Annotated in this window: 426 protein-coding genes, 11 tRNA genes, 3 rRNA genes, 1 other RNA gene and 3 pseudogenes (1 of these 444 only partly in view); 204 read left to right on the top strand and 240 right to left on the bottom strand. The window is 60.5% G+C overall.

Going from position 1 to position 461,373, the window contains the following annotated elements:
• The 3 genes and pseudogenes from LG409_RS04435 to LG409_RS04425 form a co-directional block, all read left to right on the top strand.
• Positions 1-969 carry the 3' portion of a helicase-related protein gene (locus tag LG409_RS04435; protein ID WP_227407685.1) on the top strand. 3,213 nt of this gene lie to the left of the window's left edge, so the window shows 969 of its 4,182 coding nt (coding positions 3,214-4,182); its start codon lies beyond the left edge, outside the window; the stop codon is at positions 967-969.
• Between the two features lie 12 nt (positions 970-981).
• Positions 982-3,219 carry a hypothetical protein gene (locus LG409_RS04430; protein ID WP_096921344.1) on the top strand — a complete coding sequence of 746 codons (2,238 nt, stop codon included), beginning with the start codon at positions 982-984 and terminating at the stop codon, positions 3,217-3,219.
• A 155-nt stretch (positions 3,220-3,374) separates the two neighbouring features.
• Positions 3,375-3,778 (top strand): annotated as a pseudogene (locus LG409_RS04425) (DDE-type integrase/transposase/recombinase); the annotation flags it as partial.
• A gap of 45 nt (positions 3,779-3,823) precedes the next feature.
• Here the strand turns inward: LG409_RS04425 and LG409_RS04420 are convergent.
• Positions 3,824-3,900: transfer RNA gene (locus LG409_RS04420), tRNA-Ile, on the bottom strand.
• Positions 3,901-4,084: 184 nt separating this feature from the next.
• On the opposite strand from LG409_RS04420, the gene LG409_RS04415 reads away from it, so the two are divergent.
• Entirely contained in the window at positions 4,085-4,660 is a 576-nt protein-coding gene (locus LG409_RS04415; protein ID WP_039175667.1) for a hypothetical protein, read from the top strand.
• A 50-nt stretch (positions 4,661-4,710) separates the two neighbouring features.
• Here the strand turns inward: LG409_RS04415 and LG409_RS04410 are convergent, their stop codons facing one another.
• The 5 genes from LG409_RS04410 to LG409_RS04390 form a co-directional block, all read right to left on the bottom strand.
• Positions 4,711-6,546, bottom strand: coding sequence for an ABC transporter ATP-binding protein (locus tag LG409_RS04410; RefSeq protein ID WP_227407684.1), 1,836 nt, complete (start codon positions 6,544-6,546; stop codon positions 4,711-4,713).
• A 62-nt stretch (positions 6,547-6,608) separates the two neighbouring features.
• On the bottom strand, positions 6,609-7,418 hold the full coding sequence (locus LG409_RS04405; RefSeq protein WP_039175663.1) for an ABC transporter ATP-binding protein: 810 nt from the start codon (positions 7,416-7,418) through the stop codon (positions 6,609-6,611).
• Positions 7,415-8,497 (bottom strand): FecCD family ABC transporter permease, encoded by a 1,083-nt coding sequence (locus LG409_RS04400; RefSeq protein ID WP_227407683.1) that lies wholly within the window; start codon positions 8,495-8,497, stop codon positions 7,415-7,417. Before LG409_RS04400 ends, LG409_RS04405 begins: the two co-directional genes overlap by 4 nt.
• A gap of 88 nt (positions 8,498-8,585) precedes the next feature.
• The gene (locus LG409_RS04395) at positions 8,586-9,554 is read right to left on the bottom strand and encodes a FecCD family ABC transporter permease (RefSeq protein WP_218314500.1); all 969 of its coding nucleotides are present in this window, start codon (positions 9,552-9,554) and stop codon (positions 8,586-8,588) included.
• A gap of 56 nt (positions 9,555-9,610) precedes the next feature.
• On the bottom strand, positions 9,611-10,588 hold the full coding sequence (locus LG409_RS04390; RefSeq protein ID WP_096921348.1) for an ABC transporter substrate-binding protein: 978 nt from the start codon (positions 10,586-10,588) through the stop codon (positions 9,611-9,613).
• Between the two features lie 244 nt (positions 10,589-10,832).
• Between LG409_RS04390 and LG409_RS04385 the strand changes: the two genes are divergently transcribed.
• The 6 genes from LG409_RS04385 (at position 10,833) to LG409_RS04360 (ending at position 19,255) form a co-directional block, all read left to right on the top strand.
• Complete coding sequence (locus LG409_RS04385) at positions 10,833-13,019, top strand: TonB-dependent receptor domain-containing protein (RefSeq protein ID WP_227407682.1); 2,187 nt, start codon at positions 10,833-10,835, stop codon at positions 13,017-13,019.
• Between the two features lie 190 nt (positions 13,020-13,209).
• A complete protein-coding gene (locus tag LG409_RS04380; protein ID WP_039176031.1) occupies positions 13,210-14,130 on the top strand; it encodes a LysR family transcriptional regulator in 921 nt (306 codons plus the stop codon).
• 76 nt (positions 14,131-14,206) lie between these two features.
• Positions 14,207-15,082, top strand: coding sequence for an AEC family transporter (locus tag LG409_RS04375; RefSeq protein ID WP_039175659.1), 876 nt, complete (start codon positions 14,207-14,209; stop codon positions 15,080-15,082).
• 80 nt (positions 15,083-15,162) lie between these two features.
• A complete protein-coding gene (locus LG409_RS04370; protein WP_084123727.1) occupies positions 15,163-16,365 on the top strand; it encodes a PQQ-dependent sugar dehydrogenase in 1,203 nt (400 codons plus the stop codon).
• Between the two features lie 32 nt (positions 16,366-16,397).
• Complete coding sequence (locus tag LG409_RS04365) at positions 16,398-17,843, top strand: sensor histidine kinase (RefSeq protein WP_096921350.1); 1,446 nt, start codon at positions 16,398-16,400, stop codon at positions 17,841-17,843.
• Positions 17,844-17,854: 11 nt separating this feature from the next.
• Entirely contained in the window at positions 17,855-19,255 is a 1,401-nt protein-coding gene (locus LG409_RS04360) for a sigma-54-dependent transcriptional regulator (RefSeq protein ID WP_039175656.1), read from the top strand.
• A gap of 49 nt (positions 19,256-19,304) precedes the next feature.
• On the opposite strand, the gene LG409_RS04355 is transcribed toward LG409_RS04360, so the two are convergent.
• The gene (locus LG409_RS04355) at positions 19,305-19,499 is read right to left on the bottom strand and encodes a hypothetical protein (RefSeq protein ID WP_039175655.1); all 195 of its coding nucleotides are present in this window, start codon (positions 19,497-19,499) and stop codon (positions 19,305-19,307) included.
• A 244-nt stretch (positions 19,500-19,743) separates the two neighbouring features.
• Entirely contained in the window at positions 19,744-20,172 is a 429-nt protein-coding gene (locus tag LG409_RS04350; RefSeq protein WP_193461637.1) for a hypothetical protein, read from the bottom strand.
• Positions 20,173-20,628: 456 nt separating this feature from the next.
• Between LG409_RS04350 and LG409_RS04345 the strand changes: the two are divergent.
• A pseudogene (locus tag LG409_RS04345) lies at positions 20,629-22,269 on the top strand (BCCT family transporter).
• A 95-nt stretch (positions 22,270-22,364) separates the two neighbouring features.
• Here LG409_RS04345 and LG409_RS04340 read toward each other — a convergent pair.
• The 3 genes from LG409_RS04340 to LG409_RS04330 form a co-directional block, all read right to left on the bottom strand.
• A complete protein-coding gene (locus tag LG409_RS04340) occupies positions 22,365-23,090 on the bottom strand; it encodes a 3'-5' exonuclease (RefSeq protein ID WP_227407681.1) in 726 nt (241 codons plus the stop codon).
• A gap of 1 nt (position 23,091) precedes the next feature.
• Complete coding sequence (locus tag LG409_RS04335; RefSeq protein WP_039175649.1) at positions 23,092-25,002, bottom strand: DUF294 nucleotidyltransferase-like domain-containing protein; 1,911 nt, start codon at positions 25,000-25,002, stop codon at positions 23,092-23,094.
• Between the two features lie 228 nt (positions 25,003-25,230).
• The gene (locus tag LG409_RS04330) at positions 25,231-25,620 is read right to left on the bottom strand and encodes a DUF4168 domain-containing protein (RefSeq protein WP_039175645.1); all 390 of its coding nucleotides are present in this window, start codon (positions 25,618-25,620) and stop codon (positions 25,231-25,233) included.
• A 146-nt stretch (positions 25,621-25,766) separates the two neighbouring features.
• Between LG409_RS04330 and LG409_RS04325 the strand changes: the two genes are divergently transcribed.
• Both LG409_RS04325 and LG409_RS04320 read left to right on the top strand, forming a co-directional pair.
• A complete protein-coding gene (locus LG409_RS04325) occupies positions 25,767-26,690 on the top strand; it encodes a DMT family transporter (protein ID WP_052196320.1) in 924 nt (307 codons plus the stop codon).
• Between the two features lie 37 nt (positions 26,691-26,727).
• Entirely contained in the window at positions 26,728-27,495 is a 768-nt protein-coding gene (locus LG409_RS04320; RefSeq protein WP_446719091.1) for an EAL domain-containing protein, read from the top strand.
• A gap of 7 nt (positions 27,496-27,502) precedes the next feature.
• Here the strand turns inward: LG409_RS04320 and mtgA are convergent, their stop codons facing one another.
• From mtgA to LG409_RS04305, 3 genes are all read right to left on the bottom strand, one after another.
• Positions 27,503-28,219 (bottom strand): monofunctional biosynthetic peptidoglycan transglycosylase, encoded by a 717-nt coding sequence (gene mtgA / locus LG409_RS04315; protein WP_016916327.1) that lies wholly within the window; start codon positions 28,217-28,219, stop codon positions 27,503-27,505.
• A 12-nt stretch (positions 28,220-28,231) separates the two neighbouring features.
• Positions 28,232-29,086, bottom strand: coding sequence for an S-formylglutathione hydrolase (fghA, locus tag LG409_RS04310; protein WP_016916326.1), 855 nt, complete (start codon positions 29,084-29,086; stop codon positions 28,232-28,234).
• A gap of 72 nt (positions 29,087-29,158) precedes the next feature.
• Positions 29,159-30,268: an S-(hydroxymethyl)glutathione dehydrogenase/class III alcohol dehydrogenase gene (locus LG409_RS04305; RefSeq protein ID WP_227407680.1), complete on the bottom strand. Its 1,110-nt coding sequence runs from the start codon at positions 30,266-30,268 to the stop codon at positions 29,159-29,161.
• Between the two features lie 208 nt (positions 30,269-30,476).
• On the opposite strand from LG409_RS04305, the gene LG409_RS04300 reads away from it, so the two are divergent.
• Positions 30,477-31,364: a LysR family transcriptional regulator gene (locus LG409_RS04300; protein WP_039175636.1), complete on the top strand. Its 888-nt coding sequence runs from the start codon at positions 30,477-30,479 to the stop codon at positions 31,362-31,364.
• A gap of 14 nt (positions 31,365-31,378) precedes the next feature.
• On the opposite strand, the gene LG409_RS04295 is transcribed toward LG409_RS04300, so the two are convergent.
• Positions 31,379-32,746 carry an L-serine ammonia-lyase gene (locus LG409_RS04295; protein WP_227407679.1) on the bottom strand — a complete coding sequence of 456 codons (1,368 nt, stop codon included), beginning with the start codon at positions 32,744-32,746 and terminating at the stop codon, positions 31,379-31,381.
• A gap of 183 nt (positions 32,747-32,929) precedes the next feature.
• Between LG409_RS04295 and LG409_RS04290 the strand changes: the two genes are divergently transcribed.
• Complete coding sequence (locus tag LG409_RS04290) at positions 32,930-33,571, top strand: hypothetical protein (RefSeq protein WP_081192452.1); 642 nt, start codon at positions 32,930-32,932, stop codon at positions 33,569-33,571.
• A 179-nt stretch (positions 33,572-33,750) separates the two neighbouring features.
• Positions 33,751-35,322, top strand: a complete 1,572-nt coding sequence (locus LG409_RS04285; RefSeq protein WP_039175630.1) for an AbgT family transporter — start codon at positions 33,751-33,753, stop codon at positions 35,320-35,322.
• 100 nt (positions 35,323-35,422) lie between these two features.
• Here LG409_RS04285 and rpoD read toward each other — a convergent pair whose 3' ends face one another.
• From rpoD to rpsU, 3 genes are all read right to left on the bottom strand, one after another.
• A complete protein-coding gene (gene rpoD, locus LG409_RS04280) occupies positions 35,423-37,279 on the bottom strand; it encodes an RNA polymerase sigma factor RpoD (RefSeq protein ID WP_039175627.1) in 1,857 nt (618 codons plus the stop codon).
• A 230-nt stretch (positions 37,280-37,509) separates the two neighbouring features.
• Positions 37,510-39,357 (bottom strand): DNA primase, encoded by a 1,848-nt coding sequence (gene dnaG / locus LG409_RS04275; protein ID WP_227407678.1) that lies wholly within the window; start codon positions 39,355-39,357, stop codon positions 37,510-37,512.
• A 187-nt stretch (positions 39,358-39,544) separates the two neighbouring features.
• Positions 39,545-39,760: a 30S ribosomal protein S21 gene (rpsU, locus tag LG409_RS04270; RefSeq protein WP_016416934.1), complete on the bottom strand. Its 216-nt coding sequence runs from the start codon at positions 39,758-39,760 to the stop codon at positions 39,545-39,547.
• A gap of 200 nt (positions 39,761-39,960) precedes the next feature.
• Between rpsU and tsaD the strand changes: the two genes are divergently transcribed.
• On the top strand, positions 39,961-41,016 hold the full coding sequence (gene tsaD / locus LG409_RS04265; protein WP_227407677.1) for a tRNA (adenosine(37)-N6)-threonylcarbamoyltransferase complex transferase subunit TsaD: 1,056 nt from the start codon (positions 39,961-39,963) through the stop codon (positions 41,014-41,016).
• 9 nt (positions 41,017-41,025) lie between these two features.
• Here the strand turns inward: tsaD and LG409_RS04260 are convergent, their stop codons facing one another.
• Positions 41,026-41,595, bottom strand: a complete 570-nt coding sequence (locus LG409_RS04260; RefSeq protein WP_039175619.1) for a glycerol-3-phosphate acyltransferase — start codon at positions 41,593-41,595, stop codon at positions 41,026-41,028.
• 104 nt (positions 41,596-41,699) lie between these two features.
• Here LG409_RS04260 and folB point away from each other — a divergent pair, with 104 nt between their 5' ends.
• Complete coding sequence (gene folB, locus LG409_RS04255) at positions 41,700-42,080, top strand: dihydroneopterin aldolase (protein ID WP_039175618.1); 381 nt, start codon at positions 41,700-41,702, stop codon at positions 42,078-42,080.
• Complete coding sequence (gene folK, locus LG409_RS04250; RefSeq protein WP_144979791.1) at positions 42,077-42,622, top strand: 2-amino-4-hydroxy-6-hydroxymethyldihydropteridine diphosphokinase; 546 nt, start codon at positions 42,077-42,079, stop codon at positions 42,620-42,622. The genes folB and folK overlap by 4 nt, the downstream gene beginning before the upstream one ends.
• Here folK and LG409_RS04245 read toward each other — a convergent pair.
• Positions 42,619-43,737 (bottom strand): polynucleotide adenylyltransferase, encoded by a 1,119-nt coding sequence (locus LG409_RS04245; RefSeq protein WP_096921361.1) that lies wholly within the window; start codon positions 43,735-43,737, stop codon positions 42,619-42,621. The genes folK and LG409_RS04245 overlap by 4 nt on opposite strands.
• Complete coding sequence (locus LG409_RS04240) at positions 43,737-44,552, bottom strand: symmetrical bis(5'-nucleosyl)-tetraphosphatase (RefSeq protein WP_144979788.1); 816 nt, start codon at positions 44,550-44,552, stop codon at positions 43,737-43,739. Before LG409_RS04240 ends, LG409_RS04245 begins: the two co-directional genes overlap by 1 nt.
• A gap of 201 nt (positions 44,553-44,753) precedes the next feature.
• Here LG409_RS04240 and LG409_RS04235 point away from each other — a divergent pair, with 201 nt between their 5' ends.
• Together LG409_RS04235 and LG409_RS04230 are read left to right on the top strand one after the other, a co-directional pair.
• Complete coding sequence (locus LG409_RS04235) at positions 44,754-44,930, top strand: hypothetical protein (protein WP_186299072.1); 177 nt, start codon at positions 44,754-44,756, stop codon at positions 44,928-44,930.
• The gene (locus LG409_RS04230) at positions 44,930-46,393 is read left to right on the top strand and encodes a GMC oxidoreductase (protein ID WP_144979785.1); all 1,464 of its coding nucleotides are present in this window, start codon (positions 44,930-44,932) and stop codon (positions 46,391-46,393) included. Before LG409_RS04235 ends, LG409_RS04230 begins: the two co-directional genes overlap by 1 nt.
• Positions 46,394-46,408: 15 nt before the next feature.
• Here the strand turns inward: LG409_RS04230 and apaG are convergent, their stop codons facing one another.
• The 5 genes from apaG to LG409_RS04205 are packed head-to-tail and all read right to left on the bottom strand — an operon-like array spanning position 46,409 to position 52,200.
• Entirely contained in the window at positions 46,409-46,786 is a 378-nt protein-coding gene (gene apaG / locus LG409_RS04225; RefSeq protein WP_144979781.1) for a Co2+/Mg2+ efflux protein ApaG, read from the bottom strand.
• A complete protein-coding gene (gene rsmA, locus LG409_RS04220) occupies positions 46,783-47,610 on the bottom strand; it encodes a 16S rRNA (adenine(1518)-N(6)/adenine(1519)-N(6))-dimethyltransferase RsmA (RefSeq protein WP_227407676.1) in 828 nt (275 codons plus the stop codon). Before rsmA ends, apaG begins: the two co-directional genes overlap by 4 nt.
• 26 nt (positions 47,611-47,636) lie before the next feature.
• Positions 47,637-48,680 (bottom strand): 4-hydroxythreonine-4-phosphate dehydrogenase PdxA, encoded by a 1,044-nt coding sequence (gene pdxA / locus LG409_RS04215; protein WP_227407675.1) that lies wholly within the window; start codon positions 48,678-48,680, stop codon positions 47,637-47,639.
• A complete protein-coding gene (locus LG409_RS04210) occupies positions 48,680-49,717 on the bottom strand; it encodes a peptidylprolyl isomerase (RefSeq protein WP_096921365.1) in 1,038 nt (345 codons plus the stop codon). Before LG409_RS04210 ends, pdxA begins: the two co-directional genes overlap by 1 nt.
• A gap of 35 nt (positions 49,718-49,752) precedes the next feature.
• Positions 49,753-52,200, bottom strand: a complete 2,448-nt coding sequence (locus LG409_RS04205; protein ID WP_227407674.1) for an LPS-assembly protein LptD — start codon at positions 52,198-52,200, stop codon at positions 49,753-49,755.
• A 70-nt stretch (positions 52,201-52,270) separates the two neighbouring features.
• Here LG409_RS04205 and LG409_RS04200 point away from each other — a divergent pair, with 70 nt between their 5' ends.
• The 4 genes from LG409_RS04200 (at position 52,271) to speD (ending at position 55,487) form a co-directional block, all read left to right on the top strand.
• Entirely contained in the window at positions 52,271-53,281 is a 1,011-nt protein-coding gene (locus LG409_RS04200; protein ID WP_227407673.1) for an aminoglycoside phosphotransferase family protein, read from the top strand.
• The gene (murU, locus tag LG409_RS04195; RefSeq protein ID WP_193461648.1) at positions 53,278-53,934 is read left to right on the top strand and encodes an N-acetylmuramate alpha-1-phosphate uridylyltransferase MurU; all 657 of its coding nucleotides are present in this window, start codon (positions 53,278-53,280) and stop codon (positions 53,932-53,934) included. Before LG409_RS04200 ends, murU begins: the two co-directional genes overlap by 4 nt.
• 110 nt (positions 53,935-54,044) lie before the next feature.
• On the top strand, positions 54,045-54,464 hold the full coding sequence (locus LG409_RS04190; RefSeq protein WP_039175595.1) for an OsmC family protein: 420 nt from the start codon (positions 54,045-54,047) through the stop codon (positions 54,462-54,464).
• Between the two features lie 228 nt (positions 54,465-54,692).
• On the top strand, positions 54,693-55,487 hold the full coding sequence (gene speD, locus LG409_RS04185; RefSeq protein WP_016916304.1) for an adenosylmethionine decarboxylase: 795 nt from the start codon (positions 54,693-54,695) through the stop codon (positions 55,485-55,487).
• A 93-nt stretch (positions 55,488-55,580) separates the two neighbouring features.
• Here speD and lpxL read toward each other — a convergent pair whose 3' ends face one another.
• The 12 genes from lpxL to LG409_RS04125 all read right to left on the bottom strand — a co-directional run bounded on the left by lpxL (position 55,581) and on the right by LG409_RS04125 (position 66,231).
• Positions 55,581-56,492, bottom strand: coding sequence for an LpxL/LpxP family Kdo(2)-lipid IV(A) lauroyl/palmitoleoyl acyltransferase (gene lpxL, locus LG409_RS04180; protein ID WP_039175592.1), 912 nt, complete (start codon positions 56,490-56,492; stop codon positions 55,581-55,583).
• 12 nt (positions 56,493-56,504) lie between these two features.
• Positions 56,505-57,605, bottom strand: coding sequence for an alanine racemase (alr, locus tag LG409_RS04175; RefSeq protein ID WP_227407672.1), 1,101 nt, complete (start codon positions 57,603-57,605; stop codon positions 56,505-56,507).
• Between the two features lie 200 nt (positions 57,606-57,805).
• A complete protein-coding gene (gene rpoS / locus LG409_RS04170) occupies positions 57,806-58,780 on the bottom strand; it encodes an RNA polymerase sigma factor RpoS (RefSeq protein ID WP_039176022.1) in 975 nt (324 codons plus the stop codon).
• A 152-nt stretch (positions 58,781-58,932) separates the two neighbouring features.
• Entirely contained in the window at positions 58,933-59,967 is a 1,035-nt protein-coding gene (locus tag LG409_RS04165) for a peptidoglycan DD-metalloendopeptidase family protein (protein ID WP_039175589.1), read from the bottom strand.
• 56 nt (positions 59,968-60,023) lie between these two features.
• Positions 60,024-60,935 (bottom strand): DUF368 domain-containing protein, encoded by a 912-nt coding sequence (locus LG409_RS04160; protein ID WP_422822508.1) that lies wholly within the window; start codon positions 60,933-60,935, stop codon positions 60,024-60,026.
• Between the two features lie 38 nt (positions 60,936-60,973).
• Positions 60,974-61,651, bottom strand: a complete 678-nt coding sequence (locus LG409_RS04155; protein ID WP_039175586.1) for a protein-L-isoaspartate(D-aspartate) O-methyltransferase — start codon at positions 61,649-61,651, stop codon at positions 60,974-60,976.
• Positions 61,638-62,384: a 5'/3'-nucleotidase SurE gene (gene surE / locus LG409_RS04150; protein WP_189462592.1), complete on the bottom strand. Its 747-nt coding sequence runs from the start codon at positions 62,382-62,384 to the stop codon at positions 61,638-61,640. The genes LG409_RS04155 and surE overlap by 14 nt, the downstream gene beginning before the upstream one ends.
• A 21-nt stretch (positions 62,385-62,405) precedes the next feature.
• Positions 62,406-63,446: a tRNA pseudouridine(13) synthase TruD gene (gene truD / locus LG409_RS04145; protein WP_227407671.1), complete on the bottom strand. Its 1,041-nt coding sequence runs from the start codon at positions 63,444-63,446 to the stop codon at positions 62,406-62,408.
• A complete protein-coding gene (gene ispF / locus LG409_RS04140; protein ID WP_039175581.1) occupies positions 63,439-63,927 on the bottom strand; it encodes a 2-C-methyl-D-erythritol 2,4-cyclodiphosphate synthase in 489 nt (162 codons plus the stop codon). Before ispF ends, truD begins: the two co-directional genes overlap by 8 nt.
• Entirely contained in the window at positions 63,927-64,652 is a 726-nt protein-coding gene (ispD, locus tag LG409_RS04135) for a 2-C-methyl-D-erythritol 4-phosphate cytidylyltransferase (RefSeq protein ID WP_189462590.1), read from the bottom strand. Before ispD ends, ispF begins: the two co-directional genes overlap by 1 nt.
• A complete protein-coding gene (gene ftsB, locus LG409_RS04130; RefSeq protein ID WP_016916293.1) occupies positions 64,649-65,014 on the bottom strand; it encodes a cell division protein FtsB in 366 nt (121 codons plus the stop codon). The genes ispD and ftsB overlap by 4 nt, the downstream gene beginning before the upstream one ends.
• Positions 65,015-65,058: 44 nt before the next feature.
• Positions 65,059-66,231 (bottom strand): GNAT family N-acetyltransferase, encoded by a 1,173-nt coding sequence (locus LG409_RS04125; protein WP_227407670.1) that lies wholly within the window; start codon positions 66,229-66,231, stop codon positions 65,059-65,061.
• A 144-nt stretch (positions 66,232-66,375) separates the two neighbouring features.
• Here LG409_RS04125 and LG409_RS04120 point away from each other — a divergent pair, with 144 nt between their 5' ends.
• The 4 genes from LG409_RS04120 to LG409_RS04105 all read left to right on the top strand — a co-directional run bounded on the left by LG409_RS04120 (position 66,376) and on the right by LG409_RS04105 (position 73,044).
• Positions 66,376-67,731 carry an aldehyde dehydrogenase family protein gene (locus tag LG409_RS04120; protein ID WP_227407669.1) on the top strand — a complete coding sequence of 452 codons (1,356 nt, stop codon included), beginning with the start codon at positions 66,376-66,378 and terminating at the stop codon, positions 67,729-67,731.
• A 72-nt stretch (positions 67,732-67,803) separates the two neighbouring features.
• The gene (locus LG409_RS04115) at positions 67,804-70,425 is read left to right on the top strand and encodes a GAF domain-containing protein (RefSeq protein WP_227407668.1); all 2,622 of its coding nucleotides are present in this window, start codon (positions 67,804-67,806) and stop codon (positions 70,423-70,425) included.
• On the top strand, positions 70,422-72,191 hold the full coding sequence (locus LG409_RS04110) for an EAL domain-containing response regulator (RefSeq protein ID WP_096921373.1): 1,770 nt from the start codon (positions 70,422-70,424) through the stop codon (positions 72,189-72,191). The genes LG409_RS04115 and LG409_RS04110 overlap by 4 nt, the downstream gene beginning before the upstream one ends.
• Entirely contained in the window at positions 72,181-73,044 is an 864-nt protein-coding gene (locus tag LG409_RS04105; RefSeq protein WP_039175574.1) for a MurR/RpiR family transcriptional regulator, read from the top strand. Before LG409_RS04110 ends, LG409_RS04105 begins: the two co-directional genes overlap by 11 nt.
• An 8-nt stretch (positions 73,045-73,052) precedes the next feature.
• On the opposite strand, the gene LG409_RS04100 is transcribed toward LG409_RS04105, so the two are convergent.
• Positions 73,053-73,412, bottom strand: coding sequence for a RidA family protein (locus LG409_RS04100; RefSeq protein ID WP_096921374.1), 360 nt, complete (start codon positions 73,410-73,412; stop codon positions 73,053-73,055).
• 99 nt (positions 73,413-73,511) lie between these two features.
• Positions 73,512-73,988: an Lrp/AsnC family transcriptional regulator gene (locus tag LG409_RS04095; RefSeq protein ID WP_039175572.1), complete on the bottom strand. Its 477-nt coding sequence runs from the start codon at positions 73,986-73,988 to the stop codon at positions 73,512-73,514.
• 219 nt (positions 73,989-74,207) lie between these two features.
• On the opposite strand from LG409_RS04095, the gene LG409_RS04090 reads away from it, so the two are divergent.
• From LG409_RS04090 to LG409_RS04075, 4 genes are all read left to right on the top strand, one after another.
• Positions 74,208-75,902, top strand: a complete 1,695-nt coding sequence (locus LG409_RS04090; protein WP_227407667.1) for a 2-isopropylmalate synthase — start codon at positions 74,208-74,210, stop codon at positions 75,900-75,902.
• A gap of 131 nt (positions 75,903-76,033) precedes the next feature.
• Complete coding sequence (locus LG409_RS04085; RefSeq protein ID WP_227407666.1) at positions 76,034-76,417, top strand: fluoride efflux transporter FluC; 384 nt, start codon at positions 76,034-76,036, stop codon at positions 76,415-76,417.
• Positions 76,414-76,806, top strand: coding sequence for a fluoride efflux transporter CrcB (gene crcB / locus LG409_RS04080; protein WP_227407665.1), 393 nt, complete (start codon positions 76,414-76,416; stop codon positions 76,804-76,806). The genes LG409_RS04085 and crcB overlap by 4 nt, the downstream gene beginning before the upstream one ends.
• Positions 76,803-77,774 (top strand): arsenic resistance protein, encoded by a 972-nt coding sequence (locus tag LG409_RS04075; RefSeq protein ID WP_227407664.1) that lies wholly within the window; start codon positions 76,803-76,805, stop codon positions 77,772-77,774. The genes crcB and LG409_RS04075 overlap by 4 nt, the downstream gene beginning before the upstream one ends.
• A gap of 9 nt (positions 77,775-77,783) precedes the next feature.
• On the opposite strand, the gene LG409_RS04070 is transcribed toward LG409_RS04075, so the two are convergent.
• The gene (locus LG409_RS04070; RefSeq protein WP_227407663.1) at positions 77,784-79,274 is read right to left on the bottom strand and encodes a SulP family inorganic anion transporter; all 1,491 of its coding nucleotides are present in this window, start codon (positions 79,272-79,274) and stop codon (positions 77,784-77,786) included.
• A gap of 496 nt (positions 79,275-79,770) precedes the next feature.
• Here LG409_RS04070 and LG409_RS04065 point away from each other — a divergent pair, with 496 nt between their 5' ends.
• The gene (locus LG409_RS04065) at positions 79,771-80,784 is read left to right on the top strand and encodes an isocitrate dehydrogenase (protein WP_144979734.1); all 1,014 of its coding nucleotides are present in this window, start codon (positions 79,771-79,773) and stop codon (positions 80,782-80,784) included.
• 131 nt (positions 80,785-80,915) lie between these two features.
• Positions 80,916-82,184, top strand: coding sequence for a methyl-accepting chemotaxis protein (locus LG409_RS04060; protein WP_227407662.1), 1,269 nt, complete (start codon positions 80,916-80,918; stop codon positions 82,182-82,184).
• Between the two features lie 39 nt (positions 82,185-82,223).
• On the opposite strand, the gene LG409_RS04055 is transcribed toward LG409_RS04060, so the two are convergent.
• The 3 genes from LG409_RS04055 to LG409_RS04045 all read right to left on the bottom strand — a co-directional run bounded on the left by LG409_RS04055 (position 82,224) and on the right by LG409_RS04045 (position 85,234).
• Positions 82,224-82,874 (bottom strand): peroxiredoxin, encoded by a 651-nt coding sequence (locus LG409_RS04055; protein WP_039175565.1) that lies wholly within the window; start codon positions 82,872-82,874, stop codon positions 82,224-82,226.
• A gap of 125 nt (positions 82,875-82,999) precedes the next feature.
• A complete protein-coding gene (locus tag LG409_RS04050; RefSeq protein ID WP_144979727.1) occupies positions 83,000-84,007 on the bottom strand; it encodes a CNNM domain-containing protein in 1,008 nt (335 codons plus the stop codon).
• 120 nt (positions 84,008-84,127) lie between these two features.
• Positions 84,128-85,234 carry a CobW family GTP-binding protein gene (locus LG409_RS04045; protein ID WP_227407661.1) on the bottom strand — a complete coding sequence of 369 codons (1,107 nt, stop codon included), beginning with the start codon at positions 85,232-85,234 and terminating at the stop codon, positions 84,128-84,130.
• Positions 85,235-85,357: 123 nt separating this feature from the next.
• Here LG409_RS04045 and LG409_RS04040 point away from each other — a divergent pair, with 123 nt between their 5' ends.
• On the top strand, positions 85,358-86,026 hold the full coding sequence (locus tag LG409_RS04040) for a DUF1826 domain-containing protein (RefSeq protein ID WP_227407660.1): 669 nt from the start codon (positions 85,358-85,360) through the stop codon (positions 86,024-86,026).
• Here LG409_RS04040 and LG409_RS04035 read toward each other — a convergent pair.
• Positions 86,016-87,950: a diguanylate cyclase gene (locus LG409_RS04035; protein WP_227407659.1), complete on the bottom strand. Its 1,935-nt coding sequence runs from the start codon at positions 87,948-87,950 to the stop codon at positions 86,016-86,018. The genes LG409_RS04040 and LG409_RS04035 overlap by 11 nt on opposite strands.
• A gap of 357 nt (positions 87,951-88,307) precedes the next feature.
• Between LG409_RS04035 and LG409_RS04030 the strand changes: the two genes are divergently transcribed.
• Positions 88,308-89,579: a methyl-accepting chemotaxis protein gene (locus LG409_RS04030; protein WP_227407658.1), complete on the top strand. Its 1,272-nt coding sequence runs from the start codon at positions 88,308-88,310 to the stop codon at positions 89,577-89,579.
• A 35-nt stretch (positions 89,580-89,614) separates the two neighbouring features.
• On the opposite strand, the gene LG409_RS04025 is transcribed toward LG409_RS04030, so the two are convergent.
• Together LG409_RS04025 and LG409_RS04020 are read right to left on the bottom strand one after the other, a co-directional pair.
• Entirely contained in the window at positions 89,615-90,187 is a 573-nt protein-coding gene (locus LG409_RS04025; RefSeq protein WP_157779945.1) for a TetR/AcrR family transcriptional regulator, read from the bottom strand.
• A gap of 151 nt (positions 90,188-90,338) precedes the next feature.
• The gene (locus tag LG409_RS04020) at positions 90,339-91,295 is read right to left on the bottom strand and encodes a sulfurtransferase (protein ID WP_227407657.1); all 957 of its coding nucleotides are present in this window, start codon (positions 91,293-91,295) and stop codon (positions 90,339-90,341) included.
• Positions 91,296-91,486: 191 nt separating this feature from the next.
• Here LG409_RS04020 and LG409_RS04015 point away from each other — a divergent pair, with 191 nt between their 5' ends.
• The 3 genes from LG409_RS04015 (at position 91,487) to LG409_RS04005 (ending at position 94,878) form a co-directional block, all read left to right on the top strand.
• Entirely contained in the window at positions 91,487-92,728 is a 1,242-nt protein-coding gene (locus tag LG409_RS04015; protein ID WP_227407656.1) for a tubulin--tyrosine ligase family protein, read from the top strand.
• A 51-nt stretch (positions 92,729-92,779) separates the two neighbouring features.
• Positions 92,780-93,942 (top strand): IS3 family transposase gene (locus LG409_RS04010; protein WP_227407392.1). Its coding sequence is split into 2 segments (ribosomal slippage): positions 92,780-93,035 and positions 93,035-93,942, totalling 1,164 coding nucleotides; the frame shifts between segments, so codons are not numbered across the junction.
• A 48-nt stretch (positions 93,943-93,990) separates the two neighbouring features.
• On the top strand, positions 93,991-94,878 hold the full coding sequence (locus LG409_RS04005; protein ID WP_227407655.1) for a PqqD family protein: 888 nt from the start codon (positions 93,991-93,993) through the stop codon (positions 94,876-94,878).
• A 149-nt stretch (positions 94,879-95,027) separates the two neighbouring features.
• On the opposite strand, the gene LG409_RS04000 is transcribed toward LG409_RS04005, so the two are convergent.
• Positions 95,028-96,383 carry an IS1182 family transposase gene (locus LG409_RS04000; RefSeq protein ID WP_016913619.1) on the bottom strand — a complete coding sequence of 452 codons (1,356 nt, stop codon included), beginning with the start codon at positions 96,381-96,383 and terminating at the stop codon, positions 95,028-95,030.
• Between the two features lie 309 nt (positions 96,384-96,692).
• On the opposite strand from LG409_RS04000, the gene LG409_RS03995 reads away from it, so the two are divergent.
• Together LG409_RS03995 and LG409_RS03990 are read left to right on the top strand one after the other, a co-directional pair.
• Positions 96,693-96,941, top strand: a complete 249-nt coding sequence (locus tag LG409_RS03995) for a hypothetical protein (RefSeq protein ID WP_038484122.1) — start codon at positions 96,693-96,695, stop codon at positions 96,939-96,941.
• 73 nt (positions 96,942-97,014) lie between these two features.
• Positions 97,015-97,572 (top strand): DinB family protein, encoded by a 558-nt coding sequence (locus LG409_RS03990; RefSeq protein ID WP_039175552.1) that lies wholly within the window; start codon positions 97,015-97,017, stop codon positions 97,570-97,572.
• Between the two features lie 71 nt (positions 97,573-97,643).
• Here LG409_RS03990 and LG409_RS03985 read toward each other — a convergent pair whose 3' ends face one another.
• From LG409_RS03985 to LG409_RS03975, 3 genes are all read right to left on the bottom strand, one after another.
• Positions 97,644-98,645: a L,D-transpeptidase family protein gene (locus tag LG409_RS03985; RefSeq protein ID WP_227408088.1), complete on the bottom strand. Its 1,002-nt coding sequence runs from the start codon at positions 98,643-98,645 to the stop codon at positions 97,644-97,646.
• Positions 98,646-98,719: 74 nt separating this feature from the next.
• Positions 98,720-99,517, bottom strand: a complete 798-nt coding sequence (gene lgt, locus LG409_RS03980; RefSeq protein WP_227407654.1) for a prolipoprotein diacylglyceryl transferase — start codon at positions 99,515-99,517, stop codon at positions 98,720-98,722.
• Between the two features lie 602 nt (positions 99,518-100,119).
• A complete protein-coding gene (locus LG409_RS03975; protein WP_039175547.1) occupies positions 100,120-100,806 on the bottom strand; it encodes a c-type cytochrome in 687 nt (228 codons plus the stop codon).
• Positions 100,807-101,000: 194 nt separating this feature from the next.
• On the opposite strand from LG409_RS03975, the gene LG409_RS03970 reads away from it, so the two are divergent.
• The 4 genes from LG409_RS03970 (at position 101,001) to LG409_RS03955 (ending at position 102,959) form a co-directional block, all read left to right on the top strand.
• Positions 101,001-101,555 (top strand): carboxymuconolactone decarboxylase family protein, encoded by a 555-nt coding sequence (locus LG409_RS03970; protein ID WP_227407653.1) that lies wholly within the window; start codon positions 101,001-101,003, stop codon positions 101,553-101,555.
• A gap of 62 nt (positions 101,556-101,617) precedes the next feature.
• On the top strand, positions 101,618-102,184 hold the full coding sequence (locus tag LG409_RS03965) for a sigma-70 family RNA polymerase sigma factor (protein WP_227407652.1): 567 nt from the start codon (positions 101,618-101,620) through the stop codon (positions 102,182-102,184).
• Positions 102,181-102,639 (top strand): thioredoxin family protein, encoded by a 459-nt coding sequence (locus LG409_RS03960; RefSeq protein WP_227407651.1) that lies wholly within the window; start codon positions 102,181-102,183, stop codon positions 102,637-102,639. The genes LG409_RS03965 and LG409_RS03960 overlap by 4 nt, the downstream gene beginning before the upstream one ends.
• A 110-nt stretch (positions 102,640-102,749) precedes the next feature.
• Positions 102,750-102,959 carry a zf-HC2 domain-containing protein gene (locus LG409_RS03955; RefSeq protein WP_308428112.1) on the top strand — a complete coding sequence of 70 codons (210 nt, stop codon included), beginning with the start codon at positions 102,750-102,752 and terminating at the stop codon, positions 102,957-102,959.
• A gap of 216 nt (positions 102,960-103,175) precedes the next feature.
• Here the strand turns inward: LG409_RS03955 and LG409_RS03950 are convergent, their stop codons facing one another.
• The 5 genes from LG409_RS03950 to LG409_RS03930 form a co-directional block, all read right to left on the bottom strand.
• Positions 103,176-103,643: an S-ribosylhomocysteine lyase gene (locus LG409_RS03950; protein WP_039175540.1), complete on the bottom strand. Its 468-nt coding sequence runs from the start codon at positions 103,641-103,643 to the stop codon at positions 103,176-103,178.
• A gap of 51 nt (positions 103,644-103,694) precedes the next feature.
• Positions 103,695-104,045 (bottom strand): putative quinol monooxygenase, encoded by a 351-nt coding sequence (locus tag LG409_RS03945; RefSeq protein WP_016916271.1) that lies wholly within the window; start codon positions 104,043-104,045, stop codon positions 103,695-103,697.
• Positions 104,046-104,106: 61 nt separating this feature from the next.
• On the bottom strand, positions 104,107-104,784 hold the full coding sequence (locus LG409_RS03940; RefSeq protein WP_096921391.1) for a haloacid dehalogenase type II: 678 nt from the start codon (positions 104,782-104,784) through the stop codon (positions 104,107-104,109).
• 140 nt (positions 104,785-104,924) lie between these two features.
• On the bottom strand, positions 104,925-106,358 hold the full coding sequence (locus LG409_RS03935; protein ID WP_039175536.1) for an aspartate aminotransferase family protein: 1,434 nt from the start codon (positions 106,356-106,358) through the stop codon (positions 104,925-104,927).
• A gap of 186 nt (positions 106,359-106,544) precedes the next feature.
• Complete coding sequence (locus tag LG409_RS03930) at positions 106,545-108,041, bottom strand: NAD-dependent succinate-semialdehyde dehydrogenase (RefSeq protein WP_096921392.1); 1,497 nt, start codon at positions 108,039-108,041, stop codon at positions 106,545-106,547.
• Between the two features lie 364 nt (positions 108,042-108,405).
• On the opposite strand from LG409_RS03930, the gene LG409_RS03925 reads away from it, so the two are divergent.
• Positions 108,406-109,626, top strand: coding sequence for a GGDEF domain-containing protein (locus LG409_RS03925; RefSeq protein ID WP_227407650.1), 1,221 nt, complete (start codon positions 108,406-108,408; stop codon positions 109,624-109,626).
• Here the strand turns inward: LG409_RS03925 and LG409_RS03920 are convergent.
• From LG409_RS03920 to doeA, 3 genes are read right to left on the bottom strand one after another with little or no spacing between them, the layout of a single operon-like run.
• Positions 109,621-110,103 carry an Lrp/AsnC family transcriptional regulator gene (locus LG409_RS03920; protein WP_016916265.1) on the bottom strand — a complete coding sequence of 161 codons (483 nt, stop codon included), beginning with the start codon at positions 110,101-110,103 and terminating at the stop codon, positions 109,621-109,623. The genes LG409_RS03925 and LG409_RS03920 overlap by 6 nt on opposite strands.
• An 8-nt stretch (positions 110,104-110,111) precedes the next feature.
• Positions 110,112-111,143 (bottom strand): N(2)-acetyl-L-2,4-diaminobutanoate deacetylase DoeB, encoded by a 1,032-nt coding sequence (doeB, locus tag LG409_RS03915; protein ID WP_227407649.1) that lies wholly within the window; start codon positions 111,141-111,143, stop codon positions 110,112-110,114.
• A gap of 27 nt (positions 111,144-111,170) precedes the next feature.
• On the bottom strand, positions 111,171-112,370 hold the full coding sequence (doeA, locus tag LG409_RS03910) for an ectoine hydrolase DoeA (protein WP_039175528.1): 1,200 nt from the start codon (positions 112,368-112,370) through the stop codon (positions 111,171-111,173).
• 296 nt (positions 112,371-112,666) lie between these two features.
• Between doeA and LG409_RS03905 the strand changes: the two genes are divergently transcribed.
• The 4 genes from LG409_RS03905 to LG409_RS03890 all read left to right on the top strand — a co-directional run bounded on the left by LG409_RS03905 (position 112,667) and on the right by LG409_RS03890 (position 116,681).
• The gene (locus LG409_RS03905; protein ID WP_189462570.1) at positions 112,667-113,602 is read left to right on the top strand and encodes a 2-hydroxyacid dehydrogenase; all 936 of its coding nucleotides are present in this window, start codon (positions 112,667-112,669) and stop codon (positions 113,600-113,602) included.
• A gap of 199 nt (positions 113,603-113,801) precedes the next feature.
• Positions 113,802-114,446, top strand: coding sequence for a hypothetical protein (locus LG409_RS03900; RefSeq protein WP_227407648.1), 645 nt, complete (start codon positions 113,802-113,804; stop codon positions 114,444-114,446).
• The gene (locus LG409_RS03895) at positions 114,447-115,379 is read left to right on the top strand and encodes a lysine exporter LysO family protein (protein WP_096921398.1); all 933 of its coding nucleotides are present in this window, start codon (positions 114,447-114,449) and stop codon (positions 115,377-115,379) included.
• A 72-nt stretch (positions 115,380-115,451) separates the two neighbouring features.
• Positions 115,452-116,681, top strand: coding sequence for a nucleoside recognition domain-containing protein (locus LG409_RS03890; protein ID WP_096921399.1), 1,230 nt, complete (start codon positions 115,452-115,454; stop codon positions 116,679-116,681).
• Between the two features lies 1 nt (position 116,682).
• Here the strand turns inward: LG409_RS03890 and LG409_RS03885 are convergent, their stop codons facing one another.
• From LG409_RS03885 to LG409_RS03865, 5 genes are all read right to left on the bottom strand, one after another.
• Positions 116,683-117,696, bottom strand: a complete 1,014-nt coding sequence (locus LG409_RS03885; protein ID WP_039175519.1) for an asparaginase — start codon at positions 117,694-117,696, stop codon at positions 116,683-116,685.
• Positions 117,697-117,729: 33 nt separating this feature from the next.
• Positions 117,730-119,193, bottom strand: a complete 1,464-nt coding sequence (locus LG409_RS03880; RefSeq protein ID WP_227407647.1) for an alanine/glycine:cation symporter family protein — start codon at positions 119,191-119,193, stop codon at positions 117,730-117,732.
• Positions 119,194-119,420: 227 nt separating this feature from the next.
• The gene (locus tag LG409_RS03875; RefSeq protein ID WP_227407646.1) at positions 119,421-121,604 is read right to left on the bottom strand and encodes an OsmC domain/YcaO domain-containing protein; all 2,184 of its coding nucleotides are present in this window, start codon (positions 121,602-121,604) and stop codon (positions 119,421-119,423) included.
• 108 nt (positions 121,605-121,712) lie between these two features.
• On the bottom strand, positions 121,713-122,597 hold the full coding sequence (locus LG409_RS03870) for an alpha/beta fold hydrolase (protein WP_227407645.1): 885 nt from the start codon (positions 122,595-122,597) through the stop codon (positions 121,713-121,715).
• Positions 122,598-122,627: 30 nt separating this feature from the next.
• Positions 122,628-123,512: a LysR family transcriptional regulator gene (locus LG409_RS03865; protein ID WP_227407644.1), complete on the bottom strand. Its 885-nt coding sequence runs from the start codon at positions 123,510-123,512 to the stop codon at positions 122,628-122,630.
• A gap of 119 nt (positions 123,513-123,631) precedes the next feature.
• Between LG409_RS03865 and LG409_RS03860 the strand changes: the two genes are divergently transcribed.
• The gene (locus tag LG409_RS03860) at positions 123,632-124,642 is read left to right on the top strand and encodes a zinc-binding alcohol dehydrogenase family protein (protein ID WP_227407643.1); all 1,011 of its coding nucleotides are present in this window, start codon (positions 123,632-123,634) and stop codon (positions 124,640-124,642) included.
• A 106-nt stretch (positions 124,643-124,748) separates the two neighbouring features.
• Complete coding sequence (locus LG409_RS03855) at positions 124,749-125,552, top strand: helix-turn-helix domain-containing protein (protein WP_227407642.1); 804 nt, start codon at positions 124,749-124,751, stop codon at positions 125,550-125,552.
• Here LG409_RS03855 and LG409_RS03850 read toward each other — a convergent pair.
• Entirely contained in the window at positions 125,549-126,151 is a 603-nt protein-coding gene (locus LG409_RS03850) for a TetR/AcrR family transcriptional regulator (RefSeq protein WP_081192566.1), read from the bottom strand. The two genes, LG409_RS03855 and LG409_RS03850, sit on opposite strands and share 4 nt — an antisense overlap.
• 191 nt (positions 126,152-126,342) lie before the next feature.
• Here LG409_RS03850 and LG409_RS03845 point away from each other — a divergent pair, with 191 nt between their 5' ends.
• The 6 genes from LG409_RS03845 to LG409_RS03820 are packed head-to-tail and all read left to right on the top strand — an operon-like array spanning position 126,343 to position 134,937.
• The gene (locus tag LG409_RS03845) at positions 126,343-127,548 is read left to right on the top strand and encodes an efflux RND transporter periplasmic adaptor subunit (protein WP_096921406.1); all 1,206 of its coding nucleotides are present in this window, start codon (positions 126,343-126,345) and stop codon (positions 127,546-127,548) included.
• The gene (locus LG409_RS03840) at positions 127,545-130,646 is read left to right on the top strand and encodes an efflux RND transporter permease subunit (RefSeq protein WP_039175499.1); all 3,102 of its coding nucleotides are present in this window, start codon (positions 127,545-127,547) and stop codon (positions 130,644-130,646) included. Before LG409_RS03845 ends, LG409_RS03840 begins: the two co-directional genes overlap by 4 nt.
• Positions 130,643-132,073, top strand: a complete 1,431-nt coding sequence (locus tag LG409_RS03835; protein WP_096921408.1) for an ATP-binding protein — start codon at positions 130,643-130,645, stop codon at positions 132,071-132,073. Before LG409_RS03840 ends, LG409_RS03835 begins: the two co-directional genes overlap by 4 nt.
• Before the next feature lie 13 nt (positions 132,074-132,086).
• Positions 132,087-132,791 (top strand): response regulator, encoded by a 705-nt coding sequence (locus tag LG409_RS03830; protein WP_016916247.1) that lies wholly within the window; start codon positions 132,087-132,089, stop codon positions 132,789-132,791.
• A 50-nt stretch (positions 132,792-132,841) separates the two neighbouring features.
• Positions 132,842-133,525, top strand: a complete 684-nt coding sequence (locus LG409_RS03825; protein WP_227407641.1) for a response regulator transcription factor — start codon at positions 132,842-132,844, stop codon at positions 133,523-133,525.
• Entirely contained in the window at positions 133,522-134,937 is a 1,416-nt protein-coding gene (locus LG409_RS03820; RefSeq protein WP_227407640.1) for a sensor histidine kinase, read from the top strand. Before LG409_RS03825 ends, LG409_RS03820 begins: the two co-directional genes overlap by 4 nt.
• Here LG409_RS03820 and LG409_RS03815 read toward each other — a convergent pair.
• The 7 genes from LG409_RS03815 to LG409_RS03785 all read right to left on the bottom strand — a co-directional run bounded on the left by LG409_RS03815 (position 134,879) and on the right by LG409_RS03785 (position 142,986).
• Positions 134,879-135,850 carry an AbrB family transcriptional regulator gene (locus tag LG409_RS03815; protein WP_227407639.1) on the bottom strand — a complete coding sequence of 324 codons (972 nt, stop codon included), beginning with the start codon at positions 135,848-135,850 and terminating at the stop codon, positions 134,879-134,881. The genes LG409_RS03820 and LG409_RS03815 overlap by 59 nt on opposite strands.
• A gap of 67 nt (positions 135,851-135,917) precedes the next feature.
• On the bottom strand, positions 135,918-137,426 hold the full coding sequence (locus tag LG409_RS03810; RefSeq protein ID WP_039175492.1) for a tripartite tricarboxylate transporter permease: 1,509 nt from the start codon (positions 137,424-137,426) through the stop codon (positions 135,918-135,920).
• Between the two features lie 19 nt (positions 137,427-137,445).
• Positions 137,446-137,898 carry a tripartite tricarboxylate transporter TctB family protein gene (locus LG409_RS03805; protein WP_039175490.1) on the bottom strand — a complete coding sequence of 151 codons (453 nt, stop codon included), beginning with the start codon at positions 137,896-137,898 and terminating at the stop codon, positions 137,446-137,448.
• A gap of 67 nt (positions 137,899-137,965) precedes the next feature.
• The gene (locus tag LG409_RS03800; protein WP_227407638.1) at positions 137,966-138,979 is read right to left on the bottom strand and encodes a Bug family tripartite tricarboxylate transporter substrate binding protein; all 1,014 of its coding nucleotides are present in this window, start codon (positions 138,977-138,979) and stop codon (positions 137,966-137,968) included.
• A gap of 154 nt (positions 138,980-139,133) precedes the next feature.
• Positions 139,134-140,030: a bile acid:sodium symporter family protein gene (locus LG409_RS03795; protein ID WP_016916240.1), complete on the bottom strand. Its 897-nt coding sequence runs from the start codon at positions 140,028-140,030 to the stop codon at positions 139,134-139,136.
• 35 nt (positions 140,031-140,065) lie between these two features.
• Positions 140,066-141,817 (bottom strand): AMP-binding protein, encoded by a 1,752-nt coding sequence (locus LG409_RS03790; RefSeq protein ID WP_227407637.1) that lies wholly within the window; start codon positions 141,815-141,817, stop codon positions 140,066-140,068.
• Positions 141,818-142,053: 236 nt separating this feature from the next.
• Complete coding sequence (locus tag LG409_RS03785; RefSeq protein ID WP_189462556.1) at positions 142,054-142,986, bottom strand: alpha/beta hydrolase; 933 nt, start codon at positions 142,984-142,986, stop codon at positions 142,054-142,056.
• A 158-nt stretch (positions 142,987-143,144) separates the two neighbouring features.
• Here LG409_RS03785 and LG409_RS03780 point away from each other — a divergent pair, with 158 nt between their 5' ends.
• From LG409_RS03780 to LG409_RS03770, 3 genes are all read left to right on the top strand, one after another.
• The gene (locus tag LG409_RS03780) at positions 143,145-143,531 is read left to right on the top strand and encodes a hypothetical protein (RefSeq protein WP_100731945.1); all 387 of its coding nucleotides are present in this window, start codon (positions 143,145-143,147) and stop codon (positions 143,529-143,531) included.
• Positions 143,532-143,719: 188 nt separating this feature from the next.
• Positions 143,720-145,768 (top strand): choline BCCT transporter BetT, encoded by a 2,049-nt coding sequence (gene betT, locus LG409_RS03775; RefSeq protein WP_039175479.1) that lies wholly within the window; start codon positions 143,720-143,722, stop codon positions 145,766-145,768.
• Positions 145,769-145,927: 159 nt separating this feature from the next.
• Positions 145,928-146,125 carry a hypothetical protein gene (locus tag LG409_RS03770; protein ID WP_096921415.1) on the top strand — a complete coding sequence of 66 codons (198 nt, stop codon included), beginning with the start codon at positions 145,928-145,930 and terminating at the stop codon, positions 146,123-146,125.
• Between the two features lie 62 nt (positions 146,126-146,187).
• Here the strand turns inward: LG409_RS03770 and adhP are convergent, their stop codons facing one another.
• A complete protein-coding gene (adhP, locus tag LG409_RS03765; protein WP_096921416.1) occupies positions 146,188-147,216 on the bottom strand; it encodes an alcohol dehydrogenase AdhP in 1,029 nt (342 codons plus the stop codon).
• Between the two features lie 128 nt (positions 147,217-147,344).
• Positions 147,345-148,865 (bottom strand): acetaldehyde dehydrogenase ExaC, encoded by a 1,521-nt coding sequence (exaC, locus tag LG409_RS03760; protein ID WP_096921417.1) that lies wholly within the window; start codon positions 148,863-148,865, stop codon positions 147,345-147,347.
• A 117-nt stretch (positions 148,866-148,982) separates the two neighbouring features.
• Here exaC and LG409_RS03755 point away from each other — a divergent pair, with 117 nt between their 5' ends.
• Positions 148,983-149,702 (top strand): response regulator, encoded by a 720-nt coding sequence (locus LG409_RS03755; protein ID WP_096921418.1) that lies wholly within the window; start codon positions 148,983-148,985, stop codon positions 149,700-149,702.
• Positions 149,703-149,713: 11 nt separating this feature from the next.
• Here LG409_RS03755 and LG409_RS03750 read toward each other — a convergent pair whose 3' ends face one another.
• From LG409_RS03750 to LG409_RS03665, 18 genes are all read right to left on the bottom strand, one after another.
• Entirely contained in the window at positions 149,714-151,096 is a 1,383-nt protein-coding gene (locus LG409_RS03750) for a hybrid sensor histidine kinase/response regulator (RefSeq protein WP_096921419.1), read from the bottom strand.
• Positions 151,074-152,255: a nitric oxide-sensing protein NosP gene (gene nosP / locus LG409_RS03745; protein ID WP_205738333.1), complete on the bottom strand. Its 1,182-nt coding sequence runs from the start codon at positions 152,253-152,255 to the stop codon at positions 151,074-151,076. The genes LG409_RS03750 and nosP overlap by 23 nt, the downstream gene beginning before the upstream one ends.
• Positions 152,212-154,458, bottom strand: coding sequence for an ATP-binding protein (locus tag LG409_RS03740; RefSeq protein WP_096921421.1), 2,247 nt, complete (start codon positions 154,456-154,458; stop codon positions 152,212-152,214). Before LG409_RS03740 ends, nosP begins: the two co-directional genes overlap by 44 nt.
• Positions 154,445-154,933, bottom strand: coding sequence for a molybdopterin-dependent oxidoreductase (locus LG409_RS03735; RefSeq protein ID WP_144980281.1), 489 nt, complete (start codon positions 154,931-154,933; stop codon positions 154,445-154,447). The genes LG409_RS03740 and LG409_RS03735 overlap by 14 nt, the downstream gene beginning before the upstream one ends.
• A gap of 212 nt (positions 154,934-155,145) precedes the next feature.
• Positions 155,146-155,961, bottom strand: a complete 816-nt coding sequence (locus tag LG409_RS03730; RefSeq protein ID WP_039175452.1) for a DUF2189 domain-containing protein — start codon at positions 155,959-155,961, stop codon at positions 155,146-155,148.
• 286 nt (positions 155,962-156,247) lie between these two features.
• On the bottom strand, positions 156,248-156,676 hold the full coding sequence (locus LG409_RS03725; RefSeq protein ID WP_096921422.1) for a universal stress protein: 429 nt from the start codon (positions 156,674-156,676) through the stop codon (positions 156,248-156,250).
• Positions 156,677-156,689: 13 nt separating this feature from the next.
• Positions 156,690-159,290: a TRAP transporter permease gene (locus tag LG409_RS03720; protein ID WP_096921423.1), complete on the bottom strand. Its 2,601-nt coding sequence runs from the start codon at positions 159,288-159,290 to the stop codon at positions 156,690-156,692.
• A 132-nt stretch (positions 159,291-159,422) separates the two neighbouring features.
• Positions 159,423-160,403 carry a TAXI family TRAP transporter solute-binding subunit gene (locus LG409_RS03715; RefSeq protein WP_096921424.1) on the bottom strand — a complete coding sequence of 327 codons (981 nt, stop codon included), beginning with the start codon at positions 160,401-160,403 and terminating at the stop codon, positions 159,423-159,425.
• 463 nt (positions 160,404-160,866) lie between these two features.
• Positions 160,867-162,168, bottom strand: a complete 1,302-nt coding sequence (locus LG409_RS03710) for a TRAP transporter large permease (protein WP_096921425.1) — start codon at positions 162,166-162,168, stop codon at positions 160,867-160,869.
• Positions 162,158-162,637: a TRAP transporter small permease gene (locus tag LG409_RS03705; protein ID WP_039175441.1), complete on the bottom strand. Its 480-nt coding sequence runs from the start codon at positions 162,635-162,637 to the stop codon at positions 162,158-162,160. The genes LG409_RS03710 and LG409_RS03705 overlap by 11 nt, the downstream gene beginning before the upstream one ends.
• A gap of 56 nt (positions 162,638-162,693) precedes the next feature.
• Complete coding sequence (locus tag LG409_RS03700) at positions 162,694-163,704, bottom strand: DctP family TRAP transporter solute-binding subunit (RefSeq protein ID WP_096921426.1); 1,011 nt, start codon at positions 163,702-163,704, stop codon at positions 162,694-162,696.
• A gap of 196 nt (positions 163,705-163,900) precedes the next feature.
• On the bottom strand, positions 163,901-164,422 hold the full coding sequence (locus LG409_RS03695; protein ID WP_016916220.1) for a DUF192 domain-containing protein: 522 nt from the start codon (positions 164,420-164,422) through the stop codon (positions 163,901-163,903).
• 16 nt (positions 164,423-164,438) lie between these two features.
• On the bottom strand, positions 164,439-165,545 hold the full coding sequence (locus LG409_RS03690) for an ABC transporter ATP-binding protein (RefSeq protein ID WP_227407635.1): 1,107 nt from the start codon (positions 165,543-165,545) through the stop codon (positions 164,439-164,441).
• On the bottom strand, positions 165,538-166,206 hold the full coding sequence (gene modB / locus LG409_RS03685) for a molybdate ABC transporter permease subunit (protein ID WP_016916218.1): 669 nt from the start codon (positions 166,204-166,206) through the stop codon (positions 165,538-165,540). The genes LG409_RS03690 and modB overlap by 8 nt, the downstream gene beginning before the upstream one ends.
• Positions 166,206-166,973 carry a molybdate ABC transporter substrate-binding protein gene (gene modA, locus LG409_RS03680; protein WP_227407634.1) on the bottom strand — a complete coding sequence of 256 codons (768 nt, stop codon included), beginning with the start codon at positions 166,971-166,973 and terminating at the stop codon, positions 166,206-166,208. The genes modB and modA overlap by 1 nt, the downstream gene beginning before the upstream one ends.
• Before the next feature lie 4 nt (positions 166,974-166,977).
• The gene (gene pyk / locus LG409_RS03675; RefSeq protein WP_096921429.1) at positions 166,978-168,462 is read right to left on the bottom strand and encodes a pyruvate kinase; all 1,485 of its coding nucleotides are present in this window, start codon (positions 168,460-168,462) and stop codon (positions 166,978-166,980) included.
• A 98-nt stretch (positions 168,463-168,560) separates the two neighbouring features.
• Positions 168,561-169,052: an ureidoglycolate lyase gene (locus LG409_RS03670; RefSeq protein ID WP_039175430.1), complete on the bottom strand. Its 492-nt coding sequence runs from the start codon at positions 169,050-169,052 to the stop codon at positions 168,561-168,563.
• Between the two features lie 37 nt (positions 169,053-169,089).
• Positions 169,090-169,920, bottom strand: a complete 831-nt coding sequence (locus LG409_RS03665) for a bifunctional allantoicase/(S)-ureidoglycine aminohydrolase (RefSeq protein ID WP_016916214.1) — start codon at positions 169,918-169,920, stop codon at positions 169,090-169,092.
• Positions 169,921-170,170: 250 nt separating this feature from the next.
• Here LG409_RS03665 and LG409_RS03660 point away from each other — a divergent pair, with 250 nt between their 5' ends.
• Positions 170,171-171,613: a YfcC family protein gene (locus LG409_RS03660; protein WP_227407633.1), complete on the top strand. Its 1,443-nt coding sequence runs from the start codon at positions 170,171-170,173 to the stop codon at positions 171,611-171,613.
• A 65-nt stretch (positions 171,614-171,678) separates the two neighbouring features.
• On the opposite strand, the gene LG409_RS03655 is transcribed toward LG409_RS03660, so the two are convergent.
• The 6 genes from LG409_RS03655 to puuE all read right to left on the bottom strand — a co-directional run bounded on the left by LG409_RS03655 (position 171,679) and on the right by puuE (position 176,677).
• The gene (locus LG409_RS03655) at positions 171,679-172,407 is read right to left on the bottom strand and encodes an amino acid ABC transporter ATP-binding protein (RefSeq protein WP_227407632.1); all 729 of its coding nucleotides are present in this window, start codon (positions 172,405-172,407) and stop codon (positions 171,679-171,681) included.
• Positions 172,388-173,044 (bottom strand): amino acid ABC transporter permease, encoded by a 657-nt coding sequence (locus LG409_RS03650; RefSeq protein ID WP_016916212.1) that lies wholly within the window; start codon positions 173,042-173,044, stop codon positions 172,388-172,390. Before LG409_RS03650 ends, LG409_RS03655 begins: the two co-directional genes overlap by 20 nt.
• Positions 173,041-173,718 (bottom strand): amino acid ABC transporter permease, encoded by a 678-nt coding sequence (locus tag LG409_RS03645; protein WP_039175427.1) that lies wholly within the window; start codon positions 173,716-173,718, stop codon positions 173,041-173,043. The genes LG409_RS03650 and LG409_RS03645 overlap by 4 nt, the downstream gene beginning before the upstream one ends.
• An 8-nt stretch (positions 173,719-173,726) precedes the next feature.
• Positions 173,727-174,581, bottom strand: a complete 855-nt coding sequence (locus tag LG409_RS03640) for a transporter substrate-binding domain-containing protein (protein WP_227407631.1) — start codon at positions 174,579-174,581, stop codon at positions 173,727-173,729.
• A 268-nt stretch (positions 174,582-174,849) separates the two neighbouring features.
• Positions 174,850-175,728, bottom strand: coding sequence for a MurR/RpiR family transcriptional regulator (locus LG409_RS03635; RefSeq protein WP_039175424.1), 879 nt, complete (start codon positions 175,726-175,728; stop codon positions 174,850-174,852).
• Positions 175,729-175,750: 22 nt separating this feature from the next.
• Positions 175,751-176,677, bottom strand: a complete 927-nt coding sequence (gene puuE, locus LG409_RS03630; RefSeq protein ID WP_039175422.1) for an allantoinase PuuE — start codon at positions 176,675-176,677, stop codon at positions 175,751-175,753.
• Positions 176,678-176,939: 262 nt separating this feature from the next.
• Here puuE and LG409_RS03625 point away from each other — a divergent pair, with 262 nt between their 5' ends.
• Positions 176,940-177,698 carry an aspartate/glutamate racemase family protein gene (locus LG409_RS03625; protein WP_039175418.1) on the top strand — a complete coding sequence of 253 codons (759 nt, stop codon included), beginning with the start codon at positions 176,940-176,942 and terminating at the stop codon, positions 177,696-177,698.
• 159 nt (positions 177,699-177,857) lie between these two features.
• Complete coding sequence (locus tag LG409_RS03620) at positions 177,858-179,228, top strand: NCS1 family transporter (RefSeq protein ID WP_039175416.1); 1,371 nt, start codon at positions 177,858-177,860, stop codon at positions 179,226-179,228.
• Positions 179,229-179,304: 76 nt separating this feature from the next.
• Here the strand turns inward: LG409_RS03620 and LG409_RS03615 are convergent, their stop codons facing one another.
• The 8 genes from LG409_RS03615 to uraH form a co-directional block, all read right to left on the bottom strand.
• Positions 179,305-180,339 (bottom strand): ABC transporter ATP-binding protein, encoded by a 1,035-nt coding sequence (locus tag LG409_RS03615; protein WP_227407630.1) that lies wholly within the window; start codon positions 180,337-180,339, stop codon positions 179,305-179,307.
• Positions 180,336-181,445, bottom strand: coding sequence for an ABC transporter ATP-binding protein (locus tag LG409_RS03610; RefSeq protein WP_227407629.1), 1,110 nt, complete (start codon positions 181,443-181,445; stop codon positions 180,336-180,338). Before LG409_RS03610 ends, LG409_RS03615 begins: the two co-directional genes overlap by 4 nt.
• Positions 181,442-182,335, bottom strand: a complete 894-nt coding sequence (locus tag LG409_RS03605) for an ABC transporter permease (RefSeq protein WP_039175414.1) — start codon at positions 182,333-182,335, stop codon at positions 181,442-181,444. Before LG409_RS03605 ends, LG409_RS03610 begins: the two co-directional genes overlap by 4 nt.
• Before the next feature lie 17 nt (positions 182,336-182,352).
• A complete protein-coding gene (locus LG409_RS03600) occupies positions 182,353-183,306 on the bottom strand; it encodes an ABC transporter permease (RefSeq protein WP_039175412.1) in 954 nt (317 codons plus the stop codon).
• A gap of 53 nt (positions 183,307-183,359) precedes the next feature.
• A complete protein-coding gene (locus LG409_RS03595; RefSeq protein WP_096921435.1) occupies positions 183,360-184,997 on the bottom strand; it encodes an ABC transporter substrate-binding protein in 1,638 nt (545 codons plus the stop codon).
• A gap of 448 nt (positions 184,998-185,445) precedes the next feature.
• Positions 185,446-186,162, bottom strand: coding sequence for a GntR family transcriptional regulator (locus LG409_RS03590; RefSeq protein WP_039175411.1), 717 nt, complete (start codon positions 186,160-186,162; stop codon positions 185,446-185,448).
• Positions 186,163-186,186: 24 nt separating this feature from the next.
• Entirely contained in the window at positions 186,187-187,386 is a 1,200-nt protein-coding gene (locus LG409_RS03585; protein ID WP_193461049.1) for a urate hydroxylase PuuD, read from the bottom strand.
• A gap of 11 nt (positions 187,387-187,397) precedes the next feature.
• Positions 187,398-187,751, bottom strand: coding sequence for a hydroxyisourate hydrolase (uraH, locus tag LG409_RS03580; protein ID WP_081136265.1), 354 nt, complete (start codon positions 187,749-187,751; stop codon positions 187,398-187,400).
• Positions 187,752-187,875: 124 nt separating this feature from the next.
• On the opposite strand from uraH, the gene uraD reads away from it, so the two are divergent.
• Positions 187,876-188,418, top strand: coding sequence for a 2-oxo-4-hydroxy-4-carboxy-5-ureidoimidazoline decarboxylase (gene uraD / locus LG409_RS03575; protein ID WP_039175405.1), 543 nt, complete (start codon positions 187,876-187,878; stop codon positions 188,416-188,418).
• Positions 188,419-188,480: 62 nt separating this feature from the next.
• Here uraD and LG409_RS03570 read toward each other — a convergent pair whose 3' ends face one another.
• The 3 genes from LG409_RS03570 to LG409_RS03560 all read right to left on the bottom strand — a co-directional run bounded on the left by LG409_RS03570 (position 188,481) and on the right by LG409_RS03560 (position 190,487).
• Positions 188,481-188,837, bottom strand: coding sequence for a phasin family protein (locus LG409_RS03570; RefSeq protein ID WP_016916200.1), 357 nt, complete (start codon positions 188,835-188,837; stop codon positions 188,481-188,483).
• A 176-nt stretch (positions 188,838-189,013) separates the two neighbouring features.
• Complete coding sequence (locus LG409_RS03565; protein ID WP_039175401.1) at positions 189,014-189,703, bottom strand: glutathione binding-like protein; 690 nt, start codon at positions 189,701-189,703, stop codon at positions 189,014-189,016.
• A gap of 88 nt (positions 189,704-189,791) precedes the next feature.
• Positions 189,792-190,487 (bottom strand): glutathione S-transferase N-terminal domain-containing protein, encoded by a 696-nt coding sequence (locus LG409_RS03560; RefSeq protein ID WP_227407628.1) that lies wholly within the window; start codon positions 190,485-190,487, stop codon positions 189,792-189,794.
• A 375-nt stretch (positions 190,488-190,862) separates the two neighbouring features.
• Between LG409_RS03560 and LG409_RS03555 the strand changes: the two genes are divergently transcribed.
• Positions 190,863-192,554, top strand: coding sequence for an L-lactate permease (locus LG409_RS03555; RefSeq protein WP_227407627.1), 1,692 nt, complete (start codon positions 190,863-190,865; stop codon positions 192,552-192,554).
• A 78-nt stretch (positions 192,555-192,632) separates the two neighbouring features.
• Here LG409_RS03555 and LG409_RS03550 read toward each other — a convergent pair whose 3' ends face one another.
• Both LG409_RS03550 and LG409_RS03545 read right to left on the bottom strand, forming a co-directional pair.
• Entirely contained in the window at positions 192,633-193,157 is a 525-nt protein-coding gene (locus LG409_RS03550) for a gamma carbonic anhydrase family protein (RefSeq protein ID WP_227407626.1), read from the bottom strand.
• A 28-nt stretch (positions 193,158-193,185) separates the two neighbouring features.
• On the bottom strand, positions 193,186-195,108 hold the full coding sequence (locus tag LG409_RS03545; RefSeq protein WP_227407625.1) for an FAD-binding and (Fe-S)-binding domain-containing protein: 1,923 nt from the start codon (positions 195,106-195,108) through the stop codon (positions 193,186-193,188).
• A gap of 90 nt (positions 195,109-195,198) precedes the next feature.
• Here LG409_RS03545 and LG409_RS03540 point away from each other — a divergent pair, with 90 nt between their 5' ends.
• Positions 195,199-196,554, top strand: a complete 1,356-nt coding sequence (locus LG409_RS03540; protein ID WP_016913619.1) for an IS1182 family transposase — start codon at positions 195,199-195,201, stop codon at positions 196,552-196,554.
• Positions 196,555-196,703: 149 nt separating this feature from the next.
• Here LG409_RS03540 and LG409_RS03535 read toward each other — a convergent pair whose 3' ends face one another.
• The 8 genes from LG409_RS03535 to LG409_RS03500 form a co-directional block, all read right to left on the bottom strand.
• The gene (locus LG409_RS03535) at positions 196,704-197,804 is read right to left on the bottom strand and encodes an FAD-binding oxidoreductase (protein ID WP_227407624.1); all 1,101 of its coding nucleotides are present in this window, start codon (positions 197,802-197,804) and stop codon (positions 196,704-196,706) included.
• A 16-nt stretch (positions 197,805-197,820) separates the two neighbouring features.
• Positions 197,821-199,044 (bottom strand): pyridoxal-phosphate-dependent aminotransferase family protein, encoded by a 1,224-nt coding sequence (locus tag LG409_RS03530; protein ID WP_096921441.1) that lies wholly within the window; start codon positions 199,042-199,044, stop codon positions 197,821-197,823.
• Positions 199,045-199,150: 106 nt separating this feature from the next.
• Positions 199,151-200,338, bottom strand: a complete 1,188-nt coding sequence (locus LG409_RS03525; RefSeq protein ID WP_227407623.1) for a CaiB/BaiF CoA transferase family protein — start codon at positions 200,336-200,338, stop codon at positions 199,151-199,153.
• A gap of 52 nt (positions 200,339-200,390) precedes the next feature.
• Entirely contained in the window at positions 200,391-201,197 is an 807-nt protein-coding gene (locus LG409_RS03520) for an enoyl-CoA hydratase (RefSeq protein WP_039175386.1), read from the bottom strand.
• A gap of 10 nt (positions 201,198-201,207) precedes the next feature.
• The gene (locus tag LG409_RS03515; RefSeq protein ID WP_039175385.1) at positions 201,208-202,491 is read right to left on the bottom strand and encodes a TRAP transporter large permease; all 1,284 of its coding nucleotides are present in this window, start codon (positions 202,489-202,491) and stop codon (positions 201,208-201,210) included.
• 9 nt (positions 202,492-202,500) lie between these two features.
• Positions 202,501-203,061, bottom strand: a complete 561-nt coding sequence (locus LG409_RS03510) for a TRAP transporter small permease (RefSeq protein WP_039175383.1) — start codon at positions 203,059-203,061, stop codon at positions 202,501-202,503.
• A gap of 66 nt (positions 203,062-203,127) precedes the next feature.
• Positions 203,128-204,105: a TRAP transporter substrate-binding protein gene (locus tag LG409_RS03505; protein WP_039175380.1), complete on the bottom strand. Its 978-nt coding sequence runs from the start codon at positions 204,103-204,105 to the stop codon at positions 203,128-203,130.
• A gap of 202 nt (positions 204,106-204,307) precedes the next feature.
• On the bottom strand, positions 204,308-204,781 hold the full coding sequence (locus tag LG409_RS03500) for a GlcG/HbpS family heme-binding protein (protein WP_227407622.1): 474 nt from the start codon (positions 204,779-204,781) through the stop codon (positions 204,308-204,310).
• A gap of 233 nt (positions 204,782-205,014) precedes the next feature.
• Here LG409_RS03500 and LG409_RS03495 point away from each other — a divergent pair, with 233 nt between their 5' ends.
• Positions 205,015-205,695 (top strand): GntR family transcriptional regulator, encoded by a 681-nt coding sequence (locus LG409_RS03495; RefSeq protein WP_039175376.1) that lies wholly within the window; start codon positions 205,015-205,017, stop codon positions 205,693-205,695.
• A gap of 13 nt (positions 205,696-205,708) precedes the next feature.
• On the opposite strand, the gene glcC is transcribed toward LG409_RS03495, so the two are convergent.
• Positions 205,709-206,485, bottom strand: a complete 777-nt coding sequence (gene glcC, locus LG409_RS03490; protein WP_084123720.1) for a transcriptional regulator GlcC — start codon at positions 206,483-206,485, stop codon at positions 205,709-205,711.
• Between the two features lie 212 nt (positions 206,486-206,697).
• Between glcC and glcD the strand changes: the two genes are divergently transcribed.
• The 4 genes from glcD (at position 206,698) to LG409_RS03470 (ending at position 211,042) form a co-directional block, all read left to right on the top strand.
• Complete coding sequence (gene glcD, locus LG409_RS03485) at positions 206,698-208,197, top strand: glycolate oxidase subunit GlcD (RefSeq protein WP_039175374.1); 1,500 nt, start codon at positions 206,698-206,700, stop codon at positions 208,195-208,197.
• Positions 208,198-208,214: 17 nt separating this feature from the next.
• Positions 208,215-209,312 (top strand): glycolate oxidase subunit GlcE, encoded by a 1,098-nt coding sequence (glcE, locus tag LG409_RS03480; protein WP_193461043.1) that lies wholly within the window; start codon positions 208,215-208,217, stop codon positions 209,310-209,312.
• Between the two features lie 14 nt (positions 209,313-209,326).
• Positions 209,327-210,559: a glycolate oxidase subunit GlcF gene (gene glcF, locus LG409_RS03475; protein WP_039175370.1), complete on the top strand. Its 1,233-nt coding sequence runs from the start codon at positions 209,327-209,329 to the stop codon at positions 210,557-210,559.
• An 81-nt stretch (positions 210,560-210,640) separates the two neighbouring features.
• Entirely contained in the window at positions 210,641-211,042 is a 402-nt protein-coding gene (locus LG409_RS03470; RefSeq protein WP_039175367.1) for a heme-binding protein, read from the top strand.
• Between the two features lie 179 nt (positions 211,043-211,221).
• On the opposite strand, the gene LG409_RS03465 is transcribed toward LG409_RS03470, so the two are convergent.
• From LG409_RS03465 to LG409_RS03440, 6 genes are all read right to left on the bottom strand, one after another.
• Positions 211,222-211,298 (bottom strand) — tRNA-Asp (locus LG409_RS03465).
• 71 nt (positions 211,299-211,369) lie between these two features.
• Positions 211,370-211,445 (bottom strand) — tRNA-Val (locus LG409_RS03460).
• Positions 211,446-211,492: 47 nt separating this feature from the next.
• Positions 211,493-211,569, bottom strand: a tRNA-Asp gene (locus LG409_RS03455).
• 36 nt (positions 211,570-211,605) lie between these two features.
• Positions 211,606-211,682, bottom strand: a tRNA-Asp gene (locus LG409_RS03450).
• Between the two features lie 45 nt (positions 211,683-211,727).
• A tRNA-Val gene (locus LG409_RS03445) sits at positions 211,728-211,803 on the bottom strand.
• 70 nt (positions 211,804-211,873) lie between these two features.
• Entirely contained in the window at positions 211,874-212,629 is a 756-nt protein-coding gene (locus tag LG409_RS03440; protein ID WP_144979579.1) for an alpha/beta fold hydrolase, read from the bottom strand.
• A 177-nt stretch (positions 212,630-212,806) separates the two neighbouring features.
• Between LG409_RS03440 and ccoN the strand changes: the two genes are divergently transcribed.
• The 11 genes from ccoN to fnr all read left to right on the top strand — a co-directional run bounded on the left by ccoN (position 212,807) and on the right by fnr (position 223,909).
• Entirely contained in the window at positions 212,807-214,231 is a 1,425-nt protein-coding gene (gene ccoN, locus LG409_RS03435) for a cytochrome-c oxidase, cbb3-type subunit I (RefSeq protein WP_039181509.1), read from the top strand.
• A gap of 19 nt (positions 214,232-214,250) precedes the next feature.
• Entirely contained in the window at positions 214,251-214,859 is a 609-nt protein-coding gene (gene ccoO / locus LG409_RS03430; RefSeq protein ID WP_016916188.1) for a cytochrome-c oxidase, cbb3-type subunit II, read from the top strand.
• Between the two features lie 3 nt (positions 214,860-214,862).
• A complete protein-coding gene (locus LG409_RS03425) occupies positions 214,863-215,087 on the top strand; it encodes a CcoQ/FixQ family Cbb3-type cytochrome c oxidase assembly chaperone (RefSeq protein WP_039181513.1) in 225 nt (74 codons plus the stop codon).
• Entirely contained in the window at positions 215,084-216,013 is a 930-nt protein-coding gene (gene ccoP, locus LG409_RS03420; RefSeq protein ID WP_039181516.1) for a cytochrome-c oxidase, cbb3-type subunit III, read from the top strand. The genes LG409_RS03425 and ccoP overlap by 4 nt, the downstream gene beginning before the upstream one ends.
• Positions 216,014-216,236: 223 nt before the next feature.
• Complete coding sequence (gene ccoG / locus LG409_RS03415; RefSeq protein ID WP_227407621.1) at positions 216,237-217,673, top strand: cytochrome c oxidase accessory protein CcoG; 1,437 nt, start codon at positions 216,237-216,239, stop codon at positions 217,671-217,673.
• Between the two features lie 6 nt (positions 217,674-217,679).
• Positions 217,680-218,201 (top strand): FixH family protein, encoded by a 522-nt coding sequence (locus tag LG409_RS03410; protein ID WP_039181522.1) that lies wholly within the window; start codon positions 217,680-217,682, stop codon positions 218,199-218,201.
• A complete protein-coding gene (locus LG409_RS03405; protein WP_227407620.1) occupies positions 218,198-220,651 on the top strand; it encodes a heavy metal translocating P-type ATPase in 2,454 nt (817 codons plus the stop codon). The genes LG409_RS03410 and LG409_RS03405 overlap by 4 nt, the downstream gene beginning before the upstream one ends.
• Positions 220,648-220,866 (top strand): cbb3-type cytochrome oxidase assembly protein CcoS, encoded by a 219-nt coding sequence (gene ccoS / locus LG409_RS03400; protein ID WP_039181529.1) that lies wholly within the window; start codon positions 220,648-220,650, stop codon positions 220,864-220,866. The genes LG409_RS03405 and ccoS overlap by 4 nt, the downstream gene beginning before the upstream one ends.
• A complete protein-coding gene (locus LG409_RS03395; RefSeq protein ID WP_227407619.1) occupies positions 220,863-221,561 on the top strand; it encodes a sulfite exporter TauE/SafE family protein in 699 nt (232 codons plus the stop codon). The genes ccoS and LG409_RS03395 overlap by 4 nt, the downstream gene beginning before the upstream one ends.
• 110 nt (positions 221,562-221,671) lie before the next feature.
• Positions 221,672-223,096: an oxygen-independent coproporphyrinogen III oxidase gene (hemN, locus tag LG409_RS03390; RefSeq protein WP_227407618.1), complete on the top strand. Its 1,425-nt coding sequence runs from the start codon at positions 221,672-221,674 to the stop codon at positions 223,094-223,096.
• Positions 223,097-223,156: 60 nt separating this feature from the next.
• A complete protein-coding gene (gene fnr / locus LG409_RS03385) occupies positions 223,157-223,909 on the top strand; it encodes a fumarate/nitrate reduction transcriptional regulator Fnr (protein ID WP_016916179.1) in 753 nt (250 codons plus the stop codon).
• Here fnr and ttcA read toward each other — a convergent pair.
• From ttcA to LG409_RS03370, 3 genes are all read right to left on the bottom strand, one after another.
• Positions 223,896-224,807 (bottom strand): tRNA 2-thiocytidine(32) synthetase TtcA, encoded by a 912-nt coding sequence (ttcA, locus tag LG409_RS03380; RefSeq protein WP_039181541.1) that lies wholly within the window; start codon positions 224,805-224,807, stop codon positions 223,896-223,898. The two genes, fnr and ttcA, sit on opposite strands and share 14 nt — an antisense overlap.
• Positions 224,808-224,922: 115 nt before the next feature.
• A complete protein-coding gene (locus LG409_RS03375) occupies positions 224,923-225,528 on the bottom strand; it encodes a DNA polymerase III subunit epsilon (protein WP_319799337.1) in 606 nt (201 codons plus the stop codon).
• A gap of 26 nt (positions 225,529-225,554) precedes the next feature.
• Complete coding sequence (locus LG409_RS03370; RefSeq protein ID WP_227407616.1) at positions 225,555-227,390, bottom strand: putative nucleotidyltransferase substrate binding domain-containing protein; 1,836 nt, start codon at positions 227,388-227,390, stop codon at positions 225,555-225,557.
• Positions 227,391-228,009: 619 nt separating this feature from the next.
• On the opposite strand from LG409_RS03370, the gene LG409_RS03365 reads away from it, so the two are divergent.
• From LG409_RS03365 to LG409_RS03350, 4 genes are all read left to right on the top strand, one after another.
• Positions 228,010-228,270 (top strand): DUF4212 domain-containing protein, encoded by a 261-nt coding sequence (locus tag LG409_RS03365; RefSeq protein WP_039181551.1) that lies wholly within the window; start codon positions 228,010-228,012, stop codon positions 228,268-228,270.
• A 6-nt stretch (positions 228,271-228,276) separates the two neighbouring features.
• Positions 228,277-230,073: a sodium:solute symporter family protein gene (locus LG409_RS03360; protein WP_039181553.1), complete on the top strand. Its 1,797-nt coding sequence runs from the start codon at positions 228,277-228,279 to the stop codon at positions 230,071-230,073.
• Positions 230,074-230,170: 97 nt separating this feature from the next.
• Positions 230,171-230,698, top strand: coding sequence for a hypothetical protein (locus tag LG409_RS03355; RefSeq protein WP_227407615.1), 528 nt, complete (start codon positions 230,171-230,173; stop codon positions 230,696-230,698).
• A gap of 90 nt (positions 230,699-230,788) precedes the next feature.
• Positions 230,789-234,730, top strand: a complete 3,942-nt coding sequence (locus LG409_RS03350) for a hybrid sensor histidine kinase/response regulator (RefSeq protein WP_227407614.1) — start codon at positions 230,789-230,791, stop codon at positions 234,728-234,730.
• 114 nt (positions 234,731-234,844) lie between these two features.
• Here the strand turns inward: LG409_RS03350 and LG409_RS03345 are convergent, their stop codons facing one another.
• The 3 genes from LG409_RS03345 to LG409_RS03335 all read right to left on the bottom strand — a co-directional run bounded on the left by LG409_RS03345 (position 234,845) and on the right by LG409_RS03335 (position 238,445).
• A complete protein-coding gene (locus LG409_RS03345; RefSeq protein WP_016916171.1) occupies positions 234,845-235,507 on the bottom strand; it encodes a LuxR C-terminal-related transcriptional regulator in 663 nt (220 codons plus the stop codon).
• A 270-nt stretch (positions 235,508-235,777) separates the two neighbouring features.
• Entirely contained in the window at positions 235,778-237,727 is a 1,950-nt protein-coding gene (gene acs / locus LG409_RS03340) for an acetate--CoA ligase (RefSeq protein WP_096921456.1), read from the bottom strand.
• A gap of 181 nt (positions 237,728-237,908) precedes the next feature.
• The gene (locus LG409_RS03335) at positions 237,909-238,445 is read right to left on the bottom strand and encodes a SprT family zinc-dependent metalloprotease (protein ID WP_039181567.1); all 537 of its coding nucleotides are present in this window, start codon (positions 238,443-238,445) and stop codon (positions 237,909-237,911) included.
• A gap of 58 nt (positions 238,446-238,503) precedes the next feature.
• Between LG409_RS03335 and LG409_RS03330 the strand changes: the two genes are divergently transcribed.
• Complete coding sequence (locus LG409_RS03330) at positions 238,504-239,178, top strand: YecA/YgfB family protein (protein ID WP_039181569.1); 675 nt, start codon at positions 238,504-238,506, stop codon at positions 239,176-239,178.
• A gap of 3 nt (positions 239,179-239,181) precedes the next feature.
• Here LG409_RS03330 and LG409_RS03325 read toward each other — a convergent pair whose 3' ends face one another.
• The 7 genes from LG409_RS03325 to ampD form a co-directional block, all read right to left on the bottom strand.
• Positions 239,182-240,303 (bottom strand): phospholipase D-like domain-containing protein, encoded by a 1,122-nt coding sequence (locus tag LG409_RS03325; RefSeq protein WP_227407613.1) that lies wholly within the window; start codon positions 240,301-240,303, stop codon positions 239,182-239,184.
• Positions 240,304-240,340: 37 nt separating this feature from the next.
• The gene (locus tag LG409_RS03320) at positions 240,341-241,051 is read right to left on the bottom strand and encodes a class I SAM-dependent methyltransferase (RefSeq protein ID WP_227407612.1); all 711 of its coding nucleotides are present in this window, start codon (positions 241,049-241,051) and stop codon (positions 240,341-240,343) included.
• Positions 241,048-241,752 (bottom strand): tRNA (adenosine(37)-N6)-threonylcarbamoyltransferase complex dimerization subunit type 1 TsaB, encoded by a 705-nt coding sequence (tsaB, locus tag LG409_RS03315; protein ID WP_039181577.1) that lies wholly within the window; start codon positions 241,750-241,752, stop codon positions 241,048-241,050. The genes LG409_RS03320 and tsaB overlap by 4 nt, the downstream gene beginning before the upstream one ends.
• A gap of 115 nt (positions 241,753-241,867) precedes the next feature.
• Positions 241,868-242,521 carry an adenylate kinase gene (gene adk / locus LG409_RS03310; RefSeq protein WP_039181580.1) on the bottom strand — a complete coding sequence of 218 codons (654 nt, stop codon included), beginning with the start codon at positions 242,519-242,521 and terminating at the stop codon, positions 241,868-241,870.
• A 247-nt stretch (positions 242,522-242,768) separates the two neighbouring features.
• The gene (aceF, locus tag LG409_RS03305; RefSeq protein ID WP_227407611.1) at positions 242,769-244,763 is read right to left on the bottom strand and encodes a pyruvate dehydrogenase complex dihydrolipoyllysine-residue acetyltransferase; all 1,995 of its coding nucleotides are present in this window, start codon (positions 244,761-244,763) and stop codon (positions 242,769-242,771) included.
• 58 nt (positions 244,764-244,821) lie between these two features.
• On the bottom strand, positions 244,822-247,494 hold the full coding sequence (gene aceE, locus LG409_RS03300; RefSeq protein WP_039181586.1) for a pyruvate dehydrogenase (acetyl-transferring), homodimeric type: 2,673 nt from the start codon (positions 247,492-247,494) through the stop codon (positions 244,822-244,824).
• Positions 247,495-247,868: 374 nt separating this feature from the next.
• Entirely contained in the window at positions 247,869-248,465 is a 597-nt protein-coding gene (ampD, locus tag LG409_RS03295; protein WP_039181588.1) for a 1,6-anhydro-N-acetylmuramyl-L-alanine amidase AmpD, read from the bottom strand.
• Positions 248,466-248,548: 83 nt separating this feature from the next.
• Here ampD and nadC point away from each other — a divergent pair, with 83 nt between their 5' ends.
• On the top strand, positions 248,549-249,403 hold the full coding sequence (gene nadC, locus LG409_RS03290; protein WP_227407610.1) for a carboxylating nicotinate-nucleotide diphosphorylase: 855 nt from the start codon (positions 248,549-248,551) through the stop codon (positions 249,401-249,403).
• A 3-nt stretch (positions 249,404-249,406) separates the two neighbouring features.
• Here nadC and LG409_RS03285 read toward each other — a convergent pair whose 3' ends face one another.
• Complete coding sequence (locus LG409_RS03285; protein ID WP_144979519.1) at positions 249,407-249,937, bottom strand: GNAT family N-acetyltransferase; 531 nt, start codon at positions 249,935-249,937, stop codon at positions 249,407-249,409.
• A 173-nt stretch (positions 249,938-250,110) separates the two neighbouring features.
• Between LG409_RS03285 and tsaA the strand changes: the two genes are divergently transcribed.
• A complete protein-coding gene (gene tsaA, locus LG409_RS03280) occupies positions 250,111-250,851 on the top strand; it encodes a tRNA (N6-threonylcarbamoyladenosine(37)-N6)-methyltransferase TrmO (RefSeq protein WP_227407609.1) in 741 nt (246 codons plus the stop codon).
• Positions 250,852-250,891: 40 nt separating this feature from the next.
• Here tsaA and purC read toward each other — a convergent pair whose 3' ends face one another.
• From purC to dapA, 3 genes are all read right to left on the bottom strand, one after another.
• Positions 250,892-251,608: a phosphoribosylaminoimidazolesuccinocarboxamide synthase gene (purC, locus tag LG409_RS03275; protein ID WP_039181600.1), complete on the bottom strand. Its 717-nt coding sequence runs from the start codon at positions 251,606-251,608 to the stop codon at positions 250,892-250,894.
• A gap of 31 nt (positions 251,609-251,639) precedes the next feature.
• Complete coding sequence (bamC, locus tag LG409_RS03270; RefSeq protein ID WP_039181603.1) at positions 251,640-252,620, bottom strand: outer membrane protein assembly factor BamC; 981 nt, start codon at positions 252,618-252,620, stop codon at positions 251,640-251,642.
• 83 nt (positions 252,621-252,703) lie between these two features.
• Entirely contained in the window at positions 252,704-253,588 is an 885-nt protein-coding gene (dapA, locus tag LG409_RS03265) for a 4-hydroxy-tetrahydrodipicolinate synthase (RefSeq protein ID WP_039181608.1), read from the bottom strand.
• A gap of 269 nt (positions 253,589-253,857) precedes the next feature.
• On the opposite strand from dapA, the gene LG409_RS03260 reads away from it, so the two are divergent.
• On the top strand, positions 253,858-254,331 hold the full coding sequence (locus LG409_RS03260) for a peroxiredoxin (RefSeq protein WP_096921463.1): 474 nt from the start codon (positions 253,858-253,860) through the stop codon (positions 254,329-254,331).
• 66 nt (positions 254,332-254,397) lie between these two features.
• On the opposite strand, the gene LG409_RS03255 is transcribed toward LG409_RS03260, so the two are convergent.
• Together LG409_RS03255 and LG409_RS03250 are read right to left on the bottom strand one after the other, a co-directional pair.
• The gene (locus LG409_RS03255) at positions 254,398-255,498 is read right to left on the bottom strand and encodes an AI-2E family transporter (RefSeq protein WP_227407608.1); all 1,101 of its coding nucleotides are present in this window, start codon (positions 255,496-255,498) and stop codon (positions 254,398-254,400) included.
• Positions 255,495-255,773: a sulfurtransferase TusA family protein gene (locus tag LG409_RS03250; protein WP_039181616.1), complete on the bottom strand. Its 279-nt coding sequence runs from the start codon at positions 255,771-255,773 to the stop codon at positions 255,495-255,497. Before LG409_RS03250 ends, LG409_RS03255 begins: the two co-directional genes overlap by 4 nt.
• A 249-nt stretch (positions 255,774-256,022) precedes the next feature.
• Here LG409_RS03250 and LG409_RS03245 point away from each other — a divergent pair, with 249 nt between their 5' ends.
• Positions 256,023-257,483, top strand: coding sequence for a M48 family metalloprotease (locus LG409_RS03245; protein ID WP_227407607.1), 1,461 nt, complete (start codon positions 256,023-256,025; stop codon positions 257,481-257,483).
• Positions 257,484-257,570: 87 nt separating this feature from the next.
• Here LG409_RS03245 and nadA read toward each other — a convergent pair whose 3' ends face one another.
• The 8 genes from nadA to purL all read right to left on the bottom strand — a co-directional run bounded on the left by nadA (position 257,571) and on the right by purL (position 267,697).
• The gene (gene nadA, locus LG409_RS03240) at positions 257,571-258,599 is read right to left on the bottom strand and encodes a quinolinate synthase NadA (RefSeq protein WP_039181621.1); all 1,029 of its coding nucleotides are present in this window, start codon (positions 258,597-258,599) and stop codon (positions 257,571-257,573) included.
• 337 nt (positions 258,600-258,936) lie between these two features.
• A tRNA-Lys gene (locus LG409_RS03235) sits at positions 258,937-259,012 on the bottom strand.
• Between the two features lie 85 nt (positions 259,013-259,097).
• A tRNA-Lys gene (locus tag LG409_RS03230) sits at positions 259,098-259,173 on the bottom strand.
• A gap of 115 nt (positions 259,174-259,288) precedes the next feature.
• On the bottom strand, positions 259,289-260,158 hold the full coding sequence (gene rluB / locus LG409_RS03225; RefSeq protein ID WP_016916149.1) for a 23S rRNA pseudouridine(2605) synthase RluB: 870 nt from the start codon (positions 260,156-260,158) through the stop codon (positions 259,289-259,291).
• A complete protein-coding gene (gene scpB, locus LG409_RS03220; protein ID WP_081136332.1) occupies positions 260,145-260,933 on the bottom strand; it encodes an SMC-Scp complex subunit ScpB in 789 nt (262 codons plus the stop codon). Before scpB ends, rluB begins: the two co-directional genes overlap by 14 nt.
• Positions 260,930-261,874 (bottom strand): segregation and condensation protein A, encoded by a 945-nt coding sequence (locus LG409_RS03215; RefSeq protein ID WP_039181628.1) that lies wholly within the window; start codon positions 261,872-261,874, stop codon positions 260,930-260,932. The genes scpB and LG409_RS03215 overlap by 4 nt, the downstream gene beginning before the upstream one ends.
• Positions 261,875-261,922: 48 nt before the next feature.
• A complete protein-coding gene (locus LG409_RS03210; protein WP_227407606.1) occupies positions 261,923-263,740 on the bottom strand; it encodes a DEAD/DEAH box helicase in 1,818 nt (605 codons plus the stop codon).
• Between the two features lie 30 nt (positions 263,741-263,770).
• Entirely contained in the window at positions 263,771-267,697 is a 3,927-nt protein-coding gene (gene purL / locus LG409_RS03205) for a phosphoribosylformylglycinamidine synthase (protein ID WP_039181630.1), read from the bottom strand.
• A 175-nt stretch (positions 267,698-267,872) separates the two neighbouring features.
• Here purL and mltF point away from each other — a divergent pair, with 175 nt between their 5' ends.
• The gene (mltF, locus tag LG409_RS03200; RefSeq protein WP_227407605.1) at positions 267,873-269,339 is read left to right on the top strand and encodes a membrane-bound lytic murein transglycosylase MltF; all 1,467 of its coding nucleotides are present in this window, start codon (positions 267,873-267,875) and stop codon (positions 269,337-269,339) included.
• Between the two features lie 14 nt (positions 269,340-269,353).
• Here mltF and tadA read toward each other — a convergent pair whose 3' ends face one another.
• Entirely contained in the window at positions 269,354-269,806 is a 453-nt protein-coding gene (gene tadA / locus LG409_RS03195) for a tRNA adenosine(34) deaminase TadA (RefSeq protein ID WP_212636732.1), read from the bottom strand.
• 109 nt (positions 269,807-269,915) lie between these two features.
• On the opposite strand from tadA, the gene LG409_RS03190 reads away from it, so the two are divergent.
• Positions 269,916-270,737, top strand: a complete 822-nt coding sequence (locus LG409_RS03190; protein WP_227407604.1) for an acyl-CoA thioesterase — start codon at positions 269,916-269,918, stop codon at positions 270,735-270,737.
• A gap of 97 nt (positions 270,738-270,834) precedes the next feature.
• Here the strand turns inward: LG409_RS03190 and LG409_RS03185 are convergent, their stop codons facing one another.
• Positions 270,835-272,106, bottom strand: coding sequence for a malic enzyme-like NAD(P)-binding protein (locus tag LG409_RS03185; RefSeq protein ID WP_227407603.1), 1,272 nt, complete (start codon positions 272,104-272,106; stop codon positions 270,835-270,837).
• Between the two features lie 448 nt (positions 272,107-272,554).
• Positions 272,555-272,770: a 50S ribosomal protein L31 gene (rpmE, locus tag LG409_RS03180; protein WP_016916139.1), complete on the bottom strand. Its 216-nt coding sequence runs from the start codon at positions 272,768-272,770 to the stop codon at positions 272,555-272,557.
• A 144-nt stretch (positions 272,771-272,914) separates the two neighbouring features.
• Between rpmE and LG409_RS03175 the strand changes: the two genes are divergently transcribed.
• From LG409_RS03175 to tatC, 13 genes are all read left to right on the top strand, one after another.
• Positions 272,915-275,170, top strand: a complete 2,256-nt coding sequence (locus tag LG409_RS03175) for a primosomal protein N' (protein ID WP_227407602.1) — start codon at positions 272,915-272,917, stop codon at positions 275,168-275,170.
• A gap of 144 nt (positions 275,171-275,314) precedes the next feature.
• A complete protein-coding gene (gene argS / locus LG409_RS03170) occupies positions 275,315-277,000 on the top strand; it encodes an arginine--tRNA ligase (RefSeq protein ID WP_227407601.1) in 1,686 nt (561 codons plus the stop codon).
• 3 nt (positions 277,001-277,003) lie between these two features.
• On the top strand, positions 277,004-277,786 hold the full coding sequence (locus LG409_RS03165) for an SPOR domain-containing protein (protein WP_227407600.1): 783 nt from the start codon (positions 277,004-277,006) through the stop codon (positions 277,784-277,786).
• 169 nt (positions 277,787-277,955) lie between these two features.
• Complete coding sequence (hslV, locus tag LG409_RS03160; protein WP_016916135.1) at positions 277,956-278,489, top strand: ATP-dependent protease subunit HslV; 534 nt, start codon at positions 277,956-277,958, stop codon at positions 278,487-278,489.
• A gap of 9 nt (positions 278,490-278,498) precedes the next feature.
• Complete coding sequence (hslU, locus tag LG409_RS03155; protein WP_081136344.1) at positions 278,499-279,821, top strand: ATP-dependent protease ATPase subunit HslU; 1,323 nt, start codon at positions 278,499-278,501, stop codon at positions 279,819-279,821.
• An 86-nt stretch (positions 279,822-279,907) separates the two neighbouring features.
• Entirely contained in the window at positions 279,908-280,336 is a 429-nt protein-coding gene (locus tag LG409_RS03150) for a gamma-butyrobetaine hydroxylase-like domain-containing protein (RefSeq protein WP_052196460.1), read from the top strand.
• A 121-nt stretch (positions 280,337-280,457) separates the two neighbouring features.
• Positions 280,458-281,213, top strand: coding sequence for a bifunctional demethylmenaquinone methyltransferase/2-methoxy-6-polyprenyl-1,4-benzoquinol methylase UbiE (gene ubiE / locus LG409_RS03145; protein WP_096921472.1), 756 nt, complete (start codon positions 280,458-280,460; stop codon positions 281,211-281,213).
• Positions 281,214-281,250: 37 nt separating this feature from the next.
• Positions 281,251-281,913, top strand: coding sequence for a ubiquinone biosynthesis accessory factor UbiJ (locus tag LG409_RS03140; RefSeq protein ID WP_039181658.1), 663 nt, complete (start codon positions 281,251-281,253; stop codon positions 281,911-281,913).
• Positions 281,910-283,532, top strand: coding sequence for a ubiquinone biosynthesis regulatory protein kinase UbiB (ubiB, locus tag LG409_RS03135; RefSeq protein ID WP_096921474.1), 1,623 nt, complete (start codon positions 281,910-281,912; stop codon positions 283,530-283,532). The genes LG409_RS03140 and ubiB overlap by 4 nt, the downstream gene beginning before the upstream one ends.
• A gap of 54 nt (positions 283,533-283,586) precedes the next feature.
• Positions 283,587-283,940 carry a phosphoribosyl-ATP diphosphatase gene (locus LG409_RS03130; protein ID WP_016916129.1) on the top strand — a complete coding sequence of 118 codons (354 nt, stop codon included), beginning with the start codon at positions 283,587-283,589 and terminating at the stop codon, positions 283,938-283,940.
• Positions 283,941-283,964: 24 nt separating this feature from the next.
• Entirely contained in the window at positions 283,965-284,246 is a 282-nt protein-coding gene (tatA, locus tag LG409_RS03125; protein ID WP_039181664.1) for a Sec-independent protein translocase subunit TatA, read from the top strand.
• 3 nt (positions 284,247-284,249) lie between these two features.
• The gene (gene tatB / locus LG409_RS03120) at positions 284,250-284,666 is read left to right on the top strand and encodes a Sec-independent protein translocase protein TatB (protein ID WP_039181667.1); all 417 of its coding nucleotides are present in this window, start codon (positions 284,250-284,252) and stop codon (positions 284,664-284,666) included.
• On the top strand, positions 284,663-285,454 hold the full coding sequence (gene tatC, locus LG409_RS03115; RefSeq protein WP_144979492.1) for a twin-arginine translocase subunit TatC: 792 nt from the start codon (positions 284,663-284,665) through the stop codon (positions 285,452-285,454). Before tatB ends, tatC begins: the two co-directional genes overlap by 4 nt.
• 84 nt (positions 285,455-285,538) lie before the next feature.
• Here tatC and elbB read toward each other — a convergent pair whose 3' ends face one another.
• Positions 285,539-286,198, bottom strand: a complete 660-nt coding sequence (gene elbB, locus LG409_RS03110) for an isoprenoid biosynthesis glyoxalase ElbB (protein ID WP_227407599.1) — start codon at positions 286,196-286,198, stop codon at positions 285,539-285,541.
• 185 nt (positions 286,199-286,383) lie between these two features.
• On the opposite strand from elbB, the gene hemB reads away from it, so the two are divergent.
• The 3 genes from hemB (at position 286,384) to LG409_RS03095 (ending at position 290,791) form a co-directional block, all read left to right on the top strand.
• Complete coding sequence (gene hemB, locus LG409_RS03105) at positions 286,384-287,391, top strand: porphobilinogen synthase (protein ID WP_039181676.1); 1,008 nt, start codon at positions 286,384-286,386, stop codon at positions 287,389-287,391.
• Between the two features lie 115 nt (positions 287,392-287,506).
• Positions 287,507-289,717 (top strand): polyphosphate kinase 1, encoded by a 2,211-nt coding sequence (gene ppk1, locus LG409_RS03100; protein WP_227407598.1) that lies wholly within the window; start codon positions 287,507-287,509, stop codon positions 289,715-289,717.
• 144 nt (positions 289,718-289,861) lie between these two features.
• Positions 289,862-290,791: a LysR family transcriptional regulator gene (locus LG409_RS03095; RefSeq protein WP_227407597.1), complete on the top strand. Its 930-nt coding sequence runs from the start codon at positions 289,862-289,864 to the stop codon at positions 290,789-290,791.
• On the opposite strand, the gene LG409_RS03090 is transcribed toward LG409_RS03095, so the two are convergent.
• Positions 290,763-292,385 (bottom strand): ATP-binding protein, encoded by a 1,623-nt coding sequence (locus tag LG409_RS03090; protein ID WP_096921479.1) that lies wholly within the window; start codon positions 292,383-292,385, stop codon positions 290,763-290,765. The two genes, LG409_RS03095 and LG409_RS03090, sit on opposite strands and share 29 nt — an antisense overlap.
• Before the next feature lie 17 nt (positions 292,386-292,402).
• Positions 292,403-293,161, bottom strand: a complete 759-nt coding sequence (locus LG409_RS03085; RefSeq protein WP_016916119.1) for a winged helix-turn-helix domain-containing protein — start codon at positions 293,159-293,161, stop codon at positions 292,403-292,405.
• Positions 293,162-293,388: 227 nt separating this feature from the next.
• On the opposite strand from LG409_RS03085, the gene LG409_RS18625 reads away from it, so the two are divergent.
• Positions 293,389-293,520 carry a hypothetical protein gene (locus tag LG409_RS18625; protein ID WP_016916118.1) on the top strand — a complete coding sequence of 44 codons (132 nt, stop codon included), beginning with the start codon at positions 293,389-293,391 and terminating at the stop codon, positions 293,518-293,520.
• Between the two features lie 95 nt (positions 293,521-293,615).
• Here LG409_RS18625 and LG409_RS03080 read toward each other — a convergent pair whose 3' ends face one another.
• From LG409_RS03080 to LG409_RS03070, 3 genes are all read right to left on the bottom strand, one after another.
• Positions 293,616-293,795, bottom strand: coding sequence for a PLDc N-terminal domain-containing protein (locus tag LG409_RS03080; protein ID WP_039181690.1), 180 nt, complete (start codon positions 293,793-293,795; stop codon positions 293,616-293,618).
• Positions 293,796-293,866: 71 nt separating this feature from the next.
• A complete protein-coding gene (locus LG409_RS03075; protein ID WP_096921480.1) occupies positions 293,867-294,382 on the bottom strand; it encodes a retropepsin-like aspartic protease family protein in 516 nt (171 codons plus the stop codon).
• 16 nt (positions 294,383-294,398) lie between these two features.
• On the bottom strand, positions 294,399-295,724 hold the full coding sequence (locus LG409_RS03070; RefSeq protein WP_227407596.1) for an MFS transporter: 1,326 nt from the start codon (positions 295,722-295,724) through the stop codon (positions 294,399-294,401).
• A 162-nt stretch (positions 295,725-295,886) separates the two neighbouring features.
• On the opposite strand from LG409_RS03070, the gene LG409_RS03065 reads away from it, so the two are divergent.
• The 3 genes from LG409_RS03065 to LG409_RS03055 are packed head-to-tail and all read left to right on the top strand — an operon-like array spanning position 295,887 to position 298,667.
• On the top strand, positions 295,887-296,675 hold the full coding sequence (locus LG409_RS03065; protein ID WP_227407595.1) for a substrate-binding periplasmic protein: 789 nt from the start codon (positions 295,887-295,889) through the stop codon (positions 296,673-296,675).
• Positions 296,676-296,709: 34 nt separating this feature from the next.
• The gene (locus LG409_RS03060; RefSeq protein ID WP_227407594.1) at positions 296,710-297,405 is read left to right on the top strand and encodes a substrate-binding periplasmic protein; all 696 of its coding nucleotides are present in this window, start codon (positions 296,710-296,712) and stop codon (positions 297,403-297,405) included.
• 20 nt (positions 297,406-297,425) lie between these two features.
• Entirely contained in the window at positions 297,426-298,667 is a 1,242-nt protein-coding gene (locus tag LG409_RS03055; protein WP_227407593.1) for a GGDEF domain-containing protein, read from the top strand.
• Between the two features lie 38 nt (positions 298,668-298,705).
• Here LG409_RS03055 and LG409_RS03050 read toward each other — a convergent pair whose 3' ends face one another.
• Both LG409_RS03050 and LG409_RS03045 read right to left on the bottom strand, forming a co-directional pair.
• Complete coding sequence (locus LG409_RS03050) at positions 298,706-298,858, bottom strand: hypothetical protein (RefSeq protein ID WP_157779947.1); 153 nt, start codon at positions 298,856-298,858, stop codon at positions 298,706-298,708.
• A gap of 41 nt (positions 298,859-298,899) precedes the next feature.
• Positions 298,900-300,522 carry a BCCT family transporter gene (locus tag LG409_RS03045; protein WP_144979484.1) on the bottom strand — a complete coding sequence of 541 codons (1,623 nt, stop codon included), beginning with the start codon at positions 300,520-300,522 and terminating at the stop codon, positions 298,900-298,902.
• A gap of 205 nt (positions 300,523-300,727) precedes the next feature.
• Between LG409_RS03045 and LG409_RS03040 the strand changes: the two genes are divergently transcribed.
• The gene (locus LG409_RS03040; RefSeq protein ID WP_096921484.1) at positions 300,728-301,111 is read left to right on the top strand and encodes a hypothetical protein; all 384 of its coding nucleotides are present in this window, start codon (positions 300,728-300,730) and stop codon (positions 301,109-301,111) included.
• Positions 301,112-301,148: 37 nt separating this feature from the next.
• Here the strand turns inward: LG409_RS03040 and LG409_RS03035 are convergent, their stop codons facing one another.
• From LG409_RS03035 to trmB, 5 genes are all read right to left on the bottom strand, one after another.
• Positions 301,149-302,042, bottom strand: coding sequence for an AEC family transporter (locus LG409_RS03035; protein ID WP_039182898.1), 894 nt, complete (start codon positions 302,040-302,042; stop codon positions 301,149-301,151).
• A 144-nt stretch (positions 302,043-302,186) separates the two neighbouring features.
• Entirely contained in the window at positions 302,187-305,153 is a 2,967-nt protein-coding gene (gene glnE / locus LG409_RS03030; protein WP_227407592.1) for a bifunctional [glutamate--ammonia ligase]-adenylyl-L-tyrosine phosphorylase/[glutamate--ammonia-ligase] adenylyltransferase, read from the bottom strand.
• Positions 305,154-305,263: 110 nt separating this feature from the next.
• A complete protein-coding gene (locus LG409_RS03025) occupies positions 305,264-305,635 on the bottom strand; it encodes a diacylglycerol kinase (protein ID WP_016916107.1) in 372 nt (123 codons plus the stop codon).
• 25 nt (positions 305,636-305,660) lie between these two features.
• Positions 305,661-307,139, bottom strand: a complete 1,479-nt coding sequence (gene dacB / locus LG409_RS03020) for a D-alanyl-D-alanine carboxypeptidase/D-alanyl-D-alanine endopeptidase (protein ID WP_227407591.1) — start codon at positions 307,137-307,139, stop codon at positions 305,661-305,663.
• A 75-nt stretch (positions 307,140-307,214) separates the two neighbouring features.
• A complete protein-coding gene (gene trmB, locus LG409_RS03015) occupies positions 307,215-307,880 on the bottom strand; it encodes a tRNA (guanine(46)-N(7))-methyltransferase TrmB (RefSeq protein WP_227407590.1) in 666 nt (221 codons plus the stop codon).
• A gap of 220 nt (positions 307,881-308,100) precedes the next feature.
• On the opposite strand from trmB, the gene LG409_RS03010 reads away from it, so the two are divergent.
• From LG409_RS03010 to LG409_RS02980, 7 genes are all read left to right on the top strand, one after another.
• Positions 308,101-309,984, top strand: coding sequence for a beta-ketoacyl synthase (locus LG409_RS03010; RefSeq protein ID WP_227408086.1), 1,884 nt, complete (start codon positions 308,101-308,103; stop codon positions 309,982-309,984).
• A complete protein-coding gene (coaD, locus tag LG409_RS03005; protein WP_039182878.1) occupies positions 309,981-310,475 on the top strand; it encodes a pantetheine-phosphate adenylyltransferase in 495 nt (164 codons plus the stop codon). Before LG409_RS03010 ends, coaD begins: the two co-directional genes overlap by 4 nt.
• A 72-nt stretch (positions 310,476-310,547) precedes the next feature.
• On the top strand, positions 310,548-310,796 hold the full coding sequence (locus tag LG409_RS03000; RefSeq protein WP_039182874.1) for a YfhL family 4Fe-4S dicluster ferredoxin: 249 nt from the start codon (positions 310,548-310,550) through the stop codon (positions 310,794-310,796).
• A 3-nt stretch (positions 310,797-310,799) separates the two neighbouring features.
• The gene (locus LG409_RS02995) at positions 310,800-312,104 is read left to right on the top strand and encodes an MATE family efflux transporter (RefSeq protein ID WP_100731005.1); all 1,305 of its coding nucleotides are present in this window, start codon (positions 310,800-310,802) and stop codon (positions 312,102-312,104) included.
• 152 nt (positions 312,105-312,256) lie between these two features.
• Positions 312,257-313,567, top strand: a complete 1,311-nt coding sequence (locus LG409_RS02990; RefSeq protein ID WP_039182868.1) for a short-chain fatty acid transporter — start codon at positions 312,257-312,259, stop codon at positions 313,565-313,567.
• A gap of 86 nt (positions 313,568-313,653) precedes the next feature.
• Positions 313,654-314,172: an acyl-CoA thioesterase gene (locus LG409_RS02985; RefSeq protein ID WP_039182865.1), complete on the top strand. Its 519-nt coding sequence runs from the start codon at positions 313,654-313,656 to the stop codon at positions 314,170-314,172.
• A gap of 33 nt (positions 314,173-314,205) precedes the next feature.
• A complete protein-coding gene (locus tag LG409_RS02980; RefSeq protein ID WP_227407589.1) occupies positions 314,206-315,210 on the top strand; it encodes an ion transporter in 1,005 nt (334 codons plus the stop codon).
• A gap of 24 nt (positions 315,211-315,234) precedes the next feature.
• On the opposite strand, the gene LG409_RS02975 is transcribed toward LG409_RS02980, so the two are convergent.
• The gene (locus LG409_RS02975; protein WP_227407588.1) at positions 315,235-316,620 is read right to left on the bottom strand and encodes an aminotransferase-like domain-containing protein; all 1,386 of its coding nucleotides are present in this window, start codon (positions 316,618-316,620) and stop codon (positions 315,235-315,237) included.
• A 95-nt stretch (positions 316,621-316,715) separates the two neighbouring features.
• On the opposite strand from LG409_RS02975, the gene LG409_RS02970 reads away from it, so the two are divergent.
• Positions 316,716-317,321: a LysE family translocator gene (locus tag LG409_RS02970; protein ID WP_039182856.1), complete on the top strand. Its 606-nt coding sequence runs from the start codon at positions 316,716-316,718 to the stop codon at positions 317,319-317,321.
• On the opposite strand, the gene LG409_RS02965 is transcribed toward LG409_RS02970, so the two are convergent.
• Positions 317,318-317,668, bottom strand: coding sequence for an I78 family peptidase inhibitor (locus LG409_RS02965; RefSeq protein ID WP_081136378.1), 351 nt, complete (start codon positions 317,666-317,668; stop codon positions 317,318-317,320). The two genes, LG409_RS02970 and LG409_RS02965, sit on opposite strands and share 4 nt — an antisense overlap.
• A gap of 94 nt (positions 317,669-317,762) precedes the next feature.
• Positions 317,763-317,894, bottom strand: coding sequence for an entericidin A/B family lipoprotein (locus tag LG409_RS02960; protein WP_039182850.1), 132 nt, complete (start codon positions 317,892-317,894; stop codon positions 317,763-317,765).
• A gap of 152 nt (positions 317,895-318,046) precedes the next feature.
• On the opposite strand from LG409_RS02960, the gene LG409_RS02955 reads away from it, so the two are divergent.
• Positions 318,047-318,466 (top strand): HIT domain-containing protein, encoded by a 420-nt coding sequence (locus LG409_RS02955; protein WP_227407587.1) that lies wholly within the window; start codon positions 318,047-318,049, stop codon positions 318,464-318,466.
• Positions 318,467-318,472: 6 nt separating this feature from the next.
• On the opposite strand, the gene LG409_RS02950 is transcribed toward LG409_RS02955, so the two are convergent.
• From LG409_RS02950 to LG409_RS02935, 4 genes are all read right to left on the bottom strand, one after another.
• A complete protein-coding gene (locus tag LG409_RS02950) occupies positions 318,473-319,504 on the bottom strand; it encodes a nickel/cobalt transporter (RefSeq protein ID WP_081192738.1) in 1,032 nt (343 codons plus the stop codon).
• A 62-nt stretch (positions 319,505-319,566) separates the two neighbouring features.
• Positions 319,567-320,208, bottom strand: a complete 642-nt coding sequence (locus LG409_RS02945; protein WP_081192740.1) for a DUF1007 family protein — start codon at positions 320,206-320,208, stop codon at positions 319,567-319,569.
• Between the two features lie 29 nt (positions 320,209-320,237).
• On the bottom strand, positions 320,238-320,603 hold the full coding sequence (locus tag LG409_RS02940) for a hypothetical protein (RefSeq protein WP_081136383.1): 366 nt from the start codon (positions 320,601-320,603) through the stop codon (positions 320,238-320,240).
• Positions 320,600-321,160: a hypothetical protein gene (locus tag LG409_RS02935; RefSeq protein ID WP_081136385.1), complete on the bottom strand. Its 561-nt coding sequence runs from the start codon at positions 321,158-321,160 to the stop codon at positions 320,600-320,602. The genes LG409_RS02940 and LG409_RS02935 overlap by 4 nt, the downstream gene beginning before the upstream one ends.
• Before the next feature lie 117 nt (positions 321,161-321,277).
• On the opposite strand from LG409_RS02935, the gene LG409_RS02930 reads away from it, so the two are divergent.
• Both LG409_RS02930 and LG409_RS02925 read left to right on the top strand, forming a co-directional pair.
• A complete protein-coding gene (locus LG409_RS02930) occupies positions 321,278-322,408 on the top strand; it encodes a glycerate kinase (RefSeq protein ID WP_227407586.1) in 1,131 nt (376 codons plus the stop codon).
• 184 nt (positions 322,409-322,592) lie between these two features.
• Positions 322,593-323,069 (top strand): Dps family protein, encoded by a 477-nt coding sequence (locus LG409_RS02925; RefSeq protein ID WP_227407585.1) that lies wholly within the window; start codon positions 322,593-322,595, stop codon positions 323,067-323,069.
• Between the two features lie 93 nt (positions 323,070-323,162).
• Here LG409_RS02925 and LG409_RS02920 read toward each other — a convergent pair whose 3' ends face one another.
• Positions 323,163-324,650, bottom strand: a complete 1,488-nt coding sequence (locus tag LG409_RS02920) for an aminoacyl-histidine dipeptidase (RefSeq protein ID WP_227407584.1) — start codon at positions 324,648-324,650, stop codon at positions 323,163-323,165.
• Between the two features lie 27 nt (positions 324,651-324,677).
• A complete protein-coding gene (locus LG409_RS02915; protein ID WP_227407583.1) occupies positions 324,678-326,888 on the bottom strand; it encodes a GNAT family N-acetyltransferase in 2,211 nt (736 codons plus the stop codon).
• A gap of 331 nt (positions 326,889-327,219) precedes the next feature.
• On the opposite strand from LG409_RS02915, the gene dctP reads away from it, so the two are divergent.
• The 3 genes from dctP to LG409_RS02900 all read left to right on the top strand — a co-directional run bounded on the left by dctP (position 327,220) and on the right by LG409_RS02900 (position 330,218).
• Positions 327,220-328,323 carry a TRAP transporter substrate-binding protein DctP gene (gene dctP / locus LG409_RS02910; RefSeq protein WP_218314282.1) on the top strand — a complete coding sequence of 368 codons (1,104 nt, stop codon included), beginning with the start codon at positions 327,220-327,222 and terminating at the stop codon, positions 328,321-328,323.
• Between the two features lie 63 nt (positions 328,324-328,386).
• Positions 328,387-328,890: a TRAP transporter small permease subunit gene (locus LG409_RS02905; RefSeq protein WP_016916083.1), complete on the top strand. Its 504-nt coding sequence runs from the start codon at positions 328,387-328,389 to the stop codon at positions 328,888-328,890.
• Positions 328,887-330,218: a TRAP transporter large permease gene (locus LG409_RS02900; protein ID WP_144979458.1), complete on the top strand. Its 1,332-nt coding sequence runs from the start codon at positions 328,887-328,889 to the stop codon at positions 330,216-330,218. The genes LG409_RS02905 and LG409_RS02900 overlap by 4 nt, the downstream gene beginning before the upstream one ends.
• Before the next feature lie 45 nt (positions 330,219-330,263).
• Here LG409_RS02900 and LG409_RS02895 read toward each other — a convergent pair whose 3' ends face one another.
• Positions 330,264-331,292 (bottom strand): LacI family DNA-binding transcriptional regulator, encoded by a 1,029-nt coding sequence (locus LG409_RS02895; RefSeq protein ID WP_227407582.1) that lies wholly within the window; start codon positions 331,290-331,292, stop codon positions 330,264-330,266.
• A 42-nt stretch (positions 331,293-331,334) separates the two neighbouring features.
• Positions 331,335-332,264: a 3-hydroxyacyl-CoA dehydrogenase gene (locus LG409_RS02890; RefSeq protein WP_039182813.1), complete on the bottom strand. Its 930-nt coding sequence runs from the start codon at positions 332,262-332,264 to the stop codon at positions 331,335-331,337.
• A gap of 229 nt (positions 332,265-332,493) precedes the next feature.
• Here LG409_RS02890 and hisD point away from each other — a divergent pair, with 229 nt between their 5' ends.
• The 3 genes from hisD (at position 332,494) to LG409_RS02875 (ending at position 336,413) form a co-directional block, all read left to right on the top strand.
• Positions 332,494-333,804, top strand: a complete 1,311-nt coding sequence (gene hisD, locus LG409_RS02885; RefSeq protein ID WP_039182810.1) for a histidinol dehydrogenase — start codon at positions 332,494-332,496, stop codon at positions 333,802-333,804.
• Positions 333,801-334,553: an SDR family NAD(P)-dependent oxidoreductase gene (locus LG409_RS02880; protein WP_039182808.1), complete on the top strand. Its 753-nt coding sequence runs from the start codon at positions 333,801-333,803 to the stop codon at positions 334,551-334,553. Before hisD ends, LG409_RS02880 begins: the two co-directional genes overlap by 4 nt.
• Before the next feature lie 159 nt (positions 334,554-334,712).
• Entirely contained in the window at positions 334,713-336,413 is a 1,701-nt protein-coding gene (locus LG409_RS02875; protein ID WP_039182805.1) for an ABC transporter permease, read from the top strand.
• Positions 336,414-336,438: 25 nt separating this feature from the next.
• On the opposite strand, the gene LG409_RS02870 is transcribed toward LG409_RS02875, so the two are convergent.
• The gene (locus LG409_RS02870) at positions 336,439-337,536 is read right to left on the bottom strand and encodes an ABC transporter ATP-binding protein (RefSeq protein WP_227407581.1); all 1,098 of its coding nucleotides are present in this window, start codon (positions 337,534-337,536) and stop codon (positions 336,439-336,441) included.
• A 215-nt stretch (positions 337,537-337,751) separates the two neighbouring features.
• Here LG409_RS02870 and LG409_RS02865 point away from each other — a divergent pair, with 215 nt between their 5' ends.
• A complete protein-coding gene (locus tag LG409_RS02865; RefSeq protein WP_039182799.1) occupies positions 337,752-338,777 on the top strand; it encodes a Fe(3+) ABC transporter substrate-binding protein in 1,026 nt (341 codons plus the stop codon).
• A 100-nt stretch (positions 338,778-338,877) separates the two neighbouring features.
• Here LG409_RS02865 and polA read toward each other — a convergent pair whose 3' ends face one another.
• The gene (polA, locus tag LG409_RS02860; RefSeq protein WP_227407580.1) at positions 338,878-341,643 is read right to left on the bottom strand and encodes a DNA polymerase I; all 2,766 of its coding nucleotides are present in this window, start codon (positions 341,641-341,643) and stop codon (positions 338,878-338,880) included.
• 173 nt (positions 341,644-341,816) lie between these two features.
• Between polA and LG409_RS02855 the strand changes: the two genes are divergently transcribed.
• Positions 341,817-342,773, top strand: a complete 957-nt coding sequence (locus tag LG409_RS02855; RefSeq protein WP_039182791.1) for a homoserine kinase — start codon at positions 341,817-341,819, stop codon at positions 342,771-342,773.
• A gap of 8 nt (positions 342,774-342,781) precedes the next feature.
• Positions 342,782-344,692, top strand: a complete 1,911-nt coding sequence (speA, locus tag LG409_RS02850) for a biosynthetic arginine decarboxylase (protein ID WP_371317415.1) — start codon at positions 342,782-342,784, stop codon at positions 344,690-344,692.
• A 124-nt stretch (positions 344,693-344,816) separates the two neighbouring features.
• On the opposite strand, the gene LG409_RS02845 is transcribed toward speA, so the two are convergent.
• The 3 genes from LG409_RS02845 to LG409_RS02835 all read right to left on the bottom strand — a co-directional run bounded on the left by LG409_RS02845 (position 344,817) and on the right by LG409_RS02835 (position 347,693).
• Entirely contained in the window at positions 344,817-345,482 is a 666-nt protein-coding gene (locus tag LG409_RS02845; protein ID WP_039182787.1) for a fumarylacetoacetate hydrolase family protein, read from the bottom strand.
• A 139-nt stretch (positions 345,483-345,621) separates the two neighbouring features.
• Positions 345,622-346,602 (bottom strand): ectoine hydroxylase, encoded by a 981-nt coding sequence (gene thpD / locus LG409_RS02840; protein ID WP_227407579.1) that lies wholly within the window; start codon positions 346,600-346,602, stop codon positions 345,622-345,624.
• A gap of 287 nt (positions 346,603-346,889) precedes the next feature.
• Positions 346,890-347,693, bottom strand: a complete 804-nt coding sequence (locus LG409_RS02835; RefSeq protein WP_227407578.1) for a Crp/Fnr family transcriptional regulator — start codon at positions 347,691-347,693, stop codon at positions 346,890-346,892.
• Between the two features lie 504 nt (positions 347,694-348,197).
• On the opposite strand from LG409_RS02835, the gene LG409_RS02830 reads away from it, so the two are divergent.
• Entirely contained in the window at positions 348,198-349,490 is a 1,293-nt protein-coding gene (locus LG409_RS02830; protein ID WP_189463891.1) for an ATP-grasp domain-containing protein, read from the top strand.
• Between the two features lie 9 nt (positions 349,491-349,499).
• On the top strand, positions 349,500-351,524 hold the full coding sequence (locus tag LG409_RS02825; RefSeq protein ID WP_227407577.1) for a CocE/NonD family hydrolase: 2,025 nt from the start codon (positions 349,500-349,502) through the stop codon (positions 351,522-351,524).
• A 117-nt stretch (positions 351,525-351,641) separates the two neighbouring features.
• Here the strand turns inward: LG409_RS02825 and LG409_RS02820 are convergent, their stop codons facing one another.
• The 4 genes from LG409_RS02820 to LG409_RS02805 form a co-directional block, all read right to left on the bottom strand.
• Entirely contained in the window at positions 351,642-352,145 is a 504-nt protein-coding gene (locus LG409_RS02820; RefSeq protein WP_039182776.1) for a ferritin-like domain-containing protein, read from the bottom strand.
• Between the two features lie 25 nt (positions 352,146-352,170).
• Positions 352,171-353,007, bottom strand: coding sequence for a manganese catalase family protein (locus tag LG409_RS02815; protein WP_039182774.1), 837 nt, complete (start codon positions 353,005-353,007; stop codon positions 352,171-352,173).
• 61 nt (positions 353,008-353,068) lie between these two features.
• On the bottom strand, positions 353,069-353,272 hold the full coding sequence (locus LG409_RS02810; RefSeq protein WP_039182769.1) for a hypothetical protein: 204 nt from the start codon (positions 353,270-353,272) through the stop codon (positions 353,069-353,071).
• A gap of 145 nt (positions 353,273-353,417) precedes the next feature.
• On the bottom strand, positions 353,418-353,639 hold the full coding sequence (locus tag LG409_RS02805) for a general stress protein (protein ID WP_039182913.1): 222 nt from the start codon (positions 353,637-353,639) through the stop codon (positions 353,418-353,420).
• 336 nt (positions 353,640-353,975) lie between these two features.
• On the opposite strand from LG409_RS02805, the gene LG409_RS02800 reads away from it, so the two are divergent.
• On the top strand, positions 353,976-354,776 hold the full coding sequence (locus tag LG409_RS02800; RefSeq protein ID WP_227407576.1) for an inositol monophosphatase family protein: 801 nt from the start codon (positions 353,976-353,978) through the stop codon (positions 354,774-354,776).
• A 269-nt stretch (positions 354,777-355,045) separates the two neighbouring features.
• Here LG409_RS02800 and LG409_RS02795 read toward each other — a convergent pair whose 3' ends face one another.
• Entirely contained in the window at positions 355,046-355,768 is a 723-nt protein-coding gene (locus tag LG409_RS02795; protein WP_227407575.1) for a LexA family transcriptional regulator, read from the bottom strand.
• 152 nt (positions 355,769-355,920) lie between these two features.
• Here LG409_RS02795 and LG409_RS18705 point away from each other — a divergent pair, with 152 nt between their 5' ends.
• The 46 genes from LG409_RS18705 to LG409_RS02565 all read left to right on the top strand — a co-directional run bounded on the left by LG409_RS18705 (position 355,921) and on the right by LG409_RS02565 (position 392,226).
• The gene (locus LG409_RS18705) at positions 355,921-356,259 is read left to right on the top strand and encodes a helix-turn-helix domain-containing protein (protein WP_137093648.1); all 339 of its coding nucleotides are present in this window, start codon (positions 355,921-355,923) and stop codon (positions 356,257-356,259) included.
• Positions 356,260-356,261: 2 nt separating this feature from the next.
• Positions 356,262-356,699, top strand: a complete 438-nt coding sequence (locus LG409_RS02785; protein WP_144981082.1) for a hypothetical protein — start codon at positions 356,262-356,264, stop codon at positions 356,697-356,699.
• Positions 356,696-358,753 (top strand): DNA-binding protein, encoded by a 2,058-nt coding sequence (locus LG409_RS02780; protein WP_227407574.1) that lies wholly within the window; start codon positions 356,696-356,698, stop codon positions 358,751-358,753. The genes LG409_RS02785 and LG409_RS02780 overlap by 4 nt, the downstream gene beginning before the upstream one ends.
• Before the next feature lie 41 nt (positions 358,754-358,794).
• Positions 358,795-359,514, top strand: coding sequence for an AAA family ATPase (locus tag LG409_RS02775; protein WP_227407573.1), 720 nt, complete (start codon positions 358,795-358,797; stop codon positions 359,512-359,514).
• A 2-nt stretch (positions 359,515-359,516) separates the two neighbouring features.
• Complete coding sequence (locus tag LG409_RS02770) at positions 359,517-360,164, top strand: hypothetical protein (protein ID WP_227407572.1); 648 nt, start codon at positions 359,517-359,519, stop codon at positions 360,162-360,164.
• Complete coding sequence (locus tag LG409_RS02765; RefSeq protein WP_227407571.1) at positions 360,161-360,544, top strand: hypothetical protein; 384 nt, start codon at positions 360,161-360,163, stop codon at positions 360,542-360,544. Before LG409_RS02770 ends, LG409_RS02765 begins: the two co-directional genes overlap by 4 nt.
• Positions 360,541-361,176, top strand: a complete 636-nt coding sequence (locus LG409_RS02760) for a hypothetical protein (RefSeq protein ID WP_227407570.1) — start codon at positions 360,541-360,543, stop codon at positions 361,174-361,176. The genes LG409_RS02765 and LG409_RS02760 overlap by 4 nt, the downstream gene beginning before the upstream one ends.
• Positions 361,173-361,577, top strand: coding sequence for a hypothetical protein (locus tag LG409_RS02755; protein ID WP_227407569.1), 405 nt, complete (start codon positions 361,173-361,175; stop codon positions 361,575-361,577). The genes LG409_RS02760 and LG409_RS02755 overlap by 4 nt, the downstream gene beginning before the upstream one ends.
• Before the next feature lie 2 nt (positions 361,578-361,579).
• Positions 361,580-362,215, top strand: a complete 636-nt coding sequence (locus LG409_RS02750) for a DUF3164 family protein (RefSeq protein ID WP_227407568.1) — start codon at positions 361,580-361,582, stop codon at positions 362,213-362,215.
• 2 nt (positions 362,216-362,217) lie between these two features.
• A complete protein-coding gene (locus LG409_RS02745) occupies positions 362,218-362,376 on the top strand; it encodes a hypothetical protein (RefSeq protein WP_227407567.1) in 159 nt (52 codons plus the stop codon).
• Positions 362,373-362,609: a hypothetical protein gene (locus LG409_RS02740; protein ID WP_137093631.1), complete on the top strand. Its 237-nt coding sequence runs from the start codon at positions 362,373-362,375 to the stop codon at positions 362,607-362,609. The genes LG409_RS02745 and LG409_RS02740 overlap by 4 nt, the downstream gene beginning before the upstream one ends.
• Positions 362,606-362,821, top strand: a complete 216-nt coding sequence (locus LG409_RS02735; protein ID WP_227407566.1) for a hypothetical protein — start codon at positions 362,606-362,608, stop codon at positions 362,819-362,821. Before LG409_RS02740 ends, LG409_RS02735 begins: the two co-directional genes overlap by 4 nt.
• Positions 362,820-362,889: hammerhead ribozyme type II (locus tag LG409_RS02730), an RNA gene on the top strand. Before LG409_RS02735 ends, LG409_RS02730 begins: the two co-directional genes overlap by 2 nt.
• Before the next feature lie 8 nt (positions 362,890-362,897).
• Entirely contained in the window at positions 362,898-363,596 is a 699-nt protein-coding gene (locus LG409_RS02725; RefSeq protein WP_227407565.1) for a DUF2786 domain-containing protein, read from the top strand.
• Entirely contained in the window at positions 363,593-364,000 is a 408-nt protein-coding gene (locus LG409_RS02720) for a hypothetical protein (RefSeq protein ID WP_227407564.1), read from the top strand. The genes LG409_RS02725 and LG409_RS02720 overlap by 4 nt, the downstream gene beginning before the upstream one ends.
• Positions 363,997-364,419 carry a gp16 family protein gene (locus tag LG409_RS02715; protein ID WP_227407563.1) on the top strand — a complete coding sequence of 141 codons (423 nt, stop codon included), beginning with the start codon at positions 363,997-363,999 and terminating at the stop codon, positions 364,417-364,419. Before LG409_RS02720 ends, LG409_RS02715 begins: the two co-directional genes overlap by 4 nt.
• Positions 364,406-364,819 carry a Mor transcription activator family protein gene (locus LG409_RS02710; RefSeq protein WP_227407562.1) on the top strand — a complete coding sequence of 138 codons (414 nt, stop codon included), beginning with the start codon at positions 364,406-364,408 and terminating at the stop codon, positions 364,817-364,819. Before LG409_RS02715 ends, LG409_RS02710 begins: the two co-directional genes overlap by 14 nt.
• 15 nt (positions 364,820-364,834) lie before the next feature.
• Positions 364,835-365,164, top strand: a complete 330-nt coding sequence (locus LG409_RS02705) for a hypothetical protein (protein WP_227407561.1) — start codon at positions 364,835-364,837, stop codon at positions 365,162-365,164.
• A gap of 36 nt (positions 365,165-365,200) precedes the next feature.
• Positions 365,201-365,860, top strand: coding sequence for a hypothetical protein (locus tag LG409_RS02700; RefSeq protein WP_227407560.1), 660 nt, complete (start codon positions 365,201-365,203; stop codon positions 365,858-365,860).
• 263 nt (positions 365,861-366,123) lie between these two features.
• The gene (locus tag LG409_RS02695) at positions 366,124-366,486 is read left to right on the top strand and encodes a D-Ala-D-Ala carboxypeptidase family metallohydrolase (RefSeq protein ID WP_227407559.1); all 363 of its coding nucleotides are present in this window, start codon (positions 366,124-366,126) and stop codon (positions 366,484-366,486) included.
• Positions 366,487-366,489: 3 nt separating this feature from the next.
• Positions 366,490-367,050 carry a 3TM-type holin gene (locus LG409_RS02690; protein ID WP_227407558.1) on the top strand — a complete coding sequence of 187 codons (561 nt, stop codon included), beginning with the start codon at positions 366,490-366,492 and terminating at the stop codon, positions 367,048-367,050.
• Positions 367,051-367,070: 20 nt separating this feature from the next.
• A complete protein-coding gene (locus tag LG409_RS02685; RefSeq protein WP_227407557.1) occupies positions 367,071-367,418 on the top strand; it encodes a DUF2730 family protein in 348 nt (115 codons plus the stop codon).
• Positions 367,415-367,720 carry a VpaChn25_0724 family phage protein gene (locus LG409_RS02680; protein ID WP_189463215.1) on the top strand — a complete coding sequence of 102 codons (306 nt, stop codon included), beginning with the start codon at positions 367,415-367,417 and terminating at the stop codon, positions 367,718-367,720. The genes LG409_RS02685 and LG409_RS02680 overlap by 4 nt, the downstream gene beginning before the upstream one ends.
• Positions 367,721-367,723: 3 nt before the next feature.
• Complete coding sequence (locus tag LG409_RS02675) at positions 367,724-368,275, top strand: DUF3486 family protein (RefSeq protein ID WP_227407556.1); 552 nt, start codon at positions 367,724-367,726, stop codon at positions 368,273-368,275.
• Entirely contained in the window at positions 368,272-369,771 is a 1,500-nt protein-coding gene (locus tag LG409_RS02670) for a terminase large subunit domain-containing protein (protein ID WP_227407555.1), read from the top strand. Before LG409_RS02675 ends, LG409_RS02670 begins: the two co-directional genes overlap by 4 nt.
• Positions 369,765-371,372: a DUF935 domain-containing protein gene (locus LG409_RS02665; RefSeq protein ID WP_227407554.1), complete on the top strand. Its 1,608-nt coding sequence runs from the start codon at positions 369,765-369,767 to the stop codon at positions 371,370-371,372. Before LG409_RS02670 ends, LG409_RS02665 begins: the two co-directional genes overlap by 7 nt.
• Complete coding sequence (locus LG409_RS02660; protein ID WP_227407553.1) at positions 371,362-372,528, top strand: phage head morphogenesis protein; 1,167 nt, start codon at positions 371,362-371,364, stop codon at positions 372,526-372,528. Before LG409_RS02665 ends, LG409_RS02660 begins: the two co-directional genes overlap by 11 nt.
• A 126-nt stretch (positions 372,529-372,654) precedes the next feature.
• The gene (locus tag LG409_RS02655; protein ID WP_227407552.1) at positions 372,655-373,095 is read left to right on the top strand and encodes a phage virion morphogenesis protein; all 441 of its coding nucleotides are present in this window, start codon (positions 372,655-372,657) and stop codon (positions 373,093-373,095) included.
• A gap of 409 nt (positions 373,096-373,504) precedes the next feature.
• Positions 373,505-374,386 (top strand): hypothetical protein, encoded by an 882-nt coding sequence (locus tag LG409_RS02650; protein WP_227407551.1) that lies wholly within the window; start codon positions 373,505-373,507, stop codon positions 374,384-374,386.
• 56 nt (positions 374,387-374,442) lie between these two features.
• Positions 374,443-375,552: a phage protease gene (locus LG409_RS02645; RefSeq protein ID WP_227407550.1), complete on the top strand. Its 1,110-nt coding sequence runs from the start codon at positions 374,443-374,445 to the stop codon at positions 375,550-375,552.
• A 36-nt stretch (positions 375,553-375,588) separates the two neighbouring features.
• Positions 375,589-376,017 (top strand): hypothetical protein, encoded by a 429-nt coding sequence (locus LG409_RS02640; protein ID WP_227407549.1) that lies wholly within the window; start codon positions 375,589-375,591, stop codon positions 376,015-376,017.
• Between the two features lie 41 nt (positions 376,018-376,058).
• Positions 376,059-376,967 carry a Mu-like prophage major head subunit gpT family protein gene (locus tag LG409_RS02635; RefSeq protein WP_227407548.1) on the top strand — a complete coding sequence of 303 codons (909 nt, stop codon included), beginning with the start codon at positions 376,059-376,061 and terminating at the stop codon, positions 376,965-376,967.
• Between the two features lie 14 nt (positions 376,968-376,981).
• Positions 376,982-377,392 carry a gp436 family protein gene (locus tag LG409_RS02630; RefSeq protein WP_227407547.1) on the top strand — a complete coding sequence of 137 codons (411 nt, stop codon included), beginning with the start codon at positions 376,982-376,984 and terminating at the stop codon, positions 377,390-377,392.
• 9 nt (positions 377,393-377,401) lie between these two features.
• Complete coding sequence (locus tag LG409_RS02625) at positions 377,402-377,680, top strand: hypothetical protein (protein WP_227407546.1); 279 nt, start codon at positions 377,402-377,404, stop codon at positions 377,678-377,680.
• The gene (locus LG409_RS02620; protein WP_227407545.1) at positions 377,680-378,117 is read left to right on the top strand and encodes a phage tail terminator protein; all 438 of its coding nucleotides are present in this window, start codon (positions 377,680-377,682) and stop codon (positions 378,115-378,117) included. The genes LG409_RS02625 and LG409_RS02620 overlap by 1 nt, the downstream gene beginning before the upstream one ends.
• Positions 378,114-379,055, top strand: a complete 942-nt coding sequence (locus tag LG409_RS02615) for a phage tail tube protein (RefSeq protein WP_227407544.1) — start codon at positions 378,114-378,116, stop codon at positions 379,053-379,055. Before LG409_RS02620 ends, LG409_RS02615 begins: the two co-directional genes overlap by 4 nt.
• A 57-nt stretch (positions 379,056-379,112) precedes the next feature.
• A complete protein-coding gene (locus LG409_RS02610) occupies positions 379,113-379,436 on the top strand; it encodes a hypothetical protein (protein ID WP_227407543.1) in 324 nt (107 codons plus the stop codon).
• A gap of 47 nt (positions 379,437-379,483) precedes the next feature.
• Positions 379,484-379,807, top strand: coding sequence for a DUF1799 domain-containing protein (locus LG409_RS02605; protein WP_227407542.1), 324 nt, complete (start codon positions 379,484-379,486; stop codon positions 379,805-379,807).
• A gap of 11 nt (positions 379,808-379,818) precedes the next feature.
• Positions 379,819-386,232 (top strand): tape measure protein, encoded by a 6,414-nt coding sequence (locus LG409_RS02600; protein ID WP_227407541.1) that lies wholly within the window; start codon positions 379,819-379,821, stop codon positions 386,230-386,232.
• Positions 386,229-387,662, top strand: a complete 1,434-nt coding sequence (locus tag LG409_RS02595) for a hypothetical protein (RefSeq protein WP_227407540.1) — start codon at positions 386,229-386,231, stop codon at positions 387,660-387,662. The genes LG409_RS02600 and LG409_RS02595 overlap by 4 nt, the downstream gene beginning before the upstream one ends.
• Before the next feature lie 2 nt (positions 387,663-387,664).
• A complete protein-coding gene (locus LG409_RS02590; protein WP_227407539.1) occupies positions 387,665-388,540 on the top strand; it encodes a hypothetical protein in 876 nt (291 codons plus the stop codon).
• Between the two features lie 2 nt (positions 388,541-388,542).
• Positions 388,543-390,072: a hypothetical protein gene (locus tag LG409_RS02585; RefSeq protein WP_227407538.1), complete on the top strand. Its 1,530-nt coding sequence runs from the start codon at positions 388,543-388,545 to the stop codon at positions 390,070-390,072.
• A complete protein-coding gene (locus LG409_RS02580; RefSeq protein WP_227407537.1) occupies positions 390,069-390,689 on the top strand; it encodes a hypothetical protein in 621 nt (206 codons plus the stop codon). The genes LG409_RS02585 and LG409_RS02580 overlap by 4 nt, the downstream gene beginning before the upstream one ends.
• A 149-nt stretch (positions 390,690-390,838) precedes the next feature.
• Complete coding sequence (locus tag LG409_RS18700) at positions 390,839-391,036, top strand: Com family DNA-binding transcriptional regulator (protein WP_227407536.1); 198 nt, start codon at positions 390,839-390,841, stop codon at positions 391,034-391,036.
• Positions 390,987-391,778: a DNA adenine methylase gene (locus LG409_RS02570; RefSeq protein WP_227407535.1), complete on the top strand. Its 792-nt coding sequence runs from the start codon at positions 390,987-390,989 to the stop codon at positions 391,776-391,778. The genes LG409_RS18700 and LG409_RS02570 overlap by 50 nt, the downstream gene beginning before the upstream one ends.
• Positions 391,779-391,794: 16 nt before the next feature.
• Positions 391,795-392,226: a hypothetical protein gene (locus LG409_RS02565; protein ID WP_227407534.1), complete on the top strand. Its 432-nt coding sequence runs from the start codon at positions 391,795-391,797 to the stop codon at positions 392,224-392,226.
• 424 nt (positions 392,227-392,650) lie between these two features.
• Here LG409_RS02565 and LG409_RS02560 read toward each other — a convergent pair whose 3' ends face one another.
• The 3 genes from LG409_RS02560 to LG409_RS02550 are packed head-to-tail and all read right to left on the bottom strand — an operon-like array spanning position 392,651 to position 394,452.
• The gene (locus tag LG409_RS02560; protein WP_227407533.1) at positions 392,651-393,565 is read right to left on the bottom strand and encodes a hypothetical protein; all 915 of its coding nucleotides are present in this window, start codon (positions 393,563-393,565) and stop codon (positions 392,651-392,653) included.
• A gap of 14 nt (positions 393,566-393,579) precedes the next feature.
• Positions 393,580-394,125 carry a hypothetical protein gene (locus LG409_RS02555; RefSeq protein WP_227407532.1) on the bottom strand — a complete coding sequence of 182 codons (546 nt, stop codon included), beginning with the start codon at positions 394,123-394,125 and terminating at the stop codon, positions 393,580-393,582.
• 42 nt (positions 394,126-394,167) lie between these two features.
• Positions 394,168-394,452: a hypothetical protein gene (locus LG409_RS02550; RefSeq protein WP_227407531.1), complete on the bottom strand. Its 285-nt coding sequence runs from the start codon at positions 394,450-394,452 to the stop codon at positions 394,168-394,170.
• A gap of 136 nt (positions 394,453-394,588) precedes the next feature.
• Between LG409_RS02550 and LG409_RS02545 the strand changes: the two genes are divergently transcribed.
• Both LG409_RS02545 and LG409_RS02540 read left to right on the top strand, forming a co-directional pair.
• Entirely contained in the window at positions 394,589-394,798 is a 210-nt protein-coding gene (locus LG409_RS02545) for a helix-turn-helix domain-containing protein (protein WP_227407530.1), read from the top strand.
• A gap of 142 nt (positions 394,799-394,940) precedes the next feature.
• Positions 394,941-395,177: pseudogene (locus LG409_RS02540) on the top strand (tyrosine-type recombinase/integrase); the annotation flags it as partial.
• A 114-nt stretch (positions 395,178-395,291) separates the two neighbouring features.
• On the opposite strand, the gene LG409_RS02535 reads toward LG409_RS02540, so the two are convergent.
• The 7 genes from LG409_RS02535 to LG409_RS02505 form a co-directional block, all read right to left on the bottom strand.
• Positions 395,292-395,367: transfer RNA gene (locus tag LG409_RS02535), tRNA-Thr, on the bottom strand.
• A gap of 72 nt (positions 395,368-395,439) precedes the next feature.
• Positions 395,440-395,514: transfer RNA gene (locus LG409_RS02530), tRNA-Gln, on the bottom strand.
• 6 nt (positions 395,515-395,520) lie between these two features.
• Positions 395,521-395,596 (bottom strand) — tRNA-Phe (locus LG409_RS02525).
• A gap of 154 nt (positions 395,597-395,750) precedes the next feature.
• Positions 395,751-396,026 (bottom strand): oxidative damage protection protein, encoded by a 276-nt coding sequence (locus LG409_RS02520; RefSeq protein ID WP_016916068.1) that lies wholly within the window; start codon positions 396,024-396,026, stop codon positions 395,751-395,753.
• Positions 396,027-396,070: 44 nt separating this feature from the next.
• On the bottom strand, positions 396,071-397,168 hold the full coding sequence (mutY, locus tag LG409_RS02515; RefSeq protein ID WP_227407529.1) for an A/G-specific adenine glycosylase: 1,098 nt from the start codon (positions 397,166-397,168) through the stop codon (positions 396,071-396,073).
• Positions 397,169-397,264: 96 nt separating this feature from the next.
• Positions 397,265-399,598, bottom strand: a complete 2,334-nt coding sequence (locus LG409_RS02510; protein ID WP_189463888.1) for an AsmA family protein — start codon at positions 399,596-399,598, stop codon at positions 397,265-397,267.
• Positions 399,598-400,080, bottom strand: coding sequence for an acetyl-CoA sensor PanZ family protein (locus LG409_RS02505; RefSeq protein ID WP_096923338.1), 483 nt, complete (start codon positions 400,078-400,080; stop codon positions 399,598-399,600). The genes LG409_RS02510 and LG409_RS02505 overlap by 1 nt, the downstream gene beginning before the upstream one ends.
• 173 nt (positions 400,081-400,253) lie before the next feature.
• Here LG409_RS02505 and hisB point away from each other — a divergent pair, with 173 nt between their 5' ends.
• The 5 genes from hisB to LG409_RS02480 are packed head-to-tail and all read left to right on the top strand — an operon-like array spanning position 400,254 to position 403,585.
• Positions 400,254-400,847, top strand: coding sequence for an imidazoleglycerol-phosphate dehydratase HisB (gene hisB / locus LG409_RS02500; protein WP_096921516.1), 594 nt, complete (start codon positions 400,254-400,256; stop codon positions 400,845-400,847).
• Between the two features lie 52 nt (positions 400,848-400,899).
• Positions 400,900-401,541: an imidazole glycerol phosphate synthase subunit HisH gene (hisH, locus tag LG409_RS02495; protein ID WP_016916063.1), complete on the top strand. Its 642-nt coding sequence runs from the start codon at positions 400,900-400,902 to the stop codon at positions 401,539-401,541.
• 11 nt (positions 401,542-401,552) lie between these two features.
• Entirely contained in the window at positions 401,553-402,299 is a 747-nt protein-coding gene (gene hisA / locus LG409_RS02490; RefSeq protein WP_081136410.1) for a 1-(5-phosphoribosyl)-5-[(5-phosphoribosylamino)methylideneamino]imidazole-4-carboxamide isomerase, read from the top strand.
• Positions 402,296-403,069 (top strand): imidazole glycerol phosphate synthase subunit HisF, encoded by a 774-nt coding sequence (gene hisF / locus LG409_RS02485; RefSeq protein WP_039182749.1) that lies wholly within the window; start codon positions 402,296-402,298, stop codon positions 403,067-403,069. Before hisA ends, hisF begins: the two co-directional genes overlap by 4 nt.
• Positions 403,070-403,078: 9 nt before the next feature.
• Positions 403,079-403,585, top strand: coding sequence for a hypothetical protein (locus LG409_RS02480; RefSeq protein WP_039182746.1), 507 nt, complete (start codon positions 403,079-403,081; stop codon positions 403,583-403,585).
• 29 nt (positions 403,586-403,614) lie between these two features.
• Here LG409_RS02480 and LG409_RS02475 read toward each other — a convergent pair whose 3' ends face one another.
• Entirely contained in the window at positions 403,615-404,217 is a 603-nt protein-coding gene (locus LG409_RS02475; RefSeq protein ID WP_096921518.1) for a YjaG family protein, read from the bottom strand.
• Positions 404,218-404,372: 155 nt separating this feature from the next.
• Here LG409_RS02475 and LG409_RS02470 point away from each other — a divergent pair, with 155 nt between their 5' ends.
• Positions 404,373-405,065, top strand: coding sequence for a type 1 glutamine amidotransferase (locus LG409_RS02470; protein ID WP_016916058.1), 693 nt, complete (start codon positions 404,373-404,375; stop codon positions 405,063-405,065).
• A 16-nt stretch (positions 405,066-405,081) separates the two neighbouring features.
• Here the strand turns inward: LG409_RS02470 and mnmH are convergent, their stop codons facing one another.
• The 4 genes from mnmH to LG409_RS02450 all read right to left on the bottom strand — a co-directional run bounded on the left by mnmH (position 405,082) and on the right by LG409_RS02450 (position 409,261).
• Positions 405,082-406,170, bottom strand: a complete 1,089-nt coding sequence (gene mnmH / locus LG409_RS02465) for a tRNA 2-selenouridine(34) synthase MnmH (protein WP_039182736.1) — start codon at positions 406,168-406,170, stop codon at positions 405,082-405,084.
• Complete coding sequence (gene selD, locus LG409_RS02460; RefSeq protein ID WP_039182732.1) at positions 406,167-407,204, bottom strand: selenide, water dikinase SelD; 1,038 nt, start codon at positions 407,202-407,204, stop codon at positions 406,167-406,169. The genes mnmH and selD overlap by 4 nt, the downstream gene beginning before the upstream one ends.
• Before the next feature lie 58 nt (positions 407,205-407,262).
• Complete coding sequence (gene radA, locus LG409_RS02455; RefSeq protein ID WP_026001971.1) at positions 407,263-408,636, bottom strand: DNA repair protein RadA; 1,374 nt, start codon at positions 408,634-408,636, stop codon at positions 407,263-407,265.
• 175 nt (positions 408,637-408,811) lie between these two features.
• On the bottom strand, positions 408,812-409,261 hold the full coding sequence (locus LG409_RS02450; protein ID WP_026001970.1) for a copper resistance protein NlpE N-terminal domain-containing protein: 450 nt from the start codon (positions 409,259-409,261) through the stop codon (positions 408,812-408,814).
• Between the two features lie 191 nt (positions 409,262-409,452).
• Between LG409_RS02450 and hisC the strand changes: the two genes are divergently transcribed.
• Positions 409,453-410,514: a histidinol-phosphate transaminase gene (gene hisC / locus LG409_RS02445; protein ID WP_227407528.1), complete on the top strand. Its 1,062-nt coding sequence runs from the start codon at positions 409,453-409,455 to the stop codon at positions 410,512-410,514.
• A gap of 99 nt (positions 410,515-410,613) precedes the next feature.
• Here hisC and rrf read toward each other — a convergent pair.
• From rrf to ilvC, 5 genes are all read right to left on the bottom strand, one after another.
• Positions 410,614-410,729 (bottom strand): 5S ribosomal RNA (rrf, locus tag LG409_RS02440).
• A gap of 153 nt (positions 410,730-410,882) precedes the next feature.
• Positions 410,883-413,776 (bottom strand): 23S ribosomal RNA (locus LG409_RS02435).
• Positions 413,777-414,070: 294 nt separating this feature from the next.
• A 16S ribosomal RNA gene (locus LG409_RS02430) occupies positions 414,071-415,603 on the bottom strand.
• Together the 16S, 23S and 5S rRNA genes form the textbook arrangement of a ribosomal RNA operon.
• A gap of 469 nt (positions 415,604-416,072) precedes the next feature.
• Positions 416,073-416,957 carry a CDP-diacylglycerol--serine O-phosphatidyltransferase gene (gene pssA / locus LG409_RS02425; RefSeq protein WP_039182438.1) on the bottom strand — a complete coding sequence of 295 codons (885 nt, stop codon included), beginning with the start codon at positions 416,955-416,957 and terminating at the stop codon, positions 416,073-416,075.
• A gap of 151 nt (positions 416,958-417,108) precedes the next feature.
• Entirely contained in the window at positions 417,109-418,125 is a 1,017-nt protein-coding gene (gene ilvC / locus LG409_RS02420) for a ketol-acid reductoisomerase (RefSeq protein ID WP_016916053.1), read from the bottom strand.
• A 193-nt stretch (positions 418,126-418,318) separates the two neighbouring features.
• Between ilvC and ilvY the strand changes: the two genes are divergently transcribed.
• Positions 418,319-419,206 carry an HTH-type transcriptional activator IlvY gene (gene ilvY, locus LG409_RS02415; protein WP_016916052.1) on the top strand — a complete coding sequence of 296 codons (888 nt, stop codon included), beginning with the start codon at positions 418,319-418,321 and terminating at the stop codon, positions 419,204-419,206.
• A gap of 77 nt (positions 419,207-419,283) precedes the next feature.
• Here ilvY and ilvN read toward each other — a convergent pair whose 3' ends face one another.
• The 5 genes from ilvN to rluD all read right to left on the bottom strand — a co-directional run bounded on the left by ilvN (position 419,284) and on the right by rluD (position 426,461).
• A complete protein-coding gene (gene ilvN / locus LG409_RS02410) occupies positions 419,284-419,775 on the bottom strand; it encodes an acetolactate synthase small subunit (protein ID WP_016916051.1) in 492 nt (163 codons plus the stop codon).
• Positions 419,775-421,499: an acetolactate synthase 3 large subunit gene (locus LG409_RS02405; RefSeq protein ID WP_039182430.1), complete on the bottom strand. Its 1,725-nt coding sequence runs from the start codon at positions 421,497-421,499 to the stop codon at positions 419,775-419,777. The genes ilvN and LG409_RS02405 overlap by 1 nt, the downstream gene beginning before the upstream one ends.
• Before the next feature lie 498 nt (positions 421,500-421,997).
• Positions 421,998-424,592, bottom strand: a complete 2,595-nt coding sequence (gene clpB / locus LG409_RS02400; RefSeq protein ID WP_039182428.1) for an ATP-dependent chaperone ClpB — start codon at positions 424,590-424,592, stop codon at positions 421,998-422,000.
• 157 nt (positions 424,593-424,749) lie between these two features.
• Positions 424,750-425,505 (bottom strand): peptidoglycan editing factor PgeF, encoded by a 756-nt coding sequence (pgeF, locus tag LG409_RS02395; protein ID WP_144984934.1) that lies wholly within the window; start codon positions 425,503-425,505, stop codon positions 424,750-424,752.
• Positions 425,502-426,461, bottom strand: a complete 960-nt coding sequence (gene rluD / locus LG409_RS02390) for a 23S rRNA pseudouridine(1911/1915/1917) synthase RluD (protein WP_039182424.1) — start codon at positions 426,459-426,461, stop codon at positions 425,502-425,504. Before rluD ends, pgeF begins: the two co-directional genes overlap by 4 nt.
• A gap of 197 nt (positions 426,462-426,658) precedes the next feature.
• On the opposite strand from rluD, the gene LG409_RS02385 reads away from it, so the two are divergent.
• The 3 genes from LG409_RS02385 (at position 426,659) to LG409_RS02375 (ending at position 431,656) form a co-directional block, all read left to right on the top strand.
• A complete protein-coding gene (locus LG409_RS02385) occupies positions 426,659-427,474 on the top strand; it encodes an outer membrane protein assembly factor BamD (protein ID WP_039182422.1) in 816 nt (271 codons plus the stop codon).
• A gap of 235 nt (positions 427,475-427,709) precedes the next feature.
• Positions 427,710-429,416: a methyl-accepting chemotaxis protein gene (locus tag LG409_RS02380; RefSeq protein ID WP_227407527.1), complete on the top strand. Its 1,707-nt coding sequence runs from the start codon at positions 427,710-427,712 to the stop codon at positions 429,414-429,416.
• An 83-nt stretch (positions 429,417-429,499) separates the two neighbouring features.
• Entirely contained in the window at positions 429,500-431,656 is a 2,157-nt protein-coding gene (locus LG409_RS02375; protein WP_193461871.1) for a putative bifunctional diguanylate cyclase/phosphodiesterase, read from the top strand.
• Positions 431,657-431,681: 25 nt separating this feature from the next.
• Here LG409_RS02375 and LG409_RS02370 read toward each other — a convergent pair whose 3' ends face one another.
• The gene (locus LG409_RS02370) at positions 431,682-433,316 is read right to left on the bottom strand and encodes an NAD+ synthase (RefSeq protein WP_189463755.1); all 1,635 of its coding nucleotides are present in this window, start codon (positions 433,314-433,316) and stop codon (positions 431,682-431,684) included.
• 135 nt (positions 433,317-433,451) lie between these two features.
• Here LG409_RS02370 and LG409_RS02365 point away from each other — a divergent pair, with 135 nt between their 5' ends.
• Positions 433,452-433,721 (top strand): PP0621 family protein, encoded by a 270-nt coding sequence (locus LG409_RS02365; RefSeq protein ID WP_081138865.1) that lies wholly within the window; start codon positions 433,452-433,454, stop codon positions 433,719-433,721.
• Positions 433,722-433,725: 4 nt separating this feature from the next.
• Here the strand turns inward: LG409_RS02365 and thiO are convergent, their stop codons facing one another.
• Positions 433,726-434,823, bottom strand: coding sequence for a glycine oxidase ThiO (gene thiO, locus LG409_RS02360; RefSeq protein ID WP_039182409.1), 1,098 nt, complete (start codon positions 434,821-434,823; stop codon positions 433,726-433,728).
• An 80-nt stretch (positions 434,824-434,903) separates the two neighbouring features.
• On the opposite strand from thiO, the gene LG409_RS02355 reads away from it, so the two are divergent.
• The gene (locus LG409_RS02355; RefSeq protein ID WP_193461870.1) at positions 434,904-435,437 is read left to right on the top strand and encodes a GspH/FimT family pseudopilin; all 534 of its coding nucleotides are present in this window, start codon (positions 434,904-434,906) and stop codon (positions 435,435-435,437) included.
• Between the two features lie 11 nt (positions 435,438-435,448).
• On the opposite strand, the gene trxB is transcribed toward LG409_RS02355, so the two are convergent.
• Complete coding sequence (gene trxB, locus LG409_RS02350; RefSeq protein ID WP_039182403.1) at positions 435,449-436,399, bottom strand: thioredoxin-disulfide reductase; 951 nt, start codon at positions 436,397-436,399, stop codon at positions 435,449-435,451.
• A gap of 254 nt (positions 436,400-436,653) precedes the next feature.
• On the opposite strand from trxB, the gene acnA reads away from it, so the two are divergent.
• A complete protein-coding gene (gene acnA, locus LG409_RS02345) occupies positions 436,654-439,401 on the top strand; it encodes an aconitate hydratase AcnA (protein WP_227407526.1) in 2,748 nt (915 codons plus the stop codon).
• 64 nt (positions 439,402-439,465) lie between these two features.
• Here acnA and LG409_RS02340 read toward each other — a convergent pair whose 3' ends face one another.
• The 19 genes from LG409_RS02340 to ftsY form a co-directional block, all read right to left on the bottom strand.
• Entirely contained in the window at positions 439,466-441,145 is a 1,680-nt protein-coding gene (locus LG409_RS02340; protein ID WP_308429553.1) for an NAD-dependent malic enzyme, read from the bottom strand.
• Between the two features lie 177 nt (positions 441,146-441,322).
• Entirely contained in the window at positions 441,323-442,534 is a 1,212-nt protein-coding gene (locus tag LG409_RS02335) for a YeeE/YedE family protein (protein ID WP_081138857.1), read from the bottom strand.
• 139 nt (positions 442,535-442,673) lie between these two features.
• Positions 442,674-443,696: a tryptophan--tRNA ligase gene (locus tag LG409_RS02330; protein ID WP_081193984.1), complete on the bottom strand. Its 1,023-nt coding sequence runs from the start codon at positions 443,694-443,696 to the stop codon at positions 442,674-442,676.
• 49 nt (positions 443,697-443,745) lie between these two features.
• A complete protein-coding gene (locus LG409_RS02325) occupies positions 443,746-444,201 on the bottom strand; it encodes a pilus assembly PilX family protein (RefSeq protein WP_081193982.1) in 456 nt (151 codons plus the stop codon).
• Between the two features lie 18 nt (positions 444,202-444,219).
• Positions 444,220-444,687, bottom strand: a complete 468-nt coding sequence (locus LG409_RS02320) for a PilW family protein (RefSeq protein ID WP_016916035.1) — start codon at positions 444,685-444,687, stop codon at positions 444,220-444,222.
• Between the two features lie 17 nt (positions 444,688-444,704).
• On the bottom strand, positions 444,705-445,142 hold the full coding sequence (locus tag LG409_RS02315) for a type IV pilus modification PilV family protein (RefSeq protein ID WP_227407525.1): 438 nt from the start codon (positions 445,140-445,142) through the stop codon (positions 444,705-444,707).
• Positions 445,111-445,509 carry a type IV pilin protein gene (locus tag LG409_RS02310; RefSeq protein ID WP_139788489.1) on the bottom strand — a complete coding sequence of 133 codons (399 nt, stop codon included), beginning with the start codon at positions 445,507-445,509 and terminating at the stop codon, positions 445,111-445,113. The genes LG409_RS02315 and LG409_RS02310 overlap by 32 nt, the downstream gene beginning before the upstream one ends.
• 105 nt (positions 445,510-445,614) lie before the next feature.
• Positions 445,615-446,595 carry a 4-hydroxy-3-methylbut-2-enyl diphosphate reductase gene (gene ispH, locus LG409_RS02305; RefSeq protein ID WP_016916032.1) on the bottom strand — a complete coding sequence of 327 codons (981 nt, stop codon included), beginning with the start codon at positions 446,593-446,595 and terminating at the stop codon, positions 445,615-445,617.
• Between the two features lie 36 nt (positions 446,596-446,631).
• The gene (gene fkpB, locus LG409_RS02300; protein ID WP_081138848.1) at positions 446,632-447,075 is read right to left on the bottom strand and encodes an FKBP-type peptidyl-prolyl cis-trans isomerase; all 444 of its coding nucleotides are present in this window, start codon (positions 447,073-447,075) and stop codon (positions 446,632-446,634) included.
• Between the two features lie 28 nt (positions 447,076-447,103).
• Positions 447,104-447,640 carry a signal peptidase II gene (gene lspA, locus LG409_RS02295; protein ID WP_016916030.1) on the bottom strand — a complete coding sequence of 179 codons (537 nt, stop codon included), beginning with the start codon at positions 447,638-447,640 and terminating at the stop codon, positions 447,104-447,106.
• Positions 447,633-450,464, bottom strand: coding sequence for an isoleucine--tRNA ligase (gene ileS / locus LG409_RS02290; RefSeq protein ID WP_218314259.1), 2,832 nt, complete (start codon positions 450,462-450,464; stop codon positions 447,633-447,635). Before ileS ends, lspA begins: the two co-directional genes overlap by 8 nt.
• Positions 450,465-450,472: 8 nt before the next feature.
• The gene (ribF, locus tag LG409_RS02285; protein ID WP_026001968.1) at positions 450,473-451,510 is read right to left on the bottom strand and encodes a bifunctional riboflavin kinase/FAD synthetase; all 1,038 of its coding nucleotides are present in this window, start codon (positions 451,508-451,510) and stop codon (positions 450,473-450,475) included.
• A 102-nt stretch (positions 451,511-451,612) separates the two neighbouring features.
• Complete coding sequence (gene murJ / locus LG409_RS02280) at positions 451,613-453,190, bottom strand: murein biosynthesis integral membrane protein MurJ (protein ID WP_227407524.1); 1,578 nt, start codon at positions 453,188-453,190, stop codon at positions 451,613-451,615.
• Positions 453,191-453,289: 99 nt separating this feature from the next.
• The gene (rpsT, locus tag LG409_RS02275) at positions 453,290-453,556 is read right to left on the bottom strand and encodes a 30S ribosomal protein S20 (protein WP_016916025.1); all 267 of its coding nucleotides are present in this window, start codon (positions 453,554-453,556) and stop codon (positions 453,290-453,292) included.
• A gap of 233 nt (positions 453,557-453,789) precedes the next feature.
• Complete coding sequence (locus LG409_RS02270) at positions 453,790-454,500, bottom strand: nucleotide-binding protein (RefSeq protein ID WP_100732052.1); 711 nt, start codon at positions 454,498-454,500, stop codon at positions 453,790-453,792.
• Positions 454,501-454,705: 205 nt separating this feature from the next.
• The gene (gene rpoH, locus LG409_RS02265; RefSeq protein WP_026001966.1) at positions 454,706-455,575 is read right to left on the bottom strand and encodes an RNA polymerase sigma factor RpoH; all 870 of its coding nucleotides are present in this window, start codon (positions 455,573-455,575) and stop codon (positions 454,706-454,708) included.
• 206 nt (positions 455,576-455,781) lie between these two features.
• Positions 455,782-456,840: a permease-like cell division protein FtsX gene (gene ftsX / locus LG409_RS02260; RefSeq protein ID WP_227407523.1), complete on the bottom strand. Its 1,059-nt coding sequence runs from the start codon at positions 456,838-456,840 to the stop codon at positions 455,782-455,784.
• A complete protein-coding gene (gene ftsE / locus LG409_RS02255) occupies positions 456,837-457,505 on the bottom strand; it encodes a cell division ATP-binding protein FtsE (RefSeq protein ID WP_016916020.1) in 669 nt (222 codons plus the stop codon). The genes ftsX and ftsE overlap by 4 nt, the downstream gene beginning before the upstream one ends.
• On the bottom strand, positions 457,502-458,809 hold the full coding sequence (ftsY, locus tag LG409_RS02250) for a signal recognition particle-docking protein FtsY (RefSeq protein ID WP_227407522.1): 1,308 nt from the start codon (positions 458,807-458,809) through the stop codon (positions 457,502-457,504). The genes ftsE and ftsY overlap by 4 nt, the downstream gene beginning before the upstream one ends.
• 90 nt (positions 458,810-458,899) lie before the next feature.
• Here ftsY and rsmD point away from each other — a divergent pair, with 90 nt between their 5' ends.
• Both rsmD and LG409_RS02240 read left to right on the top strand, forming a co-directional pair.
• Complete coding sequence (gene rsmD, locus LG409_RS02245; RefSeq protein WP_186299164.1) at positions 458,900-459,520, top strand: 16S rRNA (guanine(966)-N(2))-methyltransferase RsmD; 621 nt, start codon at positions 458,900-458,902, stop codon at positions 459,518-459,520.
• 105 nt (positions 459,521-459,625) lie between these two features.
• On the top strand, positions 459,626-459,820 hold the full coding sequence (locus tag LG409_RS02240) for a cell division protein ZapB (RefSeq protein ID WP_016916017.1): 195 nt from the start codon (positions 459,626-459,628) through the stop codon (positions 459,818-459,820).
• On the opposite strand, the gene rimI is transcribed toward LG409_RS02240, so the two are convergent.
• The 3 genes from rimI to LG409_RS02225 are packed head-to-tail and all read right to left on the bottom strand — an operon-like array spanning position 459,817 to position 461,373.
• Positions 459,817-460,263: a ribosomal protein S18-alanine N-acetyltransferase gene (gene rimI, locus LG409_RS02235; RefSeq protein WP_227407521.1), complete on the bottom strand. Its 447-nt coding sequence runs from the start codon at positions 460,261-460,263 to the stop codon at positions 459,817-459,819. The genes LG409_RS02240 and rimI overlap by 4 nt on opposite strands.
• The gene (locus LG409_RS02230) at positions 460,247-461,068 is read right to left on the bottom strand and encodes a hypothetical protein (protein ID WP_227407520.1); all 822 of its coding nucleotides are present in this window, start codon (positions 461,066-461,068) and stop codon (positions 460,247-460,249) included. The genes rimI and LG409_RS02230 overlap by 17 nt, the downstream gene beginning before the upstream one ends.
• A complete protein-coding gene (locus LG409_RS02225; RefSeq protein WP_039183366.1) occupies positions 461,065-461,373 on the bottom strand; it encodes a BolA family protein in 309 nt (102 codons plus the stop codon). Before LG409_RS02225 ends, LG409_RS02230 begins: the two co-directional genes overlap by 4 nt.

The following is a 461,373-nucleotide window of genomic DNA, read 5'->3' as shown; positions in this document are numbered from 1 at the left end:
CTCACCTATGTCACAAACAAGAAAGGCGGCGACCAGGTTCTTAATGCGGAACGCGAGGAAATTCGCAAATGCCACGAGACCAAAGACCTGCCCTATGAGGGCGAGGTGACAAGCATGATCACCGGAGATGTCTCCCAGGGCGAGATCCAAAACATCATCGACATCGCCGAAAATATTCCGGCTCCGCGTACGCCAATGCCCGGTCTCAAGGGGCTCATGCGCTCAGTAATCGCCACCTCAGCAGTATCACACGGTGTCGACGTCGACGAGTTCAACTCCATGTTTTTCGCCGGGGTTCCCTCGAACATTGCCGAATATATCCAAGCCTCATCACGCGTGGGGCGCGCACATACCGGTTTTGTACTGTTGATACCGACACCGCAGCAGCGACGGGATCGATACATCGTCGAAGTCTTCGATGGCTTCCACCGTTTCCTTGAACGCATGGTGCAGCCGGCCCCGATTGACCGATTCGCCAGGCAGGCCATGGAGCGAAGCTTCCCCAGCATCTGGCTCAACTATCTCGGAGGCATCCTGCCGCTTTCTAAGTTCCTAGATGCAGACAAGCAGCGCTGGCGGGACGGTTCCTCCGTGAGCCAAGTTCTGCGGGAATTTCAGGGCGGAAAGGCAATCATGAATCGAGAGGCATTCAAGAATTATGTCAAGGAAGCCCTCGGAGTCAACCCGGAATTCCTTGAAGAGAGTAATTTTAAATACTACCGGAAGCATTTTGACGAGCTTACCGTAAGATTGATCAACCGCTTGCAGAAGGCCGTCAATGAATATAGCGACTCGGGTGACCTGTCGATGCACAGCTACTTCAGCGAATTTGCAATCGTAAAGGAAGAACAACCCATGACATCTCTTCGTGATGTGGATGAAAATGGGATCATCACGCAGAAAGTCAAACGGGAAAAGATCAAGGCCACGCGCACCTTGCTACAGGTGGCGAAGCATGGCAAGGCCTGAGGAGCTTCTAGAATGAATAACACTCGCACTAGTGACACTGCAGAAATTAAAGCCAAGATTATGTCACGCTCGCGCAGCCAGCTTTTGTCAAGCTATGCGCCGGGTAAGCTGTTTTCCTTTGAGGACGGACAGGGAAGCTGCAAGATCCTATCTGTTAATAGCACACCTTTCCCGGGCAACGACATCCTTTACATTCAAATGGCCTATCTAATTGAGGATACCGCGTCTGGCTGGTATAGCGTAGGTATGCGTTGCAGTGACAACATCGCCCCCCGTCAGGTACTAGACAGCTCACTGCTCACGGAGCATGGCACAGTCAACAGGCTCAAAAAGCTCGAAACTCTGTTTCATGTCATGAACCCCGACCAGATGGGTTATGAGGTCTTCCCGCTGACCTATACTTGCGGCCACTGTGACTACTTCCTGCGCTTCAACAAAGAGGAGCGTGCGGCGTCATTCTTCAACTCGAATGACGCATGCCCGCACTGCGGTGGAAAACCGCAGTGGCATCAAGTCGATGTGGTTAACGTGCATCCTTCTGGCCGGGTCGAGCCACTATCACCGGCCCGCTGGAATGTCGACGAGCATGGCGAAGTCTCTCAATGGAGCAGTGGCTGCACCTCCTGTGGGAGCACCGAATACACGCTTGACCACCGCAGTAGCAAGCTAAGCGAGTGGCAGTTTATCTGCGCTAACCCAAACTGCATCCAACCGCGAGATATCATCAACAACGACCGTGAAACCCTGGAGATTCTCGACAATCCGCTGGAGCGCATCCGGCTCGCGCGTTTCCGTGCCAGTCCAGCCAATGCATCAAGCACGCACTACACAATTCTGGATCAGTTTGTCATTTTAGGTGGTCTAGGTCTCACTGATAGCGAACGGCTGGAGGAGTTAAAGGAGGTCATAAGCCGGGATGACCATGCAGCATTGGAAAAATTTGTCGCCCACCGATATGGCTATGTGGGAGATGAAATGAATCCTGAGGATATCATCACACGCCTGGACAAAAACAATCTCAAATCAGTCGCCCAGGAACTAAAATTAGCATATGAAGGGTTAAAGGATGCCCAAAATGAAAAAACCTCTCCGAGCATTCTGTCAATCATGAAGAACCACTTCGAGGAATCTAAAAGAAAGGCTATTAACGCCTGCAGCGAACTTAAAGATGAAGTATTCCAGGCCCCAGCAGAAATTCGTGACAAGCTGATACCGGCTGTGCGTCAGGAATTCTCCTCTCGCTACGACCCTTTCCTGCTGGCTGTGGAACACGACTCGCTGCTCAAGGACATCATCCTGAGCGGAACCCATGGCGGCAGTCGCGTGTTTGTTCCCTTTAACAGCCTCGACGATCTCCTGGCTCCCAATGATCCGGAAGAGCGAGCTGCGATAGAAGACCGTGTCAACCAAGCCATGCGAGCTCTGGGTCTGGAAGAGGTCGGCCTCCTTAGAAAATTCCCCTTGTGCCGCTTCAGCTACGGTTTCACCCGCCGCGAGTCCAAACCTTACGTGGAAGAACAGAATGTCGTCATGCCGGTGCGCTTGAATTTGTTTCCCGTTTTACTAGGCGGCGACAAAACCGGCCACAAGAAAAGCCACAACAAACATCCAATCTACGCCATCAATCAGGATAATGAGGCACTCTACTTTCGGCTCAGTGAAGATGCTGTCTATCGCTGGCTGCAGGCCTTCGATGAACCACTGAGCGATCTTTTCCAGTGGTCGCCGGGAGACGAGGTCGCCTTTGGAGGCCGCCTCCTGGAGCGAGCACTTCCATGGGGACGCTACGTGGACAAACTCAATCCAGAAGACACCCACAAGGTGTATCCAATGGTGTACACCCTGCTACACTCCTTTGCCCACCTGGTAATCAACACCATCGCTCAGGAATCCGGCCTCGACCAAGCCTCCCTAGGGGAATATCTTTTCCCTGCGGACTTAGCCTTCGTGGTCTATCGCAATGGTGCCACCATGGACTTAGGCAACATAAGCTCACTTTGGCGCAGTCGACGCGATGCCCTGTTGAGCGACATGCTCAGCCCGCGTGCAACCCAATGTGGCTCCGGCAGTTTATGCGACAGCCGCGGCGGAGCCTGCCCAGACTGCATCATGATCCCTGAGGTCAGCTGCCTGGCGGGTAACAATCTGCTAACCCGCTCAGTTCTGCGCTCCGGTCCCAATTCCTATGAAGCTACTCGTGAACTCTGTCCCATCCTCCCGGGGTTCTTTGATGTCAACGAATCCGCTTAAAACTACCGTCCTGGATGTGTAGTGATTCAATAAAACCAGACACCAACGTAGGTGGTAATATTGCCACCAGAAGCGAGGTGTCTGATGACCAAGCAACGACGTGCTGTTTCGCCTGAATTGAAGCAAAAAGCTGCCAGCCTGAAGGTGACGTCGACATCGGCTGGGCTATGTCGTCCAGCCCGGATGCAAATCTTATTGTGAAAGCGCTGGATCACGCTTGGGAGCAACGTGGTCAGCCTAAGAGCGCCATGTTCCATTCCGGTCAGGGTAGTAACTATGCAAGCCACAAGTGCCGCCAAAGACTTTGGCGCTATCGAATGAAACAAAGCATGAGCCGACGAGGCAACTGCTGGGACAACTCCCCGATGGAAAGGCTGTTCCGGAGCTTGAATCAGAGTAGATACCGTCTTGGGGATATCGAAATCTACCTGAGGCCAAGAAAGACGTTAGTAGCTATCTGATGGGGTACTACAATCAGCAGCGCCCTCACACGTTTAACGATAACCTGCCTCCCGTGGAGGCTGAGGAAAACCTTAAATTACTGTCCGGTATAAGTTGACCACTGAAGGCAAGATAAAAAAACGGCGAGAAAGCCATTGAAGAGTGGTGGGCCCAGTAGGACTTGAACCTACGACCAAGGGATTATGAGTCCCCTGCTCTAACCAACTGAGCTATAGGCCCGAAAAGCGTGCATATCATAGCGAATGTGTGGGGGCACGGCTACCCCTTGGGGCGCTATCTTGTGGTGGGGCGGCACTTTTTCGGGCAGGCTGCGATACCTGACGTAATGCGGTTGCCTGCGGGCCTTCGGGCACTAATCGGCGCGGCCGGGGTCTGCTGATGACTGCTTCTATGGAGACACGCTGTGAAAGCCTTGATTGCTCTTTTTCCGCTGCTGCTGGCGCTGCCCGTTCAGGCCGACTGGCAGTTGGACCCTGCCCAATCGCAGGTGCGGGCGTCCATTACCCAGTTGGACGGTAGCGCGCCGCAAACTCATCATCATCACGTGAGCAATTTGCAGGGCGATATCTCCCCCGATGGCACGCTGCGCCTGCCGCTCCGGCTGAGCCAGACCGACCTGCTGCAACGTTTGGGTGACCTGCCGCCGTGGGTGGGCCTGCTGGCCAATACGCCGCTGGTGACGCTGGTGGCACAGATGCCACCCGAGCGCCTGGACCGCCTGGACATGGGCGAGGAACTGGTGGAAACCCTGACCTTTCGAGTCCAAACCGACCGGCTGACCCAGGAGGAAGCGGTGCCGCTGCGCTTTACCCGCGTCGGGCTGAACGAAGTGCGTGTCACCCATGCCGAACCGATGGCGCTGGATGGCAATGCCCTGATGGCCAACAGCACGCTGCGCACGGTGCTTTCCCTGCTGGGCTATCAGCAGATCGATGAGCATGTGCCGGTGACCCTGAACGCGCTGTTGGTGAACCGCTAAACGCAAGCGCCGCCCATGGGGCGGCGCTTGAGTGCGTGGCACGTGACGGCCTAGCGGCCCAGTACTTCCACATCGCCCGCCTGGGCGGCTCCGGTTTGTACCCGCCACTGGGCGGCGTAGTGGCCATCGGCCTGTAGCAGGCTGGCATGGCTGCCACGCTCCGCTACCTGGCCTTTCTCGATCACGACGATTTCATCGGCATGCACGATGGTGGAAAGCCGGTGGGCAATCATGATGACCGTACGCCCGTGGGCAATGCGCTTCAGCGAGCGCTGGATCGCCGCTTCGGTTTCGTTGTCCACGGCGCTGGTGGCTTCGTCCAGCACCAGAATGGGCGGGTTCTTGAGCAGCGCCCGGGCCAAGGAAAGGCGCTGGCGTTGGCCGCCGGAAAGGCGCACGCCCCGCTCCCCCACCGGGGTGTCCAGCCCTTGGGGCAGCGTCTCGATAAAGCTCCAGGCTTCTGCGGTTTTGGCAGCCTCGATGATGGCGGCTTCGTCGGCATCGGGCATGCCGTAGGCGATGTTGTCGCGAATACTGCCCTCGAACAGGTACACATCCTGGCTGACCAGGCCGATGGCCTGGCGCAGCGAATGCATGCTGACCTCGGTAATAGGCTGGCCATCGACCAGCACGCGACCGCTGGCAGGGTCGTAGAAGCGCAGCAGCAGCTTGATCAACGTCGATTTACCCGATCCCGTGGCCCCCACCAAGGCCAGCGTGGTGCCCGCCGGAACGTGCAGGTCTACCCCGTTCACGCCTACCTGGCTGGCCTCGTACTGGAAGCTCACCGCTTCGAAGCGCACCTCGCCTTTCACCGGTGCGGCCAATGCCTGAGTGCTGTCGTCTTTCACCGTGATGGGGACTTCCAGCAAGTCCAGGATACGCTTGGTGCTGGCCATGGCGCGTTCGAACAGGTCGATGACCTGGGCCAGCCCGGTCAGCGGCCAGAGCAGGCGCTGGGTCAGGAACACCAGCACGCCGTAGGCGCCTACATTGAGGCTGCCGTTGAGCGCCATCATGCCACCCACGGTGAAGGTGGCCAGGAAGCCCGCCAGAATGGCCATGCGGATGACCGGAATAAACGCCGAACTGACCCTGATCGCCTGACGGTTGGCATCTACATAGGCTTCACTGGCGCTGCGCAGGCGTTCGGCCTCACGGGATTCACTGGTGAAGCTCTTGATGGTGGCAATGCCGCTCAGGTTGTTGGAGAGCCGGCTGGAAAGGTCGCCCACTTTCTCACGCACCTCGCTGTAGAGCGGCCCCGCCTTGCGCTGGAAGAAGAACGCTCCCCAGATGATCAGCGGGATGGGCGTGAAGGCCAGCAGCGCAATCAGCGGGGAAAGCACGAAGAACACGGCCCCCACCGCCACCACGGTCACTCCCACCTGAATCAGCGCGTTGGCGCCGCCGTCCAGGAAGCGCTCCAGCTGGTTGACGTCATCGTTCATGGTGGCCACCAGCTGGCCTGAGCTCTTCGATTCGAAAAACGCCATGTCGAGCCGCTGGGCATGCTCATAGGCATCCTGGCGCAGGTCGGCCTGGAGCCGCTGGGCCAGGTTGCGCCACAGCACCTGGTACAGGTACTCGAATAGCGATTCCCCCGCCCAGATAAAGAAGGTCAGCACCGCGAGGATGGCGATCTGCTCGTGCGGGGTTTCGAACCCCAGGCGGGCCACGAAGCTGTTCTCCTGGTTGACCACCACATCGATGGCGACACCGATGAGAATTTCCGGGGCAATATCGAACAGCTTGTTGATGATGGAGCAGATCGTGGCAGCGGTAATCCGCCGACGATACCCCTTGGCGTAGCGCAGCAGCCTGACCAACGCCTGAAAACTTTGGTTGGCAGAACTGGCGGAAGAACTGGGCGTTGAAGAGGCCACGAGGGTTCCTTTTAGCGTGTTGTCATGTATTTTTGGCCTGGAACCCCTGCACGGGGCTCCGCTCATTCAGAACGTTCGGCGCGGCGCACGTTGGCGAGCAGCGGGCTGCCGGTATCCGGGTCCAGCAACAGCGTGCATTCTACCTGATAGAGCGCGCGCACCAAGGCTGGTGTCACCACATCGGCTGGTGCCCCCTGGTCAACGATCTGGCCATCGCGCATGGCAATCAGGTGGTCGGCATAGCGGCAGGCGCTGGCCAGGTCGTGCAGCACCATCACCACGGTGCGGCCATGGCAGGCCAGCGTGCGCACAAGCTCGAAGACTTCGATCTGGTGGCCCAGGTCTAACGCAGAGGTGGGCTCATCCAGCAGCAGCAGCGGCGTTTGCTGGGCAATGGTCATGGCGATCCAGGCACGCTGGCGCTGCCCGCCCGAGAGGGCTTCCAGCGGCCGGTCGGCGAGCGCTTCCAGGCCTGCGGCGGTCAGCGCGTGCTGCACGACCTGCTGGTCTTCCGCCGACCATTGGCGTAGCCACCCCTGGTGGGGCTGGCGGCCAAAGCGAATCAGCTCGGTGACGGTGAGCCCTTCGGGGGCCACGGCTTCCTGGGGCAGCAGCGCCAGTTGGGTGGCAAGCTGGCGCGTGGGCAGGCGCTGAATATCATGGCCATCGAGCAGTACGGCGCCGCCGTCGGGCTTATGCAGCCGGGCAAGCCCCGAGAGCAGCGTGGATTTACCACAGCCGTTGGGGCCAACGATGGCCGTTACCTTGCCGCTGGGCAGCTCGACGCCCAGCTCCTTGATCACCTGGCGTTGGCCATAACTCATGCTGAGCGCGTCGGTGGCCAGGGTGGGTAAACCGGGGGCAGTGCTCATGAGCGACTCCGTTGCGGGCGCATTAAAATCCATAATAACCAGGGGCCACCTACCACGGCCGTGACGATGCCCACCGGAATCTCGATGGGCGCAAACAGGGTTCGCCCGGCCAGGTCGGCCAGCACCATCACCAGCGCCCCGGCCAGGGTGGCGGCCAGAATCGGCACATGGCGAGCGCTGGAGAGTGAGCGAGCAATTTCAGGCCCAATCAGCGCCACCATGCCCACCGGCCCTGCCACGGCAACGGCGAAGGCGGTCAACACCACCGAGAGCATCAGCACCTGAAAGCGGCGGGCGGTGACGCTGACCCCCAGGCCGCTGGCCGTGGCGTCCTTGAAGCGCAGCACGGTCAAGGAGCGGGCCAGCGCCATGGCCGCCACCAGGCCCAGCAGCAGCCCCACGCCCAGCAGTTGAACGCTGCCGCTGGGCCGTGCATTGAGCGAGCCGACCGTCCACGGGTAGGCGGCGTTGGCGGTGTCGATGGCCACCCGCGCCAGCAGCAGTTGAGTAATGGCGCCAAACACGGCCCCAACCCCAATTCCGGCCACGATGAACCGATAGCCCTGAGTTCCGCTACCCGCCGCCAGGCCGAACGTCAGCACGGCCGCCGTGGTGGCCCCGGCCAGCGCCATGGCAGGCGGAGCAATGCCCACCCCCAACCCCACCACCGAGGCCACGGCAAAGGCAGTGGCGCCGTTGTCGATCCCGATGATGCCCGGCGTGGCCAGGCGGTTGCGGGCCAGGGTCTGCATCAGCACCCCGGCCAGGGCGAAGGCGGCCCCGGTATAGCACGCCGCCAGCAGGCGCGGCAGGCGCAGCTCGCGGACCATGAAGGTGGCCATCATCTCCCCCTGCCCGGCCAGCGCCGCCAGCACCGCACGAGGAGCCAGCGCCACGTTGCCCAGGCTCAAATAAAGCAGGCTGGCGGCCATCAGCGCCAGCAGCAACCCCGCATTCACCGCCACGGCACGCTTCTCCAGCAACACATGGTAGCGCCCTGACGTGCTCTGCAAACGCCAATAGCCCGCCGGGGTAGCAGCGGGCGTGGCCAAGGGGGCGGGGGTCGTCATCGGCCACATCGGCCTTGCACCCAACGTCGATTTTGCCGTCATTTTCATAGCGTCAGCGTCCAGGCAAGCAGCGGGCTTGCACAGCATGAAGAGAGGGTCACAGCATGGGTAAACGGCGGGCACGCACCACGGCAATCAGCACCGGTGCGCCACACAGCGCCGTGAGCACGCCCAGCGGCAGTTCGGAAGGCGCCACGATGACCCGGGAGATGATATCGGCGGTGAGTACGATCAACGGGCCTATCGGCAGGCAGAACCAGAGCGTGCGGCGAATGTCCGGCCCGGCAATGGCGCGGGCCACGAACGGCACCACCAGCCCGACGAAGGCAATCGGCCCGGCAATGGCCGTGGCCGCCCCCACCAGCAGCGCCACACAGCCAATCGCCAGCCAGCGAATCAGCCCGGGGCGATGCCCCAGGCCGCTGGCTGCCCGCTCGCCCAGCGCCAGCGCCGCCAGGGGGCGCGCGATGAGCGCGACCGTGGCCGCCGCCACCGCCAAGCTGGGGAGCACCGCCCACCAGTCCTCCAAACGGCGGCCCGCCAGGCTGCCCACGACCCAGAAGCGGATTTCATCGGCAGCGCGCTGATCGTAGAGCAGCATCAGGGAGCTGAGCGAACCCAGCAGCCCGGAAAACGCCGCCCCGGCCAGCACCAGCCGAACCGGGTCGTTGCCGACACCGCGAAAGCGCGCCACGCTGAGCACGCACAGGCAGCCGATCAGTGCGCCCAGCTGGGCCACGGAGATACGCAGGGTGGCGGCGCTGGCCCCCAGCACCAGCGCCAACGCCACGGCGAATGCCGCCCCGGCGCTGACCCCCAGCAGGCCCGGCTCGGCCAGCGGGTTGCGCGAAACGGCCTGCAGCAGTGCGCCCGCCACCCCCAGGGCTACGCCCACGGTCAGGCCGATCAGGGTGCGGGGGGCGCGCAGCTCCTGCACCACGAACAGCGCTTCGCTGTCGTCCACGCCTTGCAGCAGACCCAATACGCGCGCAGGGCCCACCTGGCCCGCGCCAATCACAAGGCTAACGACACACACCGCCAGCAAGGCGGTGAGCAGTATCAGCATCCAGGTCGTTGCGGAGCAGCGCCGGGCGGCGCTGCTCCCTATAAAAGCAGCAGACATCACGGCAACAACGCGTTCTCGATGTCATCCAGGATGGCCTGGGCCGCCAGCGGGCCGTTGGCGCTGCTCCAGAGCTGGCCGTTGACCGGCACGACTCGGTCGTTTTCGACGACGTTCAAACGAGTGAACGCCGGGCTCTGGCGGGCAGCATCCAGCGCGGCCTGGCCATCGGCGTTGAGGGTCGCCAGAAACAGCCAGTCACCGTCTACCTGAGACAGGTTTTCCAGGCTGAGCACGTCGCTGTGGGCGCTGTCTGGCTTGATCAGCCCGGCATCCTGCACCTCCAGGCCCACGCTATCCAGCAGGCCCGTGGCAATCAGGTCCTTCGACATCACCATGGGGCCGCTGGGCATCCAGCGGGCCAGCACGGCCGTGCCGCCTACTCCAGCTTCAGCAATGGCACTGGCCAGCTCTGCGGCGCGCTGCTCCACGGCGGCAATGGCCTCGTCGATCTGCGCTTCGCGGTTGAGCGCCTGGCCATACAGGCGGGCTTCGGCTTCCCAGTTATCGGACGCCAGCGGCTGCGTGTGAGGCACGACGGTAGGCGCAATACGCGACAGCAGCTGGTACTGGGCCTCGGGAAGCTGCGGTGCCGCCAGAATCAGGTCGGGCTGTTGCGCCAGCACGGCTTCGATGTTGATCTCGCGCACGACACCGACGATGGCCGGGCGCTCTTCGCCCAGGTAGGCTTCTACATACTCTGCCACGTTGTCACCGCCCCGAGTGGTCACGGCGCCCACCGGAAGAATGCCTGCGGCCAGCGAGGCATCCAGCGCCCCCTCGTAAAGGGTGACCACACGCTCGGGGTGGTCGTTGACCTCGACCTCGCCATAAGCGGTCTCCAGGGTGCGCGCCTGGGCAGCACCGGCGATCAGGCTACCGACCACCAGCGCCACGACTGTTCTACCCGCCAACCCGATCACACCACGCCCGATCCCACTAGGCCCGATCCCTCTGCGCTGCAACGTACGGCCCATGAAAGCCTCTCCCGATTGAGTGTTGGAAAGATAGTAACGATTCTCAACAGCACTTGCACCCTTATTTACGCGAATGCGCCGTTGCATAACTTGCAACGCTTGAAGGCGACTCGGGGCCGTTTCGGTTCATGCAACGCACCGTTCGATGAAACAGCCTCGCGCATGGGAACTTTTCTTCTTAGAATCCCAACCTCTTTTGATAATCAGTTTCATTAGCAAATAAGTTTCATCTCAGGGGATCGCCATGCCACGCTTTACACGTTCTGCACTGGCCAGCGCCATTGCTGTCAGCATGACCGCCACAGCCGTCAACGCTCAGGAAACTGCACAGCTCAACAACATGGTCGTGACAGCGGCTGGTTATGAGCAAACGCTCAATAACGCGCCCGCGAGCATTTCCGTGGTGACCCGTGAAGAGCTGGAGCAGAAGCAGTTTTCCAACATTGCCGAAGCCATTGCTGACGTACCGGGAGTAGATGTCCGCGCTGGCACGGGCAAGACCGGCGGATTGAACGTTTCCATTCGTGGCATGCCCAGCAACTACACCCTGATCCTCATCGACGGCCGCCGCCAAAACGCCTCTGGCGATGTGACCCCGAACGGTTTTGGTGAGACCTCCACCAGCTTCATCCCCCCGCTTTCTGCCATCGAGCGTATCGAGGTGATTCGTGGGCCGATGTCCACGCTTTACGGCTCCGATGCCATGGGCGGCGTGATCAACATCATCACGCGCCGCGTTGGCCAGGATTGGGCAGGCTCGGTGTCGGTGGAAAACTCCTTCCAGCAGAATCGCGACGAAGGCAACAGCTCCGCCATCAACCTCTATGCCTCTGGCCCCTTGGTGGAAGACACCGTGGGCCTGCAGCTGCGCGGCCGCCTGTTTGACCGAGACGGCTCCGAACGCATGATCGAGAACAGCTCAGGTCGCGACCCGCGACCCTCGGAAGCGCGCATTTACTCCATTGGCGGGCGCATCAACGTCACGCCGGATGAAACGAACGAATTCTGGCTGGATGCCGAGCGCTCCCGCCAGACCTACGACAACAGCGACAGCCGCCTGGGCAACCTGGATACCCCCGCGCGGGTGTTTGGTTATGAAGACGAAATGCGCTTCAACCGCGATCAGGTCGCCATCGGCCATACCGGACGTTTCGAGGCGGGCACCTGGGAAAGCAGCATCAGCCATAGCGAAACCGAAACCCTGGGCCGCACCCTGCCAGCGGGCAATGCCCCCGACTACGGCTACGTGGCACAAGGCGGCGAACCCCGACTGCTGGAAAACCGCGATATCGTGGTCGACAGCAAGTTCGTGGCCCCGCTGGGTGACCACATGGTGACCGTCGGCGGCCAGTACATCGACGCCCGCCTGGAAGACGGTACGGCAGGCAACGAGCGTTTCGAGCAGAACAGCTGGGCCGCGTTCGTGGAAGACGAGTGGCTGCTGCGCGATGATCTGGCGCTGACCCTGGGTGGCCGCTACGAAAACCACGACGCCTTTGGCGGGCACTTCAGCCCGCGCGGCTACCTGGTATGGAACACTACTCCCCACTGGACGCTGAAAGGTGGTATCAGCCAAGGTTACAAGACGCCCACGCTGAACCAGCTGCATGATGGCGTCAACGGATTTGGCGGCCAGGGGGCAACGGTCAATATCGGCACCCCGGATCTGGAGCCGGAAAAAAGCACCAACTATGAAATTGGTGCCATCTACGACGATCAGGAGCGTTTCTCTGCCGGGGCAACGCTGTTCTTCACCCAGTTCCGGGATCGTATCGCCGATGCTGACGATATTCCCAACTGCCAGTTCATCGACAGCAATGGCAATACGCCCAATGCGGGGCTGGCCAACTGCTTGAGCGTGGGTAACTTTACCCAGCAGGAGAGCTTTGGGCAGTTGACCAATATCGACCGTGCCGAGACCCGCGGCGTCGAGCTGAGCGCCAACTATCAGATTGCTCCGGACTGGCGTGTCAGCGGCGGCTATACCTTCACCGACTCCGAGATCACCTCCGGCGACAACGAAGGGATGATTCTGACCAATACGCCGAAGCACAAGCTGACTGCCGACCTCACCTGGCAGATCAACGACCGCTGGAGCACCACGCTGGAAGGCGAGTACTACTCTTCTCGCGAGCGCTTCTCGGCAGGCCTGCCCACGTCGGGTGAAACGCTCTCACTGTATCAGCAGCTGGGCAACAAGCTGGACGGGTATGAGCTGTTCAACCTGCGCAGCACCTACCGCTTCTCCGACAGCGTGCGGCTGACCGGCGCGGTTCAGAACCTGCTGGACAAGGACTTCACGGGCTACGACACCTTCGAGCACAACGGCGACACCTACGCGGCCTACCGCTACACCCAAACCGGCCGCTCCACTGACGGTGTTGCGCTGAACGGTCGCAGCTTCTGGTTGTCTGCTACTTACGAGTTCTGATCGTAGGTCGCCTACGACCCTTACTGTTTCAATGCTGAATTGATGCCCTGGCCTGGTGCCAGGGCTTTTTTTATCCGCAGCTGAGAAGACCTTCTCCATACTCCAAATACAAACACAAATATAAATTATTTTCATTCATCAAAATAAATGGCACACTATTCGCTCCATGACTCAGCTCGGTGGCCGTGCCATGTACGATTTCGATGAACTTGCCGCATTTGCCGATGTGATGTCGACGGGTAGCCTGACCCGCAGCGCCCAGAAGCTGGGGCTGGCCAAGTCCACCCTGAGCCGTCGCATCAGCCAACTGGAAGCCCGCCTGAATCAGCCGCTGCTGCGGCGCCAAGCCAATCGCTTGATCCCAACCGAAGCGGGGCTGCTGTTCCAGAGCTACTGCAACGAGCTGCTGGCCATGGCGGCCCATAGCCAAGAGGCGCTGGCCGAGCTGCGTGAAGAGATCAGCGGCAAGGTCACCCTGGAAGTGCATGGCGCCCTGGCCCGAGGCTGGATGGCGGGGGTCGTGGATGCCTTCCTGACGCGTTACCCCAAAGTGGAGCTGACCCTGCGCACCCGCGAAACGCCGCCCAGCAAGATGCATAGCAACAGCGTGCATATCTGGTTGGGGGCCAATCATGAATGCGGGCTCAATCAGGAGCGGCTGGGGTATCTTTCGCGGGGGCTGTATGCCAACCCAAGCTATCTGAAACAGGCAGGCCGCCCACAGCACCCCAGCGAACTTGGCGAGCACGCCTGGATCGACCTGCTGGATACGGCTTCCAACGGGTTGCTGCTGCATCATTCAGAGCATCCCGACTACCTGTTCGATGCGCCCCGCTCGCGGCTACGCGTCGACCTCACGGTACTGCACATCGATGCCATTGCTTATGGCCAGGGCATTGGCCTGCTGCCCCACTGGGTGGTGGCAAGGCGCGAAAAGCATCACCCGGGGGATCTGGTGCGCTGCCTGCCGGGCTGGGAGCCTGCGGCGCTGCCTGTCACCATGCTGTATGCCTACGGGCAACACTCCCGGCGGGTCAACGCCCTGCTGGAATTTCTGCGTGAACAAGTCCCAGCCGAGTGGCAGACCACTCGCTCACGGGTCAATGCCTGACACCCACGTCACGTTGCTTGCCTGTACAGTGCGTTATTGCCGACAATAGAGCGCTGAACCCCGTCAAGGAACGTTGATGCTCGCCGAACTGTTCGCCGTCATGGCCCCTGTACTGGCAGGCGCCGGGCTTGGCTATGCCTGGGTACGCCTTGGCCACCCCTACCCCGTCGATTTCATTACGCGTCTGGTCTTCAACATCGGCACCCCGGCGCTGGTACTGGCATCGCTGTCGGGCGCCAATATCGATGCGGGCACCTTTGGCCATGTCATGCTGGCCACCGCGCTGGTCATCCTGACCATGGGGGCTGCCAGCTTTCTGGTGGCCAAGCTGCTGGGCCGCCACTGGCGCGTGGTCATCGCCCCCATGATGTATCCCAATACGGGCAACATGGGCCTGCCGGTGGTGCTGTATGCCTTTGGAAGCGCCGGGTTTGCCTACGGCATCACGGTGATGGTGACCGTCTCGCTGTTTCAGTTCACCCTGGGGGCAGCGTTGGATGCCAAGGGCAACCCGCTCAAGACGCTGGTCAAGACACCAACCGTGTATGCCATCGTCATCGCCATGGCGCTGCTGCTCACCGATACCCCTCTGCCTCCTTGGCTGGCCAATACCGTCGACCTGATGTCGGGCTTCACGGTACCGCTGATGCTGATTACTCTGGGGGTTTCGCTGGCCAGCATCCAGGTCAAGAGCCTGCGCTCCGGCGTGGGTTTCAGCCTCATCCGTATCCCGCTGGCCGCCGTGACGGCCTGGTTCATCGCCGCCTGGCTGGGGTTGCCGCCCTTGGCACAAAGCATCCTCGTGGTACAGATGTGCATGCCGGTGGCCGTGTTCAATTATCTGTTTGCCCAACGCGCCCAGCGCGAGCCCGCTTATGTGGCCAGCCTGGTCTTCTGCTCTACGCTGCTGGCACTGATTTACCTGCCACTGCTGCTGGCACTACTGATGTAGGGTGGGGAACCCCACCCCCATGTCGCAGTCACTGCTAGACTGAACCAACCCATCTAGCCAACGTCACCGGAGAACCGATCATGTCCGAACGTCAGCCCGCTGTGTTGAACGTCTTCCCCCTTACTGCCTCCACGCCGGCTCAGGTGCGCCCTGCTGGCTGGCTCGCCATCGCCGCGAGTGGGCTGCTGTTGACTAGCGTTGCACAGGCCGAGACCGTGCACCAAGGGCTCGAAACCGAACACTTCCCGGTGTCCATCGAACGCGTGGCCAGCGGTTTCGAGCACCCCTGGGCAGTGGCATTTCTGCCCGATGGGCGCTACCTGGTCAGCGAGCGTAACGGCCAGCTCAACCTGGTCGACCCGGATAGCGGTGAGACACGCGTGCTGGAGGGCATGCCCGAGGTGAACCACCATGGGCAAGGCGGCCTGCTGGATGTGGTGCTGCATCCAGCGTTTGGCGACGGCGAACATGACTGGGTCTATTTCACCTGGAGCAAGCCGGAGGGCAGCCAGAGCCGTGCCGCGCTTTCGCGGGTCAAGTGGGAGGAGGACGCACTGGGCGAGGTGGAGCATCTGTTCGAGCAGGACCGCGCCTCTGCACCCGGCAGGCACTACGGTTCACGGATCGCCTGGCTGCCGGATGGCACGCTGCTGATGAGCATTGGCGACCGTGGCAATGAGCCGCCACGCGCCCAGGCCAGCGACGACCACGCAGGCACCACCCTGCGCCTGACCGCCACCGGTTCGGCCCCCGAGGACAACCCGTTCGTCGATGACGACACGACGCTGGACGAAATCTATACCCAGGGCAACCGCAACATTCAGGGCATGACCGTGCTCAGCAACGGTGAGGCCTGGGCCACTGAACACGGGCCGCGGACCGGTGACGAGCTGAACCTGCTTCAGCCGGGCAACAACTATGGCTGGCCCGAAGTGAGCCTGGGCAATGACTACGCCACCAATGAACCGATCGGCGTGGAGTCGAAGCCAGGCATGGAGGACCCCGTGTATCGGTTCGATGGACGGTTTGCCCCCTCGGGCCTGGCGGAAGTCACCAGCGAGGCCTTTGGCCCTTGGCAGGGCAGCCTGCTGGCGGGCGGGCTGGCCAGCGAGCAGCTGTTGCTGCTGACCCTCGAAGAGGGCCAGGTCGGCCAGCAAGAGCAGATACTGGATGGCGAAGTGGGCCGCATTCGCGATGTACGCCAGGGGCCCGACGATGCGATCTACCTGCTCTCCGACGGTGCCCAGGGCAGCCTCTATCGGCTGACCCCCAGCCCGCGTTGATACTTCTACTCACTGACCACCACGGATAGACGATGCGCCTACGTAACTTGATCATTCTCACGGTGATTGTGCCGCTTTTCATTGTGCTGGTGGTATTCAGCCTGGTGGCCATCAAGTCGCTGGAGGATAACGTACGCTCCAAGCTGCAAACCGAGGTGGAGATCATCACCCGGGCGCTGAGCACGTCGCTGAGTTACGCGGTGGCCCGCGACAGCGCCACCCCCCTGGAGGAGGCCCTGCAGTCGGCCTTCTCGTTTCACCGTATCTACGGTGCCTATGTGTTCGACACCCATGGGCGCGAGGTATACGGCCTGGGGCTGGGCAAGGACCTGTTCACCCCTGAAGAGATCCGGAAAGTCATCGAACGCGACGACCTCTACAGCAACTATCGCCAGCAGGAGGGCTGGACCTACTACTCGGCACTGATCCCGCTGCGTACCCAGGATGGCAGCGTACAGGGCGTGCTGCAGGTCAACCGCCTGAATACCGGCATCGAAAACTATACTGGGTTCATCAGCATCGTGGCCGTGCTGGTCTTCGTGATCGGTGCGGCGGGCATCGTGTTCAGTATCTGGTGGGGCTTCCGTCGCTACATCGAGCGCCCCCTGAACCGGCTGCTGCACGTCATGCTGCTGGTAGAAGATGGCGACCGCAGCCAACGGGCCACGGCTGATGGCCCTACCGAATACCGTCGGCTGGCCTCAGGCCTGAACGGAATGCTGGACGCCATGGCCGAGAAGGACCGCGATATCGAGGATCGTCAGCGCCGCGAGATCGAGCTGGAAAAACGCCTGCGCAAATCCAAGAAGCTGGCCGAGCTGGGCGTACTGGCAGCGGGTGTCGCCCATGAAATCGGTGCCCCGCTCACCGTCATCAACGGCCAGGCCCAGCGCCTGGCACGCCGGGACACCATCGGCGACGATGAGCGCGCCCGGCTGGGCAGAATACGCGGCGAAGTGGAGCGTATCGTCGAAATCGTGCGCCAATTGATGGAATTGGGCCGACAACATAACGTAGAGAAAGGAAATCAGGCGCTCGACCAGCTTATCCTGAGTGCCAGCGAGCTGGTCGAGGAAGAGCTGGAGCCAAGAAATATTCGTCTGGATATTGATCTTCCTGCACCGACCCCCCATTTACTGGTCAATGGCCAGCAGATCATCCAGGTGCTGACCAACCTGTTTCGCAATGCAGCGCAAGCGCCCGACGTGAACCATATTCGTGTCCGCGCGAAGGCCCATGAGGAAGAGCTGACGCTATGGGTAGAGGATAACGGGCCAGGCATACCGCCCTCCCATCACCATCAGGTATTCGACCCCTTTTTCACCACCAAGCCGGTGGGGCAAGGCAGTGGCCTGGGGCTGTCCATGGTACACCGCATTATCAACGACCACGGCGGGACGATTGGCGTTTTTGACAGCACCCTGGGCGGTGCTGGCTTCGAGATCACGCTGCCCCTTTGTGACACCGCATCCGCTTGAGGACAACGTTTGTGACCCATCAGGAACACCTGTTACCGCTTTTGGTGGTGGAAGATGACGCCGCTATACGTGAGTTATTGGAAGAGGAGCTTCACGATGCGGGCTATGAAACCGTAGGCGTCGCCAGCGCCGAAGAAGCCATTGCGCTACTTAGCCATACCCCGGTGGCGATGATGATCACCGATGTACGGCTGCCGGGCATGACCGGCATTCAACTCTTGCAGCAGCTTCGCCAGAGCGGCAGCGAGCTGGGCATCATCGTGATTACCGCGTTTGGCACCATCGACCAGGCCGTGGAAGCCCTGAAGCTGGGGGCCGACGATTTTCTGACCAAGCCGCTGGATCTGGATGCGATTCGCGAAGCGGTGTTTCGTGTGCTGGAGCGCCAGCGCCTCTCGCTATCGCACGATACCGAGCTGAGCCACTTCCATGGCATCGTGGGCAAAAGTCCGGCGATGCAGTCGCTGTTCCACGATGCCTCGCGGCTGGCCAAAAGCGACGCTCCCATTCTCATTCTGGGTGAAAGCGGTACCGGCAAGGAGCTGCTGGCGCGGGCCATTCATCAGGAGAGCAGCCGCCACGACGCGCCTTTTGTGCCCGTCAACTGCGCCAGCATTCCCGCCGACCTGATGGAAAGCGAGTTTTTCGGCCATGTCAAAGGCGCCTTCACCGGCGCCAACGAAGCCCGCAAGGGCCTGTTCCAGAGCGCCCAGGGGGGCAGCCTGTTCCTGGATGAAATTGGTGAAATGCCGATCAACCTGCAGGCCAAACTGCTGCGTGCCCTGCAAGAGAAGACCGTTCGCCCGGTGGGCGGGGAGCGCGAGGAACCGGTGGACGTGCGCATCATTGCGGCCACTCACCGTAACCTGGAAAAGGAGATCGAGCAGGAGAACTTCCGTAGCGACCTGTTTTATCGTCTGGAAACGTTCTCGCTGCGTATTCCTCCCCTGCGCGAGCGCGGCACCGATGTGGAACACCTGATCTTTGCGCTGATCGACAAACACGCCGAGTCTCAGCACAAACAGGTGGAGCATATCGAGCCCGAAGCACTCAACAGCCTGCTCAACTACACTTACCCTGGCAACGTGCGCGAGCTGGAAAACGCCATCATGCGTGCAGTCACCTTGAGTGAGGAGGGCCTGTTGAAGCATCAGGACCTGCCCGAGCGTCTACGCGATCAGGCTCATCAGCAAAACGGTGACGACCCCACGCCGACCTTGAGTGGCGAAGTATTGCCCGGCACCTCGGCACCGGCCCCTGCTCCGGCCCGCTGGCCCAGTCTGGAAGAGGTGGAGAAACGCTACATCCGCAAAGTGCTGGAAGCCACTGGCGGCAACAAGCGCCGTACGGCGGAAGTTCTGGGCATCGCGCGGCGAACGCTCTACCGTCGCCTGGAAGACAGCGACGAGTGACCCATAACGAAGCCGCCCCCATGTCAGGGGGCGGTCTCGTTGAAGCCTCTTAATTATCCACGCCCTCCCCCGGCGTCTCTTCAGGGGTGGTGCCATCATTGGCCATGGGGCCACTGCCCATGGGCTCTTCCGGTTCGGGCTCTCCGTTAGGCGGCGAGCTGTCGCCACACCCCGCCAATACCCCGGTCATCAAGAGCGCACTGAACAACATTGCATATACACGCTGGTGCTTTGGTGACTTCATGTCGTGCTCCTTCCCTTTTGAAAATCTCTTGTGAAAACGCCCTCCATGGAAAGCGAGATCGTCGAATGCGTTTGGCAGGCCAAACACCTGCTTGTTCGCCTCCTGCCTGTTTAACTTTAGCGGCTACTGACCAGGATGCAAAAAAAACCCCCGCGGGCGCGGGGGTGAAAGGATGACAGGCCGTGTGGAGCAGCCGCAGGGAACAGACAGCTGGGCGACCTGGCATCGTAGGGAGCGGTAAACATTACTGGGTCGTGGTCATCTCGTCTTCGTCGTCCGCAGGTACTTCGTCATTGGCGCCGGGCATCGGGTCGGTGCCTTCACCAAAACCAGGCTCTTCCTGCGGGTCGGTCATATCCGTGGTCTCGCCGGGCATGGGCTCCTGCGTGGATGCCGCATCACCCTCGAGGCCTGGGTCAGCCGCCATGGGATCGTCTGCCATGGTATCTGCTGGAGCAGCGGGCTCTTCGCCCATCATGCTATCGCCTTCGGTAGTGCTGGGCACTTGGCCGGAGGTGGCATCCTGTTCCATGGTCTCAGGCTGCTGAGCCGGGGGCATCTCGTCTTCACCATTTCCACAACCTGCCAGTGCCAGCGTGCTGACCGTGGCGGCGAGCATGCATAGTGTCAGTACGCGTGGACGCTTGGTTGTCTGGGGAGTCTGCTTATCCATAAGAGTTGCCTCCATTACTGATTACATGTTGCTCGTCCTGCATCTGCAAAGACCTTTTCACACAACGTGCCAATCTTTCCAAAATAAAAAATAATCCATTAAAAACAAAATTTTGAAAAAACAACAATGGGCGCATCAAACACCGCAACATGATGGTCAGGCAGGTTAAAAATGGCACATGTGGCATTTTTCAGCTCAGATGCTGGCGGCGTTGTGACACACCGACCAAGACCATGTATAATAAAAATTAATCAAGAAAATAAAAAAACAGGTCATTCCGTTATGAATGGTGGTGAGATCGCCACGACCACCTGCGATACCCACCCATTGACTGTATATCTTGGTTGCGTTGATAAACATTAATCAACATTTGCTACCCTAGTAGTTGCATCATTCGCTTGCCAGGCACTTGTCCCGTGGCCTTTGGCAGTTTTTGTTCGACATGGAGAGGCTTTTGTGGAAAACCCAGACGCTAAACGTCCCCCTGAAGAGCCGGTCTCGGAGGGCATTCCTGCCCCGGATGGCCCGGCCAACCTGATAGATACCGACTACGTGATCGGTCAGGACAACATTACCACCAGCACCATGGGGTTCAGCCTTGACCTGCACGGCAAGGTATTTACCATCTCGGCGCTGGTGGTACTGCTGTTCGTGATCCTCACGCTGGCGCTACAGGACACCATCGCACCGCTTTACGACTCGATTTTCGGCTTTCTGACCGGCAACCTGTCGTGGTTCTTCATTCTGTCCGCCAATATCTTCGTCCTGCTTTGTCTGGGCCTGATCGTATCGCCGTTGGGCAAGATTCGTATCGGCGGGGCCGATGCCAAGCCTGACTTCACCTACACCGGCTGGTTTTCCATGCTGTTTGCGGCGGGTATGGGCATCGGGCTGATGTTCTTCGGCGTCAACGAGCCGCTGACCCATTTTGGCACCTCGCTGGACGGCGGAGACTGGGCGCCGTTGGCGGGAGCCGAAGGTGACACGGCTGCCGCCGCTGCGCTGGGCATGGCCGCGACCATTTTCCACTGGGGCCTGCACCCGTGGGCCATTTACGCCGTGGTCGCGCTGTCGCTGGCACTGTTCTCCTTCAACAAGGGTCTGCCGCTGTCGATGCGCTCCGTGTTCTACCCGCTGCTGGGTGAGCGCGTATGGGGCTGGCCAGGGCATCTGATCGATATTCTGGCGGTGTTTGCCACGCTGTTCGGTCTGGCGACCTCGCTGGGGCTGGGTGCTACCCAGGCCGCTGCGGGCTTGAGCTACCTGTTCGGCGCACCGGAAAGCGATGTCACCATGATCCTGTTGATCATCGGCATCACCATCATTGCCATCGGCTCCATCATTGCCGGGGTCGACAAAGGCGTGCAGCTGCTGTCGAAAATCAACATCGCCACGGCGGCGGCACTGCTGTTCTTCGTCATCGCGGTAGGCCCCACCCTGCTGATTGCCACGGGCTTTTTCGAAAACCTGATCAACTACGTGGTGCATCTACCGGCCCTCTCCAACCCCTTTGGCCGTGAAGATGCCAACTTCAGCCAAGGCTGGACTGCCTTCTACTGGGCCTGGTGGATCTCCTGGTCACCCTACGTCGGCATGTTCATCGCGCGGGTTTCCCGTGGCCGTACCGTTCGTGAATTCCTGATCTCGGTGCTGCTGGTGCCTTCGATCGTCTCGGTGCTGTGGATGACCACGTTCGGTGGCACTGCCATCGACCAGTACGTGAGCTAGGGTATCGAAGCCGTGCGTGACGCCGGTGTGGACCTGCAACTGTTCGTGATGCTCGAGCAGTTGCCGCTGTCGCAGATCACCTCGTTCATTGCGATTCTGCTGGTCATCATCTTCTTCGTGACCTCGTCTGACTCGGGCTCGCTGGTCATCGACTCCATCACGGCCGGTGGCAAGGTGGATGCTCCCAAGCCGCAGCGCGTGTTCTGGGCGATCATCGAAGGTGCCATTGCCATCGCCCTGCTGTTGGGTGGCGGCCTGACGGCCCTGCAAACCATGGCCGTATCGACGGGCTTCCCGTTCACCATCATCCTGCTGGTGGCCTGCTACGCCATCATCAAAGGGCTGATGAGCGAACCCAAAGCCGTTTGATCCCTCCTTGGCCAGCGTTTCTTGCTGGCCTTACACAAAACGGGCAGCCCATGGGCTGCCCGTTTTGTGTTTGCCACTACCCCCACTCTAGTCCGTCAGCACCACAGCGCCTTGAGCGGCGTATCCGGTGAGTAGCGGTTGGCGATTTGCGCCTGCAGCAGCTCGGCGGTGGCCAGCGCATCCACCAGGGCGTGGTGCCCCTGGTAGGGCGGCAAGCCATAGCGTTCACGGCTGGCATTGAGCCGAATCGAGACCGGCGGCCTGCCCAGCCAGCGGCGAAAGCGCGCCCACAGGGTCTGCCGATGCAGTCTGGCTTCCAGCGACATCGTGTCGATCATGGGAAACAGCACGCCCTCGCCGCGCCGCTCCTTCACGGCGGCATCCAGAAAAGGGCGCTCGATGTTGCGAAAATGGACCACCACCACTCGGCCCGCCAGCACCTCCAGCAGCTCATCCAGCACCTCGTCCAGATCAGGGGCCTCAGCCACCTCCGAGTGGGTGATATGGTGGTAGGCGATGGAGGCTTCGTCCAGCGGCCGCGCAGGCTTCACCACCCAGTAACGTCGCTGGGCAAGCGGTATCCGGCCCAGCGTAAAGGGCACGGCCCCCACGCTGACGATACCGTGGCGACGCTCGTCCAGCCCGGTGGTTTCCAGGTCCAGCGCCACCATGGGCACCTCGCCCAGAGGGGTGTCGGGGTCTGGCAAGGGCGTGCTGAAGAAACGCTGCAACGCCTCATTATCAGCGCGCTGGGCGCGAGCAGCCATGTAGCCAGCCCAGTCGGCCTGGGTCACTTTCTGACGTGGGCGAATACCGTGCATATCAACGCCCCTGCCGTTGCGTAGGAATCGGGTAGCGGAATTTCAGGAATTTCTGCGCATGGCTCAACACCTGAAACGCATCCTTGAGCGTGTGCCGCTCGCTGTCTTCGACGTTTTCGGGTTCGATGTTGTTATCCGGCTCGCGCTCTTCCTGCAGGTCGATGACCTGATGGCGAATACGCGACATGCACAGGAACTCCAGGGCATAGCTCAGCTTGTCGCTGACCCCGGTGGCCAACAGCTGGGTCTGGCTGATGTCGTTCAGCCGCTGAAAGGAGTTCTGCGCTTTGGAGCCACAGGCCAGCGCATGCACACGAATCAGGTCTACCATGGGCGCCGTACCGCGCCGCTTGAGGTTGATGGAGTTGTTGTGCTTGCCATCCTTTTCCATCACGAACGTGCGGAAAAAGCCCAGCGGGGGCGTACGGTTCAAGGCATTACGCGCCATGGCGGCCAGAAACAGCGGCGACTGGGGTGCCGTCTGGGCAATCAGGTCCTGAAGCGCTTCCACGTAGTGTTCTTCGCCATAGATACTGTCCAGGTCGAAAAAGATCGAGCTGTGCAGCAACCTCTCCGGAGTTGGGTTGGCCATCCAGTCCTGGAAGTAGCGTTTCCACACGCTCAGCGGCTGGCGCCACTGGCGGTTGGTGGCCATGACATCGCCTTTGCAATAGGTGTAGCCACAGGCGGCCAATCCATCGCTGACAAAGGCTGCCAGCGCCTGGAAATACGCGTCGTGCTCGTCCGGGTCGAAATCATCGGACAAGATCAGCGCATTGTCCTGGTCCGTCACGATGCTCTGCTCGTTACGCGCCATGGACCCATTGACCATGAAGCAGTAAGGCACCGGGGGTGGCCCCAGCGACTCTTCGGCCAACTCCAGCAAACGGCGGGTAAAACTGCGCCCGATGGTCGATAGCGCGCTGCCCACCATCTGTGAATTGGCCCCCTCCTGCACCATCCGTGCAAAGGCAGCGCGAACATCGGGCAACAGCTTGGCCAACCCTTGGGCGCTGGACTGGTTGAAAATATTGCTGACCAGATAAAGCCCGCTATGGGTCTCGTAGCGAATGATATCGGAAAGATGCACCACACCTACCGGGCGCTGGCGATACAGCACCGGCAAGTGATGCACGTTACTGCGCAGCATCACCAGCATGGCCTCGTAGACCGTGGCATCCGACTGGACGGTAATCAACCGCTCTGATACCACATCGCCCACGGGCGTGGAGGGCGCCAGCCCTTCAGCCACTACCCGCGTGCGGAAATCGCTGTCGGTGAGAATGCCGCACATCTGCCAGGTCTTGCCTTCGCTGTCCTGAAAGCTGTAGCGAGGATGATTGCTCCCCTCATCGATCACCAGTACGGCCGATGCCTGGGCAGCGCTGATCTGCTGTGCCGCCTGCTGAACGCTGGTGGTGGACTCCACCATCACCGGATAACGTGTCACCAGCTTGCGTATGCGCGTGACCATCATGTCGTTGGACTTTTTCTGCTGCTCGGCAGCGGTCTCCAACCGAGGCCGCTCCAGCTCCACGAAGTCGGCAAACTCATCGTCTTCCTCACAGAGCCGCTGGAAAACGTCGTTGGGTATGAAATAGATCAACGTATCTTCGATGGCCTTGGCAGGAAAGCGCACCTTGTGGTTACGCAGCAGGCTGAAATGACCGAAGATGTCTCCTTCTGCCAGGCGATTGTAGAGTTCGCCCTGCCGCCGATACACTTCTACTGCCCCACTGCGGATATAGCACAGCTCATCGAGGGTGGCATCCAGCTCGAGAATGTCGCTACCCGTCTTGAAGTAACTCACCTCCACCCGGGCGGCAATGGCGTCCAGTAGCTCATCGGACAGCCCATCGAATGGCGGGAACTGTCCCATGTGCTGGCGGATTTCCAGAAGCTCCACGTCCATACGCTCTCCTGCAGAGGCTCAAAGGGTTAATGATCAGCCATTTAGTGTGGCGTGTGCGTCGGTAGAGGACAACCTTTCAGCCTGGGTGAACCACGCAAAAAAAGCCCAGCGCGTTGGCGCTGGGCTTTTGGACCACAGAACAGGCAGGTACTTCGCACGTTAAGGAAAATCTGGCACTATCCTGCAGGTCTCGATGGTTCACCACCGCCAGAGGCGGTGGCAACAGGCTTATGACTGGCTAGCCATTTCCTGTACACGCTGCATCATTTCCGGATCCTGCTGGATGGATTGACCGATAGCATTGAACGTGTCGACGTCCAGACCGCTGTCTTCGACCACTTCGATCATGCGGTCATTGGCTTCAGCGCGAACTTCCTGTTGGGCAGCTTCGTCTTCTGCTTCCTGCAGACGCTGTGTGTACTCCTGAGAGATCACGGCGATTTCTTGAGAAGCATCGGCGAACTGCTGTAGCTGCTGATCAGAAAAATCCTGTGCAGGCGCCTGCTGGGTCGCCATCGGATCTTGTGCCGGGTCCTGGGCTTGCTGGGCGTGGGCAGTGCCCGCCATCAGGCCAGTGGCAAGGAGAGCAGCAGAGAACAAAGCAGTCATACGTTGCATGGTAAGAAACCTCATTGGCGCGTTATGAATGTGCACAGTGTGACGCGTGGTTCAGGCACAGGTTCAATCTTTTATGTAAAAACACGTTACAAGAAGAACAGAACGTAACAACAACAGATAAACAACACGCTGGCAATAGGAGCTTTATGTCTAGCCATTTCAAGGCCTTGCAAAACATGCACGGCCATTCGCTCGCGCTGGCCGCCATGCCTGGGCTCTTCGTGCTGTTATGGAGCACGGGGTTCATTGGTGCCAAGTTTGGCCTGCCCTACGCCGAACCCTTCACGTTTTTGTTTATCCGCTTCGTGTTGACGCTGCTGCTGCTCGTACCGCTGACCTTGCTGATGCGCATTCCATGGCCGAGTTCACCAAGGCTATGGATGCATATCGGGATATCGGGCCTGCTCGTGCATGCCACCTATCTTGGCGGCGTATTCTATGGAATTTACCTGGGAATGCCAGCGGGTCTGGCGGCCTTGCTGGTCGGCTTGCAGCCATTGTTGACCGCCGCCTGTGCAGGCCCACTGCTGGGCGAACGCCTGGGCGCGCGACAATGGCTGGGCCTGGCACTGGGGCTGGTAGGCATCTGCCTGGTGCTGGGCAGCAAGCTGGAGTTTGGCAGTTCGCTGTTCAGCGGTTTTGGCATGGGGGCACTGGTCAGTGTACTCGCCGCATTGCTGGGTATTTCACTGGGCACGCTGTACCAGAAACGCTACTGCACCAGCATGCCGCTGCTGTCGGGTGCAGTGATTCAGTACCTGGCTGCAGGCACCCTGCTGGGCTTGGGCGCGCTGTTGTTCGAGACCCGCTCCGTAGCGTGGAGCACGACCTTCCTGCTGACGCTGGGCTGGCTCGTGCTGATTCTGTCAATTGCCGCTATCCTGTTATTGATGGCCTTGATAAAAAAGGGGGAGGCTTCCCGCGTGGCAAGCCTCTTTTATCTGGTGCCTCCCGTGACCGCGCTGCAGGCGTGGTGGTTATTTGATGAACGGCTGCCGCTGATGGGGCTCATCGGCATGGTCATTGCCATTGCAGGGGTGGTGATGGTCGTCAAATCCGCCAGCAAATAACCCTAATAATTTTGATCGTTCCAGGGCTTGGAAGAACATGACAGCACAACCTCATTGCGCCAGGGTAAACGGCGTCTGCAACCGCTGCGACACACCGGTACCTTTCGCGTTTACCATGGCCTTTCAGCCCATCGTGGACGTAGCACGTCGTGAAGTGATCTATTACGAAGCGCTGGTACGAGGCATCAACGGTGAGTCCGCCTTTTCCATTCTGGAGCAGGTGACAGACGACCTGCTGTATCGCTTTGACCAGGCATGTCGGGTCAAAGCCATCGAGTTGGCCAGTGAGCTGGGGATGGAAGCGCGTCTCTCGATCAACTTTCTTCCCAATGCCGTCTACGAACCCGAAGCCTGTATTCAATCTACCCTGGAAACATCACGCCGGGTGGGCTGGCCCACCGAACGGCTGAACTTCGAAATCACCGAAACCGAACGGGTGGTCGACCGAACACACCTGCGCAACATCATCGATAGCTATCGCCGCATGGGGTTCACCACGTCGCTGGATGATTTTGGCAACGGCTACGCCAACCTGGACCTGTTGACCGATTTGCGACCGGATACACTGAAGGTAGACCGAGAGCTGGTCATGGGCTGCGACGGCAATCCACGGCGGCAGGCCATTCTCAAAAGCCTGGTCGCCCTGGCGCGTACCCTGGGCACCCAACTGGTGGCCGAAGGGGTCGAGACACGGGCGGAGTCACGCTGCCTGCTGGCCTTGGGCATTTCGGTACAGCAGGGGTATTACTTCGCCAGGCCACAGGTAGGCGTGCTGGCCAGCGTGGCTGACGAGCAATACGATTGAAGAACGTTCAAAGCCGTTCGAGGTAAGCCGTGCCGCCCAGATTACGCATCTGTTGGCGGATCCACTGGCCGCGGCGCTCGACCTGGGCGTCGGGTCGCGATGCGCTGCGAGTGCGCGGGCTAGGCAGGATGGCCGCCAGCAAACTGGCCTGGCGCTCGGTCAAGGCACTTCCGGAAGCACCAAAGTAGTGGTCGGCGGCAGCTTCCAGCCCAAACACCCCGGTATCCCACTCGGCCACGTTCAGGTACACCTCCAGAATCCGCTGCTTGCTCCAGAAGGTTTCGATCAGCAGGGTGAACCACGCTTCCAGCCCTTTGCGCAGCCAGCTGCGCCCACTCCATAGGAAAACGTTCTTGGCCGTTTGCTGGCTGAGCGTACTGGCTCCCCGCAGCCTCGAGCCATCACGGCTGGCCTCCCAGGCACGACGCAGCTCCACCACATCGAAACCACGATGAATCGGGAAGCGTTGGTCCTCGGCGGCAATCACCGCCAGCTTGGCGTTATTCGAGAGATTGTCCCAACTACGCCACTGGTGCTGGATGGTGATGGGTTCGCGATGGACCCAGCTTTGTACCTTGCGTTCCACCATCACCATGGAACCCGGCGGCGGCACGAAGCGAAACAGCCACACCAGCGCCACCGAGAGCAGCACAAAGGCCAGCGCGCCACGCCAAACAAGACGCCAAAGCAGACGAAGAACTCGGCGCAGCGCGCGATTGACCATGTCTCGGTACCCTTAACGTTTCATGAGGTGCTCCGCATGATAGCGCAAATGGTCCTCGATGAACGAGGCGATGAAGAAGTAACTATGATCGTAGCCTGGCTGACGGCGCAGCGTTAGCGGGTGATCATGCTCGGCGCATACCGCTTCCAGACGCTCGGGCATCAGCTGCTCTTCCAGGAACTGATCGGCTTCTCCTTGATCGATGAACAACCGTTGCCGGGAAGCGCCATTGGCCACCAGCTCGCAGGCATCGTACTGGCGCCAGCGGGTCTGATCTTCCCCAAGGTAGCTGGTGAAGGCTTTTTGCCCCCAAGGGCAGTTCATCGGGTTCACGATCGGCGCAAAGGCCGATACCGAACGGAAGCGCCCCGGATGACGCAGCGCCAGAATCAATGCACCATGCCCTCCCATGGAGTGCCCGCTGATCGACTCGCGGCCATTGACCGGAAAATGCTGACGCACCACGGACGGCAGCTCTTCGACCACATAATCGTACATGCGGTAGTGAGGCTTCCAGGGCGCCTGGGTGGCGTTCACGTAGAAACCTGCGCCAGACCCCAGATCGTAGCTTTCATGCTCGCCGGGCAACTCCGTGCCGCGCGGGCTGGTATCCGGACATACGATCGCCACGCCCAGCTCTGCCGCAATGCGGTGCGCGCCGGCTTTCTGCATGAAGTTTTCGTCATTGCAGGTCAACCCCGACAGCCACCACAGCAGGGGCACCCGCTCGTTTTCGGCTTGTGGCGGCAGGTACACCGCAAAGACCATGTCGCAGTCCAGGGCTCGGGAGTAGTGGCGGTAGCGCTTGTGCCAACCGCCAAAACTGCGGTTTGCCGACACCAGCTCCAACGTTTCACTCATGCTCATGGGCAGGCTCCTTAAACAGTGAAACGCGGCGGGTCGCCCCGGCCGCGTTCTTTCAGGCTGCTTTCATCATACTCAGTAATGCAGAACGGTACGAATGCTCTTGCCGGCATGGAGCAGATCGAAGGCTTCGTTGATCTTCTCGAAGGGCATGTCATGGGTAATGAAGTCGTCGATGTTCAGCTCGCCGTTCATATAACGGTCTACATAACCCGGCAGCTCGCTACGCCCTTTCACGCCGCCAAACGCAGAGCCTTTCCATACCCGGCCGGTGACCAGTTGGAAGGGGCGCGTGGAGACCTCTTCACCGGCACTCGCCACGCCAATGACGATCGACTCACCCCAGCCCTTGTGGCAGCACTCGAGGGCGGAACGCATCACGTTGACATTGCCGATGCACTCGAAGGAGTAGTCCACGCCACCGTCGGTCATGTCGACGATCACTTGCTGGATCGGGTCGCTGTAGTCTTTCGGGTTGACGAAGTCCGTCGCCCCGAACTGCTTGGCCAGCTCGAACTTGTCCGGATTGACATCAATGGCGATGATCCTGGCGGCCTTGGCCATCACGGCCCCCTGGATCACCGCCAGGCCGATCGCCCCGAGGCCAAACACGGCAATGGTGGAGCCCGGCTCGACCTTGGCCGTGTTCAACACGGCACCAATCCCGGTGGTGACACCGCAGCCCAGCAGGCAGATCTTGTCCAGCGGCGCTTCCTTGGAAACCACGGCCAGCGAGACTTCCGGCAGCACGGTGTACTCACTGAAGGTGGAGGTGCCCATGTAGTGGTGCAGCATCTTGCCTTCCAGCGAGAAGCGCGATGTGCCATCGGGCATGACCCCTTTACCTTGGGTAGCGCGCACGCTGCCACACAGGTTGGTCTTGCCGGACAGGCAGAATTTGCACTTGCCGCACTCAGCGGTATACAGCGGAATGACGTGGTCGCCCGGCTTCAGGCTGGTCACGCCTTCGCCCACTTCCTGCACGATACCCGCACCTTCGTGGCCCAGTACCGCCGGGAAGTTACCTTCCGGGTCGGCGCCCGACAAGGTATAGGCATCGGTATGGCAGACGCTGGTGGCCGCCATCTTCACCAGCACCTCGCCCGCCTTGGGGCCTTCCACATCGATGTCGACCAGTTCGAGCGGCTTGCCCGCTTCGAGTGCAACCGCAGCACGTGATTTCATGCAAATCTCCCCGAGGTGTTGCGCAGCGACGTTCACTGCCTGGGCGCAACAGCGCTCGATAAAGTGGATGGATAAACGTGCTTGCAGTGTAGGCCAGCTAGGCGAAAGGGATAAAGCGGGATACACTCACAAGATTATTGCCACTGAGCAACAATCGCGTTGCTCATTCGCTGCCACCCTTCACCGCCAGATGCACATGAGGAGCGCCATGCAGCGCTGGGATCGTATCGAAGCGTTCGTGGAAGTCGTACGGCTCGGCACCTTTTCGGCCGCGGCTCGCCACTTGAAGGTGTCCACCTCGCATATCAGTCGGCTGGTCAGCCAGTTGGAGAATCAGCTGGGCGTTCAGCTGCTGTATCGCACCACACGGCAGATTCGGCTGACCGATGCCGGGGCCTTGTACGTGGAGCACTGCCGCCATTTGTTCGATGGGCTGCGTGATGCCGAGCAGGCGATCAGCGAGCTGCAGGCCAAACCCCATGGGCTACTGAAACTGACCTCGGCAACGACCTTCGGCGAGCGCTACGTTGCCCCGCTGGTCAATGATTTCCAGCGCCTGCACCCTCAGCTCGAAGTACACATGCACTTCACCAATCGCCCGGTGGAGTTGATCGAAGAGGGTTTCGACATCGCCATTCGCATGGGGGTACTGAAAGACTCCAGCCTGATTGCTCGGCGGCTGTGCGAACGCCGCGAATACGTGGTGGGCTCACAGGCCTATTTTCGTCAGGCGCCCCGCCCCCACACGCTGGGCGAGCTGAGCCAACACCGCTGCCTACTGGGGTCGCGCCCCAACTGGCTGTTCGAAGTGAACGGCCAGCGGCGAGAGGTCAAGGTGGAGGGATGCTGGAGCGGCAACTCGGGGCCTGCCCTGCTGGATGCGGCCCTGAAAGGGCTGGGCCTGGCTCAGTTGCCGGATTACTACGTCGCTCCGCATCTGGCCAGTGGTGAACTGATCTCGGTGCTGGAACCCTTCCAGCACCACGATACGGCGGTGTGGGCGGTCTACCCGCGCCACCGCCACTTGTCACCCAAGATTCGTCAACTGGTGGACTATCTGGTGGCCAATATCGGCCGCACCCTGCCCCAGGCCTGACACGCGCTGCCGGATTAACACTCGATGGCGTTGACCGCGAGCCCTCCCTTGGAGGTCTCCTTGTATTTGTCCTGCATGTCGCGTCCGGTATCGCGCATGGTCTTGATCACTTTATCCAGCGAGACGAAGTGGTCGCCATCACCATGCAGCGCCATGCGGGCGGCATTGATGGCCTTGACCGACGCAATGGCATTGCGCTCGATACAAGGGACCTGCACCAGCCCCGCCACCGGGTCACAGGTCAGCCCCAGGTTATGTTCCAGGCCAATTTCCGCAGCGTTTTCTACCTGCCGCGGCGTACCGCCCAGCACTTCGGCCAGCCCGGCCGCCGCCATGGCGCACGCCGAGCCGACCTCTCCCTGGCAGCCCACCTCCGCCCCGGAGATCGAGGCATTCTTCTTGCACAGTATGCCCATGGCGCCCGCCGCCAACAGAAAATCGACCACGTCGGCATCGCAGGCGTCGGGTTCGAACTTCAGGTAATAGGCCAGCACCGCCGGAACGATACCGGCAGCCCCATTGGTGGGCGCCGTGACCATCCGCTTGCCGGCCGCGTTCTCTTCATTGACGGCCAGCGCAAACAGGTTGACCCAATCCATCACGCTGAAACTGCTGACGATCAGGCGCTGCTGGGCGGGCGGCGAAAGCAGTTGCTGATGCAGGGCGTTGGCGCGACGGCGCACGTTCAGCCCGCCAGGCAACCGCCCGGTGGCTTTCAATCCGTTCTCGATGCTGTCACGCATGGCGTGCCAGATCTTCAGCAGTTCGGTACGGATGGTGTCTTCGCTGCGCCAGGCTTTCTCGTTTTCCAGCATCAGCTGGCTGATACGCAAATCATTCGCCTGGCACAGTGCCAATAGCTCGTTACCCGATTCGAACGGATAAGGCAGCGCCGTCTTGTCCTCATCCAGCCCGCCCTGATCGGCACAGGCCTGGTCGACATAGAAGCCGCCGCCCAGCGAGTAGTAAGTGTTGGTCGCGATGACCCGCTCTTGCTGGTAGGCCGTGATCACCATGGCATTGGGATGAAAGGCCAGACAGGTCTCGTCCCACTCGATGTCTCGCGCACGGTCGAAGGGCAGCGAATGCCCATTGGGCAGCGTCAGTGGCGTCCCGTCGTCCAGCGCCGCCAGGCGTCCGGCAATGCTGTCGGGCTCGATGAACTCGGGCATTTCACCCATCAGGCCCATCACCACCGCATTGTCGGTGCCGTGGCCTACCCCAGTCGCGGCCAACGACCCGTGCAGCCGCACCACCAGCCGTGACACTGGCGCTTCCGGCAACGCCATCACGAAATCCCGCGCCGCGCGCATGGGCCCCACGGTATGCGAGCTGGACGGGCCAATGCCTATCCGAAACAGATCAAAGACGCTAATGGCCATGGTGACATCCGCCCCTCAACGGTCGTTATTGCTTTCATGTCGTTACTTTGCAGTGTAACCCGCCATTCGTCGAGATATTCCTGGCACGTTCGACGTGTCAGCACAGAAAAGTGACGATATAATGAACATCCATTCATGTATGTTTGTTGTTTGACTGATCTCGCCTGACGTAGAGGAACCGTGATGCCACCCTCCTGGCCTATTGATTTTCGCACTGCGCTGCTGCGCGCGACACTCTATATACTCTTCATCGGAGGCATCGCCCAAGGCGCGTATCTGGAAGCGTTGTATCTGCCTACCGTGCGCTATACCGAGCTGGGGTTCACCGAGCTGACCCAGACCTTCATTCTGATCAGCTGCTGCACCTTGCTCCTCTACGTACGCCATGTGCTGAAAGTATGGCCCACGGTGACCCTTCTGCTGCTGGCCTTCCTCGCTGCCTCGCTGGTACGTGAGCAGGACTACTTTCTCGATGAGTACGTCGCACGGCATACCTGGAAAATCCTGGTCGCCATGATCATCCTCCCCTCACTGGCCTGGGTCGTGTACCAGCGCCAGCGTTTTCTGGAGGAGTTTCGCCACTTCAGCAATAGCTTTGCCTTTGGGCTGTTTGCAGGCGGCGTACTGGTTACTTATGTATTTTCACGTCTTTATGGCAGGCAAGTGTTTTGGCGCGCCGTATTGGAGGAGCAATACGTCCGGGTTTTCAAGGATGTGGCAGAAGAAGTGGTCGAGCTGCTGGGCTATAGCCTGATTCTGTTTGCCATGATCGAGCTGCTCCTGCTGGCCCGACGCCTGCACCTTGCTCGCCAGAAAAGCGCCTGACACCCTGCCAATAGGTTCTTTTTGCCGTCTTTGAGAGCACCGCCAGAGACGGCATTTCATTTTTTACATCCCGCTATACGTAAAGCCATTTGCGCCCCCTTGACCATCCACGTAGTGTCGTCCCCCACACCGCTTTGGGCAATTTTGCTAAAAAACAACCAACTGACGACACAAACGTTATGAATACACCAAACAATCGTGAAAATACGCTAAAACGCGGGGCGTTCACTCGCTTCCTGGATAGCGTCGAATGGCTGGGCAACTTGCTGCCTCACCCGGTGACACTGTTCGCCATCCTGTGTGTGCTGGTGGTGGTCGGCAGCGGCATTGCGGGGGCGCTAGGGGTATCGGTAGCCGACCCACGCCCAGCCAATGAAGGCGAGTGGATTGCCGTCAATTCATTGCTCAACGCCGAGGGCCTGCGCCGTCTGGTCACCGAAATGGTGACCAACTTCACCAGTTTTGCGCCCTTGGGTACCGTGCTGGTGGCCATGCTGGGGGTGGGTGTGGCCGAGCACTCGGGCCTGCTGTCGGCCAGCATGCGCGCGCTGGTACTCAACCGCTCACCGCGTATCGTCACCTATGCCGTGGTATTTGCGGGCATCATGTCGAACATGGCAGCCGAGCTTGGCTATGTGGTGCTGATTCCGCTGGCGGCGATGATCTTTCATTCGCTGGGCAGACATCCGCTGGCCGGTCTGGCAGCCGCGTTTTGTGGCGTCTCCGGCGGCTACAGCGCCAACCTCTTGATCGGCACCGTCGACCCGCTGCTCTCGGGCATCACCCAGGAAGCCGCTCGTCTGCTGGACCCGGCGTATATCGTCGGGGCCGAAGCCAACTGGTTCTTCATGTTTGCCAGCACCTTTTTCGTCACCCTGATTGGCGGCCTGGTCACGGAGCGCATCGTCGAGCCGAAGCTGGGCAAGTTCGATACGGCCTATGCCGACAGCGATATCGATCAGCAGCGTATGGAGGGCCTGTCCGACACCGAAAAGCGGGCACTGAAGGGCACCGGCCTGGCCACTCTGGCACTCATCGCCCTGGTGGCCATCATGGTGGTGCCTGAAGGCGGCATTCTGCGCGACCCCGAGACCGGGCTGATCAGCGGCTCCCCCTTCCTGCGCGGCATCGTGGTGATCGTGGCCGTTTCGTTCAGCGTGCTGGGCTTCATCTATGGTCGCTTGGCAGGCACCATGCACAATGACCGCGACGTGGTGAACGCCATGGCCAAGAGCATGAGCAGCCTGGGCCTCTATATCGTGCTGGTCTTTTTTGCCGCTCAGTTCGTGGCGCTGTTCAACTGGAGCAACTTTGGCACGGTGACCGCCATTGCCGGAGCCGACCTGCTGGAGTCTCTGGGGCTGCGCGGGCCTGGACTATTTGCGCTGTTCATCATCATGTGCGCCTTCATCAACCTGTCGCTGGGCAGCGCCTCGGCGCAGTGGGCCGTGACGGCACCCATCTTCGTGCCCATGCTGATGCTGATGGGCTACGCCCCGGAAGTGATTCAGGCCGCCTACCGGATCGGCGACTCGGTCACCAACCTGATCACCCCGATGATGAGCTATTTTGGGCTGATTCTGGCCGTGGCGACCCGCTACCGCAAGGATATGGGCATTGGCACTCTGGTAGCGCTCATGCTGCCTTATACCCTGTTCATGCTGATCGGCTGGAGCCTTCTGTTCTTCCTCTGGGTATTCGTACTGGGTCTGCCCGTAGGACCGGGCTCCGCGACTCACTACACCCTGTAAAGGCTTCAACAAAAGCGGCAAGGTGCTACTGGCACCTTGCCCAACAGCCGCCCACAAAAAAGCCCGCCGTGTTTCCACGGCGGGCTTTTTCGAGCGACGCTTACTCGTCCAGGAAGGAACGCAGCGGCTCGGAACGGCTGGGATGACGCAGCTTGCGAAGCGCCTTGGCTTCGATCTGGCGGATCCGCTCTCGGGTCACGTCGAACTGCTTGCCGACTTCTTCCAGGGTGTGATCGGTATTCATGTCGATACCGAAACGCATGCGCAGCACCTTCGCTTCGCGAGCGGTCAAACCACCGAGGACGTTACGGGTCGCTTCGATCAGGCCTTCGCCGGTCGCCATATCGATGGGCAGCAGCATGGTGCTGTCCTCGATGAAGTCGCCCAGGTGAGAGTCATCGTCATCACCAATCGGCGTCTCCATGGAGATCGGCTCCTTGGCGATCTTGAGCACCTTGCGCACCTTGTCTTCCGGCATTTCAAGACGCTCGCCCAGCTCTTCAGGCGTCGGCTCGCGGCCCATTTCCTGCAGCATCTGACGAGAGACACGATTGAGCTTGTTGATGGTCTCGATCATATGGACCGGAATACGAATGGTCCGCGCCTGATCCGCGATGGAGCGCGTAATGGCCTGACGAATCCACCATGTCGCGTAGGTGGAGAACTTGTAGCCACGGCGATACTCGAACTTGTCCACCGCCTTCATCAGACCGATATTGCCTTCCTGAATCAGATCCAGGAACTGCAGGCCACGGTTGGTGTACTTCTTGGCGATCGAGATCACCAGACGCAGGTTGGCCTCGACCATCTCTTTCTTGGCCCGGCGCGCCTTCGCTTCACCGATGGAGAGCTTGCGGTTGACTTCCTTCAGGTCCGCCACCGTCAGCTGCACCATGTCTTCCTCGAACGCAATCTTGCGCTGAGAACGTGCGATGTCGGCACGCAGTGGCTCAAGACGGTCGGCATACTTGGGCTGCGCTTCCTGGAAAGCGTCCAGCCACGACGAATCCGACTCATGCCCCGGGAAGGACTTGATGAAGGTCTTGCGCGGCACCTTGGCTTTCTTGACGCACAGCTGCATGACCGCCTTTTCCTGGGCACGCACCTGCTCCACGCTGATGCGGATCTGCCCCACCAGACGCTCGAAGTGCTTGGGCACCAGTTTGATGGGCGAGAACAGCTCGGCCAGACGTGCCTGCTCGGCCTTCAGCTCGCTACTGCCACGGCCAAACTTGGCCAGCGCCGCTTCGACGGCAGCATTCTGCTCACGAATCTGCTCGAAACGCGCCTTGGCCTCTTCCGGGTCCGGGCCGCCTTCGCTGGCGGTGGTGTCCTCGTCATCGTCGTCATCGTCGCTGTCGATATCGTCGTCATCGCTCAGCTCGGTATCGACTTCCGGCTCGGGGGCTTCCGCTTCAGCCACCCCGGGAATACCTTCATCGGGGTCGATGAAGCCGGAGAACAGGTCGGAAAGGCGCCCTGGCGCCTCCTCGTCCTGGGTCGCGTCGTAGGCTTCGAGGATGGAGGCAACGGCACCGGGCAGGTACGCAAGCGCCGACATGACTTCCCGCGTGCCCTCTTCGATCCGCTTGGCGATTTCGATTTCGCCTTCACGGGTCAGCAGCTCCACCGTACCCATCTCACGCATGTACATGCGGACAGGGTCAGTGGTGCGACCGACGTCGCTTTCCACGGCGGCGAGTGCCGCAACGGCCTCTTCCGCAGCGGATTCGTCCGCGGAGTGATCCGACATCATCAAAGTGTCTTCATCTGGCGCTTCTTCAACGACACTGATACCCATGTCGTTGATCATGCCAATGATGTCTTCCACTTGATCCGGGTCGGCGATATCCTCGGGTAGATGGTCGTTGACCTCGGCATAGGTCAGGTAGCCCTGCTCCTTGCCGCGCGCGATCAACTCCTTCAGACGTGACTGCTGCTGCGCATTTCCAGCCATAGAAACCCTATCTCGACGAAGAAGAATGAAACACCTGGGGCGCTGAATCGATTAAACTCAACAAGCCGAACAGTATAGCGTAAATAGCTGGATTTTTTCCAGCGAAACGTATTTTCGCGATCATTCAGGTGTGTTAGGTTGTTCGGTTAGCCAATACTTGGCGGCATAACCTCTATGTGGCCCTGAAGTTCGAGATTTCAACCCCTCACCTCTTGCAACCACCTTGTGCATTAGCGGCCCTGGGTCAATTCCATCACCAACCCGGCCAACCGCTGCCGCTGCTCCTTATCCAGCTTTTGCCCTGAGCGCTCCAGCGCCAGCAAGGCATCGTACTCTTCCTGCGGCGAACGCTTGCGCTGCTTCTCGACCAGGTGTTCGACCAACCCGGTCAGCTCGTCCTCACGGGTCGCCCTGGGAATCAGCAGCTCACGCGCGGCCAACTCTGCCAGCACACGCCCCTCATCACTGCCCTGAAAGTGCGCCAGTACCACTTGCGGGCTGCGGTAGCGTCCGGCGCGCAGCAGGGCAATCAGGTCCCGGCAAAGCGATGCCTGAGGATCCTGGCCAGGCAGCCAATCCTGCGTTTCCGGCAGAACGGCCACCAGCGTCGGTTCATGCAGCAACAGCTGCACGATACGTCCTACGGTGGAGAGCGCCCGCGAGGTGCTCGCCTGACGCAACGGCCGACCACCGCGCGGGCGAACCTGCTCTTCCGGCGCCGCCTGCGCATCGACCGGCTCCCACTGCGGCGACACCCTGGAGGCTGCTGCCACGCGTTTGTCCAGCAACCCCTGCAACTGCGCCTGGGACAGCCCACTTCGCTTGGCGAGCGTCTCCAGCAACAGCGACTTCAGCATGCCTTCCGGGACCTTCTGCAGCGCCTCCAGCACGTGACTGGCGAAGCGCTCGCGCCCTTCCACGGTCTGCAAGTCGCGCCCCTGGGCAGCCTGCTCGAACAGAAACTCCGACAGCGGCATGGCACAGGTCACGCGGTCTTCGAAGGCCTCGCGACCCTCGCGGCGTACCAGCGAATCCGGGTCATCCCCTTCCGGCAAGAACAGAAACCGTGCCTCGCGGCCATCGATCATCTGCGGCAGCGCGGTTTCCAGCGCACGGCTGGCTGCCTGACGCCCGGCGCGGTCACCGTCGAAACAGAACACCACGCGACTGACCAGGCGGAACAGGCGCGTCAGGTGGTCTTCGGTGGTGGCGGTGCCCAGCGTGGCCACGGCGTTATGAATGCCGTACTGCGCCAGCGCCACCACGTCCATGTAACCTTCGACCATCACCAGCTGTTCCAGCTTGCTGGTCGCCTGACGCGCCTCGTACAAGCCGTACAGCTCGCGCCCCTTGTGGAAGACGGGCGTCTCCGGCGAGTTGAGGTATTTGGGCTGCTCATCCCCCATGACCCGACCGCCAAAGGCGATGGTCCGACCGCGCAAATCGCGTATCGGAAACATCACTCGGTCGCGGAAGCGATCATAAGTGCGCCCAGTGTCCTCACGGTGAATCAGCAGACCGTACTCGATCTGCACCGACTCACCGATGCCCTTGGCGCTCAGATGCTGCTTCAGCGCCTCCCAACCGCCGGGGGCATAGCCAATCCCGTAGGTGGTCATCACGTCTGGCGAAAGGCCACGCCCCTGCAAGTAGCGCTGGGCCGCCTGCCCCTCCTGCATCTTCAATCGCTCACGATAGAAGCTGGCCGCCACCTCGAGAAGATTGACACCTTCCTTGCGTTTTTTCTCCCGCTGCTGGGCACGCGGGTCGTCCGCCCCTTCCCTGGGCACGTCCAGCCCCAGCCGCCCGGCCAGCTGCTCGACTGCCTCGGGAAAGGGCAGCTTGTCGTATTCCATCAAAAAGCGTAGCGCATTACCGTGGGCACCACAGCCAAAGCAGTGATAGAACTGCTTGTCGGCACTGACGGTAAACGAAGGTGTTTTTTCCTGATGGAAAGGACACAGGCCGGAAAAATTACGGCCCGCTTTCTTGAGCTGTACGCGCTCCCCCACCACCTCGACCACGTCGACGCGGCCAAGCAGATCGTCGATAAATCGCTGTGGAATTTGACCTGCCATGGGCTGAGGGCATCCTCGCGCAACACGCTTGTGGGCGGGTCTAACGTCATCAGGCCAAGCGCCTGATCACCTTAAACCGCGTAAAACAGACAACACGAAACGAAAAACAAACGGCCACCTGGTGGCGGCCGCTTGGCATCCCTCTTGAGACAACCAGCCAACTGCTCTGGCTCTCTCCATGTACGGATCAATAGAGCCGTTCGAAACGCTTACGCTCACGCTGCAACTTCTTGGCGTGACGTTTTACGGCAGCTGCCGCTTTGCGCTTGCGCTCAGCAGTCGGCTTCTCGTAGTGCTCGCGACGACGTACTTCAGACAGAACGCCAGCTTTTTCGCAAGAACGCTTGAAGCGACGCAGGGCGACGTCAAACGGCTCGTTATCACGTACTTTTACAGAAGGCATTAAGCACTCACCTACCTTAAGGAGTCTTGAGTTCGGATAGTACGCACACCGAACAAGACGGTGCACGACCCAGTTTTACAGCGCACAGTAGTCTAGTCGTGGTTGGCCATCTTTGCAAATGCTTACGCCCAGCGGGCGCTACAATGCTAGACTAGCCGGTTTCGAGTACCTGCCTTTTCAATCAGATGAGTGCTTTTGCCATGCGTGTACTGGGCATCGAGACATCCTGCGACGAAACCGGCGTCGCCATTTACGACACGGCCTACACCGGCGGCCAGGGTCTGCTGGCCGATGCCCTGTATAGCCAGATCGCCATGCACGCCGAATATGGCGGCGTAGTGCCCGAACTGGCCTCTCGGGATCACACACGCAAGCTGCTGCCGCTGATCGAGCAGGTATTGAAAGAGGCCAACCTTTCCCGCCACGACCTGGATGGCATCGCCTATACAGCGGGCCCGGGATTGGTGGGTGCGCTGATGGTCGGTGCCAGCACCGCCCATGGCATGGCCAGGGCGCTGAACATTCCCGTACTGGGGGTGCATCACATGGAAGGCCACCTGCTGGCGCCCATGCTGGAGGAGGAGGCTCCTGCCTTTCCCTTCGTGGCCCTGCTGGTCTCCGGCGGCCACACCCAGCTGGTGGAAGTACAGGGGCTGGGTTGCTATCGACTCCTGGGCGAATCGGTAGACGATGCGGCCGGTGAGGCCTTCGACAAGGCCGCCAAGATGCTGGGCCTGGCGTACCCAGGCGGCCCGCTGGTGGCCAAACTGGCCGAACAGGGCGACCCTAAGCGCTTTCGCTTCCCGCGCCCCATGACCGACCGCCCCGGGCTCGACTTCAGCTTTTCAGGCCTGAAGACCCACACCTTGACGACGATTCGCCAGCTGGAAGCCGCAGGCGAGCTGGACGAACAGGCCAAAGCCGACGTGGCACGCGCCTTCGAAGAGGCCGTCGTGGATACGCTGGTCATCAAGTGCCGCCGAGCCCTGGACGAGACCGGCCTGAAACGCATCGTGATGGCGGGTGGTGTGAGTGCCAATACGCGGCTGCGCGAGCGCCTGGCCCTGGAGACCCAAAAGCGCCAGGCTCGGGCCTATTACCCACGTGGGCGCTTCTGCACCGACAATGGTGCCATGATTGCCTATGTGGGCGCCCAGCGTCTGGCGGCAGGAGAGCGCGACGACAGCGGTATCATGCAGGCTACACCACGCTGGCCACTGGACACGCTGACAGCGCCCCTCAGCACCACCCGATAAGCCGTTGGCCTATTTGCGCAGCGGGGGCTCTTCCCCCTGCCGCCAGCGACGAATATTGAGCACATGACGGGTCAGCACCAGCAGGCTGAACCCGCCCACCACGATCATATAGTCAGGCGCCAGCCAGGCGCACAGCAGGGGCGCCAACAGCGCGCTCGCAACCGACGCCAGCGCGGCGGTACCCAACCGCCATGCCATCAACGCCCAGATGGCAGCGCTGAGCAGCGCGACGCTGGGCACCAGCACCAGCAACACCCCGAAGGCGCTGGCGACGGCCTTGCCGCCTCGAAACCCATACCAGAGCGGGAAGCTGTGGCCCAGCAGCACCGCCAGCCCTACCAGACCCTGCCACATAATCGGCAAGGCCAGCCACTTGGCAGCCAAGACCACCGGCACCGCCTTCAAGGCATCCAACGCCAGGGTGGCCGCCGCCAGCCGAGGGCCATACAGCCGTAACACGTTGGAAAACCCGGGGTTACAGGAACCGCAAAAGCGCGGATCGGCCACGCCTGCCCAACGGCAGACGCTCACCGCCGCCAGCCAACTGCCGCTCAAGTACCCCATGACGATCCACAGCATCCCCTGCTCACCCTGCCCCTCATCAGCCAGCGCCGCCGCCTGAACTGTCGTTTATGGTCGTCCTCAAGTACAATCGCCCGCTTGTCGACGCTGGGGAATGGCCTGTGGACCGCATATTGATTGAAGCACTCACCGTAGAAACCGTGATTGGCGTATACGATTGGGAGCGCACCATCACGCAATCGCTTAGCCTGGATCTCTCCCTGGCCACGGACATCCGGCCTGCCGCCGCCACCGATGATTTGCGCCTGACTCTCGATTATGCCGCGATCTGCCAGCGAATCCAGCAGTTCGCCGACGAGCATCAGTTTGCGCTGGTCGAAACCTTTGCCGAGCGGCTGGCCGCCAGTTTGCAGCACGAGTTCCCGATCAGCTGGCTGCACATGCGTGTGCGCAAGCCCGGCGCGGTGCCTCAAGCAGCCAGTGTCGGGTTGGAAATCACCCGTGGCAGCCTGCCAAAAAACCGCAAGGATAGCGACCCATGAACCTGGTGACACTGAGCCTGGGCAGCAATATCGACCCGGAAAAGCACATCCGCCTGTGCCTGGATGCCCTGGCAGAGACGTTTGGCGAACTGCAGATATCGCGCATTTTCGAGAGCGAACCCGTCGGCTTCAAGGATAGCCGCAATTTCTACAACCTGGTGGTGGCGTTCCATAGCGACTGGTCCGTGGCCAGACTGCAGGCTTGGTCCAAAGCATTGGAAATGGCCCACGGGCGGACGCCCGACATGGTCAAGTGCAGCCCGCGTGCTCTGGATATCGATCTGCTGACCGTGGGGGACGCCTGCGGCGTGATAGATGATGTGGCCCTGCCGCGGGCTGAAATCACCCAGAACGCGTTCGTACTGCAACCCTTGGCCGAGCTGCTGCCCGACGAACGGCACCCCCGCTGTCATACGCCTTATGCCACGCTGTGGCAGCGTTTCACCTTGGGTCGTCAGCGGCTGTGGGCCATCGACTTTCAGTGGCAGGGGCGCTTCGTTTCCCAGGCCGACCCCTTGCCGCGCAAGCTCCACGCGCGCTAAAGCGCTGCGGCCACGGCCTCGCGCCGCCGTTGACGCAGCGCTTCTCCCAAGGCTGCCCCTCGATAGCCTTCCCCCATCAACACCTGAGGGCTGACCGCGCAGGCGGCTTGCCAGGCCGCCTCCAGAACGGGGCGCAAGGCCGGCGCAAGCCGCTCCAGCAACTGCAATTGCGCGCTGACCTGGGCAGGCTTGCGCCAGCCATCCAGACGCTCCAGCCAGCACAGCACTTTCTCGGCTTCCAGCGGGGCTGCCAGCAGCGCCTTGGTCGAGGCGGCATGGCGTGCCAGCTGCGCAACGCTATTGGGCAACTTCAAACGCACGGCCAGGGCTTCGCGCTGTGGCTCACTCAGCACCGACACCAGCAGCGCATAGCGCCAGTGCGCCAGCGGCGGCTCGCGCTGTTCGGGAGCTGCCTGCATGGCCTCCAGGGCCTGGGCCAGACACGCCTTCGCTGCCAGCTCAGGCCACCACGCCGCCAACGCATCACACGCGGCCAGGGTCGTGAAATAGCACTCGGGGCTGGGTTCGGCCAGCGCCTTCTCGGTCTCGACCCACACGCGCTCGGCTGCCAGATGCGCCAGCTCTCCGCTGCGGCTGACCGCGCGCATCAGGGCCAGGGTATCCGGCGCAACGGCAAAGCCCATGGAGGCATAGCGGGCTAAAAAACGCGCAGTACGCAGTACGCGCAAGGGGTCTTCACTGAAGGCGGGGGAGACATGGCGAAGCCAGCGTTGCTCGATGTCCCGCTGTCCGTGATAAGGGTCGGTCAAATGCCCATCCGCCGCCTGGGCGATGGCATTGATGGTCAGATCCCGACGGGAGAGATCCTCTTCCAACGTCACGTCGGGGCTGGCGTGCACCTCGAACCCGCCATACCCGTGGCCCGACTTGCGCTCGGTACGCGCCAGCGCGTACTCCTCCTGGGTAGCCGGGTGCAGGAACACCGGAAAATCGCGCCCGACGGGTTTGAATCCACGCTGCTGCATCATTTCGGGGGTTGCCCCCACCACCACCCAGTCGTGATCCACCACGGGCCACCCCAACAGCTCGTCCCGCACGGCCCCACCCACGCGGTAGACCTCCAGCCCTTGGGTGTATGCATCCAGCTGAAACATCAGCGGCCTCCCTGCTGGCTGGGCACACTGACACGCTGGCCGCTCTCCAGCACCAGCGCGCTCAGAGAACCACCCCACACGCACCCGGTATCGATCCCGTGCACATCCACCTTCGCGCCAGGGGTACGCCCCTCCAACGCCGCCCAGTGGCCAAACAGCAGGCGCAGATCGTCGGCACGGGGAAACTGGAACCAGGGCGCAAAGCCCGCAGGCGCGCTCTCCAGCCCCTCCTTGGCAGCAAAATCGAGCCGCTCCTGGGCATCGATGAAGCGCATCCGAGTGAACACATTGACGATACAGCGCAGCCTGTCCATGCCCTCGAGCTGGTCGTGGAAGCGATCAGGCTGATTGCCGAACAGTTGGCTCAGGAAAGCTCCCGCCTGCTCGCTGCCCAGCGCTGCTTGTACTTCTCCGCTCAGCGCCAGCGCCTGTTCGGCACTCCAACTGGGCAGCAGCCCGGCGTGGGTCATCAGCGTGTTATCGGCCTGTACCGCAAGAGGAAGGCTTTGCAGCCAGTCCAGCAAATCGTCACGGTGGGGCGAAGACAGAATGTCGTCCAGCGTGTCGTGGCGCTTGAGCTTGCCGCCCCCCCGTGCCACCACCAGCAGGTGGAAATCGTGGTTCCCCAGCACGCTGCGTGCGGCGCTGCCCAGCGCTTTCACTTCCTGCAGGCAGGCCAGGGAGCCAGGCCCCCGGTTGATCAAATCGCCCACCAGCCAGAGCGTATCGCGGGCGGGATCAAAGCTGATTTTATCCAGCAAGGCGACAAACTCGGCATGACATCCATGCAGGTCGCCAATGATATAAGTGCTCATGGGTAAAGGCCTGTTGACTGATTCAATGTTGGCGTCGCGGGGCCGTATCGGTGACCACGCATAAACCGCTGGAGCAATCGCCGTGCATATCCCACTATAACGTTAGCGACTCGGCAACCCCTGGCAGGCCTATCTGACAAGCCCTGACAACCACCGGGGGTGCGATTCGCGCACGACTGGCCACCACAAGGATGCCCCGCCATGCCTGCCTCTGCCTTGCCCGACGACGCGCCCCTGCGTCTTACCCGGCGCGATGCGCTCAAGACCTTCACCCTGATCACGGGCGGCACGTTGGTCGCGCTAGCCTACTCACCGCTTTTGCAGGCCCGGCCGGTAAAGCAGGTGAATGGCTGGCTGCTGCATGAGGATGATCGCTAATGTATGTGGCGTTCGAAACCCTTGCGGCCCAGACTGCGCCCCCTGCTCCGCCCTATGATCTGTGTATCGTGGGGGCAGGCGCTGCGGGCATCAGCATCGCGGTGACGCTGGCCCAGCGTGGCCACCGCATTCTGCTATGCGAAGGGGGCGGAGCCTCGTACAGCGAACGCTCCCAGGAGATCTACCGAGGCGAGGTGGTGGGCGACGCCTACCCGGCGCTCGACGGTGCCCGTTTACGTTACCTGGGTGGCTCCACCAATCACTGGGGTGGCGTTTGCCGCCCCCTCGACCGCCACGATTTCGTCGCCAAGCCTGCCGCCCCCGAGACGGGCTGGCCCATCACCCATGACGCGCTGGCCCCCTACTACGCTCCGGCAGCCACACTGCTCGACCTGACACCGCCGCCAAATGACAGCCCGCTGGTCGGCTCCGGCTTCGAGCGCATTCATTTTTCACTGGGCAACCCGGTACGCCTGAAAGACAAGTATGCGCCTGCCTTGAACGCCGCCCCTACGCTGGACTACTGCCTGGATGCCAACCTGACGGGCATCGAGCAGGAGGCAGGCCATGTACGGAGCATCACGCTGCGCAGCTTTGCCGGTCAGCAGTGCCAGGTGCGGGCGCGCTATTTCGTGCTGGCCTGCGGCGGCATCGACAACGCTCGGCTGCTGCTGTGGCTGAACCAGCAGACACAAGGGGCGCTGATTCGCGATGCCACGACGCTGGGTCGCTACTGGATGGAGCATCCCCATGCATCGGTGGGTCAGGCGCTGCTGTTCAACCCCCAGGCGGTGGGCATCGACCCCGAATACAACGTGTTCCTTTCGCCTACGCCCACGGCCCTGCGTCAGCGTGGGCTCCTCAACTGCGGGCTGCGGCTCCACCGCATGAGCCCGGAAGGCACGCAGCAGCTCATCGACACGCTATCGCTCACGGCTCCGGCGCTGGGGCAACAGATTGCCGCTCGGCATGCACGCGGTGAACGTATGCATGGCGTCATTCTGCGAGCCGCCTGGGAGCAGGAGCCCCGTTTCGACAACCGAGTGGCGTTGAGCGAAGAACACGACGAATTTGGCATACCGCGCAGCCGCCTGTTCTGGCGGCAGTCCGCGCTGGATTACCACACCATCCGCGACAGCCTGATGCTGTTCGGCGAGTACCTGATCGACCAGGACATTGGCCGCTTGCAGTTGGCCGACTGGCTGGCCTCGCCTACGGTGCAGTTCCCTGTTGAAGGCGAGCTGGCCGGTCGCCACCACATGGGCGGGACGCGCATGAGCCATCGAGCCGAGCAAGGGATCGTGAACAGCGACTGCCGACTGTTCGATCAGCGCAATCTGTATATTGCGGGTTCCAGCGTCTTCCCAAGCGTCGGCCATGCCAACCCGACCCTGACCATCGTCCAGCTGGCACTGAGGCTATGCGACCATCTGCATGCCCAACTGACCCCACCCGCGGCCTGAGCCGAGAGTGAGGCGTCAATGCAGCTGGCGGGGCACCGCTAACCGAAAAGGCGAGACGGGCACATCGAACGCCCGCTGGGTGTAGGTGTTCAACAAGGTGTAAGCACCCTCCATGACACCTACCGGGGTTTGCAGTATCGCTCGGCTGGTATAGCGGAACCGTTGCCCCGGGCCAATCAGCGGCTGCTGACCCACCACGCCCTTGCCGCGCACTTCCTGGCTCTCGCCATTGCCCTGGGTGATTTTCCAGTAGCGTGCCATCAGCTGCACGCTATGGGGGCTTTGGTTGTGCACCGTCACGGTATAGCTGAATACGTAGCGGGCCTCGCTGGCACTCGACTCGGCGTCCTGAAACTCTGGCGTGACGCTGACCTCGATCTCCAGCCCGCTCACGCGTCACCACTCCGCTGTTCCACGTCCTCATTGGCGGCCACATGATTGGCGATGGTCACGTATTCCGCCACGGTCAGGGTTTGCGGGCGCCGGGCAGGGTCGATGCCCAACGCTTCCAGGGCCTCTGCACTGACCCGCCCCTTCAGGTTGTTGCGCAGCGTCTTGCGGCGCTGCCCAAAGGCCAGCTTGACCAGCTCGAAAAGCAGGGCCGGATCATCGGCCACCTGGGGTAGCGATGCATGGGGCGTCAGCCGCACGATGGCGGAATCGACCTTGGGACGGGGCACGAAGGCTTCCGGTGGCACGATGAACAGCTGCTCCACCTGACAGTAATACTGCGCCATCACCGAGAGCCGCCCCCAATCGGTACTGCCGGGCTCGGCCGCCAGGCGCTCCACCACCTCTTTTTGCAGCATGAAGTGCATATCGGCGATGGCTGACCCCATGGTCAGCAGGTGCACGATCAGCGGCGTCGAAATGTTGTAAGGCAGATTCCCTACCACGCGCAGCGGCTGACCGTCGCCCTTGAGGGCGGCAAAATCGAACTTCAGTGCGTCGCCTTCGTGAATCACGAATTCGGGGTAGTTGAAAAACTGCACCCGCAACCCCGGAATCAGATCTCTATCCAGCTCGATGACTTCCAGCTTGCCGGTCGCTTCCAGCAAGGGAGCAGTGAGCGCGCCCTGGCCGGGACCGATTTCGACCAGCCGATCGCCTTCACGCGGCCCGATGGCACGGACAATCCGTGAAATGATCCCGAGATCACGGAGAAAGTTTTGACCGAAGCGTTTACGAGCACGGTGCTGCAGGGGCACTTGAGACATCTAGCAGTGTTCCTTGGAGGGTTGATTCATGGGGCGGCCTGAGAGGAGGCACGCTGGGTGGCCAGCCGCTGGGCGAGTGCCACCGCCACGCCCAGGCTGGAGGGGTTGGCAATGCCGCGGCCTGCCAGGTCCAGCGCCGTGCCATGGTCTACCGAGGTGCGTACCAGCGGCAGCCCCAAGGTGATGTTGGCAGCCTGACCAAAGCCTGCGTATTTTAGCACTGCCAGGCCCTGGTCGTGATACATCGCCAGTACCGCATCGACCCCCGCCAGATGGCGTGGGGTAAACAGGGTATCGGCCGGAAACGGGCCTTCCACGTTCAGGCCCTCGGCACGCAGCGCCTGCAGGGTGGGCGTGATGATTTCCAGCTCTTCGCGGCCCAGGTGGCCATCTTCACCCGCATGGGGGTTGAGCCCACACACCGCCACCCGAGGCTGGGCAATGCCGAATTGACACTGCAGGTCCGCCACCAGCAGACGGCTGATGCGCGCAATGCGCTCGCCGGTAATGGCATCCGCCACATCGCGCAGCGGCAGATGGGTGGTCACCAGAGCAACCCGCAGGTCGCTTTCGCCCTGCCACTGTGGCGACGTGGCGTGCAGCGCAGCGTCCGTGGCCAACAGCATGACCACCTCATCCACGCCGCAGGCGTCCCGCAGCCACTCGGTGTGGCCCGTGAAGTGCGGGTAGCCACCTTCGATGATCACGCCCTTGTGCAGCGGGGCAGTCACCATGGCCGCCGCGTGTCCGGCCAGGCAGGCATCCACTGCCGTCTGCAGGGTGTCCAGCACATAGCCTGCATTGGCAGGGTCCAGCACGCCGGGCGTGGCCGGTGCGCGCAAGGCGACCGGCCACACCACCAGGCGCCCTGGCGAGGAGACCTGCTGGCTGCCCGGCTCGGCGACCACGATCTCCACCGTGAGCGCGAGCAACGCCGCCCGCTGGGCGAGCAGCGTCGGGTCACCTACCGCCACGGTGTTGTTCAGACGCCCCTGGGCCGCCAGCATCAGCGTCAGCTCGGGGCCGATACCGGCGGGCTCCCCGGTGGTGATCAGCAGCGGCAGCGACATTACAGGCGAATGTCCACGAAGGCCTGTTCGCGAATTTCACGCTGCCATACTTCCAGCTCTTCATTGGCACGACGCTGGAAGATGGCCTGGCGCACCTGCTCGCGACGGCTCTCTTCGGTCACGTCCTGACGGCGACGCTCCAGCACTTCGATCACGTGGTAGCCAAACTGCGAGCGCACCGGCTCGGACAGCTGGTTGGGGCCGAGCGAGTTCATGGCCTCTTCGAAGGCAGGCACCGTCTGGCCGGGGCGCACCCAGCCCAGGTCGCCGCCGTTCATGCCGCTTCCCCGGTCATCGCTGAGTTCACGGGCAACGGTGGCAAAGTCTTCGCCCTGCTGCAGGCGCTGGCGAGCCTGCTCTGCACGGCTACGCGCTTGCGCTTCGTCTCGGGTGGGCGTCAGCTCGACCAGCACGTGGCGCGCACGGGTCTCTTCGATGAACGACTGGCCCTGCTGAGAGGGCTGCTGCTCGAGAAAACGCTCCACTTCCCGGTCCGACACGGAAACCCGCTGGCTGATCTGACGCTGCTGCACCTGGCGCATCAGCATTTCGCGCCGTACTTCCTCACGCACGCTGGCCAGACTCATGCCATCGGCTTCCACGGCATCGGCAAACTGGTCCAGGCTCATGCCATTGGACTCGGCAATGGTACGCAGCTGACGGTTAAGCTCGGTGTCGTCCACGCTCAGGTTGGCGCGGCTGGCCATCTGCAGCTGAATTTCGTCCATCACCATGCGCTCCAGCACCTGCTGGGCCAACTGGCTGCGGGGCGGCAGTTGCCCGCCTTGAGCGGCCGCCTGCTGTTCGATTTGCGCGATGCGGTCGTTCAGCTCGCTGCGCATGATGACACCATCGTTGACAACGGCCACGACGCTATCCAGCGGCTGACGCTGCGCGGATTCGAAGCTCTGGGCCTGAACGCTCAACGGTACCAGGGCAGCACCGGCACCCAGGCACAGGGTCATCATGGTGCCCGCCGAAAGCAATCTTGCCCGCTGGGAGAGCTTGCGGGTCCGCAGGGTCTTTCTGATCGTCATAAAAAGTCTCTTTCAGTCGCCATTCAAGGTGATCGTTAAAGGGGTGTGGGGCGGTAGCCAGGGATCGCCTGCTCAAAGTAGCTGTCGGCCTGTTGACCAACACCGCCAAGACCACGGAAGACAAAGCGCAAGAACAGCCCACGGTCACTAAAGTCGTCTTCCACTCTGGCGGTATCGTTGTCGTCTATCCACTCCCGCCAGACAAGCTGTACGCCGTAGCAGCAGTCGTTCCACTGCAAGCCTGCCAACTGCTCCAGAGGACGATCGTTGGTTTGATCGTGCAGGTAGCGGCCAATCAAATCAATCCTTGGGCTGGCTTTCCAGGCCAGCGACAGGTCCCACTCTTCACGACTGTAGTCGCGGAAGCCGTCGTCGCCGGGCACCACGGAAGGATCGAACCCTTCGATCTCCCAGCGGTAGCCAAGGTTCACTACGTGGCCGTCCGGATGGAGATAACGTACATCGACACTGGAGCGTTCGGTCTGCTCACGCTCGTCGTCGTAGAGCCATTCATAGCCCGTGCTCCAGCGGTCGTTGATCTGCCAGTCCAGACGGGTCACCAGCGGCGAGCGGTCTCGCGTGGCCTGATAGCGGCTCAGCGGATTGGCATTGGGAGCATCCTCCGGACGCGGCGGCAGCGTGCTCGGGTCACCGTCACTGTCGATACGCCGCTCGGCGAAATAGAGGCTCTGGCCAACGCCCAGCGTCAAACGATCACGCCCGGCGCTGTCTTCGATCAGCCGAGACTGCAAGCCCAACGAGACGCGATTCAGATCACCTACCCGGTCAGCCCCCGAGAAGCGGTGCGGGGACCAGAGCTGATCCCAGGAGAACGCCCGTTCACGGCTATCGAAGTCCGGCAGCTGGGTCTGGTTGGTACGCGGCACGTAGGCGTAGTTGATACGGGGCTCGAGAGTCTGGCGATAGTCACGCCCGCCCAGCTCAAGCTCACGCTCGAAGACCAGCCCACCGTCGATGGAGGTGATGGCGACGCTACGCGAGGGCGACGTATCGCGGTCCGTGATACGGTCGCCGTAATCCAGTTCGTAGGCGGTATGCCACAGCTCGCTGCGCGGTTCGATATAGCCCCAGGGCTGCTCATAGCGCCAGCCCACGCTGGGGGTCAGGTGCAAGCGGGTACCAATGGCGGCTTCCCGCTCGGGGACCCGCCGTTCGTCCACGTCACGCCAAAAATAGGTCGCGTTGGAGCGCCACTGGGTATAAAACCCGCTGCCCAGCTGCCAGTCCGAGTTGGCGGTCAGGCTGGGCAGGCGGTAGAAAGGGCGATCGGTATCGCTGAGCGGGTCTTCCAGGCGCTGAAACCCTTGGGCCCTGGCGTCCAGCTGCCAGCGCTCGCCGCGGTAGTCCACCTGCGCCAGACGCTCCATGCTGACCCGATCACCGCTGCCGAACTCACCACCAAAGTCGTCGAAATAGCGCCCATCGCTGGCCGCTCCGTAGCGCAATTGATAGTCGCTGCGCGGGGCCAAGGCACCGGCGTGCTGCGCATCGATGTACCAGCGCTCTTCACCTTCGAAGCGATTGTCTCCGGTGCTGCTGCCACCATCGCTGCCCAGGAAACCACCCTCCACGATCCCCTGGCTTTGCTCGAACAGGTAGCGATACTCGCCATTGAGCAGCAGCCCACGGTCCGACATCCAGCGCGGTGTAATGGTGGCGTCATGGTTAGGTGCAATGTTCCAGTAAAACGGCTGAGCATAGTCAAAGCCGTCACTGGAGAAGCTCAGCGTGGGCGACAGCAGCCCCGTGTGGCGGCGGTCATCGATGGGAAAACGCAGCCAGGGCCAGTAGAAAATCGGCACGTCCTTGACCTGCAGGCGCGCGTGGCGTGCCGTGCCGAATCCGGTGGCCTGATTCAACTGGATATCGCTACCCACCAGCTGCCAGCTGTTGGCACCCGGATCACAGGTAGTGAAGGTGGCATCGCGCAGGCGATACTGCTCTTCTCCGGTTTGCTCCAGTTGACTGGCTTGACCGCGCAGGTGCTGGTCATAGAGCACGTAATGGCTATTGCGCAGCGAGGCGCGATCTTCGTTGAGCATCAGCGTGGCCTGTTCACCACGCACCATGGCCTGACCGTCGCGGATGACCAGATCACCTTCGGCATCGACGCGCTGGCGGTCCGCCGGGAGAAATACCTGATCGGCCTGCAGTTCGGTATTGCCACGACGCAAGACCACATCGCCGCGCAGCAACGCTTCGCCATCCGCGGCATAATCCGCTTCATCGGTTTCCACCGAGAGCGTTTCCGGGTTCTCTTGCGCGGACAAACGATAGTCGGGCATCACATAGCGCCCACGACACAGCTGTTGACGTGCTTCGTCCTGCCCCCAGGGCTGCCAGTCCAGCGCGTCAGCCGACAGCGGCTGGCCCTGAGCCACCGCTGACAGCGAGGCACCGGCGAGCACACTGCCCAACAGCGTTTGCGCAACCGGAGTGGTGCGCGAGATTCGCTTGCCCATGTTCGTTATCCTTGGCATCCAGAATCGGTATTATACAGCCCGCATCATGCCCGACCAGCAAGGAGCTTGCATGTCCTCTTCCAGGATCGACGCCCTCACCCAGTGGGCAGCGCAGCATCATGGCCTCGCGCCCGCGCATATTCAATTGGCACCGGCGGGCGGCGACGCCAGTTTTCGGCGCTATTTTCGCCTCACGCTCCCCGATGGCAGCACACGCATCGTCATGGACGCGCCGCCCGCCCAAGAGGACTCGGCGCCTTTCGTGGCCATCGGCAAACGCTGGCATGCCGCCGGGCTAGCGGTCCCCTGCATCTATGCCAGCGACCTCGACGAAGGATTCCTGCTGCTGGAGGATCTGGGCGACACCCCGCTTCAGGACACCTTCACGGACCCTGACAGCACCCGTCAGCGCCACCTGGAAGCGATGGCGCTGATCGCTCAGTTGCAGAATCGTGCCGACCCTGCGGCGCTACCCGCCTACGATGAGGCGCTGCTGGGGCGTGAACTCGACCTGTTCCCCGAATGGTGCCTGGAACGTTGGCTAGGGCTGGCCGCCCCCGAGTCGTGGCCCGCGCTGCGTCAGGCGTTGATCCATAGCGCGCTGGCACAGCCCGTGGTCAGCGTACATCGGGACTTCGATGCCATGAACCTCATGTGCCAGGATCAGCAACTGACGATGATCGACTTTCAGGATGCCGTGGCTGGTCCGCTCAGCTACGACCTGATCTCGCTGCTGCGGGGGCGTTACTGTCGTTTCAGCGCCAGCCAGTTTGCCGAGCTGGTATCGCTATTCTACCAGCAGGCTCGCCAGGAGGGACGACTGCCCCGCACTACCTCGGAAGCGGAATTTCTGGCCCAGTGCCATGCCATGGCGGCCCAGCGTTCGCTCAAGGTACTGGGCATCTTCTGCCGATTGACGCTACGCGACGCCAAGCAGGGCTACCTGGCCCGCCTACCCCACTTCCTCGCTCACCTGGAAGACAGCCTGGCAGCCCTGCCTGCCCATCAGGGGTTTGCCAAGTGGGTCAGCAGCGAGCTGCGCCCCGCCATCATGCAGCGCCTGGCGGAGCAGAGCACATGAAGGCCATGATCCTGGCTGCAGGCCTTGGCAAGCGCATGCGCCCGCTTACCGACCACTGCCCCAAGCCGCTGCTGCCCGTCGCGGGCAAGCCGCTGATCGTGCATCACATCGAGCGCCTGCGGCAGGCAGGCATTCATGAGTTGGTCATCAATGTCAGCTATCGTGCCGAGCAGATCATGGCCGCCCTGGGCGACGGCAGCGCCTATCAGGTATCCATCCAGTGGAGCCACGAGCCATCTCCGCTGGAAACCGGCGGCGGTATTCGCCAGGCGCTGCCGCTGTTGGGAGAATCTCCTTTTCTGTTGATCAACGGGGATGTGTGGTGCGACTACCTGCCGGATGCTGCCGCGCTGGCCGCCGAGGATCTGGCGCATCTGGTGCTGGTGGACAACCCGGTGCAACACCCTGACGGCGACTTCGCGCTGCATCAGGGCCGGGTGGCGAGCGCTGGAGCGCCACGCCTGACCTTTGCGGGCATCAGCCTGCTGCGCCCCGCTCTGGTGGCCAGCGAGCCGCCAGGGGCGTTTGCCCTGGCGCCGCTGCTGCGTCAGGCCATGGCCGAAGGGCGTGTCTCGGGCGAGCATTTCGCTGGCCACTGGGTAGACGTGGGTACGCCAGAGCGTCTGGCGGTGCTGGAACGACACCTTGCCTGACGGGTTTGCGATAGAGGACGTGCAGGCGACATGGAGAGAAGCCGTGCGTCTGCGCCTGGAAATGTTATGCTGCGCGACCTACCTTTCGTCGCCAGCATGAGGAGAGCAACGTGAAAGCACGGGTAACATGGACCGATGGACGCCAGTTCGTGGCGGAATCTGGCAGCGGGCACAGCGTTGTGATCGACGGCCCGCCTGACCACGGTGGCCGAAATACGGGGCCTCGCCCAATGGAAATGCTGCTGATGGGCATGGGCAGCTGTACCGCTTTTGATATTCTCAACATTCTCGACAAGGCACGGGCAGAGGTCACCGACTGCGTGGCCGAGCTGGATGCCGAGCGCGCCGATGAAGTCCCCGCCGTCTTCACCAAGATCCATGTCCACTTCGTGGTCACTGGTCGCGGCCTGAAAGAGAAGCAGGTCCAGCGTGCCGTGGAGCTGTCGGCCGAGAAGTACTGCAGCGCCTCGATCATGCTGGTCAAAGGCGGTGTCGACATCACTCACTCCTATGAGATCCGCGAAGCTTGAGCCGTCATGGGTCGGCTGGCCACGCGGGTGACGCTGCAGCATCAAAAAAAATGGCGTGGCTGGATGCAAGCCACGCCCTGGGCGGGCATAATACGCCCGCTTGTTTTTCCCTTTACTGCGTAGTGCGGGGTCGTCTTCACGGCGGCTGCGTTAGCACGGTGACAAGTGTTTATCGGTTCCGGCGCTGGCTCGTCGGGGTGTCCTCATCTGCCATAGGGAGGTTCGGAAGTGTCAGATAATCTCCGACTCCACGGGTTCAACAACCTGACCAGCTCTTTGAGCTTCAATATTTACGACATCTGTTACGCCAAAACCGAAGAGCAGCGTGCGGCTTATATCGACTATATCGATGAGCTTTACAACGCCGAACGTTTGACGCAGATCCTGAAAGACGTCACCAACATCATTGGCGCTCATGTACTGAACATCTCGCGTCAGGATTATGAGCCGCATGGCGCGAGTGTGACCATTCTGATTGCCGAGCACGAGCTGGATGACCCGACGCCAGGGCAAACCGAGCCAGGACCTGGCCCGCTGCCGGAAACGGTCGTGGCCCACTTGGACAAAAGCCATGTGACGGTACACAGCTACCCCGAGTCGCACCCCGACAACGGCATCAGCACCTTCCGTCTGGATATCGATGTATCCACCTGTGGGCATATCAGCCCATTGAAAGCGTTGAACTACCTGATCCACAGCTTCGACTCCGACATCGTCACCATGGACTACCGCGTGCGCGGTTTCACCCGTGACGTCGATGGCAAGAAGCTGTTCATCGATCACGACATCACCTCGATTCAGGACTATCTGGCAGAAGATACCAAGCAGGCCTACCAGATGATCGATGTGAACGTGTATCAGGAAAACATGTTCCACACCAAGATGCTGCTCAAGGACTTCGAGCTGGACAACTACCTGTTCGGCACGTCGCGCCGCGACATCACCTTCGAAGAAGCCCGCGATATCGAAGGCCGTCTGCGCAAAGAGATGCTGGAAATCTTCTACTCGCGCAATCTCGACTGAGGTTGCGGGCAAAAGATTCCTTCAGCACAACGCAAAGCCGCCCTTTCGGGCGGCTTTTTTCATGCTCGTTCAGTGCGCCAAACCCAGGCCGCGCTAGTAAAACCCGGCGTCGCCTTCAGGGCGCGTCTTGAAGCGCCGGTGCAGCCACAGGTACTGCTCGGGGTGCTTGCGAATGGCCCGTTCGATGAATTCGTTCACTCGGGTGGCATCGGCCACTTCGTCGCCGCTGGGGAAGCCTTCGAAGGCGGGCAGACATTCGATGGTGTAGGTACGGTTGTCCGGATTGCGGTGAAACATCAGCGGTACCACCGGCGCTCCGGTCATGCGGGCGATCTTGGCCGTCAGGCGAATGGTGGCCGCCTGCTGACCAAACAGCGGAGCGAAGACGCTGACATCGCGACCGAAATCCTGGTCCGGGGAGTACCATACGATATGCCCCGCCTTGATCCGCCGCACCACGCCACGCAGGTCGTGACGGTCGATGGCCTGGCCGAAAATGCGCGAGCGTGCCCGGGTCATGAAGCGTTCGAACAGCGGGTTGTTATGGGGGCGATAGACCACGTCCGCCGGGAAAAACAGCGAGTGCAGCGCGCCACCCAGATCCAGCGTCGAGAAGTGAATACCGACCACCAGCACGCCCTTGCCCTGAGCTTTGGCATGGGCCAGGTGCTCCTGGCCATGATAGGCCACGCGATGACGCAGGCCTTCGGCATCGCGACACCAGCCGGTGGCGGTTTCCACCAGCCCGATACCGTTGGCAATGAAGGTTTCCTTGACCAGCTGGCGCTGCTGCTCGGCGCTTTTCTCGGGAAAGCAGAGCGCCAGATTGGTGGCCGTGATGTGCCGCCGACGCTTGGCAAGCCGCCACGCCAGCAGGCCTATCATCTTGCCTACCCAAAGCTTGACCCGCCAAGGTAACCAGGCCGCCACGTACATGGCACCAATGGCCAGCCAGGTAGGCCAGTAGCGGGGGTGCGCAAAGGAGCGCGGATAAGATTTCGACATACGAATAACCGTTTAGACGTTGGCACCATGGTACTGCCGAGGCGCTCTGGGCAGCACGCCGGTCAGCAAGGTATAGCTGATGGTATCGCAGTGGCGGGCCACTTCGTCCACCGACAGCACGCTGCCCTGGGTAGCGCGCCCCCACAGCACGACTTCGCTACCGATGGCGGCGTCGGGCACCTCGGTGACATCCACCGTGAGCATGTCCATGGAGACTTTACCGGCGATGGGGCAGCGCTGGCCGTTGACCAGTACCGGCGTGCCATCCACGGCATGGCGATCATAGCCATCCCCATACCCTGCGGCGACGACGGCAATTTTCGAGGGGCGTGGGGCCTTCCAGCGTCCGCTGTAGCCCACTGGTTCGCCGACGGCCAGCTCACGCAGGGCGATGATTTCCGAGCGCAGCGTCATCACCGGGCGCAGCTGGCGGGTCAGCTCGCTGGCCACTTCCAGGGGGTCACTGCCATACAGCATGATACCCGGCCGATTCCAGTCGCCATGGGCGGCTGGCCGAGCCAGGGTGGCAGGTGAATTGGCCAGGCAAAGCGGTGCTTTCAGCGTTGCCGCCAGGGCCTGCAAGACGCCCATCTGGTGTTCGAAGTAGCTGGCATCCTGGGCATCGGCGTTGGCGAAGTGGCTCATCAGGTGCAGCGCCGTGACCTGTGGGGCACTGTGCAGACGCTGCCATACCGCAGGCGCCTCCTGGGGAGAGAATCCCAGCCGGTGCATGCCGGAATCGACCTTCAACCAGACGGGAATCGGCCGCTGCGGGGCATAGGACAAAAGCGCCTCTACCTGCCAATGGCTGTGCACGCTGATCCACAGGCCATGATGGTCGACCAGCGCCAGCTCGTCAGCGGTAAAGATACCTTCCAACAGGATGATAGGGGCCTTGATACCGCCTTCACGCAGGCTCAGTGCTTCTTCGATACAGGCCACCGCAAACGCAGGCACCTCGGCTTCCAGGGCGTTGGCACAGGCCAGCGCACCGTGGCCATAGGCATCGGCCTTGATGACGGCGACCGAGCGGCTCTGAGGCGCGCAGCGGCAGGCCAGCTGGTAATTGTGACGCAGCGCGTCCAGGTCAATATAGGCCACTAACGGGCGCATGGCTATCTCACTTATCAGAGCGCTCGTACGACAGCGCGGTGCTGATAATCCGCACGGCTAGCGAACGGATATGGGTTTAGCGGGCGTTACCCGATTGCCAGACAGGCTGGCTATCAAAAACAGCGCACCGAGTGAAATGCTCGGTGCGCTGTAGACTAGCATGTCGAACGTGCTGGCCGGGCCAAGTGGCTTCGACGAGGCTACGCCTCGAAAATCGAATCCAGAGAAAGCCCCTGTTTTTCCAGCGAGCGTCGCAACTTCTTTAACGCTTCTACCTGGATCTGACGAACACGCTCGCGGGTCAGACCGATTTCGGCACCCACTTCCTCCAGCGTGGCGGCTTCATGCCCACGCAGGCCAAAGCGACGCACCACCACCTCGCGCTGTTTCTCGCTGAGCTCGTCCAGCCAGTGGTCGACATGCTCGCGCACGTCTCCATCCACCAGGCATGCTTCCGGACCCAGCACATCATCGTCGGTGAGGGTATCGATGAGTGGCTTGTCGCTCTCGCCGCCCATTGGGTAGTCCACCGAGGAAACACGTTCGTTGAGCCCCAGCATCTTCTTGACGGTCTCGACCGGCTTGTCGAGATGCTCGGCAATCTCTTCTGCGGTGGCTTCGTGGTCGAGCTTCTGGGTCAACTCACGGGCGGCACGCAGATAGATGTTCAGCTCCTTGACCACATGAATCGGCAGACGAATGGTGCGCGTCTGGTTCATCAAAGCGCGTTCGATGGTTTGCCGAATCCACCAGGTGGCATAAGTGGAGAAGCGAAAACCCCGCTCGGGGTCGAACTTTTCCACCGCGCGGATCAGCCCGAGGTTGCCCTCTTCGATCAAATCCAGCAGCGTCAAACCTCGATTCAAATAGCGTCGGGCAATCTTGACCACCAACCGCAGGTTGGACTCGATCATCCGCGAGCGCCCCAAGGCATCACCCTTGCGCGCCAGACGTCCGTAATAGACCTCTTCTTCCGGCGTCAATAGCGGCGAAAAGCCGATTTCATTGAGGTAGATCTGGGTAGCATCCAGACTCTGAGTGGATTGGCGATCGTCTCGACCAAGCGCTTTCTCGAACTCTTCCTCCTCAGCCGTGGCATCGTCATCAGCCTCGTCCAGCGCCTCCTCAACCTCGTCGAGGTCGATCTCCTGTAGGTCCTTCTCCAGCATACTCATGGTCATACCCCCGTTGTCTCGCCTATCCGCCATTCGAAAAAGTCAGGGTGGTCGCACTTCCTGTGCGCGTGCACCTTATTGTTATATGACGCCTTAGTTAGCTGTCCGGGTTACCTTGATCGAGCTAATACGTTACCTTCAGAGCATGATGCCTAGCGAGCTGGCAAATAGTCGAGCGGATTCTGTGGCTGGCCATCGCGGCGCACCTCAAAATGCAGCTTGACGCTATCGGCGTCGCTATCGCCCATGGTGGCAATGACCTCACCCGCCTCGACGACATCATTCTCTTTGACACTCAAACTGTCGTTGTGTGCATAGGCGCTGAGATATTGATCGTTGTGCTTCAACAATATCAGGTTACCGTAGCCGCGCACACCGCTGCCCGCGTACACCACGATGCCAGGTCCTGCTGCACGCACAGGTTGCCCCTTTTGCCCCGCGATATCAATCCCGGCGGTGATACTGCCGCCTTGGCCAAACTCGCCGGTCACTCGACCATCGGTGGGCCAGCGCCAGTCGACGTTATCGACAGGCGTGAAGGTGCGCGACGAACGATCCTGGCGAGCGGCCTGGGCGGGTTGTGCCGCAGGCGTTGGCTCTGGCGTCGCTGCGGGCGCAGGCTCTGGAGCCGGTTCGGGCTCGGGCTCGACGGCAGGTGCCGAGGGCGGCTCAGCAGCGACCGACTCGGGCGGCTCTGGCGAGGCAGGCGGGGGCGTATTGGCAGCCACCTGCTGCGCGGCTTCCACGGCGCGGGGTTCGGCCGTCAAGCGCTGGTTACGCTCGATGGCGCTCTCATCGGGCAGCAGCCAGTCCAGCTCCTGCTCATTACTGGCAACGGCCGTGGCCTGGGGCTGCAGCCCGGTAGCCACTACGCCACGGGAAGCCGTGGCAGGCGCCTGGCTGGGTGCCGTGCTGGCACCCGCGCCTTCGCGCAGGGCGATGGTCTGCCCCGGCTGGATCTGATAAGGCGGGCTGATGTTGTTCAAGGCCGCCAACTGGCGGTAATCCAGGTTGTGCTGCCAAGCAATACCGTACAGGGTATCGCCTGCCTTGACGGTGTACTGAGGGGTATTTTCAACCACGCGACGGGCTTCACTCAAATCGCGTACCTGTGGCGCACCCTGCTGTTGGTTGGCACAGCCGCTGATCGCCAGCGCCAACACCGACACGATAAAAACCTTACGCATGCAATCCCTACTCCTTTTCAATGCCGTGCGCTCACACTCGATGATTCGATTTCCGCTCAATGGCTCGGGGTTGTTGAGCGTGAGGAATGCGTCACTGCGCGACGATTCAATAATACGACCAGCAGTGCTCCAAAGACCATCAACGATACGACACCAGCGACCTGCGCGGACTCGCCGGTCAGCACGGCGTAGTCGCTGGGTAACAGATAGCGATAGGCCAGCGGTATCATTTGTCCATCCGAGCCCAGCTGGTAGCGTAACAGCTCGCGCCAGGGCCAGAGAACCGGCAACGAACCGACGATGAACCCCAGCAACAGCTGCAAGGTTGCCCCATGATAGCGTTTCAATAGCCATGACAGTAGCCGTGAGGACAGGGCGAGTCCCAGCAGGCAACCCATGCCGAACAGGATGATGATACCCAGATCGAAGCTGCGAATCGCGCCCATGATGGTGCCGTAGAGGCCCATGGTGAGCAATAGAAAACTCCCCGACACGCCCGGCAGCAGCATGGCGCTGATGGCGATGGCGCCTGCGACCACCACGACCATCGCTTCATTACCGATCATCAACACCAGGGGCATCATGCCCGGCAGCAGTTGAGCCAGCAGCAACCCCAGGGTGAGCGGCAGCAGATAGGCTATTTTCCAGCGCTCGCCCGCCTGCCCGACGACCAGCCCCGAGGCCGCCACCAGCCCGAAAAAGAAGCCTTGCAGCAGCAGTGGATGGGCCTCCATGAGCCACAGCGCCAAGTGCGCGACACTGAACAGGCTGATGGCGACACCGGCCAGCAGAGGCATCAGGAAAGCCAGATTGAGATGGACATAAAGCCCACGCAGCCCGCCGTGCCGCCAGGCCCCCAGGGCGCTGGGGCCAAATTGCTTGATGGTGTTGATCAGTTCTTCATAAATACCGGTAATGAACGCAATGGTGCCACCGGACACCCCGGGAACGGCATCGGCGGCTCCCATGCCAGCGCCTTTGAAAAACAGTCCTATCGTTCGACGCTTCAATCCACGACTCCTTGCAACAGGGGAACAAAGCGCACGGGTTCGAGCCGGCGCTTTTCAAATGCACAGCCAATGCGCTTGACCTGAGTCAGCCACTGGCTGCCGTCGGACTCTTCCAGCGGCGCAATCAATACGCCTTCTGGCGTCAACTGCTCGAGCAGTACCTGAGGCAGCGTTTGCGCACAGGCAGTGAGCAAAATCACATCGAAAGGGGCGGCTTCCGGCCACCCTTCGCCCCCATCGGCCACGGCCAGCGTCGCCGGGGCATCCAGCCGCCATAGTCGTTCGGCGGCACGCTCGTGCAGCGCGTGGATGCGCTCGACGGAGTAAAGGGTGTCGACCAGGCGAGACAGAATCAACGTTTGATAGCCGGAGCCCGTCCCGACTTCCAGAACACGCCGAGGCGATGCCTTCAAGACCAGCTCGGTCATGCGCGCCACAGTCAAGGGTTGCGACAGGGTCTGCCCAAAACCAATCGGCAGTGCGGTGTCTTCATAGGCGCGGTGTGCCAGCGCTTCGTCCACGAACAAATGACGTGGCTCACGGGCCATCACCTCCAGCACCCGCGCATCATGCACACCCTGCTGCTGCAGGCGTTCGATCATGCGATCTCGGGTGCGCTGAGAAGTCATGCCACGACCTCTCAACTCGCCGGGGGATAGATCAGGCAAAGGCATCCAACCAGTCCTGTACATCGCGGCGCGCCGGATGGCGCGTCAGGTCAGTTTGCAACGGGGTGATCGAGACATAGCCCGCCTCGACCGCCGCAAAATCGGTATCCTCGCCATCATCGGCGTTGGCCGCCACGGGGGCAATCCAGTAGCGCGTGCGACCACGGGGGTCTTGTACCGGAACGGGCTTCTCGGCAGGACCACGATACCCCAAGCGGGTCACCTTGAAGCCTTTGATGGCTTCCCAGGGCAGATCAGGTACGTTGACGTTGAGCAGCGTACGCGGCGGCAACGAAAGGCGGTCGGCGGCCCCCACCAGACTGGCCGCCACGTGCGCGGCCGTAGCGAAGTGCTGGGTGCCGCACAGCGACATGGCGATGGCCGTCATGCCCAGGTTACGGCCCTCCATGGCGGCGGCTACCGTCCCGGAGTAGAGCACGTCATCGCCCAGGTTGCTGCCATGATTGATGCCGGAGATGACCAGGTCTGGCCGTTCGTCCCACAGCCCGTTCACGCCCAGATAGACGCAGTCGGCCGGGGTGCCATCGACGCTATAGAAACCGCTGTCCAGTGCGGTCAGCGACAGCGGCCGAGACAGTGTCAGCGAATTGCTGGCCCCGCTACGATCGCGGTCAGGGGCAACCACGCGCAGGTGCGCATGGGCCGTGAGCGCATCATGCAGCGCCTTCAGGCCGGGGGCGTGAACGCCATCGTCATTGGAAAGCAGCAGTCGCCGCATGTCGGTCTCCTTACACGTGCATCAGGCGGTGTCGGGGTGGTCGATCAACTCGCCGATCACCGCCGTGGCAAAGCTGCCTCGCGGCAGGGCAAACGAGAGTAGCACAGCGTTGTCTTCATGGGTGATGCTGGGTGATATCAGGCAGGCGCGCAGGGCCCGCTGGGCTCGCTTGACGCCACTTTTTTCAAGCCCTTCACACAGCGCTGGATGCCGCTGTCGAAGCAGAGTTTCATACTTCGCCGCCGCCCCCTGCGCCAATTCACCAACGCCCCACAATACCCCGGTGGGGTGAAGGTCCATCGCGGCGGCCCGCTCGATCAGCGCCTTATCCACTGAATCGACGGCAAACACGCTCTGGGTGCCTTCCAGCATCAGCGTGTCGCCTGCCAACGGGCAGCACCAACTGCCCTCCTGCAAGCGCACGCTGAGCAATTCGTTGAACAGAAAGCTGCGGGCGGTGGAGAGCATCATGCCCTGGCGGTCATCGCGTTTGCGCCAGCCCTTGGCCAGCACCGCCTGGGCTCGCTGCAAGTTGCGGGCACCCGCGCCAAAGCGCTGATGGCCAAAATAGTTGGGGACGCCTTGACGGCACAGTGCTTCCCAGCGCGGGGTAAAGTCTTCCCGCTGCACGGCGTCGCCACTGAGCCGCAGTTGAAAATGGTTGGTGCGGTGCACGCCGCGCTTCAGCTTGCGCGGGTGGCGCGCCTGCTCCAGCACCTGAATGCCCAGCTCGGCCAGGGCACCTGCCAGCCCTTCAGGCGCTTGGCGCCCCGGCAGATGTACGCTGAGCCACTGCCGCGTGACGGCGACCCGGTCTTTCATTCCTGAGTAGCCGATGTCGCGCTGTCCCACGCTGCATAGTCGGCTGAGCTGTCTGACCACCTCCAGCGTGGTCAGGTTGCGCTTCTCCACCCGCAGCCAGAGATGCTCGCCCTGCCCTTCGGGGATGAAGTCGAGCTGCTCGTCGACCCGAAAATCTTCCGGCGCGGTGCGGTAGTGGCCTGGGGCGGGCGGGCCGAAATCGGCCGTCAGGCTGCGCTGCCAATCAGGAAGTTCAAGCATCCGCTGACGCTCGCGGGGTCAGCAGCACTACTGCCTCGGCGGCGATACCTTCACCCCGGCCGGTAAAGCCCAGCCGTTCGGTGGTGGTGGCCTTGACGTTCACCTGGCCCAGGGCGATTTCCAGATCCTGGGCAATGACGGTTCGCATGGCCTGGATATGAGGCGCCATTTTAGGGGCCTGCGCCATCAAAGTGGCATCGAGATTGCCCACCTCGTAGCCGGCATGGCGCACCAGCGACATGACGTGACGCAGCAAGCCACGGCTATCGGCGCCTTTCCAGGCGGGGTCGGTATCCGGGAAATGATGGCCGATATCGCCCAGCGCGCAGGCACCCAGCAGCGCATCGCTGATGGCATGCAGCAGCACATCACCATCGGAGTGCGCCACGAACCCCTGCTCGAAGGGCAGCGCGACGCCTCCAATCATGAGATGGTCGCCGGGTCCAAAGCGATGCACGTCAAATCCATGGCCAATTCGCATTAGGCGCTCCTGTTGCCGTTATCCGCCATCGACGCGGCGGCTTGTTGAGTGTGTAAGATGGCGCCCGCCAGCGCCAGATCGCCGGGGTGGGTCACTTTCAGGTTGTCGCGACGACCGTTGACCAGCCGCGGGGCCTCTCCCAATGCTTCGACGGCAGAGGCTTCGTCGGTGACCAGCGTACCGTGCTGTACAGCCTGCTCCAGGGCGCGCACCAGCAGCGCATAACGAAAGCCTTGCGGAGTCAGCGCATGCCACAGCCCGTCGCGGGGTTCGGTGCGCAGGCTGCACTGATCACCTCGGTCACGCTTCATGGTGTCGGCCACCGGCATGGCCAACAGCGCACCGGCCGAGTGGCTCTGGATGGCCGCATGCAGCGCCAGCAAGTCCTGCTGGGTGATACAGGGGCGCGCCACGTCATGCACCATGACGATGTCATCCGCACGAGCGGGAATGGCACGCAGCGCGTTGAGCACACTATGCATGCGCTCCTGGCCGCCATCGACCCGCTGCCAGCGCTTGAACGGTACGCTATGCGGGTCGAACCAGCCGTCGTCGCGATCGAGGCAAAGCACCAGATGGGCCTCGGGAAAAGCCTGGGCTAGCCTGGCCAGGGTATGGGCCAGGATCGGCTGCCCATCGAGCGACAAATACTGCTTGGGCCGATCAGCCCCCATGCGCTTGCCCTGCCCTGCGGCAGGCACCACCAGCCAGAGCGTTTCACTCATGGCTCACCGCCTTCGCGCTCACGCGGTGGAATGACCCCAGGCTGGGCGATCAACCCCGCATGAATCCCCAGCAGCTCGTTTTCGATGGCGACACCAGGCACCCAGAAAAATTGCTCGTCGGAACGCACCATGCCCATATCGCTGCGTGCACGCTCTTCGATGGCGGCCAGCCCGGTTTTCAAATCCGTGACCTCGGCCGCCAGTCGGGCGTTACGCTCGCGCAGGGGCTGATTGGCCGCCTCCTGTTCAGCCACACGCTCTTCGACCCGCTGAAGGTCGCGCCAGCCGCCGTTGCCCAGCCACAGTTGATACTGCATCAGGCCAAGCACTGCCAGCAGTATCACCAAGAGCCATCTGTGCATGAGAGTGTTCCTGTATAAAAGCCAGAGCGGCGCGCATTATGCCATCAAGCCGCAGGGTCCTGCGACGCCAGAGGCGACTTATAGGGTAAAGACTGGCTGGCCGCCTGCCGATACGCCTGAACATGCTCGGCTTCCTGCTGGCAAAACTGCCCTACTCCGGCAGCCAACCCGGGGTGAACGATGTAGTGCAGCGAACGCACGCGCTGCGGGGCAAAGCCACGCACCAGTTTGTGCTCTCCCTGCGTGCCGGGGTCGAACAGCGTCAACCCGGCTTCCAGGCAGTATTCAATGCCTTGATAGTAGCAAGCTTCGAAGTGCAGGCAGTCTGCGACCACTTCGCTTCCCCAGTAACGGCCATAGAGGGTCGTGGCATCCTGAAAACAGAGCGCCGCTGCCACCGGGCGGTCTTCCAACCGGGCCTGGATCAGCACCAGCGACTCGGTCATGGTATGACGCAGGCGCTCGAAAAAGGCGTGATTCAAATACGGTGGGCGACCACGCTCATGGTAGGTAATGGTGTAGCAGCGGTAGAAGTGCGCCATGTCTGCGTCACTGATCTCACTGCCCACCAAACGCGTCAGGGTAATCCCCTGTTCGGCCACCAATCGGCGCTCACGTTTGATCATCTTGCGGCGCTTGGAGGCCAGCGAGGCCAGAAAGCCTTCGAAATCCCCAAACCCCTGGTCATGCCACTGAAACTGTACGCCTTCACGAGTGATGAGCTGCGGCCACTGGCGTTGCCAGGCGCCCACCTCCTGCTCATGGGCAAACAGCAGATGCCAGCTGGAGAGCCCCCGGGATTCACACAGCTGCTCGATGCCCTGGGCCAGACAGGCGTATACCTCAGCAGCAGGTGCCTCCTCGGCGATCAGAGTGCGTGGCCCAGGCACGGGGGTAAACGGCACCGCACTCAGCGCCTTGGGGTAATACTGCCCCCCTGCCCGTTCCAGCGCGTCGGCCCAGCCCCAGTCGAACACGTATTCACCGTAGGAGTGGTATTTGCGATACAGCGGCAGCGCCCCGACGAGCTGCTGCCCTTGCCAGACGCATAGATGACTGGGCTGCCATCCCGTGGCAGCACTGACCGAGCCGCTTTGCTCCAGCGCCTGGAGAAACGCATGACGCATGAACGGCTGACCCGGCGCAGCCAATGCATCCCACTGGCTTGCCGAAACAGCCTCGATGGCAGGTAGAATGGTCAACGACAGAGAAGGCATGACAACTCCCAGGGCACGGGCAGACGCCGTGGATGGCTTACTTTACCATTAACGATGTGAACAATTGTCAATGTCTGGCGTCGAGGGTTTCCCCCTCTATAACCTGCCAGTATGGTCAATGTCGAACGATTCCAAGGAGTGGCCATGAAGCGTGATCTCAAGACCCTACTGACCGCGCAGCGGGAAACCGCCGCCACTGCGCCCTACCCGACCCTCGCCATTCGGCGCGAGCGTCTGGCACGCTTGGCACTCATGACACGGCGCCATCAACGGGCGATCATCCAGGCAATTCAAGCGGATTTTGGTCAGCGCAGTGAAGTGGAAATTCGCTTGGCCGAGATCAGCTCGGTGCTGCACGCCATTCGCCACGCCCGCCTGCACTTGTGGCACTGGATGCGCCCGCAAGCCGCCACCATGCCTTGGCGGCTGTGGCCAGCCCGTGCACGCATCTCGCCCCAGCCGCTGGGCGTGGTGGGCGTCATGTCCGCCTGGAACTACCCTTGGTGCCTGGCGCTGATGCCCACCGTGGATGCGCTGGCTGCGGGTAATACCGTGCTCCTCAAACCCAGCGAGCAGGCGCCGCATACCAGCGCGCTGCTGGCCAAGCTGGTGCCGCAATACTTTACCGATGACGAGTTCGCGGTGATCGAGGGAGGCGAGGACGTGGCCGCCGACTTCAGCGCGCTGCCTTTCGACCACCTGGTCTTTACCGGTTCGAGCAGAGTGGGCCGCCTGGTCGCAGCCGCCGCTGCGACCAACTTGACCCCAGTGACGCTGGAGCTGGGCGGCAAGTCGCCTGCGCTGGTCGCCAGCGATGTGGATATGGAGAGCGCTGCCGAGGCCATCGTGTTCGGCAAAGGATTCAACAATGGCCAAACCTGCCTTGCTCCCGATTATGTTCTTGTAGAGGCCAGCCGCCTGGAAGCGCTGATCAAGGCACTGGAGCGGGCCATACGCCAGCAGCGCCCCACCGCCAAGGAAGCCACCGGCCATGTCAGTGAACACTTCGCCACACGCAGTGAGCGCCTGATCGAGCAAGCGCGTGATCAAGGTTGCCGCGTGATCGATCACGGCTCGCATGCTCCCGCGCTGGTGATCGACCCCCATCAGGGGCTTCCTCTGATGCAAGAGGAGATCTTTGGCCGTGCCTTGCCGATCATCAGCGTACAGCACCATAAGGACGCGCTGCGCTTCATCAACGCTCGCCCAGCGCCGCTGGTGCTCTATGCTTTTACCCATGACAAAGGATTGCAGCAGCTACTGCGTGAGGGCACTCGCTCGGGCGCGCTGGTGTTCAACGAAACATTGCTGCACCACGCCGTGCCTTCGCTTCCCTTCGGGGGGGTCGGTGAAAGCGGCATGGGGGCTTATCATGGCCGCCACGGCTTCGAGCGTTTCAGCCATATGCGGGGAATGTTTTATCAAGCCAAACGCGCCAACAGCCGCTGGCTGCGACCGCCTTATCGCCGCTGGCTGCTGAAATTGCTCAGGCTCGGCTAAAGATTACAGGCCAACGCCCGATATTTATCTAATATGCTTTGATTGCATACGCTCACACACTCAGGAAATGCCATGCACGCGGCCGACTTACCAGACAATGAATCTCAGCGCCTGGCTGCCCTGCATGGGTTACACGTTCTCGACACTGCAGACGACGAAGGCTTTGCACGCCTGACGCAGCTGGCCTGCGAGCTGTTCGACGTACCCACGTCGCTGGTGTCGCTGGTGGACCGTGACCGGCAGTGGTTCAAGGCGCGTAAAGGGCTCGATGCCTGTGAAACCAACCGTGAAGTGTCGTTCTGCGCCCACGCCGTGGCGGCAGATGCACCGTTGGTGGTGGAAGATACTCACGAGGACGAACGCTTTTTCGATAATCCGCTGGTCACCGGGGCTCCCCACATACGCTTTTATGCGGGCCACCCTCTCCGGCCTGCTCAAGGGATGGTCGTGGGCACGCTGTGCCTGATCGGCCCCGAGCCACGCCCATTTTCCGACCGTGACCGCCGGCTACTCGAACAGCTGGCAGGCCAGGTCGATGAGCTGCTGCGTCAGCATCAGATGCGCTACCACCTCTCCCAGACGAATCTGCGCTACCAGACACTGTTCAATGGTAGCGCCACGGGCATCGTCCGCATCGACCGCTCAGGCAAGGTTCTGAGCATCAACCCCTACGCGCTCAGCATGCTGGGCTATGCCCATCATGAAGTGGTAGGGCGCAACGTTTCCATGCTGACACCCGCGTCCATCCGTGACCAACATGACGGTTTCCTGGCCCACTTTCTGGCCGGAGGCGACCCCAGGGTGATTGGCCGTGGCCGGGAAGTCGACGCACTGCACCAGCAGGGCCACACCGTACCGGTGCATCTCGCGGTCAATGCCATTGCCGATGAAAAGGGGGAAATCGTCGAGTTTCTGGGCATCCTGACCAACTTGACGGATGTGCATGCCGCCACCAAGCGCATGCACAAGGAGCAGAGCCTGCTCAAGGTGTTGCATCAGGGTATCACCGACTATCAGGCGCTGATGTCCGGCGAGCAGCTGTGGACGTTCCTGATGGAGGCACTGCGCGAGCTGACCGACAGTGACTACGCCCTGATCGGCGAAGTGCTCCCCACGGACACCACCAGTGCCTTGAAGATCCACGCCATCACCGATCTGTCCTGGAACGACGAGTCGCGCCACCTGATGGAAATGCTGCGCAGTGGCGACATGACCCTGACCAATCCGGACTCGCTGCTTGGGCGGGTGTACGCCCATGGCGAAACGGTCATCACCGATGACGTCTATGGGCACAACAAGCGGGGCGGCTTCCCTCCCGGTCACCCGCGGCTGGACAACTACCTGGGTGCGCCCATTTTCAGTGGCGACCAGTTGATTGGCATGTTCGCCATCGCCAACAGCAGACAACCGCTGGACCAGTCGCTACTCAACTGGCTGCAGCCCTTCACGGATACCTGTGCCCTGCTGATCAATCTTTATCGGCAAATGGCCGAACGCGAACAGGTCGCTCTGGATCTGGCCACGGCCCGTGACCAGGCTGAAAAAGCCAACCGAGCCAAGAGCGACTTCCTCTCTTCGATGAGCCATGAGCTGCGCACGCCACTGAATGCCATCATCGGCTTTGCCCAGTTGCTGGCCAAAGGTCGACGAGACCCGCTGAGCGAAAAGCAGCAGCGGCAGGTAGGCCAAATCGAGAAGAGTGGCCAGCACCTGCTGAGCCTGATCAATGAGGTGCTGGACCTGGCCAAGATCGAATCTGGGCACATGAGCCTGTCCATCGAGACCATTGCCCTCGATCGCTTGCTGGAAGATGCTGCCAGTACACTGGAAGCCAGCATCGAAGCCGCAGGCATTCACTTTCAGCGCCCGATCCTCGACTCGAGCTGGGTCGTGCAGGCGGATTACACCCGCACCAAACAGGTCCTGCTGAACCTGCTCTCCAATGCCATCAAATACAATCGCCCTCAGGGCAGTATCACCCTGGAGGTGGTGCCACAGGCACCGATGCTGCGCGTCAGCGTGACCGATACTGGCAAAGGCATCCCTGCCGAACGTTTGGAAGAGTTGTTCGAACCCTTCAATCGTCTGGATGAGGAGCACGGCGTCATCGAAGGGACGGGCATCGGCCTGGCCATTACCCGTGAGCTGGTGGAGCGAATGGGGGGGGCCATTGGCGTGGACAGCCAACCCGAACGTGGCTCAACCTTCTGGTTTACCTTGCCCATGGCAGAAAAAAACACCGCCGAGCCTTCCTCGGCGGTGTCGGCAACGTTGGGAGACACTGCCTCACAGAGCAGCTACCGCCTGCTCTATATCGAGGATAACCCCACCAACCAGAAGCTCATGGAAGATATCGTGGACGACTACCCACACGTCCAGCTGCAAACCGTGTCCAGCGCCGAGCTGGGGCTTGAAATCATGCGCTACTCGCCGCCCGACCTGGTATTGATCGACATCAACCTGCCAGGCATGAGCGGTTATCGAGCGCTGGAGATCATTCGCCACGATGAGCAGCTCAAGCATCTTCCCGTCATTGCCCTGTCGGCCAACGCCATGGAACGGGACATTGCCCGAGGCCTCGAGGCTGGCTTTGCCGACTACCTGACCAAGCCCATCGACCTCGACAAGCTCTCCGCGACCCTGAGCCACTATCTGGCTGTCGCCCCCGCCCACTCTCCAAGGATGGCCACATGACCCTGATGAGCAAGCGCTTACTCATCGTCGACGACAACAGCATCAACGTCGAGCTGCTGCTGGACCTGCTGGACGATCACGGTTTCGACCACGTGCAGGGAATCAGCGACCCTCGCCAGGTGCTGGGCCTGTGCCAACAGCAGTTGCCCGACCTGATCCTGCTGGATATTCGGATGCCCTACCTGGATGGCTATGGGGTCATGTCACAGCTGCAGGCGCACTTCGGGGCTCAGATGCCGCCAGTCATCGTACTGACCGCCCAGATCGATGACGAAACACGCCATAAAGCGCTGAGCATGGGGGTCCGTGACTTTCTCACCAAGCCCTTCAAGCATGACGAGGTGCTCCAGCGCATTCGCAACACGCTGGATGTGGAACACCGCTATCAGGTGCGCGACAAACAGGCCGAGACCCTCGAACAGATGGTGGCCAAACGCACCGAAGAGCTGGACCGCCAGTCGCGCACCGACCCCATTACTCAGTTGCCCAATCGGCGAGCACTGACCCAGACGCTGCAGGAAGCCGCCAAGGCAGGCGACGACACTGGCCTGCTGTTCATCGCTCTGGATCATCTCGACGATGTGGTACGCCTGCACGGCTACAGCGTTGCCGACCAGCTCATGGTGCATATCAGCCATCGGCTCCACGCCCAACTATGTGAACGCTGCACCCTGGGCGTATGGGGCGGCAGTGAACTGCTGGTCATTGCCGATAGCAACGACCTCAAGGCACTGCGCCAGCTGGCATCCAAGCTGCTGAGCTGTTTCGATCAGGATCAGGCAGTGGGAGACCTGCTGCTGCCGCTCAATGCGCGCATTGGCATCAGTTGGGCGCAGGGCCCGTTCGACAGCGAACGGCTGGTGCACAAGGCTGCTCTGGCGCTACCCCAGTCAGGCTCGCTGCGCATTCAAAGCTACAACGAAACGCTGGAAACCCAGCAGCGCCACCGCCTGCACCTGCAGCAGGCCATTCGCGGGGCGACCCAGCGTGGCGAGATGTCGTTGGCTTTTCAACCCAAGCTGTCGCTGGCCACCCAGCGGGTGCTGGGCGCCGAAGCGCTGTTGCGCTGGCACCATCCCGAGTTGGGGCATGTCTCGCCTGGCGATTTCATTCCCCTGGCCGAGGCCAGTGGCGATATTCTGTCGATTGGCGAATGGGTGCTGGAAGAGGCCATGCGCCATATTGCCCAGTGGCGGCAGCAGGGCCTGCTGGACGATGACTTCCATATCGCCGTCAACGTGGCTGCGCGCCAATTGGCACGCAAGGATTTTGCCGAGGCGCTGCTGGCGCGACTCGCCCGGCACGGGATTCCGGCACGCTTTTTTGCGCTCGAAGTGACCGAGTCTGGCCTGCTCAGCGACCTGGATAACGCACGTATCCAGTTGGCCCAGTTGGCGGATGTGAATATTGCCGTGGCCATCGATGATTTTGGCACCGGCCACTCATCCCTCGCTTATGTGAAGACCCTGCCTTTCTCGACGCTGAAAATTGACCGGGCCTTCGTCATGGATCTGGAAAAGGACGCCGTGGATCGTCACCTGGCCTTGACCATCACCCAACTGGCCCATGCGGTGGGCTGTGACGTCGTCGCCGAGGGCATCGAAACGGCTGCCCAGGCCGACTATTTGCGTTCGATAGGTTGCGAAGCGGCGCAAGGGTATTACTATGCTCGTCCACTGCCTGCAGATGAGTTTTATCACTGGTGCAGCCAGTGGACGCCTCGTTTACCCTCAACGCCTGCCACGGAGTCAGTCAATGGCGCATGACCTGCTAGACCGCCTAAGGGAACGTCTCGAAGAGCTGAATCGTTCGGAGCGCAAGGTGGCGAACGTGATCCTCGACGACCCGGCAGCCGCCACCAGCCTGAGCATTGCCAGCCTCGCTCAGGCGGCCAGCGTCAGCGAGCCTACCGTGAACCGGTTTTGCCGCAACTTCGGCGCCAAGGGTTATCCCGATTTCAAGATCAAGCTGGCGCAGAGCCTGGCCGGCGGAACGCCTTACGTGACCCGTGCCGTCGAGCCCGGCGATACGGCCACTCAGTACACGCACAAGATTTTCGGAGCCACCATTGCCGCCCTGGACGAAGCCCAGCGCGAGGTGGACATGGCCGCCGTCGAGCGCATGGTGGATTACCTGACCCAGGCCAAGCAGATTCACTTTTTCGGGTTGGGTGCCTCCGGCGCCGTGGCCCAGGATGCGCAGCACAAGTTCTTCCGCTTCAACTTGCCGGTCATGGCATATGTGGATGTGCTGATGCAACGCATGGTGGCTGCCGCCTGCCATACGGGCGATGTGGTGGTGATCATTTCCTACACGGGCCGCACGCGGGAACTGGTCGATATCGCCAAGGTAGCCCGCGAAGCAGGCGCCGTGGTGCTGGGGATTACCGCCCCCGACTCTCCGCTCTCACGGGAGTGCACCGCGACCCTGGAAGTCGCCACCCCCGAAGATACCGACCACTACATGCCCATGACCTCCCGAATGATTCAGCTCACCCTGATCGATGCGCTGGCCACGGGGGTCACCCTCAGGCGCGGCGAAGATTTCTTGCCGCACCTGAAGAAGATCAAGGACAGCCTGCGCGATACCCGCTTTCCGGCCGAAAAGCCCATCAAGTAACGCGGCGACTACGCATCTACCGCCGTGGTCACGGTAATCTCGACTTTCAACTCATCGGCAGGCATCGGTGCACACACGCAGGTGCGTGCCGGTGCATGGCCTTCCGGTACCCAGGCATCCCAAACCTCGTTCATGGCCGCAAAATCGCTGCCCTCCTTGAGGTAGATCGTCGCACTGAGCAACTGCTCGCGGCTGGAGCCGATCTCCTTCAATAGCGCATCCACCCGCGCCAGCATGCTCTCGGTCTGCTCCTTGATATCGCCATGGCGCGCCTCTGGCCCCGCCACCTGGCCACACAGATACGCCACGCCGCCATGAATCACGGCACGGCTCATGCGGGCTTTTGTATCATGACGCCGAATACTCATGGTTCAATCTCCTGTATCGATTAAAAAAAGCAGTGTAAACCGCCAGCAAGCCACTGCCTATGTCATATCGAACTGACCGGTCATATCGAACAGCCCGTCTCAGGTAGGTACCGGGCGGTGCTCGAAGACACGGCGCAACACAAAGCTGGTATGCGCCCCCGTGACCCCTTCGATCCGATTGATGACATGCAGCAGCAGATGCTGGTAGTCATCCATGTCCTTGACCAGAATCTTGAGCTGAAAGTCGGCGGCTTGACCCGTGATGATCAAGCACTCCACCACGTTGGGGATGTCGCGCACGTGGCGCTCGAAGTTATCGAAGCGCTCGGGGGTGTGTTGATCCATGGAAATATGCAGCAGCGCCATCAGCTGATAGCCCAGCGGCCGAGCGTCCACCACGGCCCGGTACTGAGTAATCAGCCCATGGGTTTCCAGCGCCCGAACCCGGCGCAGGCAGGGGGATGGCGAGAGGCCTATGCGTTCGGCCAGTTCCTGGTTACTGATGCGCCCTTCCTGCTGAAGGATATCCAGGATACGACGGTCATAACGATCCAGCGTCAGGGGAGTCACCGACATGCTCGACAGCCTCTACTAATGAAATCCATAAACCCGCCATATTCTGCCACTTTTTCTGCCCACTGGCCTATTTTCGCAATAACCTTTCGCGGCATTCTGGTTACACTAGCATGGCTGCCAAAAGCAGCTGCTCCCAGGGCCTCTTACCCGGAGGCCTGGCACGCGGCTCACGCCACAAGCGGCCGCCTCAAACAACCTCATGCTTTCAGGAAACTCACCATGTCTGCTTTCGATCATCGCAAGTATCGCCCTGCCCCGCGGGTACCCGCGTTCAATCGCCAGTGGCCCGACCGGGAACTGACCCACGCTCCCATCTGGGTGAGCGAGGACCTGCGCGATGGCAACCAGGCGCTACTGGAGCCGATGACCGTCGAGCAGAAGCAGCGCTTTTGGCACCAGATCATCAAGGTCGGTATCAAGGAAGTGATGGTCGGCTTTCCCTCCGCCAGCCAGCCGGATTACGACTTCGTGCGCTGGTTGATCGAAGAGGACCAGATTCCCGATGACGTCACCATTGCGGTGCTGGTGCAGTGCCGAGAGCATTTGATCGAGAAAACGTTTGCCTCGCTGGTGGGCGTCAAGCGCGCCATCATCCACCTGTACAACTCCACGTCGACCATTCAGCGCGAACGGGTCTTCGAGATGGACCGCGACGGTATTACCGACATCGCCGTTCAGGGCGCCACCTGGGTCAAGACCCATGCCGCGCAGTACCCCGACGTCGATTGGCGTTTCCAGTACTCCCCTGAAAGCTTCTCCAGCACGGAGATCGATTTTTCACTGGCCATTTGCGAAGCGGTCATGGATGTGTGGCAGCCCACGCCGGACAACCCGTGCATTCTCAACCTGCCCACCACCGTGGAAGTGGCCGGCCCGCACCACCACGCCGACCAGATCGAGTACTTCTGCCAGCATATCAGCCGTCGGGATAGCGTGATCATTTCGGTACACACCCATAATGACCGGGGCGGCGCAGTGGCTTCTGCCGAGCTGGCCCTGCTGGCCGGTGCCGATCGCGTCGAGGGCACGCTGCTGGGCAACGGCGAGCGTACCGGCAACATGGATATCGTGACGCTGGCCATGAACCTGTACAGTCAGGGCATCGACCCGGCGCTGGACCTCTCCAATCCCGATGAGATCATCCAGGTCGTGCATGAGTGCACCGGCATTGCCGTTCACCCCCGCCACCCCTGGGTGGGCGAGATGGTCTACACCGCGTTTTCCGGCAGCCATCAGGATGCCATTCGTAAATCACTCAAGCATCAGAAGCCGGATGAGCCGTGGCAAGTGGCCTATCTGCCCATCGACCCCCATGACATCGGCCGCGACTACCAGGCAGTGATCCGGGTCAACAGCCAGTCAGGCAAAGGCGGCATGGCCTTTTTGCTGGAGCGCGACTACGGCATTCACCTGCCCCGCTGGATGATGCTGGCACTGGCCCCCCACGTGCAGAAAGAGAGCGAGCGGCGCAACAGCGAGCTTTCCAGCGCCATGGTCCGCCAGGTGATGTTCGATCAGTTTGCCCTGGATGCCCCGCTCTCCCTGGCGGATTACCGGCTTTCCAAAGGCCATCAGGAAGGCATCGACATCACCCTGTGGCACGGCACTGAAACGCTGCGCCTTTCCGGCACGGGCAACGGAGCCATGTCATCGTTCACCGACGCCTGGAAACAGCATACCGGCAGCCACGTGGCCATTCTGGACTACAGCGAGCACTCACTGGGGGGCAGCAGCGAGGCCAATGCCATTGCCTTCGTGCAGCTGAATATCGACGGCCAACGGGTATGTGCCGTGGCAGAGGACAGCGACACGGTGAGTGCCTCGCTCAAGGCTGTACTGTCAGGCATCAACATGGCCAGCACGGCGGCATCCAGCGAGGCCCCCGTCGAGCACTCCTCCATGGCCACCGCTTGATCTTCGCCGGTTGAGACATGACGGCTGAGATATGAAGATTGAGGCATGAAAGTGAGCAAGGCCCGCCCTCAGGGCCTTGCCGAACATGCTACACTTTCCGGCCTTGATTCTGCTTTCCGCACGAGGCCACCATGGACACTGGCATGGCCAGTCTCTTTTTGATTGCCCTGGGAGGCGCGCTTGGCGGCATGGGCCGCTTTGCCGTGTCCAATGCAGCCGCGAAACGGCTAGGCAAAGTCTTCCCCTGGGGCACGCTCATCGTCAATGCCAGCGGCGCGCTCTTGGCGGGCTGGCTGCTGGCACATTACGGCCTGCAGCATCACGACCCCACCTGGGCCTTCGCCATCATCGGCCTGCTGGGCGGCTATACCACCGTCTCCTCCTTCAGCCTGCAAACCCTGGAGCTTTACCAGTCTGGCCAAGCCGCTCGGGCGGCACTCAACGTTGCCAGTACGTTAGGTTTGGGGCTCTTGATGGCCACCCTGGGCTGGTGGCTGGGCGGGGGGTTGTCATGAACGCCTATCTGGCCGTTGGGCTCGGCAGCGCCGTGGGCAGCCTGCTGCGTTACGGGGTATCACTGGCATCCCTGGCAGCGTTTGGCAGCTATTTCCCCTGGGGCACGCTACTGGTCAATATCGTGGGCTCGCTGCTGATCGGCTGGCTGGCGGCCACCACCTCGCGCTTTCCCCACCGCGCGCTGGCACGCCACCAACCTCTGCTGGTGGCAGGCTTTTGTGGAGGCTTCACCACCTTTTCCCTGTTCAGCCTGGAAACGCTCTACCTCGCCCAACAGCCCCAGTGGTGGCTGGCACCGCTCTACGTGCTGGTCAGCGTCCCGCTATGGCTGCTGGCCGCCTGGGCCGGAGAGCGCTGGGCGCTTGCCTCATCGCCTGCGGCCGAATGAAAGATATCCTGGAACGACAGCAGTGCTGGCTGTATCTGTTTGGCATTGGCTTGGGCATAAGCGCAGGACTATGGGCTCCCGAACGCATGGCCGTGCTGGAGCCATTGCTTTGGCCGTTACTGGGTGCGCTGCTCTACACCACCTTTACCCAAATCCCCCTGCTCGCCATTCGCCAAGGCCTTCAGGACAAACGTTTCATTGCAGCACTGCTGGTGGGCAACTTCATCGTGATTCCTGCCGCCGCAGGCTTGGCAGCTTTATGGCTGCCCCTGCCGCCCGCCCTATTGGCTGGCGTACTGCTAGTGCTGTTGGTGCCTTGCACCGACTGGTTCATCACCTTTACTCATCTGGGCAAAGGCGATACGGGCCGCGCCATTGCCGCCACGCCGATACTGCTCCTGATACAAATGATCGCCCTCCCCGTCTATTTATGGTGGCTATTGGGCATAGAGTGGCTGAACATCGCCCTATCCACAGCACTGATCAGCGCCTTTGTGGGGCTGATCGCCACCCCACTGCTGCTTGCCTGGCTGACGGAGCGTCTGGCGGAGCGCTCAGCAAAGGCTCAACGCATCACGCAAGCCATGGGATACTGCCCGGTACCACTGCTGGCGGTCGTCGTGTTCATCATCGCGGCGTCGCAAGTGGCCAGCGTGGTGGCGCTGACCCAATGGTTGCTGCCATTAGGGCTTCTGTTTAGCGGCTATCTCCTGCTGGCGGGGCTCTTGGGCCGAGCGTTAGGACGACTTTTCTCACTCCCGACCCGCAGCGCACGCACCCTGGCCTTCAGCTTTGGCACACGCAACTCCTTTGTGATGCTGCCAATCGCCCTCACTCTGCCCAACGGCTGGCAAGCTGCCGTGGTCGTGATCGTCTTTCAATCCCTCGTCGAGCTGTTCGGCATGGTGGGCTACCTTCGCTGGGTGCCAGGCAAGCTACTGCCTGACGCCCATGCACGCCATCGCTGAACGAGATACTCAGTGGCTACCCATCAGCTTTTCCACTGCTATCGGGTCGTTGTGCACTGCATAGCGATCCACCACGGTGGCACTGGCATCGTTCAGCCCTATGAGCTCCACTTCCGCACCTGCACGACGGAACTTGATGATGACTCTATCCAGCGCCTGAACGGCCGTCACATCCCAGAAATGTGCTCTAGATAGATCAATGATCACTTTATCGAGACGCTCTTTGACGTCGAAGGCAGCGGAGAAACGATCGGCGGAAGCAAAGAACACCTGTCCCACCACCTGATATTCACGCACGTTGCCAGACATGACGTCTGTCGAGCCAACGTACATGATATTGCCAACCTTGTTGGCAAAGAAAAGCGCCGCCAGCAGCACCCCAACAAACACGCCAATGGCCAGATTGTGTGTACCTACGGTGACTACCACCGTTGCCAGCATGACGACATTGGTGCTCATGGGGTGTTTTTTGAAATCACGTACCGACGCCCAGTTAAAAGTGCCAATCGACACCATGATCATGACCGCCACCAGCGCCGCCATGGGAATTTGCGAGACCCACTCCGCCATGAAGACCACCATCAGCAGCAGCAATATGCCCGCGATGAGGGTGGATAAGCGCGTGCGACCACCGGATTTGATGTTGATCACCGATTGGCCAATCATGGCACAGCCCGCCATACCGCCCATCAGTCCGGCACCAATGTTGGCGGCGCCCTGGCCTTTACACTCGCAATTCTTATCGCTGGAAGTGTCGGTGAGGTCATCCACGATCGTGGCCGTCATCATCGATTCCAGCAGTCCCACGACCGCCAGCATGACCGCATAAGGGAAAATGATCATCAGCGTTTCAAGAGTCAGCGGCACGTTCGGCCACAGGAAAATGGGCAGCGTATCCGGCAGCTCACCCATATCGCCGACGCTGCGAATCTCCATACCGCTGACCATGTACACCACGGTCAATACCACGATGCACACCAGCGGTGACGGAATCGACTTACCCACCACCGGTAAATAGGGGAACAGATAGATGATGCCCAGCCCGGCCGCCGTCATGGCGTAAACATGCCAGGTCACGTTGGTGAGCTCCGGCAGCTGGGCCATGAAAATCAGAATCGCCAGCGCGTTCACAAACCCGGTGACCACCGAGCGCGAAACGAAGCGCATCAGCTCCGCCAGCTTCAGGTAGCCCGCGATGATCTGCAATACGCCCGTCAATAGCGTGGCCGCCAGCAGATACTCCAGGCCATGCTCTCTCACCAACGTCACCATCAGCAGCGCCATCGCTCCAGTGGCGGCAGAAATCATGCCTGGGCGGCCACCGGTAAAGGCGATGATGACGGCAATACAGAACGAGGCATACAGCCCCACCTTGGGGTCGACGCCAGCAATGATCGAAAATGCGATAGCTTCAGGAATTAGCGCCAGCGCGACGACAATACCTGAGAGCGTGTCGCCTTTGATATTGGAGAACCACTCTTGCTTGCTGAAAAGTGCCATTCAGGGAGTCCATGGTTTGAGAGTTATAGACATTGCACATCAAGGCCGCACAGAGGCAGCAAGTGAGCATAGCGTTGTCAAAGTTTGCTGGGGGAAGGCTACCAAACGAAGACGCCAATGCGCCGATAGCCAAATAACGGCAACGGAATGCCATGGCACCGAGATGACGCTTGGAGCGTCATGGCGCCGAAAAGGAAGGAAAACCTAGGGTGGAGTCATCAACCCTGATGTCGGCAGAAGGATGGCTGCCATGGTGTCGTTCATTGCAAGATAAACCTTGTTGGTCTTTTGTCGCTTCAGACGAGGCAGAGGCCGCCGAGGGCCCGGCTCGCTTTGAGCGCGGCATTTTATCAGCAAACAGGGGCTTTCGCACCCACCCACCCTAGACGTTTAGACGATGACCCGTTCCCTAAGTATCGCTTACCATGGCACTCAATCGGCAGGCCTGCCGCCTGTTCTTCATCCTTTTTCAACCACTTCACGAGAGGATCCGCACATGAGCCAGACAGTAGCAGTGATCAAAGGCGACGGCATCGGCCCCGAAATCATGGACGCCACCCTGAAGGTGCTGGAGGCCCTGGAGTGCGGGCTGACCTATGAATTTATCGATGCAGGACTGGTCGCGCTCGAGAAGCACGGCACGCTGGTGCCTCAAGCATCGCTGGATGCCATCGAGAAACACGGTATCGCCCTGAAAGGGCCGCTGACAACGCCGATTGGCAAGGGCTTCTCCTCCATCAACGTTCAGTTGCGCCGTCATTTTGACCTTTATGCCAACGTTCGCCCGGCCATCAGTTTCCCTGGCACGCGCTCACGCTACGATGGCATCGACATGATCACCGTGCGGGAAAATACCGAAGGTGCCTACCTCTCCGATGGCCAGGAAATGGTGGACGACGGCAATACCGGGCTTTCCGTGATCAAGGTGACCCGCCAGGGCTCCGAACGTATCGTGCGTTACGCCTTCGAGCTGGCCAAGCAGAACGGCCGTAAAAAAGTGACGGCTGTCCACAAGGCCAACATCATCAAGACCAGCTCCGGTCTGTTTCTGGACGTAGCCCGGGAAGTCGCCAGCGAGTATCCCGAAATCGAGTTTCAGGAAATGATCGTGGATAACGCCTGCATGCAACTGGTCATGAACCCGCACCAGTTCGATGTAGTGGTAACCACCAACCTGTTTGGCGACATTCTCTCGGACCTGTGCGCCGGGCTCGTGGGTGGGCTTGGGCTCGCCCCAGGCGCCAACATCGGTGAAAAAGCCGCTATCTTCGAAGCCGTACACGGCTCTGCTCCGGACATTGCCGGCAAGAACATGGCCAACCCCTGTGCGCTGCTACTGGCAGCAGCACAAATGCTGGACCACTTGGGCATGCAGCAAAAAGGAGACGCCATACGCCACGGCATCCGAGCGGTGCTCGAAACCCGCCGTGACATGGTCACGCCCGACATGGGCGGTACCGGCACGACGGCGACCTTCGCTCAAGCCTTGGTGGAGCAGGTCAATCATTGATAATTATTAAAATAGATACCTGACATTACCAATGTGACATTTTGTGCCATAACGATACAAAACAGTGTTTTCTATAGGAAACTGGTCTATTCTAGGAGCGTTTACAATAACGCTCCCGGAATTTTACGGCCATGCTCACCTCCCTGAAGTCCGACCAGCTGCGCAGTGCGCTGTCTCAACATACCGCTTGTATCTACTTTACTCCTGAGGGTGTCATCCAAGATGCCAGCCACTTGTTTCTGAGTACGGTAGGTTATTCACTGGCGCAGGTTAAAGGGCAGCACCACCGAATGTTCTGCTTTCCCGAAGATGCCAACAGCCCGGAGTACCAGGCTTTCTGGCAAGCGCTGGCCTCGGGGAAAAGCCAGCAGGGGCGCTTTCGGCGGGTAAATGCACAAGGGGAAGAGGTCTGGCTGGAAGCCACTTACCTGCCGATCAAGAACCGCCGTGGCAAGGTGGTGCAGGTGTTCAAGGTGGCCAGCGACGTGACCGAGAAACACCAGAGGGCGGCACGAGAGCGGGCCATTCTGGCAGCGCTCGACAGCTCCATGGCGGTCATCGAGTTCACCCCTGATGGCTACATTCTGGAAGCCAACCACAATTTCGAGCAGGCCATGGGCTATCCGCTGAGCCGCATTCGCGGTGAACACCATCGCCTGTTTTGTGAGCCCCTGTTTTATCAACAGCACCCCCACTTCTGGCAAGAGCTGGCCCGCGGCGAGTTCAAGCAGGGCAAGTTCGTCCGGCTCAATGCCCAAGGGCAGGTGGTCTGGCTGGAAGCGACCTACAACCCCATCTTCGATGCCGAAGGACGCGTGGTCAAAGTGGTCAAGTTCGCCACCGACATCACGGCAGAAATGACTGCCACCGAGGCCGCCAAGGCAACCGTCGGCAGCGCCAGAACGTCATCCAGCCAGACCGAGCGCATTGCTCAAGAAGGGCTTTCACACCTGCAGAAGGTGATCGCAGACTCGCAGCAGGCTGCCTCGACGCTGGTAGAGGCACAACAGCTCATCAATGCGCTCAATCAGCAGGCAGCACAGATCAACAGCATTACCGCCTCTATTGCGCGGATTGCCAGTCAGACCAATTTGCTGTCGCTGAATGCCGCCGTGGAGGCTGCACGTGCCGGTGAACAGGGGCGAGGTTTTGCGGTAGTGGCCAACGAGGTGCGCCAACTGGCCAAAGGCTCCAGCGATGCAGTCAGTGAAATCACTCGGGTGCTCAAGGAGAACAACGCCTTGGTGAGCCGGACGACGCAGGCCATGCAGCAGGTGGTGGAACAGGGCCAGAATAGCCAGAATAGCGTGAAGGAGATCGAGGCGATCGTTAACGAGATATTGCAGGGAGCGCAAAGCGTATCTCACTCGATCGAGCGACTCGCGCTCGAAGCGAGCTGAGCCACCCCGCCAGCTCAGGCTGGCGGGGCGTGCTACGGTTTAGCGCAGTTTGGTTTTACGCAGGTACGGCAGTACCGCGTCGAATTCACCAAATTTCTGCTGAGCAGCTTCATTGGAAACGCTGGGAGGAATGATGACATCCTGCCCTACACTCCAATCCGCAGGCGTGGCCACGCCGTGCTTGGCGGTGGTTTGCAGAGCATCCAGCGCGCGCAGGATCTCGGCAAAATTACGTCCGACGGTCATCGGGTAGGTCATCGAGAGCTTCAGCTGCTTGTCCGGGCCAATGATGAAAACCGAGCGCACCGTCGCGCTATCGGCAGGCGTGCGGCCATCGGGCAAGTAGGCGTCTTCCGGCAGCATGTCGAACAGCTTGGAGACCTTGAGCCCTTCATCGGCGATGATAGGGAAGCTCACGGCACTGCCGCTGACGGTCTCGATATCGCCCGCCCAGCGCTTGTGATCCTCGACACCGTCCACAGACACCCCGATCACCTTGGTGCCACGCTTTTCCCATTCAGCGCTCAGGGTAGCCACCGCGCCAAACTCGGTGGTGCAGACAGGAGTGAAATCCTTGGGGTGGGAAAACAGAATCGCCCAGCTATCGCCTATCCATTCATGAAAGCGAATCGGTCCCTGGCTGGTTTCCGCTTCGAAGTCAGGTACAACGGCATTGATACGTAGTGACATGGTGGCTCCTCAAGTAAGGGTATCCGATTTTCATACCTTATATGACTTTACCGCCCTTCACTATAGAACTTTTTGAGCTAAGCAGGTAAACGGCGTTCATGATGGAAGCACACAAATGCCCGCGCTCACTTAGCTCTTTTGATCCAACGCTGCTTTGCAAAGTGGCGAAGGTTGGTAACGCTGTCTGTCTCATCCACAATATCCTGACCCAGGATAGTCTCGATGATGTCTTCTAATGTAATAAGACCCACGAACGTGCCATGCTCATCGTAAATCACACGCATGTGGAGGTGATCCTTGAGCATTGAGGTAAAGACCTGCTCCACGTTACTGGTGACATCAACGCTGCCAATGGGGTGCATGAGTTCACGCATCGTGCTGGCATCATCAGCATGGTACATGTCCGATTTATGTACATAGCCAAACGCCAGTTCACCTCCATCCATGACAGGAAAGCGAGTAAACGAAGACTTTCCATGTTTCTTGTCGAATTCATGCACGGTCATACTTGGCGGCACGGTTTCACAGACCGTACGAGGCGTCATTGCTTGACTCACGGCAATATCATGCAAATTCAACGTATTGATAATTGTACGCGACTCATCGGCATCCAGTACCTTTTCTTCCAGCCCTATTTTAGCCAACACTTTAATCTCGTCGCGCAAATCGACATCATGTTCCGACTTGCCCAAGCGTCGTGTCATCAACTCCGACATCCAAATAAAAGGCAACAAGCCAACGATCATGATATTTAACAAACGAGGCAATAAAGGTGCGATATTGCGCCAATAAGTAGCGCCTATTGTTTTAGGGATGATTTCAGAAAGCACCAGGATCAGTAGCGTCATGACTGCCGAGACGACGGCGATGGATGCTTCACCAAACACGGTGGCTGCCTGAGCCCCTACGGCAGTGGCTCCAACGGTATGCGCTATGGTATTGAGCGTCAAAATAGCGGCAAGCGGGCGATCTATGTTGCCTTTTAACTTTACCAGCGCTGCATGCAAACGTGGTTTATGATCTTTTTGCTTGGCAATGTAACTTGGTGTGATGGATAAAAGCGCAGCCTCTAGTATTGAACAAAGAAAAGAGACGGCAATCGCCAAGGTGGCGGTGATCAATAAGAGGAGCATGGCAGCCTGAGGCAGTGAGTGGTAGAGGACTTATATTCCCTCGAAGAGCAAGCTGTCAATAGATTAGCGTTTTTTTGAGTCTCGGACTGGCGCCTAGCCCCGTATGCAATGTGATCACCCTCAGTCTGCCACCAAGTCATCCGACGAGGATGGTATCGTCCCGTTGAAAAACGTATATAGCTGACGCACCGTCTCCGGAGAGACGTTATGGGTAATGAACACGAACCGGGAGACCTGATCGCTGACACAGTGAGCGGGTAACGACGCCGGTGGGTGGAAGATATGCTGCACGCCATGCAGCGCCAGCGGTGTGTCTCGCCCTTGCAGATGCACGATGGCTTTCATGCGCAGCATCCTGTCGCCCATCATGGCCATCAGCAGATCCAGCCAGTTCTCCAATGCTTCCGGCCTGATACGCTCCTCTACGCTGAAACAGAAGGACTTGATCTGATCGTCGTGATGCGCCGACACAGAGGGCGGCGCCAGAGGAGCAAGGCTCTGCTGCTCACCAGAATCCTCAGGCTGCCCACTGGCCAGCGAGGTGGTGTGATAGCTCGCCGACTTGAGCCAGCTTTCCACGCGATATCGACCTGTACCCGCCTGATAGAGCCCGGCGCCTACCAGCAGTTCAGGGTTCAGGTTGCCGGATAGCACCTGCCACTGTTCAGCCGCCGGATTCAGCGTGGCCAGTTGATTGGCCAGTGCCGAGAGAAGATGTTCATCGACCAGATCGGTCTTGGTGATCAATAGCCGATCGGCCACGGCCACTTGGCGTTGAGACTCTCGATGGGTGCGCAACGTGGCATCACCGTTGGCGGCATCGATACAGCAGATCACGCTATCGAGCTGAAAGCGGTGCGCCAGCCAATGGTCCGTCATCATGAGCTGCAATAGCGGGGCAGGATCCGCAAGGCCAGTGGTTTCGATCACGACACGCTCAGGGGCAGGCTTGCCTTTTGCGGCCTGAGCGTCGAGGGCCCGTTGCAGGGTTCGGCTCAAATCGCCCCGCAGCGTACAGCACAGGCAGCCGCTGCTCATCTCGACGACCGCCTGCTCATCGCTATGGGTCAGCAACTGGTGGTCGAGCCCTATTTCCCCAAACTCATTGATCACCACCAGCGTATTGCGCATGGAGGCTTGGCGAACCCAGCGATTGAGCAGCGTGGTCTTGCCACTGCCCAAAAATCCCGTCAGGACGTTGACGGGGATCGGCGTCGTATCATGCATGGCAACCTCGTGCGTGTCTTGGCGGGGGCCTAAGGGAAGCCTCTTACCCTCTGTGGCCACTTATGAAAAATATGTTATAACATATCAACATGAGCACAAACAGATTTCACCGAGGAGCCCATCATGACGCCGTTGCTCTCCACGCCGACCCAGCCTCTGCCCTCTCATGCCGCCCAAGGGCATGACATCAGCGTCCTGCCACAGATTTTCGAAGCACCTATCAATATTGCCATTTTTCAGCGCAAGCTGCCCGCCGAGCTGGCAGTAAGCGCCAATGCACAGTCTCAGACCACCCGCGATTGGCACTATGCCTGGCTGGGAGCGCCGGAAGAAGCCTTCATGGCCGACCTGAAACGCAAGCTGCCCTCCCCTGAGGCAGGCGATGCGCTAGTGGAAGATGTGGCGACCATTGCCCAGGCCATTGCCTACCTGTTCGATACCGACAGCGTCGGTATTCGCCTGCGCCTGCTCACGGCGGCCATGTGCCCCCGCTTTCACTGCGACAAGCTGGGGGTACGACTGGTGTGCACCTACTCAGGACCGGGCAGTGAGTGGCTGCCCAATGATGCCGTCAACCGACAAGGCTTGGGCGCCCCGCACCCCGACCGCCCCGATATCGTGCTGGATGAGAACGCCATACAGCGGCTGGAACCCGGCGATATTGCCTTGATCAAGGGCAGCGCCTGGGAAGGTTCAGAACAGCATGGCCTGGTGCATCGAAGCCCCGCCCTCCAAGAGGGTCAAAAACGGTTATTGCTGACCATCGACCCTGCCTGCCCCATCAAGGGTTGATGACCGAAGAGGGCATGTGCCACTTCACTCGATTGCGGCCATCGCGTTTTGCACGATACAGGGCAAGGTCGGCGCTGCGCAGGTCGCTTTCCCACTGTGCAGGGGCGCTTTCAGGATTCACCTGACAGGCTCCAATACTGACGGTGACGCTCACCAGGCCTTCACTGGTCACGATGGGTGTCAAGGCCACCGCTTTGCGCAAATGCTCCAGCGAACAGCCCTCTTTGGTATCGTACATCCCTACTCCAAATTCCTCTCCTCCCAAGCGTGCGACCAGATCATCGGAGCGCACGCTACTGCTAAGGCGGAAAGCGACCTCTTGAAGCACCTCATCGCCCACCTGGTGCCCATATTGATCGTTGATCGTCTTGAAATAGTCGATATCGATGACGGCAATGCAGAAGCTTCTGGCCACGCTGGCATCATGGGCATAGAACCCTTGGATACGTTCGATAAAAGCACGCCGATTAGGCAGTTTGGTCAACACGTCCGTTTCAGCCAGATAGCGCAACTTACGCTCGGCATCGAGTCGCGACTGCTCGACCTCCAAGGCGTAGAACAGAGCCCCTAACGTATCCAGAAGCGGCTGCAAGAAAAGCGCGTCCTCTTCGGAATAATCTTCTTCCTTGTTGGCCAGTCCAATCATGCCGACGGTCTCGTCACCGATCTTGATAGGAAGGCCCAGAAAGCGCTTGAGGGGAGGATGGCCAGCCGGCGTTCCCCGTGACGCATGGTGGCGTCTGGGCTGGTTGGCCATGACCACGTTACCCGACGTCACGACGTGGCCAAACAGGTTATCGAGATTATTGAAAAACAGCTCGCCGCGCTGATAAGCACGGTACTGTTCATTGGTTTCTTCACTCCAGCTAATGTTCGTCAGCGCATGAATGAACAAAGTCTTGCCATGACCTTCCTGTTCCACGACTTGGCCAATCAGGCCGAACTGGCTCTCTGCCAAGGCAAGCAATTCATCGAACACCAGCTCGCAGGAGTAACGAATGTTTTTTTCCTGGAGGAAGACGCTCTGCGCACGATTCATGAAATTCAGCAGTTGAACCTGCTTGTACTCGCGCAGCTCGATACGTTTCTTTTCGCTGATATCACGAATCACGCAGGTCATGCGCAGTGGGCGGCCTGCACTGTCGTTGGCCACGGTACGTCCATAAGTGTTGACCCATAGCCAATGACCCTCCGCATGGCGCAGCCGATACTCCACATTCAAGACGGCGCTTTCATCTGCCAGATGGGTACGTATGGCATTGTTGAGCCGCGCATAGTCGTCACTATGTACCAAGCCTTTCCAGAAAGACGACCGGCTATCCACCTCATCGCGCTCAAGCCCTAGCAACTCGCACCAACGTTGATTGAAGACATTATGGTCATTGGGAATTTCCCAATCCCAGACGCCAACATCAGCGGCCTCGATCATCAATGAAAAATCTGCGCTGCTGACCTTGGCGCGCTGCTTGTCGATGAGACGGATGTAATCACTGATGAAAAAGCTGAGCGATTCTAAAAACTTGAGGTCTTTGGCGGTCAGCGTATTGGGCCGATCATCGATCAGGCACACGGCGCCGACCTCACGCCCCCCCGCCACCAATGGCACACCTGCATAAAAGCGAATATACGGGCTGGAGAGCACGAGGGGGTTATCGCAAAAATCCGGATGCTGACTGGCATCCTCGATGACCAGCGGAGCGCGCAGTTCAACGACGTGGCGACAGAAGGCATCCTCGAGGGAAGTGAAATCCACGTCCAACCCCACTTTGGCGATAAACCACTGCTTCTGGCCAAGCACCGAGATCAATGCAACGGGGAACTCGAAAAAGTCTGCCAAGGAGGCAATCAGATGATCCAGAGCATCCGACTCATTCTCCTGCGTGAGCTTGTACTTACTGATGTGCTGCCAACGTTGATTTAGCATGCTCGCCTCGTGTCACTGGCCCGCAATACGTTTCACTTACCGCTTCCAACGTAGACTAGCGACCCTTTGGCTTGGCGTCTTCCACCGAATTTTGAATAAACCTCAAGCAAAGCGTCACCATCTTTATTTATCAGCAACTTATAGAAAAACAATTCACTTTTTTTAACATTTATAATTGAACAAATATGAGACAAGCCCTGCTATATTGTCAAACATAACCTCATACCAATGAGTGAATGACAGGACAGCATGCGGCTAATATAAATTAGCTCAAAAGCAGTTGCTGTGCCATGGTTAGCTTAGGAGCCTCCCCTTGCCCTCTCTTAAGCAAGCTAAAAGTCTATAGAGAAGGAAAATATGGATACCCATTTTTTCAATGCACCGCTCTATCATGCGTTACTCGGCCATACCGCCTGCATTCTGTTCACGCCAGAGGGGATGATCAAACATGCAAGCCCTGCGTTTCTCAAGGTCATGGATTGCCAGTTGAGCGCGATCAAAGGGCAGCACCATCGCATCTTTTGTGACCCTACAGACGCTCAACAGCCAGCGTACCAGCAGTTCTGGCGTTCACTGGCATCGGGGGAGAGTTTCACCGGGCGATTCCGGCGTTTCAAAGACAGCGGTGAAGAAGTGTGGCTGGAAGCCATGTACGTGCCGATCACCAACTATCGCGGCACGGTAAAGAGCGTGCTCAAGATTGCCAACGATGTCACCGCAAGACATCAAAAGGCTCAGCGCCAGGAAGCCGTATTGAAAGCCTTGAATGCCTCAATGGCCGTCATCGAGTTTACTCCCCAAGGAGAAATACTCGAGGCCAATGAAAACTTCGAAGCGGCTATTGGCTACCGTGCCAATCAATATGTGGGGCAACACCACCGCATGTTTTGCCACGACAACTTTTATCGTGAACATCCCAATTTCTGGGCGCGTTTAGCACAAGGGCACTTCACCAAAGGCCGGTTCGAGCGCAAAACCGCGCAGGGCAATAGCATTTGGTTAGAGGCCACGTATAACCCCGTCAAGGATAGCGATGGCAACGTCGTAGAAGTCGTCAAGTTTGCCAGCGACATCACCCCCTTGGTCGAGAAGGTCAATGCCACGTCGGGTACCATCAGTTCCGCTCAAAGCAGCACTTCGCAAATAGAGCGCACCGCGAAGGACAGCCTGGACCACCTGGATGAGATGGTCAAAGGCTCTGAGCAGGCAGCCCAGACGTTGGCACAGGCACAAGAGTTGATCGATGCACTGCACAAACAATCACAGAGCATCAACAAGATCACGGAATCGATTGCCAACATTGCCAGCCAAACCAACCTGCTCTCTTTGAACGCTGCCGTAGAGGCCGCCAGAGCTGGGGAGCAAGGTCGCGGGTTTGCCGTCGTAGCCAATGAAGTGCGTCAGCTAGCCAAAGGAGCCTCAGAAGCCGTCGAGCAGATCACCCGTGTCTTGAAAGAGAACAGCCATTTGGTGGAGCGCACGACGCAAGCCATGCAACAGGTGATTCAACAAGGCAAAGCCAGCCAATCCAGCGTCAGCGAAATCGATGCCATCGTGAACAAGATTCTGCAGGACGCCCGCCATGTCGCCCACTCCATCGAGCAACTGGCTGCTGACACGCATATTTGAGCAGAACGTTTTCATGCACAGGGACGTGCACCCTCTTATCCACCCAAGCCTCGTAACACATGTTCAACTTGTGATTTGGCTTGTTGTTGAGTCGCGCCACTTTTGAGCAGCAGCCGTAAGCCTGACATCGAGAGCGTCAAAAAGTACGCCAAGCTTTGTGCATCGTACTCTTCGGAAATAGAGCCTTCTTGCTGCGCTTGTGCGATCACCGTGACAAAAAACGCGGTAATCGCCTGCACACTCTGTCTGGCTGCTTGTGATTCTGCGGTCTCGCTGTTGCCCAGTTCAGTCGCCGAATTAAAAATCAGACAGCCTAGGGCGGCTTGCTCGCTCTCGGCCTGCTCGGCGGTGCGTGTCAGCAAGCGTTCGATAAAGCACCAGGCGCTCTCTTCTTGAGCGAGCGATGTGGTTAACTGTGCCAGTAACTGCTCCCGATAGCGGGACAACGCTTTAGTGAACAGCGCTTCTTTGTTGCCGTAGGTATGGTAGAGACTGCTACGGGAAATCTTCATGGCATCCAGCAAATCACGCAGCGATGTATGGTGATACCCCGAACGCCAAAACGAATGCATGGCAGCGCTTAACGCCGCCTCTGGTTGATGCTGCATCGGTCTTCCAACGCTCATGTGTCTACCTCACTGCCTGCCTAACTGATTAGCCGCCTAATATATCATGCGGGCGGTGCCGCTCGCTCTGAGCCTGTCTGCCCAATTCATAAAAATGCCCGCACGAGTTCGTACGGGCATAGAGGTAAAAAGCTTAATTAAGCAGTTCACGTACCTGTTTAATGCCTTCACGGGCAAGCTGTACCGGGCGGGAGTCGCTGATGGTCCAGGCGGCCATAGAGCCGTCGTACATGGCGATATTCTCAAATCCGGCCACTTCACTGAGCACGAACCAGTCGGTCGCCGCCCAATGTCCGGTATTGCAAAACGCAATGGTGCGCTCACGACTGTCGAGGTCGGCTTCATTGATGCGTGATTGCAGACCATCAACATCCAGATAGTAAGCACCGTTTTGTACATTCAAGTGGCTTTGGTGCGGTAGGCTTCGCGCCCCTGGTATCGTGCCTGCCACTCGCGCGGCGGGTGATTTATTCTCACCAGAAAAATAGTCAGAGGGTCGTGCGTCTACCAACTGCGCCTGCTCTTCTCGTGCTGCCTCTACCTCTTCCGTGCTGGCCACTAACTGCTCACGTAACGACGCTTCGAAGTTGGTCGAATCAAAGACATCCGGCTCGCCGGTAACCACGTCATAGCCCTGCTGCTGCCAGCCTGCAAAGCCACCGTTCAAAATCGCCACGTCATCGTGACCTAATACTTTCAAGGTCCAGTAAATCCTTGCTGCACTGCCAAAGTCCGTCGGCCCTGTGCCAGCTGGCACAATCACCACGTCGCTGTCGTTGCTGATTCCTAAGCGACCAATCAATGCTTCCAGGTCATCGACCTCGGGCATCAACCCCGCCACGCTATCACGGGTTTCACGCCAGCCATCATCGGTATAGCTGGTGTAGCGGCTGCCCGGTATGCGCGCTTCTCGAAAGCTATCTTCATCCCCGCCGTTATCGATGGAGGAGCGAACGTCCAAAATCACTAGGGATGGTTCATCTTTGTGGGTATCTAACCACTGCGCATCTACAAGGGGTGTCATTTCCAACGCTTGAGCTTGGGCAACCACACTGAAGACACCAACGGCACTGATAATGCTGCGTTTCATGGAGACAACTCCTCTGCCAGGAAGGAACGATTGGTACAATACTCTTATCATGCGCTATAAAAAGAGAAGCTGACAATAGAGTTTGGCTATATGGCACTCGCCAAGGGCACAAGAAAATAATCTGCGTGACGCTGTAAGTATTTTGAAAGTGGCCTCACTGAACATCAGCACAATGCAACAGGAGCACTGCCATGCCGCCTTCCACCCCACGCGCGTCTGAGTCAGCGCCCACCTTCTGGCTCAGCGGTAAGCGCCATGCCGAGCAGGATCATTTTTTCCGTCGCACCTTAGAAGCTCAGCAGTGGAAGGAAGGGGATGAATGCCACTGGCAGGCTGCTTGGGTAACCGGCATGCCTTTGAAGCGTGCTTTCCAGCACACCTCTCCCACGTGCAAAATGAACCATATTCCTGGTAATGCGGCGCTCACCGTCAAGAGCCGCTTGCACGAAAGCCTGAGCGGCTTGCGCGAGCGCATGCGTCACGCCTTCGGGGATGACCATGAGACCGTGGCGCGGCTAGACTTTTTTCCGCGTGCCTATGAAATGCCTCACGACTACCCGGCCTTGATCGAAGATGCCTCGGCCAACCCTCATAAACACTGGATTTTAAAGCCCACCAACGCTTCCAAAGGTCAGGGTGTTCGTGTTCTCAAGGACCCCACCACCGCCCCTCTCACCCCCAACTGGCTGGTACAAGAGTACGTCGCGAACCCGCATACCATTCGCGGGCACAAGTACGTGCTGCGTCTTTATATGTTGATCGCCAGTATCGATCCGTTGCGGGTGTACCTATATGACCAGGGCTTTGCCAAGCTCGCCTCTGAGCCTTGGGACCCCGACGACATCGACAACCCCTTTAGTCAGTTGACCAACCCAGATATCAATGCCTTGAATATCGAGGCTGAGATCCCTGTCGAGTTTATTGATCTGGAACGCTACCGAGAGTGGTTACGCGATCAGGGGAATGATGATGACGTGCTGTTTCACCAGCTGCGGGACCTTGCCACGCTCACGGCTCTCTCGGCAGCGGGTACCATGCGGTTACGCACCCAAGAGGATGGCGCAGACCCTATGGGCTGTTACGAGCTGATTGGCTTGGACTGCTTGGTGGATGATCAGCTGAAGCCGTGGATTTTGGAGTGTAATTTAAGCCCGTCGCTCGGTATCTGCGCGAAACCAGAGCATGGGGGTACCGTCGAAGTGGCGGTGAAAGGCGCCCTAGTGTGCGATATGCTCAGCCTTGTAGGGCTCTACCCACGGGTGACACCTCCCTATATAGACGCAGAAGCGCTGGCCGCTGAACGCAAGCGGTCAGGAGGGTTTGTGCCTCTCTATCCTGCGGCCACCTTAGATGCCACGCTGGATTACTTACCGTTCATCGGACTCCCCAGCCTCGCCGATTACCAGCTGGCTTCACCTGTAGTGGTTCAATAAAACCGGACACCAACGTAGGTGGTAATATTGCCACCAGAAGCGAGGTGTCTGATGACCAACAAACGACGTACTTTTTCTCCTGAATTCAAGCAGGAAGCAGCTTGCCTGGTGTTGGACCAAGGCTACACCACTCTCGAAGCATGCCGGTCGCTCGGTGTGGGTGAGACAGCTCTACGACGCTGGGTACAACAGCTGAAAGATGAACGTGAAGGCATCACCCCAAAGGGCAAAGCCTTAACCCCCGAGCAGCGCCGGATTCAGGAACTGGAAGCCCGTTGCAAACGGCTTGAGATGGAGAAAGAGATACTAAAAAAGGCTACCGCTCTCTTGATGTCGGACGACATGAATCGTACGCGCTGATAGACCAGTTGAGTGAGCAAATGCCTGTTGAAATGGTCTGTAACGCGTTTGATATTAGCCGCTCCAGTTACTACGAGTACCGCCAGCGGCGGCACCGTGTGGATGTTGAGCGTCTGGCCTTAAAAGCTCAGGTAAGCCGCCTTTTCAAGAAGAGTCGCTGCTCAGCGGGCAGCCGCTCAGTCAAGGGGCTGCTCAGCGAAGAAGGCGTCACCATCGGCCGTTTCAAGGTTCGGCGTTTGATGAGCGAAATGGGGTTGATCTGCAAGCAGCCAGGCCCTCCTGCCTACAAGCAGGCGACTGTTGAGCGACCGGATATTGCGAATCATCTTGGTCGCAAATTTACACCAGACCAGCCCAATCAGATCTGGTGTGGTGACATCACTTATATCTGGAGTGGCCAGCATTGGAGCTATCTGGCCGTTGTGTTGGATCTTTATGCTCGTCGTGTTGTTGGCTGGGCCATGTCGTCCAGCCCGGATGCAGATCTTGTTGTGAAAGCACTGGATCACGCTTGGGAACAACGTGGCCAGCCCAAGCGCGTCATGTTCCATTCCGATCAGGGTAGTCAGTATGCAAGCCGCAAGTTCCGCCAAAGACTTTGGCGCTATCGAATGAAACAAAGCATGAGCCGACGTGGCAACTGCTGGGACAACTCGCCGATGGAAAGGCTGTTCCGGAGCCTGAAATCAGAGTGGATACCGGCATGGGGATATCGAAATCTACCTGAGGCCAGGAAAGACGTTAGTAGCTATCTGATGGGTTACTACAACCAGCAGCGCCCTCACTCGTTTAACGATGGCCTGCCTCCCGTGGTGGCTGAGGAAAACCTTAAATTACTGTCCGGAATTAGTTGACCACTACAACCTGAGCTTCAGCAAGCTATCGCGTTTCGTGCTCACGGAGTGAGTGAGCTGATTGAAGGCGACCAACTGGCGCTGTATCACCACCCAAGCGGCCTCTACTACCAGTTAAATGATAGCGCTGCCTTGATGTGGCTACTGGCTAGCGAGGGCGAGTCTATCGAGCAGATGATCGTGCACCTCATCGCCGCCAGCGGGGGGCAAATAGCAAAAGAGCAGCTGATGTCCGACCTATGGGCAACATTAACCCCTTGGTACCAGCAAGGTCTCTTGACACTGCATACGGCTACTTCAGACGAGCCCGAGGCCTATTCCGAGCGCCCAACGTCTACCGCGTGGCACACCACCTTTTATTTTGCAGGGCGGCAGTGGCTATTAACGGCCCCTAGCGGTGCTATCGCGGAGCATTTAGCGCGCGCCTTATCGCCATTGGCGAAAGGCGTGCATGACGCCGCCTTACCCGCCGAGCCTTTACACCTATTAGAAAGCGCCAACGGTTACTGCCTCACCAACCATAGCCGCGTCATCAGTGCTCGCCTTAAACGGCCCGATATTCTGGATGCCATCACCCGCTACTGCATGAAGACTGCGTCTCGTGCGGGCGAGTTAACGCTCGATATCGCGCTACTAGGCAATACCCAGCAGCAATTCGCCTGCGTGTTACCCGCCCAAATATCCCCAGGCGTACTCGACACACTGGCGCAAGTGGCCACGCAGCACGGCTTGAGCGTCACCCGTGGGGCACGACTGTCCCCCCAGTCACCCACGCGCCTTGTTCCACTGAATCTTCCGCTCAGTGATCACGATTGGACGCCTCTGCCTCATCAACCGTTAGAGACACCTCTTGTCGTCATCGTCCTCTCCGCGGATGCTGACACGCTGTCCGAGCCGCTCTCTTCTTTGTCTTTGCTAGCAGTCTGTCGGACTTGAGGTTAATGGATGAGCTGAGGCGTGGGTTCTTCACCCCCCCCTGTGTTGGTGTTGGTGTTGGTGCTGTTGTGTGGCTCTTAACCTGCCCCTCAGCTTCTGCAAGGCGGTTCTGACGCCTTGCCTGCTGGCCGGTTGGGCGCGGCGAGCCCTCAGCCCGCCGTCAACCGGTGCATCCGCTTGATATTCCACGCCATGGTGGCCAATCGCCACTCGCCGCTGACCTTATCCAGTCCGCGTAGCGAGAACTGCCGGAACCCCATCACGTGTTTGATGATCCCGAAGACCGGCTCCACGGTATGTTTGCGCAATGCGTAGAGCGCTCGGCCCGCCTGCGTCTTCAAGCGGTGTGCCATCTGTTCGACGGGGTCCTCGCTCTCCGGGGCAGGCGGATCCGCGGCGAAACGTTCAAAGACCGGAAGGTGATGGACGTCTCGCTTCATCGCCAACAGCGGTTCGATACCATGGTCATGGCAGGCCTGGATATTGCTGGCACTGAAGTAGCCGGTATCACCCAGCAGGTGGTCAGGTTTTCCCAGCGTTTCCGGGTAACCTTGCCAGGCCGTCAGTAGCGGCATGACTTGCTGCTTGTCATTGGTCGCCTGCGTGACGTGGACATGGGTCACCAGCAGACTCTCGGTATCAACCGCGGCTTGGGCGTTGTAGCACTGATCAAACCCCTTGCCGGTGACCGGCATGATGCGCGACTGCGGGTCGGTGAAATTGATCTGATCCTTGTCACGCGGGCCACCAGTGGGCGGTTCGGGGTCACGCCCACGGGGCTTCTTGCCGGCCTTGCGCTGCGCCTCCCGCCGCGCCACCTTTTCCTGATAGGCGGCTTGCTCGGTGGCGTCCCGCTCCTCGGCGCGCGCCTCGATCTTGGCCTTCGCCTCAGCGATGGCCGCCAGGCGGGCTTCACGGCGGGCAATCTCGGCGGGGATATCCATGCCGTCGGCCGCGTCCTCCTTGTCCGCCGACTCGGCCCGCTCGGTCAGCGCTTTCACCTCTGCCCTGAACTGTGCCTCCAGCTTCTTGGCATGGCCATACGACAACGCCTTGTGCTTGCTGGCGTTGGCCTTGAGCTTGGTGCCGTCCAGGGCGATGGTGCCAAGCTTGAGCAGCTTCATCTCGCGGGCCAGCAGCAGCACCTGTACGAACAACTGTTCCAGTTCCGGCAGAAAGCGGCGGCGAAAGGTGGCCAGCGTGTCATGGTCGGGATGGGTATTGGCGGCCAGGTAGCGGAACGCCACCGAGTCATAGGTGGCACGCTCGATCTTGCGGCTGGAGACCACCCCGGTGGCGTAGCCGTAGATCAGCAGGCTCAGTAGCACCGCCGGGTGATGTGCCTTGGAACCCCGCCCCATGTAACGCCGGGTCAACGTCGAGAGGTCCAGTTGTTCGACAACATCGACAACGAACCGCGCCAGGTGACCATCGGGCAACCACTCGTCTACCGAAGGCGGCAGCAGGTAATCGGTCTGGCGATCCACAGGGATGAAGCGGCTCATGGCGATCTTCTCAGCTCGGCGATGACGGTGGTCAGTATCTCACGGTGCAACGGAAAGACCGACAGGCTGCTAGGCGCGCTGTTACCGACAGCGTATGAAACAGAGCACCACCTCAGCGCTGAATCACTTCAGGCATTGCAAACGCTGTGTCAACGCTCAGAGCAGGTATCGCTCAGCTTGGCCTCTCAGGGTCATGATCTGGACGCATGGCTGAGCCGCCACGTATTACAACCCACTTCCCATGCCGCTGTGTAGCGGTGGGTAAGATGCGTCATTTGGCGCAATAATCGCGACCATAGGAGAACGACCATGTCTCAACATGAAGCAAAACGCCGGTTACTCAGCCGTTTGAGCCGTCAGTTTGGCTACACGGCTCCCGCCCTCGCGCTGGTAGCGAGCGGTCTGGCGTTTCAAGCCCACGCTGATGAGCCGACCGACAGCATGACTAACGTTCAGCAAGCGCCCATGATGCTAGCGGAAGGCGGTGCTGAAGGCGGAGGTGAAGGCGAAAAACCAGAAGGTGAAGGGGAAGCCGAAGGCGGTGCTGAAGCCGGTTAACACTGCGCCCACTGCTTAATCCGTTGTGCTGAGCTGGTGCTTCGACCAGCTCAGCTTATGAGGAGCCTTCGCTATGCCCGTGACATCGCTGCCCGTCTCAAAATGCCAATTTCCCTGCCAACCGTTGGTTGAAGAGAACACGCTCTCGCTCACACAGCTGCAGTCGCTCGTGGCCTCTCTTGCTAGCACGGCGTATAGCCAACTATTTGGCAGCCAGTCAGTGGGAAAACATGTTCGCCACATCATAGAGCACTACCAAACGCTGCTGGCGGGATATGCTAACGCGCCCCATGTGGATCAGATTGATTATGAGCAGCGCCCACGAGAAGAGGCACTAGAAGAGAACCCAGCGGCAGCCGCCAATACGATTAACGCGCTACGAAGCGCTCTTCACGCATTGAGTAATAAGCCCACGGATACCCCCTTGATACTGAACTATCCCGTTGGCCATGAGGGCCATGCGTATCCGCTCGCCTCTAGTTTAGGAAGAGAGTTGGCGTTTCTTACCAGCCATACGGTGCATCACATGGCACTGATTCGCTTACTGTGCGACTCCCTGAGTGTCACGGTACCTAAAGACTTTGGTGTTCACCCCTCCACGCTGCGCCATTGGCGGCAACACGATCATTAAATAGCGTGTTACCAAGCAGTGATCGCGTACCGCCATGGCACCGAAGTGCCATGGCGCTCTATCCAGTCTCCTTACCCATAAACACAATGCGTTGCATTGGTCTGGCCGATCATTTGGTAAATATCCATATCGGTGACCGGCTCAGCATCTTCCTCTTCAGACGCATAGAGCGAGGAAAGTGACCAAATCTGGTCGTCTGATTGCTCGAACCACTGATTCACCTTGTCGGCATCTAATAAAGCCAGCTCGTCTTCCGCTATTAACGACTGAGAAAGCAGCAGCGCCTTCAGCGATTCCAGGTTGGCTTGCTCATCGTCAAGGGTGTTGAACACCTGCACGACCACATCACCCTCTTGGCCACTGCCTACCTTGATAGGTGCATCGATGATATTGACCTGTGTTCCCGTAGGCACGTTATCGAAAATCGAGCCAATGTCTTCCGGATACATCCGTATGCACCCTCGGCTGGCCCGCATGCCAATGCCGTCGGGCTGGTTGGTACCGTGGATTAAATACCCAGGTATATCCAACAAAATAGCATGCTCACCCAGCGGGTTATCTGGCCCAGGCGGCACCACAGCGGGTGCGGGTTCGCCACGCGCCGCCGCCTCTTCACGCATAGAGCGCGGCGGGTACCAAGCAGGATTTTCAAGGCGCATGGTCGTTTGTGTGATACCCAGCGGCGTATCGTAGCCATCACGCCCGATCCCGATAGGATAGGTCTCAACCCTAGGGGTTTCCCCTTGAGGCACATCTGGATAGTAATAGAGCCTTAATTCCGCCACGTTGATGACGATGCCCGTGCGTGGCACATTGGGCAGAATGTGTTGCCTTGGAATGGTGACAGCCGTCCCTTCCCCAGGCACCCAAAGGCTCACCTCGGGATTGGCCGCACGGATCTCTTCGTAGCCCACTTTGTGCGTTCGTGCGATATCAATCAGCGTGTCTTCTTCATTAGCAAGCACTTGATAGTATTGACCGATGACATCGCCACTGTCAGGCAGCGGATAGTGGTGATCGGGCACCGTCGTTTCCTCTGCACTCACCCATATCGGCCACGTCAACGCGCTCATTAATGCGGCGTTACGTACCGCCGCGACACTCTGTTTCAACATCACTTTTTTTACCTTCTGACACATAACAGCACTCATTGTGTTACCTCCTTAACATTGGCAGCAGGCTGATAACGTGACCACAGCATTAACCCAAGCCCCCCTACTATCATCGGTAGCGTAAGCGCATGGCCCATGGTGACCCAGTCGAAAGCGATAAACCCAAGATGGGCATCGGGCATACGCACAAACTCCACCGCAAAGCGGAATACGCCATAGCCGAATAGGAATGCCCCGGATAGTAATCCCCTTTGACGAGGACGACGTGATAACCAGAAGAGCACAACAAATAGCACCACCCCTTCTAGCAGCATCTCGTATAGCGCAGAGGGGTGGCGTGGCTCAGGCCCTACCTGCGGGAAGATCAGCGCCCACGGCACATCTGTCACACGGCCTGGAAGCTCTTGATTGATAAAGTTGCCCAACCGCCCAGCGCCTAAGCCAATGGGCACAAGAGGAGCCACAAAGTCAGCGATATCGATAAACGCCAGTCGCTTTTTGCGCGCAAAAAAGAGCGCTGCCGCGATCACGCCAACGAGGCCACCATGGAAGCTCATGCCTCCATCCCATACCTGCAATACCCACAGCGGGTCGCTTAACCACTGCTCAATGCCATAGAACAGGGCGTAGCCCAATCGGCCGCCAACAATCACGCCAACAGCGCCATAAAAAATCAGATCACTAATGTCATCTTTACTTAGGCCCAAGTCGTCGGCACGCCAACGTCCCAACCACCATGCAGATAAGAACCCCACCACATACATTAATCCGTACCAATGAATCACCAGTGGCCCAAGCGCCACGGCAACGGGGTCAATCGCCGGATAGTCCATTGCTTTCTCCGTTTTTCTAACAGGCATACCGTGATATCACGGGGTATCCCCATGAACGCCAAGCGGTATGAAAAAGCGTTTAAGGTGCTAGAAAGACAAGAAAAAGCGGGGAGGTTTCTCTAATTGCTCAGGAAGGGATTGCGGGTAAGGCACCTTCATCAACCCTTGTGGGGAAGGCGTTAGCACAGGGCCTGACATCGCGCAGGCACTCGCAGGTGCAAAGGGAGAACAGGAGGCGTCGGTATGCTCGGCGGCCTGCTCTAAGGCAGAGAGAGAAAGGCAGTGGGCGTCAGCCACACTAGACACTGACACAGACGCATCGACTAAGCAGCTGCCTTTGACAATGCTGCTCACACTGGCTCCTGATAGCATAACGATGACCACCATCATCATGGCAGCCAGTTGCTTAGCTAGTCCGTTACGCATTTTTCGCCATGTCAGCCAACCTTCGATGTCTAGCTACCCGTGTCTTTTAGCCATGCCCTCTTTACCCAAGCGAGCAAACGCGAGTGAATGTTTTTACCACAAAAAGAACAGTCAGTCCAAAAGAAGACTTTCAGCTCAAGTCTAAAAGCCGCCCTACTTCTCTAAAACCTGCGGGTCTACCTATTACAGTGCCCGTCTGCCTCGTCTGCGAAGCGTTGCTGTGCGTGCACCACATACGCCGCCAAGGCCGCTAGCTCTTCAGAATCCCAAGGGAGTGGGTCCGCTGCCATCGGCGCTACCATGCACAGTTGAACCATTTCGTCGGCATGAACGGTCTCCATGCCAAACATGTTGGTTCCCATTGCGACGGGATGAGGAAACGGCTGCTGAAAGCTCGTTTGAAAACCGACATCGCCTTTTGCGCCATGGCAGCTTGCACATGAAAGTCCATTGGTGCTCAGCGAAACATCGTTAAAAAGCGCTTCGCCGCGCTCAATGAGCGATGCCGGGTTATTTCCACGCTCATCATACTGCGGCGTATAGCCGTCAGGCCTTCTCACCAACGCTGCTTTAGGGTGCGGGGCTGCTTCTGCTTCTGCTTCTGCTTCTGCTTCCCCCTCTGCTTCTGCTTCACCTTCTGCCTCGGCTTCGCTACCCGCCTCGGGACTTGCCTCCGCCGAGCGGTGGTTGCTCGCCAACATGACGCTCGTAGATGGCACTTCTTCTGCCAAAACGGTTTGTTGCGCCGTGAATGTTTGGAACATAACGCCGCCTGCTACCAAGGCAATGGCTGGGGCAGAGTAGCAAAGCTGTTTACGCAGACGGTCAAGCAATTGGCTTCGTAGATCACGATCTAGGCGCATAGCGATCACCTGTCGATAGAATTGTTATTGGGGCATGCCCTGCTCAGTGATCGAGCCGTAAACATCCTTACACACGTCACTCAAAAAAGAGCATTGCCTTTTTTGAACCGAATGTTCCATAATCTAACAGCGTTCAGGCATGACACCTTACGTGATGCCTTCACCGATTATTCATCGTACAGAAGGAGGTTGTAATGGCTGATTTTCCGCTTCACACCACGGATAGTGCTCCTGAAGCTGCCAAAGCCAACTTGCAGGCTGCCGAGAAAAGAATGGGCTTTTTGCCCAACATTTTTGCCAAGATGGCAGAAGCACCTACCCTGCTGGAAGCCTACCTCACGCTTGATGGCATCTATGCCAAAACAAGCTTGAGCCCCGTCGAGCAACAAGCGGCTTTGCTGGCCATCAGTGCTGATAACCAATGCTCTTTTTGTGTCGCAGCTCATACGGGCGGTATCAAAAAAGCAGGCGCGGATGATGAGTTAATTAAAGACTTACGCTCTCGCAAGACCCCCAACGACGCGAAAATTGCGGCGGTGACCCGTTTTGCTCGTCATCTAAACGCACAACGCGGTTGGGCAGAACAGACGGAAATCGATGCCTTTTTAGAAGCGGGTTTTTCGCACCAGCAAATCTTAGAACTGGTCATTGCCTGTGCGTTAAAAACGCTGTCTAACTACACGAACCATGTCGCTGGAACGCCACTTAACGAAGAATTAAAGCCACTTGCTTGGACCGCTGACGATTAAATCGATCTCTGTGGCCGCCATAGCGGCCACTTCGATACCGTTCTCTAGGGATACACCTGACGATGACGCTGTTACCTATGGATGATCACATCGCCGCCCTGCGACCAAAGCTTATTTCCTTTGCACGGTTACAGCTGAGAGATCACACGGCAGCGGAAGACACTGTTCAAGACACGCTCATCACTGCGATTGAAAAACAAGACACCTTCAGCGGCCGGTCTGCCTTTGAAACATGGGTGTTTGGGATTTTAAAAAACAAGCTTCTTGAACGAATCCGATACGAACGCCGCTACATTTCATGGCAAGACGAAGAGTATAGCGACGAAGAATCCTTCGAGAAATTGTTCAAAGAAAATGGACGATGGCAAGCCTCCAGTAAACCTAAGCCCTGGGGTGAGCCTGATCAAATTTTAGAAAATGCGGCTTTCTGGCAACTGTTAGATACCTGCTTAATCGCACTTCCTGACAACACAGCCCGTGTTTTTACGATGCGCGAACTCATGGATCTCACCACGCCAGAAATTTGCCAAATACTGTCGCTGAGTGAAGCGAATTGCTGGGTTATCTTACATAGAGCAAGGCTTAAATTACGTGCTTGCATTGAAAAAGGCTGGTTAACAGAGAAATGAAGAAGAAGACGTCAACAAAAGCAAACAAGCCGCTAAAGAAAGGCATCAAATTCCGCACGCTGATGCGCAAGGCAGCCATCCTTCTCGCCTTCCTGGCGGTTCCCATTGCTTGGCTGATCGCCAACGAACAGTCGACTCGACAAGAATCAGACTTGAGCATCCTGGGAAGTGGCCAACCTGTGGCAGTACAGGTGCATGATCACAGCTGCCCGTTGTGCCGACGTCTAAAAGCTAATGCGGAGCAAGCGCTGGACGACATGGAGCAGCCACCGGCGTGGCGAATTGCAGATATCAACACCACCAGTGGTGCCGATTTTGCGCATCGATACGGAGTGGGCCACGTCACGATTCTTCTCTTTGATGGGAAAGGAAATCGCCAGCAGACCATCGAAGGTGTTACTTCCTCACACGATTTACGTAGTGCTTTCGAAAAGCTTATGCAATCGAGCCACTAGAGCCAAACATACTTATCTGTTTAATTTAAATATTATGGTAAGGTAAGACACTAAAAATGCACAAAGTCAACCTAAACAAGCATCTTCCCAATACACCATAAAAAAACTCGATGGAGGACACAGGTATGATGATGTGTAGAGAAGCCACTCGACTAATGTCACTGAGAATTGAGCAGCCACTAACATTTCAACAGAAAGCTCAGCTAGCACTGCATCTTTCAATGTGTGGAGCATGTCGTCGCTGTGACAAGCAGTTTCGTTTTCTACACGACTCATTCAATCGCCACCCCAGTAAACATGGCGACATTAATAACAAGTAAAGTGTAAGCATCCAGCCACTAACAAGTGACTAGATGCTTACACTTTTAATGATATATTACCCATACAGCCCATCACCGAATTCATGCGTCAAGTCGATAACGCTAGTATCATCAAGCCTTCCTGTGAGCATATTGAACATAGAACCTGCATACACTCTCTTACGAAAACGCCCCCAATGAAGGGGGCGTTTGGCGTTCTAGACTAACGCCAGGGTCTTACGCAAACACCTCAGTCCACTCACCGCGCTTGGCCAGCAGGTTACGCGCCAGTTCCTGGGCACCTTCCAAGCTGTGGCTGGCGGCCCAGCCGCACTGCATTTCGTTGCAGGCAGGCACTTCGGTAGCGGTCAAGACGTCGTTGAGCGTCTGCTCGATGATCGACAGCACGTCGTCGTAATCGTCGTGGTTGATCAACGCGATGTAGAAGCCGGTCTGGCAGCCCATCGGGCTGATATCGACGACTTTATCGGTATGGTTGCGCGACAGCTCTGCCATCAAGTGCTCCAGGGAGTGCAGCGCAGGCATCTCCATGTGCTCCTTGTTGGGTTGGCAGATACGCAGATCGTATTTGTGGATACGGTCGCCGTGCTGGCCTTCCTTGATATCGGCCAGACGCACATAGGGGGCCTTCACCTTGGTGTGGTCCAGGTTAAAGCTTTCGACGTTCATCTTTTTTTCGGTCATGTTGGCTCCGTAGTCGCTCTCGTTCGCGGGGCTATTCTACACGTTGTGCACTCATGACACCTTGGGGGCATCGAAATTCCACGGCTCATCGGTGTAGACACATACGTTGGCGTCTTCGATGTCGCCATCCGGCGACTCGACGTGCTGGGCGAAGAATTCCTGGATCTCTTTACGCTGGCAATGCGCTTCGAACTCTTCACGGCTGGCCCAAATCTCGTGGAACACGATGGGGTAGCTGGTGCCTTGGGCAAACGGGTTATCGATCTGGCGAGTCACTGTGTACAACAGGCAAGCATCTTCACGATGGGCGTTGGGCTCAAGACTTTGCAGTGCCTTGAAGACCGCTTCTTCTTTGCCTGGCTTGGGTTTAAAGCTGGCAGTGCAATAGATTTTTTTCGACATGCTGTCTTCCAGATAGGGGGAATCACGACTCATTATGCGACCAGGATGTGCAGATACCAACCTATGGCACCATACGATCAGCCAACATTTCCAGATCAGACACCGTCATATCCGGCTCGCCACCCCAGGGGTCGAAGGGCGCATCCGATTGGCGGCGCACCCAAACACTGCGCAGGCCCGCTTGCGTGGCACCAATCACGTCAAAGGCGTTGCTTGAAATCAACCAGGTATTTTCTGGGCGCGCTTCAAGCTGACTGCGTAAATAAGCGTACACGGCGGGGTCGGGTTTGAAGCGTTTGATATCGTCCACACTCACCACCGCATCCATATGGCGCTGCACGCCTGCACGGCTCAAGAGCTGGTTCACTGCGTCTGATGTGCCGTTAGAAAACGCCACGCAGCGAATCCCTGCATCGCGCAGCTGGTCCAGCGCAGGCACTACATCGGGGAATGCGGGCAGTTCTGTATACACGGCCATCAAGTGGTCGTGATCGTTATCGGATAGCCCGGCTTGCAGCGCACGGTTCGTAAATACCAGCGCTTCGCGAGTACAGTCAGAAAACGGCACGTAGGCCCCCATTAACCCGCGGCGAAAGCTGTATTCCAGCTGTTTTTCGCGCCAACGCTTGGCGAACTCAAGCGCTTGTGAGGTATCTTTCAAGCGTCGTTCCAGCTCAACGGTGACGCCCTGAGTGTCAATCAACGTGCCGTATACATCAAAGGCGAGTACCGGTTGCATGGTGAGCGTCTCCTCAACGATCAACGTTCTATTGTCTATTTACACTGTCCAGCTATTCACACTGTTCAGCATAGACGCCACGATCAAAAACAAAAACGCCGCTGCATCGGCAGCGGCGCTTAAACGGATAAAGCAGGCGATTAAACGGTAAAGGCAGCTTCTTGCTGACCCGTTTTCAGATCACCCGAGCGCACCAGCTCATCGGTCACGCGGTCGATGGCACGCTTGGCACGGCCAATCATCTCGTCTACTTCTCCACGGTTGATGATCAGCGGCGGCGCAAAGCCGAGGATGTCGCCCTGGGGCATGGCGCGGGCAATCAGGTTCTCTTCCATGGCCGCAGCCGCGACGCGCGGGCCAACTTTCAGCACGGGGTCGAAGTGCAGGCGCTGCTTGGCATCCGGTGAGAACTCCAGCGCCGCCATCAGGCCAACGCCGCGCACGTCGCCCAGCAGCGGGTGACCTTCGAAGGTGGCTTTCAGCTGCTGCTGAAAGTAAGCGCCGGTTTCTGCCGCGTTGCCCACCAGATTCTCGCGCTCGATGATATCCAGATTGGCAAGGCCAGCAGCACAGCCCAGAGCGTGGCCGGAGTAGGTCCAGCCGTGGCCGATGGGGCCGAATTCGCCGGTGCCCTGCTCCAGCACTTTCCATACCTTGTCGCCGACGATGACGCCGGACAGCGGCTGGTAGGCACTGGTCAGGCCTTTGGCGATGGTGATCAGGTCAGGTTTCATGTTGTAGTGGTGGCTGCCGAAGTCGGAGCCGGTACGGCCAAATCCACACACCACTTCGTCGGCAATCAGCAGCACGTCATACTTGTCCAGGATCGGCTGAATCGCTTCCCAATAGCCCTCCGGCGGCGGCACGATACCGCCAGTACCGAGCACCGGCTCGCCGATGAAGGCAGCCACGGTGTCCGGCCCTTCCTCCAGAATCATGGCTTCCAACTTGTCCGCGCAGTAGGCAGAAAATTCGAGCTCGGTCATGCCATGCTGCTCGGCGGCACGCAGGTAGTAGTGCGGCGCTTCGGTATGGCGAATGGTATCGATGGGCAGGTCGAAGTGATCGTGGAACGCCTTCAGACCAGTCAGCGAGCCAGACGCGATGCCTGAGCCGTGGTAACCGCGCATGCGCGAGATGACCTTTTTCTTCTGCGGGCGGCCCAGCACGTTGTTGTAGTAACGCACGATCTTGAGCTGGGTTTCGTTGGCATCAGAACCCGACATGCCGTAGTAGACCTTGGACATGTTGAGGCCTGCAATTTTCAGCACGCGCTCGGAAAGCTCGATTTGCGGCTCGTTGGAGTGGCCCACGTAGGTGTGATAATAGGAGAGTTCCAGCGCCTGCTTATAGATCGCTTCCGCCACTTCGGTGCGGCCATAGCCGATGTTGACGCAGTAAAGGCCCGCAAAACCATCGATGAACTCGCGGCCATCCTTGTCCACGATGTGGATGCCTTTACCGCCGGTAATCACGCGGCCAGGCAAATCACCATGGGCAAAGTCACGCAGATGGGTAGAGGCGTGGAAGGTGACTTTGCGGTCGCGTTCGATCAGATCCTGATGCAAGCTCATAACGTTCTCTCTGTACGATAAACCTCCCCACAGTTGGGGAGGATATTTTATCTTTGGTGACTGACTTAATGATGGGCACCTCGCGGTGCCTTCGCCCGGCAAAGCCGGCCTCCCACAGGGCCAATTCAAGCGCCTAACGGGGGTTGTGGGAGGGCGCTTCAGCGCGCGATGCTGTGGCTCCCAAACCTAGCTACCCGACACCGATCCCAGCGCGCCCAGGCAGTAGTACTTCGTTTCCAGATACTCATCGATCCCCGTCGCGCCACCTTCACGGCCAAGGCCGGACTGTTTGACGCCGCCGAAAGGCACGGGCGGCCCGGTCATCTTCACGGAATTGACGCTCACCATGCCGTACTCCAATGCGCGCATCAGCTTCCAGATGCGGCGAATATCATGGGTGTAGATATACGCGGCCAGGCCGTACTCGGTGTCGTTGGCCATTTCGATGACTTCGTCGTCGCTACTATAAGCGGTAATGCCAGCCACCGGGGCAAAGTTCTCTTCCCGCCATACCTTCATTTTTGGCGTCACACCGGTCAGTAGTACCGGCATGAAGAAGTTGTCGCCCGGCGCTTGGCTTTGGTCGCCTGCGATCAGGGTGGCCCCTTTCGAGATGGCATCATCGACAATCGCAGCCGCTTTTTCGACCGCTTGGCGGTGAATCAGAGGGCCAAGATCCACTTCGCCGTGCAGGCCGTTGCCTACGGTGAGTGCCGCCATGCGCTCGGTGAACTGGGCAACGAACTCATCGTGAATGGATTCGTGTACCAGAATACGATTCGCGGCAAGGCAATCCTGCCCGGCGGTTTGGAACTTCGCGGCCACGGCAGCGTAGGCCGCTTCTTTGGGGTCCATATCCGGCCCAACGATAAACGGTGCGTTGCCGCCCAGCTCCAGCGAGAGCCGCTTCACGGTGTTGGCGCTCTGCTCGATAAGCAGACGGCCAACACGGGTGGAGCCAGTAAACGAGAGTGCACGAATACGCGGTTCGCTGCACAAAATCTTGGAGACTTCCGCAGGCTCGCCTAGCACTACGTTGAAGATGCCTTCGGGAATGCCCGCTCGCTCGGCGAGTTCTGCCAGCGCCAGCGCCGAGAACGGCGTTTCGTTGGCGGGCTTTACAATCACCGGACAACCTGCGGCCAGCGCGGCGGCGGCCTTGCGGGTGATCATCGCCAGCGGAAAGTTCCACGGCGTAATCATCGCAGCAATGCCCACCGGCTCTTTAATCGTGCCGAGCGATGCATTGGGAATGTGGCTCGGGATGGTCTCGCCGTAGGTGCGCTTGCCCTCTTCCGCGAACCAGCGCACAAAGCTTGCGCCATACTCCACTTCGCCACGAGCATCGGGCAGTGGTTTGCCCTGCTCCAGGGTCATGATGGTAGCGAGGTCTTCGCGGTTGGCTTGAATGAGGTCGTACCACGCCAGCAGACGTTCGCAACGCTCATCGGCGCGCAGCGCCCGCCAGTGGACGAATGCCGCTTCAGCCGCATCCACCGCCGCCGTGATTTGATTCGCTTCCAGCAGCGGAATATGACCAATGGCTTCGTTGGTTGCCGGGTCGTACACGGCCTCTTCACGGCCACCTTCGCCATGGGTCCACTTGCCGTTCACATAAGCGTACTGACGGAACAAGCGTGGATCTTCCAGGCGTTTCACAAGGGCAGTGGATAGTGTAGTCATGACTCTTCTCCAGGAGGCTGCCACGACGCTGAGAGCAGGTAGTGGCAACGACCGTGACGCTACAAGAAAGGGGGTTCAGCTGCCGCTCTGCGAGCTTGCTGCAATGCCTGTAGCGTAAGGGAGATAGCCCACGAAGTGTTTTTGAAAGTGAACGTTTAAACGCGGGATTTTTTTGTGGAACGGGCATTTTCACGCGTTTTTTTTGGGTGACGCACGTCCTGCCATATAACTTGTACAAGAATATAAAATATTGTGGCAAATGATGGCTGCCGCCTTCTGTCAGGGCGATTCTGACGTAATATGAGATCTAGTCACGCACCTGAACTTGCCGCTGGCCTCTGCTTGCCGCTCAAGAGATAACGCCGTGTATCGACTTCCCTACTTTCAGCAGCTCTCCGAGCATATCGGCCACCTGACCGTTCGCGAACGCTACGATCAGGATCGCCATGAGACACGGCTGCGCTCGATGAAAATGCTCACGGGCTGGCTCGCGCTGTTTTATTTTTCGTACACATTGGTGGATATCTACTTGCTCCCCGATATCGCCTTGCGCTCTTTGGCGATGCGCTTTCTGCTGATGGGGCCCGCCACCCTTCTGCTATTTTCCTATTATCGACGTCCCGTGCCCATCCGCCAGAAAGAGCTGGCCGGGGTACTGGTGGTCTGCTTGGGCACGGTGGTGTGGTGCGCCATTCTGCTGGGCTCAAAAGACCCCGACGTGCTGGGCTACTTCTACGCAGGGCTAGTCTTTTTGCTGGTGATCACCATCGTCTCAACACCGCCCTTCGAATATAGCCTGTATGGTTCGCTGTTTATCTTCGGCTGCCTCTACACCACGGTCTTCTTCTTGCCTGGGGCTCATCCTGACTATGTGATGAACCACCTCTCCTTGGGCGTTCCGGTGCTGGTACTCTCGCTCATGGCAAACTATCGATTCTCATCCGAATCATTGCGGCTTTACCTTGAAAACACACGCGTGGAGCAGCTGCGTACCGAGTTGGCTGCACGTAATGCCGAACTGGAGAAAATGACCTACCTGGATCCCCTGACCGGGCTTGCCAACCGTCGGGGCCTGGGGCGCTTCGCCTCCACCTTGACGCAGCCTGATACGCCACTGGCAGTCGCCGTCATCATCGTCGATGTGGATCACTTCAAAGCCTTCAACGACTTTTACGGTCATTCCGAGGGGGACCGCTGCCTACGCGCGGTGGCAGGCGCGCTTCAGGCAGCCTGTCAGGGCAGCGGTATCGTCTGCCGGTTTGGTGGCGAAGAGTTTCTGGTATTGAGCTGCGAACAAGCCACCGTGGCCAACGCCGTGGCGCTGGCCGAGCGCATTCGACTGAAAGTTGCCCATCTGGGAGTGCCTCATGCCCCGACCACCGAGGGTAAAGTGACCGTGAGCGTAGGAGTATGCGCAGGCCCTGTGGCTCCTGATGCACACATTGACAGGCTCATCAAAGCGGCCGACGACGCGCTGTACGAGGCCAAGCGTGAAGGCCGCAATCGCGTCAGGTCGGGCACGCTCGCAAACCCTGGCAGCAACGTCTCTCCTGACGAGACCATTGGAACCCAGCCAACCTTATAGCGGGCTGCACAAATCACTATCGATGGCGATGGACTGGCGTTTGACGGTCTTGGTAACGATATAGGTGAAATAGCGTTCGATCCCCGCCTCGGATACCAGCCACTTGTCCATCAGCCGCTGGTAGCTGTCGATGGTGCGGGCCTCGAACTTCACCAGATAATCAACGCCACCGCCCACGGCCACACATTCGGTGACCTCGGGGGTAGCCATCACGAGTGCTTCAAAACGGGCAAAGCTTTCGGCGTTGTGCTGCTTGAGCTCGATCTGCACCCATACGGGGTTGCGTGGCACCAGTACGTCCGCATTGATGCGTGCCGTGTAGCCTTCGATCACACCCGCCTTCTCCAGGCGCTTCACCCGCTCCCAACAGGGGCTGACCGAGAGATTGATCGCTTCGGCCAGCTTCGACTTGGTGATCCGCCCGTCCCGGGAGAGGATATCGAGGATTTTTAAATCATAGCGATCCAGTTTCATCATGCCGGGGGCTATGCCTCCAGGCGTTCGACAACGTCGGCAATCACCGCCAGGGTGTCGCCCATATTGATCAGCGAAGGGGCCCGGCGCGCCATCAGAATGCCGTCGCGCTCGGCCTGGTACGCCACTGGCGCCGACCCGCTGCGGGTCATGTCATAAACGTAGGCAATGGTCTGGCCCTTCTTCACTTCGTCGCCCAGTGCCACCAGCAGCTCCAACACACCGGCGTGCTGGCTCTGCACGTAGCAGCTGGCGTCCGGCATATCCAGGTACATCTGCCCACCTTCGGGCATCTCCACGTTGCCTTCTACCAAACCATAATGAATCAGGAAGTTGCGCACGCCGCGCTCGGCAATGGCGATGCTTTGCGGGGTGGAAGTACCGCCGCCGCCAAGCTCGGTGGCCACGAATACTTTGCCCTGACGTTCGCAGGCGGTATCGAACAACTTTTCGGCATCCAGCTCGAACATCACCATGGCGTAAGGCGCACCGAAGGCCTTGGCACCTTCCAGCGCCGCCTGCTGCTGGTGCTTGTCATCCAGTACGTGAGATGCACCAAACGGCAGGATATCCAGCGTGCGGCCACCAGAGTGCAGGTCGAGCACGACATCACTCATGGGCACCAGCACCCGGGTGAAGTAGTCGGCAATTTGTGAGGTCACCGTGCCATTAGGGTCGCCGGGAAAGCTGCGGTTCAGGTTGCCTTTGTCCATCGGTGAGGTGCGCTTGCCAGCCATCACCGCCGGGGTGTTCATGCAGGGCACGATGATCACGCGGCCAGTCACCTCCTCGGCCTTGAGCGCCGAGGAGAGCTTGAGCAGCGACGTTATGCCTTCGTACTCGTCACCATGGTTGCCCCCCGTCAACAGGGCCGTGGGGCCTTCGCCGTTCTTCACCACGGTCACGGGAATCATCACCGCCCCCCAGGCAGACTCATCAGTGGAGATCGGCAGCTTCAAGAAGCCGTGCTGCACGCCGTCGGCGTCGAAGTCGACGGTGGCAGAGATGGGGCTGGGCCGTAGTGAGTTCGGTTGAAGCGTCATGGTGAATCCTTTTTATTGAACGAGCGGCTACTTCACGAACAGCTGGCGGGGGAAGTTTGCCAGTGTTTCGCAGCCGTCTTCGGTAATCAGTATGCTTTCGGTAATTTCCAGCCCCCAGTCATCGACCCACAGGCCCGGCATGAAGTGAAAGGTCATGCCCGGCTGCAGAATCGTCTCGTCCGAGGGGCGCAGGCTCATGGTGCGCTCGCCCCAGTCGGGGGGGTAAGAGATACCAATCGGGTAGCCGCAGCGCGCGCCACCGCGGTCAAAACCGTACTTGTCCATGGCTGCGCCCAGCGCCATGGCGATATCGGCCGTGCGATTGCCGGGCTTGGCAACGGCCAAACCGTTTTCGATGCCTTCCAGCAAGGCCGATTCGGCGCGGATGAAGTCAGTGGGCGGCGTGCCGAGGAACACGGTGCGCGACATGGGCGCATGGTAGCGCTTGAACACCCCGGCAATTTCGAAGAAGGTGCCTTCACCATTGCGGAACGGCGTATCGTCCCAGGTCAGGTGTGGCGCCGCCGCATCCTTGCCCGTAGGCAGCATGGGCACGATGGCCGGGTAATCACCGCCAAACACCTTGCCGTTTTCGTCGATGAACCCTTCGATGCCCACGCGATAGATTTCAGACACCAGCTTGCTCTTGGGCAGCCCCGGCTCGATCACTTCCAGAATGCGCGAGTGCATGCCTTCGACGATCTTGGCGGCGACCCGCATATAGGCAATTTCCTGGGGAGACTTGATCGCCCGGCACCAGTTCACCAGCGCGTTGGCATCCATGAAGCGCGCGTGGGGAAGCTCCTTGAGCAGGCTTTGGTAAGCCTTGGCGGAAAAGTAGTAGTTGTCCATTTCCATGCCCACCACGCCGGTGTGCCAGCCACGGTCGGGCATGATCGACTGCGCCAGATACTCCATCGGGTGCATGTCGGGGTTCTGGACGTAGTAATCCGGGTAATAGGTGATGTTATCGGGATGAATCCAGCAGGTGCGCAGCGCGCCATTGGCATCCATACGACGACCAAACCACACCGGCTCACCCTCCAACCCCACCAGCACGCACTGGTGCACGTAAAATGACCAGCCGTCGTAGCCGGTCAGCCACGCCATGTTGGAAGGGTCGCTGACGATCAACACATCGATGCCGCGACCGGCCATTTCAGCACGCACTTTCCATAAACGGCTGGCGTACTCTTCACGGGTGAAAGGCAGGGAAACCTCTGTCATCGGGCAACTCGCCAATAAAAGATCACTTAGAACCAGCGCCTGCGGTGAAACGCGCCACTGGGCCACAGGATCGACCTGGTCACCGCCGCTGCTGGCCCGCCAATGTCGCCTTGCCCCGATACTAGCACCCCTCCTTGGTCAGCGGTCAAAGCCTTTATGTCAAAAATTGCATAGACCGTTAACATCGCTTCTAACGAGGCGTTGACCGTGCAGCGACGCGCCTGGCGTGGGTTGCGGTCTTCGGGTTCTCTCGCTCATGATAGAGCTTCCCCAAAAGCCGCAGCTAAGGAGCCTTCATGAAAATTGTCGTCCATATCGACAATGCAGCGCAGTGGCAGGCCGCTATTGCCGACGCATTGCCCCAGGCCACGGTATTGACCAGCGACGCCCCGGCCAGCGAGCGGCTCAATGCCGATTACCTGGCCGTCTGGAAGGCACCGGCCCATTTGCTGCAAGAGCAAACGCACCTGAAAGGCATCATCAATCTCGGGGCAGGCGTCGACCACTTGCTCAATACACCGGGCCTTCCTGAAGGCGTGCCCATCGTCAAACTGCGCGACGCGGGCATGAGCGAACTGATGGCCGACTACGCGCTATACGGCGTGCTGCACTTCTACCGCAGCATGGACCGCTACCGCGAACAGCAGGCCCACGCCCAGTGGGCGCCGCAGCCAGTCGCCGACAAGGCCGACTGGCCGGTGGGCGTGCTGGGGCTCGGGGCCATTGGTGGCTACGTGGCCAGTGCGCTACAGCAGGCAGGGTTTCCAGTCTTGGGGTGGAGCCGCTCTGCCAAACAGATCAGCGGGGTACGCTGCCTGCACGGTGACGAGGGCCTGGACCAGCTGTTAAGCAAGGTGCAAAGCGTCGTGACCATCCTGCCGGATACCCCGGCCACTCGGCATATCCTGAACGCCGCCCGGCTGGCGCAACTTCCTCCAGGGGCAAGTGTGATCAACCCTGGGCGCGGGAGTCTAATCGACGAACAAGCCCTGTTGAAAGCCCTTGGCACAGAACAGCAGCCAGGCCACCTGCGCGGTGCGCTGCTGGACGTCTTCCACGAAGAGCCGCTGCCTGCCAACCACCCACTGTGGCAGCACCCCAGGGTGATCGTGACGCCGCATATGGCGGCCCCGACTCCGCTGAACGACGCCATCGATCAGGTCATTTCCTATCTGCATGCCTTCGATGCCGGTGAGCCTCTCGCCACCGTCAACCCCGATGCGGGCTACTGACGCCCATGGCTCGGCACGTTATACTTTGCCAAGCGTGATCGTTTGCTGAGAACGGGCCAGCGACGCTGTGGAACCAAGGGCTGACACAAAGGTTCTGAGGATCATATATTCAATGGAGGAATGGCCTTTGCGTCACGTCAACGTAACTGCGGCTCGCCGCTGGCTGAGCATCACTGTGGGTGCCCTGAGTATGTCTGGCATGACAGCCGCCCTCGCAGAGCAACCCATCGAAGACTCCCCGTGGGCAGCGCCCCAACCGTTCGAAGCTCAGTACCGGCTGGAGATTCGTGGTTGGCCCGGCGCGACCATCACCCACACCCTATCCAACGAAGGCCTGCACTGGCTCAGCGACATGAGCTTTTCAGTCGCCGTGGCGCGCGGGCAAGAGCGCAGCCGCTTTGCAGTGGACGATGACACCACACGCTCGCTACTCTACAACAGCAGCTACTCGCTGTTTGGCGTGGGCGACAGCTACCAGTTGAACGAAGCCGATATCCACTCGCTGGACCGCCAGACGGCTCTGTTCGACCTGTCACGGCGGGTCGGCCATGAAGACTGCACCCAAGAAGCACCTTGCGATATCTCGTTCGTGGACCACCGAGGTCGAGACGAGCACTTCCAGTACTACCTGAATCCCCCGGCCAGCGTCAGCGTCCCCGCTGGGGAGTTCGACGCTAAGCAGGTCACCTTGGTAGATGCCGAGAAACCCGACCGTCACCTGGTGATCAATTTTCACCCTGACTGGCCCGGGCTGATCCTCTCTGCGGAGTACCAGAAGGAAGGCAGTCGCCAGACCGCCATCACCATGACACGCTTCACGCCTGCCGAGGGTAAAGAACTCTAGATGCTCTCTGGCTTATTGATCGTACTGTTGCCGCTGTTTCTGGGCTATCTGGTTCGCGTTCGTTCCACGTGGTGGCTGAACCTCATCAACCGAGCCGTCAGCGGCTCGGTATACTTGATACTGCTGTTCATGGGGGTGAGCCTGGCGGGGCTTGAAAACCTGGGTAGCCAGCTGTCTCGCCTCGGGGGCAACGCCCTGCTGCTGTTCAGTATCACCACCCTCTTCAATCTTGCCGCCCTATGGTGGCTTTCCAGGCGCGTACGCCTGAGCGCGGGGAACTCTCCCGTGGTCAAGGACGCCCCCACCAGCAAACTGGCGGCCATGGGCGGCTCGCTGATGCTCGTTGCCGTGGTAGCGGGTGGCGTGGCGCTGGGGCTGCTGCTCGGCCCTGTGCTGGGGGAAACGCTGTATACCACGGCGGACTGGCTGGCAGAGTGGGTGCTCTACGTGCTGCTGGTGTTGATTGGTTGCCAGCTGCGTAATTCGGGCATGCCGCTCAAACAGATTCTGCTCAACCGCCTGGGGCTCGCCATTGCGGTCACTCTGGCGCTCAGCTCGCTGTTGGCAGGCTTGGCCGCCGCCCCCTTGCTCTCGCTGCGCTGGAATGAAGGTCTGGCCATGGCCTCCGGGTTTGGCTGGTACTCGCTTTCCGCCATCCTGATTGGCGACCAGCTCGGCCCGCTGATGGGCGGCGTGGCGTTCTTCAACGACCTGACCCGCGAGCTGCTGGCGTTCATACTGATTCCGCTGGTCATCCATCGCCACACCGCGCTGGCGATTGGCTATGGCGGGGCCACCTCCATGGACTTCACCCTGCCCGTGATTCAGCAGCATGGCGGCGTGGCCTGCGTGCCCATTGCCGTGGTCAGCGGCTTTATCCTCTCGTTACTCTCCCCGCCGCTGATTCTGTTCTTTCTTTCGCTGTCGGGTTAGCGTGAGCGGGCGCTCCTTGGGTAGGATACGCAGCTAGCGTATTGCTTCGATCATCAAGGACGCCCACCCACCATGCTCAACGGAATCTGGTTAAGCTTTTTCATTGCCGCCTTTGCGGCATCGCTCTGGCAATGGCTGGTGGGTGGCGACAGCGAGGTGTTTGCCCGCCTGGTGCAGTCGCTGTTCGATATGGCAAGGGTCAGCGTCGATATCATTCTGGTGCTGCTGGGCACCATGACGCTGTGGCTGGGATTTCTGGCCATTGCTGAAAAGGCGGGGTTAATCCGCCTGCTGGGGCGAGTGCTCGACCCGCTGTTCTGCCGCTTGATGCCCGAAGTGCCCCGCGGCCACCCGGCCATGGGGCTGATCAGCATGAACTTTGCCGCCAACATTCTCGGCCTGGATAACGCTGCGACGCCCATTGGCATCAAGGCGATGCACTCGCTGCAAACCCTGAACCCCAGCCGCGATACCGCCAGCAATGCGCAAATCCTGTTTCTGGTACTGAATACCTCGTCGCTGACCCTGCTGCCCGTCACGATCTTCATGTACCGCGCCCAGCAAGGGGCGGCAGAGCCGACGCTGGTGTTCCTGCCGATTCTGCTGGCGACCAGTGCATCCAGCCTCGCCGGGCTGCTGGCGGTGGCCATCATGCAGCGTCTGAAGCTTTGGCAACCGGTGGTGCTGGGGTACTTGCTGGCCGCTGCGCTGGCCCTGGGGCTTTTGATCACCACACTGGCGGGGATGTCGGCTCAAGCGCTGGCCGCGGCTTCCACGCTGATTGGCAACCTCACGCTGTTCAGCATTGTGATCATGTTCCTGGTCGTGGGGGCACTGCGCGGCGTGAAGGTGTATGACGCCTTTATCGAGGGTGCCAAAGAAGGCCTGAGCTTTACCATCACCCTGCTGCCCTACCTGGTGGCCATGCTGGTGGCCGTCGGGGTGCTGCGCGCCAGCGGCGTGCTGGATGCCGGGCTTGGCGGCATTCGCTGGCTGGTAGAGGGCATCGGCTGGGATACTCGCTTTGTGGATGCGCTACCTACCGCCTTTGTGAAACCGCTCTCCGGCAGCGGCTCCCGCGCCATGATGATCGAGACCATGAACACCTTTGGTGTCGATAGCTTCCCAGGGCTACTGGCCGCCACGTTCCAGGGCAGCACCGAAACCACCTTTTATGTGCTGGCGGTCTACTTCGGCGCCATTGGCATTAGCCGCATTCGCCATGGGTTGGGATGCGCCCTGGTCGCCGATATAGCAGGCATCACCACCGCCATTCTGGTGTGTTACTGGTTCTTTGGCTGAATCAGCAAGACCGTTCGCCACGAATCGCTGCGCTGAGCGCTTTGCGCAGCGCTGGCCCGGAAAGCCCGCGGCCAAGCAGAACGATGAGTTTGGCCACGGCGGCTTCCAGCGTGATGTCTCCCCCGGCGATCACGCCCGCCTGATTGAGCGCCGCCCCGGTGGCGTAGGCGCCTTGAATGACCTCCCCCTGAGCGCACTGAGTGACGTTGAGCAGCGCCACGCCCCGCTCATGGGCCGCTTTCAAGGCGTCGAGCAGTGCACCGTCAAAGCTGGGCGGGTTCCCCACGCCGTAGCTGTGTAGCACCACACCTTTCAGCGTGTCGTCTGCCAGTAGCGCTTTTGCGCGCGTTAGCGACATGCCTGGGTGCAGCGATAGCACCGCTACCGCCTCGTCATCGAGTTCGATGGGAGCAAAGTTGGGCTCCCCGCTGAGCAGCGCCGAGGGCTGGGGGAAGGTGATGCCAATGCCGATCTCGGCAAGCCAGGGGAAGTTGGGGGAATCGAAGGCATCCAGACCTTGCGTGCGCACCTTGCGGGCGCGGTTACCGCGCAGCAGCCGGTCATGGAAGACCAGGCTCACTTCGCAGGGTGTGGCCGGATGAGCCGCCAGCTGTAGCGCGCTGACCACGTTGTTCAGCGCGTCGCTTCTGGGCTCACCCAGCGGAATTTGAGAGCCGGTGAAGATCACCGGCTTGTTCAAGGCCCCGAGCATGAACGACAGCGCCGACGCGCTGTAGGCCATGGTATCGGTGCCGTGCAGAATCACGAAGGCATCGTAAGCCTGCCAGTGGGCTTCCAGCGCCGCCACCAACCGATTCCATGCCTCGGGCATCAGCTCGGCGCTGTCGATCAGCGGCTGCATTTCCACCACCTCGAAGGCAGGCAGCCGGTAGGGGTCACCCAAGGCCAAATGTGCCGCCAGGCGCTCGGCCAGCCCCGCGCAGGGCACATAACCTTGTGGCGATGGCTGCATGCCAATGGTGCCACCCGTGTAAAGCATGAGGACGCGGGGCATGGGGACTCCTTATCGAATTGAATACAAACGCACTTACTTCGCGGGCGCGCTTTCCAGCCGCTGCTTCAGCGCTTCGGCCTCTTCTGGCTCCAGCTCCCAAGCTTTGGGGTCCAGATCGAGATCAGGATGCTGGCTGGCATCGAAAATCGGCTGTTTGATGCCCTGACGGCGCTGGCTGTCGAAATCGTTCAGAATGCGCAGGCCGCACTTGAACAGCAGAATCAGTGCAACGAGGTTGGCCACTGCCAAGAGGCCCATGGTCACATCGGCGAAGCCAAACACGGTGCCTAGATCGGTGGTCGCGCCCCAGCACACCAGCAGTACGATCGCCACCCGGAAGGCGTTGAACAGGTTCTGGTTGTCACGGCTGAAGAAGTTCAGGCTGTTTTCGCCCAGGTAGTAGTTGTAGAGGATGGTGCTGAAGGCAAACAGCAGCAGCGCCAGGCTCACGAAGGTGCGGCCCCACTCGCCGACGTGGTCTGCCAAGGCAGCCTGGGTGAGCGCGATACCTTCGACACCCGCCCCGGCGGCGGGGTCATACACGCCGCTGAGCAGAATCAGAAACGCCGTGGCCGAGCAGATGATCACCGTATCGATGAACACCGAGAACGCCTGCACGATGCCCTGGTTGGCCGGGTGAGGCACGTACGCCACGGCAGCCACGTTGGGCGCACTGCCGAGGCCCGCTTCGTTGGAGAACAGGCCACGCTTCAAGCCCATCATGATGGCAGCGCCAATCCCGCCGCCCACCAGCGGCTCAAGGCCAAAGGCACTCTTGACGATCAGAGCAATCACCGCGGGGATCTCACCCAGGTTCATGGCAATCACTAACAGCGCCACCGCGATATAGCCCACGGCCATAAAGGGCACCAGAAACTCGGAGATACGGGCAATCCGCTTGATGCCGCCAAAGATGATCAGGCCCACCAGCATGGCCAGCGCAATACCGCTGTACAGCACCGGTACGCCGAAGGCATCGCCAAACGAAGTGGCAACGGCATAGGACTGCAGGGCGGTAAAGGCGAAACCAAAGGTAATCAGCAGCAGTACCGAGTAGAACGCTGCCAGCCAGCGCCACTGCTTGCCCAAACCTTTGACGATGTAGTACGCCGGACCACCGCGGTAAGTGCCGTCGCCTTCCGCCTGTTTGTAGGTTTGCGCCAGAGTGCACTCCAGGAAGCTGGTCGCCATACCCATCAAACCGACGATCCACATCCAGAAAATCGCCCCCGGGCCGCCCAGCGTAATCGCCACGGCCACGCCGGCGATGTTACCGCCGCCCACGCGCCCCGCCACCGATAGCACCAGCGCCTGAAACGAGCTCAAGTGGCCGTGCTGATTACGCTTGAAGGCTTGGCCAGAACCCAGAATACGAAACATCTGACCAAAATAACGAAACTGTACGAAGCGGGAGGCAACGGTAAAACCGATACCAACGCCCACCAGTAGAACGAGCAGGACCTTCCCCCAGAGGAGGTCGTTGAGCATATCGAGCATGGGATAGTCTCCGCATTTTTATATTGGCGTTATGGTTGTGATCGCGTCTTTGTTTGCGATTGAGAGGCGCGGAGAGTGTTGTACCAAGCCAAACATGGGATGACGTTTGGCGCAGCGATGCAGTTGGTTGCACTCACTGCGCCAGCCACTGCACCAGAGTGCACCATATAAAAAACGGCGCGGGCCTTGGCAGGCCACGCACCGCTATGCTCAACCAATAGCTAACGTCAGAGGCCCGCGTTTGCCGCCCTGGCCGCGTGAAGCTTCTTGTAGCTTTCGATGAGGCGCTGGTGGCGCTCCAGCCCCTCCAACTGCATGTTGGTGGGAGTAAGGCCATGGAAGCGCACGCTGCCATCCACCGAGCCAACCACCGCCGCCATGGTGGCTTCGCCGAACATGCGCTGGAAATTGGGCAGATAGTCTTCCAGCGCCAGCTCGTCGTCCAGGGCAATCTCCAGCACCGCGTTCACGGCTTGATAGAACAGGCCACGTTCAACAGTGTTGTCGTTGTACTGAAGGAACATCTGCACGCAGTCCAGCGCCTCTTCATGGCGGCCAAGCGCCAGGTAGACCAGCAGCTTCAGCTCAAGGATGGTCAGCTGGCCCCACACGGTGTTCTCGTCGAACTCGATACCGATCAGCGTGATGATATCGGCGTGGTCGTCCATCTGACTCTCTTCCAGCCGCTCGACCAGATCGGTCAGCTGTGCGTCGTCCAGGCGGTGCAGGTTGAGGATATCTTCGCGGTAATCCAGCGCCTTGTTGGTGTTGTCCCAAATCAGGTCTTCGATGGGGTACACCTCGGAGTAGCCCGGCACCAGAATGCGGCACACTGGTGCGCCCAGGTCTTCGTGTACCGCCATGTACACTTCAGCCCCCAGCTCCTCGAAAATACCGAACAGGGTCTCGGCTTCTTCCTCGTTGCTGCCAGAGAAGTCCCACTCGCTGAACTCGAAGTCGGGCTTGGCACTGAAGAAGCGCCAGGAGACCACGCCCACCGAGTCGATGAAGTGCTCGACGAAGTTATTCGGCTCAGAGACAGTCTGGGAATTGAAGGTCGGCAGCGGCAGGTCGTTCAGGCCTTCGAAACTGCGGCCCTGTAGCAGCTCGGTCAGGCTGCGCTCCAGCGCCACCTCAAAGCTTGGGTGGGCACCGAAGGAGGCAAACACACCGCCGGTACGCGGGTTCATCAGCGTCACGCACATGACCGGGAACTGCCCGCCCATGGAGGCATCCTTCACCAGCACCGGGAAGCCCTGGGCTTCCAGGGCATTGATGCCCTCGACAATGCTGGGGTACTTGGCCAGCACTTCTTGCGGTACGTCGGGCAGGGTCAGCTCCTGTTCGAGGATCTCACGCTTCACTGCCCGCTCGAAAATCTCTGAAAGGCACTGTACCTGAGCCTCCACCAGCGTATTGCCCGCGCTCATGCCGTTGCTGAGGAACAGGTTTTCGATCAGGTTGGAGGGGAAGTAGACCGTTTCGCCGTCGCTTTGGCGCACAAAGGGAAGCGAAACGATGCCCCGGTCTTCACGGCCCGAGTTGGTATCAATCAGGTTCGAGCCACCCAGCTCGCCTTCCGGGTTGTAAATCGCCAGGCAGTGCTCGTCGAGAATTTCGGCGGGCAGCTCGTCATTCGGCCCCGGCTTGAACCACTTCTCATTGGGGTAGTGCACGAATTCGCTGTTCGCGATCTCTTCGCCAAAGAACTGATCGTTGTAGAAGAAGTTGCAGCTCAAGCGTTCGATGAACTCGCCCAGCGCAGAGCACAGCGCACTCTCTTTGGTCGCGCCTTTGCCGTTGGTAAAGCACATGGGGGACGCCGCATCGCGGATATGCAGCGACCACACGTGAGGCACGATATTGCGCCAGGAGGCGATCTCGATCTTCATGCCAAGGTCGGCCAGAATCGCGCTCATATTGGCGATGGTCTGCTCCAGCGGCAGGTCCTTGCCGGGGATAAAGGTGCTGCCACCCTCGGGTGCCCCCATCAGCAGCGCCTGGGCGTCTTCGTCGATGTTCTCGACCACCTCGATCTGAAACTCGGGGCCGGTCTGGATGACCTTCTTCACCGTGCAGCGGTCGATGGAGCGCAGAATGCCTTCGCGATCTTTTTCCGAGATATCTTCCGGCAGCTCGACCTGAATCTTGAAGATCTGCTTGTAGCGGTTTTCCGGGTCGACGATGTTGTTTTGCGACAGGCGAATGTTCTCGGTGGGAATATTGCGCGCGTTGCAGTACACCTTGACGAAGTAGGCGGCACACATGGCCGACGATGCCAGGAAGTAGTCAAACGGGCCAGGGGCCGAGCCGTCGCCTTTGTAACGAATCGGCTGGTCGGATATGACCGTAAAATCGTCGAACTTGGACTCCAGGCGGAGGTTGTCGAGATAGTTAACTTTGATTTCCATAAGCGGGCGTCCGGAGTAATGAGTGTGCCTGAGCGCCAACGCATCAGGCGAATGGCGGCCATTATCCAGTTTTTTGCCCGCTTCGTCTTGGGCAGTCGCTTGAATCGCTTATTGCGGATCCAGCAAGAACGGCAGCGCTTCCTCCAGCAGCATGTCAGGAATCTCTTCGGCGATATAGTGGCCGCAGGGCAGCGCCTTGCCCTCTACCTGGGTCGCTACCTTGCGCCACTCGCCCAGCGCATCGAAGCAGGCTTCAATCGCACCTTCGGCACCCCACATCACGTTGATCGGGCAGGTGAGTTTCACACCCGCGTCGATATCCGCCTGATCGTGCTCTAAATCGATAGTCGCGCTGGCGCGGTAATCGCCGCAGATGCCGGTGGCCGTACCGGGAAGCGACAGGCAGCGCTCGTACTCTGCCAGCGCTTCCGGGGCGAACGGTGCCATACCTGCGCTGCGGGCGCCCATCACGCTTTTCAGGTACTGCTCGGGGTCGGCTTGAATCAGCATTTCCGGTAGCGGCTGAGGGCGAATCAGAAAAAACCAGTGCCAGTAGCTGCGGGCAAACGCCTCATTGGTGCCACGGTACATGGCCAGCGTGGGGGCGATATCCAAAAGCACCATGCGCTCGATCCGCTCGGCGTAATCAACGCCTAAACGATGCGCCACCCGCGCGCCGCGGTCGTGGGCCAGTACTTTAAACCGCTCAAAGCCCAGCGCGCTCATCAGTTCAGCCATATCGGCGGCCATGGTGCGCTTGGCGTAATTGAGATGCTCTGCGTCATCGTCCGGCTTGCCGCTGTCGCCGTAGCCGCGCAGGTCGGCGGCAATCACCGTGAAGTGCTGGGCAAGCGTGGCCGCCACTTTGTGCCAGATCATATGGGTCTGCGGGTGCCCATGAAGCAGCAGCAACGCCGGGCCACTGCCCCCCATGCGGTAGGCAATATCGACGCCGTTAACGCGGCGTGTCTGTTTTTCAAACCCTTCAAACATAACGAGCTCCTCGCGGATAGATCATGCTCTTCATTCGACGACTTCTTGTAACCGCTCGATCAGAAAGTCTTTCAGCGCGACCACGGCGGGCGTGAGCGACAGCCGATGCGGGCAGACGAGATACAGCGGCGCGGGCTCGGTAGGAAACGCAGCCAACAGCGCCACCAAGCGGCCTGCGCGGAGGTCCGCCTGAACATCCAGGCGAGATTTATAGGCAACGCCCTCTCCCGCCAGCGCCCAGCGGCGCACGCACTCAGCATCGTCGCTCACCCGATTGCCCTGCACGCTGATACGCTCACTGCCGAACTGCCACTGGTCATGCACCCGCTCACCAAGATTGAAGCAGAGGCAGTTGTGCTGGCGTAGTTCATCTGGCGTGGCGGGCTCGCCGTGGCGCGCGATATAGCGAGGTGCGGCGCACACCACCCGTTGGTTATCATCTTTTAGCGGCAGGGCTACCAGGCTGGAATCCTCCGGCACGCCGTAACGCAGGGCAATCTCTACTGGCTGGCGAAACAGATCGCTCACTCGGTCGCTGACCCGAAGCCGCAGACGCAGCTGCGGATGCAGCGCCATAAAATGGTCCAGCCAGCCCAGCAGCACGTTGCGGCCCAGATCTGAAGGCATGGAGAGGCTGAGCTCTCCCGCGATCTCCTGGCGTTCGCGGTGCAGCTCTTTTTCCCCTTCGGCAAGGGCGCTCAATGCCGTTTTCGCATGCACTAAATAGTGCGCCCCGGCGGGTGTTAGCCGCAAGCTGCGGGTAGAGCGTACCAGTAGCCGCGTGCCCAACACGTCTTCAAGGCGTTTGATTGCCACGCTAGCCACTGCCGGGGTAATCGCCAGCTCCCGCGCGGCGGCGGAAAGGCTGCCGTGCTCGGCGGCATAGACAAGCACATTTAGGTCATCGGTACGCATGGAGCAATAGCGCCCTTATTTTCAAAAAAAATTGGAAACTGTTAGCTACATTAGCCCTCTTTTTCATAAAACGACACCCAGGCATGATGTCGCCATTCATCATCGCTTGGAGAACGACCATGAAAGCATTCGCGTTTACCAAAAGCCTGCCGATCGACCACCCAGACGCCCTGCACGCCGTCGAGCTGCCGCTGCCCACACCCGAGCCCCACGATATTCGCGTCGCGGTCAGCGCAGTTTCCGTCAACCCGGTAGATGCCAAGGTGCGCAAAAGCGCGCTGCCCGAAGGCGGCGAGCCGCGGGTGCTGGGTTACGACGCGGTAGGCGTGGTCGATGCCGTGGGCAGTGCAGTCACTCGCTTTCAGCCGGGTGACCGGGTGTGGTACGCAGGCAGCATTGCGCGCCAAGGCTCCAATGCCGAGTACCAACTGGTCGATGAGCGTATCGCCAGCCTGGCGCCGAAAAGTCTGTCTGACGTCCAGGCAGCGGCTCTCCCTCTCACCGCCATTACCGCCTGGGAGCTACTGTTTGACCGCCTGGAACTGGGCCTGCGCGACACCAAAGGCAAAACATTATTAGTGGTAGGTGCTGCCGGTGGCGTTGGCTCGATTCTGATTCAGCTGGCCAAGCAGCTCACCGATATCACCGTGATTGGGACGGCCTCACGCCCGGAAAGCCAAGCCTGGGTCGCGTCGCTCGGCGCCGATGCGGTGATCGACCACCGCCAACCGCTGGATGAAGCGCTCAAAGCCGCAGGCTACGAGCAGGTGGATATGGTCATCAGCCTTAACCAAACCGATCACCACTTCGAGGCGATCATCAATGCCTTGAAGCCCCAGGGCAAATTGGCACTGATCGATGACCCGGAGCTGATCGACGTGCGTAAACTCAAGCTCAAGAGCCTGTCACTGCACTGGGAGCTGATGTTCACTCGGCCTTTGTTTACTACCGAGGACATTGCCAAGCAGCACGACCTATTGAGCGAAGTTGCCGCCATGGTGGATAGCGGCCGTTTGACCACGACGCTTGGCGAGGTACTTGGCCCCATCACTGCCGACAACCTGACGCGTGCCCACGCGCTGATCGAGAGCAACCGCACCGTAGGCAAGCTGGTGCTAGCGGGGTTTTAAGCACGCGCGCCGATCATTTCAAGCCAGCTTGAGGTATCAGCCGTTGCACTCTTGGGCGCAAGGCGGCACATTAGCCGCCACCGCCCAAGAGCCCCGAGTCACGCCCATGCACGATGAATTTGTGGCCAATTTGCGCCTGCTGTGCAGCTACTACCCGTCGATTGCCGACGTGTGCCGCCGCCTGCCGATGAACCGAGCGCAATTCAACCGCTACTTGAGCGGGCGCTACTACCCCAGTCATGCGGCGCTCCAACGAATATGCCATTTTTTTGGCGTCACCGCAGACGACATTGCCCTCCCCCACCAGGATTTTCGCGCCCTGGTACAAACCGGCCAGTTGAGTACTGATACGGCAAGCCCCACGCTGCCCTGGCCCAATGCGCTGGTGCAGCGGGGCAGTGAAGGGTTGGAGCGCTACCTGGGGCGCTACTTCGAGCTTTACCACTCCATGTCGCGCCCTGGTCATATCATGCGTACGCTGGTCTGCTTGGAAGAGCGCGACGGCGGCGTGGTGTATCAGCGCACCGAACGCATGCCGGTGGCCCCCGGCAAACGCCCCTGCCATAACCGCTATGTGGGAGCGGCAGTCAAACTCGCGGACCGACTGTTCTTGATCGACCACGAAACCCTGAACGGTCACGAGATCACCCAGACCATTCTGTTTCCCAGCTTTCAAAGTCAGGTAACGCGATTGACGGGGCTGAAGATGGGCGTGGCGGACAACAGCGAGCGCATGCCCTGCTGTGTGAGAGTGGTGTATCAGCGGCTGGATGAACAGACCAGCCTGCGCGAAGCGCTCGCCCAGTGCGGGCTACTGGCACTGGACGACCCATCCCTGGATGCGGCGCTACTGGCCGCCATTCAGAACGATATCGCCGCGGGGGAGTATCATTTTCGTGCGCGCCATTAACGTGGCGGTGGCGTCGCAGTCGTCAGCACGTGGGAAAACAGAATGGCTTCGAACTGCTCCATGGGAGCCAGGGACTTGAGCGTCTTGGCGCGCAGGATGGCACCTTCCCACCCCGAGAGAATGAAGCTGGCCAGCGTGTCAGGTGACAACCCTTCCGGCACGCTGCCGTCTGCCTGCGCCTGGCTCAAGCACGTGACCAGGCGTTTTTCCCAGCGCTGGAAGACCACGTTGAGCGCATCGCGGAAGGTATCGTTTTGGCCCGCCAGCTCCTGCCCCAGGTTGCCGATCAGGCAGCCCGTGGAGTGGTCACAGTCGAGCATATGCGCCCTACCTGCCGCGAAGTAGCGACGCAGACGTTCGAGGGGCGGCACGGCCGAATCTTCCATCAAGGTAGCCAGATTGGCATCGTATTGGCTGGCAAACCGCTCGATCACCGCCAGACCAAAGTCCTCTTTACTGGCAAAATAGTGGTAAAACGAACCCTTGGGTACACCGCAGGTTTTTAGAACGGCATTGATACCCGTGGCGTTATAGCCCTGCTGGGCAATCAGCTCAGCGCCGGTATCAATCAACTTATCGCGCGTGGCGGTGTTTTTCATAGCGTCATGCAGACCAGGAAGTCTATGGTTTTTCACGTCAATGATGACAGGTATCGGAAACCGCGTCAGCGTTTGGGTTGCACGCTATTTGCACAATGCTTGCCTAATCGCTGCGTAGGAATCGGTGATGCTAGCATGATCTTGCCACTTCTCGGGCATTTTTGCCTTCAGCCAATGGATACCCCCCGGCCATGACTCCACCTCGCTCTTTTGCCTCCTCACAGCAAGGCCGCCTGGGCCTGGGTGCCCTGGCCGCCTTGCTGGTACTGGCAGGCGGCCTTGCCGTGGCCTGGTGGATCATCAGCCAGCCACCCAGGGTAGAGCGCAGGCCACCGCCGCCGCCCGTGCCCCCGGTGGTCGACGTGATGACCGTCGAGCAGCGCCAACAGTCGCCTACCCTGAGTGGCTTTGGTCGTGTCGAAGCGGAACAGTCGACGCTGCTGGCCAGCCGCGTGGCCGGGCAGCTGGAACGTTTTGCCGAAGGCGTACTGCCCGGCCGTGTGGTCGAGCAGGGAGCACCGGTGGCTTACATCGACCAGGCCGACCTGCAGCTGGCGTTGGAGGATGCCCAGGCTCAACTGGCAAACGCTGAAGCCCAGCTGGCCCTGGAGCAGGCCGAACAGCAGCGCGCCCGCAGTGAGTACGAGTCGTTCGGCAGGCAGCTGAGCGCCGAACGGCGAGCGCTGGTGCTGCGCGAACCCCAGCTGCGCCAGGCCCAGGCGCAGTTGACCCAGGCGCGCGTGGTCCGCGACCAGGCGGCGCTAAACCTGGAACGAGCCACCCTCACGGCGCCCTGGCGCGCCATGGTTCAGGAGCGCCTGGTGGGGGCTGGCAGCCTGCTGAGCCAAGGCACCGAAGTGCTCAGCCTGGTAGGTGTCGAGCAGTTCTGGGTACGTGCTTCGCTGCCCGGCGATACGTTGGCCTGGCTGGAGAGTGGCGGTCGCGTCACGCTCACCAGCCAAGGCTGGCCCGATCAGGCCGAACGGGAGGGCGAGCTGCTCTCCGTGCTGCCCAACCTGGAAGAGAACGGCTTGCAGGCCCAGCTGCTGATTGCCGTGAACGACCCATTGGCCCTGAATCATGAGGGTCCCGCCCTGCGGCTGGGCGACGTCATGCGGCTCACCTTCCACACACGCGCCCAGGAGCCGCTGATCAGGCTACCCTCTGCCGCGCTTCGCCCCGGCGAGCAGGTCTGGTGGGTGGACGACGACAACCGCTTACGCAGTACCCGCGTCACTCTCGCTTATCGCGGCCAGGATGACGTACTGATCCGGGAGGGCCTGGAAGCGGGCCAGCGCGTGGTCGTTGCAGGCCTGGCGCAGCCCCGCGAGGGGCAGGAAGTTCGCCTGCGCCAACGTGGCGACACCCCGGCACGTGATCAGGAGAGCGCTCAATGATGCGTAAAGGCCCGTTGGCGTGGATGGTGGATCACGGCGTTGCCCCCAACTTGATGATGGTGCTGTTCATCGTGGGCGGCCTGATGGCCTCGATGGCCATCAAGAAAGAGGTCTTTCCGGAGTTCGAAACGGAAATCGTCCAGGTCTCCATCAGCTACCCAGGCGCCACCCCGGAAGATATCGAGCAAAGCCTGCTGCTGCCCATGGAAGCCGCCATCGCCAACGTGGAAGGCATCGACGAGATGACCGCCAGCGCCAGCGAAGGCAGCGGCGTGGTCAGCGCAACGCTGATCGACGGCGTGGATGTGATGCGCGCCTACCAGGACATTCAACAAGCCGTGAATGCCATTACCACCCTGCCCGCCGCTGCCGACCCACCCCGCATTACATTGGCAGGCCGCTCGCGCAGCGTCGTCAGCCTGCAGGTGTACGGCAGGGTGGGCCAGGAAGCCCTGCACGACGCCGCCGAAAACGTACGTGCCGAGTTACAGGCCACCAGCGGCATCTCCCGGGCAGAGCTCTCCGGCAACCGGGACCGGGAAATCCAGGTGCACCTGGACGATGAAGCCATCGAGCGCTACGGGCTCGATCATCAGCAGTTGGCCAGCCGCATCGCCGCCGAAGCACTGGATCTGGCCAGCGGCCAGTTGACCACCGCCGAGGGCGAATGGCTGATCCGCTACCAGGGGCGCCGCAATAGCGCCGAAGAGTTCGCCGAGCTGCCCATTCTGACCACGGCCCAGGGCTCGCCGGTGCTGCTGCGTGACATTGCCCAGGTCAGTGAAGGCTTTGCCGAAACCGACCGAGAGGAGTTCTACAACGGCCAGCCAGGCATCTCGGTGGATGTGTACCAGATTGGCGGCCAGACTCCGACCAGCATTTCCAACGCGGTACGCGGCGAGCTGGAAAGGCTGCGCGCCAACCTGCCCGACGGCGTGAGCCTGGACATCGCCCGGGACAGCTCGGAAGTCTACGAAGACCGGCTCGGCCTGCTGCTCAAGAACGCCTGGATGGGCCTGGCGCTGGTGCTGGTGCTGATGGCGCTGTTTCTCGAAGCGCGACTGGCGTTCTGGGTGACGCTGGGCATTCCCACGGCGTTTCTGGGGGCCATGCTGTTCCTGCCCTGGATAGGCGTCTCGCTCAACATGATGTCGATGTTCGCATTCATCATTGCGCTGGGTATCGTCGTCGATGACGCCATCATGGTGGGCGAGAACATCTACAGCTATCGCGAGGAGGGTTACTCGTTGCGCGATGCGGCGGTCAAGGGCGCCCAGGAAATTGCCACGCCGCTCACCTTTGCGATCCTCTCGAACATCGTGGCCTTCCTGCCCCTGCTGTTCCTGCCCGGCTTTTTGGGGCTGATCTTTGCCACGGTGCCGGTCGTGGTGATCACGGTCTTCGTGATCTCGCTGGTGGAAGCGCTGCTGATCCTGCCCGCACACCTGGCCCACGCCAGCAAACCGAGGCAAACGCCAGCCTGGCAGCGTCCTCTGGAGGCCGTGCGGCTACGCATGCAGCAGGGGCTGCACCATTTCACCTACCGGCGCTTCGAGCCCTTTCTGCAGGGTGCACTGAACCAGCGCCTGCTGACCGTCTCGCTGGGCGTGGCGCTGCTGGCGATCACCCTGGCATGGGCCATGAGCGGCCGATTGGGCTTCTCGTTGATGCCCCGGGTCGAATCCGACCAGGTGCAGGCCAGCGTCACCCTGCCGATTGGTAGCCACATCAGCGTCAGCCGCGAATTGAGCCAGCAATTGCTGGACGCCGCCACGGCCCTGAGCGAGCGTGAAGAGGGGTTGAGCTTCACCAGCACCCGTAGCAGCCTGGATGGCGAAAGCCTCTCCGTACGCCTCGACATCGCTTCGGAAAGCCTGGAGAGCTGGCCACCCTCACGCATTGCCCGCGAGTGGCGTGAACTGACCGGCGACCTGCTGGGCGCGCAATCGGTCCGCTTCGAATCCGACTTTGGCGGCCCCGGCAGCGGCGCCGCGCTGAGCCTGCGGCTTTCGCACCCCAACACCCAGGTGCTGGAGGCAGCCGCCACACGATTGGCCGAACAGCTGGCGGAGTACGGGCTGACGGACATCGACAGCGGCCTGGGCGACGGCAAGCCACAGCTGGAAATGCGCCTGTCGGCCGAAGGCCGCTCGCTGGGGCTGACCGGCAGTGACTTGGCACAGGCCCTGCGTGGTCCGCTGCAAGGCGCCACCGCCGTCGAGCAGTTCATCGGCCGCCGAGAGGTCAGCGTCGAAGTGCGTTTACCGGAAGCCTCTCGCGATAGCCTCAGTGAGCTGTACCGGCTTCCCGTACGCACCCCCGAGGGGCTCAGCGTGCCGCTGTCGCGGGTGGCCGACATCACCCTCAGCCAGGCGTCCAGCAGCCTGCAACGCATCAACGGCCGACGCATCATCACCGTCACCGCCGACTCCGAGGGCGACCAGGCCATCAATCAGGTGCTCGCCACCTTGCAGGAGGATGTCTTCCCCACCCTCAGCAATACCTGGCCGGGCCTCGAAGTCAGCATGGGTGGCCGCCAGCAGGATACCGCCGACAACCTGGCCACGCTGCGCAAGGCCATGTGGCTGATGATTGCGGCACTCTATGCCCTGCTGGCAATTCCCTTCCGAAGCTACTTGCAGCCGCTGCTGGTGATGGCCGCCATTCCGTTTGGTATCGTAGGGGCCATTGGGGGCCATCTGCTGATGGGCTTTGGCTTGTCGATCATCAGCCTGCTGGGCATGCTGGCGCTGTCCGGCGTGGTCATCAACGATGCCCTGGTGCTGATCGACTACGCCAACCGCAAGCGGCGCGAAGGCATGGCGCCTCGGGAAGCCATCGTGGCCGCTGCCACACGCCGGTTGCGGCCGATCATGATGACCACACTGACGACCTTCCTGGGGCTGGCACCGATGATTCTGGAAACCTCGCGACAGGCACGCTTCATGATTCCCATGGCCATCTCTCTGGGCTTTGGCATGCTGTTCGCCACGCTGATTCTGCTGATCATGGTGCCCTGCCTCTATCTCAGCCTGGAGAATCTGCGCGAACGCCTCAGCGCACCGTCCCCTCCCGAACCCGAGAGGGCTAACCCATGAAGGCGTTACATAGCCTGCGCCAGTGGCGCCCCTCGCGGCTGGGCATGAAGCTGTTCGCGGCCATCCTGAGCGTCAATGTGGCCATTGCTGCCAGTGTGTTTCTGGCGGTCACCTACAGTATCGATCGTGGCTTTCTCGACTACCTGAACCAGGCCCAGGAGCGCCGTGCCACGCTGCTGGCCGACGGCCTCATTACCCGTTGGGAAACACAGAACAGCTGGGCGTGGCTGGAAGAGGCCCCCGACCGCTGGCCCTACATCGTCCGCTTCGAGCTGGGCCAAGAGCATCGTGATCGGCCATCTCCCTTGGGGGAGGCGCAGGATTTCGCTCTGCAGGATGCCGATGGCCACGCCATCATTCCCCCCAGCGATACTCCACGGGGCTCCCGCAACTGGCACTGGATGACCCTCTATAGCGATCTGGCGCCCAATGGCCAGCGTGAAGCCATTGGCGCCCTCGGCTTTCGCCCGCCCCAGGAGATGATGGAGCGCATGGAGAGCCGCTTTCTGGAGCGCCAGCAGCGCAACCTGATCCTGATCGTGGTCTCGCTGGGCCTGGCCTCTCTGCTGCTGGCTGGCGGGCTCTCCTGGTGGCTGGGCCGACGCACGCGGGCGCTGGCCGGAGCTACCCTGCGCCTCACCGAAGGCGACTACCATACCCGCTTGCCCGAACGCGGCCGCGATGAGCTGTCTCGCCTGGCCCGGGATTTCAACGTGCTGGCAGCCACCTTGGAAGCCAGCCGCGAGGCCCGGGCACGCTGGGTGTCGGACACGGCCCATGAGCTGCGCACCCCGCTGGCCGTACTGCGCGGTGAAATCGAAGCCATGCAGGATGGTATTCGTCCGCTGAATCAGGAAAACCTGAGTTCGCTGGCCCAGGAAGTGGCTCAGTTGGAGCGCCTGGTCTCCGACTTGCGGCTGCTCTCGCAAAGCGATGCGGGAGCGCTGGACATCCAGCTGGCCCCGCTGAACCTGAGCGACAGCCTGGGCAGCCGCCTGACCGACGCCGACCGCTGGCTTGAGCAGAGCGGCCTGAGCCTCACCTGCCAGCTGGAAGAGGACATCATGATTCGCGGCGATGCCCAACGCCTGCGCCAGCTGTGGAGCAACCTGCTGGATAATAGCTGTGCCTATACGCAATCGCCCGGGGCGCTGCGCGTCACGCTCGGCTGCGAGCGCGGTCAGGCCGTCATCGTCTGGCAGGATAGCTCCCCCGGCGTCCCCGACAGCGAGCTGGGGCGGCTCACCGAGCGCCTGTATCGGGTCGAGGGGTCGCGTAACCGTGCCAGCGGCGGTAGCGGCCTGGGCCTGTCGATTGCCAGCGCCCTGGTGAGTGCTCACGGTGGCACCATGGAAGCCAGCGCCTCGACATTGGGCGGGCTGGCCTGGACACTGCGCTTTCCGCTGATTTCTTCTGACCCTTACTGAATGCGAGTTGACCATGACCCAGGAAGCATCCCTGCTGATCGTCGAAGACGAACCCAAAATTGCCAGGCTCATGGCGGACTACCTTGGCAGCCATAACTTCGCCCCCACCATTATCGGCCATGGCAGCGACGTGATGCCCTGGCTCACCCAGCACTCACCGGCGCTGGTACTGCTGGACGTCATGCTGCCCGGCAAGGATGGCCTCACCCTGTGCCGGGAAATACGCCAGCAGTGGCCGCTGCTGCCCATCATCATGGTGACGGCCAAGGTCGAGGAGGTGGACCGGCTGCTGGGTCTGGAGCTGGGCGCCGATGACTACATCTGCAAGCCGTTCAGCCCCCGCGAGGTGGTGGCCAGGGTCAAGGCCGTGCTGCGCCGCAGCCAGGCCATTGCCGAGGCCACCGGCCACACCCCGACCACACGGCAAGCGCCGGTCACCCTGGATGAAGAGGGCTGGCAGGCCCTCGTCAATGGCCAGGACCTGGGGCTCACCGCCGTGGAGTTTCAGCTATTACGCGTTATGATGCAGTCGCCGGGGCGTATTTTCAGCCGCGAGCAGTTGATGGACCACATGTATCGCGACAATCGCATCGTGTCCGAACGTACCGTCGACAGCCATATCAAGAAGCTGCGCAAAAAGATCACCGAAGCCCTGCCCGAGCAGGAAATCATTCGCTCGGTGTATGGTGTGGGTTACAAATATCAGCCCGAAGGGTAAGCCTGGCAGGTCGACAGGCGCATTTGGGCACCGCTACGGGTCAATGCACCATGAAAGCGCTCATCGTAGAAGATAACGACAATCTTGCGCGCTCGATTGCCTCGACGTTAGAAGAAGCCAGCTTCACCATCGACGTGGCCTGCGATGGTGAAAAAGCGCTGCTCATGCTGCAGCAAGGGGGGTATGACCTGCTGGTACTGGACCTGGGGCTGCCGCTGCTCGACGGCATGTCGTTGCTGCGCCTGTTGCGCCACCAGCAGAACACCATTCCCGTCTTGATCATCTCCGCCCGCGACACCCTGGACCAGCGCATTTTGGGGCTGGAAGTCGGCGCGGACGACTATCTGTGCAAGCCCTTCTCGCTGAACGAGGTAGCCGCCAGAGCCCGCGCGCTGGTCAGAAGAGCCAAGCATTTTGGCGGTGAGAGCCTGCGCTGCGGGCGCCTGGAGTTCTTTCTGGATGCCATGGAGCTGCGCGTGGACGGCCAGGCCCTCACGCTACACCGCCGCGAGCTGGAGGTCATCGAATACCTGCTGATCAATCAGAATCGGCTGGTCAGCAAGGACCAGATCATCGACCGGCTCTCCTCGACGGATGAAGCCATCAGCTACGCCGCCGTGGAAACCTACATTTCACGTATTCGCAAAAAGATCGGCCATGACTTCGGCCTGAAAACCGTGCGAGGGCTGGGCTATTACCTGGCCCCACCCGCCTCGGAGGAAGGCACCTCTTGAGCCAGACACCCCGCTCCATCCGCAGTCGCCTGCTGCTGTGGATTGCCTTGCCGTTCACCGCCTTGGCCTTCCTGGCCCTGCTCTCCAGCTACCTGCTGCTGAGCAAGCAGATCAACGAAGCCTTCGACGCCATGCTGCTGAATGCCGCCCAGCGCCTGGAGCGTCGGGTATATACCGCCGATGGCCAGCTACGCATCAACATGCACTACTTCAGCATCAGCACGCTGGGCAGTCGTGGGGAGGGCAAGATCTTCTACCGTATCCGGGAAGCCCAAGGGGGCATGATTGCCGGTTTTCAAGGGCTGGGCGATCCACCCGACTCCCTCGACGCGCCGCTGTTTTACGACGTGGCTTACGCAGGCAACGAGCTGCGGGCCGTGGCCTTGACCTTCCCTTTTCGCCGCGGGCGCGAGGTCGTGGACATCGAAGTCATCGTGGCGGAATCAAAAGAGACCCGTCACTCATTGACCCACGACTTCATGGTCACCCTGGCCGGGCTCACGGCGGTGACCGGGCTGCTGGCGATCACGCTGGCGCTCCTCGCCATCCACCGTGGCCTTGCCCCCTTGAACGCCATCAGCCGCGCACTGCGCCAGCGCTCGCCCCACGATCTGCAGCCCATTCGCGACAGCGTGCCCAGGGAAATACGTCCCCTGACGCAAAGCATCAATTACCTGATGCAACGCATGCAAAGCAGCATTACCAGCACCCAACAGCTCAACGCCGACGTTTCCCACCAGCTACGCACGCCCATTTCAGAGATTCGGGCACTCACGGAAATGACCCTGAAGAGCGAGCAATCACCCGCCAACAGGGCCAACCTGCTGGAGATTCAGCGCATTGCCGAGCATGCCGGGCACACCGTTCAACAGCTGCTGAAATACGCCAAGACCCGCAGTGAGCTGTTCGAACTCACCCAGCTGCAGGCCGTTGACCTGATCGCACTATGCCAGCAGGCTTGCCAGCAGGTCGCCACCGGCATTTACCAAAAGGGCCAGGAGCTGGCCTTCGAGCAGCCCGAGGCCCTGCCCTCAATCCATGGCGACCCCATTTTGCTGCAGTGGCTGGTGATCAACCTGATCGATAACGCCAGCCTCCACGCGGGTGGCGCGCTCCCTTACCAAGGCACCATTACCATTGGCCTCACCCATGACGCCGATACGGTACGACTCAGCGTGCACGATGACGGCGTGGGGGTGGACCCCGCCCGGCTGCCGCAGCTCACCGAACGGTTTTTCCGCGATAACGCCCATGCACCGGGCAGCGGCCTTGGCCTGGCCATCGTCGAACAGGTGGCCACTACCCACGGCGCCCAGCTTGCCGTGCGCAATCGCCCTCAGGGCGGGCTGGAAGTCACGGTGGCGTTTCCGGTGCTGCCAGCGTCGTCAGGCGGATCATCAGCGGCGTCATGAAGATCAGCAGCAGCAGCCGCAGAATATGGTGAGAGACCACGTAAACCGGGTCGATCCCCATGACCATGGCGATGACCGCCATCTCCCCGACGCCCCCCGGTATCAGCGCCAGCATCACCGCCACGAACGGCAATGACGTGACGCTGGCCACCAGCCAGGCCATCAACGCGGCCACCACCAGCGCAAAGAGCGCATACAGCATGCCGAACCGCCCTACCCGCACCACCTGTTTCCAGTGGGTGCCTGAAAAACGCGAGCCCACCGAGGAGCCAAGCACCAGAAAGGTCACCAGCAGGATTTCATTGGGCAGCGTGTAGGCTACGCCCACATTGGCAATCAAGGCACCTGCCGCCATCGGCCCCAGAAACTCCGGTAGCGGCAAGCGGATCAGGCGACCCAGCCACCAGCAAGCAGGAGCCAGCAGCAGTGGCAGCACCCCCATGAGCGACAGCGGCTCGGCAGAGGGCGGCAAGGCCACGCTGTCGACGAACAGGCTGGCCAGCAGCGCCGCGCCCGATACCACGGTGACCAGCCTCAGCGAGTGAGAAATGGCGATCCAGCGCAGGTCACCATGGGCACGCTCGGCCAGTACCAGGGCCGAGTTCATGCTGCCTGGATAGGCACAGAACATGGCGTTCAGGCTGCCGACGCGGGCACGAGCAAAGATCCAGTACCCTCCTGCCAGCATCAGCACCATGTAGGCCAGCATGGCCAGCACGCTGGGGTACCACTGCACCAGGCTCACCAGCTCGTCCGCGTGGATACGACTGCCGATGAACAGTCCCAGTAGTGCAATGGCCACGCGATGCAAGCGCTTGTCTACCCCGGTGCGAACGCCTGCCAGCGAAACGCCCATGACCATGAACAGCGCCCCTAGCATCCACGCCAGCGGCAGCGAAAAAAGGGTGGCCACCAGGCCACCCAAACATCCCAAACCAATGGTTTTCAGCGTTTTCTTCACCCGCACCCCCGTTGCTGCGCTACGCTTTTGCCGCCACGCGGCGTGCCTGAAAGCGCTTGACCAGCGGCTGGCCAAACAGCGAAATCAACAGCAGCGCCAGGATGGCCAGGGTCGCAGGCCGCTCCAGCACGTAGGTGATGTCCCCGCCACTGATCTGGTAGGAGTGCAGCAGCGACTTCTCCGCCAGAGCCCCCAGCAGCATGCCAATGACCGCCGCAGGCACCGAGTAACCGTAGTGGCGGAAGATCCAGCCGATCACGGCAAACACCAGCACCGTGGCAGGCCCGGTCATGTTGCCGGTGAGCCCGAAAGACCCCATGACCGCCAATACCAGCACGGAAGGAATCAGATAGCGCATGGGCACCTTGACGATGTTGGCCAGCAGTGGAATGAACAAAATCCCCACGATGACCAGCAAGAATACCTGGGCGAAGTTGGCAAAGATGATGGCGTAAACCACGTCCGTTTGCTGGCGGATGAACTGCGGGCCACCGGTAATGTTGTGCATGGCAAACGCAGCCAGCATCACCGCCGTTGCCCCACCGCCAGGAATGCCCAGCGCCAGCAGGGTCGCCATGGAGCCACCCTCCGAGCTGCTGTTGGCGGCCTCGGACGCGACGACCCCTTTGGGGTTGCCCTTGCCGTAGGAGTCCGGGTCTTTATCCCGCCGCTTGGTCTCGATGTAGGAGAGCAGATTGGAAACCGATGACCCGACACCGGGCACCGCGCCCACCAGCACACCGATCAAGCCACCGCGAATCATCACCACAGGATGACGCAGCGCCATCTTGCAGCCCTGAAAAATTTCGCTGGCACGTACCTTGCGCGCATCCGCCGACTCGACGATGAACCCCTTGTTGGCCAGCTTGAACAGCTCGGACGCCGCAAACATGCCCATCATGGCAGGAATCACCGGCACCCCATCCAGCAGGTAGGTTTGCCCCATGGTGCCACGGGCCAGACCAATTTCGTTGAACCCGATGGTGCCCACCAGCAGCCCCACGAAACCGGCCACCAGGCCTTTGAGCACCTGCTCACCCTTGAGGCTGGCGATCAGGGTCATGCCCCAGAGGATCACCACGAACATCTCGGCGGGCCCCAGGCGCAGCACCATGTAGGAGAGCGGCTGGATCATAAAGAACAGCACCACGTAGCCCATCAGCGAGCCGATCACCGAGGAGGCCAACGCCACCCCCAGCGCCTGATTGTGCTGCCCGCGTCGCGCCATCGGGTAGCCATCGAAGGCCGTGGCAATGGCCGAGGAAGTGCCGGGAATGTTCATCAGGATGGCCGGGATCCCTGCGCCAAACGAGCCGCCGGTAAAAATCGCCGTCAAGAACAGCATGGCCTGAATGAAGTCCATGTACATGGTCATGGGCAAGAAGATCGCCATGGCCATGGAGATCTGCAGGCCCGGCGTTGCCCCAAAAATCAGCCCCAGCACGATACCGGGAACCACTACCAACCAGGGCCCTGCGCTGGAAAAGAGCAGGTTCATACTCTGCTCGACGGCACCAAAATCAATCATGTTGCCTCCTTCGATGCGTTCAGTTGGGGATCAGCAGCAGCGTCATGGGATAAGGCAGCATGCGCGAAAAGAAGAACGCTGCACCAAGGCCAAACAACGCGCTGAAACTGAACAACGCCAGCCAGTTGCGCTCACCCTTGAGAATCAGAAAAGACGCGATGAACGCCACCGTCGCCAGGTCGAAACCCAGGGTTTCCAACGACATCACGTAGGCGGCAAACAGGCCCACCACCGGCAGCGTACGCAGCAAGGGTTCCTCTTGCTGGTCCTGGGTCAGCAGCGTGCCTTTCTTCAGGCGCAGTACCACCTCCAGGGCAATCAGCGCCAGTACCAGCAGCGCCATGGGAAGAATCAGCAGTAAGTTCTGGGGGGTCGCGGAGACGCGAATGGCATCCATCAGATACCACAGCGTAAAGCTCGCCAGACCGATGAGGACGAGCGCGTCCCCATAGTCACGTTTTTGTGCCGTCATGGGTAAACTCCTGGCAGGCACCCCCTGAGGGTGCCTGCCACTACAGGATCGTCAGACGATGGGGTGATCAGTTGAGCAGGTGGGCGTACTTCTCGAACACGTCGTAGTTGTCGCGCATCAGCTCATTGGAACGCTCAGGGCCTACCCATACGCCGCCCATTTCATTGCGCTCCAGATGCTCTTGCACGTCCTTGCGCGCCAGCGCGTTCTGGATGGCATCCGCGAGGGCTTCGTAACGGCCCGGATGCTGGCGCTCGACTTCGCTGGTCACCGCGAAGCCGCGCATGGAGCCTTGCAGCACCGGCACTTCCAGCTCCATGGAAGCAAGGGCCTCATTGATGGTCGGCGCATCCCACTGCTCGATACGCTCGTCGTTGACGATGGCCAGCGGCGTCAGGAACTCACGAATACCTTCGCTGCCCTGTGCACTGATGGAGACGAAATCCACCTGACCACCGGCCACCGCCGAACGCGCTTCACCACCGCTGTTGTAGGTCACCAGGTTGAGGTTTTCCTGGGGGATGCCCGCTTCTTCCAGCAGCAACCGCACCATCAGGTGGCCCGCCGAGCCTTGTACCACGGCACCGCGCACCTGGCCGCGCTGCTCACGAATCGCCTCCAAAAGCGAAGGCAGGTCGTCGTAACCGCTGTCCTTGTTGGCTGCGATCAGGTCGAGGTCGAACCACTGAAAATTGATGTAAGAGAAGTCATCCACGCTGAAATTGGCCCCACCCGTCAGAATCGAGTTGGTCAGGTAAGGGGCGAAGGTGGAGGCATAAACGGTGTAGGCGTCGTCCGGTACGTTCAGCACGTAGTTGGAAGCGACCTGAGTACCCGCCCCGGGGCGGTTGGTGACTTGAATGGGTACGCCAATCTCTTCGGAGATGTATCCCGACATCAAGCGGGCCAACCGATCGGCGCTGCCGCCGGTACCAAACCCGACGACCATGTTGAGCGGGCGTTCCGGGTAGCTGTCTGCCGCAGCAGGCAGCACCATGGCCAGTGACGCTACCGTGACGGTGGCGCCCACCAGCAGGGATTTGAGCGCGCGAGGAAACGAGCTGACAGGTTGCTTGAGCATAGCGATGTCTCTTGTTGTGCGTGTTATTAGAATCAGGCGGCTGCCTGTAGAGAACAACGCTATCCCACGAAACTGTCATCAACCTTGCACGGGGATCAAAACCAACTAAAGTCTAGTCCCCGCGCCTGCCCTCCGGCTGAACCTTCCGACCGACCTACGAAGGTTCGACCTTGGCTTGATCGCGGGCCAATTCCTCCTTTTTCGTTAGCTTGCGGTAAAACACCGCTACGGCCGTGGAATTCAGCACGATAAACAGCGAATACATGACGGGTATGAGCAGAATCAGCTGCTGTGTTTCGCCACTGAACGTCATGATGACGATCAATGCGGCCAGCGGGCCGTTTTGAATCCCCGTTTCAAGAGAGACCGTGCGGGCTTTTTGCGGGTTGAGTTTGAGCACGCGGGAGAATAAATAACCGAATAGAAAACCCACCAAACCGAGCAGAATCACCGCTGCATATACCTGCCAGCTGGTCTCCATCAGCAAGCGCCAGTTGCGCGGTGCCCACGTCACCACCAGAAACACGATCACGATAGCCCCCAACACGCCGCCTACCAGCTCAATGACGGCGCCAAGGTTGGCATTTTTACGGCGTATCCACATGCCCAACAGCGTTGGAATCAGCAGTACGAACAGCAGGCGGCCAATTTGGTCGGGCGGTATGCGGAAGGCGTCATCGATCCCCTGGGTATAAAACGCCATCCACAGCGGCACCAGAACAAAGCCCGCCAGCGTGGAGCAGATGGTCATCATGATGCTGAGGCTGAGCAGGCTGCGTGAGAAGTAGGCAAAAATATTGGAGGTCGTGCCGCCCGGCATGCACCCCATCAGCACTAGCCCCACGGTATGTTCAACCGACAGGTCGAGAAGGCGCGCCAGGGCAAAGGCGATAAAAGGCATCAGCAGATACTGCGATGAGAAGCCAACCCCAATGGCCTGGGGGTGGCGCATGGAGAGTTTGAAGTCCTTGAAGGTGAGCGATGCCCCCATGCCGAACATGATGATCACCATCATGATCGACAGTAAGCTTTCTTCCAATGGGCTTAGCATAGTGCTGTAACTCCGTAGCCTGCCGCTGTTTGCGGTTATTGTTGTTTAGTCTCGGCGTGACTGCCCTGCACGATGGCACGCACTTCTTTGCGCAGCACCTTGCCAACAGGGGTTTTGGGCAGCTCATCCCAGAACACCACTTTTTTGGGAACCTTGTAGGCGGCAAGCTCTGTTTTACAGTGCCGGATAACGTCCTTGGCGCTTAGCCCCTGTTCACGCAGCACGACGTAGGCGTGAACCGCTTCGCCAGTCTGATCGTCGGGGACACCAATGACGGCGGACTCTTGCACTTGTGGTAAGCGCGCAATGCTGTCTTCTACTTCGTTGGGGTAAACGTTAAATCCACTGACCAGAATCATATCTTTTTTACGGTCGACGATTTGAAAGTGACCATCCTCTGACATGGTTCCCACATCGCCGGTGTAAAGCCAGCCACCTTTCAGCGTTTTGGCAGTCTCTTCCGGGTTGTTCCAGTAACCTTTCATGATTTGTGGGCCGCGCGCGATAATCTCGCCAGGCTCGCCCGGGGCAACCGTCACGCCCTGTTCATCGACGATGCGCACCTGGGTAAACGGCGCGGGAATGCCGATGCTGTTAGCACGCTCATGCCCAATCGGGTTGAAGCAGATCACCGGAGAGCTTTCTGTTAGCCCGTAGCCTTCGGCAATCGGTGTGCCGACCACCGCGCGCCAGCGCTCAGCGACGGATTTATGTAGCGCGGTGCCGCCCGCCATCGCCACTTTCATGTTTTTAGGCGGGTACACGGTGAACCACTCTTCGTTGAGCAGCGCGTTGAACAGCGTATTGACGCCTGAAATCCAGGAGATCGGGTAGTTATCAAAAGCGCGCTGGCAGTTCTGAATAGGCCGCGGGCTGGGCACGAGCACGTTGTGCGCCCCTTTGCTGTAGAACGCCAGCAGGTTCACCGTGAACGCGAAAATATGGTAGATGGGCAGTGCGGTGAGGACGCACTCTTTGCCAACCTCTATGTGGCTGCCAACCACCAGATCGACCTGTTCTAAATTGCTCAGCAGATTGCCGTGCGTCAGCTCTGCCCCTTTACTGACGCCGGTGGTGCCGCCGGTGTACTGCAGCAGCGCGGTGTCTTCACGCGCGATAGCCTGCCAGTAGCGCGCCACGTCAATGCCTCGTTCGGCTTGCCGTGCACTGCCCGTTTGAATGGCCTGGCTCAGCGTCACGGCGTTCAGCGAGTGTTGGGGGATGGCTTTGTTCCAATATTTCAGTACGGCATCCAATACCGTGCGCACGACTGGTGAAAACCATTGCGAAAGCGAAGTGAGTACGACGTGCTGAATGCCAGTGTTGGGGAGCACGTCCTCCAGCTTGTCGGCAAACATATCCATGATGACAAGCGTCTTGACGCCAGCATCGTTGAACTGATGCTCCATTTCTCGACGCGTATAGAGCGGATTGACGTTCACCAGCACACAGCCCGCTTTCAAAACGCCGAAAATGGCCACCGGAAGCGCGAGACAGTTGGGCATTTGCACCGCAACGCGGTCGCCTTTGGCAAGCCCCAGGGTGTCACGCAGGTAAACCGCAAACGCATCGGAGAGAGTGTCCGTTTGCCGATAAGCAAGCGTGCCATTCATGCCGTTGGGCATGCAGGTGGTGAACGCGGTGTGGGAGCCAAACTGCTGGGCTGCCGTAGTGACCATCGCGGGAATACTGGCAAAGCGCGGCTGCGGCTGGTCACCTATCGCGTGATGGTTGGTGCCATAAAGATGTGCCCACGGCGCGCTGTCATAGAAGTGATCATTTGACATGCACATTCTCTTCGTTGGGGCCCTTTCATGAAGGGGCCATTGTTTTTATTAGCTTTCTACATGTTTTTCTACATGTTTTTCTACCGCACAGGCTCTCCATGGAATAACGCAGCCGCTGAGTTTAAGTCAACCGTTTTAATTTTTGCTTTCGCCAGGTGGGGCGTCAAATAAAAAAACGGGCCAAGCGCAAGACGCACTGGCCCCGTCAGCTCGGCCCTCACACAACCCTCTGACATCTAGTTCCCGCGCCTGCCCTCCGGCTGAACCTGCTGATTCAGAAACGCGATACCTGCCTCGATGGCACTGCCACGCAGCAGGAAGCTGGCGAAATGGCCTCGGCCACGCTGAAGATACAGCTCGCTGGGCGTACCTTGCGCCTGAAGCGCGGCATAAAAATCGGTGGCGTGATCGACGGGCACGAGCCGATCCCAGCGGCCGTGAAACAAGAAGAACGGCGGTGCTTGAGGTGTGATTTGCCGCGCGGGCGATGCCAGGGCATACGCGTCACGCTTCTCTGCGCGCGTACCACCAATGAAGTCCACCACCAGCCGCCCATCGTTGAACTTCAGCAAGTCGCTGGGCAAACCGCCGGCCAGCACCGCAGCAAGCCGGGCATGCTCGCCGCCGTAGGGGTGTGCCAGGGGGCCTTCACTGCCCGCCAGCGCCAACAGGCTCACCAGGTGAGCCCCTGAGGAAAAGCCCACGCCGACAATGCGGTTCGTATCCACTTGCCACTCGTCGGCATGGCGATGCAGCCAGGCCATGGCCTGCTGCAAGTCGTGCAGCTGGGCGGGGAAACGATATTCCGGTACGAAGCGGTGTTCGATATTGACGGTGACGTAGCCCTGTTCAGCCAGCTGCCGGGCAATGCCTGCCATGTCGTCACGGCTGCGGTTACGCCAACCGCCCCCATGCACCAGCAGGGCGGCTGGACGCAGGCCCGCGCCCTCGGTGCGGGGGAGCAGCACATCGGCCACCAGCGGCTCGGGCCAGTCGTCCGGGGTATAGCGCTGCTGGACCAGCGCCGTGAACGGCAGCGCCTCCCGCAGGCCCTGGCGTTCGATGGCCGGTTCACCCTGGCTGGCCTGATGGGTGGCGCCACAGCCACTGAGCAGCGCTACCAGCGCGCCCAGGCGCGCATAGCGGCCAATGAATCCAAGTTCTGGCATGGTGTTCTCCTGTTTCCTGTTCCCCTCACCCTGTGGCGTGATCCTTGCCCCTCCGCATAAGACCACGGTTGTTGCACACTTCCTGCAACCGATTTACACCAAGCCCCTGGATACTGCCATGGTCAACATTAGCCCATTAATGACCCATGAGGTATGCCATGAAAATGTCTCTTAGCCAACGTTTTGCTCCTGCCTTTCTGGCCATTGCCCTGATGCCCCTGGCGTTCACCGCGCAAGCCGACCATCATGAGCACCGTGGCATGGACCGTGAAGCCATGCACGAGCGCATGGAAGAGCGCCGCCAGGAAGTTTACCAGCGCGCCGAGCTGAGCGAAGAGCAGCAAACCGCGCTGAATCAGGCCCATGCCGAGCATCGTGAAGCGGTCATGGCGCTGCGTGAGGAGCATCAGGCCCGCGTTGCAGAAATTCTGTCAGATGAAGAGCAGCAGGCACTGCGGGATGCCATGCACGACGTGCACGCCGAATACCGTCAGGAGCACGGCAAGCGTGGTGGCCGCCACGGTGATCAGGCCAATGCTGAATAAGCGTTGATTTAACGTTCGTCCTGCCACCCTGCGCCCAGCTCTGCTGGGCGCAGGGCTATCTATACTCCTGTTTCATCATTTTACGTGGTTGGCTCGTCACTTGAACTGGCGTAGCAAACCGCGTATTTTATTTGAACGTTCATTCAAAAATAATTCTTCCCTTGTCTTAACAACAGGAGTCCGCCTCCATGGCGAAAGACAACTCGACCCTCCCCTCGCGGGATCGACTCAACCCCGTGGTTTTCCACGGCAGCGTCGCCGGTATACTCATCTTTCTGGTGATGACCATGTTGTTTACCGAGCAGGCAGGCGCTTTCTTCGACGCGGGCCTGGCCTGGGTAAGCACCACCTTCGGCTGGTACTACATGCTCGCCATCGTCGCCTACCTGGTGTTCGTGGTACTGATCGGCATGTCGCGCTTCGGCAGCATACGCCTGGGCCCGGACCATTCACGCCCGGAGTTTTCGCTGCTCTCCTGGTCCGCCATGCTGTTTGCCGCCGGCATTGGCATTGACCTGTTGTTTTTCAGCGTGGCAGAGCCGGTGGCCCACTACCTGGCCCCGCCGGACCTGACGCCTGAAAGCCAAGAGGCCATGCGCAACGCTGTCGTTCAGACTTACCTGCACTGGGGGCTTTCGGGATGGGGGCTCTACGTGCTGATGGGCATGGCACTCGCCTACTTCAGCTACCGCCACCGCTTGCCACTGGCGATCCGCAGCGCCCTCTACCCACTGCTGGGCAAGCGCATCCACGGCCCCATCGGTAATGCCGTGGATATCACGGCGGTCATTTCCACCGTGTTCGGTATCGCCACCAGTCTTGGGATTGGCGTTCTGCAGCTCAATTACGGCCTCAACTACATGTTCGACGTTCCCGAGACGTTGACGGTACAGATCATCCTGATTGGTCTGGTCGTGGTGCTGGCCACCATTTCCGTGGTGACCGGGGTCGAGAAGGGCATTCGCCGCCTCTCCGAGTTCAACATGCTATTGGCGCTGGCGCTGATGCTGTTCGTGCTGTTTTCCGGCGATACCCTGACCCTGCTCGACAAGGTGGTGAACAACGCCGGTGACTATCTCTCCGGGTTTGTCGCTGCCAGCTTCGATACCTACGCGTTTGCCGACGAAGGCGCCCAGGAGTGGAAAATGTGGTGGACCATTTTCTTCTGGGGCTGGTGGATTGCCTGGACGCCTTTCGTGGGCCTGTTCCTGGCGCGTATTTCTCGTGGCCGCACCATTCGCCAATTCGTCGCCGGTGCGCTGTTCATTCCGCTGTCGTTCATGATGGTGTGGATGTCCATTTTCGGTAACAGCGGTATCGAGCTGGTCGCCAATCAAGGCGTCGTCGAGCTGGGCGAACAGGCGTTGAACTCGCCGCAAACCACCCTCTACACGCTGCTGGAGTACTACCCCTACGTCGGTATCACCGCCGCCGTGGTCACCGTGCTGGGCATTGTGTTCTTCATTACTTCCGCCGACTCCGGCGCCCTGGTACTGGCCAACTTCACCTCGATTCTGAGCGACGTGAACCATGATGCCCCAGTGAAGCTGCGCATTTTCTGGTCGGCCGTGATCGGCCTGATTACCGTGGCACTGCTGATGGCAGGCGGACTGAACGCGCTGCAAAGCGCCGTGGTAATCACCGCCCTGCCGTTCTCGGTGGTGATTTTTGCCATCATGGTAGGCACCTACAAAGCCTTGAAGCTGGAAGGCAGCAAGGCCGATGCACGCCGCATGATTGCAGGTAGTGCGCCTGGCGGCGATTGGCGCGAGCGCCTGGACCGTGCGCTGGATACCTCCAACCGTGCCGGGGCAGCGGCCACCATCGAGCACGCGATCCGTCCCGCCATGACCCAGTTTGCCCAGGAGCTCGAAAGCCGTGGCCAAACCGCCAACGTGACCGAAGAGCAGGTGGAAGGCGAGTCGCTGCCCACCTTGACGCTGCAGGTCGACTTTGGCGAAGCCACCAGCTTTGTCTATCAGGTGTGCCCGCACCGCATGCGCACCCCGAGCTTCATCCCGGCAGACGATGACTTCTACGTGCGCCTGGATGTCTATCTGGCCGAAGGCGGCCAGGATAAAGACCTCAACGGCTACACCCGTGGTCAGGTGATTGGCGACCTGGTGGCCGAGTACGAACGCCACCTGCACTTCCTGACCCTGGCCGGGGAGCAGATGGGCCATGTGCAAGCCATGCCCGGCACCATCGGCGAGCCACCAGAAGACGCCCAGATGTAGCGTCAGCACGTTCTTCCTGCAATCTCTATCCCGGCCACCGTGCCGGGATTTTTTTATGCCTGTTCGAGACGAACGGTCGAGACTAACGCCTTGTTGTGAGAACGCAGGCTCAGGCGTAGCGTAAAAGCTTGTTTGGCTTATCGTTGAGGAGGCTTTCCCATGTCTCGTGACGCTCGCACATCGGGGTATGTATTCCCGATGCCTGGTAGTGCTCTGTTACAGGCGTGGCGTGAAGGCTATACGCTGGATCGGTTGAAGCGCGCAGGCATCAAGCGTGAAACAGGCAAATTGGCGGTCGTCCGTACGCTGACTCACGCCGAAAGAGTGGCTTGGCGTTGGCTAGGTGGTGGCCGATAGCGCACCTGGGATCTAAAACAGGGGAAGTAGCCTTCCCCTGAGGTGATGGCACTCACTGGCTATTAGCTCGCCATGTCCAATACGATACGGCCTTCGATCTTGCCGTCGATCATGCGCTGGAAAACGTCGTTGATGTTGTCCAGCGTGTCGGTGGCCACCGTGGCCGTGACCTTGCCTTCGGCGGCGAAGTCCAGCGCTTCCTGCAGGTCGCTGCGTGTACCGACGATAGAGCCGCGAATGGTAATGCCGTTGAGTACCGTGCTGAAGATCGGCAGCGGGAAATCACCGGGCGGCAGCCCATTCAGCACCAGCGTGCCACCGCGACGCAGCATGTTTTGCGCCTGATCGAAGGCTTTCGGTGAAACGGCCGTGACCAATGCCCCATGGGCTCCGCCAATGGCTTTCTTCAGATAGGCCGCCGGGTCGGTTTTCATGGCGTTGACCGTCACCGTCGCCCCCAGACGTTCGGCCAAGGCCAGCTTGCCGTCATCGATATCCACCGCTGCGACGTTCAGCCCCATGGCCTTGGCATACTGCACGGCCATGTGCCCCAGCCCGCCAATCCCGGAGATCACCACCCACTGGCCCGGGCGAGTGTCGGTCATTTTCAAGCCTTTATAGACCGTCACCCCAGCGCACAGCACCGGCGCGATGTCGATGAAATCCACCGACGCCGGCAGCCGCCCCACATAGCCTGCATCTGCCAAGGTATAGTCGGCAAAGCCGCCGTTGACGCTATAGCCTGTGTTTTGCTGAGACTCGCACAGCGTCTCCCACCCGCCCAGACAGTGCTCGCAGTAGCCACAGGCGGAATAAAGCCAGGGCACACCGATGCGGTCTCCCTCTTTGACATGGGAGACGCCCTCTCCCACGGCCACGATGTAGCCGACGCCCTCATGCCCGGGAATAAACGGTGGCGAAGGCTTCACCGGCCAATCACCGTGGGCGGCGTGTAAATCGGTATGGCAAACCCCGGAGGCCGCCACTTTCATCAATACTTCGCCCTGTTTGGGACGAGGTACATCGACTTCTTCGATGACCAGCGGCTGGCCAAACTCGCGAACCACTGCTGCGCGCATTGTGCTATCCATGTGCAACTCCTCTTGATGGTCGATACGGCCATTTGAAAACGGCTCTTATCAATAGAGTCAGCGTCAGGGGGACTGACAATACCGCCCGACAGGTGCCGGGCGGCGTGGTTGGCATACCTGGACGCAGGCTAGAAAAAGCCCAGCGGATTGATGTCGTAGCTGACCAGCAGGTTTTTGGTCTGCTGGTAATGTTCCAGCGCGACCTTGTGGGTTTCGCGGCCAACCCCGGACTTCTTGTAGCCACCGAAGGCCGCATGGGCCGGGTACTGGTGGTAGCAGTTGGTCCACACGCGGCCTGCCTGAATGCCACGCCCCATGCGGAAGGCCACGTTGATGTCGCGACTCCACACGCCTGCCCCCAGGCCAAACTCGGTGTCGTTGGCAATGGCCAGCGCTTCCTCTTCGTCCTTGAAGGTCGTGACGGCCACCACCGGCCCAAAGATCTCTTCCTGGAACACACGCATCTGGTTATTGCCTTTCAGCAGCGTGGGCTGAATGTAATAACCGCTGTTGATGCTGTCGTCGAGGGTCTCCTTGTCGCCCCCGGTGAGGAACTCCGCGCCCTCGTCACGGGCGATGTCCATGTAGGACATGATCTTGTCGAACTGCTCCTGTGAGGCCTGAGCGCCCACTTGAACGTCGGTATCCAGCGGGTTGCCGCGCTTGATGGTTTTGGTGCGTTCGAGCACTTTGGCCATGAACTCGTCGTACATGCTCTCCTGAATCAGCGCACGCGATGGGCAGGTACACACTTCGCCCTGGTTGAAGAAAGCCAGTACCAGGCCCTCGACCGCCTTATCGATGAAGGACGGTTCGGCCTGCATGATATCGGCGAAGTAGATATTGGGCGACTTGCCGCCCAGCTCGACGGTAGAAGGAATGATATTCTCGGCCGCGCACTTGAGAATATGCGACCCTACGGGTGTCGAGCCGGTAAAGGCAATCTTGGCAATACGCTTGCTGGTCGCCAGCGCCTGACCGGCTTCCGCGCCGAAACCATTGACGATATTGAGCACGCCAGGCGGCAGCAGGTCACCGATCAGCTCGGCCACTTTCAAAATGGAGGCAGGCGTCTGCTCGGCGGGCTTGAGCACAACGCAGTTACCGGCGGCCAGCGCGGGGCCAAGCTTCCAGGCAGCCATCAGAATGGGGAAGTTCCAGGGGATGATTTGCCCGACGACCCCCAGCGGCTCGTGAAAATGATAGGCCACGGTATTGGCATCGATGTCAGCCGCGGTGCCCTCCTGGGACCGCAGGCAGCCCGCGAAGTAGCGGAAGTGGTCGACCGCCAGCGGAATATCGGCATTGAGCGTTTCCCGCACGGCCTTGCCGTTATCCCACGTTTCGGCCACGGCCAGCATTTCGAGGTTTTGCTCTATGCGGTCGGCGATCTTGAGCAGAATGTTGCTGCGTTCTTGTGCGGAGGTCTTGCCCCAGGCAGGCGCTGCCTGGTGGGCGGCATCCAGCGCTTTTTCGATGTCTTCGGCGCTGGAGCGGGGAATTTCACAGAACACTTTGCCATTGACTGGGCTAATGTTGTCGAAGTATTGGCCCTTCACCGGAGGTACGAACTCACCGCCGATGTAGTTGCCATAGCGTTTTTCGAACGACACGACTGAGCCCGATTCACCTGGGTTGGCGTAGATCATGGTGCTGCTCCTGAGTATTATGATTATTAAAAGGTGCCTGTTCAGTGTTGGTCACCGAAGGCAATCCCGATATCGCCCAATGGCAGGATGCACCCTCATTCCTTGGTAGGAGATGCCATGTATTCGCTACTAGTGGCCGATGACCACCCGCTGTTTCGCGACGCGCTTCAAGCGGTCATCCGCGGCGGGCTGGCCGACACGCGGCTGTTGGAGGCTGACAGCCTGGCGGCAGCCATGGCGCATATCGAGGCACACGACACGCTGGATTTGCTGCTACTGGATTTGAGCCTGCCGGATGCCGACGGCCTGGAAGGGCTGAAAACGTTGCGCAGCGCCTTTCCCTGGCTGCCGGTGGCCATTGTTTCGGCGCATCAGGAGCGCCAACTGGTGCTGGATGCCATCACCCAAGGCGCGGTGGGCTATATCCCCAAGTCCACACCCGGCGAGCAGCTATTGTCGGCGCTGGAGCAGATACTCCAGGGCCAGCTGTATCTGCCTGCCGATATCATGCGCCGCCCTCCTGCCCAACGCGCTCCTGCCGCGGCCAGCGTCTCCTCGTCGGCCGCCCTCCAGGACGTCGAACGACCCGTGCGCCTACCGCGCTTGACCGACAAGCAGTTGGATGTATTGAGATGCATGAGCCAGGGCATGTCGAACAAGCAGATCGCGCGTGAACTGACGATTGCCGAAACCACTGTCAAAACCCATGTCTCCGCCATCCTTCGCAAACTGGGCGCGTCCAGCCGTGTGCATGCCATCGTGCTGGCCAGCGAAGAGGATCTGAGCAGCCATATTGCCCAGCGTACGGCCAGCCTGTCGGGCAAGTCCTCCCCTTGAACCAACGCGCCCTATCCTGGCGGATGGTTCTCCAGTAGCGTTCCCAGCAGCATTTTGAGCCGCAGGGGCTTCAGAGGTTTCAGCAAGTAGTGCAGGCCTGCCTCCCGAGAGGCGCGCTTGACCGCGGCTTCGTGGTTGGCGGTAATGACGACGGTCGCGAGGCCGGGATAACGCCGCCGCAGTCGCGCGGCCAGATCGATGCCATTTTCGCGATGCTCACCCAGATGATAATCCACCAGCAGCACCGCAGGCCGCTCCCCGTCACTGGCCGCCTCCAGCGCACTCACCGTGGCGGCAGCACGCACTCGGCAGCCCCAACCGCTGAGCAGCGCCTGCATGCCCGCGAGGATGGCCGGGTCATCGTCTACTACCCACACGACGCAGCCCTGCAGAGGGTCTTCATGCCACCAACCAGCGTCCACCCCGCTTGCAGACGCTTCACCGGCCGCTCCCGCATAGGGCACGAGAATGGAGAACAGGGAGCCACGCCCGGGCCGCGACGTTAGCGCAACCGGGTGTTCCAGCATGGCACTGATACGGTCGACGATGGCCAGGCCCAGCCCAAGCCCGCGGCTGTGGTCTCCCTGAGGCTGGCTGGCACGACGAAATTCGAGAAAGATCGCTTGCCGCTGCGCTTCAGGAATTCCGGTGCCCGTATCCCCCACCATGATCTCGAGTCCGTTGGTTCGCCGCCGACATCCCAACAACAGGTGCCCCTGTTCGGTGTAGCGAACGGCGTTACTCAGGAAGTTGCGCACCACTCGCGCCAACAGTGCCAGATCCGAGTCCACCCAGGCCCGAGACGCCACGTAGTGAAACGACAAGCCGCGCACGGCAGCCACCTGACGATACTCCTCGGCCAGCGCATCCAGCAGGGTACTCACGGCAAAGGGTGCCTTGTCGGCGTGGAGCACCCCGGCGTCCAGCCGTGAAATGTCCACCAGCGTGCCCAGCAAGCCTTCGACATCCTTCAAGGAGCGGCCGATATGCCCCACCAACGCCTGCGAGGCATCGGGCAACGTATGCGTTTCCAAGGCGCTGGCAAACAGCCGTGCGGCGTTCAAGGGCTGCAGCAAGTCGTGGCTGACCGCCGCCAGAAAGCGGGTCTTGGAGAGGTTGGCGGCTTCAGCCTGCGCGTTGGCCGCCAACAGCCGAGCATTCACGCGCCCCAGTTCGTCCAGCGCGCGATGCAGGGCATCGGTGCGCTCGCGCACCTGCTCGGCCAGCAGCACCGAGCGTTCGAACGCGGCATACGGGGCGCCGCTGGGACTGCCGCCTGACTCCACGCGCTCCATCAACGCTTGGCATACTTTGCGCAAACGGCGATTTTCCTCCTGCAGCGTTGCCAGAGTCGGCTGTTCACCGTGTTGCTCAGGCGGCTGGAAGAGCGCCAAAGGCCACCCCCGTAAACGTCTGATTCACATGCATGCCATGGTGCTGCTCACCATAGGTATTGAAGCCGACCACGTTGGCATGGCGCAGCAGCATCGAGGCCTGAACCAGCTGGTCCAACGATTCGAGCGCCATGCGCCGCAAAAAGCAGTCACAGCCAAGGATGGCCACTGGTGCCCCCAGGCGAGCTTCCACCCGTGCCAGCATGGTCGCAAGGTTCTCCAACAAAGGGGCTGGCTGCATGGCCGTGAGGACGATGCCATTTTCAACGGCACAGTAGAAACTCAGGCTGTCGTCATCATTGACGCGCTGGATGGAGCGAATGTAGTGCTGGCCTCCCAATCGCACGGCCAGCGGGTGTTGGGCAAATACCACGGGGTCCAGTGCCGCCACCGGACGCCCTACCAGTTCGGCATAGAGCTGGGCCGCGGGCAACCCATTCAGCTCATGTACCCGCCGCTGCTCATGGTCGACCGCCGTCACCACCAGCTTGTGCGCCAGGGGCCGCAAATGGTGCGTGGAAAACACCTCGAACGGCAGCTGAGTATTGATCATCACCACCACGGCAGCCTGGGTGTGAAAGCGGCCATTCGCGTAGACATGGGTATGGGACAGATGATTGTCGTCACCGGCCGAGCCTCCGAAGCTGGGAATGCGCCCCAGCGCGGCATCCAGCGTGGCCAGCACCTGCTCTTCGCGGCTCGACAAGCCATCCAGCAGCGTGAGCGCAAAGCTGTGCTCATTGACGGGCGCTACCGCCTGCTGCCGACAATGATCAAGCAAGGTGTCGACCAGTGACTGAGCCACGGCGAGATCAAAACCTTCGAGATCGTCGATCAATGCCGTTTCGACGGCGAAAAACCGCTGATCGAGACATATGGCGACAATGGACCCTCGCTCGTAACCTTGCGGAGTCAGCTCACCTGCCGTGGTACAACCGCTGATGGGCAGCTCACCAAAGGCCGCCCCAAGCGCCGTTGCCAATGCCTCCAACGGATACTCCGCGCTGCAAAAGAACAACAAAAAGCCCGCATTGGGATGGTGCAACTGGGAAGCCAGCTCTGCGGCCGCCTGAGCGGGGTCGGCATGGCGACTTGCAGCAGTACGGATACCGTTGTCAGTAGAGTTGATGGTCACGACGCCATTTCTCCAGCGCTGCATGAGTACGACCTGCGCAGTGGCGTACGCTGCTGAATGCACGCATCAGTTGCTCACCTTCGGGCGCAGGCATATCGGCCATCAGCTCCAGGCGCTTGGCCTCGGCAGCCAACCGCTCGGCTCCGATGCTCAACGACTCGCCGCGCAGCTGGTGTGCAAGCCGCTTCACTTGCAGCGCCTGTTCGCTGTCCATATGCCCTTCACTGGAGAAGTAGCCGGCTAGCTGCGCGGTATAGTCGCTGACTTGCTGGTGATAAAGCACGATCAGTTGGGTCACACTCTCGCTACCCAACGAGGCCAGCAGCGTTTGCAGTGCGGACTCGTCCAACAGGCACGCGTCATCATGCTCTTCCGGTGTCTCGGGCATGCTGGGTAGCGGTTGCCCCGGCTGTTCGGTCAGGTACAGGGCCAGCACATTGCTCAATGCCAGCAGCGATAGCGGCTTGGTGATGTAATCGTTCATCCCGGCGGCCAGACAGCGCTGACGGTCATCGTCGGCACCGCCCGCGGTCATGGCGATGATGGGCACCTGCTGACACCAGCCTGCCTGTTGGCGCAGTCGACGCGTGACCTCGATGCCACTCATATCGGGCAGCTGGATATCCATGAACACCAGGTGTACTGGCTGACGCTTGACCATGTTCAGCGCTTCATGGCCATTTTCGGCACACACCACTTCACACCCCAGTCGCGAGAGCAAGCCCACGGCCACTTTCCGATTGACGGCATTATCTTCCACCAGCAGTAGCGAGAACCCCGCGAAATCCTTGGAAGGAGCGACAGGCAAGGGAGCATCGATCGGGCTTGCTTCGACCAAAGGCAGCTCACACCAGAACGTACTGCCTTGACCAGGCTCACTGTTCACTCCCATGCGGCCCTGCATGGCTTCGCACAAGCGCTTGCAAATCGCCAGCCCCAGCCCGGTACCCCCGTAGCGCCTGGCGATGCTTTCGTCGGCCTGCTGAAAGGGCTCGAACAAGGATGCCTGCTGTTCAGGGTGGATACCGCACCCGGTATCGCGGATTTCAAATACCAGTACGTTGACGGTAGAACTGACTCGGATGGTGACGCTGCCATAATCGGTGAATTTGATGGCGTTGGCGATCAGGTTGAGCAGAATCTGGCGTAGCCGACCGGCATCGATCATGACCCAGGCGGGCACCAGCGCATCGATATCCAGCGAGAGCTGCACACCTTTGGCCTGAGCCCTGGGTTCGAACAGTGCCATGACGCCTTCCACCAAGGGAGCGAGCGCCGTGGGGATCGTTTCCAGCGTCAAATGACCTGCCTCGATCTTGGAGAAGTCGAGAATCTCGTTGATCATGGCCAGCAACTGATTGGCGCTCTCGTGGATCGTTCGGGCGTAATCTTCTACCTGAGCAGGGCTGGCAGGCTCACGAAGCAGTTCGCTCATCCCGATCACGCCGTTCAGAGGCGTACGAATTTCATGGCTGACCATGGCCAGGAAATCGGATTTGGCATGGTTGGCCGCCTGCGCCTGGCGAGCGGTCACCTGGAGCTGTTTGCCCAGCTGCTCCTGTTCACGGCGCGCGGCCGCGCTTTCTCGCATTTCACGCACCAAAAACGCAATGACCAGCAAGACGGCCACGCTCATTCCGAACAGCAGCGTAATGAGCAGCTTGTACAGCGCGCTCAACAAGGCGCGCTCTTCTGTTGCCGACTCGGCGAGATAGCCATTGATCGCAATCACGAAACGCTCGGTCAGGCGAGTGAGGGCCTGCAGCTCTGTTTCCAGTTCCGTGATAGGCAGTGGCGTCAGCACGGCATACGGCTCGAACATGGGATCAAGCCGATCCAGTTGCTGTTGAATCGACGCCAATAGCTCCCTCGCCGCACTGATACTCTGCAATAGCGAACTCACCTCGCCTTCACGCAACAGCGTGATGCGGCTGTAGAGCAGCTCGAACCTCAGGTTGAGCGCGTCTTGAGCGGTGGGAGAGAGCGAAGTACGCGTTTCTGCCAGCAGATGATTCAATAGCTGAACGGCATCGCGGTCAAGTTTATAGACCACCCAGGCCGTATCTTCGCGCAGGCTCTGGGTCAGGTTGTCCTGGCGCCATGCGGAGAGCCCTGCCACCACCAGCGCGGCGGCAAACAGCAGCACCGTGATGATGGCCAGCAGCTTGAGACGCCGTGGGTAACGCAGCAAGCGAGGTGCCCGAGGCGTAGACTCACTGGCGGACATTGATATGCATTACCTGCCAGACTGCCCTGAAGCGCATGCGCTCGCTCAGCAGTGCTTCGTCATGATCAAAGGGGTAAAGTACCCATAGCGGGCCATACTCACGAATCGGGATGGCTTGATCATCGCGCTCCAGCGCGAGAATGACATCGTAGTCGTAAAAGTCACTGATCGGGATTTCCGCCTCGTAACCATTCAGCGCGGCAACGTTGACGGTATCTCCCTCATTCTCCAGGAACTCCAGCAACGTGCGCATCAACGGGCCACGGTAGTGGCTTTTGCCTTCTGTCCACGGGGTCCCCGTAGTAAACGAGTGCTGCGGTAACGCCAGCAGCATCTCGCGATCGAACTCAGCCTGATGCTCTGCGTTGGTGGCTCCGATGCCACCGTCGACCGTAAGAATGACAGGCCCTGCAGGCGCTTCCAGCGGCTTTGTCGTCTCTGCCAGCACTGCATGAGGAATGCTGAACGCCAGCATGATCCACCCCAATAACACCGCTTTCACTACTATGCCCTCGTATCGTATTGCCCTGAGCGCACCACGCGAATCAAGCCTTGCGACAGGAACAAAATAAAAAGAGATGGCGCCTAGGGTACGCCATCTCGATTCACAGGTCAGGCTAATTACGATGTTTTTGGTCCGTCGCGAATGATATCCTCCTGCCGAGGTGACATTGCATCAACGTATCATCACGTCTTCAGCTGCTCGATGGGCTCAAAGCGCACCAGCTCTTCGTAGGCGTGCCAGCTGGCATGCCCAAGCACGGGCAGAATCAACGCCAAGCCGATATAGAACGTCATGACACCCACCAGCACACAGCCGGTCAGGATGGCGGCCCACAGCAGCATCGGGCGGAAATTGCGTGCCACGCAGCGCACGCTGGCTTCGATGCCTTCCATGAAGGTCAGGTCTTGATCCATCAGCGTCGGAATGGCCACCACGCTGATCGCAAACGCGCCAAAGGCAAGCACTCCTCCTGCCACTGTGCCAACCGCCAACATTCCCAACCCCTCGGGCGTAGTGAGCAGCGCGGTATACAGCGTAGCGGGGCTCGGCACTTCAAAACCGAAGAATAGCGCGAATAGCAGCGTGGCCAAGCGAATCCAGGCGAGGAAGAAAATCATCATCATCACGCCCATCATGGCCAACTGACCCGCATGGGGCTTCCAACTGCCAAACGCATCGCCCAGGTTGGGGACACGTCCCTGCTCAAGGGCACGGCTGATACCGTAAGACCCAACGGCTACTAACGGCCCCACGAACATGAACCCGGCAATCATGGGCAGCAGCCAGTACCAGTAACCCAGCGTGAAGGCCCCAGCCGTAATGGCAATACTCAAGCCCACCCAGAACAGTCCGTACGCCAGACTGATGGCAGACGCGCGACGAAAATCCTCTACGCCAGCGGCCAGCCAGGCTCGTGGCCTGTCCATGCCCACCTTGTTGATAGTGATCTTGACGTTGGGCACACCTGCCACTGGCTGTGTTTTTGTTGTTGCATTCATGGCGTAACTCCCGTGATTTACCCCAGATGGCGTTGTCGCACCAAACACTCAGGCAAATGCTTACCCTGTGTGATGACACCATTAATTCCACGTTAATGGCTTAATCCTCTTTTAATGTAGTTGAGTTGTTTCCGGGCGAAGCGCTTTCATGGAGTCACGTACAAAAAATCCTCAATAGGGTCGATTACCAACGATTAATTCGATGCGTTAGCGCTGGGTAATATGCAAAAAAAACGCGCCAGGCAAGATGCCTGGCGCGTTGCTTGGGTGCTTTCGAAGTGAACGGTTAGCGCACGATCATGACCGACACTTTGGCATGATGCACGACGTGCTCGGCGTTGGGGCCCAGCACATAATCGACGAACTTGCGCTTGGTATGCGAGGCCATCACGATCAGGTCGGCATCGATTTTCTTGCCGACCTTGATGATGGCCTCCCAGGGCGAGCCATCGACGATCACGCTCTGGGTCTTGATCCCTTCTGGCACCTGCTCCTTGATGAACGTGTGCTGCGCCTCCTTGACGGCCGAGTGGGCTTTTTCCGAGAAATTTTTCGGAAAGTAGGCCCCCACCATGGGCATCTTGAACTCAGGCAGTACCGTCACGATATGCAGCGATGCTCCAAAGGTCTGGCACAATGTCACTGCCGTGGGCAGCGCCTTCTTCCATGACGCTTCTTCGTTCAGGTCCACCGGTAGCAGTATCTTCTGATACATGATCGTGGTCTCCTCAGGTGGTGGTGGCCATGGCCGCACGCTCTTTCTCGCGACGACGACGCTGCAACATGACGACAAAGGCAAAGAGGACGAACCCGGGAATCCACATCCACTCTTTTGCCCAACGGTCGACGGGCGCAAGCACTTCAAGGATTTCCTGATCGAAGTCAAAGCCCAGATCCTGTGCCAGGCCGCCGAACTGCACGAAATCGACCGTGGCCTGATCACCGTCTACCCACAGCTCCATGCCCAGACGCTCCATGCGTTCTTCAGCGGAGTCGCCACGCGGCACGGGCACCAGAATATACGTGGTCATGGGGTCGCCGAAGTTGTCTTCTCCCGCGATTTGCACGCGCAGGTTACTGCCATCCTCGACTTGCCCAAGCGCTTCTGCGAACTGTGCTGGCGGCACCGACTCGTACGGATCATGGATGCGGTCCATCCAATAACCGGGGCGGAACAGGGTAAAGGCAACCAGTAGCAGCAGCAGCGACTCGTACCAGCGGCTGCGAACCAGCATGTAGCCTTGGGTTCCCGCCGCGAAGATCAACATGGCAATGGTCGCGATGATGAACACCACGATCCCCTGCAGGAACGTCACGTCGATCAGCAGCAGGTCGGTATTGAAGATGAACAGGAACGGCAGCGCCGCCGTGCGCAGGCTGTAATAGAACGCCTGAAAACCCGTCCGCAGAGGATCGCCCCCCGACACCGCCGCCGCCGCAAACGACGCCAGGCCCACCGGGGGCGTCACGTCGGCCATGATACCGAAGTAGAACACGAACAGGTGCACGGCAATCAGCGGAACGATCAGGCCGTTCTGCTGGCCCAACAGGACGATGACGGGGGCCATCAGCGCCGATACCACAATGTAGTTGGCGGTGGTCGGCAGACCCATACCCAGAATCAGGCTGAGCAGCGCCGTCAGCAGCAGGATCATCATCAGATTCCCGCCCGACAGCACCTCGACCACGTCAGCCAGCACCAGGCCTACGCCAGTCTGGGATACCGCACCGACCACGATGCCGGCGGTGGCCGTGGCAATACCGATCCCGATCATGTTGCGGGCACCGGCCACCAGACCATCCCACAAATCAAGGAAACCTTCCTTGATGTCGGCGGCCATCTTGCTGCGACCACGGAACAGGGCCATGATCGGACGCTGGGTGAGCATGATGAAGATCATGAACACGGTTGCCCAGAAAGCAGACAGTCCCGGCGAGAGCCGTTCGACCATCAAGCACCAGACCAGCACCACGACCGGCAGGATGTAGTGCAGCCCGACCATGACCGTGGGACGCGTCTGAGGCAGCGTGACGACCTTGGAGTTGGGGTCGTCCATCTCCAGCTCAGGGTAGCCCGCCCCGATTTTCAGCAGGCCCACGTAGGCCACTGCCAGCAGCACCGCGACGACCCATGGGGTCGCATCACCCAACAGGGGTTTCAGCCACCCCAGGCCATAATAGACCGCAAACGAGAGAGCCATGATCAGAATCAGGCCGGTCAGGAAGCCCAGCACCTTGTTGATCAACGGGCGTGCCGGGTTGCTGGACGGCAGACCGGTCATGTTCGCCTTCAGTGCCTCGAGGTGAACGATATAGATCAACGCAATGTAGGAAATGATGGCCGGCAGGAACGCATGCTTGATGACTTCCACATAGGGAATGCCGACATACTCCACCATCAGGAAGGCGGCTGCCCCCATGACCGGCGGCATGATCTGGCCATTCACCGAAGAAGCGACTTCCACCGCGCCCGCTTTCTCCGAGCTGAAGCCAACGCGTTTCATCATGGGGATGGTAAAGGTACCGGTGGTGACCGTATTGGCAATCGAAGAGCCCGAAATCAGTCCCGTCATGCCCGAGGCCACCACCGCTGCCTTGGCCGGACCGCCCTTGAAGTGCCCCAGCAGCGAGAAGGCCACTTTGATGAAATAGTTACCGGCCCCGGCTTTATCCAGCAAGGCGCCAAACAGTACGAACAGGAAAACGAAACTGGTAGATACGCCGACCGCGATACCAAACACCCCTTGCGTACCCAACCACTGGTGGTTGATCAAACCGTTCAGGCTGACCCCACGGTGGGCAAGAATGCCTGGCATATAAGGCCCGAACAAGGAATAGGCGATAAACACCCCGGCCACGATCATCAGCGGTGGCCCTAACGCACGACGGGCGGCTTCCAGCAGCAGCACAATGCCGACGACACCGACCACCACGTCCTGGGTGATGGGCCTGCCCGGACGCTGAGCCAAATCGCCAAAGAACAGAAACAGATAGGCGCCGCAGAAGGCGGCAACCGCAGCCAATCCCCAATCCAGCAGCGGCACGCGATCACGCGGCGAGCGCTTGAACGCAGGATAGGCCATGAAGGCCAGAAACAGCGCAAATGCCAGGTGAATGGAGCGCGCTTCCGTAGAGTTGAAAACGCCGAACCCGAGCATGAAAGGAAGTGGCGATGCAATCCATAGCTGAAACAGCGACCAGGCAGCTGCAATACTTACCAGCAGCTTACCCGGCACGCCCAGGGGTTTCCTTGCCCCTGTATCGCTGGAAGCGACCATATCCTCCAGGTCGCTTCCAGCGGCTGCCGAAGGTTGTTTGTCATCACGCATACGCTTGCCCTGCCTAATGGTCAGCACTGTGAATCAGTACTTTCAACAAGAAGCGCGGACACCCAAGGTGCCCGCGCTTTATCACTCATCGCGAGGCTGCTCACCTTAGCCAGCAGCATCGCTTTTCAAGACTTATTCGATCCAGCCACGCTCACGGTAGTAACGTGCTGCGCCATCGTGCAGCGGCGCCGTCAGACCGTCGGAGATCATGTCTTCTTCGTTCAGGTTTTCGAACGCCGGGTGCAGACGCTTGAAGCGATCGAAGTTTTCGAATACTGCTTTCACCGTTTCGTAAACAATGTCTTCATCAACAGCGGTGGAAGAAACGAAGGTTGCCGCCACACCGAAAGTTTCGACATCTTCGTCGTTACCACGGTAAAGGCCACCCGGAATCACAGAACGCGTGTAGTAGGGGTACTCTTCGATCAAACCGTCGATCTCTTCGCCAGTCACAGAGACCAGACGCGCATCAATGGTGGTGGTCGCTTCTTGGATAGAGCCGTTCGGGTGGCCTACCACGTACACCATGGCATCGATGTTGTTGTCAGACAGTGCAGCCGCCTGCTCGGCAGCGTCCAGCTGCGAGGCCAGAGCGAAGGTGCTCTCGTCCCAGCCAAACGCATCCATCACCACGTCCATGGTATTGCGCTGGCCTGAACCGGGGTTACCGATGTTGACGCGCTTGCCGGGGAAGTCGGTGATGCTTTGAATGCCGGAGTCGGCACGGGCAACCACGGTCAGCGGCTCGCCATGCATGGTGAAGAGCGCACGCATATCTTCCCACGCGCCTTCTTCTTCGAAGTTGGCTTCACCGTTGTAAGCACGGTACTGAACGTCCGACTGGACAACGCCCATGTCCAGCTCGCCGCTCTTCATGCCGTTGACGTTGGCAACGGAGCCGCCGGTGGACGGTGCGTTACAACGAATGTTGTGCTCATCGCTGCCACGGTTGACCATACGGCACACCGACTGACCGACGACGTAGTAAACGCCCGTTTGGCCACCGGTACCGATGGTGATGTAGCGATCCTGAGCTACCGCCGGAGAAGCGAAGGAAGCCGCAGCAATGAACGCGCCCGAGAAGGCCGCAGTAGAAAATACATGGCGTTTCATGAATACACCTCTTTATCTTGATGTTGTGAGCGTTATGCGCCTTGCAACCACCTGCAGAACGGTTCCCTTCAGGTGCTACGGTTGCAAAACGTTGTCAAGACAGTCTGTTATCGACCTCGGCAATTACTGCCGACGGTGACTACTTTAGCGAAAAAAAAACCACTTGGCGAAGCTCGCCGCTATTTCATGCTTGCCGCTGCGGCTACAGGAGACGTTTTTTCCGCCCCTACGCACCCGCTAAGCATGCCGCGCAAGTAGACACCCCCTGGATGTCGAGGGCAACCCTGCAGCGAGTGCCTCCCTCGAAGGCTGGGCTGCTACGCGTTGCCACGAGACGCCACTGAGGAATAAGTTTAGCGGGGTTTGCGCATATGTAACGTTTAGTCACCGTTAAACATGCCTCTCCCAGCCATACCATTTTTGCATAAGGTATCCCAACCCGGCTGACCCGATTACCCATGCATCAAACGTTGTAGCCCAGCACCTGGGGTAGCCACAGGGCAATACTCGGGAAAATGGCAACCAGTGCCAGCGCGCAGCCCATGGCCAGCACGAACAGCATTGCCCAGCCTATCGTATGCTCCAGACGAATCTTGGCGACTTCGGTGGTCACCATGAGGTTGACCGCCACGGGCGGAGTGAACTGACCAATGGCGATATTCATGGCCAGCAGAATGCCGAACCATACCGGGTTCCACTCAAAATGCTGCATCACCGGAATCAGAATCGGCATCATGATCAGATAAATGGAGATCGCATCCAGCAGCATGCCCGCCACCAGGACGGCCAGCATCACCAGTATCAGCAGCAGGACGCCGTTATCCGTCAAACCGATGATCCACTCGGCCATGTGCCGGAACGTGCCCAGCATGGTGCCTGCCCAGGCGAAGATACCGGCCAGGGCAATGATCAGCATGACCACCCCCGAAATGATCGCGGCTTCGCCCAGCAGCTCCCATAAATCACGCAGCGTCAGCTCACGGGTCAGCAGCAGCCCCACCAGCGCCCCGTAGGCCACGGCCACGACGGCGGCCTCGGTAGGCGTGAACAAGCCTGAACGCAGGCCACCAAGTATCAAGATCGGCGCAAACAGTGCAGGCAAGGCGTCACGAAAGGTGCCGCGCACGGTCAGTTGCTCGGCTCCCTCCACCGGGGTGCCCTCCCAGCCGTAGCGCTTGGCGACCAGCATGGCGGGTACCAGCAGTGCCATCCCGGCCAGCACGCCTGGAAAAAGGCCAGCGGCAAAGAGTGCCCGCAGGTCCACTCCCGGCACGACGATGGAGTAAAGAATCAGCGCTACCGAGGGGGGGATCAGAATCGCGGTCGACGCAGAGGCCGCAATCAGCGTGGCAGAAAACGGCTTCGGGTAGCCCGCTTTGGTCATGCTGGGCAGCATGACCATGGCCACGGCGGCAGCATCGGCCGGGCCCGAGCCGCTCATGCCGCCCATGATCATGCACACCAGCACGGCCACCAGCGCCAGGCCGCCATGACGCGGGCCAATCAAGGCCTGAGCAAAGCGCACCAGACGCAGTGCGACCCCTGCCCGCTCAAAAATGAGCCCGGTCAATATGAACAGCGGAATGGCGATCAGCGGGTACTTGGCGATGCTGTTATAGGTGTTGGTGCCCAGGGTCGCCAGCATGTCGGGCGAGAGCCCCGCGACAATGCCCACAGAACCGGCCAGCGCCAGTGAGAAGGCCACCGGCACACCGGCGATCAGCAGGCCCGCGAACGCCAGAATCATCCAGATATCAGGCGTCATGAGGAAACTCCCCTTTCAAGCGCGCCCGGGTCTGTTGCACCAATCGCCAGCTCATGGCCAGCGTCAGTACTGGCAACCAGGCCAAGTACCACCATTGAGGCAACCCCAGCCCGGGAGAGAGCGATTGCCACTCTCGTTCCTGCCAGGCGAGCTTGCCAGCGTACCAGGTAATCAACGCAAGCACCGTCAAGCCACACAGCGCCTGAAACAGGATCAGGACACCCCGCCACTTTGGAGGCAAGGCGCGCTCCAGAAAGCCCAGGCGAATATGCCGGTCGTGGCGCAAGGCGACGGAGGCGCCCGCAAAAGTCAGCACCACCAGCAGAAACACCGAGAACTCTTCGGTAAACGAGAAAGAACCGCCGGTAATGTAACGCGTGATGACGTTCCCCAGGCTGATCAGCGAGATGATGATCAACGCCAGGGCGCCCAGCCAGCGTTCGGGCCGGGCATCAGGAAGGCCTTTCATGGCAACCTCACACAAATAGCCGCCGCTCGGGAGCGGCGGCAGCGGCTAGCGAAATATCAGCGTGCGTCGATTGCCGCTTGCGCAGCCTCTACCAAGGCTTCGCCGATGCGGGGCACCCACTTTTCATGGACGGACTGGGTCGCCTCCACGAACGCCTGGTACTGCTCGTCGGTCAGCTCGGTCACGGTGACCCCGCGTTCCTGGATGGCGGCCAGCCGCTCATGCTCCTGCTCTCGGGTCATGGCGATCTCCCACGCTCCGGCTTCCTGCGCGGTTTCACGCAGCATCGTCTGCTGCTCTTCGCTGAGCGTACGCCACACTTGCTGGTTCACCGCAAAAATCAGCGGGTCGTTCATGTAGTTCCACAGCGTCAAATGCGCCTGGCCCACCTGGTCGATGCGCGCCACGTCGAACACCGACAGCGGATTTTCCTGGCCATCGACCGCGCCGGTGGTCAACGCAGGCTGAGCGTCGGTCCAGCTCATTTGGGTCGGGTCTGCGCCCAGTGCCGAGAACGTGTCCTGGAACAGGGGCGAGCCCACCACGCGAATTTTCAGGCCGTCGAGATCATCCGGCTGGCTGATGGGGCCACGGGAATTGGACACCTGACGAAAGCCGTTTTCCCCCCAGGCCAACGGCATGACGCCACGCGACTCGATGGCCTCGAAGACCATGTCACCCGCTTCACCGCCAGTCACGGCGTCCACGGCGGCTTCGTCAGGAATCAGGAACGGCAAGGAGAACAGATTGAGCTCCGGCACTTGCGGCGACCAGTTGATGGTCGAACCGACGGCCGCATCGATCAGCCCAGAGCGCATGGCGGAAAACTCGCGGGTCTGGTCACCGGAGACCAGCTGGGAGTTGGGGTATACCCGCAGCGTCAGTTCACCGCCACTGCGCTCTTCCACCAGCTCTGCCCATTTTTCGGCGGCCTGCCCCCAAGGGAAGGCATCGGACAGCACGGTGGAGACAGAGAGTTCACGCGCCTGTGCAGAAAAAGCAGCGGAAAGGAGTGCAGCACCGGCCAAGCCAGCGGTCAAACGAGCCATGGAGCGTGTCAGCGTCATTGTTATCGATCCTTTTTTCATTTTTATGAGTCGTGAAGAACGCCGTGATCTGGCGGGCGCTCCGCGCCATACGGGAAAGCCCCGCCAGCGACACCCCATTGTAGGCGCTCACCGAGTGAAGGGAAGCGCTGGCCGCTGCTTTTGGCCATCGACTTTCGCCGCAGCGTCTTCACTCACTGCTGGCTGGTATGCGGGGTTACTCCGGGCGGCAGAAGCCGGCCAGCGCAGGCACGGAAACGCAGTCGCCTACCTGGATGCCACGCTCGGCAAAGTAGCCAGCGTTTACTTCCAGGGCGGCATGGTAGGCCACGCCTGCAGGATAGGAGGGGCACTCACGCGGGGTGCTGGACTCACAGGGCTGCATGGTATTGATCGCCACGATGCGGCCTTCGTCATCGATGTAAGCGATATCCAGCGGGATCAGCGTGCGATACATCCAGAACGCATTGCCTGCGGGCTGTTCGCTCTCGAAGCGGAACAGCATGCCGCGTGAGGTTGGCAAGTGTTCACGTCCCATCAGCCCACGCTGGCGCTGGGCGACCGTTTCAGCCACTTCCACTTCCAGACGATGCGGTCCGCCCTCGCTGTGAATCGCCAGCGGCAGGGTATCGACCATGGCCGACTCGGCGGCCATGGCGGTCACGAGCGACAGCGGCAGGCAGCTCGCCAGGGAGACCCCCAGGGTGGTTTTCAGCAGTTGGCGGCGGGACAGGGTCATGACAGATTCCTTCTTTCTATACAATGGCCTGCGGCGAGGTCATGAGGTGGATTCCCTCGGCCAGCAGCGAGACGGTCACAGGCTCCCCCAACGCCAGCTGGTTGCGTTTGGCCGCGTGGGTAGCGATATCGAAACGTAGCATATCCCCATGCGAAACGCGCAGCGAAACCGAGGTCATGCTGCCCAGCACCACCATTTCACTCACTGTGGCCGTCACCGGGTTTTCGCGCTCCCCCTGGGAGGGCCGCCCGCGTCGGTGCAAGACGATATCCGACGGCGGCAGATACCAGGTCACGGTCTCCCCCGCCGAGCAGTGTTCGAGGCCGCGAGCGACTTCCAGCCACCACTCGCCCCACTGCAGCCGTGGCCCGCTGGCCGTGTTGACCACCTGCCCCTGAAAGACATTGTGGCGGTCGAGCAAACGCGCCACCAGGGGCGTGTCAGGCTGGCGAAACAGCCGCTCCGGGCCGCCCTGCTGCAAGCTGGTGCCGTTGTGCAGCACACAGATCTGGTCGGCCAAGGCCGTCGCTTCTTCGAGGTCGTGGGTGACCAGCACGATGGGGATGGCAATTTGCTGACGCAACAGCGCAAGCTCCCGCTGCAAACGGCGCCGAGTGACCTGATCGACCGCAGAAAAAGGTTCGTCCAGCAGCAGCACGCGGGGCTCTCGTGCCAGTGCTCGCGCCAGGGCAACCCGCTGACGCTGCCCTCCCGAAAGCTGGCTGGGGTAGCGGTTCTCCAGCCCTTCCAGGCGCACCTGGGCCAGCCATTGTGCGGCGCGTGCGGGTCTTGCCACTGGGGGGAGGTGCCCCATGCCAATCTGGACGTTCTGCTGCGCGGTCAGGTGTGGGAACAGCGCATAGTCCTGAAAGACCATGCCCACTTTGCGCTGCTGGGGTGTCAGTGCCTGGCGCGGCCCCTGCCCGGCCGAAAGCCACCGCTCACCGGCGCAGCTGATGTGGCCCTGGGCAGGATGGTAGAGCCCGGCAATGGCGCGCAACAGCGTGGTCTTGCCGCTGCCCGATGGTCCCACCAGCGCCAGCAACTCCCCCGGCGCGCAGCGGAAGCTGGCGTTCAAGGGGATGGGCCCCGCCTGATGCACGGACACCGTCAAATCAGCCACGTGCCCACCTGCGCCTGCCCGCCAACCCGTAGACCAGCCCCAACGTAGCCAGCGAGATGGCCAGCAACAGCGCCGACATGGTGGCCGCGCCCTGCTCGTCGAAGGCCTGTACTCGGTCATAAATGGCAATGGAGAGCGTTCGGGTTTCGCCATCGATGGCGCCGCCCACCAACAGAATCACGCCAAACTCCCCCAGCGTATGGGCAAAGGTCAGCGCGGTCGCCGACAGGATGCCTGGCCACACCAGCGGCAGTTCGATACGCCACAGGGTCTGCCAGGGGCTTAGCCCGCTGCACCAGGCCGCTTCGCGCAAATGCACGGGCACATGCTCGAAGGCCCGCTGAATGGGCTGAATGGCAAACGGCAGGTTGGCAATCAAAGAGGCCAGCAGAATCCCGGTGAAGGTAAAGTTGAGGCCGCTGCCAGTGAGCGCCGCCCAGGCGCTGCCCAGCGGCGCATCGCGACCAAACTGCTGCAGCAGATAGAAGCCCAGCACCGTGGGCGGCAGCACCAGAGGCAGGGCAATCAGCGCTTCGCAGACGCCCTTGCCACGAAACCGAGCCGTGGCCAGCCACCGCCCGCACCAGATGCCCAGTGGCACCAGCAGCAGGCTCGTCAACGCCGCCAGCCGCAGCGAGACCCCCAGCGCCGTCCAGTCCATCACTCGGTACTGAAGCCGTAGGCGCGAAAGAGTGCCTGGGCCTCGGGCTGTTGCAGCCAGCCATAGAAGGCCTGGGCGGCTTCTCCGGCGTGAGGGGTCAGCACCATGCGCTGAGTCAGCGGCGTGTGCCACGCTTCGGGGATCAGCACGCTTTCGCTACGGGCCGCCAGCCCAGGCGCCAGCACCAGCGAATAGGCCACCAGCCCGCCCCTTGCGTCGTCGGACAGCGCAAACTGCATCGCCTGGGAAACGTTTTCCCCCTGTATGCGCAGCGGGCGAATGGCCTCCAAGAGCCCTGCCCTTTCCAGCACTTGCTGAGCGGCCACGCCATACGGTGCATGCTCGGGGCTGGCCATGGCTATCCGCAGGCGCTGGCCATTCTGCAACGCGGCCACGGCGTCTTCCACGCCGGCCAGGGGCGCCTGTTCATCGGGCGGAGGATAGCGGCCGGCAGGCTGTACCCAGGCCAGCCGCCCGCGTGCATAGATCACACCTTCATCCACGACGTGCCCTTCCCGGTAGAGCGCTTGCACGAAGCCCTCATCAGCGGAAAGAAACAGCTCGAAGGGCGCCCCCTGGGCGATCTGACGGCGGAAGTTACCGGAAGAGCCCAGGTTGAGGCGCAGCGTATGCCCGGTTTGCTGGGTAAACCGTTCAGAAGCCTCTTCCAAAAAGAAGTGTAGACTGGAGGCCGCCGCTACGATGGGTGCGCCTGCCATGGCAGGCGCACCCAGCAGCAGGCAACCAAGGCACAGCAGCCAACGCATGCGCTTAGGCCTTGGCACTTTCCACATGCTGCTCGTTAATCACCATCACCTTCATGGTGTTGGTGCCGCCGTGAGCATTCATGTGGTCGCCACGGGTGAGGATGACGTGGTCACCCAGCTTGGCGACCCCTTGCTTGACCAGCAGGGTCAACGCCTGGTCATTCAGCTCGGTGGCGCTCATCTCGGAGGTATCGAAAGGCAGCGATACCACGCCGCGATAAAGCGCCATGCGACGCTGAGCGATGGGGTTGTGTGCCAGGCCCACGATGGGCAGACCGGAGCGAATCCGCGATGCAATGAGCGGCGTATAGCCAGACGCCGTCATACAGGCAATCGCCGCTACCCCTGTCATGTGGTTGGCAGCGTACATGGCCGACAGCGCAATGGTTTCATCCGGACGGGTAAAGCCTTCATGAATACGGTGCCCGGACTCTTGCGCCACCCGCTCCCGCTCGGCTCCCAGGCACACGCGCGCCATGGCCTCGACGGTTTCCAGCGGGTAGTCGCCCGCCGCCGTTTCTGCCGACAGCATCACGGCATCGCTGCCATCCAGCACGGCGTTGGCCACGTCGAACACTTCTGCTCGGGTGGGCAGCGGCGCAGAAATCATGCTTTCCATCATTTGGGTCGCCGTGATCACGGCCCGGTTGAGCGACCGGGCGCGCTTGATCATGCGTTTCTGCACGCCGACCAGCTTGGCATCGCCAATTTCCACGCCCAGGTCACCACGCGCCACCATGACCGCTTCAGAGGCTTCGATGATGCCATCCAGCGTCGCCTCGTCGGCCACGGCCTCGGCACGCTCGACCTTGGCCACCAGGCCAATCTCCTTGCCTTCCTCGCCCAGCAGCCGACGTGCTTCACGCATGTCTTCTGCCGAGCGCGGGAACGAAATCGCCAGGTAATCGACGCCGATCTCCACCGCCGTTTTCAAGTCGGCCTTGTCTTTTTCGGTCAAGGCCGGCGCGGAGAGGCCTCCCCCCTGCTTGTTGATCCCCTTGTGGTTGGAGAGTTTGCCCCCCACGACCACCTGGGTATGTACCTGCTTGCCTTCGACACGGGTCACGTCCAGCACCACGCGGCCATCGTCCAGCAGCAGGCGGTCGCCGGCCGTGACGTCATCGGCCAGGGTCTTGTAGTCGCAACCGACGCCCTGCTGAGTACCGGCATCGCTGTCCATGGCCATGTCGAGCACGAAGTCCTGGCCCTCTTCCAGATACACGGCGCCCTCCTTGAAACGGGCAACGCGGATCTTGGGGCCTTGCAGGTCGCCCAGCGCCGCTACGCTGCGGCCCAGTTGGGCAGCAATCTCACGCACCCGGGCCAGGCGACGCCGATGGTCGTCGGCGGTGCCGTGCGAAAAGTTCAAGCGCACCACATCCACCCCTGCCTTCAGCATGGCCTCCAGTACGCCCTCGCGGTCACTGGCAGGGCCAAGGGTAGCGACGATCTTGGTACGACGAAGGGGGATATGGGTGTTTGTGCTCATAAATGTCCTGACCAGTAAAAGAGGAAATGTTCGCGTATCAGCATACCCCAAGCAAGATGACACTCGCATGTACTTGTTGCAACGGCCAATGTCGGCGATTACTGCGCCACGTGCACGCACAAGGACAGCGGGTACTCGTCACAGTTGTTGCCATCTCCACCGCGGTCCACCACGAGAAACTCGCCTTCCCGGTCCAGCACCGACTGAATGGCGTGCCAGGTGCCTGCTCGGTAGTTCACCCCCTGGCGGCCATCCGTCACGAAGGCCCGAACGTCCTGGGACGCGATGGTGTCGCCGGGCGGGGCGACCACCACGATGAAACGCTCTTCGTGCAGCGGCATGAAAGCCTGGCTGCCCAGCGGGTGGCGTTCCAGAAACGTCAGCGTCAACGGCAGCGACACCGGCTGGCTGACAAAGATGCTCACCAAGGTGCGCGGATTGTCGCCCAGCGTCTCGACTCGCGCCAGATCGTGATGCCGCTGGGTACGCCCTGCGTTGATCGGAAACGATGGCGAGGTACGCGCATCGAGCACCTCGCCAAATGGTTCAAATGCTGCTTGTGTCAGGGGTTTTGCTTCGAGTGTCAGCATGACGGCTCCTGGTGGTCAGTGTGCTTGTGCGCCAGCGTCAGCGAGCGCCAAGGCGCAGCGCCGCGTGGCGATTCACATCCTTGTACAGCAGATAACGGAACGGGCCAGGCCCACCCGCATAACAGGCTTGAGGGCAGAACGCCCGTAGCCACATGAAGTCCCCCGCTTCCACTTCTACCCACTGCTGGTTGAGGTGATAGACCGCCTTGCCTTCCAGCACGTAGAGCCCGTGCTCCATCACGTGGGTTTCGTCGAACGGAATCACGCCACCGGGCTGGAACGTCACGATGTTGACGTGCATGTCGTGGCGCACATCGCCAGGTTCGACAAAGCGCGTCGTTGCCCAGCGCCCTTCCGTGCCCGGCATCTCGATCGGTGCGATCTCCTGCTCGTTGGTGACGAAGGCCGGCGGTACGTCCAGCCCCTCGACGAACTCATAGGCCTTGCGCACCCAATGGAAGCGCACCGGCTCGCGGGACTCGTTGCGAACCTGCCAGTGGCTGCCGGGGGGAATGAAGGCGTAGCCGCCAGGGCCCATGAGATGACGCTCGCCAGCCAATGTCAGCGTCAGCTCTCCTTCCACGATGAACAGCACCCCTTCTGCCTGAGGGTCCAGCTCAGGCTTGTCGCTGCCGCCCTCGGGCTGCACTTCCATGATGTATTGAGAGAACGTCTCTGCAAACCCGGACAGCGGACGCGCCAATACCCACAGCCGCGTGCCTTCCCAGAAAGGCAGGTTGCTGGTCACGATATCGCGCATCACCCCTTTGGGGATCAGCGCATAGGCTTCCGTGAAAACGGCACGGTCGGCGGTCAACTGAGTTTGCGGCGGGTGTCCGCCGGTGGGCGCATAGTAATTGGCTGGCATGGCATGTCCTGTCGAGTGGTCAATGTTGATGATGTTCTTGTATACAAAATAAACCGCACTTTTTAAAGCTTATACCGACGGGCTTGTGAAACATACCTCCCAGTAGTAATGTTTTTGGCAACTTTCGTTTCATAACTCTAAAACATACGAACCGAGTTCTGCCGCCATCGATGGGTGATCGCGGCGCCCCGGCCCACTGCAATGGATAACAAGAGCCGTCCCCGGATGGCCCAACAATGCGAGGCTCTGCATGTCACAACATCGCCCCTCTTCTGCGGGTACCCCTGGCACCGCCAAGAGCTGGTGCCGCATCCCGGACATCTACGTGGTGCTGTTTGTCTTTATCGCCATGGCGGCCATTGCCACTCACTTCGTACCCGCAGGCGAATTCGAACGCGTTCCAGGGCCCAATGGCCGCATCACCATCGACCCCGACTCCTATACCACGATCGACCCCAGCCCCGTCGGGCTCACCGACTTCATGCTGGCCATTCCCAATGGGCTGATGAGCGCTGGCGAAGTGGTCTTTTTCACCTTCATGATTGGCGGCATGTTCATGGTGCTCAGGCGCACCGGCATCATCGAAATTGGCGTCGACAAGCTGACCCGACGTTTCGCTGGCCAGGGCCTGCTCACCCTGCCGGTGCTGATGACCGTGTTTGCCCTGATTGCCACCGTGATAGGCACGCAAGAGCTGGCATTGGTATATGTACCGGTCATCCTGCCGCTGATGATTGCACTACGCTTCGACTCGGTCACTGCAGCCGCCGTGGCCCTGTGCGCCACCACCGTGGGCTTTACCACGGGCGTGCTCAACCCGATCAACACCGGCCTTGGCCAGCAGCTGTCGGCACTGCCTCTCTACTCCGGGTACGGCTTGCGCATTCTGGCGTTCATCGTGATGCTGGCCGCGGCGATCTTCTTTGTGATGCGCTATGCTCGCCAGGTGAGCCACTCACCCGAGCGAAGCCTGCTGAACAGTGACCCCGGCGAAGCCGAAAAGCGTGCCCTTTACCAGCATGCCGAGAACAGCCGTGCGCTGGTAGCCTCCACTCGCCAGACACTGGCGGCGCTCACCACCTTCGCCTTCTTTGCCCTGCTGGTTTACGGCGTCCTGCAGCAAGGGTGGTTCATGATGGAGATGGCCGGGCTGTTCATCATCATGGGCGTGGTCGTCGGCCTCGTTGCAGGTTTGAGCACCGACGACATCTGCGGAGGTTTCAATCAAGGGTTCCGCGACGTGCTGGTCGGCGCCATGATTGCCGGGGTTGCCCGTGGGGTCGCAGTCATGCTCGAAGATGGCCAGATCATGGACACCCTGGTGTATGGCCTGGGTAATCTGGTCGGTGGCCTGCCCACGCTGCTATCCGCCATCGGCATGTTCTTCGCGCAGCTTGGTTTCAACTTCATCATTCCTTCCGGCAGCGGCCAGGCACTGGTCACCATGCCGTTGATGGCCCCGCTCTCGGACATGATTGGCGTGACCCGCCAAACGGCGGTGCTGGCTTTCCAGTTGGGCGATGGCATCGGCAATATTCTTTACCCCACCTCAGGCTACTTCATGGCTACCCTGGCACTGGCCGGTGTCTCCTGGCAGAAGTGGGTCAAGTTCTTCTTTCCACTCTTCTGCGTGTGGGTACTGATAGCGCTGGGCTTCTTGATTTTTGCCCAAGCCACGCAGTGGGTCGGATAAGCCACGTTGCACCATACGTAAAGCGGCCAGCCCAGGCCGCTCACGTCAGCACCCCCTTCAGCCCCCTACAGCACCGCCGAGATAAACTGCTTCAGCTCGGCGGTCTGGGGGCGGCTGAACAGTTCGCCCGGCTCGCCCTCTTCATGGATGCGCCCCTGGTGCATGAATACCACGCGATCTGCCACGTCTCTGGCGAAGCCCATTTCATGGGTGACCAGAATCAACGTCATGCCTTCCGCCGCCAGCGCCTCCAGCACGCGCAGCACCTCCCCCACCAGCTCCGGGTCCAGGGCAGAGGTCACTTCGTCGCAGAGCAGCACCTTGGGCCGCATGGCCAGCGCCCGAGCAATGGCCACCCGCTGTTGCTGGCCACCGGACAGCTGTGCCGGGTAGGCATCGTACTTGTCGGCCAGGCCGACCTTGCTCAGCACTTCACGGGCGATTTTCTCGACCTCGTCGCGCCTCTCGCCGCGCACCACGACGGGGGCCAGGCACACGTTTTCCCCCACCGTTTTGTGGGGAAACAGGTTGAAGCTCTGAAAGACCATGCCCACGTTTTCGCTCAGCTCACGGGGGGACATGACACCCGCATCCAGCGCTTGACCGGCAATGGTGATCTCGCCGCTGTCGTGCTGTTCGAGCTGATTGAGGCAGCGCAGCAGAGTACTTTTGCCCGAGCCGCTCCGGCCAATGATGGCCACCACTTCGCCCTGAGCAACGGAGAGGTCGATTCCCTTGAGCACTTCCAGGTCACCAAAGGCTTTGTGAACGTTATCAACGCAGACCAGCGTCATAGAGCTTTTTCTCCAAATGGCGCGCGTAGCAGGACAGCGGGTAGCACAGCGCGAAATACAGAAGGGCCACCAGGGCAAAGATGGTGAACGGTTCAAAGGTGGCGTTGTTGAGCATCGTGCCCGCCTTGGTCAGCTCGACGAAGCCAATGATCGAGGCCAGCGCGGTGCCCTTGATGACCTGTACCGAAAAACCGACCGTGGGCGGTACCGAAAGCCGCAGCGCTTGGGGCAGGATGACATGGCGCATGGTTTGGAAGTAATTCATGCCCAGCACCCGAGCGGCATGCCACTGCCCCTTGGCAACGGCTTCCAGGCAGCCCCGCCAGATATCACACAGGAAGGCGCTGCTGAACAGCGTGAGGGCCACGGAGGCCGCCAGCCAGGCAGACACGGGGTATCCCAGCGCCGCCGCTCCGAAAAAGATCAGGAACAGCTGCATCAGCAGCGGGGTGCCCTGAAATACATCCACGTAGAGCGCGGTGAGGCGTTGCAGCCAGCGCGAGCTGGAAAGGCGCATGAAGGTCAATACCAGCCCCACCGTGGCCCCGCCGACAAAGGCAATCAGCGACAGCACTACGGTCCAGCGGGCCGCCAGCAGCAGGTTGCGCAAAATATCCCAGAAGGTGAATTCGATCATCGTTGTTCTCCTTGCTGGTAGGCAAAGACTCGTTTACCCACTTGCATAAAGACGCGGCGCATCACGAACGCCAGCAGCAGGTAGATCAAGGTGATCAGCAAATAGACTTCGAAGCTTCTGAAGTTGCGAGACTGAATGAAGTTGGCCGCGTAGGTGAGATCGAAGACCGAAATTTGCGACACCACCGCCGACCCTAGCATGACGATGATCGACTGGCTGATCAGTGACGGATAGACACGCGCAAAGGCCGGTACCAGTACCACATGGCGATACCCCTGAAGGGTGTTCATGCCCAGTGCTCTGGCGGCTTCCAGCTGCCCCCTGGCCGTGGCACTGATGCCCGCACGCAGGATTTCGGCACTGTACGCGGCAAGGTTAAGGGTCATGGCGATAAACGCCGCCGTGATGGCGTCCAGCTTGATGCCCAGGCCAGGCAGACCAAAAAAGATAAAGAACAGTTGCACGATGAACGGAGTATTACGAATGACTTCGACATAACCGCCCAGCCCCCAGCGTACCCAAGGCTGACCGTTTACCCGCAGATAAGCTACCGCTACCGCCAGTGCCAAACCGGTCAAGGTGGTCACCACGGTCAAGATGACCGTGGTGGTCAAGCCTTTGATCAGCTCACCGACGTAGGGCAACAGGGTTAAGAAATCGAGTGTTGGCCCCATGACGACCCTCAGCTACCAAAGCCGTCGGGCAGGTCGGCACTGAACCAGCGCTGGGAAAACTCGTTCAAGGTGCCGTCCTCGAGCGCCTGAGCAATCAACCGGTTCACTTCCGTCTGCAGCGCTGCTTCGTTCTTGTTCAGGCCGATATAGCAGGGGGAATCACGCAGTTGATACAGCAGGGTCGGTGCGCGGCGACTGTTGCGCTCGGCAATTTCTGCGGCCACCACGTTGCCGGTCGCGACATAGTCCACCTGGCCAGACAGAAAAGCCGAGATGGTGGTGGCATTGTCCTCGAAACGGCGGATGGTGGTCGAGCTGGGGGCAACCTCGGTCAGCTCCATGTCTTCCACGGCACCCCGCGTCACGCCGATGGTTTTACCGGCCAGCTCGTCGGGGCCGGCGATGCTTTCATCGGCGTCAGCGCTGAAGACTCCCAGGAAGAAAGGCGCATAGGCCTCCGAGAAATCGATTGCCGCTTCACGCTCCGGATTTTTGCCCAGGCTGGAGATCACCAGGTCCGCCTGGCCCGTTTGCAGGTAGGGAATGCGGTTGGCACTGGTCACGGTAATCAGCTCCAGCGTCACGCTCATCTCATCGGCAATGTAGTTGGCCATGTCGATATCGTAGCCGCGCGGCTGCAGATCGGTGCCGACCGAACCAAACGGCGGGAAGTCCTGCGGAACCGCAATGCGTATGGTGCCACGGGATTCGATGGCTTCCAGCGCATCCGCTTGCACGGCGGTGCTGGCACCCACGCCACCCACGGCCAGCGCAGCGGTCACACCGGTGGCCAGCACGCCGGATTGGCAACGTTTCAAGAAGTGCTGAATAGATTGTGTAAAGCCCTGAGGGATCGTGCCCATGATGCTCTCCTGCAGTTATGCGATTGGCCAAGCCAGCGAGTGCGACAGTCGCGTATGAATAGCGCCGTGATGAAAGCTTCGTTGCAAGCAAGTACAGTCCGAAACTTTTGTTTCACAGCCTCAGCAGAGCAATTACAGGGCCACTCAGGCACAAAGTGCATGGATAACAGCAGTTTGAGAGTTTTTCAGGCAGGCAGAGGCCTGTCGAAGCAACGCTTCGACAGGCCTCAACGTTCGTGTTTGGTGCATCAAGAACCAGCACGCACCATTATTGGTGAGCGTCCCAATCCACGCTCATCACTGGCGCTGCCAGCTCACTCAGCGCCTCGTACTGGTCGCTGATGTCACTGATGCGCTCTCGCCCATCACTCAGGTTGTGATGCAGCACCGCATTGGCCAGCAGGCAAATCAGGCTATTGGCGGTGGCGTAGCTGTCGAAGGCCGACAAGCTTTCCAGAGGCACTTCCATGAACCACGACACTTGCGGCACGAAGGTAGCGGCGGTGGGGTCGGCGATCAGCAGCACCCTGGCGGGCGAACGCTCCAGGGCCGTCACCAGTGCCGCAAAGGCCGTGGGCCGACGACGAAAGCCGAACAGCACGATGGTGTCCTGCTCGGTCAAATCGACGATCTCTTCCGCCAGCGACTGGTTGGGCTGAGGCGCCAGGCGTACTCGCCCACGCGCCTGAATCAACTGCTGGCGCAGATGTAACGCCAGCGGATAGCTGTTGCGAAACCCCATGACCACGATCTGCTGGGCAGCCGCCAGCGCATCGACGCAGTCGGCAAACGTGGCGGGGGGCAAACTGGCCAGGCAGCGCTGGAGATTCTCCTGTTCGCGCTGCAGGTGGCGCTGAAACGGTGCACCGCCCTCCTCCTGCATGGCATCGTCATCGATGACCAGCGGCACCCCCAGGTTGCGCAGCTGCCGCGCGTGGGTCTTGACCGTGCGAAAGCTCTCGAACCCCAGCCGCTTGAACAGACGGCTCACCGTGGACTTGGATACCCCCGTCAGTCGCGCCAGATCGGCGGCGCTGTAGACAGCCAGATCATCGAAATGGTCGAGAATGAACGTGGCGACCCGCTGCTCCTGGGCCGTCAGCGCATCGAATTGGGCGGCAATCCGTTGTCCTATGTGGGGCGTCATGGTGTCCTATCGCATCCTTGGGTTACTGAGTCGGTGCGGGGTGGTGTTCGGCCCAGTGACGAGCGATATCGACCCGACGGGCGACCCATACTCGATCATGCGCTTCGATATGGTCCAGAAAGCGCTGAAGCGCACGGAAACGGCCCGGGCGGCCCAGCAACCGGCAGTGCATGCCAATCGAAAGCATTTTCGGCGCCTCCTCCCCTTCGGCATACAGTACATCAAAGGCGTCGCGCAGGTAGGTAAAGAAGTGGTCGGCGGTATTGAACCCCTGCGGCGCCGCAAAACGCATGTCATTGGTATCGAGGGTGTAGGGCACCACCAGATGCTGGTGCTCGGCGCCCTGGCTGTCGCTCACGCGGGTCCAGAAGGGCAGGTCGTCGCCGTAGTAATCGCTGTCGTAGAGAAACCCGCCTTCATCCAATATCAGGCGCCGCGTATTGGGGCTATCGCGGCCGGTGTACCAGCCTTGTGGCTTCTCACCGTACAGACGCTGGAAAATCTCCATGGCTTTTTGCAGATGCTCGCGCTCTACGTGCTCGGGCGTTTCCTGATAGTGAATCCAGCGGTAGCCGTGACAGGCCACTTCATGGCCCAGCTCCTTGAACGCCTGCGCCACCTCCGGGTGGCGCTCCAGCGCCATGGCCACCCCAAACACGGTGAGCGGCAGCCCACGACGCTCAAATTCGCGCAAAATGCGCCACACGCCAGCTCGCGAGCCGTACTCGTAGATGGACTCCATGCTCAGGTGGCGGTCGGGATAGCTGGCTGCCCCGATGATCTCGGAAAGGAACTGCTCGGACCCCGCATCCCCGTGAAGCACGCAATTCTCCGCGCCCTCTTCGTAGTTGAGTACGAACTGCACGGCTATTTTGGCGCCGTTGGGCCACTGGGCATGAGGGGGCGTTTGGCCGTAGCCAATCAGGTCACGCGGGTAATGGGAAGACATGGTCGGGCTCCTTTAGCGAAGCAGCGCATTTTAGTTTGTATACAAAATAGTCATTTTAACCGGCGCCTGCAATGCAGCGCAGGGCTAATCATTTGAGTTCTCGACGCTTTGACGGCCCCTTCTGAGCCAAGCTATTGAAACCTGAACGATTGGTCAACCCATATCGAGAGCATCAAGTGCATTAGCCCCTTGCACTTGGCTAAAAACCGCCCTATTTTTGTATACAAGATAGAAAATATTGTTCACACAAGAGTATCCGAACGTGCATATACGTCTGATCAACCCCAATACCACGGCGGCCATGACGGAAACCATTCGTCAAGCCGCCGACAAGCTGGCAGCACCGGGGACCCTCATCAGCGCGACGCAACCCGAGGCTGGCCCAGTCTCCATCGAAAGCCACTTCGATGAAGCGGTGAGCGCAGTAGGCGTTGCCGAAGAAGTTCTGAAAGGCGAACGCGAAGGCGGTATCGATGCGTACGTGGTGGCCTGCTTTGGCGACCCTGGCCTGCTGGCCGCCCGCGAGCTGACTCGCGCGCCGGTGATCGGCATTGCCGAAGCCGCCTTTCATATGGCCACGCTGATCAGCACTCGCTTCTCCATTGTGACGACGCTGGGACGCACCGGCATCATCGCCGAGCACCTGCTGGAGCAGTACGGCTTTCGCCACCACTGCCGCCGCATCCGAGCCGCCGAGATCCCCGTACTGGATCTGGAAGATCATCCGGACGCGGCGTTCAGCCGTATCGTGCAGGAGTGCTGCCGTGCCCGCGACGAAGATGGCATTGGCGCCATCGTGCTGGGCTGCGGGGGCATGGCCAACCTGACCCAGGCCATTAGCCACGAAGTCGGCCTGCCCGTGGTGGAAGGGGTGAGCGCCGCGCTGAAACTGGCCGAGTCGCTCGTCGGGCTGGGCTTGCAGACCAGTAAATATGGCGACCTGGATTACCCGCGCCGCAAAACCTTTACCGGCAAGTTTTCAGGTTTTTCCGACCTGACGCTGCCACCCACGCGCCAGTGAAGAGCTGACACCAGCAACCGGCCGTAAAAGAAAGCACGCCTACAAAAAATCATAACAACACGACGAATATCAGCATCAGCACGCCACGCCGCAAGCGTCTCCCGGGCAGTCTACTGCCCGGGTTACCAATAACATCGATAATCTTGCGAGGACGGTAACATGAGCACTTCTACCTCTGCTCTTACCTCAGAAGAAGCACCCAACGCGGCGCAGTCAGCCGCCAGCAAAGCCGTCGGCGCAGAAAGCCTGGCGCCGCAAAGCACCCGTATCATGGGGCGCACCTCCTACTTTCTTGCCTGGTTTGGTGGCTGCGTGTCGATTGGCACCTTCGCCATGGGCTCCAGCGTGGTGGGCACGCTCAACTTGCTGCAAGCCACGCTGGCCATCGCCATCGGCTGCTTTGTGATCGGCGTGGCGCTGGCCATCAATGGCGCCGCCGGATACAAGTACGGCATTCCGTTCATGGTGCAGGCGCGCAGTGCCTTTGGGTTCACCGGAACGCGTATCCCCGGGCTGGTGCGCGCCGTGCCTGCCATCGTGTGGTATGGCTTCCAGAGCTGGATTGGGGCCGGTGCCCTCAACATGGTGTCGGCGACGCTGTTCGGCTTCGACAACCTGATCTTCTACTTCATCACCTTTCAGTTTTTGCAGATCGGCCTCTCGGTGCTCGGCTTTCAGGGCATCAAGTGGCTGGAGAATATCGGCAGCGCTTTTATTCTCTGCTCGCTGATGTACATGTTCTACGCCACCGTGCAGCGCTATGGCGATGAGCTGTCGGCCAGCCTGCTCACCATGGAAGGCTCCTGGGGCATGCCCTTCTGGAGCGCCACCATGCTGTTTCTGGGGATTTACAGCACCATGATGCTGAATGTAAGCGATTACTCGCGTGAACATAAAAAAGGCACCGGACAAGGGCTGTTGACCACCATTTACGCCATGTCGATTCTGCCCTGCACACTGTTCATGGGCTTGATCGGCTACATGGTGTCCCAGGCCACCGGCACCGCCGACCCCATTCAGGTATTCGCCAACGCCGTGGATAACACCCCGCTGTTGATGATCACTCTGCTCTTCATTGCCTTTGCCCAGGTGACCACCAACGTGCTGAACAACGTGGTGCCGCCCACCTACGTGCTGATGGACGTCTTCAAGCTCAAATTTCCGGTGGCCACCGTGATCGTCGGTCTGCTGGCCTTTGCGACCTTCCCCTGGAAACTGGTACAGCCGGAGTCGGCCGCAGGCCTGCAGCTGTTCGTGCAAACCTACTCGGCCTTCCTCGGCCCCATCTTCGCCATCCTGGTCGTGGACTACTACGTCATACGTCGCCGCACGCTGGACATCGGCAAACTCTACGATGAAAACGGCCCTTATCAGGGCATCAACCAGGCCGCACTGATCGCCACGGTCGTCGGCATCGCAGCCGCCCTCGCCTTCTCATCGGTCTCCTGGTACGCCAGCCTGATCCCCGCCGGGCTGACCTACTACCTGCTGATGAAACACTGGCCCGCTTGCCAGCGCTTCACTCAGTAATCCGCCCTGCCCTTGCCTGCCACCTTGCGTGGCGGGCATCTTTCCGAAAGCATACTCCTTGCGTACCCTGAAGCGTTCAGGCGTCCACTTTCCAGCACGCGGCCCAATGCTGTTGGCCGAGCACTTTAGCGGGAGGCACGTGTTGCCGGCACTCCTCTGTGGCCAACGAACAGCGCGGTGCAAAGGCACAGCCCTGTGGTGGAAACGCCATGTCCGGCGGAGAGCCAGGAATTGCACTGAGTCGCGCACCTTTTAACTCACCAGAAGCACGCGACTGCATCAACCCTAAAGTGTAAGGATGTCGTGGTGCGCGAATAATTTCATCCACGCTGCCTGTTTCCACGACGCGGCCTGCATACATCACCGCGATGCGGTCGGAAATCTCATTGGCAACGCCCATATCGTGAGTCACAAAAATGACCGACATACCCAACTCACGCTGCAAGTCGCGTAACAACAGCAGGATCTGTATCTGAACGGTCGCATCCAAAGCCGTTGTCGGCTCATCCGCCAACAGCAGCCGTGGGCGGCATGACAAGGCCAGGGCAATCATGGCCCGCTGGCTCATCCCCCCCGACATTTCATGGGGATAATTGGACAAGCGTCGTTTGGCGGATGGAATCCGCACCAGCTCGAATAGTTCCAGTGCCCGCGCCAAGCCCTCTGCGTGACTTACCCCCTCATGGCGGCATACCGTCTCGGCGATTTGATCACCTATACGAAAGACAGGGTCGAACGCGAGCATCGGTTCCTGAAAAATCATCGAGGTGGTAAACCCCCGATAGGCCGACAGCTCACGCCGCGACATGGCGAGGATATCTTGCCCGGCTACTGTCACATGGCCTTCCATGGACGTTCTTCGTTCGGGCAGCAACCGCATCAGCGCGCGTAATGTCACACTCTTGCCCGAGCCACTTTCCCCCAGAATCGTCAGTACCTCGCCTTTGGCAAGGGTCAAATCAACGCCGTTCACCGCCTGCACGCAACGGCCAGGGGATTTGAAGTGCACTTTCAGGTTTTGTACCTCCACCAATGGCTCGCTAACGGAGGTCAGCGCCTGCGGGGATGGCTCAGAAGATGTCTGGCAGTTCAAAGGATCATGGGCCGTCATAGCGATGCTTCCTCAACACTCGATGTCGTTGCCAGCAACTGCACTTCGGTTGCCCGGCAACAAGCCGAACGGTGTTCGAAGTGGCGCGTCGCCCCCTCCTTCAACGGTCTCAGCTCTGGCTCTTCTGCACGACAAGCCTCCACCGCCATGCTGCAACGCGGGCAGAATCGGCAACCTCGGGGCAAATCAATCGGGTTGGGAGGATCACCCGCAAGAGGGGCTGCCTGGGTGCGATTATCGGGATCCATGGAGGGCATGGCCGACATCAAGGCTCGTGTATAAGGGTGAGCGGGTGCCTGATAGAGTGACTCACTCTCGCCAATTTCAGCGACTCGCCCTAAATACATCACCATTACACGGTCACTGATGTATCGCACGACATTCAGGTCATGGGAAATGAAGAGATAGGTCAAACCGTACTCTTGCTTCAGGTCGACCAGCAAGTTGAGCACTTGAGCCTCTACCGATTTATCCAGGGCCGAAACGGCTTCATCAAGAATCAGTAGCCTGGGTTCAAGTGCCAACGCGCGAGCAATATTGACGCGCTGGCGCTGCCCCCCGGAAAGCTCATGAGGATAACGACTCGCAAACTGATTCGGGAGCAGGCCGACCTGGTCCAGCAGCTTGCGAGCCCTGGCATTGGCTTCTTTCTTGCCAAGGCCATGTACCTGAGGCCCAAAAGCGATGGACTCCTCGACGCTCATACGGGGGTTGAGCGAAGCGTAGGAGTTTTGAAACACCATCTGAACTTGGCGACGCATGTCGCGCAGCGACAAGCCGCCAGGCGTACCGACAGGATCGCCATCGAAGATCACTTCACCCGCATCGGGGGTCAGTAGCTGCATCAACAGGCGTGCCGTGGTGGATTTACCACAGCCTGATTCGCCGACAATGCCTAACGTTTCACCTTTCAAAACGTCGAAATCGACGCCATCAACGGCATGCACCTTACTGACAGGACGGCCGAAAAAATCTTTTTTGATAATGAAGTGCTTGCGCAGCCCTTTCACGCTCAACAGTGGCTGGGCAGCTCCTCCTCTATCACGGGGGTCCAAGGGTGTTGCCACGGCTGGAGAAGCGTCTATCGAAACACGTTCAGCATTCATAGTTTCACATCCATGGCAGAGCGCAGACCATCGCTGAGCGTGTTGAAACAGATCGATACCGTAAAAATCATGACGCCGGGCAGAATGGTAATCCATGGGTTGACGTAGATGGCATCGCGCAAGGTATTGAGCATAAGGCCCCACTCCGGCATCGGCGGCCTGGCCCCTAAACCAAGAAACGAGAGACCTGAAGCCAGGATCATGCTGACGCTGATGAGCGAGGTGGCATAAACGAAAATGGGGCTGAGTACATTGCCCAGCACATGGCAGCGGATGATTCTCAAACTGCCCGCCCCACTGGCACGGGCGGCTTCAATGTAATCGGCGCTGCGTATTTGCGTTGTCACACTTTCCGCGACCCGCGCAATGGGTGGTATGAACACCACGGTCAACGAGAATAGCGAGTTGATGATGCCTGCACCCAATGCCCCCGCTAACGCAATCGCCAGCAGCACGGCAGGGAAGGCATAAAACACATCGATAATGCGCATGAAGATGGTATTGGTTTTGCCTCCTACAAAGCCCGCGACAATACCGATCGCGCTTCCTATCACGAACGCGTTCACCACCGGCATGACGCCGATCAATAGCGATAATCGAGCGCCGTAGATCAATCGTGAAAGCATGTCGCGACCTAGCTCGTCGGTACCCAGCCAATGACCTGATGTACCAATCGGCCGCAACCGAGACATCATGCTGGTTTTATACGGGTCCATGGGAGCCAACCAGGGAGCAAATATCGCCATGGCCAGGATACACAGCAGGATGATGCCTGCTACCAGTGCCACAGGGTCACGCCTCAGGCGCCGAAATACCGGCCCCCAGTACCCTTTGCTTGGGGTTACCTGCACGTCGGCCTTCGCTGAAGCATCAAGAGAGGTCGTTGTCATGAGATTCTCCTAGCCGATCAGCCGCGCTGAATACGTGGGTCAAGGCGCGCCTGGACGAGATCGACCATTAAATTGAGCGCTACAAAGAACAACGCCAGGATCAAAATCGTGCCTTGCAAGATGGGCAAATCGCGCTGAAAAATAGCGTTATTGAGCAACAACCCTGTCCCAGGCCAAGAGAACACGGTCTCGACGAGAATTGAGCCACCTAATAGATACCCTAACTGCAGCCCCATCACCGCTAACGCAGTAGGCGCGACATTCTTGATGACATGCAAAAAGATACGCCGCTCTGCCAAACCTTTAGCGCGCAGCGCTTCAACAAACTCGTGGGCCAGGATATCCGCCACCATGGCTCGCACCGTGCGCGTAACGACGCCCATGGGAATCACCGACAGCGTCACCGCAGGTAGAATCAAGTGACGCAGGTAGGCCCACTCGAAACTCCAATCGCTGGAGCTTCCTGGCCCTGCACCGGAGGAAGGCAGCCAGCTCAGCTCCACTGAAAAGATGATCACCAGCAGCATGCCCAACCAGTAGTGCGGAATACTGACGCCACCCACGGCAACGCCCGTCACGATGCGGTCAAGCATGGACCCCTGGTAATAGCCGGCGAGTGCTCCAAACGTGCACCCCAAGGTAAAGCCAATCATTGACGCAGCAGCGGCGAGCAACAGGGTGTTTTTGAGGGCGCTGAACACTTCTGTCGTCACCGCCCTGCCATTGGCGGCCGACATGCCCAGGTCACCCTGCACGGCTCGGCTCACCCAGCGCCCAAACTGCTCTGGCAATGGCCGGTCAAAGCCGTAGGCTCGCTGCACCATCGCGACGACGTCACTGGGCGCATCGGGAGAGACGACGGCGTCCATGGGGTCGCCCGGTGACAGATGGACCAATGAGAAACAGAAAAAACTCACCGCCAAGGTGATCGGAATGACATACAGAATTCGCTTGAGGAAGTAGGTGCTCATCGTGTCTCCTGGCTATGCGCGGAGTGGCTGACAAGCCACTCCGCGTGCATAACTCACTCCTCGATATAGACGGGGGTCAGGTCCTGGAACCAGTTTTTAGCCTGAACGAACCCTTTGACGTGGGGCTGCATCGCGCGCGGGCCAACGTCATGGGCTACCCACAGCCAAGCGGCATCATCGACCATGCGGGCATGGAACTCGGCGAGGATGGCGTCTTGCTCGGCTTGATCGAAGGTGACACGCGCTTCATCCAGCAAACGGTCATATTCAGGGTCATTCATATAGCCCCAGTTGAAGCCATTGGGGGGAGCCATACTGGAGTGCATGAAGCGGTAGAAAGCAGAGAACGGGTCCAACCAGGCGAAGGTGATGTTGGTCGCATGCGCTCCACGACTGCTGGCATCCGCAGCGCCACGACGCCAGTTTGGAAATAACGACTCCCAGTCCAGCACTTCAAACTCGAGGTCGATACCAACCTCCGCAAGGTTTTGCTGAATGTACTCATTCATGGCCAAGGGCTGCATCTGGCCGGAGCCGGAGGTCGAAATGAGCACTTTGATGTCGACGGGATTGTCGGGGCCAAAACCGCTCTCGGCCAATAGCCGCATGGCTTCTTCGGGGTCGTAGCGGGTTTCGAAGGTGGGCTCGCCATACCAGGGATGATCCGGCGCCACGATACCCACTGCGGGCACCATCAAACCACCCAGCATGGCTTCCAGACCTTCACGGTCCACTGCCAGGTTAGCCGCTTTGCGGACGTTGATATCACGCCAGGGGCTGCCTTCTTGCATGGAGAACTGATAAGGCCAGGTGTGCGGATAAGGGTTGCTGGTGATCTCCATACCTTGAGACTGCATACGAGGAATGGCATCTGGCGCCGGTGACTCGATCCAATCGACCTGCGACGAGAGCAGCGCGGAAGTGCGCGAGCTGGATTCAGGCATCGGGATCAGTTCGAGTCGTGTCAAACGAGGCACACGCGCTTCATCCCAATACTCCAGGTTGGGTTCCAGCACGGCACGCTCGCGAGGCACCAGGCGCGTCAGCTTGAAAGGCCCTGTACCAGAAGGAGCGCTGGCAAACGCATCCCAGTCACCGCCCAATGCTTCCCATTGCGCAGGGCTTGAGAAGAGCAGGAAGGAAAGCTGGTAGGGGAACCATGCATCTGGCTCGCTGGTGGTGAACTGAATGGTGTAGTCGTCTACTTTTTCGTAGCCATCCATGGAAGGAATACGGCCCCGGACGTTACCTGCCTGGCGGGCATCGAACTGCTCGGACGCTTCATCGTAAATTTTATCGAGGTTCCAGATGGCAGCGTCGGCATTCCACTCACTACCGTCATGGAAAAGCACGCCTTCACGCAGATTGAAAACCCACACTCGCTGGTCTTCCGCATCGACCTCCCAGCTTTCCGCCAGCCCTGGCGTCAACCCACTTACCTCCTCTGCCGAGGACATGTCCCAGTTGATCAACGCATCATAGATGGTGTAACCGAGGAAGCGATAACCCTCGAAGCCGCTATCAGGCTGCCCGGTCGTCAGCGGAATATCCGAGGCCGTCATCGCGATACGCAGCACTTGCTCGTCCGACATGGCTGGGGCTGCGAAAAGCGCTACGCCCAGCGATAACAGCGCGGTACGTCGGGTTTGATGCATGAAACGTAGGGTCGCCACCATTTTCTTGTATACCATTTTAATCGTCCCCTTACTGTTTACTTAGCAGAAAGCAAAGCTCTGATGCTTATACCGTGCTTAAGTAGTGCAAGAGGAGTGCCAAAAAGGAGGCCAACCATCAAAACGGTGCCAAAAGCAGCAAAAATCAATGTACAAAAAATATATTTTTCGTATACATGAGATATTTAGCGAGAGTTCTTCCTGAACCTCTTTTTATGAAAGACAACACAATGCTGCTATTGCTGCGCGACGCCTGTGCTGTACCTGTTGGCTTGAAGGCATTGCAACGGTGCAAGCGAGCACGCGTTCAACCCAAAATAGTGCGCCACAGCAGCCGACGCAGCCCATTCAAGGCCACTCATGAGCACACATCGAGGAAAATGGCATCACGGACAGCGCCAGCAGGCTTTAAAACGACTCGACGCCTACCCGGCACTGCGGTGATCAGGCCCTGCGGTGATAGAGTTCAAAGACGAAAGACTTCACGCAGGTCGGGCGTATCACTTTTCTCTTCGACTATCGACAGCGACGCTTCGATGGCCTTGAGGTGACGGCTCATGAAGGCCTTGGCACGTTCGCCATTGCCTGCTTCCAGGTAGCCGATCAGGTCGTCATGGTCGTGGGACTCGCAGCCCAGGTGGCCGCGATGACCATATACGGCGAGGATCAGTGAAGAGCGTGAGCAGAGGCGCTCGACGAATTCCGCCAGGGTGGCGTTGCCGGAGAGCTGCGCCAGGCGCACGTGAAAATCGGCCGAGAGACGGATGGCCACGCTTTGCTGGCCACTGCGCAGGGCCTGTCGCTCCTGCTTGGCCATGTCTCGCAGCTCGGCAGCCGCCTTCGCATCCATGCGCCTTGCCACGTCCGGCATCAAGCCGCACTCGATGAGCTGGCGTGCATCGAACACGTCCTTGGCTTCATCGGCAGTAGGGCGCGTCACGCTGGCCCCACGGCGCGGGGTCAGGGTCACCAGTTGCTCCAGCGCCAGCCGCTGCAGGATTTTACGGATCCCCGTGCGGCTGATGCCAAACACCTCTGCCAGGGCATCTTCGCGCAGCCGGGCACCCGGCTTGAGGCGTTGCTCCACGATGGCATCGCTCACTGCTCGGTAAATGGCTTCGTGGCGCTCGTCACCCTCTTTTTCCGTGGGCCGCCGTTTCAACGCCGTCTGCGCTTCGCTCATGGGGTCTCCTCTCTGCGAACCGTTTTACTCCTCCCAGGCCGCTATGATATCGCGCTCTTCGTCACTCATGTTGGTGATATTGCCCAGCGGCATGTAGCGAGTGGCGACGACCCGCTGAATCTGTGCCTTGTGGCCCAGTATCTCTTCCCAGTGATCGAAGGCGTAGCCCGCAGGCGGCGCGGAGAACCCGGCGTGCTCAGGGTTACGCGCATGGCACAGGGTGCAGTGCTGCTCCACCAGAGCGGTGATCTGGGCCTGGTCGGGGGCCGCACTGGTACTTTCCACGGCGGCGCGCGGGCTGGGGGCTGCTACCCAGAACGCCAGCAGAATGAGCCCTACGCCTATCGCAGGATAGGCAGGCTGGACCTTGCCCGCATGCATCAGCACGAAGAACTGACGAATCAACGCGCCAGCAAAGATGAACAGGGCCATGACGATCCAGGCCTGCTCATGGGAGTAAAGAAAAGAGTAGTGATTACTCACCATCAGCAGCACCACCGGCAGCGTGAAGTAGGTGTTGTGCACCGAGCGCTGCTTGCCGCGCTTGCCATCTAGCGGGTTGGGGGCCTCTCCGGCTTTCATGGCCTTGACCATGCGGCGCTGGCCGGGAATGATCCAGAAGAAGACGTTGGCCGACATGGCCGTGGCCATGACGGCCCCGGTGAGCAGAAAGGCTGCCCGCCCGGTGAACATCTGGGTGCTCAAATACGCCACGACCACCATCATCACCGCCACGGCAATGCTCAGCAGGCCGTCACGTTGCATATCCGGGCTGATACGCTTGCAGAGCTCGTTATAGACCACCCAGCCGCCCAGCAGGAAGCTCAATGCCAGCAGGTTGGCTTGCCATCCGGTGAGGTTGGCCGCCCAGGCCCAGTTGCTGTTGGGGTTGACCAGGTAGAAACCCGGATTGACCATATAAAGAATGACGAACAGCGCAAAGCCAGAGAGCCATGTGGTGTAGGCTTTCCAGAACGACCAGTGCAGGTCGTTGGGGAGCTTGGCAGGGGCCGTGGCGTATTTCTGGTTATGATAGAAACCACCGCCATGCACCGCCCACATCTCACCAAACACACCCTTGTCACGATCTTCCTGAGCCTTGGGCGTGCGCAGGCTGTTATCCAGCATGACGAAATAGATCGACTCTCCGATCCAGGCAATGGCGGCGATCACGTGGAGCCAGCGCAGCAGCAGGTTGGCAAATTCGATAGTGTACGCTTGCATGTGAAGCCCCCTCAGCTACCGCGATAGGTCGAGTAGCCATACGGCGAGAGCAGCAGCGGTACGTGGTAATGCTGGCTGGCATCGGCCACGCCAAAGCGCAGCGGGATGACGTCCAGGAAGCGGGGCTCGGCAGCCTCGACCCCCTGCTGGCGTAGATAGTCTCCCGCATGGAACACTAGCTCATATTCGCCAGCGGTCAGCGCCTCGCCTTCCAACAGCGGCGCATCACAGCGGCCGTCGCTGTTGGTGACGGTGGTCGCTAACGGCTCGCGCTGGCCACCGGTCAACCGAAAGACCTCGATGATGATGCCCTGACCGGGCTGCCCTTTGGCGGTATCCAGCACGTGGGTAGTCAAGCGTCCCATCGTCACTCCTCATATTGGCAGGGTTATTGGTGTTGTTGGCAGGTTTGACCTATTGGTCAAAGAGTACCGTTGATGCTATTTATTGTATACAGCAATTCCCTTTTCGCACGCTTGGAGAACCCTTGTGCCGACTGAAACGCCTTTGCGATTGTCCCCTGCCCCGAGCCAAAGCAGCCTGGAAACCTTCGTGGCCCACTATGGCGATGTCTATGAACACTCTCCCTGGGTGGCCAAGGCTGCCTGGCAACACGGCCTGAAAGAGGCTCACGACGCCCCGGATGCGCTGGCCGAACTGATGGGCAAGATGCTTCAACAGGCATCCCCCGAGCAGCAGACGGCCGTCATTCAGGCACACCCTGACCTGGCCGGCAAAGCCGCGTTGGCCGGGGAGCTGACCCACGACTCTACCAGCGAACAGGCCGGTGCTGGGCTCGATCAGTGTTCACCGGAAGAGTTTGCCCGCTTCGAGCAGTTGAACGCCGCCTATCAGGAAAAATTTGGCTTTCCCTTCGTGATTGCCGTCAAGGGCCTGGACCGCTATGCCATTCTGGAGGCCTTTGAAAAGCGGTTGAACAACGATCCGGCACAAGAAAGAAAAACGGCCATCGAGCAAATCATCAGGATTGCACGGTTTCGGCTGAGAGCGCGTGCAGGCGACGCCACCTAACGCCCGCTCTTCGGATAAAAAAATGCCGCGCTTCAGGGCGCGGCATTTTCATGGAGCAACCGTTACGATTTGGCAGTATCGGCTGCTTTCTTGGTGGTCTCTTCCGCCATTTTCTGACTTTCCTGCAGGAAGCCCTGGCTGATAGAGGTCACTTTTTCGGAGTCACCTTTCATGCGCTCCATCATGTCGCTGGCCGCTTTCTGCTGGCTTTCCATGGCTTTCTTGAAGCTATCTGCGTCTTTGACGTCGAGCCAGGTGCGCGCCTGGGCGATGGTCATGTCGGAATAGGCGCGTGCAGCATCCATTTGAGCGCCGACCAGTTGCTCGTAGTAGTCCAGCGCTGCCAGTGTGTAAGAGCGCATGGGTGAAACAAACACGGACTCGAACTGCTGGCTGGTTTTTTCTGCTGTCTTGTTCATCACTAAATCTCCTTGAGTGAGCTAGCGGTACGATGCGCTCGACGGCGCATCTTGATAGGCGGTTGCCGTTGCTAATATCAAAGCTAGCAGCGCTTTTTGTGCAGCGCAACATGAATTTTTCACCTTCACGCACGCTGCATCGCCATTATCGATGACTCACTCGCGGTTAATCATTATTAGCGGTTTCCGAACAAGTGCTTACGCGCCAGGTCATCCATGGGCGCTCCTGCCTGGGGGTTCACATCCTCGACCAATGCATAGGCTTTGCGAATGGCGGGACGCTGAGAAAGCTCTTCGAACCAGCGCTCCAGGTCGGGAAACTCCTCCAGGGTCTGGCGCTGTTTTTCCCAGGGCACGATCCATGGGTAGATGGCCATGTCGGCAATCGAGTAACGGTCGCCGCCCACATAGTGCTGCTGGGAAAGACGCTGGTCCAGCACGCTATAAAGCCGATTGGTTTCACGCACGTAGCGCTCGATGGCGTAGTCGATCTTGTGGGGCGCATAGTGGCAGAAGTGATGATTTTGCCCGGCCATGGGGCCTAGCCCACCCATCTGCCAGTGCAGCCACTGCAGTACCACATAACGCTCGCGCCCTTCTGCTGGCAGGAACTGGCCACTCTTGTCTGCCAGGTACTCCAGAATCGCCCCTGACTCGAACAGCGCCATGGGCTGCCCCCCGTCGCGCGGGGCATGGTCGACGATGGCAGGAATGCGATTATTGGGCGCAATGGCCAGGAACTCGGGGTCGAACTGCTCGCCACGCCCGATATTGATGGGCTTTACGCGATAAGCGAGCTTTGCTTCTTCAAGCATGATGGAGACTTTGTGGCCGTTGGGCGTTGTCCAGTAATACAGGTCAATCATTGCCATCTCCTTGTCCATGAAGGGCGTCCCCATACAGGGCCTGCCCCTTCATGTTGCCTGTGAGTGTCAGCGGCGAGTACCGCTTAGCCTAGTATAGATCACGAATGGTCATGGCCTTGCCCGCCACGCCATCGTGCACCGCCAGCATGCGCTGGAACCAGCCGGCCACGGGGTCACGCTCCTCCACCAGCGTTTCGGTCGAGACGCTATAGGCCCACATCATGCTGCCGAACAGCAGGTAATCTGCCCCAGCGGGGGAGTCACCATCGAGGAAAGGGGTTTCCTTGAGTTGTGCACTGGCGGGCACCAGCGCCTGATGCAGTTGTTGGCGGCCTTTCTCAGGGTCGTGAACCGCCTCGAGGCTGGCCCCAAAGCGCGCTTCACGGGTGGTGCGGAAGTATTCCCGATCCTCCGGGTGGATGGCTTCCAGCAGATCCAGCACCACGATACGAAACAGCGCGGGCGTAATGCTGCGATCCACCAGTTGCTTGAACAACGTGACACGCTGCAAGCCCAGCCCATCGCCCAGCACCGGCGCCTCAGGGTAAGTGGTATCCAGGTAGCGCAGGATATCGAAGCTGTCGGTGACCACCGTGTCACCATCGGTCAACACCGGCACCTTGTCGTAGTGGGCAAATGCCAGCGCCTCTTTCTGCTGAAACCGCCAAGCCACCGTAGTGTATGCCAGCCCTTTGTGGGCCAGCGCCATGCGCACGCGCCAGCAGTAGGGAGAAAATCTCAAGCGATCATCGCGACCGCACAAATCATAAAGCGTGATGGCCATGGTCGAACGACTCCTGAAAAGAGGTAAAGAGTGCACCTACACTATACGCCGTCACAGCATACGCGATAGGCCTAGAACATCCCTCCTCTGTGTACTGCCTTTCTCCTCCTTGACTGAACTGTCTATTAGTCTAATAACGGTGTCGACTCGGCGCTTCTTTGCAGCGCTAAAAAAGCAATGAATAACAGTCACTTGATATTAAAAAAACGCCTCGCTACGCGGCCGAAAAAGCCCCTTTTACTGGTAAGACCAATTTTCCAATATAGTCATTCCAGGCGCCTGACCGTATCTTTCACGCTGTCCCAACTATCATTGAAAATGATGCGTTGGCTTTCGCGGAGCACACCAAATCAATAACAAGGGGCCGTTCCTCCCATGAATGAAAATATACTAGCTCTTCTGGCATTTCTGCCGCTGTTGCTGGCCGGGATATTGCTCATAGGCTTTAAGATTCCCGCCAAGATAGCGATGCCGATCGTTTTCCTCACCGCTGCCATTATCGGCCTGACTGCATGGGACATGTCGTTCAGCCGTGTCGCGGCATCCACCGTTCAAGGGTTGATCCAGACCGCTGGCCTGCTGTGGATCATCTTTGGCGCCATCCTGCTGCTGAACACCCTCAAGCACTCCGGTGGCATCACGGCCATCCGTAACGGCTTTTCAGGCATCAGCCCGGACCGCCGCGTGCAGGCGCTGATCGTCGCGTGGCTGTTTGGCTGCTTTATCGAAGGCGCCTCAGGCTTTGGCACCCCCGCTGCGGTGGCTGCACCGCTGATGGTCGCCCTGGGCTTCCCGGCGCTGGCGGCCGTCGTGGTAGGCATGATGATTCAGTCGACCCCGGTATCGTTTGGCGCAGTGGGCACCCCGATTGTGGTGGGCGTGGGCAGCGGCCTCGACCGTGCCGGCATCACGGCGCAACTGGAAGCCAACGGCTCCACCTGGGAAGCGTTCTTCCAGCAGGTCACCAGCACCACGGCAATCACTCACGGCATCGTGGGTATTCTCATGCCGCTGATTCTGGTGCTGATCATGGTGCGCTTCTTTGGCGCCAACCGCTCCTGGAAAGAGGGGCTGTCCATTGCTCCGTTCGCCATTTTCACGGGCATCGCGTTCGTCGTTCCTTACATGCTGGTAGGCGTCTTCCTGGGGCCAGAGTTCCCCTCGATGATCGGTGCCATGGTCGGCCTGGCCATTGTCGTTCCTGCTGCGCGTAAAGGGTTCCTGCTACCGAAAGACACCTGGGACTTCCCGGAAGCCACCTCCTGGCCGGACGAGTGGGTCGGCAACCTGCAAATCAAGCTGGACGATGTCGCAGGCAAGGCACCGATCTCGACCCTCAAGGGCTGGATTCCCTATGTGCTGTTGGCGCTCTTCCTGGTGGCCTCTCGCACCATCGAGCCGCTGCGCGTGGCGCTGACTTCCGTGAACCTGAACTGGGCCAACATCTTCGGTGAAGCAGGCGTCAGCGGCGGCATACAGCCGCTCTATCTGCCGGGCGGCATCATTCTGGCCGTGGTGTTCATCACCTACTTCCTGCACAAGATGAACCCGCGTCAGATGAGCGCAGCCGTCTCGGAATCCACCAAAACCATTTTTGGTGCGGGTTTCGTCCTCGTGTTCACCGTGCCGATGGTGCGTATCCTGATCAACTCGGGCGTCAACGGCGCAGACCTGGTGTCCATGCCTGTCATGATGGCCCAGGCGGTTGCCAACAGCGTTGGCGGTGTCTATCCCTTCTTTGCCCCCGCCGTGGGTGCCATGGGTGCTTTCATCGCCGGTTCCAACACGGTTTCCAACCTGATGCTGGCCGAGTTCCAGTTCAGCATTGCGCAAACTCTGGGGCTCTCAACGGCCGTCATGGTCGCGCTTCAGGCGGTGGGTGCTGCTGCGGGTAACATGATCGCGATTCACAACGTGGTCGCCGCCTCGGCAACCGTTGGCCTGCTGGGCCGCGAAGGCACCACGATTCGTAAAACGATCATTCCGACCATCTACTACCTGGTATTCACCGGTATCATCGCGCTGGTCGCGTTCTATGTGCTGGGTATCACTGATCCGCTGATGTAACAACCTCAGCTGGGCTCAGACACCCTCTCCCACCCCTAGGCCACGCCTGGGGGTGGGCGTTTTCAGGTACAGGCAGGCTCAATCGATGCGCTTGAGCGAGTCAGCGTGCTGCTTGCCCCGTATCACATAGCTTTGTGCATTCAGCTTCAGCGCTTCCACCGCCTCTGCCGACAGCTCCCTGACCACTTTGGCAGGTGAGCCGACAATCAACGAGTTTGGCGGAAAGACCGCCCCTTCCTTGATGAAGGCTCCCGCGCCTACCAGGCTGTTCTCGCCAATCACGGCGCCGTTGAGCACTACCGCCTGAATGCCGATCAAGCAGCCATCCCCCACGGTACAGCCATGCAGCATCGCCTGGTGCCCGACGGTCACCCCTTTTCCCACCTTCAGCGGGTAGCCGGGGTCCGCGTGCAGCACGGCGCCATCCTGAATGTTGCTCTCTTCACCGATTTCCAGATGATCGCTGTCGCCGCGCAGTACCGCCTGATACCACACGCTGGCGTGTGCCTTCAGGGTAACCTGACCGATGACGTCCGCCGTGTCGGCAATGTATACGTCTTCATGAATAGCGGGCTGATGCTCGCCAAATTGATAGATGGCCACGTAACGCTCCTTTTGTTGGTTGTCGCTATCAGGCTAGCGCCTGAGCCAGCAGGCGAGCAACGTGAATCGCTTCGCGCCCGCTGCCATCCTGAATTTGATGACGACAGCTGGTGCCATCGGCCACTAACACCGCCTCCTTGTTTGCGCTTCGCACGGCAGGCAACAGCGTCAGCTCTGCCATTTTCATCGAGGCTTCGTAGTGTTCGGCTTCATAGCCAAAGCTGCCCGCCATGCCGCAGCAGGACGACTCGATCGTCTCGACTGACACGCCAGGAATCCAGTTCAGCACCTGCTCTACCGGGCGCAACGCATCAAACGCTTTCTGGTGGCAGTGCCCATGCAGCATCACGCGCCGGCCTTCCATGGGCTTGAGCGTTAACGACAGCTCTCCTGTCGAGTGAGCATGTAGCAAAAATTCCTCAAACAGATAGGCAGCTTCCGACAGTGCCTGCGCCTGTTCACCAAAGCCATACTGCAAGAATTCATCACGCATGCTGAGCAAGCATGAGGGTTCCAACCCCACCACGGCCACGCCACGCTCCACGAACGGCATCAGGAAGTCCAGCGTGCGCTGTGCCTCGGCCTTGGCTTTCTCGAACTGGCCCGAAGAGAGGTAGGTGCGGCCACAGCAGAGCGGCCGCTGGCCTTGGGTCACATTGAGATGCACGCGATAGCCAGCGGCCTCCAGCACTCGCTTGGCAGCGGACGCATTGTCGCCCTCCATGTAGTTATTGAAGGTATCCACAAACAGCAGGACTTCTTTCTCTGCAATTGGCCTCTCCGCAGTTGGCCTCTCAGCGGTTGCCGAAGAGTCCGCCGTCGCCAGAAAGTTGCCGTTAAACGCGGGAAGCGCTCTTTGCGGGGCCAGCTTGAGCGCCTGCTTGATGCGCTTCGCCAGCCAGGGAGCCCGTTCGATACCGTTCACCAAACCTGAGAACCGGCTAGCCCAAGGGGCGTAACGGGGCATTTCGCCAACCATGCGATCACGCAATGTGAGGCCTTTGGCGCGCACCCGAGCCGCCCGTGCTTCTATCTTGAATTTGGCCATATCAACGCCCGTGGGGCAGTCGCGCTTGCACCCTTTACAGGAAACGCATAGATCCAGCGCCTCTTTCACCTCATCGCTGGCAAGTCCTTCATCCCCCAACTGCCCCGAGAGCACCTGCCGAAGCGTGTTTGCCCTACCCCTGGTCAGGTGCTGCTCTTCTTTGGTGATGCGGTAGCTTGGGCACATGGTGCCTGCATCGAACTTGCGACAGTGGCCGTTGTTGTTGCACATCTCGACCGCCATGGCCAAGCCATGGGTGGTGTCTCCGGCACTGCCAGGAGGCGTCTGCTCCCCCGTGAGCGGATCTCGCTTCACGTTCCAGGAGGACCAATCGAATACCGGCGTCATCGGAATACGCTGATAGGTGGAGGGAAACCGGAAGTAGCGCTCGTCATCCATTTTCGGCGTATCGACGATTTTTCCAGGATTGAGCAGGTTCTGCGGATCAAAGAGCTGTTTCACTTCGCGGAAAGCGTCATTGATGATCTCGCCAAACTGCCAAGCAACCCACTCGCCACGGCAAATACCGTCGCCGTGCTCACCCGAGTACGCGCCCTTGTACTCACGCACCAGCGCAGAGGCCAGCTCTGCGATTTCACGCATTTTTTGCGCCCCGTCGCGGCGCATGTCCAGAATGGGGCGAACGTGCAGCGTGCCGACCCCCGCATGGGCGTACCAGGTGCCCTCCGTGCCATAGCGATTGAACACCTCGGTGAGCTTGGCGGTGTACTCGGCAAGGTGCTCGAGGGGAACGGCGCAATCTTCGATGAAAGAGACCGGCTTGCCATCGCCTTTCATGCTCATCATGATATTGAGCCCAGCCTTGCGCACGTTCCACAGCGCTTTCTGCTCGGCCGCCTCCGGCATATTCACCACGCTGCCGGGCAGCCCTAAATCACTCATCAACTCATTCAAGTTGCCTAGCAGCCTGTCGGTCTTTCCGTTGCACCGTGAGATACTGACCACCGTCATCGCCGAGCTGAGAAGATCGCCATGAGCCGCTTCATCCCTGTGGATCGCCAGACCGATTACCTGCTGCCGCCTTCGGTAGACGAGTGGTTGCCCGATGGTCACCTGGCGCGGTTCGTTGTCGATGTTGTCGAACAACTGGACCTCTCGACGTTGACCCGGCGTTACATGGGGCGGGGTTCCAAGGCACATCACCCGGCGGTGCTACTGAGCCTGCTGATCTACGGCTACGCCACCGGGGTGGTCTCCAGCCGCAAGATCGAGCGTGCCACCTATGACTCGGTGGCGTTCCGCTACCTGGCCGCCAATACCCATCCCGACCATGACACGCTGGCCACCTTTCGCCGCCGCTTTCTGCCGGAACTGGAACAGTTGTTCGTACAGGTGCTGCTGCTGGCCCGCGAGATGAAGCTGCTCAAGCTTGGCACCATCGCCCTGGACGGCACCAAGCTCAAGGCCAACGCCAGCAAGCACAAGGCGTTGTCGTATGGCCATGCCAAGAAGCTGGAGGCACAGTTCAGGGCAGAGGTGAAAGCGCTGACCGAGCGGGCCGAGTCGGCGGACAAGGAGGACGCGGCCGACGGCATGGATATCCCCGCCGAGATTGCCCGCCGTGAAGCCCGCCTGGCGGCCATCGCTGAGGCGAAGGCCAAGATCGAGGCGCGCGCCGAGGAGCGGGACGCCACCGAGCAAGCCGCCTATCAGGAAAAGGTGGCGCGGCGGGAGGCGCAGCGCAAGGCCGGCAAGAAGCCCCGTGGGCGTGACCCCGAACCGCCCACTGGTGGCCCGCGTGACAAGGATCAGATCAATTTCACCGACCCGCAGTCGCGCATCATGCCGGTCACCGGCAAGGGGTTTGATCAGTGCTACAACGCCCAAGCCGCGGTTGATACCGAGAGTCTGCTGGTGACCCATGTCCACGTCACGCAGGCGACCAATGACAAGCAGCAAGTCATGCCGCTACTGACGGCCTGGCAAGGTTACCCGGAAACGCTGGGAAAACCTGACCACCTGCTGGGTGATACCGGCTACTTCAGTGCCAGCAATATCCAGGCCTGCCATGACCATGGTATCGAACCGCTGTTGGCGATGAAGCGAGACGTCCATCACCTTCCGGTCTTTGAACGTTTCGCCGCGGATCCGCCTGCCCCGGAGAGCGAGGACCCCGTCGAACAGATGGCACACCGCTTGAAGACGCAGGCGGGCCGAGCGCTCTACGCATTGCGCAAACATACCGTGGAGCCGGTCTTCGGGATCATCAAACACGTGATGGGGTTCCGGCAGTTCTCGCTACGCGGACTGGATAAGGTCAGCGGCGAGTGGCGATTGGCCACCATGGCGTGGAATATCAAGCGGATGCACCGGTTGACGGCGGGCTGAGGGCTCGCCGCGCCCAACCGGCCAGCAGGCAAGGCGTCAGAACCGCCTTGCAGAAGCTGAGGGGCAGGTTAAGAGCCACACAACAGCACCAACACCAACACCAACACAGGGGGGGGTGAAGAACCCACGCCTCAGCTCATCCATTAACCTCAAGTCCGACAGACTGCTAGCGCTTCAAGCTGGGCATCTCGGTCTTGCCCGGCAAACTCCACGAGCAAAATGGCTTCCGGCTTGCCGATCAGCGCTTTTTCGATCACCGGCCTGAACGCCGGATTCTCAAGCGAGAGCTCGATCATCGTGCGGTCGACGAGTTCGACCGCCATCGGCCCCAGCTTGACGATATGCTGAGTAAAATCCATGGCTTGGTAGAACGTGGGGAAGTTGACGACCCCCAGCACTTTTTGTTCGGGGAGCGGCGACAGCTTCAGCTTGATACGGCGGCTTACCCCGAGCGTCCCTTCAGAGCCGATGAGCAAGTGCGCCAAATTCGCCCGCCCATTCGGGTCATAAGGGATAGGGTTTTGGCAGTCGAACAGGTCGAGGTTATAGCCCCCCACGCGACGCAGCACTTTGGGAAAGTGGTCGCGAATATCATGGCCGACCCGCTCGGCAATGGCTTTTACCTGCTGGGCGAGTTGCTGCTCCCGTGAGCCCTCGGCAAAGCCATCCACAAAGCTGAAATTCACGTCGCATCCATCGGCCAGGGTGGCTTCGATGCCCTCGACGTTGTGCACCATGTTGCCGTAGTAAATAGAGCGCGACCCGCAGGAATTATTGCCTGCCATTCCGCCAATGGTGCATTGGGCACTGGTGGATACATCCACCGGATACCACAGCCCGTGGGGCTTGAGCCAAGCATTGAGATGATCCAGCACCATGCCTGGCTCCACCACCACGGTGCGTGCGTCGGGGTCGAACTCCACCACTTGGTTCAGCCAGCGCGTGGTATCGAGAACCAATGCCTCACCAACGGTTTGACCACACTGGCTGGTGCCTGCCCCACGTGCCAACACCGGTACGTGGGCATCACGGGCAATGTCCAGGGCAATTTTCAAATCTTCCTGATGGCGTGGGATCACCACGCCAACGGGGGTTATCTGATAAATGGATGCGTCAGTGGCATAACGCCCCCGAGTCGCCTGATCAAATAAGACATCGCCTGCGAGCTCTCGTGAAAGCCGTTCAGCCAGACCGCTGATCGGCTTGATCTTGGCATCTCTTGGCGCATGTTGGCTGGTCAGTGACGTCATGACACTCCTCCCCTTTTTAACGCGCCTGATGGTCGCTTGAAGCTTGCAACGGGTTCGCTGCGAAGTACTCCAACGCTGCCAAGACACCGCTGCCGCGCAGTGAAACGCCTGCCAGCTTCATGCCCGCTTCGCAGCCGCCCAGCGTGGCAATCAGGGTCAGGTCGTTGCAATCCCCCAGGTGCCCGATACGGAACATCTTGCCTTTCGCCTTGCCAAGGCCCATTCCCAGCGACAGGTCAAAACGCTCATAGATGATCTTGCGCACGGCATCCGCATCCACGCCTTCCGGCATCACCACCCCTGTGAGTACCGGGGAGTACAGCGCGGGGTCCTGGCACTGAATCTCCAAGCCCCACGCTTGTACCGCCGCACGCACCCCTGCCGCCCAGCGCTGGTGGCGGGCCAGTACCTGTGGCATACCCTCATCCAGCAGCATGTCGAGTGCTTCATTAAGGCCGTACAGCAAGTTGGTGCTGGGGGTATAGGGCCAATAGCCGTTCTGGTTGGCTTCCAGAATTTCATCCCAGGCCCAGAAACTCTTGGGCAGCTTGGCCTGCCTGCTCACCTCGATCGCCTTGGGTGAGAGCGCATTGAAACTAATGCCCGGCGGCAGCATCAGGCCCTTCTGTGAGCCGGACACCGTGACATCCACGCCCCACTCATCGTGGCGGTAATCGGCACTGGCCAACCCGGAAATGGTATCCACAATCAACAAGGCCGGGTGATTGGCCTCATCGATGGCTCGACGAACCGCCGCAATGTCACTGGTGACCCCCGTGGAGGTTTCGTTGTGTACCACACAGACCGCTTTGATCTCGTGCTCAGGGTCGTCTTTTAGCCGCTCTTTGATCATCTGGGCTTGCACGCCTTGGCGCCAGCCTTCATACCCCGGCAGGCCAATGAATTCCGGCGTCAGATCCAGGCGCAGCGCCATCTTGTGCCATAGCGTGGCAAAGTGGCCCGTTTCGAACATCAGCACCCGGTCGCCAGGCGACATGGTATTGGCCAACGCGGCTTCCCAGGCGCCCGTGCCAGAGGCGGGGTAGATCACTACCGGGTGTTCGGTCTTGAACACCTGCTTGGTCTTGGCCAACAGCTCACGGCCCAGCGCGCCAAACTCCGGCCCACGGTGATCGATCGTTGGCAGACTCATGGCGCGCAGAATGCGGTCTGGCACCGGCGATGGGCCAGGAATCTGCAGAAAATGACGACCGGAGGGGTGAAAATCGAGCTTCAACATGATGTCGCTTCCTCTTTGTTGTTGTAATGCGGTTGTTGTGATGCGGTTATCGCGAAACAGCACGGCACTAAATTGGATAATGAATTCAAACCATGTTTTTAAAAAACTACTTTATGCACCCTTCGGCACGCAGCGTGTCGCGCTCTTCATCCGACATGCCCAATTGCTCGAGCACCTCATCGGTATGTTGAGCAAAGAGCGGCGCTGCAGAACGGATCTGGGCAGGCGTACGTGAGAACTTGCTGGGAAAACCGATGGTTTTCATTTTGCCGATCACCGGATGATCCATCTCCTCCACCATGCCACGGGCCAGATAGTGCTCATCCTGCATGGCCTGGGCGAAATCATTGATAGGCCCTGCCGGTACGCCGGCGGTATCACACAGCGCCAGCCACTCATCGACGGTCTGGTGGGCCATCAGCTCTTCGAGCAGCGCCTCCAGTTCATCCACATGCTGGCCACGATCATGGTTGGTCAGAAAGCGGGGGTCTTCCATCAGCGCGGGCCGTTTCAATACATCGCCGCAAAACCGCTCCCAGGTCCGTTGATTGGCGCAGCCCAGCATCAAATAACCATCCACGGCCTTCACCGCCTGATAAGGCGCAGACACCCGATGGCGCCAGCCAGTAGGGCCAGGCACCGTGCCTTCAGAGAAGTAAGCTGCCGCTTCCCAGGTAAACCAGGGCAACCCGCATTCGGTAATGGCGATATCGATATGCTGCCCTTCCCCCGTCTTCATCTTGTGGATGTGGGCGGCCAAAATCGAATAGACCGCCGTGATGCCACCGCCAATGTCGTAGACCGCGATGCCGGTCTTCAAGGGGCGCCGCCCGGCTTCGCCGGTCATCGACATCAGCCCCGTCATCCCCTGGGCCACCAGATCGAACCCGCCTTTGTGGCTGTAGGGCCCGGTCTGGCCATACCCCGAAATGGAGCAGTAAACGATACCTGGATTGATGGCTTTGATGGTGTCGTAGTCGATCGACAGTGACTGGGTGACCCCCGGCCGATAGTTCTCGACGATGACATCCGCATCGGCTGCCAGTCGATAAAAGATCTGGCGGGCACGCTCGTCTTTCAGGTTGAGTGAAATGCTTTTCTTGTTGCGGTTGATTTGCGAAAAGCAGGTCGACTCGCCGTTCACATATGGCCCCATCTGACGGCTGTCATCGCCGCCATTGAGTTTCTCTACCTTGATGACCTCGGCACCCATATCCGCCAGCACCATGGTGCAGTAAGGACCAGCCATGATCTGTGACACATCGAGGACTTTTATATCTTGTAAAGGAAGCATGCGCTTTCCTCCTCAAGCCTGTGATAGGCATCTACTGAGCAGAGCGGCAGCCTTACTGGCCGCGCCACTCAAAAGGCGTTTTATTGACGAATTTGTTCACCGCTGCCGAGAAATCCTGGCTCAGGTAGCAAGTGGCCACCCAATCGTCGCTGGCATCGGGCGGGAGCCGCCGCTGGGCCTGCACGCGATTGATCAGCGCCTTGCTGGCCTGCAGGGTCAGCGGTGCACGTTTGGCAAATTCGGCGGCAATGGTGGCGACTTCGGCGTAGATGTCCGCCCCATCGAACAGCTGATTGACCAAACCCGCGCCCAGCGCTTCTTCTGCCGTCACCAGTTTCGCCATCATCAACACTTCTTTCGTGCGCGGGATACCGACCATATCCACCAGCCGAGACACGTTGGTAATGGAGAGCGTATTGCCCAGCGTCTTGGCAATAGGCACCCCAAATTTCAGCGTGTCGGTGGCATATCGAAAATCACATACCAGCGCCAACGCCGCGCCGCCGCCTACACAGGCCCCTTCGATCAGCGCCAGCGTGGGTTTCGGAAAGGTTTCCAGCTTGCCCACCACACGGTCGATGCGCCGCTCGTAGCCAATGGCATCCTCAGCTTCGGCAAAATGTGCAAACTGGGTGATGTCGGTCCCCGCCACGAAGGCTTCTCCGCCGACACCGTGAAGCACCAGGGCGTGGATATCGGTATCGTCGGCTAACGTGTCGCAGTAGTACTCCAAGGCGTTGTACATTTCCCACGTCATGGCATTGCGGCTTTGCGGACGGTTGAACCCTAACCAGGCCACACCGTCTTTCACTTCGCAGCGCAAACTATCGGTGGTGGGTGCTTGTAGTTGCTGTGTCATGGAGCACCCCTTATCCGTAGATGAAGTTGACCAATGCCAAGGCAAAGGCAGGAATGTAGGTATTGATCATCAAAATCGTGAACAGCACGGCAATGAACCAGAGATTGGTTTTGGACGTTGCCCAGATGTCTGATTTCGCAATGGAGCAGGACGCAATCAATACGCTGGCAACCGGCGGGGTCTGCTGTCCGATGGCCAGGTTCAGCGTGACGATCAGGCCGAAGTGCAGCGGGTCGATACCCACTTCCAGTACCAGCGGCAGCACGATAGGTACGACCAGAATGATGGCGGCTGCCGAGTGCAGGAACACACCGAGAATCAGGAAGATGATGTTCAGCAGTGCCAGGATCACATACTTGTTGCTGGTCAGGTCGCTGATTTGCAAAGCAATGGCCTGAGGAATACGGGTTTCGGTCAGATACCCGCCCACCACCGCAGACGCCGCCACGAGCAGCATGACGACGGCAGTTTGCACACCAGCGCTTTTGCACGAGTCGATGAAGTTCTTGAGGGTAAACTCGCGATAGATCACCGCACTGATGAAGATGGCGACACACACTGCCAGCGCAGCGCCTTCCGTCGCCGTCACGAAGCCGCCGAAAATCCCACCCAGAATGATGACCGGAATCAACAGCGCCCAAACGGCCTCTTTCAGTGCCTTCCAGAGTTGCGACACCCGGAAACGACCTTCAGAGGGGAAGTTGTACTTACGCGCCAGGTAGTAGCACATGGCCGCCAAGCCCATCGCCCCCAGCAGGCCAGGAAAGATACCGGCCACGAACATCTGAACGACCGACTCCCCCGACATGACCGCGTACAGAATCATGGGTATGGAAGGCGGAAGGATAATTGCCAGACTGGCCGCCGAAGAGGAAATCGAGGCGGCAAACTCTTTGGAGTACCCCTTCTTGCGCATGGCAGGAATCAAGATACTGCCAATCGCCGACACGCCCGCCACCGATGACCCGGAAATTTCGGCAAAGAACACCGACGCACCGATGGTCACCATCGACAGGCCACCCTTGATGAACCCCACCATGGCCATGGCCAGATCGATCAAGCGTCGCGAGATGCTGGAGGCGTTCATGATGGCACCTGCCAGAATGAACAGCGGGATGGCGATCAACGGAAAGTTGGTTGCCCCCTCGAACATCGTCATACCCACCGTCGGCATCGCCATGCTGCCGTAGGTGATGAAGGTGGCTATCGTCCCTACCAACGCCAGAGCGACCGCCACTGGCACATTGATCAAGATCAGCGCGATCAGAGCAATGAAGATATAGAGAATGATCATGATGGTTACTTATCCCCGCTGCTGTGTGCTGACGGCTTCGACCTCATCGGCATCGATGCCGACCTCTTCAAGCTCATGGTCCACAAAGCCTTTGCCTCGGGCACTTTTCAAAATATCGGGCAGCCGCAGCAGCTCGGCGATAATGAACAGGACAGAAGCGATGGGAATGGCGGACTGGGTCACCTGCATGGAAATGGACGGCAGGCTCACCATGTTCATGCCTTCCAGAATCATCATGACCTGGTAGCTCGCCAACCCTAGAAAGACGAAGAAACCAATCGTGATGGCTTCGGCCAGCAGGGCAACGGGCACCCGTACCGCCGGAGGGCACATGTTCAGCACGCTGGGGCAAGTGATATGCGCCCCTTTGGCAGCCGCCAGGGCAGCCCCGTAATAGGTCACCCATGCCAGCAGTACGGCCGCCAGCTCGTCGTACCAGCTCAGCGGAGAACCCAGGTAACGAGAAACGAAGCCAATCGTGACGACCCCGGCCAACGCAATCACCAGCACCACCACGATGCCTTCAAGAAACGCAAAGTAGGCGTTCTTGAACTTGGTATAAGTGCTCATTGAAACCTCCTGTTGGTAGAGGCGTCCGCCGACAAGGGCAGCCGCCTCCAAGAAATGGTGGCGACGTTACTCGCGCAGGGCGGCAACGGAGTCCAGCATTTCCTGACCACCGGCAACATCGCTTGCGAACTTGTTGTAGATGGATTGAGAGGCCTCAACGAAAGCATCGAAGTCCACGTCATTGACTTCCATACCGGCATCACGCATGCGCACCAAGGTCTCGTCATCGAGGCGCTGGCCCTCTTCCAAGGCAAAGTCTTCCATTTCCAGCGCGACTTCTTGCAAGACCGTGCGTACTTCTTCCGGCAGCCGATTCCAGCTTGCGCCAGCCGTCAGGTAGGCAGGGGTATAGACGTGATTGGAGATGGACAAATAGTCCTGAACTTCATGAAAGCGAGAGGAGAAGGTTTGAATCAGGGGATTCTCCTGGCCATCCATCGCACCCGTCTGAAGGGCGACGAACACCTCGGAGAGGGACATCGGGGAAGGCGCAGCCCCATAGCTGCGGAACATCTCTATCCGCCACACACCGCTGGGCGTTCTCAGTTTGATACCGCGTAGATCCTCGGGCACGGTAATGGGGCGAACGTTATTGGTGATTTGGCGGAAACCGTTTTCCCACACGCCAATGATTCTGAAGCCACGCGCTTCGGCTGCCTCATACAGGGGGCCACGTACTACCTCGTCGCGCACTCGCTTCATGTGCTCGCGGTCTTCGATCAGGTAAGGCATTTCGAACAGCGCAAACTGCTCTGACTCCGAACTCATGACCGTCGAGGGAATGGAGAGATCCAGTGACCCCAGGCGCAGGCGACGCATCATGGATTCGTCGCTGCCTAGCTGGCTGTTGCCGTAGACGTTCACTTCCGCAATACCGTCGAGGCGTTCATTGGCCAGCTCCGCAAAGCGGTTGGCCGTGATTTCGAACAGGGATCCTGGCCCGCCTACATGCCCAAGGCGTACCTCGACGTTGGCATGCGCCAGCGAGGCGCTCAGCCCCAGGGTCACGGCCGTTGCCAAAAAAGCTGTTTTGATGAATTTCATGGGAGTGCTCCAAGTGAACCGTTGTTGTTATTGAGTCTTCACCCACTCAATTTGAATTCAAAATTCAAAATTAGGTATTAAACTTTCGTATCGAGCCAATTTGCGAAATTTCAATGCTCTGAATAAGCAGGCATTTATGGCGATGACGGGCAAAAAAAAGCAGCGCCTGACAGGCATTGCTCGTACGAACGTTGCGCATTTTTCAGCGCGGCTCCCCTCCTGGCGCCAACCCCCAGTGCAAACCCGCCGCCTCGATACCGGCAATGGCTGCCTGCTGGTCTTCATCAGAAGAAGCACCGCTCACCCCCACGGCCCCCACCACACGTTGCTGGACATCCAGAATCGGTACCCCGCCGGCAACCGGCACGAAGTGCCCCCCAGAGGCCGCCGCCACACTGCCCAAAAAGGCGGGCCGCTCGCTGTTTCGTTCGCCGATGATGCCACTCGAGATTCCCATGCCGATTGCTGCGTATGCCTTGCCCTGGGCGACAGGAAAGCGCAATGGCGCGCATCCATCCTCGCGCTCGGCACATACCACATGCCCTCCCGCATCCACTACCACGATGGTCAGTGGCGTGAGTTCAGCCCCCCGCGCCTGCTGTATGGCACCGTCCACGATGCGCCTTGCCTGCTCTCGTCCAAGCTGCACGCTGCACGTAAATACACTTCCCGCCATGGCTCAGCTCCTGTTTATTATTGAATGATGGATCGCCGCCCTGCTGCGACGGCTTTTTGAGAATAGCCCAGACAGCAAACTGCATTCATAATTACTTTTGCAGATCATACAAAGAAGCGTCACTATGTCTGTAAAGCGTTACTGCCTGTAAACCCCTACTGGGCTTGGCATGACGCGCCGCACGACCAACCGCTTGGGGAGCAACAGGCGGGCTTACCAAAAGGGACAGCACCATGACTAAAATCCTGCAGCGAAACCTCTATCGCGAAGTCGCTGATCGCATCGGCGAGCTGATCGAACATGGCGAGCTTGCGCCTGGTGAGCGTATTTCAGAGAAACAGCTGTGCGAACGGTTCGGCGTATCGCGCACGCCCCTGCGGGAGGCCCTGAAAGTATTGGCCACCGAAGGGTTGATCGAACTGCTGCCCAACCGTGGCGCGCGTGTCGTGCGCTTGACGTTCAAAAAGGTCAAGGATACCTACGACCTGATGGCGGCTCTGGAAGGGCTGTCAGGTGAACTCGCCTGCCAACATATCAGCGATGCCGAAATCAAAGCGGTGCGCAAACTGCACGACACCATGCTGGAGCACTACCATCAACGCGATCTGGCGAGCTATTTCATCGTCAATCAGCAGATACACGAAAGCATCCTGGCAGCGTCGCGCAATGAAGTGCTCCAGGAGATGTACAGCAATCTCAGCCAGCGGGTGAAACGGGTCCGCTACTCCAAGAAGATGACTCAGAAGTTCTGGCGCCAGGCCGTACAGGACCACGAAAACATGATCGAAGCGCTCGAAGCACGCGATAGCCCCCGGCTAGGGCAGATTCTGCGCGATCACCTGTGCAACAAGCTCGAAGTCGCCACCCTGGCGGGGGTCATCGAGGATGACAGCCTCAACGTAGCCAACTGCTAACCCGCACCCTTCACTACCACTGTTCCAGACGCATGGCGGAGCGCTCCAGGCGATCGTGCTCCGCCTCCAGCTCTCTCAGCAGTTCACTGATGCTGGTGAGGTGCTCCAGCGCAATCTGCCGCGCCTGCTCGGCGTGGCCGCTGACTACCGAGTCATGCAGGCGTGCGTGCTGCTGATTGATCATTTCTCTGGGCCCGGGCCGGTGGTAGAGGTGCTTGACCGATGCAAAGACCGAGCTGAGCAGCAGATCGGTCAACCCTTGCAGCGTATGCACCAGTACGGGGTTGTGGGAGGCCTGGGAGATGGCCAGATGAAACGCGTGGTCCAGCCGCGCCAACTGCTCGACTTCCAGGGTATCCGTCTGAGCAGCGTATTCGGCCATCTCACGATAGCGGCGCGTGATCAGCACGCGGTCCATGGACGTGCCACGCCGAGCCGCCAGATAGGCAGACTCGCCTTCCAGCAGCGCGCGCACTTCCAGCAGGTCGAACAGCGTCCGCGGATGGTCGCGGAACAGATGCATCAGCGGGCTCTGGTGTTGGCTCGGCAACAGGGACGCCACGGTGGAACCATGGCCCTGGCGAGTGTTGATGATGCCCTTGCTGCGCAAGATCCTCAGCCCCTCACGCAGGGAGGCACGAGAAACGCCCAGACGCTCACATAGCCGCCGCTCGGAAGGCAGCAGTTGCCCCGGTCGAAAGACTCCCTCGAGAATCAGCTCTTCCAGCTTGGCCGCCACGTGCTCGGGCGTGCGTTTGCCCATGGCGATGTCATCGTTGTTGAGTACCACTTGCCCTCCTCTCTGCTTGAGCCACAACGCCTCCTGGCGGTAAGACCAAGTAGCTGCCTGGGGTGAGTATGCCATGAACCTTGCGACTATCGACCAATTACTGGTCAGACCACTGCACCACAGGCTGGACAGGCGCCTGAAAAAAGCTCAGATTGGCGTCAAGCGGCGGCGACCTGCTGCTCTGTTCAACGATAAAAATGAAGGATGTCGCGATGAATATCCTGTTCGACGAGCGCCTCGATGGCGAGCTCGTCCACCGTGATAAAGCCGAGGTGCTCAGCGACCTGCAAAGCGCTGTGCCTACCTTGACCCTGCTGCACCGCGAAGAAGACCTGCGCCCATTCGAATGCGATGGTCTGGCGGCTTATCGGGTGCTGCCCATGCTGGTCGCCCTGCCGGAAACGCTGGCCCAGGTGGAAGGCCTGCTCAAGCGCTGTCACGCCCTGGGCGTACCGGTGGTGACCCGCGGCGCAGGCACCGGGCTTTCCGGCGGCGCCCTGCCCCTGGAACAAGGCGTGCTGCTGGTCATGTCGCGCTTCAATCAGATCATCAGCGTCGACCCCGATGCCCGTCTGGCCAGGGTACAACCCGGCGTTCGCAACCTGGCGATTTCCGAGGCGGCGGCGCCCTATGGCCTGTATTACGCGCCCGACCCGTCTTCCCAGATTGCCTGCTCCATTGGCGGTAACGTCGCCGAAAACGCCGGTGGCGTGCACTGCCTCAAGTATGGCCTGACCGTGCACAACGTGCTGCGCGTGGACGTACTGACCATCGAAGGCGAGCACATGACGCTGGGCTCCGAAGCGCTGGATGCGCCAGGCTTTGATCTGCTCGCGCTGATGAATGGCTCCGAAGGCATGCTGGGGGTGGTCACGGAGATTACCGTCAAACTGTTGCCCAAGCCGGAAACCGCCAAGGTCCTCATGGCCAGCTTCGACGATATCGAAAAGGCAGGCCGCGCAGTGGGTGACATCATTGCCGCAGGGATCATTCCCGGTGGCCTGGAAATGATGGACAAGCTCGCCATTCAGGCCGCAGAAGACTTCATCAAGGCGGGCTACCCAGTGGATGCCGAAGCCATTCTGCTCTGCGAGCTGGACGGCGTCGAAGCAGACGTGGACGACGACTGCGAGACCGTTCGCCGCGTACTGGAAACGGCCGGGGCCACCCATATTCAACAGGCCCGGGACGAAGCCGAGCGCGCCAAATTCTGGGCCGGGCGCAAGAACGCCTTCCCGGCGGTAGGCCGCATGTCACCGGACTACTACTGCATGGATGGCACCATTCCCCGCCGCGAGCTGCCCCGGGTACTCAAGGGCATTGCCGCGCTTTCCGAGGAGAGTGGCCTGGCTGTGGCCAACGTGTTTCACGCGGGCGATGGCAATATGCACCCGCTGATTCTGTTCGATGCCAACAAAGAGGGTGAGCTGGCCCTGGCGGAAGACGTCGGTGGCAAGATTCTGGAGCTGTGCGTTGCCGCAGGAGGCTCGATTACCGGCGAGCACGGCGTAGGGCGCGAGAAGATCAATCAGATGTGCAGCCAGTTTCAGCCCGACGAACTGACGGTCTTTCACGCTCTGAAAGCGGCCTTCGACCCGCAACGGCTGCTCAACCCGGGGAAGAACATTCCGACCCTGGCGCGCTGCGCCGAATTTGGCGCCATGCATGTACATAACAACGAGTTACCGCATCCGGAGCTGCCACGCTTCTGATGCCACAAGGACCGACCATGACCGAACTAGCGATACACGCTGACCAGGATATCGCCGCTGAACTGTGCGAACAGGTGCGCAGCGCCTACGCCGAGCGCACCCCGCTACGCATCGTGGCGGGAAACACTCGGGCTTTCTATGGCCGCCCGGTAGAAGGCGCGGAGCTCAATGTCGCGGCCCATCGCGGCATCGTCTCCTACGACCCCGTGGAGCTGGTGGTGACCGTGCGGGCCGGCACACGGCTTGACGCGCTGAACGCAGCACTTGCCGAGAAGCATCAGATGCTGCCTTTCGAGCCACCGATCTTTGGCGAAGCCAGCACCATTGGCGGTGCTGTCGCCACCGGCATGTCCGGCCCCCGTCGCCCCTGGGCCGGGGCTGCCAGGGATTTCGTGCTGGGCACCCGGGTGATCACCCAGGAAGGCAAACTGCTGCGCTTTGGCGGCGAAGTCATGAAGAACGTGGCGGGCTACGATCTCTCCCGCATGATGACCGGCGCCCAGGGCACGCTGGGCGTACTGGCCGATATCTCTTTCAAGGTGCTGCCGATTCCCACCGCCAGCCATAGCCTGCGCCTCTCCATGGGTCTGGAAGACGCCCTGGCGAAGCTCTCCGAGCTGGGCCGCCAGCCGCTGCCGATCACCGCCGCGGCCTGGCACGCGGGCGAGCTGTTCATTCGCCTGGAAGGCGGCGAAAGCTCGGTCAAGGCGACCAAAGAGCGGCTGGGCGGCGACGCCCTCTCGGCAGACTTCTGGCAGCAGCTACGCGACCTGCAGCACGCCTTTTTCAACCTGGCCGAGGGCCAAGCTCTGTGGCGCCTGTCGCTACCACCCCATACACCGCCGTTGGCACTGGCCGTCGATGAAAGCGATATCTTCTACGACTGGGGCGGCAGCCAGCGCTGGGTGAAAACCCCACTGCCCGCGCAAACCCTGCGCGATGCCTGCCAGCAGGCAGGCGGCCACGCCACCTGCTACACCCCGCATCATCAGGGCGGTGCGGAGTCACCGTTCACGCCACTGAATTCAGTCGTGGAAAAGTATCATCGCAACCTGAAGACCGAACTGGATGCCTACGGCATTTTCAATCCTGGTCGTCTTTATGCGGCATTTTAATCAGGAGAGCTGACATGCAGACGCACTTTACCGATGCCGACCGCCAGAAACCGCATATTCAGGAAGCCGAGCGCATTCTGCGCACCTGCGTACACTGCGGCTTTTGTAACGCCACCTGCCCCACTTACCAGCTGCTGGGCGATGAGCGAGACGGGCCACGCGGGCGTATCTACCTGATGAAAGAGCTGCTGGAGAGCCGCGATGACGATGACCAGGTCACCGAAGAGACTCGCCTGCACCTCGACCGCTGCCTGACCTGCCGCAACTGTGAAACCACCTGCCCCTCGGGCGTCGAGTATCACAAGCTGCTGGATATAGGACGCGCCGAGATCGAGCGCCGCGTGCCCCGCTCGGCCGCCGAACGCGCCCAACGCTACGCCCTGCGTAAAATGCTGGTGGACCCCAAGCGCTTCAAGGCGCTGCTGAGTCTGGGGCAAACCTTCAAACCGCTGGTGCCTGGCAAGCTGCGCAGCAAAATGCCGCCCGCTCCGGTGGATGCAGGCCAACGCCCCGACAGCCAGCGCCATACGCGCAAGGTATTGATCCTGGAAGGCTGTGTGCAGCCTGGTCTCTCGCCCAACACCAATGCGGCGACGGCTCGCTTGCTCGACCGCCTGGGCATCAGCGTCACACCGATCAGTGAAGCGGGGTGCTGCGGTGCCATCGACTTCCACCTCAATGCACAGGAAGCCGGTCGCCAGCGCATGCGCGCCAATATCGACGCCTGGTGGCCGCAAATCGAGCAAGGGGCCGAAGCCATCGTGCAAACCGCCAGCGGCTGCGGCGCCTTCGTCAAAGAGTATGCCGACATGCTCAAGGACGACCCTGCCTACGCGGCAAAGGCCCAGCGTGTCAGCGCACTGGCCAAGGATATCGTCGAGATTCTGCGCGACGAGCCTTTGGAGGCCCTGCAGCTCAAGGAGCATCAGCGTCTGGCATTCCACTGCCCCTGTACGTTGCAGCATGCCCAGAAGCTCAACGGCGCGGTGGAAAGCGTGCTGGGCAAACTCGGCTTTACGCTGGCCCCGGTCAAGGATGCCCACCTGTGCTGCGGTTCGGCAGGCACCTACTCGGTGACGCAGCCGGAGCTCGCCACCCAGCTGCGCGACAACAAACTCAATGCTCTGGAAGCAGGCAACCCCGAAGTGATCGTGACCGCCAATATCGGCTGTCAGACGCATCTGGCCAGTGCCAATCGCACGCCAGTCCGCCACTGGGTAGAAGTCGTCGACGCTGCCCTGGTATAACCTCGATACTCGCGGCCCCTGGCATCACGCCTTGCCCGTCAGGCGCCGCGCCTCACCCCCCATGATAAGAAGGATACTTTGATGCAAACCAAAGCCGTTCTGGGCCAAGCCGACGTCATTCAAGTACTGGACGCCGCACAGCAAGAAGCCGACAACAACAGCTGGCCCGTGACCATTGCCGTCACCGACGATGGCGGCCACCTGCTGGCCCTGCGCCGGCTGGATGGCGCCGCCCCGTTCAGCGCCGAAGTAGCGACCCAAAAAGCGCGCAGCGCAGCGCTCGGCCGCAAAGAGACGCAAATCTTCGAGGAGATGATCAACGGTGGCCGTACGGCGTTTGTCTCGGCACCGTTGCAGGGGCTGCTGTCCGGCGGCGTACCGATCATCGTGGATGGCCAGGTCGTGGGTGCCGTGGGGATTTCTGGCGTCAAGCCGGACCAGGATGTCCAGATCGCCAAAGCCGGTGTCAGCGCTATCGCCTGACCACTGAGCACCGCATGACGCCGTGACAAACGGCGTCATGCGCGCCTGAACATAGGCATCTGGAAATGGCATCTGGAAATAGAAACGACAAAAAAGCCCGGATCGAAGATCCGGGCTTTTGGAATGTGTTCGGTTTTATCGACGTGCTTGCATGCACATGCATACCGATAAGTGCTTAATGGCGGACCGGACGAGACTCGAACTCGCGACCTCCGGCGTGACAGGCCGGCATTCTAACCGACTGAACTACCGGTCCACGTTAAGACACTTCAAGACCATTGCAAGGGCGTCATCAAAGCGGTTCAGTCGCTATGCGCGCTACTTGAATGGTGGGTGGTACTGGGTTCGAACCAGTGACCCCCAGCTTGTAAGGCTGGTGCTCTCCCAACTGAGCTAACCACCCGATCATTGACAGCCATTGGCTGATCAATCGACTGCTTCAAGTTATCGTGGCGGACCGGACGAGACTCGAACTCGCGACCTCCGGCGTGACAGGCCGGCATTCTAACCGACTGAACTACCGGTCCGAATTACGATAACTGATGTGCAACATTGAGCGATGATGGCGGACCGGACGAGACTCGAACTCGCGACCTCCGGCGTGACAGGCCGGCATTCTAACCGACTGAACTACCGGTCCACAAATGCATCACTTGCTGCTTACGTTTCCAGGGCACCATGTCAATGGTGGGTGGTACTGGGTTCGAACCAGTGACCCCCAGCTTGTAAGGCTGGTGCTCTCCCAACTGAGCTAACCACCCGCTGGTCACGTGGCGCTGCATTCTACAGAAGCCTGTTCAAATGTCAACACGAAGCGTTTAAATTCTGCATTTAAACCAGTGTGCTGCACGTATCACCGACTTCCGCTCCTTGAGCGCGGACGAAGGATGCCGCAATCCGGGCAGCCTCGTCAATCAAAACCTTTTGATTCAGGCCGGATAATTTCCGTGGCTTGAAATCATGGTCCCCATCGGCAAGCCATTCCACCTGCACGCGCCTCGGTAGTCGGTAGCTCTCTACCTCAGCACGGGTGCCAAAAGGATCTCGCTCGCCCTGGATGATCAACGTCGGGCAGGACAACGACGCAAAGTGCTCCGTTCGCAGCACGTCCGGCTTTTTAGGAGGATGGAACGGATACCCCACGGCGATCACGCCTGGGCACGTCCGCTCACTGGCAAATAACGACGCCAGGCGCCCGCCCATGGACTTGCCCCCCACCCATAAAGGAAGTGGGCCCAACGGCTCGATCAGGGAGTACCAGTCAGCGACACAGGCCACACTTTTCAGCACGGGTGGTGGCGGGCGACGCTTGCCCTGCTCGTGCATCTGCTGCATGTAGGGCAAATCGATAGCCCATACCTGTATGTCATGCGCCGCCAGCGTCGCGGCAAATTGCCGCATAAAATCGCTCAGGTGCCCTGCTCCCGCACCGTGCAGCAGCAGCAAGCGCCCCTGCCGGGGCATGCCGGAAACACTCACCGGCCCATATCCTTCCACGTAAAAGCGCTGAACAGCGGGGCTGGCAATACCCTTGAACAGTGCCTGTGGCGCAAGCGGCTCGAACCCCAGGCCAGCGTAATAGGACAACGTCGACTCCTGCTAATTCAGCGTTACATCCATTGGCGTGTTCAGCTTAAGCCTCGGCTGCGATAGAATCTAGGCCGGATCTTGACCTGCATCATCAAGCGGGTGGCCGCACCCAGGCAAAATGCTAATGCACAATGCTACGGGTTACCCCCTAACCGCGTTCGATGGGAACATGAAATGAGCACAGCACTGGAACACCCGACCTACAATTACAAGGTAGTTCGGCAGTTCGCGATCATGACCGTTGTGTGGGGCATCGTGGGCATGACGATTGGCGTCATCCTCGCCTCCCAGCTGGTTTGGCCGCAACTGAACCTCGGCTTACCTTGGACTAGCTTCGGGCGTCTTCGTCCGTTACACACTAACGCCGTCATCTTTGCCTTCGGTGGCTCAGCGCTGTTCGCGACGTCGTATTACGTCGTTCAGCGTACCTGTCAGACACGTCTGTTCTCTGACAAGCTCGCCGCGTTCACCTTCTGGGGTTGGCAGGCGGTCATCCTTTCTGCCGTGGTCAGCCTGCCATTGGGGTATACCACCACGAAAGAGTACGCAGAGCTGGAATGGCCAATCAACATCCTGATTGCCGTTGTCTGGATCAGCTACGCCATCGTGTTCCTGATGACGATCAAGAAGCGCGCCACGTCCCACATCTATGTGGCCAACTGGTTCTTTGCTGCGTTCATCCTGACCGTGGCCGTGCTGCACATCGTCAACAACGCCGCCATTCCTGTCACCATGATGTACTCCACCTCGATCTATGCCGGTGCCGTGGATGCCATGGTGCAGTGGTGGTACGGCCACAACGCGGTGGGCTTCTTCCTGACGGCAGGCTTTTTGGGCATGATGTACTACTTCGTACCCAAACAGGCCGAGCGTCCGATCTACTCCTACCGTCTGTCCATCGTCCACTTCTGGGCGCTGATCATGATCTACATGTGGGCAGGCCCGCACCACCTGCATTACACCGCACTGCCCAACTGGGCGCAGTCGCTGGGCATGATCATGTCGATCATCCTGCTGGCACCTTCCTGGGGCGGCATGATCAACGGCATGATGACCCTGTCGGGCGCCTGGCATAAGCTGCGCACCGACCCGACCCTGCGCTTTCTGGTCGTGGCTCTGTCGTTCTACGGCATGTCGACCTTCGAAGGCCCGATGATGGCCATCAAGACCGTCAACGCGCTGTCTCACTACACCGACTGGACCATCGGCCACGTGCACTCTGGTGCCCTGGGCTGGGTAGCGATGATCACCATCGGCTCCATGTACCACCTGATTCCGCGGGTCTTCGGCCGCACCGAAATGTACTCCGTCAGCCTGATCGCCGTGCACTTCTGGCTGGCCACCATCGGTACCGTACTGTACATCGCAGCGATGTGGGTCAATGGCATCATGCAAGGCCTGATGTGGCGCGCCATCAACGCCGACGGCACGCTGATGTATACCTTCGTTGAGTCTGTCGAAGCCAGTGGCCCAGGCTACTTCGTTCGTCTGATAGGCGGCCTGTTCTGGGTAGTCGGCATGCTGATCATGGCGTTCAACGTGTACATGACCGTCAAGCGTCGTGAAGCCATCAGCTACTCGGCACCACAAGCCGCTTAAACCGGGGAAGTTCAGACCAATGAAACATGAGATTGTCGAAAAGAACGTTGGCCTACTCGCCGTCTTGATCCTGGTTGCGATCAGCTTCGGCGGCTTGGCCGAAGTCGTGCCACTGTTCTTTCAAAAGGATACGACGGAGCCCGTGGAGGGGCTGCGCCCGCTGAGTGCACTGGAGCTCGAAGGCCGGGACATCTACCGCCGCGAAGGCTGTGTGGGCTGCCACTCCCAGATGATTCGCCCGTTCCGTGCGGAAACCGAGCGCTACGGCCACTACAACGTGGCTGGTGAGCAGGTGTACGAGCACAACTTCCTGTGGGGGTCCAAGCGTACGGGGCCAGACCTGGCGCGCGTAGGCGGCCGCTACAGCGATGACTGGCACCGCGCCCACATGTACAACCCGCGCGATGTCGTGCCCGAGTCCATCATGCCGGCTTACCCCTGGCTGTTCGAGCGCACCCTGGATGGCGAAGCGACACCGCGCAAGATGCGTGTACTGCGTCAGCTGGGCGTTCCCTACACCGATGAAGATATCGCCAACGCCACCGCCGAAGTACGCGGCCAGCAGGAAATCACTGCGCTGGTGGCCTATCTGCAACAGTTAGGAACCGTGCTCGAGGGCACTCGTTAAGTTATGGATACGGGAACTTTCCGCGGACTTATCACGTTCATTCTCATTGTCGCTTTCGTAGGCATCTTCTTCTGGGCCTACTCCAAGCGGCGCAAACCCGACTTCGATGAAGCGGCCAACCTGCCCTTTGCCGACGATGAAAACGATAAGCAACCGACCCGTGACAAGCATGCTTCGCCAGAGGGCGAAGCGGATTCCCGCCACGACAGGGGAGATAAGAATAGATGAATAACTTATGGGGTGACTCCCTATCCAGCTTCTGGAGCGCCTGGATCATCGTCATCACTCTGGGCACGATTGCGCTGAGCGTTTGGATCCTGATCTCCAACCGCCGCACCGACAAGACCCCGGATGCTGATGGTAATGTAGAGACCACTGGCCACGCCGCCGATGGCATCGAAGAGTACGATAACCCCCTGCCCCAGTGGTGGTTCAAGCTCTTCATCCTGACCGTGGTCTTTGCGCTGGGCTATCTGGTGCTGTACCCAGGTCTGGGCAACTACGCGGGCGTGCTGGGCTGGTCTCAGGAAAGTCAGTGGGAAGAAGAAGTGGCGCAGGCCAACGAGCGCTTCACACCGATCTTTGCTCAGTACCAGGAAGTGCCGATTCCCGAACTGGCGCGTGATGCCGAGGCCATGCAGGTGGCCGAGCGCATTTACCTGAACAACTGCGCGGTGTGCCACGGCTCCAACGCCCAGGGCGGCTACGGCTTCCCGAACCTGACCGATGACGACTGGCTGTACGGCGGCGAACCCGAGAACATTCTGACCACCTTGAACAACGGTCGGAATGGTCTGATGCCCTCCTGGCAGCAGCTCGGTGAGAACAACATCGAGAACCTGACCCAGTACGTGCTGTCGCTCTCCAACCTGGAGCACGACGAGGAGCGCGCTGCCAGCGGTGAAAGCACCTTCCTGGCCGCCTGTGCCGCCTGTCACACGCCTAGCGGCACCGGCAACACGGCACTCGGCGCCCCCAACCTGACCAACGATATCTGGCTGTATCAGGCACCAGGGCAGAGCGTTGCCGACTCTGTACGCCAAACGCTGCGCAACGGCCGTAACGGCCACATGCCTGCCCAGGCGGCGTACATCGGTGAAGAGCGCGTCCACCTGGTGGCCGCTTACGTGTACAGCCTGCGCTTCCGCGACTGATCTCGTTGTCAGGCGTTTGACGCCAGTGTGCACCAAGGGTGCGGTTTCATACCGCACCCTTTCTACATCCAGCAACCGCTCAGCCGCTCGGCGATCCGTTACACTATTGTTTATCGAAACAGGTTTATCGACACAGGTTTAGCGACACGGCATAACGCTACTACGCCAGCGACCACCCTTCGGCTGCCGCCCACGTCTGCCTCACTGAGCTGCGATCACCGCCATGGAAAAAATACCTAGCCACGATATTACGCCGCCAACCGTTGGGCACCACACGCCTGGCCAGAACGAGACCCAAGAGATGTACGCCAAGCGGCGGCATATCTACGTGCGTGAAATCAAAGGTCTGTTCCAAAAGGTTCGGCGCAGCGCCAACTGGGCGCTGATGATGGCCTTCTTTCTGCTTCCCTGGTTGAACTGGGGAGAGCGACCGGCCGTATGGTTCGACCTGCCGGGGCGTGAGTTTCATATCTTTGCGGCGACTTTCTACCCACAAGAGTTCGTGCTGCTCTCGTGGCTATTGATCATCTGTGCCTTTGGGCTATTTTTCATTACGGTGTTTGCTGGTCGTGTCTGGTGCGGCTATACCTGCCCGCAGAGCGTCTGGACCTTCCTGTTCATCTGGCTGGAACACCGTATCGAAGGCAGCCGCCATCAGCGCATCAAGCTGGACAAACAGGCCATGGACGCCAGCAAGGCGTGGCGCAAGACCGCCAAGCACAGCGCCTGGCTGCTGATCGCTCTGGCCACCGGCGTGACCTTCGTGGGCTATTTCACGCCCATTCGTTCACTGGTGGTCGAACTGCCCACACTGGAGGCCCACGGCTGGTCCTACTTCTGGGTCGGCTTCTTCCTGGTGTTCACTTACCTGAATGCGGGCTGGTTGCGTGAGCAGGTGTGCATCTACATGTGCCCCTACGCTCGCTTTCAGTCGGTCATGTTCGACCGTGATACGCTGATCGTTTCTTACGACGCCACCCGGGGAGAACCGCGCGGCAGCCGCAAGAAAACCCTCACCCATTCCCAGGCTCAGGCGGCAGGATACGGTGACTGTATCGACTGCGAGCTGTGCGTGCAGGTGTGCCCCACGGGGATCGATATTCGCGACGGCCTTCAGTACGAATGCATCACCTGCGCCGCCTGTATCGATGCCTGCGATAGCGTCATGGATCGCATGGGCTACCCGCGCGGGCTGGTTCGCTATACCACGGAAAATGCGCTCGAAGGCAAGAAGAGTCATGTACTGCGCCCCCGCCTGCTGGGCTATCTGGCAGCGCTGCTGGTCATGATCGCCACGTTCGCCTGGGCGGTGAATGAGCGCATGCCGCTGGGCTTTGAGGCAGAGCGAGAGCGCACACAGCTTTACCAGATCACGCGAGAGGGTCAGGTCAGCAACGTCTATAACCTGACGATTCGTAATCTGGACAATACGGCCCATACCTATCAACTGAGCGCGACCGGGCTCGAGACACTCACCCTGGACCGCACGTCGATAGAAGTGCCTGCCGGTGAGACACGCACCCAGATCGTGACCGTCCTGGCCGACCCGACTGAGCTGCAACAGCCCAGCCAACCGATCACTTTCATCTTGCAGTCTCAGCAAGACGACACCATTCGCTCGGAGCGTGAAACGCGCTTCCTGGGCGACGTTAGGAGATAAGTCCTCATGTCCGACACCCCGATTCAGCCCTGGTACAAGCAGTTCTGGCCATGGTTCCTGCTGGCACTGCTCTCCTCGTCCATCGTGGTCAGCATCACTTTTGCGGTCCTGTCGATCAAGACTGCCGACGGCATGGTGGTCCAGGAGGACTACTACGAACACGGCAAGGCCATCAACATGGTGCTGGCCAAGCAGGAGCGTGCCAATGAGCTGGGGCTTTCCGCAGAGCTGCGCATCGACCCGCTCACCAGCGATATCGTGCTGGACCTGACCGGCGACGACCGCCCGGAGACCCTCTATCTGACGCTGATCTTCCCGACTCAGGATGACCGCGATCAGGAGTTCGTGCTGCAACACGTGCGCGAAGGCCGCTACATCACCCAAGGCCCCGACAACCTGCGCTACCGCTGGTACATTCAGCTGCAGCCCCAGCAAACCGAAGCCGACTGGCGGCTGATCGGTGAGGCGCGCTTCCCCAATGAAGAGAGTGTCGCCCTTCTACCCGGAGGCCGCACGCAGAGCGAATGAGTACTGCATCTCTAGCCAGCTGTTACCACTGCGGCAGCGCGGTGCCTGATGGGGCACCATGGAAGATCATCATCGACGAAGCGCCCCAGCCGCTTTGCTGCCCCGGCTGCGAAGCGGTCGCCCACGCCATCGTGGAAGGTGGCCTGGAGAGCTACTATCGCTACCGTACCGAGCTACCGGAGCGCCCCGACGAGCGTCAGGCCAGCAAATCAGAGACCTGGTCGGTGTTCGACGACCCCGCGCTGCAGGCCCAGTTCACCCACCCGGAAGGGGATGAAGGCCACCTGCGGGCCACCCTGGCCGTAGAGGGGATTACCTGCGCCGCCTGCGCCTGGCTCATCGAACACCGCCTGAACGCCCTGGAAGGCGTCAGCTCCAGCGCAGTCAACCTGTCGCACCACCGCCTGCGCGTATGCTGGGACCCGACACGTATCAAGCTCTCCCAGCTGTTTGCCGAGCTGGCCAGCATTGGCTACGACGCCCAACCCTACGAGCCCGACCAGGCCCAGGCACGCCTGCAACACGAAGAGCGCATGAACGTGCGCCGTCTGATCGTAGCCGCCGTGGGCATGATGCAGGTGATGATGTTCTCGATACCGATCTATGTGTCGGACCCAGGGGAGCTGAGCGCCGACTTCTATGCCCTGTTCCACTGGCTTTCGTTTGCGCTGGCAACGCCAGTGGTGCTGTTTTCGGCACAGCCCTTTTTCCGCAATGCCCTGCGCGACCTGAAAAGCGGCGTGCTGGGCATGGACGTGCCGGTCTCGCTGGCCATTGGCGGCGCTTACCTGGCCAGCAGCTACGCGGTACTGTTCGATGTCGGCGAGGTGTATTTCGACTCCGTGGCCATGTTCACCTTCTTTCTGCTGTTTGGCCGCTACGTGGAAGGCCGCGCGCGGCGCCGTAGCGGCCACAGCGGCAATGCGCTGAGCGGCGTACTGCCGGTCTCGGCCATTCGTCTGGAGGCGGATGGCAGTGAGCGTATTCTGCCTGCCAGCGAACTGACGGTAGGCGACCGCGTATTGATCAAGCCGGGCCACGGCGTCCCTGCCGATGGCGTGATCGAAGAGGGCGAATCCAGCCTCGACGAATCCATGCTGACCGGCGAGTACTTGCCGGTGACCCGGCGTATCGGCGATAGCGTGGTGGGCGGCAGCCAGAACATGGAAAATCCGCTGACCATGCGCGTCACCCACCCCGGCAATACGGCTCGGGTAGCAGGCATCGTCGACCTGACCGATCGCGCCTTTGCCAGCCGCCCCCGCCTGGCGCAAATGGCCGCCCGCATGGCCCACCTGTTCGTCCTTCGGCTACTGCTGGTGACGGCCTGTGTCACCATCACCTGGTGGATCATCGACCCGTCGAGAGTGCTCTGGATCATGCTGTCGGTACTGGTGGTCACCTGCCCCTGTGCACTGGCTCTGGCCACGCCCACGGCGCTGACCGCCGGCCACGGCCAGCTGCGCCAGCGGGGCGTGCTGATTACCCGCGCCGATGCCATCGAGTCGCTGTCCAACGTTACCCGCGTCATCTTCGACAAGACCGGCACGCTGACCCGCGGTGAAATGCAGCTCACCCAGACCCAACCGCTGGGACATCACGATAGCGAGCATCTACGCGCCATTGCCGCCGCGCTGGAAGCCCACTCCGAGCATCCTATCGCCCGCGCCTTCCGCCCCTTTCGCGATGCCACGCTTCAGGCCCGACATGTGAAGAGCCATACCGGTAGCGGCCTCGAGGGCACCCTCGATGGTGCCGTCTGGCGGTTGGGCAAGCCCGACTTCGCCAGCCAGCAAAGCATCGCGGTGCCGGGCAGCGGGCAGTGGCTGCTGCTGAGCGAAGATCACCAGCCGCGCGCCTGGTTCAAGCTGCATGACGGCATTCGGGAAGACGCCGCGCAAACCGTGGCGGCCCTGCAAGCACGCGGTCTGGCGGTGGAGCTGCTCTCCGGGGATACCCGGGAAGCCGTGGAAAGCCTGGCCGATCAGCTCAATATCGAGACCTGGCACGCGGGCCAGTCCCCCGAGGACAAGCTGAACCGGCTGCGCGCGCTGCAGGCCCAGGGCGAACGGGTGGTGATGATTGGTGATGGCATCAACGATGTGCCCGTGCTGGCCGGGGCCGATGTCGCGATTGCCATGAACGGTGCCACCGACCTGGCGCGTACCCGCGCCGATGCGGTGCTGATGAGCCCGCGCCTGATGCGCATCCACGATGCCGTGGATATTGCCCAGGCCACCCGCCGCATCATGCGGCAAAACATGATCTGGTCGGTGTGCTACAACTTCTCGGCCTTGCCGCTGGCCGCCATGGGGCTCATTCCGCCCTGGCTGGCCGCCATCGGCATGTCGCTGAGCTCGCTGGTGGTGGTGGGCAACGCCTTGCGTCTATCGCGTTGGCGCAGTGCTCCAACCCCCAGCATCGCCCCCGCCACACCGGTGACTGCATGAGCATTCTGTACCTGTTGATTCCGCTATCGCTGATCCTGCTCGGCCTCGCGGTCTGGGCCTTCTTCTGGGCGGTGAAGCACGACCAGTTCGAAGACCTGGAAGGCCCTGCCCACCGCATCCTGTTCGATGACGACGAAAACGACCTGACTCCCGAACAGCGCGCCGAGCGAAAAAACAGGGCCAAGCCGCCGCGCGACCAAGAGCCCCCGCCATGAACCCGACCGGGCTGGACCTGCCGCCGCTGCTGGCGGCCTGGGTATTTGGCCTCATGGGCGGAGCGCACTGCATCGGCATGTGCGGTGGCATCATGAGCGCCCTCACCTTCGCCGTGCCGCCCAGCATGCGCCACCCTGCTCGCCTGGGCGGGCTGCTGATGAGCTACAACCTGGGGCGTATTCTCAGCTACATGGTGGCCGGTGCGCTGGTGGCCGCGCTGGGCACGCTGGTCTCGCTCTCCCCGGCCGCCCGAGTGGGCCTGCAGGTGGTAGCGGCGGTCATGCTGATTCTGATGGCGCTGTACATCGCCAACTGGTGGAAAGGACTGCTCCGGGTCGAGGCCGCCGGACGCTACCTGTGGCGCTATCTCGACCCCCTGGGCCGACGGTTGATGCCTGTCGTGCACCTGCCCCAGGCCTTCGCCCTGGGCGCCATCTGGGGCTGGCTACCCTGTGGGCTGGTGTACTCCATGCTGGCCTGGAGCCTGGCCACGGCCGACCCGCTGCAAGGCGCGTTGCTGATGGGTGCCTTCGGACTGGGCACCCTGCCCACGCTGCTGGCCACCGGCCTGGCGGCTCGCCAGATGGGCCACCTCATTCGCCACCCCGCCACGCGTACCGTGGCTGCCTTGACCATCATCGGCTTTGCCCTGTGGCAACTGTGGTCGCTGCTGCCGACGGCGCATCACTCATAGCTTGATATAGCTCAACGCTTTGCCCGCTTCGATGCCTTAGCATGCAGGCATATGTCGGCCGGTGGCCCACCACCTGGCTACTTTGCCCTGTTACCACGGAGCGTCTCTTCATGCCCCTTGCCTCTGCTGCCACCGCAACTCCTCACCTCGCAGCGGCCGAGACCCCTGCCTGGGACGAGGCCCTGCTGCGCCGTTACGACACCAGCGGCCCACGCTATACGTCCTACCCCACGGCACTCTCCTTTGACGCAGACATCGGTGCCGACGACGTCACCGATGCCCTGGCGCGCAGCAATGCCAGCCAGCGGCCGCTCTCCCTGTACGTGCACGTGCCCTTTTGCCGCAAGATCTGCTTCTACTGCGCCTGCAACAAGATCGCCACCAAAAACACCCAGCTGGCCGAGCCCTACCTGTCGCGCCTCGATCGTGAAATGGTGTTGACCTCGCGCCACCTGGATACTCGGCGGCCCGTGCAACAGCTGCACTGGGGCGGTGGCACACCGACATTCCTGACCCTGGCGCAAATGAGCGACCTGGTAGACAGGCTGGACGCGAGGTTTGGGCTCTCCAACGCTCCTGACCGCGATTACGCCATCGAGATCGACCCCCGCGAGGCGGATGTCTTCACCCTGCGCCACCTGCAGTCGCTGGGCTTCAATCGCCTCAGCCTGGGCGTCCAGGACCTGAACCCCAGCGTACAGGCGGCCATCAACCGCGTGCAGCCCAAGGTCATGACCGAAACCCTGATGGACGAAGCACACCGGCTGGGCTTTCGCTCCCTCAATCTGGATCTGATTTACGGGCTACCCTTTCAGACCGAGCAGAGCTTTGCCGACACGCTTGCCCAGGTCATCGACCTCAACCCGGCCCGCTTGTCGGTGTTCAATTACGCCCACATGCCCAGCCGCTTTGCCCCCCAGCGGCGCATCAGCGAGACAGACCTGCCCAGCGCCGACGAGAAGCTGGCGATCCTGCGAACCACCATCGAGATGCTCACTCAGGCAGGCTACGTGCATATCGGCATGGACCACTTCGCCCGCCCGGACGACAGCCTCGCCCAGGCACAGCGCCAAGGCACCCTGCAGCGCAACTTCCAGGGTTACTCCAGCCACGCCCAGTGCGACCTGATTGGCCTGGGTGTCTCGGCCATTTCCCGTATCGATGATTTGTATGCCCAGAACCCCACCCAACTGGCAGCCTACGAAGCGGCATTGGATGAAGGTCGGCTGGCAACCGTCAAAGGGATACGCTTAAATAAGGATGATCTAATACGAAGAGACGTCATTGAGCGCCTGATGTGCGATATGGAAATTGACCTGGCCAGCGTTGGCCAGCGCTGGCACATCGATGCGCCCGTCTACTTCGCCAGTGCGCTGGAGCATCTGCAGCCTGCCGAGCGGGATGGCCTGCTGCAGCGCGAAGGGAACCGCCTGCGGGCAACACCGACCGGGCGGCTGCTGATTCGCCACCTGGCCATGGCGTTCGATGCGCGCCTGCAAAGCCAGTCATCGCAACGCTACTCGAAGATCGTATAAACGGCACCTTGAGACATCCACCCCCTGACCCTATGATGGCCAATGAAAAGGGAGAACAACATGCCATATCCTGCCAGCCAACGACGTTCACTGCTGCAAGAGGCGCGCTGCCAGACCTGCAGCCTCAGCTCGCTGTGCCTACCGCTCGCCCTGGAGCTGGAGGATATGAGCCAGTTCGATGCCATCATCCGCCGCCGCGCACCGCTCAAGAAGGGCGAACCGCTGTTTCGCCAGGGCGATGCCTTCACCAGCGTCTATGCGGTGCGTTCCGGCAGCCTGAAACAGGTGACCAGCGAAGGCAACGGCAACGACCAGTTGACCAATTTTTATCTGCCAAGCGAGCTGGTGGGGTTGGATGGTATCGATGAAGAGCAGTATCCCGGCAGCGTGATTGCCCTGGAAACCACCACGGTGTGCGAGATTCCTTTCGACCGCCTGGACACCCTATCGGAAGAGCTGCCGGAACTGCGCGGCCAGCTTTACCGCAGCATGAGCAAGGAGCTGCGCGATGATCGGCGCATGATGCGCCTGCTATCGCGCAAAACTGCCGACCAGCGGCTGGCCAGCTTCCTGATTACCCTCTCTGACCGCTTCCGGCGACGCGGCTACTCGCCCTACAGCTTCCGGCTCTCCATGTCCCGAGCCGATATGGGGAACTACCTGGGCCTGGCCGTCGAGACCGTCAGCCGCATCCTGAGCCGCTTTCAGCAGCAGAACGTGGTGGCCGTCTCGGGTCGAGAGGTCAATATTCTCGACCTGCAACGGCTCATCACCCTGGCCGAAGAGGAGGAGCAGGCAATCAGCTCACGTTGAACGCCTGAATCCGCCCTTCCATCAGCGCCGCCTGTTTGGCTTCCAGCCCGACGAAGTCGAACAGCGCCCGGTCGGCCAATTGGGAAGGCGCCACATTGGTGACGGCCTTGAACATGCTTTCCAGCCGCCCCGGGTGCTTCTTGTCCCATTCGGCCAGCATGTCCTTGACGATCTGACGCTGCATGTTGGGCTGCGACCCGCACAGGTTGCAGGGAATGATCGGAAACTCCATCAGCCGTGAGAATTCGGCAATGTCCGCTTCCTTGCAGTAGGCCAGGGGGCGGATCACGATGTTCTTGCCGTCGTCGGACAGCAGCTTGGGCGGCATGGCCTTCAAGGTCCCGCCAAAGAACATGTTGAGAAACAGCGTCTCGAGGATGTCTTCCCGGTGGTGGCCCAGGGCAATCTTGTTGGCGCCGATCTCCTCGGCAAACCCGTAAAGTGACCCGCGACGCAGCCGCGAGCAGAGCGCGCAGGTGGTCTTGCCTTCCGGGGTTTTCTCCTTCACCACCGAATAGGTATCCCGCTCCAGAATGTGGTACTCCACACCCAGCTTATCCAGGTAACGGGGCAACACGTGCTCGGGAAAGCCCGGCTGTTTCTGGTCGAGGTTGACCGCCACCAGGGAAAAATTGACCGGCGCATTGCGCTGCAGATTGCGCAGGATTTCCAGCATGGTGTAGCTGTCCTTGCCGCCCGACAGGCATACCATGACCCGATCACCCTCATCGATCATGTTGTAATCGATGATGGCGTTGCCCACTTCACGACGAAGACGCTTCTGCAACTTGTTGAATTCGCGCTTCTGTTTGGCATCCTGAAGTTCAGGCTGCTGTTCAGACGCCGCATTGGTGGCACGCGTCGCCGAGGAGGGGTCGAAAAAGTCAGGTGATAACATGGTCGTTGTACTGCCGATGGGTGAAGGAGCAGCGGCTATTCTACAAGACTCGCAGGCGCGACCCAATACAAACCCATCGTCGGCCTCTGGCCACACCGAGCGGCAGCGCGTCGGCTCACACCGTGAAAAGGCGCTCACTCTGCAGGCGCTGATAGAGCAGCGCCGCCGCCGTGGCCTCGCTGTGCACCGAGGGCCAGGCCAGCGGCAGAGACCAGCATGACAGCGCTTCGTTGATGCTCGGGCCGACCTCCGCCTGGGGATGCAAGCGGCGTAGCTGGCGAGCGTGCAGCCTGGCCAGATCGACCTGAGCATTGGGTAGCCCAAACCCCAGCGTGGCTTTGAACATCCGGCCAAGCGGCGCCAGCAAGGTATCCAGCTGCCACCCCACCACTGGCCGATTGCCGATGAACTCCGCCAACGCTTCGACCCGGGCTGCCAAGGCAACCGGCACAGCGCCCTGCTCCTGACGATGAGACAAGGGTTCGTCGACCATGACCAGCGTGTCGCCCCAGGCCTGGCTGGTCTGCACTCGGCGCGGCGTCAATACGACGGCGGCCACGCGCAGCTCGCCTGGGCGAGCCTGGCTTTCACGACACGCCAACGCCACTGCTTCTTCGCCCATATAAGGCTGGAACAGCCAGCCATGCGGCGTGTCTGCGAACCGCCGCCGATCGCTTTCACGCTGCACCAACGTTCTCAGTGAGCCGCTCAAGAGACCCACGTGCCTATCCAATAGCCGCATTCCACTCACGAATACTCCAGATGATAACGATGGGACAGCCGCTGCTTGAAGTCCTTGACGATATGCAGCGCCTCGCGCAGCAGGTCGCGCTCCAGCGACGATAGTTCCTGAACCACGACTCGGTTGGTGCGCTTGCCGGTATCGGCATCGCTGGTGCCCCCACTTTTCAGCTCCTGCAACTGCTGCTTCAGACGCAATTCGTTAAACAGCGCCAGCGCCTCACCCAAGTCGTCGGCAAAGCGGCGGTCCAGGCGGCCGTCGGCGGCCAGGGCGTCGAGCCGGTCCAGCGTGGACGTCGCCTTGATGCGCCGCTCCAGCGCCATGGTGCGCACCCCGTGAACAATCGGAAAAATGCCGCCTTTCTTGATATCGATGCCGTGCTGGGGCTTTTTCAGCGAGCCAAACAGCGTCAACGGCGTCGAGAAACGCAGCGCCGCGCGGGCGAAATAGGAGAGCAGCAGCTCATCATGGGAACAGCGCGCAAACAGCGCCTCACGTACGCGGTCCAGCAGCGCAGGGTTGCCCGCGACGCCGTGAGCATCCAGCAAAATGGCCAGCTTCATCAGGCTGTCGCCATCCCGGGCCGACACCCACCTGGCGATGTTCGACTCCCACATGGACACCGTGCCCACCCATTCAGGGTTGCACACCATGATATTGCCGGGGCACGGCGGGTAGCCCAGCTGCACCAGCGTCTCTGACAGGGTGTTCATGCACTCTGCCACGCCCGGCCACTGGCAGTCGTCGGCCAGGATCAACCCGTTGTCCTGGTCGGTCTTGAGAATCTGCTCGCCACGGCCCTCGCTGCCCATGACCATCAGGCAGCTTTGCGAGTGATACTGTTCGGGCACGGTCAAGGCCCACGCCTTGCTCATGATGCGGCCATTCAACGCGGCCAGCAGGTCCATGGCAAAACGCAGCTTGACGCCCTGGGCCATGAGCGCCTTGACCAGCTCGGGCGTGCGCTGACTGGCCGATGCCAGGGCAGGCAAGCTATCGGCTTGCTCCACTTGCAAGCTGACCACATAGCTACGGCTGGAGAAGAACCCCAGTACGTCCGTCAGCTCTACGACCCCTTGCACCCTGCCCTCCTCCATCACCACGACGCGTGATACCTGATGGCGGGTCATGGTGATCAAGGCTTCGAACAGATATTGCCCGGGGGCAACAGTGACGAGCGCAAGGTTGGCCAGCGCAGCCACCGGGGTGTCCAATGAAGCGCTATCGAGGACCAGACCGTTGAGCAAATCCGTTTTGGTGACCATGCCTGGGCCGCGTTCGGTGGCCACCAGCAGGCTGTCGGCATGACTTTCATTCAACTGTCGGACGGCCTGTTGAATGGACGCCTGGGCATCCATCATCAGCGGTTGACGCATGCACTCGCTGACGCGGGCCAGCATGAACCCCGCCATGGTGACTCCCCCATCGGCACGCTTCTCGGTCAACAGGCGCGCCTTGTGAGACAGCGACTGCTTGAAAAACTGCTCGAACGCCGGGTAGTGTCGGCACAGCTGGCTGAACAGCGCCTTGGGCATGACATAACACAGACATTCGTCTTCAGCCTGAAAACGGTAGCGGCTCTTGCCATTCAAAATGCTGATCGCGCCGAACAGGTCGCCCGCCGTATAGTGACCGATACGGGCGCTGGCGGCAGGCAGCGTCGGATCAAGCTCGGCCACTTCGCCCTTGTGGATCAAGAACACCGAAACGCCCGGCTGGCCCATTTCCAGAATGATTTCGTCACGCTCGAAAAACGCCAGGTCCATGCCCCGACGCACGTGATCTCGGCCATCCTCGTCCAGCAGGGTAAATGGCAGTTGAGACAGCTCTACTTCTACCATGTAGCAACCTCGATCAAGCGCCTTGTATCGCGCCACGCAATGGCTTTTGTGATTATTGTTGACCTGTCACTCTCTTTGGCCTGCTTTGCAACCTGCTACTTTACGCTATAAAGCTAACGTCTTAACGACCTTGGTTTAGCGACTAAAGTCGCGCTTTTCCATTTCTTCTTTAAAGCTATTTGGTCACTTTTACCAAGGTAGCAAACATTGGTTTATCCAGAGCCATAGACCATTGTCCTATCGTCATGCCTCACCCTGCAAAAAAGATCGCTTATTATCTAAAAAACAGTAAGATATAAAAACAAATCCAGACCAGACAAAGCCGCTCACGGGGCGTGATACCAAAGTCTGGGATTTATTTTTTGCATTTATTGCCCAGTATTATTAGCGAGTCATACAGGGTTAAAGCACACCACCCTAGCCATGTATCCAGAGCCGCTGACAACCACTCGAGAACACCTCAACGCTGACGGCTTAACAACAATAAGGTGACGTGCCTGGTAACGCCATTCAATGAGTCCACCACCGTCGGTATCTCTTGTCTGCGTTGCCCTGATGGATCACACGCTATCTTGAGTTCACTTTCCAACCCTAAAAATCACAACTGGAGAGCAACACAATGGCAGACGACAAGACCAATGCTGCTGAGTACTGGAAGGCCAACGTACGCCTGATATTCGGGTGCATGATCGTCTGGGCCTTCGTCTCTTACGGATGCGCCATCCTGTTCCGCCCCCTGCTGGCCAGCATTTCCGTTGGCGGAACGGACCTGGGTTTCTGGTTCGCTCAGCAAGGCTCCATTCTCACCTTTATCGGCCTGATCTTCTTCTATGCCTGGAGAATGAATCAGCTCGACAAGAAATTTGGCCTGGGGGAGTAAGCAAGCATGAGCCAATTTGCCATTAACCTTTTGTTCGTAGGCGCGTCGTTCGCGCTCTATATCGGTATTGCGATATGGGCACGGGCCGGGTCTACCAAAGACTTCTACGTGGCGGGGGGCGGTGTTCACCCTATTACCAACGGCATGGCCACGGCTGCCGACTGGATGTCTGCGGCGTCGTTCATCTCCATGGCGGGCCTGATTGCCTCGGGCGGCTACGCCAACTCCACCTTCCTGATGGGCTGGACAGGCGGCTTCGTTATTCTGGCGATGCTGCTGGCACCTTACCTGCGCAAGTTCGGCAAGTTTACCGTGCCGGACTTCATCGGTGAGCGCTTCTACAGCCGTACCGCCCGCGTGGTGGCGGTGGTGTGTCTGATCATCGCATCGGTGACCTACGTCATCGGCCAGATGACCGGCGCTGGTGTGGCGTTCTCTCGCTTCCTCGAAGTACCCAGTACCTGGGGTATCTGGATCGCCGCTGCCATCGTGTTCATGTACGCCGTATTTGGTGGCATGAAAGGCATTACCTACACCCAGGTGGCCCAGTACATCGTACTGATCGTGGCCTACACCATTCCTGCGGTATTCATCGCCATGCAGCTGACCGGCAATCCGATCCCGATGTTCGGCATGTTCAGCACCCACACCGAGTCGGGCGTTCCGTTGCTGCAAAAGCTGGATGACGTCGTCAACGCGCTGGGCTTCCGCGACTACACCGCAGATGTGGACAACAAGCTGAACATGGTGCTGTTCACCCTGTCGCTGATGATCGGTACGGCGGGCCTGCCCCACGTCATCATTCGCTTCTTCACGGTACCCAAGGTGGCTGACGCTCGCTGGTCTGCCGGCTGGGCGCTGGTGTTCATCGCTCTGCTTTACCTCACCGCTCCTGCGGTGGCCTCCATGGCGCGCTTGAACCTGATGACCACCGTCTATCCCGAAATGACCGGGCAGGTAGAAGACTACGAGATGGCAGCGTCTGAACCCCTGCTCTACGAAGATCGTCCGGCCTGGTTCAGAACCTGGGAAGATACCGGCCTCATCACCTTCAATGACCTGAACAACGATGGCCGTATCCAGTTCTACAACGACGCCGACACAACATTCGCAGCCACCGCCGAATCGCGCGGCTGGGAAGGCAACGAGCTGAACGTCAACAATGACATTCTGGTACTGGCCAACCCGGAGATTGCCAACCTGCCCGGCTGGGTGGTCGGTCTGATCGCCGCGGGGGGTATCGCTGCCGCCCTGTCCACAGCTGCGGGCTTGCTGCTGGCGATCTCCTCGGCCATCAGTCATGACTTGATCAAGAACACCATCAACCCCAACATTTCCGAGAAAAACGAGATGCTGGCGGCACGGATATCGATGGGGGGTGCCATTCTGCTGGCTACCTATCTGGGCTTGAACCCACCCGGGTTTGCGGCACAGACAGTCGCCCTGGCCTTCGGTATCGCGGCAGCCTCGCTGTTCCCCGTGCTGATGATGGGTATCTTCTCCACCCGCATGAACAGCGCTGGCGCAATCTGCGGCATGCTGGCGGGCCTGGTGGCTACCCTGCTGTACATCTTCACCTACCTGGGCTGGTTCTTCATCCCCGGTACCAACATGCTGCCGAATACGCCTGACAACTGGTTCATCGGCATTTCCCCGCTCTCCTTCGGTGCCGTCGGCGCGCTGATCAACTTTGCGGTCGCCTTCGCAGTCTCCAGCGTCACGGCAGCGCCGCCCAAGGAGATTCAGGAGCTTGTCGAGAGCGTGCGTTACCCGAAAGGGGCTGGTGCCGCTGTCGATCACTAAGCCATAATCGTTCCTGGCTAGCCAACGGGCTAGCCCTGGAACCCATCACGCATCGGGCTTCCCATGGGAAGCCCGAGCTGTTTTAGGAAGCATCGTTATGATCTGGCACTTGATTGCCGCTGTCTTCGCCGCCCTGGCGGCGGCGGGTATTGCCCTGATACTGCGCCACCTGTCAGGACGCCGTCTGCCCAAATGGATCGTGCCGGTCTTTGCCGGACTCGGCATGCTGAGCTACCAGATTCACGTGGAGTACTCCTGGTTCGATCACAAGCAGCAGCAGTTGCCCGCCTCGGCGGTGGTTGTGGACAGCAGTACCGGCACCGAAGTATGGCGCCCCTGGACCTTCGTGTTTCCCATGACCACGCGCTTCAGCGTGCTCGACCGCGATAGCCTGCAGAGCACCCAGCACGAGGGCGCCCTGCTTGCCGAGTTCATGCTCTACCACTTCGAGCGCCACCATACGGACCTGGTGATTCCCCAGGCCTACCTATTGAACTGCAGCAGCCGTGAGCTGGTGCCGGTGGATATCGACACCCGTTCGCCGGACATCACCGGCATCCGCACGTTGCGCACCTCCTCCACGCTGCTCGAGCAAGCCTGCGTCGAGCCAGCGCATTCTTCTTGAACACTGGCGCTGCAGGGCAATTCCCCTAGAATGGAGCCTCACTGAACGCACCGCCGCATGGGGCGTAGATAACAAGACAGGGAGAGAAGCATGTTTCACGGCGGGCTGCTGGTAGCCGTATCACTACTCTATATTGCCGTGCTGTTCGGCATTGCCTGGTACGGCGACCGCCGGGCGCGCACCCATGGCGCCAGCCGCCGCCGCCCCATCATCTATAGCCTGGCGCTGGCAATTTACTGTACGTCCTGGACGTTTTACGGCGCGGTGGGCCAGGCCGCCACGGCAGGCTGGTCGTTCGCCAGCATTTTCGTCGGGCCAATTCTGACGTTCCTGCTGTTCTGGCCGGTACTGGCCAAGATGATTCGCGTTGCCAAGCACCAGAACGTCACCTCCATTGCCGACTTCATTGCGTCGCGTTACGGCAAGACGCAGTCGCTGGCTGCCTTTGCCAGCCTGGTGGCGCTGATCGGTACGCTGCCCTATATCGCCCTGCAGCTAAAAGCCGTCTCGACCAGTTTCAGCGTGCTGACCGATGCACAGGACATCACTCACACCCCGCTGTTTGCCGATACGGCGTTTTATGTGGCCATTGTCATGGCGATCTTTGCCATCCTGTTTGGCACACGCCATACCGATGCCACCGAGCACCATGAGGGGCTGATTCACGCAGTCGCCTTCGAGTCACTGGTCAAACTGCTGGCCTTCCTGGTGCTGGGGGCCTTCGTCACTTGGGGCATGTTCGGCGGGCTGGGAGAGTTGATGGGCCATGCGGAAAGCCAGCTGGAGCTGCAGCGCCAGTTGGCCAACCAGGATTTCGGCCAGAGCTTCTGGGCACAAACGCTACTGGCCATGCTGGCCATCCTCTGCCTGCCACGTCAGTTCCACGTGGCGGTAGTCGAGAACATTCACCCGGACGACGCCAGCAAGTCGCGCTGGCTATTCCCGCTCTACCTGCTGGCCATTGCCTTCTTCGTGGTACCGCTGGCCGCCGCAGGGCTTATGCTGTTCTCGGAAAGCGGCGTCGAGCCCGACACTTACGTGCTGGCGCTCTCCATGGCTTCAGGCCAGCAGTGGCTGACCCTGCTGACCTTCATTGGCGGTTTTTCCGCAGCCACCGGCATGGTCATCGTGGCCGCGGTGGCAGTGTCCATCATGATCTCCAATGAAATCGTCATTCCGGCCCTGTTCCGGCTGCGCTGGTTCGACACCAAGGCCCGAGACTACGGACGGCTGGTGCTGCGCGCCCGCCGCCTGACCATCATCGCCGTGCTGGCCATGGCCTACGGTTTCTATCAGCTGATTGGCGAGTTCACCTCGCTGGCTTCCATCGGCATGCTCTCGTTTGCCGCAGCCGGGCAATTTGCGCCTGCCTTGATCGGCGGGCTGTACTGGAAGCGCGGTAACCGGCTGGGCGTCGTCATCGGCATGAATGCCGGCTTTGCCATCTGGGCCTACAGCCTGCTGATGCCGGCCATGATCAACGCCGGCGTGCTGCCCCAGGCATGGCTGTTCGGCGGGCCACTGGGCATCTCCTGGCTCTCGCCCACGGCCCTGTTCGGCCTCAACCTGGGCGACCCGTTCACCCACGGGGTGATGCTCTCGCTGGGGATCAATCTGTTCTGCTATATCTTCGTCTCGCAGGTCACCTCCCAGCGCGTGGTCGAGCGCATTCAGGCGTCGCTGTTCGTCGATAGCGTCGAGACCCGCCAGACCTCGGTGAACCGCCCCTGGACGGGCGCGACCACGGTAGGCGACTTGAAGGTACTGTGTGAGCGCTTCCTCGGTGCAGGCCAGGTGGACCGCGCCTTCGAAGACTACGCCCGTCGCGTGGGCAAACCGCTGGACGATGGCACCCGCGCCTCCATCGACGTCATCCAGTTCACCGAACGCTTTTTGGCGTCGGTGCTGGGCGCCTCGTCGGCCCGTATCGTGGTGAACTCGGCGCTGCAGGGGCGCGGCATCGGCATTTCCGATGTGATCTCCATCGTCGATGAAGCCTCCCAGGTTCTGGAGTTCAACCGCGCTTTGCTGCAGGCCACCATCGAAAACATCAATCAGGGCATCAGCGTGGTCGACCAGAATCTGCGGCTGGTGGTCTGGAACCAGCGCTATCTGGAGCTGTTCCGCTTCCCCGACCACCTGATTCGGGTCGGTGCCCCCATGGATCGCATCTTCCGTTACAACGCCCATAATGGCGAGTATGGCCCCGGCGACCCGGAGGAGCATGTCCAGCTGCTGATCGACAACATTCGGGCAGGCCAGCCCCACCGCTACGTGCGTTACCGCCAGGATGGCAGCGTGCTGGAAGTGCAGGGCAATCCCATGCCCGGGGGCGGCTTCGTCTACACCTATCAGGACATTACCCAGCAAAAGCGCATCGAAGAGGCGCTGATTCGCTCTGAAAACAATATCCGTATCTACACCGATAACGTACCGGCGCTGATTGCCTACTTCGATAAGGAGAGCCGCTACCTGTTCACCAACCGCGCCTACGAGCAGGCCTTCAGCATCGATCGTAACGCGGTCATCGGGCGTCGCTATGAAGACGTCCTGCCGGTCAAGCAGGCCGAAGAGCGGCTGCCCTGGGTACAGCGAACGCTGGCCGGTGAGCGTGTCAGCTTCGAAGTCTCCATGCGCGTCAATGACGCCATGCGTTACATGCTGGTGACCTATACGCCCCACTTTGGCGACAGCCAGTCGATTCTGGGCTTTTTTGCGCTGTATCAGGATATTACCGAACGCCGCCAGGCCGAGATTGCGCTCAAGGAGACCAATGAAACCCTGGAGGAGCGCGTCAGGGAGCGCACCCAGGCGCTTTCAGAGGCCAACGCCGCCCTGCGTCAGGAGAACCGGGTGCGCGCAGAAGCGGAGCAAGCGCTGCGCCAGGCCAAGCAGCTGGCCGAGGATGCCAACGCCTCGAAAACGCGCTTTTTGGCCGCCGCCAGCCACGATCTGCTGCAGCCACTGAACGCTGCGCGCCTGTTTACCTCGGCGCTGATGCAAAACGTCACCGCCAGCGATACCCAGCGCACCATTGGGCATATCGACAACTCGCTGCAGGCCGCCGAAGAGCTGCTGGGTACGCTGCTGGATATCTCCAAGCTGGATGCGGGCGCGCTGACCCCACGGCGCAGCCACTTCGCGCTGGCCGACATCTTCCGCCCGCTGCGGGCCGAGTTCGAAGTCATGGCCGACGACCGCGGTCTGGACCTGGACGTCGTCCCCACCCAGAAGTGGGTCGACTCTGACCCGCAAATGCTGCGCCGTATCGTGCAGAACTTCCTCTCCAACGCCATTCGCTACACTCAGGAAGGGCGCGTGCTGCTGGGCTGCCGCCGCCAGGGCGAACGGCTGCTGATCGAGGTATGGGATAGCGGCCCCGGCATTCCCGAGTCCAAGCTCACCGAGATTTTCCAGGAGTTTCGCCGTCTCGATCAGGTGTCGCGTCACAAGGAGAGCGAAAAAGGGCTGGGGCTGGGCCTGTCCATCGCCGACCGCATGAGTCGCGTGCTGGACCACCCCATCAAGGTACGCTCCTGGGAAGGCATCGGGACGGTCTTTTCGGTGAGCGTGCCCATCGTGGCGGCCAAGGAGATTGCGCCGATAGAGCAAGAGGCTGGTCATCGCCGCAGTGGCAACAAGCTGGCGGGCACCCGCATCGTCTGTATCGACAATGAAACCCTGATTCTGGAGGGCATGACCGCCATGCTGAGCGGCTGGGGCTGTGAGGTCTTCACCGCCACCAGCATCGGCGGGGCCAAGTCGATTCTGCGCAACATGGATGGCGACCCGGATGCCATCCTGGCGGATTACCATCTGGATAACGAAGTCACCGGCCTGATGGCCCTGGAAGCCCTCAGCGAGCGCTTCGAAGGGGCCGTGCCGGGCATCGTGATCACCGCTGACCGCACCGAAACCGTGGCCGAGGAGATCAAGCGGGCGGGGTACCACATGCTCCTGAAGCCCGTGAAACCCGCCGCCCTGCGTGCTCTGCTGACACGCACCCTGCAGGCCAGTCGGGCCAAACCCTGACCCTGACCCTGACCCTGGCTCTGGCCCTGACCCTGACCCTGACAAAGCAACACCTAACAAAACGCCGCGCCTGGAGAACTCCAGGCGCGGCGTTTTGGTTGCCTACCGTCGCGATCAGGACTCGACTTTGGGCGGCTCCACTTCCAGCTTTTGCGCGGCGATGACCGCCTGGGTGCGCGAGTGAACGCCCAGCTTGCGCAGAATTGCCGTGACGTGCGCCTTGATCGTGGCTTCCGAGACATTCAGCTCATAGGCAATCTGCTTGTTGAGCAGACCTTCGGTGAGCATGTTCAATACCCGGAACTGCTGGGGAGTCAGCGACGCAATCGCTTCGGCAAAACGCGACTCCTCTTCGCTGGTCTCTTCCAGTACGTTGGCCAGCGCTTCAGGCAACCACACTTCCCCCTGCAGAATTTCGCCCACGGCTTCGGCAATCAGCTGCAGTGAGGAGGATTTGGGGATGAACCCGGACGCCCCGTAGTCGATGGCACGCCGCACCACGTAAGGCTCATCGCTGCCGGACACCACGGCAACGGGAATATCGGGCATCTGCCCGCGCAGCTGAATCAACCCCGAAAAGCCGTGGGCTCCCGGCATGTGCAGATCCAGCAGGATCAAATCCGCATCTGGATGTCGGTTGACGACCTCCGTGGTGGCTTCCATGGTGTCGGCTTCGACGATCTCGGCCTGGGGGGCCAACTGGCGCAACGCCTGGGTAAGCGCTGCGCGAAACAGCGGATGGTCGTCAGCGACGATAAACTTATGGGCTACTGCCATGGATTTTCCTCCGGTTCCTCGAGCAGCGGGGTTGCCTGCCGCCGCGACGCTAGGCTCATACGGTTGAGGCATGGTACCCCATGGGCTTCATCATGCCCAAGCATCACATGCACAATTTGTCATTGGAACGTCATTCAAACAGAAACAGCGGTGCCGGCTCATGGCCGGCACCGCGACAGACTAACGCAGTTTGCCCTGATTTAATAAATCCAGGCGTGACGCTGGTCATTGAAAACAGCCCCCACAAGACGATTCATGGGGGTGCTTCCCCTACTGGTTGGCACGATGTTCGATCAGGTCATCGACCACCGACGGGTCTGCCAGCGTACTGGTATCGCCCAGCCCATCACACTCGTTGGCCGCGATCTTGCGCAGGATGCGGCGCATGATCTTGCCCGAACGGGTCTTGGGCAGCCCCGGCGCCCACTGGATGACATCCGGCGACGCAATGGGGCCGATATCCTTACGCACCCACTGGGTCAGCTCTTTCTTCAGTTCGTCAGTGGGGTCCATGCCATCGTTCAAGGTCACGTAGATATAGATGCCCTGCCCCTTGATGTCATGGGGGAAGCCCACCACGGCGGCCTCGGCCACGGCGGAATGAGCGACCAGCGACGACTCGATTTCGGCGGTGCCCATACGGTGGCCAGAGACGTTGAGCACGTCGTCCACACGGCCGGTGATCCAGTAGTAGCCGTCCTCGTCGCGGCGGCAGCCGTCACCGGTGAAGTACATGCCGTCGTAGGTGGAGAAGTAGGTTTGCACGAAGCGCTCGTGATCCCCCCAGATGGAGCGCGCCTGCCCCGGCCAGGAGTCGAGAATCACCAGGTTGCCCTCGCTGGCCCCTTCCAGGGTCTGGCCCTCGTTGTCCACCAGTGCGGGCTTGACCCCGAAGAACGGTGTAGTGGCCGAGCCCGGCTTGAGGTCGGTAGCCCCCGGTAGCGGCGCAATCATGATGCCGCCCGTCTCGGTCTGCCACCAGGTATCCACGATGGGGCACTTCTCGTTGCCGATGACCCGGTAGAACCACTCCCAGGCTTCCGGGTTGATCGGCTCACCCACCGAGCCCAGCAGGCGCAGCGAGTCGCGCTTGCTGGAATCCATCACGCGGTCACCATGGGCCATCAGTGCACGGACGGCGGTCGGTGCGGTATAGAGGATGTTGACCTGGTGCTTGTCGACGATGTCGCCCATCCGGCCATGGGTCGGATAGCTGGGCACGCCTTCGAACATCAGCGTCGTGGCGCCGTTGGCCAGCGGCCCGTACACGATATAGCTATGCCCGGTGACCCAGCCCACGTCGGCGGTACACCAGTAGATCTCGCCTTCCTGGTAGTCGAAAATATATTGATGGGTCATGGCGGCATAGGTCAGGTAGCCGCCAGTGGTATGCTTCAGCCCTTTCGGCGCGCCGGTAGAGCCTGAGGTATACAGAATGAACAGGGGATCTTCTGCGTTCATGGGTTCGGCCGGGCACTCGGTCGACTGCTGATCGACCAGCTCGTCGAACCACAGGTCACGGCCTGCCTGCCAGTCGATATCGCCCCCGGTGCGTTTGACGACCAGCACGTTCTTGCACACGTCGGTGCCATCACGGGTCAGCGCCGAGTCGACGTTCTCTTTCAGCGGCACATGCTTGCCACCGCGCACCGACTCATCGGCGGTGATCACCAGCTTGGAGTCCGCACCAATGACGCGCTGAGCCACGGCGTCCGGGGAGAAGCCACCAAAGACCACCGAGTGCACTGCGCCGATCCGCGCACAGGCCAGCATGGCCATGGCGGCTTCGGGAATCATCGGCATATACAGCGTGACCGTATCGCCTTTCTGAATGCCCAGCGATTTCAGGCCATTGGCCAGCTGGTTGGTACGCTCGTACAGCTCACGGTAGGTGATGTGTTTGGATTCGCTGGGATCATCGCCTTCCCAGATGATCGCCGTCTGGTCGCCTCGCGTGGCCAGATGGCGGTCCAGGCAGTTGGCGCTGACGTTCAGCTCGCCGTCTTCGAACCAGCGAATATCGACGTTGTCGCGGGCGAACGAGGTATTCTTGATCTTGCTGGGGGTCTTGATCCAGTCGAGACGCTTGGCTTGCTCGGCCCAGAAGCCTTCAGGGTCCTCCATGGACTGCTGATACATTGCCGCATACTTGTCTTTGTCGGCCCATGCCTTGGCTGCGATGCTATCGCGCACTGGATAGACGTTCTGATGCTCGCTCATGAAATTGCCTCTGTCCGTGAAAATGCACTCTCGTGGAAGTTGTGTCGGTCTTGTTATTGGTGGCACCGACCCGGCTAATCTTTACCTAGCATAAACCTCCCGATGACGGCTTCCCCTTAGACATTGGTATTAACATTTTTATTTTAAAAAACATACACTTAAAACATATTTCCGGGATTCATCAAGTACTGTAGACCAAGGTCTGATGACAATGTCGGCAGCGATATCGCTGCCCTTTTACCACTAAGGCATGACGTCTGGCCGTAAAAGCGTGGGTCTGGCAGGCGCACTGGTAGCGGTAGGGCCGCGACTGCGCTTGCCCGATATCGAAACGGTGGGTAACCCGGGGTTCCAGCCCAAACAGGTCACGCATGACGGTCTGCCACTCCCGGCCATGGGGTTTCAAACGGGTGCCGTTGGCCAAGTGAAAGACCAGCCAGTGGGCCATTTCATGGGGGATCACCTCGTCGAAGAAGGCCATGCGGTTGGCCGCCATCAGCACGGGATTGAAGCGCAGCCCTTGCCGGCCCCAGTGGGCCTGCCCAGCCCCTGCGCCCTTCAGGTCGAACCAGACGCCGGGAGTCGGTAGCGTCGGATACACTTCCCGACAGCGGGCCAGCGCTTCCGCGACCCGTTCACGGGCGGCGGAAGCCAGCGCGGGTGGTGACAACGCTTCCAGCTCATCAGCAGGCCAGGAAGGCAGTGGTGTGGTGTTCATTAGTGATAAACTAACCGTCAAGATGTTGTTCGATTCAAGATACCCGATGAGGCTTTTCATGGCAGAGCGCAACAACGAGCCCCCCGCAACCGCTTCCGACAGCGTGCCTCCCCAGCCGCTGCTGGAAGATGAGCAGCTGGACAGGCTGGACGATTTTCTCGATTCGGACCGCGTGGGCGAAGATGCCCTGGACCTGATCTCGGCCCATGGCTTCCTGGTGGCCCTGGCCGTGGCGCCCAGCGAACAGCCCCGCGACGCGTGGCTTGCCGAGCTCTTTCAGGGCGAGCCCAACTACCAGGACGACGCTGAACGCGACGAGGTCACGCACCTCCTCTGCCTGCTGCGTGATAACGCCATGGCGGTGCTGGAGCAAGGCGGCCTGCCGGAGCTGCCCTTCGAGCTGACCCTGGATGGCCTGCCCGCCGAAGAGACGCCCATCGGCGACTGGTGCGCAGGCTTCATGGAAGGCGTGTTCAGCGACGAAAGCGCCTGGTTCCAGGAAGACGAAGAGGCTGCGGCCACCCTGCTGCTGCCCTTCATGCTGCTCTCGGGTCTGTTTGACGACGAACCCGACATGGCCGAGATGGCCAGCGACCAGGCCAATCAGGAAGCGCTGGTGGCCCAGCTGCCCGAACTGGTGCTCGACCTCTACCTGCACTACCGCGTGCCCCCGGAAACGCCCAAACCCAAGCCCCGCAAGAAAACCCCTGCCAAGGTCAAAAAGCGCAAGTAGCCGCTACTTGAGCCGCGTCACCAGGCCATCCAGCGCGCCATATACCCACTCCCGGGCGCGCTGCCACCAGGGCCGCGCGGCCCAGGCTTGGGCATCTACCTCGTCACTGGCAGCAAAGTTGCGCTCGAACAGCTCGCGCACGTCGCTGGCGAAGGCAGCATCCTCCACCTCCTGGTTGGCTTCCAGGTTCCAGTGCAGGTTCCAGTGGTCAAAGTTGCAGGAGCCCAGGCTCACCCAGTCGTCGGCCAGCACGAACTTGGCATGAATGAAGGTTGGCTTGAATTCGAAGATGCGCACGCCTGCTTTCAGCAAGCTGTGGTAAAAGCGTTGGCCTGCGTAACGCACGCCGGGGTGGTCATGCTTGGCACCGGGTAGCAGCAGGCGAACGTCCACCCCGCGCCGGGCCGCGCGCACCAGCCGCCGACGCAGCGAAAAGGTCGGCACGAAATAGGGCGTACATAGCCACAGCCGTTGGCGAGACTGGTGGACCCGCGCGTAGAGTGAGTGCCGAATGGCCTGGTAGCGATAGCCACGACCCGAGATGACCCTGCCCCTGACGCCCTCTTCGTGCGGCTCGGCTACCCGCACCTCCGGCAGTGCCAGACGCGGCCCTTGCGGGGACGCATAGCGGGTCAGCCGCGAACGCCACAAGCGACGAAACAGCGCCTCCCAGTCGGCCACCACGGGCCCTTCGACCCGGGCGGCGATTTCGTACCAGGCCTCCAGGAATTCATCCACCGCGCCAAACCCGCCCGTGAAGGCTACCTCGCCATCCACCACCACGATCTTGCGATGGTCACGGCTCAGGTTGCGTGCCAGCGAGTGGAAGCCAATCGGGTTGAACAGCTGCAAGGCCACACCTGCCGCCTGCAGCCGCTCACGATCTTCGCGGTCCAGCCCCATGGCGCCATAGCCATCCAGCAGTACATACACCTGCACGCCACGCTCGGCCGCAGCCACCAGCACATCGATCATCTGGTCGGCCAACTCCCCCGACTCCATCAGGTAAAGCTCTACGAAAACATAGTGCTGGGCCTGATGGACGGCGTCGAACATGGCTGGCAGAAAGCGCGATGCTTCCGGCAGAAGCGCCACACGGTTACCTTCTCGCCACGCGTACTGCATAGAGACTCCTTCTCTTGCGCCATGCCTGCAGGCCGCCTCAGCGGCTCAAGGAGCGGTGAACGTACAGGTCATAGCGGCTGGTTTTGCCTTCGATTGTATGCTGCGGCGCAGGGCCAGCAATAGGCGGCGCTTTACGGGGGCGCTTGACCACCACCCGGTGAGTGGCCACCGTCAGCGCCGCTTCCAGCAGGCGCGGGGCGTCATAGTCCTCCCCGGCCAGTTCACGAAACAGGCGCATTTCCTTCTTCACCAGCGCCGATTTCTCGCGATGGGGAAACATGGGGTCCAGGTGCACGACCTGCGGGGTGAACGCGGCGCTGGCCACCAGCGCCGCCAGCGCCTCACAGGCATCCCCATGACGCAGCTGCATGCGCGCGGTGATGGGCGCCGTCTCGGCGTCCCTGGCCGCCCGGGCCAGGCCATCCTCCAGCAGCGCGGCAATGGCCTGTACGCGCTCGACCAACAGCACCTCGGCACCCAGGCTGGCCAACACGAACGCGTCACGCCCGAGCCCTGCAGTGGCGTCCACGATGCTCGGCGTCACGCCTTTGGAAAGCCCGCACGCCTTGGCCACCAGCTGGCCGCGCCCACCGCCGAACTGACGCCGATGGGCCGCCTTGCCGGACACGAAATCGACGCTCAAGGGCTTGCCGTACTGGCGCTCGTCGCCGACCAGCGCCAATCGGCCATCGCGCTCTTCCAGCGTCAGCCCGGCGGGCAGCGCTATCAGTGGGCGCGCCGGGCTCATGCCGGCTTTTTCCAGGCCACGTCGTTACGCAGGTAGACGGGCTGCGCTTCATGGGCGGCGACACCCAACCCCGCGTCCAGGTCCCGCGCGGCCAGCCAGGCCATCTCTTCGGCGCGCGGCTCCAGGTCGTCGCTGAGGTGCTGGGTCATGCCCACATGCACTCCTACATCGAAAGCGTCCCAAAGCGCAAAGCCCGAGCCGACTCCGACCCAGTCGGTTTCATCGGATGGCAGTCTAAAAGCGCCTGGGGCCAGTACTCGCTCATCGCTTTGCGGGCTGACCACGTCATTCAGGCAGTGCCAGCTGGCCACGTAAATTTCACCCATTCGGGCATCCAGCGCAGTCACCACATGGCGAAAGTGATAACGGCGATGCACCTGCAGGGCCAGGGCCTCCAACGTCGAGATGCCCAGTAGAGGGCGCTCCAGGCCGAAGGCCAACCCCTGGGCCGCCCCGGCGGCAATGCGCAGGCCGGTAAAGGAGCCCGGCCCACGGCCAAACGCGACGGCGTCCAGCTGCCCGGGCGCAATGGCAGCGGTAGCCAGCAGCTCGTCGACCATCGGCATCAAGCGTTTGGTATGGGCGCGCGGCGTCATTTCGTAACGCGCCAGACACTCGGACTGATCATTCTCCTGACGCAGCAGCGCGGCCGAGCAGGCACTGGAGGAGGCATCCAATGCCAGAAGATATCGCGACGACATAACCGTGTTGCACTCCGAAATAAATAGGCCGCCAGTATACCGCCTGGCGGCCTTGACGACGATGGCCCGCAGGGAACCTGCGGGCCATCGTCATTCGAGCAGTCTGTTACCAGGCTCAGTTCAGCGCTTCTTTCACCTGGCGGGTGATATCGGCCACGCTGCCCACTCCTTCCACGCGGTGGTATTGGGGTGCCGCAGACGGGTCCTCTTTGGCCCACTGCTGGTAGTAGTCCACCAGCGGAGCCGTTTGGTCGTGGTACACCGACAGGCGGTTGCGCACGGTAGACTCCTGATCGTCTTCCCGCTGGATCAGGGCTTCTCCGGTGACATCGTCCTTGCCCGGCTCTTTGGGCGGATTGTGTTCGATGTGGTAAACACGGCCCGAGGCGGGGTGAACGCGACGTCCGGCCAGGCGGCTGACGATCTCTTCGTCCGGCACGGCGATTTCCAGCACGTGATCGAGCTTCACGCCGCCTTCTTTCATGGCATCGGCCTGAGGAATGGTGCGGGGGAATCCGTCAAACAGGAAACCGTTGGCGCAGTCCGGCTGGCTGATGCGCTCCTTGACCAGGTCGATGATGATCTCGTCGGACACCAGCCCACCACTGTTCATGATCTCCTTGACCTTGAGACCCAGCTCAGTGCCGTCCTTGATGGCGGTGCGCAGCATATCCCCGGTGGAAATTTGGGGAATCTTGAACTGCTCACAAATAAACTGAGCTTGAGTCCCCTTCCCCGCGCCGGGGGCACCCAACAGGATTAAACGCATGGCACTGCTCCTTGAATGTTCGTACTTGATTGGTGGTGATCGAATAAATCAATGAATCGACAATAACCGTGCCGTTCAGGCGACACAACTCCCCAAAAGCCTGAAAGGCCGATTATTTTGCGTTTTTTCAAGCGAAAACAGCAAAGTGGCGATGGCTAGTACTTTGGTCACGCTGGTTTTCTGCTGACGCCACAGAAACACAAGCGGCGCCCATAGGGGCGCCGCTTGTGGCTTGCTCGTGGTCTGATTACAGCAACAGACGACGAATATCGGTGAGCACGTCTGCCAGGAAGGCAGTAAAGCGTGCCGCATCGGCACCGTTGATCGCCCGGTGGTCATAGGAGAGCGACAGCGGCATCATCAAGCGCGGCTGGAAGGCACTGCCATCCCACACCGGCTTCATTTGCGCTTTCGACACGCCCAGGATCGCCACTTCAGGCGCATTGACGATAGGCGTGAAGGCCGTGCCACCGATCGAGCCCAGGCTCGAAATGGTGAAGCAGCCACCGGTCATCTCGTCGCGCTTGAGCTTCTTGGTCTGCGCTTTCTTGCCCAGCTCTGCCATTTCCTTGGCGATCTCGATCAAGGACTTCTTGTCGGCATCGCGCAGTACGGGCACCATCAGGCCATCCGGCGTATCCACCGCGATACCGATATGCACGTACTTCTTCCAGACCAGCGTATCGCCGTCGCCTTTCAGGCTGACGTTGAACTGCGGGTACTTGCGCAGTGCAAAGGCACACGCCTTGACCAAAAACGGCAGCGGCGTGAGCTTCGCACCCTGGGCTTCGGCCTCGGCCTTCATCGCCTTGCGGAAGTCTTCCAGCTCGGTGATATCGGCTTCGTCGAACTGGGTGACGTGAGGCACGTTGAGCCAGCTGCGATGCAGATTGGTCGCACCCATCTTGAGCAGGCGGCCCATCGGCTTCTCTTCCACTTCACCGAACTGGCTGAAGTCGACTTCCGGCACGGCAGGAATACCCGCGCCACCTGACGCTGCCGGTGCGGCGGCCTGGGCGCTGCCCTGGTTGGCCATCACCTGCTTGACGTAGGCCTGCACGTCTTCCTTGAGCACGCGCTCTTTCGGGCCGCTGGGCTTCACCAGCCCCAGGTCGACACCCAGTTCGCGGGCCAGCATGCGTACCGCCGGGCCAGCATGTACCAGCTTGCCGTCACGGGGCTTGTGCGCTGCCATTTGCGCTTCTGGGCTCGGCGTGCCGCCACTGGCCGCAGGCTTGGCGCTGGCCGGGCTGGCACTGCTTTGCGATGCCTTTTCAGGCGCCGCTTTCTTCGGCGCGGCCTTCTTGGCGCCCGCCACTTCCATGTAGCCAATCACGTCGCCTTCGGAGACGGTATCGCCTTCCTTGACGGTCAGCTCGACGAGTTTGCCCTTGTAAGGGCTGGGCACGTCCATGGAAGCCTTGTCGGACTCCAGGGTGATCAGCGGGTCTTCGACGTCGACTTCGTCGCCTACCGACACGCCAATCTCGATGATGGGCACGTCTGCAGAGCCGGAAAGATCCGGCACGCGGATCTCCTTGCGCTCTGGCTCACCGCTGCCACTCTCTTCTTCAGCCGCTTCTTCTTCGGCGGGCTCGCTGGCAGGGGCAGGCTGTTCGGCCTTGGCAAGCTCTTCGTCGGCAGCGTCATCGCCACCGGCGATTTCCATCTTGCCGATGACATCGCCTTCCGACACGGTATCGCCTTCCTTGACGGTCAAGGAGACGATTTTTCCGCTATGCGGGCTGGGCACGTCCATGGAAGCCTTGTCGGACTCCAGCGTGATCAGCGTGTCTTCGGCGTTGACGTCGTCGCCTTCGCCAACGGCCACTTCGATGATCTCGACGTTGTCGGAACCACCCAGGTCAGGCACCTTGATATCAACGGTCTGCTTGCCACCGCTGGCTTTTTTCGCTGCCGGTGCAGGGGCCTCTTCCTGCTTGGGCGCAGGCGCTTCCTCGGCGGCACTGTCAGCCTTGGCTTCCGGTTCGGCATCGCTGCCGCCTTCCACTTCCAGCTCGACGATGTCGTCTCCCTCGGAGACCTTGTCGCCCTCTTTCACCAACACTTTGACCACCTTGCCGCCTTTCGGGGCCGGTACATCCATGCTGGCTTTGTCGGATTCCAGAGTGATCAGGGTGTCTTCCGCTTCAATGACATCGCCTTCTGACACCGCAATCTCGATGATTTCGACATCGGTATCGCCACCGATATCGGGAACTTTGATGATTTCGCTACTCAAGGTCGCGCTCCTTCCAAATCGGATCGAGCCGGCGGGCAGTGGCCCGCCGGGCAGCGGTTTAGCTGGTCAGCGGGTTGGGCTTGTTGGCATCGATGCCGTACTTCTTCAGCGCTTCGCCAACGTGCTTGCGATCAATTTCACCGCGATCGGCCAGGGCGCGCAGCGCCGCAACGGTCACGAAGTAGCGATCCACTTCGAAGAAGTAGCGCAGCTTCTCACGGGTATCGGAACGGCCAAAGCCATCGGTGCCCAACACGGTGTAGTCGTTGGGTACCCAGGCGCGTACCTGGTCCGCATACAGCTTCATGTAGTCGGTAGAGGCAATCACCGGGCCATCACGACCTTCCAGGCACTGGGTCACGTGAGGCTTGCTGGCCTCGGCGTCCGGGTTCAGGAAGGCTTCGCGCTCCAGCAGCAGCGCTTCGCGGCGCAGCTCGTTGAAGCTGGTGACGCTCCAGATATCGGCCCCGATGCCCCAGTCGTTGGTCAGCAGCTCGGCAGCGGCTTCGACTTCACGCAGGATGGTGCCCGACCCCAGCAGCTGAACGCGGCCTTTGTCACCCTGAGTTTCCTTGAGCAGATACATGCCCTTGACGATATCGTCGGCGGGGACGTTCTCCAGCTCGGGGTGCTCGTAGTTCTCGTTCATGACGGTGAGGTAGTAGAAGCAGTTCTCTTTGTCCGTGAACATGCGCTTCAGACCATCCTGCACGATGACCGAGACTTCGTGAGCATAAGTCGGGTCGTAGCTGCGGCAGTTGGGGATGGTAGACGCCTGGATCAGGCTGTGACCATCCTGGTGCTGCAGACCTTCGCCGTTCAGCGTGGTGCGCCCGGCGGTACCGCCGACCATGAAGCCGCGTGCCTGCAGGTCGCCTGCGGCCCAGGCCAGGTCACCGATACGCTGGAAGCCGAACATCGAGTAGTAGATGTAGAACGGCAGCAGCGTGACGTTGTTGTTGCTGTAGGAAGTGGCGGCCGCAATCCACGCGGACATGGCGCCAGCTTCGGAGATACCCTCTTCGAGAACCTGACCTTTCTGGTCCTCGCGGTAGTACATGATCTGGCCTTTATCGACCGGCTCGTACTTCTGACCTTCCGAGGTGTAGATACCCAGCTGACGGAACATGCCTTCCATACCGAAGGTACGCGCTTCGTCGGGGATGATCGGTACGACCTGCTTGCCCAGCTGCTTGTCCTTCACCAGGCCGTTCAGGATACGCACGAAGGCCATGGTGGTAGAGATTTCGCGGCCTTTGGAACCGCCCATCTGGGAAGCAAACGTCTTGTCTTCCAGGCTGGGGATTTCCAGCGCTTCGAAATCGCTGCGGCGGCTCGGCAGGTAGCCGTTGAGACGCTCGCGCTGCAGGTGCATGTACTTGAGCTCGGGAGAGTCTTCTTCCGGCTTGTAGTACGGGACTTCCTTGAGCTGTTCGTCGGTCAGCGGAATGCCGAAGCGGTCGCGGAATTTCTTCAGCGCTTCGTATTCCATGCTCTTGACCTGGTGCGCTTCGTTGGCCGCTTCGCCATCGCCGCTACCCATACCGTAACCTTTGACGGTATGCGCCAGGATCACCGTGGGCTTGCCGTTGGTGGTGTTGACCGCCTCGTGATAGGCCGCATAGACCTTGAACGGGTCGTGACCGCCACGGTTGAGCTTCCAGATGTCTTCGTCGGTGAGGTCCTTGACCATCGCTTCGGTTTCCGGGTACTTGCCGAAGAAATGCTCGCGGGTGTAAGCGCCACCGTTGGCCTTGTAGTTCTGGTACTCGCCGTCGACCGCTTCGTCCATGCGCTTCTGAAGGATGCCTTTCTTGTCCTTCTCGAACAGCGGATCCCAGTGACGACCCCACACCACCTTGATGACGTTCCAGCCGGCACCGCGGAAGACGCCTTCGAACTCGTCCATGACGCGGGAGTTGCCGCGTACCGGGCCGTCCAGACGCTGCAGGTTGCAGTTGATGACGAAGATCAGGTTGTCCAGATTTTCGCGGCCAGCCAGCGAGATGGCACCCAGCGATTCCGGCTCGTCGCACTCGCCGTCGCCCATGAAGCACCAGATCTTGCGGTCTTTCATGTCTTTCAGTTCACGGTGATGCAGGTACTTCATCACGTGAGCCTGATAGATGGCCTGAATCGGGCCAAGACCCATGGATACCGTGGGGAACTGCCAGTAGTCAGGCATCAGCCAGGGGTGGGGGTAAGACGACAGGCCGTCACCATCCACTTCACGGCGGAACTTGTCCATCTGCTCTTCGGTCAGACGGCCTTCCAGGTAGGAACGCGCGTAGATACCCGGTGCCACGTGGCCCTGGATATAGATCAGGTCGCCTTCGAAATCACCCTTGGGGGCGCGGAAGAAGTGGTTGAAGCCCACATCGTACAGCGTGGCCGACGACATGAAACTTGCAATGTGACCACCCAGCCCAGGATTGGCACGGTTGTTACGAATGACCTGAGCAATGGCGTTGTAACGGATCAGGGAGCGAATACGACGCTCCATGAACAGATCGCCAGGCATCGGGGCTTCGCGATGAACCGGTATCGTGTTGCGGTGGGGGGTTGTCACCGAGAAGGGCACCTTCATCCCGTCCCGGCGCAGGCGATCCGCCAAGCGGGTCATCAGGTAGCGGGCGCGATCTTCGCCCTCACGATCCAGTACCGATTCCAGGGATTCCAGCCACTCCGTGGTTTCGACCGGATCGAGATCTTCTCTTGTCTCCAGACTCATAGAGGTCTCTCCGAATGACGATAAATGACAATGAGCCCCGCCAACCCTTCGGGCCTGGGGCGGCTGCGGTGTTTGGCCACCACAGGCCTGTGAATAGCCGACGCGATGCATCGAGCAGGGGATTTTCACCCTACATTCAATGAGCTACGCTTTCATGAATGTAGTTAAGCTACAGGTATTTGGTAAAAATTAGCCTTTTGTATATGCGAAGATACCGCAAAGTCGCCACGCTGCCAATTCCGGCACGCCGCAAAAAGCCATCGAAAACAAACTATTGCACTGCAACATAAGCGCTTTATAGGACCTTGGTCGCTACGACTTAGGATACCTTCGTGTAACCAAACTACCGTTTCATTTGTTGCTAAAAGAACCACTTATTCGCCACGTTTAACCGTGTCATGGGTGGCCGCCATCAAGCGCTGGCGGAAATAGGCCCAGTCGAAGGCGGGCCCGGGGTCGGTCTTGCGCAAAGGTGCTACATGGGCATGGCTGGTGATCCGCTCAGCGGTCAACGCCGGGTAACGCGCCATCAGCCAGTGCGTGGCCTTGACCAGTGACGCATACTGCGCCTCGCTGAACGGTGTCTGGTCATCGCCCTCCAGCTCGATTCCCACGGAGAAATCGTTCAAGCGTGTCCGCCATGCCTGCGCAGCCGGGTCCCACCAGCGCGATTGCCCGGCGTGCCAGGCGCGCTGGTCGACGTCGACGAACTGAACGCACTCGCCATCGCGGCGAATCAACAGGTGCGCCGACACCCGCAGGTGCGCAATCGTGGCGAAGAAAGGGTGTGCGTCGGGCACCAGCCGATTGGTGAACAGCGCCTCGATGGCGTGACCCGAGAATTGCCCGGGGGGCAGGCTGATCGCGTGAAGCAACAGCAGCGACACTTCGTGCTCGGGCCGCGCATCCTGGTTGGGTGACACGACCTGCCGAGCCTTGGCCCACTGGCCGCGGGATGCGAGTTGGTTCATTCGGCTTACTTGCTCCTCTACGTTCGCGTTGTGTTTCACTATAATGCCTTTCACCCAAGATCACGCTTCGAGAACCCACTGCTATGCATTATCAAACCGCGCTTGATGAAGAGATTCGCACCTGCGTTCCCCGCTGGCTGGCGGAAGACCTGGGCACCGGGGACATCACCGCACAGCTGATCCCTGAGAACCAGTGGGCCACCGCCAAGGTGATCACCCGCGAACCGGCGGTACTCTGTGGCGTTGCCTGGGTCGAGGAAATTTTCCGCTGTCTGGACGAGCGCGTCACGCTGCGCTGGCAGGCCAGCGATGGCGACATGCTGGAGGCCCAGCAGTGTTTTCTGGAGCTCGAAGGCCCCGCCCGCAGCCTGCTGACCGGCGAGCGCGCCGCGCTGAACATTCTGCAGACGCTGTCTGCCACGGCCACCGCCACTCGCCGCTATGTAGACCTGATCGAAGGCACCGGCGTACGCCTGCTGGACACCCGCAAAACGCTGCCGGGGCTACGCTTGGCACAAAAGTATGCGGTCAGCTGCGGCGGTGGCCATAATCACCGCCTGGGCCTGTGGGATGCCTTCTTGATCAAGGAGAATCACATCGCGGCCTGTGGTGGCATTCAGGCCGCCGTGGCGCAGGCCCGCAAACTGGCCAGCGACGTACCGGTGGAAGTGGAAGTCGAAACCTTCGAAGAGCTGGACCAGGCGCTGGCAGCGGGTGCCGATATCGTCATGCTGGACAATTTCGACATCGAAGACCTGCACGTAGCGGTAGAGATCAATGGGGGACGCGCCACCCTGGAAGCCTCCGGCAACGTCGATGACACGACGCTGAAAGCCATTGCCGACACAGGGGTGGACTGCATTTCCAGCGGCGCGCTCACCAAGGATGTGGCCTCCGTCGACCTGTCGATGCGCATCCTCCAGACCTTCAACGTTTGATCGTCAGGTTTCCACCGCGCTGAGCTGCTTCACCAGCCGGTAGCGTTGAAGCATTTCACCGCTGCGCTCGACCCACTGCTCGCCGAGGTTATCGTAGCCACGGCGCTGCAGTCGTTCGAGCAGCATCCGGCTGGCTTCGATATCTACCTGCGAAACGCCATGCTCCAGCAGAATGCGCTCGGCATGGATCAACAGCGTGGTGCCGATGCCACGCCCCGCCAGTGATGGCCAGACATAGAGCGTTTCAATGCGCCCGCCGCTCACGTCCAGCTCGAGAAAGCCAACGCAGCGGCCATCGCAGGCGGCCACCAGCGTCGTGTAGAGCGCCTGACGCGCCGCCCAGGCAGTGGCTTCACGGGGCAGTGCTTGCGCCCAGGCACGCCGCTCGGCCAGCCCATAATGATTGGCCGCGCCTTGCATGACGGCGTGATAGAACACCTCGGCCTGGTCGGCGGCGTCCTTGGCCAGCGCCGCGCGATACGTGACGCGAGCCGTTGGCGTGGCCGCCGGTGAAGAAGGGTCGATGTTTGACATGCGTTGCCTCAATGGGATGACGCTGGCCGTCAAGCGCAGCGCTGTGTCGGTTCCGTTGGCTAGTCTATACTCATCGCCCTGGCGGGCAACCCATGCCAGCCGAGCTTGAATTCATCGAACGTGCGGCGCCATGTCACCACGCAACAGTGCGCTCACACGCAAAAGGGAGTGCCATGCACGATCCTCGGGGCCTCGGGCCGTTTTCGATCACGCCCATTGGCCATATCATCAGCGACTACCCGGACAAGTTCGGCGTGCCTCGCCAGCCTGGCCTGGCCCCGGCCGCCAATGCTCGCCTGGTACTGGCCCACCCTTTCGACGACCCACTGACCGTGCGCGGACTGGAAGACTTCAGCCACCTGTGGGTATCGTTCATCTTTCACCAAAGTCCCGAGCGCTGGTCGCCCCTGGTACGCCCGCCCAGACTGGGGGGGAACCGCAAAGTGGGCGTCTTCGCCAGCCGCAGCACCCATCGCCCCAATCGGCTGGGGTTGTCGCTGGTCGCACTCTCCGGCATCGACACCGGGCCCGGCGTAACGCTTCACCTGGCGGGCTGTGATCTGGTCAGCGGCACCCCCGTGGTGGACATCAAGCCCTACCTGCCCTGGGCAGAGGCCGTCCCCAGCGCTCAGGCGGGATTTGCCCCCCAACCGCCGGAAACGGTGGCCGTGGTGTTCTCGCCAGAGGCTCACGGCGTACTGTCCGAGCGGCAAGATGGCGCGTCGCTGCGGGCGCTGATCGAGCAGGTGCTTGGCCAAGACCCACGCCCCGCCTATCAGCGGGGCGGACAGGCCGAACGTCTTTACGGGGTGCGCCTGCGCAATGTCGATGTGCGCTTTCGGGCGCTGACCGCCGCCGAAAACGACACCACCACCCTGGAGGTGGTGGCGATAGAGCCCGAAGACCGCAAGTGACCATGGCGCCAGCGAGCAGCCCCATAGCAAGCCTGACGGATCAGGCGGGGAAGGTGATACCCAGGCGACGGCCGACTTCTTCATAGGCCTCGATGACCCCGCCCAACCCCTGACGGAAGCGGTCCTTATCGAGCTTCTCACGGGTATTGGCATCCCACAGGCGGCAGCCATCCGGGGAGAACTCGTCGCCCAGCACGACTTCGCCCTTGAAGAGACCGAACTCCAGCTTGTAGTCCACCAGCAGCATGTCGCCCTCGGCGAACAGCTGCTTGAGGATGTGGTTCACCTTGAAGGTGAGCGCCTTCATCTTGCTCAGCTGTTCCGGCGTGGCCCAGCCAAAGGTTTCAGCCAGCGACTCGTTGATCATCGGGTCGCCCTTCTCGTCGTTCTTCAGGAACAGTTCGAAGGTAGGCGGATTGAGCGCAATGCCCTCCTCCACGCCCAGACGCTTCACCAGTCCACCCGCAGCGATATTACGCACCACACACTCGACGGGGATCATGTCCATCTTCTTGACCAGACTTTCGGTATCGGAAATCTGCTTTTCGAAGTGGGTGGGAATGCCGCCCTCTTCCAGACGCTGCATGATGTAGGCATTGAAGATGTTGTTCACCATGCCTTTACGGGCGAGCGCCTCTTTCTTCTTGCCATCGAAGGCACTGGTATCGTCACGAAAGTGCAGTACCAACAAGTCAGGGTCGTCAGTGGTATATACGGATTTTGCCTTACCGGCGTAGAGTTCCTGGCGCTTTTCCATGGGGGCTCCGTCTAAAATCGAGGTCTAAGAGTTAACGTAAGTAGCCGGAGACACGCTCAAGCAACTCGCGCTGGTCATCAGCGCTGAATCCACGCTCGCTGGCATTGATGGCGCGCAGCACGGTCTGGTTGCCCTCCGGCTGGAGCACGAGGCGAATATTCTGAGACATGCGGCGCACGTCCTGGCTGAACACGATCTGCAGCGGGTTACGCCCACGCTCGGTCTCGGTCATGTACTCGACTAGGAACTCGTAGTCATCCGCCGAGGCCTCAAGCAGGTCACGCTGGCCTTCCTGAGTGAAGTCCAGTGCCAGGTAGTGGTTCATTTCGGCCCACACGCGCTCGATGGGCTGCGGAATCAGAACTTCCCACTCATCGCCCTGCTGACGCATTTGCAACGTTTGCTCACTGGCAAGACGTTGAGCGGTCCAGGAGGATGCGCTGGCCGTTGCGCTACGCGCACCGAGATACTGCTCCAACGCGGCCACACAGCTCTCGACACTCTGGCCACCCTGCTCGCAGCGCACTTCGCTGCTGCCGGCACGCAATGCGCTCTGCAAGCGCAACGTGGCTTGAGGCGTGACGATGACGCCCTGAGTAGCGCTGCTTTCCTGAACGCCCAGCTGGCGACTGCGCACGAATGCCTCGAGCTGCGGCCATACCGCGCCCGTATCCGCCGCGACTACCAACCAGACCTGATCACCCGCCTGGCGACGCTCGACGTACTCAGGCTCCAGCCCACTGCCCAGTGCCAGCGACTGAGGAGGCCCAATACGCGCTGCTTCATCGACACGAGCACCTTGAAGACCCGCCTGAGGAATCGGCATGGCATCACGATAACGCTGAGCATTGCGCGTTTCCGGCAAAACGAGAGGCGGCGCTGGGGCGGCTTCGGTGTAGTCCAGGTTGCGGTCGTGGTAGTAACCGTCACGCGCGCAGCCCGCCAGCGTGACGGTTGCGGCCAGCGCCAGCGGAATCCATTTCAGCGCACGTTTTTCTAGCACAGAGCTCATCAAGCCACCTTAACAGTCAACAGGTCATTTACCCGGCAAGGCACGTTGTCACCGGGTAGCAAATGCGTTCGCAGCGCCTGGGGTTACTCCTTGATCACACCCGCCAGTTGCAGCGCTTCGTTTACCGTACCGTGATACTTTTCGGACAGCCAGGTCAGCGGCAGGCGAATGCCCTGCTCCATGTACCCCATACGGTTCAGGGCCCATTTGACGGGGATCGGGTTGGACTCGATACCCAGATTGGTATGCAGCGGCATCAGGCGCGTATTGATCTGATGGGCCTTGTCGGCATCCCCCGCCACCGCGGCGACACACAGCTCGTGCATCGCCTTGGGCGCCACATTGGCGGTGACCGAAATGTCGCCATGTCCGCCCATCAGCATGAAATCACAGGCCGTGGCATCGTCACCGGAGTAGAGCATGAAGCCGCTGCCTTTCAGGCGAGAGATTAGATCCTCGGCGCGCTCAAGGTTCCCGGTGGCATCCTTCAAGCCGATGATGTTGTCCACCTCGGCCAGACGAATCACGGTTTCGTTGTAGAGATCCGAGCAGGTGCGCCCCGGCACGTTATAAAGAATGACCGGCAGTTTGCTGCCCTTGGCCACTGCCTTGAAGTGCTGGTACAGGCCTTCCTGAGTAGGCTTGTTGTAGTAAGGGCACACGGAGAGGCAGTAGTCGGCGCCTACTTCGCTGGCATAGCGCGCCAGCTCGACCGCTTCGGAGGTGGCATTCGCGCCGGTACCGGCAATGACCGGGATACGCCCATTGACCTCTTCCACGACGCTGCGGATCACATCGAAGTGCTCGGCAAACGACATGGTGGTGGGCTCACCAGTGGTGCCCGCGGCCACGATAGCGTCGGTGCCGTTCTCGAGATGGAAGTTCACCAGGCGACGAAGCGCCTCCCAGTCGATGTCGCCATTGACCTTCATCGGGGTCGCCAGGGCGACAATGCTGCCTGTGATCATCCGTATTTTCCTCACCTGCAAAAAGTGGAGCTCGACCGGCCAAGCGGGGTGGCATGGTCAATGATCGAGTAAAAGACGCGGCGCGGATACCTCGAAGGACACGATGACCCCGCCTGTAAAAAGCAAATGGTACTCAGGCGATTCGAGCCTGTACAGCGTAAAGCACGTAGAGTTTACCACCGAGACTTGCCAAACCAGAACGATTCGCTTTGACAGCACGGCGGCGCATGCGTGTAATCTTGGTGAACCCCTATCTGTGAGGAGCTTGTATGTCACTCGAAATCGGCCAACCCGTTCCCGACTTTTCGGCCAGCGCCACTGGCGACACCACCATTACGCTGTCCGAACTGCGCGGCCAGCAGGTGGTGATATTTTTCTATCCCAAGGCCAGCACACCGGGCTGCACCACCGAAGGCGGCGACTTTCGTGATCGCAAGGCGGCCTTCGATGCCGCGAACACCGTGGTCATCGGCATTTCTCGAGACGGCCTGCGCGCCCAGGAGAATTTCAAGGCGAAGCAGGACTTCAATTTTGCGCTGATCTCGGACAAGGACGAAGCGGTCTGTCAGCTGTTTGACGTCATCAAGCTGAAGAAGATGTACGGCAAGGAGCACCTGGGCGTCGAGCGCAGCACGTTTCTCATCGACAAGGACGGCAAGCTGGCCAAAGCGTGGCGTGGCGTCAAGGTGCCCGGTCATGCGGAAGAGGTGCTGGCAGCAGCTCAAGCACTGCATGCCGAATAACCGGCCCTGAAGGCTCGTTGAGCCATGGCACCGGGACAGCATCCGGTGCCACTTGGCAAGCCCTCGTCAATCGGCCTTCAGCTCTATCTGCTCACGCAGCTCCTGATGCTCCTCCAGCCCTCTGGGCCAGGCAAAGACCAGCGCCTTGAGCAGAGTCGCCAACGGAATGGCGAAAAAGACCCCCCAAAACCCCCAGATGCCGCCAAAGAACAGCACGGCCACGATGATCGAGACCGGGTGGATGTTATTGGTCTCGGAAAACAGCACCGGCGCCAGCACGTTGCCATCCAGGGCCTGGATGATGCCGTAGGCCAGCAGCACGTAGGCAAACTGCTCGCTCACGCCGAAGTGGAAGACCGCCACCGCCGCCACGGGAATGGTGGCCACCGCAGCACCGATGTAAGGCACCAGCACGGAAAAGCCCACCAGCACGGCCAACAGCGCCGTATAAGGCAGCCCAAACAAGGCAAAGGTCAGGTACGAGACCGTACCGACAATGACGATTTCGATGGCCTTGCCACGGATGTAGTTGGCGATCTGGCGATCCATCTCCTGCCAGATACGCGTCAACAGCGAGCGCTTTTGCGGCAGCAGCGAGAGCGCAAACCCCACCAGCGCCTCGCGATCCTTGAGCATGAAAAACACCAGAATGGGCACCAGCACCAGGTAGATGATCAGCGACATCACGTTACCCAGCGACGACAGCGACAGCGTCAAGGCGCGCTGCCCTACCTGGCTGATCTCGCGTCCGGCCACCCCGATCCAGCTCTGCATCTGATCAGGCGTGACCAGGTTGGGGAAGCGCGTCTGCAGCTCATCCAGCCATATCTGCGCCGTGGCAAACATGCGTGGCGTCTCCTGCACCAGCCCCACCAGCTGGTTCCATATCAACGGCATCAGGATGAACGCCATGGTCAGCAACACGCTGACGAAGGCCACGAACACGATGATGACCGCCAACAGGTGAGGCACACCTCGCCGAGTCAGCCCGTTGACCAGCCCCTGCAGCAAAAACGCCAGCACCAATGAGGTGAAGAACGGCGCCAGCATGCGTCCAAACATGATGATGGCCGCCAACCCTGCGATCAGCACCACCAGCAGAACCAGTGCTTCTTCATCGGAAAAATAGCGTTCGATCCAGCTCCTGAGAATGGCGCGCATGGTCATGAGCAAGCCACCCCGGCTTTGCGTAGCCAGAACACGTAGATCTCGCCCTGCTGGGCTCTGGCTTCCAACCGATGGTCACTCAGCTCGGCGAAGGAAGCGACGTCGCGCCAGGAGCCCGCATCGGTGGCACGAATCTCCAGCAGCTGCCCGGCAGACAAGCCAGCCAGCGCCTGCTTGGCTTTCAACAGCGGCAACGGGCAGTGCAGCCCGGTAGCGTCCAGTACTGCATCGGGCTGCACCCCCTCGGCCAGCGCGGATGCTATTTGCTCAGACATACCCTCTCCCTAGTGAAAGCGCTTTTACCTATAACGAAACGACCCATAAGACAACGATTCATACAGCGATTCATAACGACAACCGTTCACCGCTACATAACCACGGTATTGTTGCATACACTGTTCGGACGATGACCAGCCTGTCTCGATTTAACGGCACTTCCTTGCCTGAATCAATGTCACAGCCTGTGTTTGCAACATCCACCACCGTAATGATCGTGCGAATCGAGAACCATCACGAGGGATGCCATGGCGCACCTTAAGACTGTTACGCCACACTTGGCCTGCGCACTGGCCCTACTGTTGGGCACTGTGGGCCTCAGCGCGCCTGCTCAGAGCAGTGACAACTATCAGCTGCCCACCCTGGGGGGCGCCTCCACTTCAGTGAGCAACGAGGAGTATCGCCTGGGCCGTGCCTGGCTGCGCCAGTTCAGGGCCCATGCACCCCAGTGGCAGGACCCCATCGTCAACGACTACCTGGAAAGCCTGGTGGCCAGGCTGGCACCCCATAGCCAGCTGGGCAGTCTGCAGACGACCACGGTAATGGTCGATAACCGCTCGCTCAACGCCTTTGCCGTGCCCGGTGGCGTGGTGGGCATCAACTCGGGGCTGTTTGCCTTTGCCGAGGATGAAGGCGCGTTCATTTCGGTCATCGCCCACGAGCTGGGGCACCTCTCCCAACGCCACTACGCGCGCGGCAGCGCTCGGGCGGAGCAAACGCAACTGCCCGCCATGGCCGCCATGCTGGCGGGCATGCTGATTGCCGCCAGCGGCGGTGGCGATGCCGGTATCGCCACCGCCATGGGCTCCCAGGCGGCGCTGATTCAGGACCAGCTCAGCTACTCGCGGCGCTTCGAGCAGGAGGCCGACCGTGTGGGCCTGCAAGCCATGGCCGCCGCCGGTTACGACCCCGAAGCCATGGTGCGCATGTTTGGCGCCATGCAGCGCATGGCGCGCCTGCAGGGCGGCACGCCCCCGGAATTTCTGCTGACCCACCCGGTCTCCGACAGCCGCTTGAGCGATGCTCAGGCACGGGCAGCACAGCTCAGCGTCGCCAATCGTTATACCAGCGACACGCTGTACGACATGATGCGCGCCCGGGCACTGCTCAGCATTCATCGTAACAGCCCTCAACAAGCAGCTTCTCGCCTCACGCAAGAGGGCGCCGAGGAGCCCGCCCTGCGCTACGTCTCGGCCCTGATCGATGCGCAAAACGGCCAGACCGATCAGGCGCTCCAGACCCTGGATCGGCTGGCCAGCGAGCTGCCGGATTACGCCATGCTGCCCGCCTCGGCCGCCCAGGTAGCCCTGCAGGCCCAGCGCTACGACGATGCCATCCAGCGCAGTCAGCGGCTGCTGCGACTGATGCCCAACTACCTACCCGCCCAGCTCACCCTGGCAGAAGCGCAACTGCAGCGCGACCCCCAGGCAGCCTACACGCTGTTGCGAGAGGTCACGGCGCGCCACCCGGACAACCCTCAGGGGTTCAACCTGCTGGCGGAAGCGGCTGGCCGCAGTGGCCACAATGCCTGGGGGCACCTGGCCCGCGCCGAGCATTTGCAGCTCACCGGCAGAATGGATAGCGGTATTCGCCAACTGGGCATCGCCAGAGACGCTGCCCAGCAGGAGAACGACCAGCAGGCGCTGGCGCGCATCGAGCAGCGCCGCGAGGCGTTCATCGAGTACCGAGAGGCGCTGGAAAGGTTTTAGCCGCGCTGCCCAGCCACCGCTCAGCCAAATACGACAAGGCCCGGCGCCAAAGGGCGCCGGGCCTTGTACATTCACGCCAGGCAGAGCCTATGCGTTGAAGTTCAGCATCCGCTCCAGCGGCTTGAGCGCCTGCTGACGCAAGGCCGCATCGACGAAAATTTCGCCGCTGCCTTCGCGCAGCGCGCCCGCCAGGTTATCCAGCGCGTTCATCGCCATCCACGGGCAGTGGGCACAGCTACGGCAGGTGGCCCCATTGCCTGCGGTCGGCGCTTCGAACAGCGTCTTGCCCGGCACGGCCTGCTGCATCTTGAAGAAGATGCCGCGGTCGGTGGCCACGATCAGCTTGTCGTTGGGCAGCGTTTGCGCCGCCTTGATCAATTGCGAGGTCGAACCGGCCACATCGGCGAGCTTGACGACCGCCTCCGGCGACTCCGGGTGCACCAGCACGGCCGCCTCGGGGTACAGGCGTTTCAGGTCCTCGATACCCTTGGCCTTGAACTCCTCATGGACGATGCAGGCACCATCCCACATCAGCATGTCGGCGCCGGTTTTTTTCTGGATGTAGCCCCCCAGATGCTTGTCGGGAGCCCAGAGAATTTTTTCCCCGTTGGCCTGCAGGTGCTCGATCACCTCGACGGCGATCGAGGAGGTCACGACCCAGTCGGCACGCGCCTTGACGGCCGCCGAAGTGTTGGCGTAGACCACCACCGTGCGATCCGGGTGGGCATCGCAGAACGCGCTGAATTCGTCGATGGGGCAGCCGATATCCAGTGAGCAGGTGGCCTCCAGGGTGGGCATCAGCACCCGCTTTTCCGGGGAGAGGATCTTGGCCGTCTCGCCCATGAAGCGTACCCCGGCCACCACCAGAGTAGTGGCGTCGTGGCGAGCGCCAAACCGGGCCATTTCGAGGGAGTCTGCCACACAGCCACCGGTCTCTTCGGCCAGCTGTTGAATGGCATCATCGGTATAGTAGTGCGCCACCAGAACGGCGTTGTGGGCCTTGAGCAGCTGTTTGATCTCAGCCACGCGGGCTTCGTCTTCCGCCGGGATGCGCGTTGGGCAGTACGGGCTGGGAAGCGGTGCCTCCAGCGCCACTTGAGAAGTCAGAATAGTCATCGTGTCTACCACTGTGACGAACAGGGAATCCCCCCGTTAAACACCAGTTGCGACGTATGCGCTCCGCATGCGCCGCCCTCGGGGCAACTGGCCGCTGCGTCTGTCGCACTCGCCGGTTGCCGATCTGGCCTGCTACTGCGGGCCAGCGCTGCCGAGCATGATCGACAGCCAAATCCACACATCGTTACAGGTCCATTGTGGTGGACAAGTATTGCCTGCTGCAAGCAGAACCGCACGCTGCAGTGCGGCACGGTTTGCCGATGCACCCTGCCCATCGCCAGGGCAGAACGCGCATAGCAGAACGCCCCTGGCAGCAAGCTACCAGGGGCGTTGAATTTGGTGGGTCGTGTAGGATTCGAACCTACGACCAATTGATTAAAAGTCAACTGCTCTACCAACTGAGCTAACGACCCAAATCCTGCTGCTTTTCTGAGGGCTTTCGCCGCTCTGTACGGCGTTACCGTAGTGTATCACTTGGTAACATCGCCGCTGTTCGAATGGTGGGTCGTGTAGGATTCGAACCTACGACCAATTGATTAAAAGTCAACTGCTCTACCAACTGAGCTAACGACCCGTCCGAACGGATGCATATAGTACGGATCACACCCGACAATAGCAAGCCTTTTTTGTCTTTCGTCTAAAAAAACCGCGCGGTGCTCGGTGTCCCCACACCGCGCGGCGAGCATCGCTTAACGACGCTTGGGCTTGCGCATGGCCTGAACCGGGCGACGCTTGTGCTTGTCGCGACTCCAGCGGTTTTTTTCGTCCGGCGTCAGCTCGGGCACCTTGCGGGTTTCCAGGTGGGCCAGGGTCGCCAGATCGTCGACTTCGTCCTGGGAAAGCTCTACCCACTCGCCCGCCTTGGCACGCTTGTCGAGGAAGATATTACCGTAGCGCACGCGTTTCAGGCGGCTGACGGTGAGCCCCTGGGACTCCCACAAGCGGCGCACTTCGCGGTTGCGGCCTTCCAGAATCACCACGTGGAACCAGGTGTTGATGCCTTCGCCACCAAACTCCTGCACGTCGGTGAAACGGGCGGGGCCGTCTTCCAGCATGACGCCATCCACCATGGCGACGATATGCTCTCGCTTGACGTCGCCCATGACCCGCACCGCGTACTCACGCTCCACCTGGGTGGAGGGGTGCATCAAGCGGTTGGCCAGTTCACCGTCGGTGGTGAACAGCAGCAGGCCGCTGGTATTGATATCCAGCCGCCCGATGGCAATCCAGCGCTCGCCTTTCAGGCGCGGCAGACGCTCGAAGACCGTGCGACGGCCTTCCGGGTCCTTGCGGGTACACAGCTCGCCTTCCGGCTTGTTGTACATGATGACCCGACGCGGCACTTCTTCTTCCGGGCGCAGCGTGACCGGGCGGTCATCGAAGCTGACCTTGTCGCGGGCTTCCACGCGATCACCCAGCTTGGCCACCTGGCTGTTCACCTTCACCCGGCCATCGGCAATCGCGGTTTCCATTTCACGGCGGGAGCCAAGGCCCGCCCGGGCCAGCACTTTCTGCAGCTTTTCGCTGGTGGGCGGCGTGGTGTTGTTACTCTGACTCATGGTCGTCTGACCTCACATCGTTGGTCTGCGTGCCCGCGTCCTCATCTCGACGCTGGGCACGTGCCGCAAGCCGTGCCTCCAGATCGGCAAAGCTCAGCGGCTGGGTTAACGCCGTCTCGGCGTGGGGGTCGGCACTCGCTGCCGACGTGTTCTGATCTTGCTGGGGTGGCGCATCCTGCACGGTTTCGACGGCTTCGTCCAGTGCGACATGCGTCGCAGCGGGCGGTTCCTCAGCCAATGCTGCTTCGTCGGCGGCCACCAGCGTGTGCATGGGCGGCAAGGCATCCAGCGTCTTGAGCCCGAAGTCGTCCAGAAAGCTGCGCGTCGTGGCATACACGGCGGGACGCCCCGGCACGTCGCGGTGCCCGACGATGCGTACCCAGCCCCGCTCCATCAGCGTGCGAATGATCGAGCTGCTGACGCTGACGCCCCGCACTTCCTCGATATCGCCCCGGGTCACCGGCTGGCGATAGGCAATCAGCGCCAGGGTTTCCAGCAGGGCACGCGAGTAGCGCTGGGGGCGCTCATCCCACAGCCGCGACACCCAGTGCGACAGCCGCGGGCGAATGCGCAGCTGAAAGCCCGAGGCCGTTTCGACCAGTTCTAGCGCCCCGTCCTCGTGGCGCCGGGCCAACCGCGCGAGGGCGTCGCGCAGCGCCTTGCGAGACGGGCACTCATCCTCCAGAAACAGCGTCTCCAGCCGCTCCACGGGCAGCGGTTCTCCGGCCGCCAGCAGCGCGGCTTCGACAATATCGTCCAACGTGGTGTCTCTCACCGTGACTCCTCGTCAGGTTCGAAGGCAGACTCTTCGTCTGCAGGGTCATCACTTTCCCGCGCAAAGGGGTCCTCGTCCTCATCGGCCAGCGCCGCCTGCCGAGCACGCACATGGATCGGCGACAGCGGCGCGTTCTGGACGATTTCGATCATCGACTCCTTGGCCAGCTCCAGAATGGCCATGAACGTCACGACGACCCCCGCCCGCCCCTCCTCCAGGGAGAACAGCGCTTCGAAGGGGGTATAGCGCCCATGGGTGCCATCTTCGTGCAAGCGCTCCATGATCTTCAGCATGCGCTCCCGGGTCGAGAGCACCTCTCGGCTGATCTGGTGGGCCTGAGCCAGCTCGGCCCGCTTGAGAATGTCCGACAGCGCGCCCAGCAGTTCGTCCAGCTCGACATCGGGATGAATCACGCGGGTTTCCAGCGGTGGCAGGCCCGCCTGCACGCTGAACCAGTCCCGGCCCACCCTGGGCAGGGCATCCAGCGCTTCAGCGGCCTCCTTGAGACGCTCGTACTCCTGCAGGCGGCGTATCAGCTCCGCCCGGGGGTCCTCTTCTTCCTCGCCTTCCGCCTTGGGGGGGCGCGGCAGCAGCGTGCGTGATTTTATCTCGGCCAGCATGGCCGCCATCAACAGGTACTCGCCGGCCAGCTCGATCTCCATGGCCTTCATCATCTCCACGTACTCGATGTACTGATGGGTGATCACCGCCACGTTGATACTCAGAATGTCGAGATTCTGACGACGAATCAGATACAGCAGCAGATCCAGCGGCCCCTCGAACGCTTCCAGGAAGACCCGTAGCGCCTCGGGGGGAATATAGAGATCTTCCGGCAGCTGCGTAATGGGCTCATCGAACAGGCGCCCAAGGGCCTCCACGGTGGGCTCCACCACAGAGGGCATCTCGTCTTGATCCGGCACGGCGCTGGGCGTCTCGCTCACGCGGGTCGAGTCCTTGTCAGTTGAAAACGGCAGTGTAACAGCGCTCCATCAATGCGGCATCTCGGCCGCCTCGGCGGCTTTACGATAGCGGCCCTGATAGTCGAACAGCTTGTCGCGGATTTGAAAGTGGCGGCCTACCTTTCTGCCCACCACAAAGTCGGGATGGCGCAGGCGGGACTGGGCAGCCACCACGTCGTCTGGCGTTGCTGGCTGCCACCGCACGCCCGGCGCGCGCAGGTGGGCGCGCAAGAAGACCGCATAAAAGGCGCGGCGCTGGGCGGCAGTCTCCAGGGCAAACCATTCACTCAGGCTGGCACCGTCTTCGTCATGGTAGGTCACTTTGAGGCGCGGCAGGCCGCGCCCGTTGGTGGTCGCCTCCAGCTGCATGCCGCTCACCCGCAGCACTTTGGCGTCCTTGAGCCGCAGCGCCTCCTTGAGCTTGTCATCGGCATCCACCAGCAGCTTCTCGCAGCCATGGCAGCGGCGGGCAGCGATATCGTTCTCTGCCCCGCACGCATCGCAGACCTTGAAGCGAAAGCGAAAGGTGCACTGGCTACGGCGTCCGGCGTCGTCCTCCACCAGCCCCTGGCAGCGGCGGCCAAAATGCTCGATCACCAGCTCGCCGTCGCGCTTGCCCCAGAACAGGTTGGCATGCCCACACTCGGGGCACTCGACCTGCACCGGCTCGCTATCGCTGTCGGGACGCGGCTCGCCTACCTCAGGGGCATAGAGGTCCCAGGGGTTGCCTGCATAATCCAGGATCAGGCACGCCTCCTTCCCCGGCGAGAGGCGCAGTCCGCGCCCCACGATCTGCTGATAGAGGCTCACCGACTCAGTGGGGCGCAGGATCGCGATCAGATCCACATGTGGGGCATCGAACCCGGTGGTCAATACCGCCACGTTGACCAGATACTTGAGCTTGCGCGCCTTGAACGCATCGATCAGCGCGGTGCGCTCGGCGGAGGCCGTTGCGCCGGTGATCAGCGCGGATTGGTCGGCAGGCAGATACCCCATGATCTCTTCGGCGTGGGCGACCGTCGCGGCAAAAATCATCACGCCCTGGCAGTCGGCCGCCTGCTCGACCACTTGGGCAATGATGCCCGGCGTGGCACGGCTTCCGGCCACCACCCGATTAAGCTCTTCTTCCCGAAACAGCCCGCTGGAAGAGGGAGCAAGCGCCGAGAAGTCGTACCCCTCAATGGCCATGTCCAGCCGCCGAGGAGCGGCCAGAAAACCCTGCTTGACCATCAGGCGCAGCGGCTGTTCGAACACGCAGTCGGTGAAGAAACTCTTTTCTCCCCCGCGCACCATGCCGTGGTAGTGGCGGTGATAGATAAACCCCTGACCCAGCCGAAAGGGCGTGGCGGTGAGGCCGAGAATCTTCAGCTGCGGGTTGTGGCGCTGCAGATGGTCGATCACCTGGCGGTAGCTGGAATCCTCCTCCAACGACACCCGATGGCACTCGTCGATTACCAGCAGCGTGAAGCTGGCGTCGTTGAACTGCGCCAGGTTGCGCACCACCGACTGCACCGAGCCAAACACCACCTGCCGACTGGCCTCCTTGCGCTTCAACCCGGCGCTGAAGATATCCGCTACCAGGCCATAGGCCTGGTACTTGGCGTGGTTCTGCTCCACCAGCTCGCGAACGTGGGCCAGTACCAGCACCCGCCCACGGGCCAGCCTCGCCAGCTCGGCAATCACCAGCGACTTGCCGCTGCCCGTGGGCAGCACGACCACCGCCGGGTCGCTGGTGGCGCGAAAGTGGTGAACCACCCGCTTGACCGCTTCCTGCTGGTAGGCGCGCAGCTGCGGCGGCGCATCAGGCGAGAAAGGCGGCCCGGAGGCCGCCTTTTCAGGGTATGTCATGGCACACCAGCGTCATGATGCGCCTGCCCATCAACCCAGCCATACCCGCGCATTGCGGAACAGCCGCAGCCAGGCGCCGTCCTCGGTCCACTCTGCCGGACGCCAGGAGTTGGTCACTGCCCGCGTCACCCGCTCCGGGTGAGGCATCATGATGGTCACACGGCCATCCGGCGTGGTCAGCCCCGTGATCCCCGACGGGGAACCATTGGGGTTGGCCGGATAGCGAGTGGTGACCTGACCGTAATTGTCGATGTAGCGCAGGGCAATTTGGCTGCTCGACTGCATGCTGCGCAGGTGCGCCGTATCGCGGAACTCGGCACGCCCTTCGCCGTGGGCCACGGCGATGGGCAGCGTCGAGCCTTCCATGCCGGCCAGCAGAATCGAGGGGCTTTTCTCTACCCGCACCATGGCCACGCGGGCTTCGAACTGCTCGGATTCGTTGCGCACGAAGCTGGGCCAGTTTTCGGCGCCCGGAATCAGCGTCTTGAGCTGAGACAGCATCTGGCAGCCATTGCACACGCCCAGCGAGAAGCTGTCGTCCCGGGTGAAGAACGCCGCAAACTGCTCGCGGGCGCGTTCGTTGAACAGCACCGACTTGGCCCAGCCGCCGCCTGCCCCCAGCACGTCGCCATAGGAGAAGCCCCCACAGGCCACCAAGCCCTGGAAAGTATCCAGCGAGACACGACCTTCCAGGATGTCGCTCATGTGCACATCCACCGCATCGAACCCGGCCTTGTGGAAGGCCCAGGCCATTTCCACCTGGCCATTGACCCCCTGCTCACGCAGGACGGCCACCGCTGGCTTGGCAGTGTTGACGTAAGGCGCACTGATGTCGTCATTGACATCGAAGGTGGGCGCCGCGCTGAGACCGGGGTCACGCACGTCGAGCAGGTTGTCGAATTCGTTCTTGGCGCATTCGGGGTTATCGCGCAGCGCCTGCAACCGGTAGCTGGTCTCGGCCCAGGTGCGCTGGGTCAGCTGACGGGTGGTTTCCAGCAGCGGCTCTTCGAACAGCGTCACGCGTACCTGATCGTCGTAGCGCGGGCGGGCAATCACCCCGCAGGTTTCGATACCGGCCATGGCGAACTGGGTCAGCACTTCTTCGGTGTGCTGGCGATTGACCTGGATCACCGCCCCCAGCTCTTCTGCAAACAGCGCATTGAAGGCTTCCACCGGCTCGTCGATCAGCCAGTCGAGCTTGATTTCGAGACCGGCATGACCCGCAAAGGCCATCTCCAGCAGCGTCACCAGCAGGCCGCCGTCGCTACGGTCGTGGTAGGCCAGCAGCTTGCCATCCCGGTTCAGGCCCTGAATGACCTCGAAGAACGCTTTCAGGTCTTCCGGGTCGTCCACGTCGGGGCATTCGTCGCCCACCTGGCCATACACCTGGGCCAGCGCCGAGCCGCCCAGCCGGTTCTGGCCGTTGCCCAGGTCGATCAGGATCAGGTCCGACTCATCCTGCTCCAGGTTGATCTGCGGGGTCAGCGTGGCCAGCGCATCGGTGACCGGCGCAAAGCCAGTGACCACCAGCGACAGCGGCGAGGTGATGCTCTTCTCTTCGGCATCATCGCCCTCCTGCCAGGCGGTACGCATCGACATGGAGTCCTTGCCCACCGGCACGGCAATCCCCAGCGCCGGACACAGCTCCATACCGACCGCATGCACGGCGTCGTACAGCGCCTGGTTTTCGCCGGGGTGGTCGGCGGCGCTCATCCAGTTGGCGGAGAGCTTGATGTCCGAGAGCTTGGCGATCGGCGCGGCGGCCAGGTTGGTAATCGCCTCTGCCACCGCCAAACGGGCGCTGGCGGCCGGGTCGATCAGCGCCACCGGCGGGCGCTCGCCCATGGCCATGGCTTCACCGGCATGGGTATCGAAGCTGGCGGTGGTCACTGCCACGTCGGCGACCGGCACCTGCCAGGGGCCGACCATCTGATCACGAGCCACCTGGCCTGTGATCGAACGGTCGCCGATGGTGATCAAAAAGCTTTTCGAGGCCACCGTGGGCAGGCGCAGCACCCGGTCCATGGCTTCGCGCAGGTCCAGGTTGTCGAGCATCACGCCGGAAAGCTCGGGCGTCTGGCGCTCGAACGAACGGGTCATCTTCGGCGGCTTGCCGAACAGCACGCTCATGGGCAAATCGACGGGTTTGGTTTCGAAGTGGCCATCGCGCACTTCCAGATGGTGCTCTGCCTGAGCTTCGCCCACCACCGCATAGGGGCAGCGCTCGCGTTTGCACAGCGCATCGAAGGTATCGAGGTCTTCCGGGGCCACGGCCAGCACGTAACGTTCCTGGGCTTCGTTGCACCAGATTTCCAGCGGGCTCATGCCCGGCTCGGCGTTGGGCACGGCGCGCAGGTCGAACAGGCCGCCACGGTTACCGTCCTTGACCAGCTCCGGCAACGCATTGGAGAGGCCACCGGCACCCACGTCGTGGATGAAGCGAATGGGGTTTTTCTCACCCATTGCCCAGCAGCGGTCGATCACTTCCTGGGCACGGCGCTCGATTTCCGGGTTTTCCCGCTGCACCGAGGCGAAATCCAGATCGGCGCTCGATTCCCCCGACGCCATGCTGGACGCCGCACCGCCGCCCAGACCGATCAGCATCGCCGGGCCGCCCATCACGATCAGCTTGCCGCCCACCGGAATCTCGCCTTTCTGGACGTGCTGGGCACGAATGTTGCCGTATCCACCGGCAATCATGATCGGCTTGTGGTAACCGCGACGCTCGATGCCATTGGCACTGAGGGCATCCTGCTCGTAGGTGCGGAAGTAGCCGGTCAGGTTGGGGCGGCCGAACTCGTTATTGAAGGCCGCGCCACCAATCGGGCCTTCCAGCATGATGTTGAGCGCCGACTGCATGCGCTCGGGTTTGCCGTAATCGAAGGCCTCCCAGGGCTGCACGAACTCGGGGATACGCAGGTTTGAAACGGTGAAACCCGCCAGGCCCGCCTTCGGCTTGCCGCCGATACCGGTGGCGCCTTCGTCGCGAATCTCGCCGCCGGAGCCGGTGGCCGCCCCCGGGAAAGGCGCAATCGCCGTGGGGTGGTTGTGGGTTTCCACCTTCATCAGGATATGGATGGGCTCCTGATGAGCATCGTAGTGAGCGCGTTCACCCTCTGCACCGGTCAGCGGTGTGGGGAAGAAGCGACCGCCGTGGCTGCCCTTGATCACCGCCGCGTTGTCACTGTAGGCCGACAGCACGTTGTCCGGTGAGGTCGCAAAGGTGTTCTTGATCATTTTGAACAGCGAATGGCTCTGGGCTTCGCCGTCGATGATCCAGTCCGCGTTGAAAATCTTGTGGCGGCAGTGCTCCGAGTTCGCCTGGGCAAACATCATCAGCTCCACGTCGCTGGGGTTGCGCCCCAGCTCGACGAAGGCCGCCACCAGATAGTCGATCTCGTCGTCTGCCAGCGCCAGGCCCAGCTCCCGGTTGGCGACTTCCAGCGCGGCACGCCCGCCCTCCAGAATATCCACGCTGCCCAACGGTGCCGGTGAGTGGTGGGCAAACAGCTGGCTGGCCGCCGCCGTGTCGGCCAGCACGTTTTCGGTCATGCGGTCGTGGAGCAGTGCGCCGATGGCGTCCCACTGCTCTGCCGTGGCCGTGCCACGCAATGCAACACGGTAGTCGACGCCGCGCTCGATGCGATGGATCTGGCTCAGCCCGCAGTTATGGGCGATGTCCGTGGCTTTGGAAGACCAGGGCGACTGGGTGCCCAGGCGCGGCACCACCAGAAAACGCAGGGCTTGTTCGAGGGGTTCCTGGGCGGCTTGGCTGCCGTAATCGAGCAGCTTGGCCAGCCGTTCCTGGGAGGCGGTATCGAGCTCTTCGTGGTGGTCAATGAAGTGGACGTAGTGGGCGGACAGCGCTTCCACCTCTGGAACACATTCACGCAACACCGTTAGCAGCCGTTCATGACGGAAGGCAGAAAGGGCGGGCGCGCCTCGAAGTTCGAGCATATCTGGGAGCCTCTAAAGCAGGAAGAGTCGAGCAGGAAATCACCGGGCCGCTAAGCGACCGACACACGGACTGCGCACTATGATACTGGAAAGCGGCGGCCACACGAAATCAACAAGGTGACACGGCGATAAAGGCTGGGTATCGTGGCAGCTCGTTCCACGCCGACAAGACACCATGCCGACATTGATTTGCCGACATTTTAGCGCCTTTTATCGGGCATATTTCGCGATGATCGCGACTTTGTTGCTGGTTTTGATCCCGCGCCCATCGACCTTTCCCGACGGCGAACACCTCACCCGCGTGCTGGCCAAAGACTTCATCACCGTACATACCCGCAATACGCCCACCACCTACTACGAAGGCCGCCAGGGGCCAACCGGGTTCGAATACGAACTGATGCACCGCTTTGCGGACTCCCTCGGGGTCAGCCTCAATCTGAATGCCAGCCACCATCCGGACGGCGTCTTGCCTGCCGTGCGCGAACAGGGTGACCTGGGGGCAGCCGCGCTGCCGCTGATGGCCGACACCCCCGGCATTCACTACACGCGCCCGATCATCGAGATGCAGCCACTGGTGGTCTATCGGCGCGGCCTGTATGGCATCAACGCACCCGAAGACCTCGTCGGCTTGTCCATCGGCACGCTGAGCGAAGCGGGCACCAGCGATGCTCTGAAAGCCCTGCAAAGCGACTATCCCAGCCTGAGCTGGAAGGAGTCCAACGAACTGGAAGTGGCCGAGCTGATGGCCAAGGTAGAGAACGGCACCCTGGATGCGGCCATCATCTTCGACCACCAGTTCCGCCTGAACCGGCTGTTCTTTCCCAATGTCGAACGCGGTTTCTATCTGGGCGAGCCCCTCTCGCTGGTCTGGGCGCTGCCCAGCGGCCGAGGGCTGGGTCTACTCGACGCGGCCAACCAGTTCCTGCAGGAGCTGCATGAAAACGGCACCCTGGACCGTCTGATCAGCCGCTATTTTGGCCATGACGATTACCTGGAGTATGTGGGCACGCGCACGTTTCTAGACCATCTGGATGAGCGCCTGCCCCGCTACACCGAGCTCTTCAAGCAGGCCGCCCGAGACACAGGGTTCGACTGGAAACTGCTGGCCGCCGTGGGCTACCAGGAGTCCCACTGGGACCCTAATGCCGTCTCCCCCACGGGGGTGCGTGGCCTGATGATGCTGACCAACCCCACGGCCAGTGAGATGGGCGTCACGGACCGCACCAATGCCGCCCAGAGCATCGACGGCGGTGCCCGCTATCTGCGCAGTATCAAGGACCGCTTACCGGACAGCATCACCGGCGAAGACCGCCTCTATATGGCCATGGCGGCTTACAACGTGGGTCTTGGCCACCTGTATGATGCCCGCAACATTGCCGAACGACGCGGCGGCGACCCCAACCTTTGGCAGGACGTGCGCGCCGCGCTGCCGCTGCTGCAACAACGCGAGTGGCACAGCCAGACGCGCCACGGGTACGCCCGTGGCGGGGAGCCGGTGATCTACGTGCGCAACATTCGCCGCTACTACGAAATGATCGAATACGTGGAGCGCAGTCGACAGCAGTTTTTCCAACTGGAACAGATACCGGCCAGTGAAGAACCGCTGCTGCTGTTCGAGATCGTGCCACCGCTCACCCCGTGATACCGGGGACGGCGCTAGCGCTTGTCGGCAAAGAACTGCTTGAGCAGCTTGCTGGCTTGCGCCGCCAGCACCCCGCCAGTGACGTCGATATGGTGATTGAACCAGGGCTGGGCGAGCAGATTGGCCTTTGACTCCACCATTCCCGCCCGTGGCTCGGCGGCAGCGTACACCAGCCGTTGAATGCGGGCATGCACCATGGTGCCGGTGCACATCATGCAGGGCTCCAGGGTCACGTAGAGCGTACAGCCCTCCAGGCGGTAGTTGCCCAGCCGCTGCCCGGCATCGCGCAGCGCACGCACTTCCGCATGGCCACTGGGGTCGCAGCTGGACAGCGGTGCATTGTGGCCCGCCCCGACGATCTCCCCCCCGGCGTCCACCACCACGGCCCCCACCGGTACCTCTCCGGCGGCCATCGCCAGGTGCGCCTGGTCCAGCGCACGGTGCATGTAAAATTCATCGCTGCGTATCAAGACGAACTCCGTTAAGGTAGCGAAACGATCGTTTCAATGGCGTGATCGCCAAACGCTGAGGGCGGCCTCCTCAGTGATCAAGCAGACAGCACCAAGGATACCGAGAATGAACGATGCGCTGAAGACACTGGTTAGCTTGCTGGAGCTGGAACCCCTGGAAGAGACGCTGTTTCGCGGCCAAAGCCAGGACCTCGGGTTTCCCCAGCTGTACGGAGGGCAGGTACTTGGCCAGGCGCTGGCCGCCGCCGCCCGCACCGTCCCCGAGGAGCGTCGCCCTCACTCCCAGCACGGCTACTTTCTGCGCCCCGGCGACCCCCATCGCCCGGTGGTTTACCAGGTCGATACCATTCGCGACGGCGGCAGTTTCACCACCCGCCGAGTCACCGCCATTCAAAAGGGGCGGCCCATCTTCTTCTGCAGCGCCTCGTTTCAAAGCCCTGAAGAGAGCATCAGCCATCAGCGCGCCATGCCTGACGTGCCCACGCCCGAAGCGCTGCTGGAGAGCGGTGACGCCAAACATGCCCGTTTCCCAGGCCACCCCATCGAGTTCCTGCACCTGAAGAACAATCCGGACAGCGCCTCGCCTGCCGGGCAGTGCCTATGGTTCCGGTTCGCGGGCGGCCCGCTGCCCGACGACCCCGCGCTGCATCGCCACCTGCTCTCCTACGCGTCGGACTTCAACCTGCTGACCACCGGGTTGATCCCTCACGGCATCAAGTACACGGATCCGAAGCTGCGCATCGCCAGCCTCGACCACGCGCTGTGGCTGCACGAAGATACGCGGCTGGACGAGTGGCTGCTGTACGCCATCGACTCTCCCTGGAGCGGCAGTGCCAGAGGGCTGGCGCGAGGCCATATCTATCGCCACGATGGGCAGCTGATTGCCTCGACGGCACAAGAGGGGCTGGTGCGCTACCCGCTCACCTGACGCCCGGCCCCACACGAACACCACACACGACAACGCCCGCTTCCGCGGGCGTTGTCGTCATGGCGTCTCGAACAGCCAATCTCGTGTCGAGCGGCACTTAACTGCCGTAGACATCGCTGATGGTCTTGAGCGGATAGTGCGCCGGGTAGGGCTTGCGGGCAACCCCGGAGTCCACCGCCGCCTGGGCCACCGCCGAGGAGACGCGCTCCAGCAGGCGAATATCGACCGGCGTGGGGATGATGTACTCACGACCAAAGCTCATCTCGGTACGCTCGTAGGCGTTCAGCACTTCCTGGGGCACTGGCTCGCGGGCCAGATCTTTCAGCGCATGCACGGCGGCCAGCTTCATCGCTTCATTGATACGCGTGGCGCGTACGTCCAGGGCACCACGAAAGATGAACGGGAAGCCCAGCACGTTGTTGACCTGATTCGGGAAATCCGAGCGACCGGTGGCCATAATGACGTCTGGGCGCGCTGCCCGAGCCACCTCTGGATGAATTTCCGGGTCCGGGTTGGTGCAAGCAAAAATGACCGGATCCGCCGCCATCTTCTTCACCTGCTCGGCAGACAGCAACCCGGGGCCAGACAGGCCGATGAACACGTCGGCACCGTCGATGGCATCGTCCAGGGTGCGCATGTCGGTATCACGGGCGAACTCAGCCTTGTACTCGTTGATGCTATCGCGGTCGGTGTGAATCACGCCGCGACGGTCGAGCATGACCAGATGCTCTTTTTTGGCGCCACAGGAGATCAGCAGGCGCATGCAGGCAATCGCCGCAGCACCTGCGCCCATGCAGACGATCTTCACGTCTTCGATACGCTTGCCGGCGATTTCCAGGGCATTGAGCATGCCGGCAGCGGTGACGATGGCCGTACCGTGCTGGTCGTCATGAAACACGGGAATGCTGCAGCGCTCGATCAGCGCCTTTTCGATTTCGAAACACTCGGGGGCCTTGATGTCTTCCAGGTTGATACCGCCCCAGGTATCGGCGATGCGTGCCACGGTATCGATGAACGCCTGCGGATTCTCGGCATCCACTTCGATGTCCACCGAGTTGATGCCCGCGAAGCACTTGAACAGCACGCCCTTGCCTTCCATCACCGGCTTGCTGGCCAGCGGCCCCAGATTACCCAGGCCCAGAATGGCACTGCCGTCTGAAATGACCGCTACCAGATTTCCCTTGCCGGTATAACGGTAGGCATTTTCCGCTTCGCGAGCGATTTCGCGAACCGGTTCAGCCACCCCCGGGCTATACGCCAGGGCCAGATCCCGCGCCGTCGCGGTGGGCTTGGTCAGCTCAACGGAGAGCTTACCGGGGATCGGTTTAGCGTGATAATCCAGAGCTGCCTGCTTGTTTGCATCCGTCATGGTCAAGGTCCAATCAGCCTAAAGTAGAAAAGTCATATCAGAATATAGAAAAAACCCAAGCGTCTCAAGCAGCTAGTCAACCAGCCTATGAAACGTGCGTTTTAGCGGCTTTTCCCATCCATTCGGAACTTTTCAGCTTCATTTGCTGCAACTTATGCATAGCACCCTGACCCATAACGGTTTCGTTATGGATGCACTGCAGCATAAGCTGGAAATAGATTCCAAAACGACGCACGGACTTATCCACACCCGCCTCGCAATAGCGGCTGTGGACAACGTCGCGACAGTAGGCTCAGGACCTTGGCTTCATCACACAGCGTTCGGCCAGCGTTCAGATGCCGGTGCCACCAGGGAGCGGCAAAATAAGGCAGGGACAAAAAACCCACGCCGTAGCGTGGGTTTTTGCACAGGGCACATGGCGTGCCTGCGATGGCTGAATCCGTCGGGATCAGCCGCGCTTGACAGCAGCGCCAAAACGCTTGTTGAAGCGTTCTACGCGGCCACCAGTGCTCGCCTGCTTCTGCTTGCCCGTGTAGAAGGGGTGGCAGTTGGAGCATACGTCCAGAGAGAAGTCCTGACCAGAAGTAGAACCAACCTGGAAGCTGGCACCGCAAGAGCAGTTGGCGGTGACCGTGTTGTAATTCGGGTGGATACCTTGTTTCATCTTGAGCCTCATGAGCTATATGCCGCCACCTGATCCGCTGCCAGGCACCGCATACGGGTGTGAAAAACTGCTAACCGGTTAACCGCTCGATCCGATAGATTGAGAGCGGCCGCGCATTCTAGCAAACTAAACGCCGGAGGCCAATTGTCTGATTCTGTTTCTTCCCCACCCGCCACGGCAGAGCGTGCTCCGGGCGCTTTCCAGGTGCTGAAAGTGGCCTTGCCATCGCCGCTGCGCCGCCTGTTCGACTACCTGCCGGCACCCCGCGCGCCCGCCTGCGGCTGGCTGCCGGGGCTGCGGGTGCGGGTACCGTTTGGCCGCCGCGACGTGGTGGGGGTCGTCGTCTCTCTGGCTTCCGGCAGCGAACTGCCCCGCGCCCAGCTGCGCGCGGTCAGTGAAGCGCTGGACGACGCGCCGCTCCCCGAAGACTGGCAGTGGCTGTGCCAGTTCACCGCCCGCTATTACCAGCACAGCCTGGGCGACACCCTGCACCACGCCATGCCCGCACGCCTGCGCCAGGGCTACCCCATGGCGGGCCGCACGCAAACCCTGTGGCATGCGCGTCAGGGCGATGACACGCCGCTACAGCGCGCGCCGCGGCAGGCCGAGCTCTACCGCCTGTTGCGCCAGCACCCCCACGGGCTGGCGGGGCGGGCCATCAGTGCCCACGGGTTCACCCGTGAACAGCTCCAGGCGCTGCAAAAAAAGGGCCTGGCCGAGCCCCAGGAGATCACCCTGACGGCGGGGCAGCCCGTCTCCGGCAGCTTGCTGGCAACGCCGTCATTACCCCTCAACCGTGAGCAGGCCACGGCCCTGGCGGCGCTGCACGAAAAGCTGGACGGCTACCACCCATGCCTGCTGGAAGGCGTGACCGGCAGCGGCAAGACCGAAGTCTACCTGCAGTTGATCGAGGCACTGGCCGCCAAGGGCAAGCAATCGCTGGTGCTGGTGCCCGAAATCGGCCTGACGCCGCAAACCCTGGCGCGCTTCAAGAGCCGCTTCCGGGTGCCCGTGGTGGCCCTACATTCGGGCCTCACCGACCCGGAGCGCCTGGACGTCTGGGAAGCCGCCGCCAGCGGGCGCGCCATGGTCATCATCGGCACCCGCTCGGCCATTTTCACACCGCTGGCCAAGCCTGGCGCGATCATCGTCGACGAGGAGCACGACGGCTCTTACAAGCAGCACGACGGGCTTCGTTACCACGCCAGGGATCTCGCCGTGGCCCGGGCACACCACCACCAGATCCCACTGCTGCTGGGCAGCGCCACCCCTTCGCTGGAAAGCCTTCAGCAAGCGCTCTCGGGCGTCTATCGGCACCTGCGCCTGACCCAGCGCCCCAGCCGCCACCCGCCCGCCAAGCTGGAACTCCTGGACATGCGCCATCAGCGTCGCCAGGGAGGCCTGCTGCCCGGCGCGCTGCAAGCCATCCGCCAGACGCTGAAAGCCGGCAAGCAGGCGCTGGTCTTCATCAACCGGCGCGGCTTCGCCCCTAGCCTGGCGTGCCACAGCTGTGGCTGGCTGGCAGAATGCCATCAGTGCGATGCCCGCATGACGCTGCACAGGCAGCCCCCTCTGCTGGCCTGCCACCACTGCGACAGCCGACGCGCCCTGCCCGATGCCTGCCCAGAGTGCGGCAGCGGCGACCTGCGCGCGCTGGGGAGCGGCACCGAACGTACCGAAGAGACCCTGCAGGGGCTCTTTCCTGACACCGTCGTGCACCGCATCGACCGCGACAGCACCCGCAAGAAAGAGAGCTTCGAGCAGGTGCTCAAGGAGATCCATCGCGGTGAACCCTGCCTGCTGGTGGGCACGCAAATGCTGGCCAAGGGACACCACTTGCCCCACGTCACCCTGGTCGTGGTGGTCAATGCCGATGGCGGCCTTTATGCCGCCGACTTCCGCGCGCTGGAGCATAGCGCCCAGCTGCTGGAGCAGGTGGCTGGCCGAGCCGGGCGGGCCGCTCATCCAGGCCGCGTGCTGGTGCAGACCCTGCACCCCGACGACCCCCATCTGGGCCAGCTGGCCGAACATGGCTATGGCGCCCTGGCCCGCAACCTGCTGGAAGAACGAAGGCTGGCACAGCTTCCCCCGTTCTGTTTCATGGCGCTACTGCGCGTCGAAAGCCCCCAGGAGCCTGCTGCCATGGCGCTGGCTCAGCAGGCTGCACAGGCCTTGCGCCAGTGGCTCACGGATGCCAACCTGCCGGTACGCTGCCTGGGGCCAGTGCCTGCCCCCATGGAGCGCCGCCAGAATCGCTACCATCTGCATGTCATGATCACGGCCCAGAAACGCAGCCACCGACACACGGCGGCCCACTGGCTGGTACAGTGGCTGGAAGCTCATCGCGATGCGCGCAAGGTGCGCTGGTCCGTGGACATCGACCCGCAAACACTGGCCTAGCCATGACAGCGCCCGCGACGCCCAGCCTGCCCCGGCCGGGAATACGGCTTTGAAACTGCGCGCCAATTGCCGATAATGGCCGTTTTGACGCTGCACCATTTGGGCGCTTGCACACGCCGCCACCGAAGACACCCGGATATTGACATGAAAGACACGATTATTGCTTTGCTCGAAGGCGCCGTTGATGCGCTCAAGCACCAAGGCGTGCTGCCCAACGATGTACAGCCGGTCATCAAGGTCGACCCCACCAAGGACAAAGCCCACGGCGACTACGCCACCAACCTGGCCCTGATGCTGGCCAAACCCGCCAGCATGAAGCCCCGAGAGCTGGCCGACGCCCTGGTAGCCGCCCTGCCCGCCAGCGACGCCATCCAGAAAACCGACATCGCAGGCCCCGGCTTCATCAACTTCTTTGCCGCCGCCGATGCCGCCGCCCAGATCGTTGCCCAGGTACTGGATAGCGGCGACGCCTTTGGTCGCAGCCTGATCGGCAAGGGCGAAAAAGTGCAGGTGGAGTTCGTCTCGGCCAACCCCACGGGCCCGCTGCACGTGGGCCACGGTCGCGGCGCCGCGATTGGCGACTGCCTCTGCCGCCTGCTGGAAGCCAGCGGCTATGACGTCACTCGGGAGTTCTACTACAACGACGCGGGCGCGCAAATCAACAACCTAGCGCTCTCCGTCCAGGCCCGTGCCAAGGGGCTGGGCCCCGAGGACGAGAGCTGGCCTGCCGATGGCTATCGCGGTGAATACATCGTCGATGTGGCCAACGATTACATGGCTGGCAAGACGGTCACCGCCGACGACCGCAAGGTGACGGCCAAGGCCGATGCCGACGACCTGGAAGCCATTCAGGCGTTCGCCGTGGCCTGGCTGCGCCGCGAACAGGATCTGGACCTCAAGACCTTCGGCGTCGAATTCGACGTCTACTTCCTCGAATCATCCCTCTACGAGGACGGCAAGGTCGAGGCCACTGTCGAGTCCCTGGTCGCCAACGGCCACACCTACGAGCAGGATGGCGCGCTGTGGCTGCGCACCACCGACTTCGGCGACGACAAGGACCGCGTCATGCGCAAGCGTGAAGGCGGCTACACCTACTTCCTGCCCGACGTGGCCTACCACCTGAACAAGTGGCAGCGCGGCTTCAAGACCGTGATCAACGAGCAGGGCGCCGACCACCACTCTACCGTTACCCGCGTACGTGCGGGCTTGCAGGCACTCGGCGTGGGCATTCCGCAGGGCTGGCCGGACTACGTGCTGCACCAGATGGTCATGGTGACCCGCTCGGGCGTGGAAGTGAAACTGTCCAAGCGTGCAGGCAGCTACGTCACCATACGCGACCTGATCGACGAAGTCGGCCGCGATGCCACCCGCTTCTTCCTGGCCGCTCGCCGCGCCGACTCGCAGTTGACCTTCGATATCGACCTGGCGCGCTCCCAGTCCAACGACAACCCGGTGTACTACATCCAGTATGCCCATGCTCGGGTATGCAGCATGCTGCGCAAGGCCGAAGAGGCAGGCCAGCCCTTCGACCACGGCGTGGCAATGGCCAACCTGGCGCTGCTGGACAGCGATCAGGAAAAAGCCGTGCTCAACCGCCTGGCCCGCTACCCGGAAGTGGTCGAACATGCGACCCGTAATCGCGAGCCCCAGCAGGTGGCCCAGTATCTGCTGGATCTGGCGGGCGACTTCCACACCTGCTACAACGCCGTCAAGGTCATGGTCGAAGACGACACGCTGCGCAACACCCGCCTGGCGCTCGGTCTGGCCACGCGTCAGGTGCTGCGCAACGGGCTGGATCTGATGGGGGTCAGTGCCCCAGAGGAGATGTAATTCATGGCCAGCCCGCGTAACAAGCCGTCCCGTCGAGGCGCCACCTCGCAGCGTAAATCTGCTCGCCGCTCCGGCGACGGGTGGCGTATTCCCGGCTGGCTGTGGGGGGTGGCCGGGGTGGCCGCTGGGTTCTTCCTGGCGCAGCATCAGCACGGCACCGCCCCGTGGCAGGAGCAGAGCAGCACGCCCCAGGCCACGGTGCTGCCCAAGCCCTCCAGCGATGAGCGCGGAGACGCCCAGGGCACTGGGCAGGCAGCCTCGGCAGAGCCTGCCATGCCCACCTTCGAGTTCTACACGCTGCTTCCCGAAACCGAAGTCATCGCTCCGGGCGGCGCCATTCCGGCCAATATCACTCGGCCGGAAATCGCCGAGACTGCCGCAGAGGCCGCCAGCGACGCGGCAGCCGCGGACGACACGTCGCCAGGCGACACCGGCAGCAGCGCCAACGACCCGATTGCTCAGGTCATTGCCGCCAACACGCGGCCCAACGAACAGGCCGCCGTGGCAGCTACCCAGCCGCCTGCCGCCGCCAGCACTAGTTCCAGCACGCCGAACCGCTACGTGCTGCAGGCCGCCTCGTTTCGCGACCTCAGCGACGCCGAGCAGCTGCGCGGCCGGCTGCGCAACCTGAGTTTGCTGGCACAAATCAGCGAAGTGCAGGCCAATGGCGATACCTGGCACCGCGTGCAGGTAGGCCCTTACGAGGATACCCGAGAGCTGAACCGCGCCCAGGACCTGATGAGCACCCAAGGGATCGAACCCCTGCTGATACAGCTGCAGAACTGAGCTATCCCCCTGACCGCGCCTGAAGGCGCGGTTTTATCACCTGGCTTTCTCGAGCGGGCGGTTGATTTTTCATCAGCCGCCCGCATTTTGTTGGGAATCGCTTTTTTTACGGTCACCCGACGTGGCCGATCAGTCATCGGGAGCGCGTCTCCCCCAAGGAGTTATCTCCATGACCACCATTGTCTCCGTTCGCCGCGGTAACCAGGTCGCCCTTGCTGGCGACGGCCAAGTATCGCTGGGCAACACCGTGATGAAAGGCAACGCCAGCAAGGTTCGCCGCCTCTATCGCGGCAAGGTACTGGCCGGTTTTGCCGGCGGCACAGCAGATGCCTTTACCCTGTTCGAACGTTTCGAAGCTCAGCTGGAGAAGTATCAGGGCCATCTCACCAAGGCGGCCGTGGAGCTTGCCAAGGATTGGCGCACCGACCGCGCCCTGCGCCGCTTGGAGGCGCTACTGGCCGTGGCCGACCACAGCGCCTCGCTGATCATCACCGGCAACGGTGACGTGGTCGAACCCGAACGCGGCATCATCGCCATCGGCTCGGGGGGCAACTATGCTCAGGCCAGCGCCCGCGCGCTGCTCGAAAACACCGATCTCTCCGCCCGTGAAATCACCGAAAAATCCCTGCAAATCGCGGGTGACATCTGCGTATTCACTAACCACCACGTCACGCTCGAAGAGCTGAACATCGACGACCGTTGAGGCCCCTTTATGACTCAGATGACACCCCGTGAAATCGTCCATGCGCTGGACCAGTACATCATCGGCCAGCAGGATGCCAAACGCGCCGTTGCCATTGCGCTGCGCAACCGCTGGCGGCGCATGCAGCTCGACGATGACCTGCGCCCGGAAGTCACCCCCAAGAACATTCTGATGATCGGCCCCACCGGCGTGGGTAAAACCGAAATCGCTCGCCGCCTGGCCAAACTGGCCCGTGCGCCCTTCATCAAGGTCGAAGCCACCAAGTTCACGGAAGTGGGCTACGTGGGTCGAGACGTGGAGTCGATCATCCGCGACCTGATGGAAGCCGCCATCAAGATGGTGCGCGAGCACGCCAAGGAAGAAGTCGGCCACCGCGCAGAAGATGCCGCCGAAGACCGCGTTCTCGATGCGCTGCTGCCGCCGCCCCGCGGCCAGGAAGAGCAGCCCCGGGACGATAGCAGCACGCGCCAGCTGTTCCGCAAGAAACTGCGCGAAGGCCAGCTGGACGACAAGGAAATCGACATCGAAATCACCGCCCAGAGCCAGGGCATCGACATCATGACGCCGCCGGGCATGGAGGAGATGACCAGCCAGCTGCAGAGCCTGTTCTCCAACATGGGCCAGCAAAAGCGTGAAAAGCGTCGCGTTACCGTCAAGGAAGCCCTGGTGCTGCTACGTGACGAGGAAGCGGGCAAGCTGGTCAACGAAGAGGAGATCAAGGCCCGCGCCGTCGAGGCCGTCGAGCAGCACGGCATCGTCTTCCTGGATGAGATCGACAAGGTGGCCAAGGGCAGCGGCCAGTCCAGCGGTGGAGAAGTGTCACGCGAGGGCGTTCAGCGCGATTTGCTGCCGCTGATCGAAGGCTCCACGGTGTCGACCAAATATGGCATGGTGAAGACCGACCATATCCTGTTCATCGCCTCCGGTGCTTTCCACCTGGCGCGGCCTTCCGACCTGATCCCCGAGCTACAGGGTCGTTTGCCCATTCGCGTGGAGCTGGACGCTCTCACTCCCGGAGACTTCAAGCGCATCCTCACCGAGCCTTCCGCCTCGCTGACCAAGCAGTATCAGGCGCTGCTGGGCACCGAAGGGCTGGACGTGGAGTTCACTCCCGACGGCATCGAGCGCATCGCGGAGATCTCCTGGCAGGTCAACGAAGGCACCGAGAACATCGGCGCGCGCCGTCTGCACACGGTCATGGAGCGGCTGCTGGAAGAAGCCTCGTTCAAGGGCGGCGATATGGATAGCCCGCTGGTGATCGATGCAGATTACGTCAACGCGCAGCTGGGAGAACTGGCGGTAGACGAAGATCTCTCCCGCTATATTCTGTAACCTCTGCCGCACCCCGACACCTGGCCACCCCGGCCAGGTGTCGCTCGTGCCTGAGCGACGTCACGCCAACCATGAGTGCCCCGACCATGAACGCCTCCAACACCCACACGTCTACCCACACGCCCTCTACCACCGACGCCCCGGTCCCCACCCGAGTGCACTACCACAAGCAGGCCCGCGAGCTGGAACTCGGCTACGCCTCGGGCGACACCTACCGGCTGCCCGTGGAACTGCTGCGCGTCTACTCCCCCTCTGCCGAAGTGCGTGGCCACGGCGGCGACACGGCGGTGCTGCAAGTGGGCAAGAAGGACGTCGGCCTGCAGAACATCACCCAGGCGGGCAACTACGCCCTCAAGCTGCACTTCGACGATGGCCACGACAGCGGCCTCTACAGCTGGAACTACCTGCACGACCTCGCGACGCATCAACACGCCTACTGGAACAACTACCTCGAGCGGCTGGAAGCAGCAGGCGCCTCCCGCGAGCCTGCGGGCATTCAATTCAAGCAGCTGTGACGCCGCGCCCCAGGTGAAGCGCAGACAAAGCAGGCTCGAGAAGGCTACAATGTTGCCAATCAATGATTGCGATGACCTTATGGTCGACTACTACCGCCTCGAACTCGGGAGCTGAAGCCCCATGAGCCCCACGGAAAAACGCACCACCCATTTTGGCTACCAGGAAGTCCCGGTCGACGAAAAAGCCTCACGCGTCGCCGACGTCTTCCACTCGGTCGCCGCTCGCTACGACGTCATGAACGACCTGATGTCCATGGGCATCCACCGTGTGTGGAAGCGCCTCACCATCGAGCGTGCTGGCGTTCGCCCCGGCCATCATGTGCTGGACATCGCTGGCGGCACGGGGGACCTGACCCTCAAGTTCTCGCGTCTGGTCGGCCCCCGCGGCAAGGTCGTTCTGGCCGACATCAACGCCTCCATGCTCAAGGTAGGCCGCGACAAGCTGATGGACAACGGCGTCGGTGGCAACGTCGAGTACGTCCAGGCCAATGCCGAGTGTCTGCCCTTCCCGGACAACAGTTTCGACTGCATCACCATCGCCTTTGGCCTGCGCAACGTGACCGACAAGGACGCCGCGCTGCGCTCCATGGCACGGGTACTCAAGCCCGGCGGCCGCCTGCTGGTGCTGGAGTTTTCCAAGCCCAACAACCCGCTGCTCTCCAAGGCCTACGATGAGTACTCGTTCCGGCTGTTGCCCAAAATGGGCGAACTGGTCGCCGGCGACGGCGAAAGCTACCGCTACCTGGCCGAATCGATCCGCATGCACCCCGACCAGGAAACCCTGAAGGGCATGATGGAAACCGCCGGGCTCGATCGAGTGGAGTACACCAACCTGACCGGCGGCATCGTCGCCCTGCACCGCGGCATCAAGCTATGACGCCTCGCACGCTGACCCACCGGACGACGAGGCCCGCATGCTAGTCACCCCGACCCTGCTGCTGGCCGGTTGTGAACGAACGCTGAACGCACTGCTTGCCCGTGACCCTGCTGCCCCTGGGCGGCTGGCCGCACTGGCGGGCAGCCGTCTGCTGGTGCGTCTGGAAAAGCCACAGCTGGCGCTGCTGCTTTGCTATCACAATGCCGGACTGGACCTGCAGCACGGCGACGACGTCGATGAAAGCGACGTCGATGCGGTGGTCGAACTGACCCCGGAAACCCTCTCGGAGTGGCTCAGCGGCGCCTCCGTGGAGCGGCTGATGTTCGAGGGCAAGCTGGCCATTCGGGGGCATGTCCACTTATTGGAAGCTACCCGAGAGCTGCTGCTGGACCTGGAGGTCGACTGGGAAGGCGAGCTGGCACACTGGCTGGGCGACATGCCTGCCCATTCGCTGGCCGAAGGGCTGCGCCGCGCGGCACGCTGGGGGCTACGCGCCAAGGACGAGCTACTGCAGGATGTGTCGGAGTATGTCTTCGAAGAGGCACGCCTGCTGCCGGGCCGCCAGCAGCGCGACGTGCTGCGCGACCACCTCACCGAGCTGGAAATCGCCACCGACCGCCTGGATGCCAGACTGCAGCGCCTGAATCGGCGTCTCACGCAGTTGGCCAAGGCCAATGCGCCCGAGGAGCCGAGCGAATGAGCCTGCGGCTGTTCAAGATCGTCTGGGTAGTGACTCGGCATCGCCTGGATACCCTCGTACCTGCCGAGCGCATGCCGCTCTGGCTGCGGCTACTGACTCGCTTTTCGCCCCTCCAACTGGTGCCGGTGGGAAGCCGCAGTCGCGGCGAGCGCCTGCGACTGGCGCTGGAGGCACTGGGCCCGATCTTCATCAAATTCGGCCAAATGCTCTCGACCCGCCGCGACCTGCTGCCGGAAGACATTGCCGACGAGCTGAAACGCCTGCAGGATCAGGTGCCGCCCTTTGCTGGCGAATTGGCAGCGGCCCGGGTGGAGAAAGAGCTGGGCATGACCCTGGTGGAGGCCTTTGCGGCCTTCGACCGCGTGCCCCTCGCCTCGGCCTCCATTGCCCAGGTGCATGCCGCCACCCTGCACGGTGGCGAAGAGGTAGTGGTCAAGATCATTCGCCCCGGCATCGACCGAATCATGCGTCAGGACATGGGGCTGATGTACCAGGTAGCGAAGCTGCTGGCCAAAGTGCCCGAAGCCAGACGCCTGCGCCCGGTAGAAGTCATTCGCGACTATGAAGCCACCCTGTTCGACGAACTGGACCTCTACAAGGAGGCGGCCAACACCTCTCAGCTCAAGCGTAATTTCAAGGACTCGCCGCTCCTCTTCGTGCCCACCATCTACTGGCCCTACACGCGGCGACACGTGATGGTGCAGGAGCGCATTCGCGGCGTACCGGTGGCCGACCTGGAGACCTTGCGGGCCCGCGGCACCAATCTGAAAAAGCTCGCCGAGCGCGGCGTGGAGCTGTTCTTCACCCAGGTATTCCGGGACAACTTCTTCCACGCGGACATGCATCCCGGCAATATCTTCGTCAACTGTGACGACCCGGACGACCCCCAGTACATCGCCATCGACTGCGGTATCGTGGGCAGCCTCACCCGGGAAGACCAGGATTACCTGGCGCGCAACCTGCTGGCCTTTTTCCATCAGGACTATTACGAGGTGGCCTCCCTGCACATCGAGTCGGGATGGGTGGGCGAGAACACCCGTGCCAACGAATTTGCCGCGGCCATTCGTACCGTGTGCGAACCGATTCTGGAAAAGCCTCTGAAGGATATTTCCTTTGGGCAGGTGCTGCTGGGGCTGTTTCAAACGGCGCGACGCTTCAACATGGAAGTTCAGCCGCAGCTGGTGCTGCTGCAGAAAACCCTGCTCAACATCGAAGGGCTGGGGCGTCAGCTCTACCCGGAGCTGGACCTGTGGAGCACCGCCAAGCCCTACCTGGAGAAGTGGATGAGAGAGCGCGCGGGTATCGGCGGGCTCTGGGCATCGCTCAAGCGCCAGGCGCCGGAGCTTTCGCATCAGCTGCCAGAGCTGCCGGTGCTGGCACATCAGGCGCTCAGCCGCATGGAACATGAACACCGCCAGCGGCATCAGCAGGTCACCGCGCTCAGCCAGATGCGCCACCAGTTGAAACAACAGGGCAAACGCCAGCATCGGCTGCGCATCGGTCTGGCACTAGTGGCCATCGCGCTTGCCTGGCAGCCGCTGAGCAGTTGGGCCGCCACCCAGGATTGGCCGATTCTGGCAGCTGCCGGGGTCGGGTTGCTGCTGCTGATCTGGCAGTGAACCTTTCCAGCGCGTGCCGGATGACACTCTATTGCGATGAATAACGAGAACACCATGACAGATGCCAACCAAGCTCCCGTACTGGACGCTCTGGCCGACGTTTTGAAACAGCGTCGCCATGCGCAACCAGAAGAATCTTATGTTGCCTCCTTGCATCATAAGGGTTTGAACAAGATACTCGAGAAAGTGGGCGAAGAGGCCACCGAAACGCTGCTGGCCGCCAAGGATGCCGAGCACGGCGATGAGCAGGCCCGTCAAGCGTTGATCGCCGAAACGGCCGACCTGTGGTTTCATAGCCTGGTCATGCTGTCGCATCTGGACCTGGACCATCAGCCCGTGCTGGACGAGCTTGCGCGACGGTTTGGAATCTCTGGTCACGACGAAAAAGCGTCCCGATCACAACGTTAACCCTGCATCCATGAGGAAACGCATATGTTAGGTGGTATCAGTATTTGGCAGCTGCTGATTGTTCTGGGCATCATCATCCTGATTTTCGGCACCAAGAAACTGCGTAACGTGGGCACCGACCTGGGCGGCGCGGTCAAGGGCTTCAAGAAAGCCATGCACGAGGAAGAGAAGGACGGCGACAAGCCCTCTGACCAGCCTCAGGCCAAGGTCGCCCACGAAGAGAACGGCAACACCTATGACGTTCAAGCTGAGCAGAAGCCAGCGGCAGACGTTCACTCTGGCGACCGCAACGAAGAGCGCAAATAACCCATGCTGGATATCGGCTTTCTTGAACTCATGCTCATCGGCGTCGTGGCACTGCTGGTGCTGGGCCCGGAACGCCTGCCCAAGGCGGCGCGCACGGCGGGTCTATGGATCGGCAAGATCAAGCGCACGGTATCCGGTATGCAGCGTGAAATCAGTGCCCAACTGGAAGCCGAAGAGCTGCGGCAAAAGCTGAATGAGCAGCAGAAAAAGCTCGATGACAGCCTGAAAAAAGCCAAGCAGGATGTCGAGAGCATTGCTGACGCCCCTTCAGCCTCGTCTGCCCAGCCTTCCGCCCAGGCAGACACCGAACAGCGGGTGGCCAGGGCCAGCGCACGACTGGATGACGCTTTGCAGACCGTGCGTGAAGACCTGCCGAGCGACACCGATACGGCCGATCAAAAGGATAGACCCCACTCATGAGCATGTCTGGCAACTCCCAGCCACCGCAAAACGACCAGGGCCAGGCGCCTCTCATCGAGCATCTGATCGAGCTGCGTTCGCGCTTGATGAAGGCGGTTGTGGTGATCCTGGTGATTTTCCTGGGGCTCTATGCCTTTGCCAACGATATCTACACCTTCGTGGCCGAGCCGCTGATGGCACTGCTGCCCGAAGGCTCCCAGATGATTGCCACCGAGGTCGCCTCGCCCTTCCTGGCACCTTTCAAGCTGACGCTGGTGGTGGCGGTCTTCATTGCCATTCCTTTCGTGCTGCACCAGGCCTGGGCCTTCGTGGCGCCGGGGCTTTACGATAACGAGAAAGCGCTGGCCATTCCGATTCTCGTTTCCAGCGTAGCGCTGTTTTATGCCGGGGCAGCGTTTGCCTATTACGTGGTGTTTCCGCTGCTGTTCGAGTTTTTTACCCAAACGGGGCCGGAAAATGTCGCGGTGATGACCGACATCAACCAGTACCTGAATTTCGTGCTCAAGCTGTTCTTTGCGTTTGGCGTGGCCTTTGAAATACCCATCGCCACGTTCCTGCTGATTCTCTCCGGCGCGACGACCGTGGAAAGCCTGTCGAAAAAGCGCCCGTATATCATTCTGGGGTGCTTTGTCGTCGGTATGCTGCTGACGCCACCCGATGTGATTTCTCAGAGCCTGCTGGCGATTCCCATGTACTTGTTGTACGAAGTGGGGTTGCTGTTTGGCCGTCTGGTGCGCAAGCCCAGAAACGCCAAGCAAGCGCAGGCCGAGGAAGAGCAGACCGACTAGCCGTAGTGAATGCTGACGGCCATTAAAAAGCCTCTGTCATCCCACGATGACAGAGGCTTTTTCCCTACGGGCGGGCTTGCCAGCCTAGCCCATCATTTCATCGATACGGTCCACCAGCTTGAAGATGCCCGTGGCGGCTTCACTGATACGCGTTGCCAGCATATAGGCAGGCGTGGTGACCACGCGATGTTCGAGATCCACGACGATCTCTCCTACGCCGCAGCTACGGTGCAGCCCCCCCATGGCGCTGATCGCACCCGCCACACCGGGGTCATGCCCTACCGTCACGGCAATGCCATCCCCCAGCAGCCGTGGCACCATGACCGGGGCAATGCACATCAAGCCAATCGGTTTGGCGTCTTCCTTGAACCCTGCCAGCGCCTCCTTGACGCTTTCCAGCACCTGCATCTCGTCGCCTTGCATGGCAAAGTCGGACAGGTTCTTGGCAACGCCAAAGCCGCCAGGCACGATCACCGCATCGAAGTCATCGGACACCAGCTCGGTGATCGGACTGATCTCGCCACGCGCCAGACGGGCCGACTCCTGTAGCACATTGCGTCGCTCACCCTCCACCGGCGTCTGATCCAGGTGGTTGATGACATGGTGCTGCTCTACATCGGGTGCAAAGCAGCGATACCCGATGCCCAACTGATCCAGACGCAGCAGTGTCAGGGTCGTTTCGTAGATTTCCGAACCGTCGAACACGCCACAGCCGGCTAATACCACCGCTACCTGCTTGGTCATACCTCTCTCCTTGTCGAAGCCATGCGAATGGCTGAGTGACTCACTTTAGTCAGTCTGCCCTGCGGCCACAAGGCGGCTTTCGCTGCATGGCATGACTGATATACTCAACCCACGCCCAGAGAGTTGACCGCGCTGTTGGCCAATGCTCGTGGGGCACCCTTTTCGAGACTGTCTGGAGAGAGCCGTTGAACACCTCAAGCCCGCGCCACTTCCCCGCCACCCGAATGCGCCGCATGCGCCGGGACGACTTCTCACGCCGCTTGATGCAGGAGTCGACCCTGACACCCAACGACCTGATTCTGCCGGTGTTCGTGCTGGAAGGCGAAAATCAGCGTGAAGCGGTGGCTTCCATGCCCGGCGTGGAGCGTCTATCCATCGACCTGCTGGTCGAGCAAGCCAAGGAGGCCCATGCCCTGGGCATACCGGCCCTGGCACTGTTTCCGGTGATCGGCGCCGAGCAAAAAAGCGAGCTGGCCGAAGAAGCCTACAATGCCAGTGGCCTAGTACAGCGCACCGTGCGCGCCCTCAAGGAAGCCGTGCCAGAGCTTGGCATCATCACCGATGTGGCGCTGGACCCGTACACCAGCCACGGTCAGGACGGCATTCTCGATGCCCAGGGCTACGTGCAAAACGACCGTACGGTGGACACGCTGCTCAAGCAGGCTCTTTCTCATGCGGAAGCCGGCGCCGACGTCGTGGCCCCCTCCGACATGATGGATGGCCGGATTGGTGCGATTCGCCAGGTACTGGAGCAGGAGCAGCTGCACAACGTGCGCATCATGGCGTACAGCGCCAAGTACGCGTCGAACTACTACGGCCCCTTCCGGGATGCCGTCGGCTCCGCCGCCAACCTGGGCAAGGCCGACAAACGCACCTATCAGATGGACCCCGCCAACAGCGACGAAGCACTGCACGAAGTGGCGCTGGACATCGCCGAAGGCGCCGACATGGTGATGGTCAAGCCAGGCATGCCTTACCTTGACGTGGTGCGGCGTGTCAAAAGCGAGCTGCAGGTGCCGACCTTCGCCTATCAGGTGAGCGGTGAGTACGCCATGCACCGCGCGGCTTTCGACAACGGCTGGCTGGCCGCAGAGCCGGTGATTCTCGAATCGCTGATGTGTTTCAAACGGGCAGGTGCCGACGGCATATTGACCTACTTCGCGTTGGAAGCGGCGCGTCTTTTGCAGCGCTGACGCCATCAAGATGACAAATCGGTGACACCTGTTTGTCATCTTCCCCCTGCATACTTGACACAATTCGCGTTATAACAAGCAGCATGGGCAAGCGCCATTACCGCAGGGGGCCAGCATGGAAGACAACTCAGCCGATTCCAACACCGATGTCAGCAGTGCAGTGCCCGGTAACGAGACTTTCGTTAGCGACAGTACCGAGGTACTGCCTTTACGGGTCAACCGTACACCGACAGGAGTACAGGCCCGTGAAGTACTCCCGGAAGCCAACCTGGATGACCCACAGCTCTACTTCAATCGAGAGCTTTCGCACCTGCAGTTCAATATTCGCGTGCTGGAGCAGGCGCTGGACGATGCGCACCCGCTGCTGAACCGCCTTATGTTCCTGCTGATCTTCTCGTCCAACATGGACGAATTCTTCGAAATCAGGGTCGCAGGGCTCAAACATCAAATGGCGCTGGGCGATGACACCACCGCGGCAGATGGCCGTTTGCCCAAAGCCGTGCTGGCAGAAATCTCAACCATTGCCCATCAGCAAATCGCCCGCCAGTACACGATTCTCAACGACACCCTGCTGCCCGCCTTGGAGGCTCAGGGGCTGCGCTTTCGTCGTCGCGACCAGTGGAACGAGGCGCAAAAGGCCTGGGCGCGTGAGTTTTTCGATAACGAGATCATGCCGGTCATCAGTCCCATCGGCCTGGACCCCTCGCATCCGTTCCCGCGACTTGTCAATAAAAGCCTCAACTTCATCGTCGAGCTGGAGGGCAAAGATGCCTTTGGCCGGGCTGGCGGCATGGCGATTCTGCCCGCACCGCGCTCGCTGCCTCGCTTGATGGCCTTGCCCAAGGAGCTGTGTGCAGAGAGCTACACCGAATACGTCTTTTTGTCTTCGCTCATCCATGCCCATGCCGAGGAGCTGTTCCCTGGCATGCGCGTGCGCGGCTGCTACCAGTTCCGCCTGACCCGCAATGCGGACATGAGCGTCGACCCCGAAGAGGTCTCCGACCTGGCATCGGCGTTACGCGGAGAGCTGCTGGCACGCCGCTATGGCAGCGGCGTACGCCTGGAGGTCGCCGATAACTGCCCGGACGACCTCATCAACTTCCTGCTGCGCCAGTTCGAGCTGGACAACGACGACCTGTATCGTGTGCAGGGCCCGGTGAACCTGACCCGCATGCTGGCCGTGCTGGGCGACGTGGACCGACCCGAGCTGCTCTATCGCCCGTTTACCCCCAGCGTGCCCAAGGGCTTGAAGGGCGGCAGCCTGTTCAGCGCCATTGCCAAAAGCGACATTCTGCTGCACCACCCCTTCCAGGCCTTCTCCCCCATCGAAGACCTGCTGCGCGAAGCCGCACGCGACCCGGACGTACTGGCGATCAAGCAGACGCTCTACCGCACCGGGGCCGACTCCTCCATCGTCAGCGCGCTGGTAGAAGCCGCCAGCCAGGGCAAAGAGGTCACCGTGGTCATCGAGCTACGGGCACGCTTCGACGAAGCAGACAACCTGCAGCTCGCCTCGCGCCTGCAGGAAGCCGGGGCCATCGTCATCTACGGCATCATGGCCTACAAGACCCACGCCAAAATGCTGCATATCGTCCGCCGTGAGCGCGGCGAGCTGCGTCACTATGCGCACCTGGGCACGGGCAACTACCACGCCAAGACCGCCAAGCTGTATACCGACTACAGCCTGCTGACCGCCAACAAGGCGCTGTGTGCCGACGTGCACAAGGTCTTCCAGCAGCTCTCGGGCATGGGCCGCGCGCGCAAGATCGATACGCTGCTGCACGCACCGTTCACGCTGCACGAGCGGCTGGTGGAAATGATCGACCGGGAAGCCCAGGTCGCCCGCAAGGGCAAACGTGGCCATATCATCATCAAGTGCAACTCGCTGACCGAGCCCAAGCTGATCAAGGCGCTTTACCGAGCCTCTCAGGCGGGCGTGGAGTGCGACCTGATCATTCGCGGCATGTGCTGCCTGAAACCCGGCGTGCCGGGCGTGTCGGACAACATTCGCGTGCGCTCGATCATTGGCCGCTTTCTGGAACATACCCGAGTCTTTCACTTCCATAACGACGGCAAACCGGAAATCTGGTGCTCCAGCGCCGACTTCATGTCGCGCAACATGTTCCACCGCGTGGAAACCTGCTTCCCGTTGCTGGACAAGAAGCTCGCCACCCGGGTGCGCAAGGACCTGGAGACCTACCTGGTCGATAACTGCCAGAGCTGGCTACTGCAGAGCGATGGCAGCTACCAGCTCCAGGACCCTGGCCACGGCGATGCCATCAGCGCCCAGGAAACGCTGCTCTACGCTTACGCCACGAAGAGCTGACGACGCCCAGGCACCCTGAGTGGCCGCCACCGTTGGAAACTCAGGGGGCGTCTGGATAGGGGAATGTTCGAGGGTATGCGACACTGTCATATGTGACGCTGAATAACAGCCAAGCTGTTTCATTACCTATGACAGATACTCACCATGATTGAGCTACGCCATTTGCGCACGCTACTGGCGCTGAGGGAAACGGGGTCGCTGGTGGAAGCCGCCGAGCGCGTGCACCTCACCCAGTCGGCGCTTTCCCACCAGTTGAAAGACCTGGAAGGCCGTATCGATAGCGCGCTGTTCGTGCGCAAGACGCGCCCCGTGGAATTTACCCGCGCCGGTTTGCGCCTGCTGGCGCTGGCCGATGACATTTTGCCCGAAGTACGCAAGGCCGAGCGGGACCTGGCGCGTTTGGCAGGCACCGAGCAGGGACGCCTGCACATGGCCATCGAATGCCACAGCTGCTTTCAGTGGCTGATGCCCACCGTGGACTATTTTCGTGATCACTGGCCGGAGGTGGAAATCGACATTCCCAGCGGCCACCATTTCGACCCGCTACCTGCCCTGGCACGCGAGCAGCTGGACCTGGTCATCACCGCCGACCCTCAGCCGCTGGAAGGGGTGCACTACGAGCCATTGTTTCGTTACGAGGGGTTGTTGGCCGTAGCCCGACAGCATCACCTGGCGGGCAGTGCCTATGTTCTGCCCGCCGCCCTGGCCGAAGAGACGTTGATCACCTACCCGGTGGAGCAGTCACGACTGGACGTCTTCACCCAATTTCTGACGCCCGCCAATGTGCGCCCCAAGGAGATTCGTACGGCCGAACTGACCATCATGATGATGCAGCTGGTGGCCAGCGGCCGTGGGGTTTGCGCGCTGCCCAACTGGGCCTTGACCGAGTATCTGGAGCGCCACTACGTCAGTGCCGTCAAGCTGGGCGAACAGGGTATCTGGAGCACGCTGTACGCGGCCATTCGTGAAGAGACCATGGAGGCGCCGTGGATGCAGGACTTTTTACGCACGGCTCAGGAGACCTCCTTTGCGGTACTCTCCGGGATCAGGCCGGCGAATCGCGACGAGGAATGAGCAGGGTAAAGCGGGCACCGCCCAGCGCTGGGCTGCTGTCCACGGTGACGCTGCCGCCATGGCCACTCATGATTTTCTGCACGATGGACAACCCGAGGCCATACCCGCCCGAGCTGCGGGCTCGGCTATCGTCCAGCCGGGCAAACGGCTTGAAGATATCGGCACGAGCTTCCGGCGGTATGCCCGGCCCATCGTCTTCCACGTCGATGCGCACGAGGTGGGGTTCATCCCAGAGCCGAATGATCACCTGTGATTTGCTGTAACGACAGGCATTGCCGACCAGATTCTGTAGCGCCCGTTGAAGATAGCGAGGCTCGGCCAGCAGTTCGATGTCTGGGCCAGGGTCGAGCTCAAGCGTGAGGCCTGCGTGCAGCGGGGCCAGGGTATCGATGACCCGGTTGGCCATGGCACGGCAGTCGACCAGACTCATTTCAAGCTCGGCACCGTGCAGGGTGTCTCCCCCCAACCGGGCATAGGTCAGAATCTCATCGACCAGTTCGTCCAGCTCGGCGATATCGGCATCGATACCCTGCAGCTGCCTCTGAATGGCTGGCTGGTCGGTCATGTCTTCCACCATCTGCACAGCAAAGCGGATACGCGCCACCGGGGTACGCAGCTCATGGGAGACCGCGCGGATCATCTCCTGCTGGCCACGGAGCAAGCTCTGCACCTGATTGGCCATACCGTTGAAAGCCATGCCGACACGGCCGAGAAAATCACCGCTTTCCACTTTTACACGGGTTTCCAGGCGGCCACTGGCGATGCGGGTTGCCGCCAGCTCCAGTCGCGCCATGCGTGATTCGATACTGCGCATGATCAGATAAACGATCAGGCTGAGCACGGCCATCAGGCCGACCAGCAAGGGGAGATGCAAGTTGAGCGGCAGCGTATCGCCCCGCGTGACGGGGCCTGCCTGTAGCCACTGGGGCGTGTCACCCGGCGGGACGGGGAGCTGGTAGACCAGCGTGATGGCGAGCTTGTCGGACATCAGCCGAGTGATGACACCCCCCAGTGTCATCTGAAAGCGCTGTTCGGCGGTCAGGTCTTCTGGTGGTGCGCTCAGCAGCGTCAATGGCCAGCTACCAGAACGCAAGTGCCCCAGCGCCTGGGTACGCTCTGAGGGCGGCATATCCGCCAGCCACTCGCCCAGCGCTACCAAGGTCCCCTGCCACTGGCGCTCGCCCCAAGCGGCAAAATTCGCCTCCAGCACCCATGCCTCGTGCTGGCGTGACGAACCTGGCAGGCGCTGGCGCAGCTGCCAGGGGGGCTCCTCCACCAGCACGTTGCCTCGCTCGATACGTGTGCGCTCGAAGTAGCCCAGCGGCGTATCCGCCATGCGACGCAGCGCCAACTGCATGCCAAGCCGTTCGGCAAGCTCACCCAATAGCGCTTCCCGCTCGTCCTCTGCCACGCTGGCCAGGCGCTGAGTCATCATCGACATGGGCAACGCAGCCAGCTGTTCTCGGTAATCTTCCCGACGCACTTGCTCGATGAACGAGCGTCCCCCCAGTGCAATCAGGAACACCACGCACAGCGCCAGCCCGAGCAGCAGATAAAAACGTAAGAACGAGCCGTGACTCAGCACTCGCCGCATTGGGCGACCTCTCCTGGTTAGCTGTCCTTGACGAACAGATAGCCCTTGCTACGCACCGTCTTGATCCGGTGAGGCTGATTGGGGTCATCGCCAATCTTGGGTCGGATACGGGAGACCCGCACGTCGATCGAGCGATCCTGACCATCGTACTTGATGCCGCGCAGGTCGCTGAAAATCTCTTCACGCGTCAGTACCCGCCCAGCATTACGTGCCAACAACCACAAGAGGTCGAACTCGGCGCTGGTCAGATCGATCCGATCACCTGCCAGCCAGGCCTCGCGGGTGGCATTGTCGATTTCCAGGTTCTCGAACTTCAGGCGCATTTCACCATCGGGAGCAGGGCCGTCGGCACGTCGCAACAGGGCACGCATACGGGCCAGCAGCACCCTCGGCTGTACCGGCTTCGGTACGTAGTCATCGGCGCCCATTTCCAGCCCCAGCACCTGATCCAGGTCGTCGGTGCGCGCGGTGAGCATCATGATCGGCCCGGCGAAATTGGGCCGCACGCGGCGGCAGATGGCCAGGCCATCCTCACCGGGCAGCATGAGATCCAGAATCACCAGATCCGGCTGCAGCGTCAGGATACGATCTACCCCCTTGGCACCATCCGCCTCGATCGTCACTTGAAAGCCGTTGGCTTCCAGGTAGTCACGGGTGAGCTCCGCCAAGCGCTGATCATCTTCAATAATCAGCACATGATCCTGGTCGGGGTAGTCGGGCGTTACCGCCTCCTGCGACCCAAGTGCTTGAAATTGCTGTTCCAAGTGATCCACCATCCTTTTCCTTCACTCCGCTTAGGCAGTTTGTGTTGTCACCCGCACACCCCCTCTGCAACCGCAGGTTGTGACCGCTTTCAGGATACCCTAAAACCGAGGTAACGCCTGCCCTTTGATCAACGTTCAGTACCCATCTCCCTGACGTTTCCGTGGGTGGCTTGATTCTTCCACCATCAAGCGCTAATGTGAAGGCGCAACTGTCGACAATGTGGCAGGAGGATATCGCCATGGAAAATGGCAAGGCAAAAAGTGTGATCAAGCGTGTTTATGTACCCACCCAAGTGCGCGATCTGCCCAACGGTGAGAAGTTGAAAATCCCGGGGCATTACAAGGCCCCACCCAGCGATAGTAACAGCTGACTCGAGCGCGTCCATCGCATTGATCGCAAAAAGGCAGGCCCATTGGGCCTGCCTTTTTCAATACTTGCCTTCAGTCGTACTAGCCGTCGAGCACGCTACCCTTTGGGCCCCAGCAGGAACCAGGCTATCAGGCCCACCAGCGGGAACATCAGCAGCACGATAATCCATAGCAACTTGGCAAGACCGCCTGCCGAACTCTTGGCGACCTTGACGATGGCCCACACGACAATGACGAGCCAAATCAAACCTAACAAACCGCCGACTTCAATACCCATGATCTCTCCTTGGTGGGTTGCATCCGTGAGCATTTAGCTAAGCACATGTTAGGCAAGCGCACAAGTTTGGTTCAAGGTTCTGGCACACGCAGAATCATTTCCCCACCACGAATCTCGATGGCCAGATGATTCAGAAAACTCATGCCCAACAGGACGGTATCTCGCTCCATGCCTGGGCTGATGGAGCCCTGCACGTTACTCATGCGAATGCCGCCCAGCACCACTTCATCCAACTGGGTCAGGCTGCCTTCGACCCGGCCATTGGCGGTATTGAACCAGGCGCGCCGCCCCGGCTCCAGGCCCAACTGCGATGCCAGCTCCCCAGGCACGGCCACATAGGTCGCGCCGGTATCCAGCAAGAACGTGACGCTTTCGCCGTTGATCTCACCAGGCGCTTCGAAATGTCCGGCACGGTTGCGCTTGAGCGTGACAGGGCCATTCTCCGGCGACGTATTCATGATCTGGGCATTGGGGTAAAGCATCTGCTCGAGCCCCCCCTGTATCCACCAGGTGCCCACGGCGATCAGCAGCACCCAGAACAGCAGCATCATGACGATACCGCCTCGCTGCGACTTGGCTGTCGTCATGCTTTACCTCGCGACATCAGGAGCTTTTCCAGGCCGTCGCAGCATCGCGACCCCGGCGCTCATTCACGAACATACAAATCAGCATAGCCGTTATGAACAGCACCACACACAGGAGAATGGAAGCCTGCAGGCCTATCAAAGCCTGCAACACACCCAGCATGACGATCCCCATGACGCCTGCCAGCTTGTTGGCCAGGCCCCAGAAGCCAAAGAACTCGGCGGATTTGGGCAACGGGGAAAAGACCCCCACCAGGGCGCGGCTGGCGGACTGACTGGAGCCCAGGCTCAAGCCCGCCAGGCAGCCTACCCACAGGAAGAGATGCTGCGCCTGCCACTCCAGCCCGAAACGGCCATTCAACCAGGCCGTGAGTTCCGGCGTGGCCCATATGGCGACGATGGCGGCTACCCATAGCCCAAGGGTCATCTGATAAGTGCGTTTGGCACCCAGGCGATCCTGCAAAAAGCCAAAACCGATGGCCCCGGTGGCCGCAGTCACCTGGACGATGATGAACATGATGTTGCGTATGCTCTCATCCCAGCCAATGACCTGTGCACCGTAAATGAAGGCAAAGGCGATGATGATGTAAACACCGGCCATGGAGAACAGCAGCGACACCAGAAAAATGCTCAAATCCTTGAAGTAACGCAGCTCATGAAAGGTGCCCATGATCCGCTGCCGAGCAATCTGACGGTAAGGGACGCCAGCGGGCTGCGGTATGCCACGCTCTTTCAGCCACAGGAACGTAGGGATTGCCGCCAACAGGAAGAACCCGGCTGCGAAGGGTCCCACCCAGCGGATTCGCTCGAAATTATCCGCCGTCGCCTCCCCCAGCACCATCAGCGTGAAACCTGCAGCCACCAGTCCTCCCACATAGCCTAACGCCCAGCCAAACCCGGAAATTCTCCCCAATGCATCCAGTGGACCCAGCTCGGGAAGAAAGGCAGCAATGAACGACTCCCCCATGGAGTAGGCATAGTTCGACAGCACGATCAGCAATAACCCCAGCACCACGTAGCCCGGCGCCACGAAATAGAGCATGGCGGTGGTCAGCACCGTGGCCAGATAGCTGAAGAACAGAAAGCGTTTTTTCTCGGCACGGTAATCCATGATCGCGCCACACAAGGGAGCACTAACCACTACCATCAGATAACTGATCGCCAGCGCAAGGCTCCAAAGAAAGTTGGCCAGCCGATAGCCATCATTGCGGTCACCCACAATGACGGTGGTAAACAGCTCGCCAAAAACCACGGTAATAATTAATAACGTGTAGGCTTGATTGGCAAAATCGAACATTGCCCAGCCGAAAATTTCCCGGCGGGAAGCGTAAGGCGTTTTAGCCATTGGAGCAGCACTGGGCAGCATAAAAGTACTCGCGTGGAAAGAAGCTCAAGATTAGCAGCACCAAATGCAATACCGCCATAAAAGCGTTAACAGAATAGAGGTGACAGCGCTATCAAGTTACTCTAACTTTGCTGGATTATATAATGACAGGGACACACCAGGATGGGACTCGGCAAGTTGATCAACAAACGAGGGGGAGCTGTACTTTCAGTGTGGCTGGGCAGTTGCCTTGCTTCATTGTCTGCGTTTGCCGATGCGCCACCTGCCTCGCTTGCCGGGTTGACGTTCATTACCGAAGAGTACCCCCCCTATAACTATCTCCAGGCAGGCGAGATAAAGGGCACCTCGGTGGACCTGCTCGAGGCCATGCTGGCGCACACCAGCACCCCTCTCAAGCGTGACACCATCCGTTATTTTCCTTGGGTAAGAGGCTACGAAATTGCCTTGAACCGCCCCAATACCGTGCTCTTCTCCACCACTCGCACCCCTTCCCGAGAGCCACGCTTTCACTGGGTTGGCCCCATTGCCCGAGACCGAGTGGTGCTGCTGGCGGCAGAAGGCGCCCTGCACCCTGTCACTTCCCTGGAAGACGCCATACAGCAGGGCCTGAGCGTGGCCGTCATCCGTGAAGACATTGGCGCCCAGGCGTTGATCGAGGCGGGTTACCCGGAACGATTGATTCGCCCCGCCATCGACAATCGCAGCGCACTGCACATGTTGCTGCACCAACGGGTCGACCTATGGGCGTACAGCGAGGATGTGGCTCGCTGGATCGCCGAACAGGAAGGCTATCGTGCCGAGGTAGTGACTTCTTTATATACACTCAGCGAATCTTATCTATACTTTGCCCTGAACACTGACACCGACCCGCAGTTGGTAACGCAGTTGCAGCAGGCGCTGGAGCGGGTGAACGCTTACTCGGCAGTCACACAGGCATACCATGATGGCTAGACAGCGTTGGCGACGACTCCTCTGGAGAAGCAGCATGGTGATGCTGGGGCTGTGCGGTTGGCTGAGCTCCCCTGCGTTTGCCCACTTGCCACCACTGACCATCAATACGGAAGAGTACCCTCCGTTCAATTATCACAACGATCAGGGCGTCGTGGTCGGCTCGGCGACTCAGCAACTCCGTAATGCGCTCATGCACGCCGGGATCGATGCCGAGTTCCGCCTGCTGCCCTGGGCACGCGCCTATACCGAAGCCCAGTTGCGTGACCATCACTGCGTGTATTCCACCACGCGCACCGCCGCACGCGAGCAGCAGTTCCTCTGGGTGGGGCCATTGGTCATCAACGAGTGGTCGGCTTTCAGTCTGGCCACGCCGCCGGTACCGCTGGACGCCACTCAGTTGGCGGACCTGCAAGGCAAACGGGTGGGCAGCTTCCGGGAAGACGCTGTCGGCGATTACGTGGAGAGCCAGGGTGTGCCCGTGCTACGAGCCCCGAGTGAACGTGAAAACATGGCGCGCCTGGGCGCAGGACTGCTGGACGTGATCGTCACCGGGCGTGCCACGGCCGAGTACCTGGCCAACGCTCAGAATCTGGCAGTACAGCACCTGTTTACCTTTTATTATGCCCCGCTGTACCTGGCTTGCCACCCTAGCGTAGGTGTTGAAACCACCCGCCTGCTGCAACGCCATCTGGACACGCCCCCAGCGCCGACACAGGAGCCAGCGCCGTGAGCGTTGACAGGAGACCCTTCATGAGTGGCCGACTCACTCTCAAGCAGGCGCTGCTGACCCTGATGATTGCGCTGGTGATCAGCCTCATTGCAGGCAGCCTGGAGCTGGTGGGCCATGCCAGCACGATGCGTGAAGAGGTCAAACAGCGTACCTCGCAACAGCTGGCCATCGTCAACGGAGCGGCTGCCGAGGCCGCGTTTCAGCTCAACCCGGACTTGGCACACCAGATTGCCTATGGGCTCTTCAATGGCAACGACATTGCCCAGGTGGCCGTGCGTGACGACTTCGGCCGCGCGCTGGCAGCCTTTGACATGCAAGACCCCCGGCCCGACAGCTGGCTGGGCAAGCGGCTGTTCGGCGATATCATTCATCATGCGATGCCGCTGAGTTACTACATGGGCAGCGGAGCGCCGGAAGCCATCGTCGGTGAAATCGTCCTCTCGCTGGATGACAGCTATCTGGCCAGCCAGTTTCTGGAACGCGGCTACTCCGTCGTGGGAAGAAGCATGATCGAAGCGTTTCTATTGAGCAGCCTGGTCATTGTCTTCTTTCACTTCTTCATCACGCGCCCGCTGCTCAAGGTACATGCGGCCATCATCCATACCGACCCCACTCGCCCCGGCCAGTGGCCAAAACCCACCCTGGCCTGGCACCGCAACGATGAGCTGGGGCACCTGGTAGAGAGCCTCGACCATTTGCTGCGTGAATTCCAGTCAGGGCTGGAGCAGCGCGACCATCTTCACCAGTTGTCACAGTACGACGGCCTCACCGGCGTCGCCAACCGCCGCCATTTCGACATGTTTCTGGCCAAGCAGTGGCAGCGCTGTGCGCGCCAGCACCAGCCCTTGTCTGTCATATTCATCGATATCGACAACTTCAAGGAGTTCAACGACCACTACGGTCATGCCATGGGCGACGATACCTTGCGCGCCGTGGCCGAAGCGCTCAACGGCTGCATAAACCCGCACCGGGACCTGTTGGCCCGTTACGGCGGGGAAGAGTTCGTCTGTGTACTACCAGGCCTGGGGGCCGAAGAGGCCATGCAGATCGCCGGCTGTCTGCGTCAAGCAATCCTGGACTTGGCGATCCCCCATGCCTACTCCACCACGCATTCGCACTTGACCGCCAGCATGGGCATCGCCACGACCACCCCCGACCACCCCTTGGGTCATGACGACCTGCTGAGCAGCGCCGACCAGCAGCTCTATCATGCCAAGCGTCGCGGACGAAACCGCATCGAAACGCAAAAACGCCCGGCTTAGCCGGGCGTTTTTGCAATGGCACCACACCGCTGGGCTCGTCACAGCAGCCAGTGCGCCAGTACGGCGGAAAGCCCCACCAACATCGCAGTCACCACTGCCACCGTCACGATGCGATCCAGCCAGCGGTCGAAGGCCATCCCCTTGGGCTGCCTTCGCGTGGCTCCGTGACGTCCCTGTCTGGCCATCAGCACGCCTGCTCCATTGGTGCTTCCTCTATGATTGACGCTGTTGACTAGCTGTTGATACGCCGATTCACCACATTGGGCGCACGACGCAGCCGCTCCTCTTCACCCAGCAGTTCGGCCTCGAAGGCATCTGCCCCCACCGGGGTTTCCCCGTGACGCCGATACAGCTGAGTCAGCATGGCTTTGCGGTCGGCACGCAGCTCGCGCACCAGGACGACTACCATCATATACAAAATGAACGTAAACGGTAGCGCCGACAGCACCGCTGCCGACTGCAGCCCGGAGAGCCCGCCGGCCACGATCAGCGTCAGACAAATCGCCGCGATCAGCACGCCCCAGATAATCCGCTTGTACAACGGCGGATTGATGGAACCATTATCGGTCATTTGCGCCACGATATACGACGCCGAGTCTGCCGAGGTCACCAGAAAAATGAAGATCAGCATCATGGCAATGACCGACAGCACACCGGAAAACGGCATCAGGGCAAACATCTCGAACAGCGCCACCGTGATATTCGCTTCCGTGGCCGCCGCCAGGCCCACATCCCCGTTGAGTTCCATGTTCAACGCAGCGCCGCCAAATACGCCGATCCACAGGCAAGCCAGCAAAGGCGGGACGAACAGCACGCCAAACACGTACTCCTTGATCGTACGCCCACGGGAAACCCGAGCCACGAAGGTGCCGACGAAAGGAGACCAGGCAATCACCCAGGCCCAGTAGAAGATCGTCCAGTTGCTGGCCCATTCGTTGTCGCTGTAGGGAGAGATACGCAGGCTCATGCCAATGAAATTCTGCAGATAATCCCCGATCCCCAGCGTGATGGTTTCCAGAATGGCGACCGTCGGCCCGGTAACCAGCACATAGACCATCAAGCCGATGCACAGCACCATGTTGAGATTGGATAGCCGCTTGATGCCTTTATCCAGCCCTGACCAGGTAGAAGCCATGTAGGCACAGAACATCACCAGCAGGATCACGAACTGCCACCAGCCGTTCTCAGGCAAGCCAAAAACGGCGTTCAAGCCACCGTTCATCTGCAGTACGCCCAACCCCAGCGAGGTCGCGACCCCCATGACCGTGGCGACGACCGCAAACACATCCAGCCAGGACGCGTAGGGGCGCACTCGTGGATGTTTTGCGGTAACCGAAGAGAGAACCGACGACACCAACCCCGCCTGGCCTTTGCGAAACTGAAAGTAGGCAATGATCAGTCCCACGACCGAAAATGCCGCCCACTGGTGGATGCCCCAATTGAAATAGCTGTACTGAATGGCGTAACGGGCAGCGGCTTCGCTTTCTGCAGGAACGTCGCCGTAAGGGGGTTCGATGTAATGCGACATGGGTTCGGCCATTCCGTAGAACACCAGGCCTACCCCAAAACCGGCCGCCAGCAGCATGCTGATCCATGAAAAAAAGCTATAGCTGGGTGTACTGTCCTGCGGGCCAAGACGTACTTTGCCGTATTTGCTCAAGGCAAGTCCGACCAGAAAAACCACAAAGCCAAACACCGAAAACAGATAAAACCAGCCAAACAGTTCCGTAATGGTTGTCAGTGCCGTTTCGGCGGCATTGCCAAAGGCCTCTGGAAAGGCTGCACCAATAATGACCAAGCCGAAAATAATGATCGCTGATGCGACAAATACCGACTTACCTCCATGGTTCGTCATATCACCACCCTGGTTAATGAACTTGGTAAACACTTTTGTGCGCTCGCATAAATCCTAACACTCAATGTGGGAAGTCGCATGTCAGGCGCTTCACACCGCACAATTAGCGTTTACTCATTTACGAATCAGCCAAATGCAGATTGCAAGAGTGAACTTGCCTACCGGGGTATGTTCCAATAAAGGCAAACGAACGATGGAGGCATATATGCCACAGATGAATCGCGATCAACGTAATGCTGCCTGGCAAGCTGCGCACCAGTGGCGCGCCCGAGCTGCTCAGTCACGCCCCACTGGCGTCATGGGCAGCGTCAAGCTGCTGCTGACCTGGCTTGCCTTCGGGGCGCTGATGATCGTCGGCATGGTACTGGGCCTGATATTTTTGCTGATCGGCTGGGCCATGATGCCCTTCGTGCGCCACAAGATGAAAAAGCGCATGGAACAGATGCGTGCCGAGCAGGCTCAGGATATCGGTGGTGGCTATGCCTCTCAACGTCATGCCTCTTCCCAAAACCAGACATCTCATGGCCATCGCCCACACCAGGACGTTCTGGAAGGCAGCTATGAAGTGAAGGACGAGCCGCGCCACTGAGTCGGCACGCCATCTGGTAAGCACTTCATTCTCTTCATTAGGGTGGTGCTTGTATCCAGGCAAAGGCCGCTGCCAGCGCCAGCGGCATGACCACCAGACTGCCCAGATTACCGATCAGTACCAGCGAAGCCACCTTATGTGGTTCCAGCTTGTACTGTTCCGCGACCAGATAGTTGAGCACTGCCGGGGGCAGCACTGCAAATACCAGCAGCACGGCGGTCTGCAGCGAGTTCAACGGCAGTAGCCACATCAAGGGCAAGGCAACCACCAGCCCCGACAGCGGGCACAGCACGGCACCCAGCAACCCTGTGCGCCAGTCGCTGAAATCGATCTCCAGCAGCCGTACCCCCAAGGCAAACAGCATCAGCGGGATACAGATACCTCCCAACATGTGCATGGCTTCCAACAGCCAACTGGGCAGTGCCACTCCCCCCACATTGACCAGCAGCCCTGCCACACTGGCAGCCACGATGGGCATGCGCAGCATCCGCCACAGGGAAGTACGCGGGTCCAGCATGTAGAGCCCTACCGAAAAATGCAGCAGCATTTCGATGATGAACACCACCACGGCAGCGGGCAGCGCCTCGGGCCCAAAGGCAAGCACCAGTAGCGGCACTCCCATGTTTCCGGAGTTGTTGAACATCATGGGCGGCAGGAAGACCTTGATGTCCAGCGAGAGCCACTTGGCCACTGGCCACAGCACCAGGCCGGAACCCAGCACCACCAGGGCAGCCGCCGTTGCCAGCCAGGCATAGTCGGCCAGCGGCGCTTGGCGGTCTGCCAGTACGGCAAATACCAGCAGCGGCACGAACAGCTCCATGTTCAGGGTATTCAGGCTGCCAATGTCGGGGCTGCGGTAGCGCCCGTAGGCAGCGCCGCAGCCAGCAATGAGGAACACCGGCAGCAGCGTGGCGAGTATGTGGCCGGTCATGGGCAGCCCTGCCGAACCGGCGAGCCCGCTGGGGTTGTGGCATGCATGTCCTGTCGTCCTTGTTGTTATCAGGCTACTGCTTATCAGGCTATCTTTTTCAGCCTATCTTTTCTGCATGGCGGCTGCCCATTAGCCCTTGGTGGATCAGGCGCCCAGAAAACGCTGCCACAGGTCTGCCACCACGTGACGATGGCTCGCCAGCTCGCGGGCATCGCCTTCGGCCTTTTCGCCGGTCAGCGCGGCCCGGTGTGTACGGCTGCGGTAAGCCAGGTAAGCCTCTTTCAACTGTTCGGCTTCGCTGGGGGTGATATGCCCGCTGTCGGCCAGGGTTTCCAGAATGCGGATATTGTCGCTGTAGGTCAGCAACGCGGGCGTCTGGTGGGCAAAGGCCAGCACGGCATACTGGCAGAGGAATTCGATGTCCACCATGCCACCCGAATCGTGTTTCAAGTCGAAGGTGCCCTCGGTGCTCACGGTATTGGCCGCCCCCTTGCTGCCCAAATGGTCACGCATCTTGTGGCGCATGTTGACCACATCGCTGCGCAAGGTGTCCTGAGCACGTTCGACGCCCAGAATCGCACCACGCAGCGTCTCGAAGCGAGCGGCCAGTGCGTCACTGCCCGCCACTACGCGGGCCCGCACCAGCGCCTGGTGCTCCCAGGTCCAGGCATTCTGACGCTGATAGTCGGCGAAAGCCTCCAGCGAGGTCACCAGCAGGCCAGCGTTGCCCGAAGGCCTCAGCCGCATATCCACCTCGTAAAGGCTGCCCGCAGGCGTGATGGCCGTCAGCAGGTGAATGATGCGCTGCCCCAGGCGAGTAAAGAAGACCGGGGTGTCCAGCGAACGCGGACCATCGGTGGCGCCCTTGCCGTCGCTGTCGTGCAGGAACACCAGATCGAGATCCGAGCCGTAGCCCAGCTCGATGCCGCCCAGCTTGCCATAGCCAATGATCAGAAACGCCGGCTCACGGTTATTACAGCCAGGGGGCACGCCATGCTTGCGGGCCAAGTGCTTCCAGGCCATGGCCAGCACCGCTTCCAGAATCACTTCCGCAATGAAGGTCAGGTAATCGCTCACTTTCATCAGATGCCGCGTACCGACCACATCCGATGCCGCCACGTGCAGCATCTGGGCGTGCTTGAATACCCGCAGTGCTTCCAGCTGCGCCTCTTCGTCATCCTCGGGCAGGCGATTGAGCGTCTGACGTAGCTCGTCGGCAAGACGCGCCTTGTCGGCAGGTGTGTAGAGCGTGTCCGGAGTGAGCAGCTCATCGAGCAGGATGGGGTATCTGGCCAGCTGCTCGGCAATCCAGGGGCTGGCGCAGCAGAGCCGCATCAGATGCTCCAGCGCATGGGGGTTTTCACGCAGCAGCGCCAGATAGGCCGTCCGCCGCAGCACGGCCTCGATCAAGGGCTGCACCCGCGCCAATGCCGTGTCCGGCGCGTCGCTGCTGGCCAACGCCTCGAGCAGGAGCGGCATCAGAGCGTCCAGCCGCTCGAAGCCTATGCGCTGCATGCTCTGCACTGCCCGTGAGTGGTAGAGGCTGACCAACCGCTTGTGGGCTCGCTCCGGCTCATGGAACCCTGCCCCGGCCAGCAAGGCCTGCGCCTCGTCGAGTTCCAGCTCTTCGCGCCACAGCAAGCGCCACTGCGCCAGAGCGTTTTCGCTCTGCGGCTCGTCGGCTTCTTCTTCGGGGTCGGCAATCACGGCATCGAAGTGTCGACGCACCCGCTCACGCACGCGGTTCAACTGCTCCTGCAGGGATGACCAGCCGTCGTAGCCCAGCGCGAAGGCAACCCGCTCGCGATCATCGTCATCGGTGGGCAGTTGCTGGGTCTGGCGATCTTCCAGGGCTTGAATGGCATGTTCCAGATCACGCAAGAAGGCGTAATCCGGCAGCAGCTCGTCCACCACGGCAGTGGGCAGCAAGCCCAGTTCAGGCAGACGATTGAGGGCCGTGTACAGCGATGTCACTTGCAGCTCGGTATCTCGCCCACCGCGAATCAATTGAAACGCCTGCACGATGAACTCGACTTCGCGAATGCCCCCGGGCCCCAGCTTGATATTGCTCTCCATGCCCTTGCGTTTGACTTCCCGGTTGATCATCGCCTTGAGTTCGCGCAACGACTCGATGGCGCCGAAGTCCAGATAGCGGCGATAGACAAACGGGCGCAGGCTCGCCAGCAGCGTCTGCCCGGCGTCGATATCCCCTGCCACGGGGCGCGCCTTGAGCATGGCGTAACGCTCCCACTCACGCCCCTGATCCTGATAGTAGCTGTCCAGCATCGAGAAGCTGCCCACCAGCGGTCCACCGTCGCCCAACGGGCGCAGACGCATGTCCACGCGAAACACGAAGCCGTCGGCCGTCATGGCATCCAGGGCAGCAATCAAGCGCTGGCCGAGCTTGGTAAAATACTCCTGATGCTCGAGGGGTTTGCGCCCTCCCTGGGTTTCGCCTTTTTCGGGGAAAGCAAAGATCAGGTCGATATCGGAGGAGAGGTTCAGCTCGCCCGCGCCCAGCTTGCCCATGCCCAGCACCACCAGCCGCTGGGGTGAGCCATCACTTCGCACGTCAGGCAGCCCCCACCGGGAGGCGTAAAAGTTTTCCAGCCAACCCAGTGCCGCCTCGATGCACACTTCTGCCAGCCAGGAAACCGACTGCGCCGTCTGCCACATGGTGGCGCCTGCAGGCCGATTCAGGTCACGCCAGACGATGCCCAGCATACGGGCACGGCGAAAGCGGCGCAGGGTACGCTGCAGGCTCTCTTCCTCCTCGCAGCCTGCCAGGGCGTCGTGCAGCCACTGCACGAGCGTCGCCTTGTCGGGAGCGCGGTCCAGCTCCCCAGAAGCCTCCAGTTCGGCCAGCCAGTGGGGAAAGCGCGCCAGGGTTTCCAATGCGAACGTCGAGACCGTCACCACGCGGGCCAGCGCTTCACGACGCGCCTCTGGCAGGTCATGCCATGGCCCAGAGGGCAGTGCCTTGCCGGTCATCGAGGCCAGGTTGTCGGCCTGTGCCAGGGCATCCACGAGGCGCTGCCGAGCGTCGGCGGCCGAGCCTGACAGTGCGTCAGGCAGCGTGGTGGTGGAAAAGAGAGCCTGCGGTGTCTGCATATCTACCTCTGCGCCTAACGCACGTCGAAGTGACACGACTCAGTGCTGGTCGGTCATTACGGGTCTGTCATTGCTGGCCTTTCATTGCTTGTCTGGGCCATGGGAGCGGGTCAGCCCAGCCACTTCTCCCAGCCTAACAGGCCCCAGGTGAGCCCCGCCATGATGAGTGACAGCATGACCGCCGCCGAGCCGATATCCTTGGCACGGCCAGAGAGTTCGTGATGTTCGGTGCCAATACGGTCCACCACGTTCTCGATGGCGCTGTTCAGCAGCTCCACGATCAGTACCAGCAGCAGGCTGCCCACCAGCAGCAGCCAGCTGACCGGGCCCTCGCCGATCCACCAGGCAAACGGCAGCAGTACGGCGGCAATGGCCAACTCTTGACGGAAGGCGGCTTCGTTTCGAAACGCGGCCTTCAGGCCTTTCCATGAGTAGCGCGTGGAGTGAACCAGATGGGTTAACCCGGTGTGTTGTGGCTTCATGCCCGTTGTCTCGTCTGCACGTTGATTAATTAGCCAGGATCATGGCATCCAGATCCAGGGAGAGCGGGTCGAGCACTTCCGGCCAGCTCAGATAAGGGGTACTGCCGCTGCCGTTGACCAGTACGCTGAAGACTCCCCAGCGCCCTTGCGCCGTGCGGAAATAGCCCGCCACTGCGCGCACGGCAAAGGGTTGATTCAGCGTACCGGTCTTGAGCATGACGTTATTCTGGAACGTGGGCGAACCGCGGCGAATGAAGCGCATCACTCCGTTGGCAGGCGACTGAAACGATGCCACGAAGCTCGGAAACAGCGCGCTCTGACGGTACATGTCTTCCAGCATCACGTTGGTACCATGGGCCGACGTGCGGTTGTCCGTGGTCAAGCCGCTACCGCTGGAAAGCGTGATCGGGCCGTGGCCAGACAGCCCCTGGGCATAGGCCTCGATGGCCTGCCCCGCCTGACGCAGCTGTGCCTGGGGCGTTTCCACCAGGTTCAGCGCCAGCACATCGGCCATGTAGTTGTTGGAATAGTTCATCGTCCGCAGCAGCAGCTCCTGCAACGGCTGACCGTCGACGGCCGCCAGACGACGCGCTTCGCCGGGCGGACGCGTCGAGCCCACTCGCCAAGGGTCACGTACCGTCACCCCCGCCTGATTCAGCATGGCCAGCAGAAGCTGTGCCGTTTGCTCAGCCGCATCGCCAGCCCCACGATAGACATCCCGGGCCGCCGCGTTGGTGGAAATCTGCCCGGTCAGGCGCATGACGTCGCCACGCTCATCGGTGATCCGCTCTGCGCTGATTTCCGTGCCGCTATTGGCCGAGCGCGTGACGACCTGATTGTCGATCACGATCAGCGGCGCGGCGCTGTCGCACAAGCCCGTGCGCGCGGGCTGCCCAGCAGTGGTAGCGGGCGCCACATTGACGCACCAGGTACCAAAGTTGACCCCCGCCGAGGTCAGCGGCGCACTGTAAGCATTGGCGACCCGCGTGCGTGCGTTGCAGCGGTCGGTGGTGATGCACTCCACCGGGCCAAAGCGCCACTGGCTGACCACCAACGCACCGTCCACATGCTCGACACCTGCCAGCTGCAGGCGCTGCACCAGTCGCCAGAGGTCTTCGCTGGTCAGCCCAGGGTCACCGCCACCCTCGAACACCAGATCGCCGCGAAGCACGCCATTCTCCACCGGCGCGGTGCTCACCAGCTGGCTGGTAAAGCGGTGTTGGGGGCCAAAGCGGTTGAGCAGTGCTGCCGCCATATAAGCTTTGGTCACCGACGCAGGCGACAGCTGACGCTCGGGGTTCAGGCTTCCCAACAGCAGCTCACCAGGGCTCTCCCCCTCCAGCAGACGCGCCTCGGCACTCACCGAAAACCCTTTGGCCTCCAGCTGGCTCAACCGAGTGAAATCCGCCCACAGGGAGGTACTGGCGCAGAGTGCGGCACTGGCGATACCCGCCACGACACTGCCACGCAGCCAGCGCGCAGGTAAATTAAAAAAACACGTCACGTTGGACTACCTCAATGCACAGTATCAATACAGATTCATCGTGGAAAACGCTGGCCATGCTCAGGAAGAGACTCGCTACGGCCGCTCTAAATCGATGGTCAAACGCCATAGCGCCTGGCCACTTTGATCATACTTGGCTTCGAACGGCGTCAGATAGTCGCCGTTGGGCGTTACCTGGGCCACCGCCGCCTCACGCCCAGTGACCACCTGTACGGCCTGGGCAAACTCCTCCACGTAGAGGTCCCAGTTCGAGCGCAGCTCCAGCCGCCCACCCAGCGCCAACAGTGTGGGGAAAACCGGGTGACCATGCCAACGCATTTTCAAGTGGGACGACTTGGGATAAGGGTTGGGATAGAGCAGATAGTGGCGCACGGGCGCCCACTGGGCTTCCCGCGCCAAACGCCAGAAATCCACCAGGTCAGCGCGCACCAGCAGCGCATTGCCCGGCAGCTCGCCGTGATCTCGCCCCAGCCGATCAGCGCTGCGGTCAACGCCGATCACACAGTGATCAGGGAACCTCTGCGCCAAACGGCGGGTCGATAGCCCGACCCCGCATCCTGCATCGATGATCAACGGTGCGGGATGCTGTCGCCGCCAGGCCTCCGCCTGCTCGAAAGCCAGGCGAGTATGGTCGGCAATGGGTTTGCGCAGCGGATGCGCCAAGGCACGCTCAACGCGCCGCACCACATCCTGGTGTGGCCCCGGTTGGTTGGAAGTCACCGATCGTGAGGTGTGCTGCATGACATCCTCTGCATGAAAAAAAACGTGATTCTACCAGTCTCCCGGCTGCGCGGCATGACGCCGTTGCTCGCCCGGTGCTATGATCACGCCAGAGTCGATGTTCAAGCTCACTATTAAGCTCAGGACAGGCGCTGTGAAACGGCCTCCTGGCGATAATTGTCATTAAACACCACCGCACCACGAGGAACCCGGCTTGTCACACTTACCGGTGATTGTCGGCATGGGCGGCATCAATCCCGCCGGCAGAACCTCGGGCCATCAGGCCTTCCGCCGCACCGTGCTTGATGCCTTACCCGCCGATCAGCAGCGCCAAACACTGGAAGGCTTGGCCGCGCTCATGCGTCTCGCCGAACACTCCGACCATGGATGGCAAGACAGCACAGGCCAGCCTATTGACTCGCCTGCCAGCCTGCTGCGTGAGCAGGTGCTCGACCACACCTTGATCCGCCGTAACGAGGATCCACGCTTCCAGGCACCGGGCCTGCCTGCCAACCGCCGTGCAGAGCTGGCGCTGGCCGAGCCCGTGCGCGTCACGCTGCGTCGCAAACAGCTGCCCGAGCAGCTGCCGGAAGGCTGGGAAGTACGCGAACTGGACGCCCGAGAAGTAGAAGTGACCCTGCCAGCGGGCATGCTGGAGGTCCTGCTACCCGATACTCAGGAACCCAAGGTGAAGGCCGCTGCCCAGCTGCCCTCAGGGTTCGACCCGGCCAGCCTGTACCGCAGCGTGCATCACCCGCGCGGGCTGGCCATGGCCATTTTCGGGGCCAGCGACTGCCTTGGCGCCAGTGGCCTTGACTGGGAGACCCTGCGCCAGCAGCTCAACCCTGACCATATCGCGGTCTATGCGGGCAACTCGATTGGCCAATTGGATGACGAAGGCTGGGGCGGGCTGCTGAAGAGTCTGGTCAGCGGGCAGCGCGCAACGTCCAAGCAGATGCCCCTGGGGTATGGGCAGATGCCGGCCGATTTCCTCAATGCCTATGTACTGGGCAGCGTGGGTGGCACCGGCGCGGCGCTGGGTGCCTGTGCCAGCTTCCTCTACAACCTGCGCCTAGGCATCGACGATATTCGCGCCGGACGCCGCCGAGTGGTCATGGTCGGCACCGCCGATGCGCCGATCACCCCCGAGATCATCGAAGGCTTTCGGGCCATGGGCGCGCTGGCAGACGACGCCAGCTTGAAAGCCCTGGACGCCCTGACCCTGCTCACCGATGCCGACTACCAGCGCGCATGCCGCCCGTTTGCCCGCAACTGCGGCTTCACCATGGCCGAAGCCAGCCAGTTCGTGCTGTTGATGGACGATGCGCTGGCTCTGGCGCTGGGGGCCGACATTCTGGGGGCCGTCCCCGATGTGTTCGTCAACGCCGACGGCTACAAGCGCTCCATTTCGGCGCCGGGGATCGGCAACTACATCACGCTGGGCAAGGCTGCGGCGCTGGTCAGGAACATGCTGGGAGAGACCGCGCTCAAGGAGCGTACCTATCTGCATGCCCATGGCACCAGTACGCCCAAGAACCGCACCACGGAATCCCATGTGTTCGATGAGATTGCCCGTGCGAACGGAATCGAGCAGTGGCCGGTGGTGGCCATCAAGGCGTTCATTGGCCACTCCCAGGGCTCTGCGGCGGGCGACCAGCTGGCCAGCGCCCTGGGCAGCTTCGCCCACGGCCTGCTGCCGGGCATTCCCACTCTGGATGCAGTGGCCGATGACGTCTATGCCGAGCGGCTGCGCTTTTTCACGACGCCCCAGACGTTCAGCGCCGATGCCGCCTTCATCAACGCCAAAGGGTTTGGTGGCAATAACGCCACCGGCGTGGTGCTGTCCCCCCAGGTCACCGAGCAGCTGCTGCTCCAGCGCCATGGCAGCGCTGCCGTGGAGGCCTGGAAAGCCAAGCGGGAAACCGTGCGTGCCCAGGCCGCCGCGTATCTCAGCGAGGCGGACAAGGGCCACTACGCCCCGCGCTACCAGTTTGGCGAAGCCGTGCTGGAAGGCCCGGAGCTGGATATCCGGGCCGACCGCATTCATATCCCCGGCTACCACCAGGCAGTATCGCTGAACGTCGACAACCCGTTTGGCTCACTGAACGGCGAGGGGCAGTCATGAGCGCCCCTCGCCGCAATATCGCGGTCTACCCCGGTACCTTCGACCCCATCACCAATGGCCACTTCGATCTCATCGAGCGTGGAGCGCGCATGTTCGATCAGGTGGTCATCGCCGTGGCGGCCAGCCCTGGCAAACGCCCCGCGCTGGAGCTGCCGACCCGCATCGCGCTGGCTCAGCAGGTGTGCGCCTCGCTGGAGAACGTGTCGGTGATCGGCTTCTCGTCGCTACTCACCACCATGATGCACGAACAGGGTGCGACGATCATTCTGCGCGGCCTGCGCGCTGTCTCGGATTTCGAGTACGAGCTACAGCTGGCCAACATGAATCGCGCCCAGAACCCCGAGCTGGAAAGTGTCTTTCTGACGCCTGCGGTGGAAAACTCCTACATCTCTTCGACCATCGTGCGTGAAATCGCCAAGCTGGGAGGCGATATTTCAGCGCTGGTGCATCCGCAGGTCGCAGAGGCGCTGCGTAAGCACTACACTGGTTAACCATCGCTATTGTTGAGTAAAATACTCGGGTATACCACCGCCCGAGTGCTCCGCCATTCGTGAGGTATGCCCATGGCCCTGATGATTACTGACGAATGCATTAACTGCGACGTCTGTGAACCCGAATGCCCCAACGATGCCATTTCTCCCGGCGAGGAGATCTATGTCATCAACCCCAACCTGTGCACCGAGTGCGTTGGCCACTTCGACGAGCCTCAGTGCCAGCAGGTTTGCCCGGTCGACTGTATTCCTCTGGACCCGGAACGTCCCGAGACTCAGGAACAGCTGATGGAGAAGTATCGCATCATCACCGCAGCCTGACCCGTGCGCATCTGGGCGTTAGCCTGGCCCATCATTCTCTCCAACATCACCGTCCCGCTGCTGGGACTGGTGGATACCGCCGTGGTGGGCCACCTGCCCGACCCCCGCTACCTGGCAGGCGTCACGCTGGGGGCCACCCTGTTCAGCTTTCTCTATTGGGGCTTCGGGTTCCTGCGCATGGGCACCACTGGCCTGGTGGCGCAAGCCATGGGGCGCGATGCGCCCAGCGATGTACGCAACCTGCTGGGCCAATCGCTGATCATCGCCGCCGGGATTGGCGTGCTGCTGATCCTGCTGGGCTCCCCGTTGATCTCGCTGGGGCTGTGGCTGCTGGACGGTAGCGCCGAGGCCACCCCGCTGGCCCGGGAATACGCTGAAATCCGACTCTGGTCGGCCCCTGCCGTGCTGGCCAACTATGCCATCCTGGGCTGGTTTCTGGGGCAGCAGAATTCCCGAGTGACGCTGATGATCCTGCTGCTGACCAACGGTGTGAACATCCTTCTGGACGTTTGGTTCGTGGTGGGGCTGGGCATGACCAGCAACGGCGTTGCGCTGGCCAGCGTACTGGCCGACTACAGCGCGCTGGCGTTTGGCGGTTATCTGGTGATGCGCCAACTGGGGCTTCTCGAGGGCCACTTTCAGCGCCAGCGGCTGCTGGCATGGAGCGCCTATGCGGCGCTGTTCAATGTCAACGCCAACCTGTTCGTGCGCACCCTGGGGCTGCTGTTCGCCATGGCATTCTTCACCGCCCAGGGGGCTCGCCAGGGGGATACCGTGCTGGCCGCCAACGCCGTGCTGCTGCAGTTCATCATGCTGACCAGCTACGCCCTGGATGGCTTTGCCCACGCCGCAGAATCGCTGGTGGGCAGAGCCTACGGGCGCCGTGATTGGCCAGCGTTCGCCGCCACCGTCCGGGCCGCGGCACGCTTCTCCTTCTGGACCGCCGGGGCCGCCGCCCTGCTGTTTGCCCTGTTCGGCAACCAGCTAATTGCCCTGCTCACCGGGCTGGAAGAAGTGCGCGCGGTGGCCGCCGTCTATCTACCCTGGATGGTGCTGATGCCGTTGATCGCCGTGTGGAGCTACCTGCTGGACGGCGTTTTCATTGGTACCACCGCCGTCAGCCAAATGCGTAACAGCATCTTTGCCGGGCTGGCCGTCTACCTGCCCTGCTGGTGGTGGCTGCAGGATGCTGGCAATCATGGCCTGTGGCTGGCACTCACCCTGTTCACCGTGACACGTTCGCTGGTGCTGATCCTCTATTACCGCCACTACCGGCGCACCCGGTGGTGCGACCATCCAGCTCGCTAAGCTAGCGTTGAAGCCCACAACGGGCGGCTTTGGCCAATTACGCTAACGTGAGCTTGAGGGGGCCGCTCCATGAGTCGTCGAGGGGTGAAAATTATGCCGCACCGCCGTATATTAGCCGCGCACTTCCTAATAACGAATAAAGAGAGCACTGCATGCTAAAACTCATCTCGAAACCGGCGGTCAAGCTGGTCGAACGCTATTTACCCGACCCGTATATATTTGTGCTGCTGCTGACCCTGGTAGCGGCGGTAGCGGCCATCGCCGTCGAGCGACAAACGCCCCTGGCCGTACTGCGCATGTGGGGAGATGGCTTCTGGGGACTGCTGACCTTCTCCATGCAGATGCTGCTGGTACTGGTCACCGGCTTCATGCTGGCCAGCTCGCCGCCGGTCAAGCGCATCCTGCAGAAAATTGCCGGTACCGCCAAAACGCCGGGCGGGGCCATCATTCTGGTCACCCTGGTATCGCTGGCCGCCAGCTGGATCAATTGGGGCTTCGGCCTGGTCGTCGGTGCCCTGTTCGCCAAGGAACTGGCCCGCCTGATCAAGGTGGACTATCGCCTGCTGGTGGCCAGCGCCTACTCCGGCTTCGTGGTCTGGCACGGCGGGCTGGCTGGCTCGGTGCCGCTCACCATCGCCACCGAGGGGCATTTCTCCGCCGATCAGATCGGCGTCATCAGTACCAGCTCGACGATTTTTGCCTTCTTCAACCTGGCCATCGTGGTGTGTCTGTTCATTGCCGTACCGCTGGTCAATCGCCTGATGCTGCCGGATGAAAAGGACAGCGTGTATGTAGACCCCAGGCTGCTGGATGACGAGCCCGAGCCCGTCGGTCGCATTACCCGCCCCGCCGAAAAGCTCGAAAACAGCATGCCGCTGGCCCTGCTGGTGGGTGTACCTGGCCTGCTGTTCTTGCTGGACCACTTCCTGCTGCGCGGTGGCAGCTTGAACCTGAACGTGGTGAATTTCATGTTCCTGTTCCTGGCGATCGTGCTGCACCGCACGCCGCGCAACCTGCTTACCAGCCTGAACGAAGCCATCAAGGGCGGCGCGGGCATCGTCATCCAGTTCCCTTTCTATGCGGGGATCATGGCCATCATGGTGCAGTCGGGCCTGGCGCAGAGCATGTCGGAGTGGCTGGTCTCGTTTGCCACGGCTAACTCGCTGCCGTTCTGGTCGTTCATCAGCGCCGGTATCGTCAACCTGTTCGTGCCCTCCGGCGGCGGCCAGTGGGCCGTTCAAGCACCGGTCATGCTACCGGCGGCCGAAGCACTCGGAGCGGATATCGCTCGGGTCGCCATGGCGGTTGCCTGGGGCGACGCCTGGACCAACCTGCTGCAACCCTTCTGGGCGCTGCCGGTACTGGCCATTGCCGGGCTCAAGGCCAAGGACATCATGGGCTTCTGCCTGATCCAGCTGTTCATTACCGGCGCGATCATCTCGGTAGGGCTGGTCTGGTTCTAAGCCACCCGCTACGCTGTTGACCACCCGCCCCGCTCGGCCAGCGTGCCAGGGGGCGGGTATTTTTTGGCTTTCACAAGGTGATCTCCATGACCGACACGACGCTTGAACACAGCCCACTGCCTGGCCAGCACGAACTGTCCATGACGGTCCTGATGACCCCCGACATGGCCAATTTCAGTGGCAAAGTGCATGGCGGTGCTATCCTGAAGAAGCTGGATGAGGTGGCTTATGCCTGTGCCAGCCGCTACTCGGGCCACTACGTGGTGACGCTCTCGGTGGATCAGGTCCTGTTCAAGCAGCCCATCCATGTGGGTGAGCTGGTCACCTTTTTGGCCAGCGTCAATCACGTTGGCCGCTCCTCCATGGAAATCGGCATCAAAGTGGTGGCGGAAGACATTCGCGCCAAGCTGATACGCCACACCAACAGCTGCTACCTGACCATGGTGGCCGTGGACGAGCAGGGCAAACCGGCTCGCGTGCCGCCGCTGGCACTGGAGACGCCGCTACAGAAGCTGCGCTTCGAAAAAGCCGCCCTGCGCAAGAAGCTGCGCAAGCAGGCCGAACAGGAAGAGGAGCGGGCCCAGCAGCATCATCGGCAGCGCTAGTCGCTGCCCTATTCGTCATGACAAGGAGTCACCATGCCCATCAGGCGGCGCTACCCCCATCTGCCCAAGGGGGTCGAATACGCACACATCGGCTGGGATTTGCTGATCCTGACCGCAGTGGCCGTGAATTTGAGCCTGCTGCTGTTCGACTCGCTGTTTCTGATCGAGCCGCTCAATCAAGCCTTCTCCGCCATGGCCCCGAGCGCCCATGCGGCCTACGACACGGCGATCCATAGCCGCTTCACCACCATCGACCTGATGTTTGTCGGCCTGTTCGTGGCCGATGTCCTGCTGAGCTGGACGGTGGCCATCGCCGAACGGCGCTATCACCGCTGGTTTTTCTACCCGTTCGTCCACTGGTACGACGTACTGGGCTGTATTCCGGTGGGCGGTTTCCGGCTGCTGCGCATCCTGCGCGTGGTGTCGCTGCTGCACCGCTTGCATCGGCTTGGCCTCATCACGGTCACTCAGTGGCCGCTTTACCGCTTCTTTGCCAAGTATTACGACATTCTGCTGGAAGAGCTCTCGGACCGTATCGCTCTGCGCCTGCTGGGCAACGTTCAACAGCAGATCACGGCCAGCGACTCCCTCTCGGAGCGGGTCATCGAGCGGGTCATCATGCCGCGCAAACGCCAGCTGATCCATGAGATCACCCAGCGCCTGGAAGCCACCGCAGGGCAGGCCTATCAGCAAAACCGCAGTGCCATCCAGACCGCCATCAGCGAGCTGGTCAGCCGCACGCTGCGCGAAAGCCCGGAGATCCGTCGCCTGCAGCGCCTGCCCATGGGCCACGCGGCTTCCAGCGCTCTGGAAGCGTCGCTGAGCGGCGTGGCCCAGCGGCTGGTGGACGAGATTGCTCAGCAGCTGCACTCCCCAGCCTTTCGCCAGATGCTGGAGCAGACTGCCGATAGCAGCTTCGATAGCTGGCTGCAGGTCGACCAGGGTAGCCAGCAGGTAACCGAGCAGGTGCTGCTGGATATTCTGGAGATGCTCAAGGAGCAGGTAGCGCGACAGCGCTGGAAAGATCGTTACGAGTGAGGCGGCTGGCCACGGGCCCTGGCATCAAACGGTCGTGGTGGCCAACGGCGGCTGCGCCAGGCTGGCACGTACTGTGTTCAGCGCCGACGCCAGGGCAGGCCGGTCCGATGCGGCACCAATACAGATGCGTATGGCCTGAGGTGCCGGGGCACTGCCCACGCAGAAAGGCTCTGCGCTCTCCACCTTGACCCCCTGCTGCTGAAGCCGCATGCATAGCTCCAGGGCACGCACGCCCTCGGGCAGCGACAGCCACACATTGCTTCCTGATGGTCGACGGCCCAGGGCGTAGCCTGCCAGGCGCTGTTCGGCAAGCCCTTGGCGGGCCGTCAGCTCACCGGTTTGCCAGGCCAACAGTTCGCTGGCGGCTGGCTGATGAATCCAGTGGCAGACAACATCCACCATCAGCGGCGGCACCATCCAGCTTTGCGCCCGCACCCCCGCCGCAAGCCGCTCCAGGAGCGCTGGCGGTGCACGCAGCACGCCGATACGCAGGCCACCCGCCAGCACCTTGGCCGTGCTGAACACGAACAGCGTGCGCTCCGGAGCCAGCTGGTAGAGCGGCGTCCCGCGCTGCTCTACCGGCAGGTACTGAACGCCATCTTCCAGTAGCCATATATCGTATCGCCGGGCCAGCGCCACCAGCTGGGTGCGGCGCTCTTCGCTGAGGCAGGTGCCCGTCGGGTTGTTCTGATCGGGGGTCAGATAGATCAGCCGTGGCGGCTGGCGTGCGCACTGCGCCTCCAGCGCTGCCATGCTCATGCCCTCCTGGTCGAAGGCGATACCGACCATTTTCAGATGTGCCTGCTGCGCGGCACTGATGGCGCCGGGATAGGTCAAGGCGTCGGCGGCGACCAGCTCGCCGGGACGCAGCAGAGTATTCAACACCAGGCTGATGGCGTGCTGGCCCCCTTGGGTCACCAGCAGCTCGTCGGCCGCCAGCGCCATGCCAAGCCTGCCCAGCCAGTGTGCCAGCTGCTGGCGATGGTGTTCGCTCCCTTGCGCGCCGGAGTAGGTAATTCCGCGTGTCAGTACCTCTGGGTCGCCGCTCAGGGCATGCAGCGCCGTACTCAGCGCCTGGGCTCTCAGCGGATGAGGCGGCGGCAAGCTTAAGCTGAGATCGGTCAGGCCGCTCTCCCGCTCATGGAGCGTGTCAAAGGAATGGGGCTGATGCGACTTGACGTAGGTGCCACTGCCCACCCGAGCCGTGACCCAACCCTGGTGTTCTGCTTCGGCATAGCCACGGGTGACCGTACCTACCGTCACACCCAACGCATCGGCCAGGCGCCGCTGAGGTGGCAAGCGCGTACCGGGCGCCAGCTCACCCCGCCGGATGGCCTCCCCAATGGCCAGGGCAATAGCGCGATAGCGGGGGCCGCTATGCGAATCGATGTGAGGCACCCAAATTGTCATGGTGACAATAAAACCTTTGACGGGAATTCAGCGGTCATTATGCTAACAATCAGGTGGGAAAAACAACTCAATCCAAAAAATTGTATGGGTACAAAATGAACAGTGAATGGTTAGTACTGGGCCCAGCAGCGCTTTACATGATGTCCATGACGCTCACTCCGGGCCCCAACAATCTCATGCTGACCGCCTCCGGGGCCAACTTTGGCTTTCGGCGCACCCTACCCCACATGTGGGGCATTCTGGGCGGCTGTTTTTTGCTGTTCTCGGCCATTGCGCTGGGGCTCGGCGTGCTGTTCGAACGCTTTCCCGTGGTGCAGAACCTGCTGCGCTGGGCAGGCAGCGGCTACTTGCTGTACCTGGCCTGGAAGATTGCCACGGCACCGCCGCCCAACCTGAACCGCCAGCAGCGCAGCGTGCCGCTCACCTTCTGGCAAGCCGCCATGTTTCAGTTCGCCAATCCGAAAGCGTGGGTGATGGGGCTGGCCCTCATGGCCAGCTTCTTGCCGCAGAGCGGGCAGCCCGTGGTGAACGCACTGGTATTGGCAAGCTTTGCCGAGCTGGTCGCATTGCCCTGCATTGCCCTCTGGGCCGCGTTTGGCAGCGCCATCGGGCAATGGATCAAGAGCGACCGGGCATGGCGGGCCTTCAACATCACCATGGGCGTGCTCACCGCTGCCTGCGTATGGCTGATACTGCGTTAGCCGCAGCGCACGGCCTCGATCAGTTCGTCACTGCCCAGCACAATGTTCAAACGATCTTCCCGGTAATCCATGGTCGCGGCGCTGTCAGGCCGCAATACCCGTACATGACGGGAACCGCTCTCGTCGCGCAGCGCTTCGACAAGGGCCTCGTCAAAAGAGGCGCCAATGGCATGGGCCACGGCATCGGCATCACAGACCGCCTCGGCATCCACCGGCGTGCGGCCAACTACGGGAGGCTCGGTGGCTGGCTCACTGGGAGCCTGGGACGTACAAGCGGCCAGCAGCAAGGTAGCCAGCAGCGCCGTCAGGGCACGTGTATGTCGGAAGGTAAAACGGGGAAGTGGCATGCGTGTTCCTCAAGAAAAGCGCTTAATGGTCGTCCTCTAACAGCAAGGGTCAGGCATGACTGCCTGACCCTTGCTTGCTCAAAGCCCGCCTTGATCAGCTAGCGGCATCCTGAACGGCACGACCACCTTCCTGAACATCCTGGCCAGCACCTGCCACGGTATTACAGCCCGCCAGCGCACCGGCAGTGATCAGCAGGATAAAACTTGTCGCCAGTAATTTTTTCATCGTGTTCTCCTTAACAAGTGATGTCGCCTTTGCGTCTTCACTTGGCTGACATGAAGACATTACCCTTTGAGCCTAACAGATTTTCAGCATTTCGCCTGCTATGCTGAGCTTTTAGACCCATGCTTGCCCCACGCCCTACCTGGAGACGTCACTTGGCCGACCTGATTCTCGACCCTCGCCTGGAAGCAGACACTTTCCCACTGGCCGACCTGCCCCTGTGTCGTGTGCTGCTTATGAACGATGCCCGTTACCCTTGGGTGGTGCTGGTGCCCCGCGTCAACGATGTCAGCGAAGTCTTCGAGCTAAGCGACGCAGACCAGGCACAGCTGTGGCGAGAAGCTTCGGCCCTGGGAGCGGTCATGAAAGAGGCTTATCACGGCGACAAACTCAATATCGCCACCCTGGGCAATGTGGTGAGCCAACTGCACCTTCACGTAGTGATCCGCTACCGCGACGATGCCAGCTGGCCAGCCCCGATATGGGGCAACGGCACGCCTGAGCCGTATGAGCTTGCGGACCAGGGCAAACGGCGTGAACAGCTACTCGCCCTGATCAATGGCTTGAGCGTTTAGGCTGCCTCAGCCGCCGGGCAGTACACTGCGACTCGGCGGCTCGCTCAGCAGCGGGCCGCTGGCAGGCTGCGCTGCTCCCGCCAACGACAAGGAGACGCCCAGCGCCACGATCAGCGCGCCCCCCGTGAGGGCGACCCACCCCGCGACTTTCTCCACCACTTGCTGGCTCTGCTGTCGTTGCAGCCGCCGAGTCGCCCAGCCCCGCGCCACGATACTGGCCATGGCCAGCGCCGACACGGTGATGCCGGTACCTAGCGACATGACCAGCACCGAGGCCACCCCCACATGGAACTGCCCCAGCAGGCTGGCTGCCCCCAGCATCAACACGGCCCCGGTACAGGGGCGCATGCCAATGGCCCCCACCGTCATCAACGCAGTACGCCACTCCAGCGCCTGCTGTGGCTCGATATGGTGGGCTCCGCCGCAGCAGTGGGCATGATCGTGGCTGTGGCTGTGGCTGTGGCTGTGGCTGTGGCTGTGGCTGTGGCTGTGCTCATGATGGTGGGGCTCGGCCACCGGCGCCTGCGCACGATGGGCGTGGCGCAGTTGCCTGATGGCACGCCAGCATAGCCAGACGCCCAGCAGCGCCACCAGCAGAAAGCTCGCTTGTTCCACCCAGACCACGCTCCCCATGGCCTGCCGAGTGAGCCACCCCAGCCCGTGCACCAGCACCACGACCATGACGATGGCCGTCACACCCTGCAGCAAGGAAGCCGCAAACGACAGCCCCAGTGCACGCCGGGTCGCTCCCCCATGGGAAGCCAGGTAAGTGGCCAGCACCGCCTTGCCATGACCAGGCCCCGCAGCATGAAACACGCCATAGGCGAAGCTGACTCCCAGCAGCGTCATCCACGCACCCGTAGACGGCGTGCGGGAGAGTTCCGTGATGGCCAGCGTCAGGCTGCGATGCAAGTCGCGCTGCCAGCCCAACAGCTGGTAGCTGACGCCCTGCAGATTGCTTTGCACGACCCAGACCAACAGGATGGCACACAGAATACCGCCTGCTGCCCAGGCCAACTGTTGTCGTGTTACCGGCATCCTCCCTCCACGGCAAAAAAGTTATAAAGTAACAAATTGATATACGATAGCAGGCGTCTGCGTCAGCGGCAATCCACCCTGCCGGTCTCGGCAAAGTGGCGGCCCAGGCCCGGCTCACCCTCTTCGTCCACGTCCAGCAGGGCTGCCTGCAGCACCAGTTCGGGGTCTGGATCGGCCGCGATGATGCTCAGCTCGCAGGCGGGCTCGCCATTCAACACCAGCGCCCCCTTGCTGGGGCCATCGTTATCGGCCTCATGCACCACTTCGATGTAATAGGTAGGGTCAAAGACCTGGTACTCCAGCACGTTGCCTTGCAACGGCTGAGGGCTCTCCAGGGGCAGTATGAACATGAAGGTCAAACGGCCATCCCGCTCCATGGCGGTATACTCCGTCACCTCGCCAAAGGCCAGCCGCTCGCGGTTGATACGCAGCTCGGTAAAGTAGTGCTGGGGCACCAGATTGTCGCGGATATCGCTGCCCAGCTGGTCCAGGCCCTCTTCCAGCGACGCGCCGGGCACCTGCTGCAGCTCCTCGAACACCACCAGGCTGTAAAACGGATCCATGCGCCAGGTTTGATGCACGCCAGTGGCCTCACCCGCCTCGTTGGTGATCACGCGTATGCTGAGATCGATCCAGCTATGGGGGTGCGCCCATACGTTACCACTGGCCAGCCCAAGGCCCATGCCCAAGGCTACCCCTTTCATCCACCTCCAGCGGTTGGCTGTTTTCCACGTCACGGTAACTCTCCTAATCTGCTTTGTAACTCCACCAGCCACGGGTCCAGCACATAGGGGGGAATCGGCTGACTGCCGCTGAGCGCAGATACCCGCACCCGCGTGCCGCCGCCCGATTCGCTCACTTGAAGCTGCAACCGGTAGCCGGGCCAGCGGGCCAGCACCGCTTCCGCCCGCCCCAGGGACATATCGGCATGGCGCACCACATACCCCTGTTCGATCATCATCGCGACGGCCTCACGGAACGTCTGCTCGGTATCGGCACGGTAGTGCAAATCGCGGCTTTCCAGCGGCTGCGTCGTTGCACATCCGGCCAGCCACAGCAGTGTGACCAGCGCGGCTCCCCACTTGATGAAACGGCTCATAAGCCCCCCTGCCCCTGGGCCTGTTGAAAGGCTGTTTGAAAGCGTCCGCAAAAGTCATCGTTACTGGCGCTGTAGGCCTCGCGCTGCTCACCGAAGTGATCGAAACGGCGAATGTCCCGAGACAGGCGTAGCTGCGCGTCACTGACCAGCACCGATACACGCTCCACTTCCGTGGGCGTTTGCCCGGCGCCCGCACCAAAACGCCCGCCGACTCCCAGGCCGATGCTGGAGCCGCGTCCCACGCCCATCCCGCCAAACAGCCGGAAGCCGCTGCCGTAGGGGGAGTAATAATCATAACGGTCATAATATCCCACCAGCTCGCGCTCGCGGGAGGCGCTGACCAGGCCAAGCCGAGTGTCGGTGGCGTCCAGGCTAAAGCCCCACGCTTCCAGCACATCGACAGCACGAGTGACCGCCGCCAGGGAGTCGGCTGCCTGATGGACCGGGAATGCACAGGCCGCAGCAGGCCCAGGCTCGGCCTGGGGCAAGCGGTCTGGCACTGTCTGGCAGCCGGCCAAGGCCAGCAGGCAGGTCATGCTGATCGGGATAACCTTCATGTGAATTCCTCTTGCCCTTTGTGCGACTGGTGTGCGGTCCAGCAGCACGCTAAGCTCGCAGGCTAACACGAAAAAGAACGACAATACGCTGAGACAACGTTTCAAGGAGGTTGTGCGATGAATGTACTGCTTTGCCCGGATAGTTTTAAGGATGCCCTGAGCGCCGAACAAGCGGCCCAGGCCATGGCACACGGCATTACACGGGCGGCACCCTCGGCCATCACGCACCTCTGCCCGCTGGCCGATGGCGGCGAGGGCAGCCTGGATGCCTTGATGGCAGCCACTCAGGCAGAGTGTCGCACGCTCACCGTTCAAGATGCCCTGGGCAGACCCCGCCAGGCCCGCTGGGGCTGGCTTGGCGAGCAGCGTACCGCGTTTATCGAGCTGGCAGAAGCCAGCGGCTTGCAGCACTTGAACAGCGACGAGCGCAATGCCCTGCACACCAGCACCCATGGCGTGGGCGAACTGTTCCTGGCGGCCCTGGACGCCGGTGCCACCCAGGCCCTGCTCCTGTTGGGCGGTAGCGCCACCAACGATGCGGGCGCCGGCATGCTGCAGGCGCTGGGGGCCAGGCTGCTCGACCAGCATGGCCAGCCGCTGCCTCCCGGCGGGGCTGCCCTGCAGCAGCTGGCCACGCTGGACCTCACCACCCTGGACCCGAGGCTGGCCAGCCTGGACGTCACGGCCGCCGTGGACGTGGATAACCCGCTGCTCGGTGAGCGCGGTGCCAGCGCCGTGTTCGGGCCGCAAAAGGGGGCCAGCCCCGACGACGTGGCCACCCTCGACCGCGCTTTGGGGCACTTTGCCACGCTCGCCGTAGAAGCCCTGGGTCGCGATGACCGAGACATGCCAGGCGCGGGTGCCGCGGGCGGCATGGGCTTTGCCGCCAGCAGCTTCTTGAACGCCAGACTCTCGCCGGGTATCGACATGATCATGCAGCAAGCCCAGGTGAGCAGCCTGCTGGCCAAGGCGGATCTGGTGATCACCGGCGAAGGCCGCCTGGATGGCCAGAGTCTCTCTGGAAAGACCCCGATTGGCGTGGCCCGTGCCGCCCAGCGCCTGGGTAAACCGGTCATCGTGCTGGCGGGCAGCCTGGGGGAGGGCTGGCAGGCCTGCTTGAATGAAGGCGTCACCGCCGCCTTTGCCCTGGCCGATGGCCCCATGGGCCTGGAAGACGCCCTGCCGCGTACCGCTGAACTGCTCAGCGACCGCTGCGACAGCATAGCCCGGCTGTGGCTGGCCCATTGAAGGCGGCGGCCCCCTTGAAAAATCGCCGAGTCGCCAACATCTCTTGATATGTTGCGATGAGTCAGCCGTCGCCAGCTCACCGCCGGTCATGGCAGGCCGCTATGGTGGCGATGCAAAAAACCTGTTTTGCATTGGTCAACCAGGGCCTTAAGCTGGAAAAAACGAAACGATGGAGGAGCAGACAATGGAAGATACCAACAGCATTGGCCTACACGAAGGCAGCGCCAGCCAGCTTGCGGAAAAGCTGAATCATCTACTGGCCAACTACCAGATTTTCTACATGAACGTGCGGGGCTACCACTGGAACGTCAAGGGTAACGACTTTTTCGAGCTGCATGCCAAGTTCGAAGAGTTCTACACCGACCTGCTGACCAAAGTGGACGAAGTCGCCGAACGCATCCTGACCCTGGGACACAAGCCCATCCACGCCTACAGCGACTACATCGCCCTGTCGCGCATTCAGGAAGACAAGGACGTCCACGACGGCAAAACCTGCGTCAAAGGCGTGCTCACCGGATATCAGACATTGATCGAGCTGCAGCGCGAACTGCTGTCGCTGGCCTCGGATGCCGACGACGAAGGTACCGCCGCTCAGGCGGGCGATTACATTCGCGAGCAGGAAAAGACCGTCTGGATGCTCAACGCCTACCTGGGCAAGTAGGCCTCTCGGCGGCGCACCGCCGAGACACCACCCACGGCACCCTTGCGGTGCCGTTTTTGTTGCCCGCCAATGTTGCTGGGCGGGCATGGCAGATCAGACCTGGCGACTGGCCGAGTCGGCGGTTTGCCTGGCCAGGGTTTCGATCAGGTCACGCAGCATGGCCCAGAACTCCGCCACGGAAGCGATTTCGACGCGCTCGTCCGGTGAGTGAGCACCGCGAATCAAGGGCCCGAACGAGATCATGTCCAGATGAGGGTACTTGCTGCCCAGAATCCCGCACTCCAGTCCGGCATGAATGACCTTCACCTCCGGAGCGTGGCCCATCAGCGCCGCATGGCGAGTATTGAAGGTGGCCAGCAGCGGGCTTTCCGGGTTGGGCGCCCAGCCTGGGTAACCATTTTCGACCTTCACGCGGGCGCCCATCAGCCCGAACAGCGCCTGGAAGCGCCCGGCCATGGCCATCGCCGCGCTGTCGTGCAGCGAGCGCACCAATGCGCAGAGGTGAAAACGCCCCTGCTCCACGCTCAGCACGCCAAGATTGTTGGAGGTTTCGACCACTCCCGGCACATCGGCGCTCATCCGCTCGACCCCACAAGGAGCCGCATGCAAGGCGGCCAGCAGCATGGCGCTGGCGTCGCGGGTCAGCGGTTCGGCCTCGGTAGGGGCCGCTTGCGTAGCCGTCAGTACCAGGCCAGGGTCACCGCTGCCCAGCTCCGCCTTGAGCGTTCTGGCAAGGGTTTCCACCGTGGCCAGCGCGGCCTCGACATCGTCGGCGGGCAGCGCCACTTGGGCAAAGGCTTCACGGGGAATGGCATTGCGCAGCGTGCCGCCCTGATAGCTCACCAGCCGCGCATCGAAGGCTTCAAGCGCCCACAGCACGCGTACCAGCAGTCGGTTGGCATTGCCCAGCGGCTTGTCGATATCCATGCCCGAATGACCGCCCTTGAGGCCGGTCAAGGAGAGCGAGATGACCTGCTCATCGGGCTGCAGCGCAGCACCAGGCAGTTGGGCATCCACCACCACGTCGGCACCGCCCGCGCAGCCGATATAGACCTGACCACGGTCTTCACTATCGAGGTTGAGCAGCAGTGAGCCCTCAAGCCACTGCTCGGCCAGATTGAGCGCCCCACCCATGGAGGTCTCTTCCTCCAGGGTGAACAGCGCTTCCAGCTGCCCGTGGGTCAGTTCCGGGTCCTCCAGCACGGCCAGAATGGCGGCCACGCCCATGCCATTGTCGGCCCCCAGCGTGGTGCCTTCGGCGTGCAGCCACCCCTCCTTGACCACCGTGCGAATGGGGTCCCGCGTGAAATCGTGGGCCTGGCCAGCGTTGGCCTGCGCCACCATGTCAAGGTGCCCCTGCAGGATGATGCCCGGCGCTGCCTCACACCCCGGTGATGCGGGCTTACGGATACGCAGGTTGCCGAAGGCATCCCGGTCATGGGCAAGCCCCAGGCCATCGGCCCAGGCTTCCAGCTTGGCGACCAGCGCTGCCTCATGGCCCGATGGCCGAGGGGTATTACACAGCGTGCGAAAATGCTGCCACACCAACGTGGGCGCGAGCGCTTCTAGATGTGCGTTCATGGAAACTCTTCGTCATCGATAACCGAGCTACTTTAACCGCTCCTGCCCATCCGAGAAAAGCATCGACGCGGTCATCAGCTGCCGTGTCACTCGGCGCAGTTGCTGCGTGGCTTCGCGCGGGGCATCGGCCAGCGGCTGATTCTGGTAGGCCCAGGCCACCAGCTGCTGATGCGCTAGCCGGGCCTCTCCCAGCGACGCACGGCTGGCCTCCCGCCCCAGCGCCTGCAAGGCAGCCCGCGCCAGGGCGGGGTCGCGATGGGCATAGGCCACGTCGTGGATCGTTTGTCGCTCCACGGCACTCAGCGGCCGTTCAGGCAGCTCGGATAGCAGCAGCGCTACCACCGGCGCGGGCAAATCGCGTAGCTCGAAGGCCAATAGCCCCTGCAAAGACGCCACAAAACCTTGCTGCATACTCTGCAATACGGCCTGGCCGGTCTCGTTCAACGGCTTGGCGACCATGATGGCATACTCTCCCGTGGCCGCTTCCCGGGTCACGCCCAGCCGCACCGGCGTGAACCCAAGGGCCAGCCAGAATGACAGCAGCCCCGCCTCCGCGCCGAAGGTGGCGCCATACAGCGCGACGCCCTGCTCTGCTGCGCTGGCCATATCGGCTGCCAACAGCCTGCGCCCCAGCCCTTCGCGGCGCCGTTCAGGGTGAGCCGCAATGCGCACCACCCTACGCCAGCGGGCGGTCAACGCCTCGCGATGCCCCCCGTGAGCCGCCAGGGACTGGGCCAGCAAATGCCCCTGGGGCCGCCGTTGGCCCAGCGCCACCTGTTCGGCCAGCGCCGGGTCAAAGCCGCCCTCCTCCCGAGTGACCAGCACTGCCAGCGGCGCCGTATCGGTGGCCCCCGTGGCAGCAGTCGAGGCGTGCCCCTGGCTTGCCATCACCATGCGCAGCTGCGTGCCGGGGCCATCCATCAGCTGGCGCAAGTCGCTGGGGGTGGTGCGATAGTGCGACTGCACCAGCAGGCCAAACAGCTGCTCCAGCAACGGCTCGTTGGCAGCCAGCTGTACCTGGCTCACGCTGAGGGTCTGCGCGTCGATGAGGCCATGCGCGTGAGCCTCAGGCAGCGGCGCGCTCAGCAGCAGCGCCTGTTGAATGACGCTTTCCAGAGGGTCATTGGCTGCCCAGCGAATCGGGGTTTCCAGGGTCAGCTCCCGCCACTGGGGTGTCTGGCGCTCGAGCACCTCCCGAAAACGCAGCGCAAAGCCCCGGCCAGAGCCCTCGTAACCATGCACCGTCGTGGCAAAGGCCATACGCGGGAACGCGGCCAGCCAGCGGGCCAGCATGGCCGCCGGGAGTGCCGCGGCCTCATCCACCAGCAGCAGCGCCCCGTTGCCCCCCAAGATGCCCTGGGCCAACTGGGTGTCGAGCAGGTCGGGTGGCAAGAAGCACAGCGAGCTCCCCGTGGCAGGCAGCTGCACCTCGTGGCCATGGCGCTGCGCCTCAGGGCACAGCGCCATGACACGCTCGAACAGGCTGTCCACCGCGCTGGCCCTGGGGGCGGTGACCAGCAACTGCGGGTAGCTCCCCTGTTGCAGCAAGCGCGCGCAGGCAATGCCCAGCGCCGCGCTTTTCCCGCGCCCTCGGTCGGCCGTGATGACCAGCGGGCGGCGACGCTTGAGCTTGCTCAGGGCCGTGACCGCACGGGCCTGGTCGGGCGTCAGGCAGGCGGGGTCTTCAGGGCGGCGTGGCGAGGGCTGCCCAGCGGGCAGCCTGGAAAGCACCAGCGGGCCAGCCACCGGCCAGCGCACCACCTGGGGCGAAGCACTGAGCTGGCGCGCCAAACGTGCCAGGTAAAAGCTGCTCAGCGCGGTCCATTCCCAGGGGTGGTCGGCAAACCGTGCGTAGTTCGGGTCGGGGCGCTCACCCCATGGCTCGGGGGTTACCAGCAGCAGTATGCCGCCCGCCGTCAGCGTGCCGGCCAGCGCGCCCAGGGCATCCGGGTCCAGCCCGTCACAGCCGCTGACGTCCATGACGATCAGCTGATGCTCGGCCCCCAGTCGCGTGCGCGCTTTGGCTGCGGGCAGGCAAGGCGACACGGGGGCTTCCTGCGGGTCGCCCACCCACAAGGGCGCTTGCCATGGCTGGGCGTGCCACAGCATTAGTGCCAGATGGCGAGTGTGCTCGGCGGGTCCGCTGAGCCACACGAGCCCCCGCCAACGGCGGCGTTGCCAGCGCCGCGCATGGCCCACCAGTAGTGATATGCGGCGGTCATCACTTGCTTCGCTCATCACGCTCCTCAAGGGTCGATTGCTTACAACTTTGGTACAACAAGGCACACATTTTCAACGCTTCAACGCGCTATCCAGACCTGTCCAACCGTTTAAACAATTACCTAACCAAATGTTTTTAAACAATTTTTACATCAATCGATGTTTCATGGCGTGCGTTAACTTCCTGCAAACTCTGATATTGCGCCGCAGCGGGGGGAGTGTGCTAGCTTAGCGGTACAGCCTTGGCCGCTTTTACTTTACGTAAACGTCAGCCCTACTCGCTGTGCTTTCCTGCTTTCAGGTAATCAACACTAATAACGCCAACCGCCAAAGTACCAGGAAATTGATAATGAAAAAGACTACAAAATTTTCCTTGACCAGCCTTGCTGCTGGTGTCGCATTTGCCGCTCTCACCACGACTGCTCAAGCACAAGAGCAGTGGACCATGACCTCCACCTGGCCCGAAAACCTCGACCTGATCAAGCTCGATCAGCACTGGGCCGAGCTGGTCAACCAGCTGGCGGGAGACGAAGTACAGATCAACTTCCGCGCGGGCGGTACGCTGATGCCCGGCACGGAAGTGTTCGATGCCACCGAAACCGGCAGTATCGAAGCCGCCGGTGACTGGCCAGGCTATTGGGCAGGCTTGAACCCCGCGTTCTCGCCGCTGGCCACCACCACCAGCCTGTTCAACGCCGTTGACTACATCAACTGGATTCAGCAGTGGGGCGGCCGTGAACTGTACGAAGAGATTTACGGCCAGTACAACATGATGTACCTGCCCTATGCCGCGCTCAACAACGAGTCCGGCTTCATGGGCCGTACGCCCATCGAAAGCATTGCCGACCTGGAAGGCAAGCGTCTGCGTCTCTCGGGCCGAGACCAGGGCCGCGTGCTGGAAGCCCTGGGTGGCTCTCAGGTAACCCTGGCCGGTGGCGAAGTCTATCAGGCCATCGAGCGTGGCGTGATCGATGCCGGTGAGTTCTCGACCCCCGGCGTGGATTACAACGCAGGCTTTGCCGAAGTGGCCGACTACTGGGCCACGCCTGGCTGGCACCAGTCCGCCAGCGTCTTCGGGGTCATGATCAACCTCGACGCCTGGAACGCGCTGTCGGAAGAGACCCAGCAGAAGCTGCGCATCGCTGCCGACGCCACCATGGCCTGGTCACTGGCCTGGTCCGAGCGTGAGTCCACCGATGCCACCCAGAAGTTCATCGATGCGGGTATCACCATCAACCAGTTCTCGGAAGAGGATCTGGCCCGCATTCAGGAGATCACCAACGAGGTCATCGTGCGCGGCGCCTGTGAAAACAGTGACCACGCCAAGGTCTACCACTCCATGGTGACCTACCTGGAAGACTACGCCAAATGGCGCGACGTCTCGGCTCCTTTCAACATGAGCCGCACCATGGATAACCTGCCCTCACTGGAAGAGATCGAAGCCTGCCTGTAAGGCGTTTCTGCGCCGCCCCGGGCCGACCGGGGCGGTTTTGTATGCTGACCGCGGAGATCTTCCATGAATGCGATTGCCAAGGCGATCGATGCAATCAATGAGCTGTTTGGGCGATTGATCGCGCCATTGATTGCCATCATTACCCTCATCGTGCTGTACGACATTGCGTCACGCTTTTTTCTCGGCCGCCCCAGTGACTGGGCGTTCGATGTTACCAAGATGCTGTTTGGTGCCCACTTCATGCTGATGGCCGCCTACGGTTTGCGCCATCATGCCCATGTCGAGGTCGACGTACTGAAACGTTTGCTGTCCCGCAAGCGCCAGGCCCTGATCGAAGTCCTGGGCTACCTGATTTTCTTCGTTCCCTTCATCTGGATGCTGCTGACCTACGGCTGGCGCTTCTTCGAACGCTCCTACACCCGGGGTGAAACCACCTACGGCATGGTGTCGATTCCCGTCTACCCGATCAAAGGCGTTATCGTGGTGGCGGCTGCCCTCATCCTGCTGCAGGCCATTGCCATCGTACTGCGGGCCATCATGCAGTTGCGCGAGGAGAAATCAGCATGAACCTGAGTCCTGAACTGCTGGCGCTGGTGATGTTTGGCGGGCTGCTGATCGGCCTGTTCATGGGCCACCCTCTGGCCTTCGTGCTCGGCGGCGTTGCCGTCATCGGCGCTTTTCTCGGCCCTGGCGAGCGAGTGCTGGGCACCCTGATCAACAACATCTTCGGCAACGCCATGGACAACTACGTGCTGGTTGCCATACCGCTGTTCGTCCTGATGGCACGGTTTCTCAACGATTCCGGGGTCACCGAAAAGATGTTCGATGCCATGCGCCTGCTGCTGGCCAACCTGCGGGGCGGGCTGGCACTGACCGTGGTCATCGTCTCTGTCCTGCTGGCCGCCACCACCGGTATCGTGGGCGCCTCCATTGCCGTCATGGGCATGATTGCGCTGGTACCGATGCTCAAGTATGGCTACAACAAGGAGCTGAGCACCGGGGTCATCATGGCCAGCGGCTGTCTGGGCATCCTGATTCCGCCCAGCATCATGCTGATCCTGATGGCCAGCTACTCGCCGGTATCGGTAGGCGCCCTGTTTGCAGGGGCGATGATTCCTGGCCTGATGCTGGGGGTGATGTACGCGCTCTACGTACTGCTGATCTGCTACTTCAAGCCCTCCTATGGCCCTCCGGTACCCAAGGAAGAGCGCGCGGAAGTCAGCACTCGGCAGCTGCTGATCATGCTGGGCAAGTACGTGGTGCCGCCCATGTCGCTGATCCTCGGGGTACTCGGCGCGCTTTTCACCGGCGTGGCCACCGCTACCGAGGCCTCGGCCATCGGCGTGTTCATTGCCTTTATCCTGTTTTTGATCTTTGGTGACCGCCGGGTCTCCACCTGCTTCAAGACGCTGCTGGAAGCAGGCAAGACCACTACCATGGTCATGTTGGTGCTGGTGGGCGCAACTGCCTTCACCGGGGTGTTCTCACGGGGTGGCGGCATGCAGGTGATTCAGGACCTGCTGCTGGCCATGCCGGGCGGCACCACCGGCGCGCTGATCATGATGCTGTTTCTGGTGTTCATTCTGGGCATGTTCTTGGACTGGACGGGCATCGTCCTGCTCAGCTTCCCGATCATGCTGCCCATCGTTCAGCAAATGGGCGTCGATCCGCTGTGGTTCGTGGTGATGGTGGCCGTGGTGCTGCAAACCTCCTTCCTCACGCCACCGTTTGGCTATGCGCTCTTCTATCTGAAAGGGGTTTCACCGCCTGGGGTGGAGATCGTCGACCTTTACAAAGCGGTCGTTCCTTTCGTGGCGCTGATCCTGCTGGCGTGCGTATTGATGTCGTTCTTCCCATGGCTGGTCACCGGCCTGCCACGCATGCTGCTGGGCTAAGCTGACGCCCTCGCGTTGCCGCCTTGCCGTGCAAGGCGGCAAACTTCATGAAGATGACGCAACACCACGCCCCGTTGCCGGGGCGCTGGCCCTTACGATGGGCGTCACCGGCAATACTTTCCGCTCCCCCGCGACCTGCCCACTGGCGATTTGCGCCAGCAGCAGAGCCACCGCCTCGTCCACCATGGGCTCGACCGACTGTTGAACCGTGGTGAGCCGATAGCTCGGCCAGGCCGCCATGGGGATATCGTCGAACCCCACCACCGCCACGTCCTCAGGCACCCGCAGCCCCAGCTCGCCGCTGAGCGTATCGATCACCGCAATGGCCATATGATCATTGGCAGCAAAGACTGCATCCGGGTAGGGCGCCGCCTCGAACAGCTTGCGAGTCGCCGCCTGGGCCGCCGCGAAGTCATAGTCGCCGCATGCCTCCCCCCAACAGCTGACACCCTGCGCCGCCAGCGCCGCCATGAAGCCATCACGCCGCTGGCTGCTGGTAGAAGAGTCGGCAAGCCCGGCCACCAGCGCGATGCGCCGATAACCGCCAGAGACCAGGAATTCACCCACCCAATAGCCTCCACGGTAGTTATCGCTGGCGACCTGGCTGACCCCATCGAAGGCCACCGTACGGTTGATCAGCACCACCGGAATGCCCCGGGAGACGCACTCGCTGGCCAGCGAAGAGGAAAGCGTCGCTGCCAACATCAGAATGCCGTCTGCCTGGCTCTGCAGAATGTCCGCCATGACGCCCGCCGTCTGCTGCTCGTTGCTGCTCATGAACAGCAGCAGGTGATAGCCATGCTGCTGAAACCGCCGCGCGGCATACTCCAGCATCTGGGCGTAGAACGGGTTATCCAACTGGGTCATGACGACCGCAATGGTGCGCGACGAGCGCGTAATCAAGGAGCGGGCGATGGCATTGGGGCGGTAGCCCAACTGCTGGGCCGCCGCCAATACCTTTTCCCGGGTCTGGGGGGCAATGCTGGCGTGGGGAGAGAAGCAGCGACTGACCGCCGACTGCGACACCCCCGCCAGTTCTGCCACTTGCCGTGACGTCACGGGCCGTTTTTTCATGCTCATCCTCTGGTTGGTCGCAAGGCCTCGGCACCCGCCGCGCTAGGCGTGTTGACGCTGGTGGGCCATCAGCGCCATCAGGCGGCGGTCACGCCAGGCCTGGCGTTCGGCCAGCTGTGCTTCCGACAATATCTCGCGACGCTCCTGCGCCAGGCGTTCGAGTGTTTCGGGCTCCCAGGGGTTGGCCGCGCTGCGCTGGGTATCCACGTCACGGTAGAGCGGGCCATAGCGCCCGGCGTAGTCCACGACACCGGCTGGGGCGTTCAGGTCGATGGTCTCGAAAGGCCCCATGAACGACCAGCGCAGGCCCAGCCCGTGTTTGACCGTCTTATCCAGGTCCTCGGCGGACACATAACCATCGCGGAAGAGGCGCAGCGCTTCGTTGAGCAAAGCGCCCTGCAGCCGATTGAGAATGAACCCCTGCACCTCACGCTTGACCAGAATGGGCGCCTGCCCCACTTCCTGCATCAGCACCAGGGTACGTTCGACCACCGCGGCATGGGTCTGCTCCGAGGGTGCGACTTCCACCAGCGGCACCAGATACGGTGGGTTGACGGGGTGCGCCACCAGACAGCGCTGCGGATGCTGCAAGTGGCCTGCAAACTGCGACGCCACGATACCTGACGTGGAGCTGGCCAGGATCGTGTCAGGCGTCACGACGCTTTCCAGCTGGCTGTACAGCGCTTGCTTCAGGGCCACGTTCTCCGGCCCGCACTCCTGCACGTACTCGACGTCCGCCACGGCGCTGGCAAGGTCAGCGCAGTAGTGGATACGCGCCGCGATGACCTCCGGCTGGTCGATCAATCCGGCGTCCTGCAGGTCGAACAGCGACGCCATCACGAGCCCCTTGGCCAGCGTCAGCTGCTGCTCGTCCACGTCATGAAGCCTTACCGTGACGCCCGCTCGGGCAAAGACGATCGCCCACCCACGCCCAATCAATCCCGCGCCAATGACGGCTACCTGTGTACTCATGGCCACTCACCTCATGTGATTTTATTGTTCTTGCCCTGCTGAATCCATGGCGCGACCCGCCCTGGCAGGCGCAATTCAAATAAGGCCTGCAAGACCAGCATCCGGTTCAACATAGCATGCTCCAAAAGTGTTTGCATTCGTATGCAACAGGCCCTAGCCTTATTCTGCTCCATCATGCTGACCCTACCCAGCTGACTCTACCCAATAACAATCCTTTCAGGAGAGCGTCATGATTCGCCACCTCAAAGCCGGTGCCTCCCTCGAAACCCGCGCCGAAGCGGACCGCCAGGTACGCGAAACCGTCGAGCGTACGCTGGCCGACATCCAGGCCCGAGGCGATGCCGCCATTCGCGAGCTGTCGGAAAAGTTCGATGGCTGGTCACCGGAAAACTTCCGTTTGAGCGAAGCCGAGATTGCTCAGGCCATGAGCGAAGTGTCCGAGCGTGATCTGGACGACATCCGCTTTGCCCAAGCCCAGATACGTCGCTTTGCCGAGGCGCAGCTGGCCTCCATGCAGCCGGTCGAGATCGAAACCCGCCCCGGCGTCATCCTTGGCCACAAACATCTGCCGATGAACGCAGTGGGCTGCTATATCCCCGGGGGTTCCTACCCTATGGTGGCGTCTGCCCACATGAGCGTCCTGACGGCCAAGGTCGCCGGGGTGAAACGCGTCATCGCGGCGGCGCCGCCCTACAAGGGCAAGCCCCACCCCGCCATCGTGGCAGCCATGCACCTGGCAGGCGCGGATGAGATTCTGGTACTCGGCGGCGTTCAGGCCGTGGGCGCCATGGCCATCGGCAGCGACTCCATCGCGCCAGTGGACATGCTGGTGGGCCCTGGCAATGCGTTCGTCGCCGAGGCCAAGCGCCAGCTATATGGCCGTGTCGGCATCGACCTGTTCGCGGGCCCCACCGAGACGCTGGTGATTGCCGACGAGAGCGTGGACGGCTTGCTGTGCGCCACCGACCTGCTGGGGCAGGCAGAGCATGGCCCGACCTCCCCCGCCGCCCTGCTGACCAATTCCGAAGCGCTGGCCCGGGACACCCTGGCGGCCATCGAGGAACTGCTGCAGAAACTGCCCACCGCCGATATCGCGCGCCAGGCCTGGGAGAGTCATGGAGAAATCATCGTCTGTGACACCCACGAGGAAATGCTGCAAGTCGCCAACGAGATGGCTTACGAGCACGTTCAGGTCATGACCGAAGACCCGGATTTCTACCTGGAGAATATGACCAACTACGGCGCGCTGTTCCTTGGCCCGCGCACCAACGTCGCCTATGGGGACAAGGTGATTGGCACCAACCACACGCTGCCCACCAAAAAGGCAGCGCGCTACACGGGCGGCCTGTGGGTGGGCAAGTTCCTCAAGACCTGCACCTATCAGCGGGTATTGACCGATGAAGCCTCGGCTGAGATCGGCAGCTACTGCTCACGACTCTGCATGCTGGAAGGCTTTGCAGGCCACGCCGAACAGGCCAACGAGCGCGTGCGCCGCTATGGCAAACAGGAGGTGCCCTACGCCTCGGCGGTGGACGCATGAACCTTCCCCAGGCCCCCGGCTTCAGGCTGGACGGCATGCAGGCGCTGGTCACCGGCGCCAGCCAGGGCATCGGGTTTGCCTGCGCCTGCGCGCTGGCCAACGCGGGCGCCAGCGTCACGCTGGTGGCCCGCAACCCGGCCACGCTTGACGAGGCCGTGGCCAGCCTGCAAGCCGCTGGCTGGCAGGCGGAAGGTATCGCGCTGGACATCAACGACCACGCGGCCCTGCAACGGGCCATTGCCGGCAGGCACTTCGATATCCTGGTGAACAACGCGGGCACCAATCGACCCAAGCCCCTGCAGGAGGTCAGCCAGGAGGACTATGCGGCAGTCATGGACCTCAACGTCAAGGCCACCTATTTCCTCACCCAGGCCGTCGTGGCGCACATGCCCGCAGGCGGCAGCGTCATCCATGTCTCATCACAAATGGGCCACGTGGGCGCTGCCAACCGCACCTTGTACTGCGCTTCCAAGGCTGCGGTAGAAGGCATGACCAAGGCCATGGCGGTAGAGCTGGGCCCTCGGGGCATCCGGGTGAATACGCTCTGCCCCACCTTCGTGGAAACGCCCATGACGCGCCCGTTCCTGGCCGAGCCCGGCTTCAAGGAGCAGGTCATTGGCAAGATCCCGCTGGGCCGTCTGGGCCAGCTGGAGGACCTGATGGGACCCGTGGTGTTTCTGGCATCGCCTGCCGCTGCGCTGGTCACGGGCAGCGCGCTGATGGTGGATGGCGGCTGGACCGCCCACTGAAGGAGCCCCACGGCTACACGCCTCGACCCTGCCCCACGGGCAGGGTTTTTTAATGGGCGGCCGATGAGCTGCACCCCATCGGCGCAGGTGATACTATTTGCAACCGCTATTTTTTCGCATTGACGAGCCACGCAGCCTCTCGTCCAAGGAGATCACGACGTGTCCACGCCCGCTCGCCGCTCATCATCAGCTCTGCTGTCAGGGGTCGCTTCACGCTTTGCGCTGTCGCTCAACCCCTGGTCTATTGCGCTGTTTCTCATCGCGCTGACCGTGGCACTGCCGATTCTGGTGGTTCTGGGCCATATCGTGCTGCCCACCGACGGCATCTGGCAGCACCTGGCCAGCACCGTCCTGCCCCGCTATCTCAGCAATACCTTCTGGCTGGTGCTGTGGGTAGGCCTCGGTACCTTGGTGATTGGCACGGGAACCGCCTGGCTGGTGGTCATGTGCCGCTTTCCCGGCAAGCGCATCTTCGAGTGGGCGCTGCTGCTGCCGCTGGCCGTTCCCACCTACGTGATCGCCTATGCCTACACGGATTTCCTGCAGGTGGCCGGGCCGCTGCAGAGCATGCTGCGGGAGTGGTTCGACTGGCGAGTGGGCGACTACTACTTTCCCAACATTCGCTCGCTGGGGGGCGCCATCACGCTGATCACCTTCGTGCTCTACCCCTACGTCTACCTGCTGGCCAGGGCCTCGTTCCTGGAGCAGTCGGTGTGCGTACTGGACGTGGGACGCACGCTGGGGCGCGGGCCATGGCACCTGTTTGGCACCGTGGCCCTGCCCCTGGCGCGGCCTGCGCTGGTGGGCGGCGTATCGCTGGTGCTGATGGAAACCCTCAATGAGTTCGGGGCGGTGCAATTCTTCGGCGTGGATACCTTCACCACCGGTATCTACCGCACCTGGTTCGGACTGGGCGAGCCGGTGGCGGCCGCACAGCTGGCGGCCTGCCTGCTGACCTTCGTGATCGTGCTGGTACTGCTGGAGCGCTGGTCACGGGGCAAGCGGCGTTACTTCCATACCTCCAGTCGTTACCAGCAGTTGCCCGAGTACCGTCTGCGCGGCTGGCAGGCCACCGGCGCGTTTCTGGCCTGCCTGCTGCCCATCACCATCGGCTTCCTGCTGCCCAGCGGCCTGCTCTTGAACATGGCGATTCGGATTGGCGACAGCCTGTTCGGCACGCGCTTCATCGGATTCGCCCTGAACAGCCTCTCGCTGTCGGCCATTGCGGCCCTGATTGCGGTGGGGCTGGCGGTACTGCTGAGCTATGGCGTACGCCTCAACAACTCCCCCAGCGCACGCCTGTTCACCCGCATTGCGGCCATGGGCTACGCCATTCCGGGCTCCGTGGTGGCGGTCGGCATTCTGATTCCCTTTGCCTGGCTGGACCACACCCTCAACTCCTGGCTGCACGCCAACTACGGCAAGATTATCGGGCTGGTCTTCAGCGGCACGGCCTTCATTCTGATCTACGCCTACGTGGTGCGCTTTCTGGCGGTGTCGTTCAATGCCGTGGAAGCCAGCCTGGGCAAGGTCACCCCCAGCATGGATGCCGCCTCGCGCACCCTGGGCCAAACCGCAGGGGGCACGCTGCGACGCATTCATACGCCCCTGATGCGCAGCAGCCTGTTGGCGGCGGGGATTCTGGTCTTCGTCGATGCCATGAAGGAGCTGCCGGCCACCATCATCCTGCGGCCGTTCAACTTCGATACGCTGGCGGTACGCGCCCATAACCTGGCGTCGGACGAGCGGCTGGCGGAGGCCTCCACGGCCTCGCTGACCATCGTGGTGGTGGGGATTCTACCGGTGATTCTCCTCAGCCTGGCAATGCGCCGAGCACGCCCCGGCAGCCAGGCCGAGTAAGTTCAAACACACATCTTCCCGCGCCTCAACGTGGGAAGATGAAGACCTGGGAGTGGTCCAGATCGATGTCGATGGGCTGGCCCTCCTGGGGCAGGAACACCCCAGGTACCCGGGCATGCAGGTGCGCTTCCTGGCCATCGTTGCCATGGGCACACAGGTGGATCAGGCTGGTGCGGCCCAGCAGCTTGGCCATGACCACGTGGCTATGGCTGTGGGCTTCGGCTGGCAGGTCTCGCTCCTGAATGCGCAGCGCCTCGGGGCGAATCATCACCTGCACGTCACTGCCTTCCGGCAGCCAGCTGGCATCCACTGCGCCCACGGGGGTCTGCACTCGCCCGCCTTGCACCACTCCCGCCAGCTCGTTGACCTCGCCAAAGAAGGTCACCACGAAGGGGTCGATGGGCGCACAGTAAAGCTCGCGAGGCGTGCCGGTCTGGACGATCTTGCCATCGCGCATCAGTGCGATGCGGTCCGCCATGAACATCGCCTCTTCCGGGTCGTGGGTCACCAGCAGCGTGGCCGAACCCAGCTTTTTCAACACGTGCAGCGTGTCGTCTCGGATATGATCCCGCAGCCGGGCATCCAGGCTGGAAAAGGGCTCGTCCAGCAGCATCAGCCGCGGCGTAGGCGCCAGCGCGCGGGCCAGCGCGACACGCTGCTGCTGGCCTCCCGACAGCATGTGCGGGTAAGTCTCGGCATAGGCGGCCATGCCCAGCTGGTCCAACAGCTCCAAAGCACGCGCGCGGCGCTGGCTGGAGGGCAGCTGTTTCAGGCCAAAGGTGACGTTTTCCAACACGCTCAGATGGGGAAACAGCGCCGAATCCTGGAACGCCAGGCCCACGTTGCGCTTTTCGGGCGGCACATGGCGCTTGCCAGGGGCCGCGATGGCCTGCCCGTCCAGGCTGACCTCGCCTTCCTGCACCACCTCCAGGCCTGCCGCGATACGCAGCAGGGTGGTCTTGCCGCAGCCGGAAGGGCCCAGCAGGCACACCACTTCGCCCTGGCCGATCTCCAGGTCGATGCCCTTGACCACCTTGTTGGCTGCAAACGTGTGCTCGACACCCCGCAGCGACAGCGCCGCCGCCGGTGCTGCCACCTCTGAAAATGACACCGTTGCCGTCATTCGTTCACCCATGGTTAGTGCGCAGCGCAGATGCCTGACTGCGAACACGGTTGAAAGTTATTTGCATTCTATTTTCTATTGGCGGCAGATGCACGTACATGCACAAAAAGTGTTGCGTGTCATTAGCATTTCGCTTGACGTCCATGGAACAAGACGTTTCAATAGGCGCAGTTTGCCAATGCAACTTATTATCATAAACATTTAGGGTGTATGTTATGAAAAAGGCACGTCTTGCAGTCTCTGTCGCCGCCGTCATGGCTGGCTCGGCATTTGCCAGCAGCACACTGGCCAACGAGGTCAACATCTACTCCGCTCGCCACTACGACTCAGACGAGATTCTGTACAACGCGTTCACCGAAGAAACGGGTATCAAGGTGAATGTGCTGGAAGGCGACGCCAATCAGTTGATGGAGCGTATGCAGCGTGAAGGCGTGGCCAGCCCTGCCGACGTCATGCTGACCGTGGATGCCGGCAACCTGTGGCGTGCCGAGCAGGATGGCCTGTTCCAGGCCGTGGATTCCGACGTGCTGAACGAGCGCCTGCCGGAATCCATGCGTCATCCCGAAGGCATGTGGTTTGGCTTCAGCCAGCGCGCACGGGTGATTTTCTACAACCGTGAGAACTTCGACCCGAGCCAGATCGCTACTTATGAAGACCTGGCCGACCCGCAGTTCGAAGGCAAGATCTGTATCCGCTCTTCCAACAACATCTACAACCAGTCTCTGTTGGCCTCGATGATCGAGCACCACGGTGCGGAAGAAGCGCAAGAGTGGGCACAGGGCGTGGTCAACAACCTGGCGCGCAACCCGGAAGGCGGTGATACCGACCAGATTCTGGGCGTGGCCAGCGGCGAATGCGAGCTGGGCGTGGCCAACCACTACTACTATGTTCGTCTGCTGCACTCCAGCGAAGCTTCCGACCGCGAAGCCGCCCGTAAAGTGGGCGTGATCTTCCCGAACCAGGATGATCGCGGCACGCACATCAACGTGGGTGGTGCAGGTCTGGTCGCCAACGCGCAGAACGCCGAGAACGGCATCCGCTTCCTCGAGTTCCTGGCTTCCGACCAGGCCCAGGAAGTGCTGGCCGAGCGTAACTACGAGTTCCCGGTGGTCGATGGCGTGAAGAAGAACCCGGTTCTGGAATCCTGGGGCGACTTCCAGCGTGACGAAGTGAACATCAGCGAGCTGGGTAACAACAACCCGGAAGCCGTGCGCATTTTCGACCGCGTCAACTGGCGCTAAGCGCTGGCCCAAGCAGTATGCAAAACCCCACCGCAAGGTGGGGTTTTTTGTGGATGGCCAGTCAGCCAGTGTTTGAACGGCGCCTGGTGCGCTTCTTCCTTTAGTGTGCTTCGTCCCAGTTAGCGCCGCTCTGGGCTTCCACGATCAGCGGCACGCTCAGTGTGGCCGCCGACTGCATCCGTGCACTGACCTCCTCGATGAACGCGTCTACCTGAGCTTCAGCCACCTCGAACACCAGTTCGTCGTGCACCTGCATGACCATCAGGGCATCGAACGCGCCTTCCGCCAGCCACGCGTCCACGTCGATCATCGCCTGCTTGATGATGTCTGCCGCCGTGCCCTGCATGGGCGCGTTGATTGCGGTGCGCTCGGCCCCCTGACGGCGGTTGCGGTTCTGCGAGTGGATCTCGGGCAGGTAGAGCCGCCGCCCCATGACGGTCTCGACGAAGCCGTTGTCGGCAGCCTGACTGCGAATGCGGTCCATGTAGCGGGCAACGCCGGGGTAACGGTCGAAGTAGCGGTCGATGTAGGTCTGCGCCTGCTGGCGTTCGAGATGCAGCTGACGCGACAGCCCCCAGGCGCTCATGCCATAGATCAGACCGAAGTTGATCGCCTTGGCACTGCGGCGCTGGTCGGCGGTGACCTTGTCCAGCGCGGTGCCAAACACTTCGGCGGCGGTGGCGGTATGAATGTCGCGGCCCTGTTCGAAGGCTTCCAGCAGCCCCTTGTCTTCCGACAGGTGGGCCATGATGCGCAGCTCGATCTGCGAGTAGTCCGCGGCCACGATGCGATACCCGGGGCGGGCCACGAAGGCCTGGCGAATCTTGCGCCCCTCTTCGGTACGAATCGGGATGTTCTGCAGGTTCGGGTCCGACGAGGAGAGCCGCCCGGTGGCGGTCACCGCCTGGTGATAGCTGGTGTGCACGCGGCCGGTTTTCTTGTTCAACAGGCGCGGCAGCTTGTCGGTATAGGTGGACTTCAGCTTGGCCAGGCCACGGTGCTGCATGATCACCTTGGGCAAGGGGTAGTCCAGCGCCAGCTCTTCCAGCACGGCTTCGGCGGTGGAAGGCGCGCCCTTGGGCGTTTTCTTGATGACCGGAATTTTCTGCTCTTCGAACAGAATCTGGCCCAGCTGCTTGGGGGACCCCAGGTTGAACTCGCGGCCCGCCAGCTCGAAGGCTTCACTTTCAAGCTCGCGAATACGCTGCTCCAGCTGCTGGCTCTGCTGGTGCAGGCGCTCGGCATCCAGCGCCACCCCGTTACGCTCGATCCGCGACAGCACCTTGATCAGCGGCAGCTCCAGATGATCGAGCACCTCGGCCAGGCGGCCTTCCTGCTCGACCTGCGGGCGCAGCGTCTGCTGCAGGCGCAGGGTAATGTCCACGTCTTCGCAGGCGTAGGGCGCGGCCTGTTCCAGAGCTATCTGGTTGAAGGTGAGCTGCTTGGCGCCTTTCCCGGCAATCTCCTCGAAGGAGATGGTCTTTTCCCCCAGGTACTTGAGGGCCAGCGAGTCCATGTCGTGGCGGGTCGCGGTGGAGTTGAGCACGTAGGACGCCAGCATGGTATCGGCAAACGGCCCCGTGACGTGAATATCCACGTTGGCCAATACGGAAATATCGTACTTGAGGTTCTGGCCGATCTTGGTTTTGCCGGGATCTTCCAGCAGCGGCTTGAGCGCCTCGAGAACGCTGCGGCGGTCGAGCTGGGCAGGCGCATCCAGATAGTCGTGGGCCAGCGGGATATAGGCCGCTTCACCGGGCTCCAGCGCCAGGCCGACCCCGACGATTTCGGCATCCATGTAGTTGAGGCTGGTGGTTTCCAGATCGAAGCAGAAGCGCTCGGCGCTGCGCAGCCGCTCAAGCCACGCGTCCAGCTCGACCTGCTCGGTGATCACGTGGTCGTGGCGTGGGCCAGGGGCCGTGCCCGACGCCACCTGCTCGGCCTGCGGGGCTGGCTGGCCGCCGCTGACGTCGTCCACGCCCTCGTCCTTGCCCTCCAGCAGCTCCGCCAGCCACTGCTTGAACTCCATCTCCTTGTAGAGCGCCACCAGCGCTTCCCGATCCGGGTGGGCGATCTCCAGGTCGTCCAGCCCTACGGGCAGGTCGCAGTCGACCTTGATGGTGGCCAGCCGATAGGAGAGAAACGCCTGTTCGCGGTGCTCTTCCAGTTTCTTGGGGAGTGTCTTGGCTCCTCGAAAGCCCAGCGTGGTGACTCGTTCCAGGTCGCCATAGATGGTCTCCAGCCCGCCACCCATGCCTTGCAGCAGGCCAATGGCGGTTTTTTCTCCTACGCCGGGCACGCCAGGAATGTTGTCCACCTTGTCGCCCATCAGCGCAAGGAAGTCGATGATCAGCGCAGGCGGCAGCCCAAACTTCTCCTCGACACCGGCCTCATCCAAGGTCTCTTCCTTCATGGTATTGACCAGCGTGATATGGCGGTTCACCAGCTGGGCCATGTCCTTGTCGCCGGTGGAGATCACGGCGTCGCGCCCGGCCTGGGTGGCGTGATGCGCCAGCGTGCCGATGACATCGTCGGCTTCGACGCCTTCGATGCACAGCAGCGGCAGCCCCAGCGCTTTCACGCAGGCGTGTAGCGGTTCGATCTGGCTACGCAGGTCATCGGGCATCGGCGGGCGGTGGGACTTGTAATCGCTGTACATGTCGTCGCGAAACGTCTTGCCTGGCGCATCGAAGACCACCGCCATGGGGCTATCGGGGTAGTCCTTGATCAGCCGCTTGAGCATGTTCAGCACGCCTTTCACGGCGCCCGTGGGCTGGCCGTTGGAGTTCGTCAGCGGCGGCAGCGCGTGGAACGCACGGTAAAGGTACGAAGAGCCATCAACTAGCACGATAGGGGCACGGGCCATAACCAGATTCCATAGTCAGCAGAACAGTAAGAGCGTCTATTCTTCAATGATACGCGTTCGGCGGCGCGACTGCAGAAAAGCACTGCGAAAGCGACCCTTCACCGTTCACAGCGCTGCCAACTGACGCGCCAAGCCGCTACAATGACCGGCTTAGCAACCTGGGCGAGATTCTCATGGCTGTATTTACTCCGCTGAGCGACGCACAGGTCGCCGCGTTTCTGGAAAAATTCGATGTTGGCAGCCTGGTGTCCCTTCAGGGCGTGGCAGGCGGCACGGAAAACTCGACGTTTTTCGTGACCACCGAGCGCCGCGAGATGGTGCTCACGCTGTTCGAACAAGGCGAGCACGAAGAGCTGCCGTTCTTCGTCGAGCTGCTGGACTACCTGGATGAACACGGCCTGCCCGTACCGGGCACCATTCATGACCGCGAAGGGGTGGCGCTGCACAGCCTGGCGGGCAAACCGGCCCTGCTGTTCCCGCGCTTGCCCGGCAAGCACCCCACCGCCCCCAACCTGGTCCAGTGCCAGGCGCTGGGCAGCGCGCTGGGGCGTATGCACAAGGTCTCGCAGCATTTCCCGGGGCATCGTCCCAACCCCCGCGATCTGCACTGGCTGCGCGCCGTGCATCACAAGGTGCTGACCTACATCAGCCCCGACGACCAGACCCTGATGAAAAACGAGGTCGATGATTTCGAGACCGCGTTCAGCCAGTATGGCGCGCTGCCCCAGGGGGCGCTGCACGGAGACCTGTTCCGTGACAACACCCTGTATGAAGGCGACCAGTTGGGCGGCATCATCGACTTCTACAATGGCTGCACCGGCGACCTGCTGTTCGACCTGGCCATCGTCATCAACGACTGGGCCTCCAACGAGGACGGCAGCCTGAACGCCGAGCGCTATCAGGCGATTTTAAGCGCCTACCAGGCACGCCGCCCACTGACCGACACCGAGCGGGCCCTGTGGCCCACCATGCTGCGCTTGACGGCGTTGCGCTACTGGCTGTCGCGCCTGCTGGTGGTGTATGTGGACCCGCCTGCCCATGACCTGACCCCCCACGACCCCGAGCGTTTCCGCGTGATTCTCAAGGCACGCATCGCGCTGGGGGCACTCCCTATCCCGGAGGCTTCCTGATGAGTGACATGGCCGCAACCAGCAGCCCCGCCGTACGCGCCCGTCGTACCTGGAACATGGACCAGTGGGGCAGCGGTTACTTCGATGTCGATGACCACGGCCAGGCGCTGGTGCGCCCCCTGGGCAGCGATGCCGAAGGCCCTGCCCTGCCGATCAGCGCGCTGGTTCGCCAGCTGCAGCAGGCCGGCCTGCGCTTACCGGTGCTGGTACGCTTCAGTGACATTCTTCACGATCGCGTCGAGCAGCTGTGTGGCGCCTTCGACGCCGCCATGCAGGATGTGGCCTATGAAGGCGGCTACACGGCAGTGTACCCGATCAAGGTCAACCAGCAGCGCCGCGTGGTCGAAGAGATTCTGGCCACCTCGGAGCGGGGCAACGGTCGCGTAGGGCTCGAAGCGGGCAGCAAGCCCGAGCTGCTGGCCGTCCTGGCGCTCTCCGACGGCGGTTCGTCGCTGATCGTCTGCAACGGCTATAAAGACCGCGAATACGTGCGCCTGGCGCTGTTGGGCGAGAAGCTGGGCCACCGCGTCTATCTGGTGGTGGAAAAACTCTCCGAGCTGGACCTGATTCTGGAAGAAGCCCGGGAGCTGGACGTGACGCCGCGCATCGGCCTGCGCGCGCGCCTGGCCTCGGTAGGCAAAGGCAAGTGGCAGAACACCGGTGGCGAAAAGTCCAAGTTTGGCCTCACCGCCAGCCAGATCCTGGAAGTGGTGGACACCCTGCGCGCCCAGGACGCCCTGGCCAGCCTGCAGCTGGTGCACTTCCACCTGGGCTCCCAGATCGCCAACATCCGCGACATTCAGCGCGGCCTGCGCGAATGTGCGCGCTTCTACCAGAACCTGATGGCGCTGGGCGCCCCCATCGACACCGTGGACGTGGGTGGCGGCCTGGGGATCGACTACGAAGGCACCCGCTCGCGCAGCTACTGCTCGGCCAACTACTCCATGCAGGAGTACGCGCGCAACGTGGTCAGCGCCTTCGCTCAGCTGTGCCAGGAAGCCGACTTGCCACAGCCACACCTGATCAGTGAATCCGGCCGCTCGTTGACCGCTCACCATGCGGTGCTGATCACCAACGTGATCGGTGAAGAGCGTATCGACCACACCCCGCCGGTGCGCAGCGTTACCGACGACCCCCAGGTGGATGAGCTGTGGCGCGTGCTGGACCAGCTGGCCGAACACCAGGAGCCCAGGGTGCTGGTCGAAGCCTGGCACGACCTGCTGCAAGCCGTCAGCGAGCTTCAGGATCGTTTCGTACTGGGCTTGAGCAGCATCAGCGCCCGCGCCGAAGGCGAACGCCTCTACATGGCTGCCTGCGCGCGCCTGCGGGGCAAGCTCGATACCCGCAACCGTGCCCACCGGGAAATCATGGACGAGCTGGCCGAGAAACTGGCCGACAAGCTGTTCGTCAATTTCTCGCTGTTCCAGTCGGTGCCGGATGTCTGGGGGATCGAGCAGATTTTCCCGGTACTGCCACTCAGCGGGCTGGACAAGGCGCCCACTCGCCGCGCGGTGATTCAGGACATCACCTGTGACTCCGACGGCCGCATTGACAGCTACGTGGACGGCCAGGGCGTCGAGAGCACGCTACCGCTGCCGGAATGGGCCAACGATGACGAGCGCTGGCTGGGCTTTTTCCTGGTGGGTGCCTACCAGGAGATTCTCGGCGATCTGCACAACCTGTTCGGCGATACCGACTCGGTGGATGCCGCACTGGGCGCCGACGGCGAGTGGGTACTCTCCAACCCGCAGGCAGGCGACACCGTGGCGGACGTGCTGGCCTACGTCAATTTCGATGCCCGCGTCCTGAAGCAGAAGCTGACCGAACAGCTGGTGACCAGCGGCTTCTCGGCCGAAGAGCAGGCGCACTTTGCCGCCAGCCTGACCGAAGGGCTGGAAGGCTACACTTATCTGGAGTAACGCTCTGGGGTAAGGGGGAGGAGTAAGGGGGCAGGAGCCCCCTTCTCGCCTGACATTCCAGCATAAAAAAAGCCCCCGCTGCCCAGAGCAGCGGGGGCTTTTGACGCTCAGCCGATGGGGTCGTTTATTCGACCACGCTGGTGTTGATCTCCAGCCCGCCGGTGAGCGTGAAGCGCAGTGATGCGCCGCGAGTCAGCTCACCCACGCCAGCAGGCGTGCCGGTCAGGATGACATCGCCGGGCTCCAGGGTGAAATGACGGCTCATTTCCGCGACCAGCGTCGGGATCGCAAAGATCATGTCCGAGCCTTCGCCGTGCTGGCGCTCTTCGCCGTCGATCTCCAGCGTGAAGCTCAGCGCGTTCCAGTTGGGCACGCGGCTCAACGGCAGGAACGGGGACAGCGGGCAAGCCCCATCAAAGGCCTTGGCGATTTCCCAAGGATGGCCTTTCTCTTTCAACGTGGTTTGCACATCGCGCAGCGTCAAATCCATCGCCAGGCCGATCCCGGCAATGGCACGCTCCGCTTCATCCTGAGTGGCGTGGGTCAGGGTTTCCCCTACCAGCAGCGCCAGCTCGACTTCATAATGCACTTCACCGCGTGAAAACGGCGGGTCCAGCGGCTTGGTCAAATCCACCACGCTGGTGGCCGGCTTGATGAACAGCAGCGGTTCACTGGGAACCGGGTTGTCCAGTTCCTTCGCGTGGTCGGCGTAGTTGCGGCCTACACACACGACTTTGCCCAGCGCGTGGGGAAACTCCTGGCCATCGGTAAACTGTGGAACAAAACGCATGGCGGGTATTCTCCTTCTCATTATGCGTGCCGCATTCGCAACGACAGGCGCACTAGTCTACCCCACCCTTGCGCTTGTTCCACAACCTTCCCGCTGCTTTTCTTGCACCCTGGCTTATGTACCCAAAGTACGTAAACGTTTAAACGCCCGGCTGCCAAGGCTGGTCAGGCCCATGGGCCAGAAACGCTGGGCGCTGTTTGGGGGCGGCAAACGGCGCACCGCAGCGGTTGTCCGGCCGATTGAACACGAAAAAGACGTTGCTGCGCGGGTCCGGCGACAGGTTCGCATTGGAAGCGTGCAGCGTGTTGCAATCGAACAGCAGCAAGCCCCCTGCTCGCCCCTTCGGCGCTTCGATGCCGTACTGGTCGACCATATGACGCAGTGCCTCCTGGCTGGGCACCCCGACCTCCTGGGCTTTCAACGAACTCCTGTGGTTGTCCTCGGGTGTTTCTCCAAGGCAGGGCACGAACGCTTTGTGCGACCCTGGAATCAGCATCAACGGGCCGTTGAACTCGTGGTTATCGGTGAGAATCAGCGACGCACTGACCGCATGCATGTTGGGCATACCGTCTTCGGCGTGCCAGGTCTCGAAATCCGAGTGCCAGTTGAACCCCTTGCCTGCAAAGCCGGGCTTGTAGTTGATGCGCGACTGATGCACGTAAGGGTCGTCACCGATGATCTGACGTGCCGCCCCTGCCAGCCGCTCGTCGTTGGCCAGCGCCCCCAGACGGGAAGAGAGATGGTGCACGGCGAACAGCGAACGAATCTCCTGGCTTTCCGGCTCGGTGATGCTGAACTCCCGCTCGCGGTAAGCATCGTTGCTCATCAACGACTCGATTTCATCGCGAAGCGCATCCAGCTCGTCGCCATGGATCAGGTCTGGAATAAACAGATAGCCCTTGCGCTCGAACTCATCCAGCTGCGCCTGGGTAAGCGGCCCCGGCAGCGCACGCCCTTTGACCACGTCGTCACGGCGTGCCTGGGTCAATGATGCCGGCGCAGTGGCCAGCCGAGTAGGATAGAGGTCCACTCGCGTATTGCTGGCAGAAGGGGTATCTGCCATGTCGCTGTACTGCTTGTGGGCCGTCAGGTTTTTGAGAGGTGTATTGCCGACTGTCATCTAATCCACTCCTTGTATGATTAAATTTCAGTTAAAACGTGTCTCATTCAGAAACACAGTGCAGGGAGAAGCCTAGCCCACGCATGACGGCTTGCAACCCTTGGGAACCCCGCTCATAACGTGCGTTATGACATTTTTTTCATGCTCATGAACACCCCGTTGAGGCCCACCGCAGCAACCACCCTGCGCACAGCGGACTACGAGCGGATTTCAATGTTTGATAAACATCGGCCCAAAAAAAGCGCCGCTCGAGGGAAGCGGCGCGGGTGGCGGGCGAGGGACGTGCGCTAACCCAGGCATATATGGCCGTAGATGAAATCCCGGTCGAAGCCCGTATTACGCGCCATCTCTTCCGGCTGCAGCAGCTTGATGCTGCTACGCGTCTTGCGGATCAGCTTCTTCTGCTCCAACGCGGTCATGCAGCGGCTGACGTGCACGCTGGTCATGCCCAGAAGCTCTCCTACGATGTCCTGGGTCACCGGAAAGGAGAATACGTTGCTGTTCAGCAGGCCTTTGAAATTGAATCGCGCATAGACTTCCAACAAGAAGTGTGCCACTCGCTCTTCTGACCGATGATGCGTACAACTTCGCAAACGCTCGATGGTAATATTGTCGTTGACCATGACATACGAGGTAATGGCCTTGCGAATTTCGTCGTTGGTTTTAAACAACGCATGCAAATCATCTACCGATACTTTTTCCAACTTGCAATGTGTCAGCGAGAGAATCACGATATCGTGACTTTCGAAAAAGCTTTCTCGCATTCCAATAATATCGCCCGGCATGAAGACGTTACAAATATCTTGCCCACGTGTAGAAGTGGCATGGGATAGACTTGCCCAGCCCTCTTTCACCACGAAGATATCGGCACGCCCCTCGCATAGCGAAAAGACTTTCTGGTTTCTCTTCAGCTCGACAGGTTTTTGTCGAACGTTGGCCAAGGCCTCCAGTGACTCTGCCCCCAGCTCACCGTAAAGCCCCAACACTTCACCAATACTTATACAACCACCCTCGGCCCCCAGGGGACCCGGCAAACCATTGCGACTTCTATCTTCCACTAGATTATACTCTTCTGCAGTAACCTTATTCATCTCTACACTCCTTTGTAGTTAGACAAATGCTATACTCACCCGGAATTGTTTATAATTTCTATACACTAAAAGGAAGATAACGCGACAAAAATATAGACAACTATAAACATACAAACAAGAAACTTTCATAGTTTGCGCTATCAAACGCCAGGAAACCCATCATGATTAACATTTGTTAAGAAAAACACGCAAACCCTAAAAAACCTTAATAACATAACACTACATTGAACCTGCCCAATATCGGCATCAAACCATCAGAACTTTCTTTGTGAAAACGGCCCACTAAAACACTCGACATAAAACCATCAACAAAACACCCCCTCTTTCAGCAACATTGCAGCAACATCCAAAAACATTCACTCCTGTAGCTTTAACGCACCTCTGCCACATACATTAATTTTAAAACTGACGACTTATAATAGACTAGCCAATAAACTTTTCATTTCATAATCTTCATCACGGCGACAAGGATCTCACGCCTAACGTTACCTGATGGAGCAGGCCATGAAACGCAATGTCTTTATTATCGCTCTGGAAGAAAAGCAACAAAAAGCACTACAAACATTAAGAGATAGAAAGTCTCTGGAACTGCATGGACTATTGACCGTCGAAAGCGCGGTCGAGGCACCCAATGTCTCATTCAACCAGTTATTGAAACGAGTCGAAAAACAGCTCTCGGCATTTCCCGGCACCATTGATGCCATCATTGCCCAATGGGACTTCCCCACCAGCGTCATGGTGCCCCTGCTGTGCCAGCAGTATCAAATCCCCTCTCCTTCGCTCACCAGCGTCTTGAAGTGCGAGCACAAGCTGTGGAGCCGCATCGAGCAGCAACACGTCATTCCTGAGGTGGTGCCCGATTTTTGCGGCCTCGACCCGTTCGCTGAAGACCCGCTGGCACAGGTCACCCTGCCCTTTCCGTTCTGGCTCAAGCCGGTCAAGGCCTTTTCTTCTCACTTGGGCTTCAAGATCGAGAACGAGGCGGACTTTCACCATGCCATCGGCGAGATTCGTCAGGGCATTCGTCAGTTGGGCGACGCCTTCAACGAAGCGCTGGCCTACGCCGAGCTGCCCGATGACATCGCCCACCTGGGAGGCAATGCGTGCATCGCGGAGTCGCTGATCAGCGGTGTCCAGGCCGCGCCGGAGGGGTCTGTCTTCCAGGGCGAGTTCAATGTGCACGGCATCATTGCTCAGCCCAAGGCAGAGCACTCGGCGTCTCTGTTCGACCGACTGGAATATCCCAGCCATTTGCCCGAGCACGTGCATCACAAGATGGTAGATACCGCCAAGCGCTTTCTGGCCCACATCGGTTACAACAATGGCTGCTTCAATGCCGAGTTCATGTGGGACGAGGCTCGCCAGCAGCTCTGGCTGATCGAGTTCAACACCCGCATTTCGCAGTCCCATAGCGATATTTTCGTGCTGGTGGACGGCATGTCCAATCACGAGATCGCCGTGGACATTGCGCTGGGCCAACGCCCCTCCCTGCTCAGCCGCCAGGGCGTCGCGCCCGTGGCGGCCAAATGCTTCATTCCATACCCCCACGAGGATGGCGTGGTCAAACGCATCCCCAGCCCTGCCGAGATTGCCGAGCTGCAGGCCCGCCTACCCCACACGGAGGTGCTCATCGATGTCGCCCCCGGCCAGCAGCTCAGCCAGCTGATGCACCAGGACAGCTTCTGCTATCGCCTGGGCACGCTGCATCTCACCGGCACGACCCATGAAGAAATAGAGGAGCGCTATCAATACTGCCTGGACTTTCTCAATTTCGAGATCGAACCGATCCGCCGATAAGGAGACCCCATGGATATCGTCCGCGACTTTCCCTACCCCGTTCGCCACATCGAAAACGTCTTTATTCCCCTGAGCGATGGCCAGCGCTTGGCTGCCAAGCTGTGGCTGCCCGAAACGCCAGATGACACGACGTTTCCTGCCATCATGGAGTACATCCCTTACCGCAAGCGCGACGTGACCCGCGGGCGGGACGCCGGCAATCACCCGTACATGGCGGGCCATGGTTATGCCTGTATTCGCATCGACATGCGGGGTAGCGGTGACTCGGATGGCGTGCTCACCGATGAGTACACCCAGCAGGAGCAGCAGGACGCCGTGGAGGCGATTGCCTGGCTGGCCGAGCAGCCCTGGTGCAACGGCCAGGTCGGCATGATGGGCATTTCGTGGGGCGGCTTCAACAGCCTGCAAGTGGCGGCCCGCCAGCCACCGGCCTTGAAGGCCGTCATCAGCCTCTGCTCCAGCGATGATTTGTACGCCGATAACATGCACTACATGGGCGGCTGCCTGCTGGGCGACAACCTGTCGGAAGCCACCGTCATGCTGGCCTTCAACGCCCTGCCGCCCGACCCGGAGATCGTCGGTGAGCGCTGGCGGGAGATGTGGTTCGAGCGCATGGAGCACAGCGGCCTCTGGATCGACCAGTGGCTGCGCCACCAGCGCCGCGACGACTACTGGACGGCAAGCTCGGTGGGAGAACGCTACGATGCCATACGCTGCCCGGTCTACGCGGTAGGCGGATGGGCCGACGGCTTTACCAATACCGTGTTTCGCCTCATGGAGCACCTCGACGTACCGCGCAAGGGCCTGATAGGGCCCTGGGGCCACAAGTACCCTCATCAGGGCATCCCCGGCCCAGCCATTGGCTTTCTGCAGGAAGCCTTGCGCTGGTGGGATTACTGGCTGAAGGGCAAGCAGAACGGCATCATGGACGACCCCATGCTGCAGGTGTGGCAGCAGGACAGCGTGCCCCCCGACAACCGTTATTGCCATCGCCCAGGGCGCTGGGTAAGCGAACCGCAATGGCCCTCTCCGGGCATTCAACCTACGCGCTACTACCTGCAGCCCTACCGCTTGACCACGGTGCCTCCTGCCGAGGAGGTCTCGCCGCCCCGCCAGGGCTTGCAGTCGCCCATCAGCGTGGGCATGGCAGCAGGCAAGTGGTGCTCCTACGCCGCCACGCCCGACCTGCCCGGCGACCAGCGTGAAGAAGATGGCGGGTCGCTGATTTTCAGCAGCGGCCCGCTCTCCGAGCCGCTGGACATCGTCGGCATCCCCAGCGTGACCCTCACGGTGACCAGCGACCAGCCCCAGGCCATGCTGGCCGTTCGCCTTTCCGACGTGGCCCCGGACGGCAAGGCCACCCGCGTTACCTACGGGCTATTGAACCTGACCCACCGCGACAGCGATGCTCATCCCAGCCTGTTGACCCCAGGCGAAGCTTACCGGGTGAGCATTCCCATGAACGGCATTGCCCAGCGCTTCCCTGCTGGCCATCAGTTGAGGGTCTCGCTCTCTACCTCTTACTGGCCGCTGGCATGGCTCTCTCCTCGGCCTGCTCAGGTGGATATCATTTACGACCAGTGCGCGCTGCACCTGCCGGTACGGCACGCCCCCGACCACGAGCCAGCGCAGCCCTTTGGCCCACCCGAGCAAGCGCCCCCATTGGCCACGACGCCGCTGGCCCCCAGCCAGCACAATTGGCTGCTGCACCGTGACCTGGCCACCAAGCGCTCGACCCTGGAAGTCATCAACGATCAGGGGCGCTTTTGCATCGACGACACGGGCACCGAGGTACACCGCTGTGCGCGGGAGTACTACAGCACGGTGACGGATGATTTCACCTCGGCTCGGGGAGAAACCCTCACCGAAAGCCACTTCAAACGGGGCGATTGGGATACCGAGGTGTATACCCGCACGGTGCTGAGCTGCACCGACACGCACTTTATCGTCCACGCCCAGCTGGATGCCTACGAGCAGTCGTATCGCGTGTTTTCCAAGAATTGGTCGTCGAGGATTCCTCGGGACCATCTGTAATTTTCGGTACTGGCTGTAATCTTCTGACGCTCGGCCCGCTTTTCTGGCGGGCCCACCACAAAAAAACCCCGGCCAAAGGCCGGGGAAGCGGGCATAGCAGGGCTGGGCTAGGCCGCGCTATCTCTTCGCTTTCAGGTCATCATTTTCAGCCCGAGCCAAAAAGGCCTGGGTGGTGTCATCAAGATGCTGGCTCAACCAGTCGGCCATGGCTTGTTCTTCCTGCAGGATTTCCTGGCAGACTTGTACCACCTGAGGCTGATTGGCCTTTTCGGCGGCCGCTATCAGCGCGCGATAGCTGGCAATTTCAAAGCACTCGAAGGCGTAGCTGGCAATGCCGCCTTTCACGACTTCGTCACCCGCCATCATGCCACCCAGCGCCTGGCCAAAGGCAGAGAGCTTGCCACCCAGGTCTTTCATGGCCGAAGTGTCGATGCCCAGGTCATGCATGACCCGTTCCAGCTTCTCGGCCTGATGCTCGGTTTCATGCAGGTGCTGGTCGATTCTGGCGCGCAGCTCAGGGTAATGTTCCAGACGTTTCGCCTGTGACTTCAACATATCCTCAGCCTGCTTTTCCATGGCGTGGGCATCGCGCAGCCAGTTTTCCAGATAGTGAGCTTCCATGGTGTCCTCTCCTTGTGTCACAAGCCTACTTGTTCGGGTCGATTTGCTCTTTCTGGGCGCCAGACTTCTCTTTGGCCCCGCCCAGGCTCGGCTCCTGCCCTTCCGGTGATGGCTGGTTGCGCACGCTGAATTCACTGCGGCCATCCAGCGAAGGACCTTCTGCCCAGCGGCCTTGGGGCGCTTCCTTGTCCAGCAGGGTATTGAGGTAGTAGTAGGAGTGCTGCATGGCCTCATGGTCCTGAGGCGTCGCGTTGGGGATCGGCAACTGCTTCTCGAAGCCGCCCAGCTCTTCGATGACCGCCAGCCACTGCTGCTGGTGGTAGGTATCCCGGGCAATCAGGAATGACAGAAAATCCTTCATGCCGTGGTCGTCGGTCCAGTTGTACAGCCGCGAGGCCAGCACGCGGCCACCCGCTTCGGCGGTGGCATTGGCCAGCATGTCGGCGGCAATATTGCCGGTGGCGTATACATGGCTCATGTCGAAAGGCACGCCGTTGGCGTTCACCGGCATGGCCGACAGCCCCGACGAAAGCAGGTGGCGGGGGTTGGCGCCCCCCAGAATGGCGTTCATCACCGGATCCTGAGCCGTGGCTTCCTGGTAGGCCACGGGCGCGCCCTCCAGGTTCAAGGCGACGGCATGACCCAGCATCTCGATATGCGACAGCTCTTCCGTCGCTGTAGACATCAGCATGTCTCGAATTCGATCATCGCCCCGCGCGCCCATTGCCTGAAAAAAATACTGCATGGCCACGCGAATTTCCCCTTCGATGCCGCCAATGGCCTGTTGCAGCAGCATGGCGAACTCGGGGTTGGGCTTATCCACTTTCACGGGATACTGAAGCTTGCTGGAATGGTGGAACATAGCGCGATCTCCTCCTTGATAGCCGAGGTGATGGCCAGGGGGTACTCCCCTGGCCAGTCACTCAAAGCTTCTGTTTCAGTTGCTTCCGTGCCTGCTCGGCAATGTCCTCATAGCTCTTGGCCACTCGGTCGAAAAACTGCTGCGCTTCGTCGTCCGAGTGCTGTTTGGCATCTTCCGAGAACTGCGAACACAGCTGAACACCTTTGGACGCATGATAAAGCGTGCTCACCATGTCGAAGTTCTTGTCATTCACGGGACTATTCATCCATCTCTCCTTGAGTCGTGAGTGCATACCGGTATCCGTGGCTTCGAACCCGTTCAACCAACGGGATCAAAGGGAGCGCCAACGGCACATTGGCGCTCCTGGACGGGCATCAACGCCACGCCTGGCGTGGCCGAGCCCGATGCGGTCAGCGCTGGTTGCCACCACCGCCATGGCTATTTTCGCCGCCCTTCTTGCCTGCTTCCGAGGCACGTTCAGGGTCGTTGGCAAAATTGCCGCCGCTGTTCTGGCCGCCTTTCTGGCCAATCTCTTCGTAAAACTCTTTACCGTGGTTGCGGGAAGTCGCCTCACCGCCTTTCTGTCCTGCCTCTTCGCGACTCATTCCGCCATCGTTGCGATTATTCGCCATGATCAATCTCCTTATTGCATGTAATCGGCAAAACTCATTGATTGAGAGCGCTCGATTTATCGCTCGAGCCCTTTGAGGTTAGTGAACGCCAAGGGCATATCAAGGAAAGAGAACGACAATCATGAACGTTTAATATTTATGATTGGGCGTTGGTATATGCATTAATCAGAAAGCAACCGACCAACTAGAAAAACAACAAAAGACAAGAAGCGAAGCAACATCAATAAATCACTTTAATGCGGAGAAAGGAGCTTTCGATGTCACACTATTGCCACATAGCCCTCTTAAGGTAATAGTGATATACGTTGCCCAAAACCCCGTACCAGGAGTGCCGCGATGAGCCATACAGCGCAGCCAGACCTTATGCATACGCTGCAAGAAGCAGCCCGGCTGGCTGGAAAAGTCCTCACTGAGGGGTATCACAAAGCGGGGGGTATCGACTTCGAACGCAAGGGAAGCTCGGACTTCGTCACCCATTACGATCAGGCAGCTGAACACGCCATTATCGATACCATTCAGCGTGCGCATCCAGACGTGGGATTTCTTGGCGAGGAAACGGGCGTTACGTCGTCTCGCAGTAGCGACCTTACCGTCATCATCGACCCGCTCGACGGCACCAATAACTTCCTGCACCGGGTGCCGCATTTTTCGGTTTCTATCGCGGTGCGCCAAGGCGCAACGCTCATACAGGGTGTGGTCTATCATCCCTTACTGGACGAAATGCTCTGGGCCGTGCGAGGCCAAGGAGCCTACCAAGGGTCAAGACGATTACCCATCTTATCGGCTCGCCCCCTCAACGAGATGCTGGTTGGCACTTGCTTACCGTACCATCATAAAGGCGACTGTATGACGAGCCAACGCCAGCTCGCGGCGCTGATGCCCCATGTGGCAGGCATTCGCAGCCCCGGCTCTGCGGCATTGGAAATTGCCTATGCAGGCATGGGCAGGTTTGACGCCTTCTGGTCTCAAGGTGCGGAGCTAGAGCTTTGGGATATTGCAGCGGGTATTGTCATCGCACGTGAGTCTGGGTGCCAGGTTAGCGACCTTGCTGGCCACGATGATCCCGACGAATGGAACAGCTTGCTGATCGCCCACCCCGAGCAGCATGGCATACTCAGGAGCCTGCTCAACGAGTGACTGGGTTCAAAAATATCCGGGGAACTTACGCGGTCAGTGTGGGTTAGCAGGAGATATGGCACAACGGCCTAATGTGGGACTATAAACAACAAAGAGGGATAAGGTGGGACGAGCGGCGAAATTTAGCGCCATAGATTCAGATAGTTACATGCAGGAAGCCAGTATAAAGCGCCAGCAGGATAGACACCAGCAGTGCCAAAGATGCGCAAATTGAAAAAGAGGCCGTTCCTATGTGGAGCGGCCTTTTTCGTTAGATATTTGGCACAGCCTCACAACCACCCAGCAGACCAAACAGCCCGCCCGATAATCTCAAGCTCTGCCAGGCGGTCACGCGGCACGGTCACCTTATCGTACGCGCTGTTGGCGCTGATGATGGCGATTCCATCAAAGTTACGCTGCAACCGTTTGGCGTAGAGATGTCCATCCAGGCGCAGGATGTAGATACCCTCGCCCTCAATCGTGGTGCGCGTGTGATCGATCAGCACCGTGTCACCGCTGTGCAATACCGGCTCCATGCTATCGCCGTCGATACGGATCGCAGAGAGGTGATCCGGCGTTAGCCCCTGCTTGCGCAATGAGTAGCGCGTGAACGAGATATGCGTGAGCACTCGACAGTTCTCATTCCAGGCACCCGCCCCAGCGCTGCACTGCGCGTCATACAGCGGCACAAAGGCGTAATCCTCCATTCCTAACACTTCCGTATTCGGAATTGGCGGTTTCTCGTCTAATTGCTTCGGCCCTTCACCAGTAGCAACCCAATCAAGAGATACGCCTGCACCTTTCGCAAGCCGGGCAATGCTATCCAGCGCGGGTACAGAGTCACCAGCAAGCCATCGGTGAAACGTCGACATAGCAACGCCTGCAGTTTGAGCGGCTTTTTTGCGCCCACCCAACATCTCGGACACTTCCGAAATTCGAGTTCCGATTCCGTTATTGGGATTCGGAACTGACTCCTCAGTATTTCTATTCAGTTCCGATTCTTCATAAGCCATTGATTCAAACCCAAAATTCCTTAAAAGGACTATAAAATCCAAATAGGAGAGAAAAAGAACTCCGAAAAGGGATTGATGAATTCCATATATGGAGTTATGTTTACTCACAAGTGAGGGTTAGACAGCCAGAAAAAACGCCACGGAGTGACGCTATGAAACTGGACATACCTACCAACCCAACGGCGCGATGGGAGTGGATCAAATATCAGATCCGGTCTCGTGGCCTTACGTTGGCGGAGCTATCTCGCCGACTTGGCGTAGAGCTTGGAACGCTGGCATCCGTAAAGCGCACGCCCTACCCACGTATGGAACGAGCTATCGCAGCAGCGCTAGACCTCAAGCCTGCAGTGATTTGGCCTGAGCGCTGGAACAACGATGGCACCCCCTGCCGTCAGCGCCCCAATCGAGCGGAAAAGAGCGCATCAACATTAAGTCTGCATGATAGCGGCTCTAACGCTATCGCGCATCGTCAATTGGCCCGGAGGGCATAACCATGCGCCGTGTCAAAGATGACTTAACGTTAGACATCTTCGAAGTGCCAGTGCCGGTCGTGCCTACGCCAGGCAGCGGTAACTATGCCGCTCAGGTCAGCGAGCTGGTAGGGGTAGTGCTGAAAGAGTGCCCAGTAGACCGCTACGAGATTGCCACGCAAATGAGCCGCCTCTCAGGTGACGACGTTTCCAAGCACATGCTGGATGCGTGGTCGAGCCCTGGCCGCGCCGACCACAACATCCCGTTCTACCGCATTCCGCTTTTGGAAGAGGTGTGCCAAAGCCATGCCTTTACCGACTGGATCGTCCACCTGCGCGGCGGGCGCGTTGCCTATGGCCGCGAAGCGCTAGCTGCCGAATACGGGAAGCTGTCCCGCATTCAGGAGCGAGTCAATGCGGATCTGCGCAAGCTGAAAAAGATGATGGGAGAAGAAGAATGAACTGGTACTCCGCCAAAGAGTTGGCTGGGCTACCAGGCATGCCCAGCACAGAAAGGGGGGTTAAAAAAGCAGCCGATCGCCATGGCTGGGAAGGTCAACGTCGCATCGGCAGTAAGGCTATGGAATACGCCTTCGCCGTACTCCCCAAAGAAACCCAGAACGCCCTGCTGCTGGCACAGGCGGATAAAGCCGCGCCCATGCCTGCTAGCACCGTTGCGCCGCCGCAAGAAGAGCAGCGCCCAGGCCAGCAACAACTGACCGATGCACAGCGCCAAGTGATGGGTGCCCGCGTTGCGTTCGTCCGCGAGATCGAGCGCATGAGCAAGATGGTCAGCCAGCAGCGCGCAATCGAAACGTTAGTCGCTCACGCCCAAGCCGACGATCTAACGCCTTACCTCAAACAGCGGGTAGTGCTAGCCAACGACCGTAAAACAGAAACTCGCACCCTTAGCGAGCGCACCCTCAAGCGCTGGATCGCTGACTTCCGCAAGCACGGTGAACGCGGCCTAGCGCCCAAACGCCGTAAGGCCGATATGAGCATGCCGCCGTGGGCGGGCGATTTTCTCAAGCGCTACCAGAAGCCGCAAAAGCCCAGCGTGGAAGCGGCCTACCAGTTGCTGGTCGAACAGACCGAGCCGCCACACCCTTCTATACATCAGGTGCGCCGCTGGCTAGCCAAGCTTTCACCGGAAGCGCGTGAGCGTGGCCGCATGGGTGCGCATGAGCTGAAAGCCCTACAGCCCTTCAAGCGCCGCACCAGCGACGCGCTACTGCCGAATGACGTGTGGGTAGCGGATGGCCACACCTTCGATGCCGAAGTGATCAACCCGCTCACCGGCCAAGCCTTCCGGCCCGAGATTACCTTGATCATCGATTGGGGCACCCGCCGCATCGTCGGCTTTGCCCTCAACCTTGCCGAATCCACCGTGGCCACGCTGGATGCGCTGCGCGATGCCGTGAGCCGCGTCGGCATGTTCAACCTGTTCTATGTCGATAACGGCTCAGGCTTTGACAACGCCACTGTTTATGAAGTGGTCGACCGACTGGGGGGCAGCATTACCCACTCACTGCCCTACAACTCCCAGGCACGTGGCGTCATTGAACGCGCCCACCAAACCATCCTGGTGAAACTGGCTAAAGAGATGCCCAGCTTTATTGGCGCAGATATGGATAAAGAAGCCTCCACCAAAGCGCACAAGTTAAGCCGCCGCGATATTAAACAAGGGTTAAAGCCCGCGTTTATTCCCACGTTTCAAGAGTTCTTCGAGCGCTTGAACGACGCCCTGGATGTTTATAACCACCGACCCCACAAAGGTCTGCCCAAAGTGCGCGATTTAGACAGCGGCAAGCTGCGCCACCAAAGCCCCATGGAAGCCTGGAAAAGTGCCGAGGCCGAAGGCTTCGAAGCGCTCACCGCACCCAGTGATGTGGTCGCCTCGCTTATGCGCCCGCAAGAAGTGCGCAAAACCAACCGTGGCGAAGTGCGTATCAATGGCGGCGTCTACTTCATGAATGCCCTACGCGACTTCCACGGCGAAGAGATCCGCGTGGCCTGGGATTACCGCGACACCGGCTGCGTCGGCATCTTCACCCTAGAAGGTGAATACCTCGGCGATGCTCAGTTGGATGGCAACGCCACCCCCGCAATGCCCGCCAGCATGATCGAACGCGCCGCCGAAAAACGCGAAAAAGGCCAGCTCAACCGCTTGGTGCAGAAAGCCAAGGTGGTCACCGGCAGCGATGTGGAAATCAAAACGATTACCCCCGCCGCCCGCCAATCAGACGAAAAGCAGGCTGCCCAAGGCCGCGCCTACGCCAAGCGGCTGGCCGATCAAGGCACACGCTTTCAGATACCCCACAACAAGATGGAGCGCTATCGGCTTTGGAAGAAGCTGGATGGACAACTACAGCAAGGAGAAGAAGTACCCGAAGCCGCCCGCGAATGGCACGAACGTTACCAGCACCACAGTGATTTAAAAGCCATCGCCAAAGTGATGGATACCGAAATGGATGCAGGTGGGCGGCAACCCACCCGCACCCGACGGGCCGTCTGAACCACGGCCCACGACACCCCAACCTTGGATAAGGAAGCACTATGAGCGTCAACACCATTGTACCACTCACTAACGTTGGCCTACTGGCCGCCGCTGTCGAAAGCGCCGCCAACCGCCCGCCCGAACTACCTGGCCTGGTGGTCATGTACGGCCCCAGCGGCTACGGCAAAAGCTTGGCAGCCGCCTATGCCGCCAACATGCACCGCGCTTACTACGTCGAGTGCCGCGAAAGCTGGACGAAAAAAGCGTTCGTGGTCGCCATCCTGCGCGAGATGGGCATCATCCCCATGAAGACACTGAGCGAGATGGTCGACCAGATCGCCGAGCAGCTCTCCCGCTCTGGCCGCCCGCTGATCATCGATGACGTTCAGTACGTCATCGACAAAGCCGCCGCCAACGTTTTAACGGACATCTATAACGCCAGCCAAGGCACCCTGATTCTGATCGGTGAAGAGCGCGTGCCTGCCTCCATGGCTCGCCTGGAGCGGCTGCATAACCGTGTACTGGAATGGGTGCCCGCCCAAGCTGCCAGCCTGGACGACGTGTGTGCCCTAGCCGCCAAGAGCTACCCCGACATCACCATCGAAGACGACCTGCTAGACGCCATCAACCACCGTGTTAAAGGCTGCCTGCGCCGTGTGGCGGTGAACCTCTACCAGATCCACTCCGAAGCCACCGCCCAGGGCTGGAAAACGGTAGGCCTACGCGAGTGGAGCGAGCAAGACATCCACACCGGCCAACCACCGGCGCGGAGGGGCTGAGCATGTCGTCCAAGAACGTCGCAAAGCGTAAAACGCTATCCGCACTGGCGGGAGATGTCACCCCTCGCCAGCTTATCTGGGACGCCATTCGTCACCAGCATTTAGACGATGGCATCATCACCATGCAGGGCATCCGTATTGCCCTCAAACGTCACCCGGAACTCAGCGAGAGCCGCATTAGCGACTATCTCCGGGCGTTGATCGCAGGCGGCTTCCTGGTGCGCCGCAACCCCGACGCACCACCCGCCACCACGGCCATCTACTTCCTGCAGCGCGATGTCGGTGTGGAAGCCCCCCGCGTGCGCCGGGATGGCACGCTGCCACCGCCCCCAGGGCGCGAACAGCTCTGGCGCACGCTCAAAATCATTGGTGCGTTTACCGGCCAAGAGCTAGCCGATGCCGCCAGCACGCCTCAAGTGCCGGTCGCCAAAGCCACCGCTGATGAGTACATCAAGATGCTCTCTCGGGCCGGATACCTGCAAACCGTGGTGGAACCCTCCCCTGGCGTGCCAGGGCGCTATCGCCTGGTGCCCAGCCACTGGACCGGCCCCATGGCCCCCATGATTCGGCGCACCAAAGAGCTTTACGACCCCAACACTGGCGCCGTGGTGTACCGCCGCGTCACCAAAACCGAAGGGGGCGAGCCATGAACGCCATTCGCCGCACCCGCGCCGTAGATATCTCCAACTGGGGCGAAGCGCCGCCCCGCTGGATCACCCTGCTCGCCAACGAAGTGCGCGCCACCAATCGCAAGATGGCCGGTGATCGCATCGGCGTCTCGCGCAGCGCGGTATCCCTGGCACTGGCCAACCGCTACCCCAGCCCCTCCACCAGCAGCATCGAAAAGAAGGTGCTACAGGCGCTGGATGGCCTGAACTGCCCCGCGCAGGAACGCACCATCAGCGTGGAACAGTGCCGCGAGTACCGCTCGCGCCCAGCGCCCACCCACAACCCCATGGCCATGCGCCTATGGCGCAGCTGCCAAACCTGCCCGAACAACCCCGACCGCCAGCAGGGAGAAGACCAATGACCCTTAAAGCCACCTGCCCCGAATGCGGCATGAGCGGTGACATGGCCGCGTTCGTCACCCAAGGCGAACACAACCAGGCGCTGGCCGCCGCGCTGGAAATGCCCGCCTTACTGAGCAGCCGCATCGTGCGCTACCTCGGCATGTTCCGGCCCAAATCACGGGCATTGGCCAGCGCCAAAAGCGCCCGCCTGCTGGGCGAGCTGAAGGACGTCATCACCAGCGGCGTGATCGAGCGTAAAGGCATTACCCGTGAAGCACCGCTCAAGGTCTGGGTGATGGCGCTTGACCAGTTGCTTGAACGCCCGCCCAGCAACCTGCCGCTCACCGGCCACGGCTACCTCTATGAAGTGGTGGCCAACTGCGCCGACCGCCACGCCGCCGAGGAGGAAAAGCAGCGTGAGGAGCAAGTTCGTAGCGGTGCCAAACAGCCTGCAAACCGTGCTGCTGTTGCCACCCTGCGAGAGCGCTCCACCGATGACGTACTTGCCGAACACGAACGGTTAGCCCAGCGCAAAGCGCACGTTACCCAGCAGCGCCCGCCGCAACACGACAAAGCCGCTGAAAAAGCCAACGCCCCCAAGCGCCTGAGCGACCTACTGAAAGGGGCAGCCAGCCAGGGAGAAAAGCCATGAGAACGTACAGCGATGCCCACATCGAGCATTACGCCGACCGCTTCATCGCCCTGCGCATCGCCCGCCACGGCGTGGATCTCGCGCAGTACCTGATCAACCCCACGCAGTTTGAGCGCTTGGCATTAGAGCCAGAGCCGTTGCTGCCCAAGCAGCAACGGGCCGTGCTTCGCATCTGGCAGCACTGGGACACCGGCCTAGCTGAGCAGGCAGCGGCTCCTGAAGCCACCGAAGAAAAGCCGTTCGAGCTGCCCGGTGAATACGCCGTGTGGGAGGAGTTCCTGCTGGGCATCGGCAACAACAAAGCCATACGCCAACGCAACGGTGCCTATGTCGAGCCGATGCACCACCACCGCCACAACCCCCGTAACCGCAGCGCCAACTTTGCCCGTAAAGGAGCCTGATCATGAGCATCGCCACCACTGAGACTCAACAAGTACCTGAAGGCTTCCGCATGGACGCCAAGGGCCGCCTGATTCCCGAAGCCCAGATCAAAGAGATCGATCAGATCCGTGATGAACTGGTGCTCTCCATCTTCGACCGCGCCTGTGAACTGCGCGACCAGCTACGCGACTTCAAAAGCGATGTGTTTAGCGAAATCGCCGCGCTCATCGAGACCTCCGCCCAGGAGTACGACGTTCAGATCGGCGGCAAGAAAGGCAACGTGCAGCTCGTTTCCTTCTGTGGTCGCTACAAAGTGCTGCGCGCTATCCAGGAGCGCATCACGTTCGATGAACGGTTGATGGCTGCCAAGGGGCTGATTGACGAGTGCCTGAAGGAATGGACTGCCGACGCCAGGCCCGAACTGGCCGTGATCGTCCAGGACGCATTCCGCGTTGATGATGCGGGCAACATCCGTACCGGCGAGGTGCTCAGCTTACGCCGCCGCTTCAACATCAGCGATCCGCGCTGGCTGAAGGCGATGGACGCCATCAGTGACGCGGTGCAGGTAACAGGCTCCAAGAGCTACATCCGCATCTATGAGCGCGTCGGCAGCACCGACCAATACCAGCCCATCAGCCTAGATATCGCGGGGGTTTAACCATGCCCAGCAAGTGCGCCTATTTCTACCAACTCCAGGAGCGCGGCATCAGTGCCGCGCAGGCCAAGCAGTGGCTCAAGAAGAACCCAATGCCGCGCCAATGGAAGCACAGCGCCTGGCGCTGGGCTGCTGAGAACATGACTGATGAGGTGACCCAATGAGCACCGTCTTGAATGCGTCCTCGATCCGCGTCAGCGCCGCCATGGGCGGATACGTCGCCACCCTGCGCGGCAAGCGTGCAACCGGCACCACGCATCGCGAAGCGGCGCTGACCGTCGCACGCCAAGTGTACGGCCCCAAGGTCAACGTACGCAGCGACTACCTGCGCGATGCAGATCCACTGGCGGGCATCCAGTACCGCTACCACATCACCCACCAGCGAGGTGTGGCATGAGCGAGAAAGTAAAAACCAGCACCCAGGCCATGATCACGATTGAGCCCAACGAAGCTGGCGGTTTCACGGTATGCGCCGGATTCAATGGCGAAAAACCCGAGTCGCCACAGATGAAAAAGGCCGGCGATTTAGCCCTGCTGGGAATGCAGGCCATCGCCAAAGCGCTGGAGCTGCAAGACGCCCACGCGGCCACCCAAACAACCCTCCACTAAGCGAAACGTCCTGCCAATGGCGGGGCGTCTGCCGGGCGTGGTAGCCCGGCACTGATGAGCAGCCAAGGGGAGAGAAATGGACAGCAAAGCGTTAGACAAAATCAAGAAGTGCTTGCGGCTAGCAAAGTCGAGCAATGCCAATGAAGCCGCCGCCGCATTGCGCCAAGCGCAAAAGCTGATGGCCATCCATGGCGTCACCAGCGAAGACGTGGCCATGAGCGATGTGGGCAGCCATACCAGCAAGGTCAATGCTGGGCGCAAACCGCCCACGCATATCGGCCAGTTGGCCAACATGGTAGCCGGTGCCTTCGGTGCTGAGATCGTGTACACGCCATGCTATGACGGCGAGCGCTGGCAAGGGCGCTTCGAATTTTACGGACTGAACGGCGCAGGTGAAGTAGCGGGCTATGCCTTTGAAGTGCTGGGTCGCCAGTTAAAGCGCGACCGCACCGCCTTCCTTGCCACTCTGAACAAGCGCCTAAAGCGAACTACCAAGGTGCGCCGTGGCGACCTCTACGCACAGTCATGGATTAACGCTGTGGCCACGCAGGTGACGCGTCACCAGCGCACGGATGCCGAGAATGCCATCGTGGAAGCCTACACGGCTAAGCGCTGGAGTAATCTGGAAACCCTAAAGCCTCGCGATAACACCAAGGGCATGCGCTGCCATGACCACGCGGCCATTCACCAAGGCTACCAGGACGGCAAAAAAGTCAGCTTCCACCAAGGCGTGAACGGCAACCGCTACGCACAGATCGGTGAGGTGTCGTCATGAACAAATGGCAGCAATTAGAAGAGCAGCTATCGGGCGTTTTTGGAAATGCCACTGTATTGGCTGCTGGCCATAAAGTGACGTTCAGTAAGTGCCTTGACGGCGAGAAGCTTGTGATCCGTGTAGGCGTAGACGGCTGGATCAAGGGTATCTGGATGTCCGTGGACGAACATGGCCAGCCGGAGCACCCAGAGGGGTGCTTCTACTGTCCGCAACGCTACCGCCCCTGGAAGCTCAAAGAATACCCCAGCCTGAAAAAAGTGTACGGCAAGAAACAGGCAGACGAGATGACGGCGCTGAGAACAGTGCAAGTTAGCCCCTACTGGAACAGCCCCAAAACGCTGATCAGCCACCTCAAAAAGAACTTCCCCGACCTAGAGCTGGTGAACAGCGAGGTGGCGTCATGATCAGCAAAGGCAAACTCGCTCAAATCCATATCGCCAAGCAGCAACTCGGCCTGAGTGATGAAGACTACCGCGCCATCCTCGCCCGCACGGCGGGCGTGAGCAGTGCCAAAGAACTCACCAATCGCACCGTCGGCGGCGTGATGCACGAGTTTCGCCGCCTCGGTTTTGAACCCAAGCCCGCCAAAAAAGCAGGCCGCAAGGCACCGCGCCCACCGCGCTCACGCCAGAATGTGATGAGCAAGATTGAAGCAATGCTCACCCACGCAGAGCGCCCATGGGCCTACGCCGACAGCATGGCCAAGCGGATGTTCGACGTTGAGCGAGTGGACTGGCTGGACGATGACCAGCTACACCGCCTGATGACCGGGCTCATCATCGACGCCAAGCGGCAAGGACGGTACCCCGATGACCTCAAATGACGACAACCTCGATTTTGGGTTCGATGAAATCCCCGCCGATGCCCTGGAGCGCCTGCCAGACCCAGAGCTGGCCCGCCACTGGCCACAATCGCTGGTAGACATGCTGCAGGTGATCGAAGCGGAGTACATCGAGATAGGTCTGGAGCCACGCATCGCCCAACGCCTAGCGTTTTCCACCCTAAGAATTCTGGCGTATTACCACGGCGGGCAGGTATTCTATTTAGCCAAAGGGGATCAGCTCGACCGAGCGCTGCGCGACCATCAAATATGGTGCGAGTTTAACGGCAGCAACCACGCCGAGCTGGCACGGCGCTACGATAGAAACGTCATGCAGATCTACAAGATCCTGGCCGAGCAGCGGGCACTGCACCGCAACCGCATCCAGCCTGGGCTGTTTTAAGGGAGAGAGGGAGCTATGAAGATTCTTGCAGGGATAACACTCATCGCTGCTGTAATGCTGTCGGGCTGCGAGTCGCAAGAAGTAAAGCAGGCAAAAGAGGCGGTTGCTAATCAGCTACGCGACCCTGAATCCGCTCAGTTTCGCAACATGACCGAAACGAGGAAAACGAGTTTGCTTGAGCATGGTGTAGTGACGGTCTGTGGCGAGGTAAATGGCAAGAATGCGTATGGAGGGTATGTGGGTTTTCAGCGCTTCGTAAGCAGGCCATCAGTAGGTATCGTGTACATGGAAAACACCTGGTCCACCTTTGACAGCGTTTGGTCTCGCCATTGCAGCGAGTCATAGCAATATCAAACCTATCAGTTACTGAAAGGTGTCAGCATGCTCAGTAAAATAATGAAAAGCCTGTTCAGGCCTCAAAAAACGGAAACAACCTCACGACTGCCACCCGGTGCCTCATTAGAAGCACCAACGCCACAGCCCACTAAACAACCAGCTCATCACGTATTCAACCGTCGCCCAGATGACCACCATGACCAAGCCTTTGATTTAGCCACTCACGGCATCGAATGGAGCGACGAAGCCAAGGAGAAAATACGACCCGTGCTATTCAGCGTGCTCCATGAGGGGGCTTCACGGGCGAAAAAAGCACTGGAGCCACTATGGCCAGAAGATTTCAACTGGCCAGAAGCTGAAGCGTACCTGACTGGCACCAAGAAGGTGGTTACTGCCCGAGACTATGCAGAACTCCTGCGTCTTCAGGTAAGTGGTATCGCCTACCAGTTGCATCGGATCGACCAAATACGGGATCTCTATGCAGATGAGTTCGGGCGGAAACAGCGTCCATACCTGATGTATCGAGGGGATGGCGATGACGAAGGCACCACCTTGTGTGGAAAGCCTGAAAATGTCCCTATGCTGGCAGAAGAAGTAATGCAAGACTGGCTGATGCCCTGTGTAATGATGGGGTGTAACTGTAAACTTTCCACTCTGAGCAAGCGTGACATGGCTCGTCGGGATTCCACCCCCTCAACCCCTTGACCCTTTCGCCCGCTCTGCCGCCTGCTGGATTTGCTGGCCGCAGAGTACCGCAAAGCCAGCGAGGAGTTGTCAGCCGCGCTGCAATCGCATTAAATAGCCATCAGAGCGCCCGAGCGGCCTGACCGCCAGAGCGCCTGTGAAGATGCCCACCCCTCGGTGGGCATTTTTCTTTAACCCCCGCTAATCCCGACGCCTCACCCTACCGCCCTATCCTGAACCTCACTGCTCTGTGCTTCGCTCACCTGCAATGAGGCTCTCTCGCCATGCCCCGTGACGACATCTCTATCCATTTCCGACGCCGTGAATTCGCCTGCAAATGCGGGTGTGGGTTCGATACGGTAGACCTGGAAACCCTAACGCTACTGCAAGACATTCGCCTGTATTTCGATGCCCCGGTCATCATCAACAGCGGTTGCCGTTGTGCAGACTATAACCGCCGCGTAGGCGGTGCTGCCGCCAGCCAGCATGTGTTTGGCCGCGCCGCTGATATCCGCGTGCAAGGCATCGACCCCGCCGTGGTAGCCACCTACGTGGAAACCCAGCACCCCACGGCCAGCGTGGGCCGCTACAACACCTTCACCCACATAGACACACGCACAAGCGGCCCTGCCCGCTGGGGTGGGTGAACCATGCAATGGCGAGAACTAGCCACCACCGTGGGCGGTATGGCTCCGCTGATCGGCAGCGCCCTCGGCGGCCCCGCTGGGGCAGCCGTGGGCCAACTAGCCGCCAAAGCCTTAGGCGTTGCCGCCACCCCCGACGCCGTCGCCCAAGCACTCGGCGACCCAACCGCCGCCATCAAACTTCAAGAACTCGAAAACGACCACCAGCAAACCCTCACCCGCATGGTGCTAGAAGCCGAAAGCGTGCGCCTTAGCGAGGTAAACAAAACCATGCGTGCCGAAGCGGCGAGCAACGACGCCTATGTGCGCCGTTGGCGGCCTACCTTTGGCTATCTCACTGCGATTGCCTGGGTTATCCAGTGCGTGGCCATTGCCTGGTCGATTGTGGCCACGCCTGAGCAAGCAGGGGTGGTAGCCCAAGCCGTTACCGCACTCACCCCCATGTGGGGCGTGGCGCTCGCCATGCTAGGGATTAACGCCACCTGCCGAAGCCGCGATAAACAAGTGGCCGCAGGGCAACAGCCTCGCGGGTTTATGGATGCCGTTGTGAAACGCGTTGGCGGCTAACCAACCAATAAGGGAACACCATGGAGTTAATCAACTGGGCAGCCGCCAAACTGCTATTCGATGTGCTGCAAGCCCTCTTTATGGGCGTCATGGCCGCGTACGTGTACTGGCTGAACAAGCACCGCGCTAGCCAAACCGCCATCAAGGAAACTCACATACGCATCGATGGCGTTGAAAAGAAGGTGGTGAACCTGGAGCACAAAATGGAGCGCCTGCCCAATCACGAAGACCTGAACAAACTGCAAGAGCAAATGGCGCGTACCAACGTGCTGTTAGCTGAAATTAACGCCAGCCAGAAAGCGACATCGGCACAGGTCAACCGCATGAATGACTATCTGATGAACCAGCCGCGAGGGGGGCACTCATGAACCAGAGCTTTCAAGACTTTGAAACCGAAGGTCGTCGCTTGGGCATCCTGCGGATTCTGTCGCGCCGCAGCCAGTTCACGACCAACGAATACAGCCTGAACGATGAGCTGAAAGGTGCTTATGCCCACCACATCAGCCGCGACAAGCTACACGGCGATATTGCCTGGCTGGAAGAACAAGGCCTGGTGATTGCCCAGCAGCCCCGCGCTGGCTGGATTGTTACCCTCACATCACGCGGTGCCGACTGTGCCGAAGGCCTCGCCAATGTACCTGGCGTCGCCAAACCGCGCCCAGGAGCATGAGCGATGCCGCCACGCAACAAGGTCTTTGACCTTCCCCAAGAGGTGCGCGAAGAGCTAAACGAGAAGCTCGTCAGCAGCGGCTTCCAAGGCTATGAAGCGTTAGCCGGGTGGCTAGGCGAGCGCGGTTATAACGTTTCCAAGTCCAGCGTTCACCGCTATGGCCAGGACTTGCAGGAAGAGTTTGAAGAAGCCATGGGCGATGTCAAAAAAACGACAGCGCTAGCCAAGGCTATGGTCGCGGATCAAGACGATGAGAGTGGTTCGTTACTCGATGCCACCGCCCGCATTGCACAAGACCACCTGCTACGAATCTTGATAGCGCTGCGTAATGCTGAGCATGAGCCAGAGAAAGCCGCAAAGCATATCGCTACCGTCACCAAAGCGATGGCCGATATTGGGCGCGTGTCACTCAGTCAGAAAAAGTGGGCGAAAGAGCTACGCGTGGAAGTAGCCAAAGAAGCAGCCGCCAAAGCTGAGACGGCAGGCCGTGCCCAGGGGCTATCCAATGAAGGTGTCGCGGCACTTCGCGCTGCCATATTGGAGGGCATGTCGTGAGCGCCGCCATTGATCAAAGTGTGTTGCTGCCCTACCAGCAGCGCTGGGTGAAAGACACGTCTCCCGTCAAGGTCATTGAGAAGTCGCGGCGTATCGGCCTGTCTTATGGCGAAGCGGCAGACGACGTGCTGTATGCCGCCTCCAGCGAAGGGGCTAACGTCTATTACATCTCCTACAACAAAGAAATGACCCAAGGCTTTATTCAGGATTGCGCTGGGTGGGCCAAAGCCTATCAGGCCGCTGCCAGTCAAATCGAAGAATCGGTGATTGAAGCCGAAGACAAGCAGATCCTCAGCTACACCATCAAGTTCGACAGCGGCAACCAGATCCAGGCCTTTACCTCCAACCCGCGTAACTTGCGCAGTAAAGGTCGCCCTGGCGAACGCCTGGTGATTGATGAAGCTGCGTTCGTGGATGACATCCAGGAGCTGCTAAAAGCGGCGATGGCCATGACTATCTGGGGCGGCCAGATCCGTATCATCAGCACCCACAACGGCGAAGATAACCCGTTCAATGAGCTGGTCAATGACATACGCGCCGGTAAGTACGACTACAGCCTGCACCGTGTTGACCTGGACAACGCCCTAGCCGATGGCTTTTACAAGCGCATTTGCAGGGTCACCGGCCAGCCGTGGACCCGTGAGGGCGAAGCCCATTGGCGGCAACAGTTGATCAACCGCTATAAGCCCAACGAAGACGAAGAACTGTTCTGCATTCCTGCCCAGGGCGGCGGTAGCTACTTAACGCGGGTCATGATTGAGGCGTGCATGGCTCCCGCCCCGGTACTGCGCTTTAACGGCACGCGAGAATTTAACGCCATGCCCGAACCCTTGCGGGCTGCCGAAATGGCCGACTGGATCACCGACAACCTGAAGCCTGTGCTGACCACGCTTAACCCACGCCGACAGCATGCGTTGGGGCAAGACTTTGCCCGTAGCGGTGACCTCTCGGTTATTGCCCCCATGGAGATCGGCGATACCCTGCACCGCACGGTGCCCTTCCTGATGGAAATGCACAACGTGCCGTTCAAGCAGCAAGAACAAGTGTTGTTTGCCATTGGTGACGCGCTGCCACGCCTATGCGGCGTTGCCATCGACAGCCGAGGAAACGGCGCGTACATGGGCGAAGCGGCCACGGATAAGTGGGGCTCCATCGTTGACCAGGTGATGGCCACCGAAAACTGGTACCGCGAACGCATGCCCCGTTATAAGGCTCGCTTTGAGGATGGCTCAATCACCATCCCGAAGGATGACGACTTAGTCGATGACCACCGCGCCTTCAAGCTGGTACGCGGCGTTGCCCGCCTACCCGAAGGCAAAACCAGCGGCGAACGCCACGGCGATGGCGCAATGGCTTGCGTACTGGCCGACCACGCCGCCGAGCTGGAAGCCATCGAGATCGAATTCACCCCCGCGCCCCTGCCTGGCTCCCGCCAGGACGACGACAGCGACGACATTGAACCCAGCGGCTTTGGAATAGGAGGCGGCGCATGGTAAGCCCTAAAGCACTCATCAAGCGGTTATTCGGCAGCGACAGCAGCCAGGCGCTAGAGGAAGAACAAACCCAGGATGCCCGCATCGGCCAGCTCAAAAGAGAGTTCGCCGAGCACCCGACAAAGGGGCTCACGCCCGCCCGGCTCTACCAGATCCTAGAGGCCGCAGAGCAAGGCGACCTTAAAGCTCAAGGCGAGCTGTTTGACGACATGGAGGAGAAAGACGCCCAGATTGGCGCTGATCTCGGCAAGCGTCGCCAGCTCGCCGCCGAGCTGGAGTGGCAGATCGTACCGCCGGATAACGCCAGCGCTATAGAGAAGCGTGCAACAGAGCAAGCCATCGAAGTGTTCAGTGCGCTGGAAGTGGAAGACCTAATTCTTGATCTCGGTACCGGCATCGGCCACGGCTGGGCCAACCTGGAACTATCGTGGCAACGCGACGGCGCGCTGCGCTACATCGAGCAGCCCACGCTGCGCCCCCATAGCTGGTTCAGGCTCCACCCGGATGACCAGAACTGCATCACCCTGCGCGATAACAGCGCGACAGGTGCGGAGCTATGGCCACTTGGCTGGGTGCAACACCGCCACCGTGCAAAGTCTGGCTACGTCGCCCGCATGGGCCTACACCGTATGCTCGCGTGGCCCTATCTGTTTCAAAACTACGCCTTGGGCGACCTAGCGCAGTTGCTGGAAATCTACGGCCTACCGGCCCGCATCGGTAAGTACCCCCGCAACGCCACCGAGAAAGAGAAGGCAACGCTGCTGCGCGCCGTGGTCACGCTGGGCCAGAACGCCGCAGGCATCATTCCCGATGGTATGGCCATCGAACTCACCGAAGCGGCAGGCAAAGGGGCGTCAGCCGATATCTACAAAGCCATGATGGACTGGTGCGAACGTGCCAAAGCCAAAGCCATTCTAGGCGGCACCCTGACAAGCGGTACAGGCGAAGGCACAAACACCAACGCACTCGGCAACGTACATGAACGCGGCCAGATGAGCCTCATTCGCTCAGACGTGCGCCAGTACGCGGGCAGTATCGGTAAACAAATTCTATGGCCGATGTCGGCTTTAAATTACGGCATTGATAAGCCAAGCCGCGCACCACGCTTTTTCCTCGACACCGGTGAAACCGAAGACCTCGAACGCCTATCAAAGTCACTGCCCATCTTTGTGGATATGGGCGCGAAGATCCCGCTGTGGTGGCTGCATGAGAAATCCGGCATCCCCAAGGCGCAAGACGGCGAAGATATTCTTATGCCAAAGGCAGCGCCAAACCCCTTTGGTGCGCTGCGCATTCCCGCCTCACGGCCACCGCTAGCCGCCCTGCGCCAGGCACCCACGCAACCGGGCCAGCCGAGCTACTACCGCGATGCCACCCTCGATCAGATTGACGACCAAGCACAGCCAATCGTTGATGGCTGGGTGGCGCAGGTGCAGCAGCTCGTTGAGCAAGCAGAGAGCTTCGAGCAGCTGCAAGAGCTGATCGCCAGCGCCTTCGATGACCTCGACGAATCGGAGCTTGCAGACGTGATGGCCATCGCCTTTGAGGCCGCAGCGTTAGCAGGCCGGGCCAGCGTCGATGAGGAAACCGGCGATGCCGATTAGCGCCCAGTTCAATCGCCCATTCGCAGAGCAAACCGAGTTCTTCCGTAACAAGCTGAACTTGCCCACCACCCGTTCTGGGCAAATCACACGCGACCAAAACGACGCCGCTTTTGTCGTGGCGGGCGCTACCAAGGCCGACCTGCTTGCGGATCTTCGCGGCGCAGTCGATGACGCCATCAGCAACGGCCAGAGCCTTGGCGAGTTCCGCAAGCAGTTTGAAGAGATCGTATCGAAACGCGGTTGGACGGGCTGGACAGGGGAAGACACCAAAGCGGGCCGCGCCTGGCGCACTCGGCTTATCTACAAGACGAACCTGGACACCAGTTACGCCGCTGGCCGCTGGCAGCAGATGACCGACCCCGATGTGGTGCGCCTGCGCCCCTATTGGCGCTACATCCACAACACCATCGAGAACCCACGCCAGCAGCACCAGCGCTGGAACAACCTGGTTCTGCGTCACGACCATCCGTGGTGGCAAGCGCACTACCCACCTAATGGCTGGGGCTGCAACTGCGGTGTCGAGACGTTAAACGAGCGCGGCCTGAAGCGCTTGGGCAAAGATGGGCCAGATGCTGCGCCGAATGACGGCACTTATGAAAGCGTCGATAACACCACCGGCGAAGTGGTCACCGTGCCAAATGGAGTGCAACCCGGCTGGGACTACGCCCCAGGGCAAACCGCCACCGAGCGTGCGATCGCTGCGCGGCTTAACCGGCTCGATAGTGTAGAAGCCACCATTGCTAGACAGAACGTCGCCGACCTAGTCGAAGCGCCGTTATTCAACCGCTTTTGGAATGGCGAGGTGCAAGGCGAGTATCCTGTAGCGGTGGTTCCACACGTAGAACGCCAAGCGCTAGGGGCAGAAAGCCCCGTGGTGCTGCTCTCTCAAGAGAGCCTGATGGCGCATAAGGCCAGCCACCCCGAGGTGGGCTTGGAAGATTACCGGCGCATTCAGCAGATACTCGATGAAGGCGAGGTGTACCAACGCGAAGGCGAACCAGGGCGCATGGTCTATCTAAGCCTGGGCGAACGGCTATACAGAGCCGCGCTAAAGCGCACAGCAGATGGCAAGAAGAACTACTTCCTCACGCTGTTTATCGTGAACGATGAAAAGGCCGAGCGGGAAGTCAGGCAGAAGATGGAGCGCGTGCGCTAGAGGAACTGAGCTTGAGGAACGTGGTGCAACGCTGGTTCGCCATCCCCAGATACCTCATCTGCTTGCGCAGGGTACACCAGGCGAATATTGGTCGTTCGCACCACACGCACAGTATAGGAGAGAACCATGATCACCATCAACGCCAACACAGACGCCATCGAACGCGCCATCACCGACCTGATCAGCAAAGGCGACGACCTCACCGCGCCGATGAAGTCGATTGGTGAAGAGATGGTCAACCGCACCCAGCAGCGGTTCCGCGATAAAGAAGCACCGGACGGCACTCCCTGGGCACCGAACGCCCCCTCCACCGAAAAGCGCAAAGGCCATGACCGTGTACTCGAAGGCGAAAGCAGGCAGCTCGCCAAGCAGTTCAGCTACAGCGCCAGCAGCGAAGGCGTCGAATGGGGCAGCCTGATGGTCTACGGCCCAATGATGCACTGGGGTGGTACCAAGGCCGAGTTCCCCCACTTGTGGGGTGACATCCCAGGGAGAGAATTTGTCGGTCTCAACGATGACGACGAAGACGAAGTGCTGGGCATCCTCGCCGACCATTTCAGCCTCTAACCACGAACAGCCAGAAGTGCCCTGTAAGCTCCGCAAGGCGCTCCCCCGCTACGCTGGCACGCATTTTCGCCGTGAGGCGCGTTAGAGGTGCGTTAGATATCGATTTCACGTATATTTTGCTACATTGGACTGTATAGGTACAAAGATAAGACTCAGAACGGCCCACGTAGAGGCTGGCGAGTACGCATCGGGGAAGGTGAGTATGTTTGAGAAAATGAAGCGTCGCTTTTGGATAAGCTACAGACGAGCGCAAAAAGAGCGGAGAGAGAAGCCACGCTATCATGTGGTCGGTAATGGTGTTATGACCATGAAGGCATCGGATGTAGTTCAAACTAAAGCTTTTCAAGAACAGTTGAAAGCTTCAGAAAGACTGGAGCATGGGCTAAGGGTATCGGAAACGTAATCCAGAATGCTCCAAGCGCTGATTGCTTTCGTCACAGTCCTTTCAGGCTATTTGTTTATAACCAAATGGCATGAATCGCGATATATTATTAGACGCCAAGATTCTCAGGGCGTCTATTTTTATGCAGCAGCAGCAGGTATCACGCTCCTAGTAGTATCTGTTTTTTTGGTGAGCTTAATGGAAGATCACCTCCTATGGGCCACTAAGACCTTGTCCTTTTGGGTGAAAGCCCATCTGCCACTAAGTGAAAACGAAAGTAGCATGGCCGTCTCTTACTGGATAATAGTCCTAGGGATGGTCTTCACAATATGTATACCTGCAAGCTACATCTTGAATTTCTTGCAAGGCATAATGACCATGCAAGAGCAGGATTGGGTGCTGCTAGTCGGTAACGGCATAAAGGGTCGGCGGTTTAATCCTTCTTACTACTTGAAAGAAATATACGGCTACTCCTCGTCTAGACCTTTGTATCGTGCCATTACTCATATGAATGCAGATTTTGAGCTCATTCTCTTCAGAGGCATGGATCAGGCCAAACCTATCTGCTTCACTTTGAAAAATGGGAAAGTCTATGTCGGCAGGCTAATGGGTTCAGTAGACCCTGTCGACAGTAGGGATATGCTTCGCGTCCTGCCGCTCATGAGCGGGTTCAGAGACCCAGTCACACACAAAGTCACCTTCACTACGTTTTACAAAAGGCTTTACGACCGAATACCGCTCACACAGAGCATACAACATTTAGATGAAGCTAATTTTGAGCTAGTTTTTGGCTTCCTGGATGTACAGTCTGCTCACCTCTTCAATACAAAGGTCTATGACGAATTTCAAAAAGATGGCCCTGTAGAAAGCAACCAGATCAACTTAGACCTTGACTCTGATAAGCCTTGAATTCCTTTAACCCACGCTAAATCCCGCTAGCCTCCCCCGCCCCCGATCATGGGGGCATGAAAACACAAAGCCTTCAAACAAAGCCCCGCGTCGCCGCCTGCGCTCTTCGAGTGCAGATCACTGACGACAAGACGCGCCTGATGCCTGCTGGCACCTTTCACGTACCGCGTGGGGCTGCAATAGGCTCTGGCCCCTGGTATCTGTCTGCCGATGCTGCCCAGGCGATTATCCGCTTGGCCGCTGCGCGCAGCACCGACATCGTCATCGATTACGAACACCAAACCTTGTACGCCGAGAAGAACGGCCTGCCTGCACCAGCGGCAGGCTGGGTCGACCCGCGCTCGCTCGAATGGCGTGACGATGGCTTGTATGGATCAGTGGCCTGGACGGCCACGGCCAGCGCTCAGGTGACTGAAGGCCCCAATGGCGAGCCACCAGCTTACCGCTATCTCTCCCCCGTTTTCCCCTACGACGCCAACGGTGTGCCGCTCGATCTGCTGCACCTGGCGTTAACAAACACCCCCGCCATTGATGAGGGCGCGGCGCAGCTGGCCGCCGCTCGGATGGCGATTGCCCATGACGTCACTGACGACGCCCAGGAGATCGACACCGTGAAACGTGAACAACTGATTGCCACGCTCGGCTTGGCCACCGATGCAACCGACGAACAGATCGACACCGCCATCGCCGCACTGAAAGCCGCCAAGGCAGATGCCGACGCCTTCCGCACCGCGTTGGGTGCCAAAGACGACGCGAAGCCAGCGGAAGCCGTAGCAGCGCTCACAGCGACTAGTGCAGCCGCTACCCCGGACATGACGCAGTTTGTGCCCGTAGCCGTGTACCAAGAAACCACTCAGCAGCTTGCGGCCCTGAAAGCCAACAGCAACACCGCTGAACTGGAAGCGCTCATCACCGAAGGCCTTAACGATGGCCGTATTGCCGGTAAAGCCACCGCCGATTGGCTGCGCACGCAAGGCCTAGCGGCCTGCAAGGCACACATTGAAGGTGCCCCAAGCATCGCCGCACTAAAAGCCACACAAACTCAGGGCAAGCCCCCGGAGGGCATCGAGACCAAAGGCGACGGCAAGCTGACTGACGCCGAGCTGGCGGTGTGCAAGAGCATTGGCCTAACGCCCGAGCAGTACCGCGCCGCCAACCCCGCGTAACGACGGCACCCACTCATTCCGCAAGAGGATATCACCGTGGCTCTTAGCAAAAACCGCAATACGCCGTACCGCCATAACACCAGCCGTAGCTATCCCTTAGCAGCCAGTGCCGTGGTATTTGCAGGCGGCATCGTGGCTCTGGCCGCCAGTGGCTTTGTGGCGGCGGGCGCTACCGCGACCGGCTTGGTGGCCGTTGGCGTCGCGACCCACTACCAAGACAACACTGCTGGCGGTGCAGGTGACCAGCACGTCGATGTGAAGATCGGCTGCTTTGCCTTCGACAACTCCGCTGCGGCAGACGAAATCACCGCCGCTGATGTTGGCAAGCCCTGCTACCTAGTGGACGACCACACAGTGGCCAAAACCGATGGCGAGGCGACCCGCTCCCTTGCCGGAATCATCGACGGCGTAGACGACTTTGGCGTGTGGGTGCTGATTGACCCCACCTCTGGCGTCTACCTGTAACGCCCTACTAACGGCCCGCTTGGCCCAAGAGGATAGCAACCATGGATTTGAATAACGCCAACCTGAACGCCCTGTTCAAGGCCTACCGGGCCAACTTCCAGCAAGGCTTTAACTCTGTCGGCGACGCGGGCAGCGTTTACGAACAGTTCTGCACAGTCGTGAACAGCACCACCGCTGTGGAAGTGTACCCATGGCTCAAAGCCTTGCCGCGTATGCGTGAGTGGCTGGGTGATCGAGTCATCCACGGCCTGGAAGGCGCGGACTTCTCGATCAGGAACCGCAAGTTCGAGCTGACTGCTGGCGTGCCTCGCGACAGTATCGAAGACGACACCTACGGCCTGTATGCACCGGTGTACGAAGAGTTTGGTCGCTCCAGCCGCCAGCACCCCAATGAAATCGCCGTTGAGGTACTGGCCGCCAACCCAATCTGCTACGACGGCAAGCGCCTGTTTGCCAATGACCATCCGGTGCTGGATGCCAAAAACAAGCTGGTCGGCGTTTCCAATGATATGGGCGGTAATGGCGCGGCTTGGTACGTCATGGACTTAACCCGCGCCATCAAGCCGATGGTGTTCCAGAAGCGCCGTGATTATGACTTCCGCGCCCTGACCAATTTGAACGACACCCAAGTCTTCATGACCGACAACTTCCTCATGGGCGTAGACGCCCGAGTGAATGCCGGTGCAGGCCTGTGGCAACTGGTGGTGCGCTCTAACCAGCCGTTCAACGCAGAGAACTACGAGCTGGCTCGCAAAAAGCTTCAGGAATTGAAGGGCGACCATGAGCGGCCACTGGCCCTGCGCCATAGCCACACCATGGTGCCGAGCAACATGGAAGGCCCCGCACGGCGCGTTCTCACCAACGCCATGAATGAAGCAGGCGCGACCAACGAATGGGCTAACACCTCACAGCTCATCATGAACCCCTGGCTGCCCAGCGCAGCGGCATAACGGAGCACTAACCCATGCCGTACTGCACCCAGGCCGACCTGGTCGAGCGCTTTGGCGAGGATGAGCTGCTCGCCATCGCCCGCGATGAAACGGGCATGGCCATTGATAACGCCGCCGTCGACCGCGCCTGCGACGACGCCTCTGGCGAGATCGACGGCTACGTGAGTGCCGCGGGCTACCCCGTACCGCTGTCGCCCGTGCCGCGCATCGTCACCGCCTACGCCTGCGACATCGCCCGTTACCGGCTGTACGACGAACACGCGACCGACCAGGTGCAGAAGCGCTACGACGACGCGGTGAAGTTTTTGCGCTCCGTATCACGCGGCGAAGTGAAGCTGGGTATCTCGACCGGCCAAGGGAGTAGCAGTGCAGGCAGCGTGCAAATGAACTCAAGTCGTCGTGTGTTCTCCGGCGGCGGTTTTTAGGAGATGGCAATGAGTGCCAAACAGACCACCAAAGCAGCGCCCGAAAGCGCTGAAAAGAAAGCCCCGCCGGTACCGCGCAAAGACGTACGGGTGCGGGTGAAAACGAAAGCCACCGGTGCCAAACGCACCAACAGCGGGGTGATCTTCACGAACGAGTGGAAGTACCTGACGCTGGACGACAAAGGCAGCGCCTACAAAGCCATCAGCGACGACCCCGCGCTGACCGTAGAGCTAGCCCCACCGCCTGCTAAGCCAGCGGCTGACGAACCAGGCAAAGAGGCCAAGTAATGCTCTCGCTCATCCCGTGGCTCGACCGTTTAAACGCCCTGGAAGGGCTGCCCAGCGTGAAGCTGGCCGCCGATGTTGAAGCGGCCAAGAACAAGGTGGGCCTGCCCAACATGATGCTGGTGCTAGGGCGCGAGACGGTGAGCCACGGGGCAATGAGCAACCAGGCACGGCACCGGGTGAAAACCGAAGTGCTCCTGGTCACGGGTATTAAACGCATGAACGCGCCGCTCGGCCCGGTGGCGACATCAGGCGACGACGAACTGGCTAGGCTGCGGCAGCCCGCGCTGAACGGCTTGATCAACTGGCTGCCAGCTGGCTGCGACATCCCCGTGAAATGGCATCGCGGCCAGCTGCTGGCGCTGGAAAGCCACGCCCTGTTTTGGGCTGACGTGTTTACCACCGAATACTTTTGGCCACTTGAGGAGACTTCACCGTGAGCCTAAAAACGAACCGCCGGGCGATGCTGTTCGCCCTAGAGTCGGACTACAACGACGGCACCACCTTGCCTGATTCAGCTACTGATGCCGTGTTAACCCGTGAGATCACCGTTACCCCGCTCAGCGGTAACGACATCGAACGTAACTTTGTGCGCCCGTATTACGGCAATAGCCCGCGTGCCGCTGGGGAGAAGCACGTAGAGGTGCAGGTGGAAGTCGAGCTATGCACTAGCGGCACCGCTGGCACGGCTCCGCCGTGGGGCAAGATGCTGCGCTGCTGCGGCTTTTCGGAAGTCATCGATAACACCGTCGATAACGAAAGCGTGACCTACGCACCGGTATCGGAGAACGAAGACAGCGGCGTGTTCTTCGCCCATGTCGATGGCAACCTGCACAAAAGCCGTGGGGTACATGGCACGGCGGCCTTCACGGTCAACGCTGAGAGTATTCCTGTTGTTCGTTTCACGCTGCGAGGCCTGTTGAGTCCCGTCACCCCAGAACAACTCCCCGCCGTCACACTCAGCCAGTGGAACGCTGCCTTAGCGGTCAACACCCTCAACACCGAGCCGCTGACCTTCATGGGGGCCACCGTACCGTTCAATCAGTTCTCGCTGGATATGAGTGGCGAGGTGGTTCACAAGAAGATCGTCGGCTCCAACGACATTCAGATCACCGGGCGCGCACCGTCTGGCCAGCTGATCATTGAAGACCCTGGCGTAGGGGTGAAGAACTACTTCGAGGTCTCACAAAACGCTGAGACAGGTGCGCTCACGCTCACGCACGGCAAGACCGCAGGCCAGATCATCGAAATCAGCATGCCGAAAGTGGGTATCGAATCGCCCACGTACTCCGACCAGGACGGCACCCAGATGCTGACCATGAACTACCGGCCCGAGCCGGTCGACGGTAACGACGAAGTCACCATCGTCGTCAAGTAACCCACAAGCACCGCTGCGTAAGCGGCGGTTAAACCGCAGTTAATCAGGAGTAATACCGTGTTCAAACTCAATACCAACCGCTCGTATACCTATCCCGTCTCGTTGACCATTTACGACGAAGCAGGCAAAGAGCAGACCGGAAAATTCACGGCCAAGTTCAAAGCACTGCCGCAGGACAAGCTGCGTGAAATGCCCGCCGACTCGCTGCTGCTTGATCATGTACTGATTGGTGTGAGCGAACTGGAGGTACCGGGTGAAGACGGCCAGCCGCTACAGGGTGAAGCACTGCTGCACGCCGTGAAAAACGACCCCGCCGCGAGCACCGCACTGGTCACGGCTTACCAAGAGAGCGTCTCAAAAAAGAACCGTGGGCGAATCTAGTCGAGGCTGGCATTCATTGGGCTGAAGCCAATACGGAACAGCCCAACTTGGTCACGGATGACCTCGCCGCGCTGGGCATTACGTTGGGCGGCGAGCTAGCCGAAGAAGCCGAAGCCGCTGCCGCCGAGCCGGATCTCTTCGAGGTACTGCCAGAGAACTGGGACGCCGTGCAGCTGTTCCAGCGCTGCGGCAGGCAGTGGCGCTACAAAGGCTTAGACGAAGTGGAAGGCCTGGATCTTACGCCCCTTATCAGTTTGCTCAGCATCTACCGACTGCCCCAGGAAACGATGATTGAGCGCATCGACCAGGTTCAGTTGATCGAGCTGGGCGCACTACAAGTACTGCAGAAGAAACCCGCAACTAAACGTTAGAAGGACACACCGTGGCGAACAATCTAACGCTTAGCGTCACCCTCACTGGCGATGGCCGCCAGCTCTCCGGCACGCTCCGCGATGCCCAGAACGACGTGCGGGAATTTGGCACCACTACCGAGCGGGAAAGCCGCAAGGCCGATACCGCGCTCACGGCACCGGGCCGTAGCGCGGTGACGGTCTCAGACCACCTACGCACCACGCAGCGCGAAGCCCGCGCCTTTGGCACCGAAGCCACCCAGGGCGGGCGTGAAGCCACCCAGGCGCTTAGCCAAACCAGCCAGCAAGTACAAACCACCAACAGCCACTTCAACCTGCTGCGAACAACGGTGGGCCTTGCCCTGGGCGCGTTCTCCGTCCGCCAGCTCGCGGGCATGACCGATGGCTGGTCAGACATGCGATCGGTCGTCGGTGCGGCCATCGGCGACATGAGCGCGGCGGGCGACATGATGGAGCGCATCACCGATATCGCCAATGCCTCCTATGCCCCGCTGGAACAGACCGCCCGCACCTACGCCAGCAACGTCTCAGCCCTGCGCGATCTGGGCCGCACAGCCGCCGACACAGCGGATTACACCGAATCGCTCAACCACATGCTGGTGCTGACTGCAACGCGTGGCCAGCAGGCCGAGGCTGTGCAAAATGCCCTGTCCCGCGCCATGGCCGTCGGCAGGCTGCAAGCCGATGGGCTGGAGACGGTGCTGGCCAATGGCGGTGAGGTAGCCCAGGCATTGGCCGATCAACTGGGCGTCACCGTCAGCCAACTGCGAGGGCTCGCCTCTGAAGGCCGGATAACCGGCGATGTAATCGCCAGCGCCCTGATCAACTCCCTGGACGACGTGCGCGAACGCGCCGGTGAAATGCCCGCCACCATTGAAGATGGTTTTGTACGCATCGGCACCTCCGCCACGCGCCTGGTCGGCGAGCTTGACCAGGCCATGGGCGCGTCGGAAGGCGTCGCGGGCATCCTGATCGGTGCCGCCGACCTGATGAACGCCGCCATTGACCCGCTGGTCGATAACATCGACAACATCCAGTTCGCCGCCACCGCCGTGGCCGCTTTGCTGGCGGGCCGTTACGTGGGGGCCATTGCCACCAGCCAGGCCGCCCTGGCGGCGAAAACGGCGGTGGTGGCCACCACCACCGGCGCGATCAATCTTCTAACCGGGGCCACTACCCGGCAAGCGGCAGCCGCGACGGCCATGGCCGGTGCTACTCGCGTGGCTGCCGGGGCGCTAGCACTTATCGGCGGCCCGCTGGGGGCTGCCGTCGTTGCGGGCGGTGCTATCTACTATTTTCGCGATGAGCTGGGGTTAACTGGCGACGCGGCCTACCAGACCACCCTTGACGTTGATGGCCTGACCAGCTCGTTTCATCTGTTGACAAAGGCGCAGCAAGAAAACCGTCGTGCATCCATCGTCGGCGACTTAATCGAGATGCGTCTTGAAGCGGGCCGCCTCGGTAATGAGTTGGTCGAGGTTTCACGCCTAGTGCGGCAATCAGGCCAGCTTACGCCCGAAGGTGGTGCGCTACCGATTGCTACGGCGGAAGACATTGCGCGTGGCCGAGAGCTGCGGCATGAACTGAACCAACTCCTTTCCGACATTGAGGGCGGTACTGAGATACTGAGCCAGTATGACCAAATAATGGAGGAACTGGGCGAAACCACGAGAAAAACTGAAACAAGTACCCGGACGCTCGCCGACACGAATGCAGTAGCTACTAAAGCCGCTGATGAACTCACTCGCGCCACCAACGCCCAAGCCACGGCCATCGAGAACCTGCGCAATCGGCTGGTGCCTCACCGCAGGCAAACCCTCCAGCTCGCCCAGGACCAGAACACCCTCAACCTGGCATTCGCCATGGGCCGCATCACGGCCAGCGAATACCTCTACCTAATCGGCTCTCTGCAAACGGCGTATATAGACGCCCAAAACGACGCCGATGACCTGGCCACCAGCACCACCAACGCCCTCTACACCATGGAAGGCGCGATGGAGGAGCTGCGCGTTAATGGTCTACGGCGGTTAGACGACGGCTTTGCCGATCTATGGCTGGGTGCCGTCGACGGCAGCCGCAGCGCCACTGACACCATCCGCCGCATGTGGGATCAAACCCTCGCCGAGCTGCTGCACATGGCCATCACTCGGCCTATCACCGTGCAGTTAGCAGCGAGTATGGGCCTTGCTGGCGGTGCCGGTGGCCAGCAGGCGGGTGGCTTTGGCATCAGCCCCGGCAGCGTGGGCAACATGTGGAACGCCTTGCAGGGCGGTTTAGGCGGGATTCAGTGGGGTGGCGTGCCCACCGGCTACTCAGGCGGCTGGGCAGGCAGCGCAACGGCAGGCATGGGGGCCAGTGGCGGTACCAGCTTCATGGGCGGCAGCCTGCGCAACTTCTCCGGCGTGCAGGGCCTCGCGGGCCTGGGCGCTGGTTTCGCAGGTAACTACCTCGGTGGCCAACTGTTCGGCCAAGGCAAGCACTCCAACACGTTGGGCACCCTCGGTGGGCTGGCTGGCACCTACTTTGGCGGACCTATCGGTGCCTTTATCGGGTCCGGACTCGGCTCTGCCCTGGGCGGGCTGTTCGGTGGCCGCCGCTGGAATGAAACCGGCTCGGGCGTGAACCTGGGCGTGTCGGGTGGCGACATCACAGGCAACCAGTTTAGCGACCAACACAGCTCCGGCGGCTGGTTCCGCTCCAGCAAGCGCCGCACCCAAACCAGCGCCCTCGACGGCGAGTTTGCCAGCGCCTTGCAGGAGGTCTACGACGCCACCGAGCAGTCACTAGCCGCCACTATCGAAGTGCTGGGCTTCCAGTCATCCGCCCTGGTGGGCTTCACCACCGGCCTTACCCGCATTGATACCAAAGGCCTTAGCGCCGAAGACGCAGAAGCGAAGATCCAGGAATGGCTGGGCAACACCCTCAACGCCCTGGCCATTCGCTCTGTCGGCGACGTCAGCCAGTACGCCCTGGGCGGCGAGACGACGATCGACACCCTGGAGCGCCTCGCCGGTGCCCTCAGCACGCTCAACCCCATCCTGGAGCAACTGCACGGCTCAACACTGGCTGCATCGCTTGCCGGTGGCAGCGCCGCCAGCCACTTGGCCGACTTGGCAGGCGGCATCGATGCGTTCAGCGCCCGAGCCGACTACTACTATCAGAACGTCCTCACCGAAACCGAACGCCAAGAGCGTGCGATGTCGGCAGCAGCGCAAGCGATCGGCGCGTTCACCGCTCGCACCGGCCAGGTGATCAACAGCACCGATGCGCTACGCGACCTAGTCGACGGTATCGACCTCACCACGGCTTCCGGGCGCGAGCTATACAACGAAGCCATGAACTTGGCACCGGCCCTGGTCGAGATCGAGCGTGGGCTAGAACGTGTTGGCCAACGCTTTGACCAGATGCTTCAAGAAGCAGAATCGGCGCTAGCAAGCGCCGAGCAGCAAGCTCGCCGCGCCTGGCAAGCGTTCGATCAACAGCAGTTCGGCATGCAGCTTGAACTGCTGGCATTGATGGGCGACGCCGAAGGCGCACTGGCCCTGGAACGCGAGCGTGAGCTGGCGTCTATCGATGAAAGCCTGCGCCCCATGCGTGAACGCATTTGGGCCATGCAGGATGAGGCAGAAGCCCAGCAGCGGGCAACCCAGGCAGCCCAGGGCTACATCCGCGAACTGACCCGCGTGCGTGACCAACTGAGCCAGCAATTAGGCAGCATTGGCAACTGGCTAGACAAGCAGATGGCGACCAGCAGCACGCCCCAAATCAATCTGGCGACCGCACAAGAGCAATTCGCTCGGCAGCTGGTACGCGCAGAGAACGGCGACCGCGACGCGCTCCAGAGCATCACGCAGTACGCCCAGCAAGTACTCGACGCCAATCGTGACTTCAATGCTTCAAGCCCCGCTGGCCAGCGCATCGAGCAAGACGTTTTTTCAGCGCTGAAGGATCTGCCCAAGGCGCTGAGCGATGCCGAGTTTATCGTCGAGGGCTTCCGGGGCATCGTCACCGATGAAATGGCACGCGAGATCGAACGCGCGATTTTCGCCTCGCAGTACACCATTGATGCGCTGATTGATTTTGCCGCCGATGCCTCAGCCCTGCCGCAGGATCTGCGTACTATTTTGGGCGAACAAGCCCACCGGCTCGACTCTACGCTGAATTACCTGCTCGGCGAAATCCAGCTGGATAGCGAGCTACGCCAGTTAGCGTTGGCGTCATCGAACAACCTGGTAGCGACGGTCGACTACATCGCCCGCCGCCAGCTCAGCGACGGCGACAAGCGCCTGGCACTCGCCAGCAGCAACACCATGAGCGCGGTGATTGACTACGTGGTGCGCTCAGAGCTGGACCGCGAGAACAAGCGGCTGGCGCTTGAAACATCCAACGCGTACAGCGCGATGATCAACATGATCCTTGGGCGCGATATCACTGCAGACGACCGCACACTGGCCCTCGATAGCGCCAACCGCTACACCACGCTGGTGGACTATGTTGTGCGTGCCGAGCTAACGGGCGGCAACCGCCGTCTCGCGCTGAGCAGCCTCAACGAATATCAAACCCTCATCGACTACGCGACCCGTGCCGACGTGAGCAGCGATGACCGGAAACTAGCGCTCACCAGTGGCAATCGCTACTTGAGCACTCTTGATTACATCGTTGGTAAGGATATTGACGATGGCAGTAAAGAGATCGCCCTTGCGTCGTCGAATCGCTACATCACAACCGTCAACATCGTGCTCGGCAGCAACATCAACAGCGCGGATCGTCGCCTCGCGCTCGACAGCACAAACCGCTATGACGCGGTGATTCGTTACGTTGTCGATGCCCCTATCACGGGTGGTGATCGACGCCTGGCGCTCTCAGCAGGTCAGCAGTACGAAGCCCTCATCGGTTACTACGTCAACCGTGACATTAGCCAGGCTGACCGCACGCTGGCCCTTAATAGCGCGAACCGCTACCTTGCAAACGTCGAGTTCATCGTCGGTCGTGATATCAGCAGCAGCGACAGACGCCTGGCGCTCAACAGCAATAACCGCTACGTCAGCACCATCGACCAGTTGATCGGCAAACAGGTCACAGGTGGCGACCGCAGGCTCGCGCTGAACTCCACGAACGCGTATTTAACCACCGTGGATGCAGTGCTGAAACGCGGTATCCCCGCTGACGTGCGCACATTTGGCCTCGCTAACTCCAACGCGATCATGACGACGGTCGATGGCATCCTTGCCTCGGGTATGTCCGGCGATGTCCGCACGTTGGCACTCACGAGCAGCAATCGGTTCGTGACCACGTTAGAAGCCGCGCTAAAAGATGGCCGCATCACGGGCGACGAGCGCAAGCTGCTGGATGCACGCTCAGAAGACGTCATCAAAACGCTGAAAACCAGCGGCTCGCTGAACCTCACGCAAGACGAATGGGCTGTGATCAACGCCGCTTCCGGCACGCAACGTTTGCAGCTGCTCGCCGATGTGGCCTTTGGCCGGACGGATCTCGACCATTTAAAGGACATCGACGACAACACACGGTCGCTTGAAGAGCGGGCGCTTGAGCAGCTCACCTCTTTAAATGGGCTCGTTTCTGAGATGTCGCGCACGACCGACCAATTTGTCGATTTGAACAGCACCATGATCAGCCTGCGCGAATCCATCAACACCCTCGGCGTTGCACAAAATGAGATAGCCCGCATCGAGCAAGAGCGCGTCGCGGCACAGAAAGCCGAGCAAATGCGTGTAGACGCGGGCCGCGTGCAATCCAAAATCGACGAGTTCTATACCCTGGCCGAGTCAACGGGTCGCAATGCCAACGACAACGTAGACCGCTACCGCACGTATAACTGGATTGATGGCGATCAAGGCTCGTTTGTCGACCGCATCGACGGATGGACATATCAGAGCCAGATGGCAGCGTGGACGGCTCGACGTTTAGAGCTAGCAGCAGGCAGAGAAAACGAACTGGAGCGCATGCGCCGGGAATACCGCTCCCTAACCGGAGAGCTGGCACCGTTCGCCAACGGCGGCTGGACAGGCCCCGGCGGCAAGTGGGACCCGGCAGGCATCGTGCACGCTGAAGAGTTCGTCGTACGTAGCGAAGTCGTCAAGCAGCCAGGCGTTCGCGGCATGCTCGAAGCGCTCAACAGTGGGCAAGCGGTGGGCTCAACACCAACACTGCGTGCCGCTCCACTGCCCAGTTACCCACTGCTGGGCAACAGCGACATCGTGGAAACCCTGCGCGATCTCAAGCGCGAGGTCGCAGAGCTGCGCCGCGACAACGCCCGCTTGCAGGGCGAGAGCAATAAGCACCTGGCTGCAGCCAACAACCAGCGCGGAGCCGCTGCCACGCAGCAGATCGCCGCCACCGAGCGCGGCAACAAGATGCTGAAAAAGATGGAAGACGACAAGCGGTTAGAGGCGGCGAAACGATGACCTGGACGCTCACCCTTCAAGCCCGCGACGAAGAGAACCAACCGCAAACGCTCCGGTTTTCATTGGGCCGCTTTATGGATGCGGAAGACAACTTCTACGACCCGCGCATTATGCAGCCGGGCTTGTATGAAGCGGGGCTGTACGCTGGCCAGCTACTCCAGCAAAGCCGCAGCGGCTACGGTGAAACAACGCTGATCAACACCGACGGCGAGCTGGACTATCTAGCCGACTATGCCGTGGACGGTCGCGAGATGGTGCTGGCACTCGATGGCGTGCCGCAAGTCATCGGTACGGTGGCACGCCTGGCGTTTTCAGATGACGAGGTGTCAGTCGTACTGCGCGACCCCCTGGAGCCGCTACGCTCGCCGCATCCGATGCAGACTTACGCGGGTGATAACGTGCTGCCAAACGGACTGGAAGGTACCCAAGACGACATCGCTGGCGAACCCAAGCCGCTGGTGTTCGGTGAAGTGCGTAATGCCCAGCCGGTGCTGGTCAATACCGCGCTGCTGATCTACCAAGTATCGTCACTCGCAGACTGCACAATTCAAGCCGTTTACGACAAAGGTGTGGCGCTCGACAACGGCGGTGCATACACAAGCCTGGCGCAGCTGCAAAGCACCGCACCGATTGAGGGCACCTTCCGGGCTTTTCAGGGGTATGTGCGCCTTGGCGATAACGCCACGGGCACGCTAACGGTCGATGCCACGCAAGCAGACCCACGCGCCGGGGCCGTTGCCCAAGCGCTGGCCACCGCACGCGGCTACACCTTACATGCAAGCGATGTGACCGCGCTTAACGCCTACGGCGCGGTGCGCTTCTATATCACGTCACAAACCAACACTCTTGAGTTGCTCGACCGTATTGCAGAGAGCATTGGCGGCTGGCTGGCCGTACAAGCGGATCAAGTGCTGCGTTTAGGCGAGTGGGAGGAGCCCGAGCCCAGTAACGCTGCGATTCGCGACTACGCCATTCAAACCGTCAGTCGCAGTGCCACCGGCGCAGGCCCCGGCGGGCTGCCAGTGTGGCGCGTCAACATTGACTGCGACCGCATCGAAACAGTGCAGCCAGACCTGCAAAGCAACGTTTCTGAGGCCCGCCGCGCACGCTTGGCGCGGCAGACTCGCCGCGTGGTCGCAACAGATGAAGCGGTGCGCGAACGTCACCCGCTCGCCGGTGAACTCACGATCAATAGCGTGCTTGCAAGCTACAGCCAAAGCGAGGCAGTGGCCGCCCGCGTACTGGCCCTATTGGGCGTCCGCCGCGATACCGTCACCGTGGAAGCCACAGAAGCACTACTGCCGACGGTAGGCGGAAATCTCACGCTCTTCACCCCACGCCAGGGCTACGGCGCAGGGCGAGCGATGCGCGTGACAGGCTTCAGGCTCAACGCCCAAACCGACGAAATCACTTTGAACCTGTGGGGCTAACCATGGCACTTGATCCCAACAAAATCGCGCTGTGCTGGCCCAACTACATCGATGACGCTGTCGTTAGCGGTGGTAGCTGGGTCAGCACCTTGCCGCTAACGCACGTTCAAGATGACCGTACCTCAGTCGTCGCTAAAACCACTTCGTTAGACCCAGCGGCCACGCAGTTTTCAATCACGCTACCCAAGCGCGAGCGCCTGCAAGTGCTCGCAATTTATGCGCATAACCTGAGCGCTACAGCGACGATCAGGGTGCGCGTCTACCGAGACGCAGGCCAAACCGATCTGATCGACGACACAGGCTGGCAAAACGTCTGGCCCGTGCTGTATGGGTTGGATGATGTGATATGGGGAAACGATAATTTCTGGAACCGCCGTCTCTCAGAAGATGACCGAACCAAGTACACACCACTAGTCCCGGTGCTATTTGAGGAGCGACTGCTGGGCACCAGCCTACACGTCGAGCTGCTCGATACCTCAAACCCTGACGGGGCGATCATGCTGGGCCGCGTCATGCCCGCCGACGTCTGGCAGCCCATCAAGAACCTCGACTGGAACGTCAGCCACGGCTATGACACCGGCACCCAAATCACCCGCGCTGGCGACCCCAAACGCACCGGCTACGCTCGACGCGTCACGCCCAAACGCACCGTGCAATTCCAGCTATCAAACCTCACGGAAGATGAAGCGTTTCTGCGTCTGCACAGGCTACAACGCACGCAAGACATCGTCGGCGAGATCCTCTACCTCTGGTCGCCGAGACCGTCACCCACGAATTTTGCGCGGGCAATGATTGCCCAGCAAACCGAACTCAACGACATCACACACCCCTACCACGCGAACTACGAGCACGCGATGTCACTATTGGAGATCCTATAAAAATGGCCTCAGTTACGTTTCCGGTCGCACTAGGTGGCGACGGCAAGACTTACACCGATGATGCTGATCCAGATACTGGGCTGGATGGCCTGGGGTATATCACCCGACTTGTACCGCTGTTCAAAAATGGCCTCGCCATGACTGCGTACACAGCTCAATATGCTGCCAAAATCGATGCAGCAGCGGCTAATGCTGATCGGGCGGAGGATGCGAAAAGGTACGTTGAGGCAGTGGCAGAGGCGTACAAAGTCAACCTGCTGGACGCTTACCGTGACCGGATCACTTTGGGTGCTGATTTTAAAGCGGGGCGGTATACGCGGGATGATGGGGCGCGGTTAGATACGGGCGTCGCATCCGATGTGTTTACAACAACGGGAACTGCGCCAATTTGGACGCAAGGGCCAGGTGGGAATTTAGTTGTTTCGCCCGCAGGGGTGGTTAGGGAGTGGCGCAGCGGAAAACCTGAGGGACTGTTGATCACAGGCAGCTACCAAAATTTAATCCCAAACCCAAATTCACGTGTTAATTTGGGGTCAAAACTACGTCTAGTGAGTGAGTCAGTAAGCAGAATTGACTCTTTCGGTGAAGAAAAGTCGCTAACAAGAGTGTATAGCTCGGAAACGGGCGAGTCTTATATGTTTCAAACGCTGGGTGAAGTAACGACTGGGGGTGCTTGGACGTTTGCAATTGACGCTGTTGCTGACGGCCTCGACACGCTGATTTTTGCTGTTAGAGGTGTCGACGGAATATTTTATTACGGTTGTAAAGTGAACATTGTTAATGGCGAAGTTTACCCCGATGTTGGTTTGCTTAACATCCAGACTCCAAGCAACGGCGTTAACGTCGAGGTTCTTGCGGATGGGGTGGTGAGAATCTCCTTCAGTCACGTTTATGAAGAGGGCGGTGTGGCAGCCCGATTGCTAATAGGCTTGGGTGATGGTGGTGCAACATCAACGCCAGCCGACCCAAGCTCGGGCGTGATTCTTTCTGGCTTGTCGTTGTATCGAGAGCTAGGTGTGATGCCGCCGAATCAGGACGTTGGAGCGCCCGTCACAGTATCCGGCAGACGAGTTTATGCTGATCTAGAACGAACGGACCAAGGCACTGTTTTTCTGGAGTTCAACAACCGTTTCTCAAGCGGTTCTGCCGCGTTTATTGCCAGCATCGGGTTGTCCTCAAACAACTACATAGGAATCGGTTACTCAGTCGGCTCTTTGCAAATTGGCAGCATTTTCTTTGTCGTAGACGGCGTTAACTATGCGGGGGTGCTGCCCGAATCGATGAGGGCGGGTTACAACGAGCGCTGCAAAATGTGCGTGTCATGGAGCGCGGGCGGCGATTTGATAGTTTCGGTAAACGGGCAAAGTGTGATTATGGGTACACTGCCTGACGACTTATCGCAGATCGAGCCCCACTTTGAATTGGGCGGACGAGGAAGCGTTTTTAGAGTAAAGCGGTGCAATTATTACCAAGCCTTTTCGCTTCCATACCCGGTTTCACAATCCGTCATGCAGGAGCTAACAGCACTATGAACATGATCGACGCTATCCTGCATCTCCCCGCCAACGCTGATCTGCCGGACACACTCACAGACGAGAATGGCACACCCGAACTCAGAGACCCGCAAACAGCTAACCAAGCAGGCGACCGCATCCACTACGTCCGTTTCACAGCTGATCAGCTTAACGATTGGCGTCCACACGTCACTGTCCTAGCAGAAACCCCATACACCGGCCTCGGTACCTCTGATCGCCTATATCAGCAGATCCAGGCAAGTCCCGACGCACTAGCCCTCTACGAATCGGTCTACGACACAAGCCCAAGAGAAATAGACGACGGCGAAGGCGGCACCACAACGTACGTCCCGCCCTTCAAGTTCGGCATGCTCGCAGAGAGCATGATGCCCGTGCCTGAGTCTGTAACAAGCAGGCAAGGCATGGAGCAGCTCATACGCAGCGGTCTAGACGAGCAAGTAGACGACGCCATCAACGGCATCGCCGACCCAGTAGAGCGCAAACTGGCCCGGAACTGGCTAGACAAAGCAAGCATCTGGGAGCGCAACAACCCCCAGCTGCTAGCAATCGGCAACGCGCTAGGGCTATCAACACAAGACGTCGACAGCCTCTTTATTCAAGCGGCGACGTTGTAGATCAGTAGAAGAGGAGTGACCACCAACGGTGCGGACACACCGAAGGTGGCCACCAACAAGCAGATCAAGCCTGCAAGTCGGCCAAGACTCCCCTGCCTCGCGAGGCAAAGGCAGTCTAAGCCAAACGTTAGAACGTTAGAAGGCTTGACATGGTGTTAATCGAAATCCGTTGTAAGCAGTGCAATCGCAAGCTGGCCAACGTCAGCGACTATCAGTTCATCGAAATAAAGTGCCCGCGTTGCAGGCACCTAAACCAGCAGAGAGCCACGAGCTCCAAACCCTTAAAGGAGACGCCTCGTGGCTACCCCAATCATTCCCTGGATGGGCGGCAAACGCCGCCTCGCTGATCGTATCTTCCCGCTGATGCCGCCGCACCAGTGCTACGTAGAGCCCTTCGCAGGAGGGGCCGCGTTGTTCTTCCTGCGCCCCTCTCCCGCAGACGTCGAGGTACTAAACGACGTCAACGGCGATCTCGTGAACCTCTATCGTGTAGTGCAGAACCATTTGGAGGAGTTCGTCAGGCAGTTCAAGTGGGCGCTCTCCAGCCGCCAAGTGTTTGAGTGGCTGAAGATGACACGACCAGAAACGCTCACGGACATCCAGCGTGCAGCTCGCTTCTACTACTTACAGCAAAACGCCTTCGGTGCCCGCATCGAAGGCCAGACGTTTGGCACCGCCACCACCACCCCACCAGGGCTAAACCTGCTGCGTTTGGAGGAGTCTCTCTCAGCAGCGCACCTCCGCTTAGCCAGCACATTCATTGAGCACCTAAGCTGGCAAGCCTGCATCGAGCGATACGATCGACCGCACACGCTGTTCTATATGGACCCGCCCTACTGGCAGACAGAAGGATATGGAGTACCCTTTGGCATAGAGCAGTACGAGGAAATGGCGACCATGCTGGCCAAGCTCAAAGGCAAGGCCATCATCAGCCTCAACGACCACCCAGACATCCGCCGGATCTTCGCGGACTACCACATCGAAACCACCGACATCCGCTACACCGTCGGCGGCGGCAAAGGCTCAGACGCCAAAGAGGTGCTGATCTTCAGCTGGGATGTAGATGAAGAACCGGCGGGGTTGTTTTAATCAATAAGGGGAAAGCATGGAGATCGGAGCAGCAGTAACAGCTGTTAAGGGAGCACTTGATCTAGCACGGTCTGCCAGAGACGTGAATGATCGCGCACAGCTCAATGCAGCGATGAGCGACATCATGGACAAGCTAACAACAGCACAGTCCGATCTTCTTGAACTACTGACAGAACATCATCGGCTGGTTGACGAAAATAGGGAGATGAAGCTCAAGCTGGCAAACGAAGAGCGTTTCGACCAGTACCGCCTGAAAGAGACCCAGCAAGGTGGGTTTGTATTAGAACTCAAAGAAGAGTACGTGACTGAAGATAATCCAAAGCATGCAATATGCCAGTTATGTTCACAGGAGGGTAGGCTGACCCCTTTGAATAAAGATCCCCAGTACTACCATTGCCCTCGCTGCAGAGTTGCCACAGAGCACACATATCATGACCTGCCTTGCTAACGCTTAGTTAGTGCCAATTATCCCGCTAAAACTTGCTTGGGGGGTCAATGTATGGCTGTGCCAATTATCCCGCTAGTCTGTGCCAAATGCGTCACGCGCTTACAGTCAGGAGCCAGGCTTCTGAGCGCCAACGATATCGCAACAATCGGCTGGCGATGAGCAAGCAGCACACCCATACGAGACACATACGAAAAAGCCGCCCCGAAGGGCGGCTTGATCATATTCTCTAACGCTTTGCTTTTGAACCACTTTTAGTGGTTCCGACACCAGGAGTCGAACCCGGGACATACTGATTACAAGAACCTTACTTACTTACTCACAACAGCATGTTTATCTTAAAATCAGAAACTTACGCGCGTTCAAAAACTCATCCCAGCACACTAAAGCATGTTTCTGTGGACACTTTAAGCTATATCAATCTTTCTTAGAATGGAAGCTCACTATTCAGTACGATTTTCTTCAGTTCTTCACCAGTACCTATATCGTTATTTGCCACACAAATAATAAAACCTCCACTTTCTCTTACTGCATCAGAGATTTTATAATTTGCTTGGCTTATATTTCTCTTGACAGCATCTGCCCAAAATTGATCTTTAATCCCTATCAAATAGTTACCTGACCTTCTTACTATACCGTACCCATCGACTGACGAATTAACATATTCCATTAGCCTACTATAATAACTCTCCACCTCGTATTCTTTATTATGCGTTATCATAGCGCTCATTTTATTTTCAAACTTCTCCATTTTTGAAAGAACCATATTAACTAAGTCCTTTTCTTCAGGGCTCACATTTGCACTATTAACTTTTTCCTGTATAGCTTTATTTAAAACGCTATCACTTGTCGCCATATAAATAGGATTACCCTCATTACTTTCTAGCTTTCGAGGATCCGACAGTACTTTATCCAACTTCTCTCTTAGCTCTAGGCCGCCCATCATATCATTACTATAAAAGATAGTTCTTTGATCTTTTGTATCAAAGGGCAGCTCAGTTTCTTTGTTTGATATAAGAATCACTGGCTTGCCAGTTGCATGCCTTATACCGAGTTCATACATAACATTTGCATTTAATGTAGATAGGTTTACTACTACCAAGTCATCTTCAATCAAATGCTTAATAATTTTAATTGAAATAGAACCTAAATCATCTTCCTCATGTGACGCTTTACATTCGAAACCATGCTCTTTCAGCGCAGGAGACAACACTGATTTTATCAAACCATCTGTTGCCCTTCTAATACCAGTATTATCCCCCCCTATAGGAGTGACAATAAAAGCGGTTTTTGTTTTCTTCTCAGGCTCATCGTTTCTGATCACAACTTCATTCCCTGACATGTTAGACTCCCACTCTATTGATTTTGTTGTTCCCAAACAATTTCTGTTTTCTCTAATAAGCTGCTTGAGCAACTACCTATATTCATAGAAAAACCATTATAAAGAAAAACGTACTTAATCATCTGAATATCATAACTTACCATGACTTCCTTTGCCTCAGAGTTACAAAGAAACTCTGCAGCTCTGTTATCAAAAGCTCCTCTAACTCTTTGCCTTTCACTTAAGCCCCACTGGTCTCCAGCCAGACTTTCACCAGTAACATGAATTTCAGCGAAGTTGATCAGTACTTCACCTGCACAAACACCTTGCCCTTCTCGCTTTCCTTCACCAGTATTATTGTATAGCTGCATCTCGTCAGAGCAGCCTTCTCTTACAGTTAGATCATCAATACCTTCTATGATTAACTCATGCTCTACCAAGACATCTTCTATAGTTTCTAAAAACTTATAAACGTCTCCTATAAACTCATGACTTTCTATTTTATTCTCTAATGACAGAGCATTAACTTCAGAACTTGCTATAAATGTTATGACAAAAGCTATATATATTCTTTTACCCACAACCCCTACCTCCTTGGAACCATCTATCCACAACCCTTTGTGCTAGTCGGTATCCGTTCCCGTTTTCTTCAACGTGCTGCGTGCCCTCTCTATCTCGGGGCTTATTTGTCCGCACGTCTCATCTGTCATGCCAGTCATTAGCCAAAGCGTGTACTTCGGCCATTGCTTGCAGATCGACTCTAGAAGGTCTCCTTTCGGCACCCGCCCAGTCTGCTCAATCCCTTCCAGAGTTTTCTTAGCAATTCCAATTAGTTGCGAAAACTCTCCTCTTCCTGAAGTTTCCACTTCACGAATTTCACGGATCTTTTTTGCAAGCTCGCTTGACATATACTCAACTCTGAGTAACCTTAGTTGTGAGTGTACTCTACTTTAAGTACACGCTATCAGCGCCATGACAACGATTGTATGACGCTGTGTTGACCAAGAAAGACTACCACAACATGCCACAGCGAGCAGGTACAGCATGGAAACGAGCAACACGCCCCACGTCCCCGCACCTCAGGTGCCCGTCATGACGATCGAGCGTTTCTCCGAGCTTTCTGGCCTATCCCCCGACACCGTTCGCGGCCAGATCAACCAAGGCAACCTCCCCATCATCAAGGTGGGCCGTCGTCGCCTCGTGAACGTCGCGCTCTTTACCGCTGAGTGCCTGCAATCGGAGGATTGGTCATGAGCGCCTATGCCTCTCTCGCTACGCTAGACGCCTCCAGCACGCTGCTGGATATGGGTGGCCTCTATAGCGCCACCCAGAAGCTCCTGTTGACAGTGAAGCGGCCTACATCACCAAGCAGGGATGCCAACTCGAACGTCTCCGCTACAAAGCCTTTGCCAGAGCAATAAAGGACCTGAGGATAGAACTACCGGAAGGACAGCTGACCCACGTACTACGTCACACGTTCGCGAGTCACTTTATGATGAACGGGGGAAACATCCTGGTGCTGCAGCAAATACTCGGTCATCAGTCGATCACCATGACCATGCGCTATGCACACTTTGCACCGGATCATTTGGAGGAAGCCGTAAAGCTCAATCCCCTATCCACTACGGCCTGACACCAGCGCTCTCAACGTCCACACTGTGGACACTTTATGGACACATACGAAAAAGCCGCCCCGAAGGGCGGCTTGATCATGTTCTCTAACGCTTTGCTTTCAAACCACTTTTAGTGGTGCCGACACCAGGAGTCGAACCCGGGACCTACTGATTACAAGTCAGTTGCTCTACCAACTGAGCTATGTCGGCGCGTCGCGTTTTCTTGAGAATTTGATTGGCTTGCCGTTAAACTAGCCAATCAACAAGAAATCTTGTTGGCAATGGCTGGGGTACCAGGATTCGAACCTGGGAATGCCGATACCAAAAACCGGTGCCTTACCACTTGGCGATACCCCAACGTTGTGGTGGCCAGAGACGGAATCGAACCGCCGACACGGGGATTTTCAATCCCCTGCTCTACCAACTGAGCTATCTGGCCCTTGCCAACGGTGCGTATTAAACCAAAAGCTTCTGTTTTCGTCAACACCTTTGTGAAACTTTCTTTCTCGTCACATGCTTAGGGCACATTGGGCCGCGTGAGCCACGGCCACGCCTGCGCCCTTTGCGGGTAACGGCGGAACCCTGACGGGGGCTTATGCCTGGCTGGGGGGCACGTACCCTTCGGCCTGGTCGGTGGCTTCGTTGTCCAGGAAGCGTTCCATCTGCTCCATCAGATAGGCGCGTGCTTCGGGGTCGAGCATGTTCAAGTGCTTTTCATTGATCAGGCGGGTTTGCAGGGCCTGCCACTCTTGCCAGGCGGGCTGTGACACCGTGGCCTGTATTTCCTGGCCCTGCTTGCCGGGCAGCGGCGGGAAAGGTAGCGCGGGCAGCTCTTTTTGGTACTTGCGGCAAAAAACGGTGTTGCTCATGGAATAGCTCCTGGGCGGATGCCTAATGAAAATCGTGCCAGTGGTCAGCGCGCTGGCCCCGGTGCCGGGTCTAGGTCAAACGGCGCCAGCTGGCTCAGCAGCGATTTGACGGGTGCCGCCAAGCCTAACGCAGGTGGCTGGTGAACGTCATACCATAGGCCATTTTCGCGCACTCCGGTGAGCCGTTCACAGCTCACCGGCTGCGGGGTGATCAAAAGCTTGAAGTGGCTGAAGGTATGCGTAAAGGCGGGCAGCGGCGCCAGGCGCCGGGCGGCGACGACGTTATCCTCCAGCCAGTGGTTCAGCTCGCCGTGGCGCTCGAACTGCGGCAGGCTCCAGAGCCCGCCCCACAGGCCGCTGGGCGGGCGTTGTTCCAGCCACACGCGCCCCTGGGGGTCCTGCAGCATCAGCATGAGGGTTTCACGGGTGGGGGTAACTGTTTTGGGCTTCGATTCCGGGAAGCGCTGCGGTTCGCCCTGGGCGTAGGCGCGGCATACGTCATTGAACGGGCAGATGGGGCAATCAGGCTTGCTGCGTTTGCACAGCGTGGCGCCAAAATCCATCACCGCCTGGGTGTAGTCGGCCAACCGCGTGGTGGGGGTGAAGTACTCGGCCAGCGCCCACAGGGAGCGCTCTACCGCAGGCTGGCCGGGCCAGCCCGCCACGGCGTGCAGCCGTGTCAGCGAACGCTTGACGTTGCCATCCAGAATGGCGGCCTGCTGGCCGGTGCTTTGGGCAATGATCGCCCCGGCAGTGGAACGGCCGATGCCGGGCAGCGTCATCAGCGTATCGACGCTCTGGGTGGGCAGCTCGCCGCCATGCTCGGCCAGCGCCAGCTGGGCCGCCTTGTGCAGGTTGCGGGCGCGGGCGTAGTAGCCCAGCCCTGTCCAGAGGTGCAGCACTTCATCCTGGGGGGCGCAGGCCAGGGCCTCCAGCGTGGGGAAGCGCTGCATGAAACGTTCGAAGTAGGGGATTACCGTGGCCACCTGGGTTTGCTGCAGCATGATTTCCGACACCCAGACGCGGTAGGCGCTGCGGGGTGACTGCCAGGGCAGGTCGTGGCGGCCATAGTGGTCGAACCAGCGCAGTAGACGGTGTTGAAACTCATCGGCCGCCAGGCACGGCGTAGGCATCTCGGCCATGGTCACTCCTGAAGTGCTTGCCATGAAAAAAGCGCCGGCGGTAAGGCCGGCGCATGCAGGGGGTGGTGCCTCCTTCTCTATAGGGAGGCAGGCGTATCAATTGAACAGGCGGCGAATACCTTCGCGCAGCTCCTGGCCCGCGCCCTCGCCCAGGCGCTCGTCGATGCGTTCGATGGTGGTGCCCAGGCGCTCTTCGAGCTCTTCTTCCAGACGGCCGCCCGCTTCAGTGCGCAGCAAATCTACCACGCTGGCCTGGAACGCGGTGCGGTCGAAGCGGCACCATTCGGCTTTATCATCCCCCAGGTGGCCTTCACAGCGGATGGGCAGCGGCAGCTGCTCCAGGCGCGGGTTCACCTGGCAGGCGGCGTCGGCGGTATCGACAAGGCGTGCATTGGCCAGCGTCATGAAGTCCTGAGAGGTCAGGTTGAGTTCGCCTTCGCCTTGCACTTCGATACCCGGCAGGGTGATCGACAAGTCATCGCTGTGCACGACGCCGTTGCGTACCTGGAACGTGGCGTCGAAGCGCTCGAAGCGCGTATCGGGATGCCACTCACGGGTGGTGCCCTGGCCTTCCAGCAGCGCCGCCAGCTCGCACATTTCACGGGAGATATTGGTACGCAGGATAGCGCCTTCGTTCAGCCGGGCATCCAGCTCGCCGTTGAGGTTGCTGAGCAGCACCTGACGGCTGTTGCCCTGGGTCGTCAAGCTGCCTTCCAGATTGAAGCGGCCGCGCAGCGGGGCCTCTTCGTCACTGAAGGTTTCGATCAACGGGGCCACTTGCACATTGCTGATGCGCGGCGCGAATTGCCAGGTCATCACGCTGTCGGTGGCGTCCAGCGCGCCGGTGGCGCTGAGCTCGCCGCCATAGAAACGCGATTCGAAGCCGGTCAGGCGATGGCTGCCCTCGTCACCGCGCAGCGCCAGCTGGGTATCGTTGAAGGTCATGCCCGCCAGCTGCAGCTCGCCGACGCTGAGATCCCCCTGCAGGGTCAGGCCGCTGAGCCACTCCTGGGGCAGCAGGGCTTCTTCGGGCTGGGCAAAGGCGCTGCGCAGCAGGCCTCGGCTGGCTTGCTCGGGGGCGGCAGGCCGCGGCAGGTAGTGGTCCAGGTTGAGCTGGTCACCGTCCAGGTTGAAACTCAATTGGCTGCCATCCAGAGCAGCACTCACGTCGCCGGTAAAGGTGCTGTCATCGATGACCAACGAGAGGCGTGGCAAGGCGATGCGCGAGAGATCACCTTCGACCGGGCTGGTCAGGGCCACGTCGCTCAGCGCCGCTTCGCTGGTGGTATTGAGCGTTGCGCCAGTGCGCGAGATCCAGGGCCGCAGGGTAAAGGGGGCTGCGGTGAGCTGGCCGCTGTACTGAGGTGCTTCCAGCAGCTGTTCGAGGTTGAGGTGGCCGCTGACCCGCAGGCCATCCGGCCCGGTCAGTTGCAGGTCCTTCAACTGGGCAGTCTGAGCGGCCAGGTCGCCTTCCAGGCCGAATGCCAGCGAAAGGGCCAGGCTTCCCTGCCAGTTGTCGGCATGGCGCAGGCCGGCATCCAGCACGCCCTGCCGAATGCTGAGCTGCTGCTCGCCCATGCGCGCCACGATTTCAGCCGCTTTCAGGCTGAGCTGCTGGGGCTCGCTGTTGGCGCCAGGGCGGGTCTGCGTGGTGAGCTGGGTATTCTCCAGAGTGATCTGCTCATCCTGCAAGCCAAGGCGCAGGCGAGTTTCCAGGTTGACCTCGCTGGTCATGTCCGGCGTGCGCTCCAGCACTTCGGCATCCAGGCGGTTGTGCCGGGAGAGCGTGAACATGGCCTTGAGCGGGAAGGAGCGCACCGGGTTGACGTTGGTACCCGAAATGTTCAGCGGCTGTACCCGCCACAGGGCCTGGCTCTGTTCATCGCGGTAGCGAATATCCGCCCCTTTGACTTCTACGCTGGCGATGTTCAGCACCACCGAGAGGTTGCCCGCATCGGCATTGGGGCCTGCGCTTGCCGGTGCCAGCACGGTTTCGGCGGACTCGTTGCTGTGTTCGGAGAGGCGCTCCAGCAGCGGCTCCCAGTTGCCCTCGCCTTCGGCGTTTTTCACCAGGTTCAGGCGCATGCCGTCGAGCGTCAGGCCATCCACGGCGATTTCACCCCGTAGCAGCGGCGCGAAGGCCACGCTCACCTCGGCCCGGTCGATCGCCGCGAAAGCAGACTCGTCCACCGACTGTTCGGGCAGCCAGGCACGGGCCTGCTCGACGCTGACACCGATACGCGGGTAGAACGACCAGCTGATCGGGCCTTCCAGCGCCAGATTGAGCCCTGTCTGCTCTTCCACCACGGCGGTCAGCCGGGGCTTGAAGTCTTCCGGGTCCAGAAAGGTGGTGACGTAGACCACGGCAGCGACGGCGGCAATGGCAAGAATGCCGATGGCCGCCAGTAAAATACGGAGTAGCTGTTTCATTAACCTTTCCCTTGAGGGTCTAGCTCTACAAAATCACTGGTGGCCGGGAGGCCCGGTTCCGTTGGCTCGGCATCGGCGATGGGCCGATAGCCCAATTTGGATAGCAGCACGCGGTCGGCCAGCGGCAGCGTGGTGGTGGCAATACGCAGTACACGGCCCTCTTCCTTGGCCTGCTCGCCCATCAGCGCCATCAGCCGTGAGCCCACGCCGCGCCGCCGCGTGGTCTTGCGCACGCACAGCTCGGATAGCCACCAGGCGCGGTCATCGCCCTCCTGCACCGCCACGGCTCCCAGCAGGCGGTCGTTGAACAGGGCGCAGGCAAACACATGCTGCCCTTGTAAATGCTGCTCTATGAAGGGCAAGACCCTGGGGGGTGGCATGCGCTCTTGCGGTGCGTCTTCATAGATACGCACGAGGTCGATACGCACTTGCTCATCGGCGTCCCATCGGGCCTGGTCGACGTATTGCAGTGTCACCGGCATGGTGAAATCCTCGTTGCCAATGCAGCCAGGCTGCTGTTTGAGCGCCGCAATGGGCGGCGACATTTCACGCATTGTAGCGGATGGGGGGGCCGATTCTCTATAATGCTTGTTTTGGCCGCAGCCGCCGCCCGCCGATTATTCCTCAGAGTGCGCCTCGGCGCAGGAGATGCAACATGTCAGCGCGTATTGCCACGGTTAGCCGTGACACCAACGAAACGCAGATCACGGTCAGCGTCAACCTTGATGGTGAAGGCCGTCTTCGCTGCCACACGGGCGTTCCGTTTTTGGACCATATGCTTGACCAAGTGGCTCGGCACGGAATGGTCGACCTCGATATCGACGCCAAGGGCGACCTGCATATCGACGACCACCACACCGTCGAAGACCTGGGCATCACCCTGGGCCAGGCCTTTCATGAGGCGATTGGCGACAAGCGCGGCATTTACCGTTACGGCCACGCCTACGTGCCGCTGGACGAAGCGCTCTCACGGGTGGTCATCGATTTCTCCGGGCGTCCCGGCCTCTTCATGAACGTGGAATTTACCCGCGATACCATCGGCAGCATGGACACCCAGCTGTTCTGGGAGTTCTTCCAGGGCTTCGTGAACCATGCCCGGGTGACGCTGCACATCGACAACATCAAGGGCTTCAACGCCCACCACCAGGCAGAAACCATCTTCAAGGCCTTTGGCCGCGCCCTGCGCATGGCCGTGTCGGAAGACCCCCGCATGGCCGGGCAGATGCCCTCCACCAAAGGGTGCCTGTAATGCCTAACGCAGCGATCAGCCATCGCTCGATGACCTCGACAAGGAGCGCTTCATGACCATTGCCGTGATCGATTATGGAATGGGCAACCTGCACTCGGTCGCCAAGGCGCTCGAACACGTCACCCATGAGAACGTGATCATTACCCGTGACCCCCGGCGCATTCTGGGCGCGACCCGCGTGGTGCTACCTGGCCAGGGGGCCATCCGCGACTGCGTGGGCGAGTTGGAGCGTACCGAGCTGCGCGGGCTGGTGGAGGAGATTCTGACCCGCCAGGCCAAGCCGCTGCTGGGTATCTGCGTGGGTCAGCAAATGCTGATGGAGCGCAGCGAAGAGAATGGCGGCGTGGACTGCCTGGGCTTCTTCCAGGGCAGCGTCGACCGCTTCCCGGCGGACATGCGCGATGCCCAGGAGCAGCGTTTGAAAGTGCCGCACATGGGCTGGAACCTGGTCGCCCAGCATCATGATCACCCGCTGTGGGCCGGCATCGATGACCGCGAACACTTCTATTTCGTGCACAGTTACTACGTGAATGCCGCCGACGATGCCCAGGTATTCGGCACGACGGACTACGGTCGCGTCAGCGCCCACGTGGCGATTGGCCGCGATGCCACCTTCGCGGTGCAGTTTCACCCGGAAAAAAGCTCCCGCGCAGGCCTTCGCCTGCTGGAAAATTTTGTCACCTGGACGCCCTGAGAGGTTTCACTATGTTGGTAATTCCCGCGATTGATCTCAAAGACGGCCAGTGTGTGCGCTTGAAGCAGGGCCGCATGGACGAAGCCACTTCCTACGGCGACGACCCGGTGGCCATGGCCGCGCGCTGGGTAGACGCCGGTGCGCGTCGCTTGCATCTGGTGGACCTGAACGGCGCTTTCGAAGGCAAACCGGTCAATGGCGACGCGGTGACGGCCATTGCCCGCGCCTACCCGAACCTGCCCATTCAGATCGGCGGTGGCATCCGCTCGGCGGACACCATCGAGCACTACCTGAACGCCGGGGTCTCTTACGTGATCATCGGTACCAAGGCGGTCAAGGAGCCGGAATTCGTCGGTGAAATGTGCCGCGCCTTCCCGGGCCACATCATCGTGGGCCTGGATGCCAAGGATGGCTTCGTGGCCACCGACGGCTGGGCCGAGGTGTCCACCGTGAAGGCCACCGAGCTTGCCAAGCGCTTCGCCAACGATGGCGTCTCCAGCATCGTCTACACCGACATCGCCCGCGACGGCATGATGCAGGGCGTGAACGTGGAAGCCACCGCGGCGCTGGCCCGCGAAGGCGGCCTGCCGGTGATCGCCTCGGGCGGCGTCACCAACCTGGATGACATTCGCGCGCTGTGCGACGTGGCCGACAGCGGCATTCTGGGGGCGATTACCGGACGCGCCATCTACGAAGGCAGCCTGGATGTCGCCGAGGCCCAGCGCCTGAGCGACGAGCTGAGCGGAGGCCGTGCATGAGCCTGGCCAAGCGCATTATTCCCTGCCTGGATGTCGATGCCGGGCGCGTGGTGAAGGGCGTGAACTTCGTCGGTATCCGCGATGCCGGTGACCCGGTGGAGATCGCCCAGCGCTACAACCAGCAAGGCGCCGACGAAATCACCTTCCTCGACATCACTGCCAGCCACGAAGACCGCGCCACCACCGTGGACATGGTCGAGCGGATCGCTGGCGAGGTGTTCATCCCGCTGACCGTGGGGGGTGGTATTCGCACCTGCGACGATATTCGCACCATGCTCAACGCGGGCGCCGACAAGGTGTCGATCAACACCGCCGCCGTGACCAACCCGGAGTTCGTGCGGGAAGCCGCCGACCGATTTGGCAGCCAGTGCATCGTGGTGGCCATCGACGCCAAGAAGGTTTCTCAGCAGGGCGAACCCGACCGCTGGGAAATCTTCACCCACGGTGGGCGCCGCCCGACGGGCCTGGATGCCGTCGAGTGGGCCAAGAAAATGGTCGAGTTCGGCGCAGGCGAGCTACTGCTGACCAGCATGGACCGCGACGGCACCAAAATCGGGTTCGATCTGGGCGTGACCCACGCCATTTCCGAGGCCGTCAGCGTGCCAGTGATTGCCTCGGGCGGCGTCGGCAACCTGGACCATCTGGTGGACGGCGTATTGAAAGGCGGTGCGGATGCGGTATTGGCCGCCAGCATTTTCCATTTTGGCGAGCACACGATTCCCGAGGCCAAGCGTTACATGGCCGAGCGCGGCATCGAGATGCGCCTTTAGGAGAGTGACATGCCCCGTGCCTGCACCTGGTTAGGTGGCCTGGCAATGATTTGGCTGAGCGCATCTGCCTCGGCCTTTTCTATGCCTGACTGGCCACCGGCCTTCGAGCTGGACCACACGCTGGTGCAAACCAGCCTGTTGACCCGGCACTTCAGCCCCGACCCGGAGCACACCAACCAGCAGGATCTGGTGAGTGTCGAGCTGCACAACCCTGACCGCTGGCTGGCGGGTGCCGCCTGGTTCAAGAACTCCTTCGACCAGCCCACCTGGTACTTCTACGCTGGGCGGGAGTTTCCGCTAGGGCAGTTGGGCGACAACATCAACGTGCGCGCCAAGCTCACCGGCGGGCTGCTGCGGGGCTACAAGGATGAGTTCCGCGACAAGATTCCCTTCAACCGCTACGAAATCGCCCCCGCCCTGCTGCCCAGCGTGGGCATTCAATGGGGGCGCGTCGAGTCGGACCTGATCGTGTTCGGCACGGCGGGCATGATGATCACGGCGGGCGTCCGTTTTTAAGGCCGTTCGTTCGCAAGACCCAAGGGCGGCTACTTGTCGCCCTCTTCCAGCGAAAGCCCCAGGTTGCTGATGCCGTTGTTGCGCCCCAGCAAGCGAATCTCTTTTAACACCGCTTTGGTGAGCGGCTCGCTGACGGCTTCCAGCACCGCATCCTGAAAGTCGTTTTCATCGGCCATCAGCGGGTGGTCGCGGATGATCAGCGCCAGCGCCTGTGCATCCACCTCTCCCTCGGTCAGCTCGATGAATGCCCGCACTCCTGCCCGGGAGGTGCGGCTCACGTCCAGCACCGCTTCCGGCGATTCACCCTGCAAGGTATCCAGCAGCGCCGAGATCGAGACCACGGCGTCCAGCGCGCGGCGCGCCCCGAAACTGTCATCGTTGGCCGGTGGCTCGCACTCCGCCAGCTTTTCCGCCTGACGGGCAAAGTCGATACTGGCATTGGGCACGCTCAAGCGCTCCCACACCAGGCTCAGCACGGTACGCAGGGTATGCCCATCACCGTGGCCCGTGGTTTGCTCGTAGAGGGCGTAGTTGGGTAGCAGCCGCTCGCACAAGGCCGCCATGAAGGCTTGCTGGGCGGGCAGCGGCAGCAGTTGCAGACGCTGATAGAATCCTGTGGGTTTTGCCACCATGCTGATGTCCTGGGTCACTGTGTTGATGAAGAGGGTATTGATGAAACGGTATTGATAAACGGTATTGGTGAAGTGGACGCGATACGTTATCGTCCCACACTCGCGGCGGGCAAGCTCCGCCGCGCTTGATGTGTGCGGCCGGCGAGGAGATTACCATGCATATTCATCTGCTACAGCACGGCCCTGACCATGGACCCGCTCGCCTGCAAGACTGGCTGGAGAGCATGGGCCATAGTTACACCGTTTTTCATCTATACGCAGGGGAGCTGACCCCGCGCCCTGGCGAGTGCGACGCGCTCATCGTACTGAGCGGCCCCGACGCGCTGTTCAGCGCCCCGCCCGCCTGGCAAAAGGCAGAGCGCAAGCTCATCCACCGCTACCTCGATGGCCAAAAACCCGTCATGGGCATTGGCCTGGGGGCGCTATGGATCGCCGAAGCCCTGGGCGCCGTCATCGCCCCCGGCACCTACCCCGAAACGGGCTGGCACCCTGTCACCCTGGCGCCAGAGAGCACCTTTGACCTGCCCGAGCAGTTCGATGCCTTCATGTGGCATCGCCTGGTATTTAGCCTGCCTGACGGCGCGCTGCCCCTGGGCGGCAGTGCGGCGGCACCGCTCCAGGGGTTCAGTTGGGATGCTGGTCGCGTGGTGGCGCTGCTATGCCATCTCGAAATGACCCAGGCCAGCGCGGCTTCCTTGCTGAATGCCGAGGCGCTCCCCACGGCCAGGAGCCCTTCCGCCGGGCGCTTCCTGCAAACCGGCGATCAGATACAGGCAGATCCCAAGCGCTTTCAGCGTCTGGCACCGCTGCTGGACCGGGTCATGACCCAGTGGCTCAAAAGCCTCTGATGCGTATCGGCCGCCGCTAGGCACTCCACTGCCGAGCGGCGGCCAGGCAGCTTTCCCAGTCCCCCACGTGCAGTTCGGGCGGCCGGTGGCTCTGCTGTTTCTCCAGGTGGTAACGATAGAGCGGGTCGTAATACTCGGTGAGCAGCGGGGCCAGCCACGCCTCGTGAGCCTGGACGTCGCCCGCCTCGTGGGCACGAAACGCCATGGCCTGCAGCCGCTGCAAACGCTGTAGCCGTGCATGCCCCAGCCGCTTGGCCAGCCGTTCCAGGGCGCTTGCGAGCTGTCGCTGCATGCGTTGACGCCCCTCATCGGGGCCAAAGCGGGCCGTATAGCCTCTCTCCAGCGCTTCGATATAGTCCCGGCGCAGCTGGTCCAACCGCCAGTCCAGCGGCATTTCAATGCGGATGCGCGGCGCTTGTTGCAGTGCCTGCCATAGCGGCAGCGGGATATTGGCATTGCCGATCTGCCGCGACTCGTCCTCCATCACCAGCTTGCCTGGCTGGCCAATCAGCCGCTGGGCCAGCGCATGCTCGAAATCGATCTGCGTGGCGGGCTCCTCCGGCTGACGCCCAAACGCGGAACCCTTGTGTTGGGCGCACGCCTCCAGGTCGATGCCATTGGGCAACTGGTTGATCAACGGCGTCTTGGCGCAGCCCGTCAGGCCAGACACCACCAGCAGCGGCTGGTGGGCGGCCTCGTCGATGCGCTGGCAGAGCTTTTGCCGCAGTGCTTTCCAGCCACCTTCGATGCGGGGCCGCAGCAGGCCCGCCTCGGCCAGCCACTGCTGGCTGATTTGGGAGCGCAATCCGCCACGGTAGCAGTAGATCAGTGCATCAGGATAACGCGCCAGGTGAGCCTGCCAGGCCAGCACCCGGGACTGCTTCACCGCACCGCTGACCAGCCGTTCACCCAGCGCAATCGCCGCCTGCTGGCCCTGCTGTTTATAGGCAATGCCTACCTGGCGGCGCTCTTCATCGTCCATCAGCGGCAAGTTCACCGCTCCCGGCAGGCTGCCCTGGGCGAACTCCACCGGCGCACGCACATCGATCAAGGGCGTATTACGCGCCACCAGCTCCAAAGAAGCAGGCAGCGTGGGCAGCGTCATCCGACCACCTGGATCACGGCGTTGCCCTTGGCAGGCTGCATCTCGCCAAACGGTTCCAGCGTGACGCCGTGCTCGCGACCTATGCGCTCCACGTCGTCCTGCCAGGCGGGATCGACACTCAGCAGCAGCCCTCCCGAGGTTTGCGGGTCGCATAGCCACTGCCAGTGGGCTTCGTCCATGGCGGGCAAGGCGCTGCCCAGCGCCTGCTGATTGCGCTGGGTGCCTCCGGGAACGGCTCCCTGGCGGCGGTAGCCTTCGGCCTCCGCCAGGCGCGGCAAGCGGCGAAAGTCCACGTGGGCCTTCACGCCACTGGCGCTGCACATTTCCGCCAGATGGCCTGCCAACCCGAAGCCGGTCACGTCGGTCATGGCGTTCACTCCTTTGACACCGGCCAACGCGACGCCAATGGTGTTGGGCTTGAGCATGGTTTCACGGGCAAGCCCCTGGTGCCCTGCTTCCAGCAGGCCGCGCTTTTCAGCGGTGGTCAACAGCCCCACGCCCAGCGGCTTGGTGAGATACAGCAGGTCACCGGGCTTGGCCTGGCTATTGAGCTTTAGCTGGTCAAGCGACACCAGGCCATTGACGGCCAGGCCAAAGATCGGCTCTGGAGCATCGATGGAGTGCCCGCCCGCAAGCGCAATGCCCAACTCGCGGCATACCGCCTGCGCTCCGGCCACGACGTCTCCGGCTATTTCGGGCGCGAGTTTGTCGAGTGGCCAGCCCAGAATGCCCAGCGCCATCACCGGCGTGCCGCCCATGGCGTAGACATCACTGATGGCGTTGGTGGCCGCAATGCGTCCAAAATCGAAGGGGTCATCGACGATGGGCATGAAGAAATCGGTGGTGGCAATCATGCCCCGCCCATCGCCCAGATCGTACACCGCGGCGTCTTCTCGCCCCTGGTTGCCCACGATCAGGCGCTGATGCCCCGCGGCGGGGCCCGCCTTGGCCAGAATGCCGTCCAGCACGTCTGGGGCAATCTTGCAGCCGCAGCCTGCTCCATGGCTGTACTGGGTCAATCGAATCGAACTCATGGTGACTCTCCTTTGCTATGCTCGGGGCTGGCGTTTCTGCTATCCAGCATAGTCCATGTCACAACGCCTCAAGGGCATCGCTAAGCTTGTCGACCGGGATGACTTCCATGCCCTTGGGCGACTGCTTTGGCGCATTGGCGCGCGGCACGATGGCGCGCAAGAAGCCATGCTTGGCCGCCTCGGTAATACGCTCCTGCCCGCTGGGCACGGGGCGAATCTCGCCGGAAAGCCCCACTTCGCCAAACACGACCAGCTCCTTGGGCAGCGCACGGTTTTGCAGGCTCGACACTACCGCCAGCAGCACCGCCAGGTCGGCACTGGTTTCCAGCACCTTGACTCCGCCCACCACGTTCAAGAACACGTCCTGGTCACCGGTGAACAGCCCACCATGCCGGTTCAATACTGCCAGCAGCATGGCCAGGCGATTCTGATCGACCCCGACGGCGACCCGGCGCGGGTTCCCCAGGGCTGACTCATCGACCAGCGCCTGCACTTCCACCAGTATCGGCCGCGTGCCTTCCCATACCACCATCACCAGGCTGCCGGGAGCCTGCTCTTCCTGGCGCGACAGGAAGATGGCACTGGGGTTTTTCACTTCCTTCAAGCCCTGCTCCAGCATGGCGAACACGCCCAGCTCGTTCACCGCGCCGAAGCGGTTCTTCTGGCCACGCAGGGTGCGAAACCGCGAGTCCGCCCCGCCCTCCAGCAGCAGCGAGGCATCGATCATGTGCTCGAGCACCTTGGGGCCTGCCAGGGTGCCATCCTTGGTGACATGCCCCACCAGCAGCAGCACGGTGTTCGTCTGCTTGGCAAAGCGGGTCAGCGCTGCGGCAGACTCGCGCACCTGCGCCACGCCGCCGGGCGCCGAGCTGATATCCTCCAGGTGCATGGTCTGAATCGAGTCGATGACCAGAATCTCGGGCTTTTCACGCTCGGCAACGGCCAGAATGGTCTCGACGCTGGTTTCCGCCAACATTTTCAAGCCGTTGGTGGGAAGCTGCAGGCGATGCGCTCGCATGGCGACCTGGGAAAGCGACTCCTCGCCGGTCACATAGAGGATGCGGCGTTGCTGAGCCAGCTTGCAGGCCGTTTGCAGCAGCAGCGTCGACTTGCCTGCCCCAGGGTTCCCGCCCAGCAGCACGGCCGAGCCCGGTACCAGGCCGCCTCCCAATACACGGTCGAACTCGGCAAAGGTGGAGGTCAACCGTGGCACTTCGCTGAGGTCGACGTTACTGAGGTCCACGACTTCCTTCGATAGGTTGCCCGCATAGCCAGCGCGCCCGGTCGCCGTCGTTCCGCTGCCAGGCCGCGCACTGGTCAACCGGATCTCACTGAGCGTATTCCACTCCTGACAGCTGGTGCACTGCCCCTGCCACTTGCGATACTCGGCACCACACTCGGTACACACAAAGGCGCTCTTTGCTTTTGCCACCGCTAGCCGCTCCTGTCTCGCATGACTGTACTTGCCACTGTTGTTGCAACGGTTGTTACAACGGTTGTTGCGACGGTCGTTAAGACGGTTGTAACGACCGTCATTGCTACTGTTTCACCACCGCCAGACATACAAAAGGCGGCCAATGGCCGCCTTGATGCGATGCGCTCAGCGATTACTGGCGACGCAGTTGCAGCATCTCGCCGTTTTCAAAGCGACGACGCTCCGGGTCGATCAGCTCGAGCGTACGCTCGTCGATCCGCTGGAAGTAGTAGATCTGGCCGTCACCGTCCGGTGTCAGTTCGTAGACCGTCGCGTCGGGGTCGGCAGGCGTACCCGTCAGCACTTCCCAGTTACCGGCGTAGTTTTCATCGGGCGGTGTCTGGGGGTGGTTGCGGTAAGTCGCATTCAAGGTAAAGGTACGCTCTTCCGGAGCGGCCATTTCTTCACCCTGCATGGTCACATCCAGGTCAATGCCGTCACAGTTACGGCAGGGCAGAGTACCCTGGTAGTTAGCCTGTGAGGCGCTCATGCCTGCGTCGTCGCGCTGATCCGTCGGGCCAGCTGCGCAGCCCGCCAGCAGTGCCAACATAGCCGAACCGGCTAGCAAACTCCTGAATTGCATTGCGTGTCTCCTTATGGTGTTGGACATACATTTCTTTCGCGCGCTTATGACAGCATAACCGCTACAAGGTGCGACGCCCACCCCTTCACAGGAGAAGTATGGGCCGAATCGCGGCCAATGGGAATGCTTGCGCTCTTGCGGCCATCAGGCGACCATGGGGATATTCACATCCGCACAATCAGGTTACCCCCATGAGCCAATACTGGAGCCCTGCCGTCAGGGATCTTACCCCGTATATTCCCGGCGAACAGCCCCGCGAGCGCGTGATCAAGCTCAACACCAACGAGAACCCCTACCCCCCGGCTCCTGGTGTCAGCCAGGCGCTGGCCCAATACCCTACCGATCATTTACGACTCTACCCCGACCCTACCTCACTGGCGCTGCGTGAAACCCTGGCCAGCCGCTACGGCGTCAGCGTCGCGGAAACCTTCGTGGGCAACGGCTCCGATGAAGTCCTGGCCTTCGCATTTCAGGCGTTTTTTTGCCAAGGGGCACCTCTCGATGTACCCAGCATCACCTACAGTTTCTATCCGGTATATGCCAACCTTTACGGCGTAGAGCTGCGCAAGCATCCCTTGAATGCCCAGTGGGAAGTGGATATGGATGCGTTGGCCAGCGCGAGTGAGCGAAGCGGCGTCATCTTTGCCAACCCTAACGCCCCCACGGGCCATGCTCACCCGCTGGAAGCCATCGAGGCGCTTCTGCAGAAAGTCACCGAGCGCGTGGTGCTGGTGGATGAGGCGTATGTGGATTTCGGCGCTGACAGCGCCGTGTCGCTTATTAGCCGCTACCCGAACCTGCTGGTCACGGGCACGTTCTCCAAGTCACGTAGCCTGGCAGGCTTGAGGCTGGGCTATGCGATTGGCTCCAGCGAGCTGATCGAAGGCCTGCAGCGGGTCAAGGACTCCTTCAACTCTTACCCCGTAGATAGTCTGGCCAGCCTGGTGGGCATCGAAGCCCTGAAGGATACCGAACACTTCGACGCCTGCCGCAATAACGTGATCGCCACCCGGGAGCGTACCCGCCAGCGCCTGGAGCGGCTTGGATTCGAGGTATTGCCTTCCAAGGCCAACTTCCTGTTCGCCCAGCACCCTCACCATGAAGGCGCCCAGCTCTTCGCTGGCCTGCGTGAGCGTGGCATTCTGGTCAGGCACTTCAACACCGAGGCGCTGAACAACTTTCTGCGCATTACCATCGGCACGGACGACGAAATGGACAGCTTTATCGAAGCCATGGAAACGCTCTGCGCCTGACGATGCTCACACCCAGCCTTTGGCTGGGTGTTTCGACGTATGCAACGCACAGCAAAAAGCCCCGAACACAATGTGCTCGGGGCTTTCTACGATATAAGTGCCTGACGATGACCTACTCTCACATGGGGAGACCCCACACTACCATCGGCGCTAAGCGGTTTCACTTCTGAGTTCGGCATGGGATCAGGTGGTTCACGCGTGCTATGGTCGTCAGGCGTAACAGGTAATGCATATCATGCTGAGGTGTTTTTGACGTGTATTGTGTGCGTCTCTTGTCAGCAAGCCCTTGGGCTCACTGCGGCATATCCGGTGTTGCGAGTGCATTCACACTCTTCGTTATCATCACGACCAGACCCCTTGGGTGTTATAGGGTCAAGCCTCACGGGCCATTAGTACACGTTAGCTCAACGCCTTGCAGCGCTTCCACACCGTGCCTATCAACCAGCTGGTCTCGCTGGGCCCTTCAGGAGGCTCTAGGCCTCAGGGATGTCTCATCTTGAAGGGGGCTTCCCGCTTAGATGCTTTCAGCGGTTATCCCGTCCGACCATAGCTACCCGGCAATGCCACTGGCGTGACAACCGGAACACCAGAGGGTCGTCCACTCCGGTCCTCTCGTACTAGGAGCAGCTCTTCTCAAACATCCAACGCCCACGGCAGATAGGGACCGAACTGTCTCACGACGTTCTAAACCCAGCTCGCGTACCACTTTAAATGGCGAACAGCCATACCCTTGGGACCGACTTCAGCCCCAGGATGTGATGAGCCGACATCGAGGTGCCAAACACCGCCGTCGATGTGAACTCTTGGGCGGTATCAGCCTGTTATCCCCGGAGTACCTTTTATCCGTTGAGCGATGGCCCTTCCATACAGAACCACCGGATCACTAGAACCTGCTTTCGCACCTGCTCGACGTGTCTGTCTCGCAGTCAAGCACCCTTATGCTCTTGCACTCATTGCACGATGTCCGACCGTGCTGAGGGTACCTTCGTGCTCCTCCGTTACGCTTTGGGAGGAGACCGCCCCAGTCAAACTACCCACCACACACTGTCCTCGATCCGGATCACGGACCTGAGTGAGAACGCCAATGATGCCAGGCTGGTATTTCAAGGTTGGCTCCCCTCGAACTGGCGTCCGAGGTTCAAAGCCTCCCAGCTATCCTACACAGGCAACATCAGCGTCCAGTGTGAAGCTATAGTAAAGGTTCACGGGGTCTTTCCGTCTAGCCGCGGGTACACCGCATCTTCACGGCGATTTCAATTTCACTGAGTCTCGGGTGGAGACAGCGTGGCCATCATTACGCCATTCGTGCAGGTCGGAACTTACCCGACAAGGAATTTCGCTACCTTAGGACCGTTATAGTTACGGCCGCCGTTTACCGGGGCTTCGATCAAGAGCTTCGGCCGAGGCCTAACACCATCACTTAACCTTCCGGCACCGGGCAGGCGTCACACCCTATACGTCCTCTTGCGAGTTGGCAGAGTGCTGTGTTTTTACTAAACAGTTGCAGCCACCTGGTATCTTCGACCGGTTCGGGCTTGGAGAGCAAGTCTCGTCACCCTACGCCGGCGTGCCTTCTCCCGAAGTTACGGCACCATTTTGCCTAGTTCCTTCACCCGAGTTCTCTCAAGCGCCTTGGGATTCTCACCCTGACCACCTGTGTCGGTTTGGGGTACGGTCGCACATGATCTGAAGCTTAGAGGCTTTTCCTGGAAGCGTGGCATCAATGACTTCGACACCGTAGTGTCTTCGTTTCGTGTCTCGGCCTTGGAGGGTCCCGGATTTACCTGAGACCCAAGCCTACTCACTTTCACCAGGACAACCAACGCCTGGCTCACCTAGCCTTCTCCGTCCCCCCATCGCAATCATGTCCGGTACGGGAATATTGACCCGTTTCCCATCGACTACGCCTTTCGGCCTCGCCTTAGGGGCCGACTCACTCTGCTCCGATTAGCGTCGAACAGAAACCCTTGGTCTTCCGGCGAGGGAGTTTTTCACTCCCTTTATCGTTACTCATGTCAGCATTCGCACTCGTGATACCTCCAGCATGCTTCTCAACACACCTTCATCGGCTTACACGACGCTCCTCTACCGCTCATCCGTAAGGATGAACCCGTAGCTTCGGTACCTGGTTTAGCCCCGTTACATCTTCCGCGCAGGCCGACTCGACTAGTGAGCTATTACGCTTTCTTTAAAGGATGGCTGCTTCTAAGCCAACCTCCTAGCTGTCTGAGCCTTCCCACATCGTTTCCCACTTAACCAGGATTTGGGGACCTTAGCTGACGGTCTGGGTTGTTTCCCTTTTCACGACGGACGTTAGCACCCGCCGTGTGTCTCCCACGCTTGCACTCACCGGTATTCGGAGTTTGCCTCGGGTTGGTAAGTCGGGATGACCCCCTAGCCGAAACAGTGCTCTACCCCCGGCGGTGATACGTGAGGCGCTACCTAAATAGCTTTCGAGGAGAACCAGCTATCTCCGAGCTTGATTAGCCTTTCACTCCGATCCACAAGTCATCCAAATCTTTTTCAACAGATCCTGGTTCGGGCCTCCAGTTGATGTTACTCAACCTTCACCCTGCTCATGGATAGATCGCTCGGTTTCGGGTCTATATCCAGCGACTGTGTCGCCCAGTTAAGACTCGGTTTCCCTACGGCTCCCCTATACGGTTAACCTCGCCACTGAATATAAGTCGCTGACCCATTATACAAAAGGTACGCAGTCACAGAACAAGTCTGCTCCTACTGCTTGTACGCACACGGTTTCAGGATCTATTTCACTCCCCTCTCCGGGGTTCTTTTCGCCTTTCCCTCACGGTACTGGTTCACTATCGGTCAGCCAGGAGTATTTAGCCTTGGAGGATGGTCCCCCCGTCTTCAGTCAAGGTTTCTCGTGCCCCGACCTACTCGATTTCACGTGATCAGATTTTCGACTACGGGGCTATCACCCGCTATGGCCAGACTTCCCAATCTGTTCGTCTAATCCGTCACACGCTTAAGGGCTGGTCCCCGTTCGCTCGCCGCTACTAGGGGAATCTCGGTTGATTTCTTTTCCTCAGGGTACTTAGATGTTTCAGTTCCCCTGGTTCGCCTCTTACGCCTATGTATTCAGCGCAAGATACTCATCTTGTGATGAGTGGGTTTCCCCATTCAGAGATGTCCGGGTCGCAGGTCGTTTGCCACCTCACCGAACCTTATCGCAGGCTACCACGTCTTTCATCGCCTCTGGCTGCCTAGGCATCCACCGTGTGCGCTTCATTGCTTGACCCTATAACCCGAAGGAGTCTGGGGTTCGCAATGATAACGATTGCCGGATACGCTTGAGACGTATCACAATACAATTTACGTAGAAACGCGTTCAACGCGTTTCTGTCAGCATGATATACATTGTTAAAGAGCGACTGCTATAAGCAGTGATAAACGGACCGTGTTTTCAACTTTAAAAGAAAAAGAAAGGTCTTTTCTTCTTTTTTAACGTGAAAGAGCGCTTATCACTGCTCATCAACAGCATTCTGATCAGGTAATTCATTGTGAGCGCTTGCCGCGAGGGGAAGACATCGTTTAAGGAGGTGATCCAGCCGCAGGTTCCCCTACGGCTACCTTGTTACGACTTCACCCCAGTCATGAACCACACCGTGGTGATCGCCCTCTTGCGTTAGGCTAACCACTTCTGGTGCAGTCCACTCCCATGGTGTGACGGGCGGTGTGTACAAGGCCCGGGAACGTATTCACCGTGGCATTCTGATCCACGATTACTAGCGATTCCGACTTCACGGAGTCGAGTTGCAGACTCCGATCCGGACTGAGATCGGCTTTTCGGGATTGGCTCACTCTCGCGAGTTGGCAACCCTTTGTACCGACCATTGTAGCACGTGTGTAGCCCTACTCGTAAGGGCCATGATGACTTGACGTCGTCCCCACCTTCCTCCGGTTTGTCACCGGCAGTCTCCTTAGAGTTCCCGCCATTACGCGCTGGCAAATAAGGACAAGGGTTGCGCTCGTTACGGGACTTAACCCAACATTTCACAACACGAGCTGACGACAGCCATGCAGCACCTGTCTCTGCGTTCCCGAAGGCACTAAGGTATCTCTACCGAATTCGCAGGATGTCAAGAGTAGGTAAGGTTCTTCGCGTTGCATCGAATTAAACCACATGCTCCACCGCTTGTGCGGGCCCCCGTCAATTCATTTGAGTTTTAACCTTGCGGCCGTACTCCCCAGGCGGTCGACTTATCGCGTTAACTTCGCCACAAAGTGCGCTAGGCACCCAACGGCTGGTCGACATCGTTTACGGCGTGGACTACCAGGGTATCTAATCCTGTTTGCTACCCACGCTTTCGCACCTCAGTGTCAGTGTCAGTCCAGAAGGCCGCCTTCGCCACTGGTATTCCTCCCGATCTCTACGCATTTCACCGCTACACCGGGAATTCTACCTTCCTCTCCTGCACTCTAGCTTGACAGTTCCGGATGCCGTTCCCAGGTTGAGCCCGGGGCTTTCACAACCGGCTTATCAAGCCACCTACGCGCGCTTTACGCCCAGTAATTCCGATTAACGCTCGCACCCTCCGTATTACCGCGGCTGCTGGCACGGAGTTAGCCGGTGCTTCTTCTGTGAGTGATGTCTTTCCTGATGGGTATTAACCACCAGGCGTTCTTCCTCACTGAAAGTGCTTTACAACCCGAGGGCCTTCTTCACACACGCGGCATGGCTGGATCAGGGTTCCCCCCATTGTCCAATATTCCCCACTGCTGCCTCCCGTAGGAGTTCGGGCCGTGTCTCAGTCCCGATGTGGCTGATCATCCTCTCAGACCAGCTACGGATCGTCGCCTTGGTGAGCCTTTACCTCACCAACTAGCTAATCCGACATAGGCTCATCCGATAGCGGGAGCCGGAGCCCCCTTTCTCCCGTAGGACGTATGCGGTATTAGCCTGGGTTTCCCCAGGTTATCCCCCACTATCGGGCAGATTCCTATGCATTACTCACCCGTCCGCCGCTCGTCAGCGGGTAGCAAGCTACCCCTGTTACCGCTCGACTTGCATGTGTTAGGCCTGCCGCCAGCGTTCAATCTGAGCCATGATCAAACTCTTCAGTTTAAGATCAATGCGATCCTTACTCGCTGCCCGAAGGCAACAAAAGCGGATCAAACTTGGCTCAAGGTTCAAACGAATTCACTGCGATACTCCGAAGAGTATCTTGGTGTTCGCCTGCCTTGATATTAGGTGATGATTCACCCTCATCGGCAAGCGCCCACATGAATTACCTGATCAAATTGTTAAAGAGCGATACTACTGTCATCATTTCGCTGTGACTGGCTCGGTGACCTGAACCGTGTTGCCTCAGCGAGGAAGGCGTATTCTACGCATTCCGTGGTGTTTGTCAAGGGCTGTTTTCAGCGAGTGAAGCGAGCGATCAATCCAACCAACAGATGACGCTAACTTCCTGACAAACCGAAGGTTTTTCAACCTTCTTCACCGCTGGTAACGCTTGGCGTCCCCGGCAGCGGATGCGTACTTTACGGATTCGCTGCCGGGTTGGCAAGGGCTTTTGTAAAATAATTTCAGCTCAGTGTTTGGGCTTGGCCTTGCGCATGACGGCCAGCACCGGCCCCGAGCAGACGTAGGCACCAAACAGCAACAGCAACATGACCGAGGGCTGTACCGAGATCATCACGAATCCAAGCACCACCGCCAACAGCACCACGAAGGGCACGGGCTTCTTGAAGTCCAGGTCCTTGAAGCTGTAGTAGCGGATGTTACTCACCATGAGAATACCCGCCGCGCCCACTACCAGCAGCATCAGCAGCTTGAAGCCGAAGGCATCGGCGTCGAAGCTGTGGAATGTCCACACGCTGGCGGCGACCAGCGCCGCAGCCGAAGGGCTGGGCAAGCCGATGAACCACTTTTTGTCGACGCTGCCGATCTGTACGTTGAAGCGGGCCAGGCGCAGGGCAGCACATGCCACATAGAGAAAGGCCACCACCCAGCCGGTCTTGCCGATATCTTGCAGTATCCAGGTAAAGGCGACCAGGGCAGGCGCCATGCCGAACGAGATCATGTCCGACAGGCTGTCGTACTCGGCCCCGAAAGCGCTTTGCGTATTGGTCATACGCGCCACGCGACCATCCAGGCCATCCAGCACCATGGCGATGAAGATGGCCACCGCTGCCGACGTGAACTCGCCATTGATCCCGGCCACCACGGCAAAGAAACCAGAAAACAGTGCCGACGTGGTAAACAGGTTGGGCAGCAGGTAGATGCCCTTGCGGCGAATCTTCTTGCCGTTTTCGACGGCCTCCTCCACGACTTCGGTTTCACGAAGAAAAGCAGCGGCAAGATCCTCGTTCCGCACGATGTCCTCTTCCTTCGACGAAGGAGTAGCCGCGCTGTCCGCGCCTGCAGCGGACGAAGGGAGCGATTCCTGCTCTGGGTCGCGAGCATCCTGAGTCATAAGTGTCATCCATTTAGAGTGAAGTCACATTCACAAGTGAACCCTTCTCATTCTACACGGTGAACCCTTGCCGACCAGTCCTGACAGCCGGAATGCAAAACGCCCCGAAGCACGCAGAGGCGCTTCGGGGCGTTTTCATGACGGTGGTCGATCAGTTTTTGGACTTGTCGACCAGCTGGTTGGCAGCAATCCACGGCATCATGCCGCGCAGCTTGGCACCCACCTGCTCGATTTCGTGCTCGGCATTCAGGCGACGGCGTGCAGTCATGGACGGATAGTTGGTGTTGCCTTCCTGGATGAACATCTTGGCGTACTCGCCGGTCTGGATGCGCTTGAGTGCATTGCGCATTGCAGCGCGAGACTCGTCGTTGATCACCTCAGGGCCGGTCACGTACTCGCCATACTCCGCATTGTTGGAGATGGAGTAGTTCATGTTGGCAATGCCGCCTTCGTACATCAGGTCGACGATCAGCTTGAGTTCGTGCAGACACTCGAAGTAGGCCATTTCCGGTGCGTAACCTGCTTCGGTGAGGGTTTCGAAACCGGCTTTCACCAGCTCGACCGCACCACCACAAAGGACCGCCTGCTCGCCGAACAGGTCCGTTTCGGTTTCATCCTTGAAGGTCGTCTCGATGATACCGCTGCGGCCACCGCCAACGCCTGCAGCGTAAGAGAGCGCCAGCTCTTTGGCGTTGCCAGAGGCGTCCTGGTGGATCGCGATCAGGTCGGGAATACCGCCGCCCTTGACGAACTCGGAGCGCACGGTGTGGCCCGGTGCTTTCGGCGCGATCATGATCACGTCGAGGTCTTTACGCGGCTCGATCTGGTTGTAGTGGATGTTGAAACCGTGGGCAAACGCCAGGGTCGCGCCTTCTTTCAGATTCGGCTCGACTTCCTGCTCGTAGATGGCTTTCTGGTTTTCGTCCGGCGCCAGAATCATGACGACGTCAGCGGTCTTGCACGCTTCCGGTACGCTGGCGACTTTCAGGCCTGCCGCTTCTGCTTTCGCCGCAGACGAGGAGCCTTTGCGCAGCGCTACGGTGACATCGACACCCGACTCTTTCAGGTTGTTGGCGTGGGCATGGCCCTGAGAACCGTAGCCGACGATGGTGACTTTCTTGGCCTGAATGAGGGAAAGGTCGCAATCTTTATCGTAGTAAACGTGCATGGCGAGACTCCAGAAATCGGTTGAATCAGATCGTTATCGTGTATGTGTCAGCGTTGATGGCCACCCGTGCCGTCTAGTGCAGCACTGGGATTTGGCGTTGAGGTCACTCTACGCCAGCAGCACCATTGCGTAAAACGCTATATTTGCAACATACTATTTCATAAAATGAAATCACACTCAGGGCATTGACCCCATGGATTTTCGTCTTCTCAAGCACATGGTCACTCTGGCGGATACGCTGCATTTCGGGCGCGCCAGCGAGCTGTGCCATATCAGCCCTTCCACTTTGAGCCGCTCGATTCAACAGGTGGAGAGCGAGCTGGGCACCCGCCTGTTTGAACGCGACAACCGGCATGTCACGCTGACCCCGCAAGGGATCGCCTTCCTGCGCTACGCCAAGGAGACGCTGGAGCAGTGGGAAACCCAAAAGCGCACGCTGGCCACCAGCGCGACACAGCTCAGCGGGGAAATCAGCATCTACTGCTCGGTCACCGCCAGCTACAGCTTTTTGTATGAGCTGTTGAGCGATGTGCGGGTACGCCACCCCGGCATCGAGCTCAAGCTGCATACGGGTGACCCGGCAGACGCCATGAACCGCGTACTGGAAGGGGCCGATGACATGGCCATTACGCCCAGGCCTCGCATTCCTCCCAGCGCCCTGGCGTTCAAGTCGCTCACCCGCTCGCCGCTGTTGTTCATCGCCCCGACGGAAACCCATGCCTGGCTGCCTAGCCATCCGGAAAGCTCGACCGCCGAACAGTGGCGGCATGTGCCCATGATTCTGTCGGAGGCGGGCCTGTCGCGGGAGTACGCCAACACCTGGTTCAAGGCCATGGGCATCGCGCCCCGCATCTATGCCCAGGTGGCGGGACATGAGGCCATCGTCAGCATGGTGGGGCTAGGGTTTGGGGTCGGTGTGGTGCCGCGTATCGTGCTGGACAACAGCCCGCTGGCAGAGCGTGTGCAGGTACTCAACGTCAAGCCCGAGCTGCCCCACTACGATGTCGGCCTGTGCGTGCTGAACCGGCGGCTGCAGAATCCCATGATCGATGCTTTCTGGACCACGGTGGCACCTCGCTAGAGGCATCCGCCTGGCGCCACCCAAAAACAAAAAAACCGCCCGGCGAAGGGCGGTTTTGGGTGGGTACTAACGCGCGATCAGAGCGACAGCACCTTGTCACCGCGGGCAATGCCGGAGACGCCCGTGCGCGCCACTTCCAGAATGCCCACCGGCGCCATGGCCTGCAGGAAAGCATCCAGTTTGGAGGCATCGCCGGTGATCTGAACGGTGTAGAGGCTCGGTGTCACGTCCACGACCTGGGCACGGAAGATATCCACGGTACGCTTCACTTCATCACGGGCAGCGCCCAGCGCCTTGACCTTCACCAGCATCAATTCCCGCTCGATGTGGTTACCTTCGGTCAGGTCGACCAGCTTCACCACGTCGATCAGCTTGTTGAGGTGCTTGGTGATCTGCTCGATCACCCGGTCGTCACCGATGGTGGTGACCGTCAAGCGTGACAGCGACGGGTCTTCCGTCGGTGCTACGTTCAGCGTTTCGATGTTGAAGTTACGCTGAGAGAACAACCCGACTACACGTGACAGCGCACCCGGTTCGTTTTCCATCAGAATCGAGATGATATGACGCATCAGGTACGCTCCGTTTTGGACAGCAGCATGTCACGCATCGCGCCTAACGGCACTTGCATCGGGTAAACGTGCTCAAAGGGGTCGACCTTCACGTCCAGGAATACCAGCTCATGCTTGTTGGCAAAGGCACGCTCCAGCGCTGGCTCCAGTTCGTCCAGGGTAGTGACCGTGATGGCGGTAAACCCGTAAGCTTCGATCAGCATATGGAAGTCGGGCAACGACTCCATGTAGGAGTGCGCATGGCGGGACTTGTAGTTCAAGTCCTGCCACTGGCGCACCATCCCCAGCGACGCGTTGTTCAGGTTGACGATCTTGACCCCCACCCCGTACTGCTTACAGGTGGAAAGCTCCTGCATCATCATCTGGAAGCTGCCTTCCCCCGTGACACATACCACGTCGTCTTCGGGGAAGTTCTGCTTGATGCCCATGGCGGCCGGAAAGCCGAAGCCCATGGTGCCCAGGCCACCGGAGGTAATCAGGCGGTTGGGCTTGTCGAACTTATAGTACTGCGCAGCAAACATCTGGTGCTGGCCCACGTCGGTGGTGACGTACGCCTCGCCCCGAGTGACGCGACACAGCGCCTCGATGACTTCCTGGGGCTTCAGCGCCTCGCCGGGCTTGGAGGGCTCATAGAGCTTGCCTTCCCGTTCGGCCCGCCAGCCGTCGATCTTCTGCCACCAGTCGGTCAACGCTTCGGGGTGGGCGATCTCGTGCCCCTGCACCAGGCTGATCATCTCGTTGATGACGCTGGCGGCTGGACCGACGATGGGCACGTCGGCACGCACGGTCTTGGAGACCGAGCTGGGATCGACATCCACATGGATGATCTTGGCCGTGGGGCAGAATTTCGACGTGTTGTTGGTCACGCGGTCGTCGAAACGTGCGCCGATGGCAATGATCAGGTCCGCGTGGTGCATGGCCATGTTGGACTCGTACGAGCCGTGCATGCCCAACCAACCCAGGCACTGGCGGTCGCTTTGCGGGTAAGCGCCAATGCCCATCAGCGTGGTGGTGATCGGGAAACCAAGCTGCTTCACCAGATCGGTCAAGCCTTCGCTGGCCTTGCCGGTAACCACACCACCGCCGGTGTAGAACACCGGGCGCTTGGCCTTCAGCATCATCTCGACGGCTTTCTTGATTTGCCCGGTATGCCCACGGGTCACCGGATTGTAGGAGCGCAGTTTGACCTTCTTCGGGTACACGTACTCGTAGCGCTCGGTGGGCGCGGTCATGTCCTTGGGAATATCGACGACCACGGGGCCGGGGCGGCCGGTAGAGGCCAGGTAGAAGGCCTTTTTCAGCACTTCCGGAATGTCAGAAGGGTGACGAATCGAGAAGCTGTGCTTCACGATGGGCCGGGTCACGCCGACGATATCGGTTTCCTGGAAGGCGTCGTCACCAATCAGGTGGCTCATGACCTGACCACACAGCACGACCATGGGAATGGAGTCCATGTAGGCAGTCGCGATACCCGTGACTGCGTTGGTCGCACCGGGGCCGGACGTCACCAGCACCACGCCGGGCTTGCCGGAGGCACGGGCATAGCCGTCAGCCGCGTGGGTGGCCGCTTGCTCGTGACGCACGAGGATGTGCTTCACTTTGTCCTGGCGGAACAGCGCATCGTAAATATGCAGTGCCGCACCACCGGGATAACCATAAATGTACTCTACGCCCTCATCTTGCAAGAAGCGGGCGATCATGTCTGCGCCGGAAAGCAGTTCCACTGTGTTTCTCCCCTGGAGGTCTCGAGTGCGATCCGCAGGACATCCTGCGGGGTCGAGTGCGGCGGTATGCCGCTGCCGGCCCATGCCGGCACCTGATGCCAAACCCTGGCAATATGGCCCGGTTAGGGCCTGCACTCTCATCGGGAGCACGCGTTGCTGGTCACCATGGCCTGTCTGGACGTGGCGAGCTTGACGCGTGCCTCCCTTACACGGCGGTTTGCCGTGTCGGGGCGTTGGCCAGGTCAGGCGGTTAGCCCGAGCCCGGAAGTCCTTCGGCGGGTAGAGGCGTGAGCCTACCCTTCGCGCGGTGATGAGGGATTGCCCGCTGGTTCCGCGCCCGCAAATCAGGAACCCACAAGATTCCATTAGCGCCCTTGGCGTGTCAACCACCTATCCGAGCAAACGCAACAAAGGTCGCAGTCGCTGCAAAAAAATGCCCCGCCAGCGTCACTGACGGGGCATTCGCCCTATTTGATTGCGCAGCAAGCCCTTCCGGGATCAGCCAAAGATCAGCTTGCCTTCACCCGCGCTGATGCGAATGGTATCGCCCGGGGCGTACTTGCCAGCCAGCAGATCCTGCGCCAGCGGGTTTTCGATGCGGCTCTGGATGGCACGTTTCAGCGGCCGCGCGCCAAATACGGGGTCAAAGCCAACCACCGCCAACTGCGCCATGGCGTCGTCACTGATTTCCAGGCTCAGATCGTGCTCTGCCAGGCGAGCCTTCAGGCGCTCCAGTTGAATCCCGGCAATCGCTTGAATCTGCTCCTGGCCAAGGGCATGGAACACCACCACTTCATCGATGCGGTTGATCAACTCAGGGCGGAAGTGATTGCCCACTACTTCCATGACTGCCTGCTTCATCAACTCGTAGTCGCTGCCGTCGTCACTGCTGGTGTCGCCTCCCATGCGCTGGATGATGTCCGAGCCCAGGTTGGAGGTCATGACGATGACCGTATTGCGGAAGTCCACGGTACGCCCCTGACCATCGGTCAAGCGCCCATCTTCCAGCACCTGGAGCAGGATGTTGAACACATCCGGATGGGCTTTTTCCACCTCATCCAGCAGCAGCACCGAGTACGGCTTGCGGCGCACCGCTTCGGTCAGATAACCGCCCTCTTCATAGCCGACGTAGCCAGGCGGTGCGCCAATGAGACGGGCCACGGAGTGCTTCTCCATGAACTCGGACATATCGATGCGCACCATGGCCTCTTCGGTATCGAACAGGAAATTGGCCAGCGACTTGCACAGCTCGGTCTTGCCCACCCCAGTGGGGCCCAGAAACAGGAACGAACCGTTGGGGCGGTTGGGGTCGGAGAGACCCGCCCGGGAACGCCGCACCGCGTTGGCCACTGCTTCCACGGCTTCGTGCTGACCGATGACCCGCTCGTGCAGGGCATCTTCCATGCGCAGCAGCTTGTCACGCTCGCCTTCGAGCATTTTGGACACCGGGATGCCGGTCCAGCGGGACACGACTTCGGCAATCTCCTCTTCCGTCACGTTGGAGCGCAGCAGCTGATGGCTGGTGGTATCGGCTTCACCCTCACCCACTTCGCTGATCTTTTTTTCCAGCGCGGGAATCTTGCCGTACTGCAGCTCCGACATGCGCCCAAGATCCCCCTGGCGGCGCGCCTGTTCGAGGTCGATACGCGCCTGCTCCAGCTCGGCCTTGAACTGCGCTGCACCCTGAATGCTGGCCTTTTCCGCCTTCCAGATCTCATCCAGGTCGGCGTACTCGCGCTCCAGCTCATGGATGTGCTGATTGAGGGCTTCCAGACGCTTTTTCGTGGCGTCGTCGGTCTCTTTCTTGAGCGCCTCCCGCTCCATCTTGAGCTGGATCAGGCGGCGGTCGAGACGGTCCATCTCCTCCGGCTTGGAGTCCAGCTCCATACGAATGCGCGATGCAGCCTCGTCGATCAGGTCGATGGCCTTGTCCGGCAGCTGGCGGTCGGTGATGTAACGGGTCGAGAGTTTGGCCGCCGCGATGATGGCCGAGTCGGTGATATCGACACCGTGGTGAACTTCGTAACGCTCTTTCAAGCCACGCAGGATGGCCACGGTATCCGCTTCAGAGGGCTCATCCACCAGCACTTTCTGGAAGCGCCGTTCCAGGGCCGCGTCTTTTTCGATGTACTGACGATACTCATCCAGCGTGGTGGCCCCGACACAGTGCAGCTCGCCTCGGGCCAACGCCGGTTTGAGCATGTTGCCAGCGTCCATGGCACCTTCCGCCTTGCCTGCGCCCACCATGGTATGCAGCTCGTCGATGAACAGGATCACCCGACCTTCTTCCTGGGAGAGCTCCTTGAGCACGGCTTTCAGCCGCTCTTCGAATTCCCCGCGGAATTTCGCGCCCGCCAGCAACGCCCCCATATCCAGCGAGAGCACACGCTTTTCCTTCAGGCCCTCGGGCACCTCCCCATTGACGATACGCTGGGCCAGGCCTTCGACGATGGCGGTCTTGCCCACGCCCGGCTCACCGATCAGTACAGGGTTGTTCTTGGTGCGGCGCTGCAACACCTGGATGGTGCGACGAATTTCGTCGTCACGACCGATCACCGGGTCGAGCTTGCCTTCTAGCGCTCGCTGGGTCAGATCGAGGGTATATTTGTTCAGCGCTTCACGCTGATCTTCGGCGTTGGGGTCGTCAACGCGGGAGCCGCCACGCAGGCTGTCGATGGCCGCCTCGAGACTTTTGCGCGTCAGCCCGGCCTCTTTGAGCAGTTTGGTGATGGCACCGTTCATTTCCAGCGCTGCCAGCAGCACCAGCTCGGAGGCAATGAACTGATCGCCGCGCTTTTGCGCTTCGCGGTCGGTCAGGTTCATCAGTTTGACGAATTCCCGGGAAGGCTGGACCTCGCCGTCGAACTGGCTGACCTTGGGCAAGTCTTCCAGTTGGCGCTGCAAGCCGTCGCGCAGCCGGGAACTGCTGCCTTCTGCTTTTTCGATCAGCGCCTTGATGCCGGTATCGCGCGTATCGAGCAGCGCCAGCAGCAAATGGGCAGGGTCGAGTTGATTGTGGCCACGCCCCACGGCGAGGGATTGAGCCTCGGCAATGGCGGCCTGCAACTTGGCAGTGAATTTATCGAATCGCATGGAGTACCTCCTGGGGGGTGCCGTGCGTTTCGACCCACGGCGCATCCCGATAACCTGTCGTTGAACGTGCTAAAGACGATTAGCTTGACAAGTAAAATGGCGGCAGTTATAGCCATTTCAAGAGGCGTGCGATATTAACCAGCCGTTGAACGACGGCTCACTTGATCCAGATCACGCTTGCCATGCGGCCGGTGTTGCCGTTATCCCGCCGATAAGAGTAAAAGCGCGACTCGCAGGCCGTACAGAAGTGACCACCGCTGATCTGATGGATACCCAACGCCTCCAGGCGAAAGCGCGCCAGGCGGTACAGGTCGGCCATGTAATGGCCCAGGCGATAAGGGCTATGATCGAAGGCTTCTGCGGTGTCGGGCTGGATGGCCACGAAGGTGCCGTACACTTCCGGGCCCACCTCGAACTGAGCATTGGAGATCGCCGGGCCAAGCCACACCAGAATGTCTTCGGGGTCGCAGTTCATCGCTGCCACCGTGGCTTCCAGCACGCCACCGGCGAGCCCGCGCCACCCGGCGTGGGCCGCCGCCACTTGGGTACCCTGCCGATTACAGAACAGCACCGGCAGGCAGTCGGCGGTGAGTACCACACAAGCATAGTCGCTGCTGCTGGCCACCGAGGCATCGGCTTCTGGCACGCCTTCCTGATACTCCTGCTGCACCCGTGCCCCGTGGGTTTGATTGAGCCACAGCAGCGGACGGCTATCGCCGATTTCCTTGTGCAGCAGCCGACGACAAAGCGCCACGTGGTCGGCGTTGTCGCCCACGTGGGCCGCCGGGTTGAACGCCGCGAAGTCGTTCTGGCTGGGGCCTGTCTCGCGGGTGGTCACAAAGGCCTGTATGTTGGCAGGCGCCGCCCAATCAGGGCGCAGCAGCGTGGGGCGCAGGTCTATGGCATCGCTCATCGCATGGTCTCGCTATCTTCACGCAGATAATCCAGCAGCATCAGCAAATCGTCAGGCAGCTCCGCCTTGAAGGTCAGCGTTTCTCCACTGACGGGGTGGACGAAGCTCAACTGGCGCGCATGCAGCGCCTGACGGGGAAATTCACGCAGAATCTCCTTCAATGGCCCGGCTGCCCCCGGCGGTAGCTTGGCGCGACCGCTGTACAGCGGGTCTCCCACCAGCGGAAAACGCGCATGAGACATGTGCACGCGTATCTGGTGAGTACGCCCGGTTTCCAACTGGCAGCGCACGTGGGTGTGCGCGCGGAACCGCTCGACGACACGAAAATGCGTCACCGCCGGCTTGCCCGAGGCGGTCACGGCCTGACGCTTGCGGTCCTTCGGGTGCCGCCCAATGGGGGCGTCGATCGTGCTGCCCGACACCGGCTTGCCGAGCACGACCGCATCGTACTGGCGTGACACGGTCCGCGCCTGAAGCTGCTCCACCAGCGCCGTTTGCGCGGGCAGGGTCTTGGCCACCATCATCAGGCCAGTGGTGTCCTTGTCCAGCCGATGGACGATGCCCGCTCGGGGCACTTCTGCCAGCGAAGGGTGATGGAACAGCAGCGCATTGAGCAGCGTGCCGTCGGGATTGCCTGCAGCAGGATGTACCACCATCCCAGCAGGCTTGTTGACCACCATGACGTCGTCGTCTTCATAAACGATGTCCAGAGCGATGTCCTGGGGCGCAAAGCGAGTGTCTTCTTCGATGGTGGCGTGGAGCGCCAACACTTCGTGACCGTGCAGCTTGGCCTTGGGCTTGGCCTGGGCCCCATCGACCGTGAGTTCCCCCGCATTGATCCACGCTTTCAAGCGCTCGCGGGAATAATCGCTGAACAACTCCGCGGCGGCTTGGTCCAAGCGTGCGCCCGCCAGGGTGGCGGGGACGCGCTGCGTGGCTTCCACAATTCGAGACATGAATGACCTCTTTATGACACAAACACGCCCACTTCTGGATGACACGACACCGCTGAACCCTTACAGCAAAGTGTCGCCAAGCCTGCGTTTTGCGCTCAGGTGTTTTATAGTGGGCTGACTGCGACCTATTCTACCATTTCTACTTATGGCCATCGTCGCTTTTCGGTGATTGAGGCTTGTTTGCAACGAGGATGATGATGCGCGTTTTTTCCGCTGCCAACCGCTTTGGCGCCCTGGCCCTGAGTCTTGCCCTGTTAGCAGGCTGTGCCAGCAATGACACCACTCCGGAAGACGAAGACGAGTTTGCCGGTGTTCAAGAGCGCGAGCTGTATGAGCTGGCCCGTACGGCCCTCGACAGCAATCGCTATCCTATCGCCATCGAGCGCCTGGAAGCCCTGGACACCCGCTACCCGTTTGGCCCTCATGCCGAACAGGCCCAGCTCGAGCTGATCTACGCCTACTACGAGAACAGTAACTGGGAAGAGGCCCGCGCGGCAGCCAGCCGGTTCATTCGCCTGCACCCTGACCACCCGCAAGTGGATTACGCCTACTACCTGCGCGGGCTGTCCGCTTGGCAAGCAGGGCGCTTCAGCCTGGAACGCCTGCGCCTGATCGATATTTCCAAGCGCGACCTGGGCGCCTCACGGGATGCCTATAACGACTTCCGCGAGCTGATTCAACGCTATCCGCAAAGCCAATACGCCCCAGATGCCCAGCAACGTATCGTCTACCTGCGTGAGCTGCTGGCTCGCCATGAGCTGCATGTCGCCGACTACTACCTGCGTCGTGGCGCCTTCCTCGCGGCCATCGAGCGCGGTCGCTGGGTCGTTGAAAACTATCCGGAATCCAACGCCACGCGGGATGCTCTGGCCACCATGGTAGAAGGTTACCAAGGCATGGGCATGCAAGATCGCGCCAGCGAAGTCCTGGCCGTGCTGCGTGAAAATGCGCCCGATCACGAGCAACTTCAAGGCAGCCGCTTCGTGCCCAAATACAACGGCGGCCGTAACTAACGTTGAAGCGGGGTGCTAGCCACCCCTTTTTAAAAGCTATACAATCGATGCACCTTATCTAACCACGCTTTGGCGTGGTTTTTTTGTTTTTGTCACAAAATCTTAATTAACAGGCACTTGATTAGATTTTCAAAAACCAATATCGATACAATTATTGTACAAAATATTCACGCGGCGCTATTATTGCCCCGCCGAACATAATAAAGCGCCTGCACGGCGCCTGAGGAGCTTCCTTATGCCATCCCTGTATAAACGCCTAGCCGGCACGAAAATCAGCACCCGACTGACCGCCGGTTTCTCGACGATCCTGCTATTGCTGGTACTGCTGACAGCAGCTGGTATCTATCAGGTCAACCAGATCGACCGCAGCCTGAACGAGATCAACGATATCAACGGAGCCAAGCAGCGATTCGCCGTGGACATGCGAGGCAGTGTGCATGATCGCGCGATCGTGTTGCGCGACGTGGTCATCACGGCAGGCAACGGCAACCTGGGCACATTGCAAGACGAGCTGACCCGTTTGCGTGGCCTCTACGACACTGCCATCAGCAAGATGCGTGACCTGAACCAGCAGTACCCCGCCACGTCACAAGAGCAGGCGCTGCTGAGCAGCATCAATGATCAGGCCACTGCCACCATGGCCCTGTCGGAGCAAGTGATCGATGCCAGGAACGCTGACCAGTTCGAGCAGGCGCAGGCGTTGATGCTCGAACAAGCGGGGCCGTCTTACCGCGAGTGGTTGAGCCGCATCAATCAATTCATCGACCTGCAAGAGCAGATCAACAATGTCACCACCGAGGATGCCCGCGCGACGGCTTCAGGTTTTCAATTGCAGATGCTGGGCCTGACCCTGTTTGCCCTGTTGATTGGCAGCATGATTGCGGTGTTCCTGTCACGCCTGCTGCTCAGAGAGCTGGGCGCCGAACCCTATGAAGTCAAGGCATTTGCAGAAGCGATTGGGCGCGGTGAGCTGGCGACCAAAGGCCGTGTGAAGAAGAATGATACACGCAGCATCATGGCTTCCCAGGTCGCCATGGCCAAGCAGCTCCAGGATATCGTGACGCAGGTGCGCGCATCGGCCGAGGCGGTCGCTTCCAACAGCGAGCAGATCGCGGAAGGCAATAATGACCTGGCGTCCCGCACCGAAGAGCAGGCCAGCGCACTGGCAGAAACGGCGTCTGCCATGGAGCAGCTCAACAGCACTGTGAAGCAGAACGCCGACAACTCTGAGCAAGCCAGTCATGAGGCTGCCAGCGCCTCGAAGACGGCAACCCAGGGCGGTGAAGCGGTGCACCATGTCGTGGCCATCATGAACGACCTGAACAAGAGCTCTCAGGAAATTGCCGGCATCATCTCCACCATCGACTCGATTGCTTTCCAGACCAATATCCTGGCCTTGAATGCGTCGGTGGAAGCCGCACGGGCGGGAGAACATGGCCGAGGCTTTGCCGTGGTTGCCGAAGAGGTGCGCAAACTCGCCCAGCGCAGCGCCGATGCAGCCCGGGAAATCAATGACTTGATCAGCAGCAACCTCGAACGCGTCAACCATGGTAACGAGCGTGCAGAAGAGGCCAGCAAATCGACCGAAGACATCGTCCACGCCATCGAGCGGGTGACCAGCATCATGCAGGAAATCAGCCATGCCAGCGCTGAACAGAGTGCTGGCGTGCAGGAAGTCGGGCAAGCCGTGACCGAAATGGATCAGGTGACCCAACAGAACGCATCGCTGGTTCATGAGAGCGCCACGGCGGCCAACAACTTACGCCAAAACGCGCATCAGCTGCTCCACGCCATGGGGGCGTTCAAACTGCCTGCCACTGGCGCGACGCCTTCCCGCCAGCAACACTCTCCGGCTCAAGAACTGAAGCGCCCTGCCGCCACGGCACCGGCGTTACCCGCTTCGAAAACGACCTCGGCCGAGCCCGAGTGGGAAAGTTTCTAAATAAAACGCGCGCTTTGCCGTTAACTATTTAGACAGGCCGTGATGCACTGCATCACGGCCACTGCCTTCCCTTCGAGGTTATCATGAAACCTTCCCAAAGCCTGTTTATGGTGTTCTTGCTACCGGTACTGATGGTGGTGTTACCCGCCATGCTGCTGCTGGCGCTTGCCACCCAGGTGTTGAAAGAGCAGTCGCTGCAAAACCATCAGCTGCAGTCCAATGATTTGGACACGCTGGTGCAAATGGCCACCTTTGACCGCCAGTTGAGCGACCTGCATCAGCGGGTCACCGAAGTCCTCAGCCAGGCAACCGACACCAACCTGAGTGCCATGCAGCGTTATTCCGAGTATGGCATCATCAATCTGGAGCTTTCCCGGATTGGTCAGAGCATCGACCAGTTGGCGGCCTCACCCCTGATCTACGATCTCAGCCACGAGAGTGCGGACACTCTGCAGCGCGCCTTCTTCGATTACCGTCGTTTTGTGGACATGGCGAACGAAGCCGCCACCTTGAATCAGGGAGACGCTGGCTATTATCTACGTGAAGCCCAGCAGTACTTCACGACGTTCAACCTGTTTTCTCAGCAGATTTTCGAAGCCCTGACCCAGCGAGCCAGTGATCGACATCGCGAGTCGTACCAGGCACTGACCCACGAGCGCAACTCCATTCTCTGGACCGGCATTGGGCTGTTCTCGCTACTGCTGGGCGCGGCGATGATCGCGGCATGGCGGATCAATCAACGCTTGGTCATCGTGGGCGATGCCATTCTCGCCCTTTCCAAGCGCTCGGATCAGTTACCGGACATGCAGGCAGTGGAGCGGCTCAGCCAGCAGCATAGCGGAACCCTGCAGCGCATCGCCGCTTCGCTATTGAGCTTGCGTGACTCCGAGCACCAGCGGCGTCATGCCGAGCAGCAAGTGCATCAACTGGCCTACTACGATTCGCTTACCGAGCTGCCCAACTGGCGCTTGATGCGTGAACACCTTCAGCACTCGCTCGAAACCAATGCGCACACGGGCACCTACGGCAGCCTGATTTATGTGGACGTGGACGAGTTCAAGCGCATCAACGATGGCATTGGCCACCGCGCCGGGGATGAGTTGATCAAGCAGATGGCCAAGCGGCTGGAAACGCTGCAGCCCCAAGGCTGCACGATTGGCCGACTCAGCGGAGACGAATTTGCCATCATCGTGGACGGCCTGGATGAAGACCAGCTGAAAGCGGCCGAAAAAGCCGAGTTCTTTGCCCAGCAGGTGAGTCACACTCTGACCCAGCCTTACTGCCTGGAAGGCCGTCAGCAGTTCCTCAACGTCAGCCAGGGCCTGGTATTGTTCAAAGGGCTGGAAGAGAGCATCGACAGCCTGTTCCAGTATGCAAACTCAGCGGTACACCTGGCCAAGCGCGGCGGACAGAACGGCCTGCGTTTTTATGACCCTGAAGTACAAGCCCAGCTGGAAAGCCGCACGGAGCTGGAGCGCGACCTGCGCCTGGCCATCGAGCAGGAAGAGTTCGTGCTGGTGTATCAGATGCAGGTAGATAACCAAGGGCGGGCGATTGGTGCCGAAGCGCTGATTCGCTGGCAGCACCCGGAACGAGGGTTTGTCTCCCCCGGCATGTTCATCCCCCTGGCGGAGGAAACCGGGCTGATCGTGCCGATTGGCAGCTGGGTACTGCACGCAGCCTGTGAGCAGTTGGCGGCCTGGCAGGCCACGGAGCACACCCGGCATCTGGTGCTGGCGGTGAACGTCAGTGCCAAGCAGTTCCAGCAACCCGGTTTCGTGGAGGAAGTCGCCACCGCGCTGGAGCTCAGCGGCGCCCCTGCCCATCGGTTGAAGCTGGAACTGACCGAAAGCACGGTGATCGGCAAAGTGGATGACACCATCGAGCGCATGCACCAGCTCAAGGCGCTGGGCATCAGCTTTGCCATGGATGACTTCGGCACCGGATACTCCTCGCTGCAGTACTTGAAGCGCCTGCCGCTGGACCAGATCAAGATCGACCAGTCGTTCGTGCGCGATGTTCATCAGGACGCCGACGACATGGCCATCGTCGAAACCATCATTGCCATGGGGCGTTCACTGGGGCTTGATGTGATTGCAGAAGGTGTGGAAACCATCGAGCACTGGCGCTATCTCAACGCGCACCAGTGCCATGCCTATCAGGGTTACTACTTCTGCAAGCCGGTGGCACCGGAGGAGATGGCCAAGCATTGCCTGGCACCTCCTCCCGTACTGGCCTAGGGCTGGTCGCGGCTGGCAGCAGGCGCTACTCGCCCGGCTGCCAGCCATTGACGATGGGGTAACGACGGTCACGCCCGAAACCACGCGGCGTGACCCGTACACCTACCGGAGCCTGGCGACGCTTGTACTCGCAGCGGTCCACCAGCTTCACCACCTTGTAGACATCGTCCTCGTCGTAACCCGCCGCAATGATGGCTTCGGCGCTCATGTCCCCTTCGATGTAGCGCACCAGAATCGCGTCCAGCACATCGTAATCCGGCAGGGAATCGCTATCCTGCTGGTCGGGCGCCAGCTCTGCGCTGGGCGGACGCTCGATGACCCGCTCCGGAATGGCCGGCGACTGGGTGTTACGCCAACGTGCCAGGCGGTAGACCCAGGTCTTGTAGACATCCTTGATGGCGTTGTAGCCGCCCACCATGTCGCCATAGAGCGTGGCATAGCCCACGGCCATTTCGCTCTTGTTGCCGGTGGTCAGCACCATCAGGCCCTTCTTGTTGGAAATGGCCATCAGCAGCACGCCTCGGCAGCGCGACTGCAGGTTCTCCTCGGTGGTGTCACGCTCGGTGCCCGCAAAGCTATCCGCCAGGGTCGCCATGAAGGCCTCTACCATGGGCTCGATGGGCATCACGTCATAATGCACCCCCAGCAGTTTGGCCTGCTCGGCGGCATCCTGCTTGGAGATATCGGCGGTGTAGTGGTAAGGCATCATGACCGCCTGAACGCGCTGCGGCCCTAGCGCATCCACCGCAATCGCCAGCGACAAGGCGGAGTCGATGCCGCCGGAAAGCCCCAGCACCACGCCTTTGAAGCCGCTTTTATTGACGTAGTCACGCAGCCCGGTGACCAGCGCGCAATAAAGGCTCTCTTCCGGCATGACTTCCGGCTCGATCTCTCCGGCCTGGGGCTCCCAACGCTCGGCGCTGGTTTGCAGCAGTTGAACGGGCATCAGCCCGGCTTGCCAGTAAGGGGCCAGCACCTTGAGCTGGCCCTGCTCATCCACACAGCAAGAACCGCCGTCGAACACCAGCTCATCCTGGCCGCCAATGGTGTTGACGTAGAGAATGGGGCGCTGAACGTCCTGAGCCCGCTGCTCCAGCAGGCGCAGCCGCTCGGTGGGCTTGTCCTGGTGGTAGGGCGAGGCATTCAGGCTGATCAATACTTCCGCCCCGGCCGCCTGCGCCGCCTTGACCGGCGAGCCTTCCCACAAGTCTTCACAGATCAACAGCCCCAGCTTGGCACCCTTGTGCTCGTAAACCAGTGGCTGGGTGCCGGGGGTGAAGTAGCGCTGCTCATCGAACACCTGGTAGTTGGGCAGCGCCTGCTTGGCGTACTCTGCTTCCCACTGGCCGTTGTACAGCACGCCCGCCATGTTGTAGCACTTGCCTTCACGCACGCCGGGATAACCAATGATGACCAGCACGTCTCGGGCCACCTTCTCGGCCATCTTGGCGCGGGCTTCACGCAGGCGCGCCTCCATGGAAGGCCTCAGCAGCAGATCTTCCGGCGGGTAGCCGGAAAGAAACAGCTCGGGAAAGACCACAATGTCCGCCCCATGCTCGATCCTCGCCTCACGCACGGCCTCGATGGCGCGCGCGGCATTGCCGGGAATATCTCCCACTAGCGGGTCGAGTTGGGCCATTACCAGCGTTAAGTCTTGCATGGGCGTCAAAATCTCTTGAGAATCTTCAGAATACGATGGCACTTGGGGCATTGTCCCGCAAGGTGCGCCTGCTGGCAAAGGCCATACGGCTACAGGCGTGCTGCCCGCTTTTTCCCGGTATGGGAGTTATCGAGGATGAACCTGTTGATCATTCGGCTGATTATTTTTGCGGTGCTGTTTTATGCAGGCCTGAAACTCTACGGCATGTATCGCCAGCACCGCCTTTCCCAGCAGCAGCCCCCCGCTCCTCGCCATGAAGGCGGGCAGATGGTGCGCTGCCGCTGGTGCGACGTTCACGTGCCGGAAAGCGAGGCACTGCGTGACCATGAGCAGTGGTTTTGCTGCAGCGCCCACCGCGACCGTTTCCTGCAGGAACAGCGTGATCGCGACGACGGTAACGCTTGATGCGCTACCCCCGACGTAGCGCCACCGGCAAGTAAGGCGCTGGGTCGATCAGCGGCTCACGATCCAATAGCTGGTCGACCAGCAGATGCGTCGAGGCGGGAGCCAGTACCAGCCCATTGCGGTAGTGCCCTGCATTGACGAACACGTTGGGAAATTCCGGCAGCGCCCCGATGAACGGAATGCCGTCCGGGGAGCCCGGACGCAGCCCCGCCCAGTGATACGCCACGGGGTACCTGGCCAGCGCAGGAATGATGTTTTCAGCACTCTGGCGCAGCGACGCCAAGGCGTCCTGGTCGGTGGTTTTATCGAACCCGGCCTCTTCCAGCGTCGAGCCCACCAGCAGCAGACCATCGTTGCGCGGAATCACATAGCGACCATCTTTCAGCACCACCCGCTGCACCAGCCCTGGCGGGGTCTGATAAGCGATCATCTGCCCTTTCACGGGCCGAACGGGCAACTGGACACCCAGGCCTTCCAGTAGATGGGCTGCCCAGGCTCCACCACATACCACTACTCGCTCGGCATGCAGCTCGCCCGACGCCGTGGCCACCCCCAAGACCTTGCCCTGACGCTGGAGGAAGCCGGTGACCTGGCACTGCTCGACCAGCGTGACGCTCGGCATCGCCGCCAGCCGGGCCCGCAGCGCCTGGCCAAGGCGGGGGTTACGAATGCTGCCCAGCGTCGGCATCCACAGAGCGCTTCCGCCAGAGGCCAGCGCGGCGGGCTCTTTCTGCTGCACGACCTCTGCCTCGACCCGTTCGAGCGGCTTGCCCATTTGCCGAGCCCACGCCAGCGCCTGCTCGTCATCTTCCACGTTCAGATAGAGCAGGCCTTTCTGGCGATACTCGGGGTCGATGCCCGTTTCTTCCAGCAGCCGCAGCGCCAGCGTGGGGTACACCCCTTCCGACCAGCGCGAGAGCCGCGACACCGGCTCACCGTAACGCCAGGGGTAGAGCGGCGAGACGATACCCCCACCCGCCCAGGAAGCCTCCTGGCCACACTGCCCGCGCTCCACCAACGTGACCTGCTGCCCTGCATCAGCCAGCTGGAGCGCGGTCATCATGCCGATGACACCGCCACCAATAATTAAGATATGGCTCACAAGCTTTGTCCGTTTTGGCTTACATAAAAAGAGCACAAGGCCCTTTAGGATAAGTCCCATGACCGTACACAGAGGGTCTCATGATGACATGCGATACCGCTGCACACCCACGGCCTGGCTCGGTTCAGCGAGGCTTTACGCTCCTCGAACTGATGGTGGCCCTGGTGCTGATGGCCGCCATGACTGCCTGGCTGGCCCCAAGTTTTCAAGCCTTGGGGCACCACAGCATGCTCAACAGTGAAACGACGCGGCTGCAGGCTGCGTTTGCCTTGGCGCGCAATACGGCCATTACCCAGCGCACGGCGGTCACCGTCTGCCCTGCCAACCCACAACACACTGCCTGCACTGCGAGCTGGCACGACACCTTGATGGTGGTGAAAGGACGCGCCACGGATACCATCGAGCCAGCGCAGGTGCTGCGCACCTTTCCCGGCCAGTTGGCCACCTACACCACCTATAGCCGTGGCTGGCATCGAGTGACGTACACGCCACTCGGCCATGCCAGCGGCTATAACGGCAGCTTCGACGTGTGCGCGACGGGCGAAACGGGCAAGCGGCTGGTGCTGAGCCAGTTAGGCAGACTGCGTATCGATACGTCGCCTATCGCCTGCTAGTCAGGACAGCCTCAGGCAATACCGTCCAGGTAACGCTCGGCATCCAGCGCTGCCATGCAGCCACTGCCCGCCGAGGTGATGGCCTGGCGATAGATATGGTCCATGACGTCGCCACAGGCAAACACGCCTGGTACGCTGGTGGCCGTGGCGTTACCCTCGCTGCCGGACTGTACCTTGATGTAGCCACCGTTCATTTCCAGCTGGCCTTCGAAGATGCCCGTATTGGGGCTATGGCCGATGGCGATGAACAGCCCAGGCGCGTGGATCTCCTTGGTGCTGCCGTCCTGCGTCGACTTCACTCGCACGCCAGTGACGCCGGTGTTGTCGCCCAGCACTTCTTCCACCTCGTAAAACCACTCCAAGGCGATCTTGCCTGCCTCGGCCTTCTCGAACAGCTTGTCTTGCAGGATCTTTTCGGCACGAAGCGTATCGCGGCGATGGACCAGCGTGACCTTGGAGGCAATGTTCGACAGGTAGAGCGCTTCTTCGACCGCCGTGTTGCCACCGCCGACCACGATCACTTCCTGATTGCGGTAGAAGAAACCGTCGCAGGTAGCACAGGCAGAGACCCCCTGGCCCATGAACTGCTGCTCTGACGGCAACCCCAGATAGCGAGCGCTGGCGCCGGTAGCCACGATCAGGGCGTCGCAGGTATAGACGCCGCTATCGCCCTTCAAGGTGAACGGCTTCTCGCCAAGGCTCACCTCGTGGATATGATCGAACAGCACTTCGGTGTTGAAACGTTCGGCATGCTGCTTCATGCGTTCCATCAACTCAGGCCCTTGTACGCCCTCGGCATCGCCAGGCCAGTTGTCCACGTCGGTCGTCGTGGTCAATTGGCCACCCGCCTGCATGCCGGTAATCAGCAGCGGCTTCAGGTTTGCCCGAGCGGCATAAACGGCTGCCGTGTACCCCGCCGGGCCAGAGCCTAGAATGATCAAACGTTCATGACGCGTTTCCATGACACCACCTTTGTGACAATTGAGCAGAGTTCGTCGTCGACATTCGTTGCAGGGCCGACATTCGCAGAAGAGTCTGCCTGAAATGGCGTCGAGTACAAGCAATTACAAGGGTTGGTCTACGCTATTAGGCCAAGATGGCTTGAAAGGCGACCCCGCCACACCCATGTGCCCTACATGAGCCATACTGTTGATCAGCGTTATTCTGGAACACAGTGACCGTTGCGATACCCATAAGCGATCGAGAGGAGAATGGAATGAGCAAGATACCCAGCACGCTTCATACCCTGACGGCAGGAAGCCAAGAGTATCACTACTACAGCTTGCCTAAAGCAGCCGAAACGCTGGGCAACATCGACCGGTTGCCCAAGACGCTCAAGATTCTGCTCGAAAACCAGCTGCGCTTCGCTGACGACGAGAGCGTCGAACAGGCCGACATGCAAGCCCTGGTCGACTGGCAAAACGAGGGGCAGTCCAGCCGCGAAATCGGTTACCGCCCTGCCCGCGTTCTGATGCAGGACTTCACCGGCGTACCGGGGGTCGTGGATCTCGCCTCCATGCGCGCAGCGGTCGAGTCCCTGGGCGAAGACCCCGCCCGCATCAACCCGCTCACTCCGGTCGATCTGGTCATCGACCACTCGGTCATGGTCGACAAGTTTGGCACCCCCACGGCCTTTCAGGAGAACGTGGATATCGAAATGCAGCGTAACGGCGAGCGTTACGAGTTCCTGCGCTGGGGCCAGAAAGCATTCGACAACTTCAGAGTTGTGCCGCCCGGCACCGGCATTTGCCACCAGGTTAACCTGGAGTACCTGGGCCGCACCGTCTGGACCAAACAAGAAGACGGCAAAACCTTCGCCTACCCGGACACGCTGGTAGGCACCGACTCCCACACCACCATGATCAACGGCCTGGGCGTACTGGGCTGGGGGGTAGGCGGCATCGAGGCCGAGGCGGCCATGCTGGGCCAGCCGGTATCGATGCTGATTCCCGAGGTTATCGGCTTCAAGCTGACCGGCAAGCTGCAGGAAGGCATTACGGCCACCGACCTGGTTCTCACGGTCACCGAGATGCTGCGCAAGAAGGGCGTGGTCGGCAAGTTCGTCGAGTTCTACGGAGATGGCCTGAAAGACCTGCCGCTGGCCGACCGCGCCACCATTGCCAACATGGCCCCCGAGTATGGCGCCACCTGCGGCTTCTTCCCGGTGGACGATGAAACCCTCAATTACCTGCGCCTGACGGGCCGTGAAGATGAGCTGGTCGCGCTGGTCGAAGCGTACAGCAAGGCCCAGGGGCTCTGGCGTGAGCCCGGTGACGAGCCCATCTTCACCGATACCCTAAGCCTCGACATGAGCAGCGTGGAAGCCAGCCTGGCAGGCCCCAAACGCCCGCAGGATCGCGTCTCTCTCAAGAACATGCCCAAGGCGTTCGCCAGCGTCATGGAGGAAGATGGCAAGTCCTACCCTTCTACGGAAACGGGCAAGCTTTCCTCGGAAGGCGGCCAGACCGCCGTGGGCATCGACCGAAGCTTCGAACGCTCGTTTCAGCATAACGATAGCCAAGCGGTCAAGTTGGGTGAGCAGGACTTCAACCTGGACCCCGGCGCCGTGGTCATCGCGGCCATCACTTCTTGCACCAATACCTCCAACCCCAGCGTCATGATGGCGGCGGGCCTGTTGGCACGTAACGCGCGTCAGAAGGGGCTGGCCACCAAACCCTGGGTCAAGACGTCCCTGGCGCCTGGCTCCAAGGTGGTCACCGACTACCTGGCCGCTGCCGAACTGAACGATGACCTGGATGCGCTGGGCTTCAACCTGGTGGGCTACGGCTGCACCACCTGTATCGGCAACTCCGGCCCGCTGCCCGACGCCATCGAAAAAGCCATTCAACAGGGGGACCTTGCCGTTGCCTCCGTGCTGTCGGGTAACCGCAACTTCGAAGGCCGCGTGCATCCGCTGGTCAAAACCAACTGGCTGGCTTCACCGCCGCTGGTGGTGGCCTATGCACTGGCGGGCAACGTTCAATGCAACCTGTCCACCGACCCGCTTGGGGAAGACAGCGATGGCAACCCGGTGTACCTGAAAGATATCTGGCCCTCGCAGGCAGATATCGCCAACGCCGTACAGAAGGTCAACACCGAGATGTTCCGCAAGGAGTACGGCGCCGTTTTCGAAGGCGACGAGACGTGGCAGTCGATCAAGGTGCCGGAAAGCAACGTCTACGAGTGGCCCTCCTCCACCTACATCCAACACCCACCCTTCTTCGAAGGCATGCAGCGCGAGCCCGATGCCATCGAAGACGTGCAGAGTGCTCGGGTACTGGCGATGCTGGGTGACTCCGTCACCACCGACCATATTTCCCCCGCAGGCTCCATCAAGCCCGACAGCCCTGCTGGCCGCTACTTGCAGGAGCATGGCGTCAAACCCGTGGATTTCAACTCCTACGGCTCACGCCGAGGCAACCATGAAGTCATGATGCGCGGCACCTTCGCCAACGTGCGGATCAAGAACGAAATGCTGGACGGCGTGGTCGGGGGTGAAACGCGCCATGTGCCCAGTGGTGAGCAGATGTCGATCTATGACGCCGCCATGAAGTACAAGGAAGAAGGCACGCCGCTGGTGGTGGTGGCAGGCAAGGAGTACGGCACCGGCTCTTCCCGCGACTGGGCAGCCAAGGGAACCCGACTGCTGGGCGTACGGGCGGTGATTGCCGAATCCTATGAGCGGATCCACCGTTCCAACCTGATTGGCATGGGCGTCGTACCGCTGCAGTTCCCCGAAGGCGAGAGCCGCACGAGCCTTGGGCTCACCGGTGACGAAGAGATTTCGATTGCGGGATTAAACGACTTGAGCCCAGGCGGCACGGTCAAAGTGGTCATCAAACAGGGCGACCAGGAGCGTACCGTTGATGCCAAATGCAGAATTGATACCGCCAATGAGCTGGCTTACTACCGCCACGGTGGTATCCTTCACTACGTGCTGCGCAAAATGATCGGCGCAGCCTAACGGTAAAAACTTCCAATGCTTGCATCGCCCCCACCTTGGTGGGGGCTTTTTTTTGCAACGCGCCTTAGAAAGCGCGGCGGCGGTAGAAGCGATACTCCGGCGACCAGCAGGACTTTTCGATGCGCTCACGCAGTTCCGAGCCGCTGGTTTTCAGCGCCACGCCGTTTTGCTGCGCCTGAGCAGCCACTTCGAAAGCAATCGACTTACTGATTTCACGAATGCGCGACAGCGGTGGCAGCAGCGCACCCTGCCCTTCCTTGACCAGCGGCGCTTCACGGGCCAGGGCACGCGAGGCGCTCATCAGCATCTCGTCGGTCACGCGGTGGGCGTCGGCGGCAATCACCCCCAGGCCAATGCCGGGGAAAATATAGGCGTTGTTGCACTGGGCAATGGGGTAGGTCCGCCCGTTGTAGACCACCGGCGCAAAGGGGCTACCCGTGGCTACCAACGCCTGGCCGTCGGTCCAGCGAATCACGTCCTCAGGCACGGCTTCTGCCTGGGAGGTGGGGTTGGAGAGCGGCATGATGACCGGGTGTTCACAGCCTGCATGCATGGTACGCACGACCTGTTCGGTAAAGATGCCCCGCTGACCACAGACCCCAATCAGGATGGTGGGTTTGATCTGGGCAATGGTCTCTTCCAGCCCCTGACCGTTCCAGTTGGCTACCAGCGCAGGATCATGGGCCAGACGGCGCTGGAAATCCCGCTGCCACGTTTGATCCGTGGTCATCAAACCATCCCGGTCGACGATGAAGATGCGTGCTCGCGCTTCCGCTTCGGTCAGGCCTTCCGCCTCCATGGCGACCACGACCTGCTCGGCGATACCGCAACCGGCAGAGCCACCGCCCACGAACACCACCCGCTGCTGCGCAATGGTTTCGCCCCGCGCCTGGCAGGCAGCCATCAGCGTACCCACCACCACAGAGGCCGTTCCCTGCACGTCATCGTTGAAGCAGCACAGTTCGTTACGGTAGCGCTCCAACAGCGGCACGGCGTTGGCCTGGGCAAAATCCTCGAACTGCAGCAGCACATTCGGCCAGCGGCGCTTCACGGCAGCAATAAACTCCGCCATAAAGGCATCGTACTCTTCCTGGCTGACCCGCTCGTGACGCCATCCCATGTACATCGGGTCATCCAGCAGCGCCTGGTTATTGGTGCCCACGTCGATCATGATCGGCAGCGTGTAGGCAGGACTGATGCCGCCACAGGCGGTGTACAGCGCCAGCTTACCGATAGGAATGCCCATGCCGCCGATACCCTGGTCACCCAGGCCAAGAATACGCTCGCCATCGGTTACCACGATGACTTTCACGTTGTCCTTGGTGGCACTGCGCAGGATGTCATCCATATGCTCGCGGTCCGGGTAGCTGATGAACAAGCCCCGGTGGTTACGATAGATATTGGAAAACTCCTGGCACGCCTGACCCACGGTAGGGGTGTAGATGATCGGCAGCATCTCTTCCAGATGCTCGGACACCAGACGGAAATAGAGCGTCTCGTTATCGTCCTGAATGGCGCGCAGATGAATATGGCGCTCCAGGTCACTATGGCACTGCTGGTACTGGCGATAGACACGTTCGAGCTGGTCGTCGATGGTTTCGACTTTTTGCGGGAGCAGGCCGATCAGGTTGAACGCCAATCGCTCCTCTTGAGTAAACGCGCTGCCTTTGTTCAATAGCGGCATTTCAAGCAGCGAAGGACCGGCGTAAGGAATGTACAGGGGGCGTTTACTCTTCGTAGACATAGGCACTCTCTTTTTATGTCAATTGCTGCTGCAATGCAGCAACGCTGGGCGTTGGCGACGTTTGTGCGTAATGTAACATGGTCGTGCGACAAAGGTAGAAACAGGGCCGAGAATGGCCATAAAAAAACACCCCGGCCATGGCCGAGGTGTTCATCGAAGAAACCAAAACGCTAGCGATCAGCAGCTCTTGGCCGTGGGGCGACGCCCCTCTTCGCCAGCAAAGAAAAACGGTCGCAGTTTCACGCCGATCATGTTGCCCGCAAACGCCGCCGCCATCCAGACCCAGCCATGCAGGCTACCCGACGCAATGCCGCTGAAGTAAGCACCGATATTGCAACCAAACGCCAAGCGCGCACCATACCCCAGCAGCAGGCCACCGATCACAGCGGCCAGCACCGAGCGCAGCGGAATCCGGAAATTCGGTGCGAAACGCCCGGCCAGATGGGCGGCAGCCAGTGCCCCCAGCATGATGCCCACGTTCATGACCGTCGTGATATCGCTCCACACGCTGGCTTCCAGCGCGGCCGCGTTACCCGGTGCTTGCCAATAACCCCACTGGCTCACATCGCCGCCCACCAGCTCATACGCCTTGGCGCCCCACAGCGCAAAGGCCGAGGTAATGCCCCAGGGGCGACCCGCCAATGCCAGGGTGGCAAAATTGAGCAGCGCCAGGGCAACGGCCCCCGCCACCAGCGGCCAGGGGCCCGTGAGCCAGCGCTCCACGCCGGGTTTATCGACCGTGGGCACCTGCTCCAGCTGGCCATGACGGCGCTTCTCCATGATCACCGTAAAGGCGGCAATGGCAGCGAACAGCACCAGGCTGATGCCGATGCCGCCCCCCACACCAGCCACGTTGACCAACGACACCGGCTGGAAGGCGGGCAAACTTTGCCACCAGGTGAAATGCGCGGAGCCAATGACCGAGCCCACGATAAAGAACACCAGGGTAATCAGCATACGGGCATTACCACCGCCAGCGGTAAACAGCGTGCCCGAGGCACAGCCGCCCCCCAACTGCATGCCGATACCGAAGATGAACGCACCGAACAGCACCGAAATGCCGATCGGCGAGACGAAGCCACTCACCGGCGTACCAAACAGCGACCCCGCCCCCAGCGCCGGGAAAAACAACACTACGGCAATCGCCAGCATGATCATTTGCGCCCGCAAGCCACGCCCACGACGCTCGGTAATGAACACCCGCCAGGCCGCCGTAAAGCCAAACGCTGCATGATAGAGCACCATACCCAGCAGGCCACCCACGATCATCAGCAGCCCGATATTGGCGCCAAAGATGACGCCAATCACGAGCGCCCCCAGCACAATCGCTGCCACGGCCAGAAGGGGCACGCGGTACGAGCTCGAAGCCACCATTGAGGTAGTCGCCATAATTCACCTGTTTAGCAACGCCAAAAGCGCCTGCAACAGCAAGGCGCTTGGCTAAGTTGGACAATAGTTATAAGCCTAACGGCGAGGCGTAAACGCTGGAAATTCTTTATTGAGAGGTTCATATTCCCAAAAGGAATATTTAAACAAAACGCCCCAGCCCTACCACCGAACGCAGCTTGTCCATGGTGATAGATGCCTCGGCACGGGCACGCTCAGCGCCTTTCTGCAATATGGCTTCGATATGGGCAGGATCTTCCATCAAGGCGTTATAGCGTTCACGCGGCGCGCTGAGATGGGCATTGAGGTATTCGAAGACCTGATCCTTGGCCTCTCCCCAGCCAATACCTTCTTCATACTGTTGACGCATGGTGGCGGTTTCGGCATCGCTGGCAAACGCAGCATAGATCTGGAACAGCGTACACGTGTCGGGGTCTTTGGGCTCACCAGGTTCCAGAGAGTTGGTCTTGATCTTGCGCACCAGCTTTTGCAGCTTTTTCTCGCTGACAAAAAGCGGAATGGTATTGTTGTAGCTTTTGGACATCTTGCGACCGTCCAGGCCTTTCAGCACCTCTGCCTTTTCGTTGACCTCGGCTTCCGGCTGAGCAAAGTACTGCCCTTTGAACAGATGGTTGAAGCGCCCTGCGATATCACGTGCCATCTCGATATGCTGGATCTGGTCGCGCCCGACCGGCACTTTATGGGCATTGAACATCAGTATATCGGCGGCCATCAGTACCGGGTAGCTAAACAGCCCCATGGTAATGCCCTTGTCCGGATCCTGGTCGCCAGCCTCTTCGTTTTCGGCCACGGCGGCCTTGTAGGCATGGGCTCGGTTCATCAGGCCCTTGGCACAGACGCACGACAGCATCCACATCAGCTCGGGAATTTCGCTGATATCCGACTGGCGATAGAAGATGGCGTTATCGGTATCCAGACCCAACGCCAGCCAGGTAGCGGCGATCTCCATGCGTGACGCCTGAACACGCTTGGGATCCTGACACTTGATCAGGGCGTGAAAGTCGGCCAGGAAGTAGAACGACTGCACGTTAGGGTCCTGGCTTGCCTCGATGGCAGGCTTGATGGCCCCGACGTAATTGCCGAGGTGAGGCGTCCCCGTCGTGGTAATTCCGGTCAGCACGCGGGTTTTGGCTATCTGACTCATGATCTGGATCCAACTGAATAAAGGTGAAAAACGATACGCTATTGTACGCCTATTTCCAAACAACGGCTGCCTGCCCATCCTCATGCAGCTCCAGCCGCACGAACACGGGCTCACTCTGGGCCACGACGCCATCATTTTCAGACAGCACTGCCCCCAGCGCCATGACCCACGGCTCGCCCTGAAACATCACCGGCACGAACAGACAGCCCTGGGAGGGGCAATTCTGCGACACACGATAGGCAAGAGGGTTGCCAAGGTAGTCGTCGAAGCGCACCGTGGCGGGAACTTCTATCTGCGGCGCGCCCTCCCACGATAGTTCGTCGAATCGCCATACCGCGTGTGCCGCCGCACTCCCTGAGTTCATTTGAGCCTGCAGGGAAGCACGGAAATTGCCCGCGAGCCGCTCGTCCACCAGGGCGGACTGCATGCCCATCATCGCCGTGACCAGTGCACTGGCCAGCAATACCATGACAATGACCAGCGCAGCGCCTCGCTGAGTGTTCATCTGCTCGAGCCCCCCAGGCTATTCATCCGGATGGAATAACGCTTCACGATGGGCCACATGAAAAGTGACTGCTTGACCACTGGGTCCTAACGGCAACACTACTTGATACACGTCAGACGCCTGTCCAACGACGGTGCCGACGGGTTCATCGCGTGCACAGGAGGCACCCTCTGCAGCCTGGAAGGTCACCAGCGGCTGCGCTCGCGACATATCCTGTAGTGTGCAGCGACACTCACTGGCTGACGGGACGCACTGTAACCGGTAGTACGGCTCTCCCGTATCGTCGTATGCCCCGTGGCGCTGTAACGTGGCCGTAATGTGGGCAACGGAGAAAATCAGCGCCTCCTGCTGGCGCCCGAGACTTTCTGTCTGCCTAAATGTGTGCAGAGTGCTCAAGAAGAGCTGCCCTGCCCCTATCACAATGGTGACGCCCACCACCATGGCCACCATCATCTCTGTCAGGGTGAAGCCGTTTTGCCTCTCCATAGGCGCCGCCACACTCTTTAAAGAGGGAGTTGAAAAGGATAAACAAGCGACTGGGCGCTTGCGTCCAACGCGCTGTCCAGCCCGACCGTCACCTCGAACAGGCAATCTTGCCGGGTAATGGTGCTATCAGCCGCCCTGGCATGGCGGATAAGCGGCCCACCTGAAGCAGCGAACCAGGCCGCGTGCCAGGCACGCTCGATCTCGGCAAGCGGGATATCCTGACAGCCCTCGGCATGACGCGTTGCCGCCCAGACCCGTTCCTGGGCATCCAGCGCCGCTACGCTCACCAGCGTTTGCTGATAGCCGCGCTGCACGGCCTGCAAGGCTTTCAGCTGCATGGCAGCAATACTGATCAGGCCAAGTGACAGCACCACCAGCGCCACGAGTGCCTCGACCAAGGAGAAGCCGCCTTGCTGCCGGTGCTTACCAGCAGGCAGCAGGCAGCCTTTCGCCACGGGCGTTGTACTGCAAGTCTTGTTCGCAGCCATCGTCTCGCTCACTGGAAGCCGTTAGCAGGAAACCACCGTCTTCGTCACCACCATTGGCGACCGTAATGGCGTAGTTACCATCGGGCGAGGTGGCCGTGACGGTGCAGTCATTGTAGGAGTATTGACGTGAATAGCAGCGCTCCATCTCGGAGGCGGCCTGAAGCAGGCCCGCATGCGCATCGGTGCGCAGGGAACGCTCGACATAGCGGTTATAGCTGGGGTAGGCGATACCGACGATGATACCGATGATCGCGACGGCGATCAGCAACTCGATGAGGGTAAACCCCTGAGGGGGAAATTTGCCACCCACAGGGGGAATAGAGCGATCTGGCACGCGCGGTGCTCCCGTATCAACTGAACCATACTTCGAGTATGTCCCAAACCGATACGCTTTGCACCTCCATGAACAGCTCAGGTGTTAACGCTGTCTCACTGATGATTATTCACTAACGATCACACGCTCGCGTAGCTCTTTGGGCATGGAGAAGGTGATGTTCTCCTCACGCCCCTGCAGCTCCACGGGGGCTTCTGCGCCTAGCGTCTGTAACTGGTCGATGACGCCTTTCACCAGCACTTCCGGGGCGCTGGCACCAGCAGTGACGCCAATGCGCTTGACGCCTTCGAGCCAGGCAGCCTCAATCTGCTCGGCATTGTCGATCAGATAGGCGGGGGTCCCCATGCGCTCGGAAAGCTCCCGCAGGCGGTTGGAGTTCGAGCTGTTGGGGCTGCCCACGACCAGCACCAGGTCGCTGTCCGCTGCCAGCTCGCGCACGGCATCCTGGCGGTTTTGAGTGGCGTAGCAGATATCGTCCTTGCGCGGCCCCTGGATCTCGGGAAACTTCTCCCGCAGCGCGTCGATCACTTTGGCCGTGTCGTCCATGGAGAGCGTGGTCTGGGTGACGAACGCCAGCGCCGCAGGGTCGTTGACGACCAGATTGGCAACGTCCTGTTCGTCTTCCACCAGATAGATCTTGCCCCCATGGGAAGTGTCGTAGCGCCCCATGGTGCCTTCGACTTCGGGGTGGCCTTCATGCCCGATGAGAATGCACTCCTGGCCGCGTTTGGCGTAGCGCAGCACTTCCATGTGTACCTTGGTGACCAGCGGGCAAGTGGCATCGAAAACTTTCAGACCACGCTGTTCGGCATCCTGCTGAACCGCTCGGGAAACGCCGTGGGCCGAGAAGATGACGATCACATCGTCGGGCACTTCATGGAGTTCTTCGACGAAGACTGCCCCGCGCTCGCGCAGCGTTTCCACCACGAAGCGGTTGTGCACGACTTCATGGCGCACATAAATCGGCGGGCCGAAGACATCCAGCGCGCGATTGACGATATCGATCGCACGGTCGACCCCGGCGCAGAACCCGCGCGGGTTAGCCAGCTTGATCTGAATGGGCTGAGATGACTCTGATGACTGCATAAATGCGCCTTGATGCAACCTGCATCGCTCGGGAAATTAGTGTTTGGTGATCGGCGTGACGTTGAGCACTTCGACCTCGAACGTCAGCGTGCGCCCTGCCAGCGGGTGGTTGAAATCGACCTCCACGCGGTCACCTTCTACTGTTTTGACCACGCCCGGCAGTTCCGTTCCCGCCTTGTCGGCAAACGACATGACCATACCCACTTCGGGCTCGTCGTCACCAAAATCGGCTCGCTTCAAGGTCTGGATATTCTGCGGATTATGCTGACCGAAGGCATGCTCCGGGGTAATCTGGAATGACCCGCTCTGGCCAGCAGCCATGCCCTTGATGGGGTGCTCGAAACCCGGCGGCAAGTTGCCATCGCCATATTGAAACGTGGCAGCCGCTTTCTCTTTGGTGGAATCCACCACCGTGCCGTCCTCCAGCTTCAACGTGAAGTGGAGGGTAATTTCCATGCCATCGTCAATTAGGTAGTCCATAGTTCCTCACAGGTAGGTGCGGGGGCGTTCAGGCCATTTTTTTACGGCGTCGATCGCCCATGAACGACTCCCAGATAAGCCCCACGGCACCCAGCGTAATACCAATATCGGCCACGTTGAAAGCCGGGTAGTACCAGCCCGCCACGTGGAATGAGAGAAAGTCCACGACATAGCCGTGAATGAGCCGATCATACAGGTTGCCCAGCGCGCCACCGATGATCAACGGCAGCGCGATGGCCAGCAGCTTTTCGTCTGCCCGCACCCTGGAGAGCCACACGGTCAGCCCTATGCTGGCGCCAATGGCCACCGTGGCAAAAAACCAGCGCTGCCAGCCCGGATGGTCAGCCAGGAAGCTGAAGGCCGCGCCGGTATTGTGCAGCAGGGTCAGGTTGAAAAACGGCAGTACTTCAACCGGCTGTGCATAACTCAAAAAATGGCTGGCGGCGTATTTGGTCAGCAAATCCAGCACGATCACCGCCACCGCCAGCCATAGCCAGCGCAGCGGCCGCCGCATGGGCGGACGCTGGTGGGTCGAGGCTTCCGTGCCGCTCACGGTGTTAGGCATAGTAACGAATCTCTCCACTGCCTTCGGGCAAGTTGCTCACACAGCGGCCACACAGGTCCGGATGGGCGGCAAAACTGCCCACATCGGCGCGGTGGTGCCAGCAGCGCTCGCACTTGGCATGCTCACTAGCGTTGACGGCTACCTTCAACCCCTCAAGCTCGGTACTTTCGGCACCGGCCGCATCGGCCAGCGGTGCCAGATGCACTTCACTGGTGAGCATCACAAAGCGCAGCTCGTCGCCCAGCTTGGCCAGCGCCGTGTGCAGTTCGTCGTTCACGTAAAGCGTGACTTCTGCCGCCAGGCTGCCCTTGATCACTTTGGCGTTACGGGCATCTTCCAGGCACTTGTTCACCGAGTGCTTCACTTCCAGCACCTGCTCCCAGAACGCCCGGCCCATCTCGGCACCCTCGTCCAGCGTGGAGAGGCCTGTGTAATAAGTCTCCAGCAGCACGCTGTCGCCACGCTGGCCGGGGATATGCTCGAAAATCTCTTCGGCGGTGAACGATAGAATCGGGGCCACCCAGCGGCTCAACGCTTCCACCACGTGATACAGCGCAGTTTGCGCACTGCGACGGGCCAGCGAGTCGGTTTGCGTGGTGTACTGGCGGTCCTTGATGACATCCAGGTAGAAACCACCCAGCTCCCGTGCGCAGAAGCCGTGTACCTGCTGGTAGACATCCAGGAAGCGGTACTCTTCATAGGCTTTTTCGATACGGCCCTGCAGCTGAGCCGCACGGTCCACTACCCACTGGTCCAGCGCCAGCATATCGCCGAACGCCACCTGATCCCGAGCAGGGTCAAAACCGCTCAGGTTGGACAGCAGGAAGCGGGCCGTGTTGCGAATACGGCGATAGACGTCGGCCGTGCGCTTGAGAATTTCGTCGGAGACGGCCATCTCGCCGGAGTAGTCCGTCGAGGCGACCCACAAGCGCAGAATGTCCGCCCCCAGCTTGTCCATCACGCTTTGCGGGGCCACCACGTTACCGATGGACTTGGACATCTTGCGCCCCTGGGCATCGACGGTGAAGCCGTGGGTCAGCAGCTGCCGGTAAGGCGCATGCCCATCAATGGCCGCGCCGGTCAGCAGCGAGGAGTGGAACCAACCCCGGTGCTGGTCCGAGCCTTCCAGGTAAAGGTCCGCCCGTGGGCCACTCTCATGGCCATGGGGGTGCGAGCCGCGCAGCACATGGCGGTGGGTGGTGCCCGAGTCGAACCACACGTCCAGCGTGTCGGTGACTTTCTCGTAGTCGGCGGCTTCCGCGCCCAGCAGCTCGGAGGGTTCCAGCTTGAACCACGCTTCGATGCCCTCTTGCTCCACGCGCTTGGCGGCCTCTTCCATCAGCGACACGGTGTTCGGGTGCAGCTCACCGGTCTGCCTGTGCAGGAAGAAGGGGATCGGCACGCCCCAGTTACGCTGACGGGAGATACACCAATCCGGGCGGTTGGCAATCATGCTGTGCAGGCGCGCCTGCCCCCAGGCAGGGGTGAACTCGGTGGCTTCGATACCGGCCAGCGCCCGTTCGCGCAGGGTCTTGCCATCCTTGCCTTTGATATCCATGCCGACGAACCACTGGGCCGTGGCACGATAGATGACCGGCGTCTTGTGGCGCCAGCAGTGCATATAGCTGTGCGTGATCGGCGTATGGGCCATCAGCGCGTTCACGTCACGCAGCTTGTCGATGATGTTCGGGTTGGCTTTCCAGATCATCTGACCGCCAAAGAAAGGCAGGTCGTCGATATAGACACCGTTACCCTGCACCGGGTTGAGCATGTCGTCAAAGCTCATGCCGTAAGCGCGGCAGGTGTTGAAGTCGTCTACCCCGTAGGAGGGGGCCGAGTGAACAATACCGGTGCTGCCGACCTCGGACTCCACATAGTCCGCCAGATAGACCGGCGAGAGGCGGTCGTAGAACGGATGGCGGAAATTGATCAGATCCAGGTGTTTGCCCTGAGTCGTCGCCACCACGCCACCTTGCAAGCCAAAACGCTCCAGGCAGCTCTCGACCAGCTCTTCGGCCAGCAGCAGCAACCGCTCGCCGGTATCCACCAGCGCGTAGGTGAAGTCGGGGTGAACGTTCAGCGCCTGGTTGGCGGGAATGGTCCAGGGCGTGGTGGTCCAGATCACCACCGCCGCAGGCTTGGCCAGCTCGCTCAGACCGAACGCCGCTGCCAGCTTGTCGGCATCTTCCACGGGGAAGGCCACGTCGATGGCGTCAGATTTTTTATCAGCGTACTCGACTTCCGCCTCGGCCAGCGCCGAACCACAGTCGAAGCACCAGTTCACCGGTTTAAGCCCTTTGAAGACGTAGCCCGCTTCGACCATATCGGCCAGGGCGCGGATCTCGCCCGCCTCGTTGGCGTAATCCATGGAGCGGTAGGGGTGATCCCAGTCCCCGATGATCCCCAGGCGCACGAAATCCACCAGCTGGGTTTCGATCTGGGCACCGGCGTACTCACGGCACAGCTCACGGGCTTTATCGGCCGGAAGGTGCTTGCCATGGGTGGTCTCGACCTTGTGCTCGATAGGCAGGCCGTGGCAGTCCCAACCCGGCACGTAGGGTGCATCGAAGCCCGCCAGGTTCTTGGACTTGACGATGATGTCCTTGAGAATCTTGTTGACGGCGTGACCGATATGGATGCTGCCGTTGGCATAGGGAGGGCCATCGTGCAGGACGAACAGCGGTGCCCCCGCACGGGCTTCGCGCAGGCGCTGGTACAGGTTCATGTCCTGCCACTGGGAAACGCGCCCTGGCTCCTGCTTCGGCAGCATGCCGCGCATGGGAAAGTCGGTTTCTGGCAGGTTTAGCGTGTGCTTGTAATCCATAGTTCCGGTCAGCCGTCGTTAGCATCGGCGTCGTTATCCGCCGAAGTGAAATCAGAAGAAGCGGTCTCACGCCCAAGCGGGGCCGAGGCCAGCGGAAGAGTACGTGCTACGCCAGCCTCAGCCGCCGCAAAATAGCGGCGCGCCCTGGCCTGGTCGTGTTGAATCTGCGCCTTCAGCGCGTCGAAATCGTCGAACTTCACTTCCCCGCGCAACCGTGCGCAAGGGTAAACCGTCAGCCGCTGACCATACAGGTCGCCGGAAAAGTCCAGCAGATGCACTTCGAGGGTGGGCCGTTTGGCCCCCACGGTGGGCCGAAAACCGACGTTGGCCACGGCGGGCAGGCGAGCACCGTTCGGCAGCTCGGCCACCACGGCAAACACGCCGCGCAGCGTCAGCGGCTGGGGCAGTAGCGGCAAATTGGCCGTGGGCACACCGATGGTGCGCCCCAACTGCTGATCGCGCACCACGCGGCCATGCAGCGAATAGGCCCTGCCCAGCAGGCGCGCCGCCACCTCGAAATTGCCGCTGGCCAGCAAGGTACGCACCCGGGTGCTCGATACACGCTCCCCTGCCACCGTGAAGGTGTGAGTATTTTCGACGCCAAACCCATGGTGACTGCCCACGGCTTCCAGCAGCTCGAAATCGCCCTGGCGATCACAGCCAAAACGGAAATCATCCCCTACCACCAGATGGCGGACGTTCAACCCCTGGATCAACACCTGGTCGATGAACTGGCGGCCGGTCAGGCTGCGCAAGGCGTCGTTGAACGGCAGGCAAAGCACCTGTTCCGCACCGTGGTCGTGCAGCAAGCGCACTTTTTCCCGCAGCCGCGTCAGACGAGGCGGCGCCTGGTCACCCGCAAAGAACTCCCGTGGCTGCGGCTCGAAGACCACCACGGTCAAGGGCACTCCCAGGCGGGCCGCGTGCTCTCGGCACTGCTGCAGGATCGCCTGATGGCCGCGATGCACGCCATCAAAATTACCGATGGTCGCCACGCAGCCACGCTGAGAGGGTGTCAGATTGTGCAGACCTCGAATGACGTGCATGGCACCTCTGCCGTCTTGAAAGCGTTTGATTATAACGAACGTGCTGGCCTGGTGCAGGTCAAGATTGCCATCGGGCCATCTTGACCAACGCCCCGCCTCAGCCTAGCTATTCATCCTGAAATGCCGTGGGCGCAGCCCCAGCGCCGTCAGCCACAGGAAGTAGAGTCCACCGCCAAGCACCACCAGTCCGGACACCCAGCGAACCCTTTGCCACATGTCGAACTCCAGCCACACCTGCCAGTGGGGCGACACAAAATAGAGCGCCGCCCCCATCAGCAGGCTGCCCCCACCCAGCTGCACCGCGTACCGCCCCCAGCCAGGCTGAAACACCAGCACGCCCTGACGATACAACAGGTAGCCCAGCAACCCCGCGTTCAGGAACGCCGACAGCGCCGTGGCCAGCGCCAGCCCTGCGTGCGCCAGCGGCCAGATCAGCAGCAAATTGAGCAGCATGTTGGCGACCATGGCGACAATCCCGACCTTCACGGGGGTTTTGGTGTCCTGGCGGGCAAAGAAGCCAGGGGCCAGCACCTTGATCAGCATGAAGGCCACCAGACCGAACGCATAGGCGCGCAGACTCATGGCTGCCATCTGAATGTCTAGCTCGGTCATCGCTCCATAGTGGAACAGCGTGATCAGGAAAGGCTCGGCCAGCACCGCCAGCGCCAGTGCAGCAGGCACGCCCAGCAACAGCACCACGCGAATGGCCCAGTCCAGCATGGCAGCGAAATGCTCGCTGGACTGCTCTGCGTGGCGCTTGGAAAGTGCGGGCAGGATAATGGTACCAATCGCCACACCAAACACGCCCAGCGGCAGCTCCACCAAACGGTCCGAGTAGTAGAGCCAGGAGACGCTACCGGCCACCAGCAGCGACGCCAACACCGTGTCCAGCAACAGGTTGATCTGCGACACCGATACGCCAAACAGCGCCGGAGCCATCAGCTTGAGAATACGCTTGACCCCATCATGGGCGAAGTTGGGCCATGGCGTTGGCAATAGCCCCAGGCGCAGCAAAAACGGCACCTGAAAGGCGAGCTGGGCAGCACCGGCAATCAGCACCCCCCAGGCCAGCGCCATGGCAGGCTCTTCCATTAGAGGCATTAAAAACAGCGCCGCCCCGATCAACGACAGATTGAGCAACACTGGCGTAAACGCAGGAACGGCAAAGCGGTTCCAGGTGTTCAGAACACTGCCGGAAAAGGCCGTCAAGGAAATCAGCAGCAGGTAGGGAAAGGTCAAGCGCAGCATGTCGGCGGTCATGGCCAGCTTGTCGGGGTCACGCCCAAAGCCTGGCGCAAACAGCCATACCAGCCAGGGCGCACCGAGCATGGCAAACGCCGTGATCAGCGCCAGGATGGCGGTCAGGCTGCCCGCCACCGCATTGAGCAGCTCACGAATTTCCTGCTTGCTGCGCTGGGTCGAGTACTCCGACAACACCGGCACGAAGGCCTGATTGAAGGCCCCTTCGGCGAACAGGCGGCGCATGAAATTGGGAATCTTGAACGCCACGAAGAAGGCGTCGGACCCGTTGCCCGCCCCCAGAAAGGTGGCAACCACCACATCGCGCACCAGCCCCATGACCCGCGAGATCATGGTCATGGCGCTCACCACCAGTCCAGAGCGCATCAGCCCTCGGCGCGGCGGCGACATATTGGCTTGCGGCGGTGTCTTCGCACTCATCACTGGTTCCATACTGAAAAAAGGGTGACTCAAGCAGCACGGGCAACGTTTGGACACAAAAAAACCGGCCGCAGCCGGTTTTTTAGGGCGACTGCCGGCTTACGCCGCCAGAGCCTTGATGCGCTTGTTCAAGCGGCTTTTCAGGCGCGCTGCTTTCTTCTTGGAAAGCACGTCCTTGTCAGCAATACGGTCAACGACCGGCTGCATGACCTTGAACTCTTCCATGGCCTTGCCATGATCGCCAGTGTTGATCGCCTTGATCACGCGCTTGATGTAAGTGCGGACCATGCTGCGCTGGCTGGATTTCAGGACGCGACGAGTCTCGGCCTGGCGGGCGCGCTTGCGTGCTTGCTTGCTGTTCGCCACAGGTATCTCCTTGGAGAATAAAGGTTGCCCATCAACGGCAACGGATTAACTATGTGTCTGTCGGCTGGCAATTGCCTTGGCACGACATTTCCGTACGGATCTTTCCACAACAACCGATTGATTTGGCAGCACTTTCAATTCTGCCAAATAGTGTAACGAGCAGTCATTTCGCTGCCCGTTCACGGGCCTTGTCTGAGAGGATGGCGTAGTCTATCACGCGTCAAGCGTGCTTGCTAGCCGTTGTCAATGGTTTCAAGCTGCGACTTCAGCTTCTCGAGCTGCTCGTAGGACTTGCGCAACCATACCTTCATGCGCTGGCGTTCGGCGATATTCATCAGGCTGCGGTCATTGGCCACCGCCCAAAAGCTGCTGTTGTTGAAGTCGATCTTTTGGGTCAGTTTGGTATGCAGCCGTGGCAATTCGATCAACGCGGCTTCTTGTCCCACGGCCTGCTGATACACCCTGGACTGCTGGAAGCGCTCGAAGCTGTCGCCACGCCCCAGGTTCTGCACCACGACGATACTGACCGGCTGCTCCTGATAGCGGTCCAGCACCTGCTCCAGCAGTGTCACCGAGTCTGCGCCATCGTCCATCACATGCCACCAGACCACTTGCATGCCCAGCTCATTGAGCAGACCAAAGACATCGGTCTCCTCGACCCAGCGATTGATCGGCTGCGCCGACTGAGCCGCCAGGTCGATGATCAGGTCACGCTCGGGGTGCTCTTCCACGGCAGAGAGCATGCCGTCCAGGCTGTCATCGTCGCCCACCACGACGGCAGAGGCGTAGTCCTGATAAAAGCGTGAAAACGTCCCGTGGGAGGCATCACAGTCAAAGCCCAGAAAGGGCCACTGATGATCGATGTAGTACTGCGCCAATACCCGCGCCGTCATTGACTTGCCTACACCGCCCTTTTCACCACCGATGAAATGAACCTTGCCCATCCTTGCCTCTCCGCCGTCGGGGCCCAATGCCCAAAGGGAAATCTAGCAGGAAAAGCAGAGCGAAAAATAGACAAGGCGCAGAAATAGTCGCGGGCATTGCCGTAAAGCCAACCTGCATCAGGCAAAAAGCCCGACCCCTCTCGGGCTCGGGCTTTTCAGCGTTAGGCGGTGGCACTAAATAGCAGCACCACCCAACAAGCTCACATCATGCAGCGATGGCAGCATCACCCATTTTCTGACGAAGCTTTTTCATGGCGTTCTTTTCGAGCTGGCGAATACGCTCGGCGCTCACCCCGTAGACATCGGCCAAGTCATGTAACGTGGCTTTGTCATCGGTCAGCCAGCGGCGCTGGAGGATATCCCGAGAGCGGTCATCCAGTGCCTGCAAGGCCAGCTGAAGGCGGCGCGTCGAATCCTCTTCGAAGTCGCTATCTTCCAGCTGCGTCGCCGGGTCTGCCGAAGCGTCGTCGAGGAAGTAGGCAGGTGCCTGATAAGCGCTCTCGTCGTCATCGCCGGGCGCTGCGTCGTAGCCAGCGTCGAACGCCGACAAACGGCCTTCCATGTCACGCACGATTTCCGGCTTGACGTCCAGGTCCTTGGCGATGGCGTTGACTTCATCGTTGTTCAACCAGGCCAGACGCTTCTTGGCGCTGCGCAGATTGAAGAACAGTTTGCGCTGTGCCTTGGTGGTAGCAATCTTGACGATACGCCAGTTGCGCAGCACGAACTCGTGGATTTCTGCCTTGATCCAATGCACCGCAAAGGACACGAGGCGCACGCCCTGGTTAGGGTCGAAGCGCTTGACGGCCTTCATCAGGCCAACGTTTCCTTCCTGGATCAGGTCGGCCTGGGGCAGGCCGTACCCCGAATAGCTGCGCGCGATGTGGACAACGAAGCGCAGATGCGACAGCACCAGACGACGCGCCGCTTCCAGGTCGCCTTCGTCATACAGGCGAAACGCCAACTCGCGCTCTTCTTCGACGCTCAAGACGGCAATGCCGTTGACCGCCTGAATGTAGCCGCCCAGGTCGTTGCCTGGTGACAGCTGTCCCACCGGTAGAAGACTAGTGCTCATGTGCAAACGGTCTCCCTTAAAACCTTTCGTGGTCGACGCGCGGGCAATTCGAGGCCAGCGCATCTGGAATTGACTGATAAGACCCTGATCAACCGCCAAGGTTCACAAGGCCAGTGCATCAGCGGCAGTAAACTCTTCAAGCCTATCACTGGCCGATTAAGCTGAGATGACATGACCGTGAATGCTCTGCGCCAGCGCCGTGACACCTAGCGCGGGCGGATGCTGGAAAGGTGGCGAGTCACTGCCAACCATGCCCCTAACCAGCCCAATAGTGTACTGCAAGATAGCAGAATTGTAGAGCCCGTCACATCCAGCTGCGGCAAAGTGAAGCTGGCGCCATAGCTGGCTGCCAGGGCCGCTACCGGCAGCGATAACCAGTGATTCCCCAACCCCAGCAACCCGAGCGCAATCACGCCTCCCCCAATGCCGTACCAGGCACCACTGTAGAGAAATGGCCGCCTGACAAAGGCATGGGTGGCCCCCATGAGCATCACCACCTCGATCTCTCGGCGACGACTTTCCACCGCCAGGCGTATGGTGTTGCCCACCACCAGCAAGACGCCAAAGCCGAACAGAACGCCCAGCGCCAGCGCCACCCGGCGTCCCAGCTCGGCTAAATGGCGCAACCGCTCCACCCAGGCCAGATCGACACGAACTTCGTCTACGCCAGTGAGGGTTTCGAGCCGATGGGCCAGCTCCGCCATGGCATCGGGGTCGACGCTTTGCGGTGCGATCACGATGCTGGTGGGCAACGGGTTGTCATCCAGCCCCGCCAAAGTGTCATCGATACCCAGCGACTGCTGGAATTCGGCCATGCCCTCTTCCGGGCTGATCATGCGCGTCTGCGCCACGCCTTCATCTGCCACGACCGCCTCTTCTATGCGCGCCGCCTGCGCTTCGTCCACGGCAACGTCGAGGTAGACCGTCAGCGTCGCACTTTCATCCAGCTCGGTATTCAGCAGGCGAGCGCTGTCCAGTGTCAGCCAGAGCGCGGCCGGGAGCACCAGCGCAATCGCAATGGCCAGCATGGTCAGCAGGTTGCCCAGCGGCTGGCGCACCAGCCGGTACAGGCTGTCGATGGCCATGGCACGATGGTGCCTGCCCCAGGCACGCAGGCGACTGCTGAAACGTGTCTGCTGCGAACGCGCCCCCTTGCGTGCTGGCGCTTCGCTCGGTGAAGACGGGGTGGGTGCAGCGCGTTTGGCTCGCGGGGCAGCGCCACCCTGGCGCGGCGTGGCAGGGTGGCGGGGTGTCGAACGCTTCATAAGGCTCCCTCGTCACCCACCAGACGACCATCCTGCAAACGCAGAATGCGGTGACGCAACCGGGCAATCAGCGCCAGGTCGTGGCTGGCGATCATGATGGTCGTGCCAATCCGATTGAAATCCTCGAAGAGCCCCATGATATCCGCCGATAGCTGTGGGTCGAGGTTACCGGTGGGCTCATCCGCCAGCAGCAAGGCTGGCTTGTTGACCACTGCCCGCGCAATGCCCACCCGCTGCTGCTCACCACCAGAAAGTTCGATGGGCAGCGCTTTCTCGCGATGCAAGAGACCTACCTTGTCGAGGGCGGCACGCACCCGCCGGGCGGCCTCTCGTGGCTCGACGCCCTGGATTTCCAGCGGCAGCGACACGTTGTGGAACACGCTGCGGTCGAACAGCAGCTGGTGGTCCTGAAACACAACGCCAATCTGGCGGCGGTAGAACGGCACCTGACTGGGGTGCAGCTGGGCAATATCGTGCCCCGCCACCACCACCCGGCCCCGGCTAGGAGTTTCAAGACGCATGATGAGCCGCAGCAGCGAACTTTTGCCTGCCCCCGAGTGGCCGGTCAAAAAGACCATTTCGCCTCTGGCCACGCGGAAGTTCAGGTGCGCCAGCGCATCAAAGCGCCCTCCATAGCGCTTACCCACATGCTCGAAGGCAATCATGCGCGGCCATCGTCTCCCTGGCGGTCAAACAGTGCGTTGACGAAATCGTGGGCATCGAAGGGGCGCAGGTCGTCCAGACCTTCACCCACGCCAATGAACCGGATGGGCGTCTCCAGCTGTTTGGCCAGCGCGAAGATGATGCCGCCCTTGGCGGTACCGTCCAGCTTGGTCAGCGTGATGCCACTGATCGGCACCGCTTCATTGAACGTGCTGGCCTGGGAGATGGCGTTCTGGCCCGTGCCCGCATCCAGCACCAGCATGACCTCGTGGGGTGCGGTGTCATCCAGCTTCTGCATGACACGGTGCACCTTCTTGAGCTCTTCCATCAGGTGGCTCTTGTTATGCAGCCGCCCGGCCGTGTCGGCAATCAGCACGTCCACCCCACGGGCCTTGGCCGCCGCCACCGCATCGTAAATCACCGATGCGCTGTCCGCGCCGGTGTGTTGAGCAATCACCGGAACGCTGTTGCGCTCGCCCCAGACCTTCAACTGCTCCACGGCGGCCGCCCGGAAGGTATCCCCCGCCGCCAGCATGACGCTCTTGCCTTCGCGCTGAAAACGCTGGGTGAGCTTGCCGATGGTGGTGGTTTTCCCCACCCCATTGACCCCCACCACCAGAATGACGAAGGGCCCGCCATTGGCGCTCTGGACATCCAGCGGCGTGGAGACCGGCCCCAGCAGCGCGGCCAGCTCTTCCTGCAAGCCGCGATACAGCGCCTCCGGGTTGTTCAGTTCCTTGCGGGACACCCGCGCTTCCAGGCGCTCGATGATCTCGCTGGTGGCTTCGATGCCCACATCGGCCATCAACAGCTGGGTTTCCAGGTCTTCCAGCAGCTCGTCATCGATATGCTTCTTGCCCAGAAACAGATCGGCCAAGCCATCGGTCAGGTTGGCGCGGGTCTTGCCCAGCCCCGACTTGATGCGTGCAAACCAGCCCTTCTTCTCGCCCTGCTCGGCCACCGGCTTCTCTTGCAGCGCAGGCTTGACTGGCGCTGGCTCTGGCTCTGGCTCTGGCTCTGGCTCTGGCTCTGGCAGAGTATGTTCCACAAGCTCACTGTGCACCTGCTCTTCGTTTTGGGGCAGCGGCGCCTCTTCCTCGGTGGCTGGCGGAGATAGCGGCTCATCCAGCGCCTTGGCGCTGGCGGGCTCGTCTTCGCGCGGCACCTCTGGCGCGGCTTCTTCCGCCGCGGGAGCCGGTGTGTCACGCTCGCTGACGGGGGGCTCAGCGCCTAGCGACGGATCCTGACTTTCCTGCGGCTCCGGCTGGGAGTCGTGCTTTTTCTTGCGTTTGAAAAAACCGAACATAAGGGTCATCCGACTGAATAGGTGAACATTGCGATTATCCTACCACCGCAGGCCAAGACTTTGGATAAGTTGCCCGCTACAATCCGCGTCATGAAACGACAACGCTCCTCTCGCTCAACGCCTCGCGGCGCTTCTGCATCCCATGGCACGACTCGGCCACCGGGAAAATTGCGCATCATTGGTGGTGACTACCGCCGCCGTTTGCTGCCAGTACTCGACCAGCCTGGGCTGCGCCCCACGCCGGACCGAGTGCGTGAAACCCTGTTCAACTGGCTGGGCCAGGCGCTTTACGGCCAGCGCGTCCTCGATCTGTTCGCAGGCACCGGTGCGCTGGGTATCGAAGCGCTCTCCAGGGGAGCGGCTGCCGTGACCTTCGTCGAGCGCACCCCGGCGGTGGCGTCACTCATCGGCGACAATCTGGCCACCCTGGGCACACTCAAGGGGCACGTGGTGACCCAGGAGGCGCAGGCATTTCTCGCCCAGCCCGGCGACCCCATGGCGCTGGTGTTTCTCGACCCCCCCTTCCATCAGGGGCTGGCAGCACCTTGCTGCGCCCAACTGGAGGCAGGTGGCTGGCTGGCCGACGACGCCATGATCTATCTCGAAACCGAGCACACGCTAACCCCGGAAGTCCCGGCCAACTGGCAGTTGCATAGAGAAACCCGGGCGGGTGAAAGCGTTGCCCGACTCTATCGCCGCGGGCCTGCGTAAAGCGCTTGCCGACGACTCTCCGCAGCGTTACGCTCGGCGCATCGACATCGTTATTCATTCCCATGTCGGCAGGCCGCTGCCTGCCGATCGTCACCGGAGGTAGGCATGAGCCTGGAGCTTTTCAATCAGTTGGAGCAGAAAGTCACCGACACCGTCGAGGCGTTGGAGATGATGAAGTTGGAAAACGAAGAGCTTCGCAATGAAAACAGCCAGCTGAAGCAGGAGCGCGAAGAGTGGGAGCGTCGCCTGCAGGGTGTCCTGAGCAAGTTCGACGGTATCGAAGGGGGCAGCGCCTCTTAAGGCAATGACCGCGACATCAGCAGCGCATCTTCTCGCCCGGTCGTCCCCTCAGCGGCCGGGTAGTAACCTTTACGGCACCCATCCTGCGCGAACCCCGCTCGACGATAAAGCGCCATGGCCCGCTGGTTGCCAGCGCGCACTTCCAGCAATAGCCGCTCGGATGACCACTGCCTGGCCACGGCCACGCAGGCGTCCAGCAGCTGCCGCCCCACTCCTCGCCCCTGCGCCTCAGGGCTTACGCCAATGGCCTGCAGCTCGGCATCGAAGGGCAGCCTGACCAGCAGCGCATAGCCCAGCAGAACGCTCTCTTGCCAATACCCTGCTACCCAGGCTTGCTCGTCCTGCAGCGCTGCCAGCAACTGGGCGCGACTTGCTCCGCTGCGCGCCTGCGCTTCGAGCGAGCACACTCCTTCGGCGTGCTGGCCATCAAGCCGAGTGATCATGCGGGCTCCATTGCTGCCCCAATGCCACCAACCGTGGCCACAGGGCACGTTTGGCCCCGGCCTGCTGCATCAATGCCGATAACCCTGGCGCCTCCCATACCGGCAAGGACAAGCTGCGGCTCCGCCCATCGGTCAGGGCCATCACCTGCGCCATGGCCGATGCCTCGACGGCATCGCTCGCGCCCCACCAGAGCACGTTTTCCAACGCCCAGCCCTGACGGCTGGCCGCGCCGGAGACGAAGGCAGCCAGTCCCTCCTGGGCTTCTTCCAACGGGTCCTCTGGGGTAAATGCGGTGGCCATCGGCGGCCATTTGAAAGTGACCACCGTGGGCAGCTCACCTTTCAAAAGTCCTGCCGCACGCAGCATATTGGCCAACAGCTGCTGCTCGGGAAGCGACATGTCGCCTTCGCACAGGCTGAGCCAGCGGCCACCGAGACAGACGCAGGACAGGCTGAACTCCAGCGGTTTGGCCACTGCCTTGGGGGTCTCGGGCACGGCATCGTCTGACGCTTGCGGCGCAGGCGTTTCGACAGGCTGGCCGCCCAGCAGCGCGCGCACCGCCTGGGGGGCGGCATGGGAACTGGCAGGCGCGGGGGCGCTGGCCTCTGCCGCAGCGGGCCGTGGGCGCGGCGGCGGAGCATCGTCCAGCAGGGCGTGCAGGCGCTCGCGCGGCGGCGCCTTGGCAGGGGCGTCTTCCCATTCACAGGCTTGCGTGGGGAGTGCGTTGGGCAGTTGATAGCGGGAGGCCCAGGCGGTAATGCCCATGGCCTCCAGATAGTGCCTTCGCGCGGCTTCCGGTGTCACTTTTCGCCGCCACGACAGTTGGGCGAATCGGGGCGCGCACCGCCCCGGGCCTGCCACTCGGTGGGCGTGTAGAGGTGCAGCGCCAGGGCGTGCACCGGCCCCGACAGCTCGTCGGCCAGCAGCGCATAGATCTGCTGGTGGCGTTTCACCGGCATCATGGCTTCGAAGCTGTCGCTGACCAGCGTGACCTTGAAATGCGTTTCAGAGTTGGCCGGCACGTTGTGCATGTGGCTTTCGTTTTCGACCTGGAGCAGCTCAGGGGTCAGCGCCGCCAACTTCTGCTCGATCTGTGTCTGTATCGCCAT

The sequence above is a fragment of the Halomonas sp. NyZ770 genome (assembly GCF_020616575.1).
Taxonomy (GTDB): Bacteria; Pseudomonadota; Gammaproteobacteria; order Pseudomonadales; family Halomonadaceae; genus Vreelandella; species Vreelandella hamiltonii.
This window is presented reverse-complemented; position numbering and strand designations above follow the sequence as displayed.

Coding starts and splice junctions, on each gene's coding strand:
- LG409_RS04430 (WP_096921344.1), top strand. CDS start 982: ATGAATAACACTCGCACTAGTGACACTGCAGAAATTAAAGCCAAGATT.
- LG409_RS04405 (WP_039175663.1), bottom strand. CDS start 7,418: ATGAGCACTGCCCCCGGTTTACCCACCCTGGCCACCGACGCGCTCAGC.
- LG409_RS04400 (WP_227407683.1), bottom strand. CDS start 8,497: ATGTGGCCGATGACGACCCCCGCCCCCTTGGCCACGCCCGCTGCTACC.
- LG409_RS04395 (WP_218314500.1), bottom strand. CDS start 9,554: ATGCTGATACTGCTCACCGCCTTGCTGGCGGTGTGTGTCGTTAGCCTT.
- LG409_RS04390 (WP_096921348.1), bottom strand. CDS start 10,588: ATGGGCCGTACGTTGCAGCGCAGAGGGATCGGGCCTAGTGGGATCGGG.
- LG409_RS04385 (WP_227407682.1), top strand. CDS start 10,833: ATGCCACGCTTTACACGTTCTGCACTGGCCAGCGCCATTGCTGTCAGC.
- LG409_RS04380 (WP_039176031.1), top strand. CDS start 13,210: ATGTACGATTTCGATGAACTTGCCGCATTTGCCGATGTGATGTCGACG.
- LG409_RS04375 (WP_039175659.1), top strand. CDS start 14,207: ATGCTCGCCGAACTGTTCGCCGTCATGGCCCCTGTACTGGCAGGCGCC.
- LG409_RS04370 (WP_084123727.1), top strand. CDS start 15,163: ATGTCCGAACGTCAGCCCGCTGTGTTGAACGTCTTCCCCCTTACTGCC.
- LG409_RS04365 (WP_096921350.1), top strand. CDS start 16,398: ATGCGCCTACGTAACTTGATCATTCTCACGGTGATTGTGCCGCTTTTC.
- LG409_RS04355 (WP_039175655.1), bottom strand. CDS start 19,499: ATGAAGTCACCAAAGCACCAGCGTGTATATGCAATGTTGTTCAGTGCG.
- LG409_RS04350 (WP_193461637.1), bottom strand. CDS start 20,172: ATGGATAAGCAGACTCCCCAGACAACCAAGCGTCCACGCGTACTGACA.
- LG409_RS04340 (WP_227407681.1), bottom strand. CDS start 23,090: ATGCACGGTATTCGCCCACGTCAGAAAGTGACCCAGGCCGACTGGGCT.
- LG409_RS04335 (WP_039175649.1), bottom strand. CDS start 25,002: ATGGACGTGGAGCTTCTGGAAATCCGCCAGCACATGGGACAGTTCCCG.
- LG409_RS04330 (WP_039175645.1), bottom strand. CDS start 25,620: ATGCAACGTATGACTGCTTTGTTCTCTGCTGCTCTCCTTGCCACTGGC.
- LG409_RS04325 (WP_052196320.1), top strand. CDS start 25,767: ATGTCTAGCCATTTCAAGGCCTTGCAAAACATGCACGGCCATTCGCTC.
- LG409_RS04320 (WP_446719091.1), top strand. CDS start 26,728: ATGACAGCACAACCTCATTGCGCCAGGGTAAACGGCGTCTGCAACCGC.
- mtgA (WP_016916327.1), bottom strand. CDS start 28,219: ATGGTCAATCGCGCGCTGCGCCGAGTTCTTCGTCTGCTTTGGCGTCTT.
- fghA (WP_016916326.1), bottom strand. CDS start 29,086: ATGAGCATGAGTGAAACGTTGGAGCTGGTGTCGGCAAACCGCAGTTTT.
- LG409_RS04305 (WP_227407680.1), bottom strand. CDS start 30,268: ATGAAATCACGTGCTGCGGTTGCACTCGAAGCGGGCAAGCCGCTCGAA.
- LG409_RS04300 (WP_039175636.1), top strand. CDS start 30,477: ATGCAGCGCTGGGATCGTATCGAAGCGTTCGTGGAAGTCGTACGGCTC.
- LG409_RS04295 (WP_227407679.1), bottom strand. CDS start 32,746: ATGGCCATTAGCGTCTTTGATCTGTTTCGGATAGGCATTGGCCCGTCC.
- LG409_RS04290 (WP_081192452.1), top strand. CDS start 32,930: ATGCCACCCTCCTGGCCTATTGATTTTCGCACTGCGCTGCTGCGCGCG.
- LG409_RS04285 (WP_039175630.1), top strand. CDS start 33,751: ATGAATACACCAAACAATCGTGAAAATACGCTAAAACGCGGGGCGTTC.
- rpoD (WP_039175627.1), bottom strand. CDS start 37,279: ATGGCTGGAAATGCGCAGCAGCAGTCACGTCTGAAGGAGTTGATCGCG.
- dnaG (WP_227407678.1), bottom strand. CDS start 39,357: ATGGCAGGTCAAATTCCACAGCGATTTATCGACGATCTGCTTGGCCGC.
- rpsU (WP_016416934.1), bottom strand. CDS start 39,760: ATGCCTTCTGTAAAAGTACGTGATAACGAGCCGTTTGACGTCGCCCTG.
- tsaD (WP_227407677.1), top strand. CDS start 39,961: ATGCGTGTACTGGGCATCGAGACATCCTGCGACGAAACCGGCGTCGCC.
- LG409_RS04260 (WP_039175619.1), bottom strand. CDS start 41,595: ATGCTGTGGATCGTCATGGGGTACTTGAGCGGCAGTTGGCTGGCGGCG.
- folK (WP_144979791.1), top strand. CDS start 42,077: ATGAACCTGGTGACACTGAGCCTGGGCAGCAATATCGACCCGGAAAAG.
- LG409_RS04245 (WP_096921361.1), bottom strand. CDS start 43,737: ATGTTTCAGCTGGATGCATACACCCAAGGGCTGGAGGTCTACCGCGTG.
- LG409_RS04240 (WP_144979788.1), bottom strand. CDS start 44,552: ATGAGCACTTATATCATTGGCGACCTGCATGGATGTCATGCCGAGTTT.
- LG409_RS04235 (WP_186299072.1), top strand. CDS start 44,754: ATGCCTGCCTCTGCCTTGCCCGACGACGCGCCCCTGCGTCTTACCCGG.
- LG409_RS04230 (WP_144979785.1), top strand. CDS start 44,930: ATGTATGTGGCGTTCGAAACCCTTGCGGCCCAGACTGCGCCCCCTGCT.
- rsmA (WP_227407676.1), bottom strand. CDS start 47,610: ATGTCTCAAGTGCCCCTGCAGCACCGTGCTCGTAAACGCTTCGGTCAA.
- pdxA (WP_227407675.1), bottom strand. CDS start 48,680: ATGTCGCTGCCGCTGCTGATCACCACCGGGGAGCCCGCCGGTATCGGC.
- LG409_RS04210 (WP_096921365.1), bottom strand. CDS start 49,717: ATGACGATCAGAAAGACCCTGCGGACCCGCAAGCTCTCCCAGCGGGCA.
- LG409_RS04205 (WP_227407674.1), bottom strand. CDS start 52,200: ATGGGCAAGCGAATCTCGCGCACCACTCCGGTTGCGCAAACGCTGTTG.
- LG409_RS04200 (WP_227407673.1), top strand. CDS start 52,271: ATGTCCTCTTCCAGGATCGACGCCCTCACCCAGTGGGCAGCGCAGCAT.
- murU (WP_193461648.1), top strand. CDS start 53,278: ATGAAGGCCATGATCCTGGCTGCAGGCCTTGGCAAGCGCATGCGCCCG.
- lpxL (WP_039175592.1), bottom strand. CDS start 56,492: ATGTCGAAATCTTATCCGCGCTCCTTTGCGCACCCCCGCTACTGGCCT.
- alr (WP_227407672.1), bottom strand. CDS start 57,605: ATGCGCCCGTTAGTGGCCTATATTGACCTGGACGCGCTGCGTCACAAT.
- rpoS (WP_039176022.1), bottom strand. CDS start 58,780: ATGAGTATGCTGGAGAAGGACCTACAGGAGATCGACCTCGACGAGGTT.
- LG409_RS04165 (WP_039175589.1), bottom strand. CDS start 59,967: ATGCGTAAGGTTTTTATCGTGTCGGTGTTGGCGCTGGCGATCAGCGGC.
- LG409_RS04160 (WP_422822508.1), bottom strand. CDS start 60,935: ATGGGAGCCGCCGATGCCGTTCCCGGGGTGTCCGGTGGCACCATTGCG.
- LG409_RS04155 (WP_039175586.1), bottom strand. CDS start 61,651: ATGCCTTTGCCTGATCTATCCCCCGGCGAGTTGAGAGGTCGTGGCATG.
- surE (WP_189462592.1), bottom strand. CDS start 62,384: ATGCGGCGACTGCTGCTTTCCAATGACGATGGCGTTCACGCCCCCGGC.
- truD (WP_227407671.1), bottom strand. CDS start 63,446: ATGCTTGAACTTCCTGATTGGCAGCGCAGCCTGACGGCCGATTTCGGC.
- ispF (WP_039175581.1), bottom strand. CDS start 63,927: ATGCGAATTGGCCATGGATTTGACGTGCATCGCTTTGGACCCGGCGAC.
- ispD (WP_189462590.1), bottom strand. CDS start 64,652: ATGAGTGAAACGCTCTGGCTGGTGGTGCCTGCCGCAGGGCAGGGCAAG.
- ftsB (WP_016916293.1), bottom strand. CDS start 65,014: ATGCACAGATGGCTCTTGGTGATACTGCTGGCAGTGCTTGGCCTGATG.
- LG409_RS04125 (WP_227407670.1), bottom strand. CDS start 66,231: ATGCCTTCTCTGTCGTTGACCATTCTACCTGCCATCGAGGCTGTTTCG.
- LG409_RS04120 (WP_227407669.1), top strand. CDS start 66,376: ATGAAGCGTGATCTCAAGACCCTACTGACCGCGCAGCGGGAAACCGCC.
- LG409_RS04115 (WP_227407668.1), top strand. CDS start 67,804: ATGCACGCGGCCGACTTACCAGACAATGAATCTCAGCGCCTGGCTGCC.
- LG409_RS04110 (WP_096921373.1), top strand. CDS start 70,422: ATGACCCTGATGAGCAAGCGCTTACTCATCGTCGACGACAACAGCATC.
- LG409_RS04105 (WP_039175574.1), top strand. CDS start 72,181: ATGGCGCATGACCTGCTAGACCGCCTAAGGGAACGTCTCGAAGAGCTG.
- LG409_RS04100 (WP_096921374.1), bottom strand. CDS start 73,412: ATGAGTATTCGGCGTCATGATACAAAAGCCCGCATGAGCCGTGCCGTG.
- LG409_RS04095 (WP_039175572.1), bottom strand. CDS start 73,988: ATGTCGGTGACTCCCCTGACGCTGGATCGTTATGACCGTCGTATCCTG.
- LG409_RS04090 (WP_227407667.1), top strand. CDS start 74,208: ATGTCTGCTTTCGATCATCGCAAGTATCGCCCTGCCCCGCGGGTACCC.
- LG409_RS04085 (WP_227407666.1), top strand. CDS start 76,034: ATGGACACTGGCATGGCCAGTCTCTTTTTGATTGCCCTGGGAGGCGCG.
- crcB (WP_227407665.1), top strand. CDS start 76,414: ATGAACGCCTATCTGGCCGTTGGGCTCGGCAGCGCCGTGGGCAGCCTG.
- LG409_RS04075 (WP_227407664.1), top strand. CDS start 76,803: ATGAAAGATATCCTGGAACGACAGCAGTGCTGGCTGTATCTGTTTGGC.
- LG409_RS04070 (WP_227407663.1), bottom strand. CDS start 79,274: ATGGCACTTTTCAGCAAGCAAGAGTGGTTCTCCAATATCAAAGGCGAC.
- LG409_RS04065 (WP_144979734.1), top strand. CDS start 79,771: ATGAGCCAGACAGTAGCAGTGATCAAAGGCGACGGCATCGGCCCCGAA.
- LG409_RS04060 (WP_227407662.1), top strand. CDS start 80,916: ATGCTCACCTCCCTGAAGTCCGACCAGCTGCGCAGTGCGCTGTCTCAA.
- LG409_RS04055 (WP_039175565.1), bottom strand. CDS start 82,874: ATGTCACTACGTATCAATGCCGTTGTACCTGACTTCGAAGCGGAAACC.
- LG409_RS04050 (WP_144979727.1), bottom strand. CDS start 84,007: ATGCTCCTCTTATTGATCACCGCCACCTTGGCGATTGCCGTCTCTTTT.
- LG409_RS04045 (WP_227407661.1), bottom strand. CDS start 85,234: ATGCATGATACGACGCCGATCCCCGTCAACGTCCTGACGGGATTTTTG.
- LG409_RS04040 (WP_227407660.1), top strand. CDS start 85,358: ATGACGCCGTTGCTCTCCACGCCGACCCAGCCTCTGCCCTCTCATGCC.
- LG409_RS04035 (WP_227407659.1), bottom strand. CDS start 87,950: ATGCTAAATCAACGTTGGCAGCACATCAGTAAGTACAAGCTCACGCAG.
- LG409_RS04030 (WP_227407658.1), top strand. CDS start 88,308: ATGGATACCCATTTTTTCAATGCACCGCTCTATCATGCGTTACTCGGC.
- LG409_RS04025 (WP_157779945.1), bottom strand. CDS start 90,187: ATGCAGCATCAACCAGAGGCGGCGTTAAGCGCTGCCATGCATTCGTTT.
- LG409_RS04020 (WP_227407657.1), bottom strand. CDS start 91,295: ATGAAACGCAGCATTATCAGTGCCGTTGGTGTCTTCAGTGTGGTTGCC.
- LG409_RS04015 (WP_227407656.1), top strand. CDS start 91,487: ATGCCGCCTTCCACCCCACGCGCGTCTGAGTCAGCGCCCACCTTCTGG.
- LG409_RS04000 (WP_016913619.1), bottom strand. CDS start 96,383: ATGAGCCGCTTCATCCCTGTGGATCGCCAGACCGATTACCTGCTGCCG.
- LG409_RS03995 (WP_038484122.1), top strand. CDS start 96,693: ATGTCTCAACATGAAGCAAAACGCCGGTTACTCAGCCGTTTGAGCCGT.
- LG409_RS03990 (WP_039175552.1), top strand. CDS start 97,015: ATGCCCGTGACATCGCTGCCCGTCTCAAAATGCCAATTTCCCTGCCAA.
- LG409_RS03985 (WP_227408088.1), bottom strand. CDS start 98,645: ATGAGCGCGTTGACGTGGCCGATATGGGTGAGTGCAGAGGAAACGACG.
- lgt (WP_227407654.1), bottom strand. CDS start 99,517: ATGGACTATCCGGCGATTGACCCCGTTGCCGTGGCGCTTGGGCCACTG.
- LG409_RS03975 (WP_039175547.1), bottom strand. CDS start 100,806: ATGCGCCTAGATCGTGATCTACGAAGCCAATTGCTTGACCGTCTGCGT.
- LG409_RS03970 (WP_227407653.1), top strand. CDS start 101,001: ATGGCTGATTTTCCGCTTCACACCACGGATAGTGCTCCTGAAGCTGCC.
- LG409_RS03965 (WP_227407652.1), top strand. CDS start 101,618: ATGACGCTGTTACCTATGGATGATCACATCGCCGCCCTGCGACCAAAG.
- LG409_RS03960 (WP_227407651.1), top strand. CDS start 102,181: ATGAAGAAGAAGACGTCAACAAAAGCAAACAAGCCGCTAAAGAAAGGC.
- LG409_RS03955 (WP_308428112.1), top strand. CDS start 102,750: ATGGAGGACACAGGTATGATGATGTGTAGAGAAGCCACTCGACTAATG.
- LG409_RS03950 (WP_039175540.1), bottom strand. CDS start 103,643: ATGACCGAAAAAAAGATGAACGTCGAAAGCTTTAACCTGGACCACACC.
- LG409_RS03945 (WP_016916271.1), bottom strand. CDS start 104,045: ATGTCGAAAAAAATCTATTGCACTGCCAGCTTTAAACCCAAGCCAGGC.
- LG409_RS03940 (WP_096921391.1), bottom strand. CDS start 104,784: ATGCAACCGGTACTCGCCTTTGATGTATACGGCACGTTGATTGACACT.
- LG409_RS03935 (WP_039175536.1), bottom strand. CDS start 106,358: ATGAGCTTGCATCAGGATCTGATCGAACGCGACCGCAAAGTCACCTTC.
- LG409_RS03930 (WP_096921392.1), bottom strand. CDS start 108,041: ATGACTACACTATCCACTGCCCTTGTGAAACGCCTGGAAGATCCACGC.
- LG409_RS03920 (WP_016916265.1), bottom strand. CDS start 110,103: ATGATGAAACTGGATCGCTATGATTTAAAAATCCTCGATATCCTCTCC.
- doeB (WP_227407649.1), bottom strand. CDS start 111,143: ATGACGCTTCAACCGAACTCACTACGGCCCAGCCCCATCTCTGCCACC.
- doeA (WP_039175528.1), bottom strand. CDS start 112,370: ATGACAGAGGTTTCCCTGCCTTTCACCCGTGAAGAGTACGCCAGCCGT.
- LG409_RS03905 (WP_189462570.1), top strand. CDS start 112,667: ATGAAAATTGTCGTCCATATCGACAATGCAGCGCAGTGGCAGGCCGCT.
- LG409_RS03900 (WP_227407648.1), top strand. CDS start 113,802: ATGACAGCCGCCCTCGCAGAGCAACCCATCGAAGACTCCCCGTGGGCA.
- LG409_RS03895 (WP_096921398.1), top strand. CDS start 114,447: ATGCTCTCTGGCTTATTGATCGTACTGTTGCCGCTGTTTCTGGGCTAT.
- LG409_RS03890 (WP_096921399.1), top strand. CDS start 115,452: ATGCTCAACGGAATCTGGTTAAGCTTTTTCATTGCCGCCTTTGCGGCA.
- LG409_RS03885 (WP_039175519.1), bottom strand. CDS start 117,696: ATGCCCCGCGTCCTCATGCTTTACACGGGTGGCACCATTGGCATGCAG.
- LG409_RS03880 (WP_227407647.1), bottom strand. CDS start 119,193: ATGCTCGATATGCTCAACGACCTCCTCTGGGGGAAGGTCCTGCTCGTT.
- LG409_RS03875 (WP_227407646.1), bottom strand. CDS start 121,604: ATGGAAATCAAAGTTAACTATCTCGACAACCTCCGCCTGGAGTCCAAG.
- LG409_RS03870 (WP_227407645.1), bottom strand. CDS start 122,597: ATGTTTGAAGGGTTTGAAAAACAGACACGCCGCGTTAACGGCGTCGAT.
- LG409_RS03865 (WP_227407644.1), bottom strand. CDS start 123,512: ATGCGTACCGATGACCTAAATGTGCTTGTCTATGCCGCCGAGCACGGC.
- LG409_RS03860 (WP_227407643.1), top strand. CDS start 123,632: ATGAAAGCATTCGCGTTTACCAAAAGCCTGCCGATCGACCACCCAGAC.
- LG409_RS03855 (WP_227407642.1), top strand. CDS start 124,749: ATGCACGATGAATTTGTGGCCAATTTGCGCCTGCTGTGCAGCTACTAC.
- LG409_RS03850 (WP_081192566.1), bottom strand. CDS start 126,151: ATGAAAAACACCGCCACGCGCGATAAGTTGATTGATACCGGCGCTGAG.
- LG409_RS03845 (WP_096921406.1), top strand. CDS start 126,343: ATGACTCCACCTCGCTCTTTTGCCTCCTCACAGCAAGGCCGCCTGGGC.
- LG409_RS03840 (WP_039175499.1), top strand. CDS start 127,545: ATGATGCGTAAAGGCCCGTTGGCGTGGATGGTGGATCACGGCGTTGCC.
- LG409_RS03835 (WP_096921408.1), top strand. CDS start 130,643: ATGAAGGCGTTACATAGCCTGCGCCAGTGGCGCCCCTCGCGGCTGGGC.
- LG409_RS03830 (WP_016916247.1), top strand. CDS start 132,087: ATGACCCAGGAAGCATCCCTGCTGATCGTCGAAGACGAACCCAAAATT.
- LG409_RS03825 (WP_227407641.1), top strand. CDS start 132,842: ATGAAAGCGCTCATCGTAGAAGATAACGACAATCTTGCGCGCTCGATT.
- LG409_RS03810 (WP_039175492.1), bottom strand. CDS start 137,426: ATGATTGATTTTGGTGCCGTCGAGCAGAGTATGAACCTGCTCTTTTCC.
- LG409_RS03805 (WP_039175490.1), bottom strand. CDS start 137,898: ATGACGGCACAAAAACGTGACTATGGGGACGCGCTCGTCCTCATCGGT.
- LG409_RS03800 (WP_227407638.1), bottom strand. CDS start 138,979: ATGCTCAAGCAACCTGTCAGCTCGTTTCCTCGCGCGCTCAAATCCCTG.
- LG409_RS03795 (WP_016916240.1), bottom strand. CDS start 140,030: ATGCTAAGCCCATTGGAAGAAAGCTTACTGTCGATCATGATGGTGATC.
- LG409_RS03790 (WP_227407637.1), bottom strand. CDS start 141,817: ATGTCAAATGATCACTTCTATGACAGCGCGCCGTGGGCACATCTTTAT.
- LG409_RS03785 (WP_189462556.1), bottom strand. CDS start 142,986: ATGCCAGAACTTGGATTCATTGGCCGCTATGCGCGCCTGGGCGCGCTG.
- LG409_RS03780 (WP_100731945.1), top strand. CDS start 143,145: ATGAAAATGTCTCTTAGCCAACGTTTTGCTCCTGCCTTTCTGGCCATT.
- betT (WP_039175479.1), top strand. CDS start 143,720: ATGGCGAAAGACAACTCGACCCTCCCCTCGCGGGATCGACTCAACCCC.
- LG409_RS03770 (WP_096921415.1), top strand. CDS start 145,928: ATGTCTCGTGACGCTCGCACATCGGGGTATGTATTCCCGATGCCTGGT.
- adhP (WP_096921416.1), bottom strand. CDS start 147,216: ATGGATAGCACAATGCGCGCAGCAGTGGTTCGCGAGTTTGGCCAGCCG.
- exaC (WP_096921417.1), bottom strand. CDS start 148,865: ATGATCTACGCCAACCCAGGTGAATCGGGCTCAGTCGTGTCGTTCGAA.
- LG409_RS03755 (WP_096921418.1), top strand. CDS start 148,983: ATGTATTCGCTACTAGTGGCCGATGACCACCCGCTGTTTCGCGACGCG.
- nosP (WP_205738333.1), bottom strand. CDS start 152,255: ATGCAGCGCTGGAGAAATGGCGTCGTGACCATCAACTCTACTGACAAC.
- LG409_RS03740 (WP_096921421.1), bottom strand. CDS start 154,458: ATGTCCGCCAGTGAGTCTACGCCTCGGGCACCTCGCTTGCTGCGTTAC.
- LG409_RS03735 (WP_144980281.1), bottom strand. CDS start 154,933: ATGCTGGCGTTCAGCATTCCTCATGCAGTGCTGGCAGAGACGACAAAG.
- LG409_RS03730 (WP_039175452.1), bottom strand. CDS start 155,961: ATGAATGCAACAACAAAAACACAGCCAGTGGCAGGTGTGCCCAACGTC.
- LG409_RS03725 (WP_096921422.1), bottom strand. CDS start 156,676: ATGTATCAGAAGATACTGCTACCGGTGGACCTGAACGAAGAAGCGTCA.
- LG409_RS03720 (WP_096921423.1), bottom strand. CDS start 159,290: ATGCGTGATGACAAACAACCTTCGGCAGCCGCTGGAAGCGACCTGGAG.
- LG409_RS03715 (WP_096921424.1), bottom strand. CDS start 160,403: ATGAAACGCCATGTATTTTCTACTGCGGCCTTCTCGGGCGCGTTCATT.
- LG409_RS03710 (WP_096921425.1), bottom strand. CDS start 162,168: ATGACGCCTGATATCTGGATGATTCTGGCGTTCGCGGGCCTGCTGATC.
- LG409_RS03705 (WP_039175441.1), bottom strand. CDS start 162,637: ATGAAAGGCCTTCCTGATGCCCGGCCCGAACGCTGGCTGGGCGCCCTG.
- LG409_RS03700 (WP_096921426.1), bottom strand. CDS start 163,704: ATGACGCTGACACGCTCCATGGCTCGTTTGACCGCTGGCTTGGCCGGT.
- LG409_RS03695 (WP_016916220.1), bottom strand. CDS start 164,422: ATGACCCTGTCCCGCCGCCAACTGCTGAAAACCACCCTGGGGGTCTCC.
- modB (WP_016916218.1), bottom strand. CDS start 166,206: ATGGACTGGACGGCGCTGGGGGTCTCGCTGCGGCTGGCGGCGTTGACG.
- modA (WP_227407634.1), bottom strand. CDS start 166,973: ATGCGTTGGCTGCTGTGCCTTGGTTGCCTGCTGCTGGGTGCGCCTGCC.
- pyk (WP_096921429.1), bottom strand. CDS start 168,462: ATGAGCACAAACACCCATATCCCCCTTCGTCGTACCAAGATCGTCGCT.
- LG409_RS03670 (WP_039175430.1), bottom strand. CDS start 169,052: ATGCTGACACTCGAAGCAAAACCCCTGACACAAGCAGCATTTGAACCA.
- LG409_RS03665 (WP_016916214.1), bottom strand. CDS start 169,920: ATGCCAGCCAATTACTATGCGCCCACCGGCGGACACCCGCCGCAAACT.
- LG409_RS03660 (WP_227407633.1), top strand. CDS start 170,171: ATGTCACAACATCGCCCCTCTTCTGCGGGTACCCCTGGCACCGCCAAG.
- LG409_RS03655 (WP_227407632.1), bottom strand. CDS start 172,407: ATGACGCTGGTCTGCGTTGATAACGTTCACAAAGCCTTTGGTGACCTG.
- LG409_RS03650 (WP_016916212.1), bottom strand. CDS start 173,044: ATGATCGAATTCACCTTCTGGGATATTTTGCGCAACCTGCTGCTGGCG.
- LG409_RS03645 (WP_039175427.1), bottom strand. CDS start 173,718: ATGGGGCCAACACTCGATTTCTTAACCCTGTTGCCCTACGTCGGTGAG.
- LG409_RS03640 (WP_227407631.1), bottom strand. CDS start 174,581: ATGGGCACGATCCCTCAGGGCTTTACACAATCTATTCAGCACTTCTTG.
- LG409_RS03635 (WP_039175424.1), bottom strand. CDS start 175,728: ATGACGCCCCACATAGGACAACGGATTGCCGCCCAATTCGATGCGCTG.
- puuE (WP_039175422.1), bottom strand. CDS start 176,677: ATGTCTTCCCATTACCCGCGTGACCTGATTGGCTACGGCCAAACGCCC.
- LG409_RS03620 (WP_039175416.1), top strand. CDS start 177,858: ATGAGCACTTCTACCTCTGCTCTTACCTCAGAAGAAGCACCCAACGCG.
- LG409_RS03615 (WP_227407630.1), bottom strand. CDS start 180,339: ATGACGGCCCATGATCCTTTGAACTGCCAGACATCTTCTGAGCCATCC.
- LG409_RS03610 (WP_227407629.1), bottom strand. CDS start 181,445: ATGAATGCTGAACGTGTTTCGATAGACGCTTCTCCAGCCGTGGCAACA.
- LG409_RS03605 (WP_039175414.1), bottom strand. CDS start 182,335: ATGACAACGACCTCTCTTGATGCTTCAGCGAAGGCCGACGTGCAGGTA.
- LG409_RS03600 (WP_039175412.1), bottom strand. CDS start 183,306: ATGAGCACCTACTTCCTCAAGCGAATTCTGTATGTCATTCCGATCACC.
- LG409_RS03595 (WP_096921435.1), bottom strand. CDS start 184,997: ATGGTATACAAGAAAATGGTGGCGACCCTACGTTTCATGCATCAAACC.
- LG409_RS03590 (WP_039175411.1), bottom strand. CDS start 186,162: ATGAGCGAAGCGCAGACGGCGTTGAAACGGCGGCCCACGGAAAAAGAG.
- LG409_RS03585 (WP_193461049.1), bottom strand. CDS start 187,386: ATGCAAGCGTACACTATCGAATTTGCCAACCTGCTGCTGCGCTGGCTC.
- uraH (WP_081136265.1), bottom strand. CDS start 187,751: ATGGGACGCTTGACTACCCACGTGCTGGATACCGCCAAAGGGCAGCCC.
- LG409_RS03570 (WP_016916200.1), bottom strand. CDS start 188,837: ATGAACAAGACAGCAGAAAAAACCAGCCAGCAGTTCGAGTCCGTGTTT.
- LG409_RS03565 (WP_039175401.1), bottom strand. CDS start 189,703: ATGATTGACCTGTATTACTGGACAACGCCCAACGGCCACAAAGTCTCC.
- LG409_RS03560 (WP_227407628.1), bottom strand. CDS start 190,487: ATGGCCATCACGCTTTATGATTTGTGCGGTCGCGATGATCGCTTGAGA.
- LG409_RS03555 (WP_227407627.1), top strand. CDS start 190,863: ATGAATGAAAATATACTAGCTCTTCTGGCATTTCTGCCGCTGTTGCTG.
- LG409_RS03545 (WP_227407625.1), bottom strand. CDS start 195,108: ATGAGTGATTTAGGGCTGCCCGGCAGCGTGGTGAATATGCCGGAGGCG.
- LG409_RS03540 (WP_016913619.1), top strand. CDS start 195,199: ATGAGCCGCTTCATCCCTGTGGATCGCCAGACCGATTACCTGCTGCCG.
- LG409_RS03535 (WP_227407624.1), bottom strand. CDS start 197,804: ATGACGTCACTGACCAGCCAACATGCGCCAAGAGATGCCAAGATCAAG.
- LG409_RS03530 (WP_096921441.1), bottom strand. CDS start 199,044: ATGTTGAAGCTCGATTTTCACCCCTCCGGTCGTCATTTTCTGCAGATT.
- LG409_RS03525 (WP_227407623.1), bottom strand. CDS start 200,338: ATGCTTCCTTTACAAGATATAAAAGTCCTCGATGTGTCACAGATCATG.
- LG409_RS03520 (WP_039175386.1), bottom strand. CDS start 201,197: ATGACACAGCAACTACAAGCACCCACCACCGATAGTTTGCGCTGCGAA.
- LG409_RS03515 (WP_039175385.1), bottom strand. CDS start 202,491: ATGATCATTCTCTATATCTTCATTGCTCTGATCGCGCTGATCTTGATC.
- LG409_RS03510 (WP_039175383.1), bottom strand. CDS start 203,061: ATGAGCACTTATACCAAGTTCAAGAACGCCTACTTTGCGTTTCTTGAA.
- LG409_RS03505 (WP_039175380.1), bottom strand. CDS start 204,105: ATGAAATTCATCAAAACAGCTTTTTTGGCAACGGCCGTGACCCTGGGG.
- LG409_RS03500 (WP_227407622.1), bottom strand. CDS start 204,781: ATGGCGGGAAGTGTATTTACGTGCAGCGTGCAGCTTGGACGAGAGCAG.
- LG409_RS03495 (WP_039175376.1), top strand. CDS start 205,015: ATGACTAAAATCCTGCAGCGAAACCTCTATCGCGAAGTCGCTGATCGC.
- glcD (WP_039175374.1), top strand. CDS start 206,698: ATGAATATCCTGTTCGACGAGCGCCTCGATGGCGAGCTCGTCCACCGT.
- glcE (WP_193461043.1), top strand. CDS start 208,215: ATGACCGAACTAGCGATACACGCTGACCAGGATATCGCCGCTGAACTG.
- glcF (WP_039175370.1), top strand. CDS start 209,327: ATGCAGACGCACTTTACCGATGCCGACCGCCAGAAACCGCATATTCAG.
- LG409_RS03470 (WP_039175367.1), top strand. CDS start 210,641: ATGCAAACCAAAGCCGTTCTGGGCCAAGCCGACGTCATTCAAGTACTG.
- ccoN (WP_039181509.1), top strand. CDS start 212,807: ATGAGCACAGCACTGGAACACCCGACCTACAATTACAAGGTAGTTCGG.
- ccoO (WP_016916188.1), top strand. CDS start 214,251: ATGAAACATGAGATTGTCGAAAAGAACGTTGGCCTACTCGCCGTCTTG.
- LG409_RS03425 (WP_039181513.1), top strand. CDS start 214,863: ATGGATACGGGAACTTTCCGCGGACTTATCACGTTCATTCTCATTGTC.
- ccoP (WP_039181516.1), top strand. CDS start 215,084: ATGAATAACTTATGGGGTGACTCCCTATCCAGCTTCTGGAGCGCCTGG.
- ccoG (WP_227407621.1), top strand. CDS start 216,237: ATGGAAAAAATACCTAGCCACGATATTACGCCGCCAACCGTTGGGCAC.
- LG409_RS03410 (WP_039181522.1), top strand. CDS start 217,680: ATGTCCGACACCCCGATTCAGCCCTGGTACAAGCAGTTCTGGCCATGG.
- LG409_RS03405 (WP_227407620.1), top strand. CDS start 218,198: ATGAGTACTGCATCTCTAGCCAGCTGTTACCACTGCGGCAGCGCGGTG.
- ccoS (WP_039181529.1), top strand. CDS start 220,648: ATGAGCATTCTGTACCTGTTGATTCCGCTATCGCTGATCCTGCTCGGC.
- LG409_RS03395 (WP_227407619.1), top strand. CDS start 220,863: ATGAACCCGACCGGGCTGGACCTGCCGCCGCTGCTGGCGGCCTGGGTA.
- hemN (WP_227407618.1), top strand. CDS start 221,672: ATGCCCCTTGCCTCTGCTGCCACCGCAACTCCTCACCTCGCAGCGGCC.
- fnr (WP_016916179.1), top strand. CDS start 223,157: ATGCCATATCCTGCCAGCCAACGACGTTCACTGCTGCAAGAGGCGCGC.
- ttcA (WP_039181541.1), bottom strand. CDS start 224,807: ATGTTATCACCTGACTTTTTCGACCCCTCCTCGGCGACGCGTGCCACC.
- LG409_RS03370 (WP_227407616.1), bottom strand. CDS start 227,390: ATGGTAGAAGTAGAGCTGTCTCAACTGCCATTTACCCTGCTGGACGAG.
- LG409_RS03365 (WP_039181551.1), top strand. CDS start 228,010: ATGGCAGACGACAAGACCAATGCTGCTGAGTACTGGAAGGCCAACGTA.
- LG409_RS03360 (WP_039181553.1), top strand. CDS start 228,277: ATGAGCCAATTTGCCATTAACCTTTTGTTCGTAGGCGCGTCGTTCGCG.
- LG409_RS03355 (WP_227407615.1), top strand. CDS start 230,171: ATGATCTGGCACTTGATTGCCGCTGTCTTCGCCGCCCTGGCGGCGGCG.
- LG409_RS03350 (WP_227407614.1), top strand. CDS start 230,789: ATGTTTCACGGCGGGCTGCTGGTAGCCGTATCACTACTCTATATTGCC.
- LG409_RS03345 (WP_016916171.1), bottom strand. CDS start 235,507: ATGGCAGTAGCCCATAAGTTTATCGTCGCTGACGACCATCCGCTGTTT.
- acs (WP_096921456.1), bottom strand. CDS start 237,727: ATGAGCGAGCATCAGAACGTCTATCCAGTGCGCGATAGCATCGCAGCC.
- LG409_RS03335 (WP_039181567.1), bottom strand. CDS start 238,445: ATGAACACCACACCACTGCCTTCCTGGCCTGCTGATGAGCTGGAAGCG.
- LG409_RS03330 (WP_039181569.1), top strand. CDS start 238,504: ATGGCAGAGCGCAACAACGAGCCCCCCGCAACCGCTTCCGACAGCGTG.
- LG409_RS03325 (WP_227407613.1), bottom strand. CDS start 240,303: ATGCAGTACGCGTGGCGAGAAGGTAACCGTGTGGCGCTTCTGCCGGAA.
- LG409_RS03320 (WP_227407612.1), bottom strand. CDS start 241,051: ATGAGCCCGGCGCGCCCACTGATAGCGCTGCCCGCCGGGCTGACGCTG.
- tsaB (WP_039181577.1), bottom strand. CDS start 241,752: ATGTCGTCGCGATATCTTCTGGCATTGGATGCCTCCTCCAGTGCCTGC.
- adk (WP_039181580.1), bottom strand. CDS start 242,521: ATGCGTTTAATCCTGTTGGGTGCCCCCGGCGCGGGGAAGGGGACTCAA.
- aceE (WP_039181586.1), bottom strand. CDS start 247,494: ATGAGTCTGGAGACAAGAGAAGATCTCGATCCGGTCGAAACCACGGAG.
- ampD (WP_039181588.1), bottom strand. CDS start 248,465: ATGAACCAACTCGCATCCCGCGGCCAGTGGGCCAAGGCTCGGCAGGTC.
- nadC (WP_227407610.1), top strand. CDS start 248,549: ATGCATTATCAAACCGCGCTTGATGAAGAGATTCGCACCTGCGTTCCC.
- LG409_RS03285 (WP_144979519.1), bottom strand. CDS start 249,937: ATGTCAAACATCGACCCTTCTTCACCGGCGGCCACGCCAACGGCTCGC.
- tsaA (WP_227407609.1), top strand. CDS start 250,111: ATGCACGATCCTCGGGGCCTCGGGCCGTTTTCGATCACGCCCATTGGC.
- purC (WP_039181600.1), bottom strand. CDS start 251,608: ATGGAAAAGCGCCAGGAACTCTACGCCGGTAAGGCAAAATCCGTATAT.
- bamC (WP_039181603.1), bottom strand. CDS start 252,620: ATGAGCTCTGTGCTAGAAAAACGTGCGCTGAAATGGATTCCGCTGGCG.
- dapA (WP_039181608.1), bottom strand. CDS start 253,588: ATGATCACAGGCAGCATTGTCGCCCTGGCGACCCCGATGAAGGTCAAT.
- LG409_RS03260 (WP_096921463.1), top strand. CDS start 253,858: ATGTCACTCGAAATCGGCCAACCCGTTCCCGACTTTTCGGCCAGCGCC.
- LG409_RS03255 (WP_227407608.1), bottom strand. CDS start 255,498: ATGACCATGCGCGCCATTCTCAGGAGCTGGATCGAACGCTATTTTTCC.
- LG409_RS03250 (WP_039181616.1), bottom strand. CDS start 255,773: ATGTCTGAGCAAATAGCATCCGCGCTGGCCGAGGGGGTGCAGCCCGAT.
- LG409_RS03245 (WP_227407607.1), top strand. CDS start 256,023: ATGGCGCACCTTAAGACTGTTACGCCACACTTGGCCTGCGCACTGGCC.
- nadA (WP_039181621.1), bottom strand. CDS start 258,599: ATGACTATTCTGACTTCTCAAGTGGCGCTGGAGGCACCGCTTCCCAGC.
- rluB (WP_016916149.1), bottom strand. CDS start 260,158: ATGAGTCAGAGTAACAACACCACGCCGCCCACCAGCGAAAAGCTGCAG.
- LG409_RS03210 (WP_227407606.1), bottom strand. CDS start 263,740: ATGACATACCCTGAAAAGGCGGCCTCCGGGCCGCCTTTCTCGCCTGAT.
- purL (WP_039181630.1), bottom strand. CDS start 267,697: ATGCTCGAACTTCGAGGCGCGCCCGCCCTTTCTGCCTTCCGTCATGAA.
- mltF (WP_227407605.1), top strand. CDS start 267,873: ATGCCGACATTGATTTGCCGACATTTTAGCGCCTTTTATCGGGCATAT.
- LG409_RS03190 (WP_227407604.1), top strand. CDS start 269,916: ATGAACGATGCGCTGAAGACACTGGTTAGCTTGCTGGAGCTGGAACCC.
- LG409_RS03185 (WP_227407603.1), bottom strand. CDS start 272,106: ATGACGGATGCAAACAAGCAGGCAGCTCTGGATTATCACGCTAAACCG.
- rpmE (WP_016916139.1), bottom strand. CDS start 272,770: ATGAAACAAGGTATCCACCCGAATTACAACACGGTCACCGCCAACTGC.
- argS (WP_227407601.1), top strand. CDS start 275,315: ATGAAAGACACGATTATTGCTTTGCTCGAAGGCGCCGTTGATGCGCTC.
- LG409_RS03165 (WP_227407600.1), top strand. CDS start 277,004: ATGGCCAGCCCGCGTAACAAGCCGTCCCGTCGAGGCGCCACCTCGCAG.
- hslV (WP_016916135.1), top strand. CDS start 277,956: ATGACCACCATTGTCTCCGTTCGCCGCGGTAACCAGGTCGCCCTTGCT.
- hslU (WP_081136344.1), top strand. CDS start 278,499: ATGACTCAGATGACACCCCGTGAAATCGTCCATGCGCTGGACCAGTAC.
- LG409_RS03150 (WP_052196460.1), top strand. CDS start 279,908: ATGAACGCCTCCAACACCCACACGTCTACCCACACGCCCTCTACCACC.
- ubiE (WP_096921472.1), top strand. CDS start 280,458: ATGAGCCCCACGGAAAAACGCACCACCCATTTTGGCTACCAGGAAGTC.
- LG409_RS03140 (WP_039181658.1), top strand. CDS start 281,251: ATGCTAGTCACCCCGACCCTGCTGCTGGCCGGTTGTGAACGAACGCTG.
- ubiB (WP_096921474.1), top strand. CDS start 281,910: ATGAGCCTGCGGCTGTTCAAGATCGTCTGGGTAGTGACTCGGCATCGC.
- LG409_RS03130 (WP_016916129.1), top strand. CDS start 283,587: ATGACAGATGCCAACCAAGCTCCCGTACTGGACGCTCTGGCCGACGTT.
- tatA (WP_039181664.1), top strand. CDS start 283,965: ATGTTAGGTGGTATCAGTATTTGGCAGCTGCTGATTGTTCTGGGCATC.
- tatB (WP_039181667.1), top strand. CDS start 284,250: ATGCTGGATATCGGCTTTCTTGAACTCATGCTCATCGGCGTCGTGGCA.
- tatC (WP_144979492.1), top strand. CDS start 284,663: ATGAGCATGTCTGGCAACTCCCAGCCACCGCAAAACGACCAGGGCCAG.
- elbB (WP_227407599.1), bottom strand. CDS start 286,198: ATGACCAAGCAGGTAGCGGTGGTATTAGCCGGCTGTGGCGTGTTCGAC.
- ppk1 (WP_227407598.1), top strand. CDS start 287,507: ATGGAAGACAACTCAGCCGATTCCAACACCGATGTCAGCAGTGCAGTG.
- LG409_RS03095 (WP_227407597.1), top strand. CDS start 289,862: ATGATTGAGCTACGCCATTTGCGCACGCTACTGGCGCTGAGGGAAACG.
- LG409_RS03090 (WP_096921479.1), bottom strand. CDS start 292,385: ATGCGGCGAGTGCTGAGTCACGGCTCGTTCTTACGTTTTTATCTGCTG.
- LG409_RS03085 (WP_016916119.1), bottom strand. CDS start 293,161: ATGGTGGATCACTTGGAACAGCAATTTCAAGCACTTGGGTCGCAGGAG.
- LG409_RS18625 (WP_016916118.1), top strand. CDS start 293,389: ATGGAAAATGGCAAGGCAAAAAGTGTGATCAAGCGTGTTTATGTACCC.
- LG409_RS03080 (WP_039181690.1), bottom strand. CDS start 293,795: ATGGGTATTGAAGTCGGCGGTTTGTTAGGTTTGATTTGGCTCGTCATT.
- LG409_RS03075 (WP_096921480.1), bottom strand. CDS start 294,382: ATGACGACAGCCAAGTCGCAGCGAGGCGGTATCGTCATGATGCTGCTG.
- LG409_RS03070 (WP_227407596.1), bottom strand. CDS start 295,724: ATGGCTAAAACGCCTTACGCTTCCCGCCGGGAAATTTTCGGCTGGGCA.
- LG409_RS03065 (WP_227407595.1), top strand. CDS start 295,887: ATGGGACTCGGCAAGTTGATCAACAAACGAGGGGGAGCTGTACTTTCA.
- LG409_RS03060 (WP_227407594.1), top strand. CDS start 296,710: ATGGTGATGCTGGGGCTGTGCGGTTGGCTGAGCTCCCCTGCGTTTGCC.
- LG409_RS03055 (WP_227407593.1), top strand. CDS start 297,426: ATGAGTGGCCGACTCACTCTCAAGCAGGCGCTGCTGACCCTGATGATT.
- LG409_RS03045 (WP_144979484.1), bottom strand. CDS start 300,522: ATGACGAACCATGGAGGTAAGTCGGTATTTGTCGCATCAGCGATCATT.
- LG409_RS03040 (WP_096921484.1), top strand. CDS start 300,728: ATGCCACAGATGAATCGCGATCAACGTAATGCTGCCTGGCAAGCTGCG.
- LG409_RS03035 (WP_039182898.1), bottom strand. CDS start 302,042: ATGACCGGCCACATACTCGCCACGCTGCTGCCGGTGTTCCTCATTGCT.
- glnE (WP_227407592.1), bottom strand. CDS start 305,153: ATGCAGACACCGCAGGCTCTCTTTTCCACCACCACGCTGCCTGACGCA.
- LG409_RS03025 (WP_016916107.1), bottom strand. CDS start 305,635: ATGAAGCCACAACACACCGGGTTAACCCATCTGGTTCACTCCACGCGC.
- trmB (WP_227407590.1), bottom strand. CDS start 307,880: ATGCAGCACACCTCACGATCGGTGACTTCCAACCAACCGGGGCCACAC.
- LG409_RS03010 (WP_227408086.1), top strand. CDS start 308,101: ATGGGCGGCATCAATCCCGCCGGCAGAACCTCGGGCCATCAGGCCTTC.
- coaD (WP_039182878.1), top strand. CDS start 309,981: ATGAGCGCCCCTCGCCGCAATATCGCGGTCTACCCCGGTACCTTCGAC.
- LG409_RS03000 (WP_039182874.1), top strand. CDS start 310,548: ATGGCCCTGATGATTACTGACGAATGCATTAACTGCGACGTCTGTGAA.
- LG409_RS02990 (WP_039182868.1), top strand. CDS start 312,257: ATGCTAAAACTCATCTCGAAACCGGCGGTCAAGCTGGTCGAACGCTAT.
- LG409_RS02985 (WP_039182865.1), top strand. CDS start 313,654: ATGACCGACACGACGCTTGAACACAGCCCACTGCCTGGCCAGCACGAA.
- LG409_RS02980 (WP_227407589.1), top strand. CDS start 314,206: ATGCCCATCAGGCGGCGCTACCCCCATCTGCCCAAGGGGGTCGAATAC.
- LG409_RS02975 (WP_227407588.1), bottom strand. CDS start 316,620: ATGACAATTTGGGTGCCTCACATCGATTCGCATAGCGGCCCCCGCTAT.
- LG409_RS02970 (WP_039182856.1), top strand. CDS start 316,716: ATGAACAGTGAATGGTTAGTACTGGGCCCAGCAGCGCTTTACATGATG.
- LG409_RS02965 (WP_081136378.1), bottom strand. CDS start 317,668: ATGCCACTTCCCCGTTTTACCTTCCGACATACACGTGCCCTGACGGCG.
- LG409_RS02960 (WP_039182850.1), bottom strand. CDS start 317,894: ATGAAAAAATTACTGGCGACAAGTTTTATCCTGCTGATCACTGCCGGT.
- LG409_RS02950 (WP_081192738.1), bottom strand. CDS start 319,504: ATGCCGGTAACACGACAACAGTTGGCCTGGGCAGCAGGCGGTATTCTG.
- LG409_RS02945 (WP_081192740.1), bottom strand. CDS start 320,208: ATGAAAGGGGTAGCCTTGGGCATGGGCCTTGGGCTGGCCAGTGGTAAC.
- LG409_RS02940 (WP_081136383.1), bottom strand. CDS start 320,603: ATGAGCCGTTTCATCAAGTGGGGAGCCGCGCTGGTCACACTGCTGTGG.
- LG409_RS02935 (WP_081136385.1), bottom strand. CDS start 321,160: ATGAAGGTTATCCCGATCAGCATGACCTGCCTGCTGGCCTTGGCCGGC.
- LG409_RS02930 (WP_227407586.1), top strand. CDS start 321,278: ATGAATGTACTGCTTTGCCCGGATAGTTTTAAGGATGCCCTGAGCGCC.
- LG409_RS02925 (WP_227407585.1), top strand. CDS start 322,593: ATGGAAGATACCAACAGCATTGGCCTACACGAAGGCAGCGCCAGCCAG.
- LG409_RS02920 (WP_227407584.1), bottom strand. CDS start 324,650: ATGAACGCACATCTAGAAGCGCTCGCGCCCACGTTGGTGTGGCAGCAT.
- LG409_RS02915 (WP_227407583.1), bottom strand. CDS start 326,888: ATGAGCGAAGCAAGTGATGACCGCCGCATATCACTACTGGTGGGCCAT.
- dctP (WP_218314282.1), top strand. CDS start 327,220: ATGAAAAAGACTACAAAATTTTCCTTGACCAGCCTTGCTGCTGGTGTC.
- LG409_RS02905 (WP_016916083.1), top strand. CDS start 328,387: ATGAATGCGATTGCCAAGGCGATCGATGCAATCAATGAGCTGTTTGGG.
- LG409_RS02900 (WP_144979458.1), top strand. CDS start 328,887: ATGAACCTGAGTCCTGAACTGCTGGCGCTGGTGATGTTTGGCGGGCTG.
- LG409_RS02895 (WP_227407582.1), bottom strand. CDS start 331,292: ATGAAAAAACGGCCCGTGACGTCACGGCAAGTGGCAGAACTGGCGGGG.
- LG409_RS02890 (WP_039182813.1), bottom strand. CDS start 332,264: ATGAGTACACAGGTAGCCGTCATTGGCGCGGGATTGATTGGGCGTGGG.
- hisD (WP_039182810.1), top strand. CDS start 332,494: ATGATTCGCCACCTCAAAGCCGGTGCCTCCCTCGAAACCCGCGCCGAA.
- LG409_RS02880 (WP_039182808.1), top strand. CDS start 333,801: ATGAACCTTCCCCAGGCCCCCGGCTTCAGGCTGGACGGCATGCAGGCG.
- LG409_RS02870 (WP_227407581.1), bottom strand. CDS start 337,536: ATGACGGCAACGGTGTCATTTTCAGAGGTGGCAGCACCGGCGGCGGCG.
- LG409_RS02865 (WP_039182799.1), top strand. CDS start 337,752: ATGAAAAAGGCACGTCTTGCAGTCTCTGTCGCCGCCGTCATGGCTGGC.
- polA (WP_227407580.1), bottom strand. CDS start 341,643: ATGGCCCGTGCCCCTATCGTGCTAGTTGATGGCTCTTCGTACCTTTAC.
- LG409_RS02855 (WP_039182791.1), top strand. CDS start 341,817: ATGGCTGTATTTACTCCGCTGAGCGACGCACAGGTCGCCGCGTTTCTG.
- speA (WP_371317415.1), top strand. CDS start 342,782: ATGGCCGCAACCAGCAGCCCCGCCGTACGCGCCCGTCGTACCTGGAAC.
- LG409_RS02845 (WP_039182787.1), bottom strand. CDS start 345,482: ATGCGTTTTGTTCCACAGTTTACCGATGGCCAGGAGTTTCCCCACGCG.
- thpD (WP_227407579.1), bottom strand. CDS start 346,602: ATGACAGTCGGCAATACACCTCTCAAAAACCTGACGGCCCACAAGCAG.
- LG409_RS02835 (WP_227407578.1), bottom strand. CDS start 347,693: ATGAATAAGGTTACTGCAGAAGAGTATAATCTAGTGGAAGATAGAAGT.
- LG409_RS02830 (WP_189463891.1), top strand. CDS start 348,198: ATGAAACGCAATGTCTTTATTATCGCTCTGGAAGAAAAGCAACAAAAA.
- LG409_RS02825 (WP_227407577.1), top strand. CDS start 349,500: ATGGATATCGTCCGCGACTTTCCCTACCCCGTTCGCCACATCGAAAAC.
- LG409_RS02820 (WP_039182776.1), bottom strand. CDS start 352,145: ATGGAAGCTCACTATCTGGAAAACTGGCTGCGCGATGCCCACGCCATG.
- LG409_RS02815 (WP_039182774.1), bottom strand. CDS start 353,007: ATGTTCCACCATTCCAGCAAGCTTCAGTATCCCGTGAAAGTGGATAAG.
- LG409_RS02810 (WP_039182769.1), bottom strand. CDS start 353,272: ATGAATAGTCCCGTGAATGACAAGAACTTCGACATGGTGAGCACGCTT.
- LG409_RS02805 (WP_039182913.1), bottom strand. CDS start 353,639: ATGGCGAATAATCGCAACGATGGCGGAATGAGTCGCGAAGAGGCAGGA.
- LG409_RS02800 (WP_227407576.1), top strand. CDS start 353,976: ATGAGCCATACAGCGCAGCCAGACCTTATGCATACGCTGCAAGAAGCA.
- LG409_RS02795 (WP_227407575.1), bottom strand. CDS start 355,768: ATGGCTTATGAAGAATCGGAACTGAATAGAAATACTGAGGAGTCAGTT.
- LG409_RS18705 (WP_137093648.1), top strand. CDS start 355,921: ATGAAACTGGACATACCTACCAACCCAACGGCGCGATGGGAGTGGATC.
- LG409_RS02785 (WP_144981082.1), top strand. CDS start 356,262: ATGCGCCGTGTCAAAGATGACTTAACGTTAGACATCTTCGAAGTGCCA.
- LG409_RS02780 (WP_227407574.1), top strand. CDS start 356,696: ATGAACTGGTACTCCGCCAAAGAGTTGGCTGGGCTACCAGGCATGCCC.
- LG409_RS02775 (WP_227407573.1), top strand. CDS start 358,795: ATGAGCGTCAACACCATTGTACCACTCACTAACGTTGGCCTACTGGCC.
- LG409_RS02770 (WP_227407572.1), top strand. CDS start 359,517: ATGTCGTCCAAGAACGTCGCAAAGCGTAAAACGCTATCCGCACTGGCG.
- LG409_RS02765 (WP_227407571.1), top strand. CDS start 360,161: ATGAACGCCATTCGCCGCACCCGCGCCGTAGATATCTCCAACTGGGGC.
- LG409_RS02760 (WP_227407570.1), top strand. CDS start 360,541: ATGACCCTTAAAGCCACCTGCCCCGAATGCGGCATGAGCGGTGACATG.
- LG409_RS02755 (WP_227407569.1), top strand. CDS start 361,173: ATGAGAACGTACAGCGATGCCCACATCGAGCATTACGCCGACCGCTTC.
- LG409_RS02750 (WP_227407568.1), top strand. CDS start 361,580: ATGAGCATCGCCACCACTGAGACTCAACAAGTACCTGAAGGCTTCCGC.
- LG409_RS02745 (WP_227407567.1), top strand. CDS start 362,218: ATGCCCAGCAAGTGCGCCTATTTCTACCAACTCCAGGAGCGCGGCATC.
- LG409_RS02740 (WP_137093631.1), top strand. CDS start 362,373: ATGAGCACCGTCTTGAATGCGTCCTCGATCCGCGTCAGCGCCGCCATG.
- LG409_RS02735 (WP_227407566.1), top strand. CDS start 362,606: ATGAGCGAGAAAGTAAAAACCAGCACCCAGGCCATGATCACGATTGAG.
- LG409_RS02725 (WP_227407565.1), top strand. CDS start 362,898: ATGGACAGCAAAGCGTTAGACAAAATCAAGAAGTGCTTGCGGCTAGCA.
- LG409_RS02720 (WP_227407564.1), top strand. CDS start 363,593: ATGAACAAATGGCAGCAATTAGAAGAGCAGCTATCGGGCGTTTTTGGA.
- LG409_RS02715 (WP_227407563.1), top strand. CDS start 363,997: ATGATCAGCAAAGGCAAACTCGCTCAAATCCATATCGCCAAGCAGCAA.
- LG409_RS02710 (WP_227407562.1), top strand. CDS start 364,406: ATGACCTCAAATGACGACAACCTCGATTTTGGGTTCGATGAAATCCCC.
- LG409_RS02705 (WP_227407561.1), top strand. CDS start 364,835: ATGAAGATTCTTGCAGGGATAACACTCATCGCTGCTGTAATGCTGTCG.
- LG409_RS02700 (WP_227407560.1), top strand. CDS start 365,201: ATGCTCAGTAAAATAATGAAAAGCCTGTTCAGGCCTCAAAAAACGGAA.
- LG409_RS02695 (WP_227407559.1), top strand. CDS start 366,124: ATGCCCCGTGACGACATCTCTATCCATTTCCGACGCCGTGAATTCGCC.
- LG409_RS02690 (WP_227407558.1), top strand. CDS start 366,490: ATGCAATGGCGAGAACTAGCCACCACCGTGGGCGGTATGGCTCCGCTG.
- LG409_RS02685 (WP_227407557.1), top strand. CDS start 367,071: ATGGAGTTAATCAACTGGGCAGCCGCCAAACTGCTATTCGATGTGCTG.
- LG409_RS02680 (WP_189463215.1), top strand. CDS start 367,415: ATGAACCAGAGCTTTCAAGACTTTGAAACCGAAGGTCGTCGCTTGGGC.
- LG409_RS02675 (WP_227407556.1), top strand. CDS start 367,724: ATGCCGCCACGCAACAAGGTCTTTGACCTTCCCCAAGAGGTGCGCGAA.
- LG409_RS02665 (WP_227407554.1), top strand. CDS start 369,765: ATGGTAAGCCCTAAAGCACTCATCAAGCGGTTATTCGGCAGCGACAGC.
- LG409_RS02660 (WP_227407553.1), top strand. CDS start 371,362: ATGCCGATTAGCGCCCAGTTCAATCGCCCATTCGCAGAGCAAACCGAG.
- LG409_RS02655 (WP_227407552.1), top strand. CDS start 372,655: ATGATCACCATCAACGCCAACACAGACGCCATCGAACGCGCCATCACC.
- LG409_RS02650 (WP_227407551.1), top strand. CDS start 373,505: ATGCTCCAAGCGCTGATTGCTTTCGTCACAGTCCTTTCAGGCTATTTG.
- LG409_RS02645 (WP_227407550.1), top strand. CDS start 374,443: ATGAAAACACAAAGCCTTCAAACAAAGCCCCGCGTCGCCGCCTGCGCT.
- LG409_RS02635 (WP_227407548.1), top strand. CDS start 376,059: ATGGATTTGAATAACGCCAACCTGAACGCCCTGTTCAAGGCCTACCGG.
- LG409_RS02630 (WP_227407547.1), top strand. CDS start 376,982: ATGCCGTACTGCACCCAGGCCGACCTGGTCGAGCGCTTTGGCGAGGAT.
- LG409_RS02625 (WP_227407546.1), top strand. CDS start 377,402: ATGAGTGCCAAACAGACCACCAAAGCAGCGCCCGAAAGCGCTGAAAAG.
- LG409_RS02620 (WP_227407545.1), top strand. CDS start 377,680: ATGCTCTCGCTCATCCCGTGGCTCGACCGTTTAAACGCCCTGGAAGGG.
- LG409_RS02595 (WP_227407540.1), top strand. CDS start 386,229: ATGACCTGGACGCTCACCCTTCAAGCCCGCGACGAAGAGAACCAACCG.
- LG409_RS02590 (WP_227407539.1), top strand. CDS start 387,665: ATGGCACTTGATCCCAACAAAATCGCGCTGTGCTGGCCCAACTACATC.
- LG409_RS02585 (WP_227407538.1), top strand. CDS start 388,543: ATGGCCTCAGTTACGTTTCCGGTCGCACTAGGTGGCGACGGCAAGACT.
- LG409_RS02580 (WP_227407537.1), top strand. CDS start 390,069: ATGAACATGATCGACGCTATCCTGCATCTCCCCGCCAACGCTGATCTG.
- LG409_RS18700 (WP_227407536.1), top strand. CDS start 390,839: ATGGTGTTAATCGAAATCCGTTGTAAGCAGTGCAATCGCAAGCTGGCC.
- LG409_RS02565 (WP_227407534.1), top strand. CDS start 391,795: ATGGAGATCGGAGCAGCAGTAACAGCTGTTAAGGGAGCACTTGATCTA.
- LG409_RS02560 (WP_227407533.1), bottom strand. CDS start 393,565: ATGTCAGGGAATGAAGTTGTGATCAGAAACGATGAGCCTGAGAAGAAA.
- LG409_RS02550 (WP_227407531.1), bottom strand. CDS start 394,452: ATGTCAAGCGAGCTTGCAAAAAAGATCCGTGAAATTCGTGAAGTGGAA.
- LG409_RS02545 (WP_227407530.1), top strand. CDS start 394,589: ATGGAAACGAGCAACACGCCCCACGTCCCCGCACCTCAGGTGCCCGTC.
- LG409_RS02520 (WP_016916068.1), bottom strand. CDS start 396,026: ATGAGCAACACCGTTTTTTGCCGCAAGTACCAAAAAGAGCTGCCCGCG.
- mutY (WP_227407529.1), bottom strand. CDS start 397,168: ATGGCCGAGATGCCTACGCCGTGCCTGGCGGCCGATGAGTTTCAACAC.
- LG409_RS02510 (WP_189463888.1), bottom strand. CDS start 399,598: ATGAAACAGCTACTCCGTATTTTACTGGCGGCCATCGGCATTCTTGCC.
- LG409_RS02505 (WP_096923338.1), bottom strand. CDS start 400,080: ATGCCGGTGACACTGCAATACGTCGACCAGGCCCGATGGGACGCCGAT.
- hisB (WP_096921516.1), top strand. CDS start 400,254: ATGTCAGCGCGTATTGCCACGGTTAGCCGTGACACCAACGAAACGCAG.
- hisH (WP_016916063.1), top strand. CDS start 400,900: ATGACCATTGCCGTGATCGATTATGGAATGGGCAACCTGCACTCGGTC.
- hisA (WP_081136410.1), top strand. CDS start 401,553: ATGTTGGTAATTCCCGCGATTGATCTCAAAGACGGCCAGTGTGTGCGC.
- hisF (WP_039182749.1), top strand. CDS start 402,296: ATGAGCCTGGCCAAGCGCATTATTCCCTGCCTGGATGTCGATGCCGGG.
- LG409_RS02480 (WP_039182746.1), top strand. CDS start 403,079: ATGCCCCGTGCCTGCACCTGGTTAGGTGGCCTGGCAATGATTTGGCTG.
- LG409_RS02475 (WP_096921518.1), bottom strand. CDS start 404,217: ATGGTGGCAAAACCCACAGGATTCTATCAGCGTCTGCAACTGCTGCCG.
- LG409_RS02470 (WP_016916058.1), top strand. CDS start 404,373: ATGCATATTCATCTGCTACAGCACGGCCCTGACCATGGACCCGCTCGC.
- mnmH (WP_039182736.1), bottom strand. CDS start 406,170: ATGACGCTGCCCACGCTGCCTGCTTCTTTGGAGCTGGTGGCGCGTAAT.
- selD (WP_039182732.1), bottom strand. CDS start 407,204: ATGAGTTCGATTCGATTGACCCAGTACAGCCATGGAGCAGGCTGCGGC.
- LG409_RS02450 (WP_026001970.1), bottom strand. CDS start 409,261: ATGCAATTCAGGAGTTTGCTAGCCGGTTCGGCTATGTTGGCACTGCTG.
- hisC (WP_227407528.1), top strand. CDS start 409,453: ATGAGCCAATACTGGAGCCCTGCCGTCAGGGATCTTACCCCGTATATT.
- pssA (WP_039182438.1), bottom strand. CDS start 416,957: ATGACTCAGGATGCTCGCGACCCAGAGCAGGAATCGCTCCCTTCGTCC.
- ilvC (WP_016916053.1), bottom strand. CDS start 418,125: ATGCACGTTTACTACGATAAAGATTGCGACCTTTCCCTCATTCAGGCC.
- ilvY (WP_016916052.1), top strand. CDS start 418,319: ATGGATTTTCGTCTTCTCAAGCACATGGTCACTCTGGCGGATACGCTG.
- ilvN (WP_016916051.1), bottom strand. CDS start 419,775: ATGCGTCATATCATCTCGATTCTGATGGAAAACGAACCGGGTGCGCTG.
- clpB (WP_039182428.1), bottom strand. CDS start 424,592: ATGCGATTCGATAAATTCACTGCCAAGTTGCAGGCCGCCATTGCCGAG.
- pgeF (WP_144984934.1), bottom strand. CDS start 425,505: ATGAGCGATGCCATAGACCTGCGCCCCACGCTGCTGCGCCCTGATTGG.
- rluD (WP_039182424.1), bottom strand. CDS start 426,461: ATGTCTCGAATTGTGGAAGCCACGCAGCGCGTCCCCGCCACCCTGGCG.
- LG409_RS02385 (WP_039182422.1), top strand. CDS start 426,659: ATGCGCGTTTTTTCCGCTGCCAACCGCTTTGGCGCCCTGGCCCTGAGT.
- LG409_RS02380 (WP_227407527.1), top strand. CDS start 427,710: ATGCCATCCCTGTATAAACGCCTAGCCGGCACGAAAATCAGCACCCGA.
- LG409_RS02375 (WP_193461871.1), top strand. CDS start 429,500: ATGAAACCTTCCCAAAGCCTGTTTATGGTGTTCTTGCTACCGGTACTG.
- LG409_RS02370 (WP_189463755.1), bottom strand. CDS start 433,316: ATGCAAGACTTAACGCTGGTAATGGCCCAACTCGACCCGCTAGTGGGA.
- LG409_RS02365 (WP_081138865.1), top strand. CDS start 433,452: ATGAACCTGTTGATCATTCGGCTGATTATTTTTGCGGTGCTGTTTTAT.
- LG409_RS02355 (WP_193461870.1), top strand. CDS start 434,904: ATGATGACATGCGATACCGCTGCACACCCACGGCCTGGCTCGGTTCAG.
- trxB (WP_039182403.1), bottom strand. CDS start 436,399: ATGGAAACGCGTCATGAACGTTTGATCATTCTAGGCTCTGGCCCGGCG.
- acnA (WP_227407526.1), top strand. CDS start 436,654: ATGAGCAAGATACCCAGCACGCTTCATACCCTGACGGCAGGAAGCCAA.
- LG409_RS02340 (WP_308429553.1), bottom strand. CDS start 441,145: ATGTCTACGAAGAGTAAACGCCCCCTGTACATTCCTTACGCCGGTCCT.
- LG409_RS02335 (WP_081138857.1), bottom strand. CDS start 442,534: ATGGCGACTACCTCAATGGTGGCTTCGAGCTCGTACCGCGTGCCCCTT.
- LG409_RS02330 (WP_081193984.1), bottom strand. CDS start 443,696: ATGAGTCAGATAGCCAAAACCCGCGTGCTGACCGGAATTACCACGACG.
- LG409_RS02325 (WP_081193982.1), bottom strand. CDS start 444,201: ATGAACACTCAGCGAGGCGCTGCGCTGGTCATTGTCATGGTATTGCTG.
- LG409_RS02320 (WP_016916035.1), bottom strand. CDS start 444,687: ATGGAGAGGCAAAACGGCTTCACCCTGACAGAGATGATGGTGGCCATG.
- ispH (WP_016916032.1), bottom strand. CDS start 446,595: ATGCAGTCATCAGAGTCATCTCAGCCCATTCAGATCAAGCTGGCTAAC.
- fkpB (WP_081138848.1), bottom strand. CDS start 447,075: ATGGACTACCTAATTGACGATGGCATGGAAATTACCCTCCACTTCACG.
- lspA (WP_016916030.1), bottom strand. CDS start 447,640: ATGCCTAACACCGTGAGCGGCACGGAAGCCTCGACCCACCAGCGTCCG.
- ileS (WP_218314259.1), bottom strand. CDS start 450,464: ATGGATTACAAGCACACGCTAAACCTGCCAGAAACCGACTTTCCCATG.
- ribF (WP_026001968.1), bottom strand. CDS start 451,510: ATGCACGTCATTCGAGGTCTGCACAATCTGACACCCTCTCAGCGTGGC.
- murJ (WP_227407524.1), bottom strand. CDS start 453,190: ATGAGTGCGAAGACACCGCCGCAAGCCAATATGTCGCCGCCGCGCCGA.
- LG409_RS02270 (WP_100732052.1), bottom strand. CDS start 454,500: ATGGGCAAGGTTCATTTCATCGGTGGTGAAAAGGGCGGTGTAGGCAAG.
- rpoH (WP_026001966.1), bottom strand. CDS start 455,575: ATGAGCACTAGTCTTCTACCGGTGGGACAGCTGTCACCAGGCAACGAC.
- ftsX (WP_227407523.1), bottom strand. CDS start 456,840: ATGAAGCGTTCGACACCCCGCCACCCTGCCACGCCGCGCCAGGGTGGC.
- ftsE (WP_016916020.1), bottom strand. CDS start 457,505: ATGATTGCCTTCGAGCATGTGGGTAAGCGCTATGGAGGGCGCTTTGAT.
- ftsY (WP_227407522.1), bottom strand. CDS start 458,809: ATGTTCGGTTTTTTCAAACGCAAGAAAAAGCACGACTCCCAGCCGGAG.
- rsmD (WP_186299164.1), top strand. CDS start 458,900: ATGAAACGACAACGCTCCTCTCGCTCAACGCCTCGCGGCGCTTCTGCA.
- LG409_RS02240 (WP_016916017.1), top strand. CDS start 459,626: ATGAGCCTGGAGCTTTTCAATCAGTTGGAGCAGAAAGTCACCGACACC.
- rimI (WP_227407521.1), bottom strand. CDS start 460,263: ATGATCACTCGGCTTGATGGCCAGCACGCCGAAGGAGTGTGCTCGCTC.
- LG409_RS02225 (WP_039183366.1), bottom strand. CDS start 461,373: ATGGCGATACAGACACAGATCGAGCAGAAGTTGGCGGCGCTGACCCCT.